This window comes from Burkholderia singularis, from assembly GCF_001718875.1.
GTDB classification, from domain to species: domain Bacteria; phylum Pseudomonadota; class Gammaproteobacteria; order Burkholderiales; family Burkholderiaceae; genus Burkholderia; species Burkholderia singularis.
The window spans coordinates 403701-865073 of sequence record NZ_CP013449.1 but is presented as its reverse complement, the minus strand read 5'-3'; the positions used below and the strand labels follow the sequence as shown (position 1 = coordinate 865073).

369 protein-coding genes and 8 pseudogenes (1 of these 377 cut by a window edge) are annotated in these 461373 nt (G+C 62.7%); 134 read left to right on the top strand and 243 right to left on the bottom strand.

Going from position 1 to position 461373, the window contains the following annotated elements:
• Positions 1 to 661: 661 nt before the first annotated feature.
• The 3 genes from AQ611_RS19695 to AQ611_RS19685 all read left to right on the top strand — a co-directional run bounded on the left by AQ611_RS19695 (position 662) and on the right by AQ611_RS19685 (position 4221).
• Positions 662 to 838: a hypothetical protein gene (locus AQ611_RS19695; RefSeq protein ID WP_176704054.1), complete on the top strand. Its 177-nt coding sequence runs from the start codon at positions 662 to 664 to the stop codon at positions 836 to 838.
• Positions 839 to 1146: 308 nt separating this feature from the next.
• Positions 1147 to 2001, top strand: coding sequence for a helix-turn-helix domain-containing protein (locus tag AQ611_RS19690; protein WP_059514441.1), 855 nt, complete (start codon positions 1147 to 1149; stop codon positions 1999 to 2001).
• A 552-nt stretch (positions 2002 to 2553) separates the two neighbouring features.
• A complete protein-coding gene (locus AQ611_RS19685) occupies positions 2554 to 4221 on the top strand; it encodes an ATP-binding domain-containing protein (protein WP_069235761.1) in 1668 nt (555 codons plus the stop codon).
• A gap of 81 nt (positions 4222 to 4302) precedes the next feature.
• On the opposite strand, the gene AQ611_RS19680 is transcribed toward AQ611_RS19685, so the two are convergent.
• Complete coding sequence (locus AQ611_RS19680; RefSeq protein WP_069235760.1) at positions 4303 to 5865, bottom strand: methyl-accepting chemotaxis protein; 1563 nt, start codon at positions 5863 to 5865, stop codon at positions 4303 to 4305.
• Between the two features lie 300 nt (positions 5866 to 6165).
• On the opposite strand from AQ611_RS19680, the gene AQ611_RS19675 reads away from it, so the two are divergent.
• From AQ611_RS19675 to AQ611_RS19650, 6 genes are all read left to right on the top strand, one after another.
• On the top strand, positions 6166 to 6741 hold the full coding sequence (locus AQ611_RS19675) for a GNAT family N-acetyltransferase (RefSeq protein ID WP_069235759.1): 576 nt from the start codon (positions 6166 to 6168) through the stop codon (positions 6739 to 6741).
• Between the two features lie 27 nt (positions 6742 to 6768).
• Entirely contained in the window at positions 6769 to 7635 is an 867-nt protein-coding gene (locus AQ611_RS19670) for a MerR family transcriptional regulator (RefSeq protein WP_059514448.1), read from the top strand.
• A gap of 289 nt (positions 7636 to 7924) precedes the next feature.
• Positions 7925 to 8590 carry a lysoplasmalogenase gene (locus AQ611_RS19665; RefSeq protein WP_069235758.1) on the top strand — a complete coding sequence of 222 codons (666 nt, stop codon included), beginning with the start codon at positions 7925 to 7927 and terminating at the stop codon, positions 8588 to 8590.
• Between the two features lie 174 nt (positions 8591 to 8764).
• The gene (locus AQ611_RS19660; RefSeq protein ID WP_069235757.1) at positions 8765 to 10363 is read left to right on the top strand and encodes a flavin-containing monooxygenase; all 1599 of its coding nucleotides are present in this window, start codon (positions 8765 to 8767) and stop codon (positions 10361 to 10363) included.
• Positions 10364 to 10383: 20 nt separating this feature from the next.
• Positions 10384 to 11319, top strand: a complete 936-nt coding sequence (locus AQ611_RS19655) for an SDR family NAD(P)-dependent oxidoreductase (RefSeq protein WP_059514456.1) — start codon at positions 10384 to 10386, stop codon at positions 11317 to 11319.
• Positions 11316 to 12230 carry a metal-dependent hydrolase gene (locus AQ611_RS19650; protein WP_069235756.1) on the top strand — a complete coding sequence of 305 codons (915 nt, stop codon included), beginning with the start codon at positions 11316 to 11318 and terminating at the stop codon, positions 12228 to 12230. Before AQ611_RS19655 ends, AQ611_RS19650 begins: the two co-directional genes overlap by 4 nt.
• Before the next feature lie 368 nt (positions 12231 to 12598).
• Here AQ611_RS19650 and AQ611_RS19645 read toward each other — a convergent pair whose 3' ends face one another.
• The 3 genes from AQ611_RS19645 to AQ611_RS19635 all read right to left on the bottom strand — a co-directional run bounded on the left by AQ611_RS19645 (position 12599) and on the right by AQ611_RS19635 (position 15886).
• Positions 12599 to 13447: an arylamine N-acetyltransferase family protein gene (locus tag AQ611_RS19645; protein ID WP_069235755.1), complete on the bottom strand. Its 849-nt coding sequence runs from the start codon at positions 13445 to 13447 to the stop codon at positions 12599 to 12601.
• Positions 13448 to 13595: 148 nt separating this feature from the next.
• Positions 13596 to 14312: a hypothetical protein gene (locus AQ611_RS19640; RefSeq protein ID WP_069235754.1), complete on the bottom strand. Its 717-nt coding sequence runs from the start codon at positions 14310 to 14312 to the stop codon at positions 13596 to 13598.
• 101 nt (positions 14313 to 14413) lie between these two features.
• Complete coding sequence (locus AQ611_RS19635; protein ID WP_069235753.1) at positions 14414 to 15886, bottom strand: amidase; 1473 nt, start codon at positions 15884 to 15886, stop codon at positions 14414 to 14416.
• A gap of 378 nt (positions 15887 to 16264) precedes the next feature.
• On the opposite strand from AQ611_RS19635, the gene AQ611_RS19630 reads away from it, so the two are divergent.
• Together AQ611_RS19630 and AQ611_RS19625 are read left to right on the top strand one after the other, a co-directional pair.
• Positions 16265 to 17404, top strand: a complete 1140-nt coding sequence (locus tag AQ611_RS19630) for a DUF6670 family protein (protein ID WP_069235752.1) — start codon at positions 16265 to 16267, stop codon at positions 17402 to 17404.
• A 582-nt stretch (positions 17405 to 17986) separates the two neighbouring features.
• The gene (locus tag AQ611_RS19625) at positions 17987 to 18421 is read left to right on the top strand and encodes a universal stress protein (protein ID WP_069235751.1); all 435 of its coding nucleotides are present in this window, start codon (positions 17987 to 17989) and stop codon (positions 18419 to 18421) included.
• 321 nt (positions 18422 to 18742) lie between these two features.
• Here the strand turns inward: AQ611_RS19625 and AQ611_RS19620 are convergent, their stop codons facing one another.
• From AQ611_RS19620 to AQ611_RS19610, 3 genes are all read right to left on the bottom strand, one after another.
• A complete protein-coding gene (locus AQ611_RS19620; RefSeq protein WP_083237464.1) occupies positions 18743 to 21181 on the bottom strand; it encodes a YadA-like family protein in 2439 nt (812 codons plus the stop codon).
• Positions 21182 to 21875: 694 nt separating this feature from the next.
• The gene (locus tag AQ611_RS26785; protein ID WP_069235750.1) at positions 21876 to 22211 is read right to left on the bottom strand and encodes a hypothetical protein; all 336 of its coding nucleotides are present in this window, start codon (positions 22209 to 22211) and stop codon (positions 21876 to 21878) included.
• A gap of 23 nt (positions 22212 to 22234) precedes the next feature.
• Positions 22235 to 22852, bottom strand: a complete 618-nt coding sequence (locus AQ611_RS19610) for an alpha-ketoglutarate-dependent dioxygenase AlkB family protein (RefSeq protein ID WP_069235749.1) — start codon at positions 22850 to 22852, stop codon at positions 22235 to 22237.
• A 158-nt stretch (positions 22853 to 23010) separates the two neighbouring features.
• Between AQ611_RS19610 and AQ611_RS19605 the strand changes: the two genes are divergently transcribed.
• The 3 genes from AQ611_RS19605 (at position 23011) to AQ611_RS19595 (ending at position 25853) form a co-directional block, all read left to right on the top strand.
• Positions 23011 to 23598: a malonic semialdehyde reductase gene (locus tag AQ611_RS19605; protein WP_059514472.1), complete on the top strand. Its 588-nt coding sequence runs from the start codon at positions 23011 to 23013 to the stop codon at positions 23596 to 23598.
• A gap of 61 nt (positions 23599 to 23659) precedes the next feature.
• A complete protein-coding gene (locus tag AQ611_RS19600; protein WP_069235748.1) occupies positions 23660 to 24829 on the top strand; it encodes a metallophosphoesterase in 1170 nt (389 codons plus the stop codon).
• A 307-nt stretch (positions 24830 to 25136) separates the two neighbouring features.
• Positions 25137 to 25853, top strand: coding sequence for an MgtC/SapB family protein (locus AQ611_RS19595; RefSeq protein ID WP_059514476.1), 717 nt, complete (start codon positions 25137 to 25139; stop codon positions 25851 to 25853).
• Positions 25854 to 26021: 168 nt separating this feature from the next.
• Here the strand turns inward: AQ611_RS19595 and AQ611_RS19590 are convergent, their stop codons facing one another.
• Positions 26022 to 26741, bottom strand: coding sequence for an autoinducer binding domain-containing protein (locus tag AQ611_RS19590; protein WP_059514478.1), 720 nt, complete (start codon positions 26739 to 26741; stop codon positions 26022 to 26024).
• 71 nt (positions 26742 to 26812) lie between these two features.
• Here AQ611_RS19590 and AQ611_RS19585 point away from each other — a divergent pair, with 71 nt between their 5' ends.
• The 3 genes and pseudogenes from AQ611_RS19585 to AQ611_RS19575 all read left to right on the top strand — a co-directional run bounded on the left by AQ611_RS19585 (position 26813) and on the right by AQ611_RS19575 (position 28982).
• Positions 26813 to 27268: a DUF4902 domain-containing protein gene (locus tag AQ611_RS19585; protein WP_069235747.1), complete on the top strand. Its 456-nt coding sequence runs from the start codon at positions 26813 to 26815 to the stop codon at positions 27266 to 27268.
• 217 nt (positions 27269 to 27485) lie between these two features.
• On the top strand, positions 27486 to 28109 hold the full coding sequence (locus AQ611_RS19580) for an acyl-homoserine-lactone synthase (protein ID WP_059514482.1): 624 nt from the start codon (positions 27486 to 27488) through the stop codon (positions 28107 to 28109).
• Positions 28110 to 28204: 95 nt separating this feature from the next.
• A pseudogene (locus tag AQ611_RS19575) lies at positions 28205 to 28982 on the top strand (hydroxymethylglutaryl-coenzyme A reductase).
• Here the strand turns inward: AQ611_RS19575 and ribA are convergent.
• On the bottom strand, positions 28945 to 29607 hold the full coding sequence (gene ribA, locus AQ611_RS19570) for a GTP cyclohydrolase II (protein ID WP_173678661.1): 663 nt from the start codon (positions 29605 to 29607) through the stop codon (positions 28945 to 28947). The pseudogene AQ611_RS19575 and the gene ribA sit on opposite strands and share 38 nt — an antisense overlap.
• Positions 29608 to 29772: 165 nt before the next feature.
• Here ribA and AQ611_RS19565 point away from each other — a divergent pair, with 165 nt between their 5' ends.
• Positions 29773 to 30240: a CBS domain-containing protein gene (locus AQ611_RS19565; RefSeq protein WP_059514486.1), complete on the top strand. Its 468-nt coding sequence runs from the start codon at positions 29773 to 29775 to the stop codon at positions 30238 to 30240.
• 192 nt (positions 30241 to 30432) lie between these two features.
• Here the strand turns inward: AQ611_RS19565 and AQ611_RS19560 are convergent, their stop codons facing one another.
• The gene (locus AQ611_RS19560; protein ID WP_059514488.1) at positions 30433 to 30762 is read right to left on the bottom strand and encodes a DUF4148 domain-containing protein; all 330 of its coding nucleotides are present in this window, start codon (positions 30760 to 30762) and stop codon (positions 30433 to 30435) included.
• An 89-nt stretch (positions 30763 to 30851) separates the two neighbouring features.
• Positions 30852 to 31196, bottom strand: coding sequence for a hypothetical protein (locus AQ611_RS25765; RefSeq protein WP_156789232.1), 345 nt, complete (start codon positions 31194 to 31196; stop codon positions 30852 to 30854).
• A gap of 93 nt (positions 31197 to 31289) precedes the next feature.
• Here AQ611_RS25765 and AQ611_RS19555 point away from each other — a divergent pair, with 93 nt between their 5' ends.
• Positions 31290 to 31688: a GreA/GreB family elongation factor gene (locus tag AQ611_RS19555; protein WP_069235745.1), complete on the top strand. Its 399-nt coding sequence runs from the start codon at positions 31290 to 31292 to the stop codon at positions 31686 to 31688.
• A gap of 150 nt (positions 31689 to 31838) precedes the next feature.
• On the opposite strand, the gene AQ611_RS19550 is transcribed toward AQ611_RS19555, so the two are convergent.
• The gene (locus AQ611_RS19550) at positions 31839 to 32957 is read right to left on the bottom strand and encodes a porin (protein WP_059514492.1); all 1119 of its coding nucleotides are present in this window, start codon (positions 32955 to 32957) and stop codon (positions 31839 to 31841) included.
• A gap of 595 nt (positions 32958 to 33552) precedes the next feature.
• Here AQ611_RS19550 and AQ611_RS19545 point away from each other — a divergent pair.
• The gene (locus AQ611_RS19545) at positions 33553 to 34614 is read left to right on the top strand and encodes an alkene reductase (RefSeq protein WP_069235744.1); all 1062 of its coding nucleotides are present in this window, start codon (positions 33553 to 33555) and stop codon (positions 34612 to 34614) included.
• Positions 34615 to 34701: 87 nt separating this feature from the next.
• Here AQ611_RS19545 and AQ611_RS19540 read toward each other — a convergent pair whose 3' ends face one another.
• Positions 34702 to 35184, bottom strand: a complete 483-nt coding sequence (locus AQ611_RS19540) for a GNAT family N-acetyltransferase (protein WP_069235743.1) — start codon at positions 35182 to 35184, stop codon at positions 34702 to 34704.
• Between the two features lie 193 nt (positions 35185 to 35377).
• On the opposite strand from AQ611_RS19540, the gene AQ611_RS19535 reads away from it, so the two are divergent.
• Positions 35378 to 35989, top strand: a complete 612-nt coding sequence (locus tag AQ611_RS19535; RefSeq protein ID WP_069235742.1) for a LysE family translocator — start codon at positions 35378 to 35380, stop codon at positions 35987 to 35989.
• 647 nt (positions 35990 to 36636) lie between these two features.
• Here AQ611_RS19535 and AQ611_RS19530 read toward each other — a convergent pair.
• The 5 genes from AQ611_RS19530 to AQ611_RS19510 all read right to left on the bottom strand — a co-directional run bounded on the left by AQ611_RS19530 (position 36637) and on the right by AQ611_RS19510 (position 43135).
• Positions 36637 to 37575 (bottom strand): helix-turn-helix domain-containing protein, encoded by a 939-nt coding sequence (locus AQ611_RS19530; RefSeq protein WP_069235741.1) that lies wholly within the window; start codon positions 37573 to 37575, stop codon positions 36637 to 36639.
• A 142-nt stretch (positions 37576 to 37717) separates the two neighbouring features.
• Entirely contained in the window at positions 37718 to 39205 is a 1488-nt protein-coding gene (locus AQ611_RS19525) for an APC family permease (RefSeq protein WP_069236407.1), read from the bottom strand.
• Between the two features lie 139 nt (positions 39206 to 39344).
• A complete protein-coding gene (locus AQ611_RS19520; protein ID WP_069235740.1) occupies positions 39345 to 40691 on the bottom strand; it encodes an aspartate aminotransferase family protein in 1347 nt (448 codons plus the stop codon).
• A 34-nt stretch (positions 40692 to 40725) separates the two neighbouring features.
• Positions 40726 to 42228 (bottom strand): aldehyde dehydrogenase family protein, encoded by a 1503-nt coding sequence (locus tag AQ611_RS19515; protein ID WP_069235739.1) that lies wholly within the window; start codon positions 42226 to 42228, stop codon positions 40726 to 40728.
• A gap of 196 nt (positions 42229 to 42424) precedes the next feature.
• Positions 42425 to 43135 (bottom strand): response regulator transcription factor, encoded by a 711-nt coding sequence (locus AQ611_RS19510; RefSeq protein WP_069235738.1) that lies wholly within the window; start codon positions 43133 to 43135, stop codon positions 42425 to 42427.
• Between the two features lie 188 nt (positions 43136 to 43323).
• Here AQ611_RS19510 and AQ611_RS19505 point away from each other — a divergent pair, with 188 nt between their 5' ends.
• Positions 43324 to 44112 carry an SDR family NAD(P)-dependent oxidoreductase gene (locus AQ611_RS19505; RefSeq protein WP_069235737.1) on the top strand — a complete coding sequence of 263 codons (789 nt, stop codon included), beginning with the start codon at positions 43324 to 43326 and terminating at the stop codon, positions 44110 to 44112.
• Positions 44113 to 44220: 108 nt separating this feature from the next.
• Here the strand turns inward: AQ611_RS19505 and AQ611_RS19500 are convergent, their stop codons facing one another.
• From AQ611_RS19500 to AQ611_RS19485, 4 genes are all read right to left on the bottom strand, one after another.
• Positions 44221 to 45036 (bottom strand): SDR family oxidoreductase, encoded by an 816-nt coding sequence (locus AQ611_RS19500; RefSeq protein WP_069236406.1) that lies wholly within the window; start codon positions 45034 to 45036, stop codon positions 44221 to 44223.
• 29 nt (positions 45037 to 45065) lie between these two features.
• Complete coding sequence (locus tag AQ611_RS19495) at positions 45066 to 45932, bottom strand: molybdenum cofactor biosynthesis F family protein (RefSeq protein WP_069235736.1); 867 nt, start codon at positions 45930 to 45932, stop codon at positions 45066 to 45068.
• Positions 45933 to 46233: 301 nt separating this feature from the next.
• Positions 46234 to 47178 (bottom strand): aldo/keto reductase, encoded by a 945-nt coding sequence (locus tag AQ611_RS19490; protein ID WP_083237552.1) that lies wholly within the window; start codon positions 47176 to 47178, stop codon positions 46234 to 46236.
• Between the two features lie 461 nt (positions 47179 to 47639).
• Positions 47640 to 48317, bottom strand: a complete 678-nt coding sequence (locus AQ611_RS19485) for a DsbA family protein (RefSeq protein ID WP_059514512.1) — start codon at positions 48315 to 48317, stop codon at positions 47640 to 47642.
• Between the two features lie 102 nt (positions 48318 to 48419).
• Here AQ611_RS19485 and AQ611_RS19480 point away from each other — a divergent pair, with 102 nt between their 5' ends.
• Entirely contained in the window at positions 48420 to 49319 is a 900-nt protein-coding gene (locus AQ611_RS19480; protein WP_069235734.1) for a LysR family transcriptional regulator, read from the top strand.
• A gap of 304 nt (positions 49320 to 49623) precedes the next feature.
• Here AQ611_RS19480 and AQ611_RS19475 read toward each other — a convergent pair whose 3' ends face one another.
• The 5 genes from AQ611_RS19475 to AQ611_RS19455 form a co-directional block, all read right to left on the bottom strand.
• Complete coding sequence (locus tag AQ611_RS19475) at positions 49624 to 51891, bottom strand: ATP-dependent DNA helicase (protein ID WP_069235733.1); 2268 nt, start codon at positions 51889 to 51891, stop codon at positions 49624 to 49626.
• Positions 51888 to 53579, bottom strand: coding sequence for a VRR-NUC domain-containing protein (locus AQ611_RS19470; protein ID WP_069235732.1), 1692 nt, complete (start codon positions 53577 to 53579; stop codon positions 51888 to 51890). The genes AQ611_RS19475 and AQ611_RS19470 overlap by 4 nt, the downstream gene beginning before the upstream one ends.
• Positions 53580 to 53781: 202 nt before the next feature.
• Positions 53782 to 54753, bottom strand: coding sequence for a nucleoside hydrolase (locus AQ611_RS19465; protein ID WP_069235731.1), 972 nt, complete (start codon positions 54751 to 54753; stop codon positions 53782 to 53784).
• A gap of 95 nt (positions 54754 to 54848) precedes the next feature.
• A complete protein-coding gene (locus AQ611_RS19460) occupies positions 54849 to 56198 on the bottom strand; it encodes an LLM class flavin-dependent oxidoreductase (RefSeq protein ID WP_069235730.1) in 1350 nt (449 codons plus the stop codon).
• A gap of 124 nt (positions 56199 to 56322) precedes the next feature.
• Positions 56323 to 56667, bottom strand: coding sequence for a DUF3088 domain-containing protein (locus AQ611_RS19455; protein ID WP_069235729.1), 345 nt, complete (start codon positions 56665 to 56667; stop codon positions 56323 to 56325).
• A 465-nt stretch (positions 56668 to 57132) separates the two neighbouring features.
• On the opposite strand from AQ611_RS19455, the gene AQ611_RS19450 reads away from it, so the two are divergent.
• On the top strand, positions 57133 to 58017 hold the full coding sequence (locus AQ611_RS19450; protein WP_069235728.1) for a metal-dependent hydrolase: 885 nt from the start codon (positions 57133 to 57135) through the stop codon (positions 58015 to 58017).
• 525 nt (positions 58018 to 58542) lie between these two features.
• Here the strand turns inward: AQ611_RS19450 and AQ611_RS19445 are convergent.
• Entirely contained in the window at positions 58543 to 58833 is a 291-nt protein-coding gene (locus AQ611_RS19445; RefSeq protein ID WP_059514529.1) for an H-NS histone family protein, read from the bottom strand.
• Between the two features lie 152 nt (positions 58834 to 58985).
• On the opposite strand from AQ611_RS19445, the gene AQ611_RS19440 reads away from it, so the two are divergent.
• Positions 58986 to 59228, top strand: coding sequence for a helix-turn-helix domain-containing protein (locus tag AQ611_RS19440; RefSeq protein ID WP_069235727.1), 243 nt, complete (start codon positions 58986 to 58988; stop codon positions 59226 to 59228).
• Between the two features lie 136 nt (positions 59229 to 59364).
• On the opposite strand, the gene AQ611_RS19435 is transcribed toward AQ611_RS19440, so the two are convergent.
• From AQ611_RS19435 to AQ611_RS19420, 3 genes and pseudogenes are all read right to left on the bottom strand, one after another.
• Positions 59365 to 60750: an amino acid permease gene (locus AQ611_RS19435; protein WP_083237462.1), complete on the bottom strand. Its 1386-nt coding sequence runs from the start codon at positions 60748 to 60750 to the stop codon at positions 59365 to 59367.
• Positions 60751 to 61329: 579 nt separating this feature from the next.
• A complete protein-coding gene (locus tag AQ611_RS19425; RefSeq protein ID WP_069235724.1) occupies positions 61330 to 62562 on the bottom strand; it encodes an MFS transporter in 1233 nt (410 codons plus the stop codon).
• 42 nt (positions 62563 to 62604) lie between these two features.
• Positions 62605 to 63674: pseudogene (locus AQ611_RS19420) on the bottom strand (VTT domain-containing protein).
• A gap of 302 nt (positions 63675 to 63976) precedes the next feature.
• Here AQ611_RS19420 and AQ611_RS19415 point away from each other — a divergent pair.
• Positions 63977 to 64756 (top strand): helix-turn-helix domain-containing protein, encoded by a 780-nt coding sequence (locus AQ611_RS19415; RefSeq protein ID WP_069235723.1) that lies wholly within the window; start codon positions 63977 to 63979, stop codon positions 64754 to 64756.
• Between the two features lie 144 nt (positions 64757 to 64900).
• Here the strand turns inward: AQ611_RS19415 and AQ611_RS19410 are convergent, their stop codons facing one another.
• Genes AQ611_RS19410 through AQ611_RS19400 form a run of 3 tightly spaced genes read right to left on the bottom strand, consistent with a single transcriptional unit; the run spans position 64901 to position 67127 of the window.
• A complete protein-coding gene (locus tag AQ611_RS19410) occupies positions 64901 to 65659 on the bottom strand; it encodes an amino acid ABC transporter ATP-binding protein (RefSeq protein WP_069235722.1) in 759 nt (252 codons plus the stop codon).
• Positions 65656 to 66336: an amino acid ABC transporter permease gene (locus AQ611_RS19405; protein ID WP_069235721.1), complete on the bottom strand. Its 681-nt coding sequence runs from the start codon at positions 66334 to 66336 to the stop codon at positions 65656 to 65658. The genes AQ611_RS19410 and AQ611_RS19405 overlap by 4 nt, the downstream gene beginning before the upstream one ends.
• A gap of 14 nt (positions 66337 to 66350) precedes the next feature.
• On the bottom strand, positions 66351 to 67127 hold the full coding sequence (locus AQ611_RS19400; protein ID WP_069235720.1) for an amino acid ABC transporter substrate-binding protein: 777 nt from the start codon (positions 67125 to 67127) through the stop codon (positions 66351 to 66353).
• Between the two features lie 540 nt (positions 67128 to 67667).
• Between AQ611_RS19400 and AQ611_RS19395 the strand changes: the two genes are divergently transcribed.
• The 3 genes from AQ611_RS19395 to AQ611_RS19385 all read left to right on the top strand — a co-directional run bounded on the left by AQ611_RS19395 (position 67668) and on the right by AQ611_RS19385 (position 70303).
• Positions 67668 to 68360: a heavy metal response regulator transcription factor gene (locus AQ611_RS19395; RefSeq protein ID WP_069235719.1), complete on the top strand. Its 693-nt coding sequence runs from the start codon at positions 67668 to 67670 to the stop codon at positions 68358 to 68360.
• On the top strand, positions 68342 to 69811 hold the full coding sequence (locus AQ611_RS19390) for a heavy metal sensor histidine kinase (RefSeq protein WP_059514543.1): 1470 nt from the start codon (positions 68342 to 68344) through the stop codon (positions 69809 to 69811). The genes AQ611_RS19395 and AQ611_RS19390 overlap by 19 nt, the downstream gene beginning before the upstream one ends.
• 150 nt (positions 69812 to 69961) lie before the next feature.
• On the top strand, positions 69962 to 70303 hold the full coding sequence (locus AQ611_RS19385) for a DUF4148 domain-containing protein (RefSeq protein ID WP_069235718.1): 342 nt from the start codon (positions 69962 to 69964) through the stop codon (positions 70301 to 70303).
• Positions 70304 to 70434: 131 nt separating this feature from the next.
• On the opposite strand, the gene AQ611_RS19380 is transcribed toward AQ611_RS19385, so the two are convergent.
• From AQ611_RS19380 to AQ611_RS19370, 3 genes are read right to left on the bottom strand one after another with little or no spacing between them, the layout of a single operon-like run.
• Entirely contained in the window at positions 70435 to 70824 is a 390-nt protein-coding gene (locus AQ611_RS19380) for a DUF488 domain-containing protein (protein ID WP_059514547.1), read from the bottom strand.
• Positions 70825 to 70863: 39 nt separating this feature from the next.
• A complete protein-coding gene (locus AQ611_RS19375) occupies positions 70864 to 72066 on the bottom strand; it encodes an amino acid aminotransferase (protein WP_069235717.1) in 1203 nt (400 codons plus the stop codon).
• Positions 72067 to 72103: 37 nt separating this feature from the next.
• Positions 72104 to 73489 carry an amino acid permease gene (locus AQ611_RS19370; RefSeq protein WP_059514551.1) on the bottom strand — a complete coding sequence of 462 codons (1386 nt, stop codon included), beginning with the start codon at positions 73487 to 73489 and terminating at the stop codon, positions 72104 to 72106.
• A 242-nt stretch (positions 73490 to 73731) separates the two neighbouring features.
• Between AQ611_RS19370 and AQ611_RS19365 the strand changes: the two genes are divergently transcribed.
• From AQ611_RS19365 to AQ611_RS19350, 5 genes are all read left to right on the top strand, one after another.
• On the top strand, positions 73732 to 74199 hold the full coding sequence (locus AQ611_RS19365) for an Lrp/AsnC family transcriptional regulator (RefSeq protein ID WP_059514552.1): 468 nt from the start codon (positions 73732 to 73734) through the stop codon (positions 74197 to 74199).
• A gap of 952 nt (positions 74200 to 75151) precedes the next feature.
• A complete protein-coding gene (locus tag AQ611_RS19360) occupies positions 75152 to 76207 on the top strand; it encodes a chitinase (RefSeq protein WP_059514554.1) in 1056 nt (351 codons plus the stop codon).
• A gap of 820 nt (positions 76208 to 77027) precedes the next feature.
• The gene (locus AQ611_RS19355; RefSeq protein WP_146011718.1) at positions 77028 to 78680 is read left to right on the top strand and encodes a hypothetical protein; all 1653 of its coding nucleotides are present in this window, start codon (positions 77028 to 77030) and stop codon (positions 78678 to 78680) included.
• Positions 78670 to 79197 carry a hypothetical protein gene (locus AQ611_RS25760; protein ID WP_146011719.1) on the top strand — a complete coding sequence of 176 codons (528 nt, stop codon included), beginning with the start codon at positions 78670 to 78672 and terminating at the stop codon, positions 79195 to 79197. Before AQ611_RS19355 ends, AQ611_RS25760 begins: the two co-directional genes overlap by 11 nt.
• 360 nt (positions 79198 to 79557) lie before the next feature.
• A complete protein-coding gene (locus AQ611_RS19350) occupies positions 79558 to 80190 on the top strand; it encodes a recombinase family protein (RefSeq protein ID WP_069235715.1) in 633 nt (210 codons plus the stop codon).
• Between the two features lie 414 nt (positions 80191 to 80604).
• On the opposite strand, the gene AQ611_RS19345 is transcribed toward AQ611_RS19350, so the two are convergent.
• The 3 genes from AQ611_RS19345 to AQ611_RS19335 form a co-directional block, all read right to left on the bottom strand.
• Positions 80605 to 81075, bottom strand: coding sequence for a DUF2000 family protein (locus AQ611_RS19345; protein ID WP_082711766.1), 471 nt, complete (start codon positions 81073 to 81075; stop codon positions 80605 to 80607).
• The gene (locus AQ611_RS19340; protein ID WP_069235714.1) at positions 81059 to 81463 is read right to left on the bottom strand and encodes a cupin domain-containing protein; all 405 of its coding nucleotides are present in this window, start codon (positions 81461 to 81463) and stop codon (positions 81059 to 81061) included. The genes AQ611_RS19345 and AQ611_RS19340 overlap by 17 nt, the downstream gene beginning before the upstream one ends.
• Positions 81464 to 81665: 202 nt before the next feature.
• The gene (locus AQ611_RS19335; protein ID WP_083237460.1) at positions 81666 to 82526 is read right to left on the bottom strand and encodes an AraC family transcriptional regulator; all 861 of its coding nucleotides are present in this window, start codon (positions 82524 to 82526) and stop codon (positions 81666 to 81668) included.
• A 708-nt stretch (positions 82527 to 83234) separates the two neighbouring features.
• On the opposite strand from AQ611_RS19335, the gene AQ611_RS19330 reads away from it, so the two are divergent.
• Positions 83235 to 84419, top strand: a complete 1185-nt coding sequence (locus AQ611_RS19330; RefSeq protein WP_069235713.1) for a porin — start codon at positions 83235 to 83237, stop codon at positions 84417 to 84419.
• A gap of 383 nt (positions 84420 to 84802) precedes the next feature.
• On the opposite strand, the gene AQ611_RS25755 is transcribed toward AQ611_RS19330, so the two are convergent.
• From AQ611_RS25755 to AQ611_RS19300, 7 genes are all read right to left on the bottom strand, one after another.
• Complete coding sequence (locus AQ611_RS25755; protein WP_197517153.1) at positions 84803 to 85114, bottom strand: hypothetical protein; 312 nt, start codon at positions 85112 to 85114, stop codon at positions 84803 to 84805.
• Positions 85115 to 85256: 142 nt separating this feature from the next.
• Positions 85257 to 86288 carry a lipid II-degrading bacteriocin gene (locus AQ611_RS25750; RefSeq protein WP_146011721.1) on the bottom strand — a complete coding sequence of 344 codons (1032 nt, stop codon included), beginning with the start codon at positions 86286 to 86288 and terminating at the stop codon, positions 85257 to 85259.
• A gap of 612 nt (positions 86289 to 86900) precedes the next feature.
• Positions 86901 to 89024: an ABC transporter ATP-binding protein gene (locus AQ611_RS26430; protein ID WP_231936073.1), complete on the bottom strand. Its 2124-nt coding sequence runs from the start codon at positions 89022 to 89024 to the stop codon at positions 86901 to 86903.
• A gap of 12 nt (positions 89025 to 89036) precedes the next feature.
• Positions 89037 to 90104: an ABC transporter permease gene (locus AQ611_RS19315; protein ID WP_231936072.1), complete on the bottom strand. Its 1068-nt coding sequence runs from the start codon at positions 90102 to 90104 to the stop codon at positions 89037 to 89039.
• Between the two features lie 46 nt (positions 90105 to 90150).
• Positions 90151 to 91131: an ABC transporter permease gene (locus AQ611_RS19310; protein ID WP_069235712.1), complete on the bottom strand. Its 981-nt coding sequence runs from the start codon at positions 91129 to 91131 to the stop codon at positions 90151 to 90153.
• Positions 91132 to 91225: 94 nt separating this feature from the next.
• Entirely contained in the window at positions 91226 to 92827 is a 1602-nt protein-coding gene (locus AQ611_RS19305; RefSeq protein WP_069235711.1) for an ABC transporter substrate-binding protein, read from the bottom strand.
• Positions 92828 to 93250: 423 nt separating this feature from the next.
• Positions 93251 to 94408, bottom strand: coding sequence for a beta-propeller fold lactonase family protein (locus tag AQ611_RS19300; RefSeq protein ID WP_083237459.1), 1158 nt, complete (start codon positions 94406 to 94408; stop codon positions 93251 to 93253).
• A gap of 739 nt (positions 94409 to 95147) precedes the next feature.
• Between AQ611_RS19300 and AQ611_RS19295 the strand changes: the two genes are divergently transcribed.
• From AQ611_RS19295 to AQ611_RS25745, 12 genes are all read left to right on the top strand, one after another.
• Positions 95148 to 95486, top strand: coding sequence for a hypothetical protein (locus AQ611_RS19295; RefSeq protein ID WP_231936071.1), 339 nt, complete (start codon positions 95148 to 95150; stop codon positions 95484 to 95486).
• 772 nt (positions 95487 to 96258) lie between these two features.
• A complete protein-coding gene (locus tag AQ611_RS19290) occupies positions 96259 to 97098 on the top strand; it encodes a TauD/TfdA dioxygenase family protein (RefSeq protein WP_069235708.1) in 840 nt (279 codons plus the stop codon).
• 25 nt (positions 97099 to 97123) lie between these two features.
• Positions 97124 to 98143: a hypothetical protein gene (locus tag AQ611_RS19285; RefSeq protein WP_083237457.1), complete on the top strand. Its 1020-nt coding sequence runs from the start codon at positions 97124 to 97126 to the stop codon at positions 98141 to 98143.
• 262 nt (positions 98144 to 98405) lie between these two features.
• Positions 98406 to 99278 carry a TauD/TfdA dioxygenase family protein gene (locus AQ611_RS19280; RefSeq protein ID WP_069235707.1) on the top strand — a complete coding sequence of 291 codons (873 nt, stop codon included), beginning with the start codon at positions 98406 to 98408 and terminating at the stop codon, positions 99276 to 99278.
• A complete protein-coding gene (locus AQ611_RS19275) occupies positions 99262 to 100035 on the top strand; it encodes a TauD/TfdA family dioxygenase (RefSeq protein ID WP_069235706.1) in 774 nt (257 codons plus the stop codon). The genes AQ611_RS19280 and AQ611_RS19275 overlap by 17 nt, the downstream gene beginning before the upstream one ends.
• The gene (locus AQ611_RS19270; RefSeq protein WP_083237455.1) at positions 100032 to 103979 is read left to right on the top strand and encodes a non-ribosomal peptide synthetase; all 3948 of its coding nucleotides are present in this window, start codon (positions 100032 to 100034) and stop codon (positions 103977 to 103979) included. Before AQ611_RS19275 ends, AQ611_RS19270 begins: the two co-directional genes overlap by 4 nt.
• A complete protein-coding gene (locus AQ611_RS19265) occupies positions 103969 to 105189 on the top strand; it encodes a cytochrome P450 (RefSeq protein WP_069235704.1) in 1221 nt (406 codons plus the stop codon). The genes AQ611_RS19270 and AQ611_RS19265 overlap by 11 nt, the downstream gene beginning before the upstream one ends.
• A 357-nt stretch (positions 105190 to 105546) precedes the next feature.
• A complete protein-coding gene (locus AQ611_RS19260) occupies positions 105547 to 106752 on the top strand; it encodes an LLM class flavin-dependent oxidoreductase (protein ID WP_059514586.1) in 1206 nt (401 codons plus the stop codon).
• Positions 106753 to 106802: 50 nt separating this feature from the next.
• Entirely contained in the window at positions 106803 to 107864 is a 1062-nt protein-coding gene (locus AQ611_RS19255) for an ABC transporter substrate-binding protein (protein WP_069235703.1), read from the top strand.
• A 214-nt stretch (positions 107865 to 108078) separates the two neighbouring features.
• Entirely contained in the window at positions 108079 to 109662 is a 1584-nt protein-coding gene (locus tag AQ611_RS19250) for an ABC transporter substrate-binding protein (RefSeq protein ID WP_069236403.1), read from the top strand.
• A 286-nt stretch (positions 109663 to 109948) separates the two neighbouring features.
• Positions 109949 to 111142, top strand: coding sequence for an acyl-CoA dehydrogenase family protein (locus tag AQ611_RS19240; protein ID WP_069236402.1), 1194 nt, complete (start codon positions 109949 to 109951; stop codon positions 111140 to 111142).
• 503 nt (positions 111143 to 111645) lie between these two features.
• Positions 111646 to 113796: a hypothetical protein gene (locus AQ611_RS25745; protein WP_146011723.1), complete on the top strand. Its 2151-nt coding sequence runs from the start codon at positions 111646 to 111648 to the stop codon at positions 113794 to 113796.
• A 472-nt stretch (positions 113797 to 114268) separates the two neighbouring features.
• Here AQ611_RS25745 and AQ611_RS19230 read toward each other — a convergent pair whose 3' ends face one another.
• The 6 genes from AQ611_RS19230 to AQ611_RS19195 all read right to left on the bottom strand — a co-directional run bounded on the left by AQ611_RS19230 (position 114269) and on the right by AQ611_RS19195 (position 123750).
• On the bottom strand, positions 114269 to 115486 hold the full coding sequence (locus tag AQ611_RS19230) for an acyl-CoA dehydrogenase family protein (RefSeq protein WP_069235701.1): 1218 nt from the start codon (positions 115484 to 115486) through the stop codon (positions 114269 to 114271).
• Between the two features lie 273 nt (positions 115487 to 115759).
• The gene (locus AQ611_RS19225; protein ID WP_069235700.1) at positions 115760 to 116992 is read right to left on the bottom strand and encodes a phosphotransferase enzyme family protein; all 1233 of its coding nucleotides are present in this window, start codon (positions 116990 to 116992) and stop codon (positions 115760 to 115762) included.
• A 31-nt stretch (positions 116993 to 117023) separates the two neighbouring features.
• Complete coding sequence (gene pnuC, locus AQ611_RS19220; protein ID WP_059514600.1) at positions 117024 to 117662, bottom strand: nicotinamide riboside transporter PnuC; 639 nt, start codon at positions 117660 to 117662, stop codon at positions 117024 to 117026.
• A 342-nt stretch (positions 117663 to 118004) separates the two neighbouring features.
• Positions 118005 to 120164, bottom strand: coding sequence for a TonB-dependent siderophore receptor (locus tag AQ611_RS19215; RefSeq protein WP_308410707.1), 2160 nt, complete (start codon positions 120162 to 120164; stop codon positions 118005 to 118007).
• Positions 120165 to 121286: 1122 nt separating this feature from the next.
• Complete coding sequence (locus AQ611_RS25740; protein ID WP_146011724.1) at positions 121287 to 122870, bottom strand: hypothetical protein; 1584 nt, start codon at positions 122868 to 122870, stop codon at positions 121287 to 121289.
• 178 nt (positions 122871 to 123048) lie between these two features.
• Positions 123049 to 123750, bottom strand: coding sequence for a pyridoxamine 5'-phosphate oxidase family protein (locus AQ611_RS19195; protein WP_069236401.1), 702 nt, complete (start codon positions 123748 to 123750; stop codon positions 123049 to 123051).
• 108 nt (positions 123751 to 123858) lie between these two features.
• Between AQ611_RS19195 and pdxR the strand changes: the two genes are divergently transcribed.
• Positions 123859 to 125370, top strand: coding sequence for a MocR-like pyridoxine biosynthesis transcription factor PdxR (pdxR, locus tag AQ611_RS19190; protein WP_069235697.1), 1512 nt, complete (start codon positions 123859 to 123861; stop codon positions 125368 to 125370).
• A 362-nt stretch (positions 125371 to 125732) separates the two neighbouring features.
• Positions 125733 to 126527: an SDR family NAD(P)-dependent oxidoreductase gene (locus AQ611_RS19185; RefSeq protein ID WP_069235696.1), complete on the top strand. Its 795-nt coding sequence runs from the start codon at positions 125733 to 125735 to the stop codon at positions 126525 to 126527.
• A 119-nt stretch (positions 126528 to 126646) separates the two neighbouring features.
• Here AQ611_RS19185 and AQ611_RS19180 read toward each other — a convergent pair whose 3' ends face one another.
• The 6 genes from AQ611_RS19180 to AQ611_RS19150 all read right to left on the bottom strand — a co-directional run bounded on the left by AQ611_RS19180 (position 126647) and on the right by AQ611_RS19150 (position 138330).
• A complete protein-coding gene (locus tag AQ611_RS19180) occupies positions 126647 to 127045 on the bottom strand; it encodes a hypothetical protein (RefSeq protein WP_069235695.1) in 399 nt (132 codons plus the stop codon).
• A gap of 127 nt (positions 127046 to 127172) precedes the next feature.
• On the bottom strand, positions 127173 to 128243 hold the full coding sequence (locus tag AQ611_RS19175) for an AI-2E family transporter (RefSeq protein ID WP_069235694.1): 1071 nt from the start codon (positions 128241 to 128243) through the stop codon (positions 127173 to 127175).
• Between the two features lie 371 nt (positions 128244 to 128614).
• Positions 128615 to 129712, bottom strand: coding sequence for an NADH:flavin oxidoreductase/NADH oxidase (locus tag AQ611_RS19165; RefSeq protein WP_069235692.1), 1098 nt, complete (start codon positions 129710 to 129712; stop codon positions 128615 to 128617).
• Positions 129713 to 130422: 710 nt separating this feature from the next.
• Complete coding sequence (locus tag AQ611_RS25735; protein ID WP_146011725.1) at positions 130423 to 132378, bottom strand: hypothetical protein; 1956 nt, start codon at positions 132376 to 132378, stop codon at positions 130423 to 130425.
• Positions 132379 to 132673: 295 nt separating this feature from the next.
• Positions 132674 to 135559 carry a glycoside hydrolase family 2 protein gene (locus AQ611_RS19155; RefSeq protein ID WP_069235691.1) on the bottom strand — a complete coding sequence of 962 codons (2886 nt, stop codon included), beginning with the start codon at positions 135557 to 135559 and terminating at the stop codon, positions 132674 to 132676.
• 110 nt (positions 135560 to 135669) lie between these two features.
• Positions 135670 to 138330: a GH92 family glycosyl hydrolase gene (locus AQ611_RS19150; protein WP_069235690.1), complete on the bottom strand. Its 2661-nt coding sequence runs from the start codon at positions 138328 to 138330 to the stop codon at positions 135670 to 135672.
• A gap of 643 nt (positions 138331 to 138973) precedes the next feature.
• Here AQ611_RS19150 and AQ611_RS19145 point away from each other — a divergent pair.
• The 5 genes from AQ611_RS19145 (at position 138974) to AQ611_RS19125 (ending at position 146572) form a co-directional block, all read left to right on the top strand.
• The gene (locus tag AQ611_RS19145) at positions 138974 to 141988 is read left to right on the top strand and encodes a GH92 family glycosyl hydrolase (RefSeq protein ID WP_069235689.1); all 3015 of its coding nucleotides are present in this window, start codon (positions 138974 to 138976) and stop codon (positions 141986 to 141988) included.
• A 443-nt stretch (positions 141989 to 142431) separates the two neighbouring features.
• Complete coding sequence (locus AQ611_RS19140; protein ID WP_231936070.1) at positions 142432 to 143151, top strand: DUF3348 domain-containing protein; 720 nt, start codon at positions 142432 to 142434, stop codon at positions 143149 to 143151.
• Between the two features lie 10 nt (positions 143152 to 143161).
• Entirely contained in the window at positions 143162 to 145264 is a 2103-nt protein-coding gene (locus AQ611_RS19135) for a DUF802 domain-containing protein (protein ID WP_069235687.1), read from the top strand.
• Positions 145261 to 145908 carry an OmpA family protein gene (locus tag AQ611_RS19130; protein WP_059514628.1) on the top strand — a complete coding sequence of 216 codons (648 nt, stop codon included), beginning with the start codon at positions 145261 to 145263 and terminating at the stop codon, positions 145906 to 145908. Before AQ611_RS19135 ends, AQ611_RS19130 begins: the two co-directional genes overlap by 4 nt.
• Positions 145901 to 146572, top strand: a complete 672-nt coding sequence (locus tag AQ611_RS19125; RefSeq protein ID WP_069236400.1) for a DUF2894 domain-containing protein — start codon at positions 145901 to 145903, stop codon at positions 146570 to 146572. Before AQ611_RS19130 ends, AQ611_RS19125 begins: the two co-directional genes overlap by 8 nt.
• A 204-nt stretch (positions 146573 to 146776) precedes the next feature.
• Here AQ611_RS19125 and egtD read toward each other — a convergent pair whose 3' ends face one another.
• From egtD to AQ611_RS19110, 3 genes are all read right to left on the bottom strand, one after another.
• Positions 146777 to 147748: an L-histidine N(alpha)-methyltransferase gene (gene egtD, locus AQ611_RS19120; RefSeq protein ID WP_082711818.1), complete on the bottom strand. Its 972-nt coding sequence runs from the start codon at positions 147746 to 147748 to the stop codon at positions 146777 to 146779.
• A gap of 4 nt (positions 147749 to 147752) precedes the next feature.
• Positions 147753 to 148991: an ergothioneine biosynthesis protein EgtB gene (gene egtB / locus AQ611_RS19115; protein ID WP_069236399.1), complete on the bottom strand. Its 1239-nt coding sequence runs from the start codon at positions 148989 to 148991 to the stop codon at positions 147753 to 147755.
• Between the two features lie 167 nt (positions 148992 to 149158).
• Positions 149159 to 149539 carry a DUF427 domain-containing protein gene (locus AQ611_RS19110; protein ID WP_059514630.1) on the bottom strand — a complete coding sequence of 127 codons (381 nt, stop codon included), beginning with the start codon at positions 149537 to 149539 and terminating at the stop codon, positions 149159 to 149161.
• 365 nt (positions 149540 to 149904) lie between these two features.
• Here AQ611_RS19110 and alr point away from each other — a divergent pair, with 365 nt between their 5' ends.
• Positions 149905 to 151032 (top strand): alanine racemase, encoded by a 1128-nt coding sequence (alr, locus tag AQ611_RS19105; RefSeq protein ID WP_069235686.1) that lies wholly within the window; start codon positions 149905 to 149907, stop codon positions 151030 to 151032.
• Positions 151033 to 151263: 231 nt separating this feature from the next.
• On the opposite strand, the gene AQ611_RS19100 is transcribed toward alr, so the two are convergent.
• Positions 151264 to 152073, bottom strand: a complete 810-nt coding sequence (locus AQ611_RS19100) for an enoyl-CoA hydratase (RefSeq protein WP_069235685.1) — start codon at positions 152071 to 152073, stop codon at positions 151264 to 151266.
• A 382-nt stretch (positions 152074 to 152455) separates the two neighbouring features.
• Here AQ611_RS19100 and AQ611_RS19095 point away from each other — a divergent pair, with 382 nt between their 5' ends.
• The gene (locus AQ611_RS19095; RefSeq protein WP_231936069.1) at positions 152456 to 152836 is read left to right on the top strand and encodes a hypothetical protein; all 381 of its coding nucleotides are present in this window, start codon (positions 152456 to 152458) and stop codon (positions 152834 to 152836) included.
• Between the two features lie 242 nt (positions 152837 to 153078).
• On the opposite strand, the gene AQ611_RS19090 is transcribed toward AQ611_RS19095, so the two are convergent.
• Positions 153079 to 154281: a porin gene (locus tag AQ611_RS19090; RefSeq protein WP_069235683.1), complete on the bottom strand. Its 1203-nt coding sequence runs from the start codon at positions 154279 to 154281 to the stop codon at positions 153079 to 153081.
• Positions 154282 to 154866: 585 nt separating this feature from the next.
• Here AQ611_RS19090 and AQ611_RS19080 point away from each other — a divergent pair.
• Positions 154867 to 155616, top strand: a complete 750-nt coding sequence (locus AQ611_RS19080; protein ID WP_059515472.1) for an SDR family NAD(P)-dependent oxidoreductase — start codon at positions 154867 to 154869, stop codon at positions 155614 to 155616.
• 242 nt (positions 155617 to 155858) lie between these two features.
• Positions 155859 to 156731, top strand: a complete 873-nt coding sequence (locus AQ611_RS19075; RefSeq protein ID WP_069235682.1) for an MOSC domain-containing protein — start codon at positions 155859 to 155861, stop codon at positions 156729 to 156731.
• A 135-nt stretch (positions 156732 to 156866) separates the two neighbouring features.
• On the opposite strand, the gene hpaI is transcribed toward AQ611_RS19075, so the two are convergent.
• The 7 genes from hpaI to AQ611_RS19040 all read right to left on the bottom strand — a co-directional run bounded on the left by hpaI (position 156867) and on the right by AQ611_RS19040 (position 162824).
• Positions 156867 to 157676, bottom strand: coding sequence for a 4-hydroxy-2-oxoheptanedioate aldolase (gene hpaI, locus AQ611_RS19070; protein ID WP_069236398.1), 810 nt, complete (start codon positions 157674 to 157676; stop codon positions 156867 to 156869).
• A gap of 14 nt (positions 157677 to 157690) precedes the next feature.
• Positions 157691 to 158494: a 2-oxo-hept-4-ene-1,7-dioate hydratase gene (hpaH, locus tag AQ611_RS19065; RefSeq protein WP_059515476.1), complete on the bottom strand. Its 804-nt coding sequence runs from the start codon at positions 158492 to 158494 to the stop codon at positions 157691 to 157693.
• Positions 158495 to 158518: 24 nt separating this feature from the next.
• Positions 158519 to 158911 carry a 5-carboxymethyl-2-hydroxymuconate Delta-isomerase gene (locus AQ611_RS19060; protein ID WP_069235681.1) on the bottom strand — a complete coding sequence of 131 codons (393 nt, stop codon included), beginning with the start codon at positions 158909 to 158911 and terminating at the stop codon, positions 158519 to 158521.
• 57 nt (positions 158912 to 158968) lie between these two features.
• Entirely contained in the window at positions 158969 to 159817 is an 849-nt protein-coding gene (hpaD, locus tag AQ611_RS19055; protein WP_069235680.1) for a 3,4-dihydroxyphenylacetate 2,3-dioxygenase, read from the bottom strand.
• Positions 159818 to 159883: 66 nt separating this feature from the next.
• Positions 159884 to 161350, bottom strand: a complete 1467-nt coding sequence (hpaE, locus tag AQ611_RS19050; RefSeq protein ID WP_059514654.1) for a 5-carboxymethyl-2-hydroxymuconate semialdehyde dehydrogenase — start codon at positions 161348 to 161350, stop codon at positions 159884 to 159886.
• A gap of 23 nt (positions 161351 to 161373) precedes the next feature.
• Positions 161374 to 162138, bottom strand: a complete 765-nt coding sequence (locus AQ611_RS19045) for a fumarylacetoacetate hydrolase family protein (RefSeq protein WP_069235679.1) — start codon at positions 162136 to 162138, stop codon at positions 161374 to 161376.
• A complete protein-coding gene (locus AQ611_RS19040) occupies positions 162135 to 162824 on the bottom strand; it encodes a fumarylacetoacetate hydrolase family protein (RefSeq protein WP_059514658.1) in 690 nt (229 codons plus the stop codon). Before AQ611_RS19040 ends, AQ611_RS19045 begins: the two co-directional genes overlap by 4 nt.
• 153 nt (positions 162825 to 162977) lie before the next feature.
• Between AQ611_RS19040 and hpaR the strand changes: the two genes are divergently transcribed.
• The gene (gene hpaR, locus AQ611_RS19035; protein ID WP_059514668.1) at positions 162978 to 163418 is read left to right on the top strand and encodes a homoprotocatechuate degradation operon regulator HpaR; all 441 of its coding nucleotides are present in this window, start codon (positions 162978 to 162980) and stop codon (positions 163416 to 163418) included.
• A gap of 25 nt (positions 163419 to 163443) precedes the next feature.
• On the opposite strand, the gene AQ611_RS19030 is transcribed toward hpaR, so the two are convergent.
• Positions 163444 to 164634, bottom strand: coding sequence for an SDR family oxidoreductase (locus AQ611_RS19030; protein ID WP_059514670.1), 1191 nt, complete (start codon positions 164632 to 164634; stop codon positions 163444 to 163446).
• A gap of 30 nt (positions 164635 to 164664) precedes the next feature.
• A complete protein-coding gene (locus AQ611_RS19025) occupies positions 164665 to 165411 on the bottom strand; it encodes a MipA/OmpV family protein (protein WP_069235678.1) in 747 nt (248 codons plus the stop codon).
• Between the two features lie 247 nt (positions 165412 to 165658).
• Here AQ611_RS19025 and AQ611_RS19020 point away from each other — a divergent pair, with 247 nt between their 5' ends.
• Positions 165659 to 166381, top strand: coding sequence for a response regulator (locus AQ611_RS19020; RefSeq protein WP_059515478.1), 723 nt, complete (start codon positions 165659 to 165661; stop codon positions 166379 to 166381).
• Positions 166382 to 167710, top strand: coding sequence for an ATP-binding protein (locus tag AQ611_RS19015; protein ID WP_069235677.1), 1329 nt, complete (start codon positions 166382 to 166384; stop codon positions 167708 to 167710).
• A gap of 45 nt (positions 167711 to 167755) precedes the next feature.
• On the opposite strand, the gene AQ611_RS19010 is transcribed toward AQ611_RS19015, so the two are convergent.
• The 6 genes from AQ611_RS19010 to AQ611_RS26425 form a co-directional block, all read right to left on the bottom strand.
• Positions 167756 to 168811 carry a substrate-binding domain-containing protein gene (locus tag AQ611_RS19010; protein ID WP_069235676.1) on the bottom strand — a complete coding sequence of 352 codons (1056 nt, stop codon included), beginning with the start codon at positions 168809 to 168811 and terminating at the stop codon, positions 167756 to 167758.
• A gap of 166 nt (positions 168812 to 168977) precedes the next feature.
• Positions 168978 to 170363 carry an LLM class flavin-dependent oxidoreductase gene (locus tag AQ611_RS19005; protein WP_069235675.1) on the bottom strand — a complete coding sequence of 462 codons (1386 nt, stop codon included), beginning with the start codon at positions 170361 to 170363 and terminating at the stop codon, positions 168978 to 168980.
• Positions 170364 to 170398: 35 nt separating this feature from the next.
• Positions 170399 to 171619: an SfnB family sulfur acquisition oxidoreductase gene (locus AQ611_RS19000; RefSeq protein ID WP_069235674.1), complete on the bottom strand. Its 1221-nt coding sequence runs from the start codon at positions 171617 to 171619 to the stop codon at positions 170399 to 170401.
• 4 nt (positions 171620 to 171623) lie between these two features.
• Positions 171624 to 172868 carry an SfnB family sulfur acquisition oxidoreductase gene (locus tag AQ611_RS18995; protein ID WP_069235673.1) on the bottom strand — a complete coding sequence of 415 codons (1245 nt, stop codon included), beginning with the start codon at positions 172866 to 172868 and terminating at the stop codon, positions 171624 to 171626.
• A gap of 256 nt (positions 172869 to 173124) precedes the next feature.
• Positions 173125 to 174189 carry an ABC transporter permease gene (locus AQ611_RS18990; RefSeq protein ID WP_069235672.1) on the bottom strand — a complete coding sequence of 355 codons (1065 nt, stop codon included), beginning with the start codon at positions 174187 to 174189 and terminating at the stop codon, positions 173125 to 173127.
• On the bottom strand, positions 174186 to 175982 hold the full coding sequence (locus tag AQ611_RS26425; RefSeq protein ID WP_083237454.1) for a sugar ABC transporter ATP-binding protein: 1797 nt from the start codon (positions 175980 to 175982) through the stop codon (positions 174186 to 174188). Before AQ611_RS26425 ends, AQ611_RS18990 begins: the two co-directional genes overlap by 4 nt.
• A 196-nt stretch (positions 175983 to 176178) precedes the next feature.
• Here AQ611_RS26425 and AQ611_RS18975 point away from each other — a divergent pair, with 196 nt between their 5' ends.
• The gene (locus tag AQ611_RS18975) at positions 176179 to 176541 is read left to right on the top strand and encodes a DUF3564 family protein (protein ID WP_069235671.1); all 363 of its coding nucleotides are present in this window, start codon (positions 176179 to 176181) and stop codon (positions 176539 to 176541) included.
• A gap of 118 nt (positions 176542 to 176659) precedes the next feature.
• Here AQ611_RS18975 and AQ611_RS18970 read toward each other — a convergent pair whose 3' ends face one another.
• Both AQ611_RS18970 and AQ611_RS18965 read right to left on the bottom strand, forming a co-directional pair.
• Complete coding sequence (locus AQ611_RS18970) at positions 176660 to 177061, bottom strand: nuclear transport factor 2 family protein (protein ID WP_069236397.1); 402 nt, start codon at positions 177059 to 177061, stop codon at positions 176660 to 176662.
• A gap of 8 nt (positions 177062 to 177069) precedes the next feature.
• Positions 177070 to 178053: an AraC family transcriptional regulator gene (locus tag AQ611_RS18965; RefSeq protein ID WP_069235670.1), complete on the bottom strand. Its 984-nt coding sequence runs from the start codon at positions 178051 to 178053 to the stop codon at positions 177070 to 177072.
• Between the two features lie 220 nt (positions 178054 to 178273).
• Between AQ611_RS18965 and AQ611_RS18960 the strand changes: the two genes are divergently transcribed.
• From AQ611_RS18960 to AQ611_RS25720, 4 genes are all read left to right on the top strand, one after another.
• Entirely contained in the window at positions 178274 to 178735 is a 462-nt protein-coding gene (locus AQ611_RS18960) for a (2Fe-2S)-binding protein (RefSeq protein WP_069235669.1), read from the top strand.
• Positions 178736 to 178740: 5 nt separating this feature from the next.
• On the top strand, positions 178741 to 180963 hold the full coding sequence (locus AQ611_RS18955; RefSeq protein WP_069235668.1) for a xanthine dehydrogenase family protein molybdopterin-binding subunit: 2223 nt from the start codon (positions 178741 to 178743) through the stop codon (positions 180961 to 180963).
• A gap of 737 nt (positions 180964 to 181700) precedes the next feature.
• On the top strand, positions 181701 to 183383 hold the full coding sequence (locus AQ611_RS18950) for a M4 family metallopeptidase (RefSeq protein WP_069236396.1): 1683 nt from the start codon (positions 181701 to 181703) through the stop codon (positions 183381 to 183383).
• 418 nt (positions 183384 to 183801) lie between these two features.
• The gene (locus AQ611_RS25720) at positions 183802 to 184320 is read left to right on the top strand and encodes a winged helix-turn-helix domain-containing protein (RefSeq protein ID WP_231936067.1); all 519 of its coding nucleotides are present in this window, start codon (positions 183802 to 183804) and stop codon (positions 184318 to 184320) included.
• Positions 184321 to 184509: 189 nt separating this feature from the next.
• Here AQ611_RS25720 and AQ611_RS25715 read toward each other — a convergent pair whose 3' ends face one another.
• From AQ611_RS25715 to treA, 3 genes are all read right to left on the bottom strand, one after another.
• Positions 184510 to 185025: a hypothetical protein gene (locus tag AQ611_RS25715; protein WP_146011726.1), complete on the bottom strand. Its 516-nt coding sequence runs from the start codon at positions 185023 to 185025 to the stop codon at positions 184510 to 184512.
• 463 nt (positions 185026 to 185488) lie between these two features.
• On the bottom strand, positions 185489 to 187441 hold the full coding sequence (gene asnB, locus AQ611_RS18940; RefSeq protein ID WP_069236395.1) for an asparagine synthase (glutamine-hydrolyzing): 1953 nt from the start codon (positions 187439 to 187441) through the stop codon (positions 185489 to 185491).
• Between the two features lie 321 nt (positions 187442 to 187762).
• Complete coding sequence (gene treA, locus AQ611_RS18935; RefSeq protein WP_059514692.1) at positions 187763 to 189448, bottom strand: alpha,alpha-trehalase TreA; 1686 nt, start codon at positions 189446 to 189448, stop codon at positions 187763 to 187765.
• Positions 189449 to 189820: 372 nt separating this feature from the next.
• Here treA and AQ611_RS18925 point away from each other — a divergent pair, with 372 nt between their 5' ends.
• The gene (locus AQ611_RS18925) at positions 189821 to 191218 is read left to right on the top strand and encodes an MFS transporter (RefSeq protein WP_069235666.1); all 1398 of its coding nucleotides are present in this window, start codon (positions 189821 to 189823) and stop codon (positions 191216 to 191218) included.
• A gap of 458 nt (positions 191219 to 191676) precedes the next feature.
• Positions 191677 to 192891 carry a winged helix-turn-helix domain-containing protein gene (locus AQ611_RS18920; protein ID WP_069235665.1) on the top strand — a complete coding sequence of 405 codons (1215 nt, stop codon included), beginning with the start codon at positions 191677 to 191679 and terminating at the stop codon, positions 192889 to 192891.
• Between the two features lie 309 nt (positions 192892 to 193200).
• Here AQ611_RS18920 and AQ611_RS18915 read toward each other — a convergent pair whose 3' ends face one another.
• The 5 genes from AQ611_RS18915 to ftrA form a co-directional block, all read right to left on the bottom strand.
• Positions 193201 to 193419, bottom strand: coding sequence for a DUF1653 domain-containing protein (locus AQ611_RS18915; RefSeq protein WP_069236394.1), 219 nt, complete (start codon positions 193417 to 193419; stop codon positions 193201 to 193203).
• Positions 193420 to 193815: 396 nt separating this feature from the next.
• Positions 193816 to 194394: an NnrU family protein gene (locus tag AQ611_RS18910; protein ID WP_059514700.1), complete on the bottom strand. Its 579-nt coding sequence runs from the start codon at positions 194392 to 194394 to the stop codon at positions 193816 to 193818.
• Positions 194395 to 194507: 113 nt separating this feature from the next.
• Complete coding sequence (locus AQ611_RS18905; protein WP_069235664.1) at positions 194508 to 194888, bottom strand: TfoX/Sxy family protein; 381 nt, start codon at positions 194886 to 194888, stop codon at positions 194508 to 194510.
• Between the two features lie 10 nt (positions 194889 to 194898).
• Complete coding sequence (locus AQ611_RS18900) at positions 194899 to 196350, bottom strand: M20 family metallopeptidase (RefSeq protein ID WP_069235663.1); 1452 nt, start codon at positions 196348 to 196350, stop codon at positions 194899 to 194901.
• A 165-nt stretch (positions 196351 to 196515) separates the two neighbouring features.
• Positions 196516 to 197472: a transcriptional regulator FtrA gene (gene ftrA, locus AQ611_RS18890; RefSeq protein ID WP_059514706.1), complete on the bottom strand. Its 957-nt coding sequence runs from the start codon at positions 197470 to 197472 to the stop codon at positions 196516 to 196518.
• A gap of 109 nt (positions 197473 to 197581) precedes the next feature.
• On the opposite strand from ftrA, the gene AQ611_RS18885 reads away from it, so the two are divergent.
• Positions 197582 to 198007, top strand: a complete 426-nt coding sequence (locus AQ611_RS18885; RefSeq protein ID WP_059514708.1) for a rhodanese-like domain-containing protein — start codon at positions 197582 to 197584, stop codon at positions 198005 to 198007.
• A 122-nt stretch (positions 198008 to 198129) separates the two neighbouring features.
• On the top strand, positions 198130 to 198432 hold the full coding sequence (locus tag AQ611_RS18880; protein WP_059514710.1) for a superinfection immunity protein: 303 nt from the start codon (positions 198130 to 198132) through the stop codon (positions 198430 to 198432).
• A gap of 83 nt (positions 198433 to 198515) precedes the next feature.
• Here AQ611_RS18880 and AQ611_RS18875 read toward each other — a convergent pair whose 3' ends face one another.
• Positions 198516 to 198785 carry a YodC family protein gene (locus AQ611_RS18875; RefSeq protein ID WP_082711774.1) on the bottom strand — a complete coding sequence of 90 codons (270 nt, stop codon included), beginning with the start codon at positions 198783 to 198785 and terminating at the stop codon, positions 198516 to 198518.
• A gap of 802 nt (positions 198786 to 199587) precedes the next feature.
• On the opposite strand from AQ611_RS18875, the gene AQ611_RS18865 reads away from it, so the two are divergent.
• Positions 199588 to 200250, top strand: coding sequence for a response regulator (locus AQ611_RS18865; protein WP_069235660.1), 663 nt, complete (start codon positions 199588 to 199590; stop codon positions 200248 to 200250).
• Positions 200247 to 201629, top strand: a complete 1383-nt coding sequence (locus AQ611_RS18860) for a sensor histidine kinase (RefSeq protein ID WP_069235659.1) — start codon at positions 200247 to 200249, stop codon at positions 201627 to 201629. Before AQ611_RS18865 ends, AQ611_RS18860 begins: the two co-directional genes overlap by 4 nt.
• Before the next feature lie 231 nt (positions 201630 to 201860).
• On the opposite strand, the gene AQ611_RS18855 is transcribed toward AQ611_RS18860, so the two are convergent.
• The 5 genes from AQ611_RS18855 to mreB all read right to left on the bottom strand — a co-directional run bounded on the left by AQ611_RS18855 (position 201861) and on the right by mreB (position 208609).
• Positions 201861 to 202145: a hypothetical protein gene (locus AQ611_RS18855; RefSeq protein ID WP_069236393.1), complete on the bottom strand. Its 285-nt coding sequence runs from the start codon at positions 202143 to 202145 to the stop codon at positions 201861 to 201863.
• Between the two features lie 1243 nt (positions 202146 to 203388).
• Positions 203389 to 203868, bottom strand: a complete 480-nt coding sequence (locus AQ611_RS18850) for a VOC family protein (protein ID WP_069235658.1) — start codon at positions 203866 to 203868, stop codon at positions 203389 to 203391.
• Positions 203869 to 204504: 636 nt separating this feature from the next.
• A complete protein-coding gene (locus AQ611_RS18845) occupies positions 204505 to 204768 on the bottom strand; it encodes a hypothetical protein (protein ID WP_059514721.1) in 264 nt (87 codons plus the stop codon).
• Between the two features lie 277 nt (positions 204769 to 205045).
• On the bottom strand, positions 205046 to 207313 hold the full coding sequence (locus AQ611_RS18840; RefSeq protein WP_069236392.1) for an amylo-alpha-1,6-glucosidase: 2268 nt from the start codon (positions 207311 to 207313) through the stop codon (positions 205046 to 205048).
• A 198-nt stretch (positions 207314 to 207511) separates the two neighbouring features.
• Positions 207512 to 208609, bottom strand: coding sequence for a rod shape-determining protein (mreB, locus tag AQ611_RS18835; RefSeq protein ID WP_069235657.1), 1098 nt, complete (start codon positions 208607 to 208609; stop codon positions 207512 to 207514).
• Positions 208610 to 208866: 257 nt separating this feature from the next.
• Here mreB and AQ611_RS18830 point away from each other — a divergent pair, with 257 nt between their 5' ends.
• Positions 208867 to 211350, top strand: a complete 2484-nt coding sequence (locus tag AQ611_RS18830; RefSeq protein ID WP_069235656.1) for a patatin-like phospholipase family protein — start codon at positions 208867 to 208869, stop codon at positions 211348 to 211350.
• 177 nt (positions 211351 to 211527) lie between these two features.
• On the opposite strand, the gene AQ611_RS18825 is transcribed toward AQ611_RS18830, so the two are convergent.
• Positions 211528 to 212649 carry an ATP-binding protein gene (locus AQ611_RS18825; RefSeq protein WP_069235655.1) on the bottom strand — a complete coding sequence of 374 codons (1122 nt, stop codon included), beginning with the start codon at positions 212647 to 212649 and terminating at the stop codon, positions 211528 to 211530.
• A gap of 20 nt (positions 212650 to 212669) precedes the next feature.
• Positions 212670 to 213377 (bottom strand): response regulator, encoded by a 708-nt coding sequence (locus AQ611_RS18820; RefSeq protein WP_059514733.1) that lies wholly within the window; start codon positions 213375 to 213377, stop codon positions 212670 to 212672.
• A gap of 818 nt (positions 213378 to 214195) precedes the next feature.
• On the opposite strand from AQ611_RS18820, the gene AQ611_RS18815 reads away from it, so the two are divergent.
• Positions 214196 to 216079, top strand: a complete 1884-nt coding sequence (locus tag AQ611_RS18815) for a DUF3857 domain-containing transglutaminase family protein (protein WP_083237452.1) — start codon at positions 214196 to 214198, stop codon at positions 216077 to 216079.
• A 296-nt stretch (positions 216080 to 216375) separates the two neighbouring features.
• On the top strand, positions 216376 to 217290 hold the full coding sequence (locus AQ611_RS18810) for a glutaminase (protein ID WP_059514737.1): 915 nt from the start codon (positions 216376 to 216378) through the stop codon (positions 217288 to 217290).
• 65 nt (positions 217291 to 217355) lie between these two features.
• Here AQ611_RS18810 and AQ611_RS18805 read toward each other — a convergent pair whose 3' ends face one another.
• The 6 genes from AQ611_RS18805 to AQ611_RS26565 form a co-directional block, all read right to left on the bottom strand.
• Positions 217356 to 218081 (bottom strand): ribonuclease T2, encoded by a 726-nt coding sequence (locus AQ611_RS18805; RefSeq protein ID WP_059514739.1) that lies wholly within the window; start codon positions 218079 to 218081, stop codon positions 217356 to 217358.
• 233 nt (positions 218082 to 218314) lie between these two features.
• Complete coding sequence (sfnG, locus tag AQ611_RS18800; RefSeq protein WP_059514741.1) at positions 218315 to 219409, bottom strand: dimethylsulfone monooxygenase SfnG; 1095 nt, start codon at positions 219407 to 219409, stop codon at positions 218315 to 218317.
• A gap of 314 nt (positions 219410 to 219723) precedes the next feature.
• On the bottom strand, positions 219724 to 221427 hold the full coding sequence (locus AQ611_RS18795; protein ID WP_059514743.1) for an ATP-binding cassette domain-containing protein: 1704 nt from the start codon (positions 221425 to 221427) through the stop codon (positions 219724 to 219726).
• An 85-nt stretch (positions 221428 to 221512) separates the two neighbouring features.
• Positions 221513 to 223249 (bottom strand): asparagine synthase-related protein, encoded by a 1737-nt coding sequence (locus tag AQ611_RS18790; RefSeq protein ID WP_069235654.1) that lies wholly within the window; start codon positions 223247 to 223249, stop codon positions 221513 to 221515.
• Between the two features lie 18 nt (positions 223250 to 223267).
• Positions 223268 to 223933, bottom strand: coding sequence for a lasso peptide biosynthesis B2 protein (locus tag AQ611_RS18785; RefSeq protein WP_069235653.1), 666 nt, complete (start codon positions 223931 to 223933; stop codon positions 223268 to 223270).
• A gap of 55 nt (positions 223934 to 223988) precedes the next feature.
• On the bottom strand, positions 223989 to 224120 hold the full coding sequence (locus AQ611_RS26565) for a hypothetical protein (protein WP_257785479.1): 132 nt from the start codon (positions 224118 to 224120) through the stop codon (positions 223989 to 223991).
• A gap of 275 nt (positions 224121 to 224395) precedes the next feature.
• Between AQ611_RS26565 and AQ611_RS18780 the strand changes: the two genes are divergently transcribed.
• The 5 genes from AQ611_RS18780 (at position 224396) to AQ611_RS18760 (ending at position 231497) form a co-directional block, all read left to right on the top strand.
• Positions 224396 to 225946 (top strand): S10 family serine carboxypeptidase-like protein, encoded by a 1551-nt coding sequence (locus AQ611_RS18780; protein ID WP_069235652.1) that lies wholly within the window; start codon positions 224396 to 224398, stop codon positions 225944 to 225946.
• Positions 225943 to 226413: an EF-hand domain-containing protein gene (locus tag AQ611_RS18775; protein ID WP_083237451.1), complete on the top strand. Its 471-nt coding sequence runs from the start codon at positions 225943 to 225945 to the stop codon at positions 226411 to 226413. Before AQ611_RS18780 ends, AQ611_RS18775 begins: the two co-directional genes overlap by 4 nt.
• Positions 226414 to 226661: 248 nt before the next feature.
• Positions 226662 to 227861, top strand: coding sequence for a macrolide transporter subunit MacA (gene macA / locus AQ611_RS18770; protein WP_069235651.1), 1200 nt, complete (start codon positions 226662 to 226664; stop codon positions 227859 to 227861).
• A gap of 2 nt (positions 227862 to 227863) precedes the next feature.
• On the top strand, positions 227864 to 229825 hold the full coding sequence (gene macB / locus AQ611_RS18765) for a macrolide ABC transporter ATP-binding protein/permease MacB (RefSeq protein ID WP_069235650.1): 1962 nt from the start codon (positions 227864 to 227866) through the stop codon (positions 229823 to 229825).
• A 343-nt stretch (positions 229826 to 230168) separates the two neighbouring features.
• Entirely contained in the window at positions 230169 to 231497 is a 1329-nt protein-coding gene (locus AQ611_RS18760; protein WP_059515492.1) for an efflux transporter outer membrane subunit, read from the top strand.
• 130 nt (positions 231498 to 231627) lie between these two features.
• Here the strand turns inward: AQ611_RS18760 and AQ611_RS18755 are convergent, their stop codons facing one another.
• Positions 231628 to 233199: an MFS transporter gene (locus tag AQ611_RS18755; protein ID WP_069236389.1), complete on the bottom strand. Its 1572-nt coding sequence runs from the start codon at positions 233197 to 233199 to the stop codon at positions 231628 to 231630.
• Positions 233200 to 233392: 193 nt separating this feature from the next.
• Between AQ611_RS18755 and AQ611_RS18750 the strand changes: the two genes are divergently transcribed.
• Positions 233393 to 234298, top strand: coding sequence for a LysR family transcriptional regulator (locus AQ611_RS18750; RefSeq protein ID WP_059515495.1), 906 nt, complete (start codon positions 233393 to 233395; stop codon positions 234296 to 234298).
• Positions 234299 to 234557: 259 nt separating this feature from the next.
• Positions 234558 to 236231 carry a long-chain fatty acid--CoA ligase gene (locus AQ611_RS18745; protein ID WP_069235649.1) on the top strand — a complete coding sequence of 558 codons (1674 nt, stop codon included), beginning with the start codon at positions 234558 to 234560 and terminating at the stop codon, positions 236229 to 236231.
• A gap of 87 nt (positions 236232 to 236318) precedes the next feature.
• Here AQ611_RS18745 and AQ611_RS18740 read toward each other — a convergent pair whose 3' ends face one another.
• From AQ611_RS18740 to AQ611_RS18715, 6 genes are all read right to left on the bottom strand, one after another.
• Positions 236319 to 237479 carry an enoyl-CoA hydratase/isomerase family protein gene (locus tag AQ611_RS18740; RefSeq protein WP_069236388.1) on the bottom strand — a complete coding sequence of 387 codons (1161 nt, stop codon included), beginning with the start codon at positions 237477 to 237479 and terminating at the stop codon, positions 236319 to 236321.
• The gene (locus AQ611_RS18735) at positions 237476 to 238270 is read right to left on the bottom strand and encodes an enoyl-CoA hydratase (protein ID WP_069235648.1); all 795 of its coding nucleotides are present in this window, start codon (positions 238268 to 238270) and stop codon (positions 237476 to 237478) included. The genes AQ611_RS18740 and AQ611_RS18735 overlap by 4 nt, the downstream gene beginning before the upstream one ends.
• Positions 238270 to 239169: a 3-hydroxyisobutyrate dehydrogenase gene (gene mmsB / locus AQ611_RS18730; RefSeq protein WP_069235647.1), complete on the bottom strand. Its 900-nt coding sequence runs from the start codon at positions 239167 to 239169 to the stop codon at positions 238270 to 238272. The genes AQ611_RS18735 and mmsB overlap by 1 nt, the downstream gene beginning before the upstream one ends.
• An 18-nt stretch (positions 239170 to 239187) precedes the next feature.
• Complete coding sequence (locus AQ611_RS18725; RefSeq protein WP_069236387.1) at positions 239188 to 240717, bottom strand: CoA-acylating methylmalonate-semialdehyde dehydrogenase; 1530 nt, start codon at positions 240715 to 240717, stop codon at positions 239188 to 239190.
• Positions 240718 to 240822: 105 nt separating this feature from the next.
• Positions 240823 to 242526 carry an AMP-binding protein gene (locus AQ611_RS18720; RefSeq protein ID WP_059514765.1) on the bottom strand — a complete coding sequence of 568 codons (1704 nt, stop codon included), beginning with the start codon at positions 242524 to 242526 and terminating at the stop codon, positions 240823 to 240825.
• Between the two features lie 277 nt (positions 242527 to 242803).
• The gene (locus AQ611_RS18715) at positions 242804 to 243937 is read right to left on the bottom strand and encodes an acyl-CoA dehydrogenase family protein (protein WP_059514767.1); all 1134 of its coding nucleotides are present in this window, start codon (positions 243935 to 243937) and stop codon (positions 242804 to 242806) included.
• Positions 243938 to 244096: 159 nt separating this feature from the next.
• Between AQ611_RS18715 and AQ611_RS18710 the strand changes: the two genes are divergently transcribed.
• The 5 genes from AQ611_RS18710 (at position 244097) to AQ611_RS18690 (ending at position 249525) form a co-directional block, all read left to right on the top strand.
• The gene (locus AQ611_RS18710; RefSeq protein WP_069235646.1) at positions 244097 to 245176 is read left to right on the top strand and encodes an AraC family transcriptional regulator; all 1080 of its coding nucleotides are present in this window, start codon (positions 244097 to 244099) and stop codon (positions 245174 to 245176) included.
• Positions 245177 to 245253: 77 nt separating this feature from the next.
• A complete protein-coding gene (locus AQ611_RS18705; protein WP_069235645.1) occupies positions 245254 to 245445 on the top strand; it encodes a hypothetical protein in 192 nt (63 codons plus the stop codon).
• 345 nt (positions 245446 to 245790) lie between these two features.
• A complete protein-coding gene (locus AQ611_RS18700) occupies positions 245791 to 246681 on the top strand; it encodes a M24 family metallopeptidase (RefSeq protein ID WP_069235644.1) in 891 nt (296 codons plus the stop codon).
• 112 nt (positions 246682 to 246793) lie between these two features.
• Positions 246794 to 248581 (top strand): SDR family oxidoreductase, encoded by a 1788-nt coding sequence (locus tag AQ611_RS18695; RefSeq protein WP_059514775.1) that lies wholly within the window; start codon positions 246794 to 246796, stop codon positions 248579 to 248581.
• A gap of 32 nt (positions 248582 to 248613) precedes the next feature.
• The gene (locus tag AQ611_RS18690; RefSeq protein ID WP_069235643.1) at positions 248614 to 249525 is read left to right on the top strand and encodes a metal-dependent hydrolase; all 912 of its coding nucleotides are present in this window, start codon (positions 248614 to 248616) and stop codon (positions 249523 to 249525) included.
• 373 nt (positions 249526 to 249898) lie between these two features.
• Here the strand turns inward: AQ611_RS18690 and AQ611_RS18680 are convergent, their stop codons facing one another.
• Positions 249899 to 250195: a hypothetical protein gene (locus AQ611_RS18680; RefSeq protein WP_059514782.1), complete on the bottom strand. Its 297-nt coding sequence runs from the start codon at positions 250193 to 250195 to the stop codon at positions 249899 to 249901.
• A 436-nt stretch (positions 250196 to 250631) separates the two neighbouring features.
• Complete coding sequence (locus AQ611_RS18675) at positions 250632 to 251066, bottom strand: NlpC/P60 family protein (RefSeq protein WP_231936083.1); 435 nt, start codon at positions 251064 to 251066, stop codon at positions 250632 to 250634.
• Between the two features lie 392 nt (positions 251067 to 251458).
• Here AQ611_RS18675 and AQ611_RS18670 point away from each other — a divergent pair, with 392 nt between their 5' ends.
• Positions 251459 to 252760 carry an NCS2 family permease gene (locus AQ611_RS18670; protein WP_059514785.1) on the top strand — a complete coding sequence of 434 codons (1302 nt, stop codon included), beginning with the start codon at positions 251459 to 251461 and terminating at the stop codon, positions 252758 to 252760.
• Positions 252761 to 252983: 223 nt separating this feature from the next.
• Here the strand turns inward: AQ611_RS18670 and AQ611_RS18665 are convergent, their stop codons facing one another.
• Complete coding sequence (locus AQ611_RS18665; protein WP_059514787.1) at positions 252984 to 253271, bottom strand: DUF1488 family protein; 288 nt, start codon at positions 253269 to 253271, stop codon at positions 252984 to 252986.
• 310 nt (positions 253272 to 253581) lie between these two features.
• Positions 253582 to 253776 (bottom strand): DUF2964 domain-containing protein, encoded by a 195-nt coding sequence (locus AQ611_RS18660; protein WP_059514789.1) that lies wholly within the window; start codon positions 253774 to 253776, stop codon positions 253582 to 253584.
• A 321-nt stretch (positions 253777 to 254097) separates the two neighbouring features.
• On the opposite strand from AQ611_RS18660, the gene AQ611_RS18655 reads away from it, so the two are divergent.
• Both AQ611_RS18655 and AQ611_RS18650 read left to right on the top strand, forming a co-directional pair.
• Positions 254098 to 256011, top strand: a complete 1914-nt coding sequence (locus tag AQ611_RS18655) for a sigma-54-dependent Fis family transcriptional regulator (RefSeq protein WP_059514791.1) — start codon at positions 254098 to 254100, stop codon at positions 256009 to 256011.
• A gap of 104 nt (positions 256012 to 256115) precedes the next feature.
• Positions 256116 to 256418, top strand: coding sequence for a 2Fe-2S iron-sulfur cluster-binding protein (locus AQ611_RS18650; protein WP_069235641.1), 303 nt, complete (start codon positions 256116 to 256118; stop codon positions 256416 to 256418).
• A 168-nt stretch (positions 256419 to 256586) separates the two neighbouring features.
• Here the strand turns inward: AQ611_RS18650 and AQ611_RS18645 are convergent, their stop codons facing one another.
• The 5 genes from AQ611_RS18645 to AQ611_RS18625 form a co-directional block, all read right to left on the bottom strand.
• On the bottom strand, positions 256587 to 257288 hold the full coding sequence (locus AQ611_RS18645) for an ABC transporter ATP-binding protein (protein WP_059514795.1): 702 nt from the start codon (positions 257286 to 257288) through the stop codon (positions 256587 to 256589).
• Positions 257288 to 258061 carry a high-affinity branched-chain amino acid ABC transporter ATP-binding protein LivG gene (gene livG / locus AQ611_RS18640; protein ID WP_059514798.1) on the bottom strand — a complete coding sequence of 258 codons (774 nt, stop codon included), beginning with the start codon at positions 258059 to 258061 and terminating at the stop codon, positions 257288 to 257290. The genes AQ611_RS18645 and livG overlap by 1 nt, the downstream gene beginning before the upstream one ends.
• Positions 258058 to 259326, bottom strand: a complete 1269-nt coding sequence (locus tag AQ611_RS18635; protein ID WP_069235640.1) for a high-affinity branched-chain amino acid ABC transporter permease LivM — start codon at positions 259324 to 259326, stop codon at positions 258058 to 258060. The genes livG and AQ611_RS18635 overlap by 4 nt, the downstream gene beginning before the upstream one ends.
• 8 nt (positions 259327 to 259334) lie before the next feature.
• Positions 259335 to 260261 (bottom strand): high-affinity branched-chain amino acid ABC transporter permease LivH, encoded by a 927-nt coding sequence (livH, locus tag AQ611_RS18630; protein ID WP_059514802.1) that lies wholly within the window; start codon positions 260259 to 260261, stop codon positions 259335 to 259337.
• 207 nt (positions 260262 to 260468) lie between these two features.
• Positions 260469 to 261584, bottom strand: coding sequence for a branched-chain amino acid ABC transporter substrate-binding protein (locus AQ611_RS18625; protein ID WP_059514804.1), 1116 nt, complete (start codon positions 261582 to 261584; stop codon positions 260469 to 260471).
• Between the two features lie 534 nt (positions 261585 to 262118).
• Here AQ611_RS18625 and AQ611_RS18620 point away from each other — a divergent pair.
• The 3 genes from AQ611_RS18620 (at position 262119) to AQ611_RS18610 (ending at position 264093) form a co-directional block, all read left to right on the top strand.
• Entirely contained in the window at positions 262119 to 262409 is a 291-nt protein-coding gene (locus AQ611_RS18620) for a DUF3331 domain-containing protein (protein ID WP_059514806.1), read from the top strand.
• Positions 262410 to 262614: 205 nt separating this feature from the next.
• Positions 262615 to 263601: an oxidoreductase gene (locus AQ611_RS18615; protein WP_069235639.1), complete on the top strand. Its 987-nt coding sequence runs from the start codon at positions 262615 to 262617 to the stop codon at positions 263599 to 263601.
• Between the two features lie 189 nt (positions 263602 to 263790).
• Positions 263791 to 264093 (top strand): DUF4148 domain-containing protein, encoded by a 303-nt coding sequence (locus AQ611_RS18610; RefSeq protein WP_059515504.1) that lies wholly within the window; start codon positions 263791 to 263793, stop codon positions 264091 to 264093.
• Positions 264094 to 264457: 364 nt separating this feature from the next.
• Here the strand turns inward: AQ611_RS18610 and AQ611_RS24990 are convergent, their stop codons facing one another.
• The 9 genes from AQ611_RS24990 to AQ611_RS18580 form a co-directional block, all read right to left on the bottom strand.
• On the bottom strand, positions 264458 to 265006 hold the full coding sequence (locus AQ611_RS24990; protein ID WP_159936054.1) for a chorismate--pyruvate lyase family protein: 549 nt from the start codon (positions 265004 to 265006) through the stop codon (positions 264458 to 264460).
• A gap of 63 nt (positions 265007 to 265069) precedes the next feature.
• On the bottom strand, positions 265070 to 265420 hold the full coding sequence (locus AQ611_RS24985; RefSeq protein WP_082710213.1) for an ArsR/SmtB family transcription factor: 351 nt from the start codon (positions 265418 to 265420) through the stop codon (positions 265070 to 265072).
• 179 nt (positions 265421 to 265599) lie between these two features.
• Positions 265600 to 267027: an efflux transporter outer membrane subunit gene (locus AQ611_RS18605; protein ID WP_059514811.1), complete on the bottom strand. Its 1428-nt coding sequence runs from the start codon at positions 267025 to 267027 to the stop codon at positions 265600 to 265602.
• A gap of 17 nt (positions 267028 to 267044) precedes the next feature.
• Positions 267045 to 270113: a MexW/MexI family multidrug efflux RND transporter permease subunit gene (locus tag AQ611_RS18600; RefSeq protein ID WP_069235638.1), complete on the bottom strand. Its 3069-nt coding sequence runs from the start codon at positions 270111 to 270113 to the stop codon at positions 267045 to 267047.
• Positions 270110 to 271219, bottom strand: coding sequence for an efflux RND transporter periplasmic adaptor subunit (locus AQ611_RS18595; protein WP_069235637.1), 1110 nt, complete (start codon positions 271217 to 271219; stop codon positions 270110 to 270112). The genes AQ611_RS18600 and AQ611_RS18595 overlap by 4 nt, the downstream gene beginning before the upstream one ends.
• 59 nt (positions 271220 to 271278) lie before the next feature.
• Complete coding sequence (locus AQ611_RS18590) at positions 271279 to 272418, bottom strand: acyl-CoA dehydrogenase family protein (RefSeq protein ID WP_059514817.1); 1140 nt, start codon at positions 272416 to 272418, stop codon at positions 271279 to 271281.
• 517 nt (positions 272419 to 272935) lie between these two features.
• Positions 272936 to 273232, bottom strand: a complete 297-nt coding sequence (locus AQ611_RS24980) for a helix-turn-helix domain-containing protein (protein ID WP_082711780.1) — start codon at positions 273230 to 273232, stop codon at positions 272936 to 272938.
• 534 nt (positions 273233 to 273766) lie between these two features.
• Complete coding sequence (locus AQ611_RS18585; protein WP_069235636.1) at positions 273767 to 274219, bottom strand: hypothetical protein; 453 nt, start codon at positions 274217 to 274219, stop codon at positions 273767 to 273769.
• Between the two features lie 37 nt (positions 274220 to 274256).
• A complete protein-coding gene (locus AQ611_RS18580; RefSeq protein WP_069235635.1) occupies positions 274257 to 275132 on the bottom strand; it encodes an NAD(P)-dependent oxidoreductase in 876 nt (291 codons plus the stop codon).
• A 248-nt stretch (positions 275133 to 275380) separates the two neighbouring features.
• Between AQ611_RS18580 and AQ611_RS18575 the strand changes: the two genes are divergently transcribed.
• Together AQ611_RS18575 and AQ611_RS18570 are read left to right on the top strand one after the other, a co-directional pair.
• A complete protein-coding gene (locus tag AQ611_RS18575) occupies positions 275381 to 276487 on the top strand; it encodes a CE1758 family FMN-dependent luciferase-like monooxygenase (protein WP_069235634.1) in 1107 nt (368 codons plus the stop codon).
• Between the two features lie 58 nt (positions 276488 to 276545).
• Positions 276546 to 277106: a CE1759 family FMN reductase gene (locus AQ611_RS18570; RefSeq protein ID WP_059514827.1), complete on the top strand. Its 561-nt coding sequence runs from the start codon at positions 276546 to 276548 to the stop codon at positions 277104 to 277106.
• 317 nt (positions 277107 to 277423) lie between these two features.
• On the opposite strand, the gene rfbA is transcribed toward AQ611_RS18570, so the two are convergent.
• From rfbA to AQ611_RS18520, 10 genes are all read right to left on the bottom strand, one after another.
• Positions 277424 to 278299, bottom strand: a complete 876-nt coding sequence (gene rfbA, locus AQ611_RS18565) for a glucose-1-phosphate thymidylyltransferase RfbA (protein WP_342670374.1) — start codon at positions 278297 to 278299, stop codon at positions 277424 to 277426.
• 36 nt (positions 278300 to 278335) lie between these two features.
• Positions 278336 to 279391: a dTDP-glucose 4,6-dehydratase gene (gene rfbB / locus AQ611_RS18560; RefSeq protein ID WP_059514831.1), complete on the bottom strand. Its 1056-nt coding sequence runs from the start codon at positions 279389 to 279391 to the stop codon at positions 278336 to 278338.
• Between the two features lie 32 nt (positions 279392 to 279423).
• Positions 279424 to 281577, bottom strand: coding sequence for a prenyltransferase/squalene oxidase repeat-containing protein (locus AQ611_RS18555; RefSeq protein ID WP_069235632.1), 2154 nt, complete (start codon positions 281575 to 281577; stop codon positions 279424 to 279426).
• Positions 281567 to 282826, bottom strand: a complete 1260-nt coding sequence (locus tag AQ611_RS18550) for a glycosyltransferase family protein (RefSeq protein WP_069235631.1) — start codon at positions 282824 to 282826, stop codon at positions 281567 to 281569. Before AQ611_RS18550 ends, AQ611_RS18555 begins: the two co-directional genes overlap by 11 nt.
• 2 nt (positions 282827 to 282828) lie before the next feature.
• Positions 282829 to 283824, bottom strand: coding sequence for an acyltransferase (locus AQ611_RS18545; RefSeq protein ID WP_069236385.1), 996 nt, complete (start codon positions 283822 to 283824; stop codon positions 282829 to 282831).
• 615 nt (positions 283825 to 284439) lie between these two features.
• Positions 284440 to 285369: an alpha/beta hydrolase gene (locus AQ611_RS18540; RefSeq protein WP_069235630.1), complete on the bottom strand. Its 930-nt coding sequence runs from the start codon at positions 285367 to 285369 to the stop codon at positions 284440 to 284442.
• Between the two features lie 41 nt (positions 285370 to 285410).
• Positions 285411 to 285908: a thioesterase family protein gene (locus tag AQ611_RS18535; RefSeq protein WP_176704058.1), complete on the bottom strand. Its 498-nt coding sequence runs from the start codon at positions 285906 to 285908 to the stop codon at positions 285411 to 285413.
• Between the two features lie 2 nt (positions 285909 to 285910).
• Positions 285911 to 286876: an L-carnitine dehydrogenase gene (locus AQ611_RS18530; RefSeq protein WP_059514839.1), complete on the bottom strand. Its 966-nt coding sequence runs from the start codon at positions 286874 to 286876 to the stop codon at positions 285911 to 285913.
• 51 nt (positions 286877 to 286927) lie between these two features.
• A complete protein-coding gene (cdhC, locus tag AQ611_RS18525) occupies positions 286928 to 287857 on the bottom strand; it encodes a 3-dehydrocarnitine:acetyl-CoA trimethylamine transferase CdhC (protein ID WP_059515510.1) in 930 nt (309 codons plus the stop codon).
• Between the two features lie 59 nt (positions 287858 to 287916).
• Complete coding sequence (locus AQ611_RS18520; RefSeq protein WP_059515512.1) at positions 287917 to 288867, bottom strand: choline ABC transporter substrate-binding protein; 951 nt, start codon at positions 288865 to 288867, stop codon at positions 287917 to 287919.
• Between the two features lie 265 nt (positions 288868 to 289132).
• On the opposite strand from AQ611_RS18520, the gene AQ611_RS18515 reads away from it, so the two are divergent.
• Both AQ611_RS18515 and AQ611_RS18510 read left to right on the top strand, forming a co-directional pair.
• The gene (locus tag AQ611_RS18515) at positions 289133 to 290077 is read left to right on the top strand and encodes a GlxA family transcriptional regulator (RefSeq protein ID WP_059514841.1); all 945 of its coding nucleotides are present in this window, start codon (positions 289133 to 289135) and stop codon (positions 290075 to 290077) included.
• Positions 290078 to 290521: 444 nt separating this feature from the next.
• Positions 290522 to 292225 (top strand): M36 family metallopeptidase, encoded by a 1704-nt coding sequence (locus tag AQ611_RS18510; RefSeq protein ID WP_069236384.1) that lies wholly within the window; start codon positions 290522 to 290524, stop codon positions 292223 to 292225.
• A 59-nt stretch (positions 292226 to 292284) separates the two neighbouring features.
• On the opposite strand, the gene AQ611_RS18505 is transcribed toward AQ611_RS18510, so the two are convergent.
• The 12 genes from AQ611_RS18505 to AQ611_RS18450 all read right to left on the bottom strand — a co-directional run bounded on the left by AQ611_RS18505 (position 292285) and on the right by AQ611_RS18450 (position 307955).
• Positions 292285 to 293433 (bottom strand): porin, encoded by a 1149-nt coding sequence (locus AQ611_RS18505; RefSeq protein ID WP_059515517.1) that lies wholly within the window; start codon positions 293431 to 293433, stop codon positions 292285 to 292287.
• A gap of 235 nt (positions 293434 to 293668) precedes the next feature.
• Positions 293669 to 295324 carry a trimethylamine N-oxide permease gene (locus AQ611_RS18500; RefSeq protein WP_069235629.1) on the bottom strand — a complete coding sequence of 552 codons (1656 nt, stop codon included), beginning with the start codon at positions 295322 to 295324 and terminating at the stop codon, positions 293669 to 293671.
• Positions 295325 to 295501: 177 nt separating this feature from the next.
• A complete protein-coding gene (locus AQ611_RS18495; protein WP_059514844.1) occupies positions 295502 to 296365 on the bottom strand; it encodes a glycine betaine ABC transporter substrate-binding protein in 864 nt (287 codons plus the stop codon).
• Positions 296366 to 296479: 114 nt separating this feature from the next.
• Positions 296480 to 297646: an FAD-binding oxidoreductase gene (locus AQ611_RS18490; RefSeq protein WP_069235628.1), complete on the bottom strand. Its 1167-nt coding sequence runs from the start codon at positions 297644 to 297646 to the stop codon at positions 296480 to 296482.
• A 19-nt stretch (positions 297647 to 297665) separates the two neighbouring features.
• Complete coding sequence (locus AQ611_RS18485; protein ID WP_069235627.1) at positions 297666 to 298907, bottom strand: aromatic ring-hydroxylating oxygenase subunit alpha; 1242 nt, start codon at positions 298905 to 298907, stop codon at positions 297666 to 297668.
• A gap of 45 nt (positions 298908 to 298952) precedes the next feature.
• Complete coding sequence (locus AQ611_RS18480; RefSeq protein WP_069235626.1) at positions 298953 to 299747, bottom strand: drug:proton antiporter; 795 nt, start codon at positions 299745 to 299747, stop codon at positions 298953 to 298955.
• On the bottom strand, positions 299744 to 300916 hold the full coding sequence (locus AQ611_RS18475) for an electron transfer flavoprotein subunit alpha/FixB family protein (protein WP_069235625.1): 1173 nt from the start codon (positions 300914 to 300916) through the stop codon (positions 299744 to 299746). Before AQ611_RS18475 ends, AQ611_RS18480 begins: the two co-directional genes overlap by 4 nt.
• A gap of 3 nt (positions 300917 to 300919) precedes the next feature.
• Complete coding sequence (locus tag AQ611_RS18470) at positions 300920 to 302842, bottom strand: (Fe-S)-binding protein (RefSeq protein ID WP_069235624.1); 1923 nt, start codon at positions 302840 to 302842, stop codon at positions 300920 to 300922.
• 3 nt (positions 302843 to 302845) lie between these two features.
• On the bottom strand, positions 302846 to 304909 hold the full coding sequence (locus AQ611_RS18465; protein WP_069235623.1) for an NADH:flavin oxidoreductase: 2064 nt from the start codon (positions 304907 to 304909) through the stop codon (positions 302846 to 302848).
• Positions 304910 to 304969: 60 nt separating this feature from the next.
• A complete protein-coding gene (locus AQ611_RS18460; RefSeq protein ID WP_069235622.1) occupies positions 304970 to 305503 on the bottom strand; it encodes a DUF5943 domain-containing protein in 534 nt (177 codons plus the stop codon).
• 132 nt (positions 305504 to 305635) lie between these two features.
• Positions 305636 to 306607, bottom strand: a complete 972-nt coding sequence (locus tag AQ611_RS18455) for a dipeptidase (RefSeq protein ID WP_069235621.1) — start codon at positions 306605 to 306607, stop codon at positions 305636 to 305638.
• Positions 306608 to 306680: 73 nt separating this feature from the next.
• Positions 306681 to 307955 (bottom strand): serine hydroxymethyltransferase, encoded by a 1275-nt coding sequence (locus AQ611_RS18450; RefSeq protein WP_059514861.1) that lies wholly within the window; start codon positions 307953 to 307955, stop codon positions 306681 to 306683.
• 433 nt (positions 307956 to 308388) lie between these two features.
• Between AQ611_RS18450 and AQ611_RS18445 the strand changes: the two genes are divergently transcribed.
• On the top strand, positions 308389 to 309414 hold the full coding sequence (locus AQ611_RS18445; protein ID WP_069235620.1) for a GlxA family transcriptional regulator: 1026 nt from the start codon (positions 308389 to 308391) through the stop codon (positions 309412 to 309414).
• A 126-nt stretch (positions 309415 to 309540) separates the two neighbouring features.
• Here AQ611_RS18445 and fdhA read toward each other — a convergent pair whose 3' ends face one another.
• The gene (gene fdhA, locus AQ611_RS18440; RefSeq protein WP_059514865.1) at positions 309541 to 310740 is read right to left on the bottom strand and encodes a formaldehyde dehydrogenase, glutathione-independent; all 1200 of its coding nucleotides are present in this window, start codon (positions 310738 to 310740) and stop codon (positions 309541 to 309543) included.
• A gap of 212 nt (positions 310741 to 310952) precedes the next feature.
• The gene (locus tag AQ611_RS18435; protein WP_059515518.1) at positions 310953 to 311975 is read right to left on the bottom strand and encodes a succinylglutamate desuccinylase/aspartoacylase family protein; all 1023 of its coding nucleotides are present in this window, start codon (positions 311973 to 311975) and stop codon (positions 310953 to 310955) included.
• A gap of 390 nt (positions 311976 to 312365) precedes the next feature.
• Between AQ611_RS18435 and AQ611_RS18430 the strand changes: the two genes are divergently transcribed.
• The 3 genes from AQ611_RS18430 to AQ611_RS18420 all read left to right on the top strand — a co-directional run bounded on the left by AQ611_RS18430 (position 312366) and on the right by AQ611_RS18420 (position 315256).
• The gene (locus AQ611_RS18430) at positions 312366 to 312602 is read left to right on the top strand and encodes a DUF7661 family protein (RefSeq protein WP_059514867.1); all 237 of its coding nucleotides are present in this window, start codon (positions 312366 to 312368) and stop codon (positions 312600 to 312602) included.
• A gap of 165 nt (positions 312603 to 312767) precedes the next feature.
• Complete coding sequence (locus AQ611_RS18425; protein ID WP_059514870.1) at positions 312768 to 313688, top strand: YihY/virulence factor BrkB family protein; 921 nt, start codon at positions 312768 to 312770, stop codon at positions 313686 to 313688.
• Between the two features lie 395 nt (positions 313689 to 314083).
• A complete protein-coding gene (locus AQ611_RS18420) occupies positions 314084 to 315256 on the top strand; it encodes a porin (protein WP_059514871.1) in 1173 nt (390 codons plus the stop codon).
• 241 nt (positions 315257 to 315497) lie between these two features.
• Here AQ611_RS18420 and AQ611_RS18415 read toward each other — a convergent pair whose 3' ends face one another.
• Positions 315498 to 315941: an HU family DNA-binding protein gene (locus tag AQ611_RS18415; protein WP_059514874.1), complete on the bottom strand. Its 444-nt coding sequence runs from the start codon at positions 315939 to 315941 to the stop codon at positions 315498 to 315500.
• Positions 315942 to 316315: 374 nt separating this feature from the next.
• On the opposite strand from AQ611_RS18415, the gene AQ611_RS25710 reads away from it, so the two are divergent.
• Positions 316316 to 316966, top strand: coding sequence for a hypothetical protein (locus AQ611_RS25710; RefSeq protein ID WP_146011727.1), 651 nt, complete (start codon positions 316316 to 316318; stop codon positions 316964 to 316966).
• Here AQ611_RS25710 and galU read toward each other — a convergent pair.
• Positions 316924 to 317811, bottom strand: coding sequence for a UTP--glucose-1-phosphate uridylyltransferase GalU (gene galU / locus AQ611_RS18405; RefSeq protein WP_059514878.1), 888 nt, complete (start codon positions 317809 to 317811; stop codon positions 316924 to 316926). The two genes, AQ611_RS25710 and galU, sit on opposite strands and share 43 nt — an antisense overlap.
• Positions 317812 to 318033: 222 nt before the next feature.
• Positions 318034 to 318186: a hypothetical protein gene (locus tag AQ611_RS26185; RefSeq protein WP_069235618.1), complete on the bottom strand. Its 153-nt coding sequence runs from the start codon at positions 318184 to 318186 to the stop codon at positions 318034 to 318036.
• A 223-nt stretch (positions 318187 to 318409) separates the two neighbouring features.
• Between AQ611_RS26185 and AQ611_RS18395 the strand changes: the two genes are divergently transcribed.
• A complete protein-coding gene (locus tag AQ611_RS18395; protein ID WP_069235617.1) occupies positions 318410 to 319576 on the top strand; it encodes an acyltransferase family protein in 1167 nt (388 codons plus the stop codon).
• Between the two features lie 243 nt (positions 319577 to 319819).
• Here AQ611_RS18395 and AQ611_RS18390 read toward each other — a convergent pair whose 3' ends face one another.
• Both AQ611_RS18390 and AQ611_RS18385 read right to left on the bottom strand, forming a co-directional pair.
• The gene (locus AQ611_RS18390; protein ID WP_069235616.1) at positions 319820 to 322267 is read right to left on the bottom strand and encodes a glycosyltransferase family 4 protein; all 2448 of its coding nucleotides are present in this window, start codon (positions 322265 to 322267) and stop codon (positions 319820 to 319822) included.
• Entirely contained in the window at positions 322264 to 323730 is a 1467-nt protein-coding gene (locus AQ611_RS18385; RefSeq protein ID WP_069236383.1) for an oligosaccharide flippase family protein, read from the bottom strand. The genes AQ611_RS18390 and AQ611_RS18385 overlap by 4 nt, the downstream gene beginning before the upstream one ends.
• A 532-nt stretch (positions 323731 to 324262) precedes the next feature.
• Between AQ611_RS18385 and AQ611_RS18380 the strand changes: the two genes are divergently transcribed.
• The 3 genes from AQ611_RS18380 to AQ611_RS18370 are packed head-to-tail and all read left to right on the top strand — an operon-like array spanning position 324263 to position 326480.
• The gene (locus AQ611_RS18380) at positions 324263 to 325309 is read left to right on the top strand and encodes an acyltransferase family protein (protein ID WP_069236382.1); all 1047 of its coding nucleotides are present in this window, start codon (positions 324263 to 324265) and stop codon (positions 325307 to 325309) included.
• Entirely contained in the window at positions 325306 to 325503 is a 198-nt protein-coding gene (locus AQ611_RS18375; RefSeq protein WP_069235615.1) for a hypothetical protein, read from the top strand. Before AQ611_RS18380 ends, AQ611_RS18375 begins: the two co-directional genes overlap by 4 nt.
• On the top strand, positions 325503 to 326480 hold the full coding sequence (locus AQ611_RS18370) for an NAD-dependent epimerase/dehydratase family protein (RefSeq protein ID WP_069235614.1): 978 nt from the start codon (positions 325503 to 325505) through the stop codon (positions 326478 to 326480). The genes AQ611_RS18375 and AQ611_RS18370 overlap by 1 nt, the downstream gene beginning before the upstream one ends.
• A 163-nt stretch (positions 326481 to 326643) precedes the next feature.
• Here AQ611_RS18370 and AQ611_RS18365 read toward each other — a convergent pair whose 3' ends face one another.
• The 11 genes and pseudogenes from AQ611_RS18365 to AQ611_RS18315 form a co-directional block, all read right to left on the bottom strand.
• Positions 326644 to 327594 carry an alpha/beta hydrolase gene (locus AQ611_RS18365; RefSeq protein WP_069236381.1) on the bottom strand — a complete coding sequence of 317 codons (951 nt, stop codon included), beginning with the start codon at positions 327592 to 327594 and terminating at the stop codon, positions 326644 to 326646.
• Positions 327595 to 327733: 139 nt separating this feature from the next.
• A pseudogene (gene cysE / locus AQ611_RS18360) lies at positions 327734 to 328243 on the bottom strand (serine O-acetyltransferase); the annotation flags it as partial.
• Positions 328244 to 328327: 84 nt separating this feature from the next.
• Complete coding sequence (gene thrH / locus AQ611_RS18355; protein ID WP_069235613.1) at positions 328328 to 328951, bottom strand: bifunctional phosphoserine phosphatase/homoserine phosphotransferase ThrH; 624 nt, start codon at positions 328949 to 328951, stop codon at positions 328328 to 328330.
• A 16-nt stretch (positions 328952 to 328967) separates the two neighbouring features.
• Positions 328968 to 330833 (bottom strand): FAD/NAD(P)-binding protein, encoded by a 1866-nt coding sequence (locus tag AQ611_RS18350; protein ID WP_069235612.1) that lies wholly within the window; start codon positions 330831 to 330833, stop codon positions 328968 to 328970.
• On the bottom strand, positions 330827 to 331843 hold the full coding sequence (gene sbnB / locus AQ611_RS26180) for a 2,3-diaminopropionate biosynthesis protein SbnB (protein WP_069235611.1): 1017 nt from the start codon (positions 331841 to 331843) through the stop codon (positions 330827 to 330829). Before sbnB ends, AQ611_RS18350 begins: the two co-directional genes overlap by 7 nt.
• A 13-nt stretch (positions 331844 to 331856) precedes the next feature.
• Positions 331857 to 332888: a 2,3-diaminopropionate biosynthesis protein SbnA gene (sbnA, locus tag AQ611_RS26175; RefSeq protein ID WP_231936066.1), complete on the bottom strand. Its 1032-nt coding sequence runs from the start codon at positions 332886 to 332888 to the stop codon at positions 331857 to 331859.
• A complete protein-coding gene (locus AQ611_RS18335; RefSeq protein WP_069235610.1) occupies positions 332882 to 334189 on the bottom strand; it encodes a SidA/IucD/PvdA family monooxygenase in 1308 nt (435 codons plus the stop codon). The genes sbnA and AQ611_RS18335 overlap by 7 nt, the downstream gene beginning before the upstream one ends.
• A 10-nt stretch (positions 334190 to 334199) precedes the next feature.
• Positions 334200 to 335189, bottom strand: coding sequence for a type 1 periplasmic-binding domain-containing protein (locus AQ611_RS18330; RefSeq protein WP_069235609.1), 990 nt, complete (start codon positions 335187 to 335189; stop codon positions 334200 to 334202).
• Positions 335190 to 336347: an NAD(P)/FAD-dependent oxidoreductase gene (locus AQ611_RS18325; protein WP_059514899.1), complete on the bottom strand. Its 1158-nt coding sequence runs from the start codon at positions 336345 to 336347 to the stop codon at positions 335190 to 335192. It abuts the gene before it with no gap.
• 22 nt (positions 336348 to 336369) lie between these two features.
• Positions 336370 to 337875: a methionine--tRNA ligase gene (locus AQ611_RS18320; RefSeq protein ID WP_069235608.1), complete on the bottom strand. Its 1506-nt coding sequence runs from the start codon at positions 337873 to 337875 to the stop codon at positions 336370 to 336372.
• The gene (locus AQ611_RS18315) at positions 337868 to 338260 is read right to left on the bottom strand and encodes a cupin domain-containing protein (protein WP_059515526.1); all 393 of its coding nucleotides are present in this window, start codon (positions 338258 to 338260) and stop codon (positions 337868 to 337870) included. Before AQ611_RS18315 ends, AQ611_RS18320 begins: the two co-directional genes overlap by 8 nt.
• Positions 338261 to 338576: 316 nt before the next feature.
• On the opposite strand from AQ611_RS18315, the gene AQ611_RS18310 reads away from it, so the two are divergent.
• Positions 338577 to 338822 (top strand): DUF1272 domain-containing protein, encoded by a 246-nt coding sequence (locus AQ611_RS18310; RefSeq protein WP_069235607.1) that lies wholly within the window; start codon positions 338577 to 338579, stop codon positions 338820 to 338822.
• An 81-nt stretch (positions 338823 to 338903) separates the two neighbouring features.
• On the opposite strand, the gene AQ611_RS18305 is transcribed toward AQ611_RS18310, so the two are convergent.
• The 21 genes from AQ611_RS18305 to leuC form a co-directional block, all read right to left on the bottom strand.
• On the bottom strand, positions 338904 to 339854 hold the full coding sequence (locus AQ611_RS18305) for a LysR family transcriptional regulator (protein ID WP_143757502.1): 951 nt from the start codon (positions 339852 to 339854) through the stop codon (positions 338904 to 338906).
• 229 nt (positions 339855 to 340083) lie between these two features.
• Positions 340084 to 341256, bottom strand: a complete 1173-nt coding sequence (locus AQ611_RS18300) for an iron-containing alcohol dehydrogenase (RefSeq protein ID WP_059514907.1) — start codon at positions 341254 to 341256, stop codon at positions 340084 to 340086.
• Positions 341257 to 341289: 33 nt separating this feature from the next.
• On the bottom strand, positions 341290 to 341943 hold the full coding sequence (locus tag AQ611_RS18295; protein WP_059514909.1) for a LysE family translocator: 654 nt from the start codon (positions 341941 to 341943) through the stop codon (positions 341290 to 341292).
• A gap of 1153 nt (positions 341944 to 343096) precedes the next feature.
• Positions 343097 to 345664, bottom strand: a complete 2568-nt coding sequence (locus AQ611_RS18290; protein WP_069235605.1) for an alpha/beta hydrolase family protein — start codon at positions 345662 to 345664, stop codon at positions 343097 to 343099.
• A gap of 34 nt (positions 345665 to 345698) precedes the next feature.
• Positions 345699 to 346889, bottom strand: coding sequence for an O-succinylhomoserine sulfhydrylase (locus AQ611_RS18285; protein WP_059514913.1), 1191 nt, complete (start codon positions 346887 to 346889; stop codon positions 345699 to 345701).
• Positions 346890 to 347151: 262 nt separating this feature from the next.
• Complete coding sequence (gene purF, locus AQ611_RS18280; protein ID WP_059514915.1) at positions 347152 to 348684, bottom strand: amidophosphoribosyltransferase; 1533 nt, start codon at positions 348682 to 348684, stop codon at positions 347152 to 347154.
• Positions 348685 to 348729: 45 nt separating this feature from the next.
• Positions 348730 to 349224: a CvpA family protein gene (locus AQ611_RS18275; RefSeq protein WP_059514917.1), complete on the bottom strand. Its 495-nt coding sequence runs from the start codon at positions 349222 to 349224 to the stop codon at positions 348730 to 348732.
• A 27-nt stretch (positions 349225 to 349251) separates the two neighbouring features.
• Positions 349252 to 350046: an SPOR domain-containing protein gene (locus AQ611_RS18270; RefSeq protein ID WP_069235604.1), complete on the bottom strand. Its 795-nt coding sequence runs from the start codon at positions 350044 to 350046 to the stop codon at positions 349252 to 349254.
• A 32-nt stretch (positions 350047 to 350078) separates the two neighbouring features.
• The gene (folC, locus tag AQ611_RS18265; protein ID WP_059514921.1) at positions 350079 to 351395 is read right to left on the bottom strand and encodes a bifunctional tetrahydrofolate synthase/dihydrofolate synthase; all 1317 of its coding nucleotides are present in this window, start codon (positions 351393 to 351395) and stop codon (positions 350079 to 350081) included.
• A gap of 223 nt (positions 351396 to 351618) precedes the next feature.
• Positions 351619 to 352491 carry an acetyl-CoA carboxylase, carboxyltransferase subunit beta gene (accD, locus tag AQ611_RS18255; protein WP_059514926.1) on the bottom strand — a complete coding sequence of 291 codons (873 nt, stop codon included), beginning with the start codon at positions 352489 to 352491 and terminating at the stop codon, positions 351619 to 351621.
• Positions 352492 to 352583: 92 nt separating this feature from the next.
• Positions 352584 to 353399, bottom strand: a complete 816-nt coding sequence (gene trpA, locus AQ611_RS18250; RefSeq protein WP_059514928.1) for a tryptophan synthase subunit alpha — start codon at positions 353397 to 353399, stop codon at positions 352584 to 352586.
• A gap of 96 nt (positions 353400 to 353495) precedes the next feature.
• Positions 353496 to 354344 (bottom strand): DNA-methyltransferase, encoded by an 849-nt coding sequence (locus AQ611_RS18245; protein ID WP_069235602.1) that lies wholly within the window; start codon positions 354342 to 354344, stop codon positions 353496 to 353498.
• Between the two features lie 21 nt (positions 354345 to 354365).
• The gene (gene trpB, locus AQ611_RS18240) at positions 354366 to 355559 is read right to left on the bottom strand and encodes a tryptophan synthase subunit beta (RefSeq protein WP_069235601.1); all 1194 of its coding nucleotides are present in this window, start codon (positions 355557 to 355559) and stop codon (positions 354366 to 354368) included.
• 71 nt (positions 355560 to 355630) lie between these two features.
• Positions 355631 to 356440: a phosphoribosylanthranilate isomerase gene (locus tag AQ611_RS18235; protein WP_374755055.1), complete on the bottom strand. Its 810-nt coding sequence runs from the start codon at positions 356438 to 356440 to the stop codon at positions 355631 to 355633.
• Positions 356441 to 356598: 158 nt separating this feature from the next.
• On the bottom strand, positions 356599 to 357411 hold the full coding sequence (gene truA, locus AQ611_RS18230; protein ID WP_069235600.1) for a tRNA pseudouridine(38-40) synthase TruA: 813 nt from the start codon (positions 357409 to 357411) through the stop codon (positions 356599 to 356601).
• Entirely contained in the window at positions 357408 to 359861 is a 2454-nt protein-coding gene (locus tag AQ611_RS18225; RefSeq protein ID WP_069236378.1) for a FimV/HubP family polar landmark protein, read from the bottom strand. The genes truA and AQ611_RS18225 overlap by 4 nt, the downstream gene beginning before the upstream one ends.
• Positions 359862 to 359995: 134 nt before the next feature.
• On the bottom strand, positions 359996 to 361117 hold the full coding sequence (asd, locus tag AQ611_RS18220; protein ID WP_069235599.1) for an aspartate-semialdehyde dehydrogenase: 1122 nt from the start codon (positions 361115 to 361117) through the stop codon (positions 359996 to 359998).
• A gap of 348 nt (positions 361118 to 361465) precedes the next feature.
• Positions 361466 to 362533, bottom strand: coding sequence for a 3-isopropylmalate dehydrogenase (gene leuB / locus AQ611_RS18210; protein ID WP_069235598.1), 1068 nt, complete (start codon positions 362531 to 362533; stop codon positions 361466 to 361468).
• A gap of 91 nt (positions 362534 to 362624) precedes the next feature.
• On the bottom strand, positions 362625 to 363275 hold the full coding sequence (gene leuD, locus AQ611_RS18205) for a 3-isopropylmalate dehydratase small subunit (protein WP_059514944.1): 651 nt from the start codon (positions 363273 to 363275) through the stop codon (positions 362625 to 362627).
• 95 nt (positions 363276 to 363370) lie between these two features.
• Positions 363371 to 363514, bottom strand: a complete 144-nt coding sequence (locus AQ611_RS18200; RefSeq protein WP_069235597.1) for an entericidin A/B family lipoprotein — start codon at positions 363512 to 363514, stop codon at positions 363371 to 363373.
• Positions 363515 to 363518: 4 nt separating this feature from the next.
• Positions 363519 to 364928, bottom strand: a complete 1410-nt coding sequence (gene leuC, locus AQ611_RS18195) for a 3-isopropylmalate dehydratase large subunit (RefSeq protein ID WP_069235596.1) — start codon at positions 364926 to 364928, stop codon at positions 363519 to 363521.
• 397 nt (positions 364929 to 365325) lie between these two features.
• Between leuC and AQ611_RS18190 the strand changes: the two genes are divergently transcribed.
• A complete protein-coding gene (locus tag AQ611_RS18190) occupies positions 365326 to 367191 on the top strand; it encodes a DUF3857 domain-containing transglutaminase family protein (protein WP_083237445.1) in 1866 nt (621 codons plus the stop codon).
• 80 nt (positions 367192 to 367271) lie between these two features.
• Here AQ611_RS18190 and AQ611_RS18185 read toward each other — a convergent pair whose 3' ends face one another.
• Together AQ611_RS18185 and AQ611_RS26420 are read right to left on the bottom strand one after the other, a co-directional pair.
• On the bottom strand, positions 367272 to 368519 hold the full coding sequence (locus AQ611_RS18185; RefSeq protein ID WP_069235595.1) for a DUF1479 domain-containing protein: 1248 nt from the start codon (positions 368517 to 368519) through the stop codon (positions 367272 to 367274).
• Positions 368520 to 368607: 88 nt separating this feature from the next.
• Positions 368608 to 368957: pseudogene (locus AQ611_RS26420) on the bottom strand (VOC family protein).
• Between the two features lie 116 nt (positions 368958 to 369073).
• Between AQ611_RS26420 and AQ611_RS18175 the strand changes: the two are divergent.
• Complete coding sequence (locus tag AQ611_RS18175; RefSeq protein WP_069235594.1) at positions 369074 to 370270, top strand: helix-turn-helix domain-containing protein; 1197 nt, start codon at positions 369074 to 369076, stop codon at positions 370268 to 370270.
• A gap of 152 nt (positions 370271 to 370422) precedes the next feature.
• Here AQ611_RS18175 and gltA read toward each other — a convergent pair whose 3' ends face one another.
• From gltA to AQ611_RS18140, 7 genes are all read right to left on the bottom strand, one after another.
• On the bottom strand, positions 370423 to 371724 hold the full coding sequence (gene gltA / locus AQ611_RS18170; protein ID WP_059514957.1) for a citrate synthase: 1302 nt from the start codon (positions 371722 to 371724) through the stop codon (positions 370423 to 370425).
• Positions 371725 to 371777: 53 nt separating this feature from the next.
• Positions 371778 to 372047 (bottom strand): FAD assembly factor SdhE, encoded by a 270-nt coding sequence (locus tag AQ611_RS18165; protein ID WP_059515530.1) that lies wholly within the window; start codon positions 372045 to 372047, stop codon positions 371778 to 371780.
• Positions 372048 to 372143: 96 nt separating this feature from the next.
• Positions 372144 to 372845 carry a succinate dehydrogenase iron-sulfur subunit gene (locus AQ611_RS18160; protein WP_069235593.1) on the bottom strand — a complete coding sequence of 234 codons (702 nt, stop codon included), beginning with the start codon at positions 372843 to 372845 and terminating at the stop codon, positions 372144 to 372146.
• 21 nt (positions 372846 to 372866) lie between these two features.
• Positions 372867 to 374642, bottom strand: coding sequence for a succinate dehydrogenase flavoprotein subunit (gene sdhA, locus AQ611_RS18155; RefSeq protein WP_059514961.1), 1776 nt, complete (start codon positions 374640 to 374642; stop codon positions 372867 to 372869).
• A gap of 3 nt (positions 374643 to 374645) precedes the next feature.
• Positions 374646 to 375014: a succinate dehydrogenase, hydrophobic membrane anchor protein gene (gene sdhD, locus AQ611_RS18150; protein ID WP_059514963.1), complete on the bottom strand. Its 369-nt coding sequence runs from the start codon at positions 375012 to 375014 to the stop codon at positions 374646 to 374648.
• Between the two features lie 3 nt (positions 375015 to 375017).
• Positions 375018 to 375434, bottom strand: a complete 417-nt coding sequence (gene sdhC, locus AQ611_RS18145) for a succinate dehydrogenase, cytochrome b556 subunit (RefSeq protein WP_059514965.1) — start codon at positions 375432 to 375434, stop codon at positions 375018 to 375020.
• A gap of 217 nt (positions 375435 to 375651) precedes the next feature.
• Positions 375652 to 376452: a GntR family transcriptional regulator gene (locus AQ611_RS18140; RefSeq protein ID WP_082711822.1), complete on the bottom strand. Its 801-nt coding sequence runs from the start codon at positions 376450 to 376452 to the stop codon at positions 375652 to 375654.
• Positions 376453 to 376862: 410 nt separating this feature from the next.
• Between AQ611_RS18140 and AQ611_RS18135 the strand changes: the two genes are divergently transcribed.
• The 8 genes from AQ611_RS18135 (at position 376863) to AQ611_RS18100 (ending at position 385690) form a co-directional block, all read left to right on the top strand.
• The gene (locus AQ611_RS18135; RefSeq protein WP_059514969.1) at positions 376863 to 377846 is read left to right on the top strand and encodes a malate dehydrogenase; all 984 of its coding nucleotides are present in this window, start codon (positions 376863 to 376865) and stop codon (positions 377844 to 377846) included.
• 214 nt (positions 377847 to 378060) lie between these two features.
• Positions 378061 to 379086 (top strand): HpcH/HpaI aldolase/citrate lyase family protein, encoded by a 1026-nt coding sequence (locus tag AQ611_RS18130; RefSeq protein ID WP_069235592.1) that lies wholly within the window; start codon positions 378061 to 378063, stop codon positions 379084 to 379086.
• 147 nt (positions 379087 to 379233) lie between these two features.
• Entirely contained in the window at positions 379234 to 379743 is a 510-nt protein-coding gene (locus AQ611_RS18125) for a hypothetical protein (protein WP_059572700.1), read from the top strand.
• 264 nt (positions 379744 to 380007) lie between these two features.
• Positions 380008 to 381459 (top strand): bifunctional 2-methylcitrate dehydratase/aconitate hydratase, encoded by a 1452-nt coding sequence (locus AQ611_RS18120; protein WP_069235591.1) that lies wholly within the window; start codon positions 380008 to 380010, stop codon positions 381457 to 381459.
• Between the two features lie 56 nt (positions 381460 to 381515).
• Positions 381516 to 384236: an aconitate hydratase AcnA gene (gene acnA / locus AQ611_RS18115; protein WP_059514976.1), complete on the top strand. Its 2721-nt coding sequence runs from the start codon at positions 381516 to 381518 to the stop codon at positions 384234 to 384236.
• Positions 384237 to 384246: 10 nt separating this feature from the next.
• A complete protein-coding gene (locus AQ611_RS25705; RefSeq protein WP_069235590.1) occupies positions 384247 to 384519 on the top strand; it encodes a hypothetical protein in 273 nt (90 codons plus the stop codon).
• Positions 384519 to 384779, top strand: coding sequence for a hypothetical protein (locus AQ611_RS26780; protein WP_069235589.1), 261 nt, complete (start codon positions 384519 to 384521; stop codon positions 384777 to 384779). Before AQ611_RS25705 ends, AQ611_RS26780 begins: the two co-directional genes overlap by 1 nt.
• 35 nt (positions 384780 to 384814) lie before the next feature.
• On the top strand, positions 384815 to 385690 hold the full coding sequence (locus AQ611_RS18100; RefSeq protein ID WP_069235588.1) for a LysR family transcriptional regulator: 876 nt from the start codon (positions 384815 to 384817) through the stop codon (positions 385688 to 385690).
• Positions 385691 to 385909: 219 nt separating this feature from the next.
• Here the strand turns inward: AQ611_RS18100 and AQ611_RS18095 are convergent, their stop codons facing one another.
• Positions 385910 to 387316: an MFS transporter gene (locus tag AQ611_RS18095; protein WP_069235587.1), complete on the bottom strand. Its 1407-nt coding sequence runs from the start codon at positions 387314 to 387316 to the stop codon at positions 385910 to 385912.
• Here AQ611_RS18095 and AQ611_RS26170 point away from each other — a divergent pair.
• Both AQ611_RS26170 and AQ611_RS18085 read left to right on the top strand, forming a co-directional pair.
• Positions 387246 to 387785, top strand: coding sequence for a hypothetical protein (locus tag AQ611_RS26170; RefSeq protein WP_180978113.1), 540 nt, complete (start codon positions 387246 to 387248; stop codon positions 387783 to 387785). The genes AQ611_RS18095 and AQ611_RS26170 overlap by 71 nt on opposite strands.
• Before the next feature lie 298 nt (positions 387786 to 388083).
• Positions 388084 to 389838, top strand: a complete 1755-nt coding sequence (locus AQ611_RS18085) for a S53 family peptidase (RefSeq protein ID WP_069235585.1) — start codon at positions 388084 to 388086, stop codon at positions 389836 to 389838.
• Positions 389839 to 390043: 205 nt separating this feature from the next.
• On the opposite strand, the gene AQ611_RS18080 is transcribed toward AQ611_RS18085, so the two are convergent.
• The 7 genes from AQ611_RS18080 to AQ611_RS18050 all read right to left on the bottom strand — a co-directional run bounded on the left by AQ611_RS18080 (position 390044) and on the right by AQ611_RS18050 (position 398584).
• Complete coding sequence (locus tag AQ611_RS18080; protein ID WP_059514986.1) at positions 390044 to 391081, bottom strand: lipase secretion chaperone; 1038 nt, start codon at positions 391079 to 391081, stop codon at positions 390044 to 390046.
• 3 nt (positions 391082 to 391084) lie between these two features.
• The gene (locus AQ611_RS18075; RefSeq protein ID WP_059514988.1) at positions 391085 to 392185 is read right to left on the bottom strand and encodes a triacylglycerol lipase; all 1101 of its coding nucleotides are present in this window, start codon (positions 392183 to 392185) and stop codon (positions 391085 to 391087) included.
• A 366-nt stretch (positions 392186 to 392551) separates the two neighbouring features.
• The gene (locus AQ611_RS18070; protein WP_059514990.1) at positions 392552 to 393646 is read right to left on the bottom strand and encodes a triacylglycerol lipase; all 1095 of its coding nucleotides are present in this window, start codon (positions 393644 to 393646) and stop codon (positions 392552 to 392554) included.
• 237 nt (positions 393647 to 393883) lie between these two features.
• Positions 393884 to 394960 carry an esterase/lipase family protein gene (locus AQ611_RS18065; protein WP_069235584.1) on the bottom strand — a complete coding sequence of 359 codons (1077 nt, stop codon included), beginning with the start codon at positions 394958 to 394960 and terminating at the stop codon, positions 393884 to 393886.
• Positions 394961 to 395284: 324 nt separating this feature from the next.
• Complete coding sequence (locus AQ611_RS18060) at positions 395285 to 397432, bottom strand: TonB-dependent copper receptor (protein ID WP_059514994.1); 2148 nt, start codon at positions 397430 to 397432, stop codon at positions 395285 to 395287.
• An 85-nt stretch (positions 397433 to 397517) separates the two neighbouring features.
• The gene (locus AQ611_RS18055; RefSeq protein WP_069235583.1) at positions 397518 to 397889 is read right to left on the bottom strand and encodes a DUF2946 domain-containing protein; all 372 of its coding nucleotides are present in this window, start codon (positions 397887 to 397889) and stop codon (positions 397518 to 397520) included.
• A 158-nt stretch (positions 397890 to 398047) separates the two neighbouring features.
• A complete protein-coding gene (locus tag AQ611_RS18050; RefSeq protein ID WP_069236376.1) occupies positions 398048 to 398584 on the bottom strand; it encodes a cytochrome b in 537 nt (178 codons plus the stop codon).
• Positions 398585 to 398713: 129 nt separating this feature from the next.
• Between AQ611_RS18050 and AQ611_RS18045 the strand changes: the two genes are divergently transcribed.
• The gene (locus AQ611_RS18045) at positions 398714 to 399349 is read left to right on the top strand and encodes a Pr6Pr family membrane protein (protein WP_059514998.1); all 636 of its coding nucleotides are present in this window, start codon (positions 398714 to 398716) and stop codon (positions 399347 to 399349) included.
• A 183-nt stretch (positions 399350 to 399532) separates the two neighbouring features.
• On the opposite strand, the gene AQ611_RS18040 is transcribed toward AQ611_RS18045, so the two are convergent.
• From AQ611_RS18040 to AQ611_RS26410, 6 genes are all read right to left on the bottom strand, one after another.
• Complete coding sequence (locus AQ611_RS18040) at positions 399533 to 400351, bottom strand: peptidoglycan DD-metalloendopeptidase family protein (protein ID WP_082711784.1); 819 nt, start codon at positions 400349 to 400351, stop codon at positions 399533 to 399535.
• Positions 400352 to 400952: 601 nt separating this feature from the next.
• The gene (locus AQ611_RS18035; protein WP_059515002.1) at positions 400953 to 401285 is read right to left on the bottom strand and encodes a DUF4148 domain-containing protein; all 333 of its coding nucleotides are present in this window, start codon (positions 401283 to 401285) and stop codon (positions 400953 to 400955) included.
• A gap of 201 nt (positions 401286 to 401486) precedes the next feature.
• Positions 401487 to 402899 carry an NADP-dependent phosphogluconate dehydrogenase gene (gene gndA / locus AQ611_RS18030; RefSeq protein ID WP_069235582.1) on the bottom strand — a complete coding sequence of 471 codons (1413 nt, stop codon included), beginning with the start codon at positions 402897 to 402899 and terminating at the stop codon, positions 401487 to 401489.
• Positions 402900 to 403194: 295 nt separating this feature from the next.
• The gene (locus tag AQ611_RS18025) at positions 403195 to 404073 is read right to left on the bottom strand and encodes an NAD-dependent protein deacetylase (protein ID WP_069235581.1); all 879 of its coding nucleotides are present in this window, start codon (positions 404071 to 404073) and stop codon (positions 403195 to 403197) included.
• Positions 404070 to 405494, bottom strand: coding sequence for a purine-cytosine permease family protein (locus AQ611_RS18020; RefSeq protein WP_069235580.1), 1425 nt, complete (start codon positions 405492 to 405494; stop codon positions 404070 to 404072). Before AQ611_RS18020 ends, AQ611_RS18025 begins: the two co-directional genes overlap by 4 nt.
• Before the next feature lie 547 nt (positions 405495 to 406041).
• Entirely contained in the window at positions 406042 to 406407 is a 366-nt protein-coding gene (locus AQ611_RS26410; RefSeq protein WP_231936096.1) for a hypothetical protein, read from the bottom strand.
• Here AQ611_RS26410 and AQ611_RS18015 point away from each other — a divergent pair.
• Entirely contained in the window at positions 406288 to 407115 is an 828-nt protein-coding gene (locus AQ611_RS18015; RefSeq protein WP_231936081.1) for a GIN domain-containing protein, read from the top strand. The two genes, AQ611_RS26410 and AQ611_RS18015, sit on opposite strands and share 120 nt — an antisense overlap.
• A 275-nt stretch (positions 407116 to 407390) precedes the next feature.
• Here AQ611_RS18015 and AQ611_RS18010 read toward each other — a convergent pair whose 3' ends face one another.
• From AQ611_RS18010 to AQ611_RS26560, 4 genes are all read right to left on the bottom strand, one after another.
• A complete protein-coding gene (locus tag AQ611_RS18010; protein ID WP_059515013.1) occupies positions 407391 to 408011 on the bottom strand; it encodes a hypothetical protein in 621 nt (206 codons plus the stop codon).
• Positions 408012 to 408090: 79 nt separating this feature from the next.
• On the bottom strand, positions 408091 to 408693 hold the full coding sequence (locus tag AQ611_RS18005) for a DUF4142 domain-containing protein (RefSeq protein WP_069236375.1): 603 nt from the start codon (positions 408691 to 408693) through the stop codon (positions 408091 to 408093).
• Positions 408694 to 409086: 393 nt separating this feature from the next.
• Positions 409087 to 410445, bottom strand: a complete 1359-nt coding sequence (locus AQ611_RS18000) for a sigma-54-dependent transcriptional regulator (protein ID WP_069235579.1) — start codon at positions 410443 to 410445, stop codon at positions 409087 to 409089.
• Between the two features lie 472 nt (positions 410446 to 410917).
• Complete coding sequence (locus AQ611_RS26560; RefSeq protein WP_257785477.1) at positions 410918 to 411043, bottom strand: hypothetical protein; 126 nt, start codon at positions 411041 to 411043, stop codon at positions 410918 to 410920.
• A 112-nt stretch (positions 411044 to 411155) separates the two neighbouring features.
• On the opposite strand from AQ611_RS26560, the gene AQ611_RS17990 reads away from it, so the two are divergent.
• Entirely contained in the window at positions 411156 to 411512 is a 357-nt protein-coding gene (locus AQ611_RS17990) for a DUF3175 domain-containing protein (protein WP_059515056.1), read from the top strand.
• 186 nt (positions 411513 to 411698) lie between these two features.
• Here AQ611_RS17990 and AQ611_RS17985 read toward each other — a convergent pair whose 3' ends face one another.
• The 9 genes from AQ611_RS17985 to AQ611_RS17940 form a co-directional block, all read right to left on the bottom strand.
• Entirely contained in the window at positions 411699 to 411887 is a 189-nt protein-coding gene (locus tag AQ611_RS17985; protein WP_069235577.1) for a DUF3008 family protein, read from the bottom strand.
• A gap of 162 nt (positions 411888 to 412049) precedes the next feature.
• Positions 412050 to 412559, bottom strand: a complete 510-nt coding sequence (locus AQ611_RS17980) for a ferritin-like domain-containing protein (protein WP_069236374.1) — start codon at positions 412557 to 412559, stop codon at positions 412050 to 412052.
• Between the two features lie 86 nt (positions 412560 to 412645).
• Positions 412646 to 413206 (bottom strand): DUF3005 domain-containing protein, encoded by a 561-nt coding sequence (locus AQ611_RS17975; protein ID WP_069235576.1) that lies wholly within the window; start codon positions 413204 to 413206, stop codon positions 412646 to 412648.
• Positions 413207 to 413253: 47 nt separating this feature from the next.
• Positions 413254 to 414039: a MipA/OmpV family protein gene (locus AQ611_RS17970; RefSeq protein WP_374755050.1), complete on the bottom strand. Its 786-nt coding sequence runs from the start codon at positions 414037 to 414039 to the stop codon at positions 413254 to 413256.
• Between the two features lie 125 nt (positions 414040 to 414164).
• Positions 414165 to 414713, bottom strand: coding sequence for a hypothetical protein (locus AQ611_RS26405; protein WP_231936095.1), 549 nt, complete (start codon positions 414711 to 414713; stop codon positions 414165 to 414167).
• Positions 414714 to 415088: 375 nt separating this feature from the next.
• A complete protein-coding gene (locus AQ611_RS26775) occupies positions 415089 to 415265 on the bottom strand; it encodes a hypothetical protein (RefSeq protein WP_156789231.1) in 177 nt (58 codons plus the stop codon).
• A gap of 539 nt (positions 415266 to 415804) precedes the next feature.
• Complete coding sequence (locus AQ611_RS17955; RefSeq protein WP_069236372.1) at positions 415805 to 416188, bottom strand: BON domain-containing protein; 384 nt, start codon at positions 416186 to 416188, stop codon at positions 415805 to 415807.
• Positions 416189 to 416570: 382 nt separating this feature from the next.
• Positions 416571 to 416795: a hypothetical protein gene (locus AQ611_RS17945; RefSeq protein ID WP_069235573.1), complete on the bottom strand. Its 225-nt coding sequence runs from the start codon at positions 416793 to 416795 to the stop codon at positions 416571 to 416573.
• 271 nt (positions 416796 to 417066) lie between these two features.
• On the bottom strand, positions 417067 to 417603 hold the full coding sequence (locus AQ611_RS17940) for a thioredoxin family protein (RefSeq protein WP_069235572.1): 537 nt from the start codon (positions 417601 to 417603) through the stop codon (positions 417067 to 417069).
• Between the two features lie 839 nt (positions 417604 to 418442).
• Between AQ611_RS17940 and AQ611_RS17925 the strand changes: the two genes are divergently transcribed.
• The 4 genes from AQ611_RS17925 to AQ611_RS17905 all read left to right on the top strand — a co-directional run bounded on the left by AQ611_RS17925 (position 418443) and on the right by AQ611_RS17905 (position 422528).
• The gene (locus AQ611_RS17925) at positions 418443 to 419186 is read left to right on the top strand and encodes a response regulator (RefSeq protein WP_059515074.1); all 744 of its coding nucleotides are present in this window, start codon (positions 418443 to 418445) and stop codon (positions 419184 to 419186) included.
• The gene (locus AQ611_RS17920) at positions 419183 to 420547 is read left to right on the top strand and encodes an ATP-binding protein (RefSeq protein ID WP_069235569.1); all 1365 of its coding nucleotides are present in this window, start codon (positions 419183 to 419185) and stop codon (positions 420545 to 420547) included. The genes AQ611_RS17925 and AQ611_RS17920 overlap by 4 nt, the downstream gene beginning before the upstream one ends.
• Positions 420548 to 420945: 398 nt before the next feature.
• Positions 420946 to 421992, top strand: a complete 1047-nt coding sequence (locus AQ611_RS17910; RefSeq protein ID WP_069235568.1) for an alpha/beta fold hydrolase — start codon at positions 420946 to 420948, stop codon at positions 421990 to 421992.
• The gene (locus AQ611_RS17905; protein ID WP_069236371.1) at positions 421992 to 422528 is read left to right on the top strand and encodes a cytochrome P460 family protein; all 537 of its coding nucleotides are present in this window, start codon (positions 421992 to 421994) and stop codon (positions 422526 to 422528) included. The genes AQ611_RS17910 and AQ611_RS17905 overlap by 1 nt, the downstream gene beginning before the upstream one ends.
• Before the next feature lie 139 nt (positions 422529 to 422667).
• Here the strand turns inward: AQ611_RS17905 and AQ611_RS24950 are convergent.
• Positions 422668 to 422790, bottom strand: a pseudogene (locus tag AQ611_RS24950) (transposase); the annotation flags it as partial.
• 692 nt (positions 422791 to 423482) lie between these two features.
• On the opposite strand from AQ611_RS24950, the gene AQ611_RS25690 reads away from it, so the two are divergent.
• The 5 genes from AQ611_RS25690 to AQ611_RS17880 all read left to right on the top strand — a co-directional run bounded on the left by AQ611_RS25690 (position 423483) and on the right by AQ611_RS17880 (position 440505).
• Positions 423483 to 424532 (top strand): hypothetical protein, encoded by a 1050-nt coding sequence (locus tag AQ611_RS25690; protein ID WP_146011729.1) that lies wholly within the window; start codon positions 423483 to 423485, stop codon positions 424530 to 424532.
• A gap of 352 nt (positions 424533 to 424884) precedes the next feature.
• Positions 424885 to 428310, top strand: coding sequence for a Tc toxin subunit A (locus AQ611_RS17895; protein ID WP_069235566.1), 3426 nt, complete (start codon positions 424885 to 424887; stop codon positions 428308 to 428310).
• Positions 428311 to 428414: 104 nt separating this feature from the next.
• A complete protein-coding gene (locus AQ611_RS17890) occupies positions 428415 to 433187 on the top strand; it encodes a Tc toxin subunit A-related protein (protein ID WP_146011730.1) in 4773 nt (1590 codons plus the stop codon).
• 96 nt (positions 433188 to 433283) lie between these two features.
• On the top strand, positions 433284 to 437729 hold the full coding sequence (locus AQ611_RS17885; RefSeq protein WP_069235564.1) for a SpvB/TcaC N-terminal domain-containing protein: 4446 nt from the start codon (positions 433284 to 433286) through the stop codon (positions 437727 to 437729).
• 37 nt (positions 437730 to 437766) lie between these two features.
• On the top strand, positions 437767 to 440505 hold the full coding sequence (locus tag AQ611_RS17880) for an RHS repeat-associated core domain-containing protein (protein WP_069235563.1): 2739 nt from the start codon (positions 437767 to 437769) through the stop codon (positions 440503 to 440505).
• Positions 440506 to 440566: 61 nt separating this feature from the next.
• On the opposite strand, the pseudogene AQ611_RS24945 reads toward AQ611_RS17880, so the two are convergent.
• The 6 genes and pseudogenes from AQ611_RS24945 to AQ611_RS17850 all read right to left on the bottom strand — a co-directional run.
• Positions 440567 to 441062: pseudogene (locus AQ611_RS24945) on the bottom strand (IS66 family transposase); the annotation flags it as partial.
• Between the two features lie 56 nt (positions 441063 to 441118).
• Entirely contained in the window at positions 441119 to 441556 is a 438-nt protein-coding gene (locus tag AQ611_RS17870) for an acetyltransferase (RefSeq protein WP_069236370.1), read from the bottom strand.
• 91 nt (positions 441557 to 441647) lie between these two features.
• Positions 441648 to 443657 carry an acyl-CoA synthetase gene (locus AQ611_RS17865; RefSeq protein ID WP_069235561.1) on the bottom strand — a complete coding sequence of 670 codons (2010 nt, stop codon included), beginning with the start codon at positions 443655 to 443657 and terminating at the stop codon, positions 441648 to 441650.
• Positions 443654 to 444610 carry a fumarylacetoacetate hydrolase family protein gene (locus AQ611_RS17860; RefSeq protein WP_069235560.1) on the bottom strand — a complete coding sequence of 319 codons (957 nt, stop codon included), beginning with the start codon at positions 444608 to 444610 and terminating at the stop codon, positions 443654 to 443656. Before AQ611_RS17860 ends, AQ611_RS17865 begins: the two co-directional genes overlap by 4 nt.
• Before the next feature lie 37 nt (positions 444611 to 444647).
• Positions 444648 to 445718: a VOC family protein gene (locus tag AQ611_RS17855; protein ID WP_069235559.1), complete on the bottom strand. Its 1071-nt coding sequence runs from the start codon at positions 445716 to 445718 to the stop codon at positions 444648 to 444650.
• Between the two features lie 10 nt (positions 445719 to 445728).
• On the bottom strand, positions 445729 to 447471 hold the full coding sequence (locus AQ611_RS17850) for a bifunctional 3-(3-hydroxy-phenyl)propionate/3-hydroxycinnamic acid hydroxylase (protein ID WP_180978107.1): 1743 nt from the start codon (positions 447469 to 447471) through the stop codon (positions 445729 to 445731).
• A gap of 76 nt (positions 447472 to 447547) precedes the next feature.
• Here AQ611_RS17850 and AQ611_RS17845 point away from each other — a divergent pair, with 76 nt between their 5' ends.
• Complete coding sequence (locus tag AQ611_RS17845) at positions 447548 to 448294, top strand: TetR/AcrR family transcriptional regulator (RefSeq protein ID WP_069235558.1); 747 nt, start codon at positions 447548 to 447550, stop codon at positions 448292 to 448294.
• A 341-nt stretch (positions 448295 to 448635) separates the two neighbouring features.
• Here AQ611_RS17845 and AQ611_RS25685 read toward each other — a convergent pair whose 3' ends face one another.
• The 4 genes and pseudogenes from AQ611_RS25685 to rpoD form a co-directional block, all read right to left on the bottom strand.
• The gene (locus tag AQ611_RS25685; protein ID WP_102720080.1) at positions 448636 to 448974 is read right to left on the bottom strand and encodes an MFS transporter; all 339 of its coding nucleotides are present in this window, start codon (positions 448972 to 448974) and stop codon (positions 448636 to 448638) included.
• A gap of 29 nt (positions 448975 to 449003) precedes the next feature.
• Positions 449004 to 449313: pseudogene (locus AQ611_RS26770) on the bottom strand (hypothetical protein); the annotation flags it as partial.
• A 22-nt stretch (positions 449314 to 449335) separates the two neighbouring features.
• Positions 449336 to 449446: pseudogene (locus AQ611_RS24935) on the bottom strand (transposase); the annotation flags it as partial.
• A gap of 703 nt (positions 449447 to 450149) precedes the next feature.
• A complete protein-coding gene (gene rpoD, locus AQ611_RS17830; RefSeq protein ID WP_245637152.1) occupies positions 450150 to 452363 on the bottom strand; it encodes an RNA polymerase sigma factor RpoD in 2214 nt (737 codons plus the stop codon).
• Between rpoD and AQ611_RS17825 the strand changes: the two genes are divergently transcribed.
• The gene (locus tag AQ611_RS17825; RefSeq protein WP_069236368.1) at positions 452254 to 452595 is read left to right on the top strand and encodes a hypothetical protein; all 342 of its coding nucleotides are present in this window, start codon (positions 452254 to 452256) and stop codon (positions 452593 to 452595) included. The two genes, rpoD and AQ611_RS17825, sit on opposite strands and share 110 nt — an antisense overlap.
• A gap of 45 nt (positions 452596 to 452640) precedes the next feature.
• On the opposite strand, the gene dnaG is transcribed toward AQ611_RS17825, so the two are convergent.
• The 4 genes from dnaG to AQ611_RS17805 all read right to left on the bottom strand — a co-directional run bounded on the left by dnaG (position 452641) and on the right by AQ611_RS17805 (position 456752).
• Positions 452641 to 454521, bottom strand: coding sequence for a DNA primase (gene dnaG, locus AQ611_RS17820; RefSeq protein ID WP_069235555.1), 1881 nt, complete (start codon positions 454519 to 454521; stop codon positions 452641 to 452643).
• Positions 454522 to 454615: 94 nt separating this feature from the next.
• Positions 454616 to 455062, bottom strand: coding sequence for a GatB/YqeY domain-containing protein (locus tag AQ611_RS17815; RefSeq protein WP_059515111.1), 447 nt, complete (start codon positions 455060 to 455062; stop codon positions 454616 to 454618).
• Positions 455063 to 455246: 184 nt separating this feature from the next.
• Entirely contained in the window at positions 455247 to 455459 is a 213-nt protein-coding gene (gene rpsU / locus AQ611_RS17810) for a 30S ribosomal protein S21 (protein ID WP_004190342.1), read from the bottom strand.
• A 69-nt stretch (positions 455460 to 455528) separates the two neighbouring features.
• Positions 455529 to 456752 (bottom strand): BaiN/RdsA family NAD(P)/FAD-dependent oxidoreductase, encoded by a 1224-nt coding sequence (locus AQ611_RS17805; protein ID WP_069235554.1) that lies wholly within the window; start codon positions 456750 to 456752, stop codon positions 455529 to 455531.
• A gap of 125 nt (positions 456753 to 456877) precedes the next feature.
• Between AQ611_RS17805 and tsaD the strand changes: the two genes are divergently transcribed.
• Positions 456878 to 457918: a tRNA (adenosine(37)-N6)-threonylcarbamoyltransferase complex transferase subunit TsaD gene (gene tsaD, locus AQ611_RS17800; RefSeq protein WP_059515116.1), complete on the top strand. Its 1041-nt coding sequence runs from the start codon at positions 456878 to 456880 to the stop codon at positions 457916 to 457918.
• 337 nt (positions 457919 to 458255) lie between these two features.
• Here the strand turns inward: tsaD and folE2 are convergent, their stop codons facing one another.
• The 3 genes from folE2 to AQ611_RS17785 all read right to left on the bottom strand — a co-directional run.
• On the bottom strand, positions 458256 to 459065 hold the full coding sequence (folE2, locus tag AQ611_RS17795; RefSeq protein ID WP_069235553.1) for a GTP cyclohydrolase FolE2: 810 nt from the start codon (positions 459063 to 459065) through the stop codon (positions 458256 to 458258).
• A 110-nt stretch (positions 459066 to 459175) separates the two neighbouring features.
• Entirely contained in the window at positions 459176 to 461083 is a 1908-nt protein-coding gene (dxs, locus tag AQ611_RS17790; RefSeq protein WP_069236367.1) for a 1-deoxy-D-xylulose-5-phosphate synthase, read from the bottom strand.
• Positions 461084 to 461169: 86 nt separating this feature from the next.
• Positions 461170 to 461373 carry the final stretch of a polyprenyl synthetase family protein gene (locus tag AQ611_RS17785; protein WP_069235552.1) on the bottom strand. The gene runs 681 nt beyond the window's last position, so only the last 204 of its 885 coding nucleotides appear in the window; the start codon falls outside the window, past its right edge — the gene reads right to left on this strand; it ends in the stop codon at positions 461170 to 461172.

The following is a 461373-nucleotide window of genomic DNA, read 5'->3' as shown; positions in this document are numbered from 1 at the left end:
AGCGTGCATGCCTGCGGCAACGGTTCGTCGCCACGCTGGCCGGCTTGCGTGGGGCCGCTTTCCACGGCGAATGGTGGCGCCCGGCGCCCAATATGCGCGCACTGCGCCGCACGCGATTCGTTGCCGGCCCTGGGCCGTTCACGAATGAGCCGCTTTCGCATCGCGCTTTGCAAAAACACGGTCGAGCCGTTCGCAAGAAAGGCGCGGACAGCCTCGATTTCGCACGGCCGCCATGCCCGGCTGACATCGCAGTGCACCCGCAATTACATCCCAATAATCAATATTGAAAGATAAATTTTCCAACAATCTCCCAATGAGATTCAATGGCTCATGCCGGGCGACTCGCACGCCATACCTCTCGGCATGAAACACCGCCGGCGCGGACGATCGCCTTACCGAAAGAAACATTGCCTTGGCGCAAGCGCCGGCGCGATGCACATCGACTTCAAGTTTTTTAACAAAATTGCCGTTAACGGAATGTTGTTGCGGCAGCGCCGCCGCCCTTCGCTCGCTCGTCCGACGCCGTCGCGGTTTTTGTCGGATTGACGGCCCGCAAGCGCCCACAAGCCGGTTGCACCAGACCGGCCGTACCTCATCAGGACATATGAATCAGCTACACGTATACGGAGTTTCAGATGTGAACGAGGAAATCGCACGCGTCATGCTCAGTTCTGCGAAGGATGACGGCCGCGTTGCCTGGGATCGCCAACATGACCGGCCCGGCTGGCTGAACGGCCAGATCCTGCTGGGCGGACGCTTCACGTTGGACGAGCTGCGCGCGATCGTCGCGCTATCGGCCGGCGGTGCCGCGCCTGTACCCTACGATCCACTCGGGTAGCGCCGGGCATCGCTCAGCGAACGTCCTGCGCGTGTCCATTCGCGGCGATTCGAGGCAATTCGCGGCTTATTCGTCGTCACGCCGGATACCGCCGGACGTCCATCGCGAACGGTTGTTACCTGCGGAAACACCTTTCACAGAAAAAGCGCACATAGGTGCGCGGAGCGAACTTTGTTTTGCGGTAAAGTTCACACTTTCACGCGTGGCCGGTCGGCTCGCTTCACACCGGGGCATCGTGCGATGCCGTACCGTGCGCCGCGAGGCGTGCATGTTCGAACGTCATTCGATCCGATCGTTTTGCGCAGCACATGGCCAACGAAGCAATCACTACGGACTCTCTTGCCGTCGCAGAGCGTGTGCGCGAGCTCATGACTCGCCACGGCATCGGCAAGCGTCAACAGACCACCGAGCTTTGCCGCATTCTTGATTTGAGTTTTTCGCAGGGGCATCGCAAATTGCGCGGCAGCAGCCCGTGGACGCTGTCGCAAATCAAGAAAGTCGCCGAAGCATATGGCGAGCCCGCCGCGCAGCTGTTCGGCGCGCAAGCCCTCGATCCAGGCATGGTCGGCGCATGCGCTCAGGACGCCATGCTGTACTCGGGCATCGCCGAAATTCCATGCACCGCATGGATTGGCGGCCTGCTCGAACCGGGCGCGCGCCCCGAGTTCGTCGCTTACGAACAGCACGGCCGCTGGCGCGTGATGCGTCACACCGGCACGCTCTATCAAAACGCATACGACGTTCACAAAATTGAAATCTATCCGCGACGCGCGGAGAACGACAAGCTGCTCGTCGCGGTGATCGACGCCGACACCGTAAGCGCCAACGAAGTCTGCCGCTATCTCGACGAGCAAGGTTTCGTGACCGTGCGCTTCGCGAGCGCGGCCGCGTTCATTGACGCGCTGCAAGGCCAGGCGTTCGACGCAATCGTCACCGAATGGATGTTCGACAATCGCACCGCGGCCGACGCGATTCAGGCAGTGCGCGCCTCGGACAATCCGGGCGCGCCGATTTTCGTGTTGACGGGCGACCTGCTGACCGGCCGTGCGAGCGAGGTGGAGATCAGCGAAGTAATTCGTATGTACGACGTCGTCTGCTACGAAAAACCCGCGCGCCTCGCGATTCTGAGCGCCGACTTGGCGAAGCGTTTGTCGCGCTCCTGAGCGCGCGAACGCGCCGCGCCCGGGGTGGCGTAGCTTGGTGGCAAACGCGGGCTGCGAGAATTCAGCGAGCGTCCGTTTCGGATGGCGCCGTCGGCGCGGCGGTCTCCATCCGAAAAGCAGCGCGCTCGAGGCGAGCCGAACTTGGGGGCAACGGCACGAGTTGCGCCGGGCCGCCGGGCTTGGGCTTCGGCGCCCAATCAAATCCGTTTTAAATAACGCTGGTTTCAACAACATCGCGGCCGCCCGCTCCAGCCTTCGAGCTGTGTCAAGCACATGGCGCGCCACCGCAAGCGGCTTCGCCGCCAAACAGCGCCCCCTCCGACGGCAGCAGCCAAGCTGCTTGAATTTTTCCGCCATCCCCGCGGACAGCATGGGCCTCGACTCGCGCCGGCCTCGTACCGCGTTACCTTCGATCTTGCCGGTCTAACGGCGCCCACTGCCGACCGCATTCCTCACCGAAAACGTTGCGCTGCGGCCCGCCCAGCGTGCTTGCGCACGACGTGCGTACAATACGCCGACGTCTTTCGAACGCACGCACTGTCAGGACCGACGATGGCCCGCATCATTCCCGACGACTGGAAACATCTTGCCGCCGCCGGCGCGGCTGAGCGCGAACGCGAGACGCTCGCGACTCTCGAGCGGACGCTGCCCGACGCCTACACTGTCTACCACGGCGTGCACTGGACGCGCGCCGACCAGAATTTCTCGGTGTTCGGCGAAGCCGATTTCGTGATCGTGAGCCCCGCCGGCCGCATCATGCTGATCGAGCAGAAAGCAGGCTTTCTGCGCGAGACTCCCAAGGGGCTCGTCAAGGTCTATCTGCAAACCGAGCGCAACGTGTCGATCCAGCTTGCGCGCACGCTCGAACATTTGCGCAGGCGGCTCACGGCCGCATTCGGCGCGGGTGCTTACGGCGTCGACGCGCTGCTTTACTGCCCGGACTACACCGTGAAGGAGCCGGCGATCGCGGGAGTCGCGCCCGCGCAGATCGTCGATGCGGCGCGCAAGCATTTGCTCGCCGAGCAGATTGTCGCGGCGCTGCCCGCCGACGAACCGCCGTTTCCAGGCGCGGCGAAAATCCATCACTTCCTCGCGGACGAACTGGCGCTGACGCCGGACACGAGCGCGCTCGTCGGCCATGCCGATACGCTCGTCACGCGGCTGTCCGGAGGGCTCGCGACGTGGGCGCGGCGGCTCGCGTTCGAGCCGTTCAGGCTGCGAGTGATCGCCACTGCCGGCTCGGGCAAGACGCAGCTCGCGGTGCAGGCGATGCGCGATGCCGTCGCGGCAGGCCGGCGCGTGCTTTATGTGTGCTTCAATCGGCCGCTTGCCGATCACGTCGCGCGTATCGCGCCCGAACACGCGAAAATCGCGAACTACCACCAGCTCTGTGACTGGGTGCTGCGCGACAGCGGCTATGCGCCCGATTTCGGCTCGCGCGACGCATTCGCGCAACTGGAAGCGCGCTTTGCGCAAACGCCGATCGCCGAGCGCTGGCGCTTCGACACGTTGATCGTCGACGAAGGGCAGGACTTTCAGCCGCCGTGGGCCGCCGCGCTCGAGCGGCTTGTCGCGCCCGGCGGCGCGTGGTGGTGGCTCGAAGATCCGCTGCAGAACCTTTACATGCGCGAGAGCGTGCCGCTGCCCGGCTGGGTGACGATCGAGGAAACGACCAACTACCGCAGCCCGCGCGATATCCTCGACTATGTGCGCGAGATCGTCGGCGGCATCGAACCGCTCGCGGCGCGGCTCGTCTCGGGCAGCCCGTTCGGCGGCTCCGACCTCTCGATTTCCACCTACGATCCGGCATCCGGCGACGCGGGCGCGCAAGCGTGCATCGACGCGACGAAGCGCGCGATCACGCACGCGCTGTCGCTCGGCTTTCGCAAGCAGGACATCGCGGTGCTGTCGTTCCGCGGCCGCGACGGTTCGGTGTTCACCGCGCTCGAGCAGCTCGGCCCGCATCGCGTGAAGAGCTTCACCGGCCGCTACGATTTGTTCGGCAACCCCGAATATCGCGAAGGCGACGTGATGCTCGATTCGATCTACCGCTTCAAGGGGCAGGCCGCGCCATGCGTGATCCTGACCGAAGTCGATTTCGACGCGTTCGACGCGCGCGCGGCGCGCAAGCTGTTCGTCGGCGCGACGCGCGCGACGATGAAACTGATCATCGTCGCATCGCAACGGGCGGCTGCGTCGATCGCGCCGGCGCCGGCCTGACGCCGTATGCGCGGCGGCGGGCCGCGCATACGGCACGCCCATCAACCGGCACCCGGGCCCAGCGCCGCCCGGGCGCCAGGCTCACGCCGCCTCGGCCACGCGGAATACGCCAACCGTGCGGCGCAGCCCGTCGGCCTGCTCCTCCAGCGATGCCGCCGCGGCCGCCGCCTGCTCGACGAGCGCGGCATTCTGCTGCGACACCTGGTCCATCTGCGACACCGCGCGGTTCACCTGCTCGATACCGTCGCGCTGCTCGTTCGACGCCGCCGCGATTTCGGTCATGATGCCCGTCACGCGCGCGATCGCACGCTGGATTTCCTGCATCGTGTCGCCTGCCGAGCCGACGAGACGCGAGCCCGTCGCGACCCGCTCGACGGATTCGCCAATCAGCGCCTTGATCTCTTTCGCGGCCGACGCCGAGCGCTGCGCGAGCGTTCGCACCTCGCCCGCGACCACCGCGAAACCGCGCCCCTGCTCGCCCGCGCGCGCGGCCTCGACGGCTGCGTTCAGCGCAAGGATGTTCGTCTGGAACGCAATCCCTTCGATCGTGCCGATGATATCCGCGACCTTCTGCGAGCTTTGATCGATTTCAGTCATCGTGCCGATCACCTCGCCCACCACGGTCGCGCCCTTCGTCGCGATTTCGGTCGCGCTGTCCGCGCAGTGCTGCGCCTCGCGCGCGTTGTCCGCGTTCTGCTTGACCGTCGCGGTGAGCTGCTCCATGCTCGCGGCCGTCTGTTGCAGCGCGGCCGCCTGCTCCTCGGTGCGCTGGGACAGGTCGGTGTTGCCGGCCGCGATCTGGCGCGTCGCGGTGGCGATCGTCTCGGAGCCGTCCGTCACCTTGCGTACCGTGTCGGCCAGGCTCTTCTGCATCGTCGTCAGCCCCTTCACGAGTTCGGCCATTTCGTCGTGCGACGTCCAGCGCAGTTCGGCTGTCAAGTCGCCGTCCGCCAAGCGGCGCAGGTGCGCGAGGATACGGGCGAGCGGCTGGGAAATCGCGTAGTGCAGACCGATCGCGCACCCCACGCACGCGGCCAGCCCGCATGCAATGCCGATGCCCATCGCGATGCGCAGCCACGCATACATCCGCTCGGCCTCGTCGTAAGCGGCCTGGCCGCGCGCCGCGCGCGCATCGTCGAGCGCCGCGGCGGCCTTGACCCACGCGACCGACAGCGGCGGCGTGACCGTCATCGCCAGGCGGTCGGCTTCGTCGTGCCGGCCCGCTTTCAATGCGTCGAGCATCGGGCGGATCGCGCTATCGATCAGCGCGCGGCGCGCCGTGCCCGCCTGCGCGATCAGCGACTTCTCGCTGTCATTGTCGGGCAGCGCATCGTAATCGCGCCATGCGCGATCGGATGACGCGAGGTACTGCTCGGCCTTCGCGACCGTGGCCGCAACGTCCGGCGCCTCCGGATGCAGAATCGCGCGATCGAGCGTGGTGCGTGCGATCGCGAGATTGAGGCTTGCCGCCGACAGCGCGGTTTTGCCGGCGAGCTGCCGCGCGTATGCGTCGTCGAGTGCGTCGTTCGAGCGCTGCATGCCGTAGAAGCCGACGCTGCTCGCGACGGCCAGCAGCACCGCGACGAACCCCAGCGTCGCGAAAATCCGGGTGCGAATCGTAAAACGGGAGAAAAAAGCGTTCATGACCGAAAGATGTCGCGGCGTAGCCGCCTGGTTCGAAGGACAGTCGCGCGTTATTACGGCCCGCCGCGCGAAAACTTGAGCGAGCCGTCAGCCGGTGCGGCGCGGTGCCGCGATCGGCGCCATGCTTTATCGTGCCGGCCTCTCGCGCCAATCTCCGGTGGCGACGTCATGCGCCGCAACCGGCGCACTCAATGCCGCACGCCGCGACGCCCGCCAGCCGGCAGCCGCGCGCCCGCCTTTGTGCGAACAATTTTGGATACGCGCATAGTGACGGTTTGCCCAACCTTGCCTGCCCCTGTCATGACCAGCACTGCTCCCGCGCCCGCCCATTGCGTCGCCGTGCGCGACTCGGTCGACCCCGATCTCGGCGCGATCCATGCGATCTATGCTCATCACGTGCTGACGGGTGTCGCCTCGCTCGAAGAGACGCCGCCCGCCGTCGACGAATTGCGCGCCCGGCGCGACGCGGTGTTGCGGCACGGTTTGCCGTATCTCGTCGCCGAATTCGACGGGCAACTCGCCGGCTATGCGTATGCGACGCCGTACCGGTCCCGCAGCGCGTACCGTTACGCGATCGAGGATTCGATCTACGTGGCCGATGCGCATCGCGGCCGCGGCATCGGCCGCGCGCTGCTCGCCGCGTTGATCGCGCGCTGCGAAGCCGGGCCGTGGCGGCAAATGATCGCCGTCATCGCGGACGGCGGCCGCGGCGGCTCGGCCTCGCTGCATCGCACGCTCGGCTTCGAGCCGGCCGGCACCTTGCGCGCGGTCGGCTTCAAGCACGGCCGCTGGATCGACACCGCGCTGCTGCAGCGCCCGCTTGGCGACGGCGCGCAACACCCGCCGTCAGAAGCTGTCATCGACGTCTCACATTGAGACACATCGCCGCGTTAAAATCGCCGCATGTCGAAATCAAACCCTACCCAATCAGCCGAAGGCGCCGACGAAGCAACGGCGCCGAGCGAATACACGGTCGACGAGCTTGCGCGCATGGCCGACACGACGGTACGCAACGTGCGTGCGTACCAGGATCGCGGCCTGCTCTCGCCGCCGCGCAAGCGCGGCCGCGTCGGCATTTATGACGACACGCACGTCGCGCGCCTGAAAGTCATCAATCACTTGCTCGCGCGCGGCTACACGCTGTCGAACATCCAGGATCTGATCAAGGCGATCGACGACGGCCACGATCTGCGCTCGATCCTCGGTCTCGAGAACGCGATAGGCGGCCGCTGGTCGCACGAGCGCCCCCAAAGCTATTCGCTCGCGCAACTGATCCAGATGTTCGGCCCGCAGACGCCCGCTTCGCTCGGGCGCGTCGCCGAATTGGGCCTGCTCGAGCGGCGCGGCCTGTCGTTCATCGCAAAAAGCCCGGCGCTCATCGAAGCCGCGGCGGCGATGGTGCGCGAAGGCATTCCGGCACGCGAACTGCTTGACGCGATCTCGCTCACGCGCCCGTACTTCGACGCCATCGCACGCGTACTCGTCGAACTCGTCGTGCGCCGCCTCGACCGCTACGACGAAGGCTCGCTGCCGCCGCCCACCGACGTACCGGCGCTCGTCGACGCGATCTGGCGGCTGCGGCCGCTGTCGGCGGTATTCGTCGAAGGTGAGATGAATCGCGCGCTTGAAGCGGCGTCGAGCGATTATCTGGGCGGCAGGGTCGCGACGATACTCGACAAGAAGCTGAGCAACCAGGCCGCGCAGGACACGGCGCTCGCGCTCGGAAAGGCGGCATCGAAAGCGTCAAAAGGCGGGCCGAAAAAGCGCTAGGCGCACCCGCGCCCATAGCGGCCGGCCCGCGTCCCGCTCGCGGGCCACGCGCGTGCGCAGGTCATCCCCTGCGGCGCCGGGCCGCCGGGCGGCAGCGGAACGACCAGCGGCCGGCTTCGCCTTCCCGCTTCGCCCGCTCTTAACTCGCCGCTGGCGCGCGCTGTCGCGATCAACCGTCCTTCGCTGCGCTTGACGGATAATTATCCGTCCCTGAAATTGTCTTCGTGCTCATCCCGCAGACTTGGCCGCCGCCCGCGCGCGTCAATCCGCTACATGCAAGGAGACAACTTTGTTATCCAATCTGCCCGTGCGCACGCGCGGCCTCTGGCTCGCCGCGGCGTTCGCTGCGCTGTTGTACGGGCTGTCGCTCGGCCATACACCCTATCCCGGCCAACCTGCGGCCAAAGCGGCGCTCGGCATGTTGTTGCTCGTCGCGGCGCTCCAGCATCCCGCCGCACGCGAGCGCGGCTGGCTTGTCGCGGCGCTCGGCGCGTCGGTGCTGGGCGACGTGCTGCTCGCGCTCCCGCAGTGGCCGTTGTCGTTCGTCGCCGGCCTCGGCGCGTTCCTGCTCGCCCATCTCGCCTACTGCGCGTTGTTCGCGCCGTGGCGAGCCGCGCCACGCGGGCCGCGGGCGGTTGCGCTCGCGGCGCTGTGGGCGGCGGCGCCCGGATTGTACGCCGCGTTCTTTCCGCATCTGGCCGTGCTCGCGGCCCCGGTCGCCGCCTACATCGCGACGCTCAGCGTGATGGCGAGCCTCGCGCTATGCGCACGCACGCCCGGCCCACAGATCGCCGCCGGCGCGCTCGCGTTCGTCGGCTCCGATGCGATGATCGGCATCGGGCGTTTTCTCCCCGCCTTCGCATTCGCCGGTATCGACGAATGGATCTGGTTTCTCTATGCGGCCGCGCAACTCGCCATCACGTTCGGCGTATTGCGGCGGCGCACATCGAATTAACGGGGCCGCGAATCCAGCCCTTGTCCATACGAATTACCGCTGTTATCGCGGTGCAATAAACGCGCGCGAGCGCCTAGAGTCTCCGGTCTACCCGCCTTGCGGATCAGGCTTTCCTGGCTTATTGTGACATCATTTAATGTCACATTTAAAAGTGAGCCAATAGGAGACGCTTGGATGAACGCGCGCAGCAAGTTGCCCCTCGTTCCGCTAGACGGCGCGAACGCGGAAGAAACCTTGGACATCGCAATCATCGGCACCGGTTTCTCCGGGCTCGGGATGGCGATCCGCCTCCGGCAAACCGGCCATGAGGATTTCGCGGTATTCGAAAAAGCGGATTCGGTCGGCGGCACTTGGCGCGACAACCATTACCCCGGTTGTGCATGTGACGTTCAATCGCACGTCTATTCGTTTTCGTTCGCTCCCAATCCGAATTGGACGCGGATGTTCGCCCCACAGCCGGAAATTCGCACATACCTTGAAGACTGTGCGCAGCGCTTTGGCGTGTATCCGCATCTGCGTTTCGATCACGAGCTTGTCAACGCGACCTACGACGAAGCCGCGCGCCGCTGGCGTCTCGCGTTCGCCAACGGCAAGCGCGTGGTCGCGCGCGTGCTGGTCTCGGGCATGGGCGGCCTGTCGCGCGCGGCATTGCCGGACATTCCCGGTATCGAACGCTTCAAGGGCGAAGCGTTCCACTCGCAGCATTGGAACCACGACTACCCGCTCGAAGGCAAGCGCGTCGCGGTGATCGGCACCGGCGCGAGCGCGATTCAGTTCGTGCCGCAGATCGCGCCGCGCGTCGCACGGCTGTCGCTGTTCCAGCGCACGCCGCCGTGGATCATGCCCAAGCCCGATCGCCCGATCAACGGCCTCGAGCAATGGCTGTTCCGCAATCTGCCGTTCACGCAAAAGCTGCTGCGCAGCGGCCTGTACTGGATGCTCGAATCGCGCGTGCTCGGTTTCGCCGTTCACCCGTCGGCGATGAAACTGGTGCAAAAGCTTGCGCTGCGCCATCTGCACCGCCAGATCTCCGAGCCGGAGCTGCGCGCGGCCGTCACGCCCGATTACACGATCGGCTGCAAGCGAATCCTGCTTTCGAACGACTACTACCCGGCGCTCACGCGCAAGAACGTCGATGTCGTCACGACCGGCATCGAGCGGATCGAAGAAGATGCGGTCGTCACGAAGGACGGCAAGCGCCATGAGGTCGACTGCCTGATCTACGGCACCGGCTTCCAGATCAACAATCCGTTCCCGCGCGGCACGATCATCGGACGCGACGGCGTCGACGTGGTCGACACGTGGCGCGACGGGTTGCACGCGTACCTCGGCGCGACCGTTCCCGGCTATCCGAACTGGTTCATCCTGATGGGCCCGAACACCGGTCTCGGCCACAACTCGATGGTGTACATCATCGAGTCGCAGATCGAATACGTGCTCGGCGCGCTGAAGTCGATGCGCACCGAGCGTGTCGAGGCGATCGACGTGCGCCCGAGCGTCGAGCACGACTACAACGACCGGATACAGACCAAGCTCAAAGGCACGGTATGGTCGACGGGCGGCTGCAACAGCTGGTATCTCGACCCGAAAACCGGCAGAAACACAACGCTGTGGCCCGATTTCACCTGGCGTTTCCGGCAAGAGACGGAATGCTTCTCGATGTTGGCCTACCAGCCGTACTACTACGAATCCAAGCCCCGCGACGCGCAGCGCACGGCCCCCGCCGACGCGCCCGCGCCCGCCGCCGCCGCGCCGGCGCCCGCTGAAGCCTGAACCGCACGAGGTCATCGAACATGAAGAGTTTCACCAACAAAGTCGCAGCAATCACGGGCGCAGGCTCGGGCATGGGCCGCTCGCTCGCCGTGCAGCTCGCGCTGGACGGCTGCAACGTCGCGCTGGCGGACAAGAACGAAACCGGTCTCGCCGAGACCGAACGGATCGTGCGCGCGCTCGCGCCTTCCATCCAGGTCACCACCCGTGCGCTCGACGTGGGCGATCGCGCCGCGATGCACGCATGGGCCGACGAGACCGCCGCGGCGCACGGCCGCGTGAACCTCATCTTCAACAACGCAGGCGTCGCGCTGTCGAGCACGATCGACGGCATGGAATACAGCGATCTCGAATGGATCGTCAACATCAATTTCTGGGGCGTCGTCCACGGCACGAAGGCGTTCCTGCCGCACCTGAAGGCGTCCGGCGACGGCCATATCGTCAATACGTCGAGCATTTTCGGGATCTTCGCGCAGCCGGGCATGAGCGGCTACAACGCGACGAAATATGCGGTGCGCGGCTTCACCGAATCGCTGCGCCAGGAACTCGATCTGATGAAGTGCGGCGTGTCGGCGACTTGCGTGCATCCGGGCGGCATCCGCACCAATATCGCGCAATCGGCGCGGCTTGCGAAGAACATGGTCGGCTTCATCGTCGAGAGCGAGCAGCAGGGCAAGGCGGATTTCGAGAAGTTCTTCATCACGACCGCCGACGAAGCCGCGCGCGTGATCCTCGACGGCGTGCGCAAGAACAAGCGCCGCGTGCTGATCGGCCGCGACGCGCATGGCGCGGACTGGCTCGCACGCACGCTGCCCAGCGCGTATCAATCGCTCGTCGTGCTCGCGACCAAACTGCAACGCTCGCGGGCGCGCCGTGCATCGGGCCGCACGCCGCCCGCGCCGGCTCCGGTGCATGCCACCTACGACAACGCAGCCAACCACGGAGGCGAACAATCATGACTCATCCTCATCTGCTGCCGGTGCGGCGCGACATCCGTTTCGCGCTGCCCGCCGATCGCGTGCAGGACTGGCACGTCCAGGGCGCGCCCGTCACGCATTTCATGAACGCGCTGTCGCTGCTGTTTCCGGCGGGCGAGCGCTTCTTCATGGATTCGGTACGCAACTACCGCGATCAGATTCAAGATCCCGAGTTGAAGAAGCAGGTCGCGGGCTTCATCGGCCAGGAAGCCATGCATACGCGCGAGCACATCGAATACAACGATCTGCTCGAAGCGGCGGGCCTGCCCGCGCATAAGCTGGACAAGCGCCTGTGGACGTTCCTCGGCTGGGGCAAGAAAGTGCTGCCGCACTCGGTCCAGCTCGCGATCACGATCGCGCTCGAGCATTACACGGCGATGTTCGCGAATCAGTTGCTGGCCTACCCGTCGCGCTGGATCGAAGGCTCGGTTCAAGGCTATACGCAAATGTGGCTGTGGCACGCGACGGAGGAAACCGAGCACAAATCGGTGTCCTACGACGTCTGGAACGCGGTGATGCCGTCCGGTGTGAAAACCTATCTGCTGCGCACCGGCACGATGCTCGTCACGACCGTGATCTTCTGGACGGTGATCTTCGATTTCCACGTCCGGCTGATGCTGGCGCATCGGTTGCGTCACGGCAAGCTCAAAGGCATGTGGCGGCTCTTCAAGTTTCTGTACAGCCCGACGAAGGGCGTATTCGCCAGCATCGCGCTCGAATGGCTCGACTATTTCCGGCCGGGCTTCCATCCGTGGGATTACGACAATCGCCATCTGTTGAAGAACGTCGATACGCTGCTCGCGAACATCGACGCCGCCAACGAGCGTTATGCCGATCAGGCCGCGCCGCGCCGCGTGCCGCTGCATCCGACGCCTGCCGCTGCGCAGTCCTGAGCGCAATCGCAAGCACCGCCTGCGGCACGCGCGGGCGGTGCGCAGCGGCAACGAAGCGCTCGCGGTTCGCATAGGCACACCGCGTGCCCGCGATTCTGGCGCATGATCAGCCGGATTCGGCGCACGTCTGGATAAGCGTGCGCGCGAGCCTTGTCGCGGACGGGCGCAGGCGGTCGCAGGAAATATGGGCGGCGCGGATGCGCCGGATGCGCCACCACGCCGCGCCCGCCAGTGGCCATCCGTCCTCGCGCGAAATCAAATCGCACCGCCGCAGCGGCTGTCAGCCGCTGGCCGTTCGTCGGCCGGGGCCGACTCCAGCCCCCCGGCAGCCCGCCGGGCCGTCAAGCCGCCGCCGGTCACCGGCCGGCTCAGGCGGCCGCCCTGCCCGCATCGGTGCGCGCGACCGCGCGCGCATAAAGTGCCGGCGCGTCGAATCCAGCCAGATCGAGTCCGAACCGCTCGCGCAAACAGTCCGACCATGCGTCGAAATCCGGCAGCCGGGACGTCTGCGCATCGCCGCGCAATCCGCGCAGCGTCAACATGTCGTTGAACAGATTCGCGCGCGAATCGGGCATCACGCGGCACACCACCAGATCGTGCGTAAAAAACGATTCGGGATGCGTCGACGTAAACCAGTTCGCCACCTCATAGTCGATCCATTCGACGGGACTGAGCGCGAAACGGTACAGCGGTTTCCAGCCGGACGGCGTCTCGCATTCGAGATCGAGTTCACCCGCCGCCGGCGCATTGGTCACGCGAAATTGACCGTGCGGCGTCGATTGCGCCTGATTGAGCGACACGCGCAGCGGCGCCGTCAGCGTGACCGAGCCGAAACCGACGTCGGCGAGCCACGTCGCGCCGTCCAGTTCGACGCGCAGCAGCATATGCGTGCGGGGCGGCGGCGGCAGTTCGGGCGCCCGCTGCCAATAAACGCGCGCGATCAGCGGCGCCACGCGAAAGCCGAGTTGCGTGAGCACCGCGTGAAACAGCTTGTTCTGCTCGAAGCAATAGCCGCCGCGCCGCCGCTCGATCAGCTTGCCGCACACCGAATCGAGATCGAGCGCGACGCGCAAGCCCGCATACGGATTGAGGTTCTCGAACGGAATCGCCAGCGGATGGTGCAATTGCAATTGACGCAGCACGTCGAGCGTCGGCTCGGCTGGGCCGCGATAGCCGATACGGGTGAAATAACGGGAAAGATCGACAGTGTCGCGCATCGTGCCGCTCGCAAAGGACGAAACGCCACACCATAGCACTGCGCGAATAACCCCGCGCGAGCGGGGGGCAAGCGGGCCGCCTCGCGCACGGCGGGCGGCGGCCCGCCGCAAAAGGCTCGGCGCACTTACGAGTGCGACCGAGGCGGCATTACGGCAGCAGCTTGAGCGCCGACGACGCGACGTCCGGCACCGCAATGCCGTGGCTCGTCGCATACCGCACGGCGGCGCCGAGCGTACTGCCGATCGACTGAAGCTGGCCCGGCGCGCTCTGAGCGATGTACGACGCGGCCTTCAGATTGTTCGGATCGAGCCCCGCCTGCAACAACGAAGCGGGATTCTCTGCGCTCAGCCCGCCGAGACCCGATTGCAGGTGCGAATACTGCGTGAGGCCTTCGCCAAGCGACGTGAGTCCACGCGTGAACGCAGCTTTGTCGACGCCGGCCCCCGCCGCCGCCCCGCCGCTTGCGCCGCGCGACGCGAACGCCTGCGTCAGCGCCTGTCCGACCGATTGCTGCGCGCCGCCCACCTGCGACAGCGCGCTTGGCGTCAATGCAGACGCCGCGCCGCGCTGAGTCAACAAACCTGCCGCCTGCTGCGCCTGCCCGGCCGCACCGCTGAGCCCCATCGCCGACGCAAGGCTCGCTTGCCCGGCAAGCACCTGCTGGTTCGCGCCGACATACGATTGCAGCAATTGCGAAACGCCCGTCGAGCCCGCCTGCTGTTGCGACGCGCCTGCGCCGCCCAACAGCGACGAGCCGAGATTCTGCAAATCGAGTTGCGCGAACGCACCGTTGCCCGCCAGCAGCATGGCGCCCGCGCAACCGGCAAGCGCTGCGCGCTTTGCCAAACGGTGAATCGTCTTCATGCGAATCTCCCTATGAATCAAATCGTGTCGAGTCGAATTGTCGGGGCGGGATTGCGGCCAATGCAATCACGGATACATATCGAAACGAATCGCCGGCCGGCTCACGCGCCCGGCAACGGGGGACGGCGCGCGCTCACCCAGTCGCATTCGCTTTCGTATGCATGCGCGAGCTGGAGCACCGCGAAGTCATCGCGCGGCCGGCCGATCAGTTGCATTCCCATCGGCAGGCCCGCCGCATTGAAGCCCACCGGCACGCTGACGACCGGGCAGCCGGCCAGCGTCCACGGCACGACGGTTTCCATCCAGCGGTGATAGGTGCCCATCTCGCGCCCTGCGATCGTCGCCGGCCAGCGCATGTCGACGTCGAACGGGAAAACCTGCGCGGCCGGCGCGGCTACATAGTCGTAGCGGTCGAAAAATGTCGCGAGCGTCTGATGCCACGCACTGCGCGCGGCGCTCGCCTCGAGGATGTCCGCAGCCCCCAGCTTCAGCAATCCCTCGACTTCATAGATCGCCTCCGGCTTGAGCAGCGCGCGCCGCGCCGGCTCGCGGTAATGCATCAGCAGGCTGCCGCCGGCCAGCCAATGCCGGTGCGCGAGCCAGGTTCGCCACAGCCGCTCGGGCGAAAACGGCGGCAGCGCAGCGTCGATCTCGCAGCCGATCGCGCGCAGCGCGCCGAAGCTCGCTTCGCACAGCTCGAGCACGCCCGGCTCGGTGGCGAGATAACCATTCCAGTCGCCGACCCACGCGATGCGTGTGCCGCGCAGATCGGCATCGAGCGATTGCGCGAAGCGGCGCGGATCGTCGGCGAGCGACAGCGGATCGCGCCGGTCATAGCCGGCCTGGATCGCGAGCAATTGCGCGACGTCGGCGACCGTGCGCCCCATCGGCCCTTCGGTGCCGAGTTGCTGGACGAACACGTCGAGCGCCGGCCAGTGCGGCACACACCCCTGCGAAGGCCGCATGCCGTACACGTTGCAAAACGCGGCCGGATTGCGCAGCGATCCGCCGAAATCGCTGCCGTCGGCGACGGGCAGCATCCGCGCGGCAAGCGCGGCCGCCGCGCCGCCGCTGCTGCCGCCCGCGCTCTTCGTCCGGTCGTAGGGGTTGCGCGTCGCGCCGTAGACTTCGTTGAACGTATGCGAACCGAGCCCGAACTCCGGCGTGTTGGTCTTGCCGATGAATACCGCGCCCGCCGCGCGCATGCGCGCCACCACCAGCGCATCGGCCGACGGCGTCATCGTGCGGAAGATCGGCGAGCCGAGCGTCGTCACGATCCCCTTGGTCATCGATAGATCCTTCGGCGCCTGCGGCATTCCATGCAACCAGCCTGCATACTCGCCGCGCGCAAGCGCGGCGTCTTTGTGCGCGGCCTCGTCAAGCAGCGCGCCGCGCTCGCGCAACGCGACGATCGCGTTGATCTCGGCATTGACGCGCTCGATGTGATCGAGATACGCGCGCATCGTCTCGACGCACGAAACCTCCCTGCGCCGGATCGCATCGGCAAGCCGGTGTGCGGGCATCTCGACGATCGGATCGAGCTGGGCGCCACGCGGTGCATTCGGCTCGGACATGCAGCCCTCCTGTTGATGTAATGAGCGGTGGATGGGACAGTCTGTCGGGCCGTCGCTCTGCCGGACAGCAGCCACGCTCTGCTCGACGTCTCCTGCCGCCGCGCGCAGCGGCGCGGGCATCTGCCCGGGCAGAGCGCGCGTGATCGGCGCTCCCGTCGCTGAACGGTTCACGCTGCCGCCAGTCGCGATTTTGCGCTAACGATACTGCACGCACATCGTCGCCGGCCGCTTGGGCCAAGCGTTGTCTGCACGGGTTTCTCCCAACTTTCATGCCCCGGCAATATCATTACATTGGTCAATGTAATGATATTGCCGGTAGCGCGACATGCTGCGCGCCGCCGTTATTGCCCTCATATCGCACGATCGATTGGGATACCCATGTCGACAAACCCAGAAAGTAGCAAACCCGCGCGAATTCCCTGCCCAACCGTCGATAGCGAGCGTCCCGCCGCAGATATCAAAGGCCGGCTGGCCGGCTTTGGCGCGACGCTCGCCAGCCGCCTGCTTGGAACCGTGCAGCCGCATCAGCATTTCGGGATGCCGTCGCCGCTCGTCTTTGCGCCGCACGAGAACTCGCGCCGTTATGGCGCAACCCATTTCGGCGTGATGATTCCCGACCTTCCGGCGCCGCACTCGTATATGGCATTCGCATCGTTGCTTGGCATGACGGGCATGAAAATCACGGATGCGGCCAACATCGTCAGCATGGACGGCCCGCGGCATACCGCGGTGCTGGTGCATGGCACCGCGGCGGCGGCGAACCGCGCGCTTACCGCGTACTCGATGAAGCGCGATATGACCTTCGCGCCGGACGGCAGCCTGGTCCGCTTCGGCGAAGACGCCGAACTGTCCGGCCGCTATCCGCGGTTCAGGCTGAAAACGTCGCGTCCGGGCTTCGACGTCGATTTGAACCTATCGGCAACGGGCGAATGGACGTGGTTTGTCCATAGCCGCCTGTATCAGCACATCGCGCTGCTGGCACGCTACGAAGGCGTCGTTTCATGGCAAGGCAATTCGATGCCCGTCTCCGGGCTCGCCTCGTGGGAGTACTACCGGACGATTTCGCCGTATTTGCTGCGCAACGCCCCGCTGCCGCCCCGCTTCAGGATTCCGCTCGACTTTTTCACTTACCAGATCATCAATCTCGACAGCGACACCCAGCTTCTGCTCGCATATGTGACCTTCATGGGCCGGCCGGCCGCTCGCCTTGCCCACCTGCGGCGCGCGGGACGCGGCGCCACTCAGATCGACGGAAAAATCAGCTTCACGGTGCTCACTGTGCAGGACACCCCGGCCGTTGCGCCTGATGCAAGCGTGATGTTCCTGCCGCGCACGTTTCGCTGGACGATTACCGATCGCAACGGCAAACAGCTATTCGAAATCAATGCGACGGTGGATACGGAGATGCTTTATGGCCTTGCCGCCGGCTATGTCGGGGGCTATCGCTGGGAAGGCTCCTATAACGGCAAGCCCGAGAGCGGGCGCGGTTATATCGAGTACATCGACCAGCGGGGATGAATTCCGTTTGCACGGCAGAATCCGGGCCGCGTTAAAACAGTTTCCGACGGTTCGCCGATCATCGGCTTGCGCACGCCGGACATGAATCGGCGGGCTCTTTGACAGTTGATGCCTTAAAGCGAGGCCGCTTGCCTGTTCTCCGCCGGCTGCGCTGATGCTGATGCCGATGCCGATGCGACAACGCGCAAGCGCCACTCGATTCGCATTCGGTTCGTTCCGGCATAACGGGTTTCGTCGCCGGCTCGACAGGTTCGACCGGCTCAACCGATACGCCGCTTCGCCTGGCGGGCGCATAGCCGCCGCCCTCGCACATGTCCCTGCCCGGACACCTAAAGTCCGAAAGCTCAAAGGCAGCCCCCCTCGTTCGACGACGCGCCGCGAGCCAATTTCGCGCAAATCATGCGCTGTTGGATCGGCGCCGATTATTTATGCGCATAAACTTATATTTTTTATAATTTCAATAACTCTAAAACGAGCGGGGCGCCGTTTACGACATTTTTATGCGTCCCTCGATTTTCTTTAGCCCATATCGACAGCAACCGCACTAGCCTACGAGCATCTCGTTACGCAACAGGTTTGGTCATGCTCAAGCTGCTGGTCCCCATCGGCCACTCGCCGCGCTCGCTGCAGGCCGTGCGGCACGCCGTGTTTCTGTACCGCGAGCGATGCGCATCGGAAGTCGTCCTGGTCAACGTCCAGCCTCCTCTCGAATCCACCCGTCTCGAAGCCTTCCATTCGCTCGCGAAACTCCGCCGGATCGAGCATGAGTTTTCGACAAGCGATCTCTCCCAAGCCATTCGCATCCTCAACGATGCACACGTCAAATACTCAGTCACGATGAAGATCGGGCCGATCGCCGATACGATCGCAGCCTGCGCGGCTGAAAACGGCTGCGACGAAATCGTCGTCGCCGCGCCCCGCCGCGACCTGTTTCACACCCTCACCCATTTCTTTCGCCGCAGCGTCCTCGATCGCCTGGTGCGCGTGACGACCGTTCCCGTCACCGCCGTGCGCTGACGCTCGAGCCCGTTCGCGCAAATCCGCTCGCGGCCGAACCGGGCCATCGCCCCCGCGCGCGAGCCGTGCGCCATGCGAAGCCGCGCGGCGGTGAGCGGTGAGCGGTGAGCGCCGCCGCACCTGCTCGAAACATGTGCGCCAATACGACACGACCGCCTGCCGGCATAAGCCGGCAGGCGGTCGAGAAAAACAGACTGAAATATCGGCTTGCTGATCACACCGGCCGGCATAGGCGCATCGATCCGCCTATGCCGGCGCCGCCTCGCGAAACAGCGAGCGAGGCCGGCGCCGTGAAACCGCTACTTCAGGCTTCCCGCTCGCTTACCACTGATATCCCGCGCCCAACGTCGCACCGGCGCCGCCGCGCGTGCTGGTGGTGACCGAGCCCTTGAACACCCACTTGCCGTTGTCCGTCACGGTCGACACGCCCAGCGCGAAGCCCTGCTGGCCATGCCACGTCGAACCCGCGACCGCCACCATGCTCTTGCCCGCGCCGGTCGCCTGCGGCAATCCGGCCACCGCCATCGCAGCAGCCACGCCGCTGTACATGTCACGGCGCGCGCTGTCGATCTGCTGGTTGGTGTACTGATTGGCCTGGTTCACCGCACCGCCGACGCTCGCGTTCAACTGGTTGACGTTCACCGCATCCGTGCCGTTGACGCCCGGCGCGACATTGGAGATCGTGCGCTCGTTGCCGACCGAGCCGACCGACACCGTGTTCGATGCGCTCGCAACCGAATGCGCGCCCAGCGCGACCGAGTTGTTGCCGGATGCCGACGCGCCGTCGCCGATCGCGACGCTGTTCGAGCCGGACGCCACGCTACCGCTGCCGACCGCCGTCGCCCCAGTGCCGCTCGCCACCGGCGCCGTGTAGTTCGACGGATTACCCGTCGCCCATTGCTGCGCCGGCTTGCCGCCGTTCGTGCCGCCGTTCGAAATGTTGGCGATCGACTGATTCAGTTGCGAGACGGCCGATTGAAGCTGGCCGAGGTTCACGGCATCCGTCGCCTGCGTGCCCGCCGCAACGTTGGTGATCTGACGCAGCGAGCCTTCGAGGCCGACGGACACCGCGCCCATCGTCGTCGTGAAGCTGCTGCCCGAGATCGGGTCGGTATAGGTGCCGGCCGCGCGGTTCGCGACCGACCCGGCGCCAAGCGCCACGCCGCCCGCCGTCGCCACCGATGCATTCGCACCCAGCGCGAGCGATTGTCCGCCCGTTGCCTGCGCACCGCTGCCGAGCGCGACGTCACCCTTGACCGCCGTGTTGCCGCTCACGCCGGCCACCGCGTTCAAGCCCTGCGCGATCGACTCGTCGCCGTAGGCAGTCGCCGCCGGTCCCACCGCGACGCTGTCAGTGCCCGCCGCCGACGAATCGGTGCGGGTCGAGTTCGCGTGGAAATATTTGATCCCGCCGCCGTTGACAGCGGTATCCACCGCGCTCGCCACCGCATACAACTGGCTGCCGTTGACGGCATCCGTCGACGTCGGCGAGATGCGGCCCGCCGCGACGTTCGTGATCTGACGCTCCGCCCCCTGGGCGCCGACGCTGACGACGCTGGTCGGATTCGCGCCGGCAAAGCCGGACAGCGTAATCTGTCCGCCGGACGCGGTCGTGATCGTCGCGCTGCTGGTGGGGTTGGCCGCCGCGACCGACGAACCGTTGCCGATGGCAACGGAGCCGTCGAGGCCCGAGCCGATCGTCACGTTGTTGCCGAGCACGAACGCATTGCTCGATTGGATCGTGTTGCCGTTGCCGAACGCGCCGGAATTGGCACCCGATACGACGTTGCCCGTGCCGATGCCGATCGCCTGGCTACCGCTTGCTTGCGAGCCCGAGCCGATCGCCACCGCGTTGACGCCAGTGGCGCTCGCAAAGCCGGACAGCGCCGACGCATTGTTGACGCTCGTTGCGCCGCCGATCGCCACCGCACCCTGCGCCGTCGCTTGCGCGCCGCCGCCTACCGCGACGGCACCCGGGCCGCCGGCGGTCGAATAAGCGCCAAGCGCGTTCGAATAGTAAGAGGACGACTGCGCGCCTTCGCCGAGGGCCACCGTGCCGCTCGCCGTCGCCGCAGCGTTCGTGCCGACCGCGGTGGGCGACGAGATGTGCAGCGGATCGCTGCTATCGCCTTGCGCCTTCGCGCTCCAACCGATCGCCACGCCGCCGCTGTCTTGCACGCCGGCCGCCGTGCCAGTGTCGCGCAGGGCTTGCGCGTTCAGACCGATCGCGACGCTATACGGCATGTCGGCGATCGCGCTGGTGCCCATCGCGGTCGCGCCGTCGCCGCTCGCGCTGGCATACGCGCCGAACGCCGAGCTGAGGCGGCCGATCGCGCTCGCGTGATCACCGTAAGCCGAGCCGCCTTCGCCGTTCGCATTCGCGTAATTGCCGACGGCCGTGCCGTACAGCAGCGAGCCTGCGCTGAAAGCCGGATTGTTGAGCACCCACGGCGAGCCGGGCGCGTACCCGGTATTCGCACCGGGGCCGGCGGACGCGTTATAACCTGCCGCATAGCTGACCTGTGCGACGGCGTCGGTCGCCATCCAGCCGGTCGCCGCGAAAACCGACAGCGACATCAAGCTCAGCTTCACCCATGAAAAACGCGTTTGGCGGGAAACCGCCGCTTCGCCTTCAGCACGAGCCATGACCCGATCCGCCGATGCAACCGTTCCCGTCGATCCCTTCGATCCCGAGATTTCAGAAACCGCAACCAATTGGCCTCGCGCCTTATTCCAGACAACGTTGTAGATTTTGTTCACGCAATATCCCCTATTAATCGGATTCGCGCGGGGCGTTATCAGGGTGAATAATCCGATAAAAACGATTACCGGACAGTTGCCGGAAACGGAAACCTGCGGCGCATCGAGAATGTCAAATCATTTAGCGATTTTCGATCTACTGCCCGCAAACCCTGGTCACTCCTCGCAGCCACGGATATTAAGTACTTTCTACCTTTTGATCTTTCAAACACTTTAAAAGAGTGACCTAACCAACATTGCGAATAACAGCTAAAAAACCAGAGTAGACCAACGAACATACTTTCAAAAAACTTGAAATAGCGGGTCATTTAATAATTGCGCAGTTATTTTTTACATTGAACGGTAAGCCACCGAACACTCGGCATCTTTTCAAAACAAAATTTGTCTTTTCAAAAAAGAAAAAATCAGATAATTCCGAGCGCAGTTAAAAGCGACGCTTATCCGATCGCTCGCGCCACGCCTTCGTCCACTGTGTTTTTTTGCCAACGCACAAAAACAAACTGCCCGGGAAAATCCCGGGCAGTGGGTCTGCGATTTCAATATCCGCTTAAGAGCGGCGGGCGCGTCATGTCTGCAGTTTTTCGAGCATCGGCCTTTTCTTTCGTTTTGAAGCCAACGAAATGCAGTGTCAGCCCATTAGCGGACGGCGCGATCGCACGCGACATCGTGATGGGTGCGACGAATGGCGCAATCGTCAGCCACACGCAGCCGGCTGCGCGAATGCTGGCCGGATAATGCGCGGGCGGGAAACGGATGAGCCGATGAAATCCGACGCCATCAGGCCAAGCGCGAGCGAGCAAAATGCCGCGACGACATAGACACACGTCGCGTGATGCCCCGCTTGCACGCACGACACGAACGGCCCGGCGATTACCGGCTTGCGGGCCGCGCCGTCGACGGCAAGCGGCGAGAAAAGCAAGCCCGGCGGCAGTAGGCGGAAAGAAATCGAATCACAACGCGATGGCCATGCGGTTTCGACGCCGCGCGCCGGCAGCCACTGCCGCTCGGCGACGCGGGCCCGGCGCGTCACGCCCTCCGATCAAGCCGCCCGCATCAGCCGTGCGCACGCGAGCGCACCACCTCGGGCCGCGCCGTCACCCAGCGAAACGTCAGATTAATCCGCTCGCCCAGCACCGCCGGCGCCTTGGGCACCCGATGCCGCCACTCCTGTTGCGTGCGGCCGCGCATCACCAGCAGGCTGCCGTCGGTCAGCCGATACGCGTGCGCCGCGCCAGTGCTGTTGTGCCGCAAATCGAACACGCGTGCGGCGCCCAAGCTCACGGAAGCGATCACCGGCTGCGGGCCGAGTTCGGGCTCATCATCGGCGTGCCAGCCCATACTGTCGAAACCGTTGCGATAGCGATTCAGCAGCACGCTGTTGAATCGCGCGCGGCACGCCGCCTCGACCCGGCGCTTGAGTTCGAACACGGCAGGCGTCCACGGTGCCGGAACGTTGCGGATGCCCGAATACACGTACACCGCGTCCGGCTCCGCCTGCCACGCCGTCAGCCGCGGCAGCGGCAACGGGCCGCGCGGAGTGCGCATCACGTCTTGCCGCCACGCAACCTCGTCGACGATGCGCGCACGCAGCTGCCCGGCCTCGGCCGGCGCGAGCCAGTCCGGATACCAGTCGACATCGGGTTGGGGCAAATCGTCGAACAAATCGAGCATCGTCGGTCAAAATCTCCGCATCCGGCTATCATCGCGGCATGGCGCTCGCTTCGCTCCATCAGGCGCGCCGCCGTTTCACCGAAATTCTAGCCGCGCGAACGCGACGCCGACGCACTCGTCCACGCTCCGCCGTTCGCACGCTCACTTGGACGTTCATCATGGCACGACTCCCCGATTCCGCCCTCGACCTGATCTTTCGCACCGCGCGCACGCACAACGCCTGGCTCGACAAGCCCGTGGACGACGCATTGCTCCACGAACTGATCGATCTCGCCAAGCTCGGGCCGACGTCGGCAAACGCGAGCCCGGCGCGCTTCGTGTTCGTCAAATCGCCGCAAGCGAAGGCCAAGCTCAAGCCCGCGCTATCCGAAGGCAATGTCGCGAAGACGATGAGCGCGCCCGTCACGGTGATCGTCGGCATGGATCTCGCGTTCCACGATCAGTTGCCGAAACTCTTTCCGCAAGCCGACGCGCGCAGCTGGTTCGCCGGCAACGACGCGCTGATCGAAGCCACCGCATTTCGCAACGCATCGCTGCAAGGCGCGTACCTGATCGTCGCAGCGCGCGCGCTCGGCCTCGATGCAGGCCCGATGTCCGGCTTCGATCAGTCCGCTGTCGACGCCGCGTTTTTCGCGGGCACGTCGATCAAGTCGAACTTTCTGATCAATCTCGGCTACGGTGACCCCGCCGGGCTGTTCCCACGCAATCCGCGCCTGTCGTTCGACGAAATCGCACGCATCGCATGACGTGACGCCATCGCGGGTGGCGCGCGCGCCACCCACCTTCTCCGCCTTTCCCCCCTCGCCCATGCGACGCTTCTCCTCGTTTCTGCTGCGCTTCATTGCCATCGGCGTGCTGCTGCACGTCTACGTCGGCCTGCGGCTCCTGCCCGACCTCGATTCACCCGTCGCACGCTATGCAGGCGCGTCATGGCTCGTCGCATCGTGTGTGCTGATTCCGCTCGGCATGCTGTCGCGCGTCTTCGAGCGCCAGCCGCTCGGCGATCGCGTCGCATGGGTCGGATTGATCGCGATGGGCTTTTTCTCGTCGCTGTTCGTGCTGACGCTCGCGCGCGACGTGCTGCTCGCGTCGTTGCTGAGCATCGACGCGCTCGCGCCCCGCACGGTATCGCTCGCGCACTGGCGCACGCTGACGGCCGTCGGCGTGCCGCTTGCCGCGCTCGCGGTCAGCATCGTCGGCTTCTTCAATGCGCGGCGCCGCGCGCGCGTCGTCGACGTCGACGTGCCGATCGGCGATCTGCCCGCCGCCCTCGACGGCTTCACGATCGTCCAGATCAGCGACATTCACGTCGGCCCGACGATCAAGCGCGGCTATGTCGAGGCGATCGTCAGCGCGGTCAACCGGCTCGAGCCCGACCTCGTCGCGGTGACGGGCGACATCGTCGACGGCCCGCTCGCGCAGCTCGCCGGCCATGCCGCGCCGCTCGGCGAGCTGCGCGCGCGTCACGGCGCCTACGTCGTGACGGGCAACCACGAGTACTACTCGGGCGCCGACGAATGGATCGCCGAGTTCCGCCGGCTCGGCCTGAACGTACTGCTCAACGAGCATCGCACGCTGGAGCACGGCGAAGGCCAGCTCGTGATCGCGGGCGTCACCGACTACTCGGCAGGCCACTTCGACCCCGCGCATCGCAGCGATCCGGATGCGGCGCTTGCGGGCGCCCCGGTCGACGTGCGAATCCGCGTGCTGCTCGCGCACCAGCCGCGCAGCGCAAGTGCGGCTGCCGACGCGGGCTTCACGCTGCAATTGTCCGGCCACACACACGGCGGCCAGTTTTTCCCGTGGAATCTGTTCGTCAGACTGCAGCAGCCGTTTACCGCCGGGCTCGCGCGCCTGAACGGCTTGTGGGTTTATACGAGCCGGGGCACCGGATACTGGGGGCCGCCCAAGCGGTTCGGCGCGCCGTCGGAAATCACACGTGTGCGTCTCGTGCGTCCTGAGGCGGAAGCAGGTTAGATCACCGCGTCGCTCGGGTTGACGCACACGACGAGTCCCCCCTAGAATCCCGGCCATCCATTTTTGTCAGGAACCGTCGTGGACAGTAGCAGCATAAGAAGAAAGTCCGCACGCCGTTTCGCCTGAACGCCCAGCCCGCCGCATTGGTCTGCCGCCGCTCGCGTTCAACGGAACGCGGGCGATCTCCGTTTCACACAACCGCACTCGTTCGCACGCTAAAGTCGCGTGCGGCGTCCGCGATATGCGCGACCCCGCGAGGGCTGCCCGCACGCATCGCGCGCGGCGCATTCAGCATGGCAGAACACCAATGACTCTCGAATTCGCACTTCGTCTTTTCACCGCCTTCGCATGCGGCGTCGCGATCGGCCTCGAACGGCAGATACGCCAGCGCACGGCCGGGCTGCGGACGATCACGCTCGTCGCCAGCGGCGCATGCCTGTTCGTCACGCTCGGCGTGCTCACGGGCAACGGCATTGCCGGCGTCACGCAAATCGCCGCGTATGTCGTATCCGGCGTCGGCTTTCTCGGCGGCGGCGTCATCATGCGCGACAAGGGCTCGATCCAAGGCATCAACACCGCGGCCACGCTCTGGTGCTCGGCCGCGGTCGGCGTGCTGTCGGGCGCGGGCCACTATCTGCCCGCGCTCGCCGGCACCGGCGTCGTGCTCGCCACGAACACGCTGCTGCGCGGCGTGAGCCACGCGATCAACGCGACGCCCGTATCGAATGCCGACCTCGTGCGCGAATACCAGATCGTCGTGATCTGCCTGGCAGCCGACGAAGTGCACGTGCGCACGCTGTTGTCGAACTCGATGTACGCGAAGCCGCTGTCGTTCCAGAGTCTGACGAGCGAGGACGCGCCGCAGGAGCCGAATGCGCCCGAGCGCATCAAAGTGACGGCCACCCTCAAGCTGCATCCGAAGGATCAGCCGAGGCTCGAACAGATCGCAAGCCGGATGAGCATGGAAAAAAGCATTTCGAGCGTGAGCTGGACTGCTAAGGAAGCCGAACCATTGATGGAGTGATCCGGCGAGAACGATCTGCCGCGGCAAACGGGCCGCGCGGAACATTCATGCGGGCTGCGCCGCATGAGCGCTCGCGCTTCGATCCGGCGCCGCAGCGGCGGCCGACGCGGTTCGGCGCGCGTTATGGCGGCATGCCCCGGCCGCGATTGCACGCCCGCGCTCCAGCCCTCAAGGCGCGTCCATCAATCCCATCGAGATCGCCTTGACGACCGCTTGCACCTTGTTCGTCGCGCCGAGCTTATCGAGAATATTGTTCACGTGAAAGTTCACGGTGCGCTCGGAGATGCTCAGGATCTGGCCGATCTCGCACGCCGTCTTGCCTTCGCCCGTCCAGCAGAGCACCTCGCGTTCGCGCTGCGTCAGCGTAACGCACGCCTCGGGCGCGAGCTTGGGCACCAGAAAACGGCTCATCAGTGAATGCGACATATTGGCCAGCCAGTTCGTTTGCAGCGTGAGCTGATTGATCTCCGCTTGCGTGAGACGGTCCGCGTGCCGCGAAATCGTCAGGAGACCGAACACACCACGCGGCGCCCAACTCGATTGCGCAACGCCGACCGCGAGCCCGTGCTCGCGCGCGTCGCTCCAGAGCGACGTCCCGTCCGAAGCGTCCGCGTCGGGCCAAATGATCATGTTCGGGCTGAGCGCGCCGTCGCGCACGGTCGAGTCGACCTCGAGATAATTCATCTCTTGATAGCGCTCCATCCAGCCATCCGGATAGGTGTCGAAGATCGCAACGGCGGGCTTCGAGATCGGCAGCGGCACGCGTATGCCGTAGCAACAATATTCAAAGCCGAGTCGCATCGAATACGCGGCGATCTGCTGAAAGAGCTCCTGCTCGTTCTTCGCAGCGCTGAGTTGAAGATAGGCATCCTGCCAACGCAGTTCCATATGATCTCCGGCTATTTCACGCTGTCATACTTGCTAGGTTTCAGCACGCGCGCCGGCTGATACATTGCGGCATGAATTCACCTTTGCTCCACCGCTTTCGCGGCCCATCCACTGACGGCTACGTCCGTTTGCCCATACAGGCGCTCGCCGGGCTCGAACTCGTCCATGTATCGTCCGGACTCGATTCCGAATTGCTCGCCGAGTTGCGCACGAGTGCGATCGACGCCCGCGTCGCCGGCTACACCGAATGGGAGCGCCCACCATCCGCCGGCGCCCCGCATCTGACGTTCGGCTGGGATTGGTACATCGACGGAGCCACCCACGCGTTCGTCATTGCATGGGGCGACGTCCGCAGCAACGTCATGGGCATCGACCAAAACGGCCTGGACATCGGCATGGCGTTCACGGCCGCCGAGCTTTCACGCCGGCTCGCCCAACTCAATTGGCAAACCGTGGTCGCCTCGGCAATACACGACTACGGCCACCGCGAAGGCTTCTGGCCTCACGCGGGGCAAACGCTGCAATGACCAGCCCGGCTGCTACGCAACCCATATTGTCCAATATTCCTCGAACATAGTGGATTGGCAAGCGATTTATCAATTTTTCGCCGGCGAATCACCCCAAAGTCCCCGTCCCCATATTCCTTCCCCGCTGTCCCGACCCTGTTAGGGTTAACAGTTACCTGTCCTCGGAGCGCGCGATGTAATGCGCCCAATCCAAAGCACACGCAACGAGGACGACAGCATGCAAACTTTCGTTCATGGCGACGGGCATCTGCCCAACAGTCTGGCGAATGATCTAGGCATTTATCGGCACCGCGTTTTCGTCGAACAGCTCGGCTGGAAACTGCCGTCGGCCGGCGAAGGCTTCGAGCGCGATCAGTACGACCGGGACGATACCGTCTACGTGATTGCCCGCGACGACGCCGGCGCCATCTGCGGCTGTGCGCGGCTGTTGCCGACCACACGCCCCTATCTGCTGAAAGAACTGTTCCCGAACCTGGTCGCCGACGATCTTCCGATGCCGCAGTCCGCCGCCGTTTGGGAATTGTCGCGCTTCGCGGCGAATGGCGACGATCCGTCCGGCGCAGGCAATTCAAGCTGGATGGTACGGCCGATGTTGGCGGCCGTCGTGGAATGCGCCGTCCGGCTCGGCGCAAAGCAGCTCATCGGCGTGACGTTTCTGAGCATGGAGCGGCTGTTCCGCCGCATCGGCGTTCACGCTCACCGGGCCGGCCCCGCGCAGCGGATCGACGGACGGATGGTCGTCGCGTGCTGGATCGATCTGGACAGCCAGACGCTCGCCGCGCTCGACCTCGCTCCCACGCTGGCGCCACTACTTACCACGCAGCAGGCCGAAATGGCCTGAGCCCACCGGCTGGCACGCACCGTACCCGTCCAGTTGGTTACCCGCCTATTTAAGGAGAACGACATATCGTGGACCACTCATCGGTCTTTCGCACGATGCTGCCCACACTCGACGACGGCGCGACCACGCACATCACCATCGCCTACCCGCCGTTTGCCAGCCGTCTACCGCTCGTGCGGCTTGGCCGGCATGGGCTTGTCTTCCGCGCGCACGGCACGATGCCACCTGTCTTCGGCGTGCCGCGCTCGGCGACGCTCTATCTGGACGAGGTGCCGCTTTGCACGCTGCGGCTGATAGTACGCCAGAGCACGCCACGCGATGACGGCACGCACGATCTGACGATGCAGCCCTCGACCACGAACGGCGACGCGTTGCTCTGGCACGCATTGCACGCACATTGCCGGGATGCCGGCATGCTCGCCCAGCAGGATGGCGCGGCGCAGGCCGCGCCGAGCGATGCCGCGTCACGTGGAGCATCCCCGGCCTCAGCCACGCCCGCCGATGCCCGCCCGACACGCAGCGCGGCCTTCCGTCTCGCGGATCGCGGCGACGCGCGCTTTTTCGTCGACTGGCTCGAATATCACTTCGACGAGTTGCGCGCGCTCGCGCAGGGCCACTCGCCCGGCCTGCATCTGAATGAGCTCGAACATCGGCAGACCGGCGACGAGGTGGACGTGCGCTTCGTCTATGACATCGACGGCCATGCCGACCGCCAAACGCTCACGGACTGCGCGCGGCGCACGTGCGACTGGATCACCGCCGAAGTCCGGCGCCGCTTCGATCTGCCGATCGCCGAACAGCGCTTCGGCATGCGCAAGCCGCACCGCCCGTCGGGCTATTCGTTTTCGTCGAAGTAATAGTGACCGAATTTGAGCTGCTTGGTGCGGATATAACGCTCGTTTTCCTCGCGCACCGGCACCGCGAGCGCGACGCGTTCGCACACCGGGATGCCGTGTGCCGCGAGGGTGTCGAATTTCTTCGGATTGTTGCTCATCAGCCGGACTGACGTGACCTTCAAAATGCGCAGGATCGCGGCTGCGGAATCGTACTCGCGCGCGTCGTCCGGCAAGCCGAGGTCGAGATTCGCCTCGACGGTATCCCGCCCCTGCTCCTGCAGCGCATACGCGCGAATCTTGTTGCTCAAACCAATTCCACGCCCTTCGTGCCCGCGCAGGTACAACAACACGCCGCGCCCCTCAGCCGCGATATAGCGCAATGCAAGATCAAGCTGCTCGCCGCAGTCGCACCGGTATGACCCGAATACGTCGCCCGTCAGGCATTCGGAATGGAGCCGCGTCAGCACCGGCGATTGCCCGGTGACGTCGCCTGCCACCAACGCCAGATGCTCGGCCTCGCTGCCGGCAACACGAAACGCGTAGGACGTAAACGTGCCGTAGCGGGTCGGGAGCATCGCGGTTGCGACAAGCGTCACGCACTCGGAGGCGGCGCCGTCGTCCGGCTGCGTCGAAAAGGGACACGAAGACATCTTGGAATGCATCGAATAAAGAAATTAAGGAATGTACTGGATAGCGGGTGAATAAAGTTTACCGCTAATCTAACAACAGAATGTCCTGCCAGCCGCCGAGCAGGCCTATACTGAATTCTTCCTCGGTGCCAAGCCAGCGCCGCATTCTGTGCATCGCCCAGCCAACGGAGACCGCGTATGAGCATCACCGTCGCACAGATTCTCAAATCCAAGCCCGATTCCGGCCGCACGATTCATTCGGTCAAAAGATCCGATTCCGTCTATGACGCAATCAAGCTGATGGCGGAAAAAGGCATCGGCGCGCTGCTCGTGATGGAAGGCGCGAAGATCGTCGGCATCGTGACGGAGCGGGACTATGCACGCAAGGTCGTTCTTCTGGACCGGTCGTCCAAAGCAACGCGCGTCGAGGAAATCATGACGTCGAGGGTGCGCTATGTCGAACCGTCGCAAACGAGCGACGAATGCATGGCGCTGATGACGGAACATCGGATTCGCCATCTGCCGGTTCTCGACGACGGCCATCTCATGGGCTTCATATCGATCGGGGATCTCGTGAAAAGTGTGATCGCCGACCAGCAATTCACGATCAATCAGCTCGAGCATTACATCCACGGCACGCCGCACGCGGCTTCGCATTTGCAATAAGCGCGGCCCCGCTGTCGTCAAAAAATGCCCAAACGCTTCACGTTTGGGCAAAGCCGCCGGGACGCGGCGACGGAGGTGTTCGCCTCCTGCATCGCGGGCCTCGCGCAACCTGCGCGGCCCGCCGCTGATCGAATCGTTCTTTGCGCGCGGCACACCAACGGCACGCGTCCGGGGTGGCCGCACGCGCCGCGCTCAATGGCCAAAGTAGATCGAATTGACGGGCGAAGCCGGCTTCGCCGCGCGGCGGCCGGATTCGGCCATGCCAACCGGCTGCACGCCGTAGCCGCTCGTGTCGGCGTGCGTGAGCGTTTGCTGCGCCGGCTGCGCGCGGCGCGTCGCCGCCTGGACGTTTGCCGGGTATTGCGGATCACTGACTTCGGGCTTGTAACCGTTTTGCTCGAGTTGGACCAATTCCGAGCGCACCTGCTCGCGAGTCAGCGGTTGCTGATCGGCTTGCGCGAAAGAAGCGAGCGGTGCGGCGAGAATGGAAACGGCTATGGCTGCGTGGACAAACGATTTCATGGTGCTGACCTCCGAAATGTTTTAGTAGCGTCGCTCCGAACTCATTCGTCGTGTCCGAGGCGATTGATTTCAGTCTAGTCAGCAAGCCATCAAGGGAAAATACCTAGTTCGAACATACACTGTTGCAATGTTGAAAAAAATCGCAGGCCTTGGTCAGTCAACAAAAAGCAAAAAGCATCGTATCGGCAACAATAGTCGGATGTATGCGAAAGCCAAGCCATAGCTGCCTGCTCTGCCGCTTTGTTGTATATTTGTAAAGTTACGTTTTCCGCCGCCTTATTCTCCCGATCATGCGCCCGCAGGCCACCTCCACCGTCGCAACACGCAGCCCATGCGGCGTGCGCGCGATCATGGCCGCCAGCGCAACGCTCCCGCTTCTTCGAAGCATGCTTGCCGCGCCGCTCGCCGACGCCCGGCGCCTGATCTGACGTCATCCCTCCGCCGGAGCCGCGTCAGCCAGGCTCCGGGCGATTCCGCACACAGGTTGGCCTCGTCGCCTTTCCCTTATCGCCTACCCGGAGACGGTCATGAAAAAACGCATTTACCAGCTCACCGAACTCGACGTCGCACGCCTGGAAAGGCATGCGGAACGCAATCCGCACTATCAGGCGATGCTCGACACGCTGCTCGAGCGCGCGGATATCGTCGAATCGCCGAGAATTCGCGCCAATGTTGTCACGATGAATTCGCAAGTCAGCTTGATCGATAAGACATCCGGCCAGCAGATGACCTGGACGATCGTTTATCCGGACGCGGCTGACTTCGCCCAAGGCCATTTGAACGTATTTTCGCCGGTCGGCATCGCGCTGCTCGGCGCGCGCCGGGGCGAGCACGTGACAGTCGTGTCGCCCGACGGCGGCACCGCAGTACTGACGATCAACGAAATTCTGTACCAGCCGGAAGCGAGCGGCGATTACGCGCACTGACCGACGATCGCCAGCCAACGAAAAAGCGAGGATTGCCTGCCGGCATCCTCGCTTTTTTGCTTTTGCTCCGCGCTTGCTTGCATGCGCATCATGCAGAAAAAAAGGCGCCCGAAGGCGCCTTTTCGAGACTGGACAAGCCAGCCGTCACGCTTAGAAGCGGTGACGCAGACCAACCGTCGCTGCGGTTTGGTTGATCGACGTGCTTGCCGGCGTCGTCGGATCGCCATTCCAGATCGATGCGCCGCCAGCGTTCTTCGACGCACGCTGGTACACAGCTTGTGCGTACACGTCGGTGCGCTTCGACAGCGCGTAGTCGGCTTGCAGACCGAACTGGTTCCAGTGAGCGCTGTCGCCGTTCAGCTTCGCGTTCGTGTACGTGTAAGCAGCACCCAGACCCAGAGCCGGCGTCAGGTTGTACTTCAGGTTCGCTTCGTAGTTGTCGGCACGCAGCGTACCAGCGCCGTTTGCACGGTTGTCGAGACGCGATTGCGTCCAGAGCAGGCCGCCTTGCAGCGGGCCGTAAGCGTAGCTCGCGCCAGCACCGTAGACGCGCGAACGACCTTGCACGGCGTAAGCCGAGTTGTCGATTGCGCCGATCACGCTGTTACCGCCGTTAGCCGGCTGACCAGCGTTGTTCGCTTGCGAATACGAACCGCCGATACGCAGGCCTTGGTACTGATACGAGAAACCGCCGCTATACGCACGGTTGTTCGCGAACTGCGAGCTGTTCGAGAACGAGTACGTACCGCCGAATTGCAGGCCGGCGTAGTTCGCGCTCGTGAACTTGATCGTGTTGTTCGAAGCGTAGCCGCCGTTCGTGTTCAGGTTGTCGTTGTTGAGCGGGTGCGCGAAATACGTGCCGCCCCAGGTGCCCGTTGCCGACAGCGGAGCCAGGTAGTCATACGTCGAATCGAACTGGCGACCCAGCGTGACCGTGCCGTAGTTGCTCGACAGGCCGACGAACGCTTGACGGTTGAACATGCCACCGTTGTTCTGGAACTTGCCGTTACCGATGTTGAAGCCGCTCTCCAACGTGAAGATCGCCTTCAGGCCACCGCCGAGGTCTTCCGAACCACGCAGGCCGAAGCGGCTTTGGTCGATGCCGCTGCCAACCGACCACAGCGACTTGCCGCTGCCCGACGGCGTAGCGACGTTGCTTTGGTACGTGACGCCCGCGTCGAGCACACCGTACAGCGTGACGCTGCTTTGAGCGTGTGCGACAGTAGCGAACGATGCAGCGACTGCTGCAACAATCAGAGTCTTTTTCATGCGTGAAGCTCCCTTTACAAAAAAGGTCAGACCTTGCGGCCTCGTTTGTTAAACGGTCCACAACCGCCCGGAAGCGCCACGTCGGCTTTGTGAAACATCCACATGGCCGCGCCCGGATGGTTGCCCGTTCTGGAACCGAGAGTTTAGGGGTGCACCCTAGGGTCACCATTCACACGTGGCGAAATAAGCTTTTCCAGAACTAGAAATAATAGAAATGCCCGTTCCTTATAAGCTTTTGTTTTATATAAACTTTTTGGGTTATTGACGGCGCTTTTTTGGTGGGGTCACTTCGGCCATTACTTTGTGTCAGCGTCTTGACGGTTGCATAGAAACAACAATTCCATCTGCATGAAAACGCCTGACAATGCCGTGACCGGCAATTTTTACCGTATTTTACACTCACATCGTCGATCAACCGAAAGCTTGTGTGCGGAGAAATGCCACCGGACATCGGACTTTCCGTCATCGCCCATCGAGAATTTCTATCAAACATCCCTATTCGATGCAGTGTTGTTGGCTCTCCGGCATTGCGCCGGTCTAAGCTTCGGGAATCGGCTGTACCCATTCTCCCCACTGCATACTCGAGGCCCCTGCCATGCCCACCCTGTTCGACCCGCTGACCATCGGCGACCTCACGCTGCCGAATCGCATCATCATGGCTCCGCTCACGCGTGCCCGCGCAAGCGCCGCGCGCATTCCCAACGCTCTGATGGCCCGCTACTACGCGGAGCGCGCATCGGCAGGGCTCATCATTAGCGAGGCGACGTCGGTCACGCCACAAGGCGTCGGTTACGCGAATACGCCCGGCATCTGGTCGCCCGAGCAAGTCGCTGGCTGGCGGCTCGTCACCGACGCCGTGCACGACGCGGGCGGCCGCATTTTCCTGCAGCTTTGGCATGTGGGCCGCGTATCGGACCCGATTTTCCTCGACGGTGCGTTACCCGTCGCGCCGAGCGCGCTGGCGCCGGAAGGCCACGTCAGCCTGGTTCGCCCGCAGCGGGCCTATACGACGCCGCGTCCGCTCGAGCTTGCCGAGATTCCCGAGGTCGTCGCAGCATTTCGGCGCGGCGCGGAGAATGCGCGTGCGGCAGGCTTTGACGGCGTCGAAGTGCATGGCGCGAACGGCTACCTGCTCGACCAGTTTCTTCAGGACAGCTCGAACCGACGCACCGACGCATATGGCGGCCCGATCGAGAACCGCGCGCGGCTTCTGCTCGAAGTGGTCGATGCGGCGATCGACGTCTGGGGCGCGGGACGCGTGGGCGTGCATCTCGCGCCGCGCGGCGACGCCCATACGATGGGCGATTCGAACCCTGCCGCGACGTTCGGCTACGTCGCCCGCGAACTTGGCCGGCGCGGGATGGCTTTTCTGTTCGCGCGCGAATCGGCCGGCGACGATTCGCTCGGCCCGCAATTGAAGGAGGCGTTCGGCGGCCCGTTCATTGCAAACGAGCGATTCACGCTCGACAGCGCACAGGCGGCGCTCGCAACCGGACGCGCCGACGCGGTCGCGTGGGGCACGCTGTTCATCGCGAATCCGGACCTGCCGCGCCGCTTCGAATTGAATGCGCCGCTCAACCGGCCGGTCGCCGCGACCTTCTATACTGACGGCGAAACGGGCTATACCGACTACCCCGTGCTTGAAGGCGCTGCGTGATGCCAGCCCGCGCGCGGTTGAGCCGATGCGCCCTCTCTGTCTATTTTCTTTCTAGATAGACACGCGCCGGCCGCCGGACGACGCCGCCTAACGCCGCCCGTCGCCGAGCGCGCGGCTCATGAACACGCGCTGCGATTCGTCGAGCCCATGCGCGACGTGCGCCGCGCGCACCGCGACAAGCGTGGCGTCGAGCGTGTGGCCGTCGAGATCGACGAAGCCGAGACGCCGGTAGTACGGCGCATTCCACGGCACGTGCCTGAACGTCGACAACACCACCTGCCCCGCGCCGGCCTCCCGGGCACGCGCCACGACGGCGTCGATCAATGCAACGCCGATCCGCCGGCCGGCGTGCTCGGGCGCCACGTCCAGTTCCTCCAGATAAAGGCGCGCGGCATCGAGCATCCGATAGATCGCGAAGCCGGCAATCCGCCCGCCGTCCAGCGCGACAAGCGCGCGGCCCTCGCTGATCCGTGCACGTAAATCGGCAAGATCGGTCGGCGGGCTCGACGCGACGTGCGGCATGCCGATGTCGTTGAAACGTTGCGCGGCGGCGGATTCGAGGTCGGCCATCGTCGACGCCTCGTCGGCGCGCGCGGCGCGGATCAGGATTGAGGGGCTGGTTCGGGGCGGTATCGAGAGGGCTTCGAGATCGTATCCGGTCACGGGCGAGAACTGAAATAGAACGAGGGGCTTCGCATCGGCGTCAATATAATCGACTTTCCGCCTCGGAATATCGTCGCACGACGCAACGGGAGAATTCGACGTGCCATTGTCCAGCCTTGCTATCTTCGCCGCCGCGTTATTGGTCGCGGCAGGCTCGCCCGGCCCCAGCATCGCCGCGCTGGTCGCGCGCGTGCTGACCAACGGATTGCGCGACATCCTGCCGTTTCTCGCAGCAATGTGGCTTGGCGAGGTCATCTGGCTCACCTGCGCCGTCGCCGGGCTTGTGGCGCTCGCGCATGGGTTCGCACTGGGATTTCTTGTGCTGAAATTCGCCGGCATCGCTTATCTGCTGTTTCTTGCGTGGAAGATGTGGTTCGCGCCGGCAGACACGCCCGCAGACGCGCTGCCGGCCACAAGCTCGCCGTTGCGCATGTTTTTGACCGGCTTTGCGATCACGATGGGCAACCCGAAAATCATGGTGTTCTATGTCGCGCTGCTGCCGACGATGGTCGACGTATCGCACGTCGGCGTTGTCGCGTGGTTCGAGTTGACGCTGACGCTGCTCGCCGTGCTGATCACCGTCGATTTCGGATGGGCGCTGCTTGCCACCCGTGCGCGCAAGCTATTGACGAGCCGTCGCGCGATCAAGGCGGCCAACCGCGCAAGCGCGGCTGCAATGGCCGGTGCGGCGATCGCCATCGCGGCACGCTGAGGAAACCGGGCGCCAGCGCATTCACGGCCGCCTTCGGCCGCGATTTGCGCCTGTCACCGCCCTGGAGCGCGCGGGCCGCTTCGATAGGCTGCCGTTTGCGCCGACGCTCGGTCGATGAAAGCGCGCCGCTTCCCGGCCATCGGCTTTCGCGCGGTTGAATTATCCGCAAACGCAGCTAGGCGGCCGCGCGGTAAACGCATGAGCCGCATTCGGTTCGACGGTATCGCGGGCGAGCGATGCGCACCGAGGATGCGCCGGCGTCGAAAAGACAGCGGCCATATCCGAGCGAGACTCTGGGCAAAAAATATTTGATGGCTAGAGTCAGCCCTTCTATCAATTACCCGGCCGCGTCAAACCCGACTGTTTCAGAACCTCATGCGCCCCGCTTGCCCTGCCCTGCGGCCAGCGACCGGTCAAAGCAGGGAAAACCCTGGCAAGTATTCACGTAGTCACTCTCGCTGCGCTCGAGGCGACCGTATCCGCCACTGCGCCTGTCTTTCGTTAGCATTGCCCGAAATGCCAACCGCCTGGCGGAATGCTCACGCGCGGCCGCTCATGCGGGCCGTCTCCCATGCGCGGATTTGGCTTGACGAATCCAGCAGCCGCGGTCAACCACGCCGCACGCGACAAAGCGCGCCCTTCAACGCTCACGACAAACGCTGCGTCTGCGACGGCAATTCGCCAAACAGCCTGCGATACGCTCGCGCGAAATAACCAAGATGCGTGAAGCCCCAGCGCGCAGCCGCCTCGCCGACGCATAGTTCGTCAGCGCTAGTCATGCGCAGCAGCCGATGCACGGCGTTCAGGCGGATCGTGCGCAAATAGGTAACGGGCGTCACGTCGGCAACCCGCTGAAAGCTCGTCTGCAGCGTGCGCCGGCTGCAACGCAATGCGCGGCACAGCTCGAGCACCGTTACCGGCTGTTCGGGCCGCTGCCGCAAATAGCGCTCGCTGCGCCGGACGATATCGCTATAGGTTGCATGCGTGATATCGCGCCGCGCTTCGTGAGCCACGTCGGCGAGCGCATCGAGAAACACGCCGAGCAGCGCGTCGCGGAACATCTCGCGGGTGGCATCGTACCCGAGCCCTTCGGGATTGCGCTGCGCGTCGTCGATATACGACGACAACCGCGCACCGAGCGCGATACCCCGTTCGTGCGCGAGACGCGTCACGTGCCGCGGCATCCGGCCTCCACGCGTACCGAACTCGACTTCGCATAGCTCGCCGATCATATCGGGCGTCGCGCTGATGCCCACGAGCCGCATTCCCTCCGGCGTATGGAATTCGAAGTCCTCGCCGGGATGCAGCGCAAGAAGCGCATAGCCGTCGACGTGCTGTCGCTGGAACGTGCCTGCCAGCGGCGCGAGCACCGGCATCGCCAGCGAAGTCCGCCCGTGCGGCGATACGCCGGTTTGTGCGACACGCCGGTTGGTCGTCTCGCGGAAGAAATGGAAATCGTCGCACAAGACCTGCGTGACCGTGCCCTTGAAGCGGCCGGGCGTCATCTGCCGATAGATCTGCTGCCAGCCGGCAATGGCAAGCCCGTGATCGTGGACGTCTTCGAGCGAATGCGACTGAAACAACATGAGTGCCTCCAGACAATTCCGCTACGGCAAGCCGGACCGCGCATCACGGGCCAATGCATGCGCGCGGCGGCGCGGCAGCCCGACGGCAGCCAGCGGCGTCCGTGCATGACATGCGCCACAGTATGTCAGATCGAGCAGCCGCTCATCGGGCCAGCCCGTTGTGCAGCGCCTCCTCGACGGGCACCGGCCTGAACGGATGCTTGCGCTGCACGACGATCGTCCAGAACAATGCATACAGGGCGGTAAGCCCGAGCATCGTGCCGAACGGAATGTAGATGTCGCGACCGCTCATCCCCGGCGGGGCGATGTACACGATCGCAAGCACGATGCCGATGCTCGAGACGATTTGCGGCAGCGGAAACCACGGCGACCGGTATGGTCTGGGTAGGTCCGGGCGGCGAATCCGCAGCAGCACGACCGACAGCGTGACGAGCAGGTACGCGGTGCCCCATGCGCAAGTCGCGGCGAGCACGAGATGCAGGATGCTGCCGGGATTGCCGCTGATCAGCCACGCATGGGCGATCGGCACGACTGCCGCCACGACGATCCCGACCACGGGCGTCTTGAAGCGCGGATGCAGATAGGCAAAGCACTTGGGCAACGCGCCGTCGAGCGCCATCCCATACAGGATGCGCGGCAGCCCCGCCATCAACGTATTGATCGTCGCCGCGCCGGCACACAGGAACGCAATGCCGAACCAGATGCGTCCGAGCGGCCCGAGCACCTGCAGCGCGAATGCGGGAATCGCGCCGGGCGTATCGAGCAGATGGGTGAGGCCGTCGGCGCTCAGCGCGACGTTCGGCACCTGCCGCTTGATCGCCGCGCCGTAGACGAACATGCATACCGCGACGCCCACGAGCCCGAGCGCCATCGCGCGCGAAATTGTCTTGCCCGGCGCCATCATTTCCGGCGCGAGCGGCGTGACGAATTCGCAGCCGACGAACATGAACATCGCCATCCCGACGAGCGACAGCACGGCCGGCGCCGACACGCCCAGCGACGACGGCCCGAACCAGCCGTCGAAATGCACGGCGGGCGCGGCGACGAGCCCCAGCACGCCGAAGATCATCAGCGACAGCCACATACCGGCCGTCAGCACGACCTCGAGCTTGCTGAACACCTGAATGCCGACGATGTTGGTGATCGCGAATACCGTGACGAGCCCCACGCCGACGAGCCACGCGCCGTTGTGCCGCTCGAATGCCGCGTTCAGCGATTCGAAGTTGACGAGCGCCATCACGCCGCTGAGGATCGTCTCCGCGGTGCCGGCAAACACGTGAACGAGAAAATAGGCGGAGATCGTACCGGTGATCGCCCAGAAGCGGCCGAGCCCGCATGACAGATAGTCGTATACCGAGCCGGCCGTCGGCAGCATCGCCGCCGCCTCGGAGAAGGTCGTCGCCTGCGCCTGCATCATCACGAACGCGATCGCCATCGCAAGGGCGAATACCCAGCCGCCGGCGCCGAAGCCTGACGTCGCGGTCAGGATCACGGGACTCGCCATGATGAGACCGACGGCGCTCGCAAGCGCCGTCGGAAAACCGACTGAGCCCGCCGCCGGCTTGGGCTGCGCCGCCGGCTTCGCGGCGGGCACGGCCGGTGTGTCCGAACTGTCTGACCAATCCGACATCTGCGCCTCCTGATCGATGATTGCGTCGATGTCGAAAAAATACGAAGACCAAAATTCCCGGATGTAGCGCAAATTGGCAAAACGCCCGCAACCGCGCCCACGAGGCTCCGGGCAGGCGTCATGCGCCCTTCGCGCGCACTCAGCCCGCGTTGAACGGCGTCGCCTCGAATCCGGCCGCCAGCCCCGCGACGATCTGCTCGATCTGCTCGCGCTGAATCACGAGCGGCGGCGACAGAATGATCTTCGTGCCGACCGGCCGCACGAGCACGCCGTTTTCGCGCGCGACCTCGGCAACCGCGTTCGCGTAGCCCGACGCGGGATCGATCGGTATACGCGTCGTCTTGTCGGCGACGAGATCGAGCGCGACCATCAGCCCCTTGCCGCGCACCTCGCCAACCGCTTCGAAACGCTCGACGAACGGCTGCAGCGCGTCGAGCAGATGCGCACCCTGGCGCGCCGCGTTCGTGGGCAAATCCTCGCGCAGCACGATATCGAGACTCGCCAATGCCGCCGCGCACGCGACCGGATGCCCCGAATACGTGTAGCCGTGCATGATCGCGCCGCTGAAATCCGCATTTGCCGCGAACGCGTCCTCGATGCGCGCATTGACCGCGGTTGCGCCGAGCGGCACGTAGCCGGACGAAATGCCCTTCGCAAGACACATGATGTCCGGCTTCACGCCCCAGCCGCGGCTGCCGAACAGGCTGCCGCTGCGGCCGAAACCCGTCACGACCTCGTCGGCAATCAGCAGCACGCCGTAACGGTCGCAGACTTCGCGCACGAGCGGCCAGTAGTTCGCGGGCGGCACGATCACGCCGCCCGCGCCCTGGATCGGCTCGGCAATGAACGCGGCAACCGTGTCCGGGCTCTGGAACACGATCTCGCGCTCGAGCAGCTCCGCGCAGATCCGGCCCAGCGCTTCGGGATCCTGCGTAAACGGATTACGGTAGAGCCACGGCGTCTCGACATGAAAACAGCCGGGCAGATTGGGCTCGTAATTGCGCCGGAACACCGTGTTGCCGTTCACCGACGCGCCGCCGAAATGCGTGCCGTGATAGCCCTGCTTCAACGAGATGAACTTCGTGCGATCCGCCTGCCCCTGCACTTTCCAGTACTGGCGCGCGATCTTGAGCGCGGTCTCGACGCAATCCGAGCCGCCCGAGCTGTACAGCACGCGGCGCATGCCCTCGGGCTCCATCATGTCGATCAGCCGTTTCGACAATTCCTCGGCGCGCGGATGCGTGATGCCGTCGAACAATTGAAAGTATTCGAGTTCGTCGAGTTGGCGCACGATCGCCTGCTTGACTTCGGCGCGGTTGTGGCCGACGTTGACGTTCCATAACCCGGCCACGCCGTCGACGAGCTGACGCCCGCGATCGTCGTATACGTAGCAGCCGTCGCCGCGCACGATGCGGATCGGCTCGCGGCGCGTCATGTCGTTCGGGTGCAGCATCGGGTGCCAAAAACGGGAATCGTTGTCGCTCATTGCATTGCTCCGGAAAAACGTGCTGTCAGCGCGTTCAATGCGCGATGCAGACGGATTTGGTTTCGGTGAAGCCCTCGATCGCGTATTGGCCGAATTCGCGGCCGATGCCGGATTGCTTGTAACCGCCGAACGGCATCGCCGGATCGAGCGGCACGTGGCAGTTGACCCAGACCGTGCCCGCCTCGATGCGCGGCACGAGATCCATCACCGCCTTCAGATCGTTGCTCCACAAGCTTGCGGCCAGCCCGTAAGGCGACGCGTTCGCAAGCCGCACCGCTTGCGCGGGATCGTCGAACGGCAGCACGACGACGACCGGGCCGAATATTTCGTCGCGCACGATCGCGCTGTCGTGCTTCGCGTCGGCAATCACCGCCGGACGCACGAAATAGCCGGGCCGATCGCCGGCCGGATCGCCGCCCGCGAGAAACGTGACGCCGTCGCGGCGGGCTTGCTCCAAATGCGCGAGAACCTTATCGCGATGCCGGGCGGACACGAGCGGATTGATCTGCGCGGCCGGATCGAGCCCCGGGCCGAGCCGCATCGACGCGGCAACGCCAGCCAGGCCGTCGGCAAGCTGGCGGAACCGGCTGCGATGCACATAGATCCGGGATGCGGCCGCGCACACCTGACCCTGATTGAAGAACGCGCCGGCCGCGACGCCGGCGAGCGCTTGCGAGACATCCACGTCCTCCAGCATGACGACCGGATTCTTGCCGCCCAGCTCGAGCGAGAACCGCGTCATGTTCTGCACCGCGGCCGCGCCGACCAGCTTGCCCGTCGGCGTCGAGCCGGTAAACGAAATCTTGCCGATCGACGGATGGCCGGCGAGTGCGGCCCCGCATTCGCGGCCTCCGGTGACGACGTTGAACACGCCCGCCGGCACGCCCGCTTCGCGCGCCAGCTCGGCAAGCCGCAGCGCGGTAAGCGGCGTTTCCGGCGAAGGCTTCAGCACCACCGTACAGCCCGCCGCGAGCGCCGGCACCAGCTTCCAGACAGCGATCATCAGCGGGAAATTCCACGGCACGATCGCGGCGACGACGCCGACCGGCTCCTTGCGCGTGTACGCCGTATAGCGCACGCCGGGCGGAAACGGGATCGACACGTCGAACGTCTGGCCGGTGACCTTGGTCGCCCAGCCCGCCATATAGCGGACATACTCGATCGTCGCGCCGACCTCGACGCCGCGCGACACAAGAATCGATTTGCCTTGATTCAGCGTCTCGAGCTGCGCGAGTTCTTCCGCATGCGCTTCGAGCACGTCGGCGAGCCGCAGCAGGATGCGCTCCCGGTCCGCTGGCCGCAGTCCGCTCCAGACCCGCGCGTCGAACGCGCGCTTCGCGCTGGCGACGGCGGCGTCGACGTCGCGCGCGTCGGCGTCGGGCACGCGCGCGAGGCGCTCGCCCGTCGACGGATCATAGACGTCGAGCAGCCGTGGCGAATGCGCGGCGTGCATCACGCCGTCGATGAAAAGACCGAATTCGCGCCCGGTGAAGGCGCGTACCGCGTCGCTCACGGCGACGATGTTCGTCTGGGTCATAGGCGGCTCTCAATTTTGGAATGGGTGCCCGCGCGGCAGCGATCACGCGAACGATTCGCATCACTGTAGCCGCGCCCGTTTGCAATCGGTTAGCGCAAATTGGCAGCCCGGCGGCCCTCGGCCGGAAATTCGAGCCGCGCCTGCCCATGTCCGAGGCAGAGCGATGCGGCGCGCCAGCCAGCCGCGCGGGCGGCCATCAAAGAAACAGCGCGCCAACGAGTTCGGTTCGATTCGACACGCCGAGCTTGCGGAACATGCGCAACAAATGTGTCTTGACCGTCGGCTGGCCGAGCGCCAGATCGCGCGCGATCTCCTTGTTCGAGCGGCCTGCGCGCACGAGACGCGCGATCTGCTCCTCGCGATGCGTGAGCCTCGTATCGGACACGATCCTGCGAATTCCGCGCACGGCCCGCAATGGCGGCACGAGCGCCGTCTCGACGAGCGGCTGGAGCGCGTGCAGCGCCGCGATGTCGCCGGTCGAATAGCATCCGCCGCTTGCAAAACGCAACAGCGAAAACGCGGCGAGCGGCGTGCCGCCGTCGCGCAGCAGCACTTCGACGACATCGGCGACGCGATACCGGTGCAAGAAACCCGTCCAGTACGCCGATGCGGCGCGCCGCTCGTCCGGCAGTTGCGATGCCAGGGTGACGACCGCGCCCGGCTGCGCCGCGCAGCGCAACGGATGCAGAGGATCGAGCGGTCTGTAGCGATTCACGTATGCGCGATGCATCGCGGCCGTCATTCCGAACAGCTCGAAGTCGACGGGCTCGCCGCTCGTGTCGATCCGGTAGAACACCGTCGCGCTCGGCCGTGCGAGCGTTTGCAGAGCGGTTACGCAGGCGTGCAACGCGCGTGCATACGACGCGCAATCGGCGTCGATACCGTGACGGGCCGGAACTGGATTCATCGCGAAACACCTCGGGCGCAGACGGATGTGCGTCGGCACAGCTTAGGCGCGCGATCGCCACGGCGATGAGCGCAAATCGGCAAATCGCGCGCGTCCATTCAGCCGAACGGTCGATGCCGGACACCAAGCCCGCGCCGTACACTCGTTCGTGAACCGGAAAACATCGCCCTATGCCAGGAGAGCTTCGAATGGAAAATACATCGCCGCGCACGGTCGTCGTGACGGGGGCCGGAACCGGAATCGGTGCCGCATGCGCATTGCGCTTCGCTGCGCGCGGCGAGCGCGTCGCGTTGATCGGCCGCCGGCGAGCGCCGCTCGACACGATCGCGGCGCAAACCGGCGGCCTCGCGCTGGCCGGCGATGCGGCGCACGCACAAGCATGGGCCGGCCACATCGAACACATTCATGCCCGCTTCGGTCCGATCGATACGTTGGTCGCGTGCGCGGGCGGACACGGGCTCGGCCGCGCCGGCGAAACCGGTGACGCGGCATGGCGCGACGCGCTTGCGGCCAATCTGGATACCGCATTCGTCAGCGCACGCGCATGCTTGCCGGATTTGATCGCGCGGCGCGGTTCGATCGTGTTCGTTGCGTCGATTGCATCGCTTGCGGCCGGCGCGGGCGTATGCGGATACACCACCGCGAAACACGCGCTGATCGGGCTGATGCGCTCGCTTGCACGCGATTACGGGCCAGCCGGCGTTCGCGTGAACGCCGTATGCCCAGGCTGGGTCCGCACGCCGATGGCCGACGCCGAAATGGCGCCGCTGATGCGGCGCCACGGCGAAACGCTCGACGATGCATACCGGCGGGTCAGCGCCGACGTTCCGCTGCGCCGCGCGGCCGATGCCGGCGAAATCGCGGCCGTGTGCGGCTTTCTCGCGTCCGACGATGCATCGTTTATGACCGGGGCGACGATCGTGGTCGATGGCGGCGCGACAATCGTCGATGTGCCCACGCTGGCGCTCGACGGATAAGGCCGCGCGTCGCGAATACCGTGCGCGGATGACAGGCAGCGCATGGCATTGCCGCAGCGGCTGGCCCGGCAATCGCCCGCGACAATCGCACGACACGGGCCACGCAGGCTACACAGGCGCCGCCCCCGTTTCAGGCAACGTCGCACCGCCATCGACCACGATCGTCTGTCCGGTGATATAACCCGCACAATCCGATGCGAGAAACAGCATCGCGGCCGCGATGTCGTCGGGCTCGCCAAGACGGCCGAGCGGTATGCTCCGCGCAATACGGGCGGCGTGCACCGCATCGCCGAGATTAGCCGCCGCCGGCGTGCGGATCATCCCAGGCTCGACACCGTTGACGGTCACGTTCCGGCTTGCCAGCTCCAGCGCCGCCGCACGGATGAAACCGTTCACGCCGGCCTTCGATGCCGCGTAGTGCGCAAGCCCCGGATACGCGACCCGTGGCCCCGTCACCGAAGACGTCGCGAGCACGCGCCCCTGCCCGGCCCGCTCGAACGCGGGCAACGCTGCCTGCGTGAGCCAGAACAGCGCCGACAAATTGACGGCGAGCGTGCGTGCAAGGAGGTCGGGACCGATCGCGTCGAACGGCGTGAGCGGAAAATACGCCGCATTGTGCACGACCACGTCGAGCCTGCCGCTGTCGGCCTCGATCCGCTCGACGAGCCCGGTCAACTCGTCGCGCTGCGCCGCATCGGCGCGATAGGCGCGCACCGTTTGTCCGTCGGCAAGCCCGCGCAACGCAAGCCCGCCGGCGCACGCGGCGGCCGCGTCGGCTTGAAGATCGGCGATCGCCACTGTCGCGCCCGCCGCCGCGAATGCGCCGGCAATCGCCGCGCCGATGCCCTGCGCGCCGCCCGTGACCAGCACCACGCGACCGCGGAAATCCGCGACGAACGCCCCGCGCAGCGGCACTGCCCGCATCGAATCGGCGCGGCTCGAATCGGCACGGCTCATCGCGCGAGCGGATAAACGGTTTCGTTCAGCATCCGGGCATGCGCGCCGACCGGAAAATTCGACAACGCGCCGAAATCGCCGTCGCGGTAGCCGAAGATCTTGCCGTCTGTCTTACACCGGTCAAAATCGATCAGCACGACGCCGAGCGTCGGCACGATTTTTTCGCGCCAGACGAACAGATACAGCGCATCGGCAAGCTTGAAGTAGTGGCAACGGTCGACGTCCGCGAGACCGCGCTCGACGCCTTCGATGCAATGCCACGCATAGAACCCGTCGTTCAGGTAAATATGCTCGTAGCACTCGGTCGGGCTGTAGCGGTACATCACGCGCTTGCCGATCAGCTCGCGCGTTGGCGCATGCAGCTCGCCGGATACGGACGCGCCGTCGATCGTGCCGTGGCGGAACGTCACCGCGACGCCCGTTAGCGGCAGGCCGCGCGCGACGCGGGAAAACGCGTCGAGACGCACATCCGCTTCGCCGGGCAGCACGCCTTCGACCGATGTCCACACGCCGCGCGCCCAATCCAGCACGAGGCTGGTCGAGGTTGCGCGGCGGGCCGGATCGACATAATCGACGAGATAGACGCCGGGGCGCAATTGCGTCGCGCGATACGCGAGCGCTCCGCCTTCGCCGTGCTCATCGACGCTGCCGTTGCGCGCGCCGCGCTCGTGCCGCGCCCCAGGCCGCTCGTGCCAGCGCAGCGTGCACGCGTCGACGAAGACGTATTCGCAAGCCGCGCCGTCTTGCGCGGTAAGCGCAATGGTCCGTCCGGCCAGATCGCCGGCCGGCTCGAGAATATGGCTATCGGGCGCGAAACCTTCCGCCAGCTCGCCCACCTGGATGAATACCGGGTCTGCTCCCATGCGTTTCTCCGATCGAGCGGCACGCCGGCTGGCGCGGCCGCGGGACACGAAGCCATGGTGCACGAACACCGGGGGCGCGCGGTATCAACCGGAAGGATGAAGCCCATGACGGCCGGGCGCCAATCACGCGTTGCCCGCTGGCCAGCGCCTCGATGCGCTCATGGACATGCGCGACGAACCCGCGCCGCCGCACGTTGAAGCCCATGCGCCGGATGGCCAGACCTTCAACGACCAACAGCCGCACCTGCCGCGCAACGCCTTTACCCAGTGCCAGCCGAGCCGCCTACGGCAACACCCCGGCTTAAGGCGCGCTTGCGTCGTCAAGCTGTTTGATGTCGCCTGCATCGAGTCGCAGGCGGATCGCCGCACCGAGCGCCGTCAGTTGATCGAGCGACGTCGCGCTCGCGATCGGCGCCGTGACGCTCGGCCGCGCGATTTGCCATGCGAGCGCGACCGCCGTGGGCGTCGTATCGTGTTTGTCGGCCACCGCGACGAGCGCATCGACGATCCGCAAACCGCGTGGATTCAAATATTTCTCGACGCGGCTGCCGCGCGCACGCTCTTTCAGATCGGCTTCGGACCGGTACTTGCCCGACAGAAACCCGCTCGCCAGCGCGAAATACGTGACGACACCGAGCTTCAGCTCGGTCGCGGCCGGCTCGATGTCGCGCTCGTACTCCGCGCGGTCGTACAGGTTGTATTCGGGCTGGATCACCTGATACGCAGGCAACCCGTCGCGCCAGCTGATTTCGGCCGCCTCGCGCAGCCGCGCGCCGCTGTAGTTGGACGCACCGATAATGCGCACCTTGCCCTGCTCGATCAGCGTCTGGTATGCGCCGAGCGTTTCTTCGAGCGGAGTGTCGGCAAGATCGCGGTGCGAGAAATAGAGGTCGATGTAATCGGTCTGCAAGCGCCGCAGCGAATCGTCGACGGCCTTCAGGATATTGTCGCGCGACAGCCCCGCGCGCGCCTGCAGCATGCCGACCTTCGTCGCGATCACGACCTGGTCGCGCTTGCCCGTGCGCTTGAGCCACTTGCCGATGATCGTCTCCGATTCTCCGCCTTGATTGCCGGGCACCCAGGCCGAATAGACATCGGCGGTATCGATGAAGTTGATGCCGGTGTCGGCGAGCGCGTCGAGCAGCGAGAACGACTGCTTCTCGTCGATGGTCCAGCCGAACACGTTACCGCCGAATACGACTGGCGATACCTGAATGGCCGAGGTGCCGAGTGAGCGTAATGCCATCTTTCTCTCCGTTTTGCATTCCGAGGTGAGGAACGACTCGGCGCGCACGCGGCGCATCCCGAGCCGGGTTGTCAACGATCGTAGCGCGCGAAGCGCGCCGCACAAACCGATTAAAGCTGATTTCCAAAGACCACGTACTGACAAGGGATCATCAATGGCAAACGACCGATAGCGGCAATGACAACGCGAAAACGGCCCGTGAACGGACCATGAAGCGGCGCCGCGGCAACGCAAGCGCCGGTAAGGCGCGGCACCCGGCGGCGCCGTCAATGCACTGATCGGCGAATCGGCGGCCGATGCAGCAATCGGGCGGGCGCGGCCTGCGCGGCACAGAACCGCGATGCCACAGAACGCATCCGCCGCCGCAACGAAGCGCCGCCCGCTCGCGCCGGCTCACCCGCGCGCGGCACGATCCATCCGTGCGCCGAGGCTTTCTCGTCGAACGCCGCTCCGATCCCGCTTCAAACCCCGCCTTGCAATACCCGCTCAACCGCAGACACCGCGGCAGTCGGACCGGCATACAAGCTCGCGCTGTTCAACACATAGCCGCGCTCGCCGGTCGTCAGCAGCAGTTGCGGCACGCCCGATACGCCGAGTTGCCGCATCGCATGCTGCGCGCGCTCGATGCGTGCGGCCGTTGCGTCGGCGAGCGCCGCGTCACTGTCGATGCGGCGTGCCAGCGCATCGGCGTCCACCGTCAGCCCGGCCCGCGCAGCGACTTCCGCGGCCAAGCGCGCCAGCACATCGGCACGCGCGGTATCGAAACCGTCGACATAGCGCGCGCGCTGCGCCGCTTCGAGCAGCGGCCGCTCGAGCCGCGCGTCGATTCCGTGCATCGCGGTCAGCACCCGGTTCGCCGGCCCCGAATCGAAACGCACGCCGCCGCGCAGCAGCACCTGTTCGCGATACGCGCTCGTGAAACGCTGGCCGGTCATCTGCTCGATACGCTGATCGTTGCGCCACGCGTATTCGGCCCATTCGGGCGTCAAATCGCACGCGCCTTCGTCAGCAAAGAGACCGGTAGGCATCAGCTCGAGCTTATCCGGATAAGCTTCGGCAAGACCCGCAAGCGAGGGCGCGCTCGCATAGCACCAGCCGCATAGCGGATCGAAGAAATACTGAAGTGTGAAGCGGTCCATCGCTGTTTCGTTGATAAGTCAAATAAAAAGCGAGTCTATTCGATCTAATCCCGATCAAATACAATAGAGTTGTCGACAATTTGTTGCGTAGATTGATCGAATATGGATCGAATCACCGCATTGAAGGTATTCGTCGAAACCGCCGAGCGCGGCAGCGTGTCGGCAGCCGCCCAGCATCTCGACATGTCGCGCGCGATGGCGTCGCGCTATGTCGCATTCGTCGAACAATGGGCGGGTGCCCGGCTGCTGCATCGGACCACGCGGCGTCTGTCGCTGACCACCGCCGGCGCGCAAATGCTGCCGCTCGCGCGCGATCTGCTCGGGCTCGCCGACGACGTCGAGTCGACCTTCGCCGAGCCCGGCGACGCGCCGCGCGGCCTGCTACGGATCACCACGAGCGTGCTGTTCGCACAGGCGCGGCTGACCGACGCGATTCTCGACTATCTCGCCCGCCACCCTGCCGTCTCGGTCGACCTGCAGACGACGGATCGCACCGCTGATCTGATCAGCGAGCGGATCGATCTCGCGATCCGCATTACGAACGAAGTCGACCCCAGCCTGATCGCACGCCGGATCGGCACGTGCCGCTCGGTGATTTGCGCGTCGCCCGGTTATCTGGCCACGCACGGAACGCCCAAGCGGCCGCACGATCTGGCTCGGCACAATTGCCTGACCTACGCGTATTTCGGGCAGAGCCTGTGGCATCTGACACGCGACGGGGAACCGTCGGATGTGCCCGTGCAAGGCAATCTGAGCACCAACGATTCGCTCGTGCTGCTGCGCGCGGCCACCGCAAACGGCGGCATCGCGCTGCTGCCCACGTATGCGGCGGCCGGATTGCTTCGCAGCGGCGCGCTCGTGCGCGTGTTGCCCGATTGCGTGGCGCCCGATCTCGGCATTTACGCGGTTTACGCATCGCGCAAGCAAATGTCTCTTGCGATGCGCACGCTGATCGATTTTCTTGCCCAGCGCTTCGGCGACACGCCGGATTGGGACAGGTAGCGGCAAACGGGAGCAGACAACGTGTGGGCAACGGCAAACAGCGGCTCGGCTGCCGCACCTCGCACGCGTCCATCGCGAAACGTCGCTCGGCCGCACGGCGATCGAGCGCGAGCAAACGCTGGCGGAGGCCAGCGTATCAAGCCCCCGATCGTGCAATCGGCGGCAGGTTCGGTTGCATTCCGGGCAACCGCGCTGGCGCCGATTGCGCCGATTGCGCCGATTGCGCACAACGGCGCGCTCGCCGGCGGCAGCGGGCACCCGGTGCGGCCCGGCGCTCCACGCCCGGCGCGCCACCCGCCTCGCATCAACTCAACCGCCACCAGCGCGGCAACAAACGCTGCACGTCCGGCCGGCAAAAACGGTCGTCGATCAGATGAACGACGCCCTCGTCATGCTCGGTGCGAATCACACGCCCCGCCGCCTGCACCACCTTGCGCAGCCCCGGATACAGATAGACGTAATCGTAGCCGTGGCCGAAGCGCGCCTCCATCGCACGGCGCATCTGTTCATTGACGTCGTTGACCTGCGGCAGTCCGAGCGTCGCGACGAACGCGCCGATCAGCCGATCGCCCGCCAAATCGACGCCCTCCGCGAAAGCGCCGCCCAGCACCGCGAAGCCGACGCCCTGCCCGAGCGCATCGAAGCGCGCGAGGAACGCGTCGCGTGCGGCCTCGTCCATGCCGCGCGCCTGCTCCCAGACCGGCAATGCCGGATGCCGCTCGCGCAGCCGCGCGAGCACCTGCTGCAAATAGTCGAAACTGCTCAGGAATGCCAGATAATTGCCCGGCCGCGCCGCGTATTGCCCGGCAATCAGCTCGACGATCGGCTCGATCGAATGTTCGCGGTCGCGCCAGCGCGTCGACACGTGCGCGGCCACCTTGACCGTCAATTGCTCCGCGCGAAACGGCCCGTCGACATCCAGCCAACCGGTGTCGTCCGGCAAACCCAGCGTATCGCGGTAGAACTCGAACGGGCTCAGCGTGCCCGAAAACATGACGGTTGCATGCGCCGCCGCATGGCGCGGCGCGAGAAAATCCGCCGGAACCACGTTGCGCACGCAAAGCAGCGACGCGTTCGCGCGGCGGCCGCGTGCCGTTGCGCGCACGAGTGTCGAATCGAAAATCGAATGCGCGCCGAACTGCTCGGCAAGCGCAACGAAGTGCATCGCGTCGAAGCAAAAGCGTTGCACATCGGCATCGATCGCGAGCGGCGTCTGCGCCGCGAGTTCGGAAAACCGGCCGATCAGATTCTGCGCGGCGGACAGCACGCGCGGCGGCACATCCGGATGCACGGCGTAGCTGTCGCTCTGTTCGCGATTGAGCGCATTCCATTCACGGTTCAAGCGTTCGAGCGCTTTGGCGAGCGGCGCGGGCGCGAGTTTGCGAATCGCCGTGAGTTCGCGCTGATCGAGCGTCGCGCTATACATGCCGCGTGCGCGATCGAGCAGATTGTGCGCTTCGTCGACGAGCACGCCAACGCGCCACTGGTTCTGTTGCGCGAGCGCGTACAGCAACGCGCTGCCGTCGTAGTAATAGTTGTAGTCACCGACGATCACGTCGCACCAGCGCGCCAGTTCCTGCGCGAGATAGTATGGGCATATGCCGTGCTCGAGGGCGGCCGCGCGCACCGCCGCGCGTTCGAGCCGGCCCTGTTCGACAGCGGCGGCACGTGCAGCCGCGAGCCGGTCGTAGAAACCCCGGGCAAGCGGACAGGCGTCGCCGTGGCATGCCGCGCCGGGATGCTCGCACGCCTTGTCGCGCGCGACGAGTTCCAGCACGCGCAACGGCAGCGCACCACCCGAGGCCGCACGCAGCGTATCTGCCGCATCGAGCGCGAGCGCGCGGCCGGACGTTTTCGCGGTCAGAAAGAACAGCCTGTCGAGACGATCCTGCGCACACGCTTTGAGAAACGGGAACAGCGTGCCGACCGTCTTGCCGATACCGGTCGGCGCCTGCGCGAGCAGCGTGCGGGCGTCGCGCGCGGCACGATACGCGGCGACCGCGAGCGGCCGCTGCCCGTCGCGAAACTGCGGATGCGGAAACGCCAGCGCATGCAGCGCCGCATTGCGCGCGGCCCGGTGTGCGGCTTCGCGCGCGGCCCAATCGGAAAATCGTTCGCACTGCTCGACGAAGAACGCGCGCAACGATGCAGCCGTATGCGCCTCGGTCAGCACCGTTTCGCGCAACGTGGAAATGTCCAGGTAGACGAGTGCGACCGTGAGTTCGCCGAGCCCGCGCGCTTCGCACAACAGATGTCCGTACACACGCGCCTGAGCCCAGTGCAGCGCACGCTGGTTGACCGGCATCCGGTCGAGATCGCCGCGATGCGTCTTGATTTCCTCCACCCGGTTCGACACGGGATCGTAGCCGTCCGCGCGACCGCGCACCGTCAGGCCGCGGTGCTCGCCGGCCAGCGTGATTTCCTTCTCATAACCGGCGCCGCGCCGTGACGCCACGACTGCGTGGCCCGCGATGCCCTCCTGCGCGCTCGGCGCGGGCGTGAAGCGCAGATCGAGATCGCCCTCGCGCGCGGTGAATTCGCACATCGCGCGCACCGCGACCACATAGCTCATGGGCGCACCTCGTCGCTCTGCCGTGCATTGCCGCTCCAGCGCACGTCGAGCACCCGCACCGGCATCCGATGCCGGAGGCAATAGTCGAGCCAGCGGATCTGATTGTCTTGCAGACGATCGCCCGGCCCTTTCACCTCGATCAATTCATAGCGCTGCTCGCCGGGCCAGAAGCGCACGAGATCGGGCAACCCCGAGCGGTTGCCGCGCACGTCGTCGAGCAGCCGCTCGAACCATAAACGCAGATGCGCGGCCGGCAAGCATGCGAGCGCCTGTTCGAGCAGCGTGCCGTCGAGCGCGCCCCAGAACACGAACGGCGACTGCATACCCTGCTTCTGCGCATAGTGACGGCAAATCGTGTCGCGATATTGGGTGCCGTCGAGCTGCGCAAGGCATGCGTCGAACTGCGCGGCGCGGCGCGCGCGGAAGTCCGGCGCATGCAAATCGGCCGGACCGCGTTGAAACGGATGGAAGAATGCGCCGGGTACCGCCGCGAACACGGGCTCCCAGCACAGCAGCCCAAACAGCGAGTTGATCAGCGCGTTCTCGACGTAATAGACCGGCGCATCCGTGCGGCTCAGATGATCGCGCGCGGCATATTCGACCGGATACGGTTCGTGCGGACGCGCCAGTTCGATACAGTCGCGCGGAATCGGTTGCGCGCGCGGCGTGGCGCGCACAACCGGCAAGCCGGCTTGCCGCCGCAGCCGCGGCAGCATCCGCTCGATCTGCTGGCGTTCCGCGTCGCTCTCGGGAGCGCGCAGCGCGTCGACGGCAAGCGCGAGCGCCGCGTCCAAACGCGCGCAGCGCTCGAGCACGCGCACGCGCCGGCAACGACTGCCGGGCCACGCGCTCGCCTCATAAGCGGCAAGTGCGCCGTCCCAGTCCGCACGGCGCTCGCACGCTTGCCCGATGGCGAACGCGAGCTTCTCGCGGCGCATCGTCAGCCACGCATTGCCGCAGTCGATGGCGGCGGCCTGCGCGACGAGCGGCGCAAGGGGAGCCTCGTCCGGCCATGTGTCGAGCCGTTCCCGGCACGCGTGCAGCTTCAGGTACGTATCGACATCGTCACGCCGCTGAAACGCGCGCGACGACGGCTCGAACGCAACGGTTTCGTATTGCAGCAAGCCGAGATCGGCAAGCACGAACTCCGACCAGTCCTGATGCAGGTTGCCGAAAAACATGAGCCGCAGCCGATTGCACAGCGCATCGACCGTGACGCGCAGCACATGATCGTCGATCGACGGCAGCCACTCGGACCAGGTTCGCTCGCCTTCGTGCGCGGCACGCAGTGCGGTCAGCCAATCGGCCTTGCGGCCCGCGCCGGCCAACGACGACAAATCGGGAAATCCACCGAGCAATTCGTGTTTCGTCGACAGCGCAAACAGCGTATCGAGCGTGAGCGCAGGCGACCGTTCAACCCAACCCAGTTCGACGAGCGCGGCGGATGCCGCGAGCGGGCAACCGATCTCGTCGTATGCGAGCTTGCTCGCCCGGAAATACGGCCCTTTACGCATCAGCATCCGCACCAGTAGCGCGCGCGATGCGCGCGGCAATTCACCGAACGCTGAGATGAACGCACGTTCGGATGCGTCGAGCACGCCGTCGTAACGCTCGAGCAGCCATTCGAGCGCCCGCTCGAAATTCGACAGGTAGTAGAACGCGAAAGGAGAAGAAGAATCGGACGACACGGAATGCGGCGATCACAGAATGTATCGGCCGGGCGCCACGCATCCGTCATGGCGGCAAATGCAAGCGCCGACCGCTCAAGTCATCCGCAGATGATAGCGCATCGCAGCCACCGGCTAGAGCACGCCGCACCCAGCCGAGCCGGATCTCACCAACCAGCCCGCCGACATCCAGCAGCTCGGCCCCGCCGCGACGCGCCGCCCGTCAACCAATCAAAGTATCGCGATACAGCGCGAGCACTGCGTCCACATCAACGTCGATGCATACGTCGCGCGACGGCCGCCCGTCCCACTGCGGCGCGGGGGTGCTCATCGTCGAAGGTTTCTGAATCGTCTGGCCCACGGCAATGCCTTCGGTCACCACGCGCACCGGCCCTTGCCGAGTCGTGTAGAGATGCGGCGCGAGCACATAGGCAACCGCCGACGGATCGTGCGTATACGTGCCGTCGAAACCCGCACTCATGCGATGAAACGCATCGTAGTGACGCGACACTTCCCAGACAAACCGGCCGGCATCGCCCGCGTCGTCGCGCAGCGCGGCAAGATAGTCGGTCGTCATGATGGTCTTCTCGGTGACGTCGAGGCCGACGATCGCCAGCGGCCATGCAGCGGACAGCACGATGTCCGCTGCCTCCGGATCAGCAACGATGTTTGCCTCCGCGGCAGGAGACACGTTGCCGAGCACGCCGTTCGTGCCGAACGCACCGCCCATGATGACCACCTGCTTGACGAGCGTTACGATCTGCGGATCTTCGGCGAGCGCATGCGCGAGATTCGTCAGCGGGCCGACCGCGATCAACGTGACCTCGTTCGGATGCGCACGCACGGTATCGATCATGAAGCGGTGCGCTGCCCGCGCATCCAGGTTCGGCGCGCGCGCGGCGTCGGTCGATTCGGACAGCCCGGTATTGCCGAGGCCGTCGTCGCCGTGAATCCAGCCGATCGGCGCGGGCGCGGAGCGGTTCAACGGCTTGGCCGCGCCGCGCGCCACGCTTACGCCGGGTGCGAAGCGGCCCGCGAGATAGAGGGCGTTGCGGGTCGTCGTGTCGATCGTCGCATTGCCGTATACGCTGGTCACGCCGAGCAATTCGATGTCCGGATGAAGCGCTTGGAAAACGAGCGCCAGCGCATCGTCGACGCCGGGATCTGTATCGTAGATGATCTTATGCAGGCTCATAGGTGTTCCGTGGTGAGGGCCGCGTTCGCGCCACACAATGATGCAGCAGTGACGAATGATAACCTCGCCACTGCGCCCGCCTCACCAAACCGGTTTCAACCCCCTGCCATGCCGCCGCTACGCGTGTTCGCCGGCCGAGAAAGGCCGAGGTGGTCGCGCAGCGTCGCTCCTTCGTATTCGGTACGAAAAATCCCACGCCGTTGCAGGATAGGCACGACGCCGTCGACGAAATCCTGAAGCCCGCCCGGCAGCACGTCCGGCATCAGGTTGAAGCCGTCGGCCGCACCGGCGTCGAACCAGTGTGCGATGTCGTCGGCAATTTGCTCAGGCGTACCGACGATCACCCGATGCCCCGTGCCGCCCGCCATCGCGCGCACGAATTCGCGCACGGTGCAGCGATGCTGCCGCGCATACGCAAGCGTCGCGTGAAAAAACGTGTGATTGCCGTTTCCACCGTCCGGCGGCGCAAGATCGTCCGGCAGCGGCGCATCGGGATTCAGCCGCTCGACCGGCACGCCGAGCGTAGCCGCAAGCCGGTTCAAGCTGTAGCGCAGCGGAATCAGATCGATGAGCTCGTCGCGGCGGCGCTGCGCGTCGGTCTCAGTCGCCCCTACGATCGTCGTCAACCCCGGCAACACCTTGAGGCTTCGCCCATGCGCGGCCGCCGCGGCTTTTAGCTCGCGCGCGTAGCCGAGCGCCTCGTCGAACGATTGCGATACCGAGAACACCACCTCCGCGTGCTGGGCGGCGAATGCTCGCCCATCGGCGGAGCCGCCGGCCTGCACCAGCACCGGATGCCCTTGCGGCGAACGCGGCAAATTCAGCGGTCCGTGCACGCGAAAGTGCATACCGCGATGCGCAATCGGACGTACCTTGCTCGAATCGACAAAGCGGCCGTTGGCCTTATCGCCGATAATTGCATCGTCATCCCAACTATCCCACAGTGCCTTCGCGACTTCGACGAACTCCGTCGCTCGCGCATAGCGCCCACCGTGATCAGGCGTCGCATCGAGACCGAAATTGCGTGCAGAGCCCGAATCGGCGGTCGTCACGACGTTCCAACCGGCTCGCCCGCCGCTCGCGTGATCGAGCGAGGCGAAGCGACGCGCGAGATTGAACGGCTCGTTATAGCTCGTCGATGCCGTGCCGATCAAGCCGATATGCGTCGTCGCCGCCGCGATCGTCGCAAGCAGGATAGTCGGCTCGAGTGCGGTGATCGGACGAAAATCGAGCTGGTCGACGATCGATGCGTTGTCCGCCAGAAATACCGCATCGAACTTCGCCGCCTCGGCGATCCGCGCGACGCGCACATAGTGTCCAACGTCGACGAACGCGCGCGGGTCCGCTTCGTCGAGCCGCCACGCGGAGGGTACAAACCCCGAATGCAGGATGTTGACGTTCAGATGTAATTGCCGGCGATGCGGCCGTTGCGGCGCGGCAGTCATGGCCGTGCAATCCCGCGCGATGCGGCTGCAGCGAAGCGATACACGGCGCGCGGCCCCCGTGCCGCGGCGGCCGCCGCAATCCCGAACCGGCCGTTATTGCGCCGCGCCGTCACCACCGCCGCGCTCAATGCAGCTTCGGAAAACCATGCCGCTCCGCCAGCAATTCGAGAATGCGCCGCGGATCGTTGACGAAGCGCTTGTCGCCGAGCGTCAACGCATCGTCGGGCGCCGGTTGCTCATCGCCGAGCACGAGCACGGGTAACCCTTGATGGTCGGCGTCGAGCGCGGCGATCACCGCTTCGCGCGGCCGCGCGAAAGGCAGCCGGCGAATGTCGAGGCGGACCTGCTTCGGCGGATCGCTCGCAAGCAGCCCTTCGATCGGCGCGCTGCCGGGACAAACGAAACGCTCGCTCGGATATTGAGGATCGGTGAATCCAGGTTCCAGAAGAAGCAACAGATCACGGCTCATCGGTTGTCGGCCTCGTTTGCAACGGATATCGATGGGAATACCGGCGATTCTCATGCGATTGATCGCGCATCACCACGAATTTATCCGTAGATCGATATGCGCGGCCGCGCTAACGAATGACGCCGACGGCCGCGCCATCGCAGCGGCCGGATGCCGCGAATCGCGCATCCGGCCGGCCGAATCGACACCGCTCCACGCCAAACGGCATCGCCCCAGGCGAAAGGATCAGCAAGCCAACGGCTGCCATGCGCGATCTGCTCACTCTTTTCATAGTACGAATACATTGATCAATGAAACATTTGACAGAGAAAAATTTGTTGCCTAAGGTTCGTACCGTAACGATCGTTATTTTAAGAACGCCGCGCCGGTCGATCTTGATCCAATCGCCGGTTCGACCGTCCGCATCTGCATGCGACTTTGGTTCGATGCGGATGCGCCACTGCATATTCGATAGGGAGACAACTCATGCACCCGATCATCCGGCGTGACATTCGCTTCGCGCTTCCGCCCGAGCGCATCGGCGACTGGCACATCAACGGCGTGGCCAACACGCACTACTTCAATGCACTTTCGCTGATGTTCCCGGCCGGCGAGCGATTTTTCATCGACGCGGTCCGCCATTACCGCGATCAAATTCAGGATCCCGAATTATTGAAACAGGTTCAGGGCTTCATCGGACAGGAGGCGATGCACAGCCGGGAACACGTCGAGTTCAACGATATCGCCGAAGCGGCGGGCTATCCCGCACACCGGCTCGACCGAGCCTTCTGGGCATTCGCGGGGCTGATGACGAAATGGCTGCCGGCACCGATACGCCTCGCTCTGACAATTGCGTTCGAGCATTACACGGCAATCATGACCGATTTGCTGCTCAGCGATTTCGAGCGCTTTCACGGTTCGGTCGACGCATACGCAAACATGTGGCTCTGGCATTCGATGGAAGAAACCGAGCACAAGGCGGTCGCGTTCGAGGTGTGGAATGCGGTCATCAAACCGGGGCCAATGCGTTACCTGATGCGTACCGGTTCGATGCTGCTCACGAGCATCGTATTCTGGGGGACGAACCTCCTTTTCCACTTGGCGTTCATGAAAGCGCACCGGCGCATGTACGGTAACGTGCCGGGCAAGCTCGCGTTTCTCCGGTTCTTCGTGAAAGGCATCGCCCGCTTGGCCCCCAAGACGCTTGCCTATTTCAAACCCGGTTTCCACCCGTGGAGCCACGACAATCGGGCTCATTTTGCGCAGCTCGACAAGCTGCTCGCCAATATCGACGCCAGCAACGCACGATATGCGGCGAACGCATCGCCGCGGCGCGTTCCGCTGCATGCGATCGCGGGGCCGGTGGGTTGAACGCCGCATCGTCATGCAGGACGGACGGCCGACTCGCGGCAACCCAACGTGCGCCAGCATGCAACGGCAGCCAGTGCGATCGATCTCGGAGGCAACGCCCCACGCATCCAGCGAAAACGCCCTGGAGCGCGCGCCACGGCGAGAACGTACCCGCTTCGCCCCAAGCAGCCATCTCGTCATAAGGGCAGCGCGGGCTGCCTTCGGATATGTGAGGGGCAGTCCCGCCGCGAATTCGGCCATCGACACGGACCGCGGTCAGCCTACATGTGCGGTAATGAACTCGCCGACATCCGGCATACTGGTGACGCACGCCGCATATTGGAGATTGGTCGATTCGGTATCCTGAGGGCCTCAATTGAATGCTGCAGTGCGTCTCAGCATCGGCCGGCCGTTGACGGCACCGGCGGTGCCTTGGTACCCCACGTCCAAGCGTGATACCGCACTGTGATCGCGCGTCACGGCGCGACTGCGGCATGCCGTAAATCGCCCGCGCCATGAGACGCGGGCGCAATCGAACGCTATGCGTTATTCGATCCGGAATTGTTCGCGGTCCCGGCCCAAGATCCAAGCTGGAGCACGCCCACGGCCTGTCCAGGTTGAACCTGTTTCCGGATCTCGATAGCGCGGCTTCGGTTCGGTGTCGGCTTTTCTCGGCCGCCCGAGGCGCGGCGGGAACAAATCCTTCTGGGTCAGACCATACGTATCGATCAACCGGCGAAGCTCGACGATAACCTCGGGCAATTCGGCCGCGCGCGCGGTCCTCGCTTGCTGCTTCAGATCATCCAATTGCGCAAGCAATTCCTTGTATGTTGCCATTACTATTTCCCCGTAGAGTGACTGCCTCTTTTTTGACCGGCTGCTGAAATTCTGTTGTTATATCCAATACTGAGCTGCCGAGCCGGTTTTTGGCTATAATAGCCGAATTAGGCCAAGGTGGACTATTCCAATTCAGCAGGGAGCATTCGCCCATGCTCCCTTCCATCCATCACCCCCGTTACGCCGCGCTGCGCATGCATCTGCGCGCGCTGAGAAGAGCGGCAGGCCTCACCCAGACGCAATTGGCCAAACGTCTTCGTATTGATCAGTCTTACCTTTCCAAAATCGAACGTGGAGAACGTTATGTCGACATTCTCTTTTATCTCGATTGGTGCCGCCACTGCGGTGTTGAGCCGGATCAGGCCGTATCGGAATTAATTGATGCAGGCGCATGAAAAACCGGCATCGCACAATCCCATTATTTAAAAACTTATGAATTGCGAATTGCGCGCGCATACGTTTGCGCGCGCTATGACTGCCAACCGCCGCGGCCCGGACGTGTATCGCTACGCGCCGGCCGCGATTCACCACTCAAGCGTCCGTCGATGACATCGACGGCGCACGCCGCCCCGCCTGATACGCGTAGTAGCAAACAGTCAACGCGACAATCCACAACGGCCCGACGACGAGCGCCACGCGCGTATCAGGCGAAAACGCCATCAGCACGACGACACACGCAAGAAACGCAAGCGCGACGAACGAAGACAATGGATAAGCCGGCACGCGCAGCGCAAGCTGGGCGAGACGCGCGGCCGGCACCTGGCGACGAAAGCGCAACTGGGCGAACAAGATCACGCCCCAGGTCCAAATCGCGCCGAACGTCGACACCGACGTCAGCCATACAAAAACTTTTTGCGGTGCAAAATAATTGAGCACGACGCCGACGATAAGCAGCAGCACCGAAACCAGCACGCCATACACCGGCACGCCGCGCCGGTTCACTGCCGCGAGGCGCGCGGGCGCCTGCCCCTGCTCCGCCAGATTGAACAGCATTCTGGCGGTGCTGAAGATCCCGCTGTTGCACGACGACAGCGCGGCCGTCAGCACAACGAAATTGATGATGCCGGCGGCAGCCGGAATACCGAGCCGCGAAAACGTCATCACGAACGGGCTGCCCTGCGTGCCGATCTGATTCCATGGGTAAATCGACATGATGACGAACAGCGCGCCAACATAGAAAATCACCACGCGCCAAAACACCGAGTTCACCGCCTTCGCAAGCGACTTCTCCGGATTGCGCGCCTCGCCCGCCGTAAGGCCGAGCATTTCGACGCCGAGATACGCGAACATCACGATCGGCAACGCGTCGACCACTCCCGACCAGCCGTTCGGCATGAAGCCGCCATGCGCCCACAGGTTCGAGATACCGGTGGCAATACCACCGTTGCCGGCGCCCGCGACGATCATCAGCCCACCGCCGGCAATCATCAGTACGATCGTCACGATCTTGATCAACGCGAACCAGAATTCGAACTCGCCGTACAGTTTGACCGCGATGAAATTCACCGCGCCCATCACGATCAATGCGGCGAAAGTCCAAATCCAGTTCGGCACATCGGGAAACCACATATGCATATAGATGCCGACGCCAGTGATTTCCGCCATGCATGTCACGATCCACATGAACCAGTAGGTCCAGCCAGTCAGATAGCCCGAGAGCGGCCCGAGATAATCCTGTGCATAACGGCTGAACGCGCCGGCGACCGGATTATGAATCGCCATCTCGCCAAGCGCTCGCATAATGATGAAAATTGCGAGGCCGCCGGCAATGTATGCCAGCAGAATCGCCGGACCGGCCGCCCGGATCGCCGTGGCCGAGCCGAGAAAGAGCCCGACGCCGATGGTTGCGCCGAGCGCCATCAAATTGATATGCCGCTCCTCCAGCCCGCGATGCAGCCGTTCTTCTTGTGATGTCACGAATAGTCTCCTGACGGCGCTGCACACGCCGCCGCTTTTGGTGGAAAAAAGAAACCGACCGGAGCGCCGAGGCGCGGCCCCAACTGCGATTCGACGCCGTGCGAGCCGCCGAAGACATGCCCGGCATGCGGGAAAGACACATGCGGCGTGCCCCGCGCCGCCGGCACCAGCAACGCGGCCACGCTCGCATTGGACAACGCGAGCAGGCAATGGCGATCAAGCGAACGCCGGCGCAAATGCGTCGGCGTTTTGATCGATCCTGTACATCCGGTCGGAATGCAGCGCCAATTATATGAACAATCGACTGCGCGTTGCCAGCGTTTGCTTCGCGGGCGCCAAGATGAGCGGGTTCGGCACTGCGCCGGACAAAATATGATCGCAGTTCCTCGATCAGCGTCCGATCATCGAGCCCCAGCCATGGGCCGAGATTTGATGCATTGTCCGCCGTCGATCAGATCAAACGGTGCGCCACGCGACTGATAAACAAACAATCGCCGACGCTTCGCGACATCGTTCATACGCGGACAAAATTACTCGTCGGCCGATGCCCCGTCGAGCGCCCACGCCATGATCTCGCCGTCAATGGCGAGCATCGGCAAGCGCCCCGCCGCCGCCTTTGACGAAGCTGCACATCGCGAGCGACATCGCGGCAAATGCCGCGCCGGCAAAAAATGCCGCCGATGCGCCGTAGCGCGTCCAAAGCCAACCGGCGATCGCATTTGCCGCCAGCACGCAGACCCCGCTCGCCAGGTTGAACACACCAAACGCCGTGCCGCGCCAATCGGCCGGAGCGGTTTCAGCGACGAGCGCGGCCAGCATCCCTTGCGTGAAGCCCATGTGCAGCCCCCAGACAACGGCGCCGGACCACAGCGCTGCCGGCGACGCGCTTGCGCCGAACAGCAGATCGGCGGCGATCAGCAGCGCCATGCCAACCGCCAGCGGCGCACGTGCGCCGAGCCGGTCCGCGACCACGCCGACCGGATACGCGGATAACGCATATGCCGCATTCATCACGACCATCACGGCCGGAATCCAGGCAAGCCCGATGCCCGCCTGCTGTGCGCGCAGCACGAGAAATGCTTCGCTGAAGCGCGCCAGCGTGAACGAAGCGCCGATCAACACAACGAACCAATAACGCGGGGGAAACGCGCGCAGCGCTCGCCAGTGCATCGGCGAGCGGAACACACGGGCAGAAACGCCCTTATGAGCCGGCTCGTCGACACCGAACACGATCAGCGCAATCGACAAAAACGCGGGCACCACCGCGCACCACAACACGAGCCGAATATGCTCGGCAAATACGAACATCAGCACGATCGCGAGCAGCGGACCCGCAAACGCGCCGATCGTATCCATTGACTGCCGCAGCCCGAAGCATGCGCCGCGCATCTCTGGCGGCGCGACATCGGCGACGAGCGCATCGCGCGGCGCACCGCGAATGCCCTTACCGAGCCGGTCGAGCAGCCGCGCGGCGACGACTTCCGATGGCCCGTTCGCCAGCGGAAAAAGCGGCTTCGTCAATGCTGCGAGGCCGTAGCCCGCGATGAGCAGCGCCTTGCGCCGGCCGAGCCAATCGCTCAGCGCGCCGGAAAAGATCTTCACGATCATCGCGCTCGCCTCGGCCATGCCTTCGAGCACGCCGAGCGTCACGACGCTCATGCCCATCGTCATGACGAGATAGATCGGCAACAGTGCATGAATCAGCTCCGACGATAAATCCATGCACAGGCTGACCAGGCCAAGCGCCCATACGGTGCGCGGAATCCGTGCGCGGGCAGGCTTACGGCCGAAAACGGAGGAGCGTTCGGGCATGAGCGGCGTCGAAATCGGTCGGGGCAAGTTCGCTGCACGGCATCACAGTACCGCCGCCGCGCTCGGGCACAGCAGGCGCCCGGTGCGACACTCCGTCAAACCGGCGGCACCGCATAGCCGCCGTCGCGCACGGACAGATCCGCGGCCGGCGCGACATAGCGCGCGGCATCGAAATCGGCGGGCAACGGCTCCACCGGGAAGCCCTCCTTCTCCCATGCGTCGAGGCCGCCCTTCAGCGCCAGCACGTGACGCATTTGCTTGCGATGCAATTGGCTGACGATGCGCTTCGCACTCGCTTCGTTCGGGCATACGCAATAGACAACGATCGGGCGCACCATCAAATCGGGGTGCAGCGGGTCGGGAGAATCGAGATCGAGCGGATACGCACCGGCGATCCGGTACGCTTCCTTCGCGCGGACCGCACGCGGCCGCGCATCGAAAACGACGGGCGGCGCGCTCGAGCGCATCATCTCGTCAAGCTGCTGCGGGCTGATGCGGACTTTCGCGAGCCAACGGCGAAAGCGCAACCGGCAAACCCATCTATACAGCAGGAATGTAACGAAGATCGCGGCAAGCGCGTCGAACAGCGTGCCGCCGCTCGCGCTCACCCACTGCATCAGCCGGGCGATCTCGTCATGCAGCGCGGCGCCGCCGAACAACCACACGCCCGCCCACAAAGACGCGCCCGCGATGTCCCATGCGAGGAACACCCACACGGCCACAGCCGTGGTGCCAAGAAGCGGCGCGGAAACGAGGCCGAGCCCCGGCAGGAATTTCGCGAGCACGAGCAGCGGCGCGCCGTGCTTTTCGAACACCTTGCGCGCGACGCGCAGCGTCGTGTCGAGCGACAGCGAGAAACGCACCAGCGAATTGAGAAGACGCCGGCCACGCGCACGGCCGGCAAAAAACCACAATGAATCGGCAAGCACTGTCGCGCCGACGGCCGCGCATAGCATGCTCGCATACGATGCCTGCCCCATCGCCGCCATCGTGCCGCCGACGATCAGCATCGGCACGGCCGGCACGGGAATGCCAAGTTGTGTGATGAGCACACTGACGAATACGGCCAGCGGACCAAGCGATGCGGGAATAGCCTGCGGAAAATGCCACACGGAACACACCTCGAACGCAGCGAATGCCGAGCGGTTGCAGCGGCGCCGGCATAGTGCCCGGCGCCGGCCGCGGCGCATGCGCGGCGTGAATCGGCATTTCGCATTCTAAACTTGTTTCATTACAGCCCCGTCAACCTGCGACGGCCCGCTCTTTTTCGTCATAGCGCGAAAAGCCGAAACCGGCGCTGTACAATGCACGGGCATCAGCCATCGCGTCCGCCCAACAGACGCAGCCGTGCCAATGCCCGGCAGGCGCCGGTGCTTGTTGCATCGAACGGCAACCGTAGCCTCGTGGGAGATTCATGGATTCGGACATCATGCACATCGGCGGACGCATCCGCCGCCTGCGCCGCGAGCTGAAAAAAACGTTACTCGAAGTAGCCACCGAGGCCAGCCTGTCGGTCGGATTCCTGTCGCAAGTCGAGCGTAACCTGACCGGCATCTCGATTTCCTCGCTCGTCAACGTCGCGAAAGCGCTCCAAACGCCGCTTTCCGCGCTCATCGACCAGCCGCGCCAAGATGCGCCCAACTCGCACCGGAACAGCCGCGAATCATATTCGATCCGCCCCGCCCGGCAGCGCTACGAGCGTCTGTCGACCACCTTTCCGGGCAATCAGCTCAATGCCGTCAAAGTGTCGATGATGGAAGGCTATTGTTCGGAATGGGTCGCCCATGCAGGCGACGAATTCGTTTTCGTGCTGTCGGGACAAGTGCGCTATACGGTCGGCAAGCGGGACTACCTGCTCGGTCCCGGCGATTCGCTGCACTTCAACGCGCATACCCGGCACCGCGTCGCGAACGCCGGGGACGAACCTGCGGAACTGGTCGCGGTCGGCACGCTGCCGCTCTTCGGCGACGGGCAGCCGGCATTTCCGTCGCTGCCGGGCGAACAAAAACCGGCGCGTGCGCCGGGCGCGCGCCAATCGAAGCCTCGAGTTGCCGCACAAGCCGCGCCCGCATCGGGCTCGCGGCGCGCAAAGCGCGGCGCGAGCCTGCCTGATGCTCCCATGCGTGACGCTGCGCCAGCCACTGCTATCCGCCGGGTCGCCACGCGGCGCGGCGAGAAAAAAAACACACGTTAGGCACTGCCAAGGTTACCGCCCTGCTGCGCCCCACACGATTCGCGCGTTGCCGCCCGCCCCATTGCGCCATTACGAATGTTTGACTCGACAGCCGGGCGCCCGCATCGAGCAGACCGAGTCGACACACTTGCCCGGGCCATTCGCTCAGGGTGCCCCCATGTGCTGCGTGAGCGTCGAGATGAAGCGAACGGTTCGCGGATCGCGCGGCCGAGCGAACAAATCGCGCGACGCGCCGGCCTCCACAACCCGGCCTGCCGCCAGAAATATCGCATCGTGCGCAATCGACGCGGCAAGACGCAGATCATGCGTCGCCATCAACATCGTCGTGCCATCGCGCGCCAGTTGCCGTAGCACTTCGACCACTTCAGCCGACAGTTCGGGATCGAGCGAGGAGGTCGGCTCGTCACATAACAAAACCTGCGGCGAAGGCGCGAGTGCACGCGCAATCGCAACGCGCTGCTGCTGGCCGCCCGACAGCGTCGCCGGCCACGCATCCGCTTTGTCGGCAATGCCGACTTTATCGAGCAGACCGAGCGCCCGTTGCCGCGCCTGCTCACGGCCCCACATCTGCACCGTCACCAGCCCCTCCATCACGTTCTGCACGACGGTCAAATGCGGAAATAATTGGAAATTCTGGAACACCATGCCAGTTTGACGGCGCACCGCGAACAGCGCGTCGCGAGACAGCCGCTGGCCCGGTGCGAACGCAATGCGCGCGTCGCCAACCGTAAGCACACCGGACTCGGGCACCTCCAGCAGATTCACGCAGCGCAGCAGCGTACTCTTACCACTGCCTGACGGGCCGATCAATGCCGTGACGCTGCCGGGCTTTAGCACCAGATCGATTTGCGAGAGCACCCGGTGCTCGCCGAAAGATTTGTCGATGCGTTCGAGCTGGATCATCGCCACTGCGCCTGGAAAAGCGCATAGCGTCCGAAATACGTTTCGAGACGCCGCTGCGCACCCGACAATACCGAGCTGAACAGCAAATAGATCAACGCCGCTTCGGTATAGAGAATGAGCGGCTCGTATGTGACCGCCGCGATGCGCTGCGCGGCCTGGAAAATCTCCGGCACGGTCAGCACCGCCGCAAGCGACGTATCCTTGACGAGCGAAATGAATGAGTTCGCCAACGCGGGCAACGCGACTCGCGTCGCCTGCGGCAAGATCGCACGCCGCAACGCCTGCGCGCGCGTCATGCCCATCGAGTATGCGGCCTCCCACTGCCCTTTCGGAATCGATTCGATCACGCCGCGAATCACTTCGGCGTTATATGCGCCGACGTTCAACGAAAAACCGATGACGGCAGCCGTCAACGGATCTAGCACGATGCCGATATTCGGCAATCCGTAAAAAATCACGAAAAGCTGTACCAGCAGCGGCGAACCGCGAAACAACCAGATATAGAAGCGCGCCGCCGCCCGCGCGCCGCGCGGCCCGAACAGGCGCACGAGCGCAGCGGCAAAAGCGAGCAGAAGTCCGATCGCAAACGATGTGAGTGTCAACGGCACCGTAAACACCAGCCCCGCGTACAGCAGCGGCCACAGCGATTGCGTCATCAAATGCAGCCAAGCCGGCATCGTTCGGCTCCACGTCACTGCGAAACATCACGGCCGAAATACTTGTGCGAGATCTTCGCGTAAGTACCATCGGCTTTAATGTCGGCGAGCGCCTTGTTGATTGCGGTAAGCAGTTCCGGGTTGCCCTTGCGGATCAGCACGCCCGACTGTTCGCCCGCGCCGGTTGCATCCGTCGCGGCAATCTTCAGCTTCGCATCGGGCTTGTGTTTGCGGAAATCAAAATAGGACAGCGAATCGTTGATCGTCGCATCGACGCGCCCGGAAGTCAGCAGATCCACCGCTTCGTTGAAGCCTTGCACCGGCACGACATCCGCGCCATGCGCGGCTGCGAGTCGGCCAAAATTGCTCGTCAACGTGTTCGCCGACTTCTTGCCCTTCAGATCGTCAAACGAGCGAATCGCGGCATTGTCGGTACGCACGATCAGCACGGCCCGCGACGTGATGTACGGCGTCGAGAAATCGTACTTCGCCTTGCGTGCATCGGTGATCGCCACTTCGTTGACGACCGCGTCAAACCGGTTCACATCGAGCCCTGCGATCAGCCCGTCCCACTTGCCCTCGACGAACTGCGGCTTGACACCAAGCCGCTGTGCGACCGCGGTGGCGATGTCGACGTCGAAACCCGTCAGCTTGCCGGCTTCGTCATGGTACGTAAACGGCGCATAAGTGCCCTCGGTGCCGACCCGGAATACGCCGGACGATTTGATTTGAGCGAGATCGTCAGCAAATGCACTTGTCGCCAAGACGGCCTGGAACAATACGACGAGCAGCATGGAGCGGATGAGTTTCATGGCGCATACCCTGATTGGTGGACGGGATTGAGCCCTCCCGCCAGCGGGTACCGATCGAGAGGTGCGCGAATTCTACCGACGCGCCACGGACCGGCAAAAAAGCAAATCGGGTATCGATATGAATGCGCTGAATAAGGCGCGCGCGGCACGCGATCTTGCAGACCGACGCGAACTGGCGACGCGGCACGCAGGCTCGAATTCCTGAACGGCGTCGAGAAATGGCTTGCTCCATCGATCGATCCGCTCGATCGATATCCCAACATATTCGCGCTTCAAATTAATTCATGTTCAGCTGCGCCAGAGCATGGTCTTTTTACGCGCGCTTAATGGATAAATGACAAACTCGTCATGTTCGAACGCCGAACCGTCCCCTCCGTGCGATTCAATGCGTTATCCGACCAGCTTGCCATGCGACTTTTCGCCGCATATCCGGTGTCTTTTAAGAGTGCAAAAAATTCATATTTAATCGGATAACAAAATGTTGAACTATAAACCGCCCATAAGCTCAAACATAACTTCACGCAATTCCATGATTTTGAAATGAAGATCCTCATCGTAGAAGACGAGCCGAAGACGGGTACGTATTTGAAGCGCGGGCTCACCGAGGCGGGCTTCGTTTGCGACTGGGTACAGGATGGCGTCAGCGGTCTGCATCAATTGCAGACCGAAGACTACGACCTCGCGATTCTCGACGTAATGTTACCCGGCTGCGATGGCTGGACCATCGTGCGCGAGCTGCGCAAAACCCATCGCACACCGGTACTGTTTCTCACTGCCCGCGATCAAGTCGACGATCGCGTGAAAGGTTTCGAACTCGGCGGCGACGACTATCTCGCCAAACCTTTCGATTTCGCCGAGTTGCTCGCACGCGTGCGCTCGCTGCTGCGGCGCGGACAGACGTCCGATACGTCGGTGCTTTGCGTGGCCAATCTCGAACTCGATCTGATTCAACGCAAGGCGCGCCGCCAAGGCAACACGATTCTGCTGACCACCAAGGAATTCCTGTTGCTGTGGTTGCTGATGCGCCGGCAAGGCGAGATTCTGCCGCGCTCGCTGATCGCCTCCCAGATCTGGGACATCAATTTCGACAGCGATTCAAATGTCGTCGATGCGGCGATCAAGCGCGTGCGCGCGAAGGTCGATCAAAACTACGAGCCCAAGCTGATCCATACGGTTCGGGGAATGGGATATGTGCTCGAACAGCGAGACGAGTCATGCGAATCCTTCGCGTAATCCGCCGCTGGGAAGGGCGCACCATGCGCGCGAAGCTGACGATCCGGTTTGCGCTGTCCACGACGGTGCTGCTCGCAATCAGCGGTCTGATGCTCTATGAAACGCTGACGCGTACATTTGCCTATTCATCGGAGCGTGCAATGGAAACGACGCTCGCGGGCGTGATCGCGCACGTCGGCGATGCAAGCGATATGACGGATCTGCGTGAAAAGGCGCATCGTTTCTACGACTCGTTTCATAGCGACGAAAAAGTCGATTTCGCGATCTACGACGCGCAAGGCACCGCGCGCATGCAAAGCAGTTGGTTCGTCGCATACGATGGCGTATTGCGGGCGAACGCGAGCGGCCATGAATCGATCGTCGACGACAAACGTCACGCCAAACGCTACCTGGTGGCACCGATACACATCGGCGATCAACCAAACCAGCCATTGCGCGTTGCGATCCAGTACGATTTTCGTCGCGAGCAATCACTGCTGCGCACTTGCGCAATCAGCATCATCGCGATCATTTTTGCCTGCACGGCCTGTGCGGCGGCGCTCGCGCAGTGGATTGCCGCGTATACGCTCAGGCCATTGCGCCGCTTCGCATTGCAGGCCGACCAGATTTCGAGCAGCCGGCTCACGCAACCGTTACCTGAAACGGAAATGGCAGGCGAGCTGCGGGAGCTTGCGGTATCGTTCAACCGGATGCTCGCGCGGCTCGACGCATCGTTTACGCGCCTGAAGGAATACTCTTCCGATCTCGCGCACGATATCCGCACGCCGCTCACCAATCTGCTCGCCGAGGCGCAAGTCGCGCTGTCGCAGCGGCGCTCGGTCAGCGAATATCGTCAGGTCATCGAATCAAGTGTCGAAGAGTATCAACGGCTCGCGCGCATGGTCGACGACATGCTGTTTCTCGCCCGTGCGGACGGCCATCAGAACACGCTCGCGATCGAGCCGATCGACGCCTATGCAATGTCCGACCGGATCGTGCGCTACTACGAGACGGTTGCCGAGGATCGCGGCATCCGCATCACGGTGGAAGGCAGCGGCCACTTCCAAGGCGACCTGATGCTCGTGCAACGCGCGCTAAGCAATCTGCTGTCGAATGCGGTCCGTCATGCGCCGGACCATTCGAGTGTCGTCGTCCGCTGCGAGCCATCGGAGCGGCACGTCGTGATCGCCGTGACCGATACCGGCCGCGGACTCGAAGCGGTGCATGTGCCGCGCATCTTCGACCGCTTCTACCGAGTCGATCCTTCGCGATACGATTCCGCCTCGGGCACGGGGCTGGGGCTCGCGATCGTGCGCTCGATCATGACCGAACATGGCGGCGATTGCTGGGTGGAGAGCGTGCCGAACGTCTTTACGACGTTCTTTCTGCGCTTTCCTCGCGAGCACGCGGCCAATTACGGCGATCGCGCTTCGCCCCACCATGAATCGCGCCTGCATCTGGAACAAACCTGAACCGTTTCGCGAGTTATTTTATATTCGACCTCGCCCTTGTCATCAAAATGACAAAAACATCATAGGCGGGTCACGTTGACGGAGGGACTCTTCTTCAGAATGTCAATCATCGAATTCGCTTGTTGGATTCGAGATCGATATGGAGAACGTATGAAAGCCAAATTCCTTACCGCCGCCCTCGCCGCCGCAATCGTTTCGCCGGCGGCATTCGCCGACATGCCCGTCGGCAAAACTCGCGCCGAGGTTTATCAGGAATTGGTCGAAGCCAAGGCCAATGGGCTCGATTACATAACCGACGCGTCGTACCCCGAAATTTCGCCGTTCTATGCACACCGCTTTGCGAACAAGACGAAATCGCAGCAGCCGGTGCACGCGGTCGCCGATACCCGCAGCGAAACGCGCTCAGGCTCGACGCGCGAGCTTTCGGAAGCGTATCAGGAAGAACGCTGCGTCGGCCCGCGGACGTTCTGCAATCCGTACACGGGATCGTGAGCGGCCCCGTAGCATGCCGTAAGCACCGACGGCCGAACCTGACTGTGCGTCGCTCTTGCCGCTCGGCGGCAAGAGCGCGCGCGCGAGGAGACCAACATTTGCCAATCGCCGATACGAGCGTGCGCGCCGCATCACGGACGCACCGACGCGCCGCGCTCCTCGAACAACCGGCGCAGAATACCGCGGTGGCATCGCGCCTCGTCGTCGCAATAACAGCCGACGGCAAAATTCGCCGTCGCCGATAGCGCCGCCAGTACGTCGAGCACCTTGCTCGCATCGCCATGGCTCATCTCGGCGCGGAATTTGCGCTCGAACGCGCGCCATTCGGCGTCCGAACTCGCGGCCTGCGCTTCAGCGACGAGTTCGGCACTCGGCGAAAGCGTCGGCAGCCATACGTCGTAGTAGTTGCGCGACGCAAATTGCGCTTTCGGAACCCCGCGCGGCGGACGCCGCACGGTGCCGATTCGCACTCCCTCATCGGCCGCGCGCGGCGTGCCAAGCTGAACGATGCTGATGCTCATACGCGCTTGCCGTTGCGTGCTGTAACGATCGATACCATATCAAACGCCGCTCGCGATTACCGCGCCGAAAGCCTCCGACACGATGCCGACATTCGCCTCGTTCAACCCGGCGACGCACATCCGCCCCGAGCGCAACACATACACGCCGTGCTCCTCGCGCAGCCGGTCGACCTGCGACGCGCTCAGCCCCGTATACGTAAACATCCCGCGCTGCTTCACGTAACGGGCAAGGGCATCGGCCGGCACATGCGCGCGCAGGCCGTCGTGAATCGCGGCACGCATCTTCGCGATGCGCCGGCACATTGCCGCAAGCTCCTCTTCCCACTGCGCACGCAGCGCGGGCGTCGTGAGTACCTGGGCAACGATCTTCGCGCCATAGATCGGCGAGCTGCTGTAGTTCGAGCGCACGACGCCCGCGAGTTGACCGAGCACGCGCTGCGCAACCGCCACATCGTCGCAAATAGCCGACAATGCGCCGACGCGCTCGCCATACAGCGAGAAGTTCTTCGAGAACGAATTCGCAACGAGGGCCGGCACACCGCGACGCGCCAGCTCGCGCACTGCGAACGCGTCTGCCGCGAGCCCCGCGCCGAAACCCTGGTATGCGATATCGACGAACGGCAACAGCTCGCGCGCCTGCACGACATCGATCAGCTTGAGCCACTGCGCTTCGTCGAGATCGACGCCGGTCGGGTTATGGCAGCATGCGTGCAGCAACACGACACTGCGCGGCGGCAACACGTCGATCGCCGCGAGCATCGCGTCGAACTTCAGGCCGCCCGTCTCGTCGTCGTAGTACGGATACGTGTTGACCGTCAGTCCTGCGCGCTCGAAGATAAACCGATGATTCTCCCAACTCGGATCGCTGATCCACACTTGCGCGCCGGGAAAATAGCGCTTGATGAAATCCGCGCCGATCCGCAGCGCGCCCGATCCGCCGAGCGTTTGCACCGTCGCGATGCGGCCGGCCGCGCGCGCTTCGCTGTCCTCACCGAACAGAACCGTCTGCACGGCGTCGCGATACGACGCCAAGCCCGTCATCGGCAGATAAGGTTTCGGGCCGCCTTCACGCTGCACGATCGCCTCGGCTTCGCGCACGGCGTTCAGCACCGGAATGCGGCCTTCGTCGTCGAAGTAAATGCCGATGCACAGATTGACTTTGCGCGCACGCGGATCTTGCTGAAAATTCTCGTTCAACGTGAGAATCGGATCGCCGGGAAACGCATCGATATGTTCAAACATGGCGGTTTCTGACTGATGAATGGAAAGGGAAATCGGGTCAACGCGCCGAAGCGCCGTCCGTCAGCGCATATTGCACGCCGCGCGGCCGCAGGCGGTAGCCAATCGCGAGCACCGCGAGCCATACCGGAATCAAATAGACCGACAGACGCAGATCCGGCGTTCGGTACATGATGACGAGAATGGCCGCCATGAACGCGAGACACAGGTAATTCGTCAGAGGATAGCCGATGCTCTTGAAGCGCGTTTCGGCGCCCGCAGCACGTTTGGCGCGGCGAAAACGCAGATGAATCATGCTGATCATCGCCCAGTTGATGATGATCGCCGATACGACGAGCCCCATCAACAACTCGAATGCCTTACCCGGCATGAAGTAGTTGATCAGCACGCACAGCGCGGTTGCGAGCGCCGACATGCCGAGCGCCGCAATCGGAATACCGCGCCGGTTGACATGGGCGAGCGCGCGCGGCGCATTGCCCTGCTGCGCAAGCCCGTACAGCATCCGGCTGTTGCAATAGACGCCGCTGTTGTAGACCGACAGCGCGGCCGTCAGCACCACAACGTTCAACACATTCGCCGCGATATCACTCGATAGCGCATGAAAGATCATCACGAACGGGCTGCCGCCGGTGACGACCTTCTGCCACGGATACAGCGCGAGCAACACGCCGAGCGCGCCGATATAGAAAATCAGAATCCGGTAGATCACCTGATTGGTTGCGCGCGGAATGCTGCGGCCAGGATCGTCCGCCTCGGCAGCCGTGATACCGACAAGCTCGAGCCCGCCGAACGAGAACATAATGCCCGCCATCGCCATCGCGAGCCCGCCGACGCCGTTGGGGAAAAAACCGCCGTGCCGCCACAGATTCGACACGCCGGCTTCGGGCCCCGCGTGCCCCGACATCAGTAAATAACCGCCGTAGACGATCATCCCGACGATCGCGGCCACCTTGACGAGCGCAAACCAGAACTCCGTCTCGCCGTAAGACTTGACGCTCGCGAGATTGATCGCATTGATCGCGCAGAAGAACACCAGCGCGGAGATCCAGGTCGGCACGCCCGGCCACCAGTACTGAACGTAGATGCCGACCGCGGAAAGCTCGGCCATGCTGACGAGCACATACAGCACCCAATAGTTCCAGCCAGACAGAAAGCCGGTGAAATGCCCGCAGTATTTATACGCGAAATGGCTGAACGAACCGGCGACAGGCTCGTCGACGACCATCTCGCCAAGCTGCCGCATGATGAAGAACGCAACGACGCCCGCCAACGCATAGCCGAGCAACACCGACGGCCCCGCCGTCTGAATCGTCTGAGCAATACCGAGGAAAAGCCCGGTGCCGATCGCGCCGCCTAACGCGATTAATTGAATGTGACGATTCTTCAACCCCCGTTTGAGGCCATCGTCGTTCTGATCCAAAACCATGTCTTCTCCATTGGGTCCGCCCGCGGCGGAGCGGCGACGCGCATCCAGACCGGCCGGGGCGCCTTATATAGTGTTTCCGGCACCCGGTCGCGGTTTCACGCCGGGCTTACCGGGCTGGGGACTGCCGAAAAGCCGGCGCTCAGTTTATCGCTGGCGGGACGAAATCGGGTTTCGTACCCCCTTCATGCAAACCCTACATTATGAGATAAAATTGCATGCAGGAGACAAATCAGGAAACAAAAATGCAAGAAGCGCTTCTGGATCGCATCGATCGTCAATTGCTCGACATCCTGCAGGAACGTGGGCGGATCTCCAATTTGGAATTGGCGAGTGCAGTTGGGCTGTCGCCCGCTCAAACATTGCGGCGACATCGCCGGCTCGAGGAAATCGGCGCGATCAAACGCTACGAAACCCGGCTCGATGCCGGCATGCTGGGCTTCGGAGTCACCGCGTTCGTGCAGGTCACGATGGAGCGCGGACATATCCGCGATTTGTCGACGTTCCAGAAGCTTGTGTCCGAACTCGCGCAAATCCAGGAATGCTTTTCCGTCACCGGAGATATCGACTACGTGCTGAAGGTCGTCGCCGCGGATCTGAAAGGGTTGTCGACGTTCCTGCTCGATACGCTGATGCGCATTCCCGGCGTGAGCGGCGTGCATTCGAGCGTCTGCCTTGACGAGATCAAATGCACCAGCGCGGTACCGCTGTAGCCAGCCGCCGGCAGGACATTCCGCCGTCGCGTGCATCGATTCGCCGCGCAAGGCCATCGGCAAACCGGCTCGTCTTTACGCGGCCGCGCAACGGTGCTCGCGAAACAAGCCGTAACGAGAACGTGCGTACTCGAGGTTGGCCGTTTCGGAACATGCGCAGCATGCCACTGCCGCGCGGGCTCGCCACGCTCGAGTGGCATTCGGCATGCCTGGCTCGCCTCGGAAAATGCGCCGGACGGATAGCGCCGGCATCATCGGGAAAGCCAGCGGACTTGCATTTCTCGGCGATTTCCGCCTCGCCAGATGATCAGGATTCCTGGTCATCCAGGCATCGATATGCCCGGCTCTCGGAGCTGCACCGAATCGGCCCGCATTTGTGGGCACCGGTCGAAGCGGCCTACGGAGCGCTGTCGGCGCTACCTACGTAGAGGTGCCGTCAATTTAACGCAAACCACCGTGTCAGATATTCCGGAAATTGTTACTCAATGTCCGTTGATTCGGAGCGGAAAACCATGCCGCAACGCCATTTGCCAAGACACAAAGTGGATTCAATATCCGGCACATTGAAAAATCCAATGTGGCAAACAACCATTCAAACGAGAAAAATTCGAATCAATTTTTATGGGCTACATAGTTCATCACAAACAATCCAGACAATATCGATAGTTTTAAAAAAAACGTTTTCCCCCAACCAAATCATCCCATCGATTCGAATTACTCAATAATTTTCACAAATTATCTTGAGTCAATAATTTGAAGACAAAATTCGGCAGACCACCCAGCATCGCAACTCAGGAAAAGCCAATTTTTTTCGTCAATCGATGCAAAATTATTTCTGCCACCCAATTCCTCACCTTCAAAATCCACACAAAATAATTTGACAAAACAGAAGCTTTGTATAAGTTATGTAGGACGAAATAACTGCGGTTCCATCCCCCCAACAAGGACGATCATGAGAAAAGAAATGCTAAAACGCGCCGTTTCGATTCTTGCCGGATGTTTGCTGGCAGCATGTGGAGATGGCGGCTCCAGCGGTATATCGGGCATAGCGCAAAAATCGATGAAGGCGGCAGCTGCGGCCACGCCCCGATTGATATTTAGTCCTTATAAAGACATCACGATCAGCATGAACTGGAACACGAATGTCATCTCCACCAACGTGACCGGTTCGCTTCAACCCATCCTCAACGTCATGCCGAGCAATCTGGATACATTGACTTGGGCATTCGCCACCGGAGAGTGCGGCAGCGAGAACTGGGGAGGGCTTCAGCCTGCAATGGTGGCCAGCGCCAACGTGCAAAGCATGGTGAACGCCGGAAAGAAATACATCCTGTCGACCGGCGGCGCGGCCGGCTCATTTACCTGTAGCTCGGATGCCGGCTTTCAGAAATTCATTCAAACCTACTATTCGGCCAATCTGGTCGGCGTCGACTTCGACATCGAGGCAGGCCAGAGTCAGGACGCAATCAACAATCTCGTTCAACGCGTGATCAACGCCGCGCGGATCTACCCACAACTGCGCTTCAGCTTCACGCTCGCGACGCTCGGCGGCAATTCTGCGCAGAGCCTGAATCAGACCGGCGCCATGGTCATGAACGCAATCAAGAGCTACGGGCTGACCAATTACACCATCAATTTGATGACGATGGATTACGGCAGCGCCAATCCAGGTAACTGCGTAATCGGCAGCAATGGGTTGTGTGACATGGGAAAATCCGCCATCCAGGCAGCCGTCAATCTGCATAATTACTATGGCACCCCGTATTCACAAATCGAATTGACGCCGATGATTGGAGGAAACGATACGCAGGACGAAACGTTTACACTCAACGACGTCAACACCATCTCGTCCTTTGCGCAACAAAATGGCCTCGCGGGCATCCATTTCTGGTCGTTCGATCGCGACAACGATTGCCCTCCCGGCTATGCATCGCCCATCTGTAACAGCTATGGACAAGCTGGAACGCTTGGATTCACCAAGCGATTCCTGTCCGCGCTGAATCTTTGACGGCCACGCCGGTCCGTTCGTCGAGGCAATGGCAAAGGCCGATTGAAAACAACGAAGTTTATCTACGCTGCCGGGGCGCCCAGCATGGGCGCCTCGCGGTTCGCGGCGAGTTGCTCCTCGGCACCACGTCTTCGGATCGATCCACGAAAGTCCGGCGTGCACTTGCACTGGGTTCAGAGCAGCAACGCCAACCCAGCCGTTCCGTATCGAACCGGTATGACGCCGGCCGATCGACGAAATGCCTTCGCGAATACCGCCCGAACACCTGCCCCTTTCTTCGATACGAAACGCAACCCACTTTCGAAAACCACGATAGAACCAAGCTTGCCTGGATTGAATCGACGGTTTCATTCTTAATCCAAACCGGAACACGTGCGTCGCCGGACCGACAGCGCCACTTCCAGTACCGCATCGGTAGATTTATTGCGAAGCCGCCGCCCATTTACTTCGGCATCCGCTAGCGGAACCACCGCCCTTGCCACGCACCGCCAAGCAGTTTCGTTCGCGGCGCCTGCACCTTCATCCACGGTTTTATACAGTCACTGCCGCAACAGATGGCGTGCCGCGGATCATATCCGGCTTTTCGCATGCGTTAAATCGATTTCGCGTATCGATCACATCGTCAATTTCGCGCCATTAAAGTAAAACTATCATCATTGATTCATATTCGTTAAACATTGAAAATTAAATTACAGATAAAACCGAATTAAAAATGCCGTCGCACCGGATATGGTCATTCGATGCCATATCGGCGCAAGCGATCGATGCCGGACAAAGTTCGGCGGATCAGCGCAACCCTCAACCTGCGTAAACGAATGCCATGCCGACCACCACCAACACCACTGCGATGCCATGTCCGGCGTTTGCGCCCAGCGCACCTCCCCTTCCCAGCCCCGCCGCCGCTCCAGCCAGAATGATGAAGCGCTCGGAAAGTCTGCCGGCCAGGATTTCCGCCGATCATCTTCCGGCACGGCGCCCCATCGGCCTGGCAAGGCCATATGGTCGTTTCGTGTCGCCGAGGAATCTAGCCAACGACGTCGCAAACAGTTTTCTGAAGAATGCCGGCTTCGATCTGGCGCTTCGCGAAAACAAATTGATCGTGACCCGCCACCGCGATCTCGAAGCGGCCGAGGCTCAATATCCACCGTCGGGACAAGTTCTCGCGCAGGTCTGCCAGGCATGGATGACGATGGAGCCGACGCCGGCGAAACTGGACATCGCCGCGGCACTTCTGCCGGTGATCAATGCGCAACTCCTCGAACACATCGAGGATTGCAAGATGGAAGGTAGTTTGAAGGAATCGGTCAAAGAACTCGCCAAAAAATACCTGACGGCATTCGGCGGCCGGGATTTGGCAATCGACGATCTGATTTCCACCGTCAATACTTATTTTTTCGACAAGATCGGCACGAACAACACGCTGACGAACGCCAATATCGCCTCGGCAGCATTGACGGCTCTTTTCATGCTCGTGCCCACCATCGGCAAGAACCTGCCGATCCTCATGGCGGCCGTGCGAGACAAGCGCTATAAGGACGCCATCCTGCCGGCGCTGTCGATCATGTCGATTACCGCGATGACGCTCAATCCGACGATGGCCGCATTGGGGCGGGACCTTTCATCGGCGATTGCCGGTTCGGCAGGCAACCTGCTGATGATGACGCATTTGCCGGAAATCCTGCATCACGGTTACGAATGGGCCCAGCTCAAAAACACCCGCTTCCCCGCCGAAACCCATCCATTCACCCATTTTGCGCGCAACCACGGATTGGTCGACCAGGGTTTGCACGCCGCGTTGGATTTCATGCATGAATTCGGCGCGCAGTCCGGCTTTTTAGCACTCAATATGGTCAACGCGGTCACCAACGGCGGTTCCGCACGCAATCCGGCGGTCTTCCCGCTGCTCGCGATGCTGCTCGGCTCGTTTGTGCTGCACACGACCAGAGGCGAGCCGCCGTTCTCCGAATTCAAGGCGGACCGCAACGCCATCGCCGAAGGCCTGACGGCGAACAGCGAACACCATAGCGCACGCGCGCGCGCCGCGATGCTTTTCCTTCAGCAAAAGATCGCCGCAACTTACGACGCGAATTTCGGAAGCATCATCGCCCCGCAGTTGAACAGGTCTTTTGCCGATGCACACATCGCGCGCCAGCTCGGCGGCCATACGTTGTCCGATGAAGACGAGAAAACGTTCGTCAAAAATCTTCTCAGTCATTTTGTCAACGAAAAAAAAGCGAAGGACGCGATTCAAGTAGCGATCGACAAAATTTACCGCTACGAGGACTTCGATCCGGCAACCAACGCGTGCGGCGATCCGCAGTTGGCTGAAATCCTGCGCTTCGTTCAGGCGCAACGAAACAAGGATCGGGCCTTTCTACGTAACACGCGCGGCTTCGCCCATTCCAATCACGTCTATCGCAACATCATCTCTCACGCAATCCAATGTGCGGTCTTCGAAGAGCTTGGACGTTAGCACCGACCTCGCCTCGCCGGGCATCACGAAAACGCCCGGTCATAAAGGGTTCGCACGCGTGCGTCGATCGCCGCCTGCGAGCGGCCTGCTCGGTTTTTTCATCCGTGTATTTCACCGCCCGTGGAGCGGCTCGCCCAGCATCGCCGGCACTCGGTCAGTGATGTTCGCCGCAACCCAAAACAAAAATAGAAATTCCGTCTTATCCGTTTGCTCGACGCGAGCCCGCCTGCTTGCGGCACGCTTTCACATGATCCGCGCCGATGCCCGATCGGAACCGCGTGCGCGGCGCGTTGAACGGAACACGCGATTATTGGAAGACCGCTATTCGCGGACTGCGATCCCGGCTCGCGCCTTCGGCGCAAACGTCGCTCAAACTCTTTCTCATCCGGCTTATCTTCCGCATTCGTCGCGTTCATCGATATTGCCGGTATTCATTCTCTTTACCGTGCCGTTTCATAAGAAGCTCCGCGCTGTCCGAAACAGCCATCAAAACTATCATTCAATGAATTACTCATGAACGTTGTTCAAGAAAATTGAATATAATGCAAAAAAATCAGCTTTTATCACCGCGGAATTCGAGCACTGACGTCACGACCATCTGATTGATTTAACAATGGTTCGTGGTAAATTTCGACCGCTCGACAAAAACGGACCTTTTTGTCTAGAGGATTTTGCCCCTACCCGCAAGCTTATCTTTGTTGAACAATCTATTTGCTTATTGCGTGGCAACGCGCATCTTCGATGCGATGCATGATCTGCTCGAAGAAATTCAATCCACTCGTCGATGCCCGACGCGCTCCATTTATGGGCTATTCCTTTGTGCTGTCTTCGTCACCTCGGTACGCCAATGACCAGTCAATCTGCCCACCCTTCACGCATGCGTCAAAACCACGCAACTCGCGCTCTACAGTCTGTTATTCCGAACCACCGCCCACCCGTTAAAATCGGTTATGCCCGCGTCTCGACTGACGAACAAAATCTACAATTGCAAATCGACGCGCTGCAATGCTGCGGTTGCGAACACATTTTGACCGACCAGGGCATTTCCGGCATGGACTTCTGCCGTCCCGGTCTCGACAGCGCGCTGAAGCTGCTCAAACCTGGCGATACGCTCGTCGTCTGGCGGCTCGACCGTCTCGGACGCTCGCTGGCGAAGCTCGTCGATCTCGTCAATTTTCTGAGCCGGCGCGACGTCGACTTCGTGTCCATCACGGAATCCATCAACACCGCGTCGCCGGGCGGCGTCCTGGTGTTCCATCTGATGGCCGCCCTCGCGGAATTCGAGCGCAGCCTCATCAGCGAGCGCACCCGCGCCGGCCTCGCCGCCGCCCGCGCACGCGGCAAACGGCTCGGCCGCCGCTCCGCGTTGTCCGCCCATCAACGCGCGGAGGTTTTACAACTCATTCAAACCGTGTCGATCAACGAAGTCGCCGCGCAATTCAATGTTCATCCCCGTACCGTCAAGCGATTGATCCATGCGTGCAACTTTTCTCAATCCGTTGACGAATAGCATTTCAGCCTCTAATATCGGACCGGCTTGCCTCTCCCCGTGGCAAGTCAATATCAGAATCATTGATCGGCGCGACCTTCACGGCCGCGCCTTTTTTATTTAAGGAATACGGGAATATAATCCGCAATATAACCTGAGTCAGCCGCCTATTTTTAATGCCACACATGCCGCCCGAAGGCCGCCGGCAAATGGATCTAAAATCTCCGCGCACCGCATTTTCCGTTCGTTCATTATATTTTCCATATGTTTCAAAACACAAAATTACAATTGAAACTCGATTAAAGCAGGCCGATCGCCGATATATTTTGAAGCCGATTAAATGGAGATAAAATCAATTTCCAATTCTCTCGCCCGGAAATTCGTTACCGCTCTCCCATCTGACTGTGTGCATGATTTATGTCAGGCAGACTCAGATCAGGCATGCATGCACGCCCCCTTCGTCACCTTGTCGACGAGTTTTCTGTGCTCGCGCAGCGCAAGCCCGACCACCTTTGCATCGGCCTGCGCATACTCGGCAAATACTGCCCGGTTCGCCGCATCGTGACCGGTCGTGAACATTTCCTCGATATAGACCCCCAACCGCACATTGCGCTCCAGCGCACGCCGCTGGATCGCGCGCATCGTCGCCTGGTCCGCCGACAGCACGATCACCGGCTGCACGCAAAGGCTGTGATATACGTGCCCGTCGGCATCCCGGTACGGATCACCGACGATCTCCGGCGCCGCGCCAACAACGCCGCTCATCAAAAACGCCGTGACATTGAGCTTCTGCCAGACGGCAAGATCGTCTCGAACCACGATCGCGATCTTGGTGTCGAACGCCGCCGGCGCCAAGTGCGGCGAAGCATCAGCCCCAACCGGCAGGAAATCAGATCCAGATATCATTCTTCGCCGTCCTCTCGTTCGTTTCCTGTCCGGTATTGAGCACGCCGCGCGGCTCGATCAGCATCAGCCTGACTTCACGCTCGGCATAGGGTTTGTGTTCTTTCCCTTTCGGCACAACGAACATTTCGCCTTTTGAAAGATGCACGGCGCCATCGCGGAAATCGATGCGCAACGTACCGTCCAGCACGATGAACGCTTCGTCCGTATCGGTATGGGCATGCCAGACGAAATCGCCTTCGATCCTGACGACCTTGAATTGATAATCGTTCATCTCCGCCACGACGCGCGGCTGCCAAAGATCGTGGATTCGCGCGAATTTCTCGTCGAGGTTGACGCACGCATACTCCACGGGTGCGCACGATGCGCGTGCAGATTCGGTTACTGTCATGGGCATTTTGCTCACTGTCGGATGAAATCGAGCCGATCGTACCGGTGGCGCGAATTGGCCGTCTTGAACGATCGTGCATCCGTCGCGGCGGAAAGCGGCGGGTGTGGGCGAGCCTGATTCCCATGCGCGTGCATCGCGGCAACCTAGACAGACGCGCACGCCGGCCGGGCCGCCCCGAACGGACGGCCCGGCCGGCCGGCGCTCACGCTGCGCGAGCCGACAGCATCCTGAGCCACCGCGCCGGCGGCAACCCGTAAGCCCGTTTGAAATGGCGCGTCATATGGCTCTGGTCTGCGAAACCGGCGCGCACAGCCGCATCAGCGAGCGGAACTTGCCGGACGATCAGCGCGCGCACGCGCTCGAGACGTCGCATCGTCAGATATCGGTATGGGCTCGTGCCGAAGAAATGGCGGAAATCGCGGCACAAGCTCCAACGGTCCTGTTCCGCCATGCGCGCGAGATCGTCGAGCGATATCGCGTAATCGGGCGCATCGTGCAGGCAGGTGCGCGCGAGTTGCGCCGCGCGATAGTCGCCCGTGCGGCGCGCGCGTTTCGCGCCGCTCGCCGCGTCGAGCGCCATCGCCAGATCGAACAGCGCGTCGTCCTGCTCGAACGAATCGCCCCCGCCGTCGAGCTGTAGCAGCAGCGTGCCGGCGGCGGCGTGCAGCCGCGGATCGTCCGACATTGCACCATCGATGAACGGCAGCGGCCGTCCGCCGAGCACCTGCTGGACGAGCGCCGGCGCCACATAGATCATCCGGTAGCGAAATCCCCGTTCCGTACCGGCTTCGCCGTCGTGCGGTTCGTCGGGATGAATGACGATCGTGCGGCCGGGCCGGCTATGCACGACGTTGCGCCGGTAATGGAACGATTGCACGCCGGACAGCGTGCAACCGATCGCATAGGTATCGTGCCGGTGCATGTCGTAAGCATGCGCATGGAAATAAGCTTCGATACGCTCGAGGCCGCCGTGCGACGTCCGATGGATCCAATCGGCACGCGTGTCGGGCATGGGGTTGTCCAGCGGCTCGCCCGGCATTGCGCTGCCCCCCTCGTTTTCCATGTCGTCTTCGCCGCGAAAATGAAGCCGGAAAGTCACGCCGGCGCGTGAAAATCGATGCTCCGGCTCATCAGTTGAGCAACGCCGGGCAAAAATTCTAGCACTGCGCACCGGATGCGTGGACCGTCCATCCCGCGCCTGCCAGACAAGCGTCCGTTGGCTACGGCCGTGGGGCCGCCGTCCGTCGTCTTCCAGCCAGTCCCAGGCTTGCGAAGCACCGTCGGTGAGGGAACGCGGCACGCGCATCCGCGGCTCCCGCGCGACCCAAAAACCTCGCGCGCGGCACTATCGTCGACGCATCGAGCGCCGAGGCCCCGCCCGATGTCCCGCGAATCGCTCCCGAATCCCGTCGAACCGCCCGAGATCCGCCGCACGTGCCGAAGCCGCCCGGCGCTTCTCCCCGCCAGGCGCGATGTGGCGCCGACGCATCACTTTCCGCGCTCGCGACACGTGCCCTACGATCATTTTCTTCTATCGATAGGCGGCCGACGACGCGTGCCGCCCCCCGACCATCCGTTCGTACCGCGAATCTCCGGCCGCTACCGCGCTCCCCGGCAACATCTGCTCCGATCGGTGCACCGGGCGGCGTCCGGATTTGTTAAGCATCGGATTGCAGATTTTCAAATCGGAATTTGCACGTTTAATCCTACATAAGATTTTAATAGCATCGGTTTTCTCAAAAATCTATTCAACAAAATAAAGGAAAACAAAATGATCAGAAAATCGATCGCACTGGGTTTGGCTTCGCTGGCGTCCACCGCGGCACACGCACAAAGCTCCGTCACGCTGTACGGAATCGTCGATGCCGGCATCGCGTATACCAACAATCAGGGCGGCGCGCACAACTTCCAGCAGTCGAGCGGCAAGCTCAACGGCAGCCGTTGGGGCCTCAAAGGCATCGAGGATCTGGGCGGCGGGCTCTCGGCAATCTTCACGCTCGAAAACGGCTTCAAGACCAATGACGGCACATTCGGCCAGGGCGGGCGCGAATTCGGCCGGCAAGCGTGGGTCGGATTGTCGAAGACAGGCATCGGCGCGCTGACGCTCGGCCGTCAATACGAACCGCTCGCCGATCTCGTCGCGCAATACGCCGGGCCGGGTTTCTGGAGCCCGGCGACGCACGTGGGCGACAACGACAATCTGAACCAGTCGTTTCGCATCAACAACGCGGTCAAGTTCCGCAGCGCAGTGCTCGGCGGCTTCGCGTTCGATCTGCTGTACGCGTTCAGCAACCAGGCGAATGGCGGCGCGGGCACGGGTTTCTCGAACAACAACGCATGGGCAGCCGCGGCAAACTACACGAACGGCCCGCTGTCGATCGGCGGCGGCTATGTCGTGCTGCATCACCCGAGCGCGGCATCGAACGCAAACGGCGCGGTCGGCGGTGCGACCTCGACGACCGGCAGCGACTACAGCCCGGCATTTTTCTACGGACTCAACGGCGGCGTGCTGAAGCAGCAGATCGCCGCGGCCGGTGCGAACTACACGATCGGCGCCGCACGGCTCGGCTTCGCGTGGAGCCACACGCAGCTCGATTACGTCGACGGCTCGTCGCGCAAGTTCAACAACTACGATGCGAACGCGCGCTATCAGCTCACGCCTGCGACGACGCTGATCGGCGTCTATACGTTCACCGACGGCAGCGCGTCTGGTTTGCCGAACACAAACGGCCGCACGCTCAAGCCGCGCTGGCATCAGTTCACGCTCGGCGTCGACTACGCGCTGTCCAAGCGCACGGATCTGTATCTGTCGGGCGTCTATCAACTCGCGGCCGGCGACGCGTCGACGTCGACGCGCAGCGGCTACCGGAAGATCGCATCGATCGCCGACGCCGGCGCGCCATCGTCGACCGATCGTCAGATCGCCGTGTTCGGCGGGTTGCGCGTGAAGTTTTGAGCGGCGTGGCGGCGCGATGCAACAGCAACGGAAATCGTTCTAAGCGACGCCACTCGGCAATAGGTTAGATCGGGTAACCAGCAGTCAGCCTCGATTGAAGAACCACCTGTCGGCATGCCGATAGCATCGAACTGATGCGCCGATGAATATTCGCGATACGGCAAACTGAACGGATGGCGAGCGATTTCCGCTTTGCGGCATGTGATATGGACGAAATATCGACTCCCTCACATAGTTCCGCCGAAAGTCTTAGCCACCCTGCGATGCTGATACATTTGTACGATGTCCCCACGCTCTTGCGACCGTCTCGAAACTTGTCGATATCCTAGGATTTGTTTAATCATCAAACCGATCTCACCAACCTTCGTGTTGAAAATTTCTTTTTAACGAGATTTTCTAAGGTAGCGATACAAGCACACGACAATTCGGGAAAACCCTGCCAGCCAAGCGCCTACAACGCCAAGAACTGTAACGGCATAACCTAGCGACGTCAGTGCATTTGCATCAGGTAAGCGCTTCGCGACGTAAAAAGTAAATCCCGCCCCCACAAAAATCAATATCGAACATGCGCCCCAAAGCAGGCGCCACCACTTAAAACCATAGGCGTATTTTTTGAAAACAGACTGATACATTGCCCAACAAAAAGTTAAAATCAAAATAAATATATAGCAACTCAGCTCCATTACCTCATCCATTCATTAAAAATTTCATCGGCACCAATTTAAATAACACCAAAATAAGCAATGAAATCAATATTATCTAACACATCACCCCTGATATCAACCACTATTATCCGCGCAGGTTATCGCAAAACATACGACAAATCGAATTCAAAATTTATGGCCGACTAACAGCCGACCGTGCGCCGGAAAAATGAATTTCCTTACTTCCGGAAAAAATCACATCGTAATCACGATGACCAAATGCATCGCCTATTTTCGTGAGGAACTTCGTGAGTACTTCCTGATATCCCGGTCGGTTTGACTCATACGCTTTATATCTATCCGAGTATAGTTCATACTTTCCATCAAATAAGTATCGCCCATCCTGGGTCAACTCCAGTACTCCAACGATATGGCCACTTATCCGACCGAACGCCAACGCCTGCATCAGATCTTTGGGATTGTTAAATGTATTAGTGCTAAATTGGGCATCAATTGGATATTTTCCTGGCCCATATCCAAAGTTACCGATTGCGTTACTAACCGGAGAGAAATCTTCAACTCCAAGATGAAGATTAAGTGATTCCAAATTCATAGATCGAGCCGATCCGTCTCCAAATAACCAATAATACAGCGCAGCAATTGGCATGAATGGCGTCCCATAAAATTTAAACTCCGAGGGCGGAGGAGTTATCCACGTTCTATGGTACTCATTCCCACACACTCCAAATAACGCATGCATCCCGCCAGCTGAACCTTCCAAAAATCCATATGGTGTCGCACCAGGCTGATTTACGTAACCCCCATTCGCCAACCATTGCGTCATCAATCCGTAAATTGATGCTTGAGAGCGCACATACATTTCATCCGCATTTGCAAGGGCAAAAGCGAATTGCGTTAATGCCTCCAATGGTTTTTCTTGCTCCACAGCTTCTAAAATTTTCTTACCATTATTGATGGGGAAACCACCTATCGTAACAATATTGGCTCGACCGGGAGTTATAAAACTCCCGTCTGGCTGTTGAATAGGAGCTCCCAAATATGGCAAGCCATTCGCAGGCCGCTGACCAACAACATCAATTGTCTTTAATGTTGGATCTGGCTCAACAGACCAACTTTTGAGTGAAAGCAATGCCGTTGCAGGTAGCACTGCAGATGCCGACAAGAGCGCACGCCTCTTGCGATTAAATTTATTTAAATTTTTCATATAATATAATTTATTAAAAAAATAGATTACACAACAAATCAAACAACGTTACGCCCCTTCCATCTTGGAACGCCCCACCAAACATTTTTCAATTATTTCATGAATGTCGATTTGTTTTGGTGGATTTTTTCGCAAAATCCACATTAAGCGAAAATTTCCCACACATCATGATTTTATAACATCAATTACTACATTCCAAAATCAGAATGTGGACTTCAATTGGAAAAAAACAGAACTTCCGAAGAAATACAAGCACCCATTTCGCTCGAATGCGGATATTTTCGGAAGTAGCAGTAGTTTTCGATCAGCTAATTGAAATGCCCGACTCGAACGGTTACTCGTCAACTATGACACTCCAACAGCACTGTGAGGCAAGCGCATAGAATGGGATAGCATCCGAGGCTATTAGAGCAACGCTCGTTCTCCGACTAAAACTCCAGATCAATGCGCCGCATGTATGCCGGGCTTGCGTAGACCTTCCGGCACGCTGCTCAATCCGTGCATCGACGCATTGCGTATCGGCGTCATGGGAGAAAGCACGAGCGGCGGCGCGGGCATTGCTATCGCGCGGCCGCGGTAAAACGATCGCATTGCCACAACGACGGCATTTGCTCAATCATCCCGCGCAACCCGCGCACGCCCCGGAATCGCGTCAAGCAGCGCACGCGTGTACGGATGCTGCGGTTCACGCCAGATCGACCGATGATCGCCGCTTTCGACGATTCGCCCCTGCCGCATCACATGCACGCGATCCGCGATATAGCGGACGACCGACAGATCGTGCGAAATGAACAGCAGCGCAAGCCCCAGTTCCTTTTTCAACTCGACGAGCAGATTGAGAATCTGTGCCTGGATCGATACGTCGAGCGCCGAGACGGGCTCGTCGCAGATCAGCAGTTCCGGCTCCAGCACGAGCGCGCGCGCGATCCCGATCCGCTGCCGCTGGCCGCCGGAAAATTCGTGTGGAAAACGGCCGAGCGCCGACGCCGGCAAACGCACGCGCTCGAGAATCGCGCGTGCGCGGCTGCGCCGCGCGCGCGTATCGGCGACGCCATTGACAGCGAGCGTCGCATCGAGCATCTGCCCAATCGTGCGGCGCGAATTCAACGACGCGTAGGGATCCTGAAACACCATCTGCACGCGCCGGCGCAGCGGGCGCAACGCGCGTTCGCGCAGCGGCGCGAGATCCACGCCATGCAGCCGGATCTCGCCGTGCGCGGCCGGCACGAGCCGCATGATCGCGCGCGACAGTGTCGATTTTCCGCAGCCCGACTCGCCGACGAGCCCGACCGATTCGCCGCGCGCGATGTCGAGCGACACGCCGTCGACCGCGCGCAATGCAGCACCGCCATGCCGTTGCGAATAATCGACGCGCAGATCGCGAATGGAAAGCAGCATCGGAGCGCCGTTCGTGACCGGCGGCGAACCAGCGGATGCGGACGGCTCGTGCGCGGGGGCTGCCGTGCGGTGCGGCCCCGCGGCATCGATGACGGCGGCCTGCGCATGCGCCGCGTCGGCCATCGCGGTTTGGGTGAAGCACGCATCCGATGCGGCAGCCGGTGCGTGCACCGCCGCCTTCGCCGAGCGGCGCGCATGCCGTGCATCAGCCGCGACGATTTCCGGGCCGGCCGCCTCGTCGCGATCCTTTCGTCCGCGTATCGCTTCATTCGCCAGCGATTGCGCGGCAGCCGCGACGGTTTCCGGACTGACCGCCTCGTCGCCATCAAATCGCCCACGCGACGCGCCCACTTTCGCGAAAGGCCGCGCATCAGCCGCATCAGCCGCAGTAGTTTCCGGGCAGCCCGTCCCCGCCTCGGCGTCCTGCCCGCGCGCCGCCCCCGAGCCCCCGCGCCCGCCCTCAAGCCGCATCGCCTCGAACGTCCCCGCAGCCTGCGCCACCGCGCGATGCCGAATCTCGGGCAGCGCCCGCTCGCGATAATGCAACTCGTCGGCAAGCGTCAGCGACGCACCCAGCAATCCGCGCGTATAAGGATGCCGTGGCGTCGAAAACGTCTGCGCGGTGCTTGCCTGCTCGACGATCCTTCCCTCCAGCATCACCGCGACGCGATCCGCGCGATCCGCCACCACGCCGAGATCGTGCGTAATCAGCAGCAGCGCCATACGCAGTTCGCGCCGCAGCGTATCGAGCAGCGACAGAATGCGCGACTGAATCGTCACGTCGAGCGCGGTGGTCGGCTCGTCGGCGATCAGCAAGCGCGGCCGGCATGCGAGCGCCATCGCAATCATCACTCGCTGCCGCTGGCCGCCCGACAGTTCGTGCGGATAATCGTGCACGCGGCGCTGCGGCTCGGCAATTTCGACGAGATCGAGCAGTTCGACCGCGCGCGCGAATGCCGCGGCTTTCGACAGCGGCTCGTGCGCGCGCAACGTCTCGACGATCTGCTCACCGATCGTCAGCACCGGATTGAGCGACGTCATCGGTTCTTGGAAAATCATCGAAATCTGCCGGCCGCGCACGTCGCGCGCATCGCGCTCGCGCAACGCGAGCAACTCCCGCGCGTCGAACCGCAAGCTGCCGCTCACCCGCGCCTGCTCGGGCAAGAGCCGCATCAGCGCGAGCGCCGTCGCGGACTTGCCGCTGCCCGACTCGCCGACGAGTGCAAGCGTCTCGCCCGCCGCGATGTCGAAGCTGATCCCGCGCACTGCGTCGTGCGCACCGAAGCTCACGCGCAAATCGCGCACTTCCAGCAACGTGTTTTGACTATCGTGGCTCACGATGCCGCATCCTTAAACGCGTTGCCGCAAACGCGGATTCAGCACTTCGTTCAAGCCGTCGCCGAGCAGATTCAGCGCGAGCACCGCGAGCACGATGGCCGCGCCGGGAATCGCACTCAAATACCACGCGGTGCGCAGCGCGTCGCGCCCTGCGCCGATCATCGCGCCCCAGCTCACGACGTTCGGATCGCCCATCCCCAGAAACGACAGCGACGATTCGATCAGGATCGCGCTCGCGACCATCACCGACGCGGTGACGATCACGGGCGGCAGCGCATTCGGCAGGATCTCGCCGAAGATGATGCGCGCGTTGCCAAAGCCCTGGCTGCGTGCGGCAAGCACGAAATCCGCATGGCGCAGCGCTCGGAATTCGGCGCGCACGATCCGCGCGACGCTCGGCCAGGACGCGACGCCGATCGCGAACGCAATCACCGTGACCTGCGGCCGGCCAATCGCGACGATCACGACGACGAGCAAAAACGACGGCACGGTCTGGAACAGTTCGGTCACGCGCATGCACACATTGTCGACAATGCCGCCGAAATAGCCGCCGAGCGCGCCGACGAGCGTGCCGATCGCCAGCCCGAGCGCGGCGGCCGACGCGCCGATCAGCAGCGACACGCGCGCGCCGTGCGCGATGCCCGCGGCGACGTCGCGGCCGAGCGAATCGGTGCCGAGCCAGTAGGCCGGATCGGCAAACGGCCATTCGAACGGCGCGGCAACCATGTCGAGCGGATCGCCGGGAAAACATACGGGCGCGATCAGCGCAAGCACGGCGAACGCCGCGAGCAGCACGAGGCCGGCGAGCGCCGACGGATTGCGCAGCAACGCGCGCCATGCAGCGCGGCGCGCATGCGTCGACGCCACGCCACTCTCGGCCCAGACGTCGGCGCCGGCAGCCATGCCGACGTCGGCCTGCCCCGCCGCGAGCCCCTCGAGCGCAGCGCTGTGGCCGCCCTCGTGGTCATGCCGCCCGGACAGCGCGCCCGCGCGCTGCCGCCACGGCGACGCGCGGCGCCACGGGGCGGCGCGTCGCGCATCGGACGGCACGGAACCGAAATTCGACGAATCGACAGTCATCGGAAATCTCCCCACACAAACAGGTATTGGAACACGCGGGCGCGCATCAGCCGACGCGCGGATCGAGCCACGCCTGAATCAGATCGACAAGCGCGTTTGCGACGATCACGAGCAGCGACGACAGCAACAGCACGCCGAGCAGCACGCTGAAATCGCGCGCGAGCACCGCGTCGAGCGCGAGGCGGCCGAGCCCCGGCCAACTGAACACGGTCTCGGTGACGGCCGCGCCGCCGAGCAGCGTGCCGAAATGCATGCCGACGACCGTCGACAGCGGCATCAGCGCATTGCGCAGCACGTGGCGCACGCTCACGCGCGCGGCCGACAGCCCTTTCGCACGGGCGGTGCGCACGAAATCCTGTTGCCCGACTTCGAGCATCGCGGCACGCGTGAGGCGCGCGTAGATCGCGACGAAGAAGGTGGCGAGCGTGGTCGCGGGCAACAATGCGTGCCTGGCGAGATCGGCCGCATACGCGAGCCCATGCAGCGGCGCGCCGATCGTCAGATTGCCGCCGCTCGGCAGCCAGCCGAGCCGCACCGAGAACAGCACGATCGCCAGCAGGCCGATCCAGAAGCCGGGCGTCGAATAGAACAGCAGCGCGAGCACCGACAGCACGCGATCCGGCCATTTGCCCGCCCAATGCGCCATCACCGCGCCGAGCGCGACGCCGACGACGAGCGCAAGCGAGAGCGCCGCGCCCATCAGCAGCAGCGTGTTGGGCAGCCGCGACAGGATGAGCTGCATCACCGGCATGTCGTAGCGCGGCGAATAGCCGAGGCTGAAGTGCGCGAGATGCGACAGATACGCGCCAAGCTGGCTGACGAGCGGCTGATCGAGGCCGAACTTCGCACGCATGATCGCCATTGTCTCGGCGCTCGCGGAGCCCGATTCGCCCGCGAGCACGTCGGCGGCGTCGCCCGGCATCAGCTTCAGCAGGCAGAAGTTGACGATCACGATACCGATCACCGTCGGCACAGCCTGCCACGCGGTCCGGCGCAAGATCGCGCCCCAGCGCGCGTTTCGCCTCATGGGTTCTCCTCGTGTGGTTCCAATGCGGCCGAAATGCGCCGCCCGGATGCGCCCGGCGCGTAGCCTTTCGCGCGCATGCGCGGCGCCGCCCGGCTCAAATCAAATAGACATCCGCGAAATTGCCTTCGAGCCCCTGCGCGGACACCGTGTGATCGCGCACGCGCCGGTTTGCGAGCGTGATCGAGCGTGGCGCGATCAGGTTCAGGATCGGCAGATCGCGATGGACGATCTGCTGGAATTGCCGGTACAGCGCGACACGCCTGCTCTCGTCCGGCTCGATCGACGCCGCTTCGAGCAGCCGGTCGACATCGGGATTGCTGTAGTGCGGCGCGTTCGAGAACGGCACACCGGGCCGGATATTCTTCGACCAATACAGCCGCTGAACGCCGACGCTCGGATCGAACAGCGTGTTGACGCCGGTGCTCGCGAAATCGAACTGCCGGTCGGTATAAACGCGCTTCAGGAACGACGGCAGATCCTGCGAGCGCACCGTCACGTCGATGCCGACGCGCGCGAGCGCCGATTTCGTGTAATCGGCAAGCCGCCGGAACAGGTCGCCGTAAGGCAGATAGTCGTGCGTGAGCCGAAAGCGCACGCCGGCCGCCCCGCGCGGATAGCCGGCCGCATCGAGCAGCTTGCCGGCCGCCGCCGGATCGAACGGATAAGGCACGAGCGTCGGATCGTGATACGGCGACGCGGGCGTGATCGGCGTCGGCGACACGTCCGCATAGCCGTAAGCGATCGTTTTCTGCACGACTTGCGCATTGATCGCCTGCGCGATCGCCTGCCGCACGCGCTGGTCCTTCAACACCGGATGATCGAGATTGAAATCGATCTCGGTCTGCGGCGCGAGAAACCGGTAGCCGCGCGTCTCGACGGCGAGTTGCGGCAACCGGCTCAGGCGCGGCAGCTCGGTGAGCGGCACTGGGTTCTCGCCGCCCAAATCGAGCGCGCCCGTCTCGAACGCGGCCGAGCGCGCGGCCGGGTCCGGAATCACCTTGAACACGAGCGTATCGATATACGGCTTGCCCGCCTCCCAGTAATCCGGATTGCGCTCATAGACGATGCTCGCGCCGCGCGTCCACGATTTGAAGCGAAACGGCCCCGTGCCGATGGGCGCGTTATTGTGCGGATTCGACAGCGGATCGCCGCCTGCATACAGATGCTTCGGCACGATCGGCGATTCGCCGGCCGACAGCGCACGAATCAAAAACGGCGCGGGCTTCGACAACTCGACGATTGCCGTGTGCGCATCGGGCGTGCGAATGCGGGCGACGTTCGCGAACGTACTGCACCCGCGCGGATGAATCGCTTTCAGCAATTCGATCGAGAACGCGACGTCCGCCGACGTGAACGGCTGGCCGTCGTGCCATTTGACGTTCCTTCGCAGCGTGAACGTATACGCGAGACCGTCGGGGCTCGCTTGCCACGCGCTCGCCAGTTGCGGCCTCGGCCGCATGTCGAAATCGTATGCAAGCAGCCCTTCATGCACTTTCGAACTCGCGAGCAGCGCCGGGCCGGTGGTCTGAAAGATCGACACCAGCACGGGCGGCTCCGGATTGATCGAAACGTTCAGCGTGCCGCCGCGCTTGCGTGCCGCGCCGTTCGTTTGCGCGAGCACGGCGGCGGGAAGGCCCGCGCTCGCGAGCGTTGCGCCGGATGCGATGAGAAAGCCGCGTCGGGTCAGCCAAGACATGCGTCGTCGTTCCTGTCGGGATGCGTGAGCGTTAGGCCGTCGCATCGCGCGACGGGCAGACCGAAAATCGTAGCAATGCGCTCCGGCGGAACGAACCAACACATCGTGCTATCGATATGACGGCTGACGTCTCAGATGACTCGCGGCCTAGCTCCACGCGCGCGACGAGCGCCGCAAGCGCGCGCAAATGCATTCGACGATCGGCGTGACGAAGCGGTTGCCGGCGTTGCGCGCCGCCGTCGTCAACGGGCGGGATCAGGTGAGCTGCGCCGTTCTAACATCGTGCAGCCCGGGCATGAAGCCGGTGCGGTCGGCTCAGGCGACACAGGCGAAGCCGCGCGGCAAGCGGCGCGGCTTCGTCGCTTCGAGTGGGCGAAGGCGGGGTAAAACGTGACCGGACGCGATCGCTCAACCCAGGATCGCTTATCGGCCATACCGGCCGAACGGCATCAAAAGCGTCGCGCCGCTCGCGGGTGCCGTATCGGATTTCCACAAAGTCGTCGCGCCGCGCACGCGAATGACCGACACGCTGGCCGATGCGGGATTGACGACATAGGCGATCGTCCCGTTAGGCGTGAACGCGACTCTGACAGGCCAGCTGCCCGTGAAACCGCTTACGACGCCGGTCTGCGTATTCGACGCAACGTCGATCACCGAGACCGTGTTCGAGTACGCGTTGGTCACGTAGGCGGTATACGCGATCGTTCCCGCGCTCGTCGGAGCGGACGTGAAGGCGACGCCGCTGGGCGCCACGCCGGTGAAGCCGGAAACAGTGCCGGTCTGAGTGTTCGACGCGACATCGATCACCGAGACCGTATTCGAGTTGGAGTTGGTGACATAGGCTTTCTTTCCGTCCGGCGTAATCGCGACGCCCGCGGGCGCCGCGCCGGTGAAGCCCGCGACAGTGCCGATCTGCGTGTTCGTGCCGACATTGATCACCGAAACCGTGTTCGACACGGAGTTGGCGACGAAGGCTTTTGTGCCGTCCGGCGTAATCGCGATGCTGCTGGACGAGAGGCCGGTGTAGCCTTTGACGAAACCCGTCACCGTTCTCGAACCGACATCGATTACCGTGATTGTGTCCGCGTTGTCGGTGCCGACGAAAGCTTTCTTTCCGTCCGGTGTGATCGCGACGCAATGAGGCCGCCCGGCAAGGCCGGATATCTTCCCGATCTCCCGGTTCGTTGCGACATCGATCACCGAGACGGAGGCCGGATTCCCGGCAACGACATAAGCCTGCACCCCGTTCGCCGTGACGGCAATATCAAGGGGAAGCTGGCCGGTATAGCCGGCAACGGTGCCGGTCTGGGTGTTCGACGCGACATCGATCACTGAGATCGTGCTCGAACTCGTGTTAACAACATACGCACGCTTGCCGTCCGGCGTGACGGCCACCGCCCACGGCATCGTGCCGGAGTATCCGGCAACCGTACCGATTTGGGTGTTGTCGGCCGCGTGCGCTACCATCGACGCGGTGGTGGCCACCACCGCCGCCAAGACGCACGCGGAGCGCTTCACGGCACACCGCACAGCATTCATTGACTGACGCGGCCGCGCCAGCAGCATGAGTTGTGGACGCATGACGTTTCCTTTTTACCGATGAGTGAGATTCCGCGCTGGCTCGGACGGAGTCGAGACGGCTGAAAGGCTTGACCATCGGCAGCCTTCTTTCCGATGGGTTGATCGACCGATCCGGGCAAGAACGCCGCCAAGCGGATTTAATGCGTTTTCTTTCCCGATATCACCGGTCATCTGCGGGAGGATAAACGCTGAATACAGCGCGGCGCCCTGCGCCACCGCGGCGGCACATCATGCCCCGCATACCGGCACCTCAAGTATCGAATTTCAAAGAAACGGAAATCATTCCGGACTGCGCAGCGCACATGAAACACGCGCCAACCGAATCGGCAAGCCACCCGCGCAAATAAAGCGAGCCGATTAAGCAATCGCTTCATCAAATGGAATTCGCGTCCGCGTTCGAACCGACTCGAACCATGCAGCCGCGGCCGGCCGTTTTGCCCGGGGCCTAATGCCGCCACATCGATGCCATCTTCATTAAAAAGGCATTTAAATAAATCATGACTTGCCCATCGATTCATCGAATAGAGAATGGCATTCCGCTTTATATTGGGACGTTATCCTCCGGAAGATAGCCGGTGATATCGGGAAAGAAAACGCATTAAATCCGCTTGGCGGCGTTCTTGCCCGGATCGGTCAATCAACCCATCGGAAAGAAGGCTGCCGATGGTCAAGCCTTTCAGACGCCTTGACTCCGTCCGAGCCAGCGCGAGACTTCACTTATCGGTAAAAAGGAAACATCATGCGTCGACAACTCATGCCGCTGGCACGGCCGCGTCAACTAATGAATGCCGGACGATTCGCCACAGCGTGTTCCGCGCTCGCTCTGGCTGTCATGGTGGCGGCAACCGCGTCGATGGCCGCCTACGCGGCCAATAATATCCAGATCGGCACGGTCGCCTCGTTCTCCGGCAAGTCGCCGGCGCAAATCGCAATCAAGCCGGACGGGGCGACGGCTTATGTCGCCAACGCGTGGTCGGACAACGTGTCGGCCATTCGCGTGCGAGGCTCGACGACTTTGGGGAAAGCCAATACGGCGCCTGCGAGCGGCGCGATGCTTTTGATGCCGTTCGGTCGATAGGACCGACATAGTCGGCAAGCGGGCCTATGTTCGCCGAGCAAGCTAACCTCATCCGCGTTTCGCCTGCGTTCCAACCCGCCGATTCGATACGACAACGCCGCGCGGCTTACGCGCAGCCTGGCCCGTATAACCTGGCGCTTCACGCGCCAGCCGGTGAACGCCGTGCAGTTCCGCTGGACGTGTTGCGCGCTGGATGGAACGTCGATCACCGCCGCGGTCCGGATGCCTTCTCGCATCAAAGGAATTAGAGCAGGCAAATGAAAGACAGGAAAAATTAAATAGAAAGCATTCCAATAGAGCAGCAAATGCTTTTCGATAAAACCAAGATCAATCCATAAACCATACATTAATCCGCAAATCAATCATCGTCATCATACAGGAAACCACTCACACATCAATTCACGAAAATTACATATCTTTATTCACCATTCCGACGCCTTATCATTCGAATAAGTTCTTGAGTTTTTTCTTGCACCCTTCTAATCTTTTTATTAGAAATTTCCCGCACAATTCGTGCTATTTCATTACGACCTACACAAACCTCCTTTCATTCCGATCATAGGGAAAATTACCCTCCAACCATCGAAAATATTAAGCCATAACCACAACAATACAATCACATCACAATTCCGAAAAGATCAATATCAAAAATCCACCGATCTTATTTCACCAACCTTAATTAGACGCATCCCGCAGCAGCCGCACTTGAAACCCCGAATCCCGAGGCGCTTGCCGCCGGCATTCGGCTCTCATTCCCGGCTCAGGAGATATCGTGAAAATAGAGCCACTATCGGACACGCTCGGCCTGCAGGTCAGCGGCGTCGCCCTCCAGGCGTGCTCGCCCGACGATCACGCGGGCTTTCTGCGACTGGTCGCGCAGGCCGGTTTGGTGATATTCCGGCGTCAATGTCTCGACGATCGGGAGCTGCACGCATTGGCGCGACGGATCGGTCCGCTGGAAGAGTCGTCGCGGAGGGTCTGCTTGTCCCCCGACTATCCGGCAATCAGCTATTTATCCAATTTGCGCGACGAACATGGCAAGCCCATCGGTTTCGCCGGGGCCGACACGGACTGCTGGCACTCGGATCAGCAGCATCGGCAAAATCCGGCGACGCTCGCGGTCTTGTATTGCGTGATTCCCGCGAGTTCCGGCGGCGCGACCAGCTTCGTGTCGACCGATGTCGCGACAGCCGGCTTGGACGAGCCCGCCATCGCGAATCTTGCCGCCCGGCGCGCGGCCTACGAGCCGGCGTACAACCATGACAACGTGCCAAAACTCCGAGTGTCGCACCCGGCATTGCTCGTGAGTCCGACATCGGGCAAACGCTTCGCCTACGTCAGCGAAAACACCCAGGGCTTTAGCGGCTTGGATGCGGCCGAATCGGCCGCGCTGAAGGGCCGCGTGTTGGCCCGGATACTGCGGCCGGAGCGCATCTACGCTCATCGGTGGGCCACCGGCGATTTCGCGCTTTACGACAACGCCCAGTTGCTGCACCGGCGGGAAGCCTTTCGTGGCCAACGCTGGCTGAAGGCCACCAAGATCTTCGCCCCCGCGCACATGTTCGCGGTCCCGAGCGGCGAAGCGCTCGCAAGTCCGGACCTTCAACAATGATTCCGACGGCAGAGGAGAAACCGCCATGTCTCACCACTCAGACACCGTGCCCGTCATCCCCATCGCGGTACTGCACGACGTGCATTCGTTGATCGCCGAAAGCGGCCAGGGCATGACCGAAGGTCACGCGCTGTGCTCCCCCACGCCGGTCACGATTCGAGCCGGACGGCATGGCGGGCTTCCATTCGACAGCCTCACGACCGATCTGTACATGGGCTGCCTGCCCGCGTCGCAGATTTGCTACGGCAGTTGCTTCGCCGCTCGTGGCGCGTTCGCCGCGGACTACGACTTCGGCATTCGCGTGGAGAACGTGCTCGACGCGGACCAGCTGCGAAAGGATCTCCTTTCCTTGCCGCCGGAGCAGCGCTTTTTGCGCAACGGCTGGAACAGCGACGCGTCGTGGAACTGGCCCAAAGCGCATGCGCTCGCGAAGCTGATCCGCGATGCCGGCCGATGCACCGTATTCGTCACGAAGTACTTTCGGGTCATCGCCCCGGACACGCAATCGGGATTAGTTCAGACCGGTGCCGAACTGCGGGTGTCCGTAAGCGCGTTGGACACGCCGGGCCAACTGCGGCAACGGTTGGCTGGCCTGCTGTCCTACCGGCAGGCGGGCGGCGTGGCCGTGCCGGTGGTGATGAGTTCGGTTTTCGCCGACGAGCGGCTCAACCGGCGGCAGGACGAACTGGTCGAGTGGATTTGGCGGCATGACCTTCCGGGCGCGGAGAACAGCTTGCGCATTCCGCCGCATCTGCCGGTGAGCCGGTTGCTGGACCGCGATCGCGTCGGCGTGCTCGAAGACAGCGGCGATCTATGGGCGGGCCGCCTCTACGCGGACCGGCTGCCCGTGCCGACCATCACGTCCATGCCCGCCGACTACCCGGGATTGCCGTGGCGACACCGTTCGACGCTCGATCTCGATCAATTGGACGCCTGGCGGCGCGACCCGGTGCCGACTCATGACGAGGTGAGATCCGGCCGGCAATTGGCCAAGCCGCGGCAATGCGGGGTCTTCCAGACATGGCAGCCCATGCGGGAAATCTGAGCACATGGCCACGCTTTCACCGGGCATGTTGGAGCGCACGAAGCGGGCCTGCGGCACGGGCGGCGGCATCCGGCTTGCGTGGCGCTCGGCAAGTGGCCGGCCACGGCGCGCAGAGCGCCCTGTTGCGCACCGCGCCGGCTCGCTTCGTGCCGCGCGCCGCTGCGCCAGCGGTGCGCGGCGCGGCCCTCGCGCGTGCGACCCCGTGCCGTGTGCCCCGCCGGGACGTTCGACAAAGAATCAACCAGGAAACGCGGAGGTGGCAATGCAGGTTGTCGATATCGCACCGGCCATCGGTGCGCGGATCAGTGGCATGCGGATCGACCGGCTCGGGCCGGACGAGTTCGGCAAGATCATGCAGGTGCTGCTAGACCGGCATGTTGTGTGTATCGACGGGCGCGAAGCGCTGAATCCCGATGCGCATTTGTCGTTCGCACGGCGCCTGGGGACGATTGCCGAATATCCGTTCGGCAAGCCATTGAATGGCTATCCGGGAATCTTTCGCATCGTCAAGGAACGCGATTCGACCAGCAACTTCGGCGGCGTGTGGCACACCGATTCGCCGTACCACGCGATCCCGCCGGCCTATACCGTGCTGTGTGGCGTGGACATTCCTCGCCATGGCGGCGACACGTTGGTCGCGAACATGTGCGCGGCATATGAAGCGTTGCCGGCCGACATGAAGGAACGGATTGCGTCACTCGACGGGATTTTCACCGCGTCGAAGGTTCACGGCAGCGGTACGCCGCGGTTCTCGATCGGCGATGTGCAACGAATCGACAATCGGTCCCGTGCCGACCAGACGTACATCCATCCCATCGTGCGGACGCATCCGTCGACGGGCCGCAACGGACTCTATGTCAGCGCCTGCCACATGACCGGCATAGTCGGCATGAGCATGCTCGAGAGCGACCAGTTGATCAAGCAGCTGTCCCAGCAAATCGTCGACACGCGGTTTGTCGGGCGCGTTCGATGGACGCGCGGCTTGCTCGTGGTGATCGACAACCGTTGCGTGCAGCACTACGCGCTCAACGATTATCACGGGCAGCGGCGCGAGATTCATCGCGTGCTGGTCAGCGACGGCATCGCGCCGAGCCGGGCCCGACAACGGGAGGCAAGCCATGCGATTTCTCACTGAGATCCGCGAATCGCGCGGCGCCGGCACCGGCGAGCGGCTGCGCGCCGCGCTGACCGGGCACAAGGTGGTGGTGGTACGGCGCGCGTCGCACGCCGGCAACGGCGCCTTCTATCAGAAGCTGGCCGGCGAGATCGGCGACTTTCATTTCCGCGACGAGGACCCGGTAACCGGCAGATTGGACCGGACCGGCTGGCTGGACATCCGTTACGACGCCACGCTGGCGGCTACCGCGCAATACCGGTACGGCAACGGCCGGATGCCGCTGCATGTCGACGGGGCATACAGCGACGTGGCGTTCGACGTCTTCTTCCTCTGTTGCGAAACCCCTGCCCGGTTCGGCGGCGCGACCTTCGCGGTGGACGGCTCGCTCGTCGCGGACTACCTTGCGGCCTGCGATCCCGCTCTGTTGCGGTCGCTATGCGAGGTGGACGTGCGATTCACCAAGGGGGAGCGCACCGTGACCAGGCGCGTGATCGACTATGACGGCGCGGGTGCGGTATTGAATTGGAGCAGCACCCGGGTCGCCCCGGACAACCCGGCCCCGGTCATCGACATGTGCGCCCGGTTCGCCGCGTTCTGCGAACAACGGCTGGTGGATGGCGGCCTGGTGACGCCGATCCCGTTGATGGCGGGCGATGCGGTATTCATGCACAACCGCCGGGTTCTGCACGGGCGGTACGCGTTCTGGGGGGAGCGCTGCCTGCTGAAGGGCGTGCTCAGCCTGACGGCGCCCGTCGGCGGGGAGGTCCTCCTATGACCGGCGCACAAACAAGGCCAGGGCAGCCATCCGCCAATCAGTTGTCCAGGGCGCAGCAGGAGATCTGGCTCGCGCAGGCGCCGCTGGGACGGGCAGACCCTTACTTGATAGCAGAGATCGTGGTGCTGGCCGGGAGCCTGGAGGTGGATCGGCTGGTCGACGCGGCTCGGTGGGTAGTCGAGCACGACGAAACCGCGCGATGGATCGTGGTCGAAGACGCGGATCGCACGCATATGGCCGAGTGCGGCTCGCCGCCAAACGTCTTCGAGGTCGTCGATATGACCGGCCGGCCGGATGCGCTCACGTCGGGATGGCGATGGCTGTCGACATGGATGTCGAAGCCGGTCACGACTGCCGATCAGCGCGCCTGGACGCTCGTATTGGTCCGGGTATCGCCGCATCTGCATCTGTTGGCCGCGCGCGGCCATCATGCGGTGGTGGACGGCCATACCGCCCGCTGGCGGCTATGGTGGATTGCGCGGACTTACCGCGCGCTCTGTGCCGGCACGGGCGCACCGCTGATCGACAACACCGGCGTGGTCACGCTTTTGCGCGCGGAAGCGGACTACCGGCAGTCCAACGCGTTCCTTCGGGACAGGGATTACTGGTTGAGCGCGATGAGCGCCGTGACCGAGCCGTTGATTCCGCCTGCGCGTGCGGACGATGCGCCGGCGCGAGTCCGCCGGCGGTTGCCGAAGCCGCTGTCCGACGCCGTGGAATCCGTGAGCGAGCGGCGGCCGGGGGCCACGGCGGTCATCGCCGGTTGCCTGGCGGTACTGCTTGGCGCCGGCAACGCGCTGCTGGAGCTGAGCGTGAGCGGCCGCAATTCCGACGCGCTGCGGCGTACCGCCGGCGTCGCGGTCAATCGGGTGCCGCTGTGGGTGCCCATGCGCCCCGACGACGCACTCGAGTCGGTGATCGGAGCGGCGCGTGCGGCAATCCGGGCGGCGTTGCGGCATCAGAGATACCGCAGGGAAGACATCCGGCGTGATCTGCTTGCCGCGGGCCGGCCCGCTCCCACCGGGGTCGGGCTGAACATGTTGTTGTTCGACGAGTTGCGGCCCGATTTCGGCGCGGTGAGCGCCACGATCCATCCGCGCAATTACGGGCCGGTGCCCGGATTGGAACTGACGGTATGCAGACCGGCGGCCGGCGGTTCGCTGGAGCTGCAATTGGCCGGGAATCCGGCGCAATATCCGGTCGCGCGGCTGCGCGGTCTATTGGAGCGACTGTGCGCGTTGATCGAGCAGGCGGTGCACTCGCCGCGCGGCACCGTGCGCGAGCTGAATGCCGCGTATGACGCGCATGCGCGTCGCCAGCGGCCATCGGCCCCCGTGCCGGCATGGCAGAGCTGGCCGGCCGCATTTGCGCAACAGGCGCGGCGGACCCCGTTCGTGCCCGCGGTCGCCGCTGGTTCGCGATCGTTGACCTATCAGGCGTTTGAAGCGTGGTGCGCGCGGTTGGCCAGACGGCTGGCGCAACACGGCGTCGTGAAAGGCGACGTGGTCGCCGTGACCGGTGGCCCTTCGCCGCTCGCCGCCGCGGCGATGCTGGCCGTCTGGCGGCTCGGCGCGATCTACCTGCCGCTCGATCTCGGGCAGCCGACGTTGCGGCTGACGCACATGCTCGACGTAGCCGCGCCGGTCATCGCGATCGTCGAACCGGACGCCGTCGGCGCGCCGGCTTTGGCTGATATCCCTACCGTCGTCGCCGAACCGCTGCCGCAACCATGCGCCGACGCGGACGACAACGTCGCGCACGACGCCGATGCCGATGCCGCGATGCCGCCGTCTGCGCTCCACCCTCAGGACCCCGCCTATCTCATCTTCACCTCGGGCTCCTCGGGTCATCCCAAGGGCGTGATGGTGAGCCACCGGGGAATTTCGGGCATGGCGCGCGCGCATGCGGACGCGATGAACGCTGGCGTGGGAGCCAGGGTGTTGCAGTTTGCGCCGATCACATTCGACGCATCGATCGCGGAACTGACGCTCGCATTGTGCTGCGGCGCCACCGCCGTGTTCGCGGGTTCCGACGAGCTGAGCCACGGTGACGGCATCGCCCGCGTCATCACCGCTTACGGCGTCTCACACCTGATCATGGTGCCGTCGGTGCTGGCGACCGTCCCTGAGGAGCGGGTGCCCGCCGGGCTGCGCATCGTGGTTGCCGGCGAGCGTCCCGGCCCGGGATTGCTGCGCCGGTGGCGCGCGCGCCACCGGTTACGTAACGCTTATGGGCCTACCGAAGCCACCGTATGCGCCACGATCAGCGAAGAACTCGACGATCTCGCCATCGTGCCCATCGGCCGGCCGATTCCCGGCTGCACCGCGCAAGTGGTGGACGAGCAGCTCAGGCCGGTGCCCGCCGGAACGATCGGAGAACTGCTGATCGGCGGCGACGGCGTTGCGCTCGGCTATCTGCACCACCCCACACTGACCGTCGAGCCGTTCGTCACCGGACCGGATGGGACACGCCATTACCGATCCGGCGATCGGGTTCGGCAACTGCCGGACGGCCAGTTGGAATTCGTCGGCCGGTGCGACCGGCAGATCAAGCTGCGCGGCCAGCGGATCGAACCTGGCGAGGTGGAGGCCGCGCTGCAAACGCACCCCGACGTCCGGCAAGCGGCGGTGATCGCCACCGGCGAGCAACTGCTCGCGTATGCGGTGCTCGCCGGTGAAGCCGCGCCCCACGCGCTGGTGCTTTATCTGGCGCACAGGCTGCCGCGCTATCTGACGCCGGACCGGGTCATCGTCGTTGATCGCCTACCCCGCACCCGGCACGGCAAAATCGACTATCACGCGTTGCCTGAACTGGCCTCAGCCCAGGCGCTTGCGCCAGCCCACCCGCGCATGGGTGCGCAGGCGCCGGCGCAGTCTCCGCAGGAACATCTGCTCTGCCAGATCTTTGCCGAAGTCCTGGGCCGGGACCAGGTGGGCCGCGCGGACAATTTCTTCGAACTGGGCGGGCATTCGATGCTCGCCGCGAAGCTCGTGCTGAAGGTCCGAACCATGCTGGGTGCGGACCTGTCGATGAGATCGCTGCTGGAAGCCCCATCGCCGCAGGCATTGTCCGCATCGCTCGATCTGCCGGGCAGCGTGACCGATTCGTTGGACGTGCTGCTGCCGTTGCGCCGAACCGGTCGCCGGCCAGCGTTGTTTTGCATGCACCCGGCAACCGGCCTGGGCTGGGGCTATGCCGGCCTGTTGCGGCACCTGCCGGATCGGCCGATCGTCGCGCTTCAGGCCAGGACGCTCAGCGACGCCGGCTATTGGCCGGAATCGGTGGAGGAACTGACCGCCGACTATCTCGCGCGGATCATCGCATTCCAACCCGCCGGGCCATACCATTTGCTCGGCTGGTCGTTCGGCGGGCGAGTGGCGTTCGAAATGGCTGTCGCGTTGCAGCGGGCCGGGCAGCAGGTAGGCTCGGTGATCCTGCTGGACAGCTCGCCGCCGCCACCGACACCGTTCGACGCATCCACCGACGACTTCGATCGGGACCAAACACTGCGCCGATACTTCCTGACCATGCTCGCGGAAACCACGCCGATCGAGCCAGGCATCTGGGACGCCGCGCCGCTGTCCGAGATCAAGGTGGAATTGGATCGCCTCGGCAGTCCATACGCGTTGTTGTCGGACGACCATTTCCAGCGAATGTTCGATCTGCACAGGAGAAACTACGTGCTCTCCCGGCGATACGTGCCGCGCGGCAAATTCCGGGGCCGGCTGATCTACGTCCGGGCGCTGGAGACGAACCAGCCTGGCAGCCCGGACCCGCAGCGCAAGGCCGAACAATGGGCGGTCCACGTAGACGGAAACACCGTCGAGCGGCCGGTCGCTGGAACGCACAACAGCCTGAGCGCAGAGTCCAGCCTCGCGCAGATCGGACGCGTGCTGGCCGACGAACTGGAACGGAACGAATTCGGCCACGGCTATGCCCACTGAACAATCCTGCACGACGGCGTTCGTCGACCTCGACCTCACCGATCCGCGGACGCACTTGCGTGCCGATATGACCGACTATTGGCGATGGGCACGCGCCCACCAGCCAGTGCGCTGGCACCCGGCGGTCAACGGGGCGGCGCCCGGGTTCTGGGTGCTGGCCGGCTACCACGACTTGATCGCGGTGTACCGGGACGCCGACCGGTTCAGCTCGCAGCGCGGCAACGTGCTGCTGACTCTGCTGGCCGGTGGGGATTCCGCCGCCGGGCAGATGCTGGCCGTCACCGATCCGCCTCGGCACGGCGCGCTGCGCAAACTGATCGCCCCCGCGCTGTCCAAGGACGCGATCGCGCGCATCGAGCACCTGCTTCGCCGCCGAACCGGAGCGTTGCTCGCCGAACACATCGGCGCAGGCGCTTTCGATTTCGCCCGCACCATCGCCTCCCGATTGCCGATCTGGACCATCTGCGACCTGCTCGGCGTGCCCGAGGACGACCATGAACTGCTGATCGCCTGGGACAAACAAGCGCTGAGCAGCGAACACGAGGATCAAGCCGATCCGGACGGGACAGCCGCGCGGCAGGACATCCTGCTCTACTTTCTCGAGCACGTGGCACGGCAACGCCGCCACCCCGGCGAAAACCTCGTCGGCAGGCTGGTCCAGGCCGAGGTGAACGGAGCGAGGCTGACCGACGAGCAAGTGGTGGCCAACTGCTACAGCCTGTTGCTCGGCGGGGACGAGACCAGCCGGCTGTCCATGATCGGCGCGATGCACACGTTCGCGCAACACCCCGAGCTGTGGCGCGCGTTCCGGTTCGCGCCCGTGGATCTCGAACTGGTGGCCGAGGAGGTGGTCCGCTGGCACGTTCCTACGATGCATTTCGGCCGGGTCGCGCTGACCGACGTTCAGCTCGGCCAGCATCGAATCCGCGCCGGCGACATCGTAACGCTATGGAATGTCTCCGCGAACCGGGACGAGCGCAGGTTTGCCGATCCCGACTCGTTTCGTCTGGACCGGCGGCCCAATCCGCACCTGTCGTTTGGATACGGGCCGCACTTCTGCATTGGCGCTCAACTGGCCAGGCTCGAACTCGTCACATTGCTGGATGCGGTGCGCATGGCGGTAACCCGCATCACCCTCGCTGGGCAGCCGGCTCCGATTTATTCCAACTTCCTGCACGGCTTCAGCACGCTGCCGATCAGCCTCGATTGACAAGCCAGCCATGACGGCCATATCCAATGCAAATGGCGCGCGAAACCGGTGCGGTTCACCGGGCTGCCCGACCGGCTCACTCGAATGCCGATCAAGGCTGACTGCAAGCCGGGCACGTCACGCCTTCATGCGCAACGTGCCCACGCGCACATGCGATCGCACCGGAGCGCACGCCTAGTTTCAAATAAAAAGCAGAAATCGTTCTTTGCGATACACCGCACCCGCATGCTTAACTCTCGCGATCGAAACCGGATCGCCGCCCGCCGTCGTCAAGTCACGGCGCGCGGCGCTTCGCTCACCGTTGAACCGTTGCACCGACGCATCACCGACGCGTAACGCCCATCCTGGAAACCCGCCGTGAGTCACGCACCATTCGTCGAAACCGAATTCCCCGTGCCGCCCGTCGCGCCGACACCTTTCGTCGACGTGCGCGCGCCGGCCGATTTTCCGGACAGCCCCGTCGCGCGCGCGTTCGCGCAGCCGCTGATGCTCGGCCTGTTTCTGCCGATCCAGGCGGGCGGCTGGAGCGCGTCGACGCTGCCGCGCACGACCGATTGGTCGTTCGACTACAACGCGGACCTCGTGCTTACCGCGCAGGCGCTCGGCTTCGATCTCGTGTTCGCGCTGTCGCAGTGGCTGCCGAAGGGCGGATACGGCGGCGTGTTCAACGGCGACGCGCTCGATTCGTTCATGACGCTCGCCGCACTCACCGCGCGCACCGAACGCATCATCCTCGTTGCGACGAGCCACGTGCTGTACGGGCCGTGGCATCCGCTGCATTTCGCGAAGTTCACCGCGACGCTCGATCACATCTCGAACGGACGCTGGGGCATCAACATCGTCACCGGGCACCGTGCAGTCGAACATGAAATGTTCGGCTGGCCGCGCATCGAGCACGATACGCGTTACCGGCTCGCCGCCGAATTCGTCGACGCAGTTCAACAGCTGTGGGCGCAGCCGGACAACTTCACGTTCACGCCCGAACTGTCGAGCTGGCGGCTCGGCGGCGCATTCGTCACGCCGAAGCCGCGCTACGGCCGCCCGTTGCTGATCAACGCCACCGGCTCCGACGCGGGCATCGCGTTCGCCGCGCGCTATTCGGACATCGTGTTCGTCACGAGCCCGGCGGGCCCCGACATCGAACCCGCGCTCGCCGCGCTGCCCGCGCACACCGCGCGCGTGAAGGCTGCCGCCGCCGCGCACGGGCGCACGATCCGCACGCTGATCAACCCGATGGTGATCTGCCGCGACACCGCCGCCGAAGCGCGCGCGTACCGCGATGCGATCGTCGCGCACGCGGACGAAGGCAGCTTCCACCGCTTCGATAGCGACGCGCACGCATGGCGCGGCGGCCTCGCGCAGCGCACGCAGGCGGCGGCGCGCGCGCTCGGCGGCAATATCACGATCGTCGGCTCGCCGGACGAAGTCGCCGATGCGATCGTGCGGCTGCACCGCGCCGGCATCGACGGCATCCAGCTGAGCTTCTTCGATTTCAAGCCGGACCTCGATTTCTTCGGCCAGCGCGTGCTGCCGCTGTTGCGCGAAGCGGGCCTGCGCCGCTGAGCGCGTTGCGTTCGTCTTTCCTTCATGCTTATTTTCGATCCGACCACACCATGAACCTGCTCTGGTACACCCGTTGCCCCGCGCCGACACCATTCGGCATCGCCATCCAAAAAGGCTGGTTGCACGACGAATTCGCACCGGACGGCCTCGACATCCGCGCGCTTCAGGATGCGGACGATCCGGCCATCCGCCGCTCGCACTTCACGCACAGCCAGCCGTGGTCGTTCCGGCAAGGCGGCAATATCCCCGCGCTGTGGGCGCGCGCGCAAGGCAGCGATACGCGCGTGATCGCGCTCAATTGGGTCGACGAATTCCAGGCGCTCATCACGCTCGATCCCGCACTCGAGCCGACGCCCGCCGCGCTCGGCCGCGCACGGTTCGGGCTGCCGCTGAACACGCGGCCCGGCATCGTCGATTTTCATCGCGCAACCGCGCTGCGCGGATTTTCGTCGCTGCTCGACGCGCTCGACGTGCCGCTCGAAGCGGTCACGCTCGTCGATCTGCCGCATTCGCCGCTCAATCTCGCCGACGCCGCGCCGCCCGCCAACGCGCCGCTCGCGCAATGGCTTGCCGCGCAGCGGCCGCACGAATATTCGCGCGAAGTACAGGCGCTGCTGCGCGGCGACGCAGACGTGGTATTCGTCAAGGGTGCGCCCGGCCTGGACATCGTCAATCTGCTCGGCGCGACCGTGCTGGTCGACATCAGCGCGCAACGCGATCGGCGCAAACACGCGAACAACGGCACGCCGCGCCCGCTGACGGTGGATGCGCGCCTGCTCGACGAGCGCCCCGATCTCGTCGAGCGCGTGCTCGCGCGCACGCTCGACGTCGACGACTGGGCGCGTGCGCATCCGGACGACGCCGTCGGCTATGTCGCACGCGAAACGCGCAGCGCCGAGCACTGGGTCCGGCGCGCGTATGGACCCCACCTGCATCGGCAGCTTGCGATCGGACTCGATCCGCACGCGCTCGCCGCGCTCGAGGACTTCAAATCGTTCCTTCATCAATGGGGATTCATTGCGGCGGACTTCGATTTCGCAAGCTGGATCGATCCCGCGCCGCTCGCCGCCGCGCACGCACGGCGCGCGCATGCGCAATACGCGGCCGCGTAACGCCGTGCGCATCGTCCGCCTCATGCGCGCGGCGGCCGGATCGATCAATGCAATCGATCCGGCCAGCTCCGCCATTCCGTCCAGTCCGGTTATCGCAGCCGCTTCGCCGCTGCCAGCGTTGCGGTGGCGCTTATCGTGCGCCGCGCCCGTTTTCGCCATGCCGCTCATCGCGCTTACGCGAGCCGCGCGGCGCGGCCCGCGCCTACCCCGCGCCATGCGCGCGGCCAAGCGAGCGGCCGGCACGCTGTGCGTCGCCGCGGCCGCGATCGTCGCGCCGCACGGCCCGTCGCTCGCACAAACGCGCGGCGGCACGCTGAACTTCATCGTGACGCCCGAACCCACCACGCTCGTCGATTTCGCGACCACCGCGGTCAACGTGCTGAAAGTGAGCCCGAAAGTCATCGAAGGGCTGCTCGACTACGGCTTCGACCTGAAGCCGAAGCCGTCGCTCGCGACGTCGTGGGAAGTGAGCGACGGCGCGCGCCGCTACGTGTTCCACCTGCGGCGCGGCGTCAAATGGCACGACGGCCAGCCGCTGACGGCCGCGGACGTCGCCTATTCGCTCGCCACGCTGCGCCGCTACCACCCGCGCGCGAAAACCACATTCGCGAACCTGGCAAGCGTGGCGACGCCCGATCCGTACACCGTCGTGCTGACGCTGTCGAAGCCTGCGCCGTATCTGATCAACGCGTTTTCCGCGACCGAAACGCCGATCCTGCCGAAACACGTGTACGACGGCCGCGATCCGCTGACTCATCCTGCCAACAACGCGCCCATCGGCACCGGTCCGTTCCGCTTCGTCAAATGGGTGCGCGGCAACTATATCGAGTACGCACGCAACGACGATTACTGGGACAGAGGCAAGCCGTGGCTCGACCGCCTGTTCGTCAAGATCATCGACGATCCGGCCGCACGCGTGGCCGCGCTCGAAAGCGGCTCGGCCGATCTCGCCGGCGACACGCCCGTTCCGCTGTCCGAACTCGCGCGGCTAAAGGCGAATCCGAAGCTCGCGCTCGATACGCGCGGCTACGAATTCCAAGCGGGCGTCGCGCGCATCGAGTTCAATCTCGATCATCCGGTGCTGCGCAATTTGAAGGTACGGCAGGCGATCGCTTCGGCGCTCGATCGCGAAGTGATCCGCAAGGTGATCTATTACGGCTACGCGACGCCGATCGTCAGCCCGATCATTCCGGGCAACCGCTATTACGATCCGGCGCCGAATCCGTATCCGTTCGACCTGGCCCGCGCGAACGCGCTGCTCGACGAGGCCGGCTATCCGCGCAAGGCCGACGGCACGCGCTTCGCGCTCGTCGCCGATGCGCTGCCGATCGGCGACATTCCGGCGCGCACCGCCGCCTACGTGAAATCGGCGCTCGCGCGCGCCGGCATCGCGGTGACGGTGCGCACGCAGGATCTGCCCGCGTACCTGAAGCGCGTCTACACCGATCGCGATTTCGATTTCAGCATCAACGGCATGAGCAATCTGTTCGATCCGCTCGTCGGTGTCGCGCGTCTATATACGACGGACGGTTTCCGGCCCGGCGTGCCGTTCACGAACGGCTCGCACTACCGCAACCCCGAAGTCGACCGCCTGTTCGCGCAGGCCGCCGAGCAAACCGACGAACGCGAACGCAAGGCGACGTTCGCCCGCATTCAACGCATCGTCGAGCGCGATCTGCCCGATATCAATCTCGTCGCGCCGCAGTATGTGACCGTGTCGTCGCGCGCGGTTCATGGCCACACGGTGTCGCCGGACGGCGTCGGCGCGAGCTTCGCCGAGCTGTGGCTGCAGCGATGAACGCCGCGCCCCAGGCGGGGCGGCTTGGCGGCGGTGTTGTTGCCGTTGCCGTTGCCGTTGCCGTTGCCGTTGCCGTTGCCGCTGCCGCTGCCGCTGCGGTTGCGGTTGCGGCTGCCGCGGCCGCGGCGATCGCAATCGCCCCTGGCGTCGCCGTTACCCCAGCCGTTGCGGTCACCCTTGCGATTGCCGCCACGGCCCGGCACGCCGCCACCGCGACGCCGCCGGCTTTTCCACTGCGCGCACCGTGCCCGCGCACAACACCTCTTCGTTCGACAAGGAAGCCACGATGAGTTCGACCCCGCCTCTGCCGAATCCCGCGGCCGATCCCGCACCGCTCGCGCGTGCGCGACAGCTCGCCGCTCAATTCGCCGAAGCCGCGGCCCATCACGACGCGACGGGCGAGCCGCCCGCCGCGCAATTCGATGCGCTGCAGGCAGCCGGTCTGCTGCGCCTGACCGTCGATCGCGAATACGGCGGCGATGGCGCGGGCCTCGCCGCCGCGCGCGCAGTGATCGGCGCGATCGCATACGGCGATCCGTCGGTCGCGCTGATTCTGTCTATGCATTATTGCCAGCACGCGGCGATCACGCAGTCTGCGCAGTCCGGCAACGGCGATTGGCCCATCGCGCTCGCGCGCCGTCTCGCACGCCAATCGGGCGATGGCCGCGCGCTCGTCAACGCCGCCCAGGTCGAGCCGGAACTCGGTTCGCCGTCGCACGGCGGTTTGCCGGATACCGTCGCGCGCCGCAACGGCGATACGTGGCGGTTGTCCGGACGCAAGCTTTACGTGACGGGCGGGCCGCTGCTGTCGTGGATCAGCGTGCTCGCGCGAACCGATGAGCCCGAGCCGCGTCTCGGGCATTTTCTGGTACCGCGCGATGCGGGCGGCGTGCGAATCGTCGAAACCTGGGACCCGATCGGCATGCGCGCAAGCGTGAGCCACGACGTGATTCTTGCCGACGTAGCGGTTCCGCTCGACGACGTCGTCGGCTTGCGGCCCGCGCGGCTCGGCCTGCAACGCGATCCGCACGCCACCGCGTGGTACTTCAGCCTGGTGAGCACGGTGTACGACGGTGTCGCGCGCGCCGCGCGCGATTGGCTCATCGGTTTTCTCAACGAGCGCCGCCCGAGCGCGCTCGGCGGCGCGCCGCTCGCGAGCCTGCCGAGCGTGCAGGAACACGTCGGGCGCATCGAGACGCTGCTCGCCGTCAACGCATGGCTGCTCGACAGCCATGCGCGGCACTTCGACGCCGGCGACGCGCCATCGTCGCTCGCCGCCGTCGTCAAGCAAACCGCGATCGACAATGCGACGCGCGCCGTCGATCTCGCGCTCGAATTGGCGGGCAATCACGGTCTCGCGCGGCGCAATCCGCTCGAACGGCATCACCGCAACGTGCTGTGCGGCGGCATTCATGCGCCGTCGAATGCGTTGCTGCGCAGTCAGGCCGGGCGTGCGGCGTTGAGTGCGTTTGGCGGGTGATGCACGGGGCCGGCCTCGCCACCTGCGTTGATTGCCCGTCCTTCCTTCGGCACCGACATACAACCTACCGTTCGCCGCCGCAAACGATCGCACCGATTGAGCGCGGCGAATCCGCCCGTAGCCATCGCCAATCCCTTCTGATCTCCGCGTTCCCTCGGTCAAATACAACTTCACGGCCAAGTCCGTTTTTGCCCTGACGGATATCTGAACTCGATTGAGCCGTGTTTCTGTTTGTCCATTCAAAATCCCCACATCCCTCCTCGATTGATGCCAAATACTCCATTCACAATTCAGGCATCGTGAAAATGACGTTCGCCAGACTTACATGACCTTTTTCAATTTTTCGTACCACGTGCGCCGGATTTCGCGTATTGAATGAAGTTTCAACGATAGCGACATAAATTGACCATGCGGATTGGCACGTCGAACACCGGGGTTTCTTTTTTTGAATTCGATTTCACACATTACTTCAAAAGAAGCCTATATTTTTTGAGGAACTCAGTATGTCGCCCAAAACAAATCCCACCAGCCATGCAAATAATACGGCAAACACCGCCAATCAATCGAACCACCAGAACAATCGAAATCTCAACGCCGTTAAAAATGGATCGAACCAGGCAACACAGGGTTTGAAGAATGAAATGACAAACAATCTGAAGCGAAGTACTTCAGCACCGGTCACCGGCAAGCCGGGCAGCTTTGCCAGTGGCGCCCCTAGTACGGCCACTTTCAATCAAATTACAAAAAACAAAAACATTTCGTCAACGGCGTTGAATCGTCAAATAAAATCCTCCACGGAAATTTCAAGTCAGCCAAACCCATCGACCCCCCAAAACGCCGGCGGAGTCAGCCCAAACAAAAATTCGAATATTTCCTCCACTAAAGTGATATCCGTTACGCCACAACAGGCCATTTCGACAGCCGACGAAGAATTGAATAAATATTCGATAACCGCCCCCACACCTCGAACCGCGATCGAGCAGCGCGCTCAGACACGGGCGAATCTGGGAGACAATCAACCAGCCATCCGGAACGGGGCAAGCCGAGACATCGGGCTCTATCTACAGACCGGAATGCAAGGTCTAAAATACGATCCGCTTCCCGTGCAGCAGGCGGACGGCTCGACGTCACCTGTAACACGGGGACAATATCAAAATCAGCATATCGAGCCGATTCAGGGCAATTCAAATCAGTACATGCTTGACACGAAAGCCCCACCTTCTTCAAATAACGCCTATCAAAGTGCGCAAACATTGGCCAGTCCCAATACGGCCATCGAGTCGAGAAGAAATATCTCGATAAAGGATGGCTATGGCGACCCTTCAAAATGGACTGACTCCGACTATGCCAAATATTGGCTTGACAATGCAAGCACATGGAATCCGGGGAAAATACTTGCAAACTTAATAAGCGGACATGGTGCGATCGATCCCATGAGTAAAATTGGCAAGGCAAATAAAGCTTATGATGATGACTTCACTAAAGAAAAAACTAAAATGGTCGATTCGATGATGAGTCTATTTCGGGATTCAGCCCAGCAACTTCCCACCGACGGCTTGCTAAAAAACATTCTCGACGGCAAGGCCAGCGACGGTGAAAAACAATTGCCCATGCAGGTGGCCTGGGTTATCGACCCACAAAGCGGCACGCCGGTCGGCCTGGACATGACAGTTGGGCATAATTATGTACCGGACGGCGCCACGGAAATATTCAAAAAACATCTCAAAGATGGAAAACTTGATTCCAGCGATCGAAATTATCTTGCAAATATTCAATATTCGGGCGCTCACTATCAACTTTCCCTATCAAACGGAGCCATTCGCCGAATAAGCAAGCCCGGACCAGACCCCTCCTTCTTTTCCAATCCTGCCACCGGTGCCCCCGAAAGCCAATTTTTTCTCAGCGGAACTCCCAATGGCGATACCAAAGGCAATTCACCCGTATACCAGCAAGTCTCGGCAGGCGATTTGAAATCCTACGTCCGCCAGTCCTTGGACGCCAACGTGGAGCAATACCGGGAACCTTACAGGGAAATGACGCCCAAGGAATTCTGGACAAAGATGACTTCCGACGTGGTTAAGAATTCGGTTCCGTTCACCTCTGCCATTGACTACGCTACGCAAGGAAAATGGAAAGAGGCCGCCGTTAACTTCTTCGAGGATGCATTAGGCATGGTTACCATGGGGCCGGAAGAAGCGCCTATCATCAATTCCCTGAAAGGAATATTCAAGATAGGCGAAAACACGGTAGATGATGATATTTCAATTGGCCAAAAAGCCAGGGATACTCTGAATTACGTGCTGAGCGAATCGAATCCCTTGCCATCTCCGTTTACGATTAACAACACGAGGGCATCGGTTCAGATCATGAGAGATTTGGCGGATGCGTATGTCAATAAAAAAGACCCGCTGAGTTACTCTCTTGTCGCGGCAGCATTCAAAAATGCCAAGTTCGACTCAGCGGCAGACACCGCATTGCGAAATCTTGGAAAGTTTTATCATTATTATGAAACCTATTCCAAAGATCAACCTTCGCAAATGCCGATGGCCCGCGGCCCCAATGGTCAATTGCAAAATTTCCAACCCTACGGTGGATATTACAGAAACCTTGATGTCACTCAAACGAAATCACCCTTGGCGCCAGGGCAAGGCTGATCCGCTTCGGGGATCTCCTCAGGATTTCCCCAATGGGTATTCGATAACGATGACCGAGTCAATCAGGATGCCGTTGATTCCAATACAGATGCATTGCAGAAGACACGTCACCATTTAATATTCAATTGAATTTTCCATGCAACATGCGACATGAAATCGAAACCACGGCCCAGAATCGCATAAAAAACTGGCAATCGCTCGTTGCAGGCAGCGATTCATTCTACAGAGAAAATCGAACAACCCAAGTTTCATTTAAAATATTTTTCTCTAATTTAAATGCAATTCCAAATCTCGAAAAAAATTCCATAACCTCCGCCCGTGGTTATATCCGACGGAGATTGGCCGGACTCGCCAGCCGAGGTCCGCAACTCCGCCGGAGAAACGCTCACGATCAATCAAGAGCAATTGGCTTACGAAGAGAGAAGGCTAAGCGTGGCGTTTTGTTCCGGCAGCGCCGCCTGCGACTATCGAATCAAAACACGCGCCCTTCATTCAAATGCGTCGTCACGCCATTCAATTCGTAATCACCCACCACGCGCGCCTTGTGCAGCAGCGGGTTGTGGCTGAAGATCGTCCGCAGATTGCGCCAGTGGCGATCGAAGTTGTGCACGCGCGACGTCGCCGACGCGCCGCCCGCCTCGAACATCCGCTCGGCCGCGTATAACGCCAGCTTGCCGACGACGAGTTGCGTGCGCGCGGTTGCCAGTGCGCTATCGAGCACGAGCGCATCGGCATCGGCGGCGTTCGCACGGATCGCGTCCGACGAGCGGTCGAGCGCGCGGGCATTGTCACGCACCAACGCATCGATCGCATGGCTGTGCGCGGACAGCTCGCCGATCACCTGCTGAATGAAATGATCTTCGCGCGCCGACGGCGCCGGACTGTGCAGCACCGGCCGGCCGTGCTCGGTCACATAGCGGCGCGCATCGGCGACGACGTTGCGCACGATACCCGCGGCCGTCGCCACGAGATGCAGTTGCCGCAACGCGCCGGTATGCCGGCCGATCAGCGTCGAGCCGTCACGCTCGACGAACTCGTCGGCGCGAACCAGCACCTCGTCGAGCAGCAGGCTGCCGCTTGCGGTCATCCGCTGCCCCATTCCGTCCCAGTCGTCGAGCAGTTGCACGCCTTCCCGATCGACTGGAATCACGATCGCGACGTCAGTGCCTTGCTCGTCCTGGACGTTGATACGCGCATAGTCGGAAAATGCCGTGCCGGTCGCGTAGTATTTCTTGCCCGTGGCACGAAAATGCTCGCCGTCGCGCCGCAACCGAGCGGTGTTTTCGCCCGGCCTGGCCGTGCCGCGCTCGGTCGAGGCGCCGCCGAAAATCGCGCCCGCGAGCACGCGCCGAGTCTGCACATCGTTGAATGGCGTGCGCGGCGACAGGCGCAGCGTTTCGGTCACGTCGTAATGAATGCGCAGTGCGTGCGCGAGATTCGAATCTTCGGCGGCAAGCGCCGTAATCACCTGAAACAGATCTTCGAGCGATCCGCCGAGCCCGCCCCATTCCGCCGGAATGCGCAATTGCCCCAGCTCGGAGCGGCGAAACAGTGCGAAGCCGTCATACGGCAGTTCCCTTCTCGCTTCGCGCGCCGCCGCATCCGCACCGATCGCTTTCGCAAGCGTGGGCAATGCGTCGAGCGCCGCCTGCAGCCGGTTGTCCGCAACGGCGACGTGAGGGGCATTCATGCGTGGAATCCTTGTCGTTGAATGCGGCGCGCTTGCGTAGGAACCGCAAGCGCGCCAATGATGGGACCGATAGTATAGAAACGCACGCGTCGCGCTCGAACCATGATTTTCAGCTTTCGTTATGCGATGCAAGAGATTGGCGGCGGTCAATCGACAGGCATGCCGAGCGGCGGTGATTGGCGCCTGGCGGGCCGCCGCGCCGGCGCATCCGCGTCAACCAAATAGCGTGCGCCGCCGTTGCCGCCGCGTGTTGCGATTCGCCGAACCGTCCGCTCATCGTGCCGTCGCATTGTCCGTACCGGCCGACCCACGTGGGCGATCACGCAGCCACTCGAGCAAGCGCATGCCGTCGCGGGCGCCGAACCAGCGCGCATGCCCAAGCAGATAGCCATCGTAAGCGGCCTCGGCAGCCGTTTGCGGCGAATTCAGAATGCCGTCGTAATACGCAACCTCGGACAACGCGAATTCGACATGCACGATCGGCAGCAACGCGACGAGCGCCGCATATTCGTCGTCCGTGAGCGGCGCGAGCGATTCGTATCCGTCGAGCAGCGCATCGATCTGCGCGCGCTCCACACAGCGGGCATCGTCCGGAGCGAGCCAGTCGATCGTATTGCGTTCGATCGCGAGCGCGATGTCGTACACCGCGCAGGTCCGGTCCGACAATCCGAAGTCGAGCACCGTGCGCACCTGCGCACCGGGCGCGCCATCGGTCCAGAGCAGATTCGACGCATGCCAGTCGCCATGCGTCCACAACGAGCGCAACGCCGGCAATAGCGGCACGAGGCGGGCATGGAACGGCCCGATCGTTCGCGCGATATCGCTGCGCCAATCGTATGCGGCGAGCGCGCGAACCAGCGTCGGCTGCGCGGCCACCCACTGATCGAGCGCGCCCATCAGATCCGCCGAAGCCAGTGCCCGGAAGCTCGACAACAGCGGCCGGATGGGGCGCGCGGGTGCGGCGTAGTCCGACGCCGCCCGATGCAGCCGGGCCAGCGCGCGACCGGCCTCATACGCATGCGACGGATGCGCGAAAGGCTTCCATGACATCACGCCGCGATAGACGTCGATGCCCGGCGCGGCCGCATGCACTTCGTAGGTCCAGTCGCCCACGGTGATCGCGCTCGCGCCGTCGCGCGCCAGCAGCACGTCGACAACCGGTACGCCCCGGCTGCGCAGATGCGCGATGAATCGATGCTCCTCTTCAAGCCCCGCGACGTCGCGGATGCTCACGTGATGGCGTTTGACGAACCACTCGCCGCCGTGGGCCGTCGTTGCCAGCACGGCCGCCGAGAACGGCCGCGGGCTGTGCCACGACAGCGCCGCAAGCGGCCCGAGCTTGGGATAGTTCGCGAGCACGGCCGACACCTCGTCGTGCGTGATCAACGGCCAGTCACGCTCGGCCTGCTCGCCATACACGCCGAATTGCGGCGGCGTGACGTCATGAGCGGCCGCATCGCCGGTGTTGCGCGAACGATGCCCGGCGCGCGTGGATGGAATCGACATGAACTGATTTCCTCGATAATCCGGCTGAGCGTCACGAATGGCGGGCGCAATGCGAATGCGCGCGCGAACCGGCGTCGGCATGGCGCGCAAGCGCGCGACGCCAGTCACGCCAGCCGATCACGGCAAGGACCACGAACAGCGCATACAGGCCCGCCGTCGGATAAAGCGCTTTGAACACGAACATCCCGACGTAGACAATGTCGACGGCGATCCACAACACCCACGACGCGATATAGCGGCGCGCGGTCCAATATTGCGCGACCAGACTGAACGCAGTCAGCGACGCATCGACGAACGGCAGCGCAGCGTCGGTCCAGTGCGCCATCGCGGCGCCGAGCGCAACGCTGCCGACGATCGCCGCGAGCATGCCGGGCGCCAGTTTCGCGATTCCGACGTCGGCGGCAGGTGCAACGTCGCCGTGCCCCGCGGCACTGCCATCGCCAGCGCCCTCACTGCCGCGCTGTGCCAGCCAGCGGCGCCAGCCATAGATCTGCAGCGCCGCAAACGCGCCCTGCAGCAGCATGTCGGAATACAGCTTCGCATCAAAGAAAATCCACCCGTACAGCGCGACCGACACGAGCCCGACTGGCCAGCACCACATCTGCCGCTGCGCGGTGAGCCAGATCGCGAGCGCACTGACCGCAACGCCGACGATTTCAACTATCGACATGACCTATCGATCTCCGGTTTCGGAAGAGTGCCGGCGCATCGCCGGCCGCCCGCGCCCGGCACATATGCACGAGTCGCCGCGCGAACGCTTTGCTCAGGATAACGTAGCACCCCGTGCGATGCGAGCCATTGCACACAGGAGCGCGACAGCACTGCCGTGCAAGGTGCGGCAGCACACCGCCGCACGCCGGGCCTCGCACGGCGATTTCGACGCCGGGCTTGGCGGCATCGGCCCTCGCCGCGTCGCGTGCGGCATACAAACCCGCCGCGTTGGTCCACCAACAAATGTGCTCGCGTACCGGCATCACACGGCTCATGTGTGAAGTTTCGATAAGCAGCGCCATCAGAAATCATACGTGACCGAAACGCGTGCGGTGCGCGGCGCACCGAGAAACAGATACGCGTCGCCCTGTTGTTCTCCCGCGTCCTGCCAGTAGGTCTTGTTGAACAGGTTATCGATCGACAGACGCACTACTGCCCGGTGAGCGCCGAGCTTCGTCGTGTAGCGCGCGCCGACATTGAACACGAACCACGACGGCACGCGCGCCGTTCCCGTTTCGTTCGCATTGCGGCTCGCGCTGTAGTTCACGCCGCCGAGCAAATCGAGCCCCGCGACGCCGGGCATCGCGTAAGCGGCGTAGAGCGACGCGCGCAGCGCCGGTACGTTGATCACCTGATGGGCTTCATAAGCGGGCGTGCCCGAACCATGCGCGCGCGCGCGAATTGCCGCCATGCTCGCGGTGACCGACAGCCGCTGCGTCACCCGCCCGGCCGCGCCCAGTTCGATACCTTGATGACGCTCGGTGCCACGCTGTACGAACGTATAACCGGCGTCCGACGCATCGGGCTGCGCATACTCGAACGGCTTGTCGATCGAGAACACCGCCGCCGTCAAACTCAACCGGTTCAACCAATCGTATTTCGCGCCAAGCTCGTACTGATGCGACTCGACAGGAGGCAAAAACGCATACGCGTTGCTCGCGCGCACGGGCGCCTGCTCGCCGAGCGACAACGCTTCGCTATACGACGCATAGAGCGACAACGCCCGGACCGGCTTATAGACGAGCGCCACCTGAGGCAAGAACTTGGTGCGATCGGTGCGCGACGCCGCGCCGTCGATGCTCGTCCAACTCTTCTGACGCAACCATACTTGCTTGCCGCCGGCGAGCACTTGCCAACGATCGTTGAATGAAATCCGGTCGATGCCGAATGCCGTGTACTGCCATGCGTCGAGTTGCGGATAAGACTGCCCCGCGAGATTCGGCGACGGCGAAAAGGTCTGGTCCGGCCCATAAACGTTCTCGGAGCCGACATAGTCGTACACCGCCTCGGCCAGATGCACCACGCGCCGCTGCACCCCCATGCCGAACGTCAGCTCGTGCCGGATCGCGCCGCTCGAAAACTTCCCCGTCACGACGGCGCGTGCGTCATCGTTGCGACGGTACTCGCCGGGGCTGCGGAAGTCATAGACGTCGTAATCACCGTTCGCGCCGAAGAAAAACGGCGAGGTGCCGCCCGCGCCGCAAGTCGGCACATACGCACAGCCATACGCAAACGCGACGTTGTCGTCAATCATCGTGCGGCTGCGGCCAACCGCAACATATGCGCGCCACGCATCGTCGAACCGGTAGTCGAAGCGGCCGTTCAGATTCAGCGCATCGGTCGTCAGCGGCTTCGCCCATGGCTGTGCGCCGAGCAGCTTCGAGCGCGACGCGACGCCCGGCACGATCGCGCCGCCGAGCAATTGATAGCCCGACACCGAGCGCTGAATCCACTGCTGAAACTCGGCATTGAGCTGCAGGCTCGCGCGCGGGCTGATGTCCCAATCGGCCGCGATCGACGCGAAGCTACGCCGCCCGTTCGCGCCGTCGACATACGAGTGCATATTCTCCTTCGCCGCATTGATCCGGATGCCGAACTGATTGTCGACACCGAAGCGCCTGCCCAAATCGAGCGCGGCCGACGCCGATCCGCGGTTATCGAATCCTGCTGTCACGCTCGCGACGTTCGCCGAGCGCTTGGTGACGAAGTTGACGACGCCGCCGGGCGCGATCACGCCACTGTCGATACCGGCCAGCCCCTTCAGGATCTCGACGCTCTCCTTGTTTTCGAGCGGCACGTTCTGCTCGCCGGAGATCGTCAGCCCATCGATCCGGTAGGCGCTGGCCGGATCGATCGCGAAACCGCGAATCGAAAAACCCTCGTAATAACCGATCGGTGCGTAATCATGGTTTACCGATGCGTCGTTTTTGACGACATCGCTCAATCGCTTCGCCTGCTGGTCGTCGAGCTGCGCGCGCGTGACGACGCTGACGGAGGCGGGTGTATCGCGCAACAACGCATCATCGTAGCCCGCGACCGATGCCCGCCGCGCTCGCCACGCATTGTCACGCTCGCCGTTCACGACGACCGTCGGCAATACCTGACTGCGCGCATTCGCGTCGGCTTGCGACGCGGCAACGCCCCCCTCTGCCTGCGCCATCGCCGGTGCGGCGATCAGCATCGCGCCGAGTCCACCTCCGAGCCGCGCATACCGCCGCCAACTCCGCCTACGCCGTAACGACCACGACTTTCCACTCTTCATCTTGATCCGGAATATACAAATCCATTCATTCGAGATGCAAACTATCCCGCCATCGGTTCGAAAGCGCGCTGCCCAGTTGCCTGGCGGCATACGCGACATCGGTCCGGCGAGACACGCCGAGATTCGGCCCACGACATCGCCGGCGGCAGGCGATCACCGTCAGCCTCGCTCTTGCGCCCCCCAAAATCGTTCGCGCGGCTCGACAATGCGTCGCACGCACCGCGCCTGCCGCGACCGACGCTGACGAACCAGATCGAGCAAGATCGCGCGGCTCGACAAGACCGCTGCCCGCTCCTGTCCCCCGAACCCACGAGCCGAACCGGAGATCACTGCGGCCCGCCTTTCCCGGTCGGGACCGCCGCGCCGGGCGCCGCAAAGCCAGCCGGCGCACGATCGGCTCGAACCGCCCCGTTGGCGCGATCGTCCCGCGCGTAGTCCCGCGCCTCCGAGCCCGCTTTCGGTACGGAAACGCCGCTGCGCGCGGCCTATCGTGGCCGAGCCAATGCAACGTCGATTGGAAGGTAGCTTACAGGTGGGATTCGTCAGATTGCCGGCGCAGGCGGGATTATCGCATCGACGCCTGCTGTCGGGCCGGCTCACGCCCGTCATCGCGCGAGTCACGGCCGAACAGAGCCGAGGCTTCGGCTTGGACGCAAGCTGCGGCTGGCCGCTTTTGACGCGCCGGCGCGAGCGTGCGCCGGGCTTGCATGTTCATATCGTCCGCTTGCGCGCCGCTCCGGATTGAGCCGCGCATGAACCGGTCTGCCGGACGAACGCCGACGGTTGCGCCCTTGACGGATGCGGACGCCGGCTTGTCGATCGGTCAGGCAACCATCCGCGCTCCGGCCGCCGCGTGAACGAATCGTGAGCGTGCCGACCGATTATGCACGCGCCAGGTGTCGTGCCGGGCTCGCCGGCAAGCGGGCCACCATGATCGGCTCGCCGACGGTTTTATCGGGCGCGCCGGCGGGCGCGCCCATGCCTGACTTCACTGCATCACGCGAAAAATAACCGCCGTCGCGCAAGCCTTGTCGGCAATCCTCATCGTGACATCGGCACGATCTCGATGCCCGAGCTGATATCGAGCGCCTGCTGCAGCAGCCCACGAAGCAGGTCCGAATTGTGTTCGACGTCGCCGCTCGGAAAATCAATGTTCATCCATGCGTGATGATCGCCCGCGTCCATCACGTTCATGCCGCTTTTCTGAAGGCTACTCATCAGGTTGAAGCGGATACGGCCATCCTGTATCGCCGAATCGATGTTATCGACCAATATCTGGCCATGTTGATCATCGAGCGTTCTCAGCAGCGCGCTTCTCAGTCGCTGTCTTTGCACCGGCTCGAATCCGGCCACGCCTTCGTCCAGCAAATGGTCCACCTGCTCGGCCCGCCCCGACGGCGAAGGCGCGGCAAATTCGCCCGCGGGATCTTCCGACGTACTGCCGTGAATGCGTCGGCCATAAGACGATTCCAATACGGAATCACTTTGGCTCGAACCTGCGCCTCGGGAAGACGGTTCAGCCCCGGCGCTAGGTTCCTGACGGCCGGCATCGATCCGCGGTTTTTTAGGCAGCGAACCGCCGCTTGGCGCGTCCATGCGGCCAGAACCCGAGCCGGAACCAGATCCGCCCGGCCCCGGTCCCGCGCCACGATCCTGCGTGGATTCCAGCGTTCGCAGAACGCGCTGAAGATTCTGCTCGTTCGTGCGCAACACTTCCTCGGCGTTGGCCAGTTCCCGCTGCAACACCGTCAGCCTGTCGTCGGTTTCCTGGAGCCTGGCGCGCGCGTCAGTCAAAGTGGGCTGAAGAGCGATTAAATTATCGCGCGCCTGCCGCAAGGGATGCCGACCGGCTCGCAAGCCCGACAGATCCCAATTGATAGGCGCGTTATTGATTTCATGGTCGATATCCTGCAATACACGCTGAATGTCGGTCAGCGCCTGTTCGTGCCGCGCCTGCTCCGCGGGAGCCGCGAGCCCCTCCAGCGCCTGATCGACCACACCGCGCGCCGGTTGAATCCGTACCCTGGCCTGATCCATGTAAGCGCGGGCCTGCGTCATATGCTCGCGAGCCAGATCGATATTGTGCCGCGCAGCGTGGATGGCCGGCCATATCCGCTGTGAAGAGCCACGCTGACTAGACAACGTCATCGCTTCATTGGTTAGGCGGGTAGCCTCATTGGTCTCGCTCTGCACATCTGTAACGAGATGCGTTGCGCGATTGGCCTGATCGATGATCTCCTGAACCTGCCCGACTGCTTGACGGCCAGGCAGGATGATGACCCTCGCCTCATCGTAAACCTGCTCGGCTTCGTCCATCACGCGATGAACCGACGCCGGCAAGGCTCCCGACGAGGGATTGACTCGATAGTGATCGTAGCCGCCGCGCCTCGTGCGCTGCAGCGGCACCTGATCCCCTTGAAGCGCCGCTTGCTCCGGCGCTTGCGGACTTGTCGCTCCATCGGTATAAACGGTTTGCCTCAGATGTTGCGACACGCCCGGATTCAACCCCTGGACGGCTCCCGTCGATACCGTCTCGCTGGTGCCTGCCTGCGCCGGATCTTGCAAGCTCGGAGCGTTGGATACGCGCTGCGGGCCGCGCAATTGACTGTTCGAATTCGTTATCATCGGTATTTAGAAATCCCCAATAAAACTTCCTATTTTCTTTCCCGCACGCACCGTGCGCGAGGCGGAAAAATCATCGGGAGACAGCCTAATCGATAAATCGCAAACGTCCGCTTACGTATTCCGAAATGCATCATGCACCGCACGAAATGGAACGAACCGGCCTGAGCGCCGCGTCAGTTCAGGCCAACGGCGCCGCGTCCTGCCAGCGGCGCACATAATCGGGCGTGCCGGTCGGCGCCGCATCCGCGAGCGGCGCGAAGCGCGCGACCTTCAGCGGCAGCACGCCCGCCCATACCGGCCGATTCAGATCCGCTTCGTCGTCGTTCGGGCCTCCCGTGCGAATCTTCGCCACGGCCTCGTCGAGCGCAATACGCAATATGGTGGTCGCCGCAAGCTCGTTCGCGTCGCCGGGCCGCGCGTCGCGGCTGCGGCCCGGCGCGATCCGCTCGACGAACACCTCGAGCGCCGCCGCCTTGCGCGCATCCGGCACCACCTCGAATGCGCCGTAGATCACGGCCGATCGATAGTTCATCGAATGATTGAATGCCGAGCGCGCAAGCACGATGCCGTCGAGATGCGTCACGGTCACGCAGACCTGCGCGCCCGTCGCCGCGAGCTTGAGCATCCGGCTGCCGTTCGAGCCGTGAATATACAAATGATCGCGTTCGCGCCAGCAGGCGGTCGGAATGCAATGGATGCCGGATGCGTCGGCAAACGCGACGTGACACACGTAGGCATCGTCGAGAATCGCATCGAGGCTCGCGCGGTCGTAATGCGCGCGATGCGCTTCGCGACGCACGCGGGTGCGCGGGCTGGCAGCGGCCGGCGCGGAAGCTTCGGCGGGCGCGGTGCCCGGCAAATCGGTGGCGGGTGATGTCATCGGCGTGGTCCCTATCTGATTGGATGGATGTGTGATGAACAGGCGCCACGATAAAAAATTCATGGCACCATTCATAGACCCACGCAATCAATTAATTATGGAGCCACGATGGACTATGGCGTGTTGCTGTCGAACTTCGAGCGCGACGACGCGAACGACGCGCTCGCCCGCGCATCGCAGCAGCATCGGCTGTATGCGTGCCTGCGCGCGGCGATCCTGAACGGCACACTCGAGCCGGGCACGTTTCTGTTGTCGTCGCGCGCGCTCGCCGAGACGCTGCGCATCGCACGTAATTCGGTGCTGTATGCCTATGAGCGGCTTTCGGCCGAAGGTTTCGCCGTCGCGACCAGGCAAGGCACGATGGTCGCGCGCGTGGGCCTGGGCGCACCCGCCCCTGGCGCGCGCACGGCCCATGTGAAACCCGCGCTGTCGCGCCGCATCGCGCAGTTGCCGGATGCCGACGGCGAACTCGACGATCACGACGACCCGCTGCCGTTCCTGCCCGGCATGCCCGCACTCGACGAATTTCCGCTCGCATCGTGGCGGCGCGCGCTCGAGCGCGCATGGCGGCGCATCGGCGCCGAGCAGCTCCGGTACGCAAGCGCCGACGGCAATTTGCGGCTGCGTCAGACGATTGCCGAATATCTGCGCGTGTCGCGCGGCATCGGCTGCGACGCGCAGCAGGTATTCATCACCGATGGCACACAGCACGGCCTCGATCTATGCGCGCGCACGCTCGCGGACGCGGGCGACACCGCCTGGATCGAAGACCCCGGCTATGGCGGCGCGCGCGCCGCGTTCGCAGCGGCCGATTTGCGGCTCGTGCCGATTCCCGTCGACGCCGACGGGCTCGCGCCGACCGAGCGGCATTGGCGCACCCGCCCGCCTCGGCTCATCTACATCACGCCGTCGCATCAATATCCGCTCGGCGCGGTAATGAGCGTCGAGCGGCGCATCGCGCTCGTCAGCCGCGCACGGGCGGCAGGCGCATGGATCGTCGAGGACGACTACGACAGCGAGTTCCGCCACTATGGCGCGCCGCTCGCCGCGCTGCAAAGCTTTGGCGACGACGCACCCGTCGTTTATCTCGGCACGTTCAGCAAAACCATGTTTCCCGCGTTGCGGATCGGTTTCGTCGTCGCACCGCCGGCACTCGAGCCGGCGTTGCGCAAGACCGTCGGCGTGCTCGCACCGCGCGGGCGCCTCGCCGAGCAGCTCGCGCTCGCCGATTTCATCGACGCCGGCCATTTCGCGCGCCATCTGCGCCGGATGCGGCGACTGTACGCCGAGCGCCGCGACGCGCTGCAAGATGCACTGATACGCCATCTCGGCGGCGTGCTGACGGTATCGGGCGGCGCGGGAGGCATGCATTTATCCGCGCGCCTCGATACGGATGCCGCCGACACCGACGTCGCGCGCGCGGCAAGTGCACACTCGATCACAGTTCGCGCGCTGTCACGCTTTTGCATGCCGGACCCGGCGACGGGCGAGTCCGCGAGCGCCGCTTATAACGGCTTCGTGCTCGGTTACGGGGCGGTGCGCACGGAACAGATCGACGCATGTGTGCGGCGGCTCGGCGCGGCAATCGACGAGGCGCGGCGCACGCGGCACCGGGCTTGATGCCAACGCGCGCCTTCCGATACGGGCCAAGCGCGGCGTGCCGGCGCGGTGCGCCGCGCCATCCCAAGCGTTGAAAAACCGTGCATGGCGCCCGGCGGCTGCCGCGCGCGGTCACCCGCACCGCCCTCCGACCAACGCCCGCCTATGTCCGCATGCGCCCGGTGCAACGCACGTGCACACCGACCGGATACGAAGCCGGCATCGCATCCCGCTTGAGTTCCGCGACGAAACTCGGCCCCGCGAAACCCGCCGCCCCACCCGCAGATCCTGCAGTCACCCAACATTTCCGCTTTCGTCTAAGCTAATCGTCCCCCGCCCGCTGCCGCGCGGCGCGCCATTCGATCCATTTGCGGAGTCTGCCCATGCATATCGATTTGACCGGTAAAACCGCCCTCGTCACCGCCTCGACCGCAGGCATCGGCCTGGCGATCGCCGAAGGACTCGCGCGTGCCGGCGCGCACCTGATCATCAACGGCCGCAGCGACGAATCCGTGAAAGCCGCGCTCGCGCATCTGCGCGTGGCCACGCCCGGCGCGAGCGTACAGGGCATAGCCGCCGATTTGTCGAGTGCCGAAGGCGCGCAACGCGTGATCGACGCCGCGCCAAGCGTCGATATCCTCGTGAACAACGCGGGCATTTACGGCCCGAAGCCGTTCTTCGATATCGACGACGCCGAATGGGAACATTTCTTCCAGGTCAACGTCATGTCGGGCGTGCGGCTCGCGCGACATTATCTGAAGACGATGATCGAGCGCGACTGGGGCCGGGTCGTCTTCATTTCGTCGGAATCGGCGCTCAACATTCCAGCCGACATGATCCACTACGGCTTCACGAAAACCGCGCAGCTCTCGATCTCGCGCGGGCTTGCGAAACTCGCGGCGGGCACCCGCGTAACCGTCAACGCGGTGCTGCCCGGCCCGACCATGTCCGACGGCGTGAAAACGATGTTGAAGAGCACGGCCGACGAAACCGGCAAGACGGTCGAGCAGGTCGCCCTCGAATTCGTCCGCACGCATCGCGCGAGTTCGATCATCCAGCGGCCTGCCAGCGCCGAGGAGGTGGCGAATCTCGTCGTCTATGTGTGTTCGCCGCAGGCGTCGGCAACCACGGGGGCCGCGCTGCGTGTCGACGGCGGTGTCGTCGACACGATCGCATAACGCGGGCTGCTGCGTGCGCCATGCCGGCCGGGCAGAACGGCCCGGCGGCCGGCATTGCGCCGCGCGCCGAATCGGCCGTCTGCGGTGCAGGCCGCCCGCCGCGAGCGGGCCGCCTACGCTTAAGTATGCGTGGCCAGGCGGCCGCCGTTACCGCTGTCGTGCAGCAACGCCTTGCGGTCCGCCTCCGCGCAAGTCGCGAAACCGTGCCGCGCCACCGCGCCGCGCCGGTCGAACACGACGTAGTACGAACGATGTTCGTAGCCGTGGTACAGATCGTAGTTGTAGCAAACGCCCGCGCCGTTGCGCATCATCCGCACGCTCGCCGGATTGCCGCCGGCCTTGACGATTTGCGTCTGTGTCGCGCCGGGCTGCGCGGCCGCCCTGGGCACCGGCAGCTTCGCGTATGAAAACGTTTCGGCGCCGCCGAACCACGAACAGCCGCTGACCACCAACGCAGCGGCGAGCGGGCAAGCGAGCGCTTGGGCGGAGGCGGTTCGGATCGTCGTCTGGAATGCCATGCTGCGTAACCCTGCGGCACAACGCCGGCGCAGTGAAAAATCCGATCGTAATCGACGTTTCGGCTGCCTTTTGTTGAATTTCTAAAAGAAGTCCGAAAAACAACGCGAACTCCTCCCGTTTCAACGATCAATCGACCCATTCCGCCCACAATACGGTCAGCACCGTCATTAATGCCGGACCGACGAACAGCCCGAGCAGCCCGAACGTCTCCGCGCCGCCCAGGATGCCGAACAGCACCAGCAGAAACGGCAGCCGCGCGGAACTGCCGATCAACACCGGCCGCACGAAATGCTCGGCGACGAACGCCACCACGAAACCGAATACCGCCAGGCCGATCGCCCAGCCTACCGCGCCTTGGGCGAACAGCCACAATGCCGCACCGCAAAATACGACTGGCGCGCAAAACGGCAGCATCGCCGCGATAGCCGTCACGAGCCCGAGCAGCGCCGCGTGCGGCAAACCGGCAAGTGCATAGGCGATGCCGAGCAGCACACCTTCGCCGAAACCGACGACGACGAGCCCCGTCACCGTCCCATAGACCGCCGCGGCCATTCGCTTGAGCAGCGCGGCGCCGTTCTCGCCGAATGCGCGTTGCACGCCCGTCAGCAGCGCGCCCGACAGGCGCGGCCCCGCCTGAAAGATCACGAACAGCGTAACCAACATGAAGCCGAACAGCATCGCCGCGTGCGCGAGCCGCGAACCGAAATGCCGGCCGAACGTCATCACTGCGCCGCCGTCGACGCCCTTGACCGCGGTCGCCGGATGCAACGGCTGGGCCAGATGCGCCTGCCACCAGGCGCGCGCCTGCTGCGCGCCGAACGGCAAATGCGACAGCGCATCCGGCGCCGGAATGCCGGTCTCTTGAACGCGATGCAGCCATCCGAACAGCTCATGGCTCTGATCGACCGCCTCGGCAAGCCCTACCGCGATTGGCACGACGACGAGCAGTGCAACGGCCGTCGTCAGCGCCGTCGCGACCAGCGTCGTGCGGCCGTGAAACCAGCGGTACGTATCGATGCGGCGCAGTGCCGGCCACAGCGCGATCGCGACCACGCCTGCCCATGCGATCGCGGGAATGAAATCGCGGATCACCCACAACGCAAGCGCGACGAGCGCCGTATACAACGCACCGAGTGCGATCGACTGCCGGCTCGGGCGGCCGGGAGAATCCGGGGCGACGCTAGCGTTTTGAACCATGAGGATGCCTGAAAGAAGAAGGGCTCGATGTCAGCGAAGCCCTCATCTTAATGGACGCGCGCGGCCCAGCCGGTGCGATGGGCAACCGTCGCGCCAGTCGGCGGCGCCGATGGCGGGATATCGATCAGCCAGCGCAACCGCGGCACTTCGCCGCCGATTCCGCTGCCGCGCAACATCGCGGATGAATTCCGCCAGCCTTGTGCGCGGCAGTTTCCATCATGGAGATTTTCGTGATGCGCGGACGGCATAGCGCGCAAGCCATGCCGTCCGCCGCCCCACCCATGGCATTGCGCTGCGCTCTTGCCCGGCTTGCCGGCCGTGCGCGCCGAAACACGTATGCCCCGCCGCCGGCCGAGCAGTCGCTCAGTCGCTCAGGCCACGCGATAACGTTCGAGCCAGTGTGCGTAAGGCGCGGGCAGCGTCCACGACGGCCGCTCGGCGCCAAGTTCGCGCGCCGCGCGATACGGCCAATGCGGGTCGGCCAGATGTGCGCGCCCGACCATGACGAGATCGAGCTGGCCGTTCGCCACGACACGTTCCGCGAGTTCGGGCGTATCGATTCCCCATGCCGAGGCGACCGGAATCTGCGCTTCGCGACGGACCCGCTGCGCAACCGGCGCGAGAAAGGCCGGCGCCCATGGAATGTTCGCCTCCGGCGTCGAGAAACCAATCGAAACGCTTAGCATGTCGAGCCCTTCGCGCTTCAGACTTTTCGTCAGCTCGATCGATTCGGCAAGCGTTTCGTCGTCACGACCGTCGTACTCGATCACGCCGAAACGCGCGGTCAGCGGCAGACGCTCCGGCCAGACCTCGCGCACCGCCGCGAGCGTCTCGACGAGAAAGCGTCCGCGATTTTCCGCCGAGCCGCCGTATGCGTCGTCGCGGCGGTTGGCATGCACCGAGAAAAAGCTCTGCGCGAGATAGCCATGCGCGAAATGCAGCTCGAGCCATTCGAAGCCCGCGTCGCGCGCACGCTTCGCCGCCGCGACATAATCGGCCTTGACGCGCGCGATATCGTCGAGCGTCATCGCGCGCGGCACCTTCGGCAGATGTGCGCCGAACGGCACCGCTGACGGTGCGATCGTCTGCCAGCCGCGCGGATCGCCATCGGGAATATGATCGTCGCCTTCCCACGGGCGGTTCGCGCTCGCCTTACGGCCCGCGTGAGCCAACTGAATGCCCGGCACCGCGCCCGCGGCTTTGATCGCGTCGACCGAGCGCGCAAACGCCTGTGCCTGCGCGTCGTTCCAGAGGCCCGCGCATCCCGGCGTGATCCGGCCTTCGGGCGACACCGCCGTCGCCTCGGCGATCACCAGCCCCGCGCCGCCCCGCGCAAGGCTCGCGAGGTGCACGTGATGCCACTCGTTGACGACGCCTTCGTCGGCAACGTACTGGCACATCGGCGGAACGGCGATGCGGTTGCGCAACTTGATGTCTTTCAGTTGAAACGGTTCGAACAATGCGGGCATGTAATGCTCCTATTTGCTGCGGGTTACAGTGGATGCGACGGCTACCGATCAGTTGCACGAATGGCACACGAGCCTATTAGACCGGTCGTCTCAAAAATCAAAAAATACGATTTGCGGGGCCCTCGTTGTGCCGTCCAGCGTGGACGCCGGGCGCAATGCCCAGGCTATGGCAGCCCCACGCCGACGTAACGAACCGTGATGATATCGATAAATTAGACCGGTCGTCTAGAAACCATAGAAGGAGCAGGACTTTCGGGCAAGCAGCGGGCCGTTGATCGTAAGGATTCCGTGCTTCTACGTTGATCTGCCTGACCGGCTCGGCTCCCCGCTCCCCCCAACCAAAGCGGCGTCGCACACGATTTTCCCAGGGCGCGATCAACGGATCGGCAGCCAGCCGCCGACCGGCTCGCCTCTTCTCCCTCCTCGCAGGCCTTCATCGATGCGCGTCGTGCGGCATGCAGCCGCTTTCCTGCGCGGGGCTGCATGCCGATGACGGCAAAATCGATCGCGTCAATCCCTGTTCGGATCAGATGACGTGCCAGTGATCTTCAGCAAACGGGCGCTTGCGGTTGCGCCCATAACGGGCATGCTCGGTAAAGGTCCATGCGCTATGCGCTTTCGGTCGTGCTGGCCAGGCCACGCGGTTTTGTCTATCGATGCAGCCGCAGCCACTTCCGCCACGGCGTGCATTCGACATGCTTATTCAGACATCATTGATAGGCCGGCAGCCCCGTTTTCAAAATACTCGTCGCCGAGGCGTTGTAATAAGTCATCGCAATGATCTTCGACACATGCGTAGACGCCGCGCTGCCGATCGGGATATTCACCGTCACGACCTTCCCCGACGAATCTATGCAAGTGTAATAGCCTGGCGCGTTGCTGACGGCATAAGTTTTCTGCGAAACAGTACCGTCATCGTATGTCGTTTGAATTGCACAGCCGGTCGCGACAACCGCCATTGAAAATTTTGGCGTCCACGTGAGCGATGCCGACGAAGTCGTTATCTGCCAAGGTTTCAGTCCGTTGAAGGCAAGCTGAATAGCATAGCTGTTGGTCGAATCGACCTTCTGGGCGATGATGTCGACGGGCAGATTGTAAGAAGAGTTCGGCGCATTGCTGTAGAGCGGTACGTTGTGCAGCGAAATATAGTGGCTTACCGAGAAATTCGAAGGCAGACGCGGGAGTGTCGAGAATGCATTGCGAATGCCGTCGAAATCCAAGCCTATGATTTTCGTAACGGCATCCGAGATCAAGACGAATGGAACCTCCGGGTAGGTGGCTGCAATCCCGTCACTGCTATTCGATGCATTCACGTACTGAGTACGCGCAAGCCGGCGCATCCATTTCCATGCGTAGTCGTAACGGTTTGCCGAACCGTCACTGGCGTGGAAAAACGATGACGGAAGATAAGTGAAACTTTCGATCCCGGGCGTGTAATTATTATTGCTGTTGACGTACTTGCTTTCCGCCGATGAGTTTACATAGTCTGCCTGCTTGATTGATTTTTGCTCCCCGATAATGACATTCTTATAGAGAGGAAAAAAATTGGGCTCTTCCACATAGCCGTAAAGAGGCGTCAAGTCCGAAGCAGGTTTGGACGTTCCACTCGATGTCGTCTGCGTCGTGTAAACATAATTCTTCAGGCCGATCTGTGCCATGGAAAATACATTCTGGGCGCCGGACCACCAGTTGGTATTAAAATTGGATCGAAGCGTATTGCAGCGATCCACATAGGTTGAAACCGCGCCAGGATTACTCAAAAACTCCGGATGGCTCGCTAGATTGCAAAAATATGAAATCTGCGACGCAGCAGAATCTCCCCCCAAAAAAATATCGTATCCAGCCGGTATGATATTTGCCTCGGATGGATTATAGGCAAACTCGTTATAGGTCGCAGCATCATAGGAAGGATTTTTTGTTATTCTAAAGCCATCGGTCGATATGAACTGGTTTCCCTTTCCATCCGAGGCACTCCAATAGACAGAATTCACTTCATTGTTGATATATGATGACAACCCAAGATATTTTTGATCCCCCGTCATTTTGTATAGCGTCAGAATACTATCCCCGATCTCGAATATGGCGGGCTGCACCGCCTTGGATTCGTAAGGCTTTCCGTTAATACCAAAAGCCCACCAGGGCCGCGGGTTCGAGGGATCATTGTAATCAAGCACCGTTGAGAATTTCAGTGCCATATTCAGATTATGACTATGATAACCCATATAGTATGCGCCGATTAAATAATGCGCGTAATCCCTCGAATAATATGCGCACCGCCCCGACAACGAAGCAAAATATCCGCCCCCTCCACTATCCATGCCTTGCTGGCTGCAATCCACATTGCCCGCATTGGCCCAATTGAATCGATTGTATAGCCAACTGTAATTGGCATCGGTGAACGCAAGCTTGGCTGCCTCGTTAACCGCCGCATTGAAGCCATTTGCGATGGTTTCTTGGTCCAGGCTCGTCGGCAGAGGTTCGTTGGAACTCATGTATATGCCGTTCGTATTGACGGGAGCGACCGCCTTTATCGAGGCAGTCGAGACTGGCGAACCCGCGCGGGCATCTCCACAACTGGCCAAGACCACCAGCATGGGGGCCATTGCACAGATCCTCAATTGAAGCCGGGCATATGTTGCCAGGGTAACCACGAGTTGCTGTTTCATTTTCTCGCTCCTTGCGATCTAATTTTATTTTTCCGTTCACATTTTTATTGATTGAAGCAAGATCATATTCAAGCAACCCAGGCTTATCGAAAAGCAATTTTTTATTTTATTAGCAGACGGCTTATTCTATTTTTAATTACTGAACAGGATCGACCATAATTCAAAAAATCAACGGGTCAACCACACTGCGCCTTTAATAATTCCGTAATAGCGCTCCAATATAAGGGACTTGATCGGACTGGTTAATTGAACAACGCATCGCCGTGTCCGGCACAAGCCCGCCCGCCCAGTATTTCTAGCATTTGCCAAACACGCCCGTCACGGGCGCAACCGCAAGCGCCCGCTCGTTGAAGGTCACCGGCACGCCATGCGCGCCCAATCTGGAATTGGCGCGGTCGATCTTCCAACCATCGACACGCAGCCCCGCACGGGAAAGCGACCGCATCGCCGCACGGGGCACGTCGATGACGATCCGCGTGGACGCACCGGGCAGCAAGTTTAGATAGTTGTCGCTATAAAACGCAGGCAAGATGCGCTGGCCGCTCGATTGATCGAATAGCTGCAGGTGCGTCATGAGCGCGATCGTGCGGCCGATGTTTTTCACATCGGCGGTGATGCGCGCGGTGCCATCGTCCACTTCCGCTGCCGATGCGCGGATCGCGAGAGCGGCCGGCGGCATCGTATCGAGCGATGCGTAAGCGGCGTCCTGCCCGTTCCTTTGACACCAGTAGAGATTTTCGGCAAGCGTCGAGCCGATCGCATCGTGCAGCGCAAGCGTCACGATGCAAACGTCCGACGTGGCCGACGCAATCTGTGCGCGAAGATTCGCAACGATCCGATAGGACGCGGGCGCAGCGTACCCATCGCTCCATGCGGCTTTGCCGCTCGGAGTGCCGTCGAGGTTGTACACGCGCGTCTCGACACGCCCCGATACCGCGCTCGCGGTATGGTTGGCGATCGTGACGTCGAACGTGTTCGCATCGAGAATCACGTTGACGCGCCGGCAAGCGCGCCGGACGGCGAAGAACGACGAGTGCTGCTCAAGGTCGTGGCTATACATCTGCCAGACAAAACTTGGCTGCGCAGGATTCGTCATCCACATGATCACGCCTGTCGCGGGCGACGTGACCTTGCCGGTTACCGGCCCGATCATCACGGCGGCGTTCGCCTCATAGATCGACTTGATGCATTCGTAGTTCATCATCTGCGACTTGCGGACGAAATCGGCAAGATTTCGAATTTCGCCGTAGCGCGCGCCCGTCGTCGCGATGTATCCCGCGCCGCCTTGCAGCCCCACCTGGGCGTAATAGGCGCCATTGCCGTTGATGTCGCGATCCGCCCAGAAATCGTCGGGACATTCCCACGAAGATGGCGGCAGCATGGCTTCGACGCATTCCAGCGTCGGAATCGAATGCGAGCCGACTTCGTTATGGAACGCAACCTGCGATGCGCCGTAGCCGCGCCCGAAGGCAGCGCGCGGCGCTTCCCAGTTGTACGGGCCGCCGGACGAGTAGCCGTTCATCGCGCCGGCGCCGGTATCGCCCGCCGAACTCGTCAGGCACAGGCGCCTGGGGTCCAACTCCGTCACCAACGCGTCGAGACCGCTGACGAGTGCGGGCGGCGGCGAGCCTTCATTGCCGCCGCACCACAGCAGGATCGACGGATGGTTGCGGTAATGAACGATGACGTCCCGGATGTTGTCGAGATCGCGCATCACGTTTTCCGCCGCGGGCCCTTCGGTCGAGTAGAAAAAATCCTGCCACACCAGGATGCCGTAGGCGTCGCATGCATCGAAGAAATCGCGGCTCGTGCTCTGGCCGTTCCAGTTGCGAATCAGATTCAGGTTCGCGTCGCGATGCAGCCTGACTTGATGAAACAGCCGCTCGCGCGGGATTCGCTTGAGCGCCTCGTCGAGCCCCCAGTTGCCGCCCATCACGAGAATCGGCAGTTTGTTGACGGTGATGCTCAACTGCGGACCGAAGCCGATGTCACGCGCGTACTCGATGCGCCGCAGCCCGACGTTCACGGTTCGCTCGTCGGAGATCCGCCCTCGCCATTCGATGGCGACCGACACCGCATAGAGATGCGGCTCGCCATATCCATTCGGCCACCAAAGCTTCGGATTCGACAGCGTGAGTGCCGGTATCTCGGCGGGCGTCAGCGAGAACGTCACCGGCTGATCGGCAGCCTCAACGATGATCGTGCGCCTGAATGCGATGTCGTTGCCGATCTTGCCGATCAGCACCGCAGCGACGGATTGGCCGGTGCGGTTATCGAGCGATACGTCGAGCCGCAGCGTCGCCTGGCTCAAGTCGTCGGACAGCACGCTGTCGACCCGCACATCGGCGATCCGCATCGCGCCCGTCGTGAACCACGACACCGGCTGCCAGATGCCGAGGTTGCGGTCGGGAATCGTCGGCAGCCAATCCCATCCGGCGCAGCAGAAGAACGTCGGACCGTTTTTCAGTGTGACGCCGCTCGGGCCGCCATTGCGCCCGCCGCGCGTCACGCCGCTCGAATAGCTGGGCTTCAGCGGCCTTTCCGAGAAATCGAGCTTGATCACGCAAACCGCCAAATAGGCAGTTCCGCCCGCTGCCGAGACAAGCTCGGTGACGTCGAAATAGCCGTGCTTGAATGCGCCCTCGAGCGTGCCGACGAACGCGCCGTTGAGCCAGATGGCCGCCCTGTAATTGACTCCGTCGAAGCGCAGCCACAGACGTTGGCCCGGTCGCAGCGCGGGCGTGGTGAACGTCGTGCGATACCAGTAGTCGGTATCTTTCAGCGTGTCGGGAATCGTGTCGGTCACGATCCTGCCGTATAGCGGGTCGGGATATTTTCCGTTGGCGATCATGCTGCTCAACGCAGTGCCCGGCACCGTCGCGGCCGACATGCGCGCCATGCCGCCGGCGCTCGCGAGCCGCGCGCCGTTGAGGCCGGGGCAGTCCGACGCGGCGGCGAATGTCCATCGTCCGGAGATTTCACCCGATGCTGCCAGATTCGTCGGCGACGTCGCCGGAATCTCGTCCGGCGGGCTATCTGCGGGATTTCCGCGCGCGTTGCCGGCCAGGCGTTCCGGCGTCGCGGCCGGATCGCCTGCGCCGTCGTTGCAGGCGGCCAACCAGCCGCTGCCGATCAGCGCAGCGCTGCGCACCAGAAATTTGCGGCGTTGTGTCGATTTCATCGCTCTCGCTCGTGCTCACGCTCCCACCGCCGAAGCCAACGCCTGTCCGGCATCGGGCCCGCATCCGGCCGAATACCGCGTGCGCATGCTTGCCCCGCCCCGCATCAGCGTCAGCGCGTTCGCCCTGCGTCCGGCGGAGCGCCGGCGGTCATGCGCGTATAGTCCGCATTCGCTCCGGACGGCGGCGTCAGACTGTCCGCGGCCGCCCAATCGGTCGGCCCAGGCGACAACGCGTAACGCAACGTCCCGCCATTCGCGATCGAACCCAGCGGCAACCACGAGCCCGCGTAATCGGCGCCGTTGAGCTTCAGCGAGCGGACGAACCGCTGCGATGCGCGGCCCGTTTCGTCGACGGCCGGCGTGTCGGTCTCGATGCGCAACTTCTTGCCGTCGCCGAACCAGACTGTCATGCCGCCGAATTGCGGCGTCGACAATGCCAGCCCGGCCTCCGACGGAATCACGGGAAACATGCCGAGGGCCGCCCACACATACCAGCTCGACGTCGCGCCCATGTCGTCGTTGCCCGGCAGGCCGTCACGCGCGGTCGAAAACGCTTTGCTCATCACGATCGGGATCACGTATTGCGCCGCGCTCGGCGTGCCCGCCCAGTTGTAGGCCCACGGCGCTTGAAACGACGGCTCGTTGCCGATGTAGTAGCCGTTCGAGCTTTCGCCGCCGTTCAGTTGCGCGGAGCCGGGCGTGACCGAAAGCGCCGTATCGATCGAAAACAGCTTGTTCAGCCGCGTGACGGCGGCGGCCTTGCCCCCGATCGCATGGATCAGCGCCGTCCAATCGTGAGCGAAACTCCAGAAGTAGTTGGGTTCGGTCGACTCGTGAAACGAGCCTGCGGTCAACGGACCCAGCGTGCCGGGCACGGAGCCGGGTGGCGGCGCCGCGCGGGCGGCAAGCGTTTTGCTGGCCGGATCGTAGATGTTGGTCCACCATGACGCCCGTCTGAACAGCGAGTCGATATCGGCTTGCGTCACCTGGACCGACGGATCGGCCAGCACGCTCGCAGGCAGCGCTTGCAGGAATGCGGCAGCGGAACGGTCGCTATTGATACGCTCGATCTGCTCGGATGAAGGATGTCCGGAATTCGCACTCGTGTAGTAATGCGCTGTCAAATAGGCGGTCAGATTCGGCGCACTCGCATTGTCATTGCAGGCACTTGCCGGATTGAACGCCGACTGCTTCATCAAACGCGCGGCAGCCACCACGTCGAAATGCGTTGCGCCAAACTTGTACGCGCCTGCCATCACGTTCAGCGCGTTGTCGCCCGCCATCGGCGTCGAATCGTCGCTCGCATCGACCCAGTGCGGAAATGCACCGCACTGCAGCGCGTCCACCGTCAGCGATTGCATCATGTCGCCGGATTCGCGCGGCGCGAGCCATGCCAGCAACTGTGCCTGCGAACGGTAAGTATCCCAAAGCGAAAATCCCGTGTAATGCGTGCGGTACGATCCCGGCTTGCCGTCCATCTGGCGATAACGATAGTCCGCTACGTTGACGGTATCGCGAACGGGAACCGAGCCCGCCGGGTCCCGCTTCGGATAGCTGCCGCCGACCTTCGGCTGGCGCATGCTGCGAAAATCGCCGTTGACGTCGCTATAGACAGTCGGCGAGCCGAACACGTGGTAAAGCGCGGTATAAAACTTGGTCAGATTGTCGCGTTGCGCGCCGGTCAGCTTGGCGGGGGCCGCCGCTTGATCGATCTGCACGGCGTTCAGTCGGTCGTTCCATGCGAGCGACGCCCGCTTCCTCACGTCGTCGAATGACGCGTTCGCATTTTCCGCTTGCAGGTTGCGTTTCGCGTTGTCGATGCTGACAGCCGAAATGCCGATCTTCATGTGAACGGTCTTGTCCGCATCGGTCAAGTCAAATTGCAGGATTGCCGCGCCGTTGCTCGCAGTATTGAGCCGAGACGAACCCGGTTGCGCGCGCAACGGCTTGTCGAAAGTCGCATGGAAGTACACCGGTGAATTCCAGGGCGTGCCATAGGGCGTGCAGAACGCGGGAGCCACGCTTTGGCCGGATATCGATTTGCCGTCGCGGCCCACGGTCAACGCAACGTTGGACGAAGAGATCGGCGTCGCGCCCGATGCATCGCTGTTGCCGTTAAGCGTCGTGTCGATTGATAAAAACCCCTTGTTCTTGTCGGTGTAGCGAATGCGCGCGCTGCCGGTTCGCGCGGTCGCACTCAACTCGATCATGATGCCGGTGTCGAGCTTGACCTTGTAGTAGCCCGGCTCCGCGGCCTCGTTGCGATAGCTGTAGCCTGCGCCGGAGGGTCCCCACGCGCCCATGATCGGAGCGCCGTTGTCGTTCGGCAGCATGGCGACCGTTCCCTGGCCTGGGCAGCCGACGCCGGACAGATGTGTCATGCTGAAAAAATCGATGGTTCCGTTTGCCGACGACGCGGCAGAGAGATAACCGCCCGATCCGTTGAAATCGTGGCGCGGCGTGTTCGGTCCGAAAGTCACCATGCCGAACGGCACTTTGGCGCCGGGGTTGACATTGCCCGCATATCCGCTGTCTCCGGATACGGCAGTGCCGATCAACGGATTCACGTATTGAGTCAACGCCAAGTCGACCCGCTCGGGCTTTGCCGACTGCTGCCGGTACATCGCCGCCATTGACGATTCCGTTGAAACCGATCCCGGCGACAGGATGCCGGCAACAGACGGCCCGCCAGTTACCGTGTCGTCCCCGCCGCACGCGGCAAGCGCCGCACCGGCCAGCGCGGCAACAATCGACGATCGAAGATGCTTCATCTTTTATTTAGGATGTCAAATGTAGCGATCGATTCCATGCCGTGATGGTTGCAATACCGGCGTGGCCGAAAAGGATGAGCCGTTCGGAAAACCCGTGAACGCACGGCCCTCGGAATGTTTTGGTGGCAGTATTGGTTTCCCGGAATCGGCCGGGCAATCTGGGAAAACCCTGCCACGCTTCAGTTTAGCTTTTGCGCGGACATGTTTCGTGTCCGCGCGCACACCTGAACATGCGGGGCTTGCCGAAAAGAGCTTGCACGGTAAGTTCGATCGAACGCGAAGGCGCTGCCGTTTTCAACGCCGGCCTCTCTGTTCGCACTGGCGAAAATCCCCGCTCCCGAGCGCTTTGTCTCGGCACCGCCAGCCGCACCTCATGCATTCGTCACGGGGTGTTTAGCTTGTTTAAGTAATTGCAATCACGCGATTTCCTTGACAGCTCCGCCACGAATCCCATAGTTTGCAAACAACCCGACACGCAGATGTCGTTCGCCGTCGAATCCATCTGCGTTTACGGCCGATTCGATTAATCAGGAATGCGATTTTTATCTCGACTCTGCCGCTCGACCGGCGAGCGGCCACATGAACGCGAATGCATGCGGCGATAGTTCCGGTATGCCCATGCGACCATTCACGAGGACGATTCATGCGACGAAGCAATCATGCCGCACTGGCGGTATTGGCCGCGAGCTTGCTGCTCGCCGGCTGCAACGGCGATGACGGCACAGCGTCGCCGGCCGTCTTGAACGCCGCGAACAATCGGGCGGGCGCCGAGACTTCCGCACCCGCCGCGCCCGGCGAGGCGGTGCGCGCATCCGCGAACGCAAGCGATGTAGCCGAAGAGCGTAATGTGCAGATGGCGCTCACCCAGTACGTCAACCCGTTCATCGGCACGGCCAACGCCAGCGTGCGGGCAACCGACCCCGTGCCGGCAGGCGAGCGCGGCGGCACGTTCCCCGGCGCCACCACGCCGTTCGGCATGGTGCAATGGTCGCCGATGACGCCCAGCATCAAGCCCGGCGGCGGCAAGGATACGCCGGTCGGCTATGTCTACACCGAGAACACCATCATCGGCTTTCCGCTGACTCAGATGAGCGGCTCGGGATGCGACGGCAACTCGGGCGAACTGCCGATCATGCCGACCTTCGATCCGGCTGCCGTGGCGTCGAATATCGTCAAGCCGGTCGCGAACTTCAAGCACGAGAACGAGACCGCATCGCCAGGCTACTATCGCGTCGTCCTGAACGACGGCATCAAGGCCGAACTGACCGCCACCACGCGCACCGGCTTCGGGCGCTTCACCTTTCCCGCCAACACGCAGCCGGCTACGCTCGTGATCGATGCGACGCGCACCAACACCAAACCGTCCACGCAAGGCAGCATCGGCTACAGCGGCAATGACGCACTGTCGGGTTCGACCGTCGGCGGCGGCTTCTGCGGAGCGCGCAACTACACGGTCTACTTCTACATCCAATTCGATCGCAACATCGACAAGTCCGCCACCGACCTCGGCAAGGGCAATGCGAAAGTGCGCTTCGCCGCGAAGTCCGGCCCGGTTCTGATGAAAGTGGCGCTGTCATACGTCAGCGTCGCCAACGCGAAGCAGAACCTGGACGCGGAGAATCCGGCGAAAAACTGGGACTTCGACGGCGTGCGCAAAGCCGCCGACCAAACATGGAACAACCGCTTGAACACGATCCAGGTAAGCGGCGGCTCGATGCTCGACAAGCGCAAGTTCTATACGGCGCTGTATCACTCGATGCTGTCGCCGAACGTCAACAGTGACGTCAATGGCGAATACATCGGCTTCGATCAGAAGATTCATCGCGTCACGGGCAACCGCACGCAATACGTCAACTACTCGAACTGGGACACCTACCGCAGCCTGATGCCGCTGCTCGGCATGCTGTTCCCGCGCGAGACGAGCGATATGCTTCAATCGCTCGTCACCGATGCCGAACAGTGCGGCGCGATTCCGCGCTGGTCGCCGATCAACGTCGACCAGGGCATCATGCCCGGCGACTCCGGCGTGCCCGCCGTCGTCGGCGGTTACGCGTTCGGCGCGACCCGGTTCGATACCGCGAGCGCGCTGAAGTACATGAAGCTGGCCGGCAACAAGCGGGTCGTGCGCTGCGGCAGCACGATTCCGCGCGACGGCGACGACCGCATGAACGACCACCTGACGCGCGGCTACGTCTCGCTCAACCGCGGCTGGTGGGCGGGCTCGCTTACGCCGGAATTCAGCACGGTCGATTTCGCGATCGCGTCATTCGCAAAATCGCTGGGCGACGAAACCGCGTATCGCCAGTTCCTCGCGCGCGCCGCGCAATGGAAAAACATGTACAACGTGCAACAAAAGCAGATTCTGCCGCGCTATGACGACGGCTCATGGAATCTGTCGCCGGTGGCGAACCAGGACATGGTGGAGGGCAACGCCGAGCAATACACGTGGATGATGACGCACGATACGCGCGAACTCTTCGCGCTGTCGGGCGGCAACGACGCCGTCGTCAAGCGGCTGGACGCCTATTTCTCGAACCTGAACGCGGGCATGTCGCCGCCGCACTTCTATATCGGCAACGAGCCGAGCTTTTCGTCGCCGTGGCTCTACAACTGGGCCGGCGCCCCGTGGCGAACGCAAAAGGTGGTGCGCGACATCATCAACGGCAACGCAGACGAGAGGATCGATCCGGTATTCAACGACGGGCCAGGCGGCCTGCCCGGCAACGACGATCTCGGCGCGGTCTCGTCGTGGTACGTATGGGCCGCGCTCGGCGCGTACCCGGCCATCCAGTCGGTCGGCGGGCTCGCGCTGCATTCGCCCGTGTTCGACAAGGCCGTCGTGCGCTGGGCCGACGGCCACAAGCAACTCATCATCAACACGACCGGCAACGGCGCGCAATCGCGCTACATCCAAAGCGCGACGCTCAACGGCGCCGCGCTCGACGCACCGTGGGTCTGGCTGAAGGACGATCTGCGCAAGGTGGCGCGACTCGACATCGCATTGGGCAGCGCGCCGTCGCAGTGGGGCGCGGCGGCGGCGGAACGGTTGCCGTCTTACGGCCTCGACGGCTTCGTGAGCATCGCAGACGCGCTGAACAACGTCGGCACGGGCGCGAGAGGCTCGACGCCGGAGCAGGCCGCCGAAGGCAATACGTTCGACGGATCGGGCGCGCGCTATTCTCGGGATGCGCTCGCGGCGATCGGCGTGCGGCCGAACTCGCGGCTGACCCTGAACGGCTTGACGTTCGCTTGGCCTGACAGCAAAACCGGGCTCGACAACATGATCGTCCAGGGCCAAACGATCACCTTCGCCACGCCGGTACGCGGCAAATCGCTGTCGCTGCTCGGCAGCGCGAGCAACGGGCCATCCACCGGCAAGCTGGTGGTGACCTATGCCGACGGCACCCAAGCCACGCTCGAGCTGACCTTCGACGACTGGACCTTGAACGGCGGCAGCCGGCAGCCCGGCCCTTACAATACCGTCGTGCTGACGACGCCCACGCGTCTTCGAATGGACGGCACCGAAGACGGCGTGCCCGCCAAAGTGTTCCAGTGGACGCAGCCGCTCGATCCGGCGCGGCCCGTAAAAAGCGTGACGTTCCCTTATCAGGTCGATCGGGGACGCCAGCACGTGTTTGCGATGACGGTGGGCGGCTGACGGTTCGATCCGCTCGCCGGGCACGGGCCGGGTGCGTGACGCCGGCCCGGCCTGATGCGCGGGGGGCGAGCCCCTGCGCCTTCCGAACACCGGCCGGGCTGCGCTCCAATGAAACCCAGGGCCCGGTAACCGCCGTTGCGCCTGTGCGCCCATCGCGCAGCGGCCCGCTCCACAGACGACAAGCACGCCGTCGCCCCGCCTCTCTTGCGCCGCGAACACGGCAGCCGGCCCGATCACGACACGGGCTTAGCCGGCCGTCGCGAGACGCCGCGCGCGAATAAAACGAAGGTCCGCGAACGCCGCCGCTCCAGCAACGGCAGCCCCTCGCACACCGTCGATTTCCCAATTCGCCGGCCTCGCCGTCGCCAGAGTGTAAACTTCTGCCTTTTTTCCTCACTCGCGACATGGAGCAAGTCCCGCAGCGAAGCGCGCTCAGCGGACCCATGCTGATTCGCCTACTCGCTCGCCTGGCGGAAATCGACGTTTCCGAGCCCCGGCAACCGTTGTCCGACCGGCTGAGCCAATGGCTCGGCTGGACCGATGCGATCACGCTGTCGTCGGCACTGAACGTCAAGCCGCCGGCCACGGCCGATCACGCTCGGCCCGCCGCCGGCGTCGGCCGTGACGCCGAGCGTCTGTGCGCGCGCGCGCGTGCGTCGTTGGCCGATGCGATCGCCGGCACGGCCGACGCCAAGCGCAATCGCGCGCAGCCGCATCACGCGATCGCGCGGGATGCGGCCGCCACCGCGCCCGCCACCGCCGATTACGCGGAATTCCGCCAGCACTATCTGTCGATGCAACAGGTCATGCTGACGGATATCGGCACCTTGCGCGCGCGCTTGAGAAGCATGCTGGCCACGGCCACGCCACGCCTCGCCCGGCTCGCCGCACTGGACGCGGCCATGGAACAGGCGCTCGGCACGCGCGAACAAAAACTGCTGACGTGCGTGCCCGCGTTGCTCGGCACGTACTTCGCACGGCTGCGCGATGCCGAGCAGCAGGCGCTCGCGGCCGACGCTCCGGCTTCGCAAAGCAGCCCGCCCGTCGCGGCGGGCGCGTGGCTCGACACGTTCCGCCACGACATGCAGCGCGTGCTGCTCGCCGAGCTGGATATTCGTTTTCAACCGGTCGAGGGCTTGCTCGCGGCCCTTCGCACCCGCTAACTGGAGCATCATGTCCAGACATCGCTTCAACTTCAATCTCGTCGTCTTTCTGGCCGGTCTGGCCGTCGTCTGCTGGATCGCTGCCGGCTACGCCGGCTCGAACCTGCTCGCTCTCGCCGTCACTGCGTTGATTGGCGCCTGCTATCTGGCAGGCGCATTCGAGCTGCGCCGCTATCGGCAAGCGACAACCACGCTGTCGCAAGCGCTCGACGGCCTGCCCGAGCCACCGCCCGCGCTCGGCGCATGGCTCGAACGGCTGCATCCGAGCCTGCACGGTGCGGTGCGCCTGCGCATCGAGGGCGAGCGCGCCGCGCTGCCCGGACCTGCGTTGACGCCCTACCTCGTCGGCCTATTGGTGCTGCTCGGCATGCTCGGCACGCTGCTCGGCATGGTCGCGACGCTGCGCGGCACCGGCGCGGCGCTCGAAAGCGCAACGAACCTACAGGCAGTGCGCGCGTCGCTGGCGGCGCCCGTCAACGGGCTCGGTTTCGCGTTCGGCACGTCGATCGCAGGCGTCGCGACGTCGGCGATGCTCGGGTTGCTGTCCGCACTGTGCAAGCGCGAACGGCTCGTCGCCGCGCAGACGCTCGACGGCAAGATCGCCACGGCGTTGCACGTCTACTCGCACGCGTATCGGCGCGACGAAACCATCAGATTGCTGCAGCGGCAAGCCGAAGCAATGCCGGTTCTCGCCGAGCGGCTGCAAGCGATGATGGCGGCCGTCGAGCAACGCAGCGTCGACGCAAGCGAGCGTCAGCTCGCCAGTCAGCAAGCCTTTCTGAGTCATGCGCAAACCGCTTATGCGCATCTTGCGTCGTCGGTTGCGCAATCGTTGAAGGACAGCGCCGCGCAAAGCGCGCGTGTTGCCGGCGATGCATTTCAGCCGGTCATCGAAGCAACGATGGCGGGTCTTGCCCGCGAAGCGGCATCGCTGCACGACAGCGTCTCGCATGCCGTCCAACGGCAATTGGACAGCCTGTCGAGCGGTTTCGGCGCGGCGGCGGCCGCCGCCACGCAAGTCTGGAACGATGCGCTCGTCGAGCATCGGCGCACGAACGAAGCACTCGTGCAACATCTGCGCTCGGCGCTCGATCGCTTCGCGGAAACCTTCGATCAGCGCTCGGCCAGCCTGCTCGAGAACGTTTCGGCGCGCGTCGAAACCACGGCGGGCGCGGTATCGGCAACGTGCGACGATGCGCTCGCCCGGCAAGCCGACCTCAACGAGCAGTTAGCCCAGCGCAATCAGCGCGCGCTCGAAACCGCTGCGGCAACCTTCGAGCAGCATTGCGCATCACTGCTGCACACGCTCGGACAGTCGCATGCCGATTGGCACGCCGAATTGAAATCGCAAGACCAGCAACGGCTGACGGCCTGGACCGACGCGCTCGGCGAGATGGCCGCCAAGCTGCGCAGCGAATGGGAAAAAGCCGGCGCGCACACCGCCAGCCGGCAGCAGGCAATCTGCGACACGCTCGCGCAAACTGCCCGTGACATCTCGGCGCAAACGCAAGCGCACGCGCGCGACACGATCGCCGAAATCTCGCAGCTCGCACAAGCCGCGGCACAGGCGCCGAAAGCCGCGGCCGCCGTCATCGCCGAGTTGCGCGAGCGGCTGTCCGACAGTCTGGCCCGCGACACGGCGATGCTCGACGAGCGCGGCCGCCTGCTCGCGACGCTGGAGACGCTGCTCGACGCGGTAAACCACACGTGCACCGATCAGCGCACGGCGATCGACGCGTTGATCTCGACGTCGGCGAATCTGCTCGAACGCGTCGGCGGCCGCTTTGCCGATCAAGTCGAAGCCGAAACCGGCAAGCTGACCGTGGCCGCCGCGCAAGTTGCCGCAGGCGCCGTCGACGTGGCGAGCCTCGGCGATGCGTTCGGCGCGGCCGTCCAATTGTTCGGACAGTCGAACGACAAGCTGCTCGCCCATCTGGAACGCATCGAGGCCGCGCTCGACAAATCCGTCGCGCGCAGCGACGAGCAACTCGCTTATTACGTCGCGCAAGCCCGGGAAGTCGTCGATCTCAGCATGCTGGCGCAAAAGCAGATCATCGAGGATCTGCAACGGCTCGCGAACCAGCGTGCATCGGCCGGAGCCGAAACGGCATGAGCGACGAAATCGACGACGGCGCGCAATCGGGCGCGCCGATCTGGGCGGCCTTCGGCGATCTGATGTCGGTGCTGCTCGGCGCCTTCATGCTGATCCTGGTCAGCGTCATCGGCGTGCAGCTGGAGTTGTCGTCGCGGCTCGACGACGCGCTCAAGCAACGTCAGATGGAAGCGCAGCGCCGCCAGACGCTCGAGCAGGCGCTCGCGGGCCCGCTTGCGGCCGGACGCGTGACGCTCGTCAACGGCCGCATCGGCATCAGCGGCAGCGTGCTGTTCGCGCTGAATTCCGATCAGTTGCAGCCCGAAGGGCGCGATCTGCTGAAGAGCCTCGCCGGGCCGCTAGCCGCTTACTTGAAAACGCATGACGAAATCCTGATGGTCAGCGGCTTCGCCGACGATCAGCAAGTGCATGCGGGCAACCGCCGATTCGCCGACAACTGGGAGCTGTCGGCGCAGCGCGCATTGACCGTGACGCGCGCGTTCATCAGCGAAGGCGTGCCGTCGTCGTCGGTGTTCGTCGCGGCGTTCGGCTCCGAGCAGCCGGTGAGTGCGAATACGAGCGACGAAGGCCGCGCGAAGAACCGGCGCGTCGAGATTGCTCCCGTGCCGAGGGCGACGGCTTCCGGCGGTGAGCATCGTGAATAGCGTCGGCGTGCGTGCGCAAGCAATGCTCGACGCGTGGCGCGAGTGCGGTGCCGATCGGCTGGACCCGGTGCGCTTTCGCTTCATCGCCGCGCTCGCTCGGCGCGCGGCGAACCATAGCGGTGAGGCGCGCCGCCTGCTGGACGAGAAGTTATCCGAAGCATTGTCGTCCTATGCGAATGCGGTGGAACGGCACGCCGCGTCCATCGGCGGCGGGACCGCTCGAACCTCGCCGTCTGCAGCGGCGCATCCGCCCGCACGCGGCGAGTTGGGCCGGCTGATCGACGACATCGCCGCGCGGCATACGGCGCCGGATGACGATCGCGACCCGGCCCATCACGCATTGCACCCGCGTCATGCTTACCCGGAACTCGAGATGCTCGGCGCATTCCGCCAGATCTGGTCGAAACTCAGCACCGACAGGCAGTTGCGGCAATCGTTGAATCAGGTGCCGAAAAACGCCGGACCGCTCAATTCGAGCAGCCTCGTGCATCGCTCGCTTTTGTCGATGCGCGAGTTGTCTCCGGGGTATTTGCAGCAGTTCCTGTCGTATGTGGATGCGCTCGCCTGGGTCGAGCACATGACCGGCGACAACGCAGCGGCGGGCAACGACGCGCCACGCGCCGCCAATAGCAAAAAGCAGAAAAACCGTTCACGCGAGCGTTAGTGCCCGCCGGCCGATGCAGCGCCGCAATGCACGCAAGCGCAGCTTATATAAAAACGGGCGACGGCGCACTGCTCGCGCAAGCCGGCCCAAGAACGAACGAGACGTGAGAGCCATTGCATGTGTGCGCCATCAAAGCCGTTTGCGATGAACGATCACCGACGCCACCGAGGCATGCGCGTTGCCGCCTCGGCCGACCCCGCACCCTCACCCCCGGCTTTCGAGCCAATGCAGACTGAACAGCCGCGCGGGGTCGACCCAAACTGCCGCCGGCTGGAATCCCGCTGCCCTCGCCTGTTCGCGAAACCCGTCGACCGTGAACTTGTGCGAATTCTCGGTATGCAACGTCTCGCCCTCGTCGAACCGGAACGCAGTGCCGGCTACGCGCACCGTTTGCGCGCGCCGGCTGACGAGATGCATCTCGATGCGCTGATGCTCGGCATCGTAAAACGCTCGATGCGCCCACGCATCGAGCGCGAAATCCGCACCCAGCTCCGCGTTCGCTCGCTTGAGCAGATTCAAATTGAACGCCGCCGTCACGCCTGCGGAATCGTTGTATGCGCGATGCAGGATCGCCACGTCTTTCACTAGATCGACGCCGATCAGCAGCCCGCCGCCCGCCAGCAACACGGCCATGCGCCGCAGGAACGACGCGGCCTCGTCCGGCGAGAAATTGCCGATCGTCGAGCCGAGAAAGCAGCCGACGCGGCGCCCCGGCAGTTGCTCGATCACGCTCAATTGTTCGGCATGCAGATAATCGGCGACAACCGGCCGCACGTCGAGCCACGGATAAGCGTCGCGTAATGCGGCCGACGCATGCGCGAGATGATCGGCCGAAATATCGACGGGCAGATACCGCACGGGCGGATTGGACACGGCGCATGCATCGAGCAGAACGCGAACCTTCGAGAGCGATCCCGCGCCGAACTCGATCAGATTCGCGTCGCGGCCTATGCGCTCGGCAATCTCACTTGCGCTACGCTTCAGGATCGCGAGTTCGGTGCGAGTCGGATAGTATTCCGGCAACTCGCAGATCCGATCGAACAACGCGGAGCCCGCCACGTCATAGAAATACTTCGGCGCGATGCTGCGCGGCGAGCTACGCAATCCGGCCAGCAGATCGCGGCCGAACGCGCTCGTGCGCATCGCACTGTGCGCCGCGTGCGCGGCATCGTCGATCGGTTCAGTGATCTCTCGCAAGGCGTACCCCCGTGAATTGCCAGCGCGCGGCCGGCGCGAAAAAGTTGCGGTATGTCGCACGCGCATGGCCCGGCGGCGTCGCGATGCTGCTGCCGCGCAGCACCTGCTGCCCGACCATGAACTTGCCGTTGTATTCGGCCGCGATGCCCGCCAGCGGCTTGAAGCCCGGATACGGCTCATATGACGAGCGCGTCCATTGCCACACGTGCCCGGTCATCTGTTCGATGCCTGGCGCGTCGAATGCCGCCTCCCATTCGAATTCAGTCGGCAGCCGCGCGCCTGCCCATTGCGCATACGCGGCCGCTTCGTAGAAGCTCAGATGCGACACCGGCGCGTCATGCGCGAGCGGCCGCAGGCCGTCGAGCCCGAACTCGCGCCAGCCGAGCCCCTCGCACGCGTCCGCCGCGATCCAGTACAGCGGCGCCTTCCATGCGTCGCGCTGAACCAGCGCCCAGCCATCGGAGAGCCAAAGCTCCGCGCGAGCATAGCCGCCGTCCTCGATGAATGCCGCGTACTCGCCGTTCGTCACGGGCCGCTCGGCAATCTCGTATGGCTGCAGAATCACCGCATGGCGCGGCCGTTCGTTGTCGAACGAAAAGCCGCGGCTGTCATGGCCGATTTCGACGATGCCTCCCGGCCGCACGATCCAGCGCGCCGCGCGGCTCGCGCGCGCGGGCGCATCGGCGGGCACGGTGCCGGCGTCGCTGCGGTACGCGGGCAATAGCGGGTTAAGCGAAAATGCGTGAAGGATATCGGTCAGCATCAGTTCTTGATGCTGCTGCTCGTGGTGCAGACCGAGCGTGATCTCCGGCTCGAGCGCGAACAGCGACGACGCGTCGGCGGTGCGCAACAACTCGAGCAGTGCGGCGTCGACGTAGCGGCGATAGCGGTGCACGTCGTCGAGCGACGGGCGCGACAACAGCCCGCGCTGCGGCCTCGCGTGACGCGGGCCGAGTGCTTCGTAATACGAATTGAAAAGATAGGGATAGCGCGCATCGAACAGCTTGTAGCCGCGCGCATGGCGCGCCAGGATCACAGTCTCGAAAAACCACGTCGTATGCGCGAGATGCCATTTCGTCGGACTTGCGTCTGGCATCGACTGCAACGACTGATCCTCGGCCGACAGCGGCCTGGCCAGCTCGACGCTATACCGGCGCACATCGGCGAAGTCACGCTCGAGGCGGCGCGCGACGTCGCGCGCCGGTTCTTCATGGTTCGTCATTGCGTTGCGTCCCGACAGGATGATCCGGCTCATGCACTGCACCGGCCAATGCGCTCAACGGAAAACATCTCAAAGAGAATAGGACATACCTGTGACATCGCCATGCCGCACGTGCAATCGGCACGTCTGACGCGGTGCGCGCCGGACGCCAGGGTGGCCGATGCGCGTCAGCCGATCGCGATCGAATCGACCCGGTCGGGATAGAACGCGAGATGGCCGGCGATCTGCTTGACGGCGTCGTGCGGTAATTCGTATGACCACACGGCGTCGACGCGCCTCCCGTCGCCATCGTCGACGCTGTAGTACGACGCGCTGCCCTTGTACGGGCAATAGCTCGCATGCGCGCTGCGCGCGAGCCGCGTCATGTCGACATCGTCGCGCGGAATGTATTGCACGGGCGGATACGCCGCCTCGCGCAGCGTCAACGCGTTGCGCGTATCGGCGAGCGGACGGCCGTTCACGGTGACGACAACCCGTGCGCCCGTTGCTTCGATCGTGATCGGATGATCCGGGCCGGGAATCTTGACGGCAAGGGTGTGCTCAGACATGACAACGCCTCCGGTTGCGAAACTCGTCGGACTTCGGCGTCATCGTATCCTGCTATGGCGCGCTCTGCGACAGGCCAGCCGCGAATTCCGATGCCGGAACCTTCGAACCATCGCCGGCACATTAACCGTTAGCTGCAGCGCGAGTGCCCGTAAAGAATTTACGTCAATTTTTACTAAAAAATCGATAAATACGTTAAATACAACCATACACATCAACATATCATAGCGCGTAACACTGGCTATCTCGCTTCATACGGAAAATACGCATCTCGGGCACGTGCCGGTGCTTTGGCAGCGCAATGCTGCCATGCACCTGCGGTTCGTTGCCGCTTTTTTCTCTGTTTCGTCCATTCGCAGACATTTCCATGCCCCGTCCCATCGCCGCCCGCATCCATCCCAACGCGATCGCGCACAACCTCGCGCTCGTCCGCCAGAAAGCCCCCGCGTCGCGCGTGTGGGCGGTCGTCAAGGCAAACGCATATGGTCATGGCATCGAGCGCGTCTATCCGGCGCTTGATGCCGCCGATGGAATCGCACTGCTTGATCTCGACGAAGCGGTACGGGTGCGGGAACTCGGCTGGACGAAGCCCGTTCTGCTGCTCGAAGGAATTTTCGATGCGACGGATATCGAGATCGCCGACCGTTATCGCCTAACGGTTGCCGTGCACGGCCACGATCAATTGAACATGTTGACGGCGGCCAAGCCGAGCCGGCCGATCGACATCCAACTCAAGATGAATTCCGGAATGAACCGGCTCGGCTTCCGGCCTGACGCGTTCCGCGCCGCATGGGAGCGCGCGGCGGCTGCACCGTCGATCGGCAAGATCGCGCTGATGACGCATTTCGCGAACGCCGACGAAGGCGAGATCGACTGGCAAATACGCCTGTTCGATGCGGCGACAGCCGGCCTGCCCGGCGAGCGCACGCTGTCGAATTCGGCCGCGGTGCTGTGGCATCCGCGCGCGCATCGCGACTGGGTGCGCCCCGGCACGATTCTGTATGGCGCATCGCCCACGGGCGCGGTTCGCGATATCACCGACGTACCGCTGCGCGCGGCGATGACCATCACAAGCCGCATCATCGGCGTGCAAACTGTCACGGCAGGCGAAACGGTCGGCTATGGCCGCCGCTTCACCGCCGAGCGCGAGATGCGCATCGGCGTCGTCGCTTGCGGCTACGCGGACGGGTATCCACGGCACGCGCCGACGGGTACGCCGATTGCTGTCGACGGCGTGCGCACGCAGGTGGTTGGGCGCGTTTCGATGGACATGCTGACCGTCGACCTGACGCCGTGCCCGACGGCCGGCGTCGGCTCGGCGGTCGAGCTGTGGGGCACGCAGGTTCGCGTCGACGAGGTGGCCGAAGCGGCGGGCACGATCGGCTACGAGCTGATGTGCGCGCTCGCGCGGCGGGTGCCGGTCGGAGTCGACCCGCTGGACGCAACCGCGCACCAACTAATCTGCGGCACGCGCACCGGAAGTTTCGGCCGATAGCCGCGACATCGCCGCGGCGCGCACCCGCTCGCACCGGCAAAGCGCGGCGTCAAACCTGGCCGGGCGGCCTCGGCGGGCCACGCCGAGCGCTTACCGGCGCGGCGTCGAACATGCGGGCATCGGCGCACAATGCCGCGACACAATCGCGGCGGCCCGGCCTTGGTTAATCGAAAGCCCGCTTCGGCGCATGCCGGCCGACGGCCTACCGCGTTCCGCCGCGGCCGCGAACCGTCACGAGCGCGCTCGCACATGCCAGCTCGCGGGCCGCTTCTCCAGAAATGCATCGATGCCCTCGCTCGTGTCCGCCTCCATCATATTGCGCGCCATCACGTCGGCCGCATACGCGTAAGCGTCGGCGAGCGGCATCTGCCGCTGCCGGTGGAACATCGCCTTGCCGTAGCGCACCGCTGCCGGACACTTCGACACGATCCGCTCGACCGTGCGCGCGACGGCCGCATCGAGCGCCTCCGCCGGCACCGCCTCGTTGACGAGCCCCCAGTCGCACGCCGTCGCGGCATCGATGAAGCGGCCGGTGACCAGCATGTCGAACGCGCGCTTCGCGCATACGTTACGGCTCAACGCAACGGCGGGCGTCGAGCAGAACAGCCCAACGTCGATGCCGGACACCGCGAAGCGGGCAGTATTGGCCGCTATCGCCAGATCGCACGACGCGACGAGCTGGCAACCCGCCGCCGTCGCCACCCCGTGCACGCGCGCGACCACCGGCACGGGCAACGCCTGAATCGCCTGCATCACGCGGCTGCACCGGCCGAACAGGTCGCGGTAATACTCGATATCCGGACGGCCGCGCATCTCGCGCAGATCATGCCCGGCGCAAAACGCGCGGCCCTGCGCAGCCAGCACGACGCAGCGCACGTGCGGATCGTCGGCCAGCGCGGCAAGTTCGTGCAGCAGCGCATCGATCAGCGCGTCCGACAGCGCGTTGAATTGAGCCGGCCGGTTCAGTCGCAGCGTCGTGACGCCGTCGGCGTCGTCGCGCACGAGCGGCGGCAGCGACGGCGGTGAGTTGGGCGTGTCCATGTCGTCCTCCTGGATGGAATGTATGTTCGTTGCCAGACAGATACGGGCCGATATGCGCCGATAACGGCCCATACGGGCAACAATTCCGCCCGGCGTCCTGCCACTGGCAAATGGTATCCGGATGAAGCGAACCGCTGTGCGTCAAGCAAAAAATGGTCATGCATGGGCGAGCGCGGCGAAAAACCGACATCGTCGAACCGCGATCGACGCCGCCATGGACATCGCCCGTCAAACCTGTATATTCATACAGTCGGCAGCGATGGCGCAAAACGCGCCACCCATGCGAAAATCGCGTGCCGCGCGGCAGCCGCAAGCCGGCGGCCGCGCGAAAACAAGCCGATCGACACTGCCTGGACATCGCACGTGCCACGGAGAAGAGATAGTGAAACTGGTTGGATACGGATTGCTGCTGTTCACTTTCACGTCCTCGACGTTCGCGGGCGAGCACTATGTCGAGATCTGGAACCCACCCGAAGCGCGCGCGGGCGTAACGCACCATGAGCCCGCCGCCCCCGCCGCGCCGGCTGCGCAGAAGCCCGCCTTGAAGCGCAAGCGCGCCGCACCGCACGTCGTCGACGCGCATATCCGCCGCCCCTCGGTGCCGACGGTCGCGCGGATCGCGCCTAAACCGCGTGGGCTCGACGGCGCGTCGCCGCGCGCGACGCCCGCGCCTTCGTCCCCCGAAATTCCGCGTTTATTCACGCCGGATGGCAACGTCCTGCGGGTCGGTGCCCGCGGCTATCGTGCAGGCGTGGTGCGCTGAGCGCACCGCGTGCACGCTCGCGCATCGCATCCCGCATATTGCTGCGCGCGCATCCGTGCTGCCGCGCTTTGATGCACCGTCTCGACGCACTCGCGTGAAAATCCCGCCCGCGTCGCAATTGCCGCTATAAAACACCGCCGACGCGTCGCCGCAAGCAAAAACAGCCGGTTCGAACGAACCGGCTGCCAAACCGTCGAGCCGCCAGCACACGACTCACGCCGCACACTGGCAAGTCCCGCGCATCAGAAACGGTGAATCAGACCGACACCCAGGCCCACCTGGCTGCGCGACGTCGCCGGAGACGAATTGAAGCCGTCGCCGATCGATGCGGTCGCGTTGATGATCTTGCCGTTGGCCAGCGTCTTGCCGCTTGCGCGCTGATAGGCCTCGAGCGCGTAGAGGGCCGTGCGCTTGGACAAGCTGTAGTACTGCGACAGCGTGAACTGGTGATATTGCGCGGCGCTCGTGATGCCGTTCGACTGAGTCGCCCGCGTGTAGCTGTAGCCGCCCGCGAAATCCCAGGTTGCGGAAGGTTTGAAGTGCAGCACCGCGCCGGCGGTATTGAAGATCGCCGTGTTGCGGAATCCCGATTTCACACCGGGGATATATTGGACGTTCGAGTACGACACCGATACGTCCCATGCCGACGAGAACTGGTAACCCGCCGTCACCGCCACGCGCTGCTGTGCCTGCGCGGTCTTGTAGCCGTTGTTGATCGCCGACACGGCTGCCTGCGCGCCGCCATTCGACGTCGTCGAATACGGGCCCCAATCGCCGCCGCCCGACGTCGAGTTGTTCACCCGCTGGAACGCCGCGGCGATGCCGACCGGACCGTTCAGGTACTGGATGCCCGCGCTCCACGTCGAGCCGGCGTTCACGCTGCCCGGCTCGCCGCCGAACGCATACGAGCCGCCGACCTTGAAGCCGTAGAACGTCGGCGACATATAAACGAGCGAGTTGTTCGCGCGGTAGCTGGTGTCGAGCGAGTCGATATCGCCCGGATGCGCGCCGAAATAGCCGGTAAGCCAGTTCGTCGGGCTGTACGGCGACAGCAGCGTGTAGTACGCGGTGTACTGACGGCCGGCCGTCAGCGTACCGTAGGCCGGGTTGGTCAAGCCGACCCAGGCTTGGCGCGTGAAAATCCCGCCTGCGAATTGCGACGTGCCGTTAGCGGTATTGAAGCCTGCCTCGAGCTGGAAGATCGCTTTCGAGCCGCCGCCCAGATCCTCACTGCCCTTCAGGCCGAAGCGGCTGCCCGCCCATACGCCCGTCGACATCTTGACGGCCGAGCGGCCCCCCGTCGTCGAGCCAAGCGAGCCGCTGCTGTTCTGATATGCAATGCCGTTGTCGACGATGCCGTACAACGTCACGCTGCTCTGGGCATGCGCCGTGGCAACGGCCGCCAGTCCGACGGTCGTCATCGCGACCGCTACACGCTTTTTCATTGAATCCCCATCCTCAAGAAATTTTTCTCGTATGACGCCGGGCACTCATGGCTTGCCCATGCGGCCGCCATTCTCACCGATTCATTTTTTCTGTAAAACGGAGAATAAAAAGGCGTCGGGTCCGCGCAACGCGGGAATTCATTAACCAGTTAGTTTTTTATGCCGGCCCAGCAAGGATTTCACGGCACCCGCGCCTTTTTTTGGAACCGGTTCCTGTTAAACCGGGATTTACCCGGATTTACATTCAAACAATCCCTCCACATGCCTTCCAGAATGCTTTCGCACAACAGTGCGATACCCAGCGCGTCATCCCAAGCGGCTCGCCGCAGGCGTCGAAGCGATACGAGCCTTCGCGGCCGGGCAAACCATTAAACACGGATTGCCGATCGAAATGCACCCGCAGCGCCATGGGTGCGAGCGGATCGTATCGATCGAAAGTTGGCAGCCGCCCGTGCGTGGTGCCGGTCGATTCCGTCATGCCGGCCTAAAGGCATGATGATGAAACTAGTTTACTTTCGAAACCGAACATAAACAGTTACAGTTTACGAGTTGTCATTGCCAATTCGCCTATCAATGGAGATTCTCATGGCTCAACCCGTAGTGCTCATCACCGGCGCATTGACCGGCATCGGCCGCGCGGCCGCTCTCGCATTCGCCCGCGAATCCAGCAGCATCGTCGTCAGCGGACGCCACGACGATAAAGGTCAAGCGCTCGTGCAAACGTTACGCGAGCTGGGCGCGCAAGCCGAATTCGTGCGCGCCGACGTAAGCGTCGAGGACGACGTGCGCCGCCTCGTCGAGCGCACTGTCGAACGCTTCGGCCGGTTGGACGTCGCCGTCAACAACGCAGGCACCGAAGGCATGGTCGCGCCCATCGTCGAGCAAACCGTCGACAACTACAACAACACGCTGGGCGCATCCGCGCTCGGCACGCTGCTGTCTCTCAAATACGAGCTGCGCGTGATGCTCGCGCAACGCGGCGGCTCGATCATCAATTTGTCGTCGATCGCCGGGCGGGTGGGCTTCGCTGGCGCGTCGGTGTACGTCGCGAGCAAGCATGCGGTCGAAGGGCTAACGAAGAGCGCCGCGCTCGAAGGCGCGCAAGCGGGCGTGCGCGTCAACGCCGTCGCGCCGGGCCCCATCCAGACGGAAATGCTCGAGCGCTTCTCCGGGAGAAACGCCGATGCGAAAGCGAGCTTCCTGTCGGCCGTACCCGCGAAGCGGGCCGGCACGACCGACGAGGTCGTCGAAACCATCCTGTTCCTCGCGAGTGACCGCGCGCGTTATCTGACCGGGCAGAGCATCGTCGTCGATGGCGGATATACCGCGCAATAAACCGACTTGGCCGAACGAAGTTCGGCGCCGCGGCGCCCGTGCCGATTGCCGGCGCGGGCGCGCGATGCTCGTCTAAAACGCGATCGCCGGATTTCCGATCGGCAATGCGGCAGCCGCCCGGGCCTTGAGACAAACCACGAAAGTCCGCAGCGGGAAGGCAGTGCAGCCGTTCAGCCAATACAATATCCGCCATTACGCCGGTTACGACCGAGCCCGCCCACTCCGTTCACTTTTTCCGCCCCATGCCAGTCATCAGCGATCTTCTCGTCTATCCGATCAAATCCTGCCGCGGCATCGCCGTCACGCATGCGCGCCTGCTCGACACCGGCCTCGAATACGATCGAAACTGGATGGTGACGGACCCGACAGGCGCAATGCTCACGCAGCGCACTCACCCGAAGCTCGCGCTCGTGCACACCGCGATCGGAGAGCACGATCTCGTGCTCTGCGCGCCGGGAATGCCCGAACTGCGCACACCGCTCGCCGTTGTGGCGCTCCAGCCGCACGCCACGGCGATCGCGGCGACGGTTTGGCGCGATACCGTCCATGCGCTCGACACCGGCGAGCATACCGCTCGCTGGTTCACCGAATTCCTGCAAACCCCCGCGCGCCTCGTGCGCTTCGCGCCTGGCACGCGCCGCGTGGTCGATTCGAAATGGACGGGGCAACGAGTAGCGCATACGCATTTCGCGGACGGCTTCCCGCTGCTCGTCCTCGGCCAAGCATCGCTCGACGAACTGAACAAGCGCCTGCGCGACAAGGGCGCGCCCGAAGTACCGATGGACCGCTTCCGGCCGAACCTTGTGCTGACAGGGCTCGACGCCCATGAAGAAGACTATGTCGATTCGCTCGACGTGGAGACCGAAGGCGCCCGCGTGCGCATCAATCTTGTGAAGCTATGCACACGCTGCCCGGTGCCGACGATCGACCAGCGCACCGGTATGCCGGCCCCCGAGTGGCCGCACGAACCGCTCGACACGATGAGCGCTTATCGCAGCAATGCCCGGCTCAACGGCGCGCTCACGTTCGGCAAGAACGGCATCGTCGTCAACGGCGCCGGTGCATCGCTCGCGCTCGGGCAAGCAGTCGAAGCGGAAATCGGCTTCGGCGATTGAGCAAGCCGACTTGATTGAGTTTGGCCTGATGCCGGCGGCTGCGCGCGCGGCGGACTGCGCGCGCCCAGCGGCACGCAGGCGGCGCGCGTGCGCGGCATCGCGCACGCGCGCTTGCTCAATGCTCCGATTCGACAATCAGTACGTCGCCGCGCCGCCCGCCGGCGCGCGCTCGTGCGCCCCGCGGCCAAAGTGCGCGGCAAGCTGTTCTGCACCGCGTGCGAGTAACGTCGTATCGACGCCAACCGCCACGAATGTCGCGCCCGCATCGAGATAGCGGCGCGCGGCGGCCGGATCGGCGGAAAGAATGCCGGCCGCCTTGCCTGTCGCGACGATCGCCGCGATCGCGCGATCGATCGCCGCTTGCACGTCCGGATGCCCGGGGTTGCCGAGATGCCCGAGGTCGGCAGCCAGATCGGCCGGGCCGATGAACACGCCGTCGACGCCTTCGACGCGCGCGATCGCATCGATCGCGTCCACCGCCGCGCGCGTCTCGGCTTGCACGAGCAGCGCGATCTCATCGTTCGCGCGCTGCAAATAGTCGTCGATGCGATTCCAGCGCGACGCGCGCGCCAGCGCGCTGCCCACGCCGCGCACGCCGCGCGGCGGATAACGGGTGGCTGCAACGGCCGCGCTCGCTTCTGCGGCGCTCTGCACCATCGGCACGAGCAGCGTCTGTGCGCCGAGATCCAACACCTGCTTGATGACGACCGCGTCGTTCCATGGCACGCGCACGACGGGATGCGACGGATACGGCGCAATCGCCTGCAATTGCGCAAGTATCGTCGGCACCGTGTTCGGCGCATGCTCACCGTCGATCAGCAGCCAATCGAATCCGGCGCCCGCGACAAGCTCCGCGCTATAGGGATTCGCAAGCCCGAGCCATAGCCCGATCTGCGCGGTGCCGCGTGCGAGCGCCGCCTTGAACGAATTATCAGGTGTACACATCATCATTGCGTTCATCACTCGAAATGACAATGAACCGCACCGAGCGGGCCGTAATCGACACTGAACGTATCGCCGCTTTTCGCCGCGCACGGCCGCGTAAACGAACCGCCCAGAATGATCTCGCCGGCACCGAGCGTTACGCCGAAGCGCGCCAGCCGATTCGCGAGCCACACGACGCCATTTGCCGGATGATTCAGCACGCCGGCGGCGACGCCCGTTTCCTCGACCACCCCGTTGCGCGACATGATCGCCGCGACCCAACGCAAGTCGATGTCCGTAGGCCGCACCGGCCGGCCGCCGATCACCACGCCCGCGTTCGCCGCGTTGTCAGCGATCGTGTCGAACACCTTGCGCGGGCGCTTGGTATCCGGGTCGATCGACTGGCTGCGCGCGTCGATGATCTCAAGCGCGGGCACCACATAATCGACGGCATCGTAGACGTCCAGCAGCGTGCAGCCCGGCCCGCTCAGCGGCTTGCCGAGCACGAACGCGAGTTCCACCTCGACACGCGGCACGATGAAGCGCTGCGTTGGAATCGTCGCGCCGTCGTCGAAAAACATATCGTCGAGGAGCGTGCCGAAATCCGGCTCGTCGATCTGCGACGACGCCTGCATCGCCTTCGACGTCAAGCCGATCTTATGCCCTTTCAGAACGCGGCCCTCGGCGAGCTTGATGTCGACCCACGTGCGTTGAATCGCATACGCGTCGTCGATCGTGATATCCGGATGATCGAGCGAAATCTGGCGGATTTGCTTGCGCTCGCGCTCCGCCGTGTGCAACTTGCGCGCGAGAAGATCGATGGTAGTTAAATCCAGCATGGTCGTCATGATCGCCGATCACCGTCACGCATCGCGCTTATAGCGCGCGTGAATGTTGTTGTGCTTGTAGGTGCCCGCGTCGCTGAACTCGTTCACCTCCATCGACAACGCCAGCGGGCGGCTTGCGTACAGCTGCACAAAATGGGCCTTGATTGCGTCGAACAACGCGTCGCAAGCCCGTTTCTTCGTCGCCTCGTCGCGGCCCGAGCCGAATTTGAACGTCACATGGACGAACGCGTCGTCGGCAGTGCCGTCGGCGATGCAGTAATCCTGCAACTCGATCGCGCGCGAGCGGATACCGCCTATCGGGAACACGCCGTCCTGCGCGATCAGCGTATCGTTGATCGTCTTGAGCAGCACCGGAATCCGGGCGGCTTCGCGGATGTTCGCGGTGTATTCGACGATGATGTGCGGCATGGAAATTCTCCGTATTCCGAACGGTTTTTCGTTGTAGAGGCGAGAGCGCGGCCCGTGTCACGGCAGCGGGAAAATCGCGTTGATCTGGCCCGTGCCGGAGCTTGCGAAATAATCGGTGACGGTTTCGATCGGTTTGTCGTAACGATCCCAGCCAAGCAAACCGAGCAGCATCGCGGTATCGTGCATGCCGCCCTCGCCGTGGCAGTGTTCGTTGTATTCGGGCAGCATCTTGCAGAACGTGGCGAAATCGCCCTGCTTCCACAGCTCGACCACGCGCAGATCGACCTGCCGGAAAAACTCCCGGCTGATTTCGTGGATCGAATCTTCCGGGCTGCCGTTGTCGTTGAACCGATGCGATAGCGAGCCGCTTGCGAAGAACGCGACATTCGCATCGCTGGCTTCGATCGCCTCCTTCAGTGCCATGCCGAAACGGCGACTCTCGTCGAGCGAGTGCCACATGCACCAGCCAGCGATCGACACGACCTTGAAATGCTGGTCGGCGTTCATGTAGCGCATCGGCACGAGCGTGCCGTATTCGAGTTCGAGACTATCGATTTCATGCGCGCGCGTGTGAATCCCATGCGCGTTCGCGACCTCTGCGATCAGATGCCCGAGTGCCGGATTGCCCGGATACGCATAACGCATGTCACGAATGAAGTGCGGCAGTTCGTTGCTCGTGTAAATGCCCGAGAAAGACTGGTTACAGTTGACGTGGTAGCCGGCATTGACCAGCCAATGCGTGTCGGCGACGACGATCGTATCGACGCCGAGCGCGCGGCAGCGCTCGCCAATCACCTGATGCCCGCGAATCGCCTCCGCACGGCAGCCATGATGCTTACCCGGCAGCTCGGACAAATACATCGACGGCACGTGAGTGATCTTCGCGGCAAGAGACAACTTTCCCATCGTGAGTCTCCAGCCGCACGTCGGCGCTTCCCGCACCGGCGCGCGGCGTATCTTGATCGCCGGGCGTCACACGCCCCAACGGGGAATGTGATGACTACCCATCGAAATGCAGACATTCTTGATTTCGGCAAACACTTCGAAGCTGTATTCGCCGCCTTCTCGGCCGATGCCCGACTCCTTCACGCCGCCGAATGGCTGGCGCAGATCGCGAACGTTCTGGCTGTTGACGAACACCATCCCCGCCTCGATCCCACGCGCGAGCCGATGCACACGGCTGACGTCCTGCGTCCACAGATACGAAGCAAGGCCGTAATTCGTATCGTTCGCCAAACGCAACCCATCCTCGTCATTATCGAACGGAATCAGGCAGGCGACCGGCCCGAAGATCTCCTCCTGCGCGATACGCATCCGGTTGTCGACATCGGCGAACACGGTCGGCCGAACGAAATTTCCATTCGTCAAATGCTCGGGCAAATGCTCGGGCTTGTCCGCGCCACCCGCGACGAGACGCGCGCCTTCCTCTTCGCCAAGCCGGATGTAGCCCGTCACCTTTTCCCAGTGCGCACGCGTGATCATCGAGCCGAGCTGCGTGCGCTCGTCGGCGGGATCGCCGACGAGCAGGTTACTCGCGCGACGCGCGAATTCGGCAACGAACTTATCGTAAATCGTTCGCTGTACGAAAATCCGCGATCCCGCCGTGCAACGCTCGCCGTTGATCGAAAATATCGTGAACAGCGATGCGTCGAGCGCACGGTCGAAATCGGCATCGTCAAAAATCAGCACGGGCGACTTGCCGCCGAGTTCCATCGAATATTTCTTCAATCCCGCGTTCGCCATGATCCGCTTGCCGGTGACGGTTCCGCCGGTAAACGAAATCGCACGCACGTCCGGGTGCTTGACGAGCGCGTCGCCCGCTGTCGCGCCGTAACCCTGCACGACGTTCAGCACGCCCGGCGGAATGCCGGCTTCGAGCGCCAGACGCCCGAGCTGGTCCGCGGTCAACGGCGAAAGCTCCGACATCTTCAGTACTGCGGTATTGCCGAGCGCGAGACAAGGCGCGGTCTTCCACGTCGCCGTCATGAACGGCACGTTCCAAGGCGAGATCAGCGCACACACGCCAACGGGCCGATACAGCGTGTAATTCAGCATCTGGTCGTCGACCGGATAACTGCGGCCGTTCATCTGCGCACACACTTCGGCGAAAAAATGGAAATTCTCCGACGCACGCGGAATCAACTGCTTCTTCGTCTGCGAGATCGGCAGCCCCGTATCCTGTGTTTCCAATTCGGCAAGCGGCGCAACGTTGCGCTCGATCAACTCGCCGAGCCGGCGCATCAGCTTCGCGCGCTCCTTGACCGGCGTGTTCGCCCACTTCGGAAACGCCTCCTTCGCGGCACGCACAGCTGCGTCGATTTCCTGCGCGCCGCCCGATGCGATATCGGCAATCGGCTCGCCCGTGGCCGGGTTAAACGTTGTAAACGTCTCGCGGCTTTCCACTTCTTTGCCGTCGATCCAATGCTTGATGAAGGTCATGCATCTCTCCTGGTGCGGCAGCGTCAGCCCGCACGGTAATAATCGTCCTCGCTCACGATCGTATTGACGAGCCGGCCGACGCCTTCGATCTCGGTCACGACCTCGTCGCCCGGCTTCGTATCGGCAAGCCCTTGCGGCGTGCCAGTCAGGATCAGGTCGCCAGGCGCGAGCGTCAAAAAGCAGCTCAGATATTCGACTAATGATGCGACGTCGAAAATCATGTCCCGCGTGTTGCCGCGCTGCGTTTCATGGCCATTGACTGTCGTGCGCAGCGTAAGATTCGACGGATCGCCGATCTCGTCGCGGCTCACGAGCCACGGCCCGAGCGGCGTGCAGGTGTCGCGATTTTTCACGCGCAGGTTCGGCCGATAGTAATTCTCGAGATAATCACGAATTGCGTAATCGTTCGCAACCATATAGCCGAGCACGTAATCGAGCGCCTGCGCGCGCTTCACGTTGCGCGCGGCGCGACCGATCACCACCGCAAGCTCGCATTCGTAATGCATGTGCGTCGCATCGGCGGGACGCACTGTCCGCGCGTGATGACCGACAAACGTGTTGGGCCCTTTCAGGAAGACAAGCGGCTCGCTCGGCGCGTTGAACGCGAGTTCCTTCGCGTGATCGGCATAGTTCAGCCCAAGCGCGAACGTTGTGCGCGGCACCAGCGGCGGCAACCATGCGACGTCCGTCTCGTCAAGCACGCGACCGATATCGAGCCTTACACGCCCTTCGCCTGCCGGCTCGGCCGTATGCAACGCGCCATTGAACACCACGCGCGCGGTTTTCATATCGTATCCTCCGCAATCAGCGAGTGGCGCAGCACGCCCAGGCCCGGCGCGGCGATTTCGATCGCGCTGCCGGCCGGTGCGCGCGGCGCGTTCGGCCCGACGCCGACCAGCAGCACATCGCCCGCGTCGAACGACATGAACGACGACACCTCGGCGATCAATTGCGCCACCGGCCGGACCAGGTTCGCGGTGCTCGCGGTATAGCGCGGCACGCCGTCGATGCGCACGGTCACTTCGAGCCTGTCCGGATCGGCAATGCTTGCGCGCGCAACGATTGCCGGGCCGAGCGGACAAAACCCGTCGCGACATTTGAAGCGCACTGCAGGCCGGTAGTAATCGGGAGACGGTACCGATACATCGCTCGCGAGCGTGTAGCCGAGCACATAATCGAGTGCTCGCTCGCACGGCACCCGGGTAGCGCGGCGCGCGAACACGACGCCGAGCGTCGCGCCGATTTCGAGCGCATCGATGCCCGCCGGCACCACAACGGCCGCGCGGTCGGCCGCATGGGTGTTCGCGGGTTTCACATACAGCACGGGCGCGGCCGGCGGCTTGCCGTAGGGCGGCGCATGCACCGCGTCGCCCAACGCGGCGAGCGCGCCGCGATCGTTCAGCAAAGCGCCGTACACGGTGCCCACGCGGACCGCCTCCGCCGCTTCGCCATCGACGATAAAAGGCAACTCCATCCGTTCCTTCCTTTGCCGCGTCGCGCGGCCAAACCTAATTTGTTAATATATTAACTAACTGCCGGCCAACATACAACCACAATAACCCTGATTGGTCGCCTCGGCGATTTCGTCCTGCTAAGATTGTCGGATCAATCGCTTTCCGGATACTTCATGAATCGAACGGTCGATCACCGCAATCTGGCCATGCTGCTGCTCGAAGCTCGTGAAACGCTGATGGGACGGTTCCGGCCGATTCTCAAAGAATTCGCGTTGACGGAGCAGCAATGGCGGATCATCCGCTTGCTGGACGGGGCTCCGAACCAGGAACTCGACGCCGGGCAGATCGCGAAGCGCTGCAGCATTTTAAGCCCGAGCCTCACGGGCGTACTCGAAAGAATGGAGCGCGACGGCCTGATTCGCCGGATGCGCGCGTCCGAGGATCAGCGCCGACTGATGGTCAGCTTGACCCTGCAAAGCCGCCAGCTCGTCAAACAGATCGGCCCGCGCATCGACGAACAATACCGGCTCATCGAAGAACGTTTCGGGGTCGATGCATTAAGCGAAATGTATGCGGCACTCGACAAATTAATCGAGGTCGGCGGCCTGCAATAACCGGCGGCCGCCGTCACGCACGCCGTCAGCGGCCCGTTCTCGGCATCTGCGCGAACACGTCGATGCCGCGCGACGTGCGCATGCACTCGTGTATGTAATCGACGAACGGCAGCGGCTCGAAGTCGATCTCAGCACGGATGCGCGCGTTGTCGAACACGCAGTCGAGATCGGCAAACGCCGCGTAGGACAGCAAGGCCCGCTCGATCACCCGCTCGCGCACCGGATCGCGGCGGCCGAGCACGTCGCGCGCGATCGCACAAAGCTCGGCGTTCGAGCAGAGTGCGTAACGCGATTGGCCTTCGATGCCGGCCGCTTCATCCATTGCCCGCACGATCTGCGTGACGCTCGGCGCTTCGTCGCCTGCCGAGACATGATAGGCGTCGTAAGCCAGCGCCGGTTTCAGCGCAAGCAGCATCAGCGCGCGTGCGCAGTCGTCGACCGCGATGACGTCGACGCGCGTCATCGGCCGCGCGGTGAAGCGGCGCACCGCGTGTACGATCCGGAACATCCAGAACGTGCTGGCCGACGGCCGCGTGCCAAGCAGCGTATGACCGACGACACAGGAAGGCCGCGCGACGACGAGCGGCAGCCCCAGCGCGCGCAAGCCCGTTTCCGCATCGCGCTTGCCGCGCGCATATGGCATCGCGTCGATGTCTCGATCGCGCGATGCAAAAGCGGCGGCGTCCTCACGAATCGCGCCGCGCTCGCGCGCGCCGGTTGCGAACGCTGCGCCCACATGCACGAAGCGCTTCAGCCGCCGGCTGCCGACGAAACGGCTCGCGAAGCGCAACGTTGCGTCGCGGTTCGTCGCATTGACGACGGGCGCTGCGGAGAACGACGCAATCCCCGCGCAATGAATCACGTGCGACGCCGCCGACAAACGCGCCGCGTCGGCATCGTCGAACTCGCCTTCGAGCGCGCCCGCGATCACGTTCGCCTCGCTCAGGCGCTCGGCCCAGTACGGCGCGAGGCCGCTTCTGAGTGCCGCCGCGCGCAGCCGCGTCAGCGCATGCGCACGGTTGCAGGCGCGAACCACGCAGACCACCCGGTCGATCAACCCGGCATTGATCAGCGAAACCAGCACCGAGCCGCCGATGAACCCTGTCGCTCCCGTCAGCACGAGACGCTCGACGTGCGCGGCCGCGGCAGGCACGCTCGCCGGCGACATGAGGCCGGTCTGCCAAGTAAACGATAAGGCCCGTTTCCAGATCAACACGATAGTCTCCGTTTTTCCGCGAATTCAGCATCAAAAGCGATAACTCACCGACGACAGTCCGAAGTAATTGCTCTTGGCCTGCACGATCGGGCTGTTGCCGTAGCTGCCCAGCAGACGCGACACGCCGAGCGTCGTCTCCACCGACCAATGACGCGAGAATGTGTAGGTCCAGGCGAGCGCCATCGACGCACTGTCGATACCGCCTTTCGTCGAGTACGGCCGAAAGCGGCTTGCCGCCGACTGCGCGTCGGTCACGCCATAAAACGTCTGCATATAGCGGCCGGAGCCCGCATGCACGGACCCGGTCACGACGACTGCGTGACGCCCGGCGCTAAATACCGGCACGGCGAGATCGACATGCCCGGACAAGCCGCGCGCCGTATGGGTGACCGGCGTATCGAGCGTCACGCTCAACACGCTGTTGCCATACAATTTCATGCCCGCCTGCACCGCGATGATCACCGAGCCCGGTACGCTTCCCATGCCCTTCAGATAGTCCGATCCCGAGCGGCCGAAGCGGTTTTCGTCGATGCGGCCCTCGTCATAGCTGAGCGCCGCGGCAACAAACGTGTCGCCCGGCAGATTCAACCTGTAGCCGACGCCGTCGAGCGGGCCGATGAACCAGCCGTTGTCGAACGTCGCGGAAAACGACGGTGCGAACACGCCGCGGTATTGATTGCTGCCCGCATAGCGCGGCGCAAAACCGCCGCCGAGCGAAACCGTATAGACATTTTCCGCATGAGAAGCCGCAGCGGTTATCAAGCCGACGAGCGGCACGCAATACTGGAAAAACCGTAGAGGATGAAGGAACAGGCGCACGATATTGGCACGAGGGTCAAGAAGCTCGCAGTCTATGAGCATGCGTCTGACGATTCTGTCCCGAATGTTTCGGGAATATGTGCGTATTTGTGTTCGATTGTCGGTAATTGTGACGCCCTCGCTGCACGGATATACGCACGGCTAGAATTCGCGGGTCCCGCATATGCCGGCCGGGCGCATGCGGCGCAAATATAACGAGGAGATCATGAAAGACGTGCCGCTCAGATATCGCGTGCTGCTAGTCGAAGACGATGACAGGCTCGCGCAACTGATCCGCGAATACCTTGACAGCTACGAGTTCTCCGTGACAATCGTCCGGCGCGGCGATCTCGCCGTTGCCGCCGCGCGCGAGCATCAGCCCGCACTCGTGATTCTCGATTTGATGCTGCCGCATCTCGATGGGATGGAAGTGTGCCGTCGCATCCGCGCGTTCTCGAACGTGCCGGTGCTGATCCTGACCGCGCGCGCGGATGCATATGATCAGATCGCCGGCCTCGAAACCGGCGCCGACGACTACGTGACGAAACCGATCGAACCACGCGTGCTCGTCGCACGCGCCCGCGCGCTGCTGCGCCGCGCGCAGCCCGGCCCCGTCGCCGACGTGCAGACGAGCCAGACGCTATCGTTCGGTCAACTGACCATCTCCCCGCCGAACCGCACTGTCGCGTGGCGCGGCGAACTCGTCGATCTGAAAACGGCCGAATTCAACTTGCTGTTGATCCTCGCGCGCGCGGCAGGCACCGTGCTCAGCCGCGACGATATCCTGAAGCAATTGCGCGGCATCGAGTTCGACGGCCTCGACCGCTCGGTCGACTCAGGCATCTCGAAGCTAAGGCGCCGCTTCGAGGACGATTCGTCCGAACCGCATCGGATCAAGACGATCTGGGGACGCGGCTACCTGTTCAGCCCGTCGGCATGGGACGATTGAATGCTGCGCTCGCTAATCAAACTGTACCTGTTCGTGATCGCATGCTTCGCCGCATCGGTCGTGTTCATCAACACGTCTTTCGACCGCTTCTTCTATGAGCGGCTCGCAACCGCGCAACGCGCGTCGCTGACCACCTACGCGTTCGTGCTCAACGACTATCTCGAACGTCATCCGGGCGCGCAGCGCGAACTCGCACTGCGCGAGCTTGCATTGCACGGCAACGAAGGATTCAATTTCATTTCGATGAATGCCGCGCGCCGCGCGCTGTACGGCACGCCGCTGCACGACCTCGAGCGCGGCGACATCGCAATCAGCTATGACGGCAAGGATTACTACATGCCGCTCGCCGACGGCTCCGTATTGCATGCGCGGCCGGTCCAGCCGGCAAATCTCGACATCCAAATCTACGCATACCTGACCGTTTCGTTCGCGATGCTGCTCGCGATCGTGCTATGGGTGCACTACCACTGGCGCGACTTGCGCAAGCTGCAAGCGGCCGCGCGCACGTTCGGCCGAGGGCGGCTGGCGACGCGCGTGCGCTTGTCGCGCAAATCGAACATCTACGAGCTGTCGCAGCAGTTCAACGATATGGCGCAACGTATCGAAACGTCGATTCAGCAGCAACGCGAGATGATGCACAGCATCTCGCACGAGCTGAAAACGCCGCTCGCAAGGCTCGAATTCGGCCTTGCACTGCTCGCCGAACCGGATGCGCCCGTCCGCATACGCGAGCGACAGGATGCGCTGCGCCGCGACGTGCGCGAGTTGGACGATCTCGTCACCGAACTGCTGACGATCGGCCGGCTGGAACAACGCGAAGCGCATCTCGCACTGATGCGAGTGACGGTGGCCGAGCTGATCGATAGCGTCGCGGCTAATGTCGCGAACGATATCGCCGATCGCCGGCTCACGTTCGATGTCTCGACGCACGGTGCGCGCGCGAGCCATATCTGCGATCCGAAGCTCGTCGCGCGTGCCCTGCTGAATCTGATCCGCAACGGCATGCGCTATGCGTCGACGACAATCTCGCTAAGCGCATCGCACAATGAAGCAGGGGCGCTCGTGCTGGCGGTTGAAGACGACGGCCCCGGCATCGCGCCCGCCGATCGCGACCGCGTGTTCGAGCCGTTCTGCCGGCTCGACTCAAGCCGAGACCGGCAGACGGGCGGATTCGGGCTTGGCCTGACGATCGTCCGGCACGTCGCGCTCGCCCACGGCGGCGAAGCACGGCTTGACGACGCGTCGACACGCGGCGCCCGCTTCGTCATCACGCTGCCGGTACTCGAATTGCCGGCTCGCGGCCAAAACGCGCCGAGCATGGTGACGTGATGCGTGCGCGGCTGTCCGCAACCGGCCGGCGGCGGACAGCCGCGCTCACTCCGCTGGTGGGATCCACTTCGCCGTTGCCGCGTCACTGTCACGGAACGCTGGATATTTCGCGCTCAGTTCGCCGACTGTGCGGATACGATTACGAATCAGGTCGTCCCGCGTAATCAACGCCGGCTTCACGACAATATGCCGCCCGGGATCCTGCCCTGCGACGAGCAGCGCCGCCGCCCGCACCGACACCGCGCCGACCACGGCCGGATTGGTTGCGGCGGTCGCCACCCATGCGCTGCCCGGCGCACGGATCGCCTCGATATCGGCCGTGGAGATGTCCGCGCTGTAGATCTTCACTCGCGAGCCGAGCTTCGCTTCGTTCGCGGCAATCAGTGCGCCACGCGCAAACTCGTCATATGGGGCGAATACCACCCGGATATCCGGATGCGCGCGATACGCGGCAGCCGCCTGGTTCGCGACCGACTGCGCAATCGGAGCATCGACCGTTCCCCAGCGCGCCTTCTCCTGGATGCCCGGCCGGGCACGCTTGAACTCACGCCAAACCGCGTCGCGCCGGTCAAGCGGAGCGAAGCCCGCGACGTACACGTAACCCGCCGCAAATGACGGCCCATTGTCCTTTACCGCCTGCTCCAGCACGAGCGTCGCGATATCGCGGTCGCTCTGCTCGATCTGCGGCACTTTCGGATGATTCAGGTCGACGTCGAACGCGACGACCTTTATGCCTTTGTCGAGCGCGCGCTGAACGACGTCCGTCAGTGCTTCCGGCAGCCCATGATTGACGATGATCGCCGCGACGCCGAGGCTGATTGCTTGTTGAATCTGCTCGCGCTGCTCGGCCGCGTCCTGCCGGCCTTCGTAGATGCGCAGATCCACGCCGAGCGCCCTGGCTTGCCGCTGCGCGCCGGCCTCGTATGCTTGAAAGAAATCGCCCGTCGACAAGTAGTTGACGAGCGCGATCTTCACGCCGGCCTTATCGAACGGCGGCGGCGCATCCTTAGGCGGCGCGGCGCATGCGCCCGAGACCGGCAATATCAAGGATAACGAAACGGCGCACGCGATCCGGCACAGCCCCCGCAGCGGCACACGCATGGCAACTCCTATCAGTATAAGCAGGTGGATGGGGCTCGCCTCGATTCGGCAAGCGAATGATGCGTTAGTGCACCGGTCGATGAATCAGCCAAGCGACGAGCCGGGCATTCATCGCGCGCGGCAAGCAGCTTGCATTGCGCCGCCCTGCCGCTCAACCAATTCGCCATCAGCGCGTGAGCGCATACTCGGTCGGCACGCGATAGCGTGCTCCGGGATGCGGCGCTGCAAGACGCGGCCCTGCGCCATGCAATTTTTCGCGCAGCGTGCCCGGCGCGTACTCGGTCTTGTAGACGCCTCGCCGTTGCAGCTCCGGCACGACAAGCTCGACAACGTCAATGAACGTTTCCGGCGTCACCGCATAAGCAAGATTGAAACCGTCGACGTCGGTCTCGTCGACCCAGGACTGCAAATCGTCGGCAATCTCGCGCGGGTCGCCGACCGACACCGGACCGAGCCCGCCAATGCCTCCCCACTTCGCAATTTCGCGAACCGTCCATACGCGTGTCGGGTCGGCGCTTGACAGCGCCTCGACGGCCGACTGGATCGCATTGCTCTCGACGTGCGTGAGCGGCTCGTCGAGCCCGTGCTTCGACAGATCGATGCCGGTCCACCCGGACATCAGCGCAAGCGCCCCCTCGTCACTCGCATAGCGCCGGTAATCAGCGTGCTTCGTGTGTGCATCAGCCGACGTGCGGCCGGTTATCACCGTATGTAGATTAAAAATCAGCACGTCACGCGGATTTCGGCCGTATTTGCGCACGCGCTCGCGAATGTCCGCAACGAACGCCTTCAGGATCGTGCGCGACGGTGCCGCGACGAAAATGCATTCCGCATGCTGCGCGGCGAAATCCTTGCCGCGCTTGGACGCACCGGCTTGATACAGCACCGGTGTGCGCTGCGGTGACGGCTCGCACAAATGGATGCCTGGCACGTCGAAATGCTTGCCGTGATGGCCGATTGCGTGCACCTTCGACGGCTCCGCGAACACATGCCGAACCGCGTCGCGCACCACCGCATCGTCCTCCCACGAACCCTCCCACAGTTTGTAGCAAACTTCGAGATACTCGTCGGCGAGCGCGTAACGGTCGTCGTGATCGGTCTGGCGCGGCAGGCCCAGATTGCGCGCGGCGCTGTCGAGATACGATGTGACGACATTCCAGCCAACGCGCCCGTTCGTCAGATGATCGAGCGTCGACATCCGCCGTGCGAACGGATACGGATGTTCATATGACAGCGAGCACGTGATACCGAAACCGAGATGCTGCGTGACGGCGGCCATCGCGGACACGAGCAGGATCGGATCATTCACGGGCACCTGCGCGCCTTGCCTGATCGCGGCTTCACCGCTGTGTTGATAAACATCGTAGATACCGAGCACGTCGGCAATAAACAGGCCGTCGAACTTGCCGCGTTCGAGCAATCGAGCAAGCTCGGTCCAGTAACCGATCTGACGATAACGCCACGATTGGTCGCGCGGATGCGCCCACAATCCAGGCGATTGGTGTCCGACGCAATTCATGTCGAAGGCATTGAAACGGATTTGACGAGTCATGACGGCTAAGCACTCCGGACAGCGAAATAACAGGCTTACAGCGCGCCGTGCCGCGGCGGCAGTGTGTCGTTGACGAGATAGTCGGCGATCGCGATGTATTTCCAGCGCACCGGATCGTGCAGCGTATGCGTGCGTGCATTGCGCCAATGCCGATCGAGCGCGTGCTCGGCAAGCACGCCCGACGTACCGGCAAGTTCCAGCAGCCGCGATGACGCAGCGAGCGCGACTTCGGTCGTCGCGGCGCGCGCCTTCGCGACCGCGATCGAGGCGGCCGCAACCGTGCGCTCGTTCGGATCGTCAATCGATGCGTCCACGCGCAGGCCCGCTCGTTCGGTCAACGCTTCGGCCGCATCGAGTTCGACTGCGAGCTTGCCGAAGATTTCGAGCGTAAGCGGATCATCGCTCGCCCGTTCGACATGCGCATCCACCCACGGCCGCGCGCGCTCGCGCACGAAGCAGCGCGCATCGGCAAACGCCGCACGTGCAATACCAAGATCGACAGCCGCGTGGATCAATTGACCGAGCGGGCCGACGGGCGTCGGTTTGTCGAACGCCGCGCCGTAAGGCACGACTGCCGATGCGTCGACATACACGTTGTCGATCCGCGTCGAGCCGCTGCCCGTCGTGCGCTGGCCGAAGCCGCTCCAGTCATCGTCGACCGACAGTCCCGGCGCACTCGCCGGCGCAAATGCGACATACAGCACGCCGTTGCGGTCCTTCGCGACGATCGGAATCCAGTGAGCGAACAACGCCCCCGTCGAATAGAATTTTTGTCCGTTGAGCCTGAAACCAGGGCCGTCGGGCTCGATCGTCGTCCGATAATCACGCACGGTTTTCGTGCCGCGTTCGGACAGCGCGTTACCGAAACGCTCGCCTGCCAGCGCACGTTCGAAATAGAAGCGTTGTTGCTCGCGCGTGCCGTTCACGCGCAGCACTTCGAGCATGTAGAAGTGATTTTGTGGAATCTGGCCGATCGCCGGATCGGCGGCCGATACGATCGCTGTCACTTCAGCGAGCGTCGTCGCGGATACCGCCGCGCCGCCGAACTCGCGCGGCACGGCTATGCCCCAGAGCCCCGTCGCCGAATAGGCGTCGAGCTCGTCGTAAGGCAACCTGCGCGTGCGATCGCGCTGCGCAGCTCCTTCGGCGATTCGCGCGGCATACTCGCGCGCGACGTCGAGCGCCTGCCGATCATCGGCGATGCGGCGCGCGACCGCTGGTGCCGGCCCACTGCTCGGTTGGACAATCGCGTTCATCAGATCAATTCCACGGGTGGCGTGCAGGCTTGACGCCGTTCAGGTAGTAGTTGCCGACCAGGTGATATTTCCAGCGCACCGGATCGTGCAGCGTATGGGTGCGCGCGTTGCGCCAGTGGCGATCGAGACCGTGCTCTGCAAGCGTCGCGGCCGTGCCGGCCAGTTCGAGCAACTTCTCGCTTGCAAGCAGCGCGATCTCGGTGGTCAGCACCTTTGCCTCGCCCACCGCGACCGATGCGCGCGCAACGTCGTCCTCGGTTATCGCGGGCTGCGCCGAAATGGCGTCGAGCGTGCGCGCCGCGCGTTCCAGCAGCGCATCGGCCGCATGAAGCTGAATCACGAGCCGCCCTGTTTCCCGCACCGTCAACGGATCGTCGCTCGCACGCTCGACGCCGCTGTCGATCCACGGACGCGAGCGCTCGCGAACGAAGCGCAGCGTATCGTCAAGCGCCGCATGCGCGATACCCGCGTCGATTGCCGCCTGGATGATTTGCGAAACGGGACCGTTCAACGTCGGCAGATCCGATACGCGATGCGCCGGAAAGACATGCGACGCGGGCACGCTCACGTCGTCGAGCTGCACAGTGCCGCTTGCCGTCGTGCGCTGGCCGAATCCCGACCAGTCGTCGATCACGGAAAGCCCCGGCGTGCCCTTCGGAATATAAGCGAGCCAGCCCTTACGGTTCTCGTCGAGCGCAAGCACGGGCACATAGTGAGCGAACAGCGCACCGGTCGAATAGAATTTCGTGCCGCTCACGCGATAGCGGTCGCCGTCGCGCGTGATCCTCGTCTTCAAGTCGAGCACGTGTTTGGTGCCCTTCTCGGAGAAGCCGTTGCCGAAACGTTTTCCCTTCAGGATCTCGCCGAAGAAGAAACGCTTCTGCTCGTCGGTGCCCGTCAGGGCGATCACGTCGACAAGACCGAAATGGTTCTGCGGCAATTGGCCAAGCGACGGGTCCGCCGCCGAGATGATCTTCACGACTTCGGTGAGCGTCACATACGACGCACCCGCGCCGCCGTAGGCTTTCGGCACCGTGATGCCCCATAGGCCCGCTTGCGAAAACCAATCGACTTCCGCATACGGCAGCCGGCGGTCACGATCGCGCTCGATCGCGCCCTCGGCGAGCCGTTGCGCGAGTTCGCGCGCGACCTCGAGCGCCTGCGCATCGCTCGCGATGACGCGCGCAACGCCAAGCTGATCCGATGCCGCATCACGCACATCGCCGGGCGTCTCCAATGTTGCTGACATCTGGCTTCTCCATTGTCTGGAACAATGGATCAATCTAACAACGCCGCGCCTCGGCACAAACCGATGGTTTCTGGAAACGATATTCCCGCGTCTGCAAAATGCGCCGCGCATCCGCGCGAACAGACCGAGATCACGCCACTCCCGCCGTCGTGAATCGACCCCGCTCGCGGATTCGGCGCGTCACGCGCGATGTAAGCGGCTGCGATGCATGCCTCCGCGTGCACGCATCGCGCTCGGCGAACCCGATACCCCGACGCTAGCGCGTGGATCGCACGCTGCCGATCCGAAACGTGAACGCGAGCGCACACACGAGCAGCCCGCCTTTAATGAAATCCTGCATATAGTATGGCGCGTTCAGCATCGTGAGTCCGTTCAACAGCACGCCGACGAACACCGCGCCGAGCACGGTGCCCGCGACGTTCGGACGTTTCGCGCCCCACACCGCATAGCCGATCAGCGATGCCGCCACCGCATCGAGCAGCAGCGAATGGCCGGCGCTCGCGTCGCCGCGGCCGACCCGCGCGGCAATCAACACACCGCCGAGCGACGCGATCGCTCCCGACGCCGCATAGGCGGCGATCCGATAACGCGCGGTCGGCGCACCCGCCAGCCGCGCGGCTGTCTCGTTGCCGCCGATCGCATACAGCACGCGGCCAAACCGCGTCGCCTCCATCACGACACATGCGAGGAGTGTGACGACAGCCACCACGATCACCGGCAACGGCACGACGTCCAGCACGCGCAGCCGTCCGAGTGCAACAAACGCCTGCGGAAAGCTGCCTGTCGCCTCAGTGCCGTCGGGCAGGATTGCACCCGTTGCGAGCGAACGGCCGCCCGTCGGAATCAGTTGCAACCCCGCGAGCAAAAACAGCGTGCCGAGCGTCGCAAGCTGATCCGGCACGCGCAAGCGCGTGATCAGGATTCCGTTGAACACGCCCGCACCGACGCCGAGCGCGACGCACGCGCCAACCGCTGCCGCAGCGCCGCCGTGCCAGACGATCAGCACATAGCTCGCGGCCATCTGCGCACATGCCGCGACACTGCCGACCGACAGATCGAAGCCGCCTGCCGCCAGCGTGATCGTCACGCCGATGCCGAGCAACGCGACGATCGATACCGCCTGCAAGATGCTGAACAGATTGTCGATTGCGACAAACGCGGGCTCGCGCGCCGCGAAGCCGGCCACGAGTGCGGCGAGCACGAGTACGATGCCAACGCGCTCGATGCGCTCGCGCGCGACGGCGATCCAAGGTTGGGCACGCTCTGCCGCCGATCGCTGCGCGGGTGCCGCCACAACCTCGGCGGGCGTGGAGTTTTTCATACGGACGAAGCCTCCGGTTCAGCGAATCGGAATTGAATATCGAGTGTGCCGCGATCGAACGGCAACACGCGGTCGGCAATGGCATAGGCGTCGTCGAGATCGCTAACGAACACGAGCGTCGCGCGTGCAGCCGCTTCATTGCGCAACAGCGCGATCAACTCGGCGCGCGCGCCGACATCGATACCCTGGAACGGTTCGTCGAGCAGCAGCAGCCGCGCCGGCGCGAGATGCCAGCGCGCAATTGCGGCCTTCTGCTGATTGCCGCCCGACAAATGCGTCAAGCGGTCGTCAGGCCCCATGCAACGAATGCCGAAGCGCGCAATCGCATCGAGCGCAACCTGCCGCTCGCGCGCCGCGCTCACGAAACCGAATGGAAACCAGCGAGACAGAAACGGCAACGACAATGTGCCCGCAAGCGTCGCGAACGGCACGCTGTCCGGAAACAGCGACGTGCGCCAACGATCCTCGGCCACGAGAAACACATTCGCACGAATCGCGTGCGCGGGCGAACGTGGACGCCACGGCATACCATCCAACCTCATCGAGCCGGCCGCGAGGCGCTCCGCGCCGAATACCGCGCGCGCGAAACGCGATTTGCCGCCGCCGACCGGCCCGGTAATCGCAACGATCTCGCCGCGCCGTACATCGAGATCGAACGGCTCGCTGTCCTCCGAAAGCCGAATGCCGCGCGCACTGAAACACTGCACGGCCGGATTCGAACAGGTTCCACCCGTCATTGCAGCCGGGAATGAAACGCTGCCGGTGTGGTGTGTACACAGCGGCACCGAATCCGGATATGCGGCAGTTAACGCGGTAACCGTTACAGCATCAACAGATTCGACATCGGCAAAAAAGACGGCATCTGCCGGATCAGCACGGGCAGGCGGTGCCTCGTCCGAAGCCGCAATCGATCCGGTGGAACGCGCAACGATTGCAGTCGATACGGATGTAAGCTCAGGTGCGGCGCTTCCAGCACATTCCGCCTCGACCACATGCACATGATCCGCACCCGGTGTCACCGCTGCCTTCACCGCACGCGAGCCGCCCGGCACCCGCCGCCCGATCATTGCTTCGTGCGCCGAATCAAAATCGAATGGTGTAACCTGCGTCGATACGATACGGCCGTCTCGCAGAACAACGATGCGATCGGCAATACGCCGCAGATCGCCGGTGCGATGTGACACGAGCAGAATTGCAACGCCATCGGCACGCAGCGCGTCGACGAGCGTCAACAAACGCTCGGCGTCTGCCGCGCCGAGGCTGGCAGTCGGTTCGTCGAGGATCAACAGCGCAGGCTGCGCAGCAAGCGCACGTGCGATCACGACAAGTTGCTGCGCGGCGAGCGAAAGCGTACCGAGCGGCGCGCGCAGATCCATGCGGTCGACCTGAAGGCCCACCCGGCGCGCAAGCGGCAGCGCGGCCGCGACACGCGACGCGGGCGTCGCGAGCCAGCGCGACTTGGAATCGCACAGCGTATCGAGCAGCAGATTGTCGGCAATCGACAGCGAAGGCGCGACCGCGTCGGCAACCGATTGATGAACCGTTGCAACGCCCGCGCGCTTGGCCGCATACGGCGAAGCCGGCGCGTAGCGCGCGCCGCGCAGCGTAAGCGTGCCGGCGTCGGGTGCGAGCACGCCGCTGACGATCTTCACGAGCGTCGATTTGCCCGCACCGTTTGCGCCCATCAGCGCAACCGCCTCGCCCGCGCGCAGCGACAAATCGACGCAATCGAGCGCGGCAGTCGCGCCGAAGCGCTTCGCAACCGCACGTGCGGCGAAAACGGTTTCAGACATCGTTGAGCATTGCGTGGCAAGCTTTATCGAACCAAGTCGCGATCGTAGCGAGCAAGCGCGCATTCGAGAACCAAGGGTTCGTCATATCGATAGTCGAAGGAATGGACATAAACTGTTGCACGTCATACGCTTGTGTTCCGCCCCGATCCATCTAGACTGGATAGCTGACCGAACAAATTTCGAAAGGAGACGAAATATGCGCCTCACCATTCGAATCAGCGGCAACAGTACTTCCGCACAGCCGTCTTTCGCGGTTCTGTGGCTCGATACCGACGAACATCTGTGGTCGCGCGAAGCGCATCAGGGTATCGATCTGCCGACGTGGGGCAAGGTGACGGATGTCGCGGGTGCGGTTGCGCTGTGCTCCGCCGACAGCGGCGAAGCGCTGTGCCGGCTGCAAGGGCTGTCGCTCTCCGGCCTGCAACCATCGACGCAAGAGCAGGAACACGGCGCAGCAGTGCTCGACAAACAATCGCTTCGCGGCGCATGGCGATTACAAGCAATCGATACGGAGTCCATTCGCCCGGAAAACCGGGAGTTCACCGTCGTCACCCGCTGAGAGCATGAAATATGCAACGCAGGCAGGCAATCAAATGAAAGCCGCCGAGACAATGGTCGACGGAATCTTCAGTGAAGCAAAGTAACGCAGCCACGCGGGCCAGTACCAGCCGGTACGCTTACGTAATCGGCTTGGCGAGATGCGAGCGGTCGTATGGCGGATCATAAGAATCAGGCCAAAATTCGACGATGCGCGCAATCTTCGCGTGCTCGATCGTAAAAAACGAGATTGCCCGCGCACGCTGAACGCCGTCGGTTACGGACACATCGGACACCGCTTCACGCGCGTCGCCGATCACGCGATTGAGCGTGAACTTCCACGGGCCATGCGCGGGATATTCGCGATTCAATGTTGCAAAATCCGCCGCACCGCAAATTCGCTCGTTCGATTGCGGCCACTCGAGTACGAAATCGTCGGCAAGCACGGCTGCGACCGAGCGAAAATCATTCGTTTGCATCAAACGCCAAAATGCGCGCACGACATCCACCGCCAATCGTTCGTCGTCCCGATCAGTGCTCATCTGCGAAATCACCCCGTGGTACCGCCGCCATTGCGCCGTCGCAATTGACCCACGTCGCGCAACGGCGGCGCGCCGAACAACCTGCTGTATTCCCGGCTGAACTGCGACGGACTCTCGTACCCGACCCGCAACGCGATCGAGCCGACATCGCCGCCCTGCGCGAGCAGCAACCGACGCGCCTCATGCAGCCGCAGTTGCTTCTGATATTGCAACGGGCTGAGCGTCGTCACATGCTTGAAATGATGGTGCAGTGACGACACGCTCATGTTCACCTGCTGCGCGAGCGTCTCGATCCGAAGCGGCTGCGCATAATGGGTTCGAATCCATTCGATCGCGCGCGCGATCCGATACGTCTGGCTACCCGCGATCGCGATATGCCGCAGTCGCGCGCCCAGTTCGCTGGTCAACAGCCGGTACAGCAATTCCTTTTCGATCAGCGGCGCGAGAATCGGGATATCGCCCGGAGTATCGAGCAATCGGACGAGCCTGAGCGCCGCGTCGAAAAGAGGCTCGGACAATGCGCCGACGACGATCCCCTCACCGGCCGGCAGCGCATCCGGCGCAGGCATTTGCATCTCGGCCGCCAACTCGGCGATGCGCTGCAAGTCGAGCGCGACTGACACGCACAGATATGGCGCGTCGACGGATGCGCGCGTGACCTGCGACAGCATCGGCAAATCGACCGACGTAACGAGGCAATGCTGCGGATCGTATTCGTACACATGTCCGGCGACCGTCACCCGCTTTGCCCCCTGCGCGGCAAACACGAACGAAGCGCGCGGCACGCTGCAACCGAGATCGACGGGCGATGAAAAGCGATGGAACGACAGTGCGGAAATCGCCGTCTGATGCGCGCCGTCCACTGGCGCGAAACGCACGACGCGCGCGGCCAACTCGCGGCGCGCGTCGTGCAACGCCGACGATTGTGCTAACGCAGAGGCGCCAGAGGCGATGCGTGAAGGCGCTTCGACCGTATCGAGCCGCGAATTCATCGTCAATACACCTTCAATGAGACAGCATGGGAAGCATTCCGGCTCCGATCGTAACAGGCGAAGACTCAAGCCGCGCAGCGCCCTCGCGCCGAGCCGGCAATTTGCAGGATTGTTCAATATTTTTGCAGAATCGTATATACACGCGCCAGCAGCCCATCCGTCACACTGCCGGCTGTTACCCGGCGCCAAGTCCGGGGATGCCCTCCCACGGAGAAAGTCCATGTCTACGACGTTTGTGCTGAACGGCAAGAATCTGACGCTGGACGCCGATCCCGCGATGCCGCTGCTCTGGGCGATACGCGAACGCGCCGGGCTCACCGGCACGAAATTCGGCTGCGGCGCCGCACAATGCGGCGCCTGCACGGTTCACCTCGAAGGCCAAGCGGTACGCTCGTGCGTACTGCCGCTTGCCGCTGTCGCCGGCAAACGGGTGACGACGATCGAAGGGCTGTCGGGCAAGCCCGCGCAAGCTGTCCAGGCGGCGTGGGTCAAGCTCCAAGTGCCGCAGTGCGGCTACTGCCAGTCTGGGCAAATCATGTCGGCGACGGCGCTCCTCGAGCAGAATGCCGCGCCGACCGATGCCGACATCGACGCCGCAATGAACGGCAACCTCTGCCGCTGCGCAACCTATACTCGCATTCGCGCCGCCATTCACGAAGCCGCGTCCGCGCTGAAGGCCTGAAAACGATGACGAACCATCTCGATCTACCCGAAACAGACGCGGTGCGCGCGTCCCGCCGCACGTTTCTGAAAGCCGCCGGCGCGATAGCAGCCGCCGGTCTGACGATCGGCTTCGAATGGCCCGACGCGAGCCGGGCGGCACAAGCCGCTGCATCGCCCTGTGCCGACGCATTCACACCCAATGCATTTCTGCGCATCGCACCGGACAACAGCGTCACCGTAATCGCTAAGCACGTCGAAATGGGCCAAGGCGCGTACACCGGCATCGCGACGATCGTCGCCGAGGAACTCGATGCGAACTGGCGCGACGTGCGCGTCGAAAGCGCGCCGGCCGATGCCGAGCGCTACGCGAACTTACAGTGGGGCAAATTGCAGGGCACGGGCGGCAGTTCCGCGATGGCGAATTCGTGGATGCAATTGCGCGAAGCGGGCGCCAAGGCGCGCGCGATGCTCATGTCGGCGGCAGCCGCGCGATGGCGCGTACCGGTTGCCGAGCTGAGCACGCGCGACGGCGTGGTCGGTCACGCCGCAAGCGGGCGCAGCGCGACTTACGGCGCGCTTGCGAACGCTGCAGCCGAGTTGCCGGTGCCGGACAAGGTCGCACTGAAATCACCGGCCGATTTCCGCTTGATCGGCAAACCGGTGCCTCGCGTCGATGCCGCCGCGAAATCCAACGGCACCGCGCAATTCACGATCGACGTCGCGCAGCCGGGCATGTTGGTCGCACTACTGCAGCGCCCGCCGCTATTCGGCGCGACCGTGAAGTCATTCGATGCGTCGGCGGCGAAGGCCGTGCCCGGCGTCACGTCGGTCGTTCAGGTGCCGCGCGGCGTCGCCGTCGTCGCGACAGGCTTCTGGGCCGCAAAACAAGGCCGCGACGCGCTGCAAATCGAATGGGATGACGCACACGCCGAAAAACGCAGTTCCGACACAATCATGCGTGAATACCGGCAACTGGCGGAGCGTGCAGGCGCCTCCGCCCGCCGTGATGGCAACGTGAACTCGGCGCTTGCAGAGGCGGCAAAGCGGATCTCGGCATCCTACGAATTCCCGTTTCTCGCCCATGCACCGATGGAGCCGCTCGACGCGGTCGTCAAGCTGACAGCCGATCGCTGCGAAATCTGGGCGGGCGATCAGTTCCAGACGATCGATCAGGAGAACGCCGCACGCGCGGCGGGGCTCGCCCCGAAGCAGGTGTTCATCCACACGCTGTACGCCGGCGGCAGCTTCGGGCGGCGCGCGAACCCGGCGTCCGACTACATCGTCGAGGCGGTGTCGATCGCAAAAGCGCTTGGCGCGAACGGCACGCCCATCAAGCTGCAATGGACCCGCGAGGACGATCTCCATGGCGGACGCTACCGGCCGATGTACTTCCATAAGCTCGACGCGGGGTTGAGCGCGGACGGCAAACTCGTCGGCTGGCGGCACCGGATCGTCGGTCAATCGATCGTCGCCGGCACGCCTTTCGCCGCGGGCTTGGTGAAAAACGGCATCGATGCGACCTCGGTGGAAGGCGCGTCGAACCTGCCATATGCCATTCCAAACATATCAGTGGAACTGACGACCACTCAAACAGGCGTTCCGGTGCTATGGTGGCGCGTCGTCGGCAGCTCGCACACCGCCTATGCGGTCGAGGCGTTCATCGATGAAGCCGCGCATGCGGCGGGCAAGGATCCATACCATTTCCGGCGCGATATGCTCGCGCATGAGCCGCGAATGCGCGCGGTGCTCGATCTCGCCGCGGAAAAAGCCGGCTGGGATTCGGCCACGCCACTGCCTAAAGGACGCGGGCGCGGAATCGCGGTCGCCGAGGCGTTTAAGAGCTACGTCGCACAGGTCGCCGAGGTGTCGGTCGACGAGCAAGGCGCGGTGAAGGTCGAGCGGATCGTTTGCGCGGTTGATTGCGGAACCGCGATCAATCCGGACGTGATCGCGGCACAGATGGAGGGCGGCATCGGCTTCGGGCTCGGCGCGGCGTTGAAAGGCGCGATCACGCTAAAGGATGGCAAGGTCGAGCAGAATAACTTCGACGGCTATCAGGTGTTGAGGATCGCCGAGATGCCGAAAGTCGAAGTGTATATCGTGCCGTCAGGCGAAGCACCGACCGGCGTTGGCGAACCGGGCGTCGCGCCGGTTGGGCCGGCCGTTGCGAATGCGATCTTCTCGGCAACCGGCAAGCGAACGTACACGCTGCCGCTGTCGGCGCCGGACCAGCACGGCAGCGTATAAACATAAACCGCAAACGCATTCCCGCATCGCGGGCCTGACCGCCCGCGCCGCCGCGCCCACCACCCGGGCGCGGCGTCTACGCGTCTACGCGTCTACGCGTTTTCGCCCTTCAAACCGGCCCCATTTGAGGCCCGGCGGTTATCTCCACCGCACGGTTGCCCTAAGAAAGTCGCGCATTGCAACCGCTCCTCTATCCGATCCGAGCCGCCCGCCCTGCTGCGGCCAGGCAGCTTCGCCTCGAATCCAACTTTTTTAAGTTCCATAAAAAAAAGTTTGACGTTCGCTTTTTGCAGAACTAACGTACCGAAAGGAAGACGCAATGAACCTTGGATTCATACGTCATGTTCATTACACCAAGAAACGACCGAGGGCCGATCGAGCGTTTCAAACAAAGGAGCGAAAAGACCCACCGATTTCACGACGTGTCTTCGCGATTTCCCGCACAGATTTCCCAATTAGATTGACGTCGGCTTGACAGGCCAGGTTTGGTTTTTTTCACCAATTAATTAGAAAGCCTAATTAATTGAGCGTATAGGGCCGCCTGTCGTCAGCTCGACGTTTATTCGACGGACCGGCACGCGCCAATGCCGGGATGACGTGCAGGCCGTTTCACGCGTCGAATCAATATGCCGACCAAGCACATCAATTCAGCAGTGCCGGCTGATATGTCCCATTGCATCACATCGCAGATGAAGCCCGAGTCGCTCACGCAATTCGTTCTTTTCTCAGGAGGCAATATGAAGAAGCTGTATCGCATTGCTTGTGCATCAATCATTGCAACAGCCTGTGCCAGCGCATTTGCCCAAGCTGCCGACAAACAGGCCGCCGTCGATCGCGCGCTTGCGCTGATTCAAGCCAATCCATCGATCTTCCAACTCGCGCCAAGCCGAGTGGCACGGACAGCAAAAGCGCTCGATATCAACGCGACCAGCAGCGCTGACACGATTTCCGGCGCAGCCACGGATCAATTCAAGGTCCGCGATGTCATCGTGGATCAGAACGGGGCGGAGCACGTTCGATTCGACCGGTTTTACGGCGGATTACCAGTGATAGGCGCAGACGTCGTCGTGCATTCGAAGCAAGGTCAATTGCAGCAGCCGAGCACGACGCTGAACGCCCCAATAAACCTGGCTAATCTAGTCCCCAGTCAAAAAGCGCTTTCGAGCACATCCGACATCGGCGCGGCCGCTGCGGAAAAAATTGCGGCAGCCCAGTTCGCGACGCGCGTCGATCATACCGGCAGCCCCGTCAAAGTAATCTATGCACGCAATACCGCGCCCGTTCTCGCCTATCAGGTAGACGTGTATGGTCCTTCCACGCGCGACCATTCGTCGGTGATGCGCTATTCGATAGATGCGCGCACCGGCCGCGTATTGGAAACCGAAAGCCTGATACAGCAAAGCGCCGCAACGGGTATCGGGCGGTCATATTATTACGGTGACGTCACGTTGACGACCGATCAGACCTCCGCGAACGGCTATCGGATGCTGGACCCCAAACGTGGCAATGGGTCCGTGCATGACGGCGCCGATCTTCAGGATTACGTTGTCGTGTCCCAGGCGGACAGTCTTCCGATCTACACCAGTACCACCAATACATGGGGAACCTACAATACAAGCAATCGCCAGACGGTTGCTGCCGATATCGATTATGGACTGGCAATTACTTGGGACTACTATAAAAATACCCATGGCCGCTCCGGCGTTGCGAATGATGGAAACGGCGTGAGAAGCTATGCTCACGTGCTGTTCGGCGACGATGGAGCCAATGCTTCATGGTATTCGGGCGTCATGCTGTACGGAGACGGCGGCCCGTCGCTCGGTAACCAGCCGGTGGTAACGCTAGACGTGGCGGGACATGAAATGACCCACGGCGTCACTCAAAACACCGCGCGGCTTTCATACAACTACCGCGATTCCGGCGGGCTCAATGAATCGACTTCCGATATTTTCGGGACGTTGGTTAAGTTCTATGCAAACAATCCGAACGATCCGGGAAACTACGTCATAGGCGCGTCGTTAATGCCAGGCGGCTTGCGTAAGATGTACAAGCAGGATTTGGATAATCGCTCGTCCAGTTGTTATCCGAGCGGCGGGTTCACCAACACGAATCCGCACCTTTCTTCGGGAGTCGGCAACCGATTCTTTTATCTGCTTGCCGAAGGAGCGACGGTTCCCTCCACCGATCCGTCGCTATCCAAGAGTCAGCTCGTATGCAACGGCGACACATCGCTTACCGGAATCGGACGCGATAAGGCGGGGAAAATCTGGTATCGAACGCTGTCGGTCTATCTGACATCCGGTTCGACCTATCCCAACGCCCGGGCAGCGTCAATTCGAGCAGCAAGCGATTTGTACGGAGCCGCTTCCATTGAAGCGCAGACCGTGGCGAAGGCGTGGGACGCGGTCAACGTCCGGTAATCGGGCGGCGGGTTTCGCCTTATGCGCCGGGCTGCGTCGAGCGGCCCGGTTCGCGTAACGCGGTTTCTCCGATGAACGCTGTCCTGCATCGCGCCGAAACTGCGGCTCGCCTCGCCGATCGACGCTTTGCGCTCTCAGTGTCCCAGGCCGACCGCCGCCCATGTTACGGCGATATCCGCGCAAACGTAACACCAACGTTCCCGTGCTACGTAACACACCTTCAACCCACTTCAAATTGTGACGCCGCCCGTGCAATCGCACACGGCTCATCCACGAAAAAAACACTTTATATTCAATCAACTATATCGTCACACCATTTCTTTCAAAGAGTTTGCCTGTTGCGTTGCGCAAGCTGGCCCGCCAATTGCAGTAATCCCCTCAGCCATTCGCCACTCAACCGCGAATTACGAGGACCATCATGGACTGCAAGCACCTGCACATCGACAACATCAAGATCAACTTTGTTCGGCGCAACATCGAGATCGGCGGCGAGCCGATCAACATGACCCCACGCGAATTCGACGTCGTCGAATTTCTACTCGACAACATGAACAAGGTTGTGTCGCGCCAGGCGATTCAGGAAGCAGTATGGGGGCGGGAACTTGCCGTATCGTCGCGCACGCTGGACACGCACATCTCACGCATCCGCTCGAAGCTCGGTCTCGATCATGACAAGAACATGCGCATCATCCCGATTTATTCGATCGGCTATCGGCTCGTACTGTTCGGGGCAGCGACGACTTACGTCGAACCGCACGATGAACCGCCTGCACCCGAGTTGCCCGCCTTGCCGGCGGCGTCGAGTATGCAAGACTTGTCCGGCACATCGGGCGTAGCCGGCCTGGCATCGCTGTCTCGCTTGCCTACGCCCCCGAGCCCGCCGGCGGTGCGCAGCAGCACGATCGACTCCCGCGATTACAGCGTCGAGTTACGCTAACGCATTTACTGCGTCGCACGCATGTGCGCAAGCGGCGCGGCTGGAAGCCGCGCCGCAGGATTTCCCGCAGATTGCCTTCTTGAACGAGCAATGCCGCATGATGAGACGTCACAAATTCCGCAGTCGGTAAAATTGCCATGCCCCTGCACACTCACCGACGAGTTTTTATGGATTTATAACGCCCGTCATTCAATCTCTGGGAATGATCTGCAAAGGATATGCACCGCCAGTCCCGGGAAGGAGTGCAATCATGCCATATCCTTCGGAAACAGCATCATATAATTGCCAAGTCAAGCTGGTGCCGTGATAAAAGATGTTCCCTGGATAATTAGGATGGGGACCAATTCTAAACGTTGAATTGACTGCAGGCACCGTATCTAATGGTTTGAGGCCCCATGGATTATCGCCGCCACGTTTGAATATGGTCAAATATGTTCCATATTTGACCGACTTCACCGCCTTTATTAGCGGCGATCCTTCCTGAGTCTCCACCTGCCACCAGTAGGCGGAATTGTTGAGACCAGTCAATTTACCAATTATTTCCGGCGACATCGCCATCAGCACCCCGGGTTCGCTATTGCTAACGCCGGTGCCGAGATACCATCCATTAACCGATCCGGCCAAGTACACCACGCCATACGGCTCACTGTCAGCGGCTATCGTTCTAACTGGCGCTTTATCTTGGTCATTACCGTCTGTGCTCATGGAAACCTCGCGAAGGCAAAAAGGTTGGTTCGCCTGCGTTATGCCGGGATATCCGGCATGCATTCAGAGCGTACATGCCACCAATTCGCCAGCGTACCTCCTACTGTTTCGGGGTAACGAGCAAAAGATACGGCAACACGATATTACCGCGACATGTCGCGATATTCGCCATATAGCACCTGCTCGCAAGCAACAAGCCTAATCGGGCGCCGGATGCCAGCAGCCCACATCACGTGATTCTGCCAACCAGGTAGCAACGTCGCCCGGCAAATCCAGGACACGCCAAGCCTGAGAAACCATTTGCAGGACGAATTAACTCGGCAAACATTTTTTCAATACATCATAGGAATCACTGCCCGCCACAATCCGAACTTAATGTGCCGCGCCGGACATTTCAAGAAACAGCGCGAAACCGCGGCCGCGCCAGACGCTTCTTCAGATTCCCAGCAAGCACTCTCCACTGTCAGCCCCCGTGCGCATCGAGCCAAGCCTGAAACATCAGCACCGTCCATAGTGGATGCTGGCAATTCATCCGCCCTGCAAGATGCTGCCGCCACTGGCGCTCGATGTGTGCCGCATCAAAGAAGCCCTCCGCACGCAGTCGCGCCGGTTCGAGAAGCGCCGCGGCCCAGTCGCGCAACTCGCCGCGCAGCCAGTCGCCGACCGGCGCACAAAAGCCCTGCTTGGGCCGGTCGATCAGCTGGCGCGGCACGTACCGGTACAACAAGCGGCGCAATAGCCACTTCTGTTGCCCGTCCGGCACCTTCAGCGCGGCAGGCACACGCCACGCGAACTCCACCACGCGATGGTCGAGATACGGCATGCGCGTCTCGAGGCTCATCGCCATCGCGGCACGGTCGACTTTTGCGAGAATATCGGTCGGCAAATATGTGAGCGCATCGACCATCATCGCCTGTTCGGCAAACGTGAGGCCCGCAGGCCATGCGTCCGGCGCGTCGAGCAGCGTATGCGGCTCACGGCCAGTCAGCACGAGCCGCTCGGGATGATGCACAACCGACATCAGTAGCCGATAGAGCCCAGCTCGGCTGTTCGCCGTCATCACGTTGGCAAGCTTGTGCAACCGATCGCCGACGCGCGGCGTGGCGGAGCCCCATGCACTCAGCACAAACGCGGCAATCTGATCCGCGTGATTGGGCCGCAGCGCATGCAGCGCGGCGGCGATTTGCGCGCGCATCGCCGTCGGCACACGCCTTAGCTTTTTCCAAAGGCACTGCGTCAAGAAATAGCGGGGATAGCCGCCGAACAGTTCGTCGCCGCCGTCGCCGGACAGACTCACCTTGACGTGCCGCCGCGTCATCTCGCAGACAAGCAGCGTCGGGATCTGCGATGCGTCCGCAAACGGTTCGTCATAGACGTCGGGCAGCTTCGGCACGAGATCGAGTGCGTGGGCCGGCGTCACGTACAACTCGGTATGGTCGGTACCGAGATGATGCGCGACAGCCTTCGCATAACCGGCCTCGTCATAGCCCGCCTCATGAAAGCCGACCGTAAATGTGCGCACCGGCCGCGCAGATTGCGCCTGCATCAGCGCGACAACTGCCGACGAATCGACGCCGCCCGACAAGAACGCGCCAAGCGGCGCGTCGGCCTCCATCTGCTGCGCGACCGCGAGGCGCAGCACTGCATCGAGCTGATCCACGACCGCGTCGGCATCGCCTTCGACCAAGTTCACCTGACCTGCGCTGACCGTCTGCTCGAGAGACCAATAGCACCGCGCGGTCGGCTCCTGCGCTGCATCTTCGAACTGCACGTAGGTGCCGGGCGGCAGCTTGCGGATCGCCGTATAGATCGTATGCGGTGCAGGTATGCTCGCGTAGCGCAAATATAAACACAATGCGTCGCGATCGATCGCTCGCGCGTCGAAGCCCGGGTAGCGGCGCAGCGCCTTGAGTTCCGAGCCGAACACCAGCGCACCGCCGATGCGGCCGTAATAAAGCGGTTTCTCACCGATCCGGTCACGCGCTAACGTCAGCACGCCAGCGTCGCGGTTCCACAGCGCGAGCGCAAACATGCCGGCCGCTTTTTTCAGCGTGCGGTCGATTCCCCAGGTTTCGAATGCGGCAAGCAATACTTCGCTATCCGAATTACCCCGCCAGTTTGGCGCATGAGCGGATGCATCGAGTTCGCGACGCAATTCGCGAAAGTTGTAGATCTCGCCGTTGAAGGTCATCACGTAGCGGCCGCAAGCCGACACCATGGGCTGATGACCGTTCGATGTCAGATCGACGATCGACAGCCGCCGATGGCCGAATGCGACACCGGCCGCGGTATCAAACCATGCGCCCGCATCGTCGGGACCGCGATGAGCGAGACTGTCTGTCATTCGGGCGAGCACCTCGCCCGCTGTCTGCCGGCTGCATGCCTCTGGACGCCAGAAACCCGTGATTCCGCACATGGCGAGCATCCCCGTTTGAAGTCGATCGGCGACGCGGCGCAACGGGACGCAGCGCCGTGCGTCCACAAATTATTACGGAGAAAATATTCGCGAATTATTCGCGCTTGTGTGCCGGATTCTTTTTTTAAAGAAAAATAACTCGAAAAAAACGCCGGATTGCCCGGCGCTTTTTCATCGATTGATGGAGATTGCCAATCGATACGAGTCGATATCCACCATTGTTCGATTTCCTGCTATAGGCGCAACGACATGCGTGGCGACCGCGCCGGCGCTCGTCTCGCAAGTAAGCAAGCAAGCGCCGGAAACGCTCGATACCCGGCATCACCCGCCGTACAGATCGAGCAGCTTGAGCGTCACGCCGTTGGTCCAGCCGAATCCATCCTGCAGAGGATATTCGCCGCCGCCGCCACCACCCGAGCCCGCTCCTTCGACGATATATTTCTCGACGAGCTTGCCTTGCGACGCATAGACGTTTTTCACGTCGGCAAGAAAACGCGTGCCGATATCGTTCGCGAGCGCAGTCTCGCCATAACGCTTGAGGCCAACGAGCGCGATCCAATGCAACGGCGCCCAACCGTTCGGCGCGTCCCACTGCTGCGCCGTGTTGTAGGCCGTCGTCGCGAGGCCGCCTGGCTGCAGCAGCGTCTTTTTGACATTGCTGGCGGTTCGCTTCGCGCGGTCAGGCCATGCGACACCGGCGAACAGCGGATACAGCGCCGCGGCCGACAGGTTGTCGCGCGGCTTGCCGAGCTTCCAGTCATAGTCGCCGTAATAACCTTTATCGTTCCACAGATATCGGTTGATCGCGAGCGCGCGCTTCGTCGCGCGGCCGGTGAATTCGACGACGCAGCGCATGTCGCGCGCCACTGCACAGCCTTTGATGATGGTCGTCTCCAGATTGAACATCAGGCTGTTCAGATCGACCGGCACAATCGCTGTCGTGCGAATCGTCGCAAGCGTCTTGCTGTCTGCAAACCAGCGCGAGCTGAAATCCCAACCGCTTTCGGCCGCCGCGCGCAGGTCGCGCCACACTTCGGCCGCGGGCCGCCCGCTCGCCTGCTGCGCGGTCTGCACGTCCTCGAGATACGATTCGTCGCGCGGCGTATCCCGTTCGTCCCAATAGCGGTTCAGCACCGAGCCGTCCGGCATCTTGACGACGTTGCGCGTGGCCGAACCGCGTGCCGTCGAGCGCTCGCCCTGCATCCAGTACGCATATTCCTTGCGCAACGCCGGCAGGTACTTCTGATAGACGCGCTCACCCTCGACCTTCGCCGCAAGCGCCACCATGTATGCGAAGAAAGGCGGCTGCGAGCGGCTCACGTAATACGTGCGATTGCCATTCGGCACGTGGCCGACGGTATCGATCAAATAAGCGAAGTTGTCGAGCATGTCGTCGACGAGATCTTCGTGGCCGGACTCCTGCAAGCCGAGCATCGTGAAATAGGTGTCCCAATAGTAACCTTCACGGAAACGTCCGCCCGGCACCACATAGGGTTTTGGCAGCGCAATCAGCGAACTGTATTGCGGCACGGTCTCCGTCGTGCGCGTGAGCTTCGGCCATAGCCAATCGATATGCTCGCGCAGCGTCTGATTTGCCGGCGGCGTCACCGACTGATCGGTCGGCGGCGTGAAATATTTCGAAACAAACGCTTGCAGCGAGAAGCCCGGCGTGCCCTTTTGCTGTTGATAGAGCTGGACAATCGTCGCGGGATCGGTGTTCGGCGTCGAATCGACGAAGGTTTTCTGGTCCGGGAAGATTTGCGCGGTTTGCACCGCAACAAAAAGATCGCCATAAAGCACGCTCGGCGGCGGCAGAATCGTCGCGGCCGGTGCCGAAGCGGTGAGCGCTGCAGCAGATGCCGGCGCGGGCAGCGAATCGGCATGCGCAAGCGTGCCCGTGCAACCGATGCCGGCTGACGCAACGAGCGCAGCCCACACGGGCGCGCTCAACAAGCGGCGATACAGCGGATTTTCGACATGAAGCGGAAAACGCCGTGATGTGACCATGTCTGCTCCTATTCTGATAATGAACGGCGATATGGTCTCCTGTCCCGCAGCCCCCTGCAGGCGCGGCTGGTTTATCTATCGGATGCCGCGGCGCGCAGCTTCGCATGAAAATCCGCGGTCTAGCAAGCGGATCCGTCGATGCGGCGCGCAAACGGCCATGTAGCGCACATAGCGCACGCAGCGCCGCATATGCGTCTTTTCGAGATCGCAGCTACCGCGCCGGCGGGTTCGGAAATTCACGAGCGCGAAGCGGCCGGGAACGGCGCGGCTTCTTTTGCCCACTTGCCGCAATGCGTGCCGAAGAGTCGTTGTGCGCGCAAGCATGACGGACCAATCGATGCAATAATGGAATCTTTATCGCGCATTGTTCCCATGCCGCTCGCCATTCACGCTTTCATTGCACCGCTGATCGTTGCTTGCGCGTTGTTCATGGAAAGCGTGGATGCCAATATCATCGTCACGGCACTGCCCGCGATGGCGCGCGACTTCGGTCACAATCCCGTCACACTGAACATTGCGATCACGACTTACGTCGTCGGCCTCGGCGTGTTTATTCCGATCTGCGGCTGGCTCGCGGACCGCTTCGGCGCACGCGCAGTATTCCGTACCGCGATCGGCATCTTCGTCGTCGGTTCGTTGATGTGCGCGGCTTCGTTCAATCTCGAGTTGTTCACATTTGCACGCTTCGTGCAAGGCGTGGGCGGCGCGATGATGGTGCCCGTCGGGCGCATCATCATCTTCCGCGCGATACCGCGCTCGGAACTTGTGCGCGCGATGAACTATCTGAGCGTGCCCGCGCTGTTCGGGCCGGTCGCCGGCCCATTGCTCGGCGGATTCATCACGACCTACCTGCACTGGCGGCTGATCTTCTTCATCAACGTACCGGTCGGCCTCATCGGCATCTATCTCGCGAACAAGCACATTGCCAACACGCATGAGCCGGACCCCGGCCCGCTCGATTGGCTGGGCTTCCTGCTGTCCGCCACAGGTGCCGCGCTGCTGCTGATGGGCCTCACGCTCATCGACGGTGCGCTCACGTCGCGCGGCGCCGCGCTCGCGATGAGCGCGGCGGGCGCGGCGTTGCTGGGTCTCTACGTGCTGTATGCGCGGCGAGCCAAACGCCCGCTTCTCGATCTGCGCTTCCTGCGCATTCCTACCTATCACGCGAGCGTCGTCGGCGGTTCGCTGTTTCGAATCGGGCTCGGCGCCGTGCCGTTCCTGCTACCGCTCGCGCTCCAGGAAGGGCTCGGAATGAGCGCATTTCATTCAGGCGCGATCACGTGCGCATCGGCGGTGGGCGGCGCGTTCACGCGAGTCATCGCATCGCGCACACTCAAACGCTTCGGATTCCGCACCGTATTGATGTATAACGCAGCGCTGTCGGGCCTTGCGATCGCCGCATACGGAACGTTCCACCCAGGCATGCCGGTATGGGCAATCTGGCTCGTCGTGCTGATCGGCGGACTGTTCCCCGCACTGCAGTTCACGAGCCTCAATTCGATGATTTACGCGGAAATCCCGTCACGCGATGCGGCTCGCGCGACGAGCCTCGGCAGCGTCGTCCAGCAAATGTCGCTCGGCCTCGGCGTGACCGTCGCTGGGCTCGTGCTGCATGCGTCGCATTGGATACAAGGCCATGAGACGATCGTCTGGTCCGATTTCTGGCCAGCGTTCGTGGTGGTTGGCCTCTGCTCGTTCGCATCGATTCCGATCACGCGCCGGCTCGCGCCGAATGCCGGGGATGAAGTCGCGCGCGGCAAGCGGGGTTGACGCCGTCCGTGACGAATGTTCGCGACAGTTAGTCCACGGTACGAGACACGACATACGCCGTTCGCGCACCAGCGGGCCGCCCTGACAGGGCTCACGTTCAGAATCTCGTCAGACTAAATGAAGTAAAAGACCGTTGACGCCGCTAAAAAAATCAGCGGACATCCACTCGGGGCCGGCTTTAAGCCGCATGGATGTCCGCTTCAACGGCTCCGGACGTCTCGACGGGGGTTGAGACATCCGGACTTGCTTCCTGCGTGCCATAGAAATATCGTGCGTCGGAAGCAAATACGTACTAGTCCAAACTATAAGGAAACTTTGGACGAGCTTTTGTCAACGATTGTCAGACGTATGCATGCTATCCAACTTTTGCATTCTGTTGAAGTGTTGTTTCACTCCATTCAGTATCCCACATTGATTCGCGCTAAAGTGACGCATCCCATTTCCAGCATGCCCCACCCGTGTCCCTAACGCTCTCGCTTGCTTGCGCCCGCGCATTACATCTCGCCGCGCAGGGCCTGCTGACTCCGCCTCGCCGCAAGGCGACCAAATCCGACGTGCTCGCCGCGATCCGCCAGATGGCACAGTTGCAGATCGACACGATCCACGTCGTCGCACGCAGCCCGTATCTGGTGTTGTTCAGCCGCATCGGCCCCTATGCACCGCAGTGGTTAGACGAGCATCTCGCGCAAGCGAAGCTATTCGAATACTGGTCACATGAAGCGTGCTTTTTGCCGATCGAGGATTTCGGACTGATGCGTCATACGATGCTCAATCCAGTCGGCATGGGCTGGAAATATCCGGCCGACTGGCACGCGCAGCATCGCGACGAGATCGATAAACTGCTTGCCCACGTTCGAATCAACGGACCAGTACGCTCGGCCGATTTCATGCGCAACGACGGCCATACTAGCAGCGGCTGGTGGAACCGCAAGCCTGAAAAGAAGCATCTCGAAGTATTGTTTTCGCTAGGACGCCTGATGGTTGCCGAGCGACGCAACTTCCAGCGCGTATATGACGTTACCGAGCGCGTGCTGCCAAGCTGGGATGACGCGCGCGACCTGCCGCCGCGCGATGCGGTGCTGCCGCGTCTCATCGACAACACGTGCCGCGCACTCGGCGTCGTGCGTGCCGACTGGATCGCCGACTACTACCGTCTGCCGAAGCGCTCGTATCGCGATACATTGCATGCGCTTGCGGATGCGGGGGATTTGCTGCCTGCGACGATCGAAGACTGGAAGGAACAGGCATTCGTGCACCGCGATCTCGCGCCGCTCGTCGACTCCGTAAGTCGCGACGCACTGCGCTCGACCGTCACGACGCTGCTGTCGCCGTTCGATCCAGTGGTCTGGGACCGGCGCCGCGCATCGGCGCTGTTCGATTTCGATTACACGATCGAGTGCTACACGCCCGCGCACAAGCGCCGCTACGGCTACTTCTGCCTGCCGATCCTGCACCGCGGCCGACTGATCGGCCGCGTCGACGCGAAAGCGCATCGCGCGCAGCACATCTTCGAGCTGAAGTCGGTGCATATCGAGCCGGGCGTGCGGCTTGGCGCTGGGCTGCTGGCCGATGTTGGCCGTGCGGTGCGCAAGCTCGCCGACTGGCACGACACGCCGGTCGTCAAGGTCGGCAATGCGCCAAAGGAAATCGTGCGTGCGTTCGAGACACGCTGAACGCCGCCGCGACGCGATCAACGCCGTGCGCCAAAAAAAATGGCGCGGCGCGTTCGACCGGCGTGCGCGGCTCGGCGATTCGCGGATCGCCGGCTGTGGATAGCGCGTGCGTCCTTTTTGCAGTTCCAGCGCCCGTTTCCGGCAAGCGGTACGCGGCGGCGACAACGAAACAGCAGATCCTCCACCGCACAAACCTGCCGGTGTCGCGCGCCGCTAACGAACGGTCCGAGTTTAGCCGCGCCCGCTCCCCGACCCATTACCGGCAGGCGGAACAGGTCCAAGCCATCCGCACCGTCCATGCATGGCCGGTCAATCGCCCAATTGACGAAATCGCGGCGTACCGTCTGCGAGGGTCTCGTTGAACATCGCTTCGGGCCGCACCCATAGGCTGCGCGCTTTCGGCCACAACTGCTCATAGACGACAACGGATTCTTCCGTCTCCGAATGCCGTGCAACGCCGATCACGCGATACAATCCGCCCTTGTAATGGCGGTGAGTCGCAATTCGTTCGGCTTCCTGCTCAGTCATCGCATGCTCCATAAAATCGACGAGCGCGTATTGTATGCGCGCAAGCCGCCGCACGCGGCGACAGCGGGTCAGCCGCGCTCAATCAATCTCATCGGTCAAAAACATAGGCAGCATGCGGCTGGACAGGCACGGTAAAGCTCCAGCGCGGGAACGCGTAATGGCAGAAACGGCAACGCAGGCACGCGTGGCTTTAGCGTGAACCGGCGTCGATCGACGCGCGTGGCCGCCGTTGCGGCGCGATGCCGAGCTGATCGGCGTCACGGACCATCGGGCGTCGAACGCTCGAATGCTCATGCCGATGGCCCGTTCGATCTTTCATCATCCGAAGGTTCTGCGCACTTGCGCCGGATCGTCGAGCGTCAACGCTCATCCGAGCCGCGTGCATTTGAACGATGACTACGCCAACGGCCGCACGCCGATCAGCAAACCGTGCAGCACGAGCGCGAATAGCGCCCAGGCGACGAGCCCCGCGCCGACCGCGACACTGTCACGCATGAGAGACCCGGCCGGATAGCGCTTGCCGTCGCGCTGATCGCGAGCACGCGACACAATGAAATCGGTGAACGCCCACACCAGGAACGCGCCGAATAGCAGCTCCGCATGGAGCATGCCGTTTGCAAGCAGATGCGCAATCGCCCATGCCATCACGCCGGCGAGCATCGGATGGCCGACCAGCGCCTTGATTCTCGTGCCGGGCACATAGGCGGCAGCGAACAGCACGAACGCCATTGCCGTCAGCAGTCCCGCCAGATGCCGGATGCCGACAGGCGGCAGCCATAATAGCGTGGCGTTCTCGCGAGCAAGCGCATAGCCCCAAACAATCAGTGCGAGGCCCGCCGCCGATGCCAGCGAATAAAGGCCCTTCCAGCGACGCTCGCCCAGGCTCGCGATCCGCGCGGCGCGCCAATCGTCGGCGAAGATCCGAATCGAATGCATGCCCAGGAAGATCAACAAACCGAGAATCAGGACGACCATGCGCGCGTCTCCAGATGGGGAATTTTTTATCGACTCAATCGGCATGTGTTGCGCCGAGCATCGTACATGCACGCGCCGCCGTCCGCCACCCGCAACGCAAACGCGCCGGTGCGCTATGGCGTGCGCTTCGCGCGGCGCGCGCTCGTTTTCATCGCCGCCCCCGCGCGCACGGCGGCGCGGTACGCGTCACGGCACCAATCGCGCAGCGCGCCAATATCCTCGAGCACGTCGGCGGGCGCTTCGTAATAACCACCAATGACCACCGCACGCGAGCGCGCGAGATACGAGAACGGCCCCATGCCGCAGCGCTCGAATGCCGGGCGGTTGACCTCGTCCACGCGCAGGAACAGCGAGCCGCGTATGACAAAGCCGAACAGTACGCCGTCGAGCCTGAGCGCCGCGCCGCTGAAAAAGCGCGTAACGGCGATCCGGCCGAGATCCGCAAGCTGCTCGGCGAATTCGTCGGCGCGCTGCTTTTCGGTTTGCCAGCTCACCGGGCCGGCATCAATGCGCGACGGCGATCACGTCGGCAACCGCCGCCGTCAGCTTCTTCGCATACGGCACGTGCAGGAACTCGTTCGGCCCATGCGCATTCGATTTCGGGCCCAGCACGCCGCACACCATGAACTGCGCCGCGGGAAAACCCGCTTGCAGTACGTTCATCAACGGAATCGTGCCGCCGAGCCCCATGTACGCGCAGTCCGCGCCGAAGTGCCGGCGCGACGCGTCGTCGAGCGCCGTTGCGAGCCACGGTGCGAGATCCGGCGCGCTCCAGCCGGTCGCCGCGCCCGCGTCGGGCTTGAACGTGACTTTCGCGTTGTACGGCGGATCGAGTTCCAGCAGCGCCTTCAACTGCTGAACAGCCTGCGCCGCGTCGACGAGCGGCGGCAGCCGCAGCGAAAGCTTGAACGCGGTGCGCGGCCGCAGCACGTTGCCCGCGTTTTCCAGCGCGGGCAAGCCTTGTGCGCCCGTGACCGACAACGACGGCCGCCATGTCGAATTGAGAAGCGCCTCGCGCGGATCGGCCGTAGTGGGCAGTACCGGTTTGCCGTCCTGCCCGCAGGCCCATGGCATCGCCTTCCAGACGGCGTCGCCGAGAATCGACGCGGCCGCCTCGGTTTCGCGCAGACGGCTTGCCGGCACTTCGCAATGAAACGACGCGGGCAGCAGGTTGCCGGTCGCCGCATCCTCCAGCCGCTCGAACAACTGCCGCATCACGCGGAAGCTCGACGGCGCGATGCCGCCGTACACGCCCGAATGCACGCCCTCCTCGAGCACCTCGACTTGCAGGTCGCCCGACACGAGCCCGCGCAGCGACGTCGTCAGCCAAAGCTGATCGTAATTGCCCGCGCCCGAATCGAGGCACACGACGAGGCTGACGTCGCCCAGCCGCGCGCGCAGTACGTCGACGTAAGGCAGCAGATCGTAGCTGCCCGATTCCTCGCATGTCTCGATGAGGCCAACGCAGCGCGGCCGCTCGATTCCTTGCGCATCGAGCGCGGCAAGCGCGGTGAGGCTCGCGTAGATCGCGTAGCCGTCGTCGGCGCCGCCTCGGCCGTACAGCTTGCCGTTCTCGAGCTTCGGCGTCCACGGGCCGAGATCGGCGCGCCAGCCGTCGAATTCGGGCTGCTTGTCGAGGTGACCGTACAGTGCGATCGTCTCGGTACTACCCGTGCGTGTCGCGGGCGTCTCGAAGAAAATCACCGGCGTGCGGCCGGCAAGCCGCACGATCTCGACCTTCAGCCCTTTGACGGGCTGCCGCTCTGCCCACTGCGCGGCATCGGCGACGACGCGCTCGATATAGCCGTGCTTCGCCCAGTCGGGATCGAACGCAGGACTTTTCGCGGGCACCGCGATGTAGTCGGTCAGCGCATGCAGAATCTCGTCGTTCCATTTGCGTTCGATGAAATCGGCGAGGCGGTCGTGGTCGATGACGCGGGCAGTGGCGGTAGTCATGGCAATGAGCAGCGCGAGATGTATGACGAGATGAAGTGGCGATGATAGCGCCGATACGCCCGCTTTGACATGCGCGTCGCGAGCCCGTTGGCCGCACGTTCGACCGCCAACGCGCCCGCCACGCCGGCCCGGGCCCAAGCCGCTTGCCGCCGGCGCGAATGCACGCTAACGCGCATCGAAATTGCGGCGATACACCGCAGGGCTCGTCGCGGCAATGCGTCTGAAGTGACGTCGCAACGATTCCTCCGAACCGAATCCGGCCAGCGCAGCGACCCGTGCAACGCTCAGCGCCGGGTCGCGCTCGATCAACTCCTTGGCCAGCCCGACACGCTCGCGTATCAGCCATTCGTAAGGCCCAAGCCCCGTCGCGTCGCGGAACAGCCGTTGCAGCGTGCGCGGGCTCATCGCCGCGCGCGCGGCCAGCGACGCAAGCGTATGCGGCTGTGCAGCATGCGCACGCATCCAGTCGATCAGTTTCGCGAGCCGGTCGCCACTGACACGAGGTAACGGACGCGGCACGAACTGCGCCTGGCCGCCGTCGCGATGCGGCGGCAGGACGAGCCGCTGCGCGACGCGATTCGCGATTGCACTGCCGTAATCGCGGCGCACCACGTGCATCAACATGTCGAGGCCCGCGGCCGAGCCCGCCGACGTGACGATCTGTCCCGCATCGACATACAGTGCATCGGGATTCACGCGCAGCAACGGATAACGCGCCTGCAGACGCTGCGCATAACGCCAATGCGTGGTCACGGTGACGCCGTCGAGAATGCCCGCGGCAGCGAGCACGAAAACGCCCGAGCAGATCGAGCAAAGACGTGCGCCGCGACGGTGCGCGGCGCGAATCTTCTTCAGCAGCGGCTCGGGCGGCGTTTCGTCGGGATCGCGCCAGCCGGGAATCACGATCGTCTGCGCGCGGTCCATCAGCGCGAGCCGGTACGGCGCGGCAACCGTGATGCCGCCCGCCGCGCGCACGGGCCCCGGCTCGCTCGCGCAAACCGCGAAGCGATACCAGTCGACGCCCAGCTCCGGCCGCGGCAACGCGAACAATTCGACCACACAGCCGAATTCGAAGGTGCAGAGCCGATCGTAGGCAAGCGCGACAACGAGATGATTGTGCATGGCGCGATGTTACCGGAAGTTGTCGATCGCGCCACTGTCGCGCCGGGCGTGCATTGCGGATACTGAGCGCATGTTCATCACAGCTTCGCCAGAAACAGGAGCCCTCAGCATGTCCCTCGTCACCGATATTGCCCCCGCCGACAGCGCCGCCGCCATCGCCCATTTCGAAGCGTCGCTTGGCTTCGAAACCGATTGCTCGGACGTGCACGATGCGCTGACGTCCGGCGCGCCCGATTTCGTGCTGCTCGACGTGCGCAGTCCTGAACGCTACGCCGCCGGACACGTGCCCGGCGCGCACAACCTGCCGCATCGAAAGATCATCGAAAGCAAGTTATCGGCATTTCCGCGCGACACCTGTTTCGTCGTCTACTGCGCGGGCCCGCATTGCAACGGCGCGGCGCGCGCGGCACTCAGGCTCGCCCGCCTCGGGCGGCCGGTGAAACTGATGGCAGGCGGCGTCACGGGGTGGCTAGCCGAAGGGTTCGCGCTCGCGCGGACGGCGGCCGCGCCGCCGTCCGCTGCCTTCGATCAATGACAAACCCGCAACAATGCGTTGCCTGCAAAACCACGCAAAACGCGCGACAATCGGCTCCATTGCAGGTTCAGCGTCAAGTCGAACGACCATGCCGTTGCACCGACGCACGATGGAGCAGCAACATGCAGACAAGCATTTTGGTTCAGATCGCCGGCTCGGTCGCCGCCGCCGCGCTCTACTTCCTGCCGGCAATCATCGCCGATCGCCGCCGCCGGCATGACAAGCTGACGATCGCGCTGTTCAACGCACTGTTCGGCTGGACAATCATCGGCTGGCTGCTGACGCTCACGTGGGCGACGCAACCGAACCCGCCCGGCGATATCGCGAGCGAGGTGCGGCTCAAGCGCCGCGCACTCAGCATGAAGGCTTTCTCGACCGGCCTCGTCGAACGCGTGCAGCGGCGCATTGCCACTCAGCAAAGGTAGCCGGGGCACGAAGCAAACGCGTCGCACCGATGCTCCGCCGGCTTGGCCCAGCCAGTGAATACCCCCGTGCGCCGCGCCGCGCATCAAGCTTGCGCGGGGCCGCGAGCCGCCAACGAGCGCATCCGCACGAGCCCCGCAGGAATCGTGCGTGGCTCGCCCACGACGGCGTGGTTCGGAAACATCTCCTGCCGGAATTCGCCGTGCTCGTCGAACCACTGACAGATCACCCATTCACCTTGATCAAACACGACCGGGCCGACGTGGGTAACGGTCATGCGCGGACCGCCCGTCCTGAGCGTCACGACATCGCCAATTCGAAACGACGGAGTATCCGTATCACGGTAAGTCATCATCTTGGTGGCCCTTCTCGAAGTCATTTATTTATTCATTTTCTCGATATCTGCGGTACTGCCATTCCGCATCACCCAGAGATTAGCAATCGTCAAAATAACCGGCAAGTACTCTTCAGAGATTTTTTCTGACTTGAGTTAATAACTGATGACATTGCGCAACTATGTGGCACCTACCTCACATGCCCGCCTGACTTGCCAGAGCGCAAGCAAACCGATTTCATCACGGGATACGATCGTCTCACGGCCAGTTCCCCCGAATCACCTCGGGAAACGCCTTCCATTCTCCGAATTTTTCCAATCGGAATATACAAAAATTAATTTTTGATTTTGCAAAAACATCTACATCAGATTATTTAATTGGATATTGCGGCATTGCCGCAATCCGGCGGGCCCGCATTCGTCCGGCGCGCGCGGATTTCAGCCAGATCGGCGCGGTAAGCCATATCGCCCAACATATCCGGCGGCAAATCGGCATCGCCCCGTGCGGCATGGTGCGATCGTGCATCGCAGCACGCAGCACGCCCGCGCACGCCATGCTCATCGCGCGCGGGTGCGCGCCTGGCGATTCCGTGCGCCTAGCCGGTCGTCGGGCCGAACCTCGCGAGCGCGTCGTATGGCCCGCTTCCGCTCACTATCCGGCATGAACCGGCACGCCGGTCAAGCGCGCCCGGCCAGCGCCGTCCGGCCGTTCGGTTCGCCTGCCCTCGCCGCGCCTTTAAGCCGCAGCTAAGGTTGCCGCGCTTATCATGCATGCAGAGGCGCGCGCGAAAGCGCGCGCGCCGGACTCGAATGGATGATCCCCATGCGCGTATTGCTCGTCGAAGACGACCCGCTGATCGGCAGCGGGCTCGAACAGGGCCTCCGACACGAAGGCTTCGCGGTCGACTGGGTACAAAACGGCGAGGCCGCGACGCTCGCGCTGCGTACCACGCCATACGGCCTGCTGCTGCTCGATCTCGGCTTGCCGGACAAGGACGGCCTCACGGTGCTCGCCGCGCTGCGCCGCCGCGACGACACGCTGCCCGCGATCGTGATCACCGCGCGCGACGCGCTGCCCGAGCGCATCGCCGGCCTCGATTGCGGCGCCGACGATTATCTGGTCAAGCCGTTCGCGCTCGAGGAACTGCTCGCGCGCATTCGCGCGGTGAACCGCCGTCAGGCGGGCCGCGCGCAGACGATGCTCACGGCCGGCGCGCTACGCCTCGATCCGGCGCGCCACCAGGTCTGGCGCGACGGCGAGGAAATCACGCTGTCGCCCAAGGAGTTCGTGCTGCTGCACGAACTGATGCGCGAACCCGGCGCGGTGATCTCGCGCGAGCAGTTCGAGGAGCGGCTGTATAGCTGGGGCGAAGAAATCGAGAGCAACGCCGTGCAAGTCCATATCCATAATCTGCGCAAGAAGCTCGGCCACGAAGCGATCCTGACCGTGCGCGGCGTCGGCTACCGGATCGGAGACGGCGCATGAGCGGCAAGCGGCGCCGCCTCGCACGCCTGCCGGCGTCGCTGCGCGGCCGGCTGCTGGCATGGCTGCTGCCCGCCGCGTGCGTGATCGGCCTGCTGGCGAGCGCGGGCACCTACTGGGGTGCGCTGCGCGAACTCGACGATCTGCTCGACGACCAGATGCGCAGCCTGTCGAAGCAAATTCAAGTCGATGCCACCGGCAAGCTGTCGATCGCGGGCCGCGACAAGAGCAGCACGCACCATCCGCTCGACTACGATCCCGACGACGTGCTGCTGCAAGTCTGGCGCGACGGCAAGCTCGAATTCACGACTGATCCCGCGACGCATCTGCCGCCCCCCGATCGAACCGGCTTCGTGCAACTCGACACGTCCGGCCAGCGTTGGCACACCTTCACGCGCGAAAGCGCGGGCACGACGATCCGCGTCGCCCAACAGCGCCAAGCGCGCTGGGAAGCGATTGCGGGCATCGCCGTGCATCTGCTGTGGCCGGTGTTGTCGCTGCTGCCGCTGCTCGCGCTCGGGTTGTGGTTCGGCATCGGCTACGGGCTGCGACCGCTCGGCGCAATCGCGGCCGGCTTGAAGCGCCGCCACGCCGCCCACCTCGAACAGCTCGACATCGCGACCGTACCGGCGGAAGCCAAGCCGCTCGCCGCCGCCATCAACGATCTGCTCGCGCGGCTCGACCGCTCGTTCACGCTGCAGCGACACTTCATCGCGGACGCGGCGCACGAGTTGCGCACGCCGATCATGGGCCTGTCGATTCAGACCCAGCTTCTCGGCCGCGCGGCGAGCGCCGACGAACACGCGCGCATCGTCGCGCAGATTCACGCGGGCGTGTCCCGGCTCGCACACCTGGCCGAGCAATTGCTGACGCTCGCGCGGCTCGAGCCCGACGCACCGGCCGCGTCGTTCGCCGATGTCGATCTCGTCGCGCTGGGCCGCTCGGTCGTCGCCGAGCGCGCGCGCGTGGCAAGCGCGCAGCGCGTCGACCTCGGCATGATCGGCGGCGCGGCGCCCGTGCATGTGTCGGGCAACGCCGACATGCTGCGGGTGCTGCTCAACAATCTCGTCGACAACGCAATCCGCTACGCGGGCGCCGGCGCGCGCGTCGACGTCGAGGTGCACGCCAACCCCGGCTCGGGCGGCACGGCGCTCGAAGTGCGCGACAACGGCCCCGGCATTGCCGAAGCGGATCGGCCGCGAGTCTGGGAGCGCTTCTATCGGGGCGGCGGCGCGCAGCTCGTGTCGACATCGGGCAGCGGACTCGGGTTGTCGATCGTCAAGCGCATCGCCGAGCAGCATGGTGCGGCGGTATCGCTCGAAAGCGGCGCGAACGGACGCGGATTGACGGTCAAGGTGCGGTTTCCGGCTTCGCAAACGTAATTGACCGCGCTCGAACATGCACGCGGCAATTTCGCCATCTATTCGATTCAATGATCGGCTCGACAGAAACTCGGCGGGAATTTTTCGATAAATAAAAATGGGGAAGGCACAGAAGCCAGGCATTTGCAAAAAATTCCCGCCCTCCGTCTTTCCCCATTTCTCATAAAATCTCGGTAGTAAAAAACGGGCAGCCAACAAGCCGCCCGATCAATTTTTATTTTAGCGCCGCGATTACAAACCCGAGTTGGTAAAACCGGAGATAAGCCCGTTGACGGCTCCGGCAAGCCCGCCCACCACCAGACCGGTAGGGTAGCCCAGCACGCCGCCGACCAGCGACGTCACCGGAGCCAGCACACCGGCGCCGCCGTCCTGGCCGGCAATCCAGCCGCCCTGCTGAGCAAGCGTCAATCCGCCGCCCCACGCACCATTGACTAAACCGCTGAGAGCACCGAGGACCCCGCCGAGCAAACCCGCACCGGAAACAGCCTCCACTTCCTGCATGTTGAGTTCTTGCATGTTCAGCATTCCTATAGGGTGATATATATGCCAGATGCCCCATCTGGCCAGATTATCGGCCTAGACCTCATCGCCGTCGGCCAATCTCGCAGCCCGCGTATCGGTGAATCAAAATGTGATTACGCGTCTAATGGATTCTGCTTTTTGTTTTTGAAGCGATGACAACGACAGAAGATATATCCATTATATTCAGAAGATATGAAGAAACTACTTTTTATAAATTTTTGATAATCTTCCAATTAGAAAGGTGGCGATGGATTTAGCAAAAGCCATTCAATCTTATTAATCCGGGAGAACGACTTTGCCGAATAAGCCGGGAGTGCCGTCGATAGCGTGACGGCCATGCGAGCCGGCCACGCGGCGGGAAATCCGGACGGCGAGGAAATCTTCACTTCAGGGAGTTCATTGACACGCCGGTAAGCGGGCCGCCCACAACGCGACGTTCGCCGCAACGCAAGCCGTCACGCATCGTCAGGCCCGTTTCGTTGACGAATCCGCTTTTCCACAATTTTTGTTGGCAAGCTTGTGGACATCCTGAGCATCGATCGATCAACTCCTTGATGCAACAGTAATTTCGGCAATGCGCCAGATAAACGGCACGCCGACGTTCGACGCCGCGATTTCGCGAGGGCTCTTCCCCGTCTTGTCCACAATTTTTGTGAGCAAACTTGTGGACATCCTGAGCATCCACCACTCAACCCATTGATCCGGCGATATTTTTTCCATCGTATCAGGCGCGCGGCAGCCGGCGCACGCCCGCCCGGCCGTTCATCACGCCACACACCGCCCTGGCCGCCGTCCTGCGCTTTTTCCACAATTTTTGTTGGCAAGCCTGTGGACATCCTGGGCATGTGCCGGCCAACACGTTGATCGGACTCGCTTTTTCGGGAGGGCATCAGAAACGCGGCAGCGCGCGCACGCGGCTATCTCGACGCACGGCGGGGAACGCTTCGCACGAACGCCCGGGCACACGCCTAGGCGCATTCTTCATTCATTGTGAGTCACGTCGCCGTACCGCCCATGCAGAGTATGGCATCGAGGTATAGCCACACGGACATATCGTTCGGACGGTTCTCGCCGCTGTTCGCGCAGCCAGCCGCGCGCGGACGCAGCGGCCTTGTCGATACGCGACCCCACTAGGAAAGGCGGCCGTAGCACTTCCGTGCTCATCGCACTCCTCCGATGAAAACGGCGCCTGTCCCGCACGCCGCCTATCCGTCATCGGGAAACGACCACGACGCGCTTACCGCGCAGGCGGTATCGCCTTCTGCATCGCTTCACGAATCTGTTCCGGTGTCAGATCCTGCTTATGAGTCCCCACGGACCAGCGATGGCCGAACGGATCGTCCAGTTGCCCATAGCGATCGCCCCAGAACATATCGGTGGCCGGCATCGTCAGCTTCGCACCGGCTTCGACCGCACGCGCGATCGTCTCGTCGACGTCGGGCACGTACAGATGGATGAATACCGGCGAGCCTTTCAGCGCGATTGGCCCGAGCGCGCCGCAATTGGCCATTTCGTCGACAAGCATCAGCGTCGAATCGCCGATCCTGACCGATGCATGCATCAGCCGGCCAGGCTCGTGCGGCGAAGGCAGCCGGCTGAGTTCGACGGCGCCGAACGCCTTCTTGTAAAACTCGATCGCGGCGGCAGCGCCGTCGCAAATCAGATGGGGGGTCAGCGAGTGCATCCCTTCGGGGATCGGTTTGACTGCAGCGGACATGGTGCGGCTCCTGGACTATGGGTAATTAATCGGACGATTCGAGCGCGCCACGTGTGGGCGCTCTATCACCACGACGAACCAGCTCGTCCGAAATCGACACAAGCCACGACATTTTTTAGCTTCGACGGCCAAAGCAGGAACAATCGTCCTGCGCGCCGCCGCGCGATCACTACGGCGGCTCAACTCGATGAGCCCTCTTGCGCCCGAATGTAGCCAGCGAAACCACGCGCAACGCTCGGCAGCATGATCGATACGCCGCTCAACGTCGAAACCGCGAGCATCGCGCCGATACCCGATGCACGGTAAAGACCGGTTGTCGAATCGGATACTGGTCCGCACCGAATCTCAGCTCCCATGGTCAGCGCAAAAAAACGCCGCAGCGGAGGAGTGAAGAGTACCGACCCATAAAGAGTACCGCCCCATACGCATTGCCGCGCTTACCGGATAGACGGGGGCGCGACGCAATCTGCCCGGCCGGTTTTCCACAGTTTCTGTCGACAAACATGTGGATATCCTGCGCATGCAAGCGCCAAACCGTTGAAACCACGACGGTTTCCGCGTCGCGGCAATCCACGGGCAACGCGGCGCGGCGGCGATCCCGCGCGCCGCCGCGTACCCGGCATTCGACACACTGCGTCAATGCTTGTCGAGGTTCGCCGTCAGCTCGCTCGCCTTGTTGCGCAACGCTTCATAGCCGGAGCGAGCGTGCTCGGGCAAATCGGGATCGCCGACGAGCGCGCCAAGCGTCTCGATCAGGCTGAACAAGATGCCCTTGGCCGCACCGAGCGCGATGCTTTGCGATTGAATCGACTCGTGCAGATGATCGACCGCCGCCTCGAGTTGTTCGAGCTTCGGCTGCTCGCCTTGCGAACGCGTGTTGCCGGGTTTGTCGTTCGTCATCGTGAATACCTCGCCATACGGTTTGTTGCACTCGGCGCGCCTGCACTCCCATCGGCCAGCGCCGGGCGGTTAATCGGCGCGCGTCACGCTGCGGTGTTCGATCACCGGCGCGCAGCATCGGTTGACCCGGCGTTCGAGCGGCTAGCCAACGCTGCCCGTCAACATCGCGGATATCCAACCGCCCGAACTTCGGCACCGCGATCCCATTGTATGGTGCGCAACGCGCGCCGCCTCGATTCGGCGCAATCCGCGCGCATTTCGACGAAATCCCCGCGTATCACAGCACTGCGACAACCCGCGCGCCGCCGTCGGCAACCGCGACCACCTGCCCGTCGACGCGCCGGAACGTCAGCGACACGTTATCGTCACCGACGCGCAAGCCGTCGATGCGCAGCCAGTCGACGCCCTCCGGCAACGCCGGCCGCTCGATGCGCACCTCGCCGCGCGCCGCGTCGACGCCAATGCCGAGGCACGCCTGCAGCATCATGAACGGCGCACCTGCCGCCCACGCTTGCGGCAGACACGCAACCGGATACGCAGTCGGCGGCTCGCCGCGCTGGCGAGGGAAGCCGCAAAACAGTTCGGGCAGCCGCATGTCGAAGCTCACGGCCGCTTCGAAAAGCGCCCGCAGCAGTTCGATCGCCGCGCGCTTGTCGCCGTAGCGCGCGAGACCGCGTGCGGCAAGCGCGTTGTCATGCGGCCAGACCGAGCCGTTGTGATACGCCATCGGATTGAAGCGCGGCTGCCCCGCCGCGAGCGTGCGCACGCCCCAGCCGGTCTGGAACAGCGTCGAGTCGAGCACGCGCGCGACCGCTTCGCCGCGGCTTTGCTCGGGCAGCCCGAACGCGAGCAGATGGGCGGCGTTCGACGCAAGCACGCGGCAGAGCTGGCCGTGCCCATCGACCGCGATCCCGTAGAAGCCCGCCTCGGGCATCCAGAACAACGCCTCGACCTGCTCGCGCAACGTCTTCGCGCGCAGCGCATAGCGCCCAGTATCGGCCGCATGGCCCCGCCGGCGCGAAAACTCGGCCATCGCTTCGAACGCTGCGCACGCATACGCCTGCACCTCGACGAGCGCGATCGGCCCATCCGGAAACCGGCCGTCCGCGTGAAATACCGAATCGTGGCTGTCCTTCCACCCCTGATTCGCGAGACCGCGCTCCGACGTGCGCTGATAATCGAGCAGTCCGCGCGGATTACGGTCACATACGTCGATCACCCATTGCGTCGCCCGTTCGAGCGCGGGCCACAGCTCGTCGATCAATGCATCGTCGCCGGTCTGCTCGACGTAGGCGCCCGCGAGCACGACGAACAGCGGCGTCGTATCGACACCGCCGTAATACAGCGCGAACGGCACCTCGCCCGTCGCCGCCATCTCGCTTCGGCGAAACTCGTGCATGATCTTGCCGGGTTCGGCATCGCGAAACGCCGACGTCTCGCGCGCCTGGTGCGCGGCAAGAAAGCGCAGCACGCCGCGTGCAAGCGAGGGTTGCAGCCACAGCATCTGTAGCGACGTGATCACCGCATCGCGGCCGAACGGCGTCGAGAACCACGGAATGCCCGCATATGGATAGGGGCCGGTGTCGAGTTGGGTCGTCAACAACCCGAGATCGGCCAGCGAACGGTCGAGCCACGCGTTGAACAGCGGATTGCTGGTGCGCACCCGCGCCATCGCGCGGCGGCGCTCGCGCATCGCGCGGTGCACGCCGACGAGTGCGCCGCGCAGCGCGCCGCGGCCTGTGTCGGGAATCGGCGGCGCGGCGCCGGCGGCTTCGCCCACGCGTGCGTCGACGCTCAGATAGATCGACACGCACGCTTGCGCGGCGATGTTCAGCGCGTAATCGGCGCGGTCGACCGACAAGCGGGCGGGCGCCGGCGACAAACCGATGCAAACCGAGCGCGACACGCCGTCGAGCCCGTCGTAACGCAACTGGACGCCGCCCGCGTCGATTCGCGGCGGCGCGATCACCCCACGCCGCGCACGCGGCGTGCCGCGCACTTCGAACATGTCGAGAAAGTCCGCGCCGAACGATATCGACAGCGGCACTTCGGCATCGGCCGTTCCATAGTTCGTCAGCGTAAGCGCCTCGTGCAGCACATTGCCGGCCAGCACGCGCATCCGCTCGATGTGGATCACGCCTTCGGGCGTCTCGCTGCCGCCGAGCGGCGGCAGCGGCCGGTTCGTCAGATGCGCGGTAAACGACGCGTTGTCCGCGCTCGTTGCCCCAGACAGCAGCGATGGCGCGCGGCCGCCGAAGGTGAGCCGCCATTGCGACAGCACACGCATGTCGTCGACGAAAAAGCCGTCGTCGTGCCCCGTGATGTCGCCGAGCGCATCGCCGACCACGAACGCGCTGCCCGCCTTCAGCACGTGCTGGCTGCCGCGCGCGGGTTTGCGCACGTCGGGCTCGGGCGCGACGAACGCCACGGCGGGCGACGGCACGGGCGCCGGCGAAGCCGTTGCTGGTGCATGTGTCAGCGTGGATGTGGAAGCGGGCGCGGCGGCCGGGCCGCGAACGGAGGAATCATCTGCAGTCGTCGACATCGAAACTCCCATGCTGCGTGCAACGCGCGGTGTGCGCGACAGGATTGGCACAGCATAGGGCAGAATGCGCCCGGCGCGCAGCCTCGCGCCGCACGTTGGCCTATCGGCCTACCGGCTCGCCGCGAGGCTTGGCGGCCAAGCTCGTCGATGACGGGCCTGCGCGCGGCCGCCGAAACGTGGGGCGGCCTGCCACCGCGGTCAAATCGATACCCCGCTTCGCCCCAGCAGCCGCATCGAACCCCATCGCACCCTCATCTGCTGCGCGCCGACGTCGAACCCGCCGCGCTCGATCATCGCGATGCCGGCGCCTCGAACCGCGCACGTGAGCGGATCGTCCGCCACCCGCGCGACGAGCCCCGTCTCGTCATACAGCCGCTTGCCGAGATTCGCGAGCAGCGCGCCACCGCCCGTCAACACGATGCCGCGATCCGCGATATCGGTGACAAGTTCGGGCGGCGCATTCTCAAGCGCGCCCTTCACCGCGCTGACCACCTGATTCAACGGCATCGCAAGCGCATCGGCGATGTCATGGTTGCTCAGCTCGATCGTGCGCGGCAAGCCGTCCCGGACACTGCGCCCCACCGCCTGCATCGATACGCGCGGCACGCGGCCGCTGGCCGCGCCGATCGTTTTTTTCACGTGCTCGGCCGTCTGCTCGCCGAGCAGCACACCGTAGACGTTGCGCACGTAGTTGATGATCGCCGCGTCGAACTGCTCGCCGCCGACGCGGACCGTCTCGCGATACACGATGCCGCCGAGCGCGATCACCGCAACCTCAGTCGTGCCGCCGCCGATGTCGACAACCATCGAGCCGATCGCGGCCGACACCGGCAGCCCCGCGCCGAGCGCGGCCGCAAGCGGCTCGCTGATCACGCTGACCCGCGACGCGCCGGCCGCGAGCGCTGCATCGCGGATCGCGCGCAGTTCGAGCGCCGTCGCATTCGACGGCACGCAGAGCGTGAACGCGACGCGTCGCCCGAACATCGAGCGCGCATTGGACATGCCGACGAACAGACGCATCATCTGCTCAGCCGCGTGGTAGTTCGCAACGACGCCGTGCTGCAGCGGCCGGACCGCCTCGAGATGCTTCGGCGAACGGCCGAGCAGCGCTTTTGCCTGCTCGCCGACCGCCTCCACGCGCGCTTTCGCGCTCGCGTCGCCGCGCTTGCTGAAACAGACGACCGACGGCTGATTGAGCACGACGCCGCGGTTGCGGACATAGATCAACGTGCTCGCCGTGCCCGGATCAACCGCGACCTGGTGCGCAAAGAGCCTTTCGAGAAACGGTGCCGCCATGGTGAAGCCTCTATTCGAATCGGTAAAACGACGATGCGGGCAAACCGCAGGCGCCTCAAGCGCAATCCGCTGCGACGCGCGCCATCCATTCAGTCGCTTAGCGGCAGGACGCAAAAATACTTTAGGCAATTTCGCTGATTTTTATCGAATATCTTCGACCGATTAGCGATAGATGGACAAAAGCGGTACTCTCTCGCTTCCGCCGGCCCTGGTCCGGTATTCCGACTATCCCGTTCACTTCAGCGATAGCCAAGACAATGACGGCGCCCACGCCTGATTCCATCCGGCCCATTCCTTGTTGCACCGGCCTTGTCGCCGCGCTGTTGATCGTCTGCGCCGCAGCGGGATGGCCCGCGCGCGCCCGGGCCGCCGATGCGTCCGGCACGCCCGCCGATGCTGCCGCCCATACAGCCGCGCCGGCAATGGCGCAGCCGGCCGCGACGCTTGCCGCGTCCCCTTCACCCACGCCGGCGCCGGCCGCTGCGGCGGCCGCCGCCCGCCACACGGGGCCGGCGACCTGCGCGGCCGATGGCGGCCCCGACGGCCGTCCGGCGATCGGCCTCGTGCTGTCCGGCGGCGGCGCGCGCGGCTATGCGCATCTCGGCGTGCTGAAAGTGCTCGAGGAAAACCGCATTCCGGTCGACTGCATCGCGGCGACCAGCATGGGCGCGGTCGTCGGCGGCCTGTACGCGAGCGGCATGACCGCAGACGAGATGCAGCGGCGGCTGTCGCAGGTCAATCTGTCCGACATCGCATTCGACGTCACCGAGCGCTCGGATCTGCCGCAAAAACGGCGCGAGGACGAGCGGCTGTATATCGATGGCCTGACGCTCGGTTTCAGCAAGAAAGGCTTCAAGGCGCCCGTCGGGCTGGTGCAGGGCAACCGGCTGCAAGGGCTGCTATCGACCTGGACGGCGGCCGTGCCGACCAATCAGCCGTTCGATCAACTGCCGATTCCGTTTCGCGCGATCGCGACCGATCTGCGCACGGGCGAGATGGTCGAGCTTGACCACGGCTCACTGCCGCTCGCGATCCGCGCCAGCATGGCGATGCCGGGCCTGTTCTCCCCCGCCGAGATCGACGGCCGCACGCTCGTCGACGGCGGGCTCGTCAGCAACCTGCCGGTCGACACTGCGCGGCAGATGGGCGCGAATGTCGTCATCGCGGTCAACATCGGCTCGCAGCTCAAGCCGCTCGACTCGCTCGCGTCGCCGGCCGACGTGATGCAGCAGATGGTCGGCATCCTGATCCGGCAAAACCTCGCCGGACAGCGCAAGCAATTGCGGCCGGGCGACGTGCTGCTCGAACCGGCGCTCGGCAAGCTCAGCTTCACCGATTTCCAGAATGCGCAGGATGCGATCGCAGCCGGCGAGGCAGCCGCCACCCACGCACTGCCCAGCCTGAAGCGCTATGCGCTGTCGCCCTCACAATACGCGGCATACCGCGCCGCGCACACGCAACCGCCGCCGCAACCGATCCGCATCACGGCGATCGACGTCGAAACCAACGGCCCCGTCCCGGCACGGATCGTGCGCGACGCGCTGCACATCAAACCCGGCGACACTTACGATCCGAAGCAGGTCAGCCAGGATCTGCTTGCGCTGACGACCAGCGGCAATTTCGACAGCGTCACCCAACAGGTGGTCAGCGACGGCGACAAACATCGCCTCGTGATCGACGCGCGCGAGAAATATTGGGGGCCGAACTTCCTGCTGTTCGGGCTCGGCCTGTCGAGCAGTTCGAGCGACGAAGGCGGCTTCCGGCTGCACATCGGCTACCGCCGTCCGTGGCTGACGCCGTCCGGCCTCGAATTCCGCGTCGACACGACGCTCGGCAGCGATCTGCAATCGGCGCACGTCGAACTGCGCCAGCCGCTGCTGAACCGTCCCGGCCTGTATGTCGCGCCCTACGCGGAATACCAGCGGCGCTTCGTGAACATGTACGACGACGACGTCAAGTTCACCCAGTACCGGTTGCAGACGCAGCGCGTCGGCGTCGACGTCGGCTGGCCGATCGGCCACCTCGGCGATTTCCGCATCGGCCTGGCGTATGCGCACGGCACGGGCGCGCCCACCTACAATCTGCCGCTCGACGAGGGAGACCTCTTCCCGTCGCGCGTGTTCCTGTTTCCGGGGCTCTCCGCCCACGCGCTCAGCGTGCGGGCGCGGCTCGTGATCGACCAGCTCGACGATCCGCTGTTCCCGCGCAGAGGCTACTTCACGGAATTCCGGGCGGAGCGTTCGCTGTCGACGCGCAGCAGCGACACACTAGGCGACTTTTTCGACAATGCCGCCGACGCGCGGCACACCGAGGTATACGGCAAGCTGATGGTCGCGCAGCAACTCGGCCGCCACAGCGTCAGCGCGACGATCGAAGGCGGCAAGATCTTCGGCGGCAAGAACCTGCTCAACATGTTCAACTTCACGCTCGGCGGGTTCCAGCACCTGTCCGCCTACGCGGCGGACCAACTGACGGGCGACGCGCTCGTCTACGGGCAAGTCACCTATATGAATCAGTTGATGACGTTCAACGCGTCGCCCGTCAAAGCGCTTTTCGTCGGCGCGAGCGCGGAACTCGGCAATGTCTGGAATGGCGGCGCGCGCATCGGCGGCAGCACGCTGAAGCAGAGCTATACGTTCTTCACCAGCTTGACCACTTCGTTCGGCCCCGTATACATGGGCGTCGCGCTCGCGCCGGGCGGGCGGCGCAACCTGTATCTGCAACTCGGGCGGACGTACTGACGGCGCACGATCCGGCGCTGCCGCCGGGTCGGGCTGGGCCGGGCGCAATGCGTGCGCCGCCGCGCGAAACCACGCGCGACCGGCGTCCGGCCATGCGCGGCACTACGTGCGGCCGCCCGTGCGCGTCGAAACGATACGCCCGGCGGCTCCCCGGCGCTTGCCCCGAAAGACGGCGGCTCAAACCGGCCAACTGATCTCGAAACGCGCTCCGGACAAAATGACCGGATCGACCACGGCAACACGCCCGTTGTGCGCATGCAGCACCTGCTGCGTGATCGCAAGACCAAGGCCGTAGCCGGCCGTATGGCGATCGAGCCGCACGAACGCATCGAAGATCCGTTCGCGCTCCGCGTCGGGCACGCCCGGCCCGTCGTCCTCGACATAGATCTCGATGTTGCCGTGGCGCATCCGCAGCCCGGCCACGATGCGCGCGTGCGCGTACTTGCTCGCGTTACGCAGCAGATTGCGCGCCGCATACGACATCAGCCGCTTATCCATCCTCACGCGCACGTTCCTGCCCAGTTCGATGCGCGATTCGATCACCTTGTCCGGATACAACAGCGCGGCATCGCCGATCTGCTTGTCGAACCATGCGACCAGCGCGGTTTGCTCGAGATTGGACTGCAACGAGCTGTATTCGAGCCGTGCGTAGGTCAGGCTCATGTCGATCAATTCGTCGAGTTCGGTCACGTCCTGCTCGATGCTCGCGATCGCGTTCTCATATTCAGCCGCCGACCCCGGTTCGCGCAGGCTTTCGAGCGCGAAACGCACGCGTGCGAGCGGCGTGCGCAATTCGTGCGAAATGCCGTTCGTCAGATCGCGCTGCGCGGCAATCAGGCGCTCCATGCGCATCGCGAGCGCGTTGAGCGTGCGCGCGAGCGGCCCGATGATCACGCTGCGCGATTCGCGCGCCCGCGTGTTGAAGCGCCCGCCCGTGAAATCGATCGCGCGCTCGCGCACCATCACGAGATCCGACCACACCGGCCGCATCCAGCGATAGGCGGCGAACGCGGGCAGACCCAGCACCGCCGCGATCACCGGCCATTCGCCGCCCGGCAGCGCATCGAACGCGTGCCAGAGCGTGCGCGGCGTCAGCGCCGCGCACAGCGCGGCGACCGTCACGCCGACCGTCAGCAGCACGAGGCCGGCGAGATGCAAATAGGTGCGCAAATACAGGCGCGACCAGCTCGGAATCCGGTCCGCGCGCGTGTCCGTCCACGAGCGGCGGAAATGCAGCCAGCGCCATTTGCAATACCGAAGCGGCGAAAGCCGCGGCGCTGCCGCGTGGTTCGGGTTCATCGTCGGATTTCGACGCACGGCTACTCCCACGCGCTCTTGCTGAACTGATAGCCCTTGCCGCGGATCGTCTTGATCCGCTGCGGGTTGCCCGCGTCGTCGTTCAGCTTGCGCCGCAGCTTCGAGATCCGGCCGTCGATGGTCCGGTCGAGCCCGTCGAACTCGACGCCGCGCAATTGCAGCATCAAATCGTCGCGACTCACGACTTCGCCCGCATGGCAGACCAGCACCCACAGCAGATCGAATTCCGCCGACGTCAAATCGGGCGTCGTGCCGTCCGGCAGGCTGGCCGTGCGGCTCGCACGGTCGATGGTGAACTTGCCGAACGCATAGCGTTCCGGCTGGACCCCGCCTTCGGGCAGCCGCGCCGGCGCGCGGCGCAGTTGCGCCTTGATCCGCGCCAGCAGGATGCGCGGCTCGACCGGCTTATGCACATAGTCGTCCGCGCCGAATTCGAGGCCGAGCAATTCGTCGAACGGCTCGTCGCGGGCCGTCACCATGATGATGATCCCGCTGTAAAACTCGCGCGCCTCGCGACAGATTTCGAAACCGTCCTTGCCGGGCAGATTCACGTCGAGAATCACGAGATCCGGGCGCGTGCTCAGGATCGCATCGACGGCATCGTTGCCGTTCAACACGGTGTCGACGACGTAATCGTTTTTACGCAGGTAGCCTGCGATCAGCGTGGACAGACGGTTATCGTCTTCGACGAGAAGAATCCTGAAAGGCATGAGATTTTGTAAGATTCTGAAACAATCCGAATGATACTGCTTACGCGGGCCGCCGAACGGTGGCAATCGGGCAACGCGGAAAGTGTTGCCAAGACACCCGCGGGCTCGGTACGGCTGCTCGGCAAAGCACGGCTACCGTTTGAATGGCGTTACGCCAAACGCTGCCTACAACGGGCTGGGGAATCAGTGCTGTCGAAAACAAAGCATACTCCGTTGTCTCTCACGAATATAGCTTGACAATGAAGCAAAATCATACGGAAAAACATTTGATCATCGCCGGCAGCACACCAAATTTCATTATTATTTTTTTGCAACACGATTCATCAAATCGACTAAACGAACACCGCGGCAATTAACCTTATAGCCGGTTCGATTCTTATCCGCCGGCGCGGCTGCCTGCTACGGCCAACCCATTCGCCCGCGATATCGCACTTCGATTCGGCCAATACATGGCGGCCTCGGCGGCGCGGCAGCGTCTTTGCGGCGTCACGCACCAGACCGCCGTCGGGCACGAGTGAAGGCGCCGCCCAGCCGAGAACTTTCGCACGTTCAAAACGGCATTTATTACGCCCGGCACTTAAACAAATTCACCGCCATATTTAATTAAATAAAAATAAATCATATTACATCGAACATACCAAACCGCATCATCTCTTTCGCCATTAATCCCCTGATTCCGAGGAACTCACTTATTCGATTCAAGTCCATCGAATCATTCCGGGCAGAAAAAACTCGCGCCGAATGGCGAATCACGTCGCGATCCGCTGCCCAAACACGTTCGCCCGCCAACTTTTCCGCAAACGTCAGGAGATTCAGAATTGACGATATCCCGCATTCGGCAGGCGCTCGTGCGCACCGCCATCGCCATTGCCTGTCTGTGCACGAACGCGTCGTTTGCCGCGCTGCAACCGATCGACGAAGCGCCGATTGCGCGGCATGTCGACGAAACCTGCCGGATCAACGCCGATACGAGCACCGACTGCACTTGCGTCACGCGGCTGACGATCCTGAGGCCGGTCGGCCGCGATCTGCTGTCCCGGCTGGACTTCGACTACCGTGAAAACGACCGCTTCGAACTGAAGGATGCGGCCGTGATCGATCCGCACGGGCATCGCACGCCGCTTGCCGCGTCGCAAATCGACACGCGCACGGCGCCGAATCCGGCGGAGGGTTTTTTGCGCGACAAGCAAACATCGGTCGCCTTTCCCGACTTGCGCGTCGGCAGCACGATCGCGTACACGACGATCCGGCACACCGCCGCCCTGCCGCTCGCGAAGCAATTTCACGAGGTGCTGGCGTTCCCGCCAACGCCCGTGCGCACCGACCATTTTCGCGTCGAATACCAGGCCGATCGGCCTATCGTCTGGCGCAGCGAAGCGGCCGGCGATTTTCGCATCGCGACGTCAGACGGCGGCAAGCGGCTCGTCATCACTCAGATACAGCCCCGATATCTGAACATCGTCAACGAAGAGTACGGCGAGCTGCGCCAAATACCGCGCATCGAGTTGGCGAGCAGCCTGAGCGCACAGGCGCATTTCGGCGCATATGCGAAGCGCTACAACGAGATCGCCGCCGCACCGCTGCCGCGCGGCGCGGCAAGCGCGGTCGACGCCGCACGGCGTGAGCCGGCGGCGCAACGGGTTGCCGCGCTGATGCACTATATCGACACGCATTACCGCTATCTCGGCGACTGGCGCGCGTGCGATCGCGGCTATATCCCATTCGAACTGGCGCAAATCGAAGCGCACGGCTACGGGGATTGCAAGGATCTCGCGGTTCTGCTCGCCGCGATGCTCTACAAAAGCGGAATCGACGCGCGAATCGCGTGGGTTCACGCGGGCTCGTTTGCGCCGCCGCTGTTGATTCCCGGCACGCAGGCGCCAAACCACGCGATCGTGCGCGCGAGCGTCGACGGCCGCACCTGGTGGCTCGACCCGACCCAGCCGAACGCCCTGCCCGGCCGCACGCCGGCGCAGCTACAGGACCGCTGGGCGCTCGTCGTCGAAAAAAACGGCGACGTGCGCCGCGAACACATCCCGGCCGAAGCGCCGATCGTCGCCGTCGACGCGACGGTGAACCAGCAACTGCGCCCCGACGGCAGCGCGGTCGTGTCGGGACACGCGTATCTGGACGGTCGAGAGCTGCTGGATCTCATGCGCACCGACCGCCACGACGGCGTGCGCGCCGGCGACCAGCAAATCTGCAAACGCCTGCTCAACGAGCAGGAGAAGGGAACGTGCAAAATCGTGCGGCCGCGCAGCGACGAGGCGCGAAACGGGCGTTATCGAATCGACATGAAAGGCATCGATCTGCGCGCGCTCGAAGCGCCGTCCGGTCAGAACGGTCCGCGCGTATACGATGCCGCACAAGGCTTGCGCCAGCTATGGGACCGCTTCGCCGACTATCGGCACGCGGGCGATGCGGGCGATCTGTATTTGAATGACCCGTTCACCTTCAAGCTCCACGTGCGGCTGACCGGCGCGAAGGCGGCACAGCCGCTTGCAGCGTGCGCGGTGCATTCGCCGTGGTACGACCTGGAGGTCGCGCCGGAGCCATCGGACAACGCGATCGCCTACCGCGAACAGATCGTCCAGAAAGTTCGTTGGCTCAGTCATGCCGACTTGACCAGCGACGCGTTCGGCCGCTTTCTCGACGACGCACGGCGTTGCACGAACACGCTGCGTCAGGCTGTCGAGTTCTGACGCGCGCCGCAAGCCGGCATAGCGGAGAAGGAGCGGCCCGCACGCGCCGCATTCGCGCGGTATTTACCGCAAGCGCCATGAGACCATCGCTGGGCCAAACGCTCGAGCCGAGCGCTTATTCCGCCGCGCACTTAAACGCGCGGAAGAAATCGGCGCCCCCTGAAAAGCAGGTACGATCACGCTCTCGAAAGGGGTTGCGCCTTGTATGCACGCGTAGCCCGTCCCAGCCCCGAGCATGGCGGGACGGCGCGGCGCCGCCTCTGTAACATACGATGTTTTCAGCACGCTACACCGAATTGAATTACCAACCGATACTCGAACGCATCCGCGCCGAACTTGCGCCCTGGATTGGCACAGGCCGGGTTGCCGACTACATTCCCGAACTCGCGAAGGTGCCCGCCGAGCGCTTCGGGATGGCGGTCGTCACGCTCGCCGGCGATATTTTCACGATCGGCGACGCGCACGAGCGTTTCTCGATCCAGAGCATCTCGAAGCTCTTCGCGTGCACGCTTGCGTTCAAGTTGCTCGGCGACGAACTGTGGCAACGCGTCGGCCGCGAGCCGTCTGGCACCGCGTTCAATTCGCTCGTGCAACTTGAAAGCGAACGCGGCAAGCCGCGCAATCCGTTCATCAACGCGGGCGCGCTCGTCGTCACCGACGTGCTGTGCCGCCGCTTCGTGCGCGCCGAGACGGCGCTCGTCGAGTTCATCCGGCGTCTGACCGGCATCGCGGATATCGACTACGACGCGCGCGTCGCGCTATCCGAGCAGCAGCACGCTGAGCGTAACCGCGCCATGGCGCATTTCATCGCGAGCTTCGGCAACATGCAGATGCCGCCGGACACCGTGATCGACGCGTATTGCCGTCAATGCGCGATCACGATGAGTTGCGTCGAACTCGCCCAAGCCGCGCTTTTTCTCGCGAACGGCGGCATCGCCCCCGCGACGGGCGAGTCCATCCTCGATCCGAGTTCGGCCAAACGCTTGTCGGCGCTCATGCTGACATGCGGCACCTACGACGCCGCGGGCGACTTCGTCTATCGCGTCGGCCTGCCGGCGAAAAGCGGCGTGGGCGGCGGAATCGTCGCGGTGCTGCCAGGCGAGATGGCCGCCTGCGTCTGGTCGCCGGGGCTCGATCCGAACGGCAACTCGCTTGCCGGCGTGCTCGCGCTCGAATGGTTGACGACCTACTCGGGGCGATCGATTTTCTGACGCGGCATGGGCCGTGCCGGCGCAGGCCTGCGCCGGCACGAAGCCAACGTGCGGCCCGGCTCGTTTTATTTCGCGATATAGATGCCGGTCGTCGGACACGTGCCTTGCGTGCCGGCGTCCGTCACGAGCGACGTCGGGCTCGGAAACTGCGCGGTCGCATTGGTTCGCACGGCAATCCAAGCCTCGGTGAAATAGCTGACGTAGTTGGACTTCGTGCACTTCAGCGACACTGCGGCGCGCGCGCCGGTGCCGAACGCGCCATCGAACGCGCTCAACAGTTGCTCGCGCGTCACGCTCTTGCCCGCGTTCGTTTGCAGGAACGTATTGAACGACGTGGTCGCGAGGCGGCTGATCATCCCGCTCGCGTCGTTCCAGTACGCGTCGGCCGACGAATACTGCGCGCAAGTGCCGTGCTTGTACCATTCGTGCTTGTCGAGGCACGACGCGACGCCCGGCATGTACGTCGACAGCGTGCTCAACGTCGCTGCGCTGACCGGGTACTTGTCCATGCTGCACCATTGATGCGCATTGTCGAGATCGATCTCGTTCTGCGGCACGCCGCAATAGAACGGCTGGCTGGTGCTGTCGTAGTTGTTCGGCCAAAGGCCGTGCAACGACAGATTCGTCGACGCATATGAACCCGACAGCGTATTGCATTCGGTCGCGCTGTGCGTTGCGCAAAAGCCCGGTTCCCAGGACGAGGCGAGCAACAGATAGTCATACGCGTGAGCGGGAGTGCAAGTCGATGCGACAGCCAGCGCGCACGCGGCGCGAGCGAATGGACGGAACATGGGCGACCCTCTGGAGAATAAGCGCGACGGCCGCACAACCGGCGCCGCGACGTTGATATTCGTAAGCAACTGCCGGGTCTATTGTGCTCGCATCAATATTTCAACACGATGACTTTTTTCAGACAATACGCCCGCTGGCCCGCGTGCGCCTGTCCGGCGGGCCGGCTCCAGATCGCGGCTCGCCGCCATGCCGGTTGCGCCCGCACGCAACCGGCGCACGGCGCTGCGGCGGCTCACGCGGGCTGGGCTTCGCGCCGCCGTTCCAGCTCGCGCACGAGCGGCAACACGCGCTTGCCGAAATACTCGACTTCTTCGAGATAGTGGAGGAACCCGCCCAGCACGAGATCGACGCCGATCGACTTCAGCGCGACGATGCGTTCGGCGATTTGCTCGGGCGTGCCAATCAAGTTGGTCTTGAAACCGTCGTTGTACTGAACGAGATCGGCGAACTTCGAATCCGACCACATTCCGCGCCCTTCCGGCGCGGCCTTTCCGGCCTGCTTGACCGCGTGACCGAACGCATTGACCGCATCGACGTCCGCATGACGAACGATCTCGTCCAGCACCTCGCGCGCCTCGAATTCGGTGTCGCGCGCGATGATGAACGCATTTACGCCGAACTTCACGCGCCGCCCCTGCTCGGCCGCCGCCGCGCGAATCTCCTCGATCTGCTCGCGGTGCCCCTCGAGCGTATTGCCGTTCATGAAATACCAGTCCGACACCGCTGCCGCCATGCGGCGCGCGGCCGCCGAATTGCCGCCCTGGAAAATTTCCGGATGCGGCTGCTGCAACGGTTTAGGTTTCAGCGTGTAATCGTTGAAGCGGTAGAAATCCCCCTTGAACGTGAAGCGATCCTGCGTCCATATGCCCTTGACCGCGCGGATGAATTCCTCGGAGCGGCGATAGCGCTCGTCATGCTCGAGCCACGGCTCGCCGAGCGCGGTGAATTCGCCCTTGAACCAGCCGCTGACGACGTTGATCGCAACGCGTCCTTGGTTCAACTGATCGATCGTCGCGAGCTGCTTCGCGACAACTGCCGGATGCCACGGCCCCGGCAGGATCGCGGCAATCACTTTCAAACGCTCGGTGGCAGCGAGCAGCGCATGGCTGAACGCGACAGATTCATGCTGATACTCGGCGCCGTAGCCGGCGGTAAAGCGGATTTGCGACAATGCGTAATCAAAGCCGTTGCGCTCGGCAAGCTGCGCCAGGCGGCGGTTGTAATCGATATCCCAACTCGTGCGCTGCTCGATCTTGCTGACGACGAGACCACCGCTGACGTTAGGCACCCAGTAGGCGAACTTGAGTTGTTCCCGCTCGCGACTCATCGGTTCGTTCCTCTAATCTGATCATCAAATTCAGGATGTCGGCGGCACTCGGCCAGCCGGTCGAAAGGCGCCCTCGCATGCGCTGCTCGTCACGCAGCGTCTGTCTCGCCGCATCGTAGGGGGACGCTCGCCGATCGGCCAACCAATGAATTCGACTATCGATGTCCGGTGCGCGTTGATAAGCAAATGACGCGGCGGGCTGTCCGCCATGCGGACGCGGGTGGAACGACGGGAACTGCGGCCGTCATTTCGGGCGTCCGATTGAAACGCCGAACGGCGGCCGTTGGTCGATGCGCGCCGAATCGGCCGGCAGACTACGGCTGCGGGGAGAACTCGCGAACGGTGCCGTTCTCCAGCCGATACGCGCGATCCGCGATCTTCAGCAACGAACGGTGATGCGTGATGACGATGAGCGTCGGCACACGCTCGCGAATGCGGGCGAATATCCGCGCTTCGCGCGCGGCGTCGAGCGACGACGTCGGTTCGTCGAAAATCACCACCGAAGGGCGCCGGGCCAACGCGCGCCCCAATGCGATGCGCTGGCGCTCGCCGCCGGACAGCGCCCTGCCCTGTATCCCGAGCGGCCGATCGAGCGCATCGCCGCCGCTGCCGCGCTCAAGCGAATCCAGCTCCAGCAGATCGACCAGTTCGCGCAGCGCCGAATCCGGCGGCGGCTCGTCGCAGCCGTAGACGAGATTGTCCCGCAGCGTTCCGGTCAGGATCAGCGGGGATTGCGGCGCGACGGCCACTTCGCGCGAAATGTCGGCGATCGCCATGTCGCGCACGTTCGCGCCGTACAACGTCACCATGCCCCGTTCAGGCTGCGTCAGCCCGAGCATCAGATTCGCCAGACTGGATTTCCCGCCGCCCGACGGCCCCATCAGAACGACCAGTTCCTGCCGCCCGATCCTCATGTTCACGTCGCGCAGTATCGTGCGCCCGCCGGACGTCACGTCGACATGCTCGAGAACGTAGACATCGGAGGCGGACCGGTCGAACGACGCATTCGCGCTTTCCCGCTCCAGCGGCAATTCAAGCAGGCCGAAGCCGTCGCGCAACGCGATATGGTTGCGCCGCAGATCCGAGAGCGACGCGGCGAGACTCGTGAACGGCAACGTCAGCGCGACGATGTAGCCGACGATCATCACGAAATCGCCAACCTGGAACGCGTGGCGCGCCGCCTGCATCGCCGCGGCAACGGTGAAGGCGGTGAGCAGCAGCCCGGTGCACGCAGCCTGCGCGGCGAGCAGCACGGACAGCCGCGCATTGCCGCGGGATACCTTGCCCACGTAGACATCGAGCACGTTGCGCAGCGCCGCGTCTTCCCGCGCATACGCATGATTGAGCTTGATGTCGAGCATGAAATTCAGTTTCTCGACGAGATGGCTGGACAGCAGATCGGACGCGCTGAAGATCTCCGTATGCGCGTGCTTGCTCTGCTTCGCAATCGCCCAGGTCACCGCAAAGAGCACGAGCATCGCTCCGACGAACGCGAATGCGAACGCACCGCTCGTCACGCGCCACAGTACGGCCCCGGACAGCAGCAACTGAAACGCGGTCGGCACGATGACCCAGAACACCGCGAACGTGATCGCGCTGAACGCATCGCGGCCGCGCGCGACGACCGACACGAGCGCGCCAGGGTCGGTCTCGATCAGGCGCGCGTAATCGACCCGGATCAGCCGTGCATAAACCGCCTGTTGAAATGCCGCGTCGCATCGCGCGAGCAAGGCTGCGGAATAGATGTTCTTCAGCCATTCGCCGGCGTGCGCGGCGGTCCACGTCAATCCATACGCGAGCGCGAGAATCACCGCCAACGCCGGATACCGGTGCGCGTCGGCAATCGACAGCGCATTGGTTGCCTGCCTCAGCAAATACGGCACCAGCGTATACAGCGCAGAGATGCCCGCCATCAAGAGCGTCGCCAGCACGAAATGCGCGGCGAGCCTCGGATATCGGCTCGCCGTGATCCGGTAAGCAGTGGCGTAATCGTTAAACAACTCCAGCACGAATGGCATTGAATCCCTCGTCAGACCGCGAACGCCGCTCGCGGGCGTCGACCCGCTCGCCACCGAACCACGGGCGGGCTCGCCGTGCCCCGCATCAGGCCGAGCCTGCCAGGCCGCGCACGAACATCTCGATCGAATAAATGCGGGTGATCTCCACCATGCCGACCGGATAGCCCAACGCCGCCCGCTTGATCAGCTTGGCCATGCCGTCCGGGTCGACAAGCCCGCGGGCCGCGCACCATCCGCCCGCGCACGTCTCGCGCACATGAGCGTGATAGGCTTTGATGCCCGCGAGCGCCGAGTGCATGATATCGCCCTTGTCGGTTCGCCAGAGATTCGGCAAGCCGGAGGCGGCGAAGACCGATCGACGCACGGGCAGCCGGCTGTGATCCGCGGAAAACATGTCTTCGATAGGCGAGCGCAACGCATGTTCGATGACCGGCTGCGACAGGAACGGCATGACCGGGCGACGGCTTCCCGCTCCGATGTGGACGAGCCCGTCTTCGAGACTCGCGCCCAGGATCGCAATTTGATAGCGCCTGCCCGGCTTCAACCGGAGCGACGCGTGACGCAGGACGTCATGGTACAGGCCGATGGTCGGCGGCTTCACGCCGCTCGGCACGACAGACGTCATCGCCGGCTGAACGGCCGGCTCGCCGAAGAATTTCGCCGTCTCCCGCCACGCTTGCGCGAGCACCGTCCAGATCGGCAGCCGGTATTGAATCGCGAGATCCCGCAACGCGCCCGCGACGCGCGCAGCGCGCAAGCCCGTTACGGCGTCGACGACCGCGCTGAATGGCGGCGGTGCGAGATACAACGAATCGCCGCCGTGCCCGTTCAACATCACCCCGCCGCCGTCCGCCAGGCCGCTCTGCGCGAAACCGGCGTCGTGAGCAAGGAAGCAGAGCCGGGTGCCTGGCCTCGGCACCGCCGGCGGACGCTCGAACGGTGTAAACGGCAAGCGTGCGAGCAATGGATAAGTTTGGTGCTCGATCCCGCAATGCTCGGCCACGGCCCGTGCAATCGACACTTCGTTCGACGACGCGCGCGCAGGATCGAAATGCGTGACCGCCACCGTCCGCCGATGTAATTCCGTGCGTTTCAGTCCCACCGCAAGCGACGTCGAATCGATACCGCCCGACAGTTCGAGAAAAATCTTCGACTCGCCATCGAGCATCGAGCGCTGCACCATCGTCAGCACATCGATGAAATCCCGGCTGGCACGACGCCGATGCCAGTTCCACGGCGACCATGCTCGCCGAAGCTCGGGAGGCCGACCGCGTTTCCAGCGCATCGCGAACCCTGGCGGCAACAGAGAAATGCCTTGCCAACCGGTTTGCGTCGGCTCGCCGCAGCCATACGCCGCGTACTGACTGAGATAATGCGCATCCGGCTCCTGCGGCAAGCCCGCCAGCGTGATCAATTCACTGATCGTATCGCCGACGTGCATCGCTCCGTCGACCGCCTGATGGTAGAAAACCGGGCACTGACCGCACGGGTCCATCAGGATCAGAAAATCATCCGAGCGCTTGTCATAGATGATGAGCGAATAGTCACCCCAATACCGCCGGCTCACGTCCTCGTAATCGATCAGCGCCGCGCGCACGACGTCAGCCGCGGCCGCCCGGGCGCCGTCGCCGTGCGCAAACAGCCGCCCGTTGGCGACCCATGCCGCCCGCGCGTCCTCCCCGAACGTCACGGCCTGCCCGCGAGCTGAATCCGTCGTGGCAAACACGGCGACACAACCGGCCTCGGTCGCCCATACGCGCTCGTGCGCCAGCTGGGACGCGGGCTCCTGCCGCATTGAGGGTTGCAATACCGCATAGGCCATGATGAGCGCGCCGTCGAATCAACCGGTTTCGAGAATGACCGCAAGCTGGTCTCGTAACGTGGGCTCGTCTCCCACCACCTCACGATCCAGCTCCGCCCATGCATGGGCATAGAACGGGTGATTCTGCACACCGACGACCAGACGGAGATCATGGCCATACCGGAAGCCGAGCAAAACCAGCGTCGTTGCCCATTCCAGGCACTTGGTCTTTTTGGGATACAGCATGCAGGCCGCATTGAGCGACCGGATCAGGACATCGACACGCAGCGCGGCGCGCGGGCGGCGCGCCTGCCTCGCCCGCTCAATCATGCGCGTCAACCCGATCATCCGCTCGGTGTTCGCGCAACGATGCACCGCATGGAGTGTCGCGAGCGCGCGTGCGACGACCAAGCCATTCGAAAACGAGACGTCGCGCCGCAGGATCGTCCAGCAATTCAACGACACGCCGGAATACGTCCGACGCGCTCCATTGCTGATCGCTTCGAACGCGGACCGATGAATCGGCAATCCGACGTTGTCGTCCGCCGCCGCGCCGGATTGATCATTTTCACGCGCCAAAATAGCATCGACGCGTCTTTTCAATTCTCTCGATTGCGCTTCCGAAAATACCGTATAAATATCGCCCGTCATATCGAGACTGATAAGCTGATCCTCGAACCAGACAAAACGGGTATTATCATTCATATATTAATTACCCGCCCCGAATAACGGAGCGGGAAAGAATCAAGCGACCATCGGTTTAAAGTTTATAGACAAACTGGCTGATTTCGAGAATAGCCCCGCCAGGCCTTCCCTGCGTGGCTTCCGTCGCATTCACCGTTTCGATTTCCTCGAAATCCACGACTTCAACAACATCTTGCTTCTGTTCCATTTCATTTCTCCTTAGTGCGGAAATATCCGCGATATGAGACGAATCGGAATAACGAACCTCTTTATTGAAGTTCGCCGGATCAATATACAGGATTCATCTCGATGTAATGATAGAGTAAACATTCTAACAAATACATTACTATATAATTTCCCAACCAAAATGAGATATATCAATTAGACCGTCAAACTCCATCGGCAATACCCATCGGCAGCCGGCGCGCCCTTTCCGTTCGAGCTTGCGCTGCCTGTAGCCCTCGGGCTTTCCAAGGTCATCCTATGAGACAAAAGCACTTGTTCCCGAAATCGCTGCGATGGTGGCTCATCGTCCTGACCGTGGCGCTACATGCGTGCGGCGATCAGGATCGCGGCGCATTCTCCGATCAATCGGCGGCGTCTGCTCAATCGGCGTCGCAACCGGCCGCCGCCGATCGCCCGCTCATCGATGAGCGCGAATACTCGAATCGCGGCGACGCAGCGCTGCCCGACGCATCCGAAGCGGCGGCAGTGACCCATCGTCAGATCGAACTCGACGGCCGCACGCTTCGATATACGGCAACCACGGGGCATTTGACCGCCGCCGTCGATTCCGGCAAGCGCGCGTCGATGTTCTACGTCGCCTACACAGTCGACGATCGCGCCCGCTCCAAACGCCCCGTGACATTCCTGTTCAATGGCGGCCCCGTCACCGCGAGCGTCTGGCTGCATCTGGGCAGTTGGGGGCCCAAGCGCATCGCCGCCGAAGCGCGCGGCACGAACGCGCTCCACCCAACGTTGATCGATTCGGACGACAGCCTGCTCGACCAGAGCGACCTGGTGTTCGTCGATGCAGTCGGCACCGGCTACTCGCAAGCCATCGCGCCGAGCGTCAACCGCGATTTCTGGGGCGTGGACCAGGATGCGGCGGCATTTCATGGTTTCATCCTGCGCTACATCGAGGTCAATCGCCGCGAGGCATCGCCGATCTATCTCTACGGGGAGTCATACGGCGGCATCCGCGCGGCCGTGCTGGCCAATCTGCTGGCGACGTCCGGCGCGACGCTGGGCGGCGTGGTGCTGAATTCGCCGATCCTCAACTTCAACACCGCATGCGATCTCGGCGCGCCGGATTGCACCGGCTTCATCCCCAGCTATGCCGCCGTGTCGACGCATCATCGCGTGTCGAACAAGCCCGATGCGATGCCGGCCGCCGACTACGCGCGGCAGGCCGGCCGCTTCGCCGTCGACATCTATCGCCCGGCGCTGCTCGACTACCTCCGGCGCGGCGCCGCTCCGTCCGCCGCGTTGCTCGCCGATCTGGCCGGATACACCGGGATTGCGCCGGCAGAGTGGGCCCGCCATCTGAACATGACGCCGGACCTCTACGTCACCCGCGTCAGGCCCGGTTACGTCATCGATATCAACGACGGACGCAACAGCGCGCCAGCCGGAAGCGACTGGCAAGATCCGTATCGCGATGCGCTCGAAGCCGGCATTCATGCGCTGTTGCCGGAATTTCTCGGCTATCGCGCCCGCTCGGCCTATTCGATGGTCGCGGGCGACGCCTGGACATGGGAACACGACGGTTTGCCGTTGCCCGACGCGATACCCGATCTCGCATCGGCGCTTGCGCAGAGCCCCGGCACGCAAGTCGTGGCGTTGAACGGGTATCACGATCTGAATTGCCCGTTTCTCCAGACCGAGCTGGAGCTGGAGCGAGTCGGCTATGCGCATCGCGTCCGGTCGCATACGTTCGCCGGAGGACATATGACCTACTTGACCGAAGCGTCGCGCCAGCCGATGAGGCAGGTGCTGCGCGACCTCTATCGCCAAGCCGGAGATCGCTCATGAACAAGCCGCATCGCCCGACACGCCCGCGCGCCGCACCGCTTGGCGACGTCCGCCGGGAAAGCCCGCCGATGCGCCGGCGCGGCCTCGCCGCCGGCCGGATTCACGCGTGGGCGCTCCTGTTGTGCGCGGCCTCGGCTTGCGCTCAGACAGCGAGCCCGGCGTATCCGCCGCGCGCCGCGCCGCCAAACGAAAACCCCGAGCGCATCCGCATTCCCCGGGATGTCCGCCCGTCGACGCAGCCGCCGCTATCGGGGCCTGCGCTGCAACGGCACCTGCGCGACCGTTACAAGCAACGTTTCGACAACGCCGACACCGACGCGACCGGCCGCATCACACGGGATCAGGCACGCCGCGCGGGCTGGGGCTACGTCGTCAATCATTTCGACGAGATCGACGCAGCCCAAACCGGCTACGTCACGTTCGACGACATCCTGCATTTCATGCAACGCGGCGGCGCGCGCCTGTGAGCGCATCGGCGAGCACGCCTACGGCCGCGCCGGCCGCTCGTCGAACGGATGGCGTGACGCGCCGCGCCGCCCGCCGCCCGCTCACGGCCCCAAGCCGAGACGACGCCCCGTTGTAGCAAATTGTCGAAATATTGAGGAAATTTGTCGCCGCATTGAACCGCGTCCCGCTTCCCCTATTCCAATGACCGGTTTGCATTTTCATTACAATCGCCTGCCTACCTTCGCCACACGCCAGTTTTCAGTTTCCGATGAAAAAACTCCTACGCCGCCGGGCCGTCGCGGTCACGAGCGTTATCGTGCTGATCGCGCTTGCCGCGCTCTATCTGCACTTTTTCGCCAAAAACCGCGATCCGCAATACCTCACCGCGACAGTCGCCCGCGCCGATCTCGAGAACGCCGTGCTCGCGACCGGCACACTGCAGGCATCCAAGCAGGTCGACGTGGGCGCGCAGGTGTCCGGCCAATTGAAATCGCTGAAGGTCAAACTCGGCGACAACGTGAAGAAAGGCCAATGGCTTGCCGAGATCGACCCGGTGATTTCGCAAAACGAACTGCGCCAAGCCGAAGCGAACGTCGACAACCTGAGCGCGCAAAAGCGCTCGACCGCCGCGCAACTGACGCAAGCCGAACTCGCGTTCAAGCGCCAGCAGCAGATGCTGTCCGACGATGCGACGGCACGCCAGGATTACGAGGCGGCGGTGGCGACGCTCAACGTGCAGCGCGCGAACCTGGTCGCGTTCGACGCGCAGATTCGCGAGGCGCGGATCAAGATCGAGACCGCGCGCGCGAACCTCGGCTATACGCGCATCGTCGCGCCGATCGACGGTGAAGTGGTCGCGATCGTCACCCAGGAAGGCCAGACCGTGATCGCGCAGCAGCAGGCGCCGGTGATTCTGAAGCTTGCCGAACTCGACACGATGACCGTCAAGGCGCAGGTGTCGGAGGCGGACGTGATTCGCATCCATGCGGGCCAAACCGCTTACTTCACGATCCTCGGCGAGCCCGACAAGCGCTACTACGGCAAGCTGCGCGCGATCGAGCCCGCGCCGCAGAATTTCCTCGACATGCAAGGCGGCGCGGGCGGCATGGGCGGCGGATCGTCGAAGCCGAACACCGCCGTGTTCTACAACGCACTGTTCGACGTGCCGAATCCCGGCCATCGGCTGCGGATCTCGATGACCGCGCAAGTCAACATTCTGCTCGGCACCGCGTCCAACGCGCTCTACATCCCGGTCGCGGCGCTCGGCGCGAAGGACAAGGACGGCACATACGCGGTGCGCGTGCTCGGCGCCGACAACAAGGTGGCGACGCGCAAGATCCGCGCCGGCATCAACAACAACGTCAAGGTCGAAGTGCTCGCAGGCCTGCGCGAAGGCGAGCGCGTGATTCTTGGCGACGCGAGCGAACCGGCGGGCGCGGCCGCGGCGGCCTCAGGCGCGGAGCATTGACGATGGGCGAACCGCTATTGCAGCTCACGCGCGTCACGCGCAGCTTTCCCGCCGGCGACAAGGACGTCGTCGTGCTCGACGACGTCAATCTCACGATCGATGCAGGCGAGATCGTCGCGATCGTCGGCGCGTCGGGTTCGGGCAAATCGACTCTGATGAACATCCTCGGCTGCCTCGATCATCCGGGCTCGGGCAGCTATCGGGTGCGCGGGCGCGAGACGCGCGAGCTCGAAAGCGACGAGCTTGCGCGCCTGCGCCGCGAGCACTTCGGGTTCATTTTCCAGCGCTATCATCTGCTGGCGCATCTGAGCGCAGCGGAAAACGTCGAGATGCCCGCCGTCTATGCGGGCAGCGCGCATGCCGAGCGGCGCGAGCGCGCACAGAAGCTGCTCGCGCGGCTGGGCCTGTCGGAGCGCGCCGAGCATCGGCCGAGCCAGTTGTCGGGCGGCCAGCAGCAGCGCGTGAGCATTGCGCGCGCGCTGATGAACGGCGGCGAAGTGATCCTCGCCGACGAGCCCACCGGCGCGCTCGATTCGAAAAGCGGGCAGGAAGTCATTCGCATCCTGCTCGAACTCAACGCACTCGGCCACACGGTGATCATCGTCACGCACGACGAACATGTCGCCGCGCATGCGCGGCGCATCATCGAGATCAGCGACGGCCGGATCGTCGGCGACCGGCTTAATCCGCGCGCGCACGGCGCCGGTGCCGAGCGCGGCGAGAACGGCGCCGCCGCGCTGCCGCATGCGCGCCGCCTGTCGGCAAACGTCGGCCGTTTCGCGGAAGCGTTCCGGATGGCGTGGATCGCACTCGTGTCGCATCGGCTGCGCACGCTTCTGACGATGCTCGGGATCATCATCGGCATCACGTCGGTCGTGTCGATCGTCGCGATCGGCGAAGGCGCGAAGCGCTACATGCTCGACGAAATCGGCAGCATCGGCACGAATACGATCAACATCTATCCGGGCAAAGACTGGGGCGACAGCCGCGCGGACACGATCCAGACGCTCGTGCCGGCCGACGCCGCCGCGCTCGCCGAGCAGATCTACGTGGACAGCGCGACGCCCGAGACGGCGCGCAACCTGCTGCTGCGCTACCGGAACATCGATGCGACCGCGCTCGTGAGCGGCGTCGGCGAGCGTTTCTTCCAAGTGCGCGGCATGAAGATGGCGCAAGGCATCGCGTTCGGGCCGCACGAAGTGCGCCGCCAGGCGCAAGTGGTCGTGATCGACGAAAACACGCGGCGCAAGCTGTTCGGCGCGAATCCGAACCCGCTGGGCGAAGTGATCCTGATCGACAATCTGCCGTGCGTCGTGATCGGCGTGACCGCGGAGAAAAAGAGCGCGTTCGGCGACATGAAAAACCTCAACGTATGGGTGCCGTATACGACCGCGGCCGGCCGCCTGTTCGGCCAGCGCTATCTCGACACCATCACGGTGCGCGTGCGCGACGGCCAGCCGAGCGACGCGGCCGAGAAAAGCCTGACGAAGCTGATGACGCAGCGGCACGGCCGCAAGGATTTCTTCACGTACAACATGGACAGCGTCGTCAAGACCGTCGAGAAAACCGGGCAATCGCTGACGCTGCTGCTGTCGCTGATCGCGGTGATCTCGCTCGTCGTCGGCGGCATCGGCGTGATGAACATCATGCTAGTGTCGGTGACCGAGCGCACGCGCGAAATCGGCATCCGGATGGCAGTGGGCGCGCGGCAGGCCGATATCATGCAGCAGTTTCTCGTCGAGGCCGTGACCGTCTGCCTGATGGGCGGCGTGATCGGGATCGTGCTGTCGTTCGGGATGAGCTTCGTGTTCTCGCTGTTCGTCGATCAATGGAAGATGGTGTTCTCGGCCGGCTCGATCGTGTCGGCATTCGTCTGCTCGACGCTGATCGGCGTCGTGTTCGGCTTCATGCCCGCGCGCAACGCGTCGCGGCTGAATCCAATCGATGCGCTCGCGCGCGACTGACAGACGAGGTAACGACACGATGATCCGATTCCCCGCCTCCCGACTCTGCACGCTCGCCTGCGCCGCCGCGCTGTCGGCCGGCTGCGCCGCGACGCGCCATGGGCCGCTGCCCGCCGTTGCGGTGCCCGCGCATTGGGCTTCACCGGATGCTTCCGGCGCGCCCGGCGCTTCCGGCACCGAAGCCCCGCTCACGCCACCTATTCCAGCTCGCTCCGCTGCCGCGGCCGCACCCGCGGCTTCTATTCCGCCCGCCGTGCAGCCGGCCTCGCCCTGGGGCGCCTCCCAATCCCTTACCGCAACCGGGGCAGCCGGCGCACCAGCCGCTTCGGCCGCTTCGGCCGCGATCGTTTCGAATGCCCCCGCGACGAAGCCCGCCACCTCGCCTTCGGACGCCCCGCAAACGGCTTCGGCAGCGCCGCCGCCCGTTTCCGCCGCATCAACCGCCGCTACAGCGGCGAACTGGTGGCGCAGCTTCGGCGATCCGGTGCTCGAGCAACTGATCGACGACGCACTGCGCACCAACAACGATCTCGCCGCCGCCGCGATCCGCGTCTATCGCGCGCGCCTGCAAGCCGGGCTTGCCGACACGAACCTGACGCCGAACGTGACGCTCGGCGCGACGGGCAGCGTGTCGCGCACGCTCGACACGCATCAGATGGGCCGCTCGAGCGGCCTCGCCGGCACGCTGAACTACGAACTCGACTTGTGGGGCAGGCTCGCCGCGCTGCGCGATGCCGCGCGCTGGGAGGCCGATGCGACAGCAGCCGATCGCGATGCGGCGAGGCTGTCCCTGATCGGCACGACGGCCGCGCTGTATTGGCAGATCGGCTATCTGAACCAGCAAATCGCGTTGGCTGACGCGAACATCGCCTATGCCGAGCGCACGCTCGCGCTCGTGCGCTCGCGTCACGCTGCCGGCGCGGTTTCGGGACTCGACGTCGCGCAGGCGGAACAGAGTTTGTCCGCGCAACGGGCCGCGCAAACACAGCTCGTCCAGCAGCGCACCGAAAATCGCCACGCGCTTGCGATCCTGTTCGACCGCCCCCCGCAAGCACCGGCGGCCGAACCCGCCGCCCTGCCCGACGCTCCCCTGCCCACGGTCCCGGCCGGCCTGCCGGCCGAGCTGCTCGGCCGTCGCCCCGATCTGCGCGCCGCCGAACTGCGTCTGCGCGAATCGCTCGCGAACGTCGACGCCACGCGCACGAGCTTCTATCCGACGTTCACGCTGACAGGCAACGTCGGCACGTCGAGCACAAGCCTCGAACGGGTGCTCGCGAACCCGATCGCGACGCTCGGGCTCGGACTCGCGCTGCCGTTCATCCAGTGGAACACCATGCAGTTGCAGATCAAGGTGTCGCAGACGCAATACGAGGAAGCCGTCGTCAATTTCCGTCAGAAGTTGTACACCGCGTTGAGCGAGGTCGAGAACGCGCTGTCCGCGCGCGTGCAGCTCGATCGGCAAGCGCAGCAGCGCACGCTGTCGCTCGCGCAGGCGCAACGGGCGGAAACGCTCGCCCGCATACGCTTCGAGGCAGGCGCGACGGGCGTGCAGCCATGGCTCGACCAGCAGCAGCGGCTGCGCGACGCGCAGAGCGCGGCCGCGCTGAATCGGCTGGACCGGCTCAACAATCAGATGAACTTGTACAAGGCGCTCGGCGGCGCAGCAGGTTGAGGCGAGCGATGTGAGCCGGCTCGCAAAGGCGCGAGCCGCCGGCGTCCGATGCCCGATCGCCGCCGTCCGCGGCAAACGCGCACGCGCCGCGCCACACGCCCGCCTGCGCCAGCCACCGGCCGTGAGCGCGTCAATCTCCGCCGCACGCTCCGTGGCTGCCCGGCACGCCGACGCCCACCGCCCGCCACCGCGCCGGTGCGAACACCACCAGGCTCGCCACCGCGAGTATCGCGGCACACACCGCGCCGTACATCATCACCCAGCCGAACCCATGCACCAGCGCCGCATGCAACGCGAGGCCCGACGGATCGGCCGCGGCGAGCGCCGGCACGGCGTCACCCGCCGAGCCGCCGTGGCCCGACGCAATCTGCTGCGCGACGCGCCGCAACGCCGCCACGTCGAGTTCGCCCGGCAGACGCGCCGACAAGCCCGACACGATGCCCGCGACAAGCACGAACCCCATGATCGCGATGTTCAGCGCGAGCGAGATCATCCGCGCGCTCATATCGATCGCCGAGGCCATGCCGGCGCGCTCGTTCGATACCGCTCCCGTCGCTGTATTCGTGACCGGCGTATTGGTCATGCCCAGCCCGATGCCCGCGATCATGCAGCCAGGCAGCATCGTCAGCCAGTCCGGATGCGCCGCCGCGCTGCCCAAGCGCATCAACGCGAAACCGGCGGCAATCGTCAGCAAGCCGCCCGGAATCGCGACGCCCGGCCCATAGCGCAGCGCCAGCCGCTCGCCGAGCGGCGGCACGACGAGCGTGGGCAGCGTGTAGGCGAGCAACGCGCAACCGGCCGTCACGCTGCCGTAGCCGAGCCCGATCTGGAAATAGATCGGCAGATAAATCATGAAAGGCCAGAAGCTGAAGTTCATTCCCATCGATCCGAACAGCGCGCCCGAGAACGTGCGGTTGCGGAACACCGAGAAATCGAACATCGGCCGCTCGCTCACGCGCTCGGCGACGACGAACGCCGCGAGCGCAGCCATCGTCGCGGCGAGCACGCCGAGCCCGGCCGGGCTCGTCGCGCCAAGCTCGCCGCTTTGCGTGATGTAGTAGGCCAGGCCGAACACCGCGAGCGACAAGGTGACAATGCCCGCGACGTCGAGCCGGCCGGCATGCGGATCGCGCGACTCGCGCACCGCGCCGAAAATCAGCACGAGCGCGACGATCGCAAGCGGCGCGTGAACGAGAAACACCCACTGCCAACTCGACAGCGCGACGATCGCCCCACCGATGATCGGCCCGAAGCCCAGCCCGATACCGAACACGCACCCCCAGATGCCGAACGCGCGGCTGCGCTCGCGCCCGTCCTGAAATTGATGCGACAACACCGCGATCTGGCAGATCAGCATCGCGCCGCCGCTCGCGCCTTGCAGCAAGCGACCGGCAATCAGCACCGGCACGCTTTGCGCCAGACCGCAAACGAGCGACGTCGCGCCGAACAGCACCGTGCCGATGACGTAGACCCGCTTGCGGCCGAACCGGTCGGCGAGCGTGCCGGTCGCCATCAATACAGTCGTGCAGGCGATCGTGTACGCGTTCATGATCCACTGCATGCCGTTGAAATCGCCATGCAGCACACGCTCGAGCACCGGCAGAATCACCGGCACGCTCGAAATCTCAAGGCCGAACATCAGCGATGTCAGGCAGACGGCCGCCAATGCGACCGCGTTTCGGGACGAATGGGACAGGGGCATCGATATCGCGACGGCGCCCCGCACGCGAACGCCGTCGAACCTCCAGATTCGGGATCGGAAAAATGCGCCGCGCGCGATACCGCAGGCAGGCACCAGGAGTCAGTAATATAAGAGGAATATTTATCCCTATTGATTCGTTTTATTCGCCTTAATGGGGCCTTACAGGAACCAATAAAGGACAGCCGACACCATGATCACGGACAAGCTCGACGGCATCGCAACCTTCGTGCAAGTCGTCGAATCCGGCAGCTTCGCGCTGGCGGCCGAGCGGTTGCACATCACGCGCTCGGCGGTCGGCAAGACGATCGCCCGCCTCGAAAAGCGGCTCGGCGTCAGGCTGCTGCACCGCACGACGCGCAGCCAAAGCCTGACCGACGACGGCCACGCGTATTACGACCGCTGCGTGCGCGCGCTCGCCGAACTCGAGGCGGCGCAGAACGACCTCGACAGCGGCCGGCGTGAGCCGCGCGGACGCCTGCGCGTGAGCGCGCCGCTCGCGTTCGGCCATCACTGCGTCGCGCCTGTGCTGCTGGAGCTGGCGCGCGCGCATGCGCAGTTGGAGATCGATCTGTCGATCTCGGACCGCGCTGTCGATCTGGTCGAAGAGGGCTTCGACCTCGCGGTCCGGATCGGCCGGCTGCGCGACAGCACGAGCCTCGTCGCGCGACGCCTCGGCACCCAATACGGCAGCCTCGGCGCCGCGCCGTCATATGTCGCGCGCTACGGGCGGCCCGAAAGCATCGATGCGCTGTCCGGGCATCAGACGATCGTCTATTCGCGCGGCGGCGTGCCGATGCCGTGGGATCTGCGCGACGTGAACGGCAGCGTGGTGCGCGTCGAGACCCGGCATCAATTGAGTTTCGACGACGTGCCGGCGATCGCGGCGGCCGCCGTCGCCGGTTTCGGAATTGCGTGGCTGCCAAGCTGGTTGCTCGCGGATTACGTCAAGCGTGGCGAGCTGATCGCACTCATGGACCGTTGCTTCGTGCCCGAGCAGGAAATTCATGTGATCTGGCAACAAACGCGTTACCTGCCGCTCAAGATGCGCTGCGCGATCGACGCACTCGCCACCGCGATTCCGCCGATGCTCGCCGATTGATGCGCGGATGCCGCGCGACGGGCGGGCAAGCGCCGTGCGGCGAACGAGCGCGCGGTGGCAGCCGCAACCTCGAGCCGCTCTTGCCAGCCACGGCGGCATAAATGTATCAGCGAATTCCGCGCCACCCGATGGACGATAGCGCCGGACACTCTGCGGCGCCGGCACCCCAGTAGTACACCGTACAGACAAAACGCGGCGGAAGGTTAGATTGGGTTAAAAAAATTCCGCTCATGGCGAAGATCAAGGAGGATGTATCGGCATGGAGAGAGTCTGGCTGAAATCGTATCCGCCCGGCGTACCGGCCGACGTGGATCTTTCCCGCTATGCATCGCTCGTCGAGCTGCTCGAGACGAGCTTTCGCGACTATCGCGAACGCAACGCATTCGTTTGCATGGGTAAGGCGATCACCTATGGCGAGCTAGACGCGCTGTCGCGCAAGCTCGGCGCTTGGTTTCAATCGTGCGGACTCGCGCCGGGCGCTCGGGTGGCAATCATGATGCCGAACGTGCTGCAATACCCGGTGGCGATCGCGGCCGCGTTGCGCGCCGGTTATATAGTCGTCAACGTCAATCCGCTCTATACGCCGCGCGAACTGGAACACCAGCTCAAGGACAGCGGCGCGCAAGCGATCGTGATTCTCGAGAACTTCGCGGCCACACTGCAAGCGGTGATCGCCAGAACATCAGTCACGCACGTCGTCGTCGCGGCAATGGGCGATCTGTTGGGCGCGAAAGGCATGCTCGTCAATTACGCGGTGCGTCGCATGAAGAAAATGGTGCCGGCGTGGCACCTGCCCTCGTTTACGCGCTTCAACGCGGCGCTCGCCGAAGGCGCCAGACGCAGCCTCAAGCCGGCCAAGCCGAAGCCGGACGACGTCGCGTTCCTGCAATACACGGGCGGCACGACCGGCGTATCGAAAGGCGCGACGCTGCTGCATCGGAACATCGTCGCCAACGTATTGCAGTCCGAAGCATGGCGCGAGCCGATCGCGGCGAAATGGCCGAAGGAAGAAGCGCCGATTACCGCGGTGGCGCTGCCGCTCTATCACATCTTCGCACTGACCGTATGCGGCTTCCTGTCGATTCACATGGGCGGCACCGGTATTCTGATTCCGAATCCGCGCGACATCGCGGGCATGATTCGCGCACTGAAGGGCTATCCGATCACCGCGTTTCCGGCGGTCAACACACTCTATAACGCCATGCTTCATCATCCGGATTTCGGTCAGCTCGATTTATCGAAACTGCAAATCGCGAACGGCGGCGGCATGGCCATTCAGGAAAGCGTCGCGAAGCACTGGAAGGAAAGAACGCGCGTGCCGATCATCGAGGGCTACGGGCTGTCGGAGACGTCGCCTACCGCCACCTGCAATCCGGTCACGGCAACCGAATACAGCGGCACGGTCGGCCTGCCGTTGCCGTCGACCGAAATCGCGATCCGCGACGATGCGGGCGCCGACGTCGCGCTCGGCCAGCCCGGCGAAATCTGCGTTCGCGGCCCGCAGGTGATGGCGGGTTACTGGAATCGGCCGGACGAAACCGCGAAGGTCATGACGGCGGACGGTTTTTTCAAAACGGGCGATATCGGCGTGATGAATGAGCGCGGCTACGTGAAGATCGTCGACCGGAAAAAGGACATGATTCTCGTATCGGGCTTCAACGTGTACCCGAACGAGGTGGAGGACGTGGTCGCGTCGCATCCGGGCGTGTTCGAGGCGGCGGCCGTCGGCGTGCCCGACGAGCATTCGGGCGAAGCGGTGAAGCTGTTCGTCGTGAAAAAGGACCCGGCGCTCACGGACAACGAAATTCTCGCTTATTGCAAGGAGCGCCTGACCGGCTACAAGCGGCCTAAATACGTCGAATTCCGCACCGAACTGCCCAAAAGCAACGTCGGCAAGATTCTGCGCCGCGAACTCCGCGGCGCCGCGCGCTGACCCGCACGGCGCCGCCCCGCACGGACAAAGCCGGATCGTGCGAACCGGAGCCGGCGGCGCGCGGCCGCGCCGCCGCCCCGCTTCGGATCACGCGCGCCCGAGATCCGCGAGCGGATGCGCGTCGCACTTCCACGGCGACGTCAGGAAATACCGGACCCGCTCGTCCTGCACTTCGACGAGCGACATCGGCGCCCAGCGCGGCCGGCGATCCTTGTCGACGAGATGCGCACGCACGCCTTCGCGAAAATCGCCGTCCTCGATCGCGCGCACGACGATCCCCAGCTCCATGCGGAACGATTCGGCCAGCGTCATCTGCCGGCCGCGCAGCAGCGCGCCGCGCGTGACTTCGAGCATCGTCGGCGAATGCGACGCGAGCGCATCGAGCGTCGCCTGAAGCCACTGGCGTTGCTCACGCGGCAACTCATCGCGCGCGAGATCGTGGCGCAGCGTCGCGACGATCCGCTCGACGCGCGAGCGCCGGTCGAAGTGGCGGACGATCCACGGCATCTGACTGTCGAGCGCCGCGTGCGGCACGATGTTGCATGGCGGCTCGAACACGGCCCGCAGCGCGCGCGGCGCGCCGTCCGACCAATCCGCGCGTTCGAGCCGCGTCTCGAACGTATCGAGCCACGACGACGGCACACAGAGGTCGGCAAGCCGCGCCGACAACGCGTCCGCCCCGGACAGCACCGCGCCCGTCAGCCCAATGTACAACGCCAGCTCGACCGGCAACTTCGCCAGGAAATGCGTCGCGCCGACGTCCGGCACGAAGCCGATGCGCGTCTCGGGCATCGCGATCCGGCTGCGCTCGGTCGACACGCGCAGCGCGGCGCCCTGCGCGAGCCCCATGCCGCCGCCCATCGTCACGCCGTCCATCAACGCGACGACAGGCTTCGCGAACGTATGCAGCGCATGGTCGAGCCGATACTCGTCGACGAAAAACGGCAGCCAATCGCGGCCGCCCGCGCCCGATGCGTGATATAGCGCACGCACGTCGCCGCCCGCGCAAAAACCTTTATCGCCCGCACCGCGCAGCACGATCGCGACGATCTCGCGATCGTCGCGGCATCGCTCGATCAGCGCGGCAAGCGCGCGCACCATCCCGTGCGACAGCGCATTGAGCGCGGCCGGCCGGTTCAGCGTGATCAGCGCGACGCGGTTCACGACGCGCATCAGCACGTCGCGCTCGGCATCGACGCCAGCCTCCACGGCGCGCGCGCCCTCCCGATTCGTCGGCAACGTGCTCATCGCAACTCGCCCCCCGTGCGCGGCTGCCATTGCGGCGGCCGTTTGCCGAGAAACGCCGCGACGCCTTCGCGCGGCTCGTCGCCGTCGAACAATGCGACGAAACGCTCGCGCTCGAGCGCAAGCGCCGCACTGCGCGGCACGCCTTGCCGCGCAAGACTGATCAGCGATTTCGCCGCGCCCACTGCGGCCGGGCCGAGCGCGGCAACGTGGCGGGCGAGCGCGAGCGCGGCGTCGCGCGCGCCGCCGGTCTCGACGACTTCCTCGACAAGCCCGATGCGCAACGCGGTATTGGCATCGACGCGCACGCCCGCGAGAATCATCCGTTTCGCCCAGCCTTCGCCGACGAGCCAGGGCAGCGTCTGCGTGCCGAGCCCGCACGGCGTCAGGCCGACCGACGGCTCGGGCAGCGCCATCTGCGCATGCCGCTCGGCGATGCGCATGTCGCACGCCAGCGCGCATTCGAGGCCGCCGCCCATCGCATAACCGTTGATCGCGGCAATCGTCGCGAAGCGCGCGTCGGCCAGCGTCTCGAACGCCGCGCCGAAACGTGCGGCCATCGTGCGCGCGGCGTCGTGACCGCCGCCGGCGAACGTGTTCAGATCCGCGCCCGCGCTAAAGAACTTCGGGCCGTCGCCCGTCACGACGAGCGCGCGCACGCGCGCATCGGCCTGCAGCCGTTCGAGCGTGCGTTGCAGTTGCAGGAGCCCGTGCGCGTCGAACGTGTTCGCGGATGGACGTTTGAGCGTGACGAGCGCGATCGCGCCGTCGTCGGCCAGATCAAGCTCGATCATCAGGCATCCTTCTTTTGTGCGGGGTGGTACAAGCGAATCACCGCCGAGAAATCCAGCTTGCCGTCGCCGCGGCTGCTCATCGTCTGATAAAGCTGCTGCGCGAGCGCGCCCAGATAGACAGGCTGCCTGACTTGGCGCGCCGCGTCGTTGGCCAGGCCGAGATCCTTCAGCATCAGGTCCGTGCCGAAGCCGCCCGTGTAGCCGCGCGACGACGGCGCGGCGTCGATCACGCCCGGATACGGGTTGTACGTGTCCGAACTCCAGCAGCGCCCGGTCGACGTGTTGATGATCCCGGCCAGCACCTTCGGATCGATGCCGAGCGCCGCGCCGAGCGCCATCGCCTCGGACACGCCCGCCATCGTGATTCCCAGCACGAGGTTGTTGCAGACCTTCGCGACCTGCCCCATGCCGGTCGCGCCGCAATGGACGATGTTCTTGCCCATCGCGGCAAGCACCGGTTTCGCGCGTTCGTAATCGGCGGCGGCGCCGCCCACCATGAACGTCAGCGTGCCGGCCGCCGCGCCGCCCGTGCCGCCCGACACCGGCGCGTCGGCGAACGCGCCGCCCGCCTCATGGACGAGCGTGCCGAACGCTTGCGCGCTCGCCGGATCGATGGTGCTCGAATCGATCACCATCGCGCCCGCGCCGAGGCCCGCGAGCACGCCGTCCGGCTGCGTGAGCACAGCGCGCACGTGCGCGGCCGCCGGCAGCATCGTGACGACGAACGCCGCGCCCGCCGCCGCGTCGCGCGGCGAGCCCGCGACTTGCGCGCCGCCGTCCTTGACGAGCCGCAGCGCGTCGTCGCTCAGGTCAAAAGCGTGCACGTCATGGCCCGCCTTGAGCAGATTGAGCGCCATCGGCGCGCCCATGTGACCCAGGCCGATAAAGCCGATTTTCATGATCGTCTCCCGAAGCGCTCAATGCAGACGGATCGTCGTGTTGACCGCAGGCACGCTCGCGTCGTCGTCGAACCAGCGCGCGGTCACCGTTTTCGTCTGCGTGTAGAACTGCACGACCTGCTTGCCGTATGGGCCGAGATCGCCGAGCTTCGAGCCGCGCGAGCCCGTGAAGCTGAAAAACGGCACCGGCACCGGAATCGGTATGTTGATGCCAACCTGGCCGATATCGATTTCGCTCTGGAATTTGCGCGCCGCCGCGCCGCTTTGCGTGAACAGGCCCACGCCGTTGCCGAACGGATTCGCGTTGACGAGCGCGATCGCGTCATCCAGCGTGTCGGCCGTCATCACGCACAACACCGGGCCGAAGATCTCGTTCGTATAGATCGACATCTGCGGCGTCACGTCCGCGAACACCGTCGGGCCGATGAAGTTGCCGTGCTCATACCCGGGCACGCTGACGCCGCGGCCGTCGAGCGCGAGCGTCGCGCCTTCTTTCACGCCCGCGTCGATGAAGCCGAGAATGCGCTCCTTCGCCGCGCGCGACACGACCGGGCCAACATCGGTGCCGGCCTCGGCGCCGGCGTTGACCTTCAACGTCTTCGCTTTCGCGACGATATCCGGCAGCCAATCGCGCGCGCTGCCGACGAGCACCGCCACCGACGTCGCCATGCAGCGCTGCCCCGCCGCGCCGAACGCCGCGCCAACGAGCGCATTGACGGTCTGCTCGCGGTTCGCATCGGGCAGCACCACCGCATGGTTCTTCGCGCCCATCATCGCCTGCACGCGCTTGCCATGCTCGCTGCCGAGCCGGTAGACATGCGTGCCGACGGCCGTCGAGCCGACGAACGACACCGCCTTCACGAGCGGATGCGTGCACAGCGCATCGACGACGTCCTTGCCGCCGTGCACGACGTTCAGCACGCCCGCCGGCACGCCGGCCTCGATCGCGAGTTCGACGAGCAGCATCGTCGACAGCGGGTCCTGCTCGGACGGCTTCAGCACGAACGTATTGCCGCAGACGATCGCCATCGGGAACATCCACAGCGGAATCATCGCCGGGAAATTGAACGGCGTGATGCCGACGCAAACGCCCAGCGGCTGACGCAGCGTATAGGTATCGACGCCGCCCGCGACGTTCTCCGCGAATTCGCCGAGCTGCAGCGTGCCGACCGAGCACGCATGCTCGACGACTTCGAGCCCGCGAAACACGTCGCCCTCGGCATCGGGCAGCGTCTTGCCCTGCTCCGCCGTCAGCGTCTTCGCGATGCGCGGCAGGTGCTCGCGCACCAGCGCCTGGAATTTCAGCATGATGCGCATGCGCGCCGAAATCGGCGTGTTCTTCCACGACGCGAATGCATGCTGCGCGGCGTCGATCGCCGCGTCGACCTCGGCGCGCGTCGCGAACGGCACGCGCGCGAGCAGCGCCTGCGTCGCCGGATTGACGACGTCGCGCCACTCGGTGGCGTGCGACTCGACGAATTCGCCGCCGACCAGCAGCTTGACGGTCGGCACGTGGTGCCCTTTTTGGGGCGACGGGGTTGCGTTCATCTCGAGATTCTCCTGTCCTGATATGCGCTGGTTTTCATCGTGACGATGGCCGCCGCGCGCATCGCGCGCGCGGGCCGGGGGTTGATGCATCGGCGCGGCGGCCGCTCACTGGCCGTGCGCCGCGAAATCCTCTTCCCGATATTCGCCGCTGATCCGGTTCGCCGCGTCGTCGCCGCGCTCCAGCTCGCGGCGGCGCAGCTCGACGCGGCGGATCTTGCCGGAGATCGTCTTCGGCAATTCGGTGAATTCCAGCCGCCGGATCCGCTTGTATGGCGCGAGCTTTTCGCGCGAAAAACGGAAGATGTCGCGCGCGAGCGCATCGCTCGGCTCGTAGCCCGCGCGCAGCGCGACGAACGCCTTGGCCACCGACAGCCTCACCGGGTCCGGGCTCGGCACGACGGCCGCCTCGGCAATCGCCTCGTGCTCGATCAGCACGCTTTCGAGTTCGAACGGACTCAGCCGGTAATCGGACGATTTGAATACGTCGTCCGCGCGGCCGACGTAGACGTAGTAGCCGTCGTCGCGGCGCAATGCGATATCGGAGGTGCGGTAATGACCGTCGCGCATCGCATGCGCGCTCGCCTCCGGATGATTCGCGTAGCCTTTCATCAGGCCGACCGGGCGCTCGGCGCCCGGCCCGAGCGGCAGCGCGATCTCGCCTTCGTTCGCGCTTGCGCCGTCCGCATCGAGCAGCGCGAGTACGTAACCCGGCATCGGCCGGCCCATCGAGCCCGGCACCACCGGCTGACCCGGCGGATTGCCGATCAGACAAGTCGTCTCGGTCTGCCCGTAACCGTCGCGGATCGTCACGCCCCAGGCGTGCTTCACACGCTCGATGATCTCGGGATTGAGCGGCTCGCCCGCGCCGACGATCTCGCGCAGCTTCACCGGATACGACGCAAGCGGCTGCTGAACCAGCATGCGCCAAACGGTGGGCGGCGCGCACATCGTCGTCACTTGGTAACGGACGAGCGCATCCAGCACGACCTTCGGCTCGAAGCGGGCGTAATTGAACGCGAACACGCACGCCTGCGCATTCCACGGCGCATAGAAGCAGCTCCACGCATGCTTTGCCCAGCCGGGCGAGCTGATGTTCCAGTGAACGTCGCCGGGTTGCAGGCCGACCCAGTACATCGTCGACAAACTGCCGACCGGATAGGTGCGGTGCGTATGCTCGACGAGCTTCGGCTTGGACGTCGTGCCCGACGTGAAGTACAGCAGCATCGGATCGTTCGCGTGCGTCGCGCCGTCGGGCTCGAATTCGGCGCTCGCCGCGTAGCCGTCCGCGAGCGACAACCATCCGTCGCGCGGCGCGCCTGCGATGATCTTCGTGACGTCCAGCTCCGGCTGCTCGAATTTCGCCGCCTCGTTTTCGTCGACGATTACATAGCGCGCGCCGCCGATCTGCACGCGATCGCGCACATCATCGGCCGACAATTGCGTCGTCGCGGGCAATACGACCGCGCCCAGCTTCATCGCGGCAAGCATGACGTCCCACAGTTCGACGCGGTTCGGCAGCATCAGCAGCAGCCGCTCGCCGCGCGTGACGCCGATGCCGCGCAGCCAATTCGCGATCCGCGCCGAGCGTGCCGACATCTGCGCGAACGAGTACTGCACGCCGTCGCCGGTTGCCGCATCGACGATCCACAGCGCCGGCCGGTCGTTGCCGCGCGCGATCGCGTCGAAATAGTCGAGCGCCCAATTGAACGTGTCGAGCACGGGCCATCTGAAATCGCGATAGGCGGTGTCGTAATCGGTGCGGTGGCGCAGCAGGAAATCGCGCGCTTCGACGAACGGCTGAGCTGTCATTGTGGTGTCTCCTGTGTCGGCGTGAGCGAGTGCGTCGCCCTTACTGCCGTCCCATGCATTGGTTGGCCGGAGTGCGTGCCCGCGCGCGTCCGCCGGCCGAGGTTGGTGCTGGAGCGTTGGCTCCGGTGCGGTGCGCAGCCGGCCGGCATCGGCCGCCGAGCGCGTGGACGACTAGGCTTCGGCCACGCCGGTGCGCTCTGCCACCGCCCGGCGTCGCCCAGCGCCCGCGGCGGCGCCCCGCCACGCACCGATCACGTCGTTGTTCGCGCGACGCTCGTCACAACTGCCTGGCGATCACCATCCGCTGCACTTCGCTCGTTCCTTCATAAATCTGCGTGATGCGTGCATCGCGATAATGCCGCTCGACGTCGTAATCGACGAGAAACCCATATCCGCCATGAATCTGAATCGCATCCGAGCACACCGCCTCGGCCATCTCGGAGGCGAACAGCTTCGCCTGCGACGCCTCCGACAAACACGGCAAGCCCGCCGTTCGCAGCCGCGCGGCGTGATGCGTGAGCAATCGTGCGGCGTTGATCTGCGTGGCCATGTTCGCGAGCTTTTCGGCGATCGCCTGATGATCGGCGAGCGCCTTGCCGAACTGGATGCGCTCGCGCGCGTAGCGGCGCGCTTTGTCGAACGCCGCGCGCGCGATGCCGACCGCCTGCGCGGCGATGCCGATGCGCCCGCCCTCGAGGTTCGACAGCGCGATCTTGAGCCCCTCGCCGCGCGCGCCGAGCAGATTTTCCTGTGGAATCGCGCAATGTTCGAGCGTGATCGGGCACGTATCCGATGCGCGGATCCCCATCTTTTTCTCGGGTTTGCCGACGATGAAGCCGGGCGTATCGGTCGGCACGAGAAACGCGGACAGCCCGCGCTTGCCCTGCTCCGGATCGGTCATGGCAAAAACGATCGCAAGACCCGCGCGCGCGCCGTTCGTGACGAACTGCTTGCTGCCGTCCAGCACCCATTGGCCGTCGCGCAACTGCGCACGCGTGCGCAGGTTGTGCGCCTCGGAGCCGGCTTGCGGCTCGGTAAGGCTGAACGCGGCAATGGTCCGGCCAGTCGCGAGATCGCGCAGCCAGCGCTCCTGCTGCGCCGGCGTGCCATAAGCGAGCAACGGCCCGCAGCCGACCGAGTTGTGCACGCTCATCAGCGTCGCGCATGACGCGCAACCCGCCGCCACCTCCTCGAGTGCCAGCGCATAGGCGACATAGTCGGTATACGCGCCGCCCCAGTCGGACGGCACGATCATCCCGAGCAAGCCAAGCTCGCCCATCTGCGCGACGACCGCATCGGGCAGATGCCCGTCGCGGTCCCATTGCGCGGCGTTCGGCGCGAGCACCTCGGCCGAAAACGCGCGCGCCGCGTCGAGAATCATCCGCTGATCGTCAGTGTAGAAATCGCCCATCGCTCGTGTGTCTCCTTGACGAGCCGCGTCGGATGCAGCCCGCAGCATGCGTTTTGTATCGATGAATCAAGTGTAGGCAACGCGCGGGCTCTGTTCGATGCTCGCAGCGCTCAATTACACTGAGCGTTTTTGCCATACCGCGCCCCGCGCGCCCGTCCGATGAAGCACGCGCAGAAAGGCACCGTTTCGATCGAACTCGTCAACACCAGCCTGGCGCTCGCACGGCGCCGCGGCGTCGCCGATGCGCCGCTGCTCGCGCACGCCGGCATTGCCGCCACGCTGCTCGCGTCGCCGCACGCGCGCGTGTCCGCGCGGCAATACGGCGCGTTGTGGAACGCAATCGCGCAGGCGCTCGACGACGAATTCTTCGGCCAGGACACGCACCCGATGCGCTGTGGTAGCTTCATTGCAATGAGCCAGGCCGCGCTCGGCGCGCGCAACGGCCTGCGCGCGCTCGCGCGCGCGGTCAACTTCATGCACTGCGTGCTCGACGATCTGCATGCGACGATCGATGCGACCCCCGAACGCGTGCGGTTGCGTTTTGTGCATCGCACCGCGCCGCACGCGAGCGAGCCGCCGCCGATGTTCACTTATGCGACCTACTTCGTGATCGTCTACGGCCTCACCTGCTGGCTGGTCGGACGGCGCATCCCGCTGTCGCACGCGAGCTTCCGGTGCGACGAGCCGCTCGCGGTCGACGAATACCGGCTGATGTTCTGCGACGACCTGCGCTTTCGCCAGCCCGAGTCATACGTCGATTTCGACCCCGCCTTCGCGACGCTGCCCGTCGTGCAGACCGCGAAAACGCTCAAGCCGTTCCTGCGCGACGCGCCTGCGAGCTTCATCGTCAAGTACCGCAATCCGCATGCGTTCGGCGAGCGCGTGCGCGCGGTGCTGCGCACGCTGCCGCCCACGGCATGGCCGAGCGCGCGCGCGCTCGCGGCGCGGCTGAACGTCGCCGAGGCGACGCTGCGGCGCAAACTGGCGCACGAAGGCCATTCGTATCAATCGATCAAGGATGCATTGCGCCGCGAGCTTGCCTATACGGCGCTCGCCGATCCGCGCCGCACGATTGCGGACATCGCCGCGACAGCGGGTTTCGCCGAGCCCAGCGCGTTTTATCGCGCATTTCGCAAATGGTGCGGCATGAGCCCGGCCGATTACCGCAGCAAGACCCATGGCAAGGCCGGCGCGACGCGCGGCGTTTCCCGCTTTCGCCGGAAAACGCCTACTCTTTAAGCACTGGGCGCACGCCCTTTCGACGGCGGGCGGCAACGGCACACCGTGCTGCCGCACCGCCGCCCGCCGATACTGCCATGCACACGCGTCGTTTTTTGCCGCGTCCGCCGGCGCGGCCCGGCACGCGGCCCGCACGAATCGCCCGCGCGGTCGTGCTCGTCGGCCTGCTACTCGCGTGCGCGGCCGCCGCCGCGCCCGACAAGCGCACCGGCAAGCCAAGCCCCGCTACGGCTGCCGTATCCGCCGCGGCCGTCAACCCGGCGAAGTGAAGTGAACGCAGCGACGTATTTCCGTGCCGCCGATCCGGCAAGGGATCAGCCGATGCGCGCCGGTCGTGCGTGCCGCTGCTCGACTTGGCCGCATGCCAGGCCCAGCGCTTCGGTCAGCCCGCCGCCGTCCCGGCCGGCATGATGCGACCCCGCTTTGCCCGCACTCACGCGCGGGATTGTGCCGCCGGATTAGTAAAAGTCCTCATCAGAAACTCCTCCCGTTCGCCGTCCGTTCATATAAGATTATTACATTGATCAATGTGACATTATTGAAGGTGGAAATGCTGGCCGCACCCCGCATGGCCGGCATTGCCATCCGGCACTCAAAGAATGGGAGACGACGTCATGGCCGAGCATACGCTGCCGGAAGTGCACCTCGAAGAACTCGAGCAATTCCGCTCCGTTCAGCAACTGGCGTATCGCTGCGTCGAAACCGTGGGCGAGATGCTGCGCCCCGGCATCACCGAGAAGGAAGCCGTGCGGCTGATGATCGAATGGGCACACGATCATGGCGTGCATGACTGGCTGCATAAGCCGTTTGCATGGTTTGGCGATCGCACCGCATTCGCTGAAGGCTTTTCCGGCGTGCGGCATCTCGGCGGCTTCAACCTCGCGTTCTTTCCCAGCGACCGCCAGCTCGAAGCCGACATGCCGGTGATTCTCGACGTCGCGCCCGTGGTCGACGGCATTGTCGCCGACGTCGGTTACGCGACCTGCATCGGCCACAACCCGATCCTCGAACAATTGCAGGACGATCTGATCGCGCATCGCGAACTGATCGTGCGCCTCGTGAAAGAGCGCCATACGCTGGCCGACGTCGCGCGCGAAGTCGACGCGCTGTGCCGCAAGCAAGGCGTCGAGCCGCGCCACAAGGCCTATCCGTTCAAGGTGCTCGCGCACCGTGTCGCGAAACTGCGCCATCTGTCGAAACCGCGCTTCGTCGCGCGCTTCGGCCTCAATTCGACGCGCAACCTGATGCTCGAGCAAACGCGCCAAGGCAAGGCGCAAGGCTGGTCGCCGCTATGGTCGATCGACGAGCGCTCCAATCACGCGCCGACGCCCGGCCTGTGGGCCGTCGAGCCGCACCTGGGCTTTGCCGGCGTCGGCGCGAAGTTCGAGGAGCTGCTGGTGATCACCGGCGACGACGCGTACTGGCTCGACGACGATCTGCCGCACGTGCGCCGCTGGAACGCGCGCCACGCAAACAGTGCGCTCGCGCATGACGCGGCGGCATAACGCAGGCGCGGCAAGCGCGCGGCGCCGCCGCGCCGAGCCCGCCTCGAGCCCGGCCTCGCACCCCGTGCCAAGCCGCTTATCGCCCGACCCGACACCCGAACCAGACACGAACATGCAGCCCCTTTCCAACGAAGCGCCGCGCGCGTTGTTCGACGCGGCCCATACCGAAACGTCCGTGCCGGCCGGCGACGTCACGCTTGCCGCCAAGACCTGGGGCGACGCGTCGCGCCCGGCCGTCGTGCTGGTGCACGGCTATCCGGATAACAGCAGCGTCTGGCATGGCGTCGCGTCGATCCTCGCGCAGTCGTACTACGTGATCGCGTATGACGTGCGCGGCGCGGGCCTGTCGAGCGCGCCGCAACGCACGGCCGACTACCGGCTCGAGAAGCTCGTCGACGATTTCGCCGCGCTCATCGACGCGCTCGCGCCGAACCGCGCCGTGCACGTGATCGGCCACGACTGGGGCTCGATCCAGGGCTGGGAATTCGTCACCGAGCCGCGGCTCGCCGGCCGCATCCTGTCTTATACGTCGTGCTCCGGGCCGAACCTCGATCACGTCGGCTACTGGATGCGGCATCAGCTCGCGCATCCGTCGCCCGCGTCGCTCGCGCGGATCGGCAATCAGCTCGTGCGTTCGTGGTACGTCTACCTGTTTCACCTGCCGTTGCTGCCCGAACTGAGCTGGCGGCTGTGGCTCGCCCGCGCATGGCCGGCGCTGCTGCGCAGAATCGAGCGCACCACGATCGAGCCGCGCCCCACCCAGGCGGACGACGGCGCGCACGGCGTGCGTCTGTATCGCGCGAATTTCATCCGGCGCCTGTTCGCGCCGCGCGAGCGCTACGCGCACGCGCCCGTGCAAGTGATCGTACCGTTGCGCGACAAATACGTGAGCCCGGCGCTGTCCGCCGATCTCGCGCGCTGGGTGCCGCACTATTACCGCCGCGAAGTCGCCGAGCGGCACTGGATGCCGGTCGACCATCCCGAGCGTTTCGCGACGATCGCGCAAGAGCTGATCGAAGCCGTCGAGACCGGCACCGAGCCGCCCGCGCTCGCGCACGTGCGCCGCCGCAACGGCACGGGGCCGTTCTCCGGCAAGCTGGTCGTGATCACGGGCGCGGGCAGCGGCATCGGGCGCAGCGCGGCCGTCGAATTTGCCAAACAGGGCGCGTCGATCGTCGCCGTCGATATCGACGAGCAAGCGGCCGAGCGCACCGTGCATCTCGTGCAACTGCTGGGCGCCGACGCACACGCTCGGCGCGTCGACGTCGGTTCGCCCGACGAAATGGAAGCGCTCGCCAACTGGGTCGAAAACACGCTCGGCGGCGCGGACATTGTCGTCAACAACGCGGGCATCGGCATGGCGGGCGGCATCCTCGATACGTCCGCCGCGCATTGGGAGCGCATCCTGCGCGTGAATCTGTGGGGCGTGATTCACGGCTCGCGCCTGTTCGCGAAGCAGATGGCCGCGCGCGGCGCGGGCGGGCACATCGTCAATACCGCATCGGCCGCCGCGTTCGGGCCATCGCGCGACCTGCCCGCCTACGCGACGACGAAGGCCGCCGTACTGATGCTCTCCGAATGCATGCGTGCCGAGCTGGCGGACCATGGCATCGGCGTGAGCGCCGTGTGCCCCGGCTTCGCCGAAACGGGCATCATGGCCGCGACCCAATACGCGGGCGCGAGCGAGGCCGACGAAGCAAAGTTGCGCAAGCGCGCGACCAAGCTGTACCAGATGCGCGGGCTGAAGCCGGAAACCGTCGCCAAGGCAATAGCCGCTGCGGTGCTGCAAAACAAGCCCGTCGTCGCGATCGGCGCAGAGGCGCACGCGATGCGCTTCGTCGGCCGTTACATGCCGTGGCTCGGCCGGATGATCGCGCGCGTGAGCATGGCATCGCATTAACGGCAATGGCCAGATCAACGGAGGAGACATCGATGAATGCCCCGGAAAACCACTATCTGATCAAAGCACGACACGTCAAATTCGACTTCAGCAAAACGCCGATCCAATGGATCAAGGGCGATCCCGAAAGCACGCACATCATCAACACGCTGAACCTGCTGTTCCCGGAAGGCGAGCTGTGGTTCTGCCGCGTCTACAACAAGGCGCTGCCGCTCATCACCGATCCGGCGCTGCGAGCCGACGCCGAAGGTTTCCTGCGTCAGGAAGCCGTGCACTCGCGCTCGCACAACGGCGTGCTCAAGCACTATTACGAACGGCACGGCATCGATACGCAGCCGTTCACGCAGCGCGTGAACCGGCTGTTCACGAAACTGCTCGGCGAGGAGCCGTTCGGCCTGAAGATCGGCCATACGCGCTTCTGGCTGCGGCAGCAGCTCTCAGTCATCGCGGCGCTCGAGCACTTCTTCGGCTATCTCGGCAACTGGATTCTGCACGCGCGCGGGCTCGACGACGGCTCGGCCGATCCGGCGATCGTCGATCTGTTGCGCTGGCATGGCGCGGAAGAGGTCGAGCATCGGACCGTCGCATTCGACATCTACCGCCATCTCGGCGGCAACTACGTCGAGCGGTCGATTCACATGACGATCGTGATCGGAGTACTGCTGTACTTCATCGTCACGGGTTCGCGATTCATGTATAAGCGCGATCCGTCAGCGGGCTTCTACCCGGGCTTCGCAATCGCATGGTGGCTCGGCAAGCGGCGCAATCATCTGCCGTCGTTCGTGAAGACGATCGCCGCCGCGCTGCGCTATTACCGGCCGAGCTACACGCCGCACAACGAAGGCTCGACCGAGGAAGCGCTCGCGTATCTCGCGCGCTCTCCCGCCGCTCAAGCCGCCGCACACGGCGGTAATTGGGGTGCGCAAAAACCGGCGGCATCGTGACGGCATGCGGCGTCACGCGGATAACGACAAAGCGCCCGCCTGATGCCCGTGCTCGACAACGACTTGGCGGCCCGGCCGCATTCCGCCGGCGCACAGCCTGCGTGCGCTAACGCGCCCGGCCAGGAAAAAAGTTAGGAAATCAGATAGATGCCGCCGCGAGTGCGCAGCGTGTGTGTAGCGGGCGGCAATGGAGCGGCGTTACGCGCGATCGTCAGGATCGCTATCGATGCGATGCGATGCGGCGCAAGCGCGGCGCCGTGAAAAACATCAGCGCGGCAAGCAAGTCTACGGAAAGGAAACGGCGGCATGCCCGTCAAAACGGCGCGCGCGGCGAACCGGCTTGCGCCGTTCGCCGCGAATCGCGCCCACGGCATTACGTGCTCGCCGCCAGCCGCGGGCCCGGCGCCGCACCGCGCACGGCCGGCGGCTGTTCGTCGCCGGTCTTTTGCAACTGCGGCGGCTGCGTGCTTACCCAAGGATTGATGCCTTCCTTCTGCACTTCCTCGAGAAACGAAACGCGCGTGCGCCAATAGTCGGCTTGCAGCTTGGCATCGATAACCCGCTGTTCGGCCGCGAACAGTTCCATCCTTGCGGTCACGAGCATCGATGCGGCGGTCTTCTCTGGCGTGGGGGCGTGACGCAATGCCCATCGGCTTATCCAATTCAACATGCTTGCCTCCGTATGACGAACGAAATCGCTTTCGCGCGCAGGCGCACTGCCCGCACCATTGCGGTGCTTTCCGCTTCGCCATGACGATGGAAGGCACCGGCTTTCGCATCGCACCCCGTATTGGCGAAACCCCTGATGCGAGCACTTTCTCTATCCTAGTGAGTGAATCGAGATAATGCGATGACACCTTGCAATTTTTTACATAACGAAGCTATTTTATATAACTTTTTGCTATCCGTATCACGTTGAAAAATAAAGGAAATCCTCATTTCAATGACAATACCTCACCCAATGTCAATGAAGTTCATATCTCGAAAATATAAGCACTCCGTTAGTATTTGAAAATGCCCGCGCGCCATCCGGTTTTGCTTCGGCGCGGATGCCGCGCCTGCCTTTCAGCGGCCCGCTTCACCTGCTTGGCGGACGGCTTGCGGCATCATCGGCCGGCGCGCGGCCCGGCGCTCGGATCGTCCGGCCATCGATAGGCAAGCAAGCGCGAACGCGCATAAGCCAGCTCCCGCACCGCGCCTCGCTGGTTACCGCCGAACAAGTACAAAAAGTCGTCGTCGTGCCGCAGATAAAAGCCGACATGTCCTTTCCAGCTCGTCGGACGATCGCGCATCAGCACGACGATGCAGCCATAAACCGGCTCGGCGAGCGGCTGCCCCCATGCGAGCCACGAGCGGGCGAGCGCCGATCTGGTTCCCGCCACGCCGACACGCGCCAAGCACCAGTTGATGAACGACGAGCACCATGAAATCTTGTCGTCATAGCCGGCCAGATTCGTGCAACCGTTGTATTCGACGATGCGCGGGTTGGACGCGCCACGGCCGAAACGGCGCACGCCCGCCTCACCGAGCGCAACCGGCATCCATGCGGGATGATCCGCGCCAGTGTGCCCGTCATGCAGGCGCTGCACCGCGATGCGCTCCGGTTGCACCTGCCGCTGCGGCTGTCGAGTCACGGACATGAAGTGTTCTCCCACTGCGAATGAACGGTTATCCGGCAAGCCGCCGTTGCATCGACGATTCACGGCCGCACACGCGATGCCGCGCTCGCGCCGGCGGGCCACGCAAGACGCCGTGCCGGCGACGACGCGCCGCGCACGCACCTCCTCGCCGACACTATATCGTCCGGCGTATCTCAGCTATTACAATCCGCCGTTGGCCGGCCAATAGTAGCTGGTTACAGTACGCCCCACCGCACGGCCAACGACCACTCGCTTTCATTCAGCACACGACATCACGACCGGAGAACGCCTCCATGGAATCGATCAAACGGTATTTCGGCTTCGCGCAAGCCGGCACCGACCTACGCACCGAAATACTCGCGGGCGTCACCACCTTCCTGACGATGGCCTACATCATCTTCGTCAACCCGGCGATCCTTGGCGATGCAGGCATGCCGAAGGAATCCGTGTTCGTCGCAACCTGCCTCGTCGCCGCGATCGCATCGGCGATCATGGGTCTGTATGCGAACTACCCGATCGCGTGCGCGCCCGGCATGGGCCTCAATGCATATTTCGCATACGCCGTCGTCAAGGGCATGGGTTTCACGTGGCAAGCCGCGCTCGGCGCGGTGTTCGTCTCAGGCTGCCTGTTTCTGGTCGTCACGCTGTTCCGCGTGCGCGAAGTGATCATCAAGGGCATTCCGACATCGCTGCGAATCTCGATCAGCGCGGGGATCGGCCTTTTCCTCGGCATCATCTCGCTGAAAACGGCGGGGGTCATCGTCGGCAACCCGGCAACGCTCGTCACCCTCGGCGACCTGCACAAGCCCACCACGATCCTCGCGATCATCGGCTTTTTCGTCATCGTCACGCTCGACTACCTGCGCGTGCGCGGCGCCATCCTGATCGGCATCATCAGTGTGACAGTGTTGTCGTTCTTCTTCGGCGGCAACCAGTTCCACGGCATCTTCTCGGCGCCGCCGTCGATCGACGCGACGCTCTTCAAGCTCGACATCGGCGCCGCGCTGTCGACCGGCATCGTCAACGTGATCCTCGTGTTCTTCCTGGTCGAGCTGTTCGACGCGACCGGCACGCTCATGGGCGTGGCCAACCGCGCGGGCCTGCTCGTCGAAGGCAAGATGGACCGGCTCAACAAGGCGCTTCTCGCCGACAGCACCGCGATCGTCGCGGGCTCGCTGCTCGGCACGTCGTCGACGACCGCGTACATCGAAAGCGCCTCCGGCGTGCAGGCGGGCGGGCGCACCGGCGTCACCGCGCTGACGGTTGCCGCGCTGTTCATCGCCTGCCTGTTCATCGCGCCGCTCGCGGGCGTCGTGCCCGGCTACGCCACGGCGCCGGCGCTGCTGTACGTGTCGTGCCTGATGCTGCGCGACATGGTCGACGTGCCGTGGGACGATGCGACGGAAGCGGTGCCCGCCGCGCTCACCGCGCTGCTGATGCCGTTCACATACTCAATCGCGAACGGTATCGCATTCGGCTTCATTGCTTACGCCAGCCTCAAACTGCTGACGGGGCAGGCCAAGCAGGTGAAACTGATCGTCTGGATCATCGCCGCGGTCTTTCTGTTCCGTTATTTCTATCTCGCGGCCGAATAAGCCCCGGCTTCGGCGCGGCGCCGGTACTTCTGCGCCGTCGCGCACCATCCCCGGCCGCAAGCGGCGCCCGGCAAAAAAACGGCGGCCGCCGTGGCGATCCCGCGCAACGCGTGCCGCGCGCGCCGCCGGCGCGCGCCACGCCGATATTCCAAACACGTGCTACCGCACCAACGAAAAGCGCCGCTCGCGGCGGCGCTTCTTGCCTGCATCGGCGCAATCCGATCTAGCCCCGGTTCGCCTCGTAAAACCGCACATACCCGCTTCTCAACACCACACACTGCGCGCGCGTCTCGGATAGCAGGCGCCGCGCCGCCGCCTCGATGCGCTGCCGGTGCGCGTCGAACGCGCCAACCATGTCTTCGAAACGCGGCGAAGCCGCGCCGAAATGATCCTCCATCGCCTCGGCAGTGATGTGGCATTGAATCGGCTCGCCGTCGACCATCGCCTTGAACGCGAGTGTCAATTCGCGTCCCGAATATTCGGGGGCATCGTTCATGAACTGGATTTGCATCGGAACCGCCTCTGCGTTAGCGTGAAGAGCCAACATCCGCTTGCCGTCGAACCTGCTCGAACTGCATGCGGGCCGACCGAAGCATACGGTGCGCGGCAAGCCGCGCACGCCAAGCGGCTTCGGTTGAATCCACTTTAGACGCTTTCCGGCGCGACACAAAATTTCGTCAAAAAAACGCTGCGCCCCCGCAAACGACGGCTCATTCGTCGGCGGATTGAACAGCTGGCGGCTTGACTTGAAACCGAACCCGCGTGCGGACGCACCGCCTGGCGGCCGAAACGCTTCGTCATGCGAATCAGGCATCGCCCCCCTATTGCTTTTCGTCCTTCGGCCACACGTTCAGCGCGACCGCGCACGCGGTTACCCCGAGCGCGATCGCCGCCGCACCGTAGTGCAATGCGGAGTCCTGATTGAACAACATTCCGTGGATCGCCACGGCGATGCCGGCCAATGCGACGAACGTCGCGATTGCCGCCAGCACCACTCTTAGTTCCGTCCGAACCATGATGCCTCCCCGAACGGATGCATGTCGCGGCACATGCGGGATGGCGGGATCAGGCGCGCTCGCCGGCCTTCGGATGCCGGGCAGCAGGCCGATCCGGGCAGGGCGCGACGCGTGCGCGCCCTGCTTTCATCATTGCAGGCCAGTAGGCAAAAGCAAGAAATATCCGTTCGATTGCATCCCGCGCCGCAGCAAATGGTCAGATGGTCGCGTATCGCGCGCCACGCTTGTATGATGACGCGTGCCCGTACCGCAACGCTCCCCGCAGCAGCGCGGCCGAGCGGGGAAAGCCAACCCCGTCCGCGGGCTTCATGGAGGCAAGCCATGCGTCAATCTTCCGTGCTGCCCGCCGTGGCAAGCCGCGTCGATCTTCTCGCGCAAGCGCACGCGCGCTCGATGTCGACTGGCCTGCGCGCGTCCGATCTGCCGGATTTTTCGCCGTTGTCTCGCGTCGCGCTACGCGGGCGGATCGACGCCAGTCAGTCGCTGTACACGCATGCACGCCCCGCGATGGATGCGCTGCACGCGCAGATCGCCGATACGCAAAGCCTCGTGCTGCTGACCGATTGCGACGGCGTGATCCTTCACAGCGTCGGCGACGCCGATTTCGTCGCGAAGGCCAAGCGCGTGGCGTTATGCCCCGGCGTTTCGTGGGCCGAAGGCGAGCGAGGCACCAATGCGATCGGCACCGCGCTTGCCGCCGGGCAGGCGCTCGCCGTCCACGGCAACGAGCATTTTCTGCAGGCCAATCACGTGCTCACCTGCTCGTGCGCGCCGATCGTCGATCCGTTCGGCCATATTCTCGGCGCGCTCGACGTCAGCGGCGATCCCCGCGGCTTCAGTCCGCATACGCTCGCACTCGTGAAGATGTCCGCGCAGTTGATCGAAAACCAGTTGTTCGCGAACCAATGCGCCGACGTGTTGCGCGTGCGGTTTCATGCGCACGGCGAGTTCGTCGATTCGCTGTTCGCGGGCCTCGTCGCGATCGATCCCAGCGGTGCGCTGATCGCGGCAAACCGCAGTGCGCAATTCCAGCTTGGCGCGAGTCTTCCCACGCTGCAGCAACGCAATTGCGAAGCGTTGTTCGGCGCGGCGTTCGCGACGCTCGTGCAACATGCGCGCGAGCCGCTCACATGCGTCACGCTGACGCTCGCAAGCGGCGTGCGCGTGCACGCGCGCTGTGAGTTCGCGCAAGCGCGGCGCACCGCAGTGACCGTGCCGGCCACCGCCACGCTGCCACCTGGCGCCGCCGATGCCGATTCCGACACGATCACGCTGGCGACGCTCGACACCGGCGACCCGCAAGTGGCCGCCGTGCTGCAGCGCATCAGCAAGGTGCGCGGCCGCGACCTGCCGGTGCTCGTGCTCGGCGAGACAGGCACCGGCAAAGAATGGCTCGCGCGTGCACTGCACCATGCGTCGCCGCGCAGCGACGGGCCGTTCGTCGCCGTCAACTGCGCGGCGCTGCCCGACACGTTGATCGAGGCGGAGCTGTTCGGTTACGAGGACGGCGCTTTCACCGGCGCGCGCAAGCGCGGCAGCACCGGCAAGATCGCGCAGGCCGACGGCGGCACGCTGTTTCTCGACGAGATCGGCGACATGCCGCTCGCGCAGCAGGTGCGGCTCGTGCGCGTGCTGCAGGAGCGCGCTGTGGTTCCGCTGGGCGGCACGCGGGCGCTGCCGGTCGACTTGCGCATCGTTTGCGCGACACACCGTGATCTGCGCGCGATGGTCGCAGACGGCACGTTCCGCGAGGATCTGTTCTACCGGATCAACGGGCTCGCCGTGACGCTGCCGCCGCTGGCCACGCGTACCGATCTGGAAACGCTGGTGGCACGCGTGCTGGCCCGGCTCGCTCGCCGCGAGCCGATGCCCACGCGCGTCTCGCCCGCGGCGCTCGCCGCGCTCGCGCGCTGCCGCTGGCCCGGCAATCTGCGCCAGTTGACGAACGTGCTGCGCACCGCCGGCATGTTCGCCGACGGCGCCGCGCAGATCGACGTCGAACACCTGCCCGACGATTTCTGGCTCGATTGCTCGTCGCCGATGCCACGGCAAACGGCAACACAACCGCATCCGGACGAATCCGCCGCTACGCTAACGCTGCAAGATCATCAAGCGGTGTTGATCGATGGTGCGCTCGCGCGGCATCGCGGCAACGTTTCGGCGGCCGCGCGCGAGCTTGGGCTGGCACGCAATACGGTTTACCGGCACCTGCGCAGACAGCGGCCAAGCCGTTGAGCGTTGGGTCCGCGAACGGCAGGCGTGCCGCCCCACCCGCCGGCGGCATCGGTTATCCTTGCGGCTTGTCCGCCCACCGAGCGCGCCACGCGCGCCCCACTGGCATGAGCGCATGGGAAGAACGCCGGCACCGGGTTCGCGTCGAGCCGCTCGGCGTCGATTTCGAAGCGCCCGAATCGCTGTCGCTGCTGGAAGCCGCCGGTTTTGCCGGCATATCGTTGCCGCGTTCGTGCCGCAACGGCACGTGCCGAACCTGCTTGTGCAGGCTGCGTGACGGAGCGATCAGCTATCGGATCGAATGGCCCGGCGTCAGCGCCGACGAAAAAGCGCAAGGATTGATCCTGCCCTGTGTGGCGATCGCCCGCTCCGATCTCGTCATCGAAGTGCCGGAAGCCGAGCGGCGATGAGCGGCCGCGCGTGAACCGGCGGCGGCGCATCGCCGGTCGGAGGCTTCGCCGTTGCCGGCGCATGGTCGGCACCGCAACGCCTCGCCGACAGCGCGCCGGCCGCCGCACGGGCACCGCCGTGAGACGCCGCAGCGAGCCCCGGTCTGCGAGGCCCGCCCCGCACCACGCTCACCCGCCGAGATACGCGCGCCTGATCTGATCGTTCGCGAGCAGATTCGCGCCGGTGTCCGCCAGCACCACCCGCCCCGTCTCCAGCACATAACCGCGATCGGCCACCTGCAGCGCCTTGTTCGCATTCTGCTCGACGAGAAACACCGTCACGCCCTCGTCGCGGATCGTGCGGATGATGTCGAAGATCTGCGCGATCACGAGCGGCGCGAGGCCGAGCGTCGGCTCGTCGAGCAACAGCAGACGCGGCCGGCTCATCAGCGCGCGGCCGATCGCAAGCATCTGCTGCTCGCCGCCCGACATCGTGCCCGCCCGCTGCCCCGAACGCTCCTTGAGCCGCGGAAACAGCCGGTAGACGTGCTCGATGCCCGCTTCGATCTCATCGCGGCTTGCAAAAAAACCGCCCATCTTCAGATTCTCGAGCACCGTCAGGCTCGGAAACACGCGCCGGCCCTCCGGCGAAATCGCGAGCCCCAGCCGCATGATTTCGTGTGTAGGCCGCCCGGTAATCTCCTCGCCTTCGAACAGCACACGCCCGCTCGACGCGCGCGGCGTGCCGCACACCGTCATCATCAGCGTCGTCTTGCCCGCGCCGTTGCTGCCGATCAGCGTGACGATCTCGCCCTTGTTCACTTCGATCGACACGCCCGACAGCGCCTCGACCGCGCCGTAATGCGTGTGGACCTGCTCCAGCTTCAGCATCACTCCTCTCCCAGATAGGCCTTGATCACGCGCGGATCGTTACGCACTTCATCGGGCTTGCCGATCATGATCGGCCGGCCGTGCTCCATCACCAGAATGCGATCGGAGACGCCCATCACGAGACTCATGTCATGCTCGATCAACAACACCGCGACGCCGAACTCGCGACGCAGCCGGTCGATCAATTGCTGAAGCTCGACTTTCTCCTGCGGATTCAACCCGGCGGCCGGCTCGTCGAGCATCAGCAGGCGCGGGTTCGTGATCATGCAACGCGCGATTTCCAGGCGGCGCTGATGGCCGTACGACAACGTGCCTGCGGGCCGGTTCGCGACCGCCGTCAGTTGCATCCGTTCGAGCCACGCTGCCGCCTGCGCCAACGCGTCGCGCTCCGCGCGCCGGTAGGCCGGCGTCGCGAACAATCCGTGCAGCAGCCCCGGCTTCACTTGCCGATGCTGCGCGACGAGCAGGTTCTCGACGACCGTCAGCGACTTGAACAGGCGAATGTTCTGGAACGTCCGCACGAGTCCCTTGCGCGCGACCTGATGGCTCGGCAAGCCGCCGATCGCCTGGCCGTCGAGCACGACGCTGCCGCCCGTCGGCCGATAAAACCCGCCGATGCAATTGAACACCGTCGTCTTGCCCGCGCCGTTCGGTCCGATGATTGCAAACACCTCGTCGCTGAACACGTCGAAACCGACGCCATCCACCGCGAGCAGGCCGCCGAAACGCATCTGCAACCCGGACACCTTCAACATCTCGGTCGTCACGCTCATTGCGGCAACTCCACGTGCGGACGGCTCGCCGGCAGCAAACCTTGAGGACGCCACATCATCATCAACACCATCACGAGGCCGAACATCAGCATCCGGTATTCGGCGAACCCGCGCGCGACCTCCGGCAGCACGGTCAACAGGATCGCGGCCAGAATCACGCCGAGTTGCGAGCCCATCCCGCCCAGCACGACGATCGCGAGAATCAGCGCGGATTCGATGAACGTGAACGACTCGGGATTCACGAGCCCCTGACGCGCCGCGAAGAACGCGCCGCCGATGCCCGCGAACGACGCGCCGAGCGTGAACGCCGACAGCTTGATGCGCGTCGGGTTGAGTCCGAGCGAACGGCATGCGATCTCGTCGTCGCGCAACGCTTCCCACGCACGGCCCATCGGCATGCGGATCAGCCGGCCCGTCACGAACAGCGTGAAGCAGACGAGCACGAGCGCAAGCAGATACATGAAGATCACAACGTGCTCGCTGCTGTATTCGAGCCCGAGCAGCTCATGAAACGTTCTCGCGCCATCGACGCTCGCGGTGCGCGCCATCTCGAAGCCGAACACCGTCGGCTTCGGGATATCGGAGATCCCGTCCGGGCCGCCCGTGATGCTCGTCAGATTGTTCGCAAGCAACCGGATGATCTCGCCGAAGCCGAGCGTGACGATCGCCAGGTAGTCGCCGCGCAGCCGCAGCACCGGGAAGCCCAGCAGAAAACCGAACGTTGCCGACGCGAGCGCCGCGAGCGGCAGGCATTGCCAGAACGTGAAGCCGAAGTAATGGTTGAGAAGCGCATACGTATAGCCGCCGACCGCGTAGAAACCAACGTAACCGAGATCGAGCAGCCCCGCGAAACCGACGACGATGTTCAGCCCGAGGCCGAGAATCACGTAGATGAGCGCGAGCGTCGCGACATCGATCGCGCCGCGCGAGCCGAAAAACGGCCACACGAAGCCGAGCGCGATGAGCGCCCAGATGACGACGCGCTGCTGCCGCGCGCCGAGCGGCGGCATCGCGGGCACACGCACTGCAGCCTTCGCGCGCGCGATCGCCGGCTGGAACAACTGGAACAGAAACACCGCGCCGACCGCGATCCAGACCGGCCGCCAGTGCGCGTCGAGCACGACCTGATAGCCGTCGAGCTTCAATTGCAGGCCGAGGATCGGCACCGTGAGGATCGCCGTCAGCACGGCGGCGAATACAGCGTGCTTGAGCGTCTGGCCCGGCGCGCCGGCGCCCGGGCGGCGAAGAGTAGTCGCTTGATTCATGGACAATCTCAAACCTTTTCGATGTCCGACTTGCCGAGCAGGCCAGTCGGGCGGAACAGCAGGATCAGCACGAGGAGGCCGAAGGCGACCACGTCCTTATACTCGGCGGGCATGTAGCCCGACGCGAAAGTCTCCGCAAGGCCGAGCAGCACGCCGCCCAGCATCGCGCCGGGAATACTGCCGATGCCGCCCAGCACGGCTGCCGTAAATGCCTTGATCCCCGCGACAAAGCCGATATAAGGATTGAGCTTGCCGATCGTCAGCCCGATCAGCACACCGCCGACCGCGGCGAGCATCGCGCCGAGCACGAACGTAAACGAGATCACGCGGTTCGTGTCGATACCGAGCAGGTTCGCCATGCGCATATCCTCGGCGCATGCGCGGCACGCGCGCCCCATGCGCGAATGCGCGATGAACAGCGTGAGCGCGATCATCAGCACGACCGTCACGCAGACGATCAGCAAACGCGCGTATGGCACCGTGACGTCGAAATTGCCGCCCAGATGGATATCGAACGCGCCGGAGATCAGCACCGGCACCGACACGTCGCGCGCGCCCTGGCCGATCTGGATATAGTTCTGAAGAAAGATCGACATGCCGATCGCCGAGATCAGCGGGACCAGGCGCGGGCCGCCGCGCAACGGCCGATAGGCGACGCGCTCGACCGCGAATCCGTAAGCGCCCGTCACGATGACCGATACCACGAGCGCCGCGCCGAGCACGAGCGGCAACGGGTAACCGGCGGACGTGCCGATCGCCGTGAGCGTCACGAGGCCCACGTATGCGCCGATCATATAGATCTCGCCGTGCGCGAAATTGATCATGCCGATGATCCCGTAGACCATCGAGTAGCCGATCGCGATCAATGCATAGATCGCGCCCAGCGTCAGGCCGTTGACGAGCTGCTGGGCAAACTGCGGAAAGAATTCATTCATGCGGGAAATCCCGGTTCGCGCCGGCGCGCCGCAGCATCACCGCTCATGGAGCGACCCCGCCCGCGGCGCACGAACGCCCGATCTCGACACACCCGCCGCGGCGGCCACAGCTCATGCGATGGCGCCGTCGGGCCACCGCCAATGCGCGCCGCCCCGCGCGAATTTCCGGCGGGGCGGACCTAGGCCCGGGCGGGCAGATGCTCCGTTTTAATTGACGGCCGTCTTGGTCGCGTCTTTATGCCATTTGTAGACCACGAACTTGAACGCTTTCAGGTCGCCCTGCGCGTCATACGACACCTTGCCGATCGGCGTGTCGAAGTTGTGCTGGTGGATATAGGCGGCGACCTTCGTCGGATCCGTCGATTTGGCGCCGACGATCGCATCGGCAATGATCTTGACCCCCGAGTACGCCGGCATCTGGAACGGGCCGTTCGGATCGCGCTTTTTGTCGGCGAACGCCTTCACGATCGCTGCGTTGGCCGGATCGGCCGAGAAATCGGCCGGCAACGTGACGAGCATCCCTTCGGACGCCGGCCCGGCGATCGCGGTCACGTCCTTGTTGCCGACGCCCTCCGGCCCCATGAACTGCGCGTTCACGCCCTGCTCGCGCGCCTGGCGCATCAACAGGCCCATCTCCGGGTGATAGCCGCCGAAGTATACGAAGTCGACGCCCTGCGATTTCAGCTTCGTGACGATCGCCGAGTAGTCCGAATCACCCGCGTTGATCCCCTCGAAGAGCACGACCGGAATCTTCGCGGCTTCGAGATCGCGCTTCACCGACGTCGCGATGCCCTGACCATACGATTGCTTGTCGTGCAGCACCGCCACCTTCTTCGGCTTGACCTTTGCGATGATGTACTGCGCGGCGGCCGGCCCCTGCTGATCGTCGCGGCCGATCGTGCGGAAGATGAACTTGCGCTTCTTGCCTTCGGTGAGCTGCGGCGCGGTTGCCGACGGCGTGATCATCACGATCCCTTCGTTCTCGTAGATATCGGACGCGGGAATCGTCGAACCCGAGCACACGTGGCCGATCACGTATTTGATCTTCTGGCTGACGATCTTGTTCGCCACTGCCACCGCCTGCTTCGGCTCGCACGCGTCGTCGATCAGCACGGCCTCAAACTTATTGCCGCCCGCGCCGCCTGCCGCGTTGATTTGCTCGATCGCCGTGAGCGCGCCGGCCTTGACCATGTCGCCGTACTGCGCGACCGAGCCGCTGAGCGGACCGGCGATGGCGATTTTCACGGTTTCCGCATGAGCGGCCGCGCCGGCGGCAACGAGCATCGCGGCGACGGAAAGGGTCGAAAGACGGAACAAAGTCATCAGGAGCTCCTCGATTGGTTTAGTCATACGGGCAAGGCAGCATGACTTGCGCAATCGAACAACACCCGTGGACGAGACGGCTGAAACGTCCAAGCGGAAAGACGGACCTGCAGAAGGAAAGTGTTCGCGGGGCCCGGCTGTGTCGATCTTCCGCAATGGAAGACCTTGGTTCGGAAAGACAACGTGATGCGTCTTGTATTGCGCAAGCGTTTCGCCTGCCCCGCTTACCAGGCCGCACGCCGGACGGATACACCGGCAGCCGCAGGTAAGGCAGGCGAGATTATAGGATCGTTTCTGCCCCATCAGATCAGATTCGCCGGCGAATCAGGGAAAATACGCAGCCGCCCGGCCCCTGCAATCGCATTCGATTGTTTCCGAATCGACAAAAAGTAATTTGACCTAAGCAGGATGTTTTTTCCCGGCGAGCCCGCTTACATTTACCGCAATCACTCATGGAAATCGCTACGGAATCGACGCAACGCGGTTGCAATGACTGCCTAGGCCGATACCGCACGAGCTTTAGGAAACGGCAATATGAAGCCCCCCCACTCCCTGCCTGTGCTCGATCCCGTCGACGTTCACGTCGAAATTCTCGAACGCTCTGAAACGTTGCTCGTCGTCCGCTGGGTCGAGCCCGGCCGCTGCCACTACGGCGAGCAGCGCTGGCGCCGCCGCTTCGCGCAACGCACCGGCACCTGCGCGCTGTCGCGCCAGGTCATTCATCGCGGTGACGAGGTGTTTCGTCCCGCCGAGCGCCCGGCGCCAGCCAATGCGGGCGCGATGATCTCCGCAGCCGAAGTGCTCGGCCATTCGGACGGCAAGTAACGAGTCATTCGGCCGGTTCGCCCGTGTACGCTCCGGCGCTTGTAGATCAGCGCCTCTAGCTCTCCCTTTGTTTTCCTTGCCATTCGGCACTATCGTTACATTTCACAATGTAACGATAGGCGGTACGCAGGCCACCGGAAATGCCGGTGCCTCAATACGCCGAATCCGACGCGCTGCAGTCCAGCGCTCATAGACGGAGACAAAGATGCATCCATGGAGCGAACAGCATGTGCCGCCTCAACACGGCAAAGTCGCCGTCGTGACGGGAGCCAACAGCGGTCTCGGTTGGCAAATCGCGGAAACGCTCGCGGCCAAAGGCGCGCAAGTCGTGATGGGATGCCGGGATACCGGAAAGGGCGAACACGCCGCGCGGGCAATCCGTCATCAACACACGCACGCGCTCGTCGAAGTCATGCCGCTCGACCTCGCGGATCTCTCGTCGGTCCGCCGCTTTGCCGATACCGTCATCGATAGCCACGGCCGCGTCGACATTCTCTGCAATAACGCAGGCGTGATGTTCCTGCCTCTGCGCCATACACATGACGGCTTCGAAATGCAGATGGGAACCAACCATCTCGGCCATTTCGCGCTGACGGGCCTGTTGCTGCCCGCGCTGCGCAAGTCAGCCAGCTCGCGCATCGTGACCATGTCAAGCGGCTTCAACCGGTTCGGCAAGATTCGTCTGGACAACATGCTTGCCGAGCTAGGCTACAACAAGTACCGCGCCTACTGCGACAGCAAGCTTGCCAACCTGATGTTTACGCTTGAACTGCAGCGTCGCCTTGAACTGGCGGGGCTGCCGATATTGAGTGTCGCGGCGCATCCGGGCTATGCCGCGACCAATCTGCAATTCGCAGGACCGGCAATGGAAAACTCCCCGTTCGGCACACTCGCAATGCGCGTATCAAACCGGTTCGCCGCCCAGCCCGCCGACGTGGGCGCACTTCCCGCGATCCACGCGGCAACCGCGCCACATCTCGGCGCAGGCGCATACGTCGGCCCTGCGCGCATGTGCGAGACACGCGGCTACCCGGCTGCCGCGCGCATTCCCCACCAAGCGCGCGACACGGCGATGAGCGCGCGCCTCTGGGAAAAATCCGGGCAATTGACCGGCGTGCGGTATTTGAATGCATCTGCGCCGGGCCCGCGCGGCAGCGCATCAAGCGGAGAATCGGCAACTTACGTCCGCTGAAAGCGTAACTACGCAGCACAATTCCCCGCGCTTTGCACAGCGCCGCCTCCCGCGCCATTTTTTCCATTCCCGCAAAGATCTTTCGCGCAACCAAGCGTTTACCCGTAGGACCTCGATGACTACGATGTAATCAATCGCTCAAGCAAACCCGCCGAAAGCGAAGTGAAGACAAAATACTCGGAGGTTTTTATGAAAACGCTTGTTTACGTTATGGCTGCCGCTTGCGCCGTAGGCGCTTCGTTCAGTGCAATGGCGCAATCCAACGAGCCCGTGACCCGCGCCCAGGTCCGCGCGGAACTGGTTCAGCTCGAGAAGGCCGGTTACCATCCGGGCGTATCGAGCCCGTACTATCCGGCTGACATCCAGGCTGCACAAGCACGCGTACAAGGTTCTGCCGATACGAGCGGCTACGGTGCGCAGGCCGCCCCTGTCGCACATGCCGGCGCGCCGGTCGGCAGTTCTCCGCGTCAATCGATCTACTTTGGGCAGTAAGCAAGAATCACGCGGCTACGCAGTTCGGTAGCCGCGCATGGTGATTTGTACGGCGAGCAAGTCATTCGGCTCGCTGTGTTCGTTATCGATATTGGGCCCCTAACCTCCGCCGCTCCGTTTGGAGCGGCTTAGCCTGGGCGCCTGGCGCCCGGGCGCTTTTTCCGCCGAGGCGCACTCCACAAGCGATGCGAACCGAGGAACGAAAGCAGGGTTGATCCGCGTCATGCCCTTTGCAAGGCGGGTCCTTTATCGAATTCCTTTTTTCTCGTTGCTTCCGATTGACGCACTCCCCGCGCGATGCCGCCTCAATTCCGAATTCCGGATCGGCAGGCGGCCTCACTGCAATATCCCGATCGACGACCGGTCAGTCCGCACATTCCGCCTCCAGTACCTGAGGCGCCGCAAACGACCAGAAATCCGGCAAAAAGCACTCCGAAACCTGGATAGGAATCTCTGATTTAAAAAAGCGGGAACGCCGCGCCAAGCGACGGCCGGAAATACGTCCGAATCGCAATGAAAGATCCGCCAAAGGCGAACGGCCTTCGACCACCGAGTATTCGAAACAGGTTCGAGTGATGGACGGATGATAAAGGAGATGACCCAACGGGACGTTGCCTAATTTACGGACGTCCTGCCAATCGTTATCGATTCCGCTGATGGGAACCAAGGTTCGTGCGCACACACAAGGCACGCCGTCGAGTGACATGACAACCTCGCGAACCCAGCAATCCTGCGCACCAAAACCCTCAAGCCCCGCCATTTCATCGGCATGAGGAAATGCGCGGTGCTCGGAGACAACGGACAGCGAGTATTCTCCCAACACTTGCAGCCTACGCGTCAATGAACCGCCGGCTTGCAGCCAGCACGCTTCGACAGGCGATACATCAAAGTCGATCGAATCTACCCAATGCATTTGAGGCCCCATTTACATGCATTCAATAAGTTGGGAGGCCACAAACGCCCTAACGGGTTTCGATCAAACAGTTACCTCGTTCATGGCCACCATCTCACGCGTCAATGGATCATGACGCACCGCGGACAGCAGACTGTCGATCAATCCAGGGAAACGATCGTCCAAATCCTCTTTCCGTAGCGACAACAGATTTTCCCGGCCATACGGACGTTGCCAAATGACGCCAGCATCACGCAAAACACGCCAATGATGGGTCATGGTAGATTTAGTCGCCCCTTTAAGAATGCTTCCACAGTTATGTTCAGCTCCATCAGCAAGAACTTTAAAAACCGTTAATCTTAAAGGGTTCCCTAGAGCAGTTAGAACATTTTCAATTCGAATCTGCTCTTTCGTTGGATGATTAGCAGTTAACATGGGCCACCAAGGTACAATTCGCAATCAATCTATTGACATTTAGCCAATACGATTGTTTTCGTACTGTACACCAAAGCACCCCAGATTGAAATCCCGACAATCCCTTAGGAGGATTGCCCTCTCCTCAACCACGGCACCCAAGCGATCTGGGCGCCATAGTCTTAGGGTCGAAACACGAGTCAATGCACGGCGCGAAACCCTCCTCCCAAGGCAAGCAGCAGCGAGATTGAAGCATCAACTTGCTTACTGCGAAGCAATGCCAATTGAGTTTCATCGGAAATCAACTGACGTTCAGCATTAAGATAATCAAGGAAACTATCTTGACCTACGTTATAACGGTCATGCGCAAGCGTAAAAGACTCAAAAGTGCTGGTTCGAGCTTTTTCTTGCTCCGATATCTGGCCGGAAAGTGAACGGATTTGCGTGGCGGAAGCACCGACATCGTGAAAAGCCGTATTCAATGTCTTATTATATTGAGCAATTGCCACATCCAAATCCGCATTACTCGTTCTGAGAGTCGAGCGTAACCTCCCAGCGTCGAATATAGGCAAAGTAACCGCCGGCGCTATCCGCCAGAATTTGCTCACGCTATCAAAAAAACTATCACCGAGTAGCGAGTGAACACCAACGGATGCCACCAAATTGATATTTGGATAAAAATCCGCCTTCACGGCATCGGTATTTTTCAATTCGGCCTCGACTCGCAAGCGCGCCGCGACAATGTCCGGCCGACGCCCCAATAGCTCGGCCGGGATGTTGCTCGGCAGCCCATCGACGTAAGGTTTCATCCTCTGCGGTCTTTGGATGCTCAGCGCTCTATCCAACCCCTTGCCGCTCAGGGTCGCCAACTGAAGCTTCGAAATTTCAATATCGTTTCTCGCCTCGATGACTTGCGCACTGGCGCGATTCCTGAGTCCCTCGACAAGCTTGAGTTGAGACTGGTTATCCAAACCGAGTTTGAACCGTTGCTTGGAAAGCGTGAGCATCTTTTCCAGGCGATCCAAATCCCGCTCGGATAAATCGAGCAACTCCCACGAAAACGCGAGCTGATTGTAGGCCTTCGCCACGCTCGCCGCCAGGTTGAGACGAGCCGACTGCACATCCACCTCAGCCGCGGTTGCGCGATTGAGCGCTGATTCCCAAGCGGCGCGCTTTCCGCCCCATAGATCGAAGGTGTACCCGAATTGGACATCCAGCGATCTGAGCGTGATATACCGATTGCCCAATCCCGCATAGTCGTCGCTTCGGGCCAACCGGCTCCTGGAAATTCCGGCCCCAGCATCGACGCTCGGATACCGATCGGCATTCGCATAATCCATGAAGGCCGTCGCACGATCCATACGCGCCTGAACTTCCGCGATATCGGGATTGCTTGCCAGCGCATCCTGGATCAACTGATTGAGCTGCGGATCCTCGAATTTTTCCCACCACTTGTCTTGCGGCCAGTTCACCGCTGCGGGAGCATGCGCGTCCAATACTGTTTCGGACGGAATGTCCTGCGGCGTATTCAGTTTTCCTTTCGCATGAATGCCAGCATAGTTGACACAACCGGCCAGGACCGCAACGGAAATCGCAGACAATGCGAGCTTAAACTGCGTCGACAACATAGCAATAGTTCCCGGTGTTATGACGCTTCCGCCGCGGTCTCCAACGGAGCCACGTGCGACACGTGTTTCTTCGAACCCAATACCGTATAGAACGTCGGCAAAATGAACAGCGTGAAAGTCGTTCCGATCAGCATGCCGACCACAATCACGAGCCCGAGCCCAAATCGGCTGTTCGCTCCCGCGCCGCTGGCGAAAATAAGCGGTGCAAGACCGACGACCATGGCCGCCGTGGTCATCAAGATCGGGCGCAAGCGCACCTGAGCGGCCTTGTGAATGGCCTCCAGTCTTCCGATATTTTCCGACGCCTGAAGCTCATTCGCGAATGCGACCATCAGAATCCCGTGCTTGCTGATCAGTCCAATCAGCGTAATCAAACCGATCTGCGTATAGATATTCAACGACGTATATCCCAATGCCAAGGGCAACAATGCACCGCAAATGGACAACGGAACGCTGATCAGAATAATGAGCGGGTCGCGGAAGCTTTCATACTGGACGGACAAAACCAGGTAAATGACGATCATCGCGAAGACGAAGGTCAACACCAGCTTGCTCCCCTCCTGGATGTACTGGCGTGCGTCGGATTGCCAGTCATAGGAGAAACCGACCGGCAAATTGGCCGCCTCGCGCTCGAGAAAGGCAACGGCATCGCCCAATGCCACTCCCGGTGCGGGAACGGCCTGGAACGTAGCCGAATTGAGCTGATTGAACTGCGTCAAAGCATTCGGCTCCACCTTCATACGGATGCGCGCGACCTCGGATAACGGAATCTGACGGCCGTTTCGATCCTGGACATAGTAATTCTTGAGCCCATCAGGAGTAAGACGCTGCGACGCAATCGACATCGGAATAACGTCATACGCCCGTCCGTAGTACGAGAATCGGTTAACGTAATTCTCGCCAATCAAGCCGTTCAAAGCTTGCCCGATATCACTCATACGAATACCGAGAGAACCCGCCTTCTCCCGATCCACTTCGACTTGGGTAACGGGATTGTTGTAGTCGAGATCGCTGTCGACGACTGCGAACAAACCGCTATCGCGCGCCTTCTTCTTCAGGTTGTTCATCGCGTCATAGATCGCGGAGTACCCCTGATCACTTCTGATGACCATCTGCACCGGAAGGCCCCCGGTCGATCCTGGCAAAGGCGGCATCTGGAAAACGAAGAGATTGGTGCCCTCGATCTGGCCAACTCGATTCTGCAGATCGGCCTGGATTGCATTGGCGTCCCTCTTCCGATCCTGCCATTTCACGAGATTGAGACCGCCCACGCTGTTGGCAAAACCGTCCGTACCGTTGGCGATCCAGGTCGAATAGCTCTCGGGAATCCCTTTACCCACCTCATGGAACTTGCGCGCGAATGCCTCCAGGTAATGCAGGTTTGCGTGCTGCGGCGCTTTGATCGCTGTCAGAAGAATGTTCTGATCTTCGATCGGAGCCAATTCCGATTGGGCCGATTTATACAGAATCGGCAAACTAACGAATATCACGACCGCGACGGTCAACGTGATCCACCGATGATGCAGCGATTTACCGAGCAGCTTTCCATAGCGCACGGCCAAGTATTCGAAAAATTTCTCGGCCTTGACCGCCATGTAGCCTTCACTCGTCTTTTCGCTCAGCAGTTTGGTGCTCATGATCGGCGAGAGCGTGAGCGCAACGACGCCGGAAATCACGACCGACCCGGCAAGAGACAGTGCGAACTCCTTGAACAACGTACCGGTCAGCCCGCCCATAAAGCCGATCGGAGCATAGACCGCAGCAAGCGTCAGCGTCATCGCGATCACGGGGCCTGCAACCTCGCGTGCGCCGATCAACGCCGCATCGAACGGCGTGCGCCCTTCCTCGATATGCCGGTGGACGTTTTCCACCACGACAATCGCATCGTCGACCACGAGCCCGATTGCCAATACCATCGCCAGCAAAGTCAGCAAATTCAGGCTGAACCCAAACACATGCATGAGCATCGCTGCACCGAACATCGACAACGGAATCGTGACAAGCGGAATCAGCACCGTCCTGAAGGTTCCCAGGCACAGATAGATCACCAAAATGACGATCGCCAACGCCTCGAGCAACGTATGCGCGACCTCGTCGATCGAAGCCTGGATGAAGGTGGCGACTTCGAACGGAATTTGAACCGTCACACCCGGGGGAAGCGTCTTTTCGATCTCAGGAATCAACTCGCGAACGCGTTTTACGATGACGAGCGGATTACCGGTAGGTGCGGCGTCCAATCCCAGGAACATCGCAGGAACATCGCTCATGCTGCCGCTGGTGTTCGTGGACGATGCGCTCAATTCCACAGTGCCGACATCCCGGACTCGAATGATCGCGCCGTTGACATTCTTGAGCACCAGATTCTTGAATCCGTCGATACTCTTGAGGTCGGTATTGACCCGCAAATCGCTCACGACATACAGTCCCTTCACCTGCCCTGGTGCGGCCTGGAAGTTATTTTCGCGAATAGCCGCGGCAACATCCTCGCCGGTAATGCCATAAGCAGCGAGGCGCTGAGGATCGAGCCATAGCCGCATAGCGAGGCTCTGCCCACCAAGCACCTGTATTTTGGCAACGCCTTCGATACCGGCAAACATCGGTTCGACCACACGGGAGATGTAGTCCGCGACTTGCGGTATCGGAAGCTGTTTGCTCGAGAACGCGACGTACACCACGCTCGTAAAGCCGCCCGACGTCCGCTCGATAACCGGATCATAGGCCCCTTCCGGCAGCCGGTATTTGACCTGATTCACCTTGGCCATGACTTCGGTCAGTGCAGCAATCGAATTGCTATTCAATTGCATGCGGACCGTAACGACACTGCGCCCCTGCGTGGACGTCGACGACAGATAATCGATCCCCTCGACGGACGCGACGGCCTGACTGATCGGTTGGGTCACGAAACCCTGCATCAGATCCGACGACGCGCCGGGATATTGAGTCGTAACCGTAATCGTGGAGGTTTCCAGCATCGGATATTGCCGTATCGGCAAATTCAATACCGAAATCACGCCTGCCATCAGTATCAGCGTGCTCACCACCAACGCAAGCACCGGCCTGCGCAGAAAAATATCGGTAAATTTCATTTCACTGTACCGCCCGACTTGTTCAGAGCGAGCGAATCGTCGCCTCGTTGTACCAATACTCCATCGGTCAGTTTCACCTGCCCCGACGTCACAACTTCGTCGCCGTCCTTCAAACCGGCTGCGACAACCACGTAACCGTCCCTACGCTCACCGACCTTTACATTCACCCGGCGCACACGGCTGCGCTTGTGATCGTCCTTATAAACCTGAAACACGGTTTCCCCGTATGCGTTGTAGGTAATCGCAGATTCGGGTATGACCAGTTCGTTACGCTGCTCAGCCGCCACCCGGACTCGCGCATACATACCGGGCCTCAACAGCTTTTCCTTGTCGACGAGATCGGCTTGAACGCTGACGATATGCGAATCGTTCAACTGAGGATCGATTGCGTTGATCTTTCCCTCGAAAACTTTGTCAGGATAACTATCTGTTACGATCGTCACCGATTGTCCGGGTCGGAGCTTCGAGTTATCGCTTTCCGACACGTTGAAATCCACTCTGATGCCATTCGGATTCGTCAACGTCGTAATCGGATTACCGGCCTGCAAATACTGCCCGAGATGTACCTGCCGTATTCCCAACATTCCGTCAAAGGGAGCCCGAATCGTTTTCTGGTTGATGTTGGCCAGAATTTTTTCGAGCCCCCCTCGCGCGGCGTCGTATTGAGCTTTTGCATCATCGTAAGCCCGACGGCTCTCCGCACCGGTCTTCTGCAACTCCTGCACCCGATCCAATTGAGCCTTGGCCGTCGCCAGCTCGCCTCTCAAACGAATCAGCTCGGCTTGTTCCGGTTCGTCATTGATGCGGACCAATACGTCGCCGGCCTTCACCACCTTTCCGGAATCGAAATTGATGGATGCAACCCGACCGCCCACCTCCGCCGATAGCAAAGTCTGCTGTCTTGCTTCGAGCTTTCCTATGTTTTCCACATAGTAGACATATGGCGCAGACGCCACTTTTGCCATTGCAACCAGGGTGGCGGGCCCGCCGTTTTGACTGCCCTCCTGCGCTTGGGCGGCTGAGTGCTGAAGCGTCATGTACATACCGCCGGCAGCAATGGCAGATATGAGCACAAAACCAAAAATATAACTTCCTCGCTTCTTCATTTTCCGACCTCGAAGATTTTTATATATCGCGCATCAAGGGCACGCATCCACATTCCGACTTATTGCTTTTCAAGAAAAGCGTTTCCGATGCTGTAGAAATTCAACGGCGAAAGGGTAAAGTGCTTGGAACCGGTATGAATGTCCCGGAAGCAATGCTCAAGGTAGTTCCGTTTATAGACCGCACCGGCGCCAGCCAGGGTATAAATCTGATTGAGCGCAGCAACCGAATTCTCAGTCATCGTCGCAGCCGCCACCGCTACTCGCGGATGCGTGCCGACCACGTTCCCGTCGTTGGGAACCGCCGCTTGCTCGACAGCGTCGTCCAAAAGCAATCTCGCGGAATAAAGCAGCGACAACGAACGCCCGACTTTCTCATCGATCACCGGACCGACATTCGGATCGAGCGGTTTCTTTCGATTGTCACGGAAGAATTCGAGTGCCGATTTGGCAATCCCATAGACGGTTGCCATTGCGGCGATAGTGCCGAAATCGTAGTAACCCGTGAAATAGGCTAGCGTCGAACGCTCCTTCGGACGATATTTCAGAAGACTCGCGTCAACGCTCAGTTTTTTGTCGACCCATACGTCTTTGCACGTGAAATCATTGCTGCCCGTGCCTCGCATGCCCAGCGTGTCCCAGGTATCCAATATCTGGCATTTGCTCGCCGGAACGAAGAACATCCGTGTTTCAGGCGTGGCGGCTGCATCGTCATTCTGAACGACCGCGGTACATACCAGCCAATCCGCGTGCGGAGAGCCGCTCGCAAACGTCCATTGACCGCTCAATCGGTAGCCGTCCTTTTCAGGAACCGCTGTGCCGCCGGAGTGAATGGCGCCAATGACAAACCGGCGGGTATCGCTATAAATCTCGTGGGCTGCCTCTTCAGGCAAGTAGTCGGCCAAACGCCCCATTGCAACCTGAACCGCGACCTGCCATGAAACCGAAGCGTCATATTTGGACAAGGTTTGCAGAATTTCCGCGATCGTCGCCAAAGGAACCTGACGCCCGCCAAAAGCCTTTGGAATCGACAATTTCCCCAGACCGGCCTTAAAAAGCTCATCCATCACCTCTGGATGGGTCGCCTTTTTTTGCTCGGAATACTCTCGATGTCCGGCGAGCATCTCTCCGAATGCATCTATTTTGTTGATCCAGCTACCAGCATCTTCGGAAAGATTCTTCCGCAGCATCAGCGTGTTCATTACCAGCTCCTTATAGCTAACGAAAAACGGGTTCTTGCGAGAAGCAGTGACCTCGCCCTCTGACGCAGGTCTGGCCAGGGGCCGGAGCGTGGTGGTAGCGGGTCGTCGTTATTCAATTGTACGAAAACAATAGTACAGTCGCAAGCGACTATTGCACTGTGCGGCAACCAAACCCGCCATCCTCTCTATCTCCGCACCAAACAGGCGGATGGGAGGCCGCGCATGACCTTTCGGTGGGTTTATGAAATTTATTTTTAATTGGATAGTTTTTTTTAATTCAAAAAAACTATGGACAACCCTGAGCATCGGAACCCAGTCTCATCTGAGTTATTCGTAGCGAAATAGGCAGATATCGTCACTGGTTGCTTCGTCTATCACACATCACGAAGGAACACATGCCGATTCGCCGGAGCAAGCCGTTTTTACCGAAAACGAGCCCATCCGGTGCCCAAGAACGGAGTGTGCAATAACCAGCCTCGGCACACCCAGCACGCGAAAAACGATCCGACAAGCAGATCTAAGACACCGCCCGATCGTTCTTTAGCACAGACGCCAATTCGCACTGAACTTGCAGCAACAATTGATCTGTCTGGTTAACGCTGCCATCCGCATAAGCCAATATCAGCAAAGTCAGCGGATGAATGTCCAGAACTTCGCAGAGTTCCGCCAACTTATTCAGAGTTGGGCACTTGAGATCTCGCTCTAACGAGCTCAGATACGTACGACTGGACACATTTGAAAATGCCTCCTGGCTCAGCCCCCTGGCCTTCCGGAATATTCTCAACGATGCTGCCAGTGAATGTTTTGCCACCATTCAAAGGATCCCCGAAATTCAAAATTACAACCGATTGCGACACACATGGCCGCAACCCATCGCACGCGCGCCACCGCTGCCTTGCTTCCGCCATTTGGCATATGGCCATTGAAAAAAGCTCTTCAGTTTGAGTCGGCATTTGCCGCATGCGTTGCCGAATCACGTCAGCAGGCCAAACACACGCCGCCAAAGCGCCCTTGGCGAATACCAGAGCACACGGACGCGCGGACTTAGACTGGCCGGGAACCCGATAACCATCGCAGTGCCGGGCACACGACACCTACGACATTCGAATATCTCGGACGAAATACGGCTGCCGCCAGATCGCGCATTGGTCGAAAAATACGCGCATCGCAGCCAAGCAAACTGCAAAAACAAGAAACCGGCATGACGACGTTACAGACGCCACCGCCAATCAATTGACTGGTAAAAAGCCAACATCAAACCTGGACAGTAAGTGCAATCGCTACCGGGGGCACTACCGGTATGACACACCATACGCCCATATCGGCACCATCACATCAAAACTGCAAATTACTTAGAAAATGCACCAGCATGCAAACGCTTTCCGAGGTCCATGTAATCGTATGTTGCATACACCTCGGTCCTAAACCCTCCCCAAGCCGACTCTTCCAATACCCTATTGACTTCCCGTAATTTCCCCGCAGGTACCTTTAGAGTAATCACTTGCCCGACCCCCATCCATACGTACCAAGATACCACTTCAACATCTTTAGGTGGAAATTTATCGTAGAACCCTTGTTTTTTGACTTGATTAATAATATCCGGCAAAGGCTTGCTCTGATCATGCTTGAGAACGACAGTCAACAATACCGGCTGATTCGCGCGCCCGGCCTCTTCACTCTTATTCTTGCCGGATTGGTCTGCCGAATCGATTCCGGCAGCCATCGTTTGAGCGCCACAGGAATACGAAAGCGCCAATAAAATCAGCAACGCCCCTTTACGGACAATCGGAAAAATACCCATGCTTCCTCCAATGAATTCGACCTCAAAAGGCGCGGCATCAATCCAGCGCCGCTCGCCGTCTTGCCACCTCAAATAGGGAAGCCCAATCGTGTTCGCCTTGCTCATGGGCCAGGCCATCGAGCAAGTTTTCTCTTAAAACGCCCGCAAAGGGCAATGGAACGCGTGCCGCCTCGCCCGCCTGCAAAGCAAGCCGGATATCTTTCAGACCCAACGCCAGCTTGAATCCAGCCGGTTGGTAATTTTTTTCGGCCATCAGCCGACCATATCCTTGATATACCGGAACGGAAAATAGCGTGGAGCCGATCAGCTCAATGAAATCCTCGGTGGAAATACCATGACTTTCGGCCAGGGCAGCGCCTTCGGCCATCGACTCAATAGCGGACGCGATCATGAGATTGACCGACAATTTGACGGCATTGGCCTGAGCCGGATTCTCTCCGAATTGCCAGATTTTTTGTCCTAAAGGTACTAATAGCGGCCGAACCTTATCGATCAAATCGAATCGCCCGGCGGCGAGAATATTCAGCTTTCCCGATGCTGCGACGTCGGGCCGCCCCAATACCGGCGCCGCGATATACCCGATTCCTCTTTGTTGATGCAATGACGCCTGCTCTGCGGCCAGTGCCACCGAGACCGTAGCCATATTGACGTGAATCGCTCCGCTCTGCATTTCATCAATGACACGGCCGTCCACCAATATCGACCGAACCGCATCATCGTCGGACAACATCGAAAACAACACATCAACCTTGGCTACGTCGGCAGGTGTTTCGGCGACTTCCGCTCCGAGCCTATTCAGTTCCTCAATAGCCGGTGATGAGCGATTCCAAACCCGGACCTCGTATCCGGCCTTGACGAGATTGGCAGCCATCGGCTTGCCCATGGTACCCAACCCGATAAACCCGAGCTTCATTCACATCTCCCGAAAATCGATCATTCGTAGCTTCCCGCCGCCGGTAAACGGCCGGCGGACATGCCGTCGAGGCAATATTTCGTGCCGCTCGTTGTTATTGTACACGTATCAACGTACAATCGAACAATAGATCTGATGTTCTGCACTTGGCCGTGCACCGAGCAATTCGGGTGTCGGCGCGAATGGTGAAGGTGAGCCGTTCGGATGTTGGCTGCAGTGCCGTCAGGCCGTCATTTAACGGAGGCTACATGCAGTTCGGAATTTACAGCGTTGGCGATGTCACGCGCGACCCCACGAACAATACCGTTCCCACCGAAGCAGAGCGCATACAGGCCATGATTCAAATCGCGAAAAAGGCTGAAGAAATCGGCCTGGATGTATTCGCGAGCGGCGAGCATCACAATCCGCCTTTTGTCACGCCTGCTCCGCCAGTCACGCTGGCCTATATCGCTGCGGTAACCAAAAAAATCATTCTGTCGACATCGACGACCCTGATTACGACCAACGACCCCGTGCGCCTCGCCGAAGAATATGCACTGCTGCAGCATCTGGCCGGCGGCCGAGTCGACCTCATGCTTGGAAGGGGCAACACGGCGCCGGTCTATCCATGGTTCGGCAAGAATATTCTGGATGCGGTGCCGCTTGCATTGGAAAACTACGATTTGCTGTATCGCCTATGGCGTGAGGAATCCATTAATTGGCGTGGAAAATTCCGGACGCCGTTACAGAATTTCACCTCCATACCCCGGCCGCTGGACGATGTGCCGCCGTTCGTCTGGCACGGTTCCATTCGCACGCCGCAATTCGCCGAACAGGCCGCATATTATGGAGACGGATTTTTCGCGAGCCATATCCTCTGGCCACGCGAACACTTCATGCAACTCGTCAATTTTTATCGAGAACGCTATGCGCATTATGGCCATGGTAAGCCTGAGCAGGCCATCGTCGGTCTCGGTGGGCACATTTACATCAGACCCAATTCGCAAGACGCCAAGCGAGAGTTCCGCCCTTATTTCGACCATGCGCCGGTTTACGGCTACGGGCCTTCTCTCGAAGAATTCATGGAGGCCACGCCGCTGTCGGTCGGCAGCCCGCAGGAAATCATCGACAAAACGCTGACCTTCAGGGAGCACTTCGGCGACTATCAACGCCAGCTTTTTCTTTTCGATCATGCAGGGATACCGCTGAAAACCGTGCTCGACATGCTGGATCTGTTCGGCAGTCAGGTGCTCCCCGTGTTGAGAAAAGAAACCCAGAAGAATCGAAACCCTTTGGCTGTCGATCCGCCGACTCATGAAAACAGGAAAGCAGCACATAAAAACAACGAAATTCTTAAAAGCTACACAAGTTCTTAAAATTCATTGATACGAAAACTCGATTTCCGATCCCATCAACAAGCATGAGGTGACCCAAATGAAAAGAATCGCCATCGTCACTGCCGGTGTAAGCTTTCCATCATCCACCGATTTTTTGGCATCCAGAATCATGGATACCGTCAAGGAAGTATCCGGAGAAGACGGTGAACTGGAATTTGAATGGGTGGAGTTGCGAAAGCTAGCTGCTGAAATCAGTCAAGCTATTGTGACGGGGGAAAAAGGCGTCGCACTGCAAAACGCGATCGACTCCACCGTGGACTCGGATGCCTTAATCGTGGCAACCCCCGTCTATCAAGGATCGTACAGCGGGCTCTTCAAGATGTTCATCGATCTGCTGCGTCCGGACGGAATAACCGCCAAACCGGTATTACTGGCGGCCACGGGCGGCAGCGTCAGGCATTCGCTGATGCTGGACGGTGCAATGAGAACCCTCTTCGGCTATTTGCGTGCTTGGGTGGTACCTACCGCGATATTCGCCACGTCCAAGGATTGGGCTCAGAAGGAAACCGAAGAGATCTTGAATGAAAGAATAAAATCGGCATCCAGCGAACTTTGGACCCTGACAGCCAATCAATCCCAACCAGCCTTGCTTCAATAAACAAGCCGCGATCGAGGCGATTGACGGTAAAAATTCAATTCAAATAAATCACCACTCCATTTTCAAACCCATCTCATGAAAAATATCTCAGGAGCACGATATGTTCCGCCATGAAAGCGGCCAGCGTGCAACTTCATTCAGGACATCATTCCCGGCAATACCCTTCTGCAAGCGCGACAACAATAACGAGCCCAGGTGCCTGCACCCATACCGGGCCGAAGCACTCGCGCCACCGCGTCTCCGAACCTGCCAATCCAATAAAAAAGACCCAGGCAAGCTGCAATGCTTACCTGAGTCACAACCTGCCCAATGCTCTGTTATGCCAACAGCGTGGAAAGATATTGTCCGTAGCTATTCTTGCTCAAAGACGATGCACGCTCATGCAACGCTTGTTGACTGATCCACCCTTTGGAGAAAGCGATTTCCTCCAAGCAAGCGACTTTCAACCCCTGCCGCTTTTCAATCGCTTGAACGAAGTTCGACGCCTCGAGCAAAGAATCATGGGTGCCAGTATCGAGCCACGCGAAGCCGCGCCCAAGCATATTGACGTACAAATCCCCTCGCTCCAGATAGGCTCGATTGACATCCGTTATTTCCAGCTCGCCGCGTGCGGACGGCTTGATCGACGCGGCGATATCCACTACATCGTTGTCGTAAAAATACAGGCCTGTAACAGCGAAATTCGATTTCGGTTCGCGCGGCTTTTCCTCCAGGCTGATCGCCCGGCCGGACGCATCGAACTCCACCACGCCAAATCGCTCCGGATCGAGCACGTGATAGCCGAAAATCGTGGCGCCGGTTTCCCTGGATGTAGCGTCGCCCAGAATCCCCGACAAGCCGCTGCCATAGAAGATGTTGTCGCCGAGAATCAGGCAGACGTTGTCGTTTCCGATAAATTCTTTTCCGATCAAAAACGCCTGTGCCAAACCATCAGGGCTCGGCTGAACTGCATAGCTGAGCGAAACGCCAAATTGACTGCCGTCACCTAGCATTCGCTGAAAGCTACCAATGTCGTCCGGTGTGCTGATGATGAGTATGTCCCGGATATTCGCCAAAAGAAGCACGGACAGCGGATAGTAGACCATCGGCTTGTCGTAAACCGGAAGCGACTGCTTCGAAACACCGAAGGTTAGCGGATGCAGCCGCGTACCGCTGCCTCCGGCCAAAACGATTCCCTTATAAGTGGCCATCATTCAATCTCATGAAATTTTATACTTTCGACCGGCGGCCTAGACCACACCGATCCGTTCGAGCCGGTAAGCGCCGGACAACACTCTTTCCCACCACCAGGAATGATTTAAATACCACTCAACCGTTTTTCGCAGCCCAGTGCTGAAACTTTCGACCGGCCGCCAACCGAGTTCCGACGTGATCTTCCGATGATCGATCGCATATCGGGCATCGTGCCCAGGCCGGTCCGCGACAAAGGTAATGAGATCGCGATAATGGTCGATCTCGCGCGCGGGCCGCAGTTCCTGCAGCAAATCACAGATCGATTCGACCACTTCTAGATTCGTCCGCTCATTCCCACCGCCGATGTTGTAGGTTTCGCCGACCGTTCCCTTGGTCACCACCAGATACAGCGCCCGTGCGTGATCCTCGACATACAGCCAATCTCGAATCTGCTGACCGTTGCCGTATACCGGCAATGGTTTTCCGCCCAAAGCACTGAGAATCATGTGCGGGATGAGCTTTTCGGGGAAGTGATAAGGGCCGTAGTTATTCGAGCAATTCGTAATAACGACCGGCATCCCATAAGTGCGATGCCAAGCTCTGACCAAATGATCAGACGCCGCTTTCGATGCGGAATACGGCGAACTCGGCGCATAAGGCGTTTTCTCCGTAAACGGACTGTCGTCTTTCTCCAGATCGCCAAAGACCTCATCCGTCGAAATATGATGGAACCGGAACGCCTCCTTTTTGGCTGCCGGCAACCCCGACCAATAACGGCGGCTGACTTCGAGCATCACGAACGTTCCGTTCACGTTGGTCTGGATAAAATCGGCCGGCCCGGTAATCGAGCGATCGACGTGCGACTCGGCTGCCAAATGCATGACTGCATCCGGCTTGAACTTTTCGAAGATCGACTGAATTTCTTCCGCATCGCAGATGTCGGCCTCGAAGAAAAAATACCGCCCCGAACTCGACACGTCTTGCAGGGAGTCGATGTTTCCTGCGTAGGTAAGCTTGTCGATATTGCCGATCACGGCATCTGTCGACGTGGCCAAATATCGAATCAAAGCAGAACCGATAAAACCGGCTCCACCCGTCACGAGAATTCTCATAGCGTTGCCCTGCTCAATTTAACAAGCGATTTTCAGTTGACGACAGCAACCCAATACGGAGTCAGTGAGCGCTGCAGAATCAAAAGGGTTTGGATACAGGTAAAGCTTTCGTCCGTCGTCGCGGAAGTCGTCCCTAATGGGCCGAAGCCGCCGTCCTCTTTCTGGTGCAAAGCCACCCACTGCTTGACCTCTTCGGGGAATTTCGGCTCCGAATCCAGCAGGTAAAGCGACGCGATCGCCATGTAAGTCCCGACCAGGCTGCGCGCACGCCCCGGCCGATACAGAAACGGGCCGCTGGGATCCTGGAGCGCGCGCAGCCAGTCGACCGTTGCCGTTGCATGAGCGAGCCGCTTGCCCAGCGCGCCAAGCGTCGACACCGCGCGGTACGTGGAAAAGGTATCCGGCGGTAAGCCCGGCATATTCGAGAATCCGCCGTCAGCACAGCGGCACGCAAGCGCGAACGCGAACACACCATTCTTGTCGGCAGGCTCCGCCTCCAATGCATGCAGCGACAAGACGGCCAAATTCGTATGCCAGATATCCGAGCGCAAGCCAGGCACGTTTCCGAATCCGCCATCCGGGTTCTGGCAGCGATTGACATAGTCGATGCATGCCTGTGGATTCAGCGGCTCGCTATTGAGCAAGCGCAGCGAAACCGTCGCGCAATACGTTGCGAACACATCGCTGAGCTGCCCCGGTTGTTCCGAAAATCCGCCGTCCGCGTTCTGGCAATTCCGTATCGATCTGACCAAGTCTTCCGCCGCGGCGATCGGCATATCGAGCGCGCGCAAATCGGACAGCACGTGCAACGCGGAAAACACTTGCCAAGTGCGATCGGCGCGAAATCCGAGCGGCGAGATCTCGGCAGTCAACCCATACGGCAACGACTTGGACGGCCTTGCGCGATCCAGCCAGTTCAAATATTTGTCCACATTGACCGGAAGCGTCGGAACCGCGCCGGTGTGCGGATCTCGAAAATTACCGTTGAGCGCATGGTCAATCAGTTCACTGTCGATATCGGCTGCACCGGCACGTGGCGCTTCAGGCAATGCTTGCGCGACCTGCGCGCAAACGATCTGCGTCTCCAGCGTCTTGACGTGCAACGGCAGATAGCTGAGATTTCCGATCGTAAAGACACCCGGCTGGCGGGGCGCCGCCCAAAACTGACGTGCGAACGGCACCGTGGGATCTTCCGGCGTCGACCAGAAATATCCCATTCCAAGGAAAAAGCCGCCGGACTGAGCATCGCGGAAATGCGCGACAGCGTGGATCAATTCGTCCTCAACCGCGGCATCGGCATGGCCGGATTCGCGAACGGCTTTCAGCAGCAATGCCGCATCCATCGTCCGCTTGATCGGAAACGGCGATTCGTTCTTCACATACGAAACCTGCCAGTCCACCTTCACTTGTTCGCTCGCGTTGACGCGATCCCAGAAGCCGCCGTATCGCGTATCGCGATAAAGATCGATGGTTGCTTTCAGGAACGAGCGAACTTTTCCGGCAAGTGCGCCGTCGGCATTCGCGCTGGCCCACTTCGCCAATGCAATAGCCGTTTTCGCCCGGACCTCGCATGAGAGAAACGCTCTGGACTGCCACTTGCCGGCGCCTGCCTCGAGGCGCTGCTTCAGCCGATCGACGAGCGCAGACAATACGTCGAGCCCTCGGTCAATGCCGAGTTTTTTCAGTGTTGCGGCAAGGCAAGTCGCACTGATCTCCAGATCGAGACCGCCTGCATCATCCAACGCAACGGTCCAATCCGCGCTATAGATGCCGGCCAGTTCCCCTTGTTGCGCCAGCGTCCGCACCTTCTCAAGCAGATCGAATGCTCTCGTCGAATAAATTGGCTTTCCGAACTTTTCCGCATAAAGCAACAACGCCCTGGCAGCATTCAGTTGCACATGCAGCGTTCTCGCTCCTCCCACCGCTTGAGGATTCCAATAGCGGTCAGTCAATTCGGAAAAACCGCCCTGCTCCGGACGATACAGCTTGTCGAGCGCAGCAACGGCGAATTCTGCATTCGCCTCGTCGCCTTGCTCGATATACAAAATCGCCGCGTTGACCTGATCGATCAATCGCTTGTCCGTGCTGACAACGATTTTTCCTTCGCAGTCCGTAACGGGGAAATAGCCGCCGTATTCGCCATCCTTGAGCCGAAGCTCGATGAACTTGAGCACGTCAGACTGCATAGCTCACTTCCTCGTCCTTGTCCGTGACTTCAGCCGACTCAGCCAACTCCAATATCTTCACGGCGGCCCGATCCGCCCCCTTCCAATCTGGCGAGGCAACCTTCGAGTGCGGCAGGAAATATTCGTCGGCCTTGCGGTCCTTCAATAGCTCGGCCTCGATGATCTCCGCCAATTCATCCTTGTCGTAACCGACATAGGTCGGGAACCCCAGCTCGCACAAGCGGCGCAGCGCTTCGACTTCGTGGTATTCCGAGTTGGACGGGAGAATGAAAAGCGTCGGGATGTTCAGCGCCGAGATTTCGGTCACCGTGATCCAACCTGGGGCCGACAGCAGCAGTTCCGCCTCTTTGAGCAACCCCATCCAGTTCGGATAGTAAGGAACGGTGATGATGCCGTCGCCCGCCTTGACCTCGTCTCGCCCGAGCAGAACCATCTTGAGATCCGGACGTTGCTTCTTGAGGATTTCGTAGCTCTCGATATAGCCGTTAAGCAACCCTTGCTTGCTTTCGGCGAACATCGTGGTGCCGCTGATCGACGCGATAATGTACGGCGAATCGCCGATGCCCAGATCCGCGCGAACCGTAGACACATCCTGATTCGCGGGCTCGCGAATCATCGGCCCGACAAAGTGCGCCCGACCGGAAATCAATGCGGCTTCGACCGGCGTGCCCGTATCGATGCTTTCGATGTAAGGCTTGTCGGTGAGAACCAGTTGACTGCTCTCGATCATCCATGCGAATTGCCGATGCAGCGCGACGCGCGCCCGTTGCAATTCGACTGCGTTGACATCGAATCCGCCACGCCCCAGCTCTTCGTCGGTCAATTGGCAAAGCGTGAAGTCATAACGCTCAGTCACGAAGACCAACGGTGTCCCGCTGAAGATCGCGGCCATGCAAGCAGCCATGTTGTAATCGGAGACTAGAACATCGGGCTTCAGCTCGTCGATCAATGCAAGATAAGACAGAACCCGCTCGCCGGACATGAAGGTATTGGCGATATAGCCGCCAATATAGTTCGTCCAGTCCAATGTCTTGGACAGGTTGCTTTTCTTCGAGTAATCGACGAGCCGTCCGGCAATGTCGATTACCTTGATTCCGGATTTTTCGAAGAGCGGCGTAAACGTCTGCTGAAGCGATCCCAGCGCCACCGCGAGTTCGGCGGTGCTGTTCTGCCGTTTGATCGCCTGACCGATGGAAAGAGCACGCATGTTGTGCCCGGAACCGGTCGGATTCGGTGCGAAGATGATCATTTTTACTTCTCCTGTATTGAGACTACGCCTCGAGATTGATGTCCTGCCTGAACGTCGCGAATCACGACCGAGTAGGGTTCTACCGTTGCGCCCTCGCCGATGTTCACTGGCCCCACGATTACGCTTCTCTCTCCGATGGTGCACCCTGGCCCGATCGTTACGGGTGCCTCAACCCACGGAAGAGACCGAAAACGGTGGTCATGCGTAGACGTGACAATGGTCACGCCTCGACCGATCACACAACGTTCGCCGACGACGAGACCACCCGCGCCTTCGACGATCACGAGCGGCGCAATGTGCACGCCACTACCCAGGTGAATCCCGCCTTTTGGCGATACCCCGCCTTTTTTCGCACTCCGGCCGATCAGGATGCAGCCGTCGTCGATCGACACGTCCACGCCGCCCGTCAACTCCGCATCGACGAAGGTGGAACCGGATACACGCCAGTTCTCCAAACCGCCTTCGGCGATCGCCCGCTGCGGGGACAACGACGATTCCTCGAGAAACGTCGGAAGCCCCATTTGCGCTCGATGTCGCACCTTGCTCAATATCGGCGAAGGATCGGGGAAACCGTCCTCGGCCGCTTGCCGCTTCGATACGATCCGTGCCGGCCGACCGACCGCGATTTCGTCAGCCGCCACGTCCGTCATAACGAGCGCACCTGCCGCCACCACAGCGCCGTCGCCGATCGTCACGCCGGCGGCAACGGTTACATTCGTACCGAGCCAGACATTTCGCCCGATTCGAATTCTTCGCTCGCGCGTGCCGCGCAAATGCACGCGCGACGCGAACATGCTTCCCTCTTCAATATCGGCAAACTCCAAAATCGATCTAAACCCGACAAAGCAGGATTTTCCGATTTTCGTTTCCGTAACTGTCGAAGCAGCGCGCACCCATACCCCCGGCCCAATTTCCGAGCCGTTCGATATTTCCGAATGGATTTCGATAAGTGCGTCGCCAGACAGCGCATCCTTTTCGGATGGTTGTCGAGTGGTCATACTTGGAAATTCCCCGTACATGCCGACCCGTCACTCAAAGACGAATAGGCGGATTGCTGTGAACATGCGAGCAGCGATAGTTGCACTGTACGATAGTAATAGTACTTTTCGTTTCGTATTGCAATACCCCTTGGGTTACGTCGGGCATTATATGTAACTATTTGATTTTTAATACATACATTGACTTGAAAACCCGAGAAGTCTACCGGCACAAGCTATTTTTCGCAATTTCCTTATTATGGCCACACAAAATGAACACTATAGAATTCAATGCTTATTATTTATGCCCAAATCGAGTGAATTCCTGTTCGAAATCAGTGATGATTTTGCCCCATCGGAACGCATATACCCAAATCAAATCATTAATGCAAGTAATTTTTTTACAGAAAAATATGCCAATCATTCCGGTAAAAAAATTTTGATTAAGCATCTTCTTAATTGAATTGTCACAAAAATCCGTGCCGCCCTCAGCGTATTTGCGCGCATGGAATTCTTGCGATCGTCAGGTATCGCATCGCGAATGCGACAACGCTCGTCCCGGTACGGATAACGCGTCGTTATGCGGCCAATCCTTTGACGGAAAAGCGCTGCTGACTCCAACATGCAGAGATCTTGTTAAAAGCGTTTTGCCCGAACGAGAAAATCGCAGACGATCTGATGCATCCGCGCCGCCTGCGGACTCGTGTCGAGCGCTCGCCACGCGCCGTGCACCAGCCCCCTGCCGAGCCAATAGCGCGCGTCAGCGCCTGCCGAACGAATGCGGCAAACATATGCATATGCATCATCCCGCAGCGGATCATGTTCGGCGCCGATCGCAAGCACCGGTGGTAAGCCGTCCAAACGATGCGCATCAAGCGGCATGGCACCGTGTGGCGGTAGCACATCGCCCCAATAAAGCCGAAGATATGCACGGACGTCCGCGAGCGTCAGCATTGGTGCATGGGCTTCCGTCTCGCGAGCCGGCCGCTGCGGCTCGAAGCCCAGCATCGGATAAACAAGTGCGATAGCACAAATGCCATCACGCCCGGCATCGCGCAACGATGCGGCAACCCATGCGGCGAGCGTGCCGCCCGCACTGTCGCCAACCAAGCGAAAAGGCCCCGAAGTCGAATCGAAAGGCAAATAGCCGTCAAGTGCGGCGCCGGCGATGCACAGGCAATCGTCGACTGCGGCGGGCGCGCGATGCTCGGGTGCAAGCCGATAATCGACAACGATCACGTCGAGCCCAGTATCAGCCGCGATTCTGGCTGCGATCGGCGCATGGCTATCCAGCGAACCGACGACAAAGCCGCCGCCGTGAAAATACAGGACCGTCCCACGCGCAACGCGGCAGTGCGATCGATAACGGCGTAACCGTATCGCTCGGCCGTCGGCGGCGATGAATCTGGCATCGGATACGGTAACGCCGATCGGCAGCGGCCGCGTAAAAGCCGCAGCAAATCGATCGTAAAGCGCGCGTTGCTCAATGATCGGCAGCGATGACGCATCGCCTGGATACCATGCGGCAGCCCGAGCAATAAAAGCTTCAATTTCCGGCTCCAGCATGATTTGCCTGGATCTGAAACGATTTGTCGATCGGAAGCGGGTCAGCGTGGGGCCGGCAAGCCGATCAAGCGTCCCGCGTAAGCCGGAGCCGCATATCGGCGCTGCATGGCATGCAACTGCGCGATACGCTCGGCGACATCATCGTCGAACGGTACGGCTTTGGGGCCGCTCGTATCCACGTGCAACAACATCTGCTCGCTCGCCGACACGGCTTCATCGGCTCCATTCGCGAACATTTCGAGATATAAGTGCAGCCGCTTCGCGTCGTGTGCAAGCACGCGGACATCCACTCGCACGCTCGCGCCTTCCTTGATTTCGCGCAGGTAATTGATATGTGCCTCGAGCGTATAAACGGATCGGCCGCGCGATCTGCGCGCAGCATCGTCAAGGCCGATCGCGTCGAGCAACGCATCGGTGGCGAAGCTAAAGATCAGCAGATAAAACGCGTCACGTAAGTGCCCGTTGTAATCTGTCCAATCCGAACGCACCGTATCGCGGTAAATCGTCAGCTCCGTCCCATGCATTGACGCCGTCGTCATCGTCACTCCTCGTAGCGCATTCCGTGACGCGCTTTCACCGCGGCAATCGCCGCAATCACTTCTGTAATGCACTCGTCCCGGTAGCGTTCGAGCGACTTAATGCTCCGCTGTCCCTGCTGTTTCTCCGTACCCTCGACAATGCGATCGACCAGCGCGTCGGTCAAGCGCGGCGCGACCAATTTGGTCCACGGCAATTCCAGTGCGGGACCGAATTGCTGCATGAAATGGCGCATGCCCGCTTCGCCGCCCGCCAGGGTATACGTCAGAAAGGTCCCCATGAACGACCAGCGTATTCCCGCGCCGAAACGGATTGCGTCATCGATCTCGCCCGTCGTCGCAACGCCTTCATCGACAAGATGCAATGCTTCTCGCCACAGTGCTTCGAGCAGACGATCCGCGATAAAGCCGGGCACTTCCTTACGCACCCTTAATGGCCGCATTCCAAGTGAACGGTAGATATCGATCGCCGCGTCGATGGTTTCCGATGCGGTTCGCACACCGCCAAGCACCTCAACCAGCGGAAGCAGATAGACCGGATTGAACGGATGCCCGACCACGCATCGTTCTGGTCGGAGCGCGCGCGCATGAAAATCGGTCGGCAACAAGCCGGACGTCGACGAGCCAATGATTGCATCGGGCTTCGCCGCACGACTGATTTTCTCATGCAGATCAAGCTTCAGCGTTTGCCGTTCCGGCGCGCTTTCCTGAATGAAATCCGCATCGGCGACGCACGCTTCAATCGTCGAGACAAAATGCAATCGCTGTTGCGATGCACCAGGCTTCAACCCGATGCGCTCGAGCGCGGGCCACGCGTTTTCGACATTCGCCCGCAATTGCTGCTCTGCATCTTTTCCGGGGTCCCAAGCAATGACGTCGATCCCGTTTGCCAGTGCGCGCGCCACCCAGCCACTGCCGATGACACCGGTGCCGACCGCCGCGAACGTATTGATTTTAGTGATGACAGCCATGGACGATCTACCCTTGGTGAAAAATGAAACTAAATCAAGCAGTCCGATGCATTATGCATAGTCAGTGATCGCCCGCCGTTCGAGCTGCCGTTCGCCGCGCGGCGCAAGCCCGAGCTTGCGCCGCCCTTCAGCCGGATCCAGCACACGCCCGCCCAATCGTTCAACGATCTCCCGCGCACGCTCGACGAGTGAACCGTTCGATGCATGAACTCCGCGATCAAGCCATAGATTGTCTTCGAGACCGACCCGCACATGTCCTCCAAGCAGCATCGCCTGCGCAACCATCGGCATCTGCATTCTGCCGATCCCGAAGCCGGCCCAATGCGCGCCGGGGGGCAAATTGTCGACCATCGCCTTCATCGTGCCTGTATCGGCGGGCGCCCCCCATGGAATACCCAGGCAAAGCTGGAAAAGTGGCGGATCATCGAGGAGCCCTTCCTTCAGTAATTGCTTCGCGAACCACAAATGACCCGTATCGAAAATTTCCAACTCGGGCTTCACGCCAAGCGCCTGGATTTTCTTCGCACCCACGCGTAATTGCGCGGGCGTCGACACGTAAATAAAGTCTCCGTCGCCGAAATTCAGCGTTCCGCAATCCAACGTGCAAATCTCAGGCAGCAATTCCTCGACGTGCGCGAGTCTCGTCAGTCCGCCCACGAGATCCGTACCTTTGCCAAAGCGCATTGGATCCTCGCCGGGACCGATCTCGAGATCGCCACCCATGCCCGCAGTCAGGTTGATGATGATATCGACGTCGGCTGAGCGAATCCGGTCCACCACTTCCCGATACAATTCCGGATCACGACTGCCGCGGCCGGTTTGCGGATCGCGTACATGGCAATGCGCAACCGTCGCGCCCGCTTTCGCCGCCTCGATCGCCGCGTCGGCAATCTGCTTCGGCGTCACGGGAATCGCCGGATGCCTGCCGACCGTATCGCCGGCCCCCGTCACTGCACAAGTCACTATGACTTCCTGATTCATCGCGCCCACCTTGTTCGAATGAAAATGAGTATGCTCGATAACAACCGTCAACTCGCCGCTCAAAGCCCGAGATAAGCCTTCACTGCAAGTAAACCGTCCTTGCCATCATAGGTTTTCACCCCTGCAAGCCACGCATCGAGCACTTGCGGGTTCTGTTTGATGTATTCCTTCGCCGCATCCACCGGCTTGACTTTGTTCATCACGGACAGCATCAGCCGGTTTTCCATTTGTGTCGTAAAGCGCAGATTGCCGACGAGCTTGCCTGCATTCGGACAACGCACCATATAATCAGGTGCGGTGAGCGTATAGACCCGCGCCTCGCCATAGTTCGCCCCGAATGCCGCATCGCCGCCCGACAGATAATTCATGTTGATCTGGATATTCATTGGATGCGGTTCCCACCCGAGGAATACGATCCATTTCTGGTTACGAATCGCCCGATTCACTTCAACGAGCATCCCCGCCTCACTCGATTCAACGAGCTTGAAACCGCCAAGCCCATACTGATTCGTATCGATCATCTTTTGGATCGTCGCATTCGCGCTGCTGCCTGGTTCGATGCCGTAGATCGTGCCGCCGAGTTCGGCGCGATGCTTCGCGATATCGTCGAATGTTTTCAAACCCGCCTGATAAACATAGGCTGGCACCGCGAGGGTCGCTTTCGCCCCCGACAGATTCGGCGGCTCGACGACCGTGATCGACTTCGAGTCGATAAACGACTGAATCTGATGTTGTTGCACCGGCCACCAATAACCTAGCGAAACGTCGAGTTGTCTATTCTTCAGGCCTGCAAATGAAATCGGCACGGACGCAATCGTTGTCGTCGGCTTGTAACCGAGGCCAGCGAAGAGTAGCGACGCGAGCGCCGTGGTCGACGTAATGTCGGTCCAGCCAATATCCGCGAACCGCACATTTCGGCATGCGGCCGAATCCTGCGCGAACGACGGCTGTGGGAGCAAGCCGACTGCGAAAAGCGTTACACCGGCTGCAAGTGTTTCGATCGGCTTCATCGTTCCCTCCTGATTCGACGGATCATGCATGCCGATTCCGGTAAAACCGTTCGGTCTGCATCGTGGAATCAAAGGTAACGAGTCATATTCGTGGTGAAGCGACCAGCGGCGACGTTCCCTTGCCTGTTTGCGACTCTTCGTAAAAACCACTAGGTGACCGAAAGATCGAATGGAACGGCGCTTTTCCGGCATTTTTAGAAAACCTGCCTTGCCTCGGTGCGCCTTGCTTGATACGCTCAGTCGCAATCGGTCAGATGCGCGAGCCATGCCAGAAGATTTCTATTTCTTGTTGCTGCCTGGCTTTTCCGCGCTAGGCTTCATGTCGGCAGTCGAGCCGCTGCGTGTCGCGAACCGCTTCAAGCCCGATCTGTACCGATGGCGCATCATCAGCAGCGACGGTATGCCGGTTGTCGCGAGCAATGGCATTTTGCTGAATGCAGATGCCGCGTTTGCACAAATCACGCGTGCAAGCACGATTTTCGTCGTGGCGGGCTTCGATCCGCTTGCTTGCTATACGCGCGCGCTCGGCGACTGGCTGAAACGTGAATACCGGCACGGCGCGACGCTCGGCGGGATCGATACGGGCAGCTTCGTGCTCGCGCAAGCCGGCCTGTTCGATCCGTCACACGTGCTGACGCTGCACTGGGAAGCGCTTGCAGCATTCCGCGAACGCTACCCGAACCTGAAGACGACCCAGGAGCTGTTCGAGATCGACGGGCGGCGCATCACCTGTGCCGGCGGCACGGCATCGATCGATATGATGCTCGCCCTGATCGCGCGCCGGCACGGTGCCGAGCTAGCCGCCACGATTTCCGAGCAGTTCGTGCTGGGCCGCATTCGCCAGCATTCCGATCGCCAGCGCCTCGAAATCGCCGCGCGGTACGGCGTACACAATCGCAAGTTGATTCAAGTGATCAGCATGATGGAGCGGCACATCGACAGTCCGCTGACGTCCGCTATGCTCGCTCGGGAAGTCGGCGTAACGCGCCGTCAACTCGAACGTCTATTCAACTCGACCTTGAACGATACGCCGGCGCGTTTCTATCAGCGTCTACGGCTTGAACGTGCACGCGAATTCATTCAGCAGACCGATATGACGGTCGCCGCCGTCTGTGCGGCCTGCGGCTTCGAATCACCTTCTCATTTCTCACGAACCTATCGCGCGCAATTCGGCTTGAGCCCGACAGACGATCGGCGTGCCCGGCGTTGAATTTTTGCATCGCATCACCTGACTGTGCACCACCTTACTGATCTTGCACGCCGAGTCCGTTATCGAAAATACATCGAAATAGCATTGAAAATATTCTGTAACATGGCTACAAATAGATGGTCACGCTGACAACTCGAGGCTCTACACGAGGGGTCCGTGAATAGAAAAGCTGCATATCGAATATCGATTCCGAGGGGCTTATTATGACGATGCACGATCTATTCTCGCCGCACCTGTCTGTCGATTCGCACGCCGTCCTGCACGTCCCCTTCCATCCATCGCCCGGCTCGCGCCACTTGCGCTGATATCCAGCGGCGACACGCCGCTTCACTCTTTTATCTGTCCAATTGCGTCGGCTCGATCTAGCCGGCGCAGGGATTTTGTCGTCCGAGAATTTTCTCGTATTTGTTTCGCTATCCAAATCTTTTTAGATCAGGAGAGATGATGCTGACATCCCTAAAAGCACTGCCGTTCGCACTGAGCCTCGCCGTCGGTTTCGGCACCGCATCGACGGCCTGGGCAGATTCGAAAGCACCGAATCCACAAGAAGAAAGCCGCCGTGCCAGTCTGACACGCGGCATCGTCGCTCCCCTCGACCAAACAAGCAAAACTGGGCAAATCCGCCCTGGAGTAGTTTCGATTACGTTGCCAAGCCCGGCATTTCGTGCAAAGAAAGCCGATGCCGTGACGATGGCACGCGAATTTATCGCCGCGCACGCCGCTCAACTCGGGATCGATCAGAGTTCAGTCGCCAATCTGGCGGTTGCGGCCGAGCGACGCGATGACACTTTTACCGTCGTGCGCTTCCAGCAACGCGCAGCAGGGCTTCCCGTCTACGACAGCGACATCGCAGTCACGGTCGCGCCGGACGGCCGCGTCTTATACGTCGCCAGCAATGCGGTGAACGGCGTCACGCTTGTATCGAGCAAATCGCAAGCCGTCGATAGTCAACAAGCACTCGATCGCGCACGCGCCTATCTAGGCATTGGCGGATTCGCGAACGTTCGGTCACAACTCGTCGCGTTCGTTGACGGTAACGGCACGCACACGGCATGGAAGGTGCGCGGCAAACCGCAAGACAGCCTGCACGGTGATTGGGAGTTGATCATCGATGCAAACAGCGGCGAAGTGCTGCGCGCAGAAGACAAGGCGTCCTACGCAACGGACGGTGCAGGGTTCGTATTTTTGCCCGATCCCCTCTCGGCGACAAGAAGCAGTTACGGTAGTACCGGCTTCAAGGACAACAACAATGCGGATTCGACGCAATTAACCGCAGCACGGGTGCGTGTGACGCTCAAGGATCTCACTCAGTCGGGAACGAATTACAAACTCGCTGGCCCCTACGCGGTATGTGTCGATTTCGATGCGCCCAATGACAATGCATGCCCGGTCCAAACATCGACAACATTCGATTTCACACGCTCCAGCCCGTATTTCGAAGCGGTGAATGCGTACTACCATATCGATACGTTCCTGCGTTATGTGAACCTGGATCTGGGTATCAAGGCAACGCCGTATCAGTATGTCGGAGGCGTGCAATACGATCCGCACGGTCAATCTGGCGCGGATAATTCGTCATACTCACCGAGTTCCGGCAAGCTGTCGTTCGGTCAGGGCGGCGTTGACGATGCGGAAGACGCGGACGTCGTCATTCACGAGCTGGGACACGGCATCCACGACTGGATCACGAACGGCGGACTCTCGCAAGTCGAAGGACTGTCCGAAGGCACAGGCGACTACCTCGCGGCTGGATACAACCGCGATCACGGCCGCTGGAGCTCGTCCGATGCGCAATACAACTGGGTGTTCGTCTGGGACGGTCACAACGAATACTGGGCCGGCCGCGTGACGAACTACAACGTAGGGCGTACCTACACCCAGATTCGTAACGAGGAAATCCATTCCGCCGGACAATACTGGGCTTCGTGCAACCTCGTCGCGCGCGATGCGATCGGCGGCGCTGCCATGGACAAGGCATTCCTCAAAGGACTGTCGATGACCAACAGCTCGACCAGCCAGAAATCCGCAGCCCAAGCCGTGCTGACTGCGGCGGCGGCACTCGGCTACAGCAGCACACAGATCAATGCGATCGGCAACGCATACAACAAGAGCTGTACATATGGCGTGACCGTGCCTAAGGCAATGTAACGAGAGCCGGGCTTCGCCGGGACTCCATCGGGGCGTGCGGATTACACCGCACGCCCGAATCAGAACGAATGCCGCATCCCGATTCGGATGTCGGCCTGCGTTTGAGTCGTAGACGGCGTAAAGCTGTAGCCGATCACCGCATCGACGCCATTCGACGCGCGCAGATAATCGCCGGATACATAGACATCGGTCCGCTTCGACAACAAGTAGTGGAACCCCGCCGAGCCCTGGTTCCAGTGGTGCCCCTCAAAACGTGTGTGCTGATAGCCGCCGATGAAGCTGAACGCAGGCGTGATCTGGTAGCTCGCCCCGCCTTCGTAGACTTGCATGTGCGACGATTGGCCGAACCCTTTGATCGTCGTGTAAGTGAAATTGCCGATCAGCGTCAAATCCTTGATCGTATAGCTTCCGCCGACGCCCAACGTGCTCTGGCTATCCACGTCCATCGGCCTGCTCGAAAACAAATCGGAAACTTGCCCTGTAACCGGATCGACGCGAACCGTCGGCTGACCGAGAAAAGTCTTCACGCCGAGCATTGCATAAGGATCGAATGCATAGATACCGTTCGGATTGTTCAGACGCGTATACGCGGCACCCACCGACAGATCGCCTTGCGTATAGTTGGCGCCGACGCTGTATGCGCTGTTGCGGTGAAAGTTTCCGGCAACGTTGCCGAACGAGTACATTGCGCCGAACTTGAAGCCTCCAAACGTATTCGACAGAAACTTCACGGAGTTCGGCAACCGGTCGCCGTTGAACCGGTCGAAATCACCCTGGTGAATCGCATAGCCGCTTGCCCATGCGGATACGTTGGTCAGGAAGACCATCTCCTCCGTCATGTCGAGCTGATTGCCGAACGATAGCGTGCCCCAATCGTTTTGTAATCCGACATATGCCTGCCGACCAAATTCCGCTCCATTGAAACCGAGCGCGCCGGTTCCGAGCCGGAAGCCGGTTTCGAGTGTAAACACCGCTTTCAAGCCGCCACCGAGATCCTCGGTGCCTTTGAAGCCGATTCGGTTTCCATACGAGACGCCATCGTCGAACTTGAAGACGTGCGAGCCACCCGAATTATTCACGTAGGTCACGCCCCCATCAACGATGCCGTACAGTGTGACGCTGCTTTGCGCACGGACCGCAGCCGGCATACCAGCCATTGCAACCGCGACCGGAATCGCGCTCAGCCAAGCGACATTCGAGCTTTTCATCATCACCCTCCCCAAGCCATCGGAAAATTTCACGCGCGGTTCACGCGCCCGCGAGCACCGTCGAATGACGCCAAGCCACGGCGTCGCTCGCTGATACTGTTCGCGAAAAATACAAACCCATATTTCATTCAACCCGCGTAAACGCGACAGCGAATGTTCCACACGCGACTGCAAGCGTCGCGTGCTCCAATCGAACAGATATGGGAAAGGAAGTGAGATGGCCGCGACGAGCGCCTTAGCGGCCCCACGCAACGTAATAAGAAATGCCGATGGTCAGCACTGCACCAACCAGCGCAGCATAAGGCGCGATATTGAACCAGCGGCTGCGCTGCGATATCGTCAGTGAAATATCACGGGCCATTTGCTCAGGGAAACGACCACGGTCCTGCCAGTAATGGCGATAGACGAAAACCGGCACGATTAGCAGCATCGCAATCAAACCGTTACGCAGCGTACCTTTGCCTTGCAGATCCGCCCCGACGCCTACATAGACAAGATTCGCGTAGCCGCATACGGCACCAAGCACAAGCAACCATGTCGGGCACCGGAACGGCCGCGCCCGGTCGCCACGATCCATTCGATGAATCCATCCCGACTGCAGATTCAGGAAGACGAACAGCATGTAGCAGACATTCGAGACCGACAGCACAGTCATGTAGTCGGACATCATCAGCAGCACGAGATTGAAACCGAGATCGGTCCACATCGCGCGCGTCGGCGCACCATGCTCGTTGACGTGCGAAAGGTATTTCGGCAGCCAGCCATCAACGGACGCTTGATAGAGCGTGCGGGACGAGCCCATCATCGACGTCATCACGATCAGCAGGATCGATAGCATCAGCATCACGACGATCGCATTGGCCACCCATGCACCGCCGCCGACGATACGCGCCATCGCAGCAGCAACACCCGTGCCATCCCCGATATGTGGATCGAGCATTGCCGCAGTGCCTAGTGCCCCCTGAAACGCCATTGGCACGAGTGTCATGACGATCAGGCACAGCGCGCCCGACCAGAAGATCGCCTTCGCGGTATCGCGGCGCGGATCGCGAAATTCGCGGGTGTAACACACCGCCGTTTCAAAACCGTATGACGCCCAGCCGGCCATAAACATCGCGCCGAGCGCCATCACGACACCCTGCCCATTCCAACTTCCGAACGAAGCCGCAGTCAGGTTGCCGTGTGCATCGCGTCCGAGCGGTAACAAAGGCAGCAGATTCGATATCGGCACATCGCCCGTGACGAACGGCACGATGCCGACGATCAAAAGCGGCGTCAATGACGCGATGCCGAGGATGCGCTGAGTACGCGCGGCTTTCGACGCACCGCTATGCTGCAGTTTGAAAGTGACGAGCAACAGAATTGCCGCGATCACAAAAGTTGCGTCGACACGCAGAGTAAGACCGGACTTGATGAAGCCGAGATCGAGGAGCGTCCACTTCCAATTGAGGATAGCCGCGTCGGCAGGAAACAAGCTGGTGAGTGCATAGCTCGCGGCAAGACCGCAGCCGAGCGCCAGCATCGGCGACCACGCGAGCCAGTTGCACCACACCGAAACGGGTGCGATCAACTTGCTGTAACGCACCCAACCCATCGCACCGTATACCGATGCGCCGCCCGATTTATGGGGAAATAGCCCGGAAATTTCCGCATAAGTCGCGCTTTGAATCAAACCCATCGTGATCGCGGCGATCCAGATCGCCCACGCGGGTTGGCCGACCGTCGCACATACGCCGCCGATCGTGAACAGCACACCCGCAGGCACACCGCTCGTTACCCAAAAAGCATCCTTCCAATCCAAGCCGCGATGCAGCGTGCGGCCTTCTTCTTCATGTGAGATCGTTGATTCGATATCGCTGGTGCTGCGCGTACGCAGTCCTGCTTGACTCATCAAAAGCCCTCCCGTGAGGAGCCCGAACAAGATTACATTCTACCAACAATTTTAAACAAAACTAAAAAAATGCTGATTTTTCCGCTTAAAAGTTCAATTTTTTGTTAATTAGTTCGGATAACTGCATATTTTATTTATCCTCCCAATGCACGCATGAGCAGGCTCGCACGGGGTTCGTCAGGGCATTGAGCCGAGCCAATCGGCTACCCGATCGCGATGCGCCGCGATCCATGCATCGGCTGCGGCGGCCGGTTTCGTACCGTTCTGAATCGCGAGCATCACGGTGTCGATCTCGCCTGGCTTCCACTGAAATTTCTTCAGGAACGCGACAACCGGCTTAGCCTTCACCTCGAGGCCTGGGTTCGCGACGCTATCGACATGCTCTGCCGCGCCGTAAACCCTTTTGGGGTCGTCGAGAAAGCGCAATTTCCACTTCGCGAACATCCAATGAGGCGCCCATCCGGTCACGACGATCGCTTTGTTCGCGTGAATCGCGCGTGCCAGCTCCGCAGTCATCGCACTACCCGAACTCGGCATCAGCGTGTAGTCAAGGCGGTATGCCTTGAGCGCATCGTCGGTCTTGCGCATCAGGCCAGCACCCGCATCGATACCGACGATGCGGGCGCCAAATTCGGCTTTATTGGCGTTCAAATCCTCGACCGTCTTCGCATTCACGTAGGCAGGCACCACCAGGCCAAGCCGCGCATCCGGAAAATTCACGCCGAGATTGACGACCTTAGCCTTGAACTGATCCCAATAGGCACCCTGCGTGGTGGGTAACCATGCAGACAACGTCGCATCGAGATCGCCGCGCGCAACGCCCTGCCACATTACGCCGGCTGCAACAGGAACGAGTTGGACTGGGTAGCCCAGCCGCGTCTCGATGACCCGTGCGGCGACATTGGACGTCGCAACACTATCGTCCCAGCCTTCGACATAACCGATTTTCAATATCGGCTTCGTATCAGCAAATGTCGATGAAGCCGCAAACAAAAACATCGACAGCACACCGCCGCTTACCCATTTTGCAAAGCGCTTCATGCTCGATCTCCCCGAGGTTTTCAAGACGCGAATGACCTCTTCAGATTCGTCGATCAGAAATCCCCGATACTCCGTCTTTGCGACATGCATTTGCCCAACCACGACGCAGCGTGCCTATTTATCGACGACCAGATCGGACAGCGGCTTGCTGCAACATAGCAACACCATGCCTTGATCGATTTCCCTCTGACGGATGCCACCGTTGTGCTTCATGTCTACCTGTCCCGAGACCAGCTTCACCTTGCAGGTGCCGCACATTCCCTGGGTACACGACGCGGCTAAGCGCACGCCTGCCAACCGCGCGGCGTCCAGTACGTTTTGATCCGGATTACAGATGATTTCGCGCCCGCTTTTCGCAAAACTGACCGCATACTGCCGGGCTTGGGTGCCGCCTGCGCTCCCCGGCTCAGCACTGCACGGCTCACCTTGCACATTGCCGCCGCTCGTCGGCCCGTCCTCTTCGATAAGCGTTTCGAACGAAAAACTCTCCTCGTGATAACGGCTGCGATCGAATCCCGCTTCGTCTAGTAGATCCCGAACAGCTTTCATATACGGCGCCGGCCCGCAAGTGAAAATTTCCCGATCGAGAAAATCCGGGGCGATCAGCTTCAATAGCGGCAGGGACAAATAACCGGTTACGCCGTGCCAGTTAGTACGCGCGCCAAGCCGCTCGCAAACGAACGCCGTGCGGAAATTCGCCTGAGACGCGGCAATCAGATCGAGTTCGCGCGCAAAGATGATGTCGTCCGGCGTGCGTGCGCTGTGCACGAACACGATGTCGCGATCTTCGGCAAGGTCGTGATGCGCTCGACTCATCGACATCAGCGGTGTGATGCCTGAGCCCGCAGACAAAAACAGATACTTGCGAGCGGGATGCCTGGCGCAACTGAATACGCCCGCTGGCCCGAGCACACGGATCGCCGCGCCGGGCCGCAGATTGTCGTGCAGCCAGTTCGACACCCTTCCGCCGGGCACGCGCTTCACCGTGATCGAAATCGTATGCGGCCGTGCCGGCGACGATGAAATCGTATAGCAGCGGTTAAGCGTTTCGCCGTCGATGTCCAGCTCCAGCGTGACGAACTGCCCCGGCTCGAACGAAAATGCCCGCCCTTGACGTGAACGAAAGAAGAAGCTTTTGACATCGTGCGTTTCCTGCCGCACCTGGCAGCAGACGAGCGATTCCTCGACATCGCTCGTCCAGCGTTCCGGCAATTCCCGCCAGAACGCTGGACGCGTCACACGGCTGTCGACGGGCTCGAAATTCTCGGTATCTCGCATCATGTTGCACTCCGTCGCCGTGCTAGATGCCAATATAGGCGGCCAGCCGGTCGATATACCATTCTGAGAATTTCTCGACATACCCTTCGGTGTACGGAGAATACGGGCCCGGCTCATAGGCGCTGCTCGATGCGCCTCGCTGGGAAAACTCGACGAGCGCACGATCCTGGTCGTTCGTCGCGTTCCAGACGGCAGTCAGATTTTTCACGTCGTAATCGACACCTTCCTGCGCATCCTTGTGTACGAGCCATTTCGTTCGCACGAGCGTTTCGCCCGGCGACAACGGAATGACCGAAAAAGTCACGATATGATCACTCATGAAGTGATGCCATGAGTTGGGCTGCGTCCAGAAAGACAAGCCACCAAGATCAGCGCGGCGGAATTCGCCAAGCAGCTTCTTCGACGCGATCCTTGCATCGAGCGTTTGGGATTCACCGCTGCGATCGAGCGGCAGACGCTGCGTGCGAAAACCGGTCACGTCGGTCAGGCGCTCGATTTCGACAGACGGCAGATTCAGCGCCTCCCACTGCGCGGCGCGCTCGACGCAGACACGTTCGAACTCGGCCATGCCTTGCGCATTGGTCGGCGACGGCTGATAGCCGAATCCATATTCGTACAGCGAAACGACCAGTTCCGGATGGTTCGCGATGCAGTGGTAGCATTCGCGATTGTTCTCCATCGTCAGCTTCCAGTTACCTTTCTCGACGATATCGACCTGTGCCGCAATTTTCGTGTTCGGCAAATCATGCGGCAGCATGTACGGCTCCATCGCCGCGCGCATCCTGGCGAAATCGGCAGGGGGTTCATCGGCGAGACAAACGAACAAAAGCCCCGCCAGATTTTGCAGATGCACCGGCTTGAGGCTGTGCTTGCAACGATCGAATTGCTCGCCCATGTGCTCGGCAAACATGAGTTTGCCGGTCAAATTGTAGGTCCAGCTATGATATGGGCAGACGATATTGCCGACCGATCCCTTCTCCTCGTTACACAATCGCGCGCCCCGGTGGCGACAGACGTTGTGAAATGCGCGGATCTCCATATCGTCGTCGCGCACGATCAGAATCGAATCTGATCCAATTTCGATTGTTACGTAATCGCCTGGCTCGGGCACGTCCGGTTCGACCGCCACCTGGATCCAGTGCCTACGAAATATCGCGTCGATATCAAGTGCGAAAACCTCGTCGCTCAGATAAAACGGCGCCTCCAAGCTATGGCCTGTTTTGCGCCGCGCCACCAGCGCGCGGATGTCTGCCGATACTGTCATCTTTTGCTCCGGATTCCTTGGTTTTTGCCGACAGGCATCGTCGATTCAATAGTCGATAAGTCGATGCTCGCGCAAATACGCGAGAATCACTTGTGCTTTTTCGACCGAACTCCCTTCAATTACGACGTTTCCGCCACGGCTCTCGGTGGTCGTCGCGCTCAGCATCCGTGCATGGCCCGAACGCTTATCCGCCGCCGCGAGCTTCACCGGCGGGCGAGTCGCTGTGCGCTTCGTCCATTGCGCGGCCTCGGTCGATGCGTCCACCATAACGCGCCCCGCGCGCCCCGCGCGCACGGCGCCCGCACGCAATCGTGCATACGCGTAGCGTGGCGCAGCGTTCGCGAGCGGATGCACGGCGACGACAGCGGGCAACGCCGCGTCGACACGTCTTCGCAGACCTTTCGGCAAGAACTGACGCAGCGTCGCCCTGCCCGCCTCGACGCCAACATCGACCGCTGCCCCGGCAAATCGCCAGCCCAGTGATGCCGCCAAGCGATATGGCAACATGCCGGAGTCATACGCCCCTTCCGCTCGGGTTCCGGTCAGCACGAGATCGCAACCGCGCACGCGTGCGGCAAGCGCGGCGATCGCATCGTCACCGTCCGCGCATTCGAGCACTTCGATCTCTGCCGCACCGAGCGCAAGATAATCGGCAAGCGCCGGATTGCCCGGATCGCCCGCGTGGATCACGCTGAGCCGCGCGCCATGCTCCGCGGCAAGCGCGCGACCGATGTCGAGCGCCGCCGCGTCGTTGCGGCTGTAGCGCGGCACCCCTGATACCGGGTTGCGCCCGATCGACACCAGCACCGCGATAGTTTCGAGCCGGCGATACGAGTTCATGCAATCACTCCTTCCTGCTCATGCGAATGCCGCACGACGCCTGCCTGTGCATTCGCCGCGCGTGCGGCACCTACCGCCTCGGTCAATGCGGCGATCGTTTGCTGAGCATCACCGACGATAGTCAGGTTCGCGCGCTTGACGATCGGTGCGCTGCCGTCGAGATTCACTGCAATCACATGTCGGCAGTCCTTGATTCCTTGCAAGTGTTGGACGGCCCCCGAAATGCCGAACGCGATATAGACACTCGCTTCGACCGTCTTGCCCGTCGCGCCAACCTGCTTGTCACGTGCGAAGTGGCCGTTGTCGACCGCGACACGGCTTGCGCCGATCGCCGCGCCGAAGGCCGTCGCCAGTTGCTCGAATGCCGCGATATCGGTCACGCCGTTGCCGGCCGACACGATGAAATCCGCCTCTTCGAGTGCGACTTGAGCCGCATCGATCGCTTCGATGCCGAAATCCCGATACGCATCGCCAGCAGCCGAGCCGAAGCTGGAGGACGAGTCGATCGCAAGCGCACGCGCCGCGCCCGAGAACGGGAGCTTCATTTCAACGGCGTTCGGTGCAAGCAGCACGACGTCGGGCAGCGAGCGCGTCGCGAAACTGCGTTTTGCGTCGGTATAGACACCCACGTGCTTGGCGTCGATCTCGACAACATGCGTCGCGACGCTCGCATTCATTGCGGCGGCATAGCGGCGTCCGAGATCGCCGCTACCTGACGCGTCGTCAGGCATGAACACGTGCCGCGGCGATAATGCGGCAGCACACGTTCGCAATGCGTCGAGTTCGCGCTCGGGGTCAAACGTCCGGCGATCGAAATCAGGCAAGACGATCAGCGCATCGGCGCCAAGCGCTCCTGCGTCGTCGATCAATGCGCCGAAAACGACGAGCACGACTTCGGTTTGCGCGTCGGCAATCAGCGCAGCCGCCGCGATCGCCTGGCGTGCGTGATCATCGAGCGTGCCGCGCTCACTGTGGCATGCAACCAGCAATACGCTTTTTGCATCGCGCACTTCGCGCAGCGGCTTCGCCGATTCCACGTGCCCGGCGCGCGGCTGCCACTGCGCGGCATCGGCCGATATGCCGCCCGTCTCGCCAAGCGTGATGCGCCTGAGCCCTGCCGCCGTCACAACGAACGGCCGGCGTGGATCGATTCTTTTGAGCAGCGTCATGGGTTACTCCAACGATGCGGCGACCAGTTCCGCGATGTCGAGCACGTCGGGCCGTGGGCCGACGACGCCTTCGAGCATCGCGGTGCAATTCGGGCAGCCCACCGCGACTACTTCGGCGCCCACCGCCCGCGCGTCGGCAATCCGAATGTCGGGAATCCGCTGCTTGCCGGGAATATCGGTGAGCGGCGCACCGCCGCCGCCGCCGCAACAGCGGCCGCGCACGCCATGCCGCTCCATTTCGACGATTTGGATGCCGATCGTCTTCAGAAGCTTGCGCGGCGCATCGATCTGCCCGTTGTAACGGCCGAGATAGCAAGGATCATGATAGGTAATACGCTTGTCGCGCAACGCTTCGGCCGCGCGCGGCGAAATTTTGCCCGCCGCGACCAGTTCCGCGATGAACGCCGTATGATGCTTCACGGTATATCGCACACCAAAAGCCCGATATTCGTTTTGCAGGCTGTGCATCACGTGTGGATCGGCCGTCACGATCTGCGTGAACGAAAGTTTGCCGAGCGTATCGATCAGGCGCGTCGCGCTTTGCATAAACGTCGCCTCGTCGCCAAGCCGGCGTGCGACGTCGCCCGTATCCGTTTCCGCCGCACCAAGCACCGCATAGTCGACACCTGCGCGATTCAGCACTTTTACGAGTGCGCGCAGCGTGCGCTGATAGCGCATGTCGAACGCGCCTTCGCCCGCGACGATCAGCACATCGACAGGATGTGCCGGTTGGGCGATGCGTGCGCCGAGATCGACCGCCCAGTCGTAGCGCGCTGCCACGTCATAACCGCCCATCGTGCCTGTTTCGCGCAAATTCGCGAGCACTTGCGCACCCTTGCCCGGCACCGCGCCGTGAACGAGCGTCTGGTTGCGGCGCATGTCGACGATCGCGTCGACATGCTCGATCAGCATCGGACATTCGTGCACGCAGGCGCGGCATGTCGTGCACGACCACAACGTATCGGCCTCGATCAGCTCGGGCACGATCGCGCGTTGCGGCGCACCGCCATGCTTGCCGACCGGAATGCCCGGTGTGGGGCTGCCCGCATAGGCCGAATCGGTGCCGCCCGCCATCCCGACGACGAGATCCTGGATCAGTTTCTTCGGATTGAGCGGCTGGCCGGCCGCGAACGCAGGACACGCGGCTTCGCATTTACCGCACTGCACGCATGCATCGAAGCTCAATAGCTGATTCCAGCGGAATTCCACGGGTCTCGCCACGCCGAATTCGTTATGTTCGACATCGGCAGGCTTCAGCGCGTTCGGCGGTATCGCAGGGCCACTGGCATACGCGGTGCGCGTCGCATCGAAGCGCTCCTGACGCGGATGAAACGCAAGGTGCAGCAAACCGGCAACCGCATGCTTCATCGGGCCACCGCGCGCCGCGCCGACGGTCATCGCGAACGCGCCCGCGCCGGTCATCAGCGCACAGAGCAACGCGAATCCGCCCGACATCACCGACGCTGGCACGAACACCAGCAGCATGAGACCGAGCGAGAATGCCCCGAGCAACCACGGCAGCGTATTCCAGGGGCCGCGCGACAGTCTGGTCGGCACGTCCTTCGCATGCCGCCGGCGCCAAACGTACACCGCACCGACGAACATCGCGAGCGCTGCAATGAAGATCAACACATCGAGCCACGGCGAATAGAGCGCCAGCCCGTAGTTGACGAACACGAGCATGAGCGCGGCTATCGCGCCGCCGGCAGTCGCGACATGCGTTTTCGCGATATACGGATCACGGGCGACGACATGATGCAAATCGACGAAATAGCGCTTCGGAATCGTCAACAAGTGGGTAATGCCGAACGTGCCGGGCACGCTCGCGCGGCCAAGCCGCCAATATGCCGCCCGCTTCGCAACGGCAAACGCGAGCCCTATGATCGACAGCCACAGCAGCACGGTAATCAGAATGGCCGGATTCATCTGTCAGAAATCCTTAGCAAGTCGCAGTGCATCGTAGATTGCGCCGTGGATGTTGTGCATCGAGATGCAATCGCCGACGCGAAACAACAGGAAACGGCCGTCGCCCAGCGCTTCGGACAAACACGGCTGAGGTTGCGCAGCGAAAAGCTTATGAACGTCGATCTGCCCGCGGTTCACCGATTCCGGTTTCAGTTGCCAGTACAGCGCATCGTTCGGCGTGATGCCATTCTCGATCACGACTTGATCGACCGCGCGCTCCTCCTGTTCTTCCGTGTATTCGTTGCGCAACACGGCGATCTTCTTGCCGTCTTCCTCATACACGCGATCGAGCCAATAATTCGGCGTATGGATCACGCCTTGCGCATACAACCTGCGATAGAAGATCGGGAATGTCGTGCCGCCGCAATCGTCGGCAACTTTCACGTCCGGCGTGACGATCTCGACCTGGGAGCCGCGGCTCGCGATGAAATCCGCCACACCCGCGCCTGCGTGCATGCTGACCCCGTCGTAAACCAGCACGTTGCGCTTCGGCTCAACGCGGCCCGACAGGATGTCCCACGCGCTGACCGCGAGACCGTCGGCGACGCCCCATGCGCTCACCTGCGAAGTGAAACTCGCGCCGCCGGTCGCAAGCACGACAATATCCGGCTTCTCGGCGAGAATCGCTTTCATGTCGGCTTCGACACCGAGCCGCCGATCGACGCCCAAGCGCTTCGTCTCCAGATCGAACCAGCGCACGATGCCCGCCATCTGTTCGCGTTGCGGCGCCTTGGCCGCCAGCAGGATCTGCCCGCCGACTTCGCGATTCTTTTCGAACAACACGACATCGTGACCGCGCGCACGCGCGACGCGCGACGCTTCGAGTCCAGCCGGCCCCGCGCCGACGACGACAACCTTGCGTTTCGGACCGCGCGATTTCTCGATCACGTGCGGCATCGTCGCTTCGCGCGACGTCGCCGCATTCTGCACACACAGCACGTCGAGCCCGTTGTACTGACGGTCAATGCAATAGTTCGCACCGACGCACTGCTTGATCTCGTCCTCACGGCCATCGCGAATCTTGATGACCATATGCGGATCGGCAATCTGCGCACGCGTCATCCCGACGAGGTCCACCATCCCGTTCGCGAGCAGCCGCTCGGCCTGCCCCGCATCGCGAATGCTCTGTGCATGCATCACCGGCACCTTGACGACCGATTTGATGCCTGCCGCGAGGTGCACAAACGGCTCCGGCGGCAACGCCATCGGCGGCATGCAATTCGCGAGCGTATTGTGTGTATCTGCTCCCGAACCGATTACGCCGAGATAATCGATGAGGCCCGTGTCGGACATCGCATGCGCAATCTCCCTCAACTGCACGTGATCGAGACCGTCCTCATGAAATTCGTCACCGCACATCCGCAAGCCGACGCAGAAATCGCTGCCGACCGCTTCGCGCACCGCACGCAGCACTTCCAGACCGAAGCGCAAGCGGTTCTCGAGGCTGCCGCCCCATTCGTCGTTCCGGAAATTCGTGCGCGGGCTCCAGAACTGATCGATCAGATGCTGGTGCGCAGCGGAAATCTCAATGCCGTCCATGCCGGCGTCTTTCACACGCTTGGCGGCCGCGGCAAAATCGCCGATGATGCGGCGGATCTCCTCCGGTTCGATCACTTTCGCATTGCCGCGATGGACAGGCTCACGCACACCGGACGGTGACATGAGATGCGGCCAATGCTCGCCATGGAACGCCGATCGGCGGCCCATGTGGGTGGCCTGAATCATGATCTTCGCGCCATGCCGATGCATCGCTTCGGCAAGGCGAGCGAGCGGCTCTATCACTTTGTCGGTCGACAAATTGACCGATTTCCACCAGCCTTGCGGGCTGTCGATCGATACCGGGCTCGATCCTCCACAGACAGCAAGGCCAACGCCGCCTTTCGCTTTTTCCTCGTAATAGCGAATATAGCGCTCGCCCGGCAACCCGCCCGGCTCGGCATAGACTTCGGCATGCGCGGTGCTGACGATCCGGTTGCGCAGCGTGAGCTGGTTCAGCGTCAGTGGTTTGAACAAGTGGGGGTAACGCATTTCGGTCGACCTCTGACGTTTATGCTAGCGAAATGTGATGTTGTCCTGACGAATACCGTGTCAGTGCGCGAGCGGCGACACTTCGAAAACGCAATAGTCGTGCCCTTCGGCCGCACATTGCGTCTCGCGAGACCACGCGCGCGGCGCGTTATTGTTTTCCGGTGTCGTATCGTTGACCCAGTCCATCGCGCCGGCGAACCAGCCCGCGAACATGTAGCAGAGCTTGCCTTCCTTGCCGGGCTGCGCGAGTACGAACGACGAGTGGCGCAGTTCGACCCGGGCGCGCGCCTGAATGGGGTCGGCGTCGACGATCGAAAACAGTCCCCAGCCGCGCTGAGACAACCTTTTCAGGTAATGCTCGAACACCGCAAGCCCGGCGAGCCCGTGCTGTTTCGCTTCCTTGTCGCACCAGTGATAGGCTGACTTGTAGCCGGCCCGATAGAGAATCTGCGCGTACACGTCGCGGCCAAGCGCCTCCTCAACCGCCGTGTGATTGTTCGTGAAAAAATGACGCGGCACGTACAGCATCGGCAGCGCATCGGTGGTCCAGACGCCGGTGGTCGGATCGACGTCGATCGGCAATTGTGGTTGCATCGTGTGGCTCCGAGAGAATTGCGTGCGCCGCGGCGGCTTGTGCGCGGCACTTATCCATCTGCCGTGGCGAATCGCGGCTTATTGAATCAAGTGATCCAATACACGGGAATTCGGATATCTGATCGTCTGAAACTAGGCACCCCAAACTTCCTTGAACACGCGCACCCAGTTTTCGCCCATGATCTTGCGGATGCGCGTCTCCTTCCAGCCCGCACGCTCCATCGCGGCCGTCAAATTCGGAAATTCGCCGATCGTGCGAATACCTTCAGGGTTCACGACTTTCCCGAAATTCGTGAGCCGCCGGTAACGCCCCTTGTCATGAGTGAGCCAATCGAAGAAATCGACGCTATAGCCCTGCGTAAAATCGGTGCCAATGCCAACCGTATCCTCGCCGATCAGATTCACGACGTAGTCGATTGCTTCGATATAGTCATCGATCGTCGCTTCGATCCCACGTTTCAGGAACGGCGCGAACATCGTCACGCCGACGAATCCGCCGGCATCGGCGATCTCCTTCAACTGTGCATCGCTTTTGTTACGCGGATGTTCCTTGAGCCCGGACGGCAGGCAATGCGAATAGCAAACGGGCTTCTTCGAGAACGCGATCGCCTCCGACGACGTGTTGCCACCCACATGCGACAGATCGACCATGATCCCGACGCGATTCATCTCGGTAATCACTTCGCGGCCGAAATCGGACAATCCGCCGTCGCGCTCGTAGCAGCCGGTGCCGACAAGATTTTGCGTGTTGTAGCAGAGTTGAACGACGCGCACGCCCATGTCGGCAAACGCCTCGATATAGCCAAGGTTGTCCTCGAATGCATGCGCATTCTGAAAACCGAGGATCACGCCGGTACGGCCCTCCCGCTTGGCTCGCAGGATGTCGTCCGTCGTGCGCACGAGCGTCAGCAGTTCGCTGTTGTCGCGAATCTGCTTTTTCATCTGCGCGATGTTGTCGACCGTCTTCGCGAAGTTCTCCCACACCGACACCGTGCAGTTCGCGGCCGTCACGCCGCCTTTGCGCATATCTTCGAATACTGAACGGTCGAATTTCGAGATATTCAGGCCGTCGATGACGATGCTGTCTTCGTGCAGCGTACTCATGGGTTGAAGGCTCCAGTCTCAGTTTATTTCGCGCGTAATCCGGTTCGGCGGCGCAGCGGCCGGGGTACGATTTTCAATAGATCGGAAAACGTTCGCAGAGCGCGAAGATCTCCCGACGCACCCGTTGTTCAGTCGCACGATCCCCTTCGGGATTTGCGCGCAATGCGTCGAGCACCTCGACGATCAGCCTGCCGACCTCACGAAACTCCGTGACGCCGAAACCGCGCGTCGTACCAGCCGGCGTGCCGAGACGAACGCCAGAGGTGACCGTCGGCTTTTCCGTATCGAACGGAATCCCGTTCTTATTGCATGTGATGCCTGCACGTTCGAGCGCCTGCTCGACCTGCATGCCTTTCAACCCTTTGGGCCGCAAATCGACAAGCAGCAGATGATTGTCGGTGCCGCCCGTCACGAGATCGACGCCGCCTGCCTTGAGCACGTCACCGAGTGCTTGCGCGTTCGCGAGTACTGCATCAATGTAGGTCTTGAAGCTGCCCTCCAGCACTTCGCCGAACGCCACCGCTTTACCGGCAATCACGTGCATCAGCGGGCCACCTTGCAGACCGGGGAACACCGCCGAATTAATCTTCTTCGCAATCTCGTCTTCATTGGTGAGCACGAAACCACCGCGCGGGCCGCGCAGCGTTTTGTGCGTCGTCGACGTGACGACATGCGCATGCTCGACCGGATTCGAATGCCGCCCCGCAGCGATCACGCCGGCGATGTGCGCCATGTCGACCATCAGCTTTGCACCGACGGCATCGGCAATTGCGCGGAAGCGGGCAAAATCGAGCTTGCGCGGATACGCGGAAAAGCCCGCGATAATGAGGGCAGGCCGATGCTGACGCGCGAGTTCATCGATTTCGTCGTAATCAATCAGCATCGTGTCGCGATTGACGCCGTACTGAACCGCGTTGAACCATTTGCCGGACAGCGCGGGTTTCGCCCCGTGCGTCAGGTGCCCTCCCGCGTCGAGCGACATTCCAAGCACCGTGTCGCCCGGCTTCGCGAGCGCCAGCATCACGGCGCCGTTCGCCTGTGCGCCCGAGTGCGGCTGCACGTTCGCATGCGCCGCACCGAAAATGCGCTTCACGCGCTCGATCGCCAGCGCCTCGATTTCATCCACGCATTCGCAGCCGCCGTAATAGCGCTTGCCGGGGTAGCCCTCCGCATACTTGTTCGTCAGCACCGAACCTTGTGCTTCAAGCACCGCTCGGGACACGATGTTTTCCGATGCGATCAATTCGACCTGAGACTGCTGCCTTTCGAGTTCCTTGACGATTGCGCCGCGCACGGACGCGTCGCGCTGCGCAAGCGATTGCGAAAAGAATGGGTTGGCGTTCGACATCGAGCTTTCCGTCACTGGAGTGGAGGATGGCCGCAAGACCCGGCCAAGCCCGTCTCGCGGCGTTCCGGCGTGCCTTCGAAGCAAGCGCCGACGGCTCTATTCTTGTCGTTCGGATTTTTTGCCTATTGATGAATTCAGACGCTTTCTTTTCCTTTTCCGACATCCCCGTCCGTTTTGAACAAGTAGCGCTCGGCTGCCCGATCCGACCACTAAAACATGGCGTTCGTACCGCGTGCGGCACTGACACGGTGCCGCTGCTGCACCCGTGTCGAGCCACGGCTCCCGCACACGGTGCAATGCAGCAACGCGCATGTGTGCGCCGGACGCTTCGATCTAGGGTTTAGCCGTATGGCACGCTTGTTGCGCTCGCTCCCACAATACGCGAGCCGAGTGCCCCGGCGTCGCATCGAGCTCAAATAAGGAACGTTCCCCCATGTCGCCCGACCGCACCGCGTCGATGTCACATTTCGCGTTCATGCCGCTGCCGAACTTCACGATGATCGCGTTCACCAATGCGATCGAAGTCCTCAGGATGGCAAACTATTTGAGCGGTCAGTCGCTTTATCGCTGGTCGATCATCAGTCCGAACGGCGGCATGATCACCGCAAGCAACGGGCTCTCGGTCGATACCGGTCCGGCCGAATGCGTCGGGCAGCCGGATGCCGTATTTGTCTGCGGGGGCGTCGACGTGCAGCACTCGACGCTGCCCGAACACTTGGCCACGCTGCGCCGCTTCGCCCGCGCCGGCGTCACGCTCGGCAGCCTGTGCACCGGCACCTATGCGCTTGCGAAAGCGGGTCTGCTGGTCGGCTACGCGTGCGCGATCCACTGGGAAAATCTGTCGGCCCTGAAGGAGGAATTTCCCGACACGCGCTTCCTGAAGGAATTGTTCGTGATCGACCGCGACCGCATCACCTGCACGGGCGGCGTCGCGCCGCTGGATATGATGCTGAACCTGATCGCCGCGCGCGTCGGCACCGCACGCGTCACGCAGATCGCCGAACAGTTCATCGTCGAGCACGTGCGCGACACGCATGCGCAGCAGCGGATGCCGCTCGTCGCCCGGCTGGGTTCCGCGAACAAATCGCTGTTCGAGGTGATCTCGCTGATGGAAAACAACATCGAGGAGCCACTGTCGCGCGAGGAACTCGCTCGGCTGGCAAACATGTCGCAGCGGCAGTTGCAGCGGCTCTTTCGCGAGCACCTCGGCATGACGCCGACACATTATTACTTGACCCTGCGCCTGCGCCGCGCCCGCGAACTGCTGCTGCAGACCGACATGTCGATCATGCACATCACGATGGCCTGCGGCTTCCAGTCCGCCTGCCACTTCAGCAAGAGCTATCGTGATGCGTTCGGCACCGCGCCGACGCGCGAACGCCGCAAGCAGGTTGCCCCGCTCGCTCAATCCGCGCTGCCAGGCAGCGCAACCGCGTCGCCGCTGTTGCTTCACGCATGAGACTGCGCTCGGCACCCGCTCGGAATTCCGAATGATTTGAGGCCTGCCGCTCCCCCGCGAAGGAGCGGCGCAACGCTGCCGGCACGCTCGATTGCACCGGCAGCCCGCGCACCGCGAAAACGAATATCAAGCCGCTTTCAGCATTCCATGCGGATCGATGACGAATTTGCGCGGCGCGCCGCCGTCGAACTTCCGGTAGCCTTCAGGCGCCTGATCGAGCGAGATCACCGTTACATTGACGATTTGCGCGATCGGCAGCCGGTCGAACAAGATCGCCTGCATCAGATTGCGATTGTATTTGAGCACGGGCGTCTGGCCGGTATGGAACGTGTGCGACTTCGCCCAGCCCAGACCGAAACGGATACTCAGGCTGCCGTGCTTCGCGGCGGTGTCGACCGCACCCGGATCGTCGGTCACGTAAAGGCCCGGAATCCCGATCGCGCCGGCCGGCCGCGTGATCTCCATCAGCGCGTTCAGCACTGTTGCGGGCGCCTCCGCTTCGTGGCCGGACGAACCATGACCGTGGGCCTCGAAGCCGACGCAATCGATCGCGCAATCGATCTCCGGCTTGCCGAGAATCTGCTCAATCTGCTCACCGAGCGTCGCGTCCTGCGACAAATCGACAACTTCGAATCCCATCGCCTTCGCGTGCGCGAGGCGCTCGGCATTCATGTCGCCGACGATCGTGCATGCCGCGCCAAGCAGGCGCGCCGACGCGGCGGCCGCCATCCCGACCGGCCCCGCGCCTGCGACGTACACGGTCGACCCCGGCTTCACGCCCGCAGACACGGCGCCGTGATAGCCCGTCGGCAGGATGTCGGACAGGCACGTGAGATCGCGAATCTTCGCCATTGCCTGATCTCGATCGGGAAATTTCAGCAGATTGAAATCAGCATAGGGAACAAGCACGTATTCGGCCTGACCGCCGATCCAGCCGCCCATGTCGACATAGCCGTATGCGCCGCCCGCGCGCGCGGGGTTGACGTTCAGGCACACGCCCGTGTGCTGTTCGCGACACATCGCACAGCGGCCGCACGCGACGTTGAACGGCACCGACACCAGATCGCCGATCTTCAGCGTCTCGACATCGCGCCCCACCTCGATCACCTCGCCCGTGATCTCGTGACCAAGCACGAGGCCGACGGGCGCGGTCGTGCGGCCCCGCACCATGTGCTGATCGGAGCCGCAAATATTCGTGCTGACCACTTTCAGAATGACGCCATGACCAATCGCACGGCCGCTCGGATCGACCATTTTCGGATAGTCGATGCTCTGCACTTCGACACTGCCCGGCCCTTGATACACGACACCTCGGTTGCTGCTCATCGCATTGTCTCCATGTCTCGTTGGCATTGCGCCGCACGCCGCCGGGCCGGCGCCCAGGCGTCAGCCGGCGTCGCGCACGCCTATCGAGCGTAGCTTGCAAGCCGGTGGACCAAGCGGCCAAAACCGACACCGGCTTGACGATGCCCGCCATCGCCGATGCTGCGGCGCAACGTCAACGAGAAGGGACAATAGGATGGGATGCGGCGCATGCGTCACGCCGCGGCATCGTCCTCAGCAAGTTGGAACAGGCAATCGCCGCGCTGCACCTGGGCGGGCACGCGCTTGCAGATCACCTCGCCGTCGCTGTCGAAACATTGCGTGACCGGCTCGCGCAGCGGCGTGTCCGGAAAATGGATCAACGCGGCCGGCTGACCTGCCCGCACCCGCTCGCCGAGTTCGACGAGCGGCTCGTAGAGCCCCTTGTCGTATGCGTAGACATAATGCCGAGCGCCGGCCACCCGCATGAAGCGCGTCCGGGCCGGCGGGCCGTCCGGCACCAGAGGGCCGTGTAGCGCGCCGACGAAGCCGAGAAAATGCAGCAGCCCCTGGCGCGCGTCGCGAATCAGCGCGGAATCGGACATCCCGCCGCCGCCAAGCTCGGTCAGGATCGAGATTGCGCCTTGCCGGCGCGCGGCAGACGACGCATGCACTGGATTAGGCGCATGCACGAACGCGCGCGGCAAACCAAATGCGGCGAGCAGCGCGCGCACACGCGCGCGTTCGGCAGCGTCGCGCGGTTCGAGTGCAAGCATGTTACCGCCGTGATATAGCAGCGAGCTGCCGCCCGAATGCAAATCGACGAGATACTGCGCGCGCGGCAGCAGCGTGTGCTCGATGTAGTCGGCGATCACCGCGGTCGGCGAGCCCATCGGGTCGCCGGGGAAACTGCGGTTCAGATTTCCGCCATCGAGCGGCGACACGCGCAATCCGGCCTCCGCCGCCGGAAAATTCGCCATCGGCAAAACGATGAGCTGCCCGTCGACCATTTGAGGATCGATCTCGATCACAAGCCGCGACGCAACAATCTGCCCTTCGTACTCGTCGCCATGATTGCCCGCCAGCACGAGCACCGTCGGGCCGCTGCCGTTGCGAATCGACACGATCGGCAACGGGATCCATCCGTATGCCGAACGATGGACCGAATGCGGCAAACGCAGATAGCCTGCGTGCTTGCCGTCGGCATCGAGATCGATTTCACAGTGGATCGGATTGCGAAAGCCAGGGGTATCGGTCATGATCGGCATCGGCCGGCGACGGCCACAGGGCAAACGAGGCGATGCGGAAAAGCTTACTCGGAATCGTTCTCGCGTGAACGGCGCGCAGTCTCGCGGACGACAGGATCGTAACGCGCCGCCATACCGGCTGAAACCATGGAAGCGTCCGATCGTTATCCGCATCGTGTTGCTTTGGATAGCGGACGAACGGGATTGCCGCCGCACGAATAGCCGCAATCCGCCGATTCTGCTAACGTGGTCCTGCGTCGCAGGCAATGCACGCGCAATGGGCAAAATAGGAGAATCGAGCAAGCGCAATGCGCACTGTCGCATGCGCCGAGGCAATCGCGGCCGTCGGCGCGCTTCGCCGTCCCCGGCGGCGAGAGTCCTCCCTCCCACGGAGATCGACGTATGGCAACGGAATATCAGTTCGACGTGTTCGGCAAGCAGATCTGGGTCGAGCGTGTACAAGATCGCTGGGTGCCGTTCTATCCCGGCAACGACGGCAAGCGCCGCCCCGCACATTTCGTGATCCCCGATTTTCTCGACGCCGCCGAGCTGGGCCAGTACCTCGGCGATCTGTTCCATGAGAGCGCGACCCCTGACAAAGGCAACGTCAAGCGCCTCGATCTTCCGGAACCGGACTGATCCGGCCCGTCCCGATTCCGCATGGCCGCCGGCCGCAAGGACCGGCGCGGCTGCCGCCTGCTGCTCCGCCATGCGCAATCCGAATAAACTTTTCGTGCCGAATGGCGTCCGAACGCAGGACAGCCAATCACACCGGCGCCGCCCGCGCGCCGGTACGCATATTCGATGAAACTTCAGATTCCTCAGCAATCGGACAAACTCGTGCGCCATAACGTCAACTGGGTGCTGAACGCCTTCAAACGCTTCTCAGCCGACCGTTGTCCGGCCATGGCGGCAAGCATCGCGTTTTACGCGGCGTTTTCGCTTGCGCCCACGCTCGTGATGGTGATCGCCGTCGCAGGCTGGTTCTTCGGCGCCGACGCCGCGCGCGGCGAAGTGTTCAACCACGTGCACGAGCTGATCGGCAACGAAGCCGCGGCCGGCGTGCAGACGATCGTCGAGAATGCTCACCGCAGCGGCAGCCGCGGCGGCATAGCGGCCTTGATCTCGTTCGCGATGCTCGCGATCGGCGCATCCGCGACGTTCGCGTCGCTGAACACAGCGCTGAGCATCATCTGGCCTGCCGATGGCGAGCGCGCGTCGTCAGTGCTCGGGCTCGTGCGGGTCCGGCTGATTTCGTTTGGGCTAGTACTCGGCGTCGCGTTCCTGTTGATCGTCTCGCTCGTGCTCGATACGGCGATCACGTTCATCGGCCACTGGCTGTGGGGCAACTCGCCGTATGTCGTCATCGGCAATGCGTTGCAATTCTCGGTTGGCATTGCCGTACTCGCCGCTGCGTTCGGCACGCTGATGAAGTTCCTGCCGGACGCGCGCGTACCGTTTCGCGACGCGATGACGGGCGGCATCGTCTCTGCCGTGCTGTTCTCGGCGGGCAAGAAACTCTTCGCGCTGTATCTCGCGCATGCGGGCACCGCCAGCGCATTCGGCGCAGCGGGTTCGTTCGCAGTGCTGCTGATGTGGCTGTACTTTTCGGCCGCCGTGCTGCTGCTCGGCGCGGAATTCGCTGCAGCGCGCAATGCCACGCATCTTCACGCCCAAAATGAAACCCCCTCCCCAGCCGCAATGCGTGATCGTTCATCCAGTTAATTCGACGGCCATGCGATCCCAGAATCGCAATATCCCTTCGAATTCCATACTGTTTTATTTATTTTAACTTTCTCAGATTCTTCTTATCGCGCACTCGGTTGGGAAAGCGCGCCCATATCTCGCGCGCAAACGTTTGCGCGCTCATTTTTTTACATCAAACGAGCAAAAACACACAGCGCCGCAAACAATCCCTGCTTGCCGAAACAATCGCAGAACAGCACCTGGAATTCTCGCAACAAATAGAAACAATTCATTATGTATTTGATGCGAAAGGGGTTTATAGCGACTGTCACCTTTATGAGACACTTTTTGTTTTTATGATTTCTTACGTTGGGCGCATTACGCTATTCTGCAAATCGCAACAAAAACGATTGACTCGCGTGGAGAAAAACCCAATGAAAAAGCTCACTTTGTCGACTCTGTCTCTTGCACTCCTAAGCGCTGCCGGCGCAGCTCATGCGCAAAGCAGCGTTACGCTGTACGGCGTCATCGACACGTCGATCACTTACGTTCACGGTGTCGACGGTCAGTCCAAGAATCTCTGGGCAATGGGTAGCGGCAACCTGCAAGGCAGCCGTTGGGGCCTGAAGGGCGTCGAGGACATCGGCGGCGGCTTGAAGGCGATCTTCCAGTTGGAAAACGGCTTTGATTCGTCCAATGGCCGGCTCAATCAGGGGGGCCGTATCTTCGGCCGTCAAGCGTTCGTCGGGTTGCAAAGCAACCAGCTCGGTACGCTCACGCTCGGCCGTCAATACGATCCGCTCGTCGACCTCGTCCAGCCGATCACTGCCGACAACTACTTCGGCTCGCTGTTCGCCACCCCGGGCGATGTCGACAACAACGACAACAGCCTGCGCGTGAACAACGCGGTCAAGTACACGTCGCCCGTGTATGCCGGCCTCCAATTCGAAGCCATGTATTCGTTCGGCGGCATCGCGGGCCGCGCCGGTTCGGGCCTCACGTATTCGGTGGCGGCGGCTTACAACAACGGTCCGTTCAGCATCGCAGGCGGCTACTTCAACGCAAACAACCTGCTCACCGCGGATCGCCCGAACAACGCATGGACCGCGCCATCGGCGGACGCGCTGTTCGACAGCCACATCAACGACGCCTACATGAGCGCGCGCAGCGTAGCGATCGCGCAAGTGGCCGCGCAATACGTGTATGGTCCGTTCACGTTTGGCGCCGGCTATGCGAACTCGGAATTCGACCGCGACGGATACTCGGTGGCGGGCTTCCACAAGAGCCAATACTATGACACCGGCCGCGGCTTCGTGATCTATCAGGCCACGCCGGCGCTGATGCTCGGCCTTGGCTATATCTTCACGAAGGCGCGTGGCGACGCGGACGCGAAGTATCACCAAGTTTCGGTGGGTGCCGACTACTCGCTGTCCAAGCGCACGGACGTCTATTTGGCAGGCGCGTACCAGCACGCCAGCGGTACACAGCTGATCAATGCCGGCGGCACGCTGGTTTCGCAGCCGGCGCAAGCATCGATCGGCTCGTATGGCTACAACGGCACGAAGAACCAGGAAATGGTCGCGGTCGGCCTGCGCCACAAGTTCTAAACGCGGCGCCGCCTGCACGTACTTCGGCTTCGCGGCAGCACATTCGTGCGTCGCGAAGCCGAAACCGCGCACTTAACCCCGCAGTCAACCCCGCAGTCAACCCGATACGTACACCGACGGCTGTTTTTCTACATCCTTCGAACGATTCGGCAGACGGACAAAAAAACCCCGCGCTTTCACACGCGGGGTTTTTTTCGGACTTATCACAAGCCGGACGACTCCGGCAAACCGCACGCCGTCCTTACGCTGCTGCGTCCTTCAGCTTCTTCAGCGCACGCGCCTTGACGCGAACGCTCGCCGGCTTGGCCGGGAACCAGCGCTCTTCACCGGTGAACGGGTCCTTGCCGAAGCGCTTCTTTTTCGCTGCCACGGCTTGTGCGGTGATCTTCAGCAGGCCCGGCAGCGTGAACTCGCCCGCACCCTTCTTGTGGATCGAACCGAGGATCGTGTTCTCGAGCGCTGCCAGCACTGCCTTCACGGTTTTCAGCTCGACCTCGGCGCGCTCGGCGATGTGAGCGGCGAGCGATGCCTTGGTGAACGAATCCTTGATCGGCGTCGGAGCGGCGGGCGCCTTCGCGACGGCCTTCTTGGCTACGACTTTTTTCACGGGCGCTGCTTTCTTGGCAGCCACTTTCTTGGCCGGTGCGGCAGCCTTCTTGGCTACCTTTTTTGCGGAAGTCGCCATGTTTCTCCTACCAGGTGTGGTCATTGGATACACGAAGCGCGCAACATGCGAGCTTCAACGCCGGATTCTACAAGCGCCGCGTCGCTTCGTGCAGCACTTTTGTGCGTATTTAGCGGGTTTCCCGCAGATTTTGTTGCGCGCTGCCGACTACGATCCCGCATTCGCCCGTGTAGGCAAAGGTTTTCGTACCGCGCTCAAGCCTGCGGCGACCGGGAATCATGCTCGGGATTTGCATTCCTATGCTTTGCGCCAATATCGCATCGCTCGGAACCTGGATTGCGCGAACTCCGCTACGTGAGGGATCTGGACGGCATACATGCTGCCGCCGTCACATCCGCTTTCGTCGCTCATCGAGCGGCGTGCCCGCTCGGTCGATGCAGTCAAGCTCCGCGTCCAAGGTAATTTTCCCGATCAACGGCGCGCTGATCGTGGGCCAGCCCACCGCAGTCGGCGCACGATCGGGCCCGGTGTGCCAGGCTGGCGCGACCCGTTTCCGGCTGGCGAACAGGTCAGCATTCGGTCGAGAAGCTGCGCGAAGAAGCGGGCCGATCGGCGATCACGGTACCGTCGGCTACGGTTTCCGCATGCGCTACCCTCTGATTGCGGCGCATTCCGGCGTGATACAGGCAGCCCGCCAGAGGCTGCCCATACTGCCGCCGCTGCGCGCCCCCTTCGGAATCCTGCCATTGCGGCTCGCAGCAGGGCTTGTCCAACTACGACGCAGTACCGAATGTGCGCTCGACTACCAGGAACCGCTCAATGCCGCATTGCGCGATCGCTACGCGACGCGAAAAGCCGGGCCTCCGATCCCCCTCTCTACCGACTCGCCGCGCGCCGCCGAACGCATCATTCCGCGACGTCGCCCGCACCGACGCCCGTGCCTGCAATGGCGCATCGATCAAAATCCCCGTCTCGAGAGAACCGGGGATTATGGAACCATCGCCACACACCGCGACATTTCAGAATTCAGAACAAAGCGCCGTCATGCAACCGATGCGGCCACCGGCAAACAGGTTCGTAAATAAGCTTCGAAATCGCGGCCCACTTCCGGATGCTGAAGCGCAAGCTCGACGGTCGCCTTCAGATAGCCGAGCTTGCTGCCGCAGTCGAAGCGCGTGCCGTAATAGCGGTACGCGAGCACCTGCTCCTCCGTCAGCAGCGACTGCACCGCGTCCGTCAGTTCCATTTCGCCGCCCGCGCCCGGCTTGATCCTGCGCAGATGATCGAAGATGCTCGGCATCAGTATGTAGCGCCCGACGACGCCCAGATTCGACGGCGCCTGCTCCGGCGCAGGCTTCTCGACGATGCCCGACAGCTTGATGATGTCCTCTTCCCACTCGCGCCCCTCGACGACGCCATACGAACGGCTATCTTCGCGCTCGATGGTTTCGACGCCGATCACCGTGCTGTGATAGTGATTGAAAACGTCGACAAGTTGCTTGAGCACGGGTTGATCGCCGTACAGCAAATCGTCGGCGAGAATCACGGCGAACGGCTCGCCGTGCACGAGCTTTTCCGCGCACTGCACCGCATGGCCCAGCCCGAGTGCGGAGGGCTGACGCACATAAAAGCAATCGACATGGCTCGGTTTGATGCTGCGCACGAGTGCGAGAAGTTTTTCCTTGCCGCGCGCCTCCAGCTCGGATTCGATTTCGAACGACTTGTCGAAATGATCCTCAATCGCACGCTTGCTGCGGCCCGTCACGAAGATCATTTCGGTGATGCCTGCATTGATCGCCTCCTCGACCGCATACTGGATCAGCGGTTTGTCGACTACCGGCAGCATCTCCTTGGGACTCGCCTTGGTCGCCGGCAAAAACCGTGTGCCTAGGCCGGCAACGGGAAACACGGCTTTGGTGACTTTCAACATGATCACATCCCGAATATTTGGAGGTAACCCGGCTATCGGATGTCGATAGCCGGAAAGCATCACACTAAATTTAGCACCCGACAATTAAATCTTTTGTTATTCGATATGAGACGTCCGGATTCACTTTCATACGCTCGAGCTTATAATTTCCGAAAAGCCGGTCAATCCCTCCGCCGCGCCACTTGCTTTTCGATAGCTTGCCGATTCGATCCTACGCTCCATTTACCGGTACTGCTCGAACTCCTCCGAATAACGCGCATCGCGCCGCCCCAAGCCACGGCCATTGATCGGTTCGTTCTTCAACGCATCCCGATAAGCCGACAAAACGGCCATTACGAGCAATATGGCACCGATCGCGATCCAATGAATATCCATTGCAAACTCCCCACCCCGTTTGGTTGAAGTCACAAGCTAACAGAAAAAAATCGGCAAATAATTAGTTATATGTCGGCGCTTGTGTCAATTTTGCAAACCCATGAGATTATTTGTACTCGTCTGATTTCATATTTTTTATTCCCCGCTCGAATTTATTGCGATTTACGATCGGCCGTCGTCTTTAGCGCGTTTCTCATTTTGTCATTACAAGGAGCCGGATCGAATGGATGCGTGGAGCGAGGCGCCGGACACACGGCCGGCCATCGCCGAGAAAGAACATCTGATCGACGCGCTGCGCGGCTTCGCGGCGCTCGCCGTCGCATATTTTCATTGCCGGCAGGTCGTATGGGTCGGCATGCAGAGCTTTTATCGCGCACACGGCCATTCGTTCGCGCCCGACGTATTGCTCGGCTATCTGACGTTTCCGTTCGCGTGGGGCAGCGCGGGCGTGCCGATCTTTTTCGTGCTCAGCGGCTACTGCATTCACCGCAACGCAGCGCTGCGATTCGCCGCCGATCCGTCGTACCGGCTCGACGCGCCGAACTTTTGGGCCCGCCGCTTCGTGCGGATCTACCCGGTGCTGCTCGCCGCGCTCGTGCTCACGCTCGCGCTAGATGCAATCAGCCTGCAATTCGAGCCCGTCAGCCATAAGATCCGCGATATCGGACCGACTGCGTTCGTCGTCAACCTGTTATCGTTGCAAGGGGTAGCCGGCTATACCTACGGGTCCAACGGCGCATTGTGGACGTTGTCGCTTGAAGTGCAGTTCTACGCTGTTTATCCGCTGCTGTTCGCGACACGCCGGCGTTTCGGCATCCTGCCGATCGTTATCGCGATCTCGCTCGTCAACCTGGTATCCGCATGGGTGTGCATACGTCACGATATCCAGTTCTTCACATCGTACTGGCTGTCGTGGACGCTCGGCGCGTGGATTGCCGACGGACGCGCGCAGCGACGGATGGCCTGCGCCATGCCGTCAAGGCTTTGGTATGCGGCGGCAGCCACCGGCACCGCGCTCGGCTGTATCGCGTTCCATTTTGGGCAGTACGGCGCATTCCAGCTCTGGGCCGCCGGTTTCGCCTGCTATCTGTACGCGGCGCTGGCGCGGCCCGGCTCGGCGTCCTTACCGATGCGCGTGCTGTCGTGGTTCGGCAACTTCAGCTATTCGCTATATCTGATCCATTTACCGCTTTTCGTATGCATCGGCTCAGTGCTCTATCGGTCGGCGCTGCAGATGTCGATCTGGCCATCGTTTGCGTTCATCGCAGCCGTCGTGCCACTCGCGTATCTGTTCTATCTGGCGGTCGAGCGGCCGGCGATACGTTGGTCGGCCAGTCTGAAGCCGAAGCGGGCCGCCACGGCTGCCGCGCGACAACGAATGCCGGTGTGAATCCGGCAATCGTTCCCAAAATGGGAAGGCAGCCAACGCGGAATGCATGACCGCACTGCCCACGCGCATTTCCGGGTCCAGCCGCATCGATGCGCCGCCGGTGCGCGCAAAACGGTAAATCGGCCTCGGAAAAACGACGGCTCCGCGGTCACCGAGCGCGGCTGCCGAGCTGCGGCCCATGCGGTCACTGCGGAACGCGCGGCCGATCACCGTATCCGTCACGACCTTCACGCCCGCTGCCGCTCACGCGCTGTCGCACGGACGGCCTGCGCGCCGTTGCGCCGTCTCGACCAACATCCGCTCGACCTGCTCGACATACCGCCGCACGCCAAAGCGATTTAGCGCGGTTTCATAGCCGTTCCGGACGAGCCGATTGCACAGCACGGCATCGGTTCGCAGCGCGGCGAGCGCGTCGGCAAGCGCGTGTGCGTCGCCGGGCTCGCATAGCAGACCGTTTACGTCGTCGTCGACGATCTCGAGGACGCCGCCCGCACGGGCCGCGACGACCGGCCGCTTCGCGAGCATCCCCTCGACGATCACTCGTCCAAACGGCTCCGGCATGATCGACGTATGCGCAACGACATCGACTGCCTTCATGCAAGCCGGGATGTCGCGCTGAAAGCCGAGGAAATGCACGCGCTCCGCGAGCCCGTGCTCGACGACATACTCATTAAGCCAAGCCGCGTAATCGTCCTCGCCGAACAGCGGCGCGCCGACGAGCGCGACATGCATGTCCCGATAGAGCCGGGCCGCCTCGAGCAAAACGTGCTGGCCTTTCCAGTGCGCGAGCCGGCTGAACGACCCGACGATCCACGCATCGCGCGGCAGCCCGAAGCGCACGCGCAGCGCAGCCTGGCGCACCGGTTCCAACTTGACGAACGGCTCGGCCGAAATACCGTTGAAGACAACCTGCACCGCGTCGCGATCGAAACCGCTCAGTGCGACAAACGCCTGCGCGGAAGCCTCCGAGTTCGCGATCACACGCGTCACGCCGAACCGCGCGCAATACCGAATCGCCGCGCGCTGCTTCGGCCCGAAATGCGCTTGGCTGACGATGTCGCGCAGATGCCAGACGACCGGCTTGCGTGCGAGCCGTCCGGCGATCGCGCCGACCACCATCGCACGCTGCGTGTTCGCGTAGATCACGTCGAAACCGCGCGCGCGGCGCGCGATATCGCGCACGAGCGCCAGCAAACTGCCTGCGGTGCGCAACGACATGCCACCCTGCTTGCGCACACCCGCGAGCGCACGCTCACCGACCACCTCGACGCGCACGCTCGCTTCGATCAGCGCGTCGCGAAATGGGCCGTCGCCGAACAGCACAACGTCGGCGGCATCGCGCAATTGCATCATCGCCTCGAGCAACGACAACTCGGCGCCCCCCAGCACGCCGGCCTGATCGAGCACGAGCGCCTTCAACCCGCTTGACTTCAACGACACGGCAGGCGGCTCAGTGCGCCGCGTGAACCTCGCTCGCGCCTGCGCATCGGGCAATAGCGTATCGATCTGCGCGAGGAAACGGCGCCGGAAGTGCGCAGCGGAAAACCGCTCCGCGTTCGCTCGGCAATCCTGCGGATCGAAACATTGCGGCGCGCGCTCGAAATCACCCACGGCATCCATGATCGCACGCACGCTCTGCTCGCCGAAAAACACACCAGTCGGACGCTCGTGCGGCACGTCGCGCACCGTCTCGAGCGCGCCGCCCTTGCCATACGCAATCACGGGCGTACCGCACGCCTGCGCCTCGACAACCGAAATTCCGAAATCCTCTTCGGCCGCGAAGACGAACGCTTTTGCCCGACGCATCCTGTCATGCAGCACCGGGAACGGCTGATAACCCATGATCTCGACATTTGACGTCGCCTTCGCACGGATCTTGGCAATGTCCGGCCCGTCTCCGATCACGACGAGCCGCCGCTCGGGCATCTGCGCGAACGCGTCGACGATCAGATCGATCTTCTTATACGGCACCATGCGCGACGCCGTGACATAAAAATCCTCTTTTTGCGCGCACAGCGCGAATCCGTCGACGTCGACCGGCGGAAACACCACCGCCGCATCGCGCCGATACACCTTGCGAATCCGCCGCGCGACAAACGCCGAATTCGCGATGAACCGGTCGACCGAATTTGCCGTGCGCACGTCCCAGTTCCGCATGTAATGCAGAATCAGCCGCGCGAGCACCGATTTGACGCCACGGGTCAACTGAGTCTGTTCGAGGTACTGATGTTGCAGATCCCATGCGTAACGAATCGGCGAGTGCACGTAGCTGACGTGCACTTGGTCAGGGCCGGTCAAAATCCCCTTGGCAACCGCATGGCTGCTGGAAATCACAAGATCGTAAGACGATACGTCGAGCTGCTCGATCGCGATCGGCATCAGCGGCAGATAGCTGCGGTACTGAGTACGGGCGAACGGCAGCCGCTGGATGAACGAGGTTTTCACCGGCTTGCCGCGCAGGAACGTGCGGTCGCCGAGAAAATCGACGACGCTGAACAAATCGGCGTCCGGAAAGCACGCGACGATCTGTTCGAGCACACGCTCGGCGCCTGCATAGGTGACGAGCCAGTCGTGCACGATCGCCACGCGCAACGCCCGTGCAGTAGCACTCGCACGCGGCGGCGTGAGCCGCGCACCGCACGCATCGCGTGCGATGCGCCGCGCCGCCTGTTCGGCAAGATCTCGTTTCATATGATTTTCGTCACATTCAGGCGCACGAGTGCGGCGCGTGCGAGCATCCGGATGCCAGGCGTCATCGCAATCGACCAGCCGGCGTTCAACGCGAGTGCCGCCGCACACGCGACGATCGCGGCGGGCAATCCCGGCAGCGCATGCGCGGCATACAGGCTCGCGAGCAGGCATGCGAGATGCGCGCTCATATCGAGCGCGATGGCACGAATCCGGATCGCGCATAACAACAGCAGCAACCCGTAATCGACGAGTGCGCGCACCGCGACGGCAACCGCCGCGCCGACCAGCCCGAAATGATGGATGCCGATCCATAGCGCCCCGATGAAGAGCGGCATCTGCACGAGGCCGGCCGCAGCTGCGCGTGCCGGATTGAGTTGCGATTGGATCAGGATGCGCGCGACGCTCGCCTGCCCAGCCAACCACACACTGATGACGAGCACGCCGCCGACGGGCGACGACAGATTTGCAAGATCGCGGCCGACCCATAGAGAAAGGAATGGATCGAGCGCAAAAATCGCGACGATCGCGACCGGCGTGAACACGGCATTCAAAAATTCCAGCGACTGCTCGACGAGCGTGTCGGCCGCATCGCGACCGAGCGCCGACAACCGCGGAAACAGCGTGCGCACGAACGCGTTGGGCAACATGCTCAACCGCGTGACGAGATTTTGTGGCACCGCGTAATACGTCACATACTTCGCGCCGAGCCCCGCGCCCAGCATCACGCGATCGAGGGTATCGGCAATCATGCCCGTGGCGCTCGCGATCAGCATCCAGCCACCGAAATTGAAAAGCCCTTTCGCAATGCCGAACCGGGGCGGTTCGATCGAGCGGATACCCAGTACCTTGATGCTCGCCGAACCCAGCATCACGGCCGCGATCAAGCGCGCGACGACCGCGGCGGCGAGCACGGCCTGCAACGTCGGCGCGACAAACCACGCGGCGATCAAGGGCAGCAATTGAAACAGGAACGTGCCGATTGTCTGGTTCGCGTTATAGACGCCGAAACGCTCCGCACCGTTGATCGCCCCGGCGAACACCCACGATACGTTCGCAAGCGGAACCGCAAACGCGAGCCACGGCAGCGCGAGATACACCTCGTGCCGCAACCCGGCCGATACCTTCGCGAAGTACGCGGTATAGGCAAACGCGCCGGAATAGATCAGCAAGCCCCCCGCCACCCCGGTTCCGAGATTGAGCCAGAACGCACTCCAGTACACGCGCGCGCTCAGCGCACTGTCGCCGCTCGCGAACGCCTTCGAGATGTGACACTGAGCGGCCATGCTCATCCCGAGATCCAGGATTCCGAAATAGCCTATCAGCGTCCACACGAGGCTCACGACGCCGTAACGTTCGACGCCCAGCGTGTGAATATAGGCTGGCACGGTAACGAGCGAAACGAATGTCGGCAAGACCATGCCGACGAAATTGATTGCAACGTTCCTCAAAATGCGTTTATCCATGATTGCATCGCGTGGCCGCATGTCCGCTCGTGACCGACCGTGCGTCGCTCATGCCAGATTCCGCCGCCATAACCAGAGGTATTGCCGCTCCCATCAGCATCGGACGTCGCAAAACGCCATCTCCTTTCGAACCTCGCAGACGACGCGAGCCTGCGCGGTGCCGAGCACATCGCAAAATATGTTTCAAATCGATTTCAAACGATGAAACGCAGGTTACAAGCAAAAATATTCATAAGAAATTGGAAATATTCACGAATAAATCCCCGCGGAATACCGTTGTGCAATTTCTCACTCAACTTTTTTCCTGCGTGTAATAACGACCGGCCACCAGCGGACTATTCAAGTAGAACTTGCAGTGCAGTCCGGCGCACCGTATGCCATTCCATAGCGGCACCGTGCCTCGAAGGCAATCCGAATTCGTCGAATTAAGATGTGTTTTTTACCAATTTATTTTGTCTAAAATTGACTAAAGATCGAATTTTTATTTATCGGCATATCGATGACCGTCGCGATCAATTCCAGCATACCCGACATGCCTGCCGCTTCGCCCGGTCAGGCCGGCCGCATCGTTCAGCTCGACGGCCTGCGTGCATTCGCGGTGCTGTCGGTGTTTTTTCATCATGCGCTGAAAGTGCCGCTGTGGATCGGCGTCGATCTTTTCTTCGTGCTGAGCGGCTTTTTGATTACCGGCATCCTGCTCGAACGCAAGGCATGCGGCCAGTCGTATTTCGGCTATTTCTACGCGCGCCGCGCGCGCCGCATCTTGCCTCCGTATCTATTGCTGCTGGCCGTTTCGTCACTGCTGTTCGGTGTCGAATGGGTTCGCCATTGGCCGTGGTATGCGTTTTTTTTGACGAACCTGGGGCTGTCGCTCGGCAGCATCGGGCACGACAGTCTGAACGTGCTGTGGTCGCTCGCGGTTGAAGAGCAGTTCTACCTACTCTGGCCATTCGTCGTGCTGCTTTGCCCGATACGCGTGCTGGCATGGATCGCCGGTGCGCTGATCGTCGCCGCGCCGGCAATGCGCGCAATCGTAACGCCATGGTTCAGTTCGTCTTGGCCCGTCTATTATTTGACGCCGTTCCGAATGGACTTGCTTGCCGCCGGCGCGCTGCTCGCGATCGCCATCACGCGCGACCGGCACGCACTAGAGCCGTATTATGGCGCGGCCGCCGCGCTCGCACTGGCGGCGCTGGCAGCGCTGGTGTGCCTGCATCTATCGTATCCGCGCCTGCGTGCGGCGCACACGCCGCTATCGAATGCGGCGCTCTATAGCATCTCAGTCGCGCTTTGCACGTCGATCGTCGTGATCGCGCTGCGTGGTCGCGGCATCGTTCAGCGCATTCTGACGCACCCCGTGCTCGTCTACATCGGCAGCGTCAGCTACTCGATTTATCTCGTTCACGTGAGCATGTTGTACGCGCTCTGGCCGCTGCACTGGAATCGCTATCTGACGACGTTGCTCGCACTGGCTGCCACGCTCACGTATGCCACCGCGAGCTGGTACGGCTTCGAGCGGCGCTTGGTGCGCAACGCGGCGCGGCAGACGGCCGCAAGCGCCATGCGCGCGTCCACATGATCTACAGCATGCACTCCATTCATCTTTCGTTCGATCGATCCGGAACGGCCGCGCGACGCATCGCTGCCCGCGCATTGAACCTGCCCGAAGCGGTGCGCGCCGTGAATCTGAAGACGCGGGGCCATCGAACGCTGGCCTCGGAGAAGTTCCGCAACGTGCGAGCGGTTTCACAAAACGGGAGTACCCCGCACTAATGAAATTTTCTGAATGCCACGCGCGGCGCGCGCTCATTACCGGCATCGCCGGTTTTACCGGGCGGCATCTCGCACAACGGCTCGACGCGGCTGGCTACGAAGTCTGGGGAATCGTCACGCCCGGCACGAACGTAAGCGGCGATCCGCTGCTGCAGCGATACCGCTGCATTCAAGCCGATCTGCTGAATCTCGATTCGCTGCACGTGGCCGCGGCCGACGCGCAGCCGCATGCGGTCGCTCATCTCGCGGCGCGCGCGCACGTCGTGCACGACAACCCATACGACACGTATATCGTCAACGTCATCGGTACGCGCAATCTACTCGCAGCGCTCGCCGGTCTTGGCACACGCCCCGACGCAGTGCTGCTCGCGAGCAGCGCGAGCGTCTACGGCAATCTGTGTGATGAAGCGCTCGATGAAACCGTGCCGCCGCAACCGGTAGACGATTACTCGGTCAGCAAGCTATCGATGGAATATCTGGCGCAGCTGTGGCTCGATCGATTGCCGATCGTGATCGTGCGGCCATTCGACTATACGGGCGTCGGCCAGCGCGAACGGCGTGATATGTGGCGGCTGCCCAACCTCGTCGCGCACTATGCGAGCGGCGCGCGTCGAATCTCGCTCGGCAATCTGCATGCGAGCCGCGATATCTCCGACGTGCGCGACGTCGTCGACGCATATGCAAGGCTCATCGATGCCGCCCCGGCTGGCGAAACGTTCAACGTCTGCTCGGCACGCGGTTATACGCCGAAAGAAGTGCTCGCGATGCTCGCGCGCATCGCCGGATATGTGATCGATGTCAGCGTCGATCCGTGTTTTGCGCGCGAGAACGAAGCGAAGAAGTTCGTCGGTTCGCGACGCAAGTTGAACGAGGCGATCGGCGACACGCGCATCACGCCGCTCGAAGAAACGTTGCGCTGGATGTACGACGAGATGCGCAGCGCACCGCCGAAGCACGCCAACCTCCTAGTGCGCTGAGTATCTACGCACTTGCGTCCACCGCCTGACCGAAGCGGTCGTGCGGCAAGTCCCGAGCATCCCGCCACGCCTAAGCACATACGAAGCGCGATGCCGCAAACACGGCAACTATTCGCGGCGGGCACGGCGAGCCGACACAAAATCACGTCCACCACCCGCGCGGCTATTCGCGAAGCGCTTCGCCCAGGCGCCGGCCCGCATGCCGCATCCATTCGCGAGCCGATTTCGAATGCGCTTGCAGCCGGGCGAATCCATGCGTCATGTCGACCGCGTCGATCAATTCGACCCGACCGCGCGCGTTCCCGATAAACCGGGCAATCGCCCATGCGTCGTCATACAGCGGATCGACGCGCGCGGCGACTATGATCGTGCGGCACGGCCTGTGCAGCGGTGCGCGCGCGAGCGGAAACGCACGCACGTCGTCGCATGCGGGCGCGTGCGCCGACAAAAACTGTGCCCAGTACCAGCGCATTTCGTCAGCGCTCAACCCCGGAGAATGTGCGTGCATCCGGGCACTCCCCCCAAAAGCGAGCGCACGGGCAACCGGATAGAGCAGCAGTTGCGCGCGAACCGCCAGCCGATCGCGCTCGGCCGCCATGCGCGCCGCCCCCATCGCCAGATGCGCACCCGCACTGTCGCCGCCGACGCCAATGCGCCGTGCGGCAAAGCCCAGCCGCGATGCGTGCCGCGCGAGCCAGCCGAGCGCATCCACCGCATCGTCGACAGGCGCGGGAAACGGATGCTCGGGCGCGAGCCGGTATTCGACGCTCGCGACACCGCACCGCGCATCCAGCGCCAGGTTCGACGCGATGGCCTCGTGCGTCGACGCATCACCGACCACCCATCCGCCACCATGAAAATAAACGAGCAACGGCAAGTTACGCGCGCCTGCCGCAGAACGATAGAGATTAGCCGACAACGTTCTGCGTTCGAGCGGAATGCGGATTCGCTCGCGCCGGACGCCAGCAGAAAGCGGCACGCTGAACGCGGCCGCCACTCGCTCGAATCGCGCGCGAACGGCTGCCGCGCCCGCCGTCCTGGGCACCGGAGCAAACGCACGGCTCGCCGCTGCGTAATAATCGATCAGCGCCCGATCGATCCCATCTGTACGCATCGAAATCATCGTTGCCGCACCCTCATTCGAACTCGGCATGATGCGGCCCGTCGACTGCCGCCCGCGCACGCGCCAGCGCCTCGCCCGCCGCAGCAGCATCGCGAACCTCCGGCCCGCCGCCCCTGAACGGCGGCCGCGCGACAGCACGCGCCGCGCTTGCAGTCACCCGCTCGCCGGGCGCGACGGCTTCCATCACCACCGCATTCGGCCCAACCTTCGCGCCAGCGCCAACCGTAAACGGCCCGAGAATCTTGGCGCCCGCGCCGACGACGACGCCATCGCCCAACGTCGGATGGCGTTTGGTGCCGCGCCGCAGCGACGTTCCCCCGAGCGTCGCGCCCTGGTAGATCGTGCAATCGTCGCCCACTACGGCCGTCTCGCCGATCACGACACCCATCCCGTGATCGATCAGCACTCTGCGCCCGATCACTGCCCCCGGATGAATCTCGATTCCGGTTAGCAGTCTGCCCAGATAACCGATAAAACGTGCCGGCCAGTGAATGCGCATGCGCCACAATCGATGGGCCATCCGATGCAGTATCACCGCGTGCAATCCGGGGTAGCACGTCAATACTTCGAAACGGCCGCGCGCAGCCGGATCCCGCCGCCGGATTGCGTCAATGTCTTCTCTCAACCTAGCCAATAACATGATCGTCTCCGTTGATAGTCATCGAGTAATGGCTGTTTATTTGCTTTTTTTTCGCTGGCCGCCTGCCGCCCGCACGGCGCCGGGTCATTCAAACTCGCGCAATCCGCAGCGGCGGGCCAGCGTGCTCATTGCATCGAAAAGCTCGTGATAGTCGCGGCATACGCCGATCTCCGGATGCGCCGCGGCAATCAATTCGGGCACGTTGATGAAACGCGCAGCGTCGGCCGCCTTCAACATACCGATGTCGTTGAACGAATCGCCGGCCGCAAATACGGAGTAACCGAGATCCTGCATCGCCCGCACCACTTTCGGTTTCTGATCGTCCAGACGCGCAGCCCAGCCCGTGACCCTGCCGGCCACATCGAGCGTCAAGCGGTGGCAGATCGCCGGCGCACAACCGAGCTTCGCGGCGAGCGGCCCGAGAAAGTCCCGATACGAATCGGATACGAGCAGCGTGGGCCAGCGCGCGCGAACCTCGTCAAGAAATTCGCGCGCGCCGGGCAGAAGCTCGACCTCGCGCACGATCGACACCAGACGCTCGATCGACAAGCCATGCTCGTTCAGGCTGCGGATGCGCGCGGCCATCAACGCGTGATAGTCGGGCTCGTCCCGCGTCGTGATGCGCAGTGCCGCGATTCCCGTGGCTTCAGCGATTTTGCCCCACAGCTCCGGCAAAAGCGTTCCTTCGATATCCAAACAAACTAGCATCGGTATCCTCGACAGTTCAGGCGGTTTGCATCGCGGCGACGCCGTCGATACAGCAAAGCACGGCCCGGTGAGCATCGCTGACGGCACGCGATGGCGCACCCGGCGACGGCACGTAATGGTTGTAGTAAGACGCGCCTTCAACACACGGGCCGAAAATCCACAGGTTGGACGCAACCGCGCCGGCAATGCCGATCGGATGACCGTCACTGTCCGTGCGCACGCCGTCCAGCCCCATCGCCGGCTGTACCGGCGTGACGATTCCCTTTGCGTGCAGCGAGGCCAGCAGTGCGGAGCCGGACTCGTGCACGCCGGAGCTGTCCACCCGCGCGGCAAGCACCCGCGACACGACACGCGGCCGTATATCGGCAGCGGCGGCGTCGCGGCTTGCGATCGTGTACGAGCCGGTTCGTTCGTCGCGCCGCACGTCCGGATTCACGCCGGGGAAAATCTCGACGATTCCGGCGTCGATCAACGCGACCAGATCTTCGTGCCGCTCTTTCTGCGGGCCGGCAACCATCCGGTTGATCAACGCACTGTACGGCCCATAGAAAAGCGCGTGCGATTGTGCCGAGAATCCGCCGTAATTCGCGAGATCGCGCAATGCATCGCGCAAATCGCGCCAGACTTCGAGTGCCGCTTTGCGGGGGCTCGCAGCGAGCCCCTTGCGGCTTTCCGCGATGTCGTCTTTCAAAAAACTCAGCAACCATTCCGGATAGCGCTGCCCCGTGCCGCACGCGGGCACACTCAAACGCAGCAGCGTGTCAGGATCGAACGGCCCGAAACGCGACGCGCATGCGCTGAAGATGCGCTCGATCGACGCCTGCCCCTGCGCGCCGGTCATTTGCCCGCGCAGTGCGACCACGCTGGCAGGTTCCGCCAGCATCGCAGCCGTCAAATAAAACGCGGCTCGCATTTCATCCTTCATGATCGGCAGCACGTCTCGCACGAAATCGAGCGATCCCGCCCGCCGTCTCAACATCGCCACTCGCTCGGCAGTCAGGAAAACGGGCTTGTGCCGCTCGCGCGTGAGCGTCGTGTCCGGCCGGCTGAAAAAAGGCAACCCCGAGCGCGAATAGACCAGCATCCGCGGCTCACGTCCCGAGCGGACATAGCGAAGCCCGTTGTCCGCACATCGGACGAAACGGCCGCCACGGCCGAGCGTCAACGCTGAAATCAAATCCGCGCTGGTCAACCCAAGGCCCGCTATCGCGATACGCTCGCCGGCCGAAACATCGGCCAGCAGCGTCTGGGTCGCAGCGCAACCGACAGGTCCAGGAATCACATCGACGAATGCGTCGCCGCTCTTGCGCTTTCGCCCCGTGTGGCCGATGGTGACGAACGCATGCGCGACCTTGCAACGCTCACCGTCGGCGCCGTGCAGCGTCAATCCGCTTGCATCATCCAACGCAACGATATCGATCACCTTCTGCCGATGCAGCACGATCCGCAGATTCGGTGGTGCGAGCGTGCACAAATGCTCGAACGACCATGCGAGATATTGGCCGAGCCGCCGCCGCGGCAAGTAGTCGAGTTCCGATGCCCTGCGTTCGGCGCAGTGCGCATCCCGGTCCTCGCGCATCCGGACGTCGCGTGTGACGCACCACTCATGGAAAGTCGGCCCCAGGCGCTCGAGCCGGCCGCCGGCTGCGCCGAAATCCGCGAAGATGCTCAACTGCCCGGCAATCGTGTTGAGCATCAGGTAATCGGGCTGATCCGGCGAGTGCACGCCTACCCCAGGCACGCCGGGCTCGAAGATGACGGCCGTGACCGAACGATGCGGCCGCTGCCTGGCTGCCCAAACCAGGCGTTCGAGCACGACGAGCCCGCGCGGGCCCAGACCGACGATGCCGATCGCCGTTTCCGAATCCGCGCGGTCTACCATCTCGCGACCTCCGGAAAGAAACCGGGCACGGACAGTGCCAAATTGTCGGCCACCGCGATGTCATAGACCTGCTTGCCGATCGCGAGATCGAGAACGCCCAGACCGAACGGCGAGAACACCGTGGCTCGCGCCGGGTCCAGCGCAATCTCGCCCCGAATCAATTGCGCGATCGTTCCGTTGATGAACGCGCGGCCGCCCGACATTTTTTCCGCGAGATGTGGCGACGTGTCGGCTTTCAGGCAATGGTCGACGTCGTCGACGACGTTGTTGGCCTCCATGAGCAACGAGGGCGCAAGATCGCGCAGCGAGATGTTGAGGATCGTCTGGCCGGCGCGCAAGCGGGTCGGCGTATCGACGTATGGCGTGCCAGCGTTCGTCGCGAACACGACCAAATCGGCATCCAGTGCCGCCGACAGCGTGTCGACGCGAACCTTGGCGGCAATGCGCCTTGCCGCATGTGCGCTCAACGATTCGGAAGACTGAAGATCGCGATCATGGACCACTACCTCGTCGAACGTCCATTCGTCCGCCACGAACATGTCGAAAATGTTCTTCGCAATGACGCCTGCGCCGATGAAAGCAACCGACGCCGCGCGGCGCGCATGCCCGGTACACCAGTTCGCGGCAAGTACGGCCGAGGCGGCCGTGCGCACCGCACTGATCTGCGATGCCTCGAGAAACGCAAACGGATAGCCGGTGGCCGGATCGTTCAATACCAACGTGGCGGACGCACGGGCGAGACCCTTGCCGAGATTCGACGGATAGCTGGCGATCCACTTGATGCCGGTGACGTTGATCGAACCGTCGACCGCTGCGGGCAATGCAATGATCCGATCCGACGGCCGCTGCGGGAAGCGCAGAAAATAGCTGTCCGGATTGATCGTCTGTCCGTCATGATGCGCAAGGTACGCTTGCTCGACCGACGTGATCGCGCGTCGCAACGTCCGGTCCAGAATGCGGCGCACGCTTACGCCTGTTACGACGTGAAACGGCAATGAATCATGTGTCATTGACGCAACTCCTCTACGAATGTGCCAACAGTGAATGAAAAGACGGAATCTGCGAAATATCGCCGTCAAGCGGAGCCGCGCCGAATCGCTCGCGGACCCAGTCGTCGTCATAAACCGTGTCGAGATATCGCTCGCCGAAATCCGGTGAAATGGCAACCACGGTCGCGCCACGCGCGATACGCTCACGCCAGCCGAAGAGCCCGGCCAGCACGGTGCCGGTCGACGCGCCGACCAGCAGCCCGCGCGTGCGCGCGAGATGGCGGCACATCGCAATCGTGTGCGACTCGGGAATCTGTTCCATCGCAAAGATGCCGTCTGCCTTGAAAATCGGCGGCATCCGGCTCGAGCCCAGCCCCGGCAAATAGCGTTTGCTCGCCGGCTGACCAAACGTCACCGAGCCGATGCTATCGACCGCGACGATCCGGGTGCCGGGCCGGTACGCACGGAAGTAGTCGACGCAGCCCATCAGCGTGCCGGTCGTACCCGCGCCGACGAATAAATAGTCGATTTCCGGAAACGCGTTCGCGATAGACGCAGCGGTCAGGCGCCGATGAATCGCCGCATTCGCGGGATTCGAATATTGATTCAGCCATACGTATCGAGCGTCCCGCGCGAGGCAGTCCTGGACATAGGCAATTCGCGTGCCGAGGTAGCCGCCGTTCGCATCCTTTTGCTCGACCATCACGATGGTCGCCCCATATGCCGCCATGATCTTCTTGTTGTGCGCAGACGTGTTCGGATCGACCACGCATGTAAAGCGCAAGCCGCGCGATGCACACACCATGCTCAGCGCAACGCCCAGATTTCCGGACGACGACTCGATCAATACGGTATCCTGATTGATCAATCCCCGCTCATCCAGACTTTCGAGCAAACCCAACGCGGTCTTTAGCTTGATGGAGCCGGCCAGGTTCAGTCCTTCGAGCTTCAGATGCACGTCGGCGGGAACGAGGCCCGCCAGCGTCAGGAACGCGCCGTCGTCGACGAATTCGGCCACCGAGGCGCGCGAGCGGCGCGCGATGACGTCCATGCTCGCAATCAACATGATCGCACCTCCTGCGGCTGCTCATTCCGTGCCAGCAGCGACGCGAGTATCCGCTCGGCCCGCATCGCCATCAGCGAGAAAGACTGCCCGTCGCCGATACCGTGCGCGCGCTCCGACAAGCCGTTCGCAAAAATTTCGACATCGGCGTTTTCCGTCTCGATCCGATAGTCGCGGCCGATCGTGATGCCGCCGTCGCCATCGATCGCAAGCCACGGCTGCAACTCGGCAAGCAGCGGTGGAATCAGCGGTTGCTCGTAACCGGTCGCGATGACGATCGCGTCCACGTTCAGCCATGTCACGCTGCCGTTGAACACATCACGCACCGCCACGCGATAAGCCTCGCCATCCCGCTCGATCTCGATTGCCTCCTGAAACACGTGCACATTCAGGCGCTCGCGTCCCGCCAGTTGGTCTTCGTAGACCAGCGAATACAGCGCGAGGCTTTCGTCGGGGTCGATACCCGAGTAGTTGGTCGCCTTCACTTCGGCAAGCAGACGTCGCCGCGCGTCGGGCTCGAGATCGTGGAAGTAATCGACGCGCTCCGGTGAAAACGCCAGATTCGGGAAATGGCCAAGCTGCGTGATCTTGAAGCCGCTCGACCGATGCAGCGACTCGATCAAGGCGTCCGGATGACGGCGCAGCAGATCGGCAATGGCCTCACTCGCGCTCTGCCCCGAGCCGACGACCAGCCAGCGCTTACAGTCGGCAAGCGCCGGCGCGGCGACGGCGCTTAAATACTGGGCGGTATGAAACACCCGTTCACCGAGATGCGCGCGAAAGACTTCCGGCACACGCGGATGACTGCCGTTCGCGAGCACCAGCCGCCGGGTGCGCCGCACGCCCTTGGACGTCACGACCTGCAAGCCGGTGAGGCGGCCGTCGGCGGTCTGCGGCAGAATCTGGCGAACCGGTTCGTCGTAAGCCACGTATTGGCTCAACTGCCCCGCCACCCAGCTTACGTAGTCGGACCACTCGAACCGGCTCGCAGGCCGCCCGAGTTGGCTGAACCGGTACAAGCGGCCGTTCTCCTTCAAATACATCGCAAACGAATAACGGCTGCGCGGATCGCGCGGCGTGACGAGATCGCGCAGCGGATGGTGGTTGATGTCGGTGCCGGGCAGCAACAGCTCGGGCTGCCACTGCGTGCTCGACGCGCGTTCGAGAAACGTGACGGCCTCGTAAGGCGGCCTGCCGTTCGCTTCGCTCCAATCGGCGATCGCGCACGCGAGCGCGATCGCGGCAGGGCCGAAACCCACGCAGATCAGATCTGAATCAAATGCACTCGGTAGATCTCTCTTCATTACAGGTTCCTCATATTGACTCATTGGATACGCCTGCTTCGATCACCTGCTCGAGCATCAAACGCCCGGATTTCAGCGACCAGATCGCATGCGCGGTATCGCGGTTTTGCCGCGCCGAAAACCGGACGCGCGCGGCCGGGGTATCGAAGCTCATGTCACCGATGCGTTGGGGATCGACGCCCGGTCCGGCCGCCAGCTGCGCGGCGATATGCAATGCGGCAAACGTCTCCAGCGCGTTGACGCCGGGGTTTTCCGCATACCAGCGAACGTAGCTGCGCGCAAATGCCTCGCCGCGCGCCAACGCATAAGCGGGTGCGAAACCGACGATGCGCACGTGCGCGGCGTCTCCGATCCGCTCGGCCAAGCTCGCCGAAGCAGCGTCGTCGGTCAGGAAGATCGGCTCCGTGCAGCCCGCGTCGCGCCGCTTCAGCACATAGTCGGCGCTCGCCTGCGCACTGCCGACGAAGACCGAGCACGTCCCAGGCGAAGCGTCGCCGTCGTTCAATACGGCAATGCCATGCAACGACGCCGCATCCGCGATATCGGCCGCGAGTTGTTGCCCGTGACGGGTCGGCTCGCAAGCAATGCGCAACCGTCGCCACCCGTTTGACGCGAGATGCGCGACGAGCCGGCTCGCCAGCACGCAATCGGGCGCGCATAGGCGCAGCACGGGCGAGCCGTTGGCGGTCAGCGAACTGGCCGTTGCGGTCGGCAGCAGCAGTAACGTTCCGGATTGCGCGTAGCGCGACACGACAGCCTGCGCCGCATCCGATGACATATGACCGATGACGATGCGCGCGCCGGCCCGCTCGAATTGCTCGGCCGCGCGCAATGCCCCTTCGCGCGTGCCGAGGTCGTCGGCAAATACGAAGCGCAACGCGGCGATCCGCGGATACTCGTTTCTCGCCAGTGCGAGCGTGCGAAAGAACGTGCGTGCATGCGGAGCGGCCTGCAAGTCGTAGCGGATGGCCACGCCGATCGTCGGCGAAACACGCTTCATCTAGACGCCCTCCGCCTGGCCGATCACGCGAATTGCCGAAAAACGGTCCGGCGCGAAAGGCACGAGCAAATCGGGCGTCGCCGAGACCCCATTGCGAAGCCGCTGTGCAATCTGCTGCGCGATAAGCTGTGACAGCGGCGATGCGAGCTTGTAACCGATTCCGTTCATCGCCGTGGCCGCATAGCGCGTCGCCGCGGCGTCGACGAATCCGACGATCGGTCTTCCGTCAGGCGAGTAGCAATCGTGCCCACGCAGGATGTCGATCACCGGGCCGCGCTCCCGCACGCCGGTCATGACGCTCAACCGATGCAGCGCGTCTTTCTTGATCGCATCGCCGAATCGCCACTGGAGCTGCTCGGGCAGGCGCGCGCCCTCCCGGACGCGCGAGCCGGCATGAATCAGACCGCCGCTCAGCGGCACCGCATAGCTGTCCGCGATCGCGTCGATCACAGGCAGCTCGAGCGGTTTCGACGCCGCCACCCGCATCAGCGGAATCGAGCGCGCGGTCAACGGCAGATCGCCCAGCAACGAAGCCGACGACGCACCGCATGCAATCACCGCGACACGGGCAAACAGCGTCGCGCCGTCAGTCTCCACGCACACACTGTCGCTGCTCGAGTGAACGCTGCTGACGCCGAGGTTTTCGAGCAGCACCCCGTGATCCTTGACGTAGTTCGCAAGCCCTCCCGCAGCTGCCCGAACATTGCCGATTCCCGCATTCGGCTCATACAGCACGGCCTCGTCCGAACGCGGCTGCGGAAACGATGAAATCGCAGCTACTTCGCTTCGCGTCAGCAGTCGCATCGGATATTCGGCGCTCGCATGCGCCGCAATACAGCGGCGCAGCGACAGATCGGACTCGTTCAAGCCGAGATACAGCATGCCGGTCTTGCGGCGGGTCGCGGCGATCGTGCGCGTGACGACCGAATCGGCGCACCGGAATTCATGGGCCGCGAGCGAAGAGATAGCCGGATCGCGGTCGTAGATGCGCGAAATACCGCCGGAGTATCGGCTCGCGCCGTGGTTACCAGCACTGCCTTCATCGATCAACGCGGTGTGAATGCCTTGCTCGACCAATGCGGCGGCAATGGCCGAACCGATGATGCCGGCCCCGAGCACGGCGGCTTCCACGCGCAACATGACGTCGTTCGCTTGCAATTGGCGGTCCTCGTTCAGGCTGTCAGATCGAATATTCGGCGGCCGTGCCGTTCACCAGATAGGCGGTTGCATCACGCTCGCCCACCCCATAGGCATCGAAAACCCGCGCGGCAAACTTCGGCATCAGCGGCTTGCCGAACGCGGCAATCGCGACGATCAAGTCGATGTCCAGACGCTGCGCCGCATGCCGCTCGCGCGCGACGGCGATCAAATCCAGCACGACGTGAGCGAGTTGCCGCATCGAGAAACGCTCGGACGATGTCGCACTCAGCCAGCGCTGCCGGAATCCGGCGATCAGCAACGCGACGTCCTGGGGCGCACTTGGCGTCCACGGCTCGGTCGCGCGCTCGGACGGCAGCGGCAGCGTCTCGAGAAATTCCGTGAATACGGATTGCCGCCAATCGCGAAAGCCCTGCCGGCTGAAATCACCCTCGCCTTCCTCCGGCGAGATCGACGCGAGGTAGAGCCGCGCACTGTCCGAGCACGATTCGGCGACCAGATCGCGCATCCAGATCGCATGATTGCGGCTCGTCGACAAGTTCAGGCCGTCAAGCGTCAGAAATTGGTTCGGATAGAAGTGCTGACGAATCCGTAATTCAGGCATATTCGCAAGCAGTGTCGGATAAACGATCGCGTGGCTGAATGCGCAGTCGAAACCGAGAAAATGCACGAGGCGGCTGTCGTCCGAATGCCAGTACCGCTCGAACAAACCGGGGTCGTGTTGACGAACTTCCGCGTATTCGCGAAATGCCGCCATGTATCCGGCCAGCCCCATGAACCACGTATGAACGCGCCGGCTGCCGTCGGCCGCCAAGTCGAGACCGCCATCCTCGGGACGTGTCACGCCCCAGTCGTGCAGCTTCGTGTCGATCGTGTCCGCGATCCAGTCGCCCATTGGGCGGCGCAACGGCATCTGCCGGAACGTCGAGCGCAACAGCGACTGGAATTTCGGCAAGCGCAAAAAGACACGCTCGACGGGCCGCCACGTGTGCCGGCCGCCGCAGAGCTTGCAACGAAAGTTGGCCATCTGCTTCGAATCGGGCTCTTGCGCACAACCTTCGCATTGGCTCGCATCCGAATCCGCGCCGCAGTAGTTGCAATTGCCGCGCCCAAATGCTTCGTATCCCCAAACATTGCACGACGGGCAATAGGGTTCGTCCGAAATCCTGATGTCGAACGCCTGCTTGTCTTGCGCCGCCCGATAGACGCGACGCACGGCTTCGGCGAAATACGCGTTCTCATAGGGCTGGTGCCAATGGTCGATCTGCACGTCCGCAGCCGCCAGAGTCGCGTTGATCTTCTCGGTATTGGCACGCGCCAGCGCGACCGGGTCGGTTGCCGACTCGCGGCCCTTGCGCAGCATGTACGACTGATAGTCGTCCGAATACGAGATCAGCACGCACTCGTGCCCGCGTTGACGCTGCGCCCTCGCAAATACGTCGGCGGCCAGGAACGGGCCGGCGAGATGGCCGATGTGGAGATCGCCGTTCGGCGTCGGCGGCGTGATGGTAACGACGAATTTAGTCATTCAGGCACCCCGTCTCGTCATTGAGTTCGTTCATATAGCGCTTGACATGCGCTTCGTCCCACCAGATCACGTAAAAATGAAAGTCTTCGTCCGAATCGTTGATTACGTAATGGTTCGTGTGCTTAGGAATCACGACGATGTCGCCGATCTCGAACGGATAGGTCGTCTCGCCGATCACTACGGAACCCTTACCCTTGATCGCGATGAACAATTCCTGGTCGATCTGCGTGTGCGGCTCGCTGACCGTATGGGGACGCACGACACACCAACCGCCGCCGAACGGCATCGAATATCCGTCCCACGGCAGCAGGCGCTGGCCGTCGAGCCCGTATTCGTGCACCAGCGCGTGCCATCTGATTTTTCGATAAAGATCGAATTTCGGCATGATGTTCATCCACCCTATTTGTGTTGAAGATGAGCTGCCGATTCTGAGCGGGCGCCTTTGCGCGAACAACCGATTGCGCTAATAACTCATTTCCAAGCATCAATGGAAATGCTTGATATGCCGGTTTTAATCGTGGGAATATGCAGGTACGGCCCGATTTGGCATGCTTATTACGCGTGGGCAAACCCGTTTTGTGCAGGGCGAAAACCTGCTATGCTGCCCATCGCCTCAACGCCACATCCGAGCCCGGTGATGCGTTACCCGGATCGCCAGGCACGCACGTTTTTTCACCACCTCGATAACAAAGGAGAAGCCGATGCTGGAACTCAGACCGGGATGTGAATGCTGCGACAAGGATCTGCCGCCGGATGCCGATGCGCGGATCTGTTCTTTCGAGTGTACGTTTTGCGCGGACTGCGCAACCAACGTACTGAAAGGCAAATGCCCGAACTGCGGTGGCGAATTGGTGGTCCGGCCGCGCCGCCCGGCGAACAAGCTGGCGAACAATCCGCCGTCGACCAAGCGGGTGTTCAATCCAGCGTGCGCTCAGCAGCAGCCTTGAGCGCACGCTTCGGTCAAGCTCCCGCGCGATGAGCCGCACGCATGCCCATGCAGCGGCTGCGGCGGCGAAACCGCACCGCGCTCACGCCGCCAGTTCGATCACTTGGCGCCGATAGGCCGACGTCTTGCGCAGCGTCGGCTTGTCGCAAATGAAATCCAGCACCGTGCGGGCGGCATGGCTCAGCATCGAATAGGGTCGACTCAACACGACCAGTTCGCGTTCAATCAATTGCGGCAACACGGCAATCCGGTATGTCTTCGGATTCTCCGGCAATGCCAGTTGCGGCACGATCGAAAAACCCACCCCATTTTCCACCATCGACAAAATGCTGTCGACGCTGGCGATCTTGTAGAAGCTTCGCAAATGCACGCCGTAATTGCGCAGGCTCGCCACCGCCTGAATACTATGCGGGTTGTTCTGCTGAATGAAATTTAGCGACTGCAATTGATCCCAACGCAGCGTGCCTTGCATTGCGATATCGGGTGGCAACACGGCGACGTATCGGTCCTTGACGAACGCGCGCGAAATGTACTTCTCTGCCTCCATGTTGGTGACGATCGCGATATCAGCACCAAGCTCGTTGAGCACATCGAGCACGGATTCCTCTCGCTCGGTGTCGTCGAGGATTTCCACCCGGATGTCCGCACGCACCTTGCTCAAATCGGACATCAGTTGCGCAAGCAATCCGGTTCCGACGCTGCGTAGCGTCGAAATGCGCACCGGCCGCGACGACAGTGTCTTACCAAGCATGTCGTTGACGATATCGAGCAGATTGCCCGTCTTGATGATTAACTCCGCACCCGCGTCGGTCAGCACGCAACCAGCCCGGGAGCGCACGAACAGGCGCTCGCCGACGAATTTCTCGACTTCGGATATCGCATGACTGATATTGGATTGCGTACAGCCTAATTCGGCCGCCGCCGAACTGAAGCTGCCCGTTTCCGCTACTGCCCTGAACGCATTAAAATGACTTATTCTCATAAATTCGTCAAATCTCTGGCGTAATTTCTTAGATACTGGGGTTATTCGCACTGATTCTTACGCCCAGGAGAAACCGGGCCTTTTCGTAACCAGTACGAAAAGCCGTTTGCGACAGGAATCGGATGCGCGGTCACTTACGCAATCGAATCCCGTGTATCGCGATAGCCTCGCCTCGGCCCGGCGCAGGCATCAAAACATCCCTCGAACGATTTCCAAACGATGACGGAAAAAAGCGGTGCCGCCGGCCGGCGAGCGGAGCGCCGGCGCGGCCATGGACGGATCAGAGCACGCCGTCCAACGCGCAATCCAGCAATCGACGGTAATAGTCGGTCGACACCGCTACCGGATTCGTGTTCGAACAACCGTCAGCCACGGCCATCCGGCAAATCAAATCGGTCTGCGAACCGTCTATGCCCAACGTGCGCAGCGTGTGCGGGATGCCGCCTTCGCGGCGCAGCGTCAGCACCCATTGCAGGATCGCCTCGAGCCCCGTGCCGGGCAGATCCAAATAACGGGCCAACCGCTCGAGCGGCTCCTGTGGCATCGCCGCATTCGCGCGAAGCACATACGGCAACAGCACTGCATTGAGCAAACCGTGATGCGCGTCGTACAACGCGCCCAACGTCTGCGCCATCGCATGCACCGCACCCAGTCCTCGCTGGAACGACGCAGCGCCAAGCGCCGACGCAACCAGCATCTGCTGGCGCGCATGCACGTCGTTGCCGTCGCTCAGCACCGCCGGCAGTGCATGTCGAATCAGACGCATGCCTTCGGCGGCAATGCCTTCGGCCATCGGGTGATACACCGGCGAACACCACGCTTCGAGACAATGGGTCAACGCATCCATGCCAGTGGCGGCAGTCAGCCCGGGCGGCAAACCCAGCGTCAGTTCCGCATCCAGAATCGCGACGCGCGGCATCATCTTCAAGTGCAGCATGGTGCGCTTCACGCGCGCCTGCTCATCGGTGATGACCGCTGCGCGGCCCGTTTCCGAGCCCGTGCCCGCCGTGGTCGGAATCGCGATCATCGGCGCGATGCCGGCGGCGTTGATCGTCGCCTCGGGGTTGCCGACGTCCTCGTAGTCCCACAGTTGCCCCGTCTGGCCCGTCATCAGTGCGATAGCCTTGGCAGCGTCGATCGGCGATCCGCCGCCGAGCGCAACCACGCCGTTGCGCTCGCTGCGCCGATATACGTCCAACCCGGCTGCGACGTTGCCCCCGGTCGGGTTGCCCTTGATCTGATCAAACAGTTGCACGTCGATCCCGGCAGCGCGAAATCTCTCGATCAGCGTGCCGGTATACGGCTGCTTCGCGATGAACGGGTCCGTCACCAGCAGCGGCCGGGTGATGCCGTGCTGAAGGCACCAGTGCGGGGTTTCGCGTATACGGCCCGGACCGACCTTGATTGCGGTGGGGTAGTGCCAGTCGATACACGGTACTTCTTGATATGTCATGGTTCGCGCTCCTTGATTGCGACGACGAAATGGTCAGGCATGCAAATGAATCGGCAGCATGCTGACGAGACCCCAGATCAGCTTGACGCCGAATACCGTCAAGCATGCGGCGGTGATCTGATCGATACGTGTCTTTGCGAGGCGATAGACGTGCTGCACGCGGTTCACCGAGAACAGCGTCGCAAGCGTGACGAACCACGATGACGCCAGCACGGCGATCAATGCGATCGCGGCCGGCTTGGTCCACGGCGCGAGACCTGGAATCAACAGGCTGGTGAATACGCTGGTGTAGAAAACCAGTGCTTTCGGATTGGTCAGGTTGGTGGCCAGGCCGAAACGGTACGCCTTGAACAACGATTGATAAGCAGACTTATCGACTTTCTTCTGCCCCAACGGCTGATGTGCGTTACGCCATATTTTCAGTCCCACATGCACGAGATAGGCTCCTCCCAATAATTGCAGCACTGGTTGAGTCAAAGGCCACCGCGCAAATACCAGACCGAGCCCGGCGGCGGCTGCGCTTGCCCATAGCACGCTGCCGGACGCGACGCCCAATCCCGTGCAAATCGCATGAAGCCGGGATTCGTTAATAGCGATTTGGGTGATGACGAGAAAATTGGGCCCTGGGCTCGCAATGAGCACGAAAAATACTGCAGCAAGGCTGCATAACACCGCGATTTCCTGCATGACGACGAAGCTCCTTGAAGAATGGTTTTGATAGAGCCAACGGCTTCAGCTCCGTTGCTCATGTTTGCCGCTCGTCAGCATCGCAACAACTCATTCCATGCATACTTTCTCGCCAGCTATCGATTCTTTTTATGTTGATTTCAGGTGCATAAATGCAGCCAAAAAAATGGCGTCGCGTGTGCCGCCGATGACTTACGCATCCCTTTCATCAATTCGCATTGAGTCGCCGAAATCACGCACTGCGCCCTTTTGCACAAGTTCCAAATGCGGCGGCGTGTGCCGTCGATACGCAATGGTTTTTAGGCACGTTCAGCGCGCCACGGAGAAACCCGGAGGAAATGTTCGATTCGGTCGCAAGCGCTCGACGATGTCGCGTGCGCGCCCCAGCGCACGGCTGGATCAGCGCGTCCCTTCGAGAGTCGAGCAAAGCGGATGACGGCCGGCTTTCTGCGCGCATGCCCGGCACGATAGCCTGCGCACACCCAATGCCATGAGCCCATCTGTCGATCTCGATCGACCCACAGTGGTTTTCCCTATGTATCCGCCGACAAACACCACTCGGCGCTGAGCCAGGCTCGGAATTGCCCGAGCGCTTGCAGCCAGCTTTTTTGCGCATCGACCGAATGTGAATGGGCGCGCACGATCGTCGAATCGATCAAACTATTTCCGATTCCTTCGATTGCCCCCACAGGAAGATCAATTGATTCGTCAGTTAATTGTTTATTTAATGAATCTCAAAATCCGAGATCGTCTCCCCCAGAAATAGGGCACCGCGAATTCGATCCGGCACATGCTACCGACGTCAATTTTAATGAGCAAGCGGGTTCTTATTAAAAATTAGAATGACTAAACGCTATCGTTCGCTAAAGCAGACACCGGCAATACAAGCATGTCCGCCAGGTGGACGCGCAGATCGCGGCATGTGAGCGATCAGGCAAATATCTGATGATTCGGGGAAAATCCGGCGGTGTGACAAATGGGCACGACGCCGTGTAAAGCGGGCAGCTGGCAATGAGCAGCTTTTGATTCATCCGCGCCACGCGGTGAATATCGGGGCCGAGGCCATATATCCGCGGCGCCGGTCATCGCTGCGAACCGACGGCGCCATTGGGCGCCGGCCCCATGGTTTCCCATGCGCCGGCGCCCTCTCACATCATGACGGTTCGTGCTGCGGCGGCACAGCGCCGCCCGCGTTCGAACCAGCCGCCGGCGGCGCCGGCTTCACATAGCGATCGAACCAGTCCAGCATATCGGCAACCAACTGCTCGTTTGATTCGAACGCCGTATACCAGTGTGGCTCATGCGGCAACATCACCAGACGCGCCGTGCCACCGTTACCGCGAATCGCTTCGTACAGCAGCGTCGCCTGCAGCGGCGTCGTGCCCGGATTTGCGTCGTCCGCGCCATGCACGATCAGCAGCGGCGTTTTCAGCTTGTCCGCATAAAAGAACGGCGACACCTTCAGGTAAACATCCTGCGCCTGCCACACGGTTCGTCTTTCGTTTTGGAATCCAAACGGCGTCAGCGTCTTATTGTACGAGCCGCTCGTCGCGGCGCCGGCGCGGAACAGATCGGAATGCGCGAGCAAATTGACGGTCATCAGCGCGCCGTGGCTGTGGCCGGTAACGCCGATACGCTGCGGATCGACTACGCCGAGCCGAACCGCCTCGTCGACGGCCGCCTTCGCATCGGCGACGAGCTGCTCGTTATAGGTGTCGTAGGCTCGCTTAGGATCACCGATAATCGGGAACGACACGTTGTCGATCACGGCATAGCCGGCAAGCAGCAGAAGCTGATAGCCATGCAACCGCGTAAACGTTTCCTGCGAACCGCTGACCTGCCCGGCTGTCGCGGCGTCCGCATAATCGAGCGGATAGGCTGACAGCACCGCAGGCACTCGCGTACCTTCCCGATAGCCGGGCGGCGTGTACAGCGTAAACGAAAGCTCGAGTCCGTCGGCACGCTTGTATCGAACGAGACGTTTATGAATTTGCCGCACGATCGGCGTCGGGTCGCTCAGATGTGTGACAGGAGTGCGGTTCGATGCATAGATCGCCTCGCCCGCGGGCGCGTCGATACGCTCGCCCAGCGAACGCAAAAACAGATTCGGCGGCTCGACCGACGACTGACGCCAGGTCAACAGCGTATGCAGATCATGCGGTGCAAATGCGACGAACCACTCGTATGCGGCTTTCTCGCTGCGGAACAAACGCTCCGTTTTCAACGTGCCGAGATCGAGCCGATCGAGAAACGGGCGGCTGCCGTCCGGCGACGCGCCTGCACCACGCAGGAAAATCGCGCCGTCCGCGACGCGGGCAACGCGAAACCCGTTCGGCAACACGCGGCTGACCGGATTGCCGGGGTCCGCGTACCGCTCGTTGACGGACATATCCCACAACAGGCGCGGCGCGGGATTCGGCGTATCGACATCGACAATGAAGCTGCGCTGCCATTGGCGGTTCTCGTCGTATTCAGTCAGCAGCGCAAGATCCGGCCGTTCGGTCCACGCGAAGCCGGCATAACGCTGCCGCAACCGCAGTACTTCACGCGGCGCGCCGTCGAACGGCGCTTTCAGCATCATCACCTTGTCGCGCTCGGGCACGTTGACGTTCCAGTCGCCGCTGTCGAGCGCTTCCGCCCAGACCAGGGTTGCAGGCTCGGTCGGTCGCCACGAGAAATCGCGCGGCCCGGTCGGCACGCCGCGAATCGGCACGCGGTCCGCGAGCGGGCGCGCCGCGATCCTGCGCGTCGCGATCTTCGCGCGATCCGCGATATCCCAGACTGTATAGTCGTGCGGAAAACGGCTGGCCGTCGTGATGTACGAATAGGGGCGATGAATCGTCGACACCAGGAGGTGGCGACCGTCCGGCGCCGGAGAAAGCCCATCGTAAAGCGCCGGTTCGCCGAGCAGCGTGACCGCGCCGCTGCGCGCATCGACGAGCGCGAGTTGCGACGTGCCGTAATAATCGAACAGCGCCTCGTCGCGCGCGCTCTTCAGCGTGTCACGCGCTTCATATGTGCTGCTCTGGCCAGAGCGACCGTCGGACTCCTGCACGCTCGGGCCGGCCAGCGCATCGCCGGCCGCTGGTGCGGGCCCCTGCCCCGGCGGCACGAGCTTGACGAGCAGCGTCTTTTGATCAGGCATCCAAAAGACATCTCCACCGAACATCGGGTTGAGTTTGACGCCGCGCACCTGATGCACTGCGCCCGTCTCACCGTCGCCGATCCATAGCTCAACCGCGTTCGTCGTCACGTTCGAGAACGCAAACGACCGGCCGTTCGCATTCCATAACGGTTCGCCCGCGCAACCGTTCGCCGGCAAGTTGACGGGATGTGAATCTCCGCCGGGGATACGGGCAAGCGAATAGGCTGTCGCGCATTTCGGGATGCCATAGCCGCCTGGCGTATCGTGCCGGCTGCGATTGCCCGGCTCGATGCGCACGCCCGCCAGCGGCAGAAACGGCGTTGCGACGCGCGTGATCGACGGATATTCCTGCACCGACACCAGCAACATCCGGTCGGTCGTCGGGCTGATCACGGGCACGGGCGGAAGCGGCGCACGCATCACGTCCAGGATGGCCTTCGGCGGCTGCCGATAGCCAAACGGCGGCGATGCATTGCCGTTGGACTGAGGCGAAGTTTGCGCGCACACCCATGCCGTCGCGAGCGACAGCACGCATCCGGCAAGCGCGGTGCGAATGGAGGGAACGTATCGGTTCATCGTCTGCAATTGCCAATAGTCAGGAAAAAACCGGTCAGCCTGCGAGCCCGCGCGCGAGATCGCCGCGGATATCCACCGGGTCCTCGAGGCCGACCGCAAGCCGGATCAGCCCTTCGGTGATGCCCGCCGCTTCGCGCGCTTGCGGCGTGATCCGGCTATGCGTGGTCGTCGCGGGATGCGTGATCGTCGTGCGGGTGTCGCCCAGGTTCGCGGTAATCGACACGATCTTCGTGCCGTCAATCACTCGCCAAGCATTCGCGCGCTGCTGCTCGGGCGTGTCGCCCTTCAGTTCGAACGACACCACCGAGCCGCCGGATTTCTGCTGGCGCTTCGCAAGCGCATATTGCGGATGCGATTCGAGCCCGGGATAGAACACGCGCTTGACGGCAGGATGCGCTTCGAGCCATCGAGCAATGTCGAGTGCGTTTTCCGACTGCTTGTTCACACGCAGCGACAGCGTCTCCATTCCCTTGAGCAGCACCCACGCGTTGAACGCGGAAAGCGTCGGCCCCGCGGTGCGCACGAACGGAAACACTTTTTCCATGATGAACGCCTTCGAGCCAACGAGCGCGCCACCAAGCACGCGGCCCTGACCATCGAGGAATTTGGTCGCCGAGTGCATCACGACGTCGGCGCCGAGCTTCAGCGGCTGTTGCAGCACCGGGCTGCAAAAGCAGTTGTCGACGACGAACAGCGCGCCCGCTTCCTTCGCGATCTTGCCGATCGCCTCGATGTCGGCAAGCTCGGTAAGCGGATTCGACGGCGTCTCGACGAACAACAGCTTCGTCTCGGGCCGCACGGCGGCGCGCCATGCGTCGAGATCGGCCGGATCGACGAAAGTCGTTTGGATACCGAACTTGCTGAAAATCTGCCCGAACAGGCCGAGCGTCGAGCCGAACAGGCTGCGCGAGCTGACGATGTGATCGCCCGCCTGCAACGCCGCCATGACGACCGACGTGATCGCCGCCATTCCGGAGGCAGTCGCAATGCACGCCTCGCCGCCTTCGAGCGCCGCAAGCCGCTCCTGAAACATCGTGACGGTCGGGTTCGTGAAGCGCGAATACGTGTAGTAGTCCTCGGAGTGCTTGAATCGCTCGGCCGCCTCGGCGGCGTTCGCGTAACAGAAGCTCGATGTCAGAAAGAGCGCTTCCGAATGCTCGTTGAATTCGCTGCGCAGCGTACCCGAGCGGACGGCCAGCGTATCGAAGTTCAGGGAGTCGTGCATGTTTCGTTTTCCGTTTTCGAGCGCATTTGCATCGCGCGCCGCGCGCGGCGGGCAAAGACGAAATGCGCGGACCCAACAAAAAGCCCGCTAATGCGTCGGCATCAGCGGGCTTGGTGCGGTACGACAGCTTATCGACTCGGGCCGGCGGAACGCTGTCGGCCTTCGCTTTAGCTGTTTCGGGTCGCCCCGCGTCCGCAAGCTGAAATCAAATCGACGCAAGGTGCCATCGTATCACGCCTTTCCGGTACGCGCGGCCGGCCGTTCATTGCGCCGATAATTGCAGGTTCATCTGCGAACGCGCGCCGTCGCTACTCGAATCGCGGTCGGCCTGCGACGCCGGTGTCAAACGCGCCCGCTCGATCGAATCGAGATACTCGGGAGTGACGTCGCCGGTGATGTACACGCCGTCGAAGCACGACGCCTCGAAACTCTCGAGCTTCGGATTGATGTCGCGCACCGCGCGGCGCAAATCGCCGACGTCCTGATAGATCAAGTAATCCGCGCCGATGATCCGCGCGACTTCGTCGTCTGCACGGCCGTGCGCGACGAGTTCGCCGCGCGTCGGCATATCGATCCCGTAGACGTTGGGAAACTTCACGGGCGGCGCGGCCGACGCGAAGATCACCGATTTCGCGCCCGCGTCGCGTGCCATCTGCACGATCTCGTGCGACGTGGTGCCGCGCACGATCGAATCGTCGACGATCAGCACATGCTTGTCCTTGAACTCGATGCTCATCGCGTTCAACTTCTGGCGCACCGATTTCTTGCGCACCGCTTGGCCCGGCATGATAAAGGTGCGGCCGACATAACGGTTCTTGAAGAAGCCCTCGCGATACTCGACGCCGAGCTTCGCCGCCACCTGCATCGCGGCCGGCCGCGACGAATCGGGGATCGGCATCACGACGTCGATCGGCACGTTCGGCAACTCGCGCTTGATCTTCTCCGCGAGATAGTCGCCCATGCGCAGCCGCACGTTATAGACAGGCACGCCGTCGAGGCACGAATCGGGCCGCGCGAGATACACGTACTCGAACATGCACGGATTCAGGCTCGGGCGCTCCGCGCACTGACGGCTGTGGAACTTGCCGTCGTTGTCGATGAACACCGCCTCGCCCGGCTGCACGTCACGGACGAACTCGAAGCCGATACCTTCCACCGCGACCGATTCCGACGCGACCATCCATTCGGTGCCGCGCTCGGTCTCGAGCTTGCCGATGCAAAGCGGGCGGATGCCGAACGGATCGCGAACCGCGAGCAGCCCGTAGCCGGCAATCAGCGCGACGATCGCATACGAGCCGTGCGCGCGGCGGTGTACGCCCGCAACCGCCTTGAACAACGAATCCGGATCGAGTTCGAGGCCCGTCGTCGACAGCTGCAGCTCGTGCGCAAGCACGTTCAGCAGCACTTCGCTATCGGAATTCGTATTGATGTGCCGGCGATCGATCCGGAACATCTCGTCCTTCAACTGCTCCCAGTTCGTCAGGTTACCGTTGTGCGACAGCACGATGCCGAACGGCGCGTTCACGTAAAACGGCTGCGCCTCGGCCTCGCTCGACGCGGAGCCCGCCGTCGGATAACGGACCTGACCGATCCCGGCCGTGCCGGGCAGGCTGCGCATGTTGCGCGTGCGGAACACGTCGCGCACCATGCCGTTCGCCTTGTACATATGGAGATTACTGCCGTCCGCCGTCGCGATGCCCGCCGCGTCCTGACCGCGATGCTGCAACAGCAGCAGGCTGTCATAAATGAGTTGGTTGACCGGAGACTGGGAGATAACGCCTACGATGCCGCACATGGCATGTCCTTCAAGGATACAAAAATCGGTTCGGCTTGCCGCGCATCAAACATGGATGTACGTGGCGAGCCCGTCGGGCAAGAACGGCTTCAGCTCCCGCACGCCTTGCTCGGCGTAGGGGCGCAACAACGCGTCGCGCCAGAAATCCTGCTTCGGCAATTCGGTCAGCCCGCCGGCGGCAACGAGCAGCAGCACCAGCAGCACGCCGCGCACGACGCCGAACATCATGCCTAGCGAGCGGTCGACGCCGCCCAGGCCCGTCGCCTGCGCGATGCGCGACAACAGCGCATTCGCGACGCTCGCCACGAGCACGATGCCGATCACGATCAGCGCAAACGCGACGACCCATTGCGTCAACGCGCCACCCGGCCAGTTCGCCGGAATATACGGCACGACCGCGCCGACGAAGCGGCATGCGATCAAAAATGCGGCGATCCAGCCGACCAAGCCGAACACCTCGCCGACGAAGCCGCGCCAAGCGCCGCGCAACGCCGACAACGCCACCACCAGCAAAACAGCGTAATCGAAAGCGGTCAGCATCGTCCCGTCGTCCGTGACTGCCGGCCGTTACTGCGTCAAGCCCGCGTCGCGGACCTTGGCGATCGCGGCGGATGCGGCGGCGCGATCGGCGAACGGCCCCGCGCGCAACAGTGTAGCCGTACTGCCGTCGGCCTGCTTGCGATGCTCAACGTAGGCGGGCACGCCCGCAGCCTTGAGCTTTGTCGCCCAGTCACGGGCGGCCGTATCGTCGTGGAACGTGCCGAGCTGCACCGCGAAGCGCGCACCGGATGCCGGCGCGGACGGCTTGGACTCGCCGTTCGCGTCCGCGCTCGCGCGCGCCGCCGGCTCGGCGGACTTCGGTGTAGCGGCCGGCGCGTTGACGGCGGCATCGGCCTGCTTCGCAACAGATTTCGCTGATTTCGCCTTCGCGGGGGCAGCCGGCGCAGGCGCGGCGTCCGCCGGCGCGACTGTCTCGGACGCCGCAGGCTCGTCCTGCGCGACGCCCGACTGAGCGTCGGACGCGTCCTCGTCATTCGCGGCGGCCGCCTGATGCGACGGGCGATTCGGGATATCGATCGCGACATCGTCGGTCACGGGCTTCGGATGCGAGTCGAGCACCATCGGCAGCACGACCACCGCGGCGATCACCAGCGCGATCGCGCCGACGAGCCGCCGGCGCGCACGCTGTTTTTCAGGGAGGGTCGGATCGAGCATCAGCGCATCGGTGTCGGGCCGCTCGGTGCGGCGCGCACGACGCTCGACGCGTTCGACACGTTCGCTGCGAACGCTCCGAGAACCGGTTCGCGAGCCGCGCCGTTGCGGCGCGTCATCATCCTTCTTGCCGAACGAGAAAATTCCCATGAATGGCTGAATCCGAAACGACGACCCGTGCGTCAAGCCGGGCCATGGCGGCGGTCCACGACGGGCATCACACCCGCTACCGTGTAGAAGCTGCCGAAAACCACGATTCTATCATTGTCGGATGCACTTTTTAGTGCGCCGATGAACGCTTCGGCCGGCGTCGCATAACGCTTGACGCTGTGCTGCTCGCCGTCGTCGACGCCCGCGCCGTGCAGCACGCGCTCAAGCACGTCTGCCGCTGCCGCGCGCGGCAGCGGCAGGTCGGTCAAATGCCAGTGATCGATCACGCCTTTCAGGCGCGCGACGATGCCCGGCAGATCCTTGTCGGCCATCGCGCCGAACACCGCATGCGTGTATGGGTAATAGCCCATGCTGTCGAGGTTTTGCGCGAGCACGGCGGCCGCGTGCGGGTTGTGCGCGACGTCGAGCAGCACGAGCGGCTTGCCGGCCAAAACCTGGAAACGTCCCGGCAGCTCGACGTTCGCGAGCCCGAGCCGGATGTCCTGCGCGGACACCGGCAGCGTCTCGCGCAACGCCTCGAGCGCGGCAAGCGCGGCCGACGCGTTGAGCAGCTGGTTCGCGCCGCGCAGCGCCGGGTAAGCGAGCGACGGATAGCGCCTGTCGCGCCCGACGTAAGACCATTGCTGGCGCTCGCTGCCAGGCTGCGTGACGAAGCGGAAGTCGCGCCCGACGAGCCACAGATCCGCGCCGATCGACTGCGCATGATCGACGAGCGTGGACGGCACGGCCGGATCGCCGCAGATCGCGGGCTTGCCCGGCCGGAAAATGCCCGCTTTCTCGAACGCGATTTGCTCGCGGGTGCCGCCGAGATATTCGATGTGATCGATATCGATGCTCGTGACGATCGCGCAATCGGTGTCGATCACGTTCACCGCATCCAAACGGCCGCCGAGCCCGACTTCGAGGATGACCGCGTCGAGCCCGCGCGACGCGAACAGGTGCATGATCGCCAGCGTCGTGAATTCGAAGTAGGTAAGCGTCACCGGCTCCGGCAGGCTCGCGCGCGCGGCCTCGACCGCATTGAAGTGCGGCAGCAGTTCGTCGTCTTCGACGATCCTGCCATCGAGCCGCGCACGCTCGTTGAAGCGCAGCAGATGTGGCGACGTATGGCAGCCGACCTTGTAGCCCGCGCGCACGAGAATCGCCTCGAGAAACGCACAGGTCGAACCCTTGCCGTTCGTGCCGCCGACCGTGATCACCGGGCACGCGAACGCGAGTTTCAGCGCGTCCTTTACCTTGCCGATGCGGGTCAGGCCCATGTCGATGCCGACGGGATGCGCGCTTTCGAGATGCGAAAGCCACGCGTCTAGGGTGGGAAAAGTGTTCATCGTTTCAGCCGGAAATCAGAGTGGCATCGCGGGCGGCGGCAACAGGCTCGAGCGGAGGCCACGTTGGGAAGAACGCTCGCCGCACCTGTGTCGGCGCAGCGGCAGCCAAGCCCGGCCGCGCCGCGGAAATCCGGTCCGGCGCGCCCGCACCAAAAGCAAACGCGCCGCCCGGCGCGAACCAGGCGGCGCGCGGGCGCCGTCGCGTCACGCGCGGCGGCATGCGTCACGCAAGCGCGTCGACCGGCTGACGCTGCAGCAGCGCGAGCAACTGCGCGATCTCGTCGCGCATCTTGCGGCGATCGACGATCATGTCGATCGCGCCCGATTTGAGCAGGAATTCGGCGCGCTGGAACCCTTCCGGCAGCTTCTCGCGGACCGTCTGCTCGATCACGCGCGGGCCGGCGAAACCAATCAGCGCCTTCGGCTCGGCGATCACGACGTCGCCCAGGAATGCGAAGCTGGCGGACACGCCGCCCATCGTCGGATCGGTCAGCACCGAGATGAACGGCAGCTTCGCGTCGGCGAGCTTGGTCAGCATCGCGGTGGTCTTGGCCATCTGCATCAGCGACAGCAGGCTTTCCTGCATCCGCGCGCCGCCCGAAGCGGCAAAGCAGATGAACGGCACCTGCTGCTCGAGCGCGTTCTGCGCACCGCGCACGAAACGCTCGCCGACGACCGAGCCCATCGAGCCGCCCATGAACGAAAACTCGAAACACGCAGCGACGACGGGCAGCGTATGAATCGCGCCGCCCATCACGACGAGTGCATCGGTTTCGCCCGTGTCGTCCATCGCTTCCTTCAGACGATCCGGATACTTGCGGCTGTCCTTGAACTTCAGCGTGTCGACCGGGAGGATTTCCTGGCCGATCTCGTAGCGGCCTTCCGGATCGAGCAACGAATCGAGACGCTCCCGCGCGCCGATGCGCATGTGATGATCGCACTTCGGGCACACGTGCTGATTCGCGTCGACATCGTTGCGGTACAGCACCGCCTCGCACGACGGGCATTTGACCCACAGGCCCTCGGGAATCCCCTTGCGGCTTTTCGGATCGGTCTGCTTGATCTTCGGCGGCAACAGTTTGTCGAGCCAGCTCATCGTATGGTTTCCTGTTCGGTGATGGGCCGGACGAACGACGCCCGGACCCGCGATTCTTTTGCTATCGGTTGGCGCCGCGCCACTCGCCACGACTACGCGGCCGGCTTGTCCGCACGGTCGAGCGCCGCACGCACGCTGGCGATGAACGCCTTCAACTCGTCGGCCGCGCGCGCCGGCTCGGCCTGCTCGAGCAACTGGACGAGACGGCTGCCGATCACGACGGCATCCGCGACGCCCGCCACCGCCCGCGCGGTTTCGGCATCGCGAATTCCGAAACCGACCCCGACCGGCAGCGGCACGCGCGACTTGATGGCCGGGATTTTACCCGCAATGCTGGAAACATCCAGATTTGCGGCGCCCGTCACCCCTTTGAGCGACACGTAATAGATATAACCGCTCGCCACCTTGCCGAGCGCGGCGATCCGCTCGTCGGTCGACGTCGGCGCGAGCAGGAAGATCGGATCGATGCCCGCCGCGCGCATCGCCGCGGCGAAATCGGCCGATTCCTCGGGCGGATAGTCGACGACCAGCACGCCGTCGACGCCTGCGTCGCGCGCGGCGGCGGCGAATGCCGCCGAGCCCATCCGCTCGATCGGATTCGCATAGCCCATCAGCACGACGGGCGTGTTCGCATCGCGCTCGCGAAAGCGCTTCACGTCGGCAAGCACGCTGCGCAGCGTCACGCCTTTCGCGAGCGCGCGCTCGGACGAACGCTGGATCACGGGACCGTCGGCCATTGGATCGGAGAACGGCACGCCAAGCTCGATCACGTCGGCGCCGCCGTCGGCCAGCGCGTGCATCAGCTCGACGGTCAGCGCCGGATCAGGATCGCCCGCGGTGATGAACGGAATCAGCCCTTTGCGGCCTTGGGCGGCGAGTGCGGCGAAGGTGTTCTGAATACGGGACATGAAAAGTTCCTGTGTCGATTCGGAGCGGGCGCGTCAGCGCGCCGCGCTCCGATGCAAAGCGATCGTGCGCGCGCGTTTCGCACGGCACATCGCGGCTCACGCGCCGGCCGGCGCGACCAGCGACGCGACGCGCGCGCGCGCGATCTCGCAATAGCTTTCGTTGATCTCATAGCCGATGAAGTCGCGCCGCTGCCGCGCGCAGGCCACCGCGGTCGTGCCGCTGCCCATGAACGGATCGAGCACGCGGCCGCCCGGCGGGCAGCTCGCGAGCACCATCCGCTCGATGATTTCCAGCGGCTTTTGGGTCGGATGATCGACGCGCTCGGCGTGCTGCCGGTGCAGGCGCGAAACCGACCAGACGTCCTTCGGGTTGTAGCCCAGCTCGAGCCACTTGCTGCCTTCGAACAGCTTGCGCGAGCGCGCCTTCTTCGTTTCGGCGTCGTACGGGATGCGGACCGGATCGAGATCGAAATAATAGCTTTTCGATACCGCGAAAAAACCTATGTTGTCGTGCACCGACGTGAAGCGGCGCGTCGTGCCGCCCATGCTCGGCACGCGCCGGTCCCAGATGATCTCGTTGATCATCGTGAGCTTCGTCTTCAGGAAGCTGAAGATCTCCGGCGCGTACTGCCATGTGCAAAACACGTACAGCGACCCGCTCGGCTTGAGCTTCGGAATCGCCAGCCCCAGCCACTCGCGCGTCCACGCAAGATGCGCATCGGCCGAGCGCTTGTCGGAATCATTGCCGTAGTCCTTGCCGAGCCCATACGGCGGATCGGCGACGATCAGGTCGATCGACGCGTCCGGCAGCCGCGCGGCGTCGGTCAGGAAATCGCGGTTGTAAAGTTCGACGCCGGCGGGCAGCACGCGCTCGGGCACGGTGGCGAGCGTCGCCTGCGCTTCGCTCGCCGCGCCGCCGGCCGGGTCTTCGATCAGATCACGCATCGTTTGGATTCAGGATTCAGCTCAAAGCACGATGCCCGATCGCTCGGCGACCGTGTGCATGTCCTTGTCGCCGCGCCCGGACAGGTTCACCAGCAGAATCTTGTCCTTCGGCAGCGTCGGCGCGAGCTTGGTCGCATACGCGAGCGCGTGGCTCGATTCGAGCGCCGGGATGATTCCTTCGATATGGCAGCAGTCGTGAAACGCGTTGAGCGCCTCGTCGTCGGTGATGCTCACGTACTGCGCGCGGCCGCTGTCCTTCAGCCACGCGTGTTCGGGGCCGACGCCCGGATAATCGAGGCCCGCCGACACCGAATGCGTCTCGATGATCTGACCGTTCTCGTCCTGCAGCAGATACGTGCGATTGCCGTGCAGCACGCCCGGCGTGCCCGCGAGCAGAGAAGCCGAATGGCGGCCGGTATCGATCCCGTCGCCGGCGGCCTCGACGCCGATCAGCCGGACCGACTCGTCCTCGATATACGGATAGAAAATTCCCATCGCATTCGAGCCGCCACCGATGCAAGCGATCACCGCGTCCGGCTGGCGACCGACCAGCTCGGGCATCTGCACGCGGCATTCGTCGCCGATCACGCGTTGGAAGTCGCGCACCATCATCGGATACGGGTGCGGGCCCGCGACCGTGCCGATGATGTAGAACGTGTTCTCGATGTTCGTGACCCAGTCGCGCATCGCTTCGTTCAGCGCGTCCTTCAGCGTGCGCGAGCCGGATTCGACCGGCACGACGGTCGCGCCGAGCAGCTTCATCCGGTATACGTTCGCCGCCTGCCGGCGCACGTCCTCGGCGCCCATGTAGACGACGCACTCCATCCCGAAACGCGCGCAGATCGTCGCGGTCGCGACGCCGTGCTGGCCCGCGCCCGTCTCCGCGATCACGCGCGGCTTGCCCATGCGTTTCGCGAGCAGCGCCTGGCCGATCACGTTGTTCACCTTATGCGCGCCGGTGTGGTTCAAATCCTCGCGTTTCAGGTAGATTTGCGCGCCGCCGAGCTGCTCGCTCCAGCGCTGCGCGTGATAGACCGGCGACGGTCGGCCGACGAAATGCTTCAGCTCACGGTTATATTCGGCGACGAACTCGGGCTCGCCCTTGAACTTCTCGTAGGCGGCGCGCAGCTCGCCGAGCGCGTGAATCAGCGTTTCGGCGACGAACACGCCGCCATAAGGGCCGAAATGGCCACGATCATCAGGAAGGTTGTACATGACGTCACTCTCGGTTCAGCGCGCGGCGACCGGCCGGCTTCCGGGCTTCCGGCATGCCGCGCGGGCTGGGATCAGTTGGCGTCCGCTTCGCGCACCGCGCGCACGAACGCCGCCATCCGGGCGCGATCCTTCACGCCCTTCGCGCCCGGCGTTTCAATGCCGCTCGAGACATCGACCGCAAACGGACGCACCTGACGAATCGCGTCACCGACGTTTTGCGCGTTCAACCCACCACTCAAAACGGCCCGACGCGCGAGCTCTGCTGGAATAAGTGACCAATCGAAGACTTTGCCGCTGCCGCCATAATGTTCGACGAGCGTGTCGAACAACAGGCCGCGGGCTGCCGAATAGTGAAGTGCCGATTCTACCAAATCGGCCGGGCGCGCCGACGCGCCGACACGCAGCGCGCGCAGCCACGGCAGCCGCGCGGCGGCAGCCAACGCCGCGCATTGCGCCGGCGTTTCGTCGCCGTGGAATTGCAGCAGCGACAGCGGCACGGCTTGCGCGATACGCGCCACCTCGTCGGCGCTCGAATTGACGAACAACCCGACGATAGACACGAACGGCGGCACCCGCTTCGCCAACTCGGCCGCCTGCTCGAGCGTCACCGCGCGCGGGCTCTTCTCATAGAACACCAGGCCGATCGCATCGGCGCCAAGTTCGGCTGCCCATTCGACGTCGCCCGGCTGCGACAGCCCGCAGAGCTTGATGCGCGTGCGGTGCGGCAGACCGGCGGCGCCCGCCAGGCCGGCTTCGGACTCGGTTTGGGCCGCAGTTGCCGCTCCGGCTCCGGCATGCGCGGGCGCGCAATGACGGGCGGCCGACGGCGAATCCGGCGTCGTGCCGCCCTGCGGCGCTCCGTTTGGCGCTTCGCCGCTCACGCTTAGCGCGCCGTTTAGTACGCCGCTCGGCGCCCCGTTCGGCGCGCCTGGCCGCGCGTCTTGCGCAAGACTGTCCGCCGCGGTGCATGCCGGGCTGGCGCGGTCGATCGGGCCTTGCATCGCTGCGCGCGTGCCGTGTCTCATATCCGAGTCGCTCATCATAGTCGTCCGTCAAGATCGGCCCACACGCCACTCCACGGCACGCTGCCGAGTTGCGCGGGGGGCACCGCGAATTCCGCAGGATAGCCGACCTGCGCCAAGTACAGCCCATCAGGCATGAAAGTCGGCGCGGCGCGATTGCGGTCGCGGCTTTCGAGCACTTCGGCCAGCCACGACGGCGGATAGCGGCCGCGCCCCACCGCGACGAGGCAGCCCATCAGGTTGCGCACCATATGATGCAGGAATGCGTTCGCGCGAAAGCGGAAATGGATGAAATCGCCGTCCGGGCGGATGCCGATCTGATACAGATGTTTGACCGGCGACTTCGCTTGGCATTCGGACGAGCGGAAAGCCGAAAAATCGTGCTCGCCGACGAGACAAGCCGCCGCTTCGCGCATGGCGTCGACATCGAGCGGCGCATGCACCCAGCCCGCACGCGCGGCGAGCATCGGCGAGCGCACCGGGTGAACGTACAACGCGTAGTAATAGGTGCGCTCGAATGCGGCAAAACGCGCGTGGAACGTATCCGGCATCGGCTTGGCCCATTGCACGGCGACCGTCGAAGGCAGAAACGCATTCGTGCCGCGCACCCACGAAAAATCCGCGCGATCGAGGTCCGTATCGAAATGGACGACTTGGCCGAGCCCGTGCACGCCCGTATCGGTGCGGCCCGCGACCGTCGTGGCGAGCGGCGTCTGCGCGAATTCGGCAAGCGCGCGTTCAAGCGTGTCCTGCACCGTCCTGCCGTGCGGCTGCGACTGCCAGCCGCAAAACGCAGCGCCGTCGTACTGGATGCCGAGTGCGATCCTCATCGCGACAGTTCGTCCAGCTTCGCGAGCATCGCGCGCGCTTCGTCGCGCGTGCCGGCGTGATTCGCTTCGATCACTTCCTGCAGCAACGTGCGCGCGCCCGCCAGATCGCCCAACTCGACATATTCAGCCACAAGTTCGAGCTTGTTGCGCGCGATTTTCGCGAGTGCCTCCGGCGTGAACGCCGGCAACGACGCGCTTGGGCTGGCCGGCAGTTCGAGGTCGAAATCGAGGTTCAGCGGGCCGAACTGCGCGACACCGAGCGACGCGGGAGCCGGTGACGGCGCGGGTGCGGGGTTCGATTCGGTGTTCGGTTCGGATGGCGCAATCGGCAAAGCCGACGCCGTCGTGCCGGCCGACATCGCGCCGGATTGCAGTGCGGGCCGTTGCGGGAGCGCACCGGGGTCAACCGGCGCAACCGGAGCCGAAGGCGCCGCCTGCGACTGCTCGGCCACCGATCCGGCGTCGGATTCGCGCCGTTCGCCACCGTTGGGCGCTTCCACCGGCTGCGGCTGCGACGGCAGGTTCGCATCCGGCACTGCCTGCGGCCGCGCCATCGGCGACGGCTGCGCGCCAGATTCTCCATCGGACGCCAGTGCCGGTCCGTGTCGACGCGATTCACCCGTCTGCGGCTCCCCTGGTCGCTCCGCCTCTTGCTGTCTTGCTGTTCGTTGTGGCTGAGAATCATGCGGGTCAGTCGCACCAACTGGGCGGCCCGCGGCGGATTGACCGTTAGTTGCATTTTGACGAGCCAGAGAAAGACTCGAATCGGCGGGCCGCGATGACGGCGCATGATCCGCATCGGCCGCAGCCGACATGCGCGGCGGCAGCGGCATATCGAGGCTATCGAGCGCGGCGATCGCATCACGCGGGAACACTGGTCGCCATGCATGCGCCGGCTGCTGCGCCGCGTCCGGTGACGCGCCGGAATGCTCGTCGGCGTCACCCGCGAGCGCGCCGCCGCCTTGCTCGTTCGGCTCCGGCGTGACTGAGCGCGCCGCTGCGAGCGGTGGCGCATCGTGCGATTCGCGCGCCGCTGCCGCCTCAGACTCGGACGCCGCATGCGCGGCGGACGTCCCGCCGCCCCCCTCACGGCGAGCCGCAACCGAATCGTCATCGGCTTTTCTCGCTCCGTGTACGCTGCCGGCAACATCCGGCGCGGCGGCGGCCTCCGGAGCCGGCATGGCAGCCGGCTCCAAGGCGCTCGGCCCAACGGCCTCATCGGCCGACGAACGCTTCTTGCCGCGCCGGCGCAGTGCAAGACCGACGATCAGCGCGAGCGCGGCGGCACCGGCAGCCGCGGCCACGCCAATATCGAACGGCAGTTGATGCACCACGGCCGCGCGCGACGGCGCCGCAGGCGCGGGCGCAACGGCCGACGGCGCGGACGACGCATCGCTCGACACCGACGCCGGCGTCACCGCAACGGAACTCGCGATCGCCGACGCCGATGCCGACGCCGGACCCGCCGTATCCTGCGCCGACTGGCGCGCGCCATCGGCATTGACCACCACCGCCGGCTTCGCGTCCCCCGTCGGCTTACCGATCCCGTGCTTTTGCAATTCCATCAGCACGCGATTCTTCAACGCGAGTAGTTGCTGCAAACTGGACGGACGCGCCTGCGACACGCCCACGGCAGCCGAACCGGCGAGCGACGGATTTGCCGCAACTGCCGAAACCGCCCCGTCCGCGCCGGCCGCCGACGTGCCGTTCGGTGCGGGCGTTGGTTGAATCGAACCGTTCCACACATGCGGGCCGCCCGTGTCGGGCGAAGACGAAGCTGCGGCAATGCCCGGCGTGGCCGGCTGCGCGTGCGGCGGCACGGCTTCGGCCGCCGACGCCCCGCTCGCGCCCACTGCCGGGCGCGCGGAAGCAGCCGAAGAGGCCGCATACGCGCCATGAGCCGCGGCAGCGCCCGTCACAACGGCATGCGACGCGCCTACCGGCTCCCCCGCCGAGGGCGTCCCCGCGCTACCGGCCGATGCAGTCACCGCCGCCACTGCGCTCTGCGCATGCGCACTGCCGCTCGCCGTCACGCCGCTCGCCGCTGCGCCGCCGGACGCCGCGTGCGCATTGAGCGCCGCGCCCGTTGCATCGAGCGCCGGCACCGTGAGCTGCGCGCCGATTTTGAGCCGGCTCGGATCGCGCTTCATGAAGGCTTGCGGATTCGCATCGAACAGCGCGCGGCCCGCACGGGCCAACACCGCCGGATCACGCGACTGCGTGACGGCAATCGCGATATCGTTGAGCGACTGCCCGGGATGCACGGTGATTGCGAGCGGTGCGGCTTGCTCGGCCGCACTGGCCGTGGCGGCCGCGCTCGCCGCCGCATCAGTCTGTGCATGTGCGCCGCTCACGCTGGCCAGCGCGAGAACGGCCATCGCAACGGCGTGCCGCACGCACGGAGATTCGCCGCCCATTGCCGCCGGAGTCTGTAGGAATTGAAGCGTCATCGGCTTACTCGCCGCGGCAGCGCGCGGCCTGGTTTCGCGTTTGGAATAAGACAAAATCGAACCGCAAATAAAAAAGCGTCGCGTGAAACGCGACGCTTTCGGGTTGTATACGCGTCGTAACCGCGTAGTCTACTTTACTTGTCGAGCAGAATGCGCAGCATCCGGCGCAGCGGCTCCGCTGCGCCCCAAAGCAACTGATCGCCGACCGTGAATGCCGACAGATATTCACCGCCCATCGCCAGCTTGCGCAGCCGGCCGACCGGCACCGACAGCGTACCCGTAACGACCGACGGTGACAGATCGCGTATCGACGCTTCGCGCTCGTTCGGCACGACCTTCACCCAATCATTGGCCGATGCAAGGATGCCGTTGATCTCGTCGAGCGGCACGTCCTTCTTCAGCTTGATCGTAAGCGCCTGCGAGTGGCAGCGCATCGCGCCGATCCGCACGCACAGCCCGTCGACGGGAATCGACCCCGCTTCGCCCATCGCCGGCTTGCCGAGAATCTTGTTGGTTTCCGCGCCGCCCTTCCACTCTTCCTTCGACATCCCGTTGCCGAGATCCTTGTCGATCCACGGAATCAACGAGCCGGCGAGCGGCACGCCGAACTGGCTCGTCGGCATTGCGTCGCTCGTCATCGCGGCCAGCACGCGGCGGTCGATGTCGAGGATCGCCGACGCAGGATCGCCGAGCTGCGCCGTCACCGCACCATGCAACGTGCCCATCTGCGCAAGCAGCTCGCGCATGTTCTGCGCGCCCGCGCCCGATGCGGCCTGATACGTCATCGCCGTGATCCAGTCGACGAGGTTCTCGCGGAACAGGCCGCCCAACGCCATCAGCATCAGGCTGACCGTGCAATTGCCGCCGATGAAATTCTTCGTGCCCCTGACGAGCGCATCCTTGATCACGTTCTTGTTCACCGGATCGAGAATGATGACCGCATCGTCGTTCATTCGCAGCGCCGATGCCGCGTCGATCCAGTAGCCGTTCCAACCGGCCGCGCGCAGCTTCGGGAACACGTCGTTCGTGTAGTCGCCGCCCTGGCACGTGATGATGATGTCGCACTTTTTCAGATCGTCGATGCTCGCCGCATCCTTGAGCGTGGTCTCGTTTTTCGCGAGCGACGGCGCTTGGCCGCCCGCATTGCTGGTGCTGAAAAACACCGGCTCGATCAGATCGAAATCGCCTTCTTCCTGCATGCGCTGCATCAGCACGCTGCCGACCATGCCGCGCCAACCTACGAGACCTACGTTCATGACTCACCCTTTGCTGGAGCTTCCCCGCCTTTTCCGCCCCCGGCGCGACCGCGCGGGGAAACAGGCGGGCACGACGGACGACGATCAGGTTTTCGTGATCGTTTTCGTGATGATGATTTTGCCGGCGACAACGGCAATGGCGCGCGCACCCGCACGGGCTTGTTTGCCGTGGAGTGTCAGGACCGGGGAGATCGGGGAAATTGGCGCCATCGTTCGAGTCTACACAAACCTCGCGGGCCACACAACGGCTAATGCCGCAGCGCACATGGGGTACGAACGCATCGCCTGCGCCGCGCGTTCATACCCTTTTGCCGAAATATTCGAGCCCGCGATTCGAATCGCGTCGCGTCAGAGCGCGGCCACAACCGCGTCGCCCATCTGCGCGGTGCCGATCGTGGTGGTGCCCGGCGTCGCGATATCGGCGGTGCGGCAGCCCTGCTCGAGCACCTTCTGGACCGCGCGCTCCACCCGGTCCGCCTGCTCGGCGCGATTCAGCGAGTAGCGCAGCATCATCGCGGCCGACAAGATCGTCGCGAGCGGATTCGCGATGCCCTTGCCCGCGATGTCCGGCGCGGAACCGTGCGACGGCTCGTACAGCCCCTTGTTGTTCTTGTCGAGCGACGCGGACGGCAGCATGCCGATCGAGCCCGTCAGCATCGACGCCTCGTCGGACAAAATATCGCCGAACATGTTGCCGGTCACGATCACGTCGAACTGCTTCGGCGCCTTCGCGAGCTGCATCGCCGCGTTGTCGACGTACATGTGCGACAGTTCGACGTCCGCGTATTCCTTCGACACGTCGATCATGATGTCGCGCCAGAACTGCGACGTTTCCAGCACGTTCGCTTTGTCGACCGACAGCAGTTTCTTCTGCCGCTTTTGCGCGGCCTGAAACGCGACGTGCGCGATGCGCCGCACCTCGGGCTCCGAATAACGCATCGTGTCGAAGCCTTCGCGCGCGCCCGCGAATGGGCCATCCGGCGCTTGGCGGATGCCGCGCGGCTGACCGAAATAGATGTCGCCGTTCAGCTCGCGCACGATCAGGATATCCAGGCCCGCGATCAGTTCGGCTTTGAGCGGCGACGCGTCGACGAGCTGCGCATAGCAGATTGCCGGACGAAAGTTCGCGAACAACTCCAGATGCTTGCGCAGGCCGAGAATCGCCTGCTCGGGGCGCAGCGCGCGCTCGAGCGAATCGTATTTCCAGTCGCCAACAGCGCCGAACAAGACCGCATCCGCTTCCTTCGCGAGCTTGAGGGTCGCATCCGGCAAAGGATGGCCGCTCGCCTCGTAGCCCGCGCCGCCAACGGGCGCGGTTTCCAGTTCGAATTTCTCGTCGAGCGCGTTCAGCACCTTCACGGCTTCGTTGACGATTTCCGGACCAATGCCGTCGCCCGGCAACACTGCAATCTTCATGCGCAATCCCTGATAAAAACGGATGATGACCGTGGAGAGTCGAGCAAAAGGCGCGCGGCCCGCGCCTTCGCGATAAAAACGGCTCGGTTGATCAGCCGATCAGCTTGTTGTCGAGCCATGGCTGCTGCGCGAGCCGCTGCGCCTCGAACTGGCGAATCTCGTTCGCATGACGCAGCGTGAGGCCGATATCGTCGAAACCGTTCAGCAGGCAGTACTTGCGAAACGCGGCGATCTCGAACGGATATTCGCGGCCGTCCGGCGCGCGCACGAGCTGCGCGTCGAGATCGACGCTCAACTGATAGCCGTTGAAAGCATACGTTTCATTGAACAGATGATCGACCTGCTGTTCGGTCAATACGATCGGCAACAGGCCGTTCTTGTAGCAATTGTTGAAAAAGATGTCGGCGAAGCTCGGCGCGACGATCGCGCGAAAGCCGTACTGCTGCAGCGCCCACGGCGCATGTTCGCGCGAGCTGCCGCAACCGAAATTCTTGCGCGCGAGCAGGATCGACGCGCCCTGATAGCGCGCCTGATTCAGCACGAAATCCGGGTTCAGCGGACGCTTCGAGTTGTCCTGGCCCGGCTCGCCGTGATCGAGATAGCGCCATTCGTCGAACGCATTCGGGCCGAAGCCCGTGCGCTTGATCGACTTCAGGAACTGCTTCGGAATGATCGCGTCGGTGTCGACGTTCTCGCGATCGAGCGGCGCGACGACGCCGGTATGCACTGTGAATTTTTCCATGATCGGTCAACCAGATTGGAGGCCGGCCGCCGCCACGGCGACGTTCCGGCGAAATCGAATCGCGAGCCGCGGCCTAACCGCGCGCCCGCATGCCGTCACTGCGCGGCCTTCTTGATCGCATGACCGGCGGCGTCGATGTCCTGCCCCATGCCCGCGACGGTGTTGCAGCCGGCGGCCGCCCACGCGAGGCCCGCGAGCGCGAGCCACGCGACGATCCGTTTCAGCTGATGTGCGTTCATCGGCTCACCCCAGCTTGCGAATGTCGACGAAATGGCCTTCGATCGCCGCCGCCGCGGCCATCGCCGGGCTGACGAGATGCGTGCGGCCGCCCTGCCCCTGACGCCCTTCGAAATTGCGGTTCGACGTCGACGCGCAGCGCTCGCCCGGCTCGAGCCGGTCGGCATTCATCGCGAGGCACATCGAACAGCCCGGCTCGCGCCATTCGAAACCCGCGCCGGTCAATATCTTATCGAGCCCCTCGCGCTCGGCCTGCGCCTTCACGAGCCCCGAGCCCGGCACGACCATCGCGAGCCGCACGTTGGGCGCGACACGGCGATTGAGCTGCTTCACGACATACGCGGCCGCGCGGATATCCTCGATCCGCGCGTTCGTGCACGAGCCGATGAAGACCTTGTCGATCTTGATCGATTCGATCGGCGTGTTCGGCTCGAGCGCCATGTACGTGAGCGCGCGCGCCATCGCGTCGCGCTTGACCGGATCCTTCTCGCGCTCGGGATCGGGCACGCGGCCGTCGATCGACGTGACCATCTCCGGCGACGTGCCCCACGTGACCTGCGGAACGATCTCGGCCGCGTTCAGCTCGACGACGCGGTCGAAATGCGCGCCGTCGTCCGACTTGAACGTCTTCCAGTACGCCACCGCCTGATCCCATTGCGCGCCCGTCGGCACGAACGGACGGCCCTTCAGGTATTCGATCGTCGTGTCGTCGACGGCGACCATGCCGGCGCGCGCGCCGGCCTCGATCGCCATGTTGCAGACCGTCATGCGCCCCTCCATCGACAGCGCGCGGATCGCCGAGCCGCCGAATTCGATCGCGTAGCCGGTGCCGCCCGCCGTGCCGATCTTGCCGATGATCGCAAGCACGATGTCCTTCGCGGTGCAGCCGCGCGGCAATTGGCCGTCGACTTTCACCAGCATGTTCTTGCTCTTTTTCTGCAACAGCGTCTGCGTGGCAAGCACGTGCTCGACTTCGGACGTGCCGATGCCGTGCGCGAGCGCGCCGAACGCGCCGTGCGTCGACGTATGCGAATCGCCGCAAACGATCGTCATGCCCGGCAGCGTCGCGCCCTGTTCCGGCCCGATGATGTGGACGATGCCCTGGCGCACGTCGTTCATCTTGAACTGCGTGATGCCGAACGCATCGCAATTCGCGTCGAGCGTGTCGACCTGCAGCTTCGACACCGGATCGGCGATGCCGTGGCTGCGGTCCGTCGTCGGCACGTTGTGATCCGACACGGCGAGATTCGCGCTGATCCGCCATACCGGGCGCTCGGCGAGCTTCAACCCTTCGAACGCCTGCGGGCTCGTGACTTCATGCAGCAGGTGCCGATCGATATAGAGCAACGCGGTGCCGTCCTCCTCGGTGCGCACGACGTGCGAATTCCACAATTTGTCGTAGAGGGTCTGGGTCATAGGGTCTTCGATATGCGGGGAGAGTGTCTACGTACAAGCCGTCAGGATAGAGCCGATTATGCCACGCGACACGCTCGCCATTACGCTCAGAAATCGAAAAAAACCATAAAAAACAGCGAGTTGAGTGGTAGCGCAAGTACCTGTATCAGCACTACCCGGCACATGCGGCGCACGGGCCGCGCGCTGCCGCCACGCTCATCGCCGCAACCGATGCCGCAACGCGCGAACGCGCGCGTCGCCCATGACAATCGGCAGATATCTCGCTAAATATTCATATTTATCGACTATTTAATTCATTTTTCGCCATACAATAGGAAATCAATCAAATAACTCACCATCGGATCGCAGCCATTTTGCGGCGCGATCCGCCGCCATCACACATCACGGGGTTGTTCCGATGAAGTTTCGTTGTACCGCTGTCCTCGCACGCGCCGCGGCCACCATCAGCACAAGCGCATGCGTCACTGTCTCGTTCGCCGCGTTGCAGCCGATCGACGAGGCCCCCGTCGCGCAACGCGTGGACCAGACGTGCCGGATTCGGCCCGATACCGGCACCGATTGCACGACCGTGCGGCGCTTGACGATCTTGCGGCCGGTCGGTCGCGACCTGCTGTCCCGCCTCGACTTCGACTATCGCGAGCAGGACCGCTTCGAGATCAAGGACGCCGCGGTAATCGGCCCGGACGGGCAGCGCACGCCGGTATCCGGCGCGCAAATCGACACGCGCACCGCGCCGAACCCCGCCGCCGGTTTCGTGCGCAACAAGCGGACGTCGATCGCATTTCCCGGCTTGCGGGTCGGCAGCACCGTGGTTTTCACGACGTTCGAGCACACCGCGCCGCTGCCGCTCGCACGGCAGTTCCATGAAGCCATATGGTTGCGGCCGATGCCGATCCGCAACGATGCGTACCGCATCGAATACACGGCCGAGCAGCCGATCCTCTGGCGCGCCGAGCAGATCGACGCGTTTCGCGTTGCGTCGTCGAACGGCGGCAAGCGGCTCGTCATCGAGCAAAAGCAGCCGCGCTACGTCAACGTCGTCGACGAGGACGGCACGACTTTGCGCCGCGCGCCGCGCATCGAGTTGGCGAGCAGCCTGAACGCACAGGATCACTTCAGCGCCTATGCGAAGCGCTACAACGAGATTCTCGCCGCGCCGCTGCCCGGCGCCGCGGCGGCCGCGGTTCGCGACGCCCGGGCGTTGCCCGCCGCCGCGCGCGTGGCCGAGTTGATGAAACACATCGATGCGCATTACCGCTATCTCGGCGACTGGCGCGCGAGCGAACGCGGCTATGTGCCATTCGAACTCGCGCAGATCGAAGCGAACGGCTATGGCGACTGCAAGGACCTCGCGATCCTGCTCGCGGCAATGCTGAACGCGAGCGGCATCGACGCGCGCCCCGCCTGGGTATACGCGGGCTCGTTCGCGCCATCGCTGCTGATTCCCGGCGCGCAGGCGCCCAATCACGCGATCGTGCGCGCTGTCGTCGACGGCGAGACCTGGTGGCTCGATCCGACCCAGCCGGTCCGCCTCCCCGGCCGCACGCCGGCGGCGCTCCAGGATCGCTGGGCGCTCGTCGTCGATGCGGGCGGCGGCGTGCGCAACGAGCACATCGGCGCCGAAGCGCCGATCGTGAGCATCGATGCGACACTGAACAGCCGCCCAAAGCCCGACGGCAGCGCACAAGTCACGGGGCATGCGTATTTCGGCGGCGAGGATCGGCTGGGGCTGATGGATCTCGACCGTGACCGTGGCACGAGCGCCGGCGACCAGGCGCTATGCAAGAAATGGCTCAACGAACCGCGCGCGTGCGAGATCAAGCGAATGCGCAGCGACGACGCGCCCGGTGCACGCTACCGCGTCGAAATCGACGGCATCGACGGCCGCGCGCTCGAACAGCTGTCGGGCCAGCACGTATACGACGGCGGGAAGCTGCGGCAATTGTGGGAGCAGTATGCCGACTACCGGCAGACCAGCAAGGTCGGCGACGTGTTCTTGCACGACGCGTCGATCATGACCGTCCGTGTGCAGCTTGACGGCGTGAAGCCCGTGCGGCCGCTCGCCGCGTGCGCCGCGCGCTCGCCATGGTATGACCTCGACGTGACGCCGCAAGCCGCGAGCGGCGGCATCGCGTACCGCTATCGCATCGCGCAAAAAACGCGCTGGCTGAATCACGACGACTTGACGAGCGACGCGTTCGGCCGCTTCCTCGACGACGCCCGGCGCTGCACGGATACGCTGCGTCAAAGCATATCGTTCTGACGAGTACGGGCGCGCGGCGCAAGCCGCGCTCCACGCACCGCCCGCGCGCGCCCGCCGTGCACGCTCACCCGCGCTCACGCTTACATGCGGCTTCCCATCTGCTCGCGGCCCAGCGCGGTCAGATCGTCCGGCCGCGCCCGCCCGGCAAAATCCGTCTCGAAGTGATCGGCCGGAAAGTCCGGCGGGCTTTCACCCTGCACGAAGCTCGGCCATTGCCGCCGTAGATACGCATCGTTCTTCGCGCAAGCGGGCGCGGCCGCGATATACATCACGTTGCTATGGCCAGTGCCACGATGCGTATCCTCGACCGCGTGCACCACATCGCCATGCCAGAACACCGCGTCGCCGGGCTGCATCGGCGGAATCGGCACGAGCGCGTCGAGCAGCAACGCATGCCATTCGGGCAGGATCGACAGTGCGCGCCCAGGGCGAGCGCCGCACAGATCGTCGTCCGGCACGTCGTCCTGTAACGCGCGCAGCATCACATAGGCCATCGCGTTCGCGATCGGAATCAATTGCAACGTGCCGTCGCCCGGCCCTTGCGGCGTCAGCGCAGTCCAACCCTGGAACGTGCGGAACATCGAACACACCGCCGGCGACGCAATCTCCTCGACGTCCGGCCGGAACGCGCCGTCGAACGGATCGTACTCGCGCCAATGGCCAGCAAGCACATGCCGGTACACGCGGCGGAAATTCGGACCGAGCCAGCGCTCGACCGAACCGCCGTCGACATGCGGCGACAAGCCCAGCGATGACGAGCCCGGCGGCCGGCGGCGAATGCGGTCCGCATACGCGGGCACGCGGTCGGGATCGAAATGCGTGCGCCCGTCGCTTTGCGCACGCCACAGGCGGTTCAGGAACACGCGCACGCGCGTAAGCTCCGGCGACTGACGCGCGTCGACTTGCGGCCGCGACCAGTAAATCCCGTAGATCTGCGGCCGGCTCGACGCCAGCGTGCCGAAATATTTGTCATCCGCGCGGCGCGGCAGCTTGTCGTCGAGCCGGTTCGATTCGACGTAGCGCGTGATTTCGTCGTTCCAGTCGCTTGCGCGCCGCGCATCGAACACGCCCCGGATCACGCATGCGCCGCGCGTGCGCAGCGCCGCGACGGCCGCGGGATCGACGCGCTGCGCCGCGATATCCGCGTAGCGCAGCACGGGAATCGTGTCGGCGCCGCGGTCCCGATCGCTGCGAATCGCATCGACTTGGCGCGCAATCTCGCCTTCCAACTCGCGAAACACCCGCGCCCGGCCAGGCAGCGCGGCGCGCAGCGCGGTTTTCGCCGTGCGGATCGCGCTCGGCAGATCGTCGTCGATAACAAACGGCATTGATGTCTCCTTCGTTGGGCTGAGTGCGTGCCGTGAGCTTAGGTCGCGCGGCACAGCGAAAGCGATGGTATTCAGACGAATTTCGATACTATTGCGTCAATGGCGAAGATCGGCAGTTGGCCGCGTATCGGGCAGGTTCACGGCGACAGATGCGCCCCCGATTGTTGCCGCCGGAATCGCGAAAATACGCGCCGTAGTCGTCCTGGCGGTAATGCGGCCGCAACCCCGGCGAGCCCTCGGTGGTTCCATCCGCCGGAAGCGCTCGGCGATCGGCCGCTCGCGCGCAAGAAACCGGGCCATTTGCCCGTTTCCAGACGACGCAGGGCCGCCGTCGTGCGGCCGGCCGGTCAGAAACAGCAGCCGCGATGCGCCGCCCGGCATCCATGCCGCCCAAGTTGCCGGATCGCCAAACCTGAGCCGACGCCCGAGCGCGTCCATCAGCGGCGCATAAAACGCGTATGCGCGGTCGACATCGCTGATGTCGATGGCAAATATGCGCGGCAATCCCCCCTTTTAAGAGCCGGCATGCACGGCCACGTTACAGAGAGCTTTCGATGAAACCGCAGTACGAACGTGTCACGATCCCCGCCGGCTGCTCGATCCGCGTCTATCACCGTAGACTCGCCGCGATCCCATTCGAATGGCATCATCATCCGGAATACGAACTGACGCTCACGCTGAACAGCCGCGGCCGCCGCTTCATCGGCGATCACGCCGCCGACTACGATGGCGACGATCTCGCCCTCGTGCCGCCGAATCTGCCGCATACATGGGCGTCGGAAGAACGCATCGATCCCGATGCGCCGCAGGTCGCGCTCGTCGTCTGGTTCACCGGTGACTGGGCGCGCCGCGTCGCCGACTGCTGCCCCGAATTCGGCAAGCTGCACTCGCTGCTGCGCCGCGCCGCGCCGGGACTGGCGTTCGGCCAGCAGGCCGCCGCCGCGATGCGCGCGCGGCTGCCGGCGCTGCTCGATGCCTCGCCGCGCGCACGGCTGGCGGCGGTGCTCGACGCGCTCGCGGAACTCGCCGAAACCGCCGCGCAACCGCTCGCGACCGCAGCCGCATACAGTGCGAAAGCGGCTGGTGTAGCGGCAAGCAAAGGGCAAGCGCAAGCAGCACGGTCCGCTACCGGCCAAGTGTGGACCGAGCCTGCGGCGGCCTGTCCGCGTCTGACCGACGGCGGCTCAGGCCGAGTGACTTCGCGCGGAACCGAAACCGAGTCGCGCGAAACAAACCCAGCCCAGACCTTGGTGACCGTATCTATTCCGGCCAACTCGAACTGCGCGCAAAGCTCGGCGACACCGGCCGGCCCCGTCGCGGCAAGCCCCATCCCCGAAGCCGAGCGCCTGGACCGCGTGCTCGATCTGCTCGAGCGCCGCTTTCACGAGCCGCTGCGCATCGCGGAACTCGCCGCGGCCGCGCATCTGTCGGAGCGTTCGCTGCAACGCCGGTTCGCGCAGCACGTCGGCGAAAGTATCGGCCGTTATCTGCAACGCGTGCGGATCGCTTACGCGTCGCGCCAACTCACGGCCACCGATTGGCCCATTGCCGTCATTGCCGCTCGCGCGGGCTTTTCGAATCTCTCGAACTTCAACCGGCAATTCCGCACAGTGCGCAACATGACGCCGCGCGAATACCGGCAGTGGTTCGCCGCGCATGGTCGCGCAGCCGATTCGCCCGAAGAACCGGCCCCACTGAACGTGCGCTCGCCGTCACTCGAACGCCGTTCATCTCGGCAAACGCGTCGCTGAAAGCCGCTGCGCCGAAACGCCAGACGAACGCCTGCGCAGCTAGATCGCGGCCATGCCCGCCGCGCAAAAAAGAAAACGCCTCGACGGCGAAACCGTCGAGGCGCGAATCAAACAGCGCGCGCGGCACATCGCCCGCACGCAATTCCGGCCGCTTAGCGCTGCGCGATCGGCTTCGCGGTGCGCTGCGTTTCGCCGATGAAGAGCTGGCGCGGACGGCCGATCTTCTGCTCGGGATCGGCGATCATCTCGTTCCACTGCGCGATCCAGCCGACCGTGCGAGCCATCGCGAAGATGCAGGTGAACATCGACGTCGGGATGCCGAGCGCGCGCTGGACGATGCCCGAATAGAAATCGACGTTCGGATACAGCTTGCGCGACACGAAGTATTCGTCTTCGAGCGCGATCTTCTCGAGCTGCATCGCGAGCTTGAACAGCGGATCGTCGTGCAGACCCAGTTCGTTCAACACTTCATGGCAGGTCTCGCGCATCAGCTTCGCACGCGGATCGTAGTTCTTGTACACGCGGTGGCCGAAGCCCATCAGCTTCACGCCCGAATTCTTGTCCTTCACTTGCTTGATGAATTCGGGGATGTTGTCCGGCGAGCCGATCTGCTCGAGCATATTCAGCGCGGCTTCGTTCGCGCCGCCGTGCGCCGGCCCCCACAGACATGCGATACCGGCCGCGATACACGCAAACGGATTCGCACCCGACGAGCCCGCAAGACGGACCGTCGACGTCGATGCGTTCTGCTCGTGATCGGCATGCAGAATCAGGATACGGTCGAGCGCGCGCACCAGCACGTCGTTGACCTGATATTCCTCGCACGGGTTCGCGAACATCATCCGCATGAAGTTCGCGCTGTACGACAGATTGTTTTGCGGATAAACGAACGGCTGACCGATGCTGTATTTGTACGCCATCGCGACGAGCGTCGGCAGCTTCGCGATCATGCGGATCGCCGACACCTCGCGGTGACGCGGCTCGTTGATATCGAGCGAATCGTGATAGAACGCCGACAGCGCGCCGACTGCGGCGACCAGGATCGCCATCGGGTGCGCATCGCGGCGGAAGCCGCGGAAGAAGAACTGCATCTGCTCGTGCACCATCGTGTGCTTCGTGACGGTGGCGACGAATTCCTTCTTTTGCGCCGCGTTCGGCAGTTCGCCCTTCAGCAGCAGGTAGCAGGTTTCGAGGAAGTCCGCATTCTCGGCGAGATTGTCGATCGGGTAGCCGCGATACAGCAGCTCGCCCTTGTCGCCGTCGATGTACGTGATGGCCGAGTTGCACGACGCTGTCGACATGAAGCCCGGGTCATACGTGAACTTGCCTGTCTGGCCGTACAGCTTGCGGATGTCGATCACATCCGGGCCCAGCGTACCCTTGTAGATCGGCAGTTCGACGCTCGGCGAATTATCGCTGAACGATAGCGTGGCTTTAACATCAGACGGGGTCATGGCACATCCTCAATCGAAAAAAGAAATGGTTTTCGATAACGGGCACAACGCTCTCAAACGCTGCGCAGCATCTCCAGCAGCCTGGACATTTCCGGGCCGGCAAGGTCGCCCTCCGGTTCCTTGCGCGCAAGCAGCAAGTCCATCAGGTCGTTGTCGCTCAGATCCAGCAGGCGCGACAGTGCGCTCACGTCGGCGTCGCTGAGGTCATGCTCGTGTCTTTCGAAGAAACGCTCGAAAATGAGATCGTTCTCCAGCAGACCGCGCCGGGCGCGCCAGCGAAGACGCGCGCGGCGGTGCGGATCGGATTGATGCGACTCGCTCATGGCAGTACGCGTCGCGCCGCGCCAAGCCGGGCCGCGCCGAACGAACACGCGGGCGCGCAGCGGGCGGCGGACGAAGCGAGCAAAGATTGTTTCATATTAAACCGCACGGCGAACCATCAGTTCCTTGATCTTGCCGATCGCCTTCGTCGGGTTCAGGCCCTTCGGACACACGTCGACGCAGTTCATGATCGTATGGCAGCGGAACAGGCGGTACGGATCGTTGAGATTGTCGAGGCGCTCGCCCGTCGCGCGATCACGGCTGTCCGCGATGAAGCGGTATGCCTGCAGCAGGCCGGCCGGGCCGACGAACTTGTCCGGATTCCACCAGAAGCTCGGGCACGACGTCGAGCAGCTCGCGCACAGAATGCACTCGTACAGGCCGTCCAGCTCGTCGCGCTCCTCCGGCGACTGCAGACGCTCCTTCTCGGGCGGCGGCTCGTCGTTGATCAGGTACGGGCGGATCGAGTGATACTGGTTGAAGAACTGCGTGAAGTCGCAAATCAGGTCGCGTACGACGGGCAAGCCCGGCAGCGGACGCAGCACGATCTTCTGCGGCAGGTCGTTCAGGTTCGTCAGACATGCCAGGCCGTTCTTGCCGTTGATGTTCATCGCGTCCGAACCGCACACGCCCTCGCGGCACGAGCGGCGGAACGACAACGTCTCGTCGAGCGCCTTCAGCTTGACGAGCGCGTCGAGCAGCATCCGCTCGTGTTGAATCTCCAGCTCGTACGTCTGCATGCGCGGCGCGGCGTCCTTATCCGGATCGTAGCGGTAGATTTCGAAAATGCGTTTGGCCATTTCAGATTCCTTTGCGCTGGCTTAGAACGTGCGCGCCTTCGGCGGCACGGACTCGACCGTCAGCGGCTTCATATGGACGGGCTTGTAGTCGAGGCGATCGTTTTCGCTAAACCACAGGGTGTGGCGCAGCCAGTTATCGTCATCGCGGTGTTCGTAGTCGCTGTGCGCGTGCGCGCCGCGGCTTTCCTTGCGCGCTTCGGCCGACACCATCGTCGCGCGCGCGACCTCGATCAGGTTCGCCAGTTCGAGCGCCTCGACGCGCGCGGTGTTGAACACCTTCGACTTGTCCTTCAGATGCACGTTGGCGGCGCGCTCCTTCAACTCGGCCATCTTGCCGACGCCCTCGGACAGCAGCGCCGACGTGCGGAACACGCCCGCATGCTTTTGCATCGTCGAGCGGATGTCGTTCGCGACGTCCTGCGTATATTCGCCCGACGACGATTTCTCGAGCTTCGCGAGACGCTCGAGCGAGAAATCGCCCGCGTCCGCCGGCAGCGGCTTGTGATCGCGCTGGTTCTTCACATGCTCGACGATATGGTTGCCGGCCGCGCGGCCGAACACCACGAGATCGAGCAGTGAATTCGTGCCGAGACGGTTCGCGCCGTGCACCGACACGCACGAGCATTCGCCGACCGCGTAGAAGCCGTTGATCGGCTCCTCATGGCCGCGCGCCGTGCCGACCACCTGGCCGTGAATGTTGGTCGGAATGCCGCCCATTTGATAATGGATCGTCGGCACGACCGGAATCGGCTCCTTGATGCAATCGACGTTCGCGAACTTCAGCGCGATTTCGCGGATCGACGGCAGGCGCTTCATGATCGTCTCCGCGCCGATGTGCGACAGGTCGAGCAGCACGTGATCCTTGTTCGGACCGACGCCTCGGCCTTCCTTGATTTCCTGGTCCATCGAGCGCGACACGAAATCGCGCGGCGCCAGATCCTTCAGCGTCGGCGCATAGCGCTCCATGAAGCGCTCGCCGTTCGCATTGCGCAGAATGCCGCCTTCGCCGCGCACGCCTTCGGTGATCAGCACGCCCGCGCCCGCGACGCCCGTCGGGTGGAACTGCCAGAACTCCATGTCCTGCAGCGCGATGCCCGAACGCGCGGCCATCCCGAGGCCGTCGCCCGTGTTGATGAACGCGTTGGTCGACGCCGCGAAGATGCGGCCCGCGCCGCCCGTTGCGAAGAGCGTCGTCTTGCCTTCGAGGATGTAGACGTCGCCCGTTTCCATTTCGAGGGCCGTCACGCCGAGCACGTCGCCGTCCGCATCGCGGATCAGGTCGAGCGCCATCCATTCGACGAAGAATTGCGTCTTCGCGGCGACGTTCTGCTGGTACAGCGTGTGCAGCAGCGCGTGGCCGGTGCGGTCGGCCGCCGCGCACGCGCGCTGCACCGGCTTCTCGCCGTAGTTCGCGGTGTGGCCGCCGAACGGGCGCTGGTAGATCGTGCCGTCCGCGTTGCGGTCGAACGGCATGCCGAAGTGTTCGAGTTCGTAGACCGCGTTCGGCGCTTCACGGCACATGAATTCGATCGCGTCCTGGTCGCCGAGCCAGTCGGAGCCCTTGATCGTGTCGTAGAAGTGATAGTGCCAGTTGTCTTCGCTCATGTTGCCAAGCGACGCGCCGATCCCGCCTTGCGCGGCGACCGTGTGCGAACGCGTCGGGAACACTTTCGACAGCACGCAGACGGAAAGGCCCGCGCGCGACAGTTGCAGCGACGCGCGCATCCCCGAGCCGCCCGCGCCGACGATCACCACGTCGAACTTGCGACGCGGCAGGGAATTTTTGATTGCAGCCATTCTTTACACTCTCCAGAGAATCTGCGCAGCGTAACCCGCGCTCGCGAGCAGCCAGACGATCGTCAACGATTGCAGCACGATACGCACGCCGACGGGCTTCACGTAGTCCATCCAGATATCGCGCACGCCGACCCATGCGTGATAGAAGAGCGAAAGCAGCGTGACGAAGGTGGCGAGCTTCATCCATTGCGTGGCGAAGATCGACGCCCAGCCTTCATACGAGAAATCGCGCGCGGTAAAGAACCACACGAGCAGGATCACCGTGTAGACCGCCATGATCGTGGCGGTGATGCGTTGCGCGAGCCAGTCGCGCAGACCATAGTGAGCGCCGACGACGAGGCGCTTCGAGCCGATACGATTGTGGGCTGCCATTTTTTAGAATGCTCCGAACAGTTTGAGCGCGACGGCGACCGTGAGAAGCGTCGACACGGCGAATACGACGACCGACGTGCGCTTGCCGCGCTCCTTGGACACCGCATCGTGATTCATGTCCATCAGCAGATGGCGCACACCCGCGCAGAAGTGGAACAGAAACGCCCACGACAGCGCGAGAACGATCAGCTTGACGATGATGTTGGAGAGAAACGCCTTGAAGACTTCGAAGCTGAGTTCGGAGGTCAGGCTTTGATCGAAGAGATAAAGCAGGAAAGGAAGAAACAGGAACAGCAGCGCACCGCTGACCCGGTGCAGGATCGAAACCTTGGCCGCGAGCGGCAGACGGTACTTCAGCGTGATATCGCCAAATCCGATGTTCCGATACTCCGGCCTCGGCTTTCTAACTGCTTCAGTCATGCTAGACCCCTACGATGTTGTGACACTAATCCGAGATTTTAGCGCCTTTTTATTTCGCGCTGCAGCGAAAGTCAGCGCTGAAGCGTTGCATTTCACAGCGGTAAACAAGGCGCGAAACATGCTTGGCGCGTGGGGGCGCAATCACCTATTGTTTTGCCTTATGCTGATTCAGGCTCAGCCTGAGTTGCTACCGATCTTCAGTTCAACTGTTCAACTTTCAACTCAAGTCGTTCTGATAGTAATACCCGGTCGTGACATACCATCCGCGCCGCACCTCGACGGGGCGGTCACCATACGTATATGACACGCGCTCGACCGACAGCAACGGAAAGCCCACCGGCACGCCAATTGCGTCGGCAACCGCAGGCTCCGCCGCCACCGCGCGGACCTTCTCGGTCGCACGAATCATCCGCGTGCCGAACTCGCTTTCGAACATCGCGTAAAGCGGACCCTTGTAATCGCTCAAGCGCTCGAAAGTCAGTCCGCGAAATATCGCGCCCGGCAACCAGATCTCGTCGAGCACCGTCACCGCGCCGTCGAACTCCAGGACGCGCCGCACCTGAACGACCGGATCGGCCGGCTTCAGATCGAGTTGGCGCGCGATCTCGGCCGGCGCCCGCATGCGCCGGCACTCGAGCAGCCGGCTCACATGCGGATGCTCGACGCCGTCGTCGGCCAGAAGCCGCAGGAAACGGAACTGCGCGCGCTCCTCGCTATGAGTCGCAACGAACGTGCCCTTGCCCTGGCGGCGCACGAGCAGATTGTCGGCGGCGAGTTCGTCGATCGCCTTGCGCACCGTGCCCTGGCTGACCTTGTAGCGCGCCGCGAGTTCGACCTCGCTCGGAATGATTTCGCCCGGCTTCCATTCGCCGGCCTCGAGACTCTGCGTGATCAGCGCCTTGATTTGCTGATAGAGCGGGCTGAAAGTCGGCGAAGGGGCGGCCGCGGCTTCGCCGCCGGGCTGCGAAGCGCCGGCTGCGCCAGTCGGATTGGGTGCGCTCGCCTGATTGGAAGTCATGGCGCGCATTTCAACATAAACCCCGCTTTTCCGTCTAGATTTTTCCTGCAAAACATCTGTCTTATATAAGACATAAGATAGGGTTTGACTTTGCCTGCCGCGACTCCTAAACTCCGGGGCGAGCAAGGGTTCGCGGGTTGCCGCACGCATGCCGGCTGTGCGCCCCAATCGGGCCGGCTCACGCTAATCACGGGCTTGCGCCGGCGGCCTGCCCCGCAAACGGATTTTGGGATCAGGGGAACGTGCGTTGCCCGTCATTAGCGTGAGCCGGCCCCGGCGCTCCCGGCTGTTTTCAGGCAGCGTCGCGCCTGCAACCGCGAGTCCTCCCCTGCTACAACGCAACGCTTCGCATAACGCGCATAAAATGGCGTTTTTCCTAGCGTTCCACGCTCATCGTCCTGGAGATTTCAATGGCTAAGCCCGCAAAGCGCGTCGCCGTCACCGGCGCCGCAGGTCAAATCGGTTATTCCCTGCTATTTCGCATCGCCAACGGCGATCTGCTCGGCAAGGATCAGCCGGTCATCCTGCAATTGCTCGATCTGCCGCAAGCGCAAGCGGCCGTCAAAGGCGTCGTGATGGAGCTGGAAGACTGCGCGTTCCCGCTGCTCGCGGGCGTCGTGGTGACGGACGACCCGAAGGTCGCATTCAAGGATGCCGATGTCGCGCTGCTGGTCGGCGCCCGTCCGCGCTCGAAAGGCATGGAGCGCAAGGATCTGCTGTCGGCGAACGCCGAAATCTTCACGGTTCAAGGCCGCGCGCTCAATGAAGTCGCGAGCCGCGACGTGAAGGTGCTGGTCGTCGGCAACCCGGCGAACACGAACGCATACATCGCGATGAAGTCGGCACCGGATCTGCCGAAAAAGAACTTCACCGCGATGCTGCGCCTGGACCACAACCGCGCGCTGTCGCAGCTTGCGGCGAAGTCCGGCAAGCCGGTCGCGTCGATCGAGAAGCTCGCGGTATGGGGCAACCACTCGCCGACGATGTACCCCGACTTCCGCTTCGCGACGGCCGAAGGCGAATCGCTGCTGAAGCTGATCAACGACGACGACTGGAACCGCAACACGTTCATCCCGACCGTCGGCAAGCGCGGCGCGGCGATCATCGAGGCGCGCGGGCTGTCGTCGGCGGCGTCGGCGGCGAACGCGGCGATCGACCACATCCGCGACTGGGTGCTCGGCACGAATGGCAAGTGGGTCACGATGGGCATCCCGTCGGACGGCTCGTATGGCATTCCCGAGGACATCATCTACGGCGTGCCCGTCACCACGGAAAACGGCGAATACAAGCGCGTCGAAGGCCTGGAGATCGATGCGTTCTCGCGCGAGAAGATGGACGCGACGCTCGCCGAGCTGCTCGAAGAGCGCGATGGCGTCGCTCACCTGCTGAAGTAAAGCACGTGCGACGCGCCGGGCCTGCCGCGCCGAAGTCGCGCGGGGCGGCCCGGCAACCGGCCGGCCGGGCGTCACGCCCGGCCGGCTCCGGCGATCCCGAGCCCCGCGATCCGATCCGCACGGCCTCTGCGCTCAACACTGCCCGCGCCGCCAGAGCCCGTTCGAATCGGATTTTCCCAGTTGGCCCAGATCCTGACGACCTGACGCAGAAAAGATGTCCGCGCTTACCCCCGCAGAAGTGCTGTACGAAGGCGTTACCCCTCCGGCGATCCTGCCCTGCTGCGATCACTACGCCGGCAGCGAAAAGCTGATGCTGAAGTCGCTTGCGCTGCAAGCGGAACTCGGGCCGGTATTCGACGTCACGCTCGATTGCGAGGACGGCGCGCGCGTGGGCCACGAGGCCGAGCATGCGGAACTCGTCGCGGCGCTCGTCGGCGGCGACGCGAACCGCTTCGGACGCGTCGGCGCGCGCATCCACGACATTTCCCATCCGCACTGGCGCGACGACGTGCGCATCATCCTGCGCGCGGCGCGCCCGCCCGCGTACCTGACGCTGCCGAAGGTCGGCAGCGCGGCCGACGCAGCCGAAATGTGCGCGTTCATCGAGGCGTCGCGCCGCGAACTCGGCATTGCGCAGCCGATTCCCGTCGACGTGCTGATCGAAACCCACGGCGCGCTCGCCGACGCGGCAAAGATCGCCGCGCTGCCGAACGTCGCGACGCTGAGCTTCGGCCTGATGGACTTCGTTTCCGCTCACCACGGCGCGATTGCCGACGCGGCGATGCGCACGCCCGGCCAGTTCGATCATCCGCTCGTGCGCCGCGCGAAGCTGGAAATCGCCGCCGCATGCCATGCGCATGGCAAAACGCCGTCGCATAACGTGACAACCGAGGTCCGCGACGTGCAGGTGGTCGCCGGCGACGCGCGGCGCGCCCGCGACGAATTCGGCTACACGCGGATGTGGAGCATCCATCCCGCGCAGATCCGCGAGATCGTCGCCGCCTTCGCGCCGCGCGCCGGCGAAATCGCGCGCGCAACCGAGATCCTGCTTGCCGCGCAGGCGGCCGGCTGGGGGCCGACGCGCCACGATGACGCGCTGCACGATCGCGCGAGCTACCGTTACTACTGGTCGGTGCTGCGCCGCGCGCAAGCCACCGGCCAGCCGCTGCCGGCGGATGCCGCGCCGCTCTTTCGCGGCACGGATGAACGGACGCCAACGATGGGGAACATCAAAATATGAATCGTGCAGGATCGCGCAAAAGCTGATTTTGCACGGCTAAATAGGTGAAAATAGCGGCCGCTGTGCGTTCCGGGGCGCGTGCAGTTCAACCCGGTGGACGTGCGTGTGTCCGCCGTTGCTAACTGATTAACATAAGGCTTTGATTCCATGAAGAAACTGCTGATCGCCACTGTCATTGGCGCGCTGTCCGCCTCGATGCTGGCCGCGGCGCCTAGCGCAGTCGCGCAAACTTCATCGTCCACCGCCAAGAAGGCCACGCCGAAGCGCCCCGCGCCGAAGCGGCGTCTGATTCCGCGCAGCAAGAAGGCGCAAGCGGCCGCGGCAGCCAAGGTGGATCCGGTGCCGGAAGGATCGGTCAAGTGGTCGTGCAAGGAAGGCCTGTCGTATGAACTCGCCGGCGACATGAAACGCGACCAGATCGTCACGGTCCACTGGGCGAGCAAGAACTACAAGCTGCCCCGCCAGCAAACGACGACGGGCGCGGACGTGTTCTACGATCCGGCAAGCGGCATGAAGCTCGTCGTGATCCCGACCAAGGGGATGCTGTTCAGCGACAAGGACGACAGCCGCCTCGCCGACGAATGCAAGACGGCCGAAATGGCTGCGGCCGGCACGGCCGCGCCGACCCAGTCGAACGAACTGAAGACCGGCAACTGAGGCCGCGCTCGGCAGTCAAGCTATCTTGCATGGGACCGGAATAAGTGCAAAAACGCCGATTCCGGCCGACCGCCGCAGGGCGGGACTAGGCGCTGAAGCGCCAATTCCCGCCAACTGCGGCATGGGACCGGAGTAGGCGCTGAAATGTCGACTCCGGCCGACCGCCGCAGGGCGGGACTAGGCGCTGAAGCGCCAATTCCCGCCAACTGCGGCATGGGGCCGGAGTAGGCGCTGAAGCGCCGACTCCGGCCGACAGGAGCCTAGATGTCCGCCCCGATTCCGAACGTCCGGCCCGCGCCGGATCCAGTGCTGGTCGATATCGCCGACTACGTGCTGAACCATCGCATCGACAGTGCGCGCGCGCTTGATACCGCGCGCCACTGCCTGATCGATACGCTCGGTTGCGGGCTCGAAGCCCTCTCGTATCCCGCTTGCACGAAACTGCTCGGGCCGATCGTGCCGGGCACCATCGTGCCGAACGGCGCGAAAGTGCCCGGCACGTCGTTCCAACTCGATCCGGTGCAGGCCGCATTCAACATCGGCACGGCAATCCGCTGGCTCGACTTCAACGACACCTGGCTCGCCGCCGAATGGGGCCATCCGTCCGACAATCTCGGCGGCATCCTCGCCACGGCCGATTGGCTGTCGCGCACCGCCATCGCGGCGGGCAAGCGGCCGCTCGCGATGAAAGACGTGCTCGTCGCAATGATCCAAGCGCACGAGATTCAAGGCTGTATCGCGCTCGAAAATTCGTTCAACCAAGTCGGCCTCGATCACGTATTGCTCGTGAAGGTTGCGTCGACAGCCGCCGTCGGCCGCCTGCTCGGCCTGAGCCGCGACGAATTGATCAACGCGCTGTCGCTTGCGTTCGTCGACGGCCATCCGCTGCGCATCTACCGCCAAGCGCCGAACACGGGCTCGCGCAAGTCGTGGGCAGCAGGCGACGCGACGTCGCGCGCGGTGCGTCTCGCGCTGATCGCTAAAACCGGCGAGATGGGCTATCCGTCGGCGCTGAGCGCGCCGACATGGGGCTTCTACGACGTGCTGTTCGGCGGCAAGCCGTTCACGTTCCAGCGTCCATACGGCACCTACGTGATGGAAAACGTGCTGTTCAAGATTTCCTATCCGGCCGAGTTCCATGCGCAAACGGCCGTCGAAGCCGCGATCGCGCTGCACGCGCAATTGGCCGCCGCGGGCCGCACGGCAGACGAAATCCGCCGCGTGACGGTGCGCACACATGCGGCCGCGATGCGGATCATCGACAAGCAAGGCCCGCTCGCGAACCCGGCCGACCGCGACCACTGCATCCAGTACATGATCGCCGTGCCGCTCCTCTACGGCCGCCTGACGGCCGCCGACTACGAGGACGGCGTCGCCGCCGATCCGCGCATCGACGCGCTGCGCGCGAAGATCGCATGCGTCGAGGACCCGCAGTTCACGAAGGATTACCACGATCCGGACAAGCGTTCGATCGCCAATGCGCTGACGATCGAATTCGACGACGGATCGAGGCTCGCCGAGGTGGCGGTCGACTATCCGATCGGCCATATGCGGCGCCGCGCAGATGGCATTGCGCTCTTGATCGACAAGTTCAAGACGAATCTCGCGCGCCGCTTCCCGGCCAAGCAGCAACAAGCGATTCTCGACGTGTCGCTGGATCAGGCAAAGCTCGAGGCGATGCCGGTCAATGAATACGTCGATCTGTATGTGATCTAGCCGTCAAAGCCGTCAAATACAGAATTCTTTCCTAGCCTCAAACCCAGGAAGACACCATGGCCCACAATCTCCACAAGACTCTCAAGGAATTCGACACCGGTTCCGGCAAAGAAGGCAAATTCTATTCGCTGCCGAAGCTCGGCCGCGAACTGAAGACGAAGATCGAGCGGCTGCCCGTCTCGATCCGGATCGTGCTCGAATCCGTGCTGCGCAACTACGACGGCAAGAAGATCACCGAAGAGCATATCGAGCAGCTCGCTAACTGGAAGCCGAATGCGAAGCGCGTCGACGAAATTCCGTTCGTCGTCTCGCGCGTCGTGCTGCAGGACTTCACCGGCGTACCGCTGCTCGCCGACATCGCCGCGATGCGCGGCGTCGCGAAGCGCGCGGGCAAGAATCCGAAGAAGATCGAACCGCTCGTGCCGGTGGATCTCGTCGTCGACCATTCGGTGCAGATCGACTACTTCCGCCAGAAAGACGCGCTCGATCTGAACATGAAGCTGGAGTTCCAGCGCAACAACGAGCGCTACCAGTTCATGAAGTGGGGCATGCAGGCATTCGACACGTTCAAGGTCGTGCCGCCGGGCGTCGGCATCGTCCACCAGGTGAACCTCGAATACCTGGCGCGCGGCGTCCATAAGAAAAAGAACGGCGACGATACGGTCTACTACCCCGACACCCTCGTCGGCACCGACAGCCACACGACGATGATCAACGGCATCGGCGTGGTCGGCTGGGGCGTGGGCGGCATCGAGGCCGAAGCGGGCATGCTCGGCCAGCCGGTGTACTTCCTGACGCCGGACGTGGTCGGCGTGGAGCTGAAGGGCAAGCTGCGCGAAGGCGTGACGGCCACCGACCTGGTGCTGACGATCACCGAAATGCTGCGCAAGGAAAAGGTCGTCGGCAAGTTCGTCGAATTCTTCGGCGAAGGCACCGCGTCGCTCGCGCTGCCGGACCGCGCGACGATCGCCAACATGGCGCCCGAATACGGCGCGACGATGGGCTTCTTCCCGGTCGACGAGAAAACCATCGACTACTTCAAGGGCACGGGCCGCACCAAGGCGGAAATCGCCGCGTTCGAGAACTACTTCAAGGCGCAAGAGCTGTTCGGCATTCCGAAGGCAGGCGACATCGACTATACGAAGGTGCTGACGCTCGATCTGGCCACTGTCGCGCCGTCGCTCGCGGGCCCGAAGCGCCCGCAGGACCGCATCGAAATCGGCAACGTGAAGTCGACGTTCACCGAGCTGTTCTCGAAGCCGGTCGCGGAAAACGGCTTCGCGAAGAAGGCCGCCGACCTGACGGCCGACTACAAGACGTCGAACGGCGTCAACGTCAAGAACGGCGACGTGCTGATCGCCGCGATCACGTCGTGCACGAACACGTCGAACCCGAGCGTGCTGCTCGCCGCCGGCCTGCTCGCGAAGAAGGCCGTCGAAGCGGGCCTCACCGTCGCGCCGCACATCAAGACCTCGCTCGCGCCGGGATCGCGGATCGTCACCGAATACCTGACGAAGACGGGCCTGCTGCCGTACCTCGCGAAGCTCGGCTTCGAAGTGGCCGCCTACGGCTGCACGACCTGCATCGGCAACGCGGGCGACCTCACGCCGGAGCTGAATGAAGCGATCACGAAGAACGACATCGTCGCGGCGGCCGTGCTGTCGGGCAACCGCAACTTCGAGGCGCGCATTCACCCGAACATCCGCGCGAACTTCCTCGCTTCGCCGCCGCTCGTCGTCGCGTATGCGATCGCCGGCAACATCACGAAGGATCTGATGACCGAGCCGGTCGGCCAGGGCAAGGGCGGCAAGGATATCTACCTCGGCGACATCTGGCCGTCGAGCGACGAAGTCCACGCGCTGCTCAAGTACGCGCTCGATCCGAAAAAGTTCGAGGAGAACTACGCGCAGCTCACGAAGAAGGGCGACCTGTGGAGCAAGATCGAAGGCGAAAGCGGCCAGGTGTACGACTGGCCGAAGTCGACCTATATCGCGGAGCCGCCGTTCTTCGGCAAGGACTTCTCGATGGCGCCGGCCGCATCGATCGCCGCCGTCAAGGGCGCGCGCGCGCTCGGCATCTTCGGCGATTCGGTGACGACCGACCACATCAGCCCGGCAGGCTCGATCAAGGAAGACTCCCCGGCCGGCAAATGGCTGAAGGAGAACGGCGTGCAGAAGGCCGACTTCAACAGCTACGGCTCACGCCGCGGCAACCATGACGTGATGATGCGCGGCACGTTCGCGAACGTCCGGATCAAGAACCTGATGATCCCGGCGAAGGCAGACGGCACGCGCGTCGAAGGCGGTCTGACGATCCACCAGCCGAGCGGCGAGCAACTGTCGATCTATGACGCCGCGATGAAGTACATCGATGCCGGCACGCCGACCGTCGTATTCGCAGGCGAGGAATACGGCACCGGCTCGTCGCGCGACTGGGCGGCAAAGGGCACGCAATTGCTCGGCGTGAAGGCGGTGATCGCACGCAGCTTCGAGCGGATCCACCGCTCGAACCTCGTCGGCATGGGCGTATTGCCGCTGCAGTTCAAGGGCTCGGACAGCGTGCAATCGCTCGGCATCACCGGCGATGAAACTTACGACATCGAGGGCCTCGGCGACAATTTCAAGCCGCAGCAGGACGTCACGCTCGTGATCCATCGCAAGAATGGCGAAACGAAGCGCGTGCCGGTGCTGCTGCGCATCGATACGCCGATCGAAGTCGACTACTACAAGCACGGCGGGATCCTGCCGTTCGTGCTGCGCTCGCTGCTGGCCGCATAAGCCAAGCTGCTTGCGCGGCAACGCCGCGGCCCGCAGCGATGCGGGTGCGCGGCCGATCATCGAAAGCCCGGCCCCGGCCGGGCTTTTGTTTTTCTCGTGCATTCTCGCGCCCGGTTGGCGGGCCGGCGGTTACGCCGATCCGGACTTCCGGCCGAACCGCGACGATGCTCGACGATGCGCGGGCGTCATCGTGCACGCCGGCACATCGCGCATGCCGCCGCACTGCCCGGCATGGACCGCGTTCAGCGCGGCCAATGCCGGCGTGAAACGACGGCGAAGCTGATGGCGATCGCGCCGGTCGCCCCGCGCGGCGGCATGTCGGGTATCGCATCGCCAAAGCGCCGGCGGCCGCGCCGGTGCGACGAGCCGGCATCCAATGCCGAAGGCGTTTGTGGCGCGTCGCGGCGGGCCGGCGCTTCGGGCGGATCGGCGCATACCTGCATCGCACGCGGCAGGCAACTGGTCGAGCTTCGGATAGACATGGCGGGAGACGGTTTCAAGAAGAGCGTCTGCATATTGAACGCGCTTCGAATCGATCAGTAAAATGAATGTTTTGATCGATATAATCGCTTTTTAGAATGGAACTGAAACTGCTGAGAGCCTTCCTGACGGTGGCCGAACTGCGCCATTTCGGCCGCGCGGCCGATGCGCTGCACATTAGTCAGCCCGCGCTCAGCAAGCAAATCGGCATGCTGGAGGCGAGCGTCGGCGGCAAACTGTTCGAGCGCGGGCGGCACGGCGCGGTACTCACTTCGTTCGGCGAAACGTTTCTGCCCGATGCGCAAATGCTCGTGCGCGACGCAGACGAGATTCTGTCGCGCGCACGGGAATCGAGCAGCGGCCGGCGCGGTCATTTGCGCATCGGCATCTGTATGTCCGTCCTGACGATCGTGCCGCGGCTCATCGCCGACTTCCGCGCACGGCATCCCGGCGTCGCAATTACACTGAGCGATCTTTCCTCCGCCGAGCAAACTCGCCGCCTACTCGCGGGCAAGCTGGACGCCGGTTTCATGCGTCTGCCGCCCGCGGACGGATTGTCGTCGTTCAAAGTCATTGACGAGGGGCTGGCGCTGGCGCTGCCGTCGCACCTTCGCCATACACGGGTGCCGGGCGACCTCTGCGTGCTCAATGAAATCGGCTTCATCGCTTTGCAGCGGGCGCGCGGACCCGGCCTCGCCGCCCAGATCGACCGGTGGTGCGTCGAGCGCCGGTTCGTGCCGAATGTCACGCAGCAAGCCGAAGACGTTCAGTCAGTGCTCGCGTCGGTCGCTGCCGGCGTAGGCGCCGCATTCGTTCCTTCGAGCGCGCGGCATCTGCTGCGCGATGCGACGATCTTGCCGCTTCCCGGCAAGAACGCGAAGTGGCGCGTGGGGCTGGCCTGGCCTGCGACGCGGGACGATGCCGTGACCAAGCAGTTCGTCTCGTTCATGCGTGCCGCGCTGAAAAATGCTTGATCGATATTGCGTTTTCCGGTCTGCCGGACGCTTGATGTTTCGGCCTCTGATGCGGCTAAATCGACTCGCGCGTCCGCGCCATGCAACCGCCGTTGCGCGGCCTGCTCACGATAGCGCTTGACCAGTCGTGCGCCGGAGCCGCCCGCGCCGCCCTCACGCGCGCCGCTCGCCCCGGAAAACGCCCTTGCCGTCGCGCTGCGCCCGGCTCATGCATCGCCCCTACTCCCGCTCCGCCTCCGGCGCGACACCCGCGCCAGCGCGATGCGACGGCGCCAGCAGCCGCAGCCCGCTTGCCAAACTCGCCGCGCCTGCGAAAAATGCGCCCAGCGTCAGTGCAAGCGTCGGCCCATGCGAGCCCGCGATGCCGAAGCACAGAGCGACGAGCGCCGCGCCGGTGGCCTGTCCGATCAAGCGCGCGGTCGCGATAATGCCGCTCGCACCGCCGCTGCGCTCGGGCGGCGCACTGGCCATCAGCGCTTTCAGATTCGGCGACTGGAAAAAACCAAAACCCGCGCCGCACAACATCATTCGCCAGCCGATATCGATCACATGCGGATAAGGCGGCAACGCCGCAAGCCACACCATTCCCGCACTCAACAACGCCAGCCCGAGCGCGCCGAGCAACCCTGGCGGATAGCGGTCTGACAACCGGCCGGCAACCGGCGCGGCCAACGCGACGACAGCCGACCACGGCGTCATCAGGAATCCCGTCTCGACAGGGCTTCGGTGCAACACGCTCTCGAAGTAAAACGGTAGCGATACGAACGCGAGCCCTTGTGCGGCAAACGCGCATACAGCAGTCACCGCCGATAGCGCGAACACCGGCCGGCGAAACAGATCGACGGGCAGCATCGGCGCGGCCCGGCCCGCCTCGCGGCGGATCAGCAGCGTGCCGAAAACGAGCGCGACGGCCGCCGCAATCAGCACGACATGCGCGGAGCCGCGCTGGGCCGCCTCGCCAAGCGCGAAGATCAAGGCCGCAAACGTCATGACATTGAAGCCTGCGGCAAGCGGATCGAAGCCCTGCGCACTGCGCTGCGTCCGCGGCAATGACGGAATCGCCACCGCGAGCGCAAGCACGCCGAGCGGCACGTTCACCGCGAACAACCACGGCCACGCGGCTACCGACAGAATCAGCGACGCCACCGTCGGCCCGACCGCGAACGACACGCCGACGATCAGCGCATTCAGCCCAACACCGCGTCCGAGCCGATGCGGCGGGTACAGATAGCGGATCAACGCGGTATTGACGCTCATGATCGCACTCGCACCGAGCCCCTGCACGATCCGCGCGGCGATCAGCATCGGCAACGTCGACACGAGCGAGCATGCGAGCGATGCGAGCGTGAACACGAACAGCCCACCGACATAGACACGCTTATGACCGACGATATCGCCGAGCGCGGCGAACGGCAGCAGCGTCGCCACCATCGCAAGCTGATATGCATTGATGATCCAGACCGACGCGGCGGGCGCGGTATGTAAATCGGCGGCGATCGCGGGCAGCGCGGTATTGGCGATCGCGGTATCGAGCGTGGCGAGCGCGACGGCAAGCATGATCGCGGCCATCGCACGCCAGTTGAACGCCGGCTGCACGGCACCGGCGGCAAAAGCGGTTTCGGACAAGATTGGACTCGGCAGACAGGCGACGCGCCGCTACATCGCAAATCGAGCGGCAACACGGCATGGAATCGTGCCGTGTCCTGCATTGTTGCAGAGGCGTCAGGATTCTGCAGACGAACGTCCGAACCGATTAGAAAACCGAAAGCTTGATAAGCGGCGGGCAGCCTTGCACAAACGGGCAATCGGCCGGCCGGCGGCAGCCTGCCTGCCGCTCACGCCGACAAAAACCAAGGGAAAACCCTATAATAGCGACCACACGTATCGCATCCGATGCGGGGCGCGCCACCGAGCCCCTCTGCGGTTCATTCTGACCGGGCAATTCCGCCATCCCTCCATCATGAAACGAATCGGCATATTTTTCGTCGCAAGCTGGACAGCTGCCGCGATGCTTTATCTCGGCCGGCACTCGGTGCCGATGATCGCGCTGAGCGGCGTAGTCGCGCTTGCGGGGTTTGACCTGCTGCGCCCATGAAGCGTGACGGCTTCGGCGCGCAGGCTGCTCAAGCGGGCGCTTGCGGCGGTATGCCGAAAAGAAAGCTGTCGCATTCACGCATCACTTTCTTTCATTAGCCATCCCGATCATTTTCATCTCCCCTTCTTTTTCCTTCCTTCTTCGTCCACGCACCAGATAGTGAACAGTCCCCCCATTTTTCCTCCGTTGAAACTAGCAGTTATCTGAAACAAGGCGTTCGCATACGCTTGGCGCGCTCACGTCCCCACAAGGGCCGTCGAGCCCAATAACGTCGCACTTTCTCAAAAGGACACACCCGATGAAAAAGAACGCCTGCTTCGCCCTCCCCTTTTCGTCGTTGTGCAAGCGCGTTGCGTGTGGTTGGCCGCTCGCGCTGGTCGCCGGCGCCGCATACGGCGCAACGGATTGGGTCGACACGCACACTCATGCATTCCTGAACCACGCGCAGACCGAAGCGCTCACGCGCAACGCGAACCCCGCATCGCTCGAACTCGTCCCCGGCGAAGCGGTGCGCATCGTGGTCAGTCTGAAGCTGCGCCATGCCGAGCAATTGCAAACGATCGCACGCAACGTCAACAATCCGCATAGTTCGCAGTACCGGCAATTCATCACGAGCCGGCAATTCCTGTCGGATTACGCGCCGACCGACGCGCAGGTCAAGCAAGCTGCCGATTATCTGCGCAAGAACGGCTTCGTCGATATCGCCATCGCGCCGAACCGGCTGCTGATCTCCGCACGCGGTACGGCCGGCGCGGTCAAACGCGCGTTCAATACGCCGCTCGTCCACTATCAATTCGCCGGCCGATCCGGCTATGCGAATACCGCCGCGGCCCAGGTGCCAAGCGCGCTCGGCGGTGTCGTCGACGCCGTGCTCGGGCTGCAAAACGTCGCACGCGCGCGGCCGCTGCTGAAAACCGGCACGATCGCGAAACCGCAGGCGGCCGCAGCCGGCACTGCGACCGGCCACTACCCGTCCGAATTCCCCGCGCTATACGACGCATCGGGCGTGCCGACGGCGGCGAACGCGACAGTCGGCATCGTGACGATCGGCGGCGTTTCGCAAGCGATTCAGGATCTGCAGCAGTTCACAAGCGCGAACGGCTATCCGGCGGTCAACACGCAGACTGTACAGACAAACGACGCCGGCACAAGCGGCAGCTACAGCGACGATCAGGAAGGCCAAGGCGAATGGGATCTCGACAGCCAATCGATCGTCGGCGCGGCAGGCGGCCGGGTCGGCCAATTGGTGTTCTACATGGCCGACCTCAACGCGCCCGGCAATACCGGGCTCACGCAGGCATTCAATCGGGTGGTGTCGGACAACGTCGCGAAGATCATCAACGTCTCGCTCGGCTGGTGCGAGAACGATGCGAATGCGGACGGCTCGCTCAGCGCCGAGGAACAGATCTTCACGCAGGCAGTCGCGCAAGGACAAACGTTCTCGGTATCGTCGGGCGACGAAGGTGTTTATGAATGCAACAACCGCGGCTATCCGGACGGCGCGAATTACTCGGTATCGTGGCCTGCTTCATCGCCGCACGTGCTCGCGATCGGCGGCACGACGCTCTACACGACGTCATCCGGCGCGCTGTCGAGCGAGACGGTATGGAACGAGGGGCTCGATAGCGCCGGCAAGCTGTGGGCGACGGGCGGCGGCGTCAGCACGATTCTGCCGAACCCGTCGTGGCAAACAGGCAGCAACCGCCAGTTGCCCGACGTCTCGTTCGACGCTGCACAAAGCACCGGCGCGTACATCTACAACTATGGGCAGATTCAGCAGATCGGCGGTACGAGCCTCGCCGCCCCGCTTTTCTCCGGTTTCTGGGCTCGCCTGCTGTCCGCGAACGGTGCGGACCTCGGCTTTCCCGCCGCGAGCCTGTACAACTCGATTCCATCGAATCCGTCACTCGTGCGGTATGACGTCGTGTCCGGCAACAACGGCTACGACGGTTATGGCTACAACGCCAGCCGGGGCTGGGATTACACGACCGGCTGGGGCAGTCTCGATATCGCGAATCTGAATCGACTGATTCAGTCAGGCGGTTTCAGATAAGCAGCCCTCACGAGCGGCGCGTCATGCGCCGCCCGAGATGAGGCGCCGATACATCATAAAGACCCACCCTCTTAAAGCAGATCGAAATTTAGTCGTGCGGATCATCATGCCGGTTGCCTGCTTCCTTCATCGGCCATGCACGACATCACGGAACCCGTTCGGCACACAGCGGCTCACCCGAGCCGCCGCCCGCTCCATTTTTCCGCTATCGCGCGCTCGATGACGCGCCGCCACGATCAAACGATGCCGCGCGCATCGCTTCGCCCGGTTCCGTGAAGTAGCGTTGCCGCAATTGCGCGATCTGTGCGTCGCGATCCTGCGGCGACAAATTCTGCGCCTCGATCTGCGCACGCTGCGCTGCATACTCGTTGTACTTCGCACGCCACGCGTTATCCGCCTGCTGCATCTTGGCCACTCGCTCGGCAGCTTCCGGCCCGAGCGTCTGCGTAAGCTGCGCACGCATCTCGTCCGGTGTCGCGTTCGATTTCTGCAATTTTTCGATTTGCGCGATCGCGTTGTTTTGCTGCTTCTGACGCTCCAGTTCGGCGCGTTGATCGGCCGGCAACTGCTGCTCGAGCGCAGCGAGGCGCGCTGCCTTCTGATCGTCGCTCAACGACCGGTCGCGAACAATCTTCAAGCGGGCGAGGTCGTAGCGCTGCCGCTCCTGCTCCACACCGAAGAACGGCGCATTCCAATCGCCGAGCGTGCGGCTTGCGATCGTCGCGCGCTGATCGAGCGCGAGTTGCAGTGCCGCAAGATCCTCCTTGTTGTCGACTGAGCCACCGCCCGGCAGCTTCGCGAGTTCGGCGAGATATGCGCGATAGCGCTTCCAGACGTCGAGCGCTTCGCCCTGCGCAACCGTGCCGTCAAGTTGCGCGGCGATCTCGCGAACGACGAGCGCATCGAGCGCCGCAGCGCTCACCTGATTTTGCGCGGTCAGAAAATAGTCGAAGAAGTCACGCACGGCCACCACCTTCGCCAGATGGCCCTGCGCATCAAGCGGCAAGCGTGGCGCGGTCGAACCGGCAAGCGCAGGCGGCAAGCCGCCTGCGCCGGAGCCCGCATCGGCGCTCGCCGCCACGACGCTCGCCGATGCGGCCAATGCAGCGGATGCGGCGCTCGGCGCGCCGGCATCGCTGGCCTTCCTGGCACTGACTCCGTACCAAACTGCACCGGCCGCGACAGCGGCGACTACCCCGTAAAGCGCGACGCGCCGCGCGACGCCGCTCTGACTACCTGTCATCGATTACACGCCTTGAGTTTTCAGCCGGTTCGCGTGGGTACGAATCGCCGCCACCGGATCTTCGGCAAACGCGCCACGCACACCGAGCAATTGGTTGATTTCGTCAATGTGATTCCAATGATAGCTCGTGCTGAGCACCTGGCCATACAGCGAACTGCAGCGCGAGACCAACCCATCGTTGGCACCCGAAGCGCGATTGACCATTACCGTGCCGGTGGTGAGCAACGAGAGCGTCGATGCATCGAGCACGTTCGCTGGATCAACGACGGGAATCGTGCTCGTATCCACTGCGCCGGTCACCACGCCAAGCAACGATATCGTCGGCTGAATCGCCGTTCCCGTCCACGAATAGAGCAGATGTTTGTTGCCATTGACCGTCTCCGTCGCCGCGCCCGTCTGGCATGCGGCCAGCGACGAACCCAGGCCGGCGCTCGGATAGTTTTGATTGAAAACCGCGGTCTGCGACGTCTCAAGCGCCTTCAGCGCAGCAAGCGCATCCTGATTCGTGTTGAGATTGCTGCTCGTCAGTGTTCCGAACACATTGGCAAACGCTGCAACCGCACCCTGCAGCAAACCGGTGGGATCGACGCTCGTGACTTGCTGCACGAAGTCCGCGAATTGCGAGCCCCAGTGCGGCGTGCCGATCGTCGTCACCGAAGCGACGAGATCCGGCGCAACCGCCGCGACATAACGCGACGTCAAACCGCCTTGGCTATGGCCGATCAAATTCACCTTCGTTGCACCCGTGGCCGCCATCACCTGCTTCACATATGCCAGCAATTGTTCGCCGCGGCCGTTCGGGCCGTCGTCGCTCTGGAAGCCGGACAGATTCGCGACATAGACCTTCGCGCCGTGCGCTGTCAGATCTTCCTGAATGCCATACCAATATTCGAGAACGTTCGCGTACCTATCGGTGCCAGTCAGGCCATGCACGAGGATGATCGGATACTGGGTCGCCGCGTAATTGTCGACCACGGTCGTCGCAGCGGATGCTGATTGCGCCCCCGCCAGAGACAGGAACGTGCCGACGCTTGCTGCAGGCCCCGCGCTCATTGCGAATGCGACTGCAGCCGCCATTACTTTGGATCGAATCGGTTTGGCCATAACTGTCTCCAGATTGTGGATTATGGGTCAATAATATTGAGAAGCAACGAGCGAAGTCAGTTGGCTCGCAGACATTTCTCGGGGGCCGCATCGCGGCTCGCGTACATACGCAAACACGAGGCTGACGGTTCAACATAGACACATCTATGTTCGGATATACATTTAACATGCGAACATAGGTATGTCTATGTATTGAAGCATGCCTAACTAAATTTGACCAACCGTTTGAAACCAACTCTCTATTAAATCGTCAGACCACTCACGGTCTGACGATTCCGATGACGCGCTGCATCACGATCGGCGCCGACGCGGCGCAGCATATCGCGCACGCCGCGCCAAACCGATGCGCCGCACCGATTTCACGCGCTATATGCCCTGCGCTTTCAAACGGTTCGCATGCGTGCGGATCGCCGCGATAGGATCTTCCGCATATGCGCCATGCAGGCCAAGCACATGGTTGATCGCGTCGCTGTGGTTCCAGCGATAAGTTCCGAGCACTTGACCGTACAGCGCGCTGCACTGCGACACGACGCCGTCGTTCGGCCCCGAGCCACGGTTGATCATCACCGTGCCGGTGCCAAGAAAAGCCAGCGGCGAAGGGCTGAGCAGATAAACCGGATCGATGAGCGCAATCGTGCTTTTGTCGATCGCGCCGGTCACGCCCAGCACCGATACGGTCGGCTGAATCGCCGTGCCGCCCCATGAATAGAGCCGCTGCGTATTGCCGTTGACGGTTTGCGTCGCCGCGCCCGTCCGGCATGCATCGAGCGACGCACCCAGACCCGCGCTCGGGAATTTCTCGTTATAGGCAGCCGCCTTCGCCGTCGTCAGCACCGACAGCGCTTCAAGCGAATCCTGATTCGTGTTGAGGCTGCTGCTCGTCAAGGTTCCGATGACATTGGCGAAGCCGGCGATCGCGGACGTGAGCAGACCCGTCGGATCTTTCTGCAACAGTTCCGACACATAATCGGCGAATTGCGAGCCCCAGTGCGGTGTGCTGATTGTCGTCACCGACGCGACCAATTCCGGTGCGACAGCCGCCACATAGCGCGACGTCAAACCGCCCTGGCTGTGTCCGATCAGATTCACTTTCTTGGCGCCCGTCGCGGCAAGGACCTGCTTCACATATGCCAGCAACTGTTCGCCGCGGCCGTCGGGGCCGTCGTCGGCCTGGTAGCCGGACAGATTCGCAACGTAGACCTTTGCGCCATGCGCCTGCAAGTCCGCCGGAATGTGATACCAATATTCGACGATGCCGCCGTACTTGTCCGTGCCGGTCAAGCCATGCACGAGGACGATCGGATACCGGGTGGCCGCGTAATCGTCGGCCGCTGCCGTCGCGGCAACCGCCGTCTGCGCGCTTGCCAGCGATAGAAAAATACCTGCCCCTGCCGCAGGCGCTGCGCTCATCGCACATGCGAGCGCCGTCGCCGCTACCCTGGTTCGTATGGTTTCGATCATGTTGTTTTTAAAAATCGCTTTGGAAATAGCGATATCAAAGCACTAAGCGAAACTCGTTCGATACGGCGTCGAGATTTGCCGCGTGCTTTTTCATCGCCCGGTTAATGGCCGATCCTGCCGGCCTGCCGTCGGGCCGCGCCGACAAACGCACACGGCCCGCCGCTTCGCACGGCGCATCGCGTCACGCAGGCCCTGAAACCTTCGCGATGCATCGCGCAAGACTGCCTTGACCGGCAATCACACGCCGGCCGTCTTCAACCGATTCGCTTGCGTGCGGATGGCCGCGACCGGATCCTCGACATTCGCGCCCAGCACGCCGAGGGTCTGGTTGATCGCATCGGTATGGTTCCAGTGATAGGTGCCGAGCACCCGGCCATACAGCGCGCTGCACTGCGACACGACACCGTCGTTCGGGCCGGCGCCGCGATTGATCATCACCGTGCCGGCGCCGAGCAGCGCAAGCGTCGACGGATCGAGCAGATTCGCCGCGTCCGTGGGGCCACTCACGCTCGTATCGACAACGCCCGTCGCCGTCGGCTGAATCGCGCTGCCGCCCCACGAATAGAGCAGATGGGTGTTGCCGTTGAGCGTCTCGCTCGCCGCGCCCGTCTGGCACGAGCCCGGCGCACCGAGTCCCGCGCTCGGGAATTTCTCGTTATAAGCAGCCGCTTTCGCCGTCGTCAGCACCGACAGCGCCTCGATCGCATTCTGATTCGTGTTGAAATTGCTGCTCGTCAACGTCCCGAGCGCATTCGCAAACGCGCCGAGCACCGTCGACGACAGGCCGGTCGGATCCTTCTGCAACAGTTCAGACACATAGTCCGCGAACTCCGAACCCCGGTGCGGCGTGCTGATCGTCGTCACCGAAGCGACCAGGTCCGGCGCGACGGCCGCCACGTAGCGCGACGTCAGTCCGCCCTGGCTGTGGCCGATCAGATTCACTTTCTGCGCCCCCGTGGCCGCGAGCACCTGCTTTACGTATGCAAGCAATTGCTCGCCACGGCCGTTCGGCCCGTCGTCGCTCTGATAGCCCGACAGGTTCGCGACATAGACCTTCGCGCCGTGAGCCTGCAAGTCCGCCGGAATGTGATACCAGTATTCGACGATGCCGCCGTACTTGTCCGTGCCGGTCAAGCCATGCACGAGGATGATCGGATATTGCGTCGCAGCGTAATCGTCGACGGCGAGCGTTGCCGCGGACGCAGCGCGCACGCCGGCCAATGACAGCAACGTTCCCACACTCGCGGCAGGCGCCGCGCTCATTGCGAAAGCAACCACACTCGCCACTGCCTTCGCCCGCATCGATCTGCCCATCTTTCTCTCCTTGCTTTAAATGCGTATCAATGATTCGAGGATGAGGATGCAACTACCGCAGATGCGACGATGCTTCCGGCTACGAAGCATCGCCCGTGCGCTGCCTCGGCGACACCGCTCTCAACGGCATCGCTCGAAACACTCCGATACGAGACAAATGAACAAAAACGAACATAAACGAACGTTTTCGCACCGGAGAGCGAAGTGAATCACGTTTGGCAAAATTACGCAGACAATTAGATAGGGCGTTCCAATCTATTGACAGCGATTCGTAAGCAGAATTGACCGCCCCTCTTTTTCAGCCGTGCCCGACAAAACTCGACGTCACAGCTTTGCGCTGACGCGTACCCACGCGGTACGCCCCGGCTCCGTCACCGGCGCATTCGCCGGATACCCGAACCCAGCGTTCCCCCCAAGATTCAGGTGCTCCGCATAGGCTTTATCGAACACGTTGTCGATGCCGACCGAAATCTGCACGCCCTTGCTGACGTTGTATTGCGCATGCAACGACAGCACGCCGAAGCCGGCGCTCGGCCCGAAATCCTTGCCGACCACGTTGCCCTCATTCAGCGCATAGCGACGCTGCGGCGCAACCACGCGCCACAAGCCGCCCGCCGCCCATGCGCCGCGCGCGTATTCGATGCCCAAACGCGCTTCGAGCGGCGGCATCTGCGGCAACGGCGCACCGCTTTGCACATTGCGCCCCCACGCATAGGCCAGCGACGAATCGAAGCGCCACGGCGCGGCCGGCCGCCATGACGCGCCGATCTCGCCGCCCATGATCTGCGCGTTCACGTTCGTCGCCCGCGTCGTCTGTCCCATCGAGCCCGTCACGTAATCGAACAGAATGAAGTCCTGCACATAGCCCGCATAGGCGGACACCCATGCATCGAGTGCGCGGGTCTTGTACTGCGCGCCGACGTCGAGCTGCGTCGTCCTTTCGGGCCGGATCGCGGAAAACGCATTGATCGAGCCGCTCGGGCCGCGCCGCGCCGAGAACAATTCCCAGTAATCGGGAAAGCGTTGTGCATGGCCCAGCCCCGCATACCAAGTGAGCGGCAACGACGCGAGATCATGCTCGTATCTGACGAAGCCGCTCGGCAACACGCGCGAGCGCACATCATCGAACGTCGGGTTGCGCATGCTCATGTGCATGCCGCCCGCCGTTGCGCGCTTGTCGCGCGCCGCCGCGTAATCGAGCCGCGCCCCGCCGATCACCCGCGACGCGCTGCTCGCATGCCAGGTCAGTTCGCCGAACACCCCCGCGTTCCACATGTTGGCCTGCTGACTCCATGGCTGGTCGCCGTAGTTTTGGGTGCCCATTGCCGAGCGCGAATCGAGCCGATGCGATTGCGCGTCGACGCCCGTCACGAGCTTGAGGGCATCGGCAAAACGCAGCGTCGCGGCCACGCGCGCGCCGGCCGTGCGCCGCCGCACTTCCGAGGCCATCCGCATCGGCATGCTGCTGGTGGGATCGGGCATGCGCAATGTGTAGTTGTCCATCACATGATCGGCGACGTTGTAATAGACCTGCGCTTCGAGCCGATCAAGCACGCCGCCGATATGCTTCTTGTCGAATTTCAGGCCGTAGGTCTCGCGCCGGAAATGCGCGCCGTCCATCCCACGGCCCGCGTAGCGGGCATAGCCGTCGCCAGTGCCGGCGCTCAGCTCGATGCGCGTGTTGTCGTCAGGCGTGAAGCCCAGCGCCGCATCCGCATTCCACTTGTCCCACTGCGACGGCACCGTGCGGCCATTGCCGTCCTTGTAATCCTGCGCGTGCGCGTGATTCGCGCTCACGCGGCCGTAGAAGTCCGGCGTACCCGCGGTCACGTCGACGTTCTGATCGTTGCGCCCGAACGAGCCGCCGACCACGCTGCCGTCGAACCGTATGCCCGGCGCCTTGAAGCGAGGCGTCACGCGTTCGAACAGCACCGTGCCGGCCGATGCGCCCGGCCCGTACAACACGGTCTGCGGCCCTTTGACGACGGTGACTTTGTCATAGCTCTCGGGCGCGATATACGACGTCGGCGCATCCATCCGGTTTGGACACGCACCGAGCGTCGGCAGTCCGTTCGCGAGAATGTTGAGCCGCGAGCCGAACATGCCGCGCAGTACCGGATCGCCGTTGGTGCCGCCGCTCCTGATCGACGCGAAACCCGGGATCGTCTTCAGATAATCGGCGCCGTCGCTTGCGGGCAACGGTTGGCGCGGCGTCTTGGGATGGCTGATCACGACCAGCGGCGTCGACTCCGGCGCCGCGACGACTTCGATCGTCGGCAAAACGGGCGCGACCGGAACGTTGATGGCGTCGTGCCGCGGCGCGGGCCCGGCGGTTTGCGCGGCAGCCGTGGCGTAATGGAAAGCGAGCGCGCCGGCGACGAAGGCAGGCGCACTCAGCGGCGCGACGCGCCGGTGGCTGCGTGCGCGAACGGCACGCGCGGCAAGCGCGTGACGCGGAAATCGGATTGACATGGATCTAAACTCGAAAGGCCCCCGTCCGCTCGATCGAAGCATCGAACGGATACGGGCTTGGATGAACGGAAATGGCGTCGAACGTTCAGGCGTTTCGAGGAGGCGCACGCGGGTACGCGTGCGAATGGCGTTCGGGCGAACGCTCGATCCTGTCGAAGAAAACGGGAAGCGCGGCTGCCGCCGAATAAGCGGCGAATATCGGCGCTGCCGCAGTGCCGAGCGGCGGACTGTGAGCGAAGAAAGCGCAATATCCGCATGCGTCGAGATGCAACGCATGGTCCCCGGCGCCGTGTCCGGATGCATGCACGCCAGCCGCGTCATGCCCAACGCCGCAGATCGCGGCCTCGGGCTGCACGGCTGGCCGCGCGTATGCTTGCGATATGAGCGGCGCGGCGATCGCCAACCAGATCGCAAGCATGCCTAACCAGGCAGTCAATTTGCGAAATCGGTTGGGCATGAGGCGAGCAGGCGTAAAGGGAATGTAATGCCGCCCGAATGTTACAGAATATTTACCTGCTTGGATAGCGCGCCGGCGGCGCGCCGAACGCGTATCGCGTTACCGGGAGCGCATGGCACGTTGCATATGCCACGATGCATGCGCTCGCGGCACAATCGTCAGAACGTCATGCGGCGCAACGTCGCATCCCGCTTGACGAAATGGTGCCAAAGCGCGGCAAGCGCATGCAGCCCGATCACGTAATAAAACACGTTACCGACGGTCTCATGCACTTCCTTGACCAGCGGCCGTAGATCGGGATTCGGACCAAACAGCGTGAACGACCAGTCGACCCACGCAAGCGTAACTGGCTTTCCGCCGAAATTCAGCAGCATGATTCCGAGCAGCGGCTGAACGACGATAAACACGTAAAGCGCGACGTGAGTGAGTTTGGCCAGCAGCGAGAGCCATGCCGACTGAGGCAATGCCTGCGGCGCGCGGCTCACGAAACGCCAGACGATCCGCAGGACGGCGAGCGTCAGCACGAGCGTGCCGGCGAAAAAATGGACGTTCGACCAGAACACGCGGCTATCGGTACCTTTCGGCCCGCGAATCTCGATCGCGAGATACGCAAGCGCGACCAGCACGAAGATTGCCCAATGAAAGAACACGGCGGGACGGTTGTAACGTGCTTGATCGGCAAAAATAGAGTTCATCGTGAATCGCATTCCTGTTGAGATAACCACCGCACGTTGTGCGGCATCGATTGCGCTATCCTCGAACAACACCCTGGCCGTCGCGTGCGCCGCGACGGCGTCATTCATCACATCACGTGAGGTTCGTCGGTGCAGAAAGCCGTTTTCGTCGCAGCCTACCGGCTCCTCGGCTGCATGCTGATCCTGTCCGCGACGTTGTATAGCCTCGCGCTCCGGTGGGGCACGCCGACGTTCCGGCTTAGCAATTTCTTCAGCTACTTCACACAACTGAGCAACCTGCTCGCGGCGGCCGTGCTGCTTGCGGGCTCGTGGCTCGCCGCGCGGCCGCCGTCACCGCGCTACGAATCGGCGCGCGGCGCGGTCGTGCTCTACCTGGCGATCACCGGCATCGTCTATGCTCTGCTGCTGTCCCGCCTGGATTCGACCCACCATGTAACGCCGCATTATACGAACTGGATCCTGCATCGGATCATGCCGATCGTCGTATTTCTTGATTGGGTCTATGTCGCGCCGCGCGTGAGGATCGAGTGGGCCCATCTCGCACGCTGGCTCGCGTTTCCGATTGCCTACCTCGCCTATACGCTCGTGCGCGGAGCACTCGTCGATTGGTATCCATACCCGTTCGTCGATCCGCGTGCACACGGTTATCTGAATGTCGCCGTGTATTGCGGCGCGATCACGGCGGGCAGCGTGATGTTCGCCGCGATGATCGTCCTGCTCGGCAATCGGTCCGGCGCGTCGGCGATGCGCTTGGAAAGCAGTTGAGCGCGAGCCGCCCGATATACGGGACAGCCGTTGAGGTTCATGCTTGCGACGATCCGCGCGCCGGCGCCGCCGCGGCCGGGCGCGGCGCGTGAACGATGCGCCGCCGGCGCGCGTCCTGTGGCCAGGCATCCGGCTTGTCGCCGGATGCGGCGAAAACGCACACACACCTGTCGCTTCCGGTGTTCAAGAGCCATTGCGCGGCAGCAGCCCGATCGGATCAACGGCCTTGCCGTTGCGGCGCACTTCGAATTCGAACGTCGCGCGGCCGCTCGCATCGGTGGCCATCTCCGCGACCGGTTGGCCCGCGCTCACCGCATCGCCTTCATTGACGAGCAGCCTGTCGTTATGGCCATACGCGGTGATGAGGCCATTGTCGTGCTTCAAAATCACGAGCGGCCCATATGCGGCCACGCCCGAGCCTGCATAAACGACCCGGCCGGGCGCGGCCGCACGCACCGTGTGGTCGTCGCCGGCGGCGGTGATCTCGATGCCGTGGTTCCTGCCCGCGCCGAACGGCGCCGTTACGGTGCCGCGCGCAGGCCACGCGAGCATAGGCGTCGTGGCTTCGGGCTGCGCGCTGGCGGCCGGCGGCTCGAGCGTCTGCGCGCTCGGCGGCGGCGCCGGCTCCGTGAGGCCGGGCGGCGGCGCCACGCGCAGCACCTGGCCGGGCGTCACCATATCGGTGGGCGCGATGTGGTTCCAGCGCGCGACATCCTGCGTGCTTTGTGCGAACGCGGCTGCCACGCTCGCGAGCGTATCGCCCGGATTGACCCGGTAATAGCCGGCAAGCACGCCGGGCGGTCGCGCAACCGGTTGCGCAGGCTGCCGCGCATGCTCGGGTTGCCACATATCGGTCCACGGCGTCACCGTGCAGCCGCCGACGAGCGCCGCGCCCGCCGCCACGAGCATCACGCGGATCGTGTGGCGCGTGTCGAGCCAATCCGGGAACAGGGTTATTCTCAAACGTACCTCCGTCGTTTCTCCACACTTGCGGCCGCGCATCCAATGCAACGGCCCAACCAGCCAAACCGGCCGCTCCTATCGGACCTCAAATACCGCCGTCGGGTTCGATGACGGAAATCCCCGCTTCGCCGAACGGATGCGCAACACGCTCCATTCATTCCGACGCATGAAAGATGCCGCCAGTATCGGAAATTTCCGCCTATTCGCAGTCACATCCCGATAACGCATCTCGATCTCGACACCCGATCGAGCCGGCAATGGCTTGCTCACCGTCGTTCACATTGTCATGGATACGGCTGGCCGGCCCAATCCGCGCGCGCTGAGGACGCCCGCGCAGGCGATATCGACGGCACCCCATGCACGCAATATGGCATTGCGTTGACCGTGAACGACCTTCATAGGCGCCCCGATGCCGCCCGAGCCGGGCGCGCCTTCCTATGGCATGGATAGTAACCCGCTCGGCCGGCACGGTGTAAATCGCCGGCGGGTGAGCGCTTGGAGGCTTGCGCCTTCGTTCGCGGAAGGGCAAAAGAATCAGCCCGCACGCTCCATTGATCGGAACGTGCGGGCTGACGAGAGGATGATGCGTACAACTGGAACCGCTGCCGCCAAATCGAACCGCGGCGCGCGGCGATGCCGCTCAATGGCCCTTGTAGACCGGCGCGCCATCGGCGATGCGGTTGACCTTCCACGGCGAGCCGGATTCGACCGTCGCGGCCGGTTGCGCGCCATAGCCGCTCGTATCAGCCTTCGCGGCGACATTGCTTTGCGCATGGACGCGCGCTTCGGCGGCCTGGATTTCTTCCGGGTAGTTCACGCGGTCGCTGGCCGGGTTGTAACCTGCCTTCTCCAATTGGATCAGTTCGGCCTTCACCTCGGCGCGGCTCACCGCGCCATTGGCCTGCTGGGCGAACGAGACGGCGGGAACGGCAAGAGCGGCGGCAACTGCGACAGTAGCGATCAACGATTTCATGATGGAACCTCCGTAACTTTTTTGGCGTCGCGGCACACACCATGTGTACTGCGATTGACCGTAGTCTAGTCACCGAAGCACTTAGGGAAAACCATGAATCAACGAAAACACTGTTTCCTACTTAATAACAATCGCCGCCCGGCCTTAGAAAAACTCTATCGATAAGATAGATGATTGCAACAATTACCGGTTCCGCCCCCATTAAGACCAATTCGCGTGGAAACTGCCCGGCTTGTCGGTGCGCTCGAACGTATGTGCACCGAAGAAGTCGCGCTGCGCCTGAACGAGGTTCGCCGGCACCCGCGCGGAACGGTAGCCGTCGAAGTACGCAATGGCCGACGCAAACGCCGGCACGGGCACGCCCGCCTTTACCGCGGCAATCACGACATCACGCAGCGCTTGCTGATAATTCGCGGCGATCTCGCGGAAATACGGATCGAGCAGCAAGTTCGCGAGCGCCGGATTGGCCGCATACGCGTCGGTGATTTTCTGAAGGAAGCGCGCACGGATGATGCAGCCTGCGCGGAAAATGCGCGCGATCGCGCCCAGGTCGAGATTCCATCCGTATTCCCTCGACGCGGCGCCGAGTTGCGCGAAACCTTGCGCATACGAAATGACCTTGCTCAAGTACAGCGCGCGGCGCACCGCTTCGACGAACGCATCGCGATCGCCCGCGAGCGGCGCGGCTGCCGGTCCGCTCAACACTTCGCTCGCGGCAACGCGCTCCTGCTTCAGCGACGACAGCACCCGCGCGAACACCGATTCGGTGATGAGCGGCAGCGGCACGCCGAGATCGAGCGCATTCTGGCTCGTCCATTTGCCGGTGCCCTTTTGCGCCGCGCGATCCAGAATCACATCGACGAGATATTGGCCCGTTTCGTCGTCCTTCTTGCCGAAAATCTTCGACGTGATCTCGATCAGATAGCTGTCGAGTTCGCCCTGGTTCCATTCGGTATAGACCGCGCCCAGTTCCTCGTTCGTCAGCCCCGCAACCTGCTTGAGCACGGCATAGCTTTCGGCGATGAGTTGCATGTCACCGTATTCGATCCCGTTGTGCACCATCTTCACATAATGGCCGGCGCCGTCCGGGCCCATGTACGCGACGCACGGCTCGCCGTCGGCAGGAGCCTTCGCGGCGATCTGCTTGAGGATCGGCTCGACCAGCTCGTATGCGTCGCGCTGGCCGCCCGGCATGATCGACGGGCCGTGCAGCGCCCCTTCCTCGCCGCCGGACACGCCCGTGCCAATGAAATGCAGCCCGGCTTGCGCAAGCTCCTGGTTGCGGCGGATCGTATCGGTGAAGTGCGTGTTGCCGCCGTCGATCAGCACGTCACCCTTGGCGAGCAGCGGCTTGAGCGCCGCGATCGTCGCGTCGGTCGCTTCGCCCGCCTTCACCATCAGCAGAATCCGGCGCGGAGTTTCGAGCGACGCGACGAATTCCTCAAGCGTATAGGTCGGCACGAGTTTGCGATCGGGAAATTCGGCGATCAGCTCATCGGTCTTCTCGCGGCTGCGGTTGTATACCGACACCGCGTAGCCACGGCTTTCGATATTCAGCGCCAAATTACGCCCCATCACCGCGAGACCGACCACACCGATTGCTTGCTTACCCATTATTCAATTCTCCGGAAAAAAACGGGGCGCGACTTGTGCAAGTCGCGCGTACAGGCGCAAGGATAAGGGAAACCGTGCGAGTCCGTCGCAAAGGCCGAATCAAAAGTGTCCGGTCGCGCGCAGTTTGCGAATAGCAACGGCGACATGAAGGCGTGGCGGGGATTGCGTCGGCAGGCATAGCCATGCGCGGCCCAAACCGGCACGCGCAGGCGGCAACAAGCCGTGGATCAGGGAACGTGGCGCGCCGCGGCGCATGACGCCGTACTCCTCGCGGCAGCGCGCGTAACACGCCCGCTCATCCGAGCCGCGCGACGAGCGCCTCGAGCATCTGCCCGCACGATGCCTCGATCTTCAGCGACAGCAACGGATCGGCGCGCGTGCGCCCGAGATTGAGCGCCGCGATCGGCTTGTGCTGCGCATGCGCCCACACGCAGAACCGATAACCCGAATACACCATCAGCGATGAACCCACGACGAGCACGGCATCCGCGTCGTCGAGCGCCTGCGCGGCCTGCTCGACGCGCTCGCGCGGCACGTTCTCGCCGAAGAACACGACAGCCGGCTTCAATAGCCCGCCGCATGCGGGACATGCCGGCACGCGAAACGTATCGAGCGCATGCCACTCGATATGCGCGTCCCCGTCGGCGGCCGGCGCCGCCCGGGCATCGAGCAACGCCGGATTGTCTGCTTCGAGAACGCGCTGGATGGCCGCCCGCGCATGATGCGCCCCGCAATCGACGCACGTCACGCCGCCGATGCCGCCGTGCAATTCGATCACGTCCGCACTGCCCGCGCGCTGGTGCAGCCCGTCGACGTTCTGCGTGACGAGCCGCGCGATGCGCCGCACCGCGCCGAGCCGCGCGAGCGCATGATGCGATGGGCCCGGCCGGGCGTGCGCGACCACCGGCCAGCCGATCATGCTGCGCGCCCAGTAACGGCGGCGCGCATGGTCGGAATCGAGAAATTCGCGCAACTGGATGGGCTGCGAGCGCATCCATTCGCCGTTTCGATCGCGATAGCCGGGAATACCGGAATCGGTGCTCACGCCCGCGCCCGTCAGCACGAAAAGGCGCGGATGACGTTCGACGAACGCATGCAACGCATCGAGCGAATGCGCATCGGCGGCCGGCGCGGCATCCGTCAACACCGGCGATGGAGCAATGGAATCGGTCATGGCATCGAAGGTTCGTCCGGCAGGGTCAGCCGCTCGGGAATATGCGCCGCTTGCCTGCGTGCCATCAGATAATACAGAACGCCGGGCACGACGAGGCCGATGATCCATGAAATGTCGGTGTCGCCCAGCTTCGCGACGAGCGGACCTGTATAAAAGCTCGTCGCGAGAAACGGCAGCTGCACGAGCACACCGACCACATAAACCGTCACGCCCACGACATTCCAGCGCCCGTAGCGACCGTCGGGATCGAAGAGCGCGGGCACGTCGTAACGTTCTTTCGTCACCCAATAGAAATCGACCAGATTGATCGCGCTCCACGGCGTAAAGAACGCAAGCAGAAACAGGATGAATGCGGAGAACTCCTTCAGGAATGCGTGACGGCCGGCGAGCGCGAGCCACGCGACCGCGGCGACCATCACGAGCACATAGCCGATGCGCGCGCGCTGCGAAATCCGCGCGCGGCCCGAGAAGCCCGTGACGATGGTCGCCACCGACATCACGCTGCCATACGCATTGAGTGTCGTGATCGTCAGCTTGCCGAACGCAATCGCGAAATAAAGCAGCGCGGCCGTCGCGCCGCTCGCGCCGAGGCTCACGATGAACTGCACCTCGTGGCCGGCGAACTGCCTGCCCGCGAGCGCGGCGGCGAACACGCCGAACACCATCGCCACCTGCGCGCCGAGCACCGAGCCAAGGCCGATCGCCCAGAACGTGCGGCGCGCCGACGTCGTGCGCGGCAGATAGCGGGAATAGTCGGCCACGTAAGGCCCATACGAGATCTGCCACGACGCGGACAGCGAAACCGCGAGCAGGAAGTGCGCGAGCGAGAAATGCCGGATGGCAAGCAACGCGCCGATCTGATGCCCTTGAAGCAGCCGCGCGAACATATAAAGGAACGCGAGCACGCCGAGCGCGCTCGAGACGCGGCCCAGCGCATGAATCGCCCGGTAGCCGAACACCGCGAGCACGACCACCACTGAGATGAACATGCCGATCCCGAGCGCATCGGCCACGCCGAGCAGTTGGGACAGCGCCTGCCCGGCCAGCACCGTGCCGCTCGCCGAAAAGCCGACATACATCAGGCAGACGAGCACGAGCGGGATCATCGCCCCGTAGACGCCGAACTGCACACGGCTCGAGATCATCTGCGGCAAGCCGAGCCGAGGGCCTTGCGCGCCGTGCAGCGCCATCACCGCGCCGCCGAGCAACTGGCCAAGCGCGAGGCCGATCAGCGACCAGAATACGTCGCCGCCAAGCACGACCGCGAGCGCGCCCGTCACGATCGCAGTGACTTGCAGGTTGGCGCCGAGCCACAGCGTGAACTGGCTCAGCAGCTTGCCGTGGCGTTCGCCGTCGGGAATATAGTCGATGGTACGGCGCTCGCGCAGCGCCCGCTGACGAGCAGTCGAGGAAGTCGGCATAGTTGTCGGATGAGCGGCAAGGCATTCGGAGCGCTCAAGATAGCCGCGTCAAATTGTATAGACAACTCTGTCAAAAACCGGGTTTACACGGCATTGATTTGCCAGCGAACCCTGACTTGGGCACATGGAGTGGCAACGCGGCGACTGCGCAGCCTCGGGCATTCCGATTGCTCCGCTTGCTCCGACCGAATCACCGACCCGCCGGATCGCAGCGATAACGCGAAGCGCGCGCGAGCTGCACATCGGTTGAATTTGCTTTCGGACCTATATCGACCTTACGGTCGGTTATTACATTCCCCCATCCCGTCATTACATATTCAATTTATTCCACCAAGCATATTCATAATCGTTGGTTCGATTTATTCAAATCATATTATCATTGAGTAGGCCAGCGCACTTTTTTCATTTAGTAGTTTTTGATACTTTTACCCACCCGCAAAAACTCAAATCGAACCGATTATATTCTGATTTTGACGAATCAACACCGCTACTGCATCACCGATAACAACGATATCTATTCAAAATAGGAATTAATGAATATCGAGTTTCAATCAGGCACCACGATGTGAATTAACACCGTGCCAGATCCAATATCTGGTCCTTTTGGAGAAACATGATGCAAGATTCTGATCGCCAAGCAGCCGTGAACGTTTTCGTCAACCAGGATGGTCGAAATAAAAAAGCACCGTTCGGCAATATGAAAAAATGGGTGCGCGCGCTGTCTTTGAGTGCCGCAATCGGCGCGCTTTTCATGACGGCCGCCCCGGCGGCTCGTGCCGATATCGCCGTGCCGGTGGTCATCGGAGGAACCTGGACGACCGTATCGGGTTCGTCGATCGGCCAAATCAGCCCGATCGTCGTGGGTGGGCAATCGAACGTCAACGTCATTCAGGGTGACGGCAATCTGAGCCAAACGTCGAGCCCGCTGAACCTCGCATTCACGTCGGTCCAGGCAAACAGCTCGGTCACCGTGCGCGTTACGTATGGCACGAGCAACGTGGCCAGCATCTCCGCGGACAGCAACATCCTTCCTTACGTATCGGCGAGCGTCAACAGCCAAGGCGTGCTGAGCGTCGGGCTCGCGCCGGGCAATTCTTACGTGTTGAAGAACCCGGTGACCGTCGAAGTGCAGACGACCAACCTCAACGCGCTGACGGCGCTGAACGCTGCATCGGTGAATGCGCAAGGATTCTTCGGTAATCCCGCCGGTACGGTCACGATTGATGCGGAAACGGCCGGCAAGATCAATCTCGATTTGCAACAGCAGCAAATCAACAACTTGACGCTGAAGGCAAACGCATCCGGTTCCTTCAATGTCGCCGATATCGGCAACGTCAATCAGATCAGCGCCAATCTTTCGGCGACCGGCAATGGGAAAATCTCGGGCAATGGTCCGAACGCCTCCGCCAATATCACGGTGACGACCGCCGCCTCGTTTGATTCGACCGGATTGCCGATCAATAGCGCGACGGTCAATGCATCCACCACCGCGCAAGCCCTCGTGAATGCGAGAAATGTCAATGCCACCGCCTCCCTTCTCGGCAGAATCGGTTATATCGGCACACCGGCATCTCTGCAGCAATCCACCAGCCTCGGCGGCACGATTTATCAAATTCGATAAATCACAAAACTGAAATCCATTTCTGATCCAGAAAATGTGATTCCCGGTTCGGCTTGGCCGGACCGGGGCGTGCCCCGTTAACCAGCCAGCGCTGAGCGCATATGACCGGCCCCACTTCGGCGGCATGGCGTGAGCCGCGGGCGGCCGAAGCGCGACGGCGCACCCGCGCGGTTGCGACGCCCGACCCCGAGCCGGGCCGTGCGCCGCCCGTATCGCCACGCACGGCTCCCAGCGGCTACGGCTCCACCCCGCCGCCGTTGCACTCGCCGTCATCATCAATGGACCGTGCCGCTGCGTGGCCATTGCGCCCGCGCGGCCGCGCTCGCGAATTCGGCCGTCTCCCGCTCCTCGGGCGGCGGCAACATCGGCTCGAAACCCATCGACTCGATCCATAGCTCGCGCGCCCACCCTTTCGCATGATACAAGTGGCGCGCCTCGTCGGCCCAGATCGATGCATAGGCGTCCTTCAGCACCTTGGCGACGGCACCGGACAACGCATCGGCGGCAAAGCCGATCAGCGCCCAATTTTGGCGATCCTTGGCTTCGGCAAGCATCACGCACTCGGCGGCAATCAATTGCGCCATGGCCGGCTCCTTGCTCCGCCGCGCGTAGGCAACGACCTCGAACAACGCCCGGCAGCATGCGGACACCGCGGTACGCCCGCGGGTCTGCGCCATCGGATCGAGCCCGAGCGCTTCGAACACGGACAGCAGCACCTGCTGATGCACCTGCGTCTGCGCGTGACGCTTCGTCCATTCGTCACGTAGCGCCGTGCGGCCGGCGCATTCCAATGCGGCCGCATAGATCGCCGCGCCGCAAAGCGCCGTTTCGAGCGTCTGATACAGCAATTCCCGGACGCCCTCTTGCAAATTGGCGTGATCGTTCCGTTTCGACATAAAAAGTCTCCCATCGAGTGCCGCCTATCGGCCGCCGACATTCAAAACGACGCGCCGGTACGCGCGCCTCGGACCGGTCTCATCGTTGCACTTCGCGGGCGAGCGCCTGCGCGGCCCGCAAATGCTGATGCAGCGTCGGCAACGTCTGCTGCGCAAACGCACGCAAATCGGCATCGCTGCCCGAGCTTGCTTCCTGCTCGAACAGCTGGATCACCCGGCGGTGCGCGGCGGGGCCCGCCGCCGCCAGATACGCCACGTCGAAATCGTGCCCACGCTTGCCGCGCAGCACCTCGATGTTCGGATCATGAACCTGCGAAGTGCGCGGCGTGATCCGCTTGTGCGACGCGATGGCACGAAGTGCTGCGTCGATCTTCGAGTGATCGTCGATCATCATTTTCGCGAAGGCGCGCACGTCGGCAGTGGCGGATTGTTCACCGGCAAGCTGGCTTGCCTGGATCTCGCTCTTGCCGGCAAGCGCCGCTTCATCGACAAATTCGGCGTCCGTTATCCGCGGCGGCTTCGCGATCCGGCTATCGCCGACGTCCGGTGCCGGATTGACGACGTCCGCGCCAAGCGGCGCGTTCGGTGCCGCGTCCGTACCGGGCATCTGCGCGCGCGCGCCGCCCAACGCGAACGCAATGACCGCGGCGGCCGCGCGCCACGTCGATCTGCATGGGTTCATGTTGTGTGCCTCCTTATGCGTTGTGACTACCGTGCCGTTTGCCGGGGCGCCGCGCTTCGATTCCCAGAGAACCTGCCGCATCGCTGCCCCGTCGCCGTGCCAGCACGTCGGCCTAGGCAATCGTGCGAGCCGGCGGTCACGAATGCCGCCGTCACACTGCAGGCCACGGCGGCGGCAGGCAAGATCGGATGCATCGCGAGGTCGCCTCTGATTGACCGGCCCCGCCATCGTGCAATGCGTATTCCCGCGCGCTCGATGCGTTACGCGCAGCACGCGCGTGCGCGCCGGCTTGCCGTTTTTTCGACGAGCGCGGCGCAATCACCGCGCTGCGGCGAAACAGCGGAATGCTCGCTGGCCCGCCCGCAGGTGCTGTACCCCGGCGAGATCGGCGGCTCATGCGCCTTTGCCGCCGCCGAATTGCGTGAGCCGGTTGGACATCGTCTTCAGGCTGATGCCTGGCGTTTCAGCCGCATGCGACTTCATGCCGCCGCAGCGCGCCAGCGTGCCGAGAATGATCTGTCTGTCGACCTCGCTGAGCGGCGTGCCGAACGGCACGCTCACCGTATCGCCGACCGCACTCGCCATGCCCGGCACTTCGACGACGACCGGCGGCGGCAGCGTGTCAATCACATCGCCGTCGTTGAAGATGCACGCGCGCTGCACGAAGTTGCGCAATTCGCGGACATTGCCCGGCCACGCGTAGTGGCTCAGTGCCGCGAGCGCCGCTTCGGAAAAAACCATCGACCGGCCGCTGTCTTCGTTGAGCTTGCGCAGGAACGCTTCGGCAAGCATCGGCACGTCGCCCCCGCGCTCGCGCAGCGGCGGCAACGCAACCGGAAACACGTTGATACGGTGATAGAGATCCGCGCGCAGCTTGCCCCCGGCTACCGCCGCTTCGGGATCGCGATTCGTCGCGGCAATGATCCGCACATCGACACGGATCTCGCGTGCGGAACCGAGCCGCGTCAGTTGGCCGGTTTCAAGCACGCGCAATAGCTTGACCTGCGAGTCCATCGGCATCTCGGTGATCTCGTCGAGAAACAGCGTGCCGCTGTCCGCACGCTCGAAGAAGCCCTTGTGCTGCCGCTGCGCCCCGGTGAAACTGCCGCGATCGTGACCGAACATCTCGCTCTCGACGAGGTTCGCGGCAATCGCGCCGCAATTGACCGCGAGAAACGGCCCGCAGCAGCGCGGGCTCAGATCGTGAATCGTCTGCGCGGCCAGCTCCTTGCCGGTGCCGGACTCGCCGGTGAGCAGTACCGACGCATCGGTGCCGGCAACGCGGCCGATGGCGCCGTACACCACCTGCATCGCGGGCGAACTGCCGAGCAGTTGCCCAAAGCGTTCAAGCTGCTTGCGCTCGGCGCGCACCGTCGCGCACCCATCATGCGACGCACCGGTGCGCGGCACGCGCTCGAGGATCGCGTTCAGCCGCTGCATATTGAGCGGCTTCACCAGATAATCGGCTGCGCCGCGACGCAATGCGTCGATTGCAGTATCGAGACTGGCGTATCCGGTCATGAGCACCACCTCGCAATGCGCCCCTTTCGGCAGCGCATCGAACAACATCATGCCGTTACCGTCGGGCAACACGAGATCACACAATATGAGATCCGGCATGTGCTTGGCGACCCGTGCGCGCGCCGCCTCGAGCGTTGTGACGGCATCGCATGCAAGCCGTCGCGCGCGCGCCAGCTCGCTCAGCAACGCTCGCGCGGCGGGGTCATCCTCCACGACCAGGATATGTGGCATCGGCGCTCCATTTTCTGAATAAATAAATTATTTCTTTATAATCCCCTTTAATTTAAAGAGATATTTTTTATGAATGTCACGGACAAAAATTAGATGAATTTCACATGAAAAATTCGAGCTAATGATAAGCCGAAAAAGCGCCATCAAGGCATTTCTACGCATCAATAAACGATCAAATATTTCTATTCGAAATTACAATTTCAATGTAATTTTTTATTTTTACTATTCAATTTCACATTGAATTTTTCGCATACGGCGACGGTTATGAAAATCGAATCGATCGATTAGATGCATTGAAAATATTCGATTGGCGGAAGACTTATACCGGCATGCGGCGGCGAACGGCGGCGGCGCAGCGGTCATCCGCCGAGCGTCTACGTATTATCGAGCGGGCGCCGGAAAGCGACTGCCAAGCGCGGGGGCGTTGCTGGCCGGCAGCAAGAACAGCGTCGCGACCGGCCGTTCGTGCCGCTCAGCGGCTCGGCGACTCCCGCCGCGCTTCGGTATCAAAACCCGCCTCGCCAGGGCAGCCGCGCGACATATCGACCTTTTCGACGCTGCGCGCGAGCGCATGGCCCGATACCCACGGAATCGGCATCGCGCCGCCGCCATGCCGCCCGTCTTGCCGGCCATTCGAGCGGAACGCAAATTGCGAAGCAATGACAAAGCCGCTAGCGGCCCCACGCGCACCGTTTACCGGAGGCCGCACCATGCGCCATTCACCGGCAGCGAAACCACGCAGCAAACGCCCGACCAAACGTCCCGGCCGAAGCCGCGGCGGCGCCCCCCGGCCGCGCAAGCGCTGGTCTGCCAAGGTGACGCAAACGAGCCATGCGCTCGATCTCGAGCCTGATATCTTCAAATCGGACGATCCCGGCAAAATCGCCGCGTCACTGAAGCGGTCCGCCGAACGCAGCACGCGCCGCCGCGCGTCGCCGTTTCAGTCGGCCATGTCGATGCTGAATTTTTACGCGAACCGCGCGGGCCGCAATCTGTCCGCATCACAACGGGCCACGCTCGAACGCGCGAAGCGGAAATTGCGCGAGGCGTTCGGCCGCAAGCGCTGACTTGATTCGCGCGAACGGGGTCGCGCATGCGCACGGGCGGCCGTCTTCGCATGGCGCGCTGTCCGCGCCAGCCGCGCTGCTCTTCGTCATGCCGCTGGCGGCAACGCGGCCCCAGCGGGGAACCGCGTTGCCGTGCCCGTCATTTCGCGACACGCGCCAGACGATATCGATACACGATGCCACCGTTCATGCATCGTGTTTGCGCTTGGGCTTACCTTTTGCTGGCGTCGACGCCATCTCCTCAAGTTGCTGCTCGCTCATCGATTCGTACATCGACTTCGACGGCGGTTTCAAACGCTTCACTTTCGTCCGGCCGCGCTTGGCCGCAAGCGCGGCGCCTGCCGCGCGCTGCTGCGCCTGGGATTTGGCTGGCATGGTTTCGCTCCTGTCGCGGGTGCGATCATGACGCGCGCATTGCGCGCCATTGTTCGGATTGCTACGTTTTCGGATATTGCGCGCGGCATGTCGCTACCCGGCATATTCGTGCCGCCGCGCCCACGGCGATGCGCCCCGTCCGCCTGCGGCCCCGACGGCAGGCTAGCGCTTCGCATCGCTGCGCTCGACGCTCGAGCGTTCGAGAAATGCCGTCGTAATGTCCGGCAGTTGGCGCGCGAGCCACGACGCCATATCGAATTCCTGCTGCCGGATCCGCTCGCAGTTCGCGCGGATCTCCGACTCTCCTGCGGCATCCGCCGCGACGATCAGCACCGTATAGGCGGCGATTTCGACCTGCTCGAACATGTAGCAGGCCATTGCATGCTTGACCACCTCGTCTTCGGCCAGCAAACCGCCCGCGACTTGCCCATATGCGGCAATTCGCGCAGCGAGATCCTTGATCGCGGATGGCGTCGTACCGAGCCGGCGCAAGCAACCTTCGACAAGCGTTTGCTGAATGCGCGTTTCGTCGAGATGCTGCCTGAGCTGCGCGTGCAGCAACGGATAGTTGTCGAGCCGGCTCAACTGAGCACTGAGCATCGTCTCGGCCTGGCGCTCCATGGCATATGCATCCCGCAGCCAATCTTCGAGATATTCGCGCGGACTGGTCATCGCTTTGCTCCTTACCGCATCGCGGTGCGGCACACCGTGCGACGCAACATGCGGCGCGCCAATCCGCACGCAATGCGCGTGCCGCTTCAGTCGAGCGGTTCGAGACAGATCACGTGCTCGGCGCGCCTGCCGTCGCCGCGCTCGACTTCCACGGCGCCTACGTAACGGACGCGCCAACCGCGGCGCAACGCGATTTGCGGCACATTGCCGGCGGGGCGGCTCTCGAATCCGCCGAGGCCGTCGTCGGGCGTATCGACGCTGTCGTCGAGCGACGCATTCGAATAGATCACATTGTCCTGCCACTCGGACGCACCCTGGCGCGCTTCCATGCCCTTGCCGTCCACGTCGACCGAATTGTCGGTCGCGGCCATGTTTGCGTTGTCGATCGACACGATGCGGCTCGCCGCCCGCCGAACCGGATCGCCGCTGTCGGCCGAATATGCATCGCGGTCGATCGGCGGCAGTCCGGTCGGCAGTTTCGCCGCCGCCCGCTCGGGCGACAGCTTCGGCGCACGCGGCGCTTCGTTTGCCTGCGCGGCGTCGGGCGTATCGCGCCTATCGCGCGCTGCCGCAGAACGCTTCGCCGGATTTCGGGCGGGCATTCCATCGTGCGTCGCACGAGCGGGATTCGAATGGGCATTGGACATCGGGTCCTCCGTGTTTCGGGTCGGGCGCCGGCCGCATCGAGCCTGCGCTAAAACCGATAGCTGATTGAAACATCGACCACCGCCTGCGTCGAACGTGTGACGAGCGGGCTGCGCGCCGCAGCGCCGACGAGCTGCTCCACGGCGCCGGCGGCGGTAACGAACCAGTGCTTGTCGACAAACCAGACGGCCGTCGTTCCGAACGCCACCGAGCGCAGGCCCGCCGAAGGCGCATAGCCGCGCCGTTCTCCGGCACGCGCCTGAGCATCGGACACACCGAACCACGCATTCATGTAACGCGCATCGGCGAACGTCACGCTCGGCCCCGCGAACCAGAAAAACCGCTCGTTGCTGCCGGGCAGCGGCAAATACGCCGATAGATCGCCACGCCAACCGCTCGCCCCGCCGATGTCACGCCGCACGGCCACACGCGCCACCCAAGGAAACGGCTTCGTGATCACATAGTCGGCCGCCAGCCTGACTAGCGCAGCCGCGCCGATGTTCGGCATGCCCCTGAGGTGATCGAGATCGTCCGCGGCGCGCCTTCCAAGGTCGTAGCCGGCAGATATCGCCACGCGCCAATTCGGCCCTCGCAGCACATTGACGCCGATGCCCTCGCCCGTCGACGCAAAAAACAGATCGCGATAACGGATGTCGATGCTCGGGCCGATCCGCACGCGATACGCGGACGCGCCGGGATACGACGGCCGCAGATCCACCGCCGCTCCCGTGTCGATCTGCCAGACGGGCTGCTGCGCAGGCGCAAGGACTTTCGCGAGCGGCACGCCCGCCGAGTACTGCCATTCCGCCAGCGGCGACGGCGTCTGCGCGCGCACGGTGTCCGCAGCCGAACCGCATGCGCAGCATGCAGCGAACCATGTCCCTGCAATGCGCGCCGACCGCCGCGATCGGGATCGCAGGCCGGGCATGCCGATACTGCTGAAAACGCGCCGGGTTCCGATCATGCTTGCCGCGCCGCGCAAAGGGCGCCGTGCGTGCGTGTCATTGCGCCCGATACCGGCAACAGAGGCGCATCCGTTGGCGACAGCGCGCCCGAAGGCGACGCGGCGGCGCGTGGCGCAACCGGCGCGCTCGCGCCGCCCTCGCCGCCTTCGCGGCCCGGCCAATCCGCCGCACGTGGCAGCGGGCCGCAGCCGCGTCCCGGCTGGGCGCACGCAGCGCCGAGCACTGCCGTCAGCACGACGGCTGCCGCGCGCGCATCGAAGCTGGCACGCCATCCACGGGTGCCGCCGCTTGCATCCGCCAGTGCGTCGCCCTCGGAGGCCATCTGCCTAGGCCGCCGCTGCCGCGAGTACGCACGCACCGGCGGCTGCCGCTCCGGCGGCTCGTGCTCGGGCGGCGGATGCTCGGGCGGGTCCCCTTCCGGATGCCGATACGGTTCCGGTAAGTCGGGCGGCGGATTGTCGGGGTCCGGAAGCTCAGGATCGGGGTCGACGTCCGGCATCGGCGGATCGGGCCGGTGCAGCAATATCGCGAAATTCTGTTCCATTTGACTTCCCAATTGCGAACGCTTCGCAACCGCCCGCAATCCGCGTGCCGGCCCCGCGGTGTGCCGCCGCTGACCGTGGCATCGCTCATTGCGTGGCGGCACGGCCGTTGATATTCGCGATTCGCGCCAGCATTACATCGGCCTCTGCAAATCTTTCACGCCGTGCCGGCATCCGCGTGCCGAGCGGGCCGGTCATAGGCCGCCGTCACGCTCCCGCGCTTGATGCGGCCGCGCTTCGCCGCCCATTACCGCGGATACGGGCACGTCAATTGCGTCGTTCCAACGAAGCAGACTTCGTCCGGAGCCTCCGACATGACTCATCCCAAACACCCCGACCGTGACACACCGGCCCGTCAGCACGGGGCTTCGCCACCGCTAAAGAATCGGGAACGCGCCCGCACGCGTCACTCGGAACGGCACATCGACGAAATGCTCGAACAAACCTTCCCTGCCAGCGACGCGCCCGCGACCGGCGGCATCACGCGTATCGAACCGTCGGCGCCGGCTGACGAGCACGAAGATCGCGAGCAGCACGATACCGATGCTCGTCATGACCATGCGTCGCACGCGTCAGCTGCACGTGATTAGACATACTCGGCAGGGAAAACGAATGGGTCGCGAAGCTGACCGCATGGTGCGAAATGGAAGGCGATCGCGGCAGTCGCGCGATCTCGCGCGGCCTCGATTATGCGGCGCGATGATGATCAGGCCGGCTTATTGACTACACTGGGGCTGGAGTTGGCGCCGCACGAAGCGGGGAGATACGTGCGCGTGATTCGCGGGCGTCCTGCCGCTCTGCCATGTTGCCGCGCTGTTGGTGCGATGTTGTTGCCCACGATGTTGTTGCCCTTCCTGTTGGCGCTTCCGCTGTCAGTCAGTGCGCGATGGTTGGGCTATCGTTTGCACGCATCGTCCTGTCAATTGCCGCCGACGCCAGCCGCCGACGCCACGACGCGCACCGGCAACCCGCCGCGCGGCACGAGCGTCGGCACGCTTGCGAGCCCGCCACCGCCCACACCAATTCGAGCGACGGACCCGTGCACCGGCCACGCGGCACGAACGCGCCGCCCGGCACTGCCGTCACGCCGCGGTCATTGCGATGCGATCGTCAGTTGATCGTGCACGCCCCGCACACCGTCGATCTGTTTCACGACGTCGATCGCAATCGCGCGCTGGCGGTCGTCCGGCACGCTGCCCGTCAGCGTAACGTTGCCGTGGCGTGTCCTCACGTGAATATCGCCGGATGACAGTCCCGCCGTTCCGGTAAGCGCTGTCTTCACCTTCGCGGTCAGCGTCGCGTCGCGGACCTTCGCACCGACCGTCCGCGACGACGACGCGCCGCCATCGGCTGCCGTCGCACTCGGTGCGACGGCCACGCATGACGCAGCCGCAACAACGGCCAGCGTGACGCTCAGCCGTCCCGCCAAACAGCGCCGCCGCCGGCTGGCATTGACCTGATTCTCTTTGACATCCATCATCACCTCCGTTCATCCATCGTGCGTCCGATCGGTAACCGCCAACCGGACGAATCCGCTGCAATCCATGCCGCTCGCCTGTGCCCGATACGCGTTCCCACCGCCGTTCGGCGCACGGCCGTCGCAGCCCGGCTTCCATCGAGCGCCGATAGCCATTTCGACGGCTCCCTGCCCCGGTTCACGTGACAGCGCGAAATCGCGGCACACCGCACGCCGATGCGTGCACCAATCGAAGCCGGCGGCTACGGCCGACAATGCGCGACGACTACACCTCTCTGCAATCGATTGAAGCTTTTGCCTACTCGCCGCAGGTTCCGCGTCGGCGCGGCCGATGCTCGGGCCGCCGAGCACGGCTTGGGCGCCACCCCGCCGCGATGCCCGTTCACTGCCCACTCGCGCCCGGCATGGAAGCCGCGCCCGACGCTGCATTCGGCACGGCAGGCGTGGCCGGCTGCGCAGGCTGCGCGGGCTGCAAAGCGCCCGCGCCCGAACTCGAATTCGATGTGTCGTCGCGCTGCTTCGAACATCCGGCGCTCATTACAATGCCGGTCATCACCAGACCGGCGACGAGCGCACGCGACACGATGCGAAATAGATCAAATACCATGACATCTCCCAGGTTGAAGGTAACCGACAGCGCGCAATTCGCATGCCGCATCCTCCATCGATATTTCGGGCGCATCGCGCGCGCCGGACGATGCCGTCTACGCTCGTTCGACCGTTATGAATTCCGTCGATACGCGATTTGATTCGAACAGGAACGATTCCATGCGGCCCTGCCACATCGATTGACGCTCACTTAAAGGAATTGAATAACATCTGCCGATAGATGCCCCAGCAACCACCATCCGAGCGCGGCCCGCGAGCGGCCGTATGCGTCACCCCTTATCGGCCAATGCGCGCTGAATTGCTGCTTCGGTCTGCGCGTAGGCGCCCTCCCCGAAATGCGAATAGACAATGTGCCCGCGCCGGTCGATCAAATACAACGCCGGCCAGTACTGGTTACCGTAGGCATTCCACGTCGCATAGCGGTTGTCCTGAGCGACCGGAAAGCTGATGCCGAAGCGGACGATCGCTTTCTTCACGTTGTCGGTTTCCTGTTCGAACGGATACTCCGGTGTGTGTACCCCGACGACGACGAGGCCCTGGTCTTTGTATCGTTCATGCCAGCGCTCGATATATGGGACGGTATGAATGCAATTGACGCAACCGTAAGTCCAGAAGTCGACCAGCACCACCTGGCCGCGCAGTTGCTGCATGGTGAGCGCTTTGCTGTTGATCCATTGGTCGATGCCGGCGAATTCGGGTGCCGCGCCGGTGTTGCCGATCCGGCCTTGAGCGAACGGAATAGGGCTGAGCGCGGCTGCGGCGCCGACCCAGGCGGCAGTACAGACGAGTTTGATGCGCTTGAACATTTCAGTGTGCCGTGAAGGTAGGAAGGTGCGTGGAAAGAACGCTCAGGGCGAGCGTGTCGAACTGAAAGTCGATCGCGGCGGCCGTGATGATCCCGAGAACGCCGAAACATGGCTGCAATCGGGGCGAGATTCGCGCAACGCTGCGCGATTGCCGCAGCGCGCGTTGCCCGTGGCCGCGACGGGCAACGGCAGCCGTGCGACGAGCCGATCGAAGGGCTCGTGCCACAGCCGCAGCAGGCCGAACAGCGCCAACAAGGCCGCGGCGGCGGCGCAGGCAGCGTGCTGTGCGGCGTGCACGGCGCTCGGCACCGCGCCCGAGTCAGCGCCAGCGGCGCCGAGGCCACGATGAGCCCGGCGACAATGCACAGCGGCCGCACGCAGTCGGCGCGGTCGGCACGCTCAGCGCCCGCGCCCGGCAGAGCGGGCATCCCAGGCAGAACGCAACGCGACGCAATGGTGAACAGACCCGCGAGTCGCGCTAACAGCGGTTCGAGCAGGCTGGGCATGACGAGGCTCCCGTTGTCCGATTGGACAGCATGGCGCCATTGAAAGCCTGCTCTGTATCCCGGTTGTGTCGCCGCGACCGGCCGAATGCAAGGTGTTGTGTCCGGTCGCGGCGCGGATACATTAGGATACGTATCGGCCCGCCCGTTGCGCTATAAAGCTCACGTCATCCACATGGAGAGCGACATGAGCGCCGATCGCCTCGAAATGAAACGCGTCATCATGGCCGTTTGGGTAGCGGCGGGGGCGATTTTCACGGAAATCATGCAGCCGGCGTATTGTCCGTGTATTCAGGAGCGTGCTTGGCGGACGGAAAATCGAAGAGAGGCGAACCGATGACGGAGAAGCCGGATCATGTGCTCGTGGTCGACGATGACCGCGCCATTCGCGAACTGGTGGGAAGCTACCTCGAAAAGAACGGCATGCGCGTCTCGCTGGCCGCCAATGGCCGCGAAATGCGCAATGTGCTCGAAAGCGGCGCACCCGACCTGATCGTGCTCGATCTCATGTTGCCGGGAGACGACGGGCTGGTTCTGTGCCGGGATCTGCGCGCGGGCAAGTTTCGCGCCGTGCCCGTGCTGATGCTCACCGCGCGCGGCGACGAAACTGACCGCATAGTCGGCCTCGAAATGGGCGCCGACGACTATCTTGCCAAACCGTTCGCCGTTCGCGAGCTGTTCGCGCGAATCCGCTCCGTGTTGCGCCGCACCCGAATGCTGCCGCCCGGCATGCAGATGACGGAGGTCGCGCAACTGCTGGCGTTCGGCGACTGGCGGCTCGATACCACTGCGCGTCACCTGCTCGATGCCGAGAACATCATGGTCGCGCTGAGCGGCGCCGAATACCGGCTGTTGCGGGTCTTCCTCGACTATCCGCAGCGGGTTCTGACACGAGATCAACTGCTCAATCTGACCCAGGGCCGCCAGGCCGACGCGTTCGACCGTTCGATCGACCTGCTGGTCAGCCGCTTGCGGCAGCGTTTGCGGGACGAGGCGCGCGAGCCGCGCTACATCAAGACGCTGCGCAACGAGGGATATGTGTTTTCGTCGGCGGTCACCGTGATCGACGCGCCGCAATGAAACCGTCCGCGGGTTGGCATTGGCCGCGCACGCTGTTTGCCCGGCTCGCCGTCATACTTTTCGCGGGACTCGCGCTCGCGCAGGCGCTGTCGTTCTGGCTGACGTGGATGGAGCGCGATCGGGCCACCGTCGACCTGATGACAGGCTATGTCGAGCGCGAAGTCGTGAGTTCCGTTGCGCTGCTCGACCGCTTGCCGCAAGCAGAGCGCTCACGGTGGCTGCCACGGCTTTCCCGGCGCAGCTATCAATTCATCCTCGGACCGGGGGAGAACGGCGGCCCGATCGATGCGAGCCTGTCCGAGCGTTTCGCGCAAGCAATAACGGACGGAGTCGGCCGCACGTATGCGGTAAAGGTGAACGCGATCCCGGGCGGCCGCGAACGCTTTCAGGCCCATCTGACGCTCACCGACGGCGCACCGCTCACGATCGATTTCCGGCCGATGTCCGGCGTGCCGCTTTCGAATTGGCTGCCGCTCGTGCTCGTCGCGCAGCTTGCGATGCTGGCCGGTTGCTGCTGGTTTGCGGTCAGGCTTGCGACGCGGCCGCTGCATGAGCTTGCGCGCGCCGCCGACGGATTGGGACCGGACCTGAAAAGCGCGCGGATGTCGGAAGCGGGGCCGTCCGAGGTGGCGCGCGCCGCGCGGGCGTTCAACGCGATGCAGGAGCGCATCGCGGCCTACACGGCCGAGCGCGTGCAGATACTCGCCGCGGTGTCGCACGATTTGCAGACGCCGATCACTCGAATGCGCTTGCGCGTGGACGTGATGGACGACAGCGATGAGGCCGCGAAACTGCGCCAGGATCTGTTCGAAATGGAAAATCTGGTGCGCGAGGGGGTGACTTACGCGCGCACGCTGCACGGCGTGGCGGAAGCGCCGTGCCGCATCGATCTCGATGCACTGCTCGACAGCCTCGTCTGTGACTATGTCGATGCCGGCCACGACGTGTCGCTCACGAAGCGGGTGACGACGCCTGTCGTCGTGAGGCCGCAGGCGCTGCGCCGCGTGATCGGCAACCTCATCGACAACGCGCTGAAATTCAGCTCGGCGGCAACGCTCGAGGCGACGCTGCTTGCGGACGGAAGCGTCGCCATCGACGTGCTCGATCGCGGGCCGGGCATTCCGGCAGAGCTGCTCGACAAGGTATTCGAGCCGTTCTACCGGATCGAGACGTCGCGCAACCGGGGCACGGGCGGCACGGGGCTCGGGCTGGCGATTTCCCGTCAATTGGCGCAGGCGATAGATGCTACGCTGGTGCTGCGTAATCGCCCCGGCGGCGGGCTAAGCGCGTTGCTGACGCTCAACGGGGCGCAACGCGCGCCCGTCCGCCCGCAAGCGGAGCGCCGCGCGGGCGATTTCTGATGCTCGAACCCGCTTCGCCGATGTAACCGGCGGTATGGCCAAACGCCCGTCGCCCGCCTGCAATCTACTTACCCGCCCCCACCCGCCTCCGATACCCGCCCATGCGTGAGCAGCCGCATGGCGGCGCATCCGCGCTCGCCGCACGGCTTCGGCGTGGCCGCGCCGCCGTTCGGCGGCGTGCCGCATGCATGGACGCGGGATTTTGAATTGCCGTGTGTCGCACGCCGATGCGGATACACGGCGATACACAGCATGCGGCCGATTCGAATAAAACATCAACGTAGTGTTGCGCGCGGCGGCGTGACGTCACCGACATCGCGTTCGAACGCGGCGATTCCCGAGCGCCCACGCCTTTACCGAGAGCGCTTTCATAAGCGACCCATCATGGAGAACGAATCATGCCCGATGCCGTGAATACCCGACGCCGCCTGATCCTAGGCACGACGCTGGCCGGCCTGAGCCTTGCCGAACTGGGATTCGGCAGTCCGGCCCGTGCGCAATCGACGGCCGACGAGCCGCGGACGAATCGCGCGAGCGGCGGCAGCGCGTCGTTCGACACGATCCATCAGATCAGCGCAGGCGTGCTGAACGTGGGATATGCGCAATCCGGTCCGAAGGACGGCCCGGCCGTGTTTCTGCTGCATGGCTGGCCCTACGACATCCATAGCTACGCCGATGTCGCACCGCTGCTCGCGGCCGCCGGCTATCGCGTGATCGTCCCGTATCTGCGCGGCTACGGCTCGACGACGTTCGCTTCGCCGGATACGCCGCGCAACGGTCAGCAGGCGGCGACGGCCGCCGACATCGTCGCGCTGATGGACGCGTTGAAAATCGATCGCGCCGTATTCGGCGGCTACGATTGGGGCGCGCGCACTGCCGATATCATCGCGGCGCTATGGCCGCAGCGTGTCAAGGCGCTGGTATCGGTGAGCGGCTACCTGATCGGCAGCCAGGAAGCGAATCGCAAGCCGCTGCCGCCGAAGGCGGAATGGCAATGGTGGTACCAGTTCTATTTCTCGACCGAGCGCGGCGCGCTCGGCTATGCCGAAAACCGCGATGCGTTCAACAGGCTCATCTGGCAGCTCGCGTCGCCAAAATGGCAGTTCGACGACGCAACCTATGCGCGCACTGCGGCGGCGTTCCGTAATCCCGATCACGTAGCCGTCGTGATTCACAACTATCGCTGGCGCCTCGGGCTCGCGAACGGTGAAGCGCAATACGACGAAATCGAACGGCGTCTTGCCGCCGGACCGACGATTACGGTGCCAACGATCACGATGGAGGGCGACGCGAATGGCGCGCCTCATCCGGAGCCCGCCGCGTATGCGAAGAAATTCACGGGCCGCTACCAGCATCGCACGATTAGCGGCGGCATCGGCCACAACCTGCCGCAGGAAGCGCCGCAGGCGTTCGCCGATGCGATCCTGCAGGTGGAGCATCTATGATGCGCCCGGCAATCAATATCGGGCTTCGCAGTTCGGCTCGCGCGCTCGCGGCGGTCGCGCTGCTGGCCGGCACGCTTGCGGCGAGCGGTCCGGCCGCGCGCGCCGACTCGTCGAAACCGGCCACGTCGCCGATCTACGGCGTAACGATTCCGCCAGGCTATCGCAAATGGGAAATGGTCGCGCCTGCCGAAGAAGCCGCACCGCTCGACGAATTGCGCGTGGTGCTCGGCAATCCGGTCGCGATCCGCGCGCTCGAGCAGGCAACGTTGCCGTTCCCGGACGGCACGATCCTCGTCAAGCTCGCCTACAAACGCAAGCAGTCCGACGAATTGCCGACGGCGACAGTGCCCGGCCAGGCGACGACCGTGCAGGTAATGGTGAAGGATTCGCGTCGCTATCCATCCACGGGCGGATGGGGGTTCGGGCGCTTCGTCAATGGCACGCCCGCCGATATCGGTCAGCATCAGACCTGCTTCGCGTGCCATCAGACGCGCGTGAAGAACCACGATTACGTCTTCACGCGGCTCGCGCCATGACTTGAATGCCGCTTCGTTGCCGCGCCGTCTCGGGCGTTTCGCGGGGCGCGGCAACCTATGCGCGCAGAGCTTCACGCTTCATCAGCCGGAGCACACGGCGGCGGCGCGTTTCATCGGGCTTACCGAACTTCGCATGTCAGGCATACAGGCTATATGTCGCGATGGCCAGACGCTTCGCCACGTCGGCCACCGAGTAGCTCCCCTCGGTTACCTGTTTAACAGCCTCGACCTTGAACTCAGCCGTGTATCGCGCGCCGCTCATGCTGACCTCTCGGTTGCCGTGGATTACGGCTCGAAGATGTCTACGAAAGGCTAACCGATCCAAAACGACCCGCGCCTCACTTGCATTCGGCCACCGCATTCCTGTCGTGCTGACGAAGGTTCAATCTGTCTTACCCGAATACCGGGGCACGTAGCCAAAGCGTCACGTGCGTTCAACTCAAGCTGACATACTGAATCAGATAAATCGCACCGGATGCGATGCGAAGGATCGGTGTATTTCCATTTCAACGAAGCAGCCTTCATGCCATCTCATATAAAACACAATATCGACACCACAACAACGATATCAAGTTATCAAATTATCCACTCTCAACAAAACAATTAAATCCGGAATGCAATATTCCGCATTAATCATTCAGCCCACCATTTTATTAGTTGCCCCCTAAAAAAATACCTGAAATAATGAAGTCGAGCACTTCACGTACCACACTGAATACCAGCAAATATTACACATCGACCAACCTCCGATATTAAGTGACATATCCGGCAAACCATTCACGCACCGCCAAACACAGCGTGAGGGAACGGATGCCGCTTCGCCTCGGCACGGGTAATAGGTCGCCATAGCGCTCCCGCATCAACGCTGAACGATTGTGCAGTCGATGTCATCCGTCAGAATCAGCTCAAGCCGTCTATTCGATTCACGAAAGAGAATTCATCGGGAGAAAATTCATGTCCAAGTATTCTGGTTTACTAGTGCGCATCAACCCTGAAGACGTCGGCGACATACCCGCCGAAGGCATGGAATGGGTATCGCCAGACATCATTCCGTATGGAACACAGGTTCTTACCTACGAACAAGCCGTCGATACCTACAATCGGGACATTGCGCAGCCCATAGTCAACAATCTCAACAACAATGTCTATGTCCGCTGCAAAAATATAAACCTCTCCGAGCAAACCACGTATGGCAACGTCAACCTTTACTACGCAGAGTCCTCTTTATTTTTGTCACCAGAAAAATGGAATTCCGTCACACTCCCAGCTCAAGACAATCAATTTGGAATCAATTCCGGATCCAATTTCAGTCAAAACATCCCTCAAAACCAAATTGGATTAGTAGAAGCGCCTTTCAATTTAAGCAAACTGCCACCCGACAGACACTGGTGTTTCATTGCCGTTGTTAACAATAAAAACAAGAAATTTCAAATTCCAACTGAATTTTCGAGCAATGCGAAATTCGCTCAATGGGTCAAGGAAAATCCAAACGTAGCCCAACGAAATATTTCACTCAATTCGGGTTCCAATTCCAATGTTACACAATATGGAACCATTAGCAATTTAAATTCGAAACCCGGCCAATTCTACTTTATTTTGACACCACATAACGTGCAACCCGGAACAACTTGGGGCGCGCAATGCAGCGACCGACGATTGTCCTCTCCGTATAGTGACAGCGGGACATTTCAGCATGACCAGGTAAGTACCAAGCCGATTATCGTACCAGCCCATGTGGGCGGTGGAACACAGTCGATGCAAATGGCATTTACGTTTACCGCTCCTTCTGGACAAGCGTTTCCCAAAGACGGTAAAGTTACCATCGAGTATCGTCAGAAACACACCCTCCGACAAGAATCGGAAGAACTCTTCGAAGAAGAACAACAATGCGGTGTTGTGCACAATTACCGAATACCCGTAATTGAAAACGGCACCGTCAATTTCATTATTGAACCCTCGATAGAATTGGGTGCCATCGTGATCGTTCCAAGTTTTATCGATTGATCGATTCCGAAGCGAGGCATCCGCTGTATCCAACGGATCGTGACTACAGTTGCGTCAAATGTTCTTGGCCTTCCATGCCTCGTTTCCGTTGGATAACAGATCAGATGCCTCATTTCACCCTCACTCAGGTCTATTCGGACCTGGTGGCACCAGATATCGTACCCACGCATCAAACATGCATCGGTCACTTTCGATTGAATTCAGAACATTCGCGCACTTAAATTTATAGCTCCGTCCGCCAACATGCAAACCAGTCATATCGAATCATTGTTAATCGGGATGCGCATATTGGCTCCAGAATTTTTACGCAATTCACTAGGCAATTATTCGCCATACCTACCCAGAGAGCGATATGACGTCGGCCAGCCCTTTCATCACACGGATCGAAGATATCTTTAAACTCGCCAAGGAGCCGCTAGCGAAATTGGGATACCGCTCCGTGTTCGATTTCACTCGCATTTCCCGCGAGCAATTTATTCGCAAGCATCATGCTTCGCTTGGTCGGCACACCGGAGATATCTATGATTTGGCGATCGGTTTCGCTCACCAAATCAGCCACCGATTTCAACGCAAGTACTCAACCTTGCATGGCGCATTCTCCGCGCAAGGTCCCGAGTACTCGCATTTATTTCCGGATCAAAAGAGCAGTTGGAAGAACAAGGCGCCCGTCGGTTCGCCAGAGGCAAACGACGGTCCTGTCTCTTACCTGGCCTATATCTATCACTATGCTTTGGGTGAGGAAGATAGCGGTGATAACGTGAACAAGTTAGCGGACCGTCGGCCGGATATTGGTCAACTCGTCATCAACGACGCGGCGCTTAACGAAGTGATTCCGCAGATCCAACTGGTCAACGAGATTCTCAACTCGGCAATTCAGAACGTCAAACAGCTGAGCGGACAAGATGCAGTCAACGCGTTACTTGCGACAACGCGTTACCCCAATACGCTGCCGTATCACTATGGACATCAGCAAATCCAGGCCGCGCAAGGTGTCATCGGCACGACACTGCAGGACGCAACGCTGGCGCAATCCCTCTATTTTCCGCAAAACTTCTGGGCAGTCCGTACCAGCTTGAACGAAATGGCAGCCAGTGCACTCGTGCGCCTGCAGGTCATGGCTAGTCAGTTCTCACCAGAGCAGCAGCAAATCATCATCGAACCGGCTTATTTCGGACATCGCCATCTCACACTATCGGAGTTGTCGGATAAGTGGCTCGGCCCATCGTTGACAGAATCGCTGCCTTACGAGGCTTATTACTCGAGCGGCGCCTTTGTCCTGCCGCTACAGAGCGGCATCGTCGACGACTACAGTGGCCGCCCCGGACAAGTAATCGTGTCGGGCGAAACCACGCTGGACTCGATCATCAAACTATACGTTACCAACGGAAGTGGTACGTCGCTTCTTACGCTTCGAGGAAGAAACGATAAAGACCAAAATTTATTTCAAATCAATGATGCGGTCGCCATCCAAGGTGAACCCTATAACTCCCGCCCCTTACTCCGGTTTTCCAAAGCCGACAACACGAGCTTGAATTTATCTCGAGGGCCTTGGTACAACCAATTCAGACTCAGCTTCCAGGGATTTACGCGACCACATCCGTATCGCGACCTGACCATCTCGCTCTTTCTGAGCGACGACCGTCAAGCGCGTTACAACAGCAATCAAAAACAGTTCTACCAGAAGAACTTTGGCAGCGGCAACCTCGACGTATTCGCATTGGCGTTGATGTCGGAATTGACGTCCCGAACGGGATTGACCGTGCCCGATGTCGAAAAAATGCTGTGCGCCACCGCGGGGGGAAAGCTCACGTACACGGTCATTCAATCCGGCAATTTCGAAAAGCTCAATCCCATCTTCACCAATGGACATGGCACTTACCCTGTCTCGATCGGAGCAGCATTGCCCTTCGTCTATGGCGCGAAATACATTCATGCTGGATTACCCGACGCGATCTATCTCAAGGAAAGTGCCAATCAGACGCTTTCCATCGCTAATCTGACGGACGATCGCCTGGATCGCATCAACCGCATGGTACGGCTCCAGAAATGGCTTGGTCTGCCGTTCGAGGATATCGACCTCTTGGTAACTTCTGCGATTGAAGCCGAGAACAAAGAGAATCCAGCCTATCTGATGAATGACAATACGCTGCGCATGCTCGGCGTTTTCAAGCACTATCAATCGACGCACGGCGTCACGCCCAAGCAGTTTGCCGCATGGCTTTATATCGTCACGCCGTTCGCCATCACACCAGATCTGCCGTTCTTCGACCAAATATTCAACAGTAGCGGCGCATTCGACACCCCGCTCGTGATCGACAACCAGAGTTTCGTCTATACCGCAACAACCGACGACGATAATGATCGCGTCCAAAAAATATGCACGGCGCTCGGACTGAATCACCGTCAGTTCCTGCTGTTCGCCGACAAGATCGCCCAGCAATTCGGCAACCCCAATGAGCGCACGCTCTATTGCAGCATCTTCGTCGTGTCCGCGTTCTATCGGCTGGCGTCGCTCGCGCGCGTACTCGGTATCCGCCCCGAGGATTTTTGCGCATTGATCGACCAGATCGATGGCGGCACCGATGAGGTGTGGCAGCAACTCGCAGGTCAACCCGTAATCGCGCTACCGACAAAAGACGCGCCGCTGACCAACGACTTCCTCAGCCTGTTGCAAGCGCTGAGTGCCATTGCGAATTGGCAGCAACAATATCAGTTGCCATTCTTCCAGGGCGGCATCCTCGGCGATAACGCAGGTAACGCTCAGGGAACGGCCGGCCAGTTGTCCTTTATTCAGCAGGTCTGGCAGTCCCTGCCCGCGACGTTCGTCGACGATGCGTTGCTCAAGCAGAGTGGCGCTCCGCCCAGCATCGACTGGCTGAAAGAATTGTCTGCCGCGAAGCTCGTGGATTCATCCGGCCTCGTCACTGACCTCGCAGACGACCAGGTTTATGTGGAGATCCTCGGCCGAAATGTCTGGATCATCAAGGCGATCAATGACACCGTTGATGCCCAGGCACTGACTAACGACGATAAGAGCCTTGCGAAACTGGCGCTGAATGCGACGATCATTCAGTCCCGCCAAACCCAACATGGCATGGCGATCAGCCTGCTCGCCCAAACCTTGAATGTGGACCAGACGTTTCCCGCGCTGTTGATGCGCTGGATCGGATATACGATCTACCAATGGCTAAGCGAGACCTGGGCGCTGCGTAATTCCGTCACCACGCCGCTGAATATCCCGTCGCTGCCGCTGAATGTCTTACGCGAACTGGCGCGTCGTGCGTTGCTCTGCCAGTATTTCTCGCTGAGCCCCGCACTCCTGCAGATGTTACTGGCTTATCCCGAGTACTTTGCGTTGACGAAGGAGAACGTCCAGACCATCACGCTGCAGATGATGTACATGCTGAGCCGCTATCAAGCGCTGCTCGCACAAATCAGCAGCAATGGAACCGAGGACGACGTGCTGGCCTATCTGCAGGCAGTCAATGCGACCGTGCTGCCGGACGAAGACCATGCGACGACCACACTGGCCACCCTGCTGGGCTGGGAACGCAATGAAGTCCGCGCAGCGTGGTCGGTGCTGGGCGGCATAGCGAAAACAGTGCCGCAACTGGACATCGTCCTGAGACTGCAACAGGCGGAAAGCCAGACCGGGCTGACCGTGAACCAACAACAACAAGCTTTCAAGTTGAGCCGCGACAGCAGCTACGACATCTGGCAAGCCGTCGGGCAGGCATCGATCGCGGGCGCCACTCACGTCAACGGCGGCGGCCACTAGCCGCACATGACACGTGCATGCAAGCCCCCCTCAACCCATTTTGCGAACGCGCGACATGCCGGCTCGCTCCAATCGTAATGAGGTAGACCTCCATGATGTTCGCAATGGAAAAGCAATTGAACGAGTCGCAGCGCGATGCGCTGGTGGCGGGTTATATGAATTTTGTCGCACCGACGTTGAAGGGCGTCGGCAATACACCGCTCACAATCGAGGATCTGTACGAATATCTGTTGATCGATCCCGAAGTTGGCGATGAGGTGCCCACCACCCGCGTCGCCAGCGCGATTTCGAGCATCCAACAATACGTCACGCGCATCATTAACGGCACCGAACCCGGCTTTCAACCCGTCGAGCCGGGAAATGTGAATGCGTGGCGCGACGGCGACAACCAATACGCCGTCTGGGCCGCAGGCGTCGACGTTCATAATTACGCGGAAGATTACATTTCGCCGATCACCCGCCTCGAGAAAAGCCATTATTTCAAGGATCTCGAAACGACGCTCAATCAAAACCAGCTCGACCCTGATCGTGTGCAAAGTGCGGCGCTCGCCTATTTGAATCAATTTGAAGCTGTCAGCAATCTCTATTTGCTGAGCGGCTATATCACGCAAGACGAGTTGAAAACGGCCGCGTATTACTTCATCGGACGCACCACAACCAAGCCATACCGATACTTCTGGCGGCAGATGGACCTGAGCAAGAACGGCGGCCGCCCTGGCGAGCCAGTCACGCCCAATTGCTGGAGCGACTGGCTGCCGATCGACCTGTCGTTGGCAAGCGACACGATACTGGAGCACACGGTTCGTCCCGTGTTCTATAACGAACGCCTCTATGTCGCCTGGGTCGAACGCGATCCTGTGCCAATCAAGGATGGCGCGGGCGCCAACACCACGCGCCATGTCTATCGCGTGAAGTTCGGTTACAAGCGTTTTGACGACTCGTGGACAGCACCCAACAGCACGAGTTTGAAGACTCGGCAGCAAGGCGATCCGGGATTCGGCGAGATCGACCGCACCTCGGTGACGATCGATGAAGTGTCAAACTTTGATCTGCGCGCCGTCAACCTGTTGGCAACGGTGGATCATAGCCACGAACCGAGCCTTGACGCAGACTCCAATCCATACGGTCGGCTGATGCTAGGCGTATTCGTCCGGAACTTCAATGCTGAGGGTGAGAAGGGGAAAAACTCCCCGACCGTCTATGGCTACCAATATTGCGACTCCGCGTTTCATCACATTCCATTGGGGCCGCAACTCAAGGAAGAGCTGTTTGCGATATTCAAGGACCGAACAGATACTGATAATACGTTGCAGTACGCGCTGTACAAGCAGAAGTACGAGATCGAGTCAGTAGAAGCGTACAAGGAGAATGAAAGAGCACCTGATGGCGGCGACATTCACGGTTCATCGAAGGGCGACCAGAGCTATCTGGAAAAATGGTGGGAGAGAATCGAGGATCTTGTGCACGGCGATCGTGGAGTGAGTTCTTATATTCACATGCAAGGCCCCTTCGAAATAAAAGCCACACTCATGCTCAAGGATGATTTTGTGAATGATTTTACGTTCACCCAGCAAGACACCAATTCTGACGGTAATACTGGGTTCGGCTTCTGTCGACCAGATGGGAAATGGGGCGTAACCATTCGATATCATGGTGACGACGCGAATACTCTCAGCAAAGACGCCAGCAATAATGGCAATTTCTATACGTTTGAAAATACCGCGATCAGGTATTCGCAAGATTTATTTGGCGACTACAGCTTGCCGATAAACCAATACTCGCTGTGCAATTTGGACGCGCAAGGCAACCCTGCCAGCTTGATCGACGACCATCTCCACGTCAACATCGGACTCCACGATTACATCGCATGGGACGATGACCCTCCGAAGAGCGTGACCTTGGATATTTCCGGGTGCCGCTTGTCCGACGGGCAGGACGTGACAAATAATTCCATCAAGAACAATTCACTCAATTCACTATTTTTTCTCGACAACAAGAACAACAAACTCGCGTCGATTAAAAATTTCGGCAAGATCGGCGACACCCGAAAATTCTTCGAAGGAATCCGGTTCTACACGGCCAAATCAAATGAAGTTGATTATGGAGAGTCCTTCTACACGCTCACCAACAGCTCGCCCGGCGCACCGTACAGTAAAATTCATCAAGTTACAGAATCCGACTTTACAGCGGAGCGGCGTTATATCTCGGTTTGCCTGATCGTCGGCGACGATCACTTCTATCGTCCCAGTAATACCGACACGAAAAATTTCAATTACGTCTGGAAATGGTTCAAGGTCTATCTCCAAAAAGTTGACCTGAAGGCACCGCTCAACCCGCCGCAATTGAAATCACGCTACGACAGCAAGCGAGGCCTGGTTCAATACCTGGACTTCCGCGAGGAGTCGCTGCCCGTCGCGTCGCTGCCGGCCAAAACGCGCCTGAATACGACCTTCGTGCGCGAATTGATTGAAACCGCGGACAAGGGGCTCGATGCACTGCTCGATTATGTCTTGCAAGCGGAACCGCTCGAGGCAGATCTCGAAGTCGACGGCAGCGAGGGCGAACCGATGGACTTCGGCGGCGCCAATGGCTTGTACTTCTGGGAACTGTTTTTCCATCTGCCATACCTGGTTGCGTGGCGCTTCGGCAACGACCAGGCGTTCGACCAGGCGCGCCAGTGGCTGCACTATATTTTCGATCCGGCGATGGGAAAAAAACCGTCCGTGGACGGCATCCAGCCGCCGCCCTACTGGAACGTGCGTCCGTTGGTCGACCGGGGGAATTTTTCCCGCCTTCTTGCAACGCCGCTGGACCCCGATGCGCTCGCTTACGCCTCTCCTGAGATCTATCAAAAAGCCGTCTTCATCTCGTATGTCAGCAACCTGATCTCGCAAGGTGACCAGTGGTATCGTCAGCTCACGCGAGACGGTCTGACACAGGCGCGGGTGCTTTACAACCTAGCGGTGGAACTGCTAGGGCCGCGCCCGGACGTATCGTTGAGCAGCACATGGATACCGCGGACCGTGGACAAACTCGCCTCCGCGATCAATGAAGAATTGCGTGAATTCGAGCGGGCGTCCGACGCTGACAGCAAGGAGTGGCTGACGCTGCCGAGCGCTCACGCCGGCTATCTTCGCCTGACGGACAACAAGTATTTCAAGGCGCCGCTGAATACATTGATGCTCGCACACTGGGATACGATCGACTCACGGCTGTATAACCTGCGGCACAACCTGACGGTCGACGGCAAACCGTTATCGCTCCCACTTTACGCCCCGCCGGCGGATCCGGTCGCATTGCTCTCGCAACGCGCGCAATCGGGTACGCTCGTGAGCGGCATCAGCGCCGCGCAACTGACGGTTCCCCACTATCGTTTCAGTGCGATCCTGCCGCGGGCGTATAACGCCGTGTCAACCTTGAGCCGCTTTGGCGACACTTTGCTGTCGCTGATAGAAAGAGCGGATCGCGCCGGCCAAGAGGAATTGCAACAACAGCAGCTGCTTGACATGTCGAGCTATGCGATCACGCTGCAGCAACAAGCCATCGACGGACTGGCCGCAGACCGGCAGGCACTGGAAGCCAATCGCAGCACCGCGCAACAGCGCCATGACAGCTATTACACCCTCTACGACGAGAATATCTCGAGCGGAGAGCAACTGGTCATGGACGTGCATACCGAGGCGCAAACTCTATTGATCGGCGCACAGGGCTTCATGATCGCCAGCGGCGCGCTGAAGCTCACGCCGAACATCTTCGGTCTCGCGGACGGCGGCATGCGTTATGAGGGGCCAACCGAGGCGATCGCCAACGGACTGATCGCGAGCAGCGAAGCATTGAACGTCATCGCTGACAGGGTGGCGACGAGCGAAGGTTATCGACGGCGGCGTCAGGACTGGCAGATCCAGTACGAGCAGGCCCAAGCCGAGGTCGACGCGCTGAACAAGCAGCTCGACGCGCTAACGATTCGCGAGCAGGCCGCGCAGACCGAGCTGGCGCGCCTCGTCGCTCAGCAGACACAAACGCAGGCGATGCTGAATTTCCTGAAAACCCGCTTCACGCAGGCGACACTGTATCAATGGCTAAGCGGCCAATTATCCGCTCTGTACTATCAGATTTACGATGCCGTCATATCGCTGTGCCTGTCGACGCAGGCGTGCTGGCAGTATGAACTCGGGGATTTTTCGACGACATTTATCCAGACCGGCGCATGGAATGATCACTATCGTGGCCTGCTGGTCGGCGAGACGTTGCAACTGAATCTGCATCAGATGGAAGCAGCCTATCTGGCGCGCAATGAGCGGCGGCTGGAGATTACACGAACGACGTCGCTGTTGAATCTTCTCGGGCAAACCATGTTCGATGCCCAAAAGGCCTCCGGCGCATTTGACTTCAGCCTGACGGAGCAACTATTCGACAAAGACTATCCTGGCCATTATCTGCGGCAAATCAAATCTATAGCGATTAGTCTGCCGACGCTGCTGGGACCGTATCAGGACGTCAAGGCCATATTGACTCAGACCAGGAGCAGTACGCTGCTCAAGGCAGACATCGATGGCGTGAAGTATCTAGATGACCCGAAGACCGGCAACGCCACCAATATCGTCACCAACCTGCGTGCCAATCAGCAAATCGCCTTGTCATCGGGCCTAAACGATGCAGGCCAGTTTGAGTTGAACTTCGGTGACGAACGTTATCTGCCGTTCGAAGGGACTGGAGCAGTCTCGAGATGGACCCTCTCGTTCCCTCGGTTCGACAAGTCGGATACACAGAAAGCGTTGTTAAAAGCATTGACCGACGTGATCGTGCACATACGCTATACGGCGCTCGTTGGCGATTCAAAGTTCACCCGAGACGTCGAAGGCACGCTGTCCGCGTAACCTCCGCGTGCATCGCATGGGCCCGTTATCCGATGCCAATCGGGATTCAAGCATTCACCGGTGCGTGCGGCGCCGGTCTATCAGGATCGATCCGCTATGCAGCAGGACGCTTCTCTCGCAGTTCAAAGCTTGACGCTGCCTAAAAGCGGCGGAGCCGTTACGGGAATAGGCGATACCCTTAGTCCGATTGGCCCGAGCGGAATGGCCGGCATATCGATGCCGTTGCCGGTTTCCGCCGGCCGCGGGTATGCGCCGACCCTCACGCTCAATTACAGTAGCGGCGCGGGCAACGGCACATTCGGGGTCGGCTGGCTACTTGCACTGCCCTATGTTCGGCGTCGAACCAATCGCGGTGTGCCGCGCTACGACAACGGCCCCACCGACGAATTCGTCGGCCCGAACGAGGAGGTGCTGGTCGCCGAGCGCGACGAACACGGCGTAACGGTAGCGGCAACGGTCACCCGCTACAACGACAAGGATCTACAGACGACATACCGTGTCACGCGCTATTTCCCGCGCATCGAAAGCGCTTTCGATCGGATCGAGCATTGGCAAGGCGAGCGCGCAACGGACGACTTCTGGCTGATTCATGGTGCGGACGGTCAACTGCATTGCCTCGGCAAAACGGCGGCCGCGCGCGTGGCGAACCCCGACCATCCGGAACAGATCGCGGAATGGCGCATCGAGGAATCGGTCAATCCGTTCGGTGAGCATATCTATTACCACTATGTTGCCGAAAATGGAGATGGCGTCACGGCAAGCAACGAAGCAACACGCGATCACTCGGCCAATCGCTATCTCGCCGAGGTCTTCTACGGCAATCGGACAGCCGCGACTGACCTGTACCTTTGGGATCGCGAGGACGCCGGCAGCGTCGGCTGGCTGTTCAGTGTCGTGTTGGATTATGGCGAGCGCGGCGTCGACTTCAACACGGCGCCCCCTTACACCGTCCCGCCCGGCCAAACTTGGCCGCTGCGCACGGACAGCTTCTCCCGCTACCAGTATGGCTTTGAAGTGCGTACACATCGGCTGTGCCGCCAGGTTCTGATGTTTCATCACTTTCCGAACGAGCTGAAGCAGAACCATATGCTGGTCCGGCGCCTGCTTCTCACGTATCGCGAGTCGACGGTTCTCAGCCAACTCACGCAGGCGCGGATTCTGGCCTATGAAACCGACGGCACCGTGCAAAGCCTGCCGCCGCTCGAGTTCGGGTATAGCACCTTCGCCCCGAACGTGCTCGCTGACAGCTATCGCGTCTTCGATGGCGTCCCCGAATTGAACGACGGCGTTCATTACCAGATGGCGGACCTGTACGGCGATGGCCTGCCGGGCGTGCTGTTTCGTCACGGTACCGGCTGGCGCTACCGGGCACCGATCCGACGCGAGGTCGGCACCGACAATGTCGCGTATGGCGACTGGCAAGCCCTGCCGACTGTTCCCGGAATGCAGCCGGTACGGCTGGCGCTGACGGATATCGACGGTGACGCTCGCCTCGATTGGCTGGTCGTTCAACCTGACATGGGCGGTTACTTTTCCTTCAAGGAAGGCAACCAATGGTCGGATTTCATCCCGTTCAATGCGTTGCCGCCGGAATTTCTTCATCCGCGGGCGCAACTGGCCGATCTGGTTGGCGCGGGGCTGCCCGACCTGGCGCTCATTGGGCCGACGAGTGTGCGGCTGTATGCGAACCAGCGCGGCGGCTTCGCGCGCGGGACGGACGTCGCGCACGATACGAATAGCGCGCTGCCGATCGCGGGCCGCGACGCCAGCGAGCTGGTCGCCTTCAGCGACATGCTGGGTTCCGGACAGCCTCACTTGGTTCGTATCCGCCACAATGGCGTCATGTGCTGGCCGAACCTGGGTCGAGGCCGCTTCGGTCAACCTTTCGAATTGGCAGCTCTGGATTTCGATCCCGCCACCTTCAATCCGAAGCAAGTTCTGCTTGCAGATCTGGACGGCAGCGGCGCCACTGATTTGATCTATGTCGAACAAGATCATTTGACGCTGTACTTGAATGAGTCCGGCAACGGTTTTGCCGCGCCGGTCAATTTGCCGCTACCCAGCGGCCTCACATTCGATAGGTTGTGCCGCTTGACGTTTGCCGATCTGCAAGGCATTGGCGTCGCCAGTCTCGTGATTTCTCATCCACATATGACGCCGAGCCATTGGCGGCTCGATTTCACCAAGACGAAGCCGTACCTGATGACGTCGGTCAATAACAACATGGGAGCAAGCAAAGCATTCAGCTATCGCAGCTCGGCGCAATACTGGCTGGACGACAAGCGAGCCCATCCGCAATTGACCTCGGCACTGCCGATGCCGATCCTCACGCTTGCGCAAATCGACATGATCGACGAAATCACCGGCAACTCGTCGACACAACAGTACAGCTATCACCATGGCGTCTACGACGGCGTCGAGCGGGAATTTCGCGGTTTTAGGCTCGTGACCGCCCAGGATGCGCAGCAAGTCGTGACCACGATCCACCGGCAGATTCCGATCGCCCCGCCACAGTTCACCAAAAGCTGGTATCACGCCGGGCGGGAAGGCGATGAATCCGCGTTGCCCGGCTCACCCTATCAGGACGCCGCTGCCGTGCGCGTCAAGCCAACGCGGCTGACCCGGTTCGACGAAACTCTGCAGGATGACGTCGACCTCGGAACAACGGATCCCGATACTCGCCGTTGGCTTTTCAGAGCCCTCAAGGGCGTTCCGTTGCGCCAAGAAGTCTATGGTCGGGACGGTAACCGCAATCAAGATGTGCCCTATTCGGTATCGACCTTTCGCTATCAGATCCGACAGGTTCAAGCCAAGGCCGAGCATGCAAGTCCGGTTGCACTGCCCGATGCGCTCGAACAGGTCAACTATTCGTATGAGCGCATCGCTGTCGACCCGATGGTCGGACAACAGATCTGGATTCGGCGCAATCGCTACGGCGCAGCGACTTGGCAAGTGGATGTCCACTATCCGCGTCGCCCGAAACCACCGGTCGATCCGTATCCAGACACGCTGCCTGCCACTAGCTGGTCAAGCAGCTACGACGACCAGCAACGCGACCTGATCTTGAACGAGACGCGGAGCCAGTTCATCGATCTCGACGCGGCACACGCATGGCGACTGGGACTTCCTTACCGGCAGCGTGGAAATGTGCTGACCTACGGTGCGGAGCGGGTGCCTCCAGGAGGGGTCAATTTCGAGGTGCTGACCCAGGCGGGCGGTTTGCTGGATGCGTCCCGGCCGCGCACTTACGCGGGACAGCAGTTGACAGTCTATACGGACGCGCAGGTTGGCCTGACAGCGCTCGTCGATCATATCGAGACGGCCGAATTCGACGCCCCGGCGCTTGATGCGTTCGACGGCGTGCTGACTGAATCGGCGCGCGACGCGCTGCTCATCAACGCCGGCTATCGGCTGGCCGATCGCCTGCTGCCCCCCAATCATGAGGCAGAACCGCAAGTCTGGATTGCACCGCGCGGATACACCGAATATCGAAAGGCGTCCGAGTTCTATCGTCCGGAATGCCAGCGGACAAGCTTGCTGACTGGGTTCGTGAGATATGAATACGACGAGTACGCCTGTGTATTGAAAAAGACGACGGACGCCGTCGGCAATCAAACCACAGCGCGCTACGACTATCGTTTTCTGCTGCCTGAACATATCGTGGATCTGAATGCAAACGTACACGAAGTGCTGTTCGATGCACTAGGTCGTGTGACGGCCAGCAGCTTCTACGGTACCGAGGACGGACAGAATGTCGGCTTCGCGCCAGTGACGACGTTCAAGCCGAACGGCCTGACAATCGCAAAAGCGATCGAGGAAGCGGGAAAATCGGTGCAGCAAGTCGCTGGCATTTACCTGAGCGATCCGTTGAGCTGGATGGGGCACGTCGATCAGGAAGCGCTGAAAGCCGTAACGGACGGAGCCGTATCGGCCTGGAGTGCATTGCAAACGCACGCATTCATGACCGCCGACGGCCGCATTCTGTCGGCTGGCCGGACATGGGCGGCCGTCGGAGCGCCGATGCTCGAACTTCCGGAGGCCATCCGGATACACATTCAGACACTGCTCCGCCTTCCCGTCCAACATGCATCCCTGGTCGCGGATCGTTACCCGGCTGACAGCGCGCAGCAGGTTAGGGTCAGTGTCGGCTACGTTGATGGTAATGGCCAAGCACTGCAAAACACGCAAAAGGTACCGCCGGGGATAGCGTGGCAGCGCGATGCACGGGGTGAAATCGTTGTCGATCAGAAAGGAAAACCCGTCAGCCTGCCCACCACGACACGGTGGGCGGTTTCCGGCAAAGTCGAATACGACAACAAGGCTCAACCGGTCCGCATCTATCAGCCTTACTTCATCGATGACTGGCGCTATGTGATCGACACGGCGATGCGAGCCTGTGGCTATGCAGACACGCACTTTTACGATGCGACCGGACGCGAAGTGCAAGTGTTGACCGCCAAAGGTTATCTACGCCGTACAAGCTATTACCCATGGTTCACCGTGACCGAAGATGAAAACGACACATGGCTGCCGCCTAGCTGACGCCATCGCAATCAACATCATTCGAGACTGAAATGCCATGCATTCCTCTTTAAATCTGGCGTTCGGTACCCCAACCCTGACGGTGTTGAGCAATCGGGGTTCGCAGGTGCGCACGCTGACCTATAACCGGCAGGTGGCAAATGCCGAACTCGACGAGCGGATCGAGCGGATCGTACACAGTCCGGCAGGCTTCGTCGCTTCGCGCATCGATGCCCGTTTATTCAGCGCGGGCGGTACGCCCAACTTTTCCTACGTGACTTCGCTTACCGGCCGCGTGCTGCGAGTGGACAGCGCCGATGCCGGCGTCACCGTGACACTCGTCGACGTCGATGGCCGTCCAGCCTGGACCCATGACGGACGTGGCACTGTCGCCACGTGGATCTATGATCCGCTGGGCAGACCCCTGGCCGCCCAGGAAGCGACCGGCATCGCAGCGTTCAAGACCCGCGACAGGTGGAAATACGGCGAGGGGGAACTCAATGCGCAAGTGCATAATCTGCGAGGGCAGTGCGTGCGCCACTACGATACCGCCGGGCGATTGGCCTCATCCGGCTTTACGCTGAACGGCCAACCGCTCGACCAGATTCGCCGCCTGCTCGCTGATCCCGAGGCAATGCCCAACTGGAACGGCGACGACGAAGCAGCATGGGTGACAGCACTCGGCGTCACCGCTTATCCGACCACCTGGACCTACGACGCGGCCGAAGCATGGCTCACTCAGACCGATGCGAAAGGCAACGTCCAAGTCCGCGCTTTCGATGTGGCTGGCAGATTGGCCAACAGCAGATTGAAGCTCGCCAGCGGCAGTTGGCAGCCGGTGCTATCGGCGATCGACTACAGTGCGGCTGGGCAGGTGCTCAGCGAAACGGCAAGCAATGGCGTGATCGCGCGTTGCGAGTACGAACCGCAGACGCAGCGCCTGATCAGGTTGAGCGCAACGCGCCCGGCTCAGGCAAGCCATTCGCCGGTCCTGCAGGATCTACGCTACCAGTATGACCCGGTCGGCAATCTTCTCAACGTATACGACGACGCACAGCCGACCACCTATTGGCGCAACCAGAAAATCGAGCCGGCACACATCTATACATACGATGCACTGTATCAATTGATATCGGCAACGGGTCGAGAAATGATCAACCGTGGTCGACAAGGCGCGGAACTTCCCAAGCCGCTCATTCCGCTGCCGAATGACGACTCCGTCTATACGAACTACACCCGCGCCTATACCTACGACCGAGGTGGAAATCTGACGCGAATCCAACATCGGGGCGCGGTGAACTACACGCAAGAGATCGTCGTGTCCGACCGCAGCAATCATGCGCTCCAGCAAAATGCCACAGGCACCATCACCCCGGCCGGTGTTGACGACGGGTCATGGTTCGATGCGTCCGGTAACCAGCGCATGTTGCTGCCGGATCGGCTGCAGCCGCTGAACTGGAACGATCGCAACCGACTCTCGGGCGTCACGCTGGTTCCGCGCCCCAGCCAGCCGGACCGCGAGACATACCAATACGGTGCTGACGGGATGCGGGTGCGCAAGCACGCAACCCTGCGGACATCAGGCACAATCCGCACATCGGAAGTGATCTACCTTCCGGGGCTGACGCTGCGGATAACGACGAATGACGATGGGCGAGCCGAGAAAGTTGTCGCGGTGCTACAGGAAGTCAAAGTCGACGCCAGCCGTTTAAGCGCGCGAACCTTGCACTGGGAAGCCGGCCAACCGTCGGGCATCGCGAACGACACGACGCGCTATGGCATCGGCGATCTGATCAACTCGATCGGGCTCGAGTTGGACGAGCAGGCGAACCTGATCAGCCGGGAAGAGTACTACCCATACGGCGGAACTGCGGTGTGGACTGCATGCAGCCAAGTGGAAGCGGACACCAAATATGTCCGCTACTCGGGCAAGGAGCGCGATGCAACCGGCCTATACGACTACGGCTGGCGCGCCTATCAGCCGTGGATCGGACGATGGCTCAATCCCGATCCGGCCGGTACGGTCGATGGCCTAAACCTCTATCGGATGGTCATGAATAACCCATCTAAGTTTGTTGACGCCACCGGTCTGGCGCCAACAAATCCAAAGGAGGAGCTTTATAACAAATACAAGGCCGCCCATGTGGAAAGAACCGCCTACGACAGAACCCTTCCATTTGAGATAATGGATGACGTAACAGGCAAAGCGATAATATTCGAACAAAATAAGGTGGATGAAAAAATACTAGATTCCGCCAAGAACAAAAAATTCACAATCAGGCATTACACCAAATTAAAGCCCGGACAAAAACCATTCGATGAGATCGCTTCAAATTTCGATTTACACCACAAAAATCCAGAATTATTTGATACAAAAGAATCCGGAAGCAATACAAACAAAGACGATTGGATCAGACTCGGAAATACATCCTTTACATTCTTTCTGCTTTCAATTAACGAGGAAGTATCTCAGCGTAATTTTTTATCAAATACAACGCACTATGCCGAGATCGATATTGAAAATCCTGATGAACTCAAATCGCTCGGACTTGAAAATGCAGATTTTTTCGCATCGCCGGATTTAATAAACGAAAAAGATTTGAGCAAAGTTCCCGCTGTAAAGGGAAAACTTTCCGACCTAAAGTCGATTCTTCTCGAAAAAACAAAACTTAAACCAATAGCAGTTAAAACAATGACCGCAAAGGTAATTCTCAATGAAATTGACGCAAAATTCAAAAACAAGCTGGAAATAAAAATCCCTGGGAATGTCAAGGCTAATAGGTGGTTTGAAAAATGAAAATAAGCCCCCCTGTTTAAGCTACAGTGACGCGCAAAGTAAATCGTGACAAGTTTCGCGACCGCTTGCCTGTGACCGCCTCAATCGCTTCTACGCAGCACACGCAGACCAGCTTCGGACGGCAATGACGAATCACGCGAAAGTGCGCCCTCTCGTATTCGAGCTGTTCCGCGACATCTTCGCCCTGTGGCTTGAGTTGCCCGCGGCAATCGGGGCAGTCCGTCGGCGGGCGGGTGGATGGGCTCTGCACGCTCAAGGTGATCCGGCAACGGTTGCGGCCCGCGTCTCCACGGCTCGGCAGCTTCGCTGCAGCAGTCATAGTCATACCGGCCGAAACTTCGCCGGCCTGCAGGTCTTCCAGTCGCAATTCAAGCTGTTCGATCCGGCGATCCCGCTTCTCCGATTTCCGGTCGAACTGTATCTGGCGCAGCTTGGCGATCGTCAGCTTCAGATGTGCTGATCTCGATCGCGCTTGACGAGAGCCGCTCGCGCAAACTGGCGACCACCGCCGTCGGTACGTCAATCTCATTGGGGAGATCGGCAGGAGCAGCAGGCATGCAGCGAACCTTACACGATGCCCCCTCAAGCTCGCTACGCATCGTGCGGCAAGGGCTCAATAGCGCAGCTTCATGTGAACCAAAGGAAATGGTCTGCCTGCAGAGTCGGTTGCCGAGCGCCCAACGTCCTCGAAGCCATAGCGTCGGTAAAACGCATGTGCTCTCGGATTCTGCTCATTGACGTCTACCGTGAGATTCGCATGTAGCTTTCTCGCGTGGTCAAGAAGTCTTGTGCCAACCCCTTGACCGAATCTCTCCGGATCGACAAACAGCATTTCGATCTGTGCTTCATGCATGCCGATGAATCCGGTGATATCGCCATCGGCATCTTCGCACACCCATACATCTACGCCTGGCAAATAGGTGTCTCTGACCTGCGGATAGAGATCCTCGATATCCTGCTCACACAAAAATGTGTGAGTCGCTCGCACAGAGCGCAGCCAGATTTCGACCAATACCGGATTGTCGGCAGGAACGCGTTTTCGTATATCCATAATCTTCAAAAAAAGAACCTTCATTGGCCTCATTGCGGACCCTGCGGCGTCGCTGCTCAATTAGCAGTTGCGAGTGCGCTCGATGCCGGCATTATCGGTTCCGCGCATGACCGGCCCGTCCGTTGTCAGGTTGTGCATCTAATGGAGACTGCACTGTCGTATCGATCGTGAATGCGAACGGGAAGCGTCCCAACACGGCACTTGCCTGCGCCTCTAGCGCCGGGTCCACAAGGGCGACCCGTACCGATACACCGCGCGGCGCATCGCTTTCGACCGTGACACGAGCATTGGTCATGCCGGCTGCGTAGAGTGCGAAGCGAAGCGCGTCGGCAGTTTCCCGTCGCTTCAACTCCGGTTTAAAGATCTTTCCTACGGCCGTCAATGGCATCGCGTCGACGATCCGGATCTGCTTCGGTAGTGCGGCTCGTTCGCCGATTTCTGCGCGCATGAATTCCGCGAGATCATCTTCGGACGCACGTGCGCCCGCCTTGAGCTGCACATACGCCACCGGCAACTCGCCGGCATGCGCGTCGGGTCGACCAACGGCTGCGGCGATCTGAACCGCAGGATGGCGATGTAGAGGCTCCTCAATCGTCGCTGGATCGATGTTGTGACCGCCTCGGATTATCAGATCCTTTTTGCGGCCGGTGAGGTGGAAATAGCCGTCTTCGTCGCAACACCCAAGGTCGCCCGTGTTCAGCCAGCGGCGACCATCACCGAGCTCCACCCAGAGATCCCGGTTTTGTTCCGGCTGTACGTAACCGGCAAAGACGTTCGGGCCGGCGATCACGAGCAGGCCGACTTCACCCGGGACGCAGTCGCGGAGGTAACGGCCGTCGTCGTCGATAACGACGGCTTTCATCATCTGGCCTGGGATGCGCAACCCAATCGATCCTAGGCGGCGCTCACCGAACGGCGGGTTCACGCTGCTTACACACGCCCCTTCCGTGAGTCCGTAACCTTCGAGAATCCGGATCCCGGTCCGCTCCTGGAATGTGCGGAGCACCTCGATCGGCATCGGGGCCGCGCCACACAGCCCGTATTCGAGAGAACCGATGTGTCTGTCGCCGATCGGCACGTCGAGCAGTGACGCATAGAGCGTGGGCACGCCGCTGAAGAAGTTGATGCGATGGTGCTCGACCAGTTCCCAGAAGCGCCGGACGACACCTTCACCGCGATACCCTTGCGGCGTGCCCAGCACGACGTGGGCTCCGCGTGAGAACGGCACGAGCCCGGTCGCCAGAACGGCATTGACGTGGAACAACGGCAGGCCGCAGAAAATCGTCTTGCCGGGGCCGATACCGGCGCCGAAGAACTGGCCGACGCTCCACGCATTGGCAACTTCGTTGCCGTGGCGGCGCATTGCGATCTTCGGCAATCCGGTCGTGCCACCAGTACAAAAGAACGACGAAAGATCCTCGGGGTCGAAGTGGCGAGCGCTGTCGAGTGCCACCTCCGACTCACGTGCGATCGACCGGCCGAAGTCGTGGAGGCCGATTTGCGCTGGCACCGCGCTCCGAACACCGCCCGAGCCGTGCAGCCTCGCGCACTCCCTCAGCTGCAACAGGCGCGCCACGAATCGTCTCGGCCCGCGCACGCGATCAGCCAGATTAACGAGCACCAGATGCCGCAGCGTACCGACTCGGTTGAGCACCGGCTGCACTTTCGGCCAGAGATCGGTGCCGGGAAACGGCGCCAGCGTCACGAGTACTTCCACCTTCGCCGCGTTCAGCAATTCGGCAATTGCAGCCGACTCCAGAAGCGGGTTGATCGCGCAGACGATGCCTGCCGCCTCGCCGCCCCAGATGACGAAATGCGTTTCGGGCAGGTTCGGCAGGATATAGGCAACCACCGTGTCTCGGCGCACGCCGACGCGTGCGAAAAAGTTCGCGGTGCGCGTGATGTCATGAACCAGTTCGCGATAAGTCCAGCGCGCCGCGTTGCGATGATCGTCGGCACGCAGGAAGAACGACAGCGCGGGCGCGGACGGATCGTGCGCGGCACCGCGGCAGATCATCTCGTATGTGCTGGCCGGCAAATCCGCCGGCGGGCCGCTTGCCTCGATCGCGACGACGTCCGCTTGATTGGCGATCCCGTTCATGCGACTTCGTCCACGATGCAATTGCGTTGCACGCCGAGATCGATCAGCCCGTCCGCGCTGGCGATGTGCGCTTCGACGATGTCGCCGCTCCGTAGATACTGGCTTCTTCCCGCCTGAATTTTCATGAACATGCGCCACTTGGCAGCCTCGGGCAGCAGCGCCGCGATTCGCTGCTTCGCTGGCGACGGAACGCTTAACGCACAGCCGGATGGTGTGCCGGTCGCAATCAGGTCGCCGACATGCAGGTCATGCACACCCGACAGTTCGGTTAGTGTTGCGGCGGGTCCGTAGACGAGATTGGCCGTTGAATCCTTCTGCCGGACCTGTCCGTTGACCGTCAGCGTCAGATCGAGCGCACGAAGCTTCGGAATGTCGCGCGCCTCCAGCATGCACAGGTAAGGGCCGACCGGGCCGAACGTCCGGTAACTCTTGCCTTTGTAGAACTGCATCTCCGGGATCTGCACGTCACGGGCCGAATAGTCGTTCACGATGACGACGCCGGCAAGGTACTCGTGCAGATTCGCATCAGTGATTGTCTGACGGGCGATGACGTCACGCTTCATCACGAGTCCCAATTCGATCTCGTAATCGAGGAAGCGCACTCGTCGAGGCCGCACGACGGGCGAATCCGCCGGCACGATGCAGCCCGGCGCCTTCGTAAAGATCATGTTGAAGGTCTTTACATCGGGGTTCATGCCAGATTCGATCATGTGCTGGCGATAGTTGGCGCCCTGACACACGAATTGCTGATTGCGTGTGATAGGCGACAGCCACTCCACGTCCGATTCCGGAATCGTCGGCCCGGACAGTGCGGCCAATACGTCGATGCGGTTCGCGCGGATGAAATCGGCCGTTGTCTCGAACTCGCCCGGAATCGGCGTGATCGCGCCTTGCCGGATGACGCCCCACTGGGCATGGCCTTGATGCTTGTAATGCAGAACGTGCAATGACATGAATGTGCCTCGAATGACTGAACGAATCGGCAATGCGTCACGCGAACAGCTTGGCGAGCGTTTTCAGCTTGCCGACCGTCACGTCGGGACTGCGCCGGAGACTGCGCACGAGCGCGGCTACGCTGGCCAGCGTGAACTTGGGTTTGGTGAAGCTGCGCGGCATGGCCTGCCCCCACTGGGACATCGCTTCGCGGCTGACCGCGTGGACCCCCATCGGCAGCTCGGACGTGAACAAATCGCCGTCGCAGTAATGCTCATGCTTGTCGCCCCACGGGTCCTGCCAATAGTCGAAGATTTGGCTGCCGAGGATGTGCCGCCCGATGCCCCATGCATGTGTCCAGCCCTTGTCGCGCAATACGCGCTGGCCCATGCCGACCGCGTCGGCGTCCACGACCTCGTAAGCGCTGTGACTGTAGAGCGGCGCGAAGCCCTGGGCCAGCGCGAGCGTGTGATGGTCCGCCGGCGTCGCGCCAAGATCGAGTCGCATGAACGTCACCGCAGGCGAACCGTCGGGCAACACCTGCACGTCGCTCGGGATGAAACCGAAATGCTGGGTGTACCACGCGCAGGTTTGCTGGAAATCCGCCAGCTCCAGCACCACGTGCCCGAGCTTGATCACCTCCGGCGGCTCTTGTGGCAGGCGTTGCGTGTCGTTGATGCGGGGGGTGCCATCTGTCGTGTTGAGCAGCAGAGGCGGCCGGTGCGGCAACGGGGCAGCCTGCGCTTGCCCGAACACGGCATCGACGCGAAAGCCGGACGGATCGACGAGACGCACGCGATGCCCGCCACCCGGCCAGTCCGACGCCTCGACATCGGATGCACCGGGCACGCGCGCGAGCGCATGCAGATCGTCGATGCGATTCACGGACAGACCAAAGCCGACGAAGCGGGCTTTGGACGCCTTTCGGACGACGTAGCAAAACGGCGCCGGCCCGGTGCCGCGTAGGAACATGCGCTCACTGTCGCGCGAAACGGTCCGAAGCCCGAAGTCGTTCAGAAATTGCTCGGCTTTGGCAAGGTCGGGACGATCGAAAATCAGGTATGCCAGCGCAGACGCTTTCGTTGTGGGACGCACATGGCGAGCCGGTTGCGGTGTAGTCAGTTGCATGTCCAAGGCCTCAGGCAGAAGATTGGGCAGGTTCGGCGACGGACGACGTCGTGCCGATCGGTGTGCCGAGCAGAGCCAAGCTCTCGGAAACCAGACGATTCGCTTCGCTCGCCGGTCCGTCGTGGACGACCACCCGGTCGGGCCGTACCACGGCGGCCCAGCCGAACGGCACGGCGCGCGGCAAGAACACGCCTTCGAGATCCTCCCAACTACCGCTCGCCGCAAGATGCAACCGCTGCCCGCGATGTGCGATCTGGATGATTGATCCACCGGCGGCGGCAAACGCCGCAGCCGTTCCATCGTCGAGTGCTGCGCCTGCGTCGCGACCAAACCCGATCAACGTAAGACCCGAGCCCTGGACGTCGTCGCTCAGACAGGTCCGGCCATCTGCGCCACGCACCCAACCCTGCGGCAAGACCGCGCCACGCACCAATCCGGACTTCGTGCAGCCTGCAACGAAGAGCCCGCGCCGGCACGCGTTCCCGGGTTTGATCTGGAGTTCTTCAAAATAGGCACGCCACTTCGGCACGAGCCGAGTTGCGCGCATCAGGCCGTGCGTAAACAGCGCGACGCCGGCATTACGCGGCATCACCAACCGCCCCATGAGCTTCGCGAATCGAATCATCGCCTTCACATGAGGCCGCCGTTCCTGGTCGTAAGTGGCGAGAATTCGCGGCGCCGCGTGCCCCCTTATGACCAATGCGAGCTTCCAGCACAGATTGGCGGTGTCGCGCAGCCCTGCGACGAGCCCCTGTCCGACAAAGGGCGGTGTGATGTGTGCCGCGTCGCCCGCCAGGAACACGCGCCCCTGGCTGAACGTATTCACCGTTCTCGCGTGAAAACGGTAGACCGCCTTGCGCTCGATCACCATGTCGTCGACATTACCCCAAGGCGCGAGCAACTCGCGGATACGCGCGTCGGACTCCATCTCCTCGCGCGTCTCGCCGGGGCGCAGCATGAATTCCCAGCGCTCGCGCGCTCCGGGCGCCGCCATGTGCGGCGTCGGCCGCCGGTGATCGCAAATGAATTCGACGTGGTCGATCGGGCGGGGGACGTTGCGGGCGTCCACGATGAGCCAGTCCTCCGCGAAAGTCTTGCCCTTGAATGCCTGCCCGATCAATTGACGAACGAGTGAACTTGCACCGTCGGCGCCGACCAGGTAACGAGCCCGGACTTTGTGGGTATATCCCTGTCCCAGGTCCAGCGTCGCCGCTATCGCCTCTTGCCCCGAGTCGATGCTGCGCAGTGAGACGCCGAGCGCCGCCCGCGCGCAGCCGTATTGCTGCAGGCGGCGGCGCAGGCATCGTTCGAGATCCGGTTGATAGAACGTTACGAGCTTCGGATGCCCGTCGATGCTGCCCAGCGTGTTGGCCTTGCCAAACTCTCCCAAGAGCGGTGAACGCATCCGCACGCAAGGAATCGCCACGGTTTCCAGCTCGTGCTCCGTCACGCCGATGAGTTGCAGGATGCGCAACGCCTCGTTATCGAGGGCGATGGCCCGGGGTGCCATGTAGATGCCGGTCGACTTGTCGATCACGAGCACATTCACGCCGTAGCGCGCGAGCAGATTGGCTGCCGCGGCTCCGACCGGCCCGAAGCCGACGATCAGTACATCGACGTCCGAAGGCAGATTTTCGACGACCTTCCGGTCAAGGCCGAACTGCGCCTCGGAGCCGGCATCCAGCTGCACATTTGTCTCCACAAGCACTCCATTGAGCGATCCGTCCGGCTCGGTTCGGCCGGCAAATGACATTCAACTCATAACTGATAATTTTGTCAACAATGATGTTTGAGTCTATACTTGAGATTCGATGCACGACTGTGATGCCATGCCAAATTCATTCGAGTCCCGCGTGGGCAAGCGCGCGCCAGAGGGCACGCCTGACACCGTCGCCCCGGAGCGCGAGCCGCGCGGTGCCCGCCGTAAGCGCGAAACACGAGCACGGCTGCTTGAAGCGGCGCTCAGGCTGATGTCGGAAAAAGGGGCGGAAGGTGTGGCGATCAACGAGATCACCGAGGCGGCCGATGTCGGGTTCGGCTCGTTCTACAACCACTTCGAATCGAAGGAAGCGATCTATGCAGCGCTCGTGGAGTGGGTGTTCGAGGAATTTGCCGATACGCTCGACCGTGCCACAGCAGATTTGTTGGATCCCGCCGAGGTCATTTCAGTATCAGTTCGACACACGTTGCTGCGCGCGCGACGTGAACCCGTCTGGGGGCAATTCCTGATTCGGGAGGGTTTATCTGCGCGTGCGTTGAGCCAAGGGCTCGGACAGCGGCTGCTGCGGGACGTGCAGAAAGGTGCCGCCGATGGACGGTTCGATGTCGCGGATCCGCTGATGTCCGTTCTTTCTGTTGGCGGCACGGTCCTCGCCGCGATTGCCGCAGACTTGCAGTTCGCCATACCTTCCAGCCCTATGGCGCATGGATTTGGGACACTTGGATTCGGCAACGAAGACTTCCCGGAGCGGACTGCGAGTGTCCTGCTGCAAACACTCGGGCTCTCCCGCGTCGAGGCTCAAGAGATCGCTCACCGACCGTTGCCGGCCGTCTCGATAAGCGCGCATGCTCTGTAAGGGGTAACAGGCCGGACAATACTGTTGTGGCGAAGGGTGTGCGTCTGCGGATCAGGGAAAACAATATATAAAGTGCATTGGACGGGCTTATCGCTTGCGCCGCGCATGATCTTCAAGACGACCGGTCTGCGACACTGACGTCCGAATGCAATGGTCGCTCGCGTGGCAGAACGGACTTTCGGCTCGATTTCAAGGCCCCAATGCGTTGCGTAATGCGACAACAAGTCAATCCGGCTAGTTTCGTCCATCTCTGCTAATCGTGGCTCATGACGTGGTCAATGCAAGCACGGGCGAACCGCACGCGCCCGCCCACGGATGAAGGGGCTGCTCATCGATGGCTTTCACACGGTTGGTTGACGTTCGATAAACGCGGCCGGATAGAGCTTGCCGTAGGCGCCGGCGAGCTCCTCATCCGAGCGCTTTAGAAGTGACTTCGCGTCCGCATTCCGGAGCAAAAGGGCCGTCGATATCAGAATCAGTGTGCCGGAAATCGCGACGCCGGTCATCGCGCTGCTGTGCGCGACGACGAAGCCCATCGTTTGCGTCGCAAATGGATTAAGGCACGACGATAAAAAAGCCACTCCGGCGGTCATGCGCGATCGAAACGCCGGTGGCGTTGCCGCAGCGCGCAGCGTGCTGACGTTGATATTAAAGACAGCGAAGCCGATTCCCCCGATCACGAAACACGCACATAAGACGGGGATCCGCGACCGCCACCGGAATTGTCGAGCGAGTTCGAGACCGCGACAGTCATCGGGCCGGTGCCGGTCTGCATGATCATGCCGCCGCGATTCACGAGGTCAGCCGCGTTCAACGACACCTGATCAGCCTGCACGCACGGTACCGGCGCGGTTGTCGAGCGTCGTGGCACTGACCGTCGCCGTCTGGCCGGCGATCGAGCCGCCGTTGTTCGCGAGATGCGCGCCGGCATCGACCATAACGTTTCGCGCGGCCTGCAACAGGCCGCTGCCGTTGTCGACCGACTGGCCCGCGACACGCAGATTCGTGTTGGACGTGATCCTGCGATATGAACTTATCCAAGCTCACCTCGCTAATTCCGAGCTTGCGGCAGATCTCCTCGACCTTCGTACCCAGCTCGGCTTGCTTCAGGGCAAATGCGATCTGCTCTTCCGTAAACTTGCTCGTCTTCATAGCATGGCCTTCGTGTCCGCTTGGACACATCATGCCGAATTTCTCTACTTTTGCACCGGACTATTTCTTGGGTCAGGGTCAATCCCGTCCCCTTAAACGCAAAAAACCCGCGAAGCCTTTCAGCTACGCGGGTTTTCAGATGTCTCCGAACATCTCGAGACAGATATTTGGTGGGCCCCCCGGGAGTCGAACCCGGCACCAACGGATTATGCTTACCAACTATGGCTTTCGCCACCCCTTTCGAGTTTGTGGTCTGGACTGTCTCTTGTCTTTACGACCTGCCCGTCCAGTCTCTACACGTTCTCTCTATCGAGAGCTTCGCTCGGGATTGCCACGCCGCGCACCTACCACCCAGCAGCAGAGGTTTCCCCGAATTTGAGCAGTTCTACCGCAAAGCAGAGTGAACTTACTCTGCGGCAACCCGTGTTGTGCCGCCCGTACCCGCAAGGGCCGTAGGGCAACACTGATCAAGTCCGCTGCTCTAACCAAGCATGAGCTAGAGGCCCAGAGCGCAAGATTGTACCCTACCGACGCTCGCGCAATACAGGGATCTTTCGTATCGAAGCATAGTAGCCGCAATTGCCGAAAAAGCCCCGATCAAAAAAAGCCCCGGCCATACAAGCCGGGGCCTCGTTGTAACCGTTCACGAATAAACCGCCGCCATTTTTTACGCCACGGCGGCGGCAATCGCGATTAGACGCGCTTAGTTTCCTTCGAGGAAGGACTTCAGCTTGTCCGAACGGCTCGGATGACGCAGCTTGCGCAGCGCCTTCGCCTCGATCTGACGAATCCGCTCACGCGTGACGTCGAACTGCTTGCCGACTTCCTCGAGCGTGTGATCGGTGCTCATTTCGATACCGAAACGCATGCGCAATACTTTCGCCTCGCGCGGCGTCAGCGAATCGAGCACGTCCTTCACGACGTCGCGCATGCTCGCATGCAGCGCGGCATCCGCCGGTGCGACTGTGTTGGTGTCCTCGATGAAGTCGCCGAGATGGGAATCGTCGTCGTCGCCGATCGGCGTTTCCATCGAGATCGGCTCCTTCGCGATCTTCATGATCTTGCGGATCTTGTCTTCCGGCATCTCCATCTTCTCGGCGAGCGTGGCCGGATCCGGCTCGAGACCGGTTTCCTGCAGGATCTGCCGCGAGATGCGGTTCATCTTGTTGATCGTCTCGATCATGTGAACCGGAATACGGATCGTGCGCGCCTGGTCCGCGATCGAGCGCGTGATGGCCTGGCGGATCCACCATGTCGCATAGGTCGAGAACTTGTAGCCGCGACGGTACTCGAACTTGTCCACCGCCTTCATCAGGCCGATGTTGCCCTCCTGGATCAGGTCGAGGAATTGCAGACCGCGGTTCGTGTACTTCTTCGCGATCGAGATCACGAGACGCAGGTTCGCCTCGGTCATCTCGCGCTTCGCCTGGCGTGCCTTCAACTCGCCCGCCGCCATCTGGCGATTGGTTTCCTTCAAATCCTTCAACGGCAGCACGACGCGCGCCTGCAAATCGAGCAGACGCTGTTGCTGCTCATGGATCGCCGGAATGTTGCGCAGCAGAACGGCACTGTATGCATGCCCTTCGCTTGCGATCTTTTCGGCCCAACTGAGATCGGTCTCATTGCCCGGGAAGCGCGCGATGAATTCCGAGCGCGGCATCCCGCACTTGTCGACGACGATATGCAGGATCTGACGCTCGACCTGACGCACTTCGTCAACCTGCGCACGCAGCGTGTCGCACAGACGCTCGACGGTACGCGCGGTGAAGCGGATCGACATCAGCTCGTTCTGGATCGTTTCCTGCGCCTTCAGATACGACTTCGACTTGTACCCTTCCTTCTCGAACGCGCGACGCATCTTGTCGAACCATTCGCTGATGAGCGCGAACTTCTCGAGCGACGCGCGCTTGAGCGCCTCGAGCTGGGCCGCATTGGCGGTGGCCTGCGCGGAACCGTCGTCGTCGTCCTCTTCCTCTTCTTCGTCCTCTTCGGCTTCCTCGCCTTCCGCCTCGATTTCCTCGGCATCCTTCTCGGAGAAGCCGTCGGTATCTTCCGCGTTCGGATCGATCAGGCCATCGACGAGTTCATCGACGCGAATTTCCTCGTTCGCGACACGCTCGGCCATCGCAAGAATATCGGCGATCGTGGTCGGGCACGCGGAGATCGCCATCACCATGTGACGCAGGCCGTCCTCGATCCGCTTCGCGATCTCGATTTCGCCTTCGCGCGTAAGCAGCTCGACCGTGCCCATCTCACGCATGTACATCCGCACCGGATCGGTCGTGCGGCCAAACTCGGAATCGACAGTCGACAGCGCGACTTCCGCCTCTTCCTCGACCTCATCGTCGGACGACGCGGCAGGCGCGTTGTCGTTCAGCAGCAGCGTTTCGGCATCGGGCGCCTGCTCGTACACAGCGACGCCCATGTCGTTGAACGTGCCAATGATTCCTTCGAGCGCTTCAGTCTCGGTGAAATTGTCCGGCAGGTGATCGTTGATCTCGGCATACGTGAGGAAGCCACGCTCCTTGCCAAGCTTGATCAGCGCGCGCAGCTTTGAACGCCGCTCTTCGAGCTCTTCGGCGGTGCCGGGCTGGCTCGTCGCGAACGCTTCCTTCAGCAGCGCTTTTTCCTTCGCGCGGCGATCTCGCGCCTTGGCCTTTTCGCCCTTACCCGCCGCAGCGACAGGCTGCTGCTCGTCGCTTTGGTTTGCGTCGTCATCGACGGATACTTCGTTCAGCTTTTTCGTCATGGAGTTCGCCGTACCGGCTAAATCGACTCGCGGCTGCTTGACTACAGCCGGTTGGACCGTGGATCGAGCAACTGCCGTTTCGTCCTGCCCGGCTGCCGCTCCCCTGAGGCTTTTCGCACTCGCCCGCGCCGAAGCCGGCCTGACGGCCGCCTTCGCCCCGGACTTCACAGTGGCCCGCGATGCGCTGACCACTGGCGCCGGCGCAGCCTTCGCGGTGCCGGCCGCGGTTTGCTTGCCCGCCGAAGGCGTCGCGCCGGCCGAAGACGACTCCACGGAAGAAGCCGCGGTTTTGGCTGCCTGGCCCCTCAGGGCCGCTTCGACTGCCTTGCCCGCCGCTTTTTTCCCGCCGGTAGTCTTTGCCATCGCGAAATTCACCTCAGCTCAGAAAACAAACCGCTGAAAACCTTATATTATAGCACGTTGAGGTAGCCCCTCCCCGGCCGGTTTACAACCCCAGCCTCCGCTTCATGTCTGCCAAGTTGTGATGTAAGTCCTTGATTTCCGCCAATTCCTCGGCAGTGGGCGTCGATCGCTTCGACAAAGCGTTAAGCCTGTCGCGGCACGCGTCGTAGCGCATTTTGAGCACCGCTGCCTGAAGTTCCTCCGCAGCAATCCGTTCCTGCTCGCGCCCGCTCTGCAGCGCGTCATCGCCCTCCGGATTCTGTAGCATCAAGTCGCGGACATTTTCATCATAGACCAGAATTTCCTTGAAAATTTCGTCGTACGTGGCCGAGTTAACCGAATTACGTAATACGTCCGACAGCAGCCGGAACTCCGCTGCGTCGCCCAGCGCGCGCGCATGAGCGATCACTTCGTCGAACAATTCGCCATTTCTCGGCAGCATGCGCAGCGTATTGACGCTTTCATCGTCGAGCACCGCCGCGATGCGCGGATGCATCACCAAATTGCGCAGCGCGCGCTTTTCGTTGTCCGTCACCCGCCGCCTATCGCTACGCGCAGGCGCCTGACGGGCGGGCGCGGCAATACGCGCATCCACGTCGATCAGCGTGGCGACCTCGTCGAATGCAATGCCGAGGCGATCCGCGAACATGTGCATGATCTGCGCGCGCAACGCGTTCGCGGGCAGCGCCTGCAATAGCGGCTTCGCATCATAAAGCGCCTTCGCGCGCCCTTCCGGCTGGTCGAGTTCCTTACCCGCGACCGCCTCATTCAGCAAAAACTGCGACAGCGGCATCGCCCGCCTCACCTGCTCCGAAAAAGCATCCGCCCCGAATTCCCGAACGTAACTGTCCGGATCGTGCTCGGCGGGCAGGAACAGGAAGCGGATCGTCCGATTGTCAGCCGCATGGGGCAAGCACGCCTCCAGCGCACGCCGTGCGGCGCGCCGGCCAGCGGCGTCGCCGTCGAAACTGAACACGACGGTATCGGTCTGGCGCAGCAGCTTTTGCACGTGGATCGGCGTGCACGCGGTACCGAGGGTCGCGACCGCATTCGGAAAACCGAGCTGCGCAAGCGCGACCACGTCCATATAACCTTCGACGACAAGCACGTACTTATGCTCGCGGATCGCGAGCCGGGCCTCGAACAAGCCGTAAAGTTCGCTGCCTTTATTAAATAAAGGCGTCTCGGGAGAATTCAAATACTTCGGCTCGCCGCCATCGAGCACGCGCCCGCCGAAACCGATCACCTGCCCTTTCACATTGCGAATCGGAAACATGATCCGTTCGCGGAAACGGTCGTAGCGGCGCGCAACGCCGCTCGCATCGGTTTTCTCGCTGACGATCACGAGGCCGGCATCAACGAGCGAATCGTGGCGGTAGTCATCAAACGCCACCTCCAGATTCTGCCAACCGTCCGGCGCGTACCCGAGCCCGAAACGCAAGGCGACCTCACCCGTCAAGCCGCGCCGCTTCAAATACTGGATCGCGTTCGGCGCGCCGCGCAATTGCTTGCGGTAGAAGTCGCACGCCGTCTGCATGACGTCCGACAGCGCGGTCGTGACCGCCTTTGATGCGGCAGGCGGGGGTGCATGACCATCGCCCGCGCCACCGCCGCTGCCGCGCAACGGCGAAGGCTCGTGCGGCACCGTAAGCCCGACGGACTGCGCAAGTTCCTGCACGGCCTCGGGAAACGTGAGCCCCGCATGTTCCATCAGAAAACCGATTGCCGTGCCATGCGCACCGCAACCGAAGCAATGATAGAACTGCTTGGTCGGGCTGACCGTAAACGACGGACTCTTTTCGTTGTGGAACGGGCAGAGGCCCATGAAATTGGCGCCGCCCTTCTTGAGCTGCACATACCGGCCGACCACGTCGACAATGTCGACGCGGTTCAGCAGATCCTGCAGAAATGAGTGCGGAATCACCTTTGAATCAATCGGAAGAGGCGCCGGCCGACGCACACCGCCGCGGCCCATAAGAGCCGTTTGACAGGCGGGCGCGCGTCGCGCCGGCCGGGGGTTATTTCGACAGCGCCGCCTTGACGAGCGCGGACACGGCGGTCATATCGGCACGCCCGGCCAGCTTGCCCTTCAGCACGCCCATCACCTTGCCCATGTCCTGCGGGCCGGCCGCGCCTGTCTGCTCGACGGCCGCCTGCACTTCAGCCGCCACCTCGGCTTCCGAGAGTTGCGCCGGCATATACGCGGCAAGCACCGTCACCTCGGCCTGCTCTTTAGCGACAAGGTCGGCACGCCCCGCCGCCTCGAACTGACCGATCGAATCCTTGCGCTGCTTGATCATCTTGTCGATGACTGCGGTAATGCCGGCGTCGTCGAGCGTCACGCGCTCGTCGACCTCGCGCTGCTTGATCGCGGCCAACAGCAGGCGGATTGTCGCAAGACGCTCGCTTTCCTTCGCGCGCATCGCGGCCTTCATGTCTTCGCTGATCTGCTCTTTCAAACTCATCACACACCCGGTATGAAAAATCTCACGCGCCGCCACCTTGCGGCATCAACACAAAAACCCGCTTGAGACATTTTCCCAAGCGGGTTTGCACGCTTTGCCCTTTTGCAATTCGGGCATCGACGGCCCGCGCGCCTGGCGCCGGCCATCGAGGCGCCGCCTGGCAAGCCACGCGACGCAGGAATACTCAGTAGAGCTTTTTCGGCAGCATCTGGCTGCGGATGCGCTTGTAGTGGCGCTTCACCGCAGCAGCCTTCTTGCGCTTGCGCTCCGCGGTCGGCTTTTCGTAGAACTCCCGTGCGCGCAACTCGGTCAACAGACCGTTCTTTTCGATCGTGCGCTTGAAGCGGCGCATCGCAACTTCGAAAGGCTCGTTTTCCTTAACGCGGATGATCGTCATGATCCGTCACAAAATATTGTATTGCGGGAAAAGGACTTTTGAGTATAGCAGAGGCTGCGCACAAACGCACTAATCCGTCAAGTCTCGAGTGAAGTCCGCGGCGGCCCGCCCTGCCGCAACGCCCGACGCCCACGCCCACTGGAAGTTGTAGCCGCCGAGCCAACCCGTCACGTCGAGCGCCTCACCGACGAAAAAGAGGCCCGGCACCCGCGCACTCATCATCGTCGCCGACGACAGTTCGCGCGTATCGACCCCACCTTTCGTCACCTCCGCCTTCCGGTAGCCTTCGGTGCCGTCCGGCGTGAGCGTCCAGCGCGACAACGCGCCGCCGAGCGCGCGCAGCGTCTTGTCGGGCAGGTCGGCCATGCGCGCATCAGCACGCACGCGCGCCGCCACGAGCCACGCGTCGGCAAGGCGCGCCGGCACCCATTCGGCAAGCAATGTGCCGAGTTGCCGCCGCGACCCCGTTTTAGCATTGATCAATTCGTCCGCCGCGTCGATTTGCGGAACGAGATTGATGTGAATCGGCTCGCCCGGGCGCCAGTAGCTCGAAATCTGCAGGATGCCCGGCCCGGACAACCCCCGGTGAGTCAGCAAGATATCTTCGACGAACTCGCCACCGCCTTTTTTCGGCCCGGTCGACACCCGCGCCTCCAACGATACGCCCGAGAGCGCCGAGAACGGCGCCCACGCATCGGCCGCGAACGTCAGCGGCACGAGGGCCGGCCGAGTGTCGATCAGCTTATGGCCGAATTGCTTGGCGATCCGATACGCGAAATCGGTCGCACCGATCTTCGGAATCGACAGCCCGCCCGTCGCGACGACGAGCGCGCGCACCGCGATCGTGCCCGCACTCGTATCCAGCGCGAAACCGCCGGCCTCGGCTCGCCGGACCGCCTCCACCGATACCGGCCGCCGCCACGCGACGCCCCCTGCTTCGCATTCGCTCTTCAGCACATCGATGACCGCATCGCTCGAATGGTCGCAGAATAGCTGTCCCTTATGCTTTTCGTGCCATGTGACCCGGTATTGCTTCAGGAGCCCGAGAAAATCGCGTGGCGTATAGCGTGCGAGCGCCGATCGACAGAAATGCGGATTCGACGACAAATAATTGTCCGGCCCTGCGTACAGGTTCGTGAAATTGCAGCGGCCGCCGCCGGAGATACGAATCTTCTCCGCGAGCCGCGGCGAATGATCGAGCAGCACGACGCGCCGGCCAAGCCGGCCGGCGACCGCAGCCGTCATCATCCCGGCAGCGCCCGCGCCGATCACTGCGATATCGAAATTTTCCATGGCGCGGATTGTACCCGTGACGCGCCGGCGCCCCGCGCACGGGCAGGCTACGCGTGCGCACTGGTATACTTTTCTGTTACGTCGATTTCCCGGCCGCGCCTGGCTCGCGGCCTTTGAACACCACCATGCTCGTTCTAGGCATCGAAAGCTCCTGCGACGAAACCGGCCTTGCGCTCTACGATGCCGAGCGCGGCTTGCTCGCACACGCGCTCCATTCGCAGATCGCGATGCACCGCGAATACGGCGGTGTCGTCCCCGAACTGGCATCGCGCGACCATATTCGCCGCGCGCTGCCGCTGCTCGAGAACGTGCTCGCCGCAAGCGGCGCACGCCGCGAAGATATCGACGCGATCGCATTCACGCAAGGCCCGGGCCTGGCAGGCGCGCTGCTGGTTGGCGCGAGTATCGCGAACGCGCTGGCGTTCGCGTGGGACAAGCCGACAATCGGCATTCATCACCTCGAAGGCCATTTGCTGTCGCCGCTCCTCGTCGCCGAACCGCCGCCGTTTCCGTTTGTCGCGCTGCTCGTTTCCGGCGGCCATACGCAGCTGATGCGCGTTACCGGCGTAGGCGTCTACGAGACGCTCGGCGAAACGCTCGACGACGCAGCCGGCGAGGCGTTCGACAAAACCGCGAAACTCATCGGCCTGGGCTATCCCGGCGGGCCGGAGGTGTCGAAGCTCGCCGAGGCCGGCACGCCGGGCGCAGTCGTGCTGCCACGGCCGATGCTGCATTCCGGCGATCTCGACTTCAGCTTCAGCGGACTGAAAACCGCCGTGCTCACGCAGATGAAGAAGCTCGAAGCGGCCCATACGAGCGGCGCGGCACTCGAGCGCGCGAAGGCCGATCTCGCGCGTGGCTTCGTCGACGCGGCTGTCGACGTGCTTGTCGCGAAATCGCTCGCGGCCCTGAAGCAAACGCGGCTCAAGCGGCTCGTCGTTGCGGGTGGTGTCGGCGCGAACCGGCAGTTGCGCGCCGCGTTGTCGGCAGCCGCGGCAAAACGCGGCTTCGACGTTCATTACCCGGACCTGGCGCTTTGCACCGACAACGGCGCGATGATCGCGCTCGCGGGCGCGCTGCGGCTCGCGCGCTGGCCATCGCAGGCGAGCCGTGATTACGCATTCACCGTCAAACCGCGCTGGGATCTGGCTTCGCTTGCGCATTGAGCGCAACGCCCTTTGCGGTAGACGAAATCCGGCGGCTCTTTTTTATGCCGGCGCCGCGCGGCCGAGACAGCGGCCGCACCCGGCGTTCACCGCGCCGACATGACGGCAACGGATACACGCTGCCGACATGCCCGCGTATCGCCGTATGACCCAACGGCCACGCTGCCAACCGGCGCGCATGCGCCGCACGCCGGCGGTCGCCCAGCGCGGCATTCGACAATGACAACCGCGCGCACCCGCAGACGCTCGATCGATAAGCCGCGCCCGAAACACGAAGGGCCGTTCGCAATGAACGACCCTTCTCGTGCAGCATAAGACGTAGCGCGGCGCGTACTATTTACGCCGGCAAGCGCTTGTCGCGCTCGATCAACGCGTAGGCGCTGTGATTGTGAATCGACTCGAAATTCTCGGCCTCGAGCACATAAGCGACAATCCGCTCGTCGGCGTCGAGCCGCTTCGCGATGTCCCGCACCAAATCCTCGACGAACTTCGGATTTTCGTAAGCCCGCTCGGTGACGAATTTCTCGTCGGGACGCTTCAGCAGCCCCCACAGCTCGCACGACGCCTCTTCCTCGGCAATCCGAATCAACTCCTCGACGGGCACGTCGGCGGCGAGTTCGGCGTCGATCGTCACGTGCGAGCGTTGATTGTGCGCGCCGTATTGCGAGATCTGCTTCGAGCACGGGCATAGACTCGTCACCGGCACCAGCACCTTCGCGAACAGCCGCATCACGCCGCCGCGCACGTCGCCGGTCAGCGTCACTTCGTAATCGAGCAGGCTGCGCACGCCCGACACGGGCGCGGTCTTGTTCACGAAATACGGAAACGACACCTCGATGCGCCCCGCCTGTGCCTCGAGCTTCTCCAACATCGTTGCAAGCATCGCGCGGAACGAATCGGCCGTCAGCGGCCCGTCATTCGCCTCGAGCAGCGCGACGAAACGCGACATATGCGTGCCCTTCTGATCGGCCGGCAGATGCACGTCGAGGTTCCACATACCAACGCTCGCCTGCGTATCGCCCGTGGCGGTGCGCACCGTCAGCGGATGGCGCACGGCGCGCACGCCGACGCGCTGAATCGGCAACTGCCGAGTATCGACCGTGCTTTGCACGTCGGGCATCGCAAATTCGGGATTCATTTGGTTCATCTTATTTGATCCTCGTGAGGTCGCATGCAGCGCAACCGCTAAAAATGCGACATGGGCCCGCAGGCCCATGTGGATTCGGAATTCTTCCGGAAAAAGGCGTCGCGCGGCACCTACGCGACGCGCTTCGCTTGGCTCGCGACGCTCGCCGCATGGGCCGGAAAGCGCGCCCGCACCGATTTCTCGATACCGTCGGCGTCGAGGCCGCATTGCGACAGCAGCTTCGCCGGATCGCCGTGATCGATAAAGCGGTCGGGCAAGCCGAGTTGCAGCACCGGACGGACCACGCCGCTTTCCATCATCGCCTCGACGCACGCAGAGCCTGCGCCGCCCATCACGCAACCTTCCTCGACCGTGACGAGATAATCATGCGTTTCAGCCAGCTCGCGCACAAGCTCGGCATCGATCGGCTTCACGAAACGCATGTTCGCGACGGTCGCGTCGAGTGCGTCGGCAGCCGCAAGCGCCGGCGCGACCATCGTGCCGAACGCGAGAATCGCGACGCGCTTGCCTTCCGGCTGCGCTGTACGACGCCGCACCTCGCCCTTGCCGACCGGAATCGCGGTGAATTCCTTGACGGTGGCCACGCCCGTGCCCGCACCGCGCGGGTAGCGCACGGCGGTCGGATTCGGCTGCTGCAGCGCCGTGTGCAACATCTGGCGGCACTCATTCTCATCCGAGGCGACCATCACCGTCATGTTCGGAATACAGCGCAAGAACGCGAGATCGTATGCACCCGCGTGCGTTGCGCCATCCGCGCCGACGAGGCCCGCGCGATCGATCGCGAACACGACGGGCAGATTCTGCAGCGCGACGTCATGAATCAATTGATCATAGGCACGCTGCAGGAACGTCGAATAGATCGCGACGACCGGCTTCAGCCCTTCGGTCGCGAGACCGGCCGCGAACGTCACCGCGTGCTGCTCGGCGATACCGACGTCGTAATAGCGATCCGGGAAGCGCTTTTCGAATTCGACGAGCCCCGAGCCCTCGCGCATCGCCGGCGTGATGCCGACCACGCGTGCATCGAGCTGCGCCGCGTCGCACAGCCATTCGCCGAACACCTGCGTGTAGGTCTTCTTGGCAGGCGCCGCCGACGGCTTGATCCCTTCGGCCGGATTGAACTTGCCGGGGCCGTGGTAAAGCACCGGATCGGCTTCCGCGAGTTTGTAGCCCTGCCCTTTCTTCGTGACGACGTGCAGAAACTGCGGGCCGCGCAATTCCTTGATGTTCTGCAGCGTCGGGATCAGCGAATCGAGATCGTGACCGTCGATCGGGCCGATGTAGTTGAAGCCGAACTCCTCGAACAGCGTCGCGGGCACGACCATGCCCTTCGCATGTTCCTCGAGTTTGCGCGCCAGCTCGAGCATCGGCGGCGCGACGCTCAGCACCCGCTCGACGCCCGCGCGCGCGGCCGCGTAGAAGCGGCCCGACATCAGCCGCGCGAGGTGGCGGTTCAGCGCGCCGACGGGCGGCGAGATCGACATGTCGTTGTCGTTCAGAATCACGAGGAGCTTCGCGTCCTCGGACACGCCGGCGTTGTTCATCGCCTCGAACGCCATGCCGGCCGTCATCGCGCCGTCGCCGATCACCGCGATCGAGAACCGGTCGCGCTCGCCGTTCAGCTTGTTGCCGATCGCCATCCCGAGCGCGGCCGAGATCGACGTGCTCGAATGCGCGGTGCCGAACGTATCGTATTCGGACTCCGAACGGCGCGGAAAGCCGGAGATGCCGCCGAACTGGCGCAGCGTCTTCATGCCGTCGCGGCGGCCGGTCAGGATCTTGTGCGGATAGGTCTGGTGGCCGACGTCCCAGACGATCCGGTCACTCGGCGTATCGAACACGTAATGCAGCGCAATCGTCAGCTCGACCGTGCCGAGATTGGACGACAAGTGGCCGCCCGTCTTCGATACGCTGTCGAGAACAAACGCGCGAAGCTCGTCGGCGAGCGGCTGCAGTTGGCGACGATCGAGACGGCGCAGATCCGCCGGGTCGTCGATGGTTTTCAGCAAGTCGTACATCGTCGTTCCATTGTAGGAAAACATCCGCGCCCGCACTCTTTCGCGCACGCTGCGCCAAAACGCGCGAACGCGGCGGCGGGCTTTCGTCAGCTCACCCGGTTGACCACCAGGTCCGCCAGTTCGGCCAGACGGCGCGCCCGCGCGCCGAACGGCTCGAGCGCGGCGTGCGCATCGACGCGCAGTTGCGCGGCAAGCGCGCGCGACGCGTCGAGGCCGATGATCGACACGTAGGTCGGCTTGTCGTTCGCCGCGTCCTTGCCGGCCGTCTTGCCGAGCGTCGCGGAATCGGT

Coding starts and splice junctions, on each gene's coding strand:
- AQ611_RS19695 (WP_176704054.1), top strand. CDS start 662: ATGCTCAGTTCTGCGAAGGATGACGGCCGCGTTGCCTGGGATCGCCAA.
- AQ611_RS19690 (WP_059514441.1), top strand. CDS start 1,147: ATGGCCAACGAAGCAATCACTACGGACTCTCTTGCCGTCGCAGAGCGT.
- AQ611_RS19685 (WP_069235761.1), top strand. CDS start 2,554: ATGGCCCGCATCATTCCCGACGACTGGAAACATCTTGCCGCCGCCGGC.
- AQ611_RS19680 (WP_069235760.1), bottom strand. CDS start 5,865: ATGAACGCTTTTTTCTCCCGTTTTACGATTCGCACCCGGATTTTCGCG.
- AQ611_RS19675 (WP_069235759.1), top strand. CDS start 6,166: ATGACCAGCACTGCTCCCGCGCCCGCCCATTGCGTCGCCGTGCGCGAC.
- AQ611_RS19670 (WP_059514448.1), top strand. CDS start 6,769: ATGTCGAAATCAAACCCTACCCAATCAGCCGAAGGCGCCGACGAAGCA.
- AQ611_RS19660 (WP_069235757.1), top strand. CDS start 8,765: ATGAACGCGCGCAGCAAGTTGCCCCTCGTTCCGCTAGACGGCGCGAAC.
- AQ611_RS19655 (WP_059514456.1), top strand. CDS start 10,384: ATGAAGAGTTTCACCAACAAAGTCGCAGCAATCACGGGCGCAGGCTCG.
- AQ611_RS19650 (WP_069235756.1), top strand. CDS start 11,316: ATGACTCATCCTCATCTGCTGCCGGTGCGGCGCGACATCCGTTTCGCG.
- AQ611_RS19645 (WP_069235755.1), bottom strand. CDS start 13,447: ATGCGCGACACTGTCGATCTTTCCCGTTATTTCACCCGTATCGGCTAT.
- AQ611_RS19640 (WP_069235754.1), bottom strand. CDS start 14,312: ATGAAGACGATTCACCGTTTGGCAAAGCGCGCAGCGCTTGCCGGTTGC.
- AQ611_RS19635 (WP_069235753.1), bottom strand. CDS start 15,886: ATGTCCGAGCCGAATGCACCGCGTGGCGCCCAGCTCGATCCGATCGTC.
- AQ611_RS19630 (WP_069235752.1), top strand. CDS start 16,265: ATGTCGACAAACCCAGAAAGTAGCAAACCCGCGCGAATTCCCTGCCCA.
- AQ611_RS19625 (WP_069235751.1), top strand. CDS start 17,987: ATGCTCAAGCTGCTGGTCCCCATCGGCCACTCGCCGCGCTCGCTGCAG.
- AQ611_RS19610 (WP_069235749.1), bottom strand. CDS start 22,852: ATGCTCGATTTGTTCGACGATTTGCCCCAACCCGATGTCGACTGGTAT.
- AQ611_RS19605 (WP_059514472.1), top strand. CDS start 23,011: ATGGCACGACTCCCCGATTCCGCCCTCGACCTGATCTTTCGCACCGCG.
- AQ611_RS19600 (WP_069235748.1), top strand. CDS start 23,660: ATGCGACGCTTCTCCTCGTTTCTGCTGCGCTTCATTGCCATCGGCGTG.
- AQ611_RS19595 (WP_059514476.1), top strand. CDS start 25,137: ATGACTCTCGAATTCGCACTTCGTCTTTTCACCGCCTTCGCATGCGGC.
- AQ611_RS19590 (WP_059514478.1), bottom strand. CDS start 26,741: ATGGAACTGCGTTGGCAGGATGCCTATCTTCAACTCAGCGCTGCGAAG.
- AQ611_RS19585 (WP_069235747.1), top strand. CDS start 26,813: ATGAATTCACCTTTGCTCCACCGCTTTCGCGGCCCATCCACTGACGGC.
- AQ611_RS19580 (WP_059514482.1), top strand. CDS start 27,486: ATGCAAACTTTCGTTCATGGCGACGGGCATCTGCCCAACAGTCTGGCG.
- ribA (WP_173678661.1), bottom strand. CDS start 29,607: ATGCATTCCAAGATGTCTTCGTGTCCCTTTTCGACGCAGCCGGACGAC.
- AQ611_RS19565 (WP_059514486.1), top strand. CDS start 29,773: ATGAGCATCACCGTCGCACAGATTCTCAAATCCAAGCCCGATTCCGGC.
- AQ611_RS19560 (WP_059514488.1), bottom strand. CDS start 30,762: ATGAAATCGTTTGTCCACGCAGCCATAGCCGTTTCCATTCTCGCCGCA.
- AQ611_RS25765 (WP_156789232.1), bottom strand. CDS start 31,196: ATGACGTCAGATCAGGCGCCGGGCGTCGGCGAGCGGCGCGGCAAGCAT.
- AQ611_RS19555 (WP_069235745.1), top strand. CDS start 31,290: ATGAAAAAACGCATTTACCAGCTCACCGAACTCGACGTCGCACGCCTG.
- AQ611_RS19550 (WP_059514492.1), bottom strand. CDS start 32,957: ATGAAAAAGACTCTGATTGTTGCAGCAGTCGCTGCATCGTTCGCTACT.
- AQ611_RS19545 (WP_069235744.1), top strand. CDS start 33,553: ATGCCCACCCTGTTCGACCCGCTGACCATCGGCGACCTCACGCTGCCG.
- AQ611_RS19540 (WP_069235743.1), bottom strand. CDS start 35,184: ATGGCCGACCTCGAATCCGCCGCCGCGCAACGTTTCAACGACATCGGC.
- AQ611_RS19530 (WP_069235741.1), bottom strand. CDS start 37,575: ATGTTGTTTCAGTCGCATTCGCTCGAAGACGTCCACGATCACGGGCTT.
- AQ611_RS19525 (WP_069236407.1), bottom strand. CDS start 39,205: ATGTCGGATTGGTCAGACAGTTCGGACACACCGGCCGTGCCCGCCGCG.
- AQ611_RS19520 (WP_069235740.1), bottom strand. CDS start 40,691: ATGAGCGACAACGATTCCCGTTTTTGGCACCCGATGCTGCACCCGAAC.
- AQ611_RS19515 (WP_069235739.1), bottom strand. CDS start 42,228: ATGACCCAGACGAACATCGTCGCCGTGAGCGACGCGGTACGCGCCTTC.
- AQ611_RS19510 (WP_069235738.1), bottom strand. CDS start 43,135: ATGAATCCAGTTCCGGCCCGTCACGGTATCGACGCCGATTGCGCGTCG.
- AQ611_RS19505 (WP_069235737.1), top strand. CDS start 43,324: ATGGAAAATACATCGCCGCGCACGGTCGTCGTGACGGGGGCCGGAACC.
- AQ611_RS19500 (WP_069236406.1), bottom strand. CDS start 45,036: ATGCGGGCAGTGCCGCTGCGCGGGGCGTTCGTCGCGGATTTCCGCGGT.
- AQ611_RS19495 (WP_069235736.1), bottom strand. CDS start 45,932: ATGGGAGCAGACCCGGTATTCATCCAGGTGGGCGAGCTGGCGGAAGGT.
- AQ611_RS19490 (WP_083237552.1), bottom strand. CDS start 47,178: ATGGCATTACGCTCACTCGGCACCTCGGCCATTCAGGTATCGCCAGTC.
- AQ611_RS19485 (WP_059514512.1), bottom strand. CDS start 48,317: ATGGACCGCTTCACACTTCAGTATTTCTTCGATCCGCTATGCGGCTGG.
- AQ611_RS19480 (WP_069235734.1), top strand. CDS start 48,420: ATGGATCGAATCACCGCATTGAAGGTATTCGTCGAAACCGCCGAGCGC.
- AQ611_RS19475 (WP_069235733.1), bottom strand. CDS start 51,891: ATGAGCTATGTGGTCGCGGTGCGCGCGATGTGCGAATTCACCGCGCGC.
- AQ611_RS19465 (WP_069235731.1), bottom strand. CDS start 54,753: ATGAGCCTGCATAAGATCATCTACGATACAGATCCCGGCGTCGACGAT.
- AQ611_RS19460 (WP_069235730.1), bottom strand. CDS start 56,198: ATGACTGCCGCGCCGCAACGGCCGCATCGCCGGCAATTACATCTGAAC.
- AQ611_RS19455 (WP_069235729.1), bottom strand. CDS start 56,667: ATGAGCCGTGATCTGTTGCTTCTTCTGGAACCTGGATTCACCGATCCT.
- AQ611_RS19450 (WP_069235728.1), top strand. CDS start 57,133: ATGCACCCGATCATCCGGCGTGACATTCGCTTCGCGCTTCCGCCCGAG.
- AQ611_RS19445 (WP_059514529.1), bottom strand. CDS start 58,833: ATGGCAACATACAAGGAATTGCTTGCGCAATTGGATGATCTGAAGCAG.
- AQ611_RS19440 (WP_069235727.1), top strand. CDS start 58,986: ATGCTCCCTTCCATCCATCACCCCCGTTACGCCGCGCTGCGCATGCAT.
- AQ611_RS19425 (WP_069235724.1), bottom strand. CDS start 62,562: ATGCCCGAACGCTCCTCCGTTTTCGGCCGTAAGCCTGCCCGCGCACGG.
- AQ611_RS19415 (WP_069235723.1), top strand. CDS start 63,977: ATGGATTCGGACATCATGCACATCGGCGGACGCATCCGCCGCCTGCGC.
- AQ611_RS19410 (WP_069235722.1), bottom strand. CDS start 65,659: ATGATCCAGCTCGAACGCATCGACAAATCTTTCGGCGAGCACCGGGTG.
- AQ611_RS19405 (WP_069235721.1), bottom strand. CDS start 66,336: ATGCCGGCTTGGCTGCATTTGATGACGCAATCGCTGTGGCCGCTGCTG.
- AQ611_RS19400 (WP_069235720.1), bottom strand. CDS start 67,127: ATGAAACTCATCCGCTCCATGCTGCTCGTCGTATTGTTCCAGGCCGTC.
- AQ611_RS19395 (WP_069235719.1), top strand. CDS start 67,668: ATGAAGATCCTCATCGTAGAAGACGAGCCGAAGACGGGTACGTATTTG.
- AQ611_RS19390 (WP_059514543.1), top strand. CDS start 68,342: ATGCGAATCCTTCGCGTAATCCGCCGCTGGGAAGGGCGCACCATGCGC.
- AQ611_RS19385 (WP_069235718.1), top strand. CDS start 69,962: ATGAAAGCCAAATTCCTTACCGCCGCCCTCGCCGCCGCAATCGTTTCG.
- AQ611_RS19380 (WP_059514547.1), bottom strand. CDS start 70,824: ATGAGCATCAGCATCGTTCAGCTTGGCACGCCGCGCGCGGCCGATGAG.
- AQ611_RS19375 (WP_069235717.1), bottom strand. CDS start 72,066: ATGTTTGAACATATCGATGCGTTTCCCGGCGATCCGATTCTCACGTTG.
- AQ611_RS19370 (WP_059514551.1), bottom strand. CDS start 73,489: ATGGTTTTGGATCAGAACGACGATGGCCTCAAACGGGGGTTGAAGAAT.
- AQ611_RS19365 (WP_059514552.1), top strand. CDS start 73,732: ATGCAAGAAGCGCTTCTGGATCGCATCGATCGTCAATTGCTCGACATC.
- AQ611_RS19360 (WP_059514554.1), top strand. CDS start 75,152: ATGAGAAAAGAAATGCTAAAACGCGCCGTTTCGATTCTTGCCGGATGT.
- AQ611_RS19355 (WP_146011718.1), top strand. CDS start 77,028: ATGCCGACCACCACCAACACCACTGCGATGCCATGTCCGGCGTTTGCG.
- AQ611_RS19350 (WP_069235715.1), top strand. CDS start 79,558: ATGCGTCAAAACCACGCAACTCGCGCTCTACAGTCTGTTATTCCGAAC.
- AQ611_RS19345 (WP_082711766.1), bottom strand. CDS start 81,075: ATGATATCTGGATCTGATTTCCTGCCGGTTGGGGCTGATGCTTCGCCG.
- AQ611_RS19340 (WP_069235714.1), bottom strand. CDS start 81,463: ATGACAGTAACCGAATCTGCACGCGCATCGTGCGCACCCGTGGAGTAT.
- AQ611_RS19335 (WP_083237460.1), bottom strand. CDS start 82,526: ATGGAAAACGAGGGGGGCAGCGCAATGCCGGGCGAGCCGCTGGACAAC.
- AQ611_RS19330 (WP_069235713.1), top strand. CDS start 83,235: ATGATCAGAAAATCGATCGCACTGGGTTTGGCTTCGCTGGCGTCCACC.
- AQ611_RS25755 (WP_197517153.1), bottom strand. CDS start 85,114: ATGGATGAGGTAATGGAGCTGAGTTGCTATATATTTATTTTGATTTTA.
- AQ611_RS25750 (WP_146011721.1), bottom strand. CDS start 86,288: ATGAAAAATTTAAATAAATTTAATCGCAAGAGGCGTGCGCTCTTGTCG.
- AQ611_RS19315 (WP_231936072.1), bottom strand. CDS start 90,104: ATGACTGTCGATTCGTCGAATTTCGGTTCCGTGCCGTCCGATGCGCGA.
- AQ611_RS19310 (WP_069235712.1), bottom strand. CDS start 91,131: ATGAGGCGAAACGCGCGCTGGGGCGCGATCTTGCGCCGGACCGCGTGG.
- AQ611_RS19305 (WP_069235711.1), bottom strand. CDS start 92,827: ATGTCTTGGCTGACCCGACGCGGCTTTCTCATCGCATCCGGCGCAACG.
- AQ611_RS19300 (WP_083237459.1), bottom strand. CDS start 94,408: ATGCGTCCACAACTCATGCTGCTGGCGCGGCCGCGTCAGTCAATGAAT.
- AQ611_RS19295 (WP_231936071.1), top strand. CDS start 95,148: ATGCGTCGACAACTCATGCCGCTGGCACGGCCGCGTCAACTAATGAAT.
- AQ611_RS19285 (WP_083237457.1), top strand. CDS start 97,124: ATGTCTCACCACTCAGACACCGTGCCCGTCATCCCCATCGCGGTACTG.
- AQ611_RS19280 (WP_069235707.1), top strand. CDS start 98,406: ATGCAGGTTGTCGATATCGCACCGGCCATCGGTGCGCGGATCAGTGGC.
- AQ611_RS19275 (WP_069235706.1), top strand. CDS start 99,262: ATGCGATTTCTCACTGAGATCCGCGAATCGCGCGGCGCCGGCACCGGC.
- AQ611_RS19270 (WP_083237455.1), top strand. CDS start 100,032: ATGACCGGCGCACAAACAAGGCCAGGGCAGCCATCCGCCAATCAGTTG.
- AQ611_RS19265 (WP_069235704.1), top strand. CDS start 103,969: ATGCCCACTGAACAATCCTGCACGACGGCGTTCGTCGACCTCGACCTC.
- AQ611_RS19255 (WP_069235703.1), top strand. CDS start 106,803: ATGAACCTGCTCTGGTACACCCGTTGCCCCGCGCCGACACCATTCGGC.
- AQ611_RS19250 (WP_069236403.1), top strand. CDS start 108,079: ATGCGCGCGGCCAAGCGAGCGGCCGGCACGCTGTGCGTCGCCGCGGCC.
- AQ611_RS19240 (WP_069236402.1), top strand. CDS start 109,949: ATGAGTTCGACCCCGCCTCTGCCGAATCCCGCGGCCGATCCCGCACCG.
- AQ611_RS25745 (WP_146011723.1), top strand. CDS start 111,646: ATGTCGCCCAAAACAAATCCCACCAGCCATGCAAATAATACGGCAAAC.
- AQ611_RS19230 (WP_069235701.1), bottom strand. CDS start 115,486: ATGAATGCCCCTCACGTCGCCGTTGCGGACAACCGGCTGCAGGCGGCG.
- AQ611_RS19225 (WP_069235700.1), bottom strand. CDS start 116,992: ATGTCGATTCCATCCACGCGCGCCGGGCATCGTTCGCGCAACACCGGC.
- pnuC (WP_059514600.1), bottom strand. CDS start 117,662: ATGTCGATAGTTGAAATCGTCGGCGTTGCGGTCAGTGCGCTCGCGATC.
- AQ611_RS19215 (WP_308410707.1), bottom strand. CDS start 120,164: ATGCTGATCGCCGCACCGGCGATGGCGCAGGCAGAGGGGGGCGTTGCC.
- AQ611_RS25740 (WP_146011724.1), bottom strand. CDS start 122,870: ATGATAACGAATTCGAACAGTCAATTGCGCGGCCCGCAGCGCGTATCC.
- AQ611_RS19195 (WP_069236401.1), bottom strand. CDS start 123,750: ATGACATCACCCGCCACCGATTTGCCGGGCACCGCGCCCGCCGAAGCT.
- pdxR (WP_069235697.1), top strand. CDS start 123,859: ATGGACTATGGCGTGTTGCTGTCGAACTTCGAGCGCGACGACGCGAAC.
- AQ611_RS19185 (WP_069235696.1), top strand. CDS start 125,733: ATGCATATCGATTTGACCGGTAAAACCGCCCTCGTCACCGCCTCGACC.
- AQ611_RS19180 (WP_069235695.1), bottom strand. CDS start 127,045: ATGGCATTCCAGACGACGATCCGAACCGCCTCCGCCCAAGCGCTCGCT.
- AQ611_RS19175 (WP_069235694.1), bottom strand. CDS start 128,243: ATGGTTCAAAACGCTAGCGTCGCCCCGGATTCTCCCGGCCGCCCGAGC.
- AQ611_RS19165 (WP_069235692.1), bottom strand. CDS start 129,712: ATGCCCGCATTGTTCGAACCGTTTCAACTGAAAGACATCAAGTTGCGC.
- AQ611_RS25735 (WP_146011725.1), bottom strand. CDS start 132,378: ATGAAACAGCAACTCGTGGTTACCCTGGCAACATATGCCCGGCTTCAA.
- AQ611_RS19155 (WP_069235691.1), bottom strand. CDS start 135,559: ATGAAATCGACACAACGCCGCAAATTTCTGGTGCGCAGCGCTGCGCTG.
- AQ611_RS19150 (WP_069235690.1), bottom strand. CDS start 138,330: ATGAAGCATCTTCGATCGTCGATTGTTGCCGCGCTGGCCGGTGCGGCG.
- AQ611_RS19145 (WP_069235689.1), top strand. CDS start 138,974: ATGCGACGAAGCAATCATGCCGCACTGGCGGTATTGGCCGCGAGCTTG.
- AQ611_RS19140 (WP_231936070.1), top strand. CDS start 142,432: ATGCTGATTCGCCTACTCGCTCGCCTGGCGGAAATCGACGTTTCCGAG.
- AQ611_RS19135 (WP_069235687.1), top strand. CDS start 143,162: ATGTCCAGACATCGCTTCAACTTCAATCTCGTCGTCTTTCTGGCCGGT.
- AQ611_RS19130 (WP_059514628.1), top strand. CDS start 145,261: ATGAGCGACGAAATCGACGACGGCGCGCAATCGGGCGCGCCGATCTGG.
- egtB (WP_069236399.1), bottom strand. CDS start 148,991: ATGACGAACCATGAAGAACCGGCGCGCGACGTCGCGCGCCGCCTCGAG.
- AQ611_RS19110 (WP_059514630.1), bottom strand. CDS start 149,539: ATGTCTGAGCACACCCTTGCCGTCAAGATTCCCGGCCCGGATCATCCG.
- alr (WP_069235686.1), top strand. CDS start 149,905: ATGCCCCGTCCCATCGCCGCCCGCATCCATCCCAACGCGATCGCGCAC.
- AQ611_RS19100 (WP_069235685.1), bottom strand. CDS start 152,073: ATGGACACGCCCAACTCACCGCCGTCGCTGCCGCCGCTCGTGCGCGAC.
- AQ611_RS19090 (WP_069235683.1), bottom strand. CDS start 154,281: ATGAAAAAGCGTGTAGCGGTCGCGATGACGACCGTCGGACTGGCGGCC.
- AQ611_RS19080 (WP_059515472.1), top strand. CDS start 154,867: ATGGCTCAACCCGTAGTGCTCATCACCGGCGCATTGACCGGCATCGGC.
- AQ611_RS19075 (WP_069235682.1), top strand. CDS start 155,859: ATGCCAGTCATCAGCGATCTTCTCGTCTATCCGATCAAATCCTGCCGC.
- hpaI (WP_069236398.1), bottom strand. CDS start 157,676: ATGTGTACACCTGATAATTCGTTCAAGGCGGCGCTCGCACGCGGCACC.
- hpaH (WP_059515476.1), bottom strand. CDS start 158,494: ATGCTGGATTTAACTACCATCGATCTTCTCGCGCGCAAGTTGCACACG.
- AQ611_RS19060 (WP_069235681.1), bottom strand. CDS start 158,911: ATGCCGCACATCATCGTCGAATACACCGCGAACATCCGCGAAGCCGCC.
- hpaD (WP_069235680.1), bottom strand. CDS start 159,817: ATGGGAAAGTTGTCTCTTGCCGCGAAGATCACTCACGTGCCGTCGATG.
- hpaE (WP_059514654.1), bottom strand. CDS start 161,350: ATGACCTTCATCAAGCATTGGATCGACGGCAAAGAAGTGGAAAGCCGC.
- AQ611_RS19045 (WP_069235679.1), bottom strand. CDS start 162,138: ATGAAAACCGCGCGCGTGGTGTTCAATGGCGCGTTGCATACGGCCGAG.
- AQ611_RS19040 (WP_059514658.1), bottom strand. CDS start 162,824: ATGGAGTTGCCTTTTATCGTCGATGGCGAAGCGGCGGAGGCGGTCCGC.
- hpaR (WP_059514668.1), top strand. CDS start 162,978: ATGAATCGAACGGTCGATCACCGCAATCTGGCCATGCTGCTGCTCGAA.
- AQ611_RS19020 (WP_059515478.1), top strand. CDS start 165,659: ATGAAAGACGTGCCGCTCAGATATCGCGTGCTGCTAGTCGAAGACGAT.
- AQ611_RS19015 (WP_069235677.1), top strand. CDS start 166,382: ATGCTGCGCTCGCTAATCAAACTGTACCTGTTCGTGATCGCATGCTTC.
- AQ611_RS19010 (WP_069235676.1), bottom strand. CDS start 168,811: ATGCGTGTGCCGCTGCGGGGGCTGTGCCGGATCGCGTGCGCCGTTTCG.
- AQ611_RS19005 (WP_069235675.1), bottom strand. CDS start 170,363: ATGACTCGTCAAATCCGTTTCAATGCCTTCGACATGAATTGCGTCGGA.
- AQ611_RS19000 (WP_069235674.1), bottom strand. CDS start 171,619: ATGAACGCGATTGTCCAACCGAGCAGTGGGCCGGCACCAGCGGTCGCG.
- AQ611_RS18995 (WP_069235673.1), bottom strand. CDS start 172,868: ATGTCAGCAACATTGGAGACGCCCGGCGATGTGCGTGATGCGGCATCG.
- AQ611_RS18990 (WP_069235672.1), bottom strand. CDS start 174,189: ATGAAAAACTCCACGCCCGCCGAGGTTGTGGCGGCACCCGCGCAGCGA.
- AQ611_RS26425 (WP_083237454.1), bottom strand. CDS start 175,982: ATGTCTGAAACCGTTTTCGCCGCACGTGCGGTTGCGAAGCGCTTCGGC.
- AQ611_RS18975 (WP_069235671.1), top strand. CDS start 176,179: ATGCGCCTCACCATTCGAATCAGCGGCAACAGTACTTCCGCACAGCCG.
- AQ611_RS18970 (WP_069236397.1), bottom strand. CDS start 177,061: ATGAGCACTGATCGGGACGACGAACGATTGGCGGTGGATGTCGTGCGC.
- AQ611_RS18965 (WP_069235670.1), bottom strand. CDS start 178,053: ATGAATTCGCGGCTCGATACGGTCGAAGCGCCTTCACGCATCGCCTCT.
- AQ611_RS18960 (WP_069235669.1), top strand. CDS start 178,274: ATGTCTACGACGTTTGTGCTGAACGGCAAGAATCTGACGCTGGACGCC.
- AQ611_RS18955 (WP_069235668.1), top strand. CDS start 178,741: ATGACGAACCATCTCGATCTACCCGAAACAGACGCGGTGCGCGCGTCC.
- AQ611_RS18950 (WP_069236396.1), top strand. CDS start 181,701: ATGAAGAAGCTGTATCGCATTGCTTGTGCATCAATCATTGCAACAGCC.
- AQ611_RS25720 (WP_231936067.1), top strand. CDS start 183,802: ATGGACTGCAAGCACCTGCACATCGACAACATCAAGATCAACTTTGTT.
- AQ611_RS25715 (WP_146011726.1), bottom strand. CDS start 185,025: ATGAGCACAGACGGTAATGACCAAGATAAAGCGCCAGTTAGAACGATA.
- asnB (WP_069236395.1), bottom strand. CDS start 187,441: ATGTGCGGAATCACGGGTTTCTGGCGTCCAGAGGCATGCAGCCGGCAG.
- treA (WP_059514692.1), bottom strand. CDS start 189,448: ATGGTCACATCACGGCGTTTTCCGCTTCATGTCGAAAATCCGCTGTAT.
- AQ611_RS18925 (WP_069235666.1), top strand. CDS start 189,821: ATGCCGCTCGCCATTCACGCTTTCATTGCACCGCTGATCGTTGCTTGC.
- AQ611_RS18915 (WP_069236394.1), bottom strand. CDS start 193,419: ATGACTGAGCAGGAAGCCGAACGAATTGCGACTCACCGCCATTACAAG.
- AQ611_RS18910 (WP_059514700.1), bottom strand. CDS start 194,394: ATGGTCGTCCTGATTCTCGGTTTGTTGATCTTCCTGGGCATGCATTCG.
- AQ611_RS18900 (WP_069235663.1), bottom strand. CDS start 196,350: ATGACTACCGCCACTGCCCGCGTCATCGACCACGACCGCCTCGCCGAT.
- ftrA (WP_059514706.1), bottom strand. CDS start 197,472: ATGCACAATCATCTCGTTGTCGCGCTTGCCTACGATCGGCTCTGCACC.
- AQ611_RS18885 (WP_059514708.1), top strand. CDS start 197,582: ATGTCCCTCGTCACCGATATTGCCCCCGCCGACAGCGCCGCCGCCATC.
- AQ611_RS18880 (WP_059514710.1), top strand. CDS start 198,130: ATGCAGACAAGCATTTTGGTTCAGATCGCCGGCTCGGTCGCCGCCGCC.
- AQ611_RS18875 (WP_082711774.1), bottom strand. CDS start 198,785: ATGATGACTTACCGTGATACGGATACTCCGTCGTTTCGAATTGGCGAT.
- AQ611_RS18865 (WP_069235660.1), top strand. CDS start 199,588: ATGCGCGTATTGCTCGTCGAAGACGACCCGCTGATCGGCAGCGGGCTC.
- AQ611_RS18860 (WP_069235659.1), top strand. CDS start 200,247: ATGAGCGGCAAGCGGCGCCGCCTCGCACGCCTGCCGGCGTCGCTGCGC.
- AQ611_RS18855 (WP_069236393.1), bottom strand. CDS start 202,145: ATGCAAGAACTCAACATGCAGGAAGTGGAGGCTGTTTCCGGTGCGGGT.
- AQ611_RS18850 (WP_069235658.1), bottom strand. CDS start 203,868: ATGTCCGCTGCAGTCAAACCGATCCCCGAAGGGATGCACTCGCTGACC.
- AQ611_RS18845 (WP_059514721.1), bottom strand. CDS start 204,768: ATGACGAACGACAAACCCGGCAACACGCGTTCGCAAGGCGAGCAGCCG.
- AQ611_RS18840 (WP_069236392.1), bottom strand. CDS start 207,313: ATGTCGACGACTGCAGATGATTCCTCCGTTCGCGGCCCGGCCGCCGCG.
- mreB (WP_069235657.1), bottom strand. CDS start 208,609: ATGGCGGCACCGTTTCTCGAAAGGCTCTTTGCGCACCAGGTCGCGGTT.
- AQ611_RS18830 (WP_069235656.1), top strand. CDS start 208,867: ATGACGGCGCCCACGCCTGATTCCATCCGGCCCATTCCTTGTTGCACC.
- AQ611_RS18825 (WP_069235655.1), bottom strand. CDS start 212,649: ATGAACCCGAACCACGCGGCAGCGCCGCGGCTTTCGCCGCTTCGGTAT.
- AQ611_RS18820 (WP_059514733.1), bottom strand. CDS start 213,377: ATGCCTTTCAGGATTCTTCTCGTCGAAGACGATAACCGTCTGTCCACG.
- AQ611_RS18805 (WP_059514739.1), bottom strand. CDS start 218,081: ATGTTCCGTCCATTCGCTCGCGCCGCGTGCGCGCTGGCTGTCGCATCG.
- sfnG (WP_059514741.1), bottom strand. CDS start 219,409: ATGAGTCGCGAGCGGGAACAACTCAAGTTCGCCTACTGGGTGCCTAAC.
- AQ611_RS18795 (WP_059514743.1), bottom strand. CDS start 221,427: ATGCCATTCGTGCTGGAGTTGTTTAACGATTACGCCACTGCTTACCGG.
- AQ611_RS18790 (WP_069235654.1), bottom strand. CDS start 223,249: ATGGCCTATGCGGTATTGCAACCCTCAATGCGGCAGGAGCCCGCGTCC.
- AQ611_RS18785 (WP_069235653.1), bottom strand. CDS start 223,933: ATGAATGATAATACCCGTTTTGTCTGGTTCGAGGATCAGCTTATCAGT.
- AQ611_RS26565 (WP_257785479.1), bottom strand. CDS start 224,120: ATGGAACAGAAGCAAGATGTTGTTGAAGTCGTGGATTTCGAGGAAATC.
- AQ611_RS18780 (WP_069235652.1), top strand. CDS start 224,396: ATGAGACAAAAGCACTTGTTCCCGAAATCGCTGCGATGGTGGCTCATC.
- AQ611_RS18775 (WP_083237451.1), top strand. CDS start 225,943: ATGAACAAGCCGCATCGCCCGACACGCCCGCGCGCCGCACCGCTTGGC.
- macA (WP_069235651.1), top strand. CDS start 226,662: ATGAAAAAACTCCTACGCCGCCGGGCCGTCGCGGTCACGAGCGTTATC.
- macB (WP_069235650.1), top strand. CDS start 227,864: ATGGGCGAACCGCTATTGCAGCTCACGCGCGTCACGCGCAGCTTTCCC.
- AQ611_RS18755 (WP_069236389.1), bottom strand. CDS start 233,199: ATGCCCCTGTCCCATTCGTCCCGAAACGCGGTCGCATTGGCGGCCGTC.
- AQ611_RS18745 (WP_069235649.1), top strand. CDS start 234,558: ATGGAGAGAGTCTGGCTGAAATCGTATCCGCCCGGCGTACCGGCCGAC.
- AQ611_RS18740 (WP_069236388.1), bottom strand. CDS start 237,479: ATGAGCACGTTGCCGACGAATCGGGAGGGCGCGCGCGCCGTGGAGGCT.
- AQ611_RS18735 (WP_069235648.1), bottom strand. CDS start 238,270: ATGATCGAGCTTGATCTGGCCGACGACGGCGCGATCGCGCTCGTCACG.
- mmsB (WP_069235647.1), bottom strand. CDS start 239,169: ATGAAAATCGGCTTTATCGGCCTGGGTCACATGGGCGCGCCGATGGCG.
- AQ611_RS18725 (WP_069236387.1), bottom strand. CDS start 240,717: ATGAACGCAACCCCGTCGCCCCAAAAAGGGCACCACGTGCCGACCGTC.
- AQ611_RS18720 (WP_059514765.1), bottom strand. CDS start 242,526: ATGACAGCTCAGCCGTTCGTCGAAGCGCGCGATTTCCTGCTGCGCCAC.
- AQ611_RS18715 (WP_059514767.1), bottom strand. CDS start 243,937: ATGGGCGATTTCTACACTGACGATCAGCGGATGATTCTCGACGCGGCG.
- AQ611_RS18710 (WP_069235646.1), top strand. CDS start 244,097: ATGAAGCACGCGCAGAAAGGCACCGTTTCGATCGAACTCGTCAACACC.
- AQ611_RS18705 (WP_069235645.1), top strand. CDS start 245,254: ATGCACACGCGTCGTTTTTTGCCGCGTCCGCCGGCGCGGCCCGGCACG.
- AQ611_RS18700 (WP_069235644.1), top strand. CDS start 245,791: ATGGCCGAGCATACGCTGCCGGAAGTGCACCTCGAAGAACTCGAGCAA.
- AQ611_RS18695 (WP_059514775.1), top strand. CDS start 246,794: ATGCAGCCCCTTTCCAACGAAGCGCCGCGCGCGTTGTTCGACGCGGCC.
- AQ611_RS18690 (WP_069235643.1), top strand. CDS start 248,614: ATGAATGCCCCGGAAAACCACTATCTGATCAAAGCACGACACGTCAAA.
- AQ611_RS18680 (WP_059514782.1), bottom strand. CDS start 250,195: ATGTTGAATTGGATAAGCCGATGGGCATTGCGTCACGCCCCCACGCCA.
- AQ611_RS18675 (WP_231936083.1), bottom strand. CDS start 251,066: ATGCCGGTTGCGCTCGGTGAGGCGGGCGTGCGCCGTTTCGGCCGTGGC.
- AQ611_RS18670 (WP_059514785.1), top strand. CDS start 251,459: ATGGAATCGATCAAACGGTATTTCGGCTTCGCGCAAGCCGGCACCGAC.
- AQ611_RS18665 (WP_059514787.1), bottom strand. CDS start 253,271: ATGCAAATCCAGTTCATGAACGATGCCCCCGAATATTCGGGACGCGAA.
- AQ611_RS18660 (WP_059514789.1), bottom strand. CDS start 253,776: ATGGTTCGGACGGAACTAAGAGTGGTGCTGGCGGCAATCGCGACGTTC.
- AQ611_RS18655 (WP_059514791.1), top strand. CDS start 254,098: ATGCGTCAATCTTCCGTGCTGCCCGCCGTGGCAAGCCGCGTCGATCTT.
- AQ611_RS18650 (WP_069235641.1), top strand. CDS start 256,116: ATGAGCGCATGGGAAGAACGCCGGCACCGGGTTCGCGTCGAGCCGCTC.
- AQ611_RS18645 (WP_059514795.1), bottom strand. CDS start 257,288: ATGCTGAAGCTGGAGCAGGTCCACACGCATTACGGCGCGGTCGAGGCG.
- livG (WP_059514798.1), bottom strand. CDS start 258,061: ATGAGCGTGACGACCGAGATGTTGAAGGTGTCCGGGTTGCAGATGCGT.
- AQ611_RS18635 (WP_069235640.1), bottom strand. CDS start 259,326: ATGAATCAAGCGACTACTCTTCGCCGCCCGGGCGCCGGCGCGCCGGGC.
- livH (WP_059514802.1), bottom strand. CDS start 260,261: ATGAATGAATTCTTTCCGCAGTTTGCCCAGCAGCTCGTCAACGGCCTG.
- AQ611_RS18625 (WP_059514804.1), bottom strand. CDS start 261,584: ATGACTTTGTTCCGTCTTTCGACCCTTTCCGTCGCCGCGATGCTCGTT.
- AQ611_RS18620 (WP_059514806.1), top strand. CDS start 262,119: ATGAAGCCCCCCCACTCCCTGCCTGTGCTCGATCCCGTCGACGTTCAC.
- AQ611_RS18615 (WP_069235639.1), top strand. CDS start 262,615: ATGCATCCATGGAGCGAACAGCATGTGCCGCCTCAACACGGCAAAGTC.
- AQ611_RS18610 (WP_059515504.1), top strand. CDS start 263,791: ATGAAAACGCTTGTTTACGTTATGGCTGCCGCTTGCGCCGTAGGCGCT.
- AQ611_RS24990 (WP_159936054.1), bottom strand. CDS start 265,006: ATGCATTGGGTAGATTCGATCGACTTTGATGTATCGCCTGTCGAAGCG.
- AQ611_RS24985 (WP_082710213.1), bottom strand. CDS start 265,420: ATGTTAACTGCTAATCATCCAACGAAAGAGCAGATTCGAATTGAAAAT.
- AQ611_RS18605 (WP_059514811.1), bottom strand. CDS start 267,027: ATGTTGTCGACGCAGTTTAAGCTCGCATTGTCTGCGATTTCCGTTGCG.
- AQ611_RS18600 (WP_069235638.1), bottom strand. CDS start 270,113: ATGAAATTTACCGATATTTTTCTGCGCAGGCCGGTGCTTGCGTTGGTG.
- AQ611_RS18595 (WP_069235637.1), bottom strand. CDS start 271,219: ATGAAGAAGCGAGGAAGTTATATTTTTGGTTTTGTGCTCATATCTGCC.
- AQ611_RS18590 (WP_059514817.1), bottom strand. CDS start 272,418: ATGAACACGCTGATGCTGCGGAAGAATCTTTCCGAAGATGCTGGTAGC.
- AQ611_RS24980 (WP_082711780.1), bottom strand. CDS start 273,232: ATGGTGGCAAAACATTCACTGGCAGCATCGTTGAGAATATTCCGGAAG.
- AQ611_RS18585 (WP_069235636.1), bottom strand. CDS start 274,219: ATGGGTATTTTTCCGATTGTCCGTAAAGGGGCGTTGCTGATTTTATTG.
- AQ611_RS18580 (WP_069235635.1), bottom strand. CDS start 275,132: ATGAAGCTCGGGTTTATCGGGTTGGGTACCATGGGCAAGCCGATGGCT.
- AQ611_RS18575 (WP_069235634.1), top strand. CDS start 275,381: ATGCAGTTCGGAATTTACAGCGTTGGCGATGTCACGCGCGACCCCACG.
- AQ611_RS18570 (WP_059514827.1), top strand. CDS start 276,546: ATGAAAAGAATCGCCATCGTCACTGCCGGTGTAAGCTTTCCATCATCC.
- rfbA (WP_342670374.1), bottom strand. CDS start 278,299: ATGATGGCCACTTATAAGGGAATCGTTTTGGCCGGAGGCAGCGGTACG.
- rfbB (WP_059514831.1), bottom strand. CDS start 279,391: ATGAGAATTCTCGTGACGGGTGGAGCCGGTTTTATCGGTTCTGCTTTG.
- AQ611_RS18555 (WP_069235632.1), bottom strand. CDS start 281,577: ATGCAGTCTGACGTGCTCAAGTTCATCGAGCTTCGGCTCAAGGATGGC.
- AQ611_RS18550 (WP_069235631.1), bottom strand. CDS start 282,826: ATGATCATCTTCGCACCGAATCCGACCGGTTCCGGGCACAACATGCGT.
- AQ611_RS18545 (WP_069236385.1), bottom strand. CDS start 283,824: ATGACCACTCGACAACCATCCGAAAAGGATGCGCTGTCTGGCGACGCA.
- AQ611_RS18540 (WP_069235630.1), bottom strand. CDS start 285,369: ATGCTGGAGCCGGAAATTGAAGCTTTTATTGCTCGGGCTGCCGCATGG.
- AQ611_RS18535 (WP_176704058.1), bottom strand. CDS start 285,908: ATGACGACGGCGTCAATGCATGGGACGGAGCTGACGATTTACCGCGAT.
- AQ611_RS18530 (WP_059514839.1), bottom strand. CDS start 286,876: ATGGCTGTCATCACTAAAATCAATACGTTCGCGGCGGTCGGCACCGGT.
- cdhC (WP_059515510.1), bottom strand. CDS start 287,857: ATGAATCAGGAAGTCATAGTGACTTGTGCAGTGACGGGGGCCGGCGAT.
- AQ611_RS18520 (WP_059515512.1), bottom strand. CDS start 288,867: ATGAAGCCGATCGAAACACTTGCAGCCGGTGTAACGCTTTTCGCAGTC.
- AQ611_RS18515 (WP_059514841.1), top strand. CDS start 289,133: ATGCCAGAAGATTTCTATTTCTTGTTGCTGCCTGGCTTTTCCGCGCTA.
- AQ611_RS18510 (WP_069236384.1), top strand. CDS start 290,522: ATGCTGACATCCCTAAAAGCACTGCCGTTCGCACTGAGCCTCGCCGTC.
- AQ611_RS18505 (WP_059515517.1), bottom strand. CDS start 293,433: ATGAAAAGCTCGAATGTCGCTTGGCTGAGCGCGATTCCGGTCGCGGTT.
- AQ611_RS18500 (WP_069235629.1), bottom strand. CDS start 295,324: ATGAGTCAAGCAGGACTGCGTACGCGCAGCACCAGCGATATCGAATCA.
- AQ611_RS18495 (WP_059514844.1), bottom strand. CDS start 296,365: ATGAAGCGCTTTGCAAAATGGGTAAGCGGCGGTGTGCTGTCGATGTTT.
- AQ611_RS18490 (WP_069235628.1), bottom strand. CDS start 297,646: ATGATGCGAGATACCGAGAATTTCGAGCCCGTCGACAGCCGTGTGACG.
- AQ611_RS18485 (WP_069235627.1), bottom strand. CDS start 298,907: ATGACAGTATCGGCAGACATCCGCGCGCTGGTGGCGCGGCGCAAAACA.
- AQ611_RS18480 (WP_069235626.1), bottom strand. CDS start 299,747: ATGAACTCGTATCGCCGGCTCGAAACTATCGCGGTGCTGGTGTCGATC.
- AQ611_RS18475 (WP_069235625.1), bottom strand. CDS start 300,916: ATGACGCTGCTCAAAAGAATCGATCCACGCCGGCCGTTCGTTGTGACG.
- AQ611_RS18470 (WP_069235624.1), bottom strand. CDS start 302,842: ATGAATCCGGCCATTCTGATTACCGTGCTGCTGTGGCTGTCGATCATA.
- AQ611_RS18465 (WP_069235623.1), bottom strand. CDS start 304,909: ATGCGTTACCCCCACTTGTTCAAACCACTGACGCTGAACCAGCTCACG.
- AQ611_RS18460 (WP_069235622.1), bottom strand. CDS start 305,503: ATGCAACCACAATTGCCGATCGACGTCGATCCGACCACCGGCGTCTGG.
- AQ611_RS18455 (WP_069235621.1), bottom strand. CDS start 306,607: ATGAGTACGCTGCACGAAGACAGCATCGTCATCGACGGCCTGAATATC.
- AQ611_RS18450 (WP_059514861.1), bottom strand. CDS start 307,955: ATGTCGAACGCCAACCCATTCTTTTCGCAATCGCTTGCGCAGCGCGAC.
- AQ611_RS18445 (WP_069235620.1), top strand. CDS start 308,389: ATGTCGCCCGACCGCACCGCGTCGATGTCACATTTCGCGTTCATGCCG.
- fdhA (WP_059514865.1), bottom strand. CDS start 310,740: ATGAGCAGCAACCGAGGTGTCGTGTATCAAGGGCCGGGCAGTGTCGAA.
- AQ611_RS18435 (WP_059515518.1), bottom strand. CDS start 311,975: ATGACCGATACCCCTGGCTTTCGCAATCCGATCCACTGTGAAATCGAT.
- AQ611_RS18430 (WP_059514867.1), top strand. CDS start 312,366: ATGGCAACGGAATATCAGTTCGACGTGTTCGGCAAGCAGATCTGGGTC.
- AQ611_RS18425 (WP_059514870.1), top strand. CDS start 312,768: ATGAAACTTCAGATTCCTCAGCAATCGGACAAACTCGTGCGCCATAAC.
- AQ611_RS18420 (WP_059514871.1), top strand. CDS start 314,084: ATGAAAAAGCTCACTTTGTCGACTCTGTCTCTTGCACTCCTAAGCGCT.
- AQ611_RS18415 (WP_059514874.1), bottom strand. CDS start 315,941: ATGGCGACTTCCGCAAAAAAGGTAGCCAAGAAGGCTGCCGCACCGGCC.
- AQ611_RS25710 (WP_146011727.1), top strand. CDS start 316,316: ATGCAGTCAAGCTCCGCGTCCAAGGTAATTTTCCCGATCAACGGCGCG.
- galU (WP_059514878.1), bottom strand. CDS start 317,811: ATGTTGAAAGTCACCAAAGCCGTGTTTCCCGTTGCCGGCCTAGGCACA.
- AQ611_RS26185 (WP_069235618.1), bottom strand. CDS start 318,186: ATGGATATTCATTGGATCGCGATCGGTGCCATATTGCTCGTAATGGCC.
- AQ611_RS18395 (WP_069235617.1), top strand. CDS start 318,410: ATGGATGCGTGGAGCGAGGCGCCGGACACACGGCCGGCCATCGCCGAG.
- AQ611_RS18390 (WP_069235616.1), bottom strand. CDS start 322,267: ATGAAACGAGATCTTGCCGAACAGGCGGCGCGGCGCATCGCACGCGAT.
- AQ611_RS18385 (WP_069236383.1), bottom strand. CDS start 323,730: ATGGATAAACGCATTTTGAGGAACGTTGCAATCAATTTCGTCGGCATG.
- AQ611_RS18380 (WP_069236382.1), top strand. CDS start 324,263: ATGCCTGCCGCTTCGCCCGGTCAGGCCGGCCGCATCGTTCAGCTCGAC.
- AQ611_RS18375 (WP_069235615.1), top strand. CDS start 325,306: ATGATCTACAGCATGCACTCCATTCATCTTTCGTTCGATCGATCCGGA.
- AQ611_RS18370 (WP_069235614.1), top strand. CDS start 325,503: ATGAAATTTTCTGAATGCCACGCGCGGCGCGCGCTCATTACCGGCATC.
- AQ611_RS18365 (WP_069236381.1), bottom strand. CDS start 327,594: ATGCGTACAGATGGGATCGATCGGGCGCTGATCGATTATTACGCAGCG.
- thrH (WP_069235613.1), bottom strand. CDS start 328,951: ATGCTAGTTTGTTTGGATATCGAAGGAACGCTTTTGCCGGAGCTGTGG.
- AQ611_RS18350 (WP_069235612.1), bottom strand. CDS start 330,833: ATGGTAGACCGCGCGGATTCGGAAACGGCGATCGGCATCGTCGGTCTG.
- sbnB (WP_069235611.1), bottom strand. CDS start 331,843: ATGACACATGATTCATTGCCGTTTCACGTCGTAACAGGCGTAAGCGTG.
- sbnA (WP_231936066.1), bottom strand. CDS start 332,888: ATGTTGATTGCGAGCATGGACGTCATCGCGCGCCGCTCGCGCGCCTCG.
- AQ611_RS18335 (WP_069235610.1), bottom strand. CDS start 334,189: ATGAAGAGAGATCTACCGAGTGCATTTGATTCAGATCTGATCTGCGTG.
- AQ611_RS18330 (WP_069235609.1), bottom strand. CDS start 335,189: ATGAAGCGTGTTTCGCCGACGATCGGCGTGGCCATCCGCTACGACTTG.
- AQ611_RS18320 (WP_069235608.1), bottom strand. CDS start 337,875: ATGACTAAATTCGTCGTTACCATCACGCCGCCGACGCCGAACGGCGAT.
- AQ611_RS18315 (WP_059515526.1), bottom strand. CDS start 338,260: ATGCCGAAATTCGATCTTTATCGAAAAATCAGATGGCACGCGCTGGTG.
- AQ611_RS18310 (WP_069235607.1), top strand. CDS start 338,577: ATGCTGGAACTCAGACCGGGATGTGAATGCTGCGACAAGGATCTGCCG.
- AQ611_RS18300 (WP_059514907.1), bottom strand. CDS start 341,256: ATGACATATCAAGAAGTACCGTGTATCGACTGGCACTACCCCACCGCA.
- AQ611_RS18295 (WP_059514909.1), bottom strand. CDS start 341,943: ATGCAGGAAATCGCGGTGTTATGCAGCCTTGCTGCAGTATTTTTCGTG.
- AQ611_RS18290 (WP_069235605.1), bottom strand. CDS start 345,664: ATGAACCGATACGTTCCCTCCATTCGCACCGCGCTTGCCGGATGCGTG.
- AQ611_RS18285 (WP_059514913.1), bottom strand. CDS start 346,889: ATGCACGACTCCCTGAACTTCGATACGCTGGCCGTCCGCTCGGGTACG.
- purF (WP_059514915.1), bottom strand. CDS start 348,684: ATGTGCGGCATCGTAGGCGTTATCTCCCAGTCTCCGGTCAACCAACTC.
- AQ611_RS18275 (WP_059514917.1), bottom strand. CDS start 349,224: ATGCTGACCGCTTTCGATTACGCTGTTTTGCTGGTGGTGGCGTTGTCG.
- AQ611_RS18270 (WP_069235604.1), bottom strand. CDS start 350,046: ATGGGAATTTTCTCGTTCGGCAAGAAGGATGATGACGCGCCGCAACGG.
- folC (WP_059514921.1), bottom strand. CDS start 351,395: ATGAACACTTTTCCCACCCTAGACGCGTGGCTTTCGCATCTCGAAAGC.
- accD (WP_059514926.1), bottom strand. CDS start 352,491: ATGAGCTGGCTCGACAAACTGTTGCCGCCGAAGATCAAGCAGACCGAT.
- trpA (WP_059514928.1), bottom strand. CDS start 353,399: ATGTCCCGTATTCAGAACACCTTCGCCGCACTCGCCGCCCAAGGCCGC.
- AQ611_RS18245 (WP_069235602.1), bottom strand. CDS start 354,344: ATGCGTGATCTGATCGAAGACCCGGCCGGCGGCGCGGCGAGCGAAGCG.
- trpB (WP_069235601.1), bottom strand. CDS start 355,559: ATGTACAACCTTCCTGATGATCGTGGCCATTTCGGCCCTTATGGCGGC.
- truA (WP_069235600.1), bottom strand. CDS start 357,411: ATGAGGATCGCACTCGGCATCCAGTACGACGGCGCTGCGTTTTGCGGC.
- AQ611_RS18225 (WP_069236378.1), bottom strand. CDS start 359,861: ATGACGCTTCAATTCCTACAGACTCCGGCGGCAATGGGCGGCGAATCT.
- asd (WP_069235599.1), bottom strand. CDS start 361,117: ATGAACGTAGGTCTCGTAGGTTGGCGCGGCATGGTCGGCAGCGTGCTG.
- leuB (WP_069235598.1), bottom strand. CDS start 362,533: ATGAAGATTGCAGTGTTGCCGGGCGACGGCATTGGTCCGGAAATCGTC.
- leuD (WP_059514944.1), bottom strand. CDS start 363,275: ATGGAAAAATTCACAGTGCATACCGGCGTCGTCGCGCCGCTCGATCGC.
- AQ611_RS18200 (WP_069235597.1), bottom strand. CDS start 363,514: ATGAACGCACATCAGCTGAAACGGATCGTCGCGTGGCTCGCGCTCGCG.
- leuC (WP_069235596.1), bottom strand. CDS start 364,928: ATGACCCAGACCCTCTACGACAAATTGTGGAATTCGCACGTCGTGCGC.
- AQ611_RS18190 (WP_083237445.1), top strand. CDS start 365,326: ATGAAGTTTCGTTGTACCGCTGTCCTCGCACGCGCCGCGGCCACCATC.
- AQ611_RS18185 (WP_069235595.1), bottom strand. CDS start 368,519: ATGCCGTTTGTTATCGACGACGATCTGCCGAGCGCGATCCGCACGGCG.
- AQ611_RS18175 (WP_069235594.1), top strand. CDS start 369,074: ATGAAACCGCAGTACGAACGTGTCACGATCCCCGCCGGCTGCTCGATC.
- gltA (WP_059514957.1), bottom strand. CDS start 371,724: ATGACCCCGTCTGATGTTAAAGCCACGCTATCGTTCAGCGATAATTCG.
- AQ611_RS18165 (WP_059515530.1), bottom strand. CDS start 372,047: ATGAGCGAGTCGCATCAATCCGATCCGCACCGCCGCGCGCGTCTTCGC.
- AQ611_RS18160 (WP_069235593.1), bottom strand. CDS start 372,845: ATGGCCAAACGCATTTTCGAAATCTACCGCTACGATCCGGATAAGGAC.
- sdhA (WP_059514961.1), bottom strand. CDS start 374,642: ATGGCTGCAATCAAAAATTCCCTGCCGCGTCGCAAGTTCGACGTGGTG.
- sdhD (WP_059514963.1), bottom strand. CDS start 375,014: ATGGCAGCCCACAATCGTATCGGCTCGAAGCGCCTCGTCGTCGGCGCT.
- sdhC (WP_059514965.1), bottom strand. CDS start 375,434: ATGACTGAAGCAGTTAGAAAGCCGAGGCCGGAGTATCGGAACATCGGA.
- AQ611_RS18140 (WP_082711822.1), bottom strand. CDS start 376,452: ATGACTTCCAATCAGGCGAGCGCACCCAATCCGACTGGCGCAGCCGGC.
- AQ611_RS18135 (WP_059514969.1), top strand. CDS start 376,863: ATGGCTAAGCCCGCAAAGCGCGTCGCCGTCACCGGCGCCGCAGGTCAA.
- AQ611_RS18130 (WP_069235592.1), top strand. CDS start 378,061: ATGTCCGCGCTTACCCCCGCAGAAGTGCTGTACGAAGGCGTTACCCCT.
- AQ611_RS18125 (WP_059572700.1), top strand. CDS start 379,234: ATGAAGAAACTGCTGATCGCCACTGTCATTGGCGCGCTGTCCGCCTCG.
- AQ611_RS18120 (WP_069235591.1), top strand. CDS start 380,008: ATGTCCGCCCCGATTCCGAACGTCCGGCCCGCGCCGGATCCAGTGCTG.
- acnA (WP_059514976.1), top strand. CDS start 381,516: ATGGCCCACAATCTCCACAAGACTCTCAAGGAATTCGACACCGGTTCC.
- AQ611_RS26780 (WP_069235589.1), top strand. CDS start 384,519: ATGGCGATCGCGCCGGTCGCCCCGCGCGGCGGCATGTCGGGTATCGCA.
- AQ611_RS18100 (WP_069235588.1), top strand. CDS start 384,815: ATGGAACTGAAACTGCTGAGAGCCTTCCTGACGGTGGCCGAACTGCGC.
- AQ611_RS26170 (WP_180978113.1), top strand. CDS start 387,246: ATGATCGCGGCCATCGCACGCCAGTTGAACGCCGGCTGCACGGCACCG.
- AQ611_RS18085 (WP_069235585.1), top strand. CDS start 388,084: ATGAAAAAGAACGCCTGCTTCGCCCTCCCCTTTTCGTCGTTGTGCAAG.
- AQ611_RS18080 (WP_059514986.1), bottom strand. CDS start 391,081: ATGACAGGTAGTCAGAGCGGCGTCGCGCGGCGCGTCGCGCTTTACGGG.
- AQ611_RS18075 (WP_059514988.1), bottom strand. CDS start 392,185: ATGGCCAAACCGATTCGATCCAAAGTAATGGCGGCTGCAGTCGCATTC.
- AQ611_RS18070 (WP_059514990.1), bottom strand. CDS start 393,646: ATGATCGAAACCATACGAACCAGGGTAGCGGCGACGGCGCTCGCATGT.
- AQ611_RS18065 (WP_069235584.1), bottom strand. CDS start 394,960: ATGGGCAGATCGATGCGGGCGAAGGCAGTGGCGAGTGTGGTTGCTTTC.
- AQ611_RS18060 (WP_059514994.1), bottom strand. CDS start 397,432: ATGTCAATCCGATTTCCGCGTCACGCGCTTGCCGCGCGTGCCGTTCGC.
- AQ611_RS18055 (WP_069235583.1), bottom strand. CDS start 397,889: ATGCCCAACCGATTTCGCAAATTGACTGCCTGGTTAGGCATGCTTGCG.
- AQ611_RS18050 (WP_069236376.1), bottom strand. CDS start 398,584: ATGAACTCTATTTTTGCCGATCAAGCACGTTACAACCGTCCCGCCGTG.
- AQ611_RS18040 (WP_082711784.1), bottom strand. CDS start 400,351: ATGCGCGGCCGCAAGTGTGGAGAAACGACGGAGGTACGTTTGAGAATA.
- AQ611_RS18035 (WP_059515002.1), bottom strand. CDS start 401,285: ATGAAATCGTTGATCGCTACTGTCGCAGTTGCCGCCGCTCTTGCCGTT.
- gndA (WP_069235582.1), bottom strand. CDS start 402,899: ATGGGTAAGCAAGCAATCGGTGTGGTCGGTCTCGCGGTGATGGGGCGT.
- AQ611_RS18025 (WP_069235581.1), bottom strand. CDS start 404,073: ATGACCGATTCCATTGCTCCATCGCCGGTGTTGACGGATGCCGCGCCG.
- AQ611_RS18020 (WP_069235580.1), bottom strand. CDS start 405,494: ATGCCGACTTCCTCGACTGCTCGTCAGCGGGCGCTGCGCGAGCGCCGT.
- AQ611_RS18010 (WP_059515013.1), bottom strand. CDS start 408,011: ATGTCGAAACGGAACGATCACGCCAATTTGCAAGAGGGCGTCCGGGAA.
- AQ611_RS18005 (WP_069236375.1), bottom strand. CDS start 408,693: ATGAACCCATGCAGATCGACGTGGCGCGCGGCCGCCGCGGTCATTGCG.
- AQ611_RS18000 (WP_069235579.1), bottom strand. CDS start 410,445: ATGCCACATATCCTGGTCGTGGAGGATGACCCCGCCGCGCGAGCGTTG.
- AQ611_RS26560 (WP_257785477.1), bottom strand. CDS start 411,043: ATGCCGATTCCGTGGGTATCGGGCCATGCGCTCGCGCGCAGCGTCGAA.
- AQ611_RS17990 (WP_059515056.1), top strand. CDS start 411,156: ATGCGCCATTCACCGGCAGCGAAACCACGCAGCAAACGCCCGACCAAA.
- AQ611_RS17985 (WP_069235577.1), bottom strand. CDS start 411,887: ATGCCAGCCAAATCCCAGGCGCAGCAGCGCGCGGCAGGCGCCGCGCTT.
- AQ611_RS17980 (WP_069236374.1), bottom strand. CDS start 412,559: ATGACCAGTCCGCGCGAATATCTCGAAGATTGGCTGCGGGATGCATAT.
- AQ611_RS17975 (WP_069235576.1), bottom strand. CDS start 413,206: ATGTCCAATGCCCATTCGAATCCCGCTCGTGCGACGCACGATGGAATG.
- AQ611_RS26405 (WP_231936095.1), bottom strand. CDS start 414,713: ATGGAACAGAATTTCGCGATATTGCTGCACCGGCCCGATCCGCCGATG.
- AQ611_RS26775 (WP_156789231.1), bottom strand. CDS start 415,265: ATGACGAGCATCGGTATCGTGCTGCTCGCGATCTTCGTGCTCGTCAGC.
- AQ611_RS17955 (WP_069236372.1), bottom strand. CDS start 416,188: ATGGATGTCAAAGAGAATCAGGTCAATGCCAGCCGGCGGCGGCGCTGT.
- AQ611_RS17945 (WP_069235573.1), bottom strand. CDS start 416,795: ATGGTATTTGATCTATTTCGCATCGTGTCGCGTGCGCTCGTCGCCGGT.
- AQ611_RS17940 (WP_069235572.1), bottom strand. CDS start 417,603: ATGTTCAAGCGCATCAAACTCGTCTGTACTGCCGCCTGGGTCGGCGCC.
- AQ611_RS17925 (WP_059515074.1), top strand. CDS start 418,443: ATGACGGAGAAGCCGGATCATGTGCTCGTGGTCGACGATGACCGCGCC.
- AQ611_RS17920 (WP_069235569.1), top strand. CDS start 419,183: ATGAAACCGTCCGCGGGTTGGCATTGGCCGCGCACGCTGTTTGCCCGG.
- AQ611_RS17910 (WP_069235568.1), top strand. CDS start 420,946: ATGCCCGATGCCGTGAATACCCGACGCCGCCTGATCCTAGGCACGACG.
- AQ611_RS17905 (WP_069236371.1), top strand. CDS start 421,992: ATGCGCCCGGCAATCAATATCGGGCTTCGCAGTTCGGCTCGCGCGCTC.
- AQ611_RS25690 (WP_146011729.1), top strand. CDS start 423,483: ATGTCCAAGTATTCTGGTTTACTAGTGCGCATCAACCCTGAAGACGTC.
- AQ611_RS17895 (WP_069235566.1), top strand. CDS start 424,885: ATGACGTCGGCCAGCCCTTTCATCACACGGATCGAAGATATCTTTAAA.
- AQ611_RS17890 (WP_146011730.1), top strand. CDS start 428,415: ATGGAAAAGCAATTGAACGAGTCGCAGCGCGATGCGCTGGTGGCGGGT.
- AQ611_RS17885 (WP_069235564.1), top strand. CDS start 433,284: ATGCAGCAGGACGCTTCTCTCGCAGTTCAAAGCTTGACGCTGCCTAAA.
- AQ611_RS17880 (WP_069235563.1), top strand. CDS start 437,767: ATGCATTCCTCTTTAAATCTGGCGTTCGGTACCCCAACCCTGACGGTG.
- AQ611_RS17870 (WP_069236370.1), bottom strand. CDS start 441,556: ATGGATATACGAAAACGCGTTCCTGCCGACAATCCGGTATTGGTCGAA.
- AQ611_RS17865 (WP_069235561.1), bottom strand. CDS start 443,657: ATGAACGGGATCGCCAATCAAGCGGACGTCGTCGCGATCGAGGCAAGC.
- AQ611_RS17860 (WP_069235560.1), bottom strand. CDS start 444,610: ATGTCATTGCACGTTCTGCATTACAAGCATCAAGGCCATGCCCAGTGG.
- AQ611_RS17855 (WP_069235559.1), bottom strand. CDS start 445,718: ATGCAACTGACTACACCGCAACCGGCTCGCCATGTGCGTCCCACAACG.
- AQ611_RS17850 (WP_180978107.1), bottom strand. CDS start 447,471: ATGTCATTTGCCGGCCGAACCGAGCCGGACGGATCGCTCAATGGAGTG.
- AQ611_RS17845 (WP_069235558.1), top strand. CDS start 447,548: ATGCCAAATTCATTCGAGTCCCGCGTGGGCAAGCGCGCGCCAGAGGGC.
- AQ611_RS17815 (WP_059515111.1), bottom strand. CDS start 455,062: ATGAGTTTGAAAGAGCAGATCAGCGAAGACATGAAGGCCGCGATGCGC.
- rpsU (WP_004190342.1), bottom strand. CDS start 455,459: ATGACGATCATCCGCGTTAAGGAAAACGAGCCTTTCGAAGTTGCGATG.
- AQ611_RS17805 (WP_069235554.1), bottom strand. CDS start 456,752: ATGGAAAATTTCGATATCGCAGTGATCGGCGCGGGCGCTGCCGGGATG.
- tsaD (WP_059515116.1), top strand. CDS start 456,878: ATGCTCGTTCTAGGCATCGAAAGCTCCTGCGACGAAACCGGCCTTGCG.
- folE2 (WP_069235553.1), bottom strand. CDS start 459,065: ATGAACCAAATGAATCCCGAATTTGCGATGCCCGACGTGCAAAGCACG.
- dxs (WP_069236367.1), bottom strand. CDS start 461,083: ATGTACGACTTGCTGAAAACCATCGACGACCCGGCGGATCTGCGCCGT.